Annotated in this window: 401 protein-coding genes, 4 pseudogenes and 1 riboswitch (2 of these 406 running past the window's edge); of the genes and pseudogenes, 226 read left to right on the top strand and 179 right to left on the bottom strand. The window is 64.3% G+C overall.

Going from position 1 to position 461,373, the window contains the following annotated elements; all coding sequences use genetic code 11:
* The 3 genes from SBA_RS20770 to SBA_RS20760 all read left to right on the top strand — a co-directional run.
* Positions 1–643 carry the 3' portion of an alcohol dehydrogenase catalytic domain-containing protein gene (locus tag SBA_RS20770; RefSeq protein ID WP_261936830.1) on the top strand. Its footprint begins 431 nt before the window's first position, so the window shows 643 of its 1,074 coding nt (coding positions 432–1,074); its start codon lies beyond the left edge, outside the window; it ends in the stop codon at positions 641–643.
* Between the two features lie 162 nt (positions 644–805).
* Complete coding sequence (locus tag SBA_RS20765; protein WP_261936829.1) at positions 806–3,124, top strand: TonB-dependent receptor; 2,319 nt, start codon at positions 806–808, stop codon at positions 3,122–3,124.
* Between the two features lie 10 nt (positions 3,125–3,134).
* The gene (locus tag SBA_RS20760) at positions 3,135–4,208 is read left to right on the top strand and encodes a DUF1214 domain-containing protein (protein WP_261936828.1); all 1,074 of its coding nucleotides are present in this window, start codon (positions 3,135–3,137) and stop codon (positions 4,206–4,208) included.
* A gap of 33 nt (positions 4,209–4,241) precedes the next feature.
* On the opposite strand, the gene SBA_RS20755 is transcribed toward SBA_RS20760, so the two are convergent.
* Genes SBA_RS20755 through SBA_RS20665 form a run of 19 tightly spaced genes read right to left on the bottom strand, consistent with a single transcriptional unit; the run spans position 4,242 to position 21,540 of the window.
* Positions 4,242–5,798, bottom strand: coding sequence for a FadD3 family acyl-CoA ligase (locus SBA_RS20755; protein ID WP_261936827.1), 1,557 nt, complete (start codon positions 5,796–5,798; stop codon positions 4,242–4,244).
* A complete protein-coding gene (locus SBA_RS20750; protein WP_261936826.1) occupies positions 5,795–6,961 on the bottom strand; it encodes an acyl-CoA dehydrogenase family protein in 1,167 nt (388 codons plus the stop codon). The genes SBA_RS20755 and SBA_RS20750 overlap by 4 nt, the downstream gene beginning before the upstream one ends.
* Entirely contained in the window at positions 6,961–8,163 is a 1,203-nt protein-coding gene (locus tag SBA_RS20745; protein WP_261936825.1) for an acetyl-CoA C-acyltransferase, read from the bottom strand. The genes SBA_RS20750 and SBA_RS20745 overlap by 1 nt, the downstream gene beginning before the upstream one ends.
* Before the next feature lie 3 nt (positions 8,164–8,166).
* A complete protein-coding gene (locus SBA_RS20740; protein ID WP_261936824.1) occupies positions 8,167–8,541 on the bottom strand; it encodes a steroid Delta-isomerase in 375 nt (124 codons plus the stop codon).
* Between the two features lie 3 nt (positions 8,542–8,544).
* Complete coding sequence (locus SBA_RS20735) at positions 8,545–9,003, bottom strand: MaoC family dehydratase (RefSeq protein ID WP_261936823.1); 459 nt, start codon at positions 9,001–9,003, stop codon at positions 8,545–8,547.
* 3 nt (positions 9,004–9,006) lie between these two features.
* On the bottom strand, positions 9,007–9,798 hold the full coding sequence (locus SBA_RS20730) for an SDR family oxidoreductase (RefSeq protein ID WP_261936822.1): 792 nt from the start codon (positions 9,796–9,798) through the stop codon (positions 9,007–9,009).
* Positions 9,795–10,871, bottom strand: a complete 1,077-nt coding sequence (locus tag SBA_RS20725) for an acyl-CoA dehydrogenase family protein (protein ID WP_261936821.1) — start codon at positions 10,869–10,871, stop codon at positions 9,795–9,797. The genes SBA_RS20730 and SBA_RS20725 overlap by 4 nt, the downstream gene beginning before the upstream one ends.
* Positions 10,871–11,776, bottom strand: coding sequence for an SDR family oxidoreductase (locus SBA_RS20720; RefSeq protein ID WP_261936820.1), 906 nt, complete (start codon positions 11,774–11,776; stop codon positions 10,871–10,873). The genes SBA_RS20725 and SBA_RS20720 overlap by 1 nt, the downstream gene beginning before the upstream one ends.
* A 2-nt stretch (positions 11,777–11,778) precedes the next feature.
* Positions 11,779–12,222, bottom strand: coding sequence for a nuclear transport factor 2 family protein (locus SBA_RS20715; RefSeq protein WP_261936819.1), 444 nt, complete (start codon positions 12,220–12,222; stop codon positions 11,779–11,781).
* Positions 12,219–12,842: a phenylacetic acid degradation protein PaaY gene (locus SBA_RS20710; protein WP_261936818.1), complete on the bottom strand. Its 624-nt coding sequence runs from the start codon at positions 12,840–12,842 to the stop codon at positions 12,219–12,221. The genes SBA_RS20715 and SBA_RS20710 overlap by 4 nt, the downstream gene beginning before the upstream one ends.
* A gap of 1 nt (position 12,843) precedes the next feature.
* Positions 12,844–13,995, bottom strand: a complete 1,152-nt coding sequence (locus SBA_RS20705) for an acetyl-CoA C-acetyltransferase (RefSeq protein WP_224549082.1) — start codon at positions 13,993–13,995, stop codon at positions 12,844–12,846.
* Complete coding sequence (locus SBA_RS20700; RefSeq protein ID WP_261936817.1) at positions 13,988–15,019, bottom strand: acyl-CoA dehydrogenase family protein; 1,032 nt, start codon at positions 15,017–15,019, stop codon at positions 13,988–13,990. The genes SBA_RS20705 and SBA_RS20700 overlap by 8 nt, the downstream gene beginning before the upstream one ends.
* A gap of 11 nt (positions 15,020–15,030) precedes the next feature.
* Positions 15,031–16,185, bottom strand: a complete 1,155-nt coding sequence (locus SBA_RS20695) for an acyl-CoA dehydrogenase (RefSeq protein ID WP_261936816.1) — start codon at positions 16,183–16,185, stop codon at positions 15,031–15,033.
* The gene (locus tag SBA_RS20690; RefSeq protein ID WP_224549079.1) at positions 16,185–16,934 is read right to left on the bottom strand and encodes an enoyl-CoA hydratase family protein; all 750 of its coding nucleotides are present in this window, start codon (positions 16,932–16,934) and stop codon (positions 16,185–16,187) included. The genes SBA_RS20695 and SBA_RS20690 overlap by 1 nt, the downstream gene beginning before the upstream one ends.
* A gap of 11 nt (positions 16,935–16,945) precedes the next feature.
* Entirely contained in the window at positions 16,946–18,034 is a 1,089-nt protein-coding gene (locus SBA_RS20685; protein WP_261936815.1) for an NAD(P)H-dependent flavin oxidoreductase, read from the bottom strand.
* A complete protein-coding gene (locus tag SBA_RS20680; RefSeq protein ID WP_261937483.1) occupies positions 18,034–18,939 on the bottom strand; it encodes an enoyl-CoA hydratase in 906 nt (301 codons plus the stop codon). Before SBA_RS20680 ends, SBA_RS20685 begins: the two co-directional genes overlap by 1 nt.
* Positions 18,939–19,742, bottom strand: a complete 804-nt coding sequence (locus tag SBA_RS20675) for a CoA-transferase subunit beta (protein WP_261936814.1) — start codon at positions 19,740–19,742, stop codon at positions 18,939–18,941. The genes SBA_RS20680 and SBA_RS20675 overlap by 1 nt, the downstream gene beginning before the upstream one ends.
* Positions 19,742–20,620 (bottom strand): CoA transferase subunit A, encoded by an 879-nt coding sequence (locus tag SBA_RS20670; protein ID WP_261936813.1) that lies wholly within the window; start codon positions 20,618–20,620, stop codon positions 19,742–19,744. The genes SBA_RS20675 and SBA_RS20670 overlap by 1 nt, the downstream gene beginning before the upstream one ends.
* Before the next feature lie 2 nt (positions 20,621–20,622).
* Complete coding sequence (locus tag SBA_RS20665) at positions 20,623–21,540, bottom strand: VOC family protein (protein ID WP_261936812.1); 918 nt, start codon at positions 21,538–21,540, stop codon at positions 20,623–20,625.
* Positions 21,541–21,815: 275 nt separating this feature from the next.
* Here SBA_RS20665 and SBA_RS20660 point away from each other — a divergent pair, with 275 nt between their 5' ends.
* The 10 genes from SBA_RS20660 to SBA_RS20615 all read left to right on the top strand — a co-directional run bounded on the left by SBA_RS20660 (position 21,816) and on the right by SBA_RS20615 (position 30,320).
* Positions 21,816–23,036 (top strand): acyl-CoA dehydrogenase family protein, encoded by a 1,221-nt coding sequence (locus tag SBA_RS20660; protein ID WP_261936811.1) that lies wholly within the window; start codon positions 21,816–21,818, stop codon positions 23,034–23,036.
* Positions 23,037–23,046: 10 nt separating this feature from the next.
* Positions 23,047–23,862, top strand: coding sequence for an alpha/beta fold hydrolase (locus SBA_RS20655; protein ID WP_261936810.1), 816 nt, complete (start codon positions 23,047–23,049; stop codon positions 23,860–23,862).
* 7 nt (positions 23,863–23,869) lie between these two features.
* Positions 23,870–24,355: a flavin reductase family protein gene (locus SBA_RS20650; protein WP_261936809.1), complete on the top strand. Its 486-nt coding sequence runs from the start codon at positions 23,870–23,872 to the stop codon at positions 24,353–24,355.
* A 77-nt stretch (positions 24,356–24,432) separates the two neighbouring features.
* The gene (locus tag SBA_RS20645; protein ID WP_261937482.1) at positions 24,433–25,137 is read left to right on the top strand and encodes a fumarylacetoacetate hydrolase family protein; all 705 of its coding nucleotides are present in this window, start codon (positions 24,433–24,435) and stop codon (positions 25,135–25,137) included.
* Positions 25,138–25,149: 12 nt separating this feature from the next.
* Positions 25,150–26,097: an acetaldehyde dehydrogenase (acetylating) gene (locus tag SBA_RS20640; RefSeq protein WP_261936808.1), complete on the top strand. Its 948-nt coding sequence runs from the start codon at positions 25,150–25,152 to the stop codon at positions 26,095–26,097.
* Positions 26,094–27,143: a 4-hydroxy-2-oxovalerate aldolase gene (gene dmpG / locus SBA_RS20635; RefSeq protein ID WP_261936807.1), complete on the top strand. Its 1,050-nt coding sequence runs from the start codon at positions 26,094–26,096 to the stop codon at positions 27,141–27,143. The genes SBA_RS20640 and dmpG overlap by 4 nt, the downstream gene beginning before the upstream one ends.
* Positions 27,144–27,153: 10 nt before the next feature.
* The gene (locus SBA_RS20630; protein ID WP_261936806.1) at positions 27,154–27,972 is read left to right on the top strand and encodes a sugar phosphate isomerase/epimerase family protein; all 819 of its coding nucleotides are present in this window, start codon (positions 27,154–27,156) and stop codon (positions 27,970–27,972) included.
* Between the two features lie 3 nt (positions 27,973–27,975).
* Positions 27,976–28,917, top strand: coding sequence for an alpha/beta hydrolase (locus SBA_RS20625; protein ID WP_261936805.1), 942 nt, complete (start codon positions 27,976–27,978; stop codon positions 28,915–28,917).
* A 432-nt stretch (positions 28,918–29,349) separates the two neighbouring features.
* Complete coding sequence (locus SBA_RS20620) at positions 29,350–29,832, top strand: Lrp/AsnC family transcriptional regulator (RefSeq protein WP_224549065.1); 483 nt, start codon at positions 29,350–29,352, stop codon at positions 29,830–29,832.
* A complete protein-coding gene (locus SBA_RS20615; RefSeq protein ID WP_224549064.1) occupies positions 29,829–30,320 on the top strand; it encodes an Lrp/AsnC family transcriptional regulator in 492 nt (163 codons plus the stop codon). Before SBA_RS20620 ends, SBA_RS20615 begins: the two co-directional genes overlap by 4 nt.
* A gap of 5 nt (positions 30,321–30,325) precedes the next feature.
* Here SBA_RS20615 and SBA_RS20610 read toward each other — a convergent pair whose 3' ends face one another.
* The 3 genes from SBA_RS20610 to SBA_RS20600 all read right to left on the bottom strand — a co-directional run bounded on the left by SBA_RS20610 (position 30,326) and on the right by SBA_RS20600 (position 34,334).
* A complete protein-coding gene (locus tag SBA_RS20610) occupies positions 30,326–31,399 on the bottom strand; it encodes a helix-turn-helix transcriptional regulator (RefSeq protein WP_261936804.1) in 1,074 nt (357 codons plus the stop codon).
* A gap of 67 nt (positions 31,400–31,466) precedes the next feature.
* The gene (locus tag SBA_RS20605) at positions 31,467–33,710 is read right to left on the bottom strand and encodes a TonB-dependent receptor (protein WP_261936803.1); all 2,244 of its coding nucleotides are present in this window, start codon (positions 33,708–33,710) and stop codon (positions 31,467–31,469) included.
* A gap of 90 nt (positions 33,711–33,800) precedes the next feature.
* On the bottom strand, positions 33,801–34,334 hold the full coding sequence (locus tag SBA_RS20600; protein WP_261936802.1) for a nuclear transport factor 2 family protein: 534 nt from the start codon (positions 34,332–34,334) through the stop codon (positions 33,801–33,803).
* A 121-nt stretch (positions 34,335–34,455) separates the two neighbouring features.
* On the opposite strand from SBA_RS20600, the gene SBA_RS20595 reads away from it, so the two are divergent.
* Genes SBA_RS20595 through SBA_RS20585 form a run of 3 tightly spaced genes read left to right on the top strand, consistent with a single transcriptional unit; the run spans position 34,456 to position 36,537 of the window.
* Entirely contained in the window at positions 34,456–35,220 is a 765-nt protein-coding gene (locus SBA_RS20595) for an SDR family oxidoreductase (RefSeq protein ID WP_261936801.1), read from the top strand.
* Positions 35,221–35,236: 16 nt separating this feature from the next.
* Positions 35,237–35,758: a nuclear transport factor 2 family protein gene (locus SBA_RS20590; RefSeq protein ID WP_261936800.1), complete on the top strand. Its 522-nt coding sequence runs from the start codon at positions 35,237–35,239 to the stop codon at positions 35,756–35,758.
* A gap of 23 nt (positions 35,759–35,781) precedes the next feature.
* Positions 35,782–36,537: a glucose 1-dehydrogenase gene (locus SBA_RS20585; protein ID WP_224549054.1), complete on the top strand. Its 756-nt coding sequence runs from the start codon at positions 35,782–35,784 to the stop codon at positions 36,535–36,537.
* 36 nt (positions 36,538–36,573) lie between these two features.
* On the opposite strand, the gene SBA_RS20580 is transcribed toward SBA_RS20585, so the two are convergent.
* Both SBA_RS20580 and SBA_RS20575 read right to left on the bottom strand, forming a co-directional pair.
* Positions 36,574–37,287: an EthD domain-containing protein gene (locus SBA_RS20580; protein WP_261936799.1), complete on the bottom strand. Its 714-nt coding sequence runs from the start codon at positions 37,285–37,287 to the stop codon at positions 36,574–36,576.
* Positions 37,288–37,298: 11 nt separating this feature from the next.
* Complete coding sequence (locus SBA_RS20575; protein WP_261936798.1) at positions 37,299–38,054, bottom strand: SDR family NAD(P)-dependent oxidoreductase; 756 nt, start codon at positions 38,052–38,054, stop codon at positions 37,299–37,301.
* 172 nt (positions 38,055–38,226) lie between these two features.
* On the opposite strand from SBA_RS20575, the gene SBA_RS20570 reads away from it, so the two are divergent.
* Entirely contained in the window at positions 38,227–39,915 is a 1,689-nt protein-coding gene (locus tag SBA_RS20570) for an FAD-binding protein (protein ID WP_261936797.1), read from the top strand.
* A 117-nt stretch (positions 39,916–40,032) separates the two neighbouring features.
* Here SBA_RS20570 and SBA_RS20565 read toward each other — a convergent pair whose 3' ends face one another.
* Both SBA_RS20565 and SBA_RS20560 read right to left on the bottom strand, forming a co-directional pair.
* Positions 40,033–42,576, bottom strand: a complete 2,544-nt coding sequence (locus SBA_RS20565; RefSeq protein ID WP_261937478.1) for a TonB-dependent receptor — start codon at positions 42,574–42,576, stop codon at positions 40,033–40,035.
* Positions 42,577–42,736: 160 nt separating this feature from the next.
* Positions 42,737–43,510 (bottom strand): SDR family NAD(P)-dependent oxidoreductase, encoded by a 774-nt coding sequence (locus SBA_RS20560; RefSeq protein WP_261937477.1) that lies wholly within the window; start codon positions 43,508–43,510, stop codon positions 42,737–42,739.
* 300 nt (positions 43,511–43,810) lie between these two features.
* Here SBA_RS20560 and SBA_RS20555 point away from each other — a divergent pair, with 300 nt between their 5' ends.
* The 14 genes from SBA_RS20555 (at position 43,811) to SBA_RS20490 (ending at position 57,091) form a co-directional block, all read left to right on the top strand.
* Positions 43,811–44,683 (top strand): SDR family NAD(P)-dependent oxidoreductase, encoded by an 873-nt coding sequence (locus SBA_RS20555; protein ID WP_224549041.1) that lies wholly within the window; start codon positions 43,811–43,813, stop codon positions 44,681–44,683.
* Positions 44,684–44,695: 12 nt separating this feature from the next.
* Complete coding sequence (locus tag SBA_RS20550) at positions 44,696–46,345, top strand: class I adenylate-forming enzyme family protein (protein ID WP_224549039.1); 1,650 nt, start codon at positions 44,696–44,698, stop codon at positions 46,343–46,345.
* Between the two features lie 14 nt (positions 46,346–46,359).
* Positions 46,360–47,229: an amidohydrolase family protein gene (locus tag SBA_RS20545; protein ID WP_224549036.1), complete on the top strand. Its 870-nt coding sequence runs from the start codon at positions 46,360–46,362 to the stop codon at positions 47,227–47,229.
* A 14-nt stretch (positions 47,230–47,243) separates the two neighbouring features.
* Positions 47,244–48,350 (top strand): Rieske 2Fe-2S domain-containing protein, encoded by a 1,107-nt coding sequence (locus SBA_RS20540; RefSeq protein WP_261937476.1) that lies wholly within the window; start codon positions 47,244–47,246, stop codon positions 48,348–48,350.
* Positions 48,351–48,394: 44 nt separating this feature from the next.
* Entirely contained in the window at positions 48,395–49,900 is a 1,506-nt protein-coding gene (locus SBA_RS20535; RefSeq protein WP_261937475.1) for an amidase, read from the top strand.
* 14 nt (positions 49,901–49,914) lie between these two features.
* A complete protein-coding gene (locus SBA_RS20530; RefSeq protein WP_261937474.1) occupies positions 49,915–50,676 on the top strand; it encodes an SDR family NAD(P)-dependent oxidoreductase in 762 nt (253 codons plus the stop codon).
* The gene (locus SBA_RS20525; protein WP_261937473.1) at positions 50,669–51,991 is read left to right on the top strand and encodes a spinster family MFS transporter; all 1,323 of its coding nucleotides are present in this window, start codon (positions 50,669–50,671) and stop codon (positions 51,989–51,991) included. Before SBA_RS20530 ends, SBA_RS20525 begins: the two co-directional genes overlap by 8 nt.
* Before the next feature lie 9 nt (positions 51,992–52,000).
* On the top strand, positions 52,001–52,480 hold the full coding sequence (locus SBA_RS20520; RefSeq protein WP_261937472.1) for an Lrp/AsnC family transcriptional regulator: 480 nt from the start codon (positions 52,001–52,003) through the stop codon (positions 52,478–52,480).
* Positions 52,477–52,962 (top strand): Lrp/AsnC family transcriptional regulator, encoded by a 486-nt coding sequence (locus tag SBA_RS20515; RefSeq protein WP_261937471.1) that lies wholly within the window; start codon positions 52,477–52,479, stop codon positions 52,960–52,962. Before SBA_RS20520 ends, SBA_RS20515 begins: the two co-directional genes overlap by 4 nt.
* 247 nt (positions 52,963–53,209) lie before the next feature.
* Positions 53,210–54,268, top strand: a complete 1,059-nt coding sequence (locus SBA_RS20510; RefSeq protein WP_261937470.1) for an acyl-CoA dehydrogenase family protein — start codon at positions 53,210–53,212, stop codon at positions 54,266–54,268.
* The gene (locus SBA_RS20505) at positions 54,265–55,443 is read left to right on the top strand and encodes an acyl-CoA dehydrogenase family protein (protein ID WP_224549022.1); all 1,179 of its coding nucleotides are present in this window, start codon (positions 54,265–54,267) and stop codon (positions 55,441–55,443) included. The genes SBA_RS20510 and SBA_RS20505 overlap by 4 nt, the downstream gene beginning before the upstream one ends.
* A 3-nt stretch (positions 55,444–55,446) precedes the next feature.
* Positions 55,447–55,872 carry a PaaI family thioesterase gene (locus tag SBA_RS20500; protein WP_261937469.1) on the top strand — a complete coding sequence of 142 codons (426 nt, stop codon included), beginning with the start codon at positions 55,447–55,449 and terminating at the stop codon, positions 55,870–55,872.
* Complete coding sequence (locus SBA_RS20495) at positions 55,869–56,261, top strand: PaaI family thioesterase (protein WP_261937468.1); 393 nt, start codon at positions 55,869–55,871, stop codon at positions 56,259–56,261. The genes SBA_RS20500 and SBA_RS20495 overlap by 4 nt, the downstream gene beginning before the upstream one ends.
* The gene (locus SBA_RS20490; protein WP_261937467.1) at positions 56,258–57,091 is read left to right on the top strand and encodes an SDR family NAD(P)-dependent oxidoreductase; all 834 of its coding nucleotides are present in this window, start codon (positions 56,258–56,260) and stop codon (positions 57,089–57,091) included. Before SBA_RS20495 ends, SBA_RS20490 begins: the two co-directional genes overlap by 4 nt.
* Here SBA_RS20490 and SBA_RS20485 read toward each other — a convergent pair.
* From SBA_RS20485 to SBA_RS20475, 3 genes are read right to left on the bottom strand one after another with little or no spacing between them, the layout of a single operon-like run.
* Complete coding sequence (locus SBA_RS20485; RefSeq protein ID WP_224549018.1) at positions 57,079–58,254, bottom strand: sulfotransferase family protein; 1,176 nt, start codon at positions 58,252–58,254, stop codon at positions 57,079–57,081. The genes SBA_RS20490 and SBA_RS20485 overlap by 13 nt on opposite strands.
* A 28-nt stretch (positions 58,255–58,282) precedes the next feature.
* Positions 58,283–59,035, bottom strand: a complete 753-nt coding sequence (locus tag SBA_RS20480; RefSeq protein WP_224549017.1) for an SDR family NAD(P)-dependent oxidoreductase — start codon at positions 59,033–59,035, stop codon at positions 58,283–58,285.
* Positions 59,032–59,820, bottom strand: coding sequence for an SDR family oxidoreductase (locus SBA_RS20475; protein ID WP_224549016.1), 789 nt, complete (start codon positions 59,818–59,820; stop codon positions 59,032–59,034). The genes SBA_RS20480 and SBA_RS20475 overlap by 4 nt, the downstream gene beginning before the upstream one ends.
* Before the next feature lie 239 nt (positions 59,821–60,059).
* On the opposite strand from SBA_RS20475, the gene SBA_RS20470 reads away from it, so the two are divergent.
* The 6 genes from SBA_RS20470 to bktB all read left to right on the top strand — a co-directional run bounded on the left by SBA_RS20470 (position 60,060) and on the right by bktB (position 68,235).
* Entirely contained in the window at positions 60,060–61,139 is a 1,080-nt protein-coding gene (locus SBA_RS20470; RefSeq protein ID WP_261937466.1) for a Rieske (2Fe-2S) protein, read from the top strand.
* An 11-nt stretch (positions 61,140–61,150) separates the two neighbouring features.
* Positions 61,151–62,014, top strand: a complete 864-nt coding sequence (locus SBA_RS20465) for an SDR family NAD(P)-dependent oxidoreductase (RefSeq protein ID WP_261937481.1) — start codon at positions 61,151–61,153, stop codon at positions 62,012–62,014.
* Between the two features lie 380 nt (positions 62,015–62,394).
* Entirely contained in the window at positions 62,395–62,649 is a 255-nt protein-coding gene (locus SBA_RS20460) for a hypothetical protein (RefSeq protein WP_261937465.1), read from the top strand.
* A gap of 174 nt (positions 62,650–62,823) precedes the next feature.
* Entirely contained in the window at positions 62,824–65,178 is a 2,355-nt protein-coding gene (locus SBA_RS20455) for a TonB-dependent receptor (RefSeq protein WP_261937464.1), read from the top strand.
* 119 nt (positions 65,179–65,297) lie between these two features.
* Entirely contained in the window at positions 65,298–66,932 is a 1,635-nt protein-coding gene (locus SBA_RS20450; RefSeq protein ID WP_261937463.1) for a flavin-containing monooxygenase, read from the top strand.
* Between the two features lie 121 nt (positions 66,933–67,053).
* Positions 67,054–68,235 (top strand): beta-ketothiolase BktB, encoded by a 1,182-nt coding sequence (gene bktB / locus SBA_RS20445; RefSeq protein WP_261937462.1) that lies wholly within the window; start codon positions 67,054–67,056, stop codon positions 68,233–68,235.
* A 36-nt stretch (positions 68,236–68,271) separates the two neighbouring features.
* Here the strand turns inward: bktB and SBA_RS20440 are convergent, their stop codons facing one another.
* The 3 genes from SBA_RS20440 to SBA_RS20430 form a co-directional block, all read right to left on the bottom strand.
* Positions 68,272–69,042, bottom strand: a complete 771-nt coding sequence (locus SBA_RS20440) for an SDR family NAD(P)-dependent oxidoreductase (protein WP_261937461.1) — start codon at positions 69,040–69,042, stop codon at positions 68,272–68,274.
* Positions 69,043–69,142: 100 nt separating this feature from the next.
* Entirely contained in the window at positions 69,143–69,913 is a 771-nt protein-coding gene (locus tag SBA_RS20435) for an enoyl-CoA hydratase-related protein (RefSeq protein WP_261937460.1), read from the bottom strand.
* 22 nt (positions 69,914–69,935) lie between these two features.
* Entirely contained in the window at positions 69,936–70,682 is a 747-nt protein-coding gene (locus SBA_RS20430) for an SDR family NAD(P)-dependent oxidoreductase (protein ID WP_261937459.1), read from the bottom strand.
* Between the two features lie 340 nt (positions 70,683–71,022).
* Here SBA_RS20430 and SBA_RS20425 point away from each other — a divergent pair, with 340 nt between their 5' ends.
* The 3 genes from SBA_RS20425 to SBA_RS20415 are packed head-to-tail and all read left to right on the top strand — an operon-like array spanning position 71,023 to position 73,871.
* Entirely contained in the window at positions 71,023–72,105 is a 1,083-nt protein-coding gene (locus SBA_RS20425; RefSeq protein ID WP_261937458.1) for a zinc-binding dehydrogenase, read from the top strand.
* A 12-nt stretch (positions 72,106–72,117) separates the two neighbouring features.
* Positions 72,118–73,371, top strand: coding sequence for a cytochrome P450 (locus SBA_RS20420; RefSeq protein WP_224549004.1), 1,254 nt, complete (start codon positions 72,118–72,120; stop codon positions 73,369–73,371).
* Positions 73,372–73,379: 8 nt separating this feature from the next.
* Positions 73,380–73,871, top strand: coding sequence for a flavin reductase family protein (locus SBA_RS20415; RefSeq protein ID WP_224549003.1), 492 nt, complete (start codon positions 73,380–73,382; stop codon positions 73,869–73,871).
* Between the two features lie 36 nt (positions 73,872–73,907).
* Here the strand turns inward: SBA_RS20415 and ribB are convergent, their stop codons facing one another.
* Together ribB and SBA_RS20405 are read right to left on the bottom strand one after the other, a co-directional pair.
* Complete coding sequence (gene ribB / locus SBA_RS20410) at positions 73,908–75,044, bottom strand: 3,4-dihydroxy-2-butanone-4-phosphate synthase (RefSeq protein WP_261937457.1); 1,137 nt, start codon at positions 75,042–75,044, stop codon at positions 73,908–73,910.
* A 31-nt stretch (positions 75,045–75,075) separates the two neighbouring features.
* Positions 75,076–76,761: a class I adenylate-forming enzyme family protein gene (locus tag SBA_RS20405; RefSeq protein WP_261937456.1), complete on the bottom strand. Its 1,686-nt coding sequence runs from the start codon at positions 76,759–76,761 to the stop codon at positions 75,076–75,078.
* Positions 76,762–77,050: 289 nt separating this feature from the next.
* On the opposite strand from SBA_RS20405, the gene SBA_RS20400 reads away from it, so the two are divergent.
* Genes SBA_RS20400 through SBA_RS20385 form a run of 4 tightly spaced genes read left to right on the top strand, consistent with a single transcriptional unit; the run spans position 77,051 to position 80,684 of the window.
* Positions 77,051–78,160: an LLM class flavin-dependent oxidoreductase gene (locus tag SBA_RS20400; RefSeq protein WP_261937455.1), complete on the top strand. Its 1,110-nt coding sequence runs from the start codon at positions 77,051–77,053 to the stop codon at positions 78,158–78,160.
* Positions 78,161–78,218: 58 nt separating this feature from the next.
* Positions 78,219–79,070, top strand: a complete 852-nt coding sequence (locus SBA_RS20395) for a crotonase/enoyl-CoA hydratase family protein (protein ID WP_261937454.1) — start codon at positions 78,219–78,221, stop codon at positions 79,068–79,070.
* Positions 79,071–79,089: 19 nt separating this feature from the next.
* The gene (locus tag SBA_RS20390; protein WP_261937453.1) at positions 79,090–80,025 is read left to right on the top strand and encodes an SMP-30/gluconolactonase/LRE family protein; all 936 of its coding nucleotides are present in this window, start codon (positions 79,090–79,092) and stop codon (positions 80,023–80,025) included.
* A gap of 56 nt (positions 80,026–80,081) precedes the next feature.
* Entirely contained in the window at positions 80,082–80,684 is a 603-nt protein-coding gene (locus SBA_RS20385; RefSeq protein WP_261937452.1) for a TetR/AcrR family transcriptional regulator, read from the top strand.
* A 57-nt stretch (positions 80,685–80,741) separates the two neighbouring features.
* Here SBA_RS20385 and SBA_RS20380 read toward each other — a convergent pair whose 3' ends face one another.
* Positions 80,742–81,881: an LLM class flavin-dependent oxidoreductase gene (locus tag SBA_RS20380; RefSeq protein WP_261937451.1), complete on the bottom strand. Its 1,140-nt coding sequence runs from the start codon at positions 81,879–81,881 to the stop codon at positions 80,742–80,744.
* Positions 81,882–82,189: 308 nt separating this feature from the next.
* Here SBA_RS20380 and SBA_RS20375 point away from each other — a divergent pair, with 308 nt between their 5' ends.
* Positions 82,190–82,870 carry a TetR/AcrR family transcriptional regulator gene (locus SBA_RS20375; RefSeq protein WP_224548995.1) on the top strand — a complete coding sequence of 227 codons (681 nt, stop codon included), beginning with the start codon at positions 82,190–82,192 and terminating at the stop codon, positions 82,868–82,870.
* 79 nt (positions 82,871–82,949) lie between these two features.
* Here SBA_RS20375 and SBA_RS20370 read toward each other — a convergent pair whose 3' ends face one another.
* Positions 82,950–83,741: an SDR family NAD(P)-dependent oxidoreductase gene (locus SBA_RS20370; RefSeq protein ID WP_261937450.1), complete on the bottom strand. Its 792-nt coding sequence runs from the start codon at positions 83,739–83,741 to the stop codon at positions 82,950–82,952.
* 455 nt (positions 83,742–84,196) lie between these two features.
* Between SBA_RS20370 and SBA_RS20365 the strand changes: the two genes are divergently transcribed.
* The 3 genes from SBA_RS20365 (at position 84,197) to SBA_RS20355 (ending at position 86,485) form a co-directional block, all read left to right on the top strand.
* Entirely contained in the window at positions 84,197–84,691 is a 495-nt protein-coding gene (locus SBA_RS20365; protein ID WP_261937449.1) for an SRPBCC domain-containing protein, read from the top strand.
* A gap of 131 nt (positions 84,692–84,822) precedes the next feature.
* Positions 84,823–86,019, top strand: coding sequence for a GGDEF domain-containing protein (locus SBA_RS20360; protein WP_261937448.1), 1,197 nt, complete (start codon positions 84,823–84,825; stop codon positions 86,017–86,019).
* A gap of 205 nt (positions 86,020–86,224) precedes the next feature.
* A complete protein-coding gene (locus SBA_RS20355; protein WP_224547074.1) occupies positions 86,225–86,485 on the top strand; it encodes a hypothetical protein in 261 nt (86 codons plus the stop codon).
* A gap of 296 nt (positions 86,486–86,781) precedes the next feature.
* Here the strand turns inward: SBA_RS20355 and SBA_RS20350 are convergent, their stop codons facing one another.
* Positions 86,782–87,246, bottom strand: a complete 465-nt coding sequence (locus SBA_RS20350; protein WP_224547073.1) for an Lrp/AsnC family transcriptional regulator — start codon at positions 87,244–87,246, stop codon at positions 86,782–86,784.
* A gap of 119 nt (positions 87,247–87,365) precedes the next feature.
* Between SBA_RS20350 and alr the strand changes: the two genes are divergently transcribed.
* Genes alr through SBA_RS20335 form a run of 3 tightly spaced genes read left to right on the top strand, consistent with a single transcriptional unit; the run spans position 87,366 to position 90,117 of the window.
* Positions 87,366–88,502: an alanine racemase gene (alr, locus tag SBA_RS20345; RefSeq protein WP_261937447.1), complete on the top strand. Its 1,137-nt coding sequence runs from the start codon at positions 87,366–87,368 to the stop codon at positions 88,500–88,502.
* Entirely contained in the window at positions 88,499–89,755 is a 1,257-nt protein-coding gene (locus tag SBA_RS20340; protein WP_261937446.1) for a D-amino acid dehydrogenase, read from the top strand. Before alr ends, SBA_RS20340 begins: the two co-directional genes overlap by 4 nt.
* Before the next feature lie 17 nt (positions 89,756–89,772).
* Positions 89,773–90,117: a RidA family protein gene (locus tag SBA_RS20335; protein ID WP_261937445.1), complete on the top strand. Its 345-nt coding sequence runs from the start codon at positions 89,773–89,775 to the stop codon at positions 90,115–90,117.
* Positions 90,118–90,141: 24 nt separating this feature from the next.
* Here SBA_RS20335 and SBA_RS20330 read toward each other — a convergent pair whose 3' ends face one another.
* The 3 genes from SBA_RS20330 to SBA_RS20320 are packed head-to-tail and all read right to left on the bottom strand — an operon-like array spanning position 90,142 to position 92,377.
* A complete protein-coding gene (locus SBA_RS20330; protein ID WP_261937444.1) occupies positions 90,142–90,897 on the bottom strand; it encodes an SDR family NAD(P)-dependent oxidoreductase in 756 nt (251 codons plus the stop codon).
* Positions 90,894–91,421 carry a cupin domain-containing protein gene (locus tag SBA_RS20325; protein ID WP_261937443.1) on the bottom strand — a complete coding sequence of 176 codons (528 nt, stop codon included), beginning with the start codon at positions 91,419–91,421 and terminating at the stop codon, positions 90,894–90,896. The genes SBA_RS20330 and SBA_RS20325 overlap by 4 nt, the downstream gene beginning before the upstream one ends.
* A gap of 2 nt (positions 91,422–91,423) precedes the next feature.
* A complete protein-coding gene (locus tag SBA_RS20320) occupies positions 91,424–92,377 on the bottom strand; it encodes a fumarylacetoacetate hydrolase family protein (protein WP_261937442.1) in 954 nt (317 codons plus the stop codon).
* Positions 92,378–92,575: 198 nt separating this feature from the next.
* On the opposite strand from SBA_RS20320, the gene SBA_RS20315 reads away from it, so the two are divergent.
* The 5 genes from SBA_RS20315 to SBA_RS20295 all read left to right on the top strand — a co-directional run bounded on the left by SBA_RS20315 (position 92,576) and on the right by SBA_RS20295 (position 97,255).
* Complete coding sequence (locus SBA_RS20315) at positions 92,576–93,742, top strand: alpha/beta hydrolase family protein (protein ID WP_261937441.1); 1,167 nt, start codon at positions 92,576–92,578, stop codon at positions 93,740–93,742.
* 23 nt (positions 93,743–93,765) lie between these two features.
* Positions 93,766–94,791, top strand: coding sequence for an aromatic ring-hydroxylating dioxygenase subunit alpha (locus SBA_RS20310; RefSeq protein WP_261937440.1), 1,026 nt, complete (start codon positions 93,766–93,768; stop codon positions 94,789–94,791).
* The gene (locus SBA_RS20305) at positions 94,784–95,191 is read left to right on the top strand and encodes a VOC family protein (protein WP_261937439.1); all 408 of its coding nucleotides are present in this window, start codon (positions 94,784–94,786) and stop codon (positions 95,189–95,191) included. Before SBA_RS20310 ends, SBA_RS20305 begins: the two co-directional genes overlap by 8 nt.
* Before the next feature lie 125 nt (positions 95,192–95,316).
* Positions 95,317–96,549, top strand: coding sequence for an MFS transporter (locus SBA_RS20300; RefSeq protein ID WP_261937438.1), 1,233 nt, complete (start codon positions 95,317–95,319; stop codon positions 96,547–96,549).
* Positions 96,542–97,255, top strand: a complete 714-nt coding sequence (locus tag SBA_RS20295) for an SDR family NAD(P)-dependent oxidoreductase (RefSeq protein WP_261937437.1) — start codon at positions 96,542–96,544, stop codon at positions 97,253–97,255. Before SBA_RS20300 ends, SBA_RS20295 begins: the two co-directional genes overlap by 8 nt.
* Before the next feature lie 21 nt (positions 97,256–97,276).
* Here the strand turns inward: SBA_RS20295 and SBA_RS20290 are convergent, their stop codons facing one another.
* Positions 97,277–98,428: an FAD-dependent monooxygenase gene (locus SBA_RS20290; protein ID WP_261937436.1), complete on the bottom strand. Its 1,152-nt coding sequence runs from the start codon at positions 98,426–98,428 to the stop codon at positions 97,277–97,279.
* A 224-nt stretch (positions 98,429–98,652) separates the two neighbouring features.
* On the opposite strand from SBA_RS20290, the gene SBA_RS20285 reads away from it, so the two are divergent.
* From SBA_RS20285 to SBA_RS20270, 4 genes are all read left to right on the top strand, one after another.
* Entirely contained in the window at positions 98,653–101,103 is a 2,451-nt protein-coding gene (locus tag SBA_RS20285; RefSeq protein ID WP_261937435.1) for a TonB-dependent receptor, read from the top strand.
* Positions 101,104–101,189: 86 nt separating this feature from the next.
* A complete protein-coding gene (locus SBA_RS20280; RefSeq protein WP_261937434.1) occupies positions 101,190–102,575 on the top strand; it encodes a sulfatase family protein in 1,386 nt (461 codons plus the stop codon).
* A gap of 3 nt (positions 102,576–102,578) precedes the next feature.
* The gene (locus tag SBA_RS20275) at positions 102,579–103,508 is read left to right on the top strand and encodes an NAD-dependent epimerase/dehydratase family protein (protein WP_261937433.1); all 930 of its coding nucleotides are present in this window, start codon (positions 102,579–102,581) and stop codon (positions 103,506–103,508) included.
* Between the two features lie 12 nt (positions 103,509–103,520).
* A complete protein-coding gene (locus SBA_RS20270) occupies positions 103,521–104,534 on the top strand; it encodes a LysR family transcriptional regulator (RefSeq protein WP_261937432.1) in 1,014 nt (337 codons plus the stop codon).
* A gap of 4 nt (positions 104,535–104,538) precedes the next feature.
* Here SBA_RS20270 and SBA_RS20265 read toward each other — a convergent pair whose 3' ends face one another.
* Positions 104,539–104,976 carry a winged helix-turn-helix transcriptional regulator gene (locus SBA_RS20265; protein ID WP_224547054.1) on the bottom strand — a complete coding sequence of 146 codons (438 nt, stop codon included), beginning with the start codon at positions 104,974–104,976 and terminating at the stop codon, positions 104,539–104,541.
* 98 nt (positions 104,977–105,074) lie between these two features.
* On the opposite strand from SBA_RS20265, the gene SBA_RS20260 reads away from it, so the two are divergent.
* The 14 genes from SBA_RS20260 to SBA_RS20195 all read left to right on the top strand — a co-directional run bounded on the left by SBA_RS20260 (position 105,075) and on the right by SBA_RS20195 (position 122,490).
* Positions 105,075–105,884 (top strand): SDR family NAD(P)-dependent oxidoreductase, encoded by an 810-nt coding sequence (locus tag SBA_RS20260; protein WP_261937431.1) that lies wholly within the window; start codon positions 105,075–105,077, stop codon positions 105,882–105,884.
* Positions 105,881–107,470 carry a phytoene desaturase family protein gene (locus SBA_RS20255; RefSeq protein ID WP_261937430.1) on the top strand — a complete coding sequence of 530 codons (1,590 nt, stop codon included), beginning with the start codon at positions 105,881–105,883 and terminating at the stop codon, positions 107,468–107,470. Before SBA_RS20260 ends, SBA_RS20255 begins: the two co-directional genes overlap by 4 nt.
* Positions 107,467–107,703: a hypothetical protein gene (locus tag SBA_RS20250; protein WP_261937429.1), complete on the top strand. Its 237-nt coding sequence runs from the start codon at positions 107,467–107,469 to the stop codon at positions 107,701–107,703. Before SBA_RS20255 ends, SBA_RS20250 begins: the two co-directional genes overlap by 4 nt.
* Positions 107,704–107,810: 107 nt before the next feature.
* On the top strand, positions 107,811–108,881 hold the full coding sequence (locus SBA_RS20245) for a VOC family protein (protein ID WP_261937428.1): 1,071 nt from the start codon (positions 107,811–107,813) through the stop codon (positions 108,879–108,881).
* A 118-nt stretch (positions 108,882–108,999) separates the two neighbouring features.
* Positions 109,000–109,881 (top strand): Rossmann-like and DUF2520 domain-containing protein, encoded by an 882-nt coding sequence (locus SBA_RS20240; protein ID WP_261937427.1) that lies wholly within the window; start codon positions 109,000–109,002, stop codon positions 109,879–109,881.
* Positions 109,882–109,960: 79 nt separating this feature from the next.
* Positions 109,961–110,617 carry a TetR family transcriptional regulator gene (locus SBA_RS20235; protein WP_224547046.1) on the top strand — a complete coding sequence of 219 codons (657 nt, stop codon included), beginning with the start codon at positions 109,961–109,963 and terminating at the stop codon, positions 110,615–110,617.
* A 323-nt stretch (positions 110,618–110,940) separates the two neighbouring features.
* Positions 110,941–111,921: an alpha/beta hydrolase gene (locus SBA_RS20230; RefSeq protein WP_261937426.1), complete on the top strand. Its 981-nt coding sequence runs from the start codon at positions 110,941–110,943 to the stop codon at positions 111,919–111,921.
* Positions 111,921–113,513, top strand: a complete 1,593-nt coding sequence (locus tag SBA_RS20225; protein WP_261937425.1) for a carboxylesterase/lipase family protein — start codon at positions 111,921–111,923, stop codon at positions 113,511–113,513. Before SBA_RS20230 ends, SBA_RS20225 begins: the two co-directional genes overlap by 1 nt.
* Entirely contained in the window at positions 113,513–114,040 is a 528-nt protein-coding gene (locus SBA_RS20220; protein ID WP_261937424.1) for a DUF3237 domain-containing protein, read from the top strand. The genes SBA_RS20225 and SBA_RS20220 overlap by 1 nt, the downstream gene beginning before the upstream one ends.
* Positions 114,037–115,131 carry a hypothetical protein gene (locus tag SBA_RS20215; protein ID WP_261937423.1) on the top strand — a complete coding sequence of 365 codons (1,095 nt, stop codon included), beginning with the start codon at positions 114,037–114,039 and terminating at the stop codon, positions 115,129–115,131. Before SBA_RS20220 ends, SBA_RS20215 begins: the two co-directional genes overlap by 4 nt.
* A gap of 192 nt (positions 115,132–115,323) precedes the next feature.
* Positions 115,324–116,625 (top strand): MFS transporter, encoded by a 1,302-nt coding sequence (locus SBA_RS20210; protein ID WP_261937422.1) that lies wholly within the window; start codon positions 115,324–115,326, stop codon positions 116,623–116,625.
* A 100-nt stretch (positions 116,626–116,725) separates the two neighbouring features.
* The gene (locus tag SBA_RS20205; protein ID WP_261937421.1) at positions 116,726–119,668 is read left to right on the top strand and encodes a TonB-dependent receptor domain-containing protein; all 2,943 of its coding nucleotides are present in this window, start codon (positions 116,726–116,728) and stop codon (positions 119,666–119,668) included.
* A 61-nt stretch (positions 119,669–119,729) separates the two neighbouring features.
* Positions 119,730–120,599, top strand: coding sequence for a shikimate dehydrogenase (locus tag SBA_RS20200; protein ID WP_261937420.1), 870 nt, complete (start codon positions 119,730–119,732; stop codon positions 120,597–120,599).
* A gap of 22 nt (positions 120,600–120,621) precedes the next feature.
* The gene (locus SBA_RS20195; RefSeq protein WP_261937419.1) at positions 120,622–122,490 is read left to right on the top strand and encodes a bifunctional sugar phosphate isomerase/epimerase/4-hydroxyphenylpyruvate dioxygenase family protein; all 1,869 of its coding nucleotides are present in this window, start codon (positions 120,622–120,624) and stop codon (positions 122,488–122,490) included.
* A gap of 44 nt (positions 122,491–122,534) precedes the next feature.
* On the opposite strand, the gene SBA_RS20190 is transcribed toward SBA_RS20195, so the two are convergent.
* From SBA_RS20190 to SBA_RS20175, 4 genes are all read right to left on the bottom strand, one after another.
* Positions 122,535–123,335: a MucR family transcriptional regulator gene (locus tag SBA_RS20190; RefSeq protein WP_261937418.1), complete on the bottom strand. Its 801-nt coding sequence runs from the start codon at positions 123,333–123,335 to the stop codon at positions 122,535–122,537.
* 234 nt (positions 123,336–123,569) lie between these two features.
* Entirely contained in the window at positions 123,570–124,982 is a 1,413-nt protein-coding gene (locus SBA_RS20185; RefSeq protein ID WP_261937417.1) for an efflux transporter outer membrane subunit, read from the bottom strand.
* Positions 124,972–126,138, bottom strand: a complete 1,167-nt coding sequence (locus SBA_RS20180) for an efflux RND transporter periplasmic adaptor subunit (protein WP_261937416.1) — start codon at positions 126,136–126,138, stop codon at positions 124,972–124,974. Before SBA_RS20180 ends, SBA_RS20185 begins: the two co-directional genes overlap by 11 nt.
* Positions 126,139–126,157: 19 nt before the next feature.
* Entirely contained in the window at positions 126,158–129,355 is a 3,198-nt protein-coding gene (locus tag SBA_RS20175) for an efflux RND transporter permease subunit (RefSeq protein WP_261937415.1), read from the bottom strand.
* Between the two features lie 251 nt (positions 129,356–129,606).
* Between SBA_RS20175 and SBA_RS20170 the strand changes: the two genes are divergently transcribed.
* Positions 129,607–130,524 (top strand): LysR substrate-binding domain-containing protein, encoded by a 918-nt coding sequence (locus SBA_RS20170; RefSeq protein WP_261937414.1) that lies wholly within the window; start codon positions 129,607–129,609, stop codon positions 130,522–130,524.
* Positions 130,525–130,673: 149 nt separating this feature from the next.
* On the opposite strand, the gene SBA_RS20165 is transcribed toward SBA_RS20170, so the two are convergent.
* The gene (locus SBA_RS20165; protein ID WP_261937413.1) at positions 130,674–131,594 is read right to left on the bottom strand and encodes an ROK family protein; all 921 of its coding nucleotides are present in this window, start codon (positions 131,592–131,594) and stop codon (positions 130,674–130,676) included.
* Positions 131,595–131,811: 217 nt separating this feature from the next.
* On the opposite strand from SBA_RS20165, the pseudogene SBA_RS20160 reads away from it, so the two are divergent.
* Together SBA_RS20160 and SBA_RS20155 are read left to right on the top strand one after the other, a co-directional pair.
* Positions 131,812–132,132: pseudogene (locus SBA_RS20160) on the top strand (MaoC family dehydratase); the annotation flags it as partial.
* On the top strand, positions 132,129–132,965 hold the full coding sequence (locus SBA_RS20155) for an HpcH/HpaI aldolase/citrate lyase family protein (RefSeq protein WP_261937412.1): 837 nt from the start codon (positions 132,129–132,131) through the stop codon (positions 132,963–132,965). The pseudogene SBA_RS20160 and the gene SBA_RS20155, both read left to right, overlap by 4 nt.
* On the opposite strand, the gene SBA_RS20150 is transcribed toward SBA_RS20155, so the two are convergent.
* The 8 genes from SBA_RS20150 to SBA_RS20115 all read right to left on the bottom strand — a co-directional run bounded on the left by SBA_RS20150 (position 132,962) and on the right by SBA_RS20115 (position 142,804).
* Complete coding sequence (locus tag SBA_RS20150) at positions 132,962–133,312, bottom strand: dihydroneopterin aldolase (RefSeq protein WP_261937411.1); 351 nt, start codon at positions 133,310–133,312, stop codon at positions 132,962–132,964. The two genes, SBA_RS20155 and SBA_RS20150, sit on opposite strands and share 4 nt — an antisense overlap.
* A 1-nt stretch (position 133,313) precedes the next feature.
* Positions 133,314–134,171, bottom strand: coding sequence for a bifunctional 5,10-methylenetetrahydrofolate dehydrogenase/5,10-methenyltetrahydrofolate cyclohydrolase (locus tag SBA_RS20145; RefSeq protein WP_261937410.1), 858 nt, complete (start codon positions 134,169–134,171; stop codon positions 133,314–133,316).
* A 3-nt stretch (positions 134,172–134,174) separates the two neighbouring features.
* Positions 134,175–135,032, bottom strand: a complete 858-nt coding sequence (gene purU, locus SBA_RS20140) for a formyltetrahydrofolate deformylase (RefSeq protein ID WP_261937409.1) — start codon at positions 135,030–135,032, stop codon at positions 134,175–134,177.
* Positions 135,033–135,059: 27 nt separating this feature from the next.
* Positions 135,060–135,923, bottom strand: a complete 864-nt coding sequence (locus SBA_RS20135; protein WP_261937408.1) for a methylenetetrahydrofolate reductase — start codon at positions 135,921–135,923, stop codon at positions 135,060–135,062.
* Between the two features lie 187 nt (positions 135,924–136,110).
* Positions 136,111–137,502, bottom strand: a complete 1,392-nt coding sequence (locus tag SBA_RS20130) for a DUF1593 domain-containing protein (protein WP_261937407.1) — start codon at positions 137,500–137,502, stop codon at positions 136,111–136,113.
* 53 nt (positions 137,503–137,555) lie between these two features.
* Positions 137,556–140,300: a TonB-dependent receptor gene (locus tag SBA_RS20125; protein WP_261937406.1), complete on the bottom strand. Its 2,745-nt coding sequence runs from the start codon at positions 140,298–140,300 to the stop codon at positions 137,556–137,558.
* An 81-nt stretch (positions 140,301–140,381) separates the two neighbouring features.
* Complete coding sequence (locus SBA_RS20120; protein WP_261937405.1) at positions 140,382–141,653, bottom strand: MFS transporter; 1,272 nt, start codon at positions 141,651–141,653, stop codon at positions 140,382–140,384.
* A complete protein-coding gene (locus tag SBA_RS20115) occupies positions 141,653–142,804 on the bottom strand; it encodes a mandelate racemase/muconate lactonizing enzyme family protein (protein ID WP_261937404.1) in 1,152 nt (383 codons plus the stop codon). Before SBA_RS20115 ends, SBA_RS20120 begins: the two co-directional genes overlap by 1 nt.
* 154 nt (positions 142,805–142,958) lie before the next feature.
* Here SBA_RS20115 and SBA_RS20110 point away from each other — a divergent pair, with 154 nt between their 5' ends.
* Positions 142,959–143,708, top strand: coding sequence for a FadR/GntR family transcriptional regulator (locus SBA_RS20110; RefSeq protein WP_261937403.1), 750 nt, complete (start codon positions 142,959–142,961; stop codon positions 143,706–143,708).
* A gap of 8 nt (positions 143,709–143,716) precedes the next feature.
* On the opposite strand, the gene SBA_RS20105 is transcribed toward SBA_RS20110, so the two are convergent.
* Positions 143,717–144,049 carry an L-rhamnose mutarotase gene (locus SBA_RS20105; RefSeq protein WP_261937402.1) on the bottom strand — a complete coding sequence of 111 codons (333 nt, stop codon included), beginning with the start codon at positions 144,047–144,049 and terminating at the stop codon, positions 143,717–143,719.
* 101 nt (positions 144,050–144,150) lie between these two features.
* Between SBA_RS20105 and SBA_RS20100 the strand changes: the two genes are divergently transcribed.
* From SBA_RS20100 to SBA_RS20050, 11 genes are read left to right on the top strand one after another with little or no spacing between them, the layout of a single operon-like run.
* A complete protein-coding gene (locus SBA_RS20100) occupies positions 144,151–145,329 on the top strand; it encodes an aldose 1-epimerase family protein (RefSeq protein WP_261937401.1) in 1,179 nt (392 codons plus the stop codon).
* Positions 145,326–146,072, top strand: a complete 747-nt coding sequence (locus SBA_RS20095) for an SDR family NAD(P)-dependent oxidoreductase (protein ID WP_261937400.1) — start codon at positions 145,326–145,328, stop codon at positions 146,070–146,072. Before SBA_RS20100 ends, SBA_RS20095 begins: the two co-directional genes overlap by 4 nt.
* Before the next feature lie 10 nt (positions 146,073–146,082).
* Complete coding sequence (locus SBA_RS20090) at positions 146,083–147,273, top strand: CaiB/BaiF CoA transferase family protein (RefSeq protein WP_261937399.1); 1,191 nt, start codon at positions 146,083–146,085, stop codon at positions 147,271–147,273.
* Complete coding sequence (locus tag SBA_RS20085) at positions 147,270–148,391, top strand: type 2 periplasmic-binding domain-containing protein (RefSeq protein ID WP_261937398.1); 1,122 nt, start codon at positions 147,270–147,272, stop codon at positions 148,389–148,391. Before SBA_RS20090 ends, SBA_RS20085 begins: the two co-directional genes overlap by 4 nt.
* Positions 148,388–149,158, top strand: a complete 771-nt coding sequence (locus SBA_RS20080) for an enoyl-CoA hydratase/isomerase family protein (protein WP_224546998.1) — start codon at positions 148,388–148,390, stop codon at positions 149,156–149,158. Before SBA_RS20085 ends, SBA_RS20080 begins: the two co-directional genes overlap by 4 nt.
* Positions 149,159–149,161: 3 nt before the next feature.
* Positions 149,162–150,328 (top strand): fumarylacetoacetate hydrolase family protein, encoded by a 1,167-nt coding sequence (locus SBA_RS20075; protein ID WP_261937397.1) that lies wholly within the window; start codon positions 149,162–149,164, stop codon positions 150,326–150,328.
* Entirely contained in the window at positions 150,325–151,284 is a 960-nt protein-coding gene (locus SBA_RS20070) for a 2-hydroxyacid dehydrogenase (protein ID WP_261937396.1), read from the top strand. The genes SBA_RS20075 and SBA_RS20070 overlap by 4 nt, the downstream gene beginning before the upstream one ends.
* Positions 151,268–152,053, top strand: coding sequence for a kinase (locus SBA_RS20065; protein WP_261937395.1), 786 nt, complete (start codon positions 151,268–151,270; stop codon positions 152,051–152,053). Before SBA_RS20070 ends, SBA_RS20065 begins: the two co-directional genes overlap by 17 nt.
* Complete coding sequence (lldD, locus tag SBA_RS20060; RefSeq protein WP_261937394.1) at positions 152,050–153,180, top strand: FMN-dependent L-lactate dehydrogenase LldD; 1,131 nt, start codon at positions 152,050–152,052, stop codon at positions 153,178–153,180. Before SBA_RS20065 ends, lldD begins: the two co-directional genes overlap by 4 nt.
* Before the next feature lie 59 nt (positions 153,181–153,239).
* Positions 153,240–154,865: a rhamnogalacturonidase gene (locus SBA_RS20055; protein ID WP_261937393.1), complete on the top strand. Its 1,626-nt coding sequence runs from the start codon at positions 153,240–153,242 to the stop codon at positions 154,863–154,865.
* A 4-nt stretch (positions 154,866–154,869) separates the two neighbouring features.
* Positions 154,870–156,933, top strand: coding sequence for a glycoside hydrolase family 2 protein (locus SBA_RS20050; RefSeq protein ID WP_261937392.1), 2,064 nt, complete (start codon positions 154,870–154,872; stop codon positions 156,931–156,933).
* A gap of 50 nt (positions 156,934–156,983) precedes the next feature.
* Here the strand turns inward: SBA_RS20050 and SBA_RS20045 are convergent, their stop codons facing one another.
* Genes SBA_RS20045 through SBA_RS20030 form a run of 4 tightly spaced genes read right to left on the bottom strand, consistent with a single transcriptional unit; the run spans position 156,984 to position 163,851 of the window.
* The gene (locus SBA_RS20045; RefSeq protein ID WP_261937391.1) at positions 156,984–160,175 is read right to left on the bottom strand and encodes an alpha-L-rhamnosidase; all 3,192 of its coding nucleotides are present in this window, start codon (positions 160,173–160,175) and stop codon (positions 156,984–156,986) included.
* Positions 160,172–162,172 carry a right-handed parallel beta-helix repeat-containing protein gene (locus SBA_RS20040; protein ID WP_261937390.1) on the bottom strand — a complete coding sequence of 667 codons (2,001 nt, stop codon included), beginning with the start codon at positions 162,170–162,172 and terminating at the stop codon, positions 160,172–160,174. The genes SBA_RS20045 and SBA_RS20040 overlap by 4 nt, the downstream gene beginning before the upstream one ends.
* 43 nt (positions 162,173–162,215) lie before the next feature.
* The gene (locus tag SBA_RS20035; RefSeq protein WP_261937389.1) at positions 162,216–162,944 is read right to left on the bottom strand and encodes an SDR family oxidoreductase; all 729 of its coding nucleotides are present in this window, start codon (positions 162,942–162,944) and stop codon (positions 162,216–162,218) included.
* 58 nt (positions 162,945–163,002) lie between these two features.
* Positions 163,003–163,851: a fumarylacetoacetate hydrolase family protein gene (locus SBA_RS20030; protein WP_261937388.1), complete on the bottom strand. Its 849-nt coding sequence runs from the start codon at positions 163,849–163,851 to the stop codon at positions 163,003–163,005.
* Positions 163,852–163,990: 139 nt separating this feature from the next.
* Here SBA_RS20030 and SBA_RS20025 point away from each other — a divergent pair, with 139 nt between their 5' ends.
* The gene (locus SBA_RS20025) at positions 163,991–164,830 is read left to right on the top strand and encodes an amidohydrolase family protein (protein WP_261937387.1); all 840 of its coding nucleotides are present in this window, start codon (positions 163,991–163,993) and stop codon (positions 164,828–164,830) included.
* A 12-nt stretch (positions 164,831–164,842) separates the two neighbouring features.
* The gene (locus SBA_RS20020) at positions 164,843–165,853 is read left to right on the top strand and encodes an aldo/keto reductase (protein ID WP_261937386.1); all 1,011 of its coding nucleotides are present in this window, start codon (positions 164,843–164,845) and stop codon (positions 165,851–165,853) included.
* 201 nt (positions 165,854–166,054) lie between these two features.
* On the opposite strand, the gene SBA_RS20015 is transcribed toward SBA_RS20020, so the two are convergent.
* Both SBA_RS20015 and SBA_RS20010 read right to left on the bottom strand, forming a co-directional pair.
* Entirely contained in the window at positions 166,055–167,335 is a 1,281-nt protein-coding gene (locus tag SBA_RS20015) for an MFS transporter (RefSeq protein WP_261937385.1), read from the bottom strand.
* A 35-nt stretch (positions 167,336–167,370) separates the two neighbouring features.
* Complete coding sequence (locus tag SBA_RS20010; protein WP_261937384.1) at positions 167,371–168,030, bottom strand: 2-keto-4-pentenoate hydratase; 660 nt, start codon at positions 168,028–168,030, stop codon at positions 167,371–167,373.
* A 227-nt stretch (positions 168,031–168,257) separates the two neighbouring features.
* On the opposite strand from SBA_RS20010, the gene SBA_RS20005 reads away from it, so the two are divergent.
* Positions 168,258–169,310, top strand: a complete 1,053-nt coding sequence (locus tag SBA_RS20005) for a LacI family DNA-binding transcriptional regulator (RefSeq protein ID WP_261937383.1) — start codon at positions 168,258–168,260, stop codon at positions 169,308–169,310.
* Between the two features lie 26 nt (positions 169,311–169,336).
* On the opposite strand, the gene SBA_RS20000 is transcribed toward SBA_RS20005, so the two are convergent.
* From SBA_RS20000 to SBA_RS19955, 10 genes are read right to left on the bottom strand one after another with little or no spacing between them, the layout of a single operon-like run.
* Complete coding sequence (locus SBA_RS20000; protein WP_261937382.1) at positions 169,337–170,497, bottom strand: glycosyltransferase family 4 protein; 1,161 nt, start codon at positions 170,495–170,497, stop codon at positions 169,337–169,339.
* Positions 170,494–171,705, bottom strand: a complete 1,212-nt coding sequence (locus SBA_RS19995; protein ID WP_261937381.1) for a DUF1972 domain-containing protein — start codon at positions 171,703–171,705, stop codon at positions 170,494–170,496. Before SBA_RS19995 ends, SBA_RS20000 begins: the two co-directional genes overlap by 4 nt.
* Positions 171,698–172,513, bottom strand: coding sequence for a class I SAM-dependent methyltransferase (locus tag SBA_RS19990; RefSeq protein WP_261937380.1), 816 nt, complete (start codon positions 172,511–172,513; stop codon positions 171,698–171,700). The genes SBA_RS19995 and SBA_RS19990 overlap by 8 nt, the downstream gene beginning before the upstream one ends.
* Entirely contained in the window at positions 172,510–174,141 is a 1,632-nt protein-coding gene (locus tag SBA_RS19985; protein WP_261937379.1) for a GumC family protein, read from the bottom strand. Before SBA_RS19985 ends, SBA_RS19990 begins: the two co-directional genes overlap by 4 nt.
* A complete protein-coding gene (locus SBA_RS19980) occupies positions 174,138–174,893 on the bottom strand; it encodes a polysaccharide biosynthesis/export family protein (protein WP_261937378.1) in 756 nt (251 codons plus the stop codon). Before SBA_RS19980 ends, SBA_RS19985 begins: the two co-directional genes overlap by 4 nt.
* Positions 174,890–175,816, bottom strand: coding sequence for a glycosyltransferase family 2 protein (locus SBA_RS19975; protein ID WP_261937377.1), 927 nt, complete (start codon positions 175,814–175,816; stop codon positions 174,890–174,892). Before SBA_RS19975 ends, SBA_RS19980 begins: the two co-directional genes overlap by 4 nt.
* Entirely contained in the window at positions 175,797–176,804 is a 1,008-nt protein-coding gene (locus SBA_RS19970) for an NAD-dependent epimerase/dehydratase family protein (RefSeq protein WP_261937376.1), read from the bottom strand. Before SBA_RS19970 ends, SBA_RS19975 begins: the two co-directional genes overlap by 20 nt.
* Positions 176,801–177,523: a sugar phosphate nucleotidyltransferase gene (locus SBA_RS19965; protein ID WP_224546971.1), complete on the bottom strand. Its 723-nt coding sequence runs from the start codon at positions 177,521–177,523 to the stop codon at positions 176,801–176,803. The genes SBA_RS19970 and SBA_RS19965 overlap by 4 nt, the downstream gene beginning before the upstream one ends.
* The gene (locus SBA_RS19960; protein ID WP_261937375.1) at positions 177,520–178,617 is read right to left on the bottom strand and encodes a glycoside hydrolase family protein; all 1,098 of its coding nucleotides are present in this window, start codon (positions 178,615–178,617) and stop codon (positions 177,520–177,522) included. The genes SBA_RS19965 and SBA_RS19960 overlap by 4 nt, the downstream gene beginning before the upstream one ends.
* On the bottom strand, positions 178,617–180,008 hold the full coding sequence (locus tag SBA_RS19955; RefSeq protein WP_261937374.1) for an undecaprenyl-phosphate glucose phosphotransferase: 1,392 nt from the start codon (positions 180,006–180,008) through the stop codon (positions 178,617–178,619). Before SBA_RS19955 ends, SBA_RS19960 begins: the two co-directional genes overlap by 1 nt.
* 359 nt (positions 180,009–180,367) lie before the next feature.
* Between SBA_RS19955 and SBA_RS19950 the strand changes: the two genes are divergently transcribed.
* Genes SBA_RS19950 through SBA_RS19925 form a run of 6 tightly spaced genes read left to right on the top strand, consistent with a single transcriptional unit; the run spans position 180,368 to position 187,258 of the window.
* Positions 180,368–181,237 carry a hypothetical protein gene (locus tag SBA_RS19950; RefSeq protein ID WP_261937373.1) on the top strand — a complete coding sequence of 290 codons (870 nt, stop codon included), beginning with the start codon at positions 180,368–180,370 and terminating at the stop codon, positions 181,235–181,237.
* Between the two features lie 10 nt (positions 181,238–181,247).
* The gene (locus tag SBA_RS19945; RefSeq protein ID WP_261937372.1) at positions 181,248–182,723 is read left to right on the top strand and encodes an O-antigen ligase family protein; all 1,476 of its coding nucleotides are present in this window, start codon (positions 181,248–181,250) and stop codon (positions 182,721–182,723) included.
* On the top strand, positions 182,720–184,123 hold the full coding sequence (locus tag SBA_RS19940; protein WP_261937371.1) for a lipopolysaccharide biosynthesis protein: 1,404 nt from the start codon (positions 182,720–182,722) through the stop codon (positions 184,121–184,123). The genes SBA_RS19945 and SBA_RS19940 overlap by 4 nt, the downstream gene beginning before the upstream one ends.
* Positions 184,120–185,235 (top strand): glycosyltransferase family 4 protein, encoded by a 1,116-nt coding sequence (locus SBA_RS19935; protein ID WP_261937370.1) that lies wholly within the window; start codon positions 184,120–184,122, stop codon positions 185,233–185,235. Before SBA_RS19940 ends, SBA_RS19935 begins: the two co-directional genes overlap by 4 nt.
* Positions 185,232–186,227 carry a glycosyltransferase family 2 protein gene (locus SBA_RS19930; protein ID WP_261937369.1) on the top strand — a complete coding sequence of 332 codons (996 nt, stop codon included), beginning with the start codon at positions 185,232–185,234 and terminating at the stop codon, positions 186,225–186,227. The genes SBA_RS19935 and SBA_RS19930 overlap by 4 nt, the downstream gene beginning before the upstream one ends.
* The gene (locus SBA_RS19925) at positions 186,224–187,258 is read left to right on the top strand and encodes a UDP-glucuronic acid decarboxylase family protein (protein WP_261937368.1); all 1,035 of its coding nucleotides are present in this window, start codon (positions 186,224–186,226) and stop codon (positions 187,256–187,258) included. Before SBA_RS19930 ends, SBA_RS19925 begins: the two co-directional genes overlap by 4 nt.
* Here the strand turns inward: SBA_RS19925 and SBA_RS19920 are convergent.
* Complete coding sequence (locus SBA_RS19920) at positions 187,239–188,294, bottom strand: ThuA domain-containing protein (RefSeq protein ID WP_261937367.1); 1,056 nt, start codon at positions 188,292–188,294, stop codon at positions 187,239–187,241. The genes SBA_RS19925 and SBA_RS19920 overlap by 20 nt on opposite strands.
* 250 nt (positions 188,295–188,544) lie before the next feature.
* Here SBA_RS19920 and galB point away from each other — a divergent pair, with 250 nt between their 5' ends.
* Entirely contained in the window at positions 188,545–191,217 is a 2,673-nt protein-coding gene (gene galB, locus SBA_RS19915) for a beta-galactosidase GalB (protein ID WP_261937366.1), read from the top strand.
* Between the two features lie 41 nt (positions 191,218–191,258).
* Here the strand turns inward: galB and SBA_RS19910 are convergent, their stop codons facing one another.
* From SBA_RS19910 to SBA_RS19880, 7 genes are read right to left on the bottom strand one after another with little or no spacing between them, the layout of a single operon-like run.
* On the bottom strand, positions 191,259–192,716 hold the full coding sequence (locus tag SBA_RS19910) for a GH1 family beta-glucosidase (RefSeq protein ID WP_261937365.1): 1,458 nt from the start codon (positions 192,714–192,716) through the stop codon (positions 191,259–191,261).
* A gap of 14 nt (positions 192,717–192,730) precedes the next feature.
* Positions 192,731–195,049 carry a glycoside hydrolase family 31 protein gene (locus SBA_RS19905; RefSeq protein ID WP_261937364.1) on the bottom strand — a complete coding sequence of 773 codons (2,319 nt, stop codon included), beginning with the start codon at positions 195,047–195,049 and terminating at the stop codon, positions 192,731–192,733.
* Between the two features lie 19 nt (positions 195,050–195,068).
* Positions 195,069–196,694, bottom strand: a complete 1,626-nt coding sequence (locus tag SBA_RS19900) for an alpha-L-fucosidase (protein WP_261937363.1) — start codon at positions 196,692–196,694, stop codon at positions 195,069–195,071.
* Entirely contained in the window at positions 196,691–197,488 is a 798-nt protein-coding gene (locus SBA_RS19895; protein ID WP_261937362.1) for an SGNH/GDSL hydrolase family protein, read from the bottom strand. Before SBA_RS19895 ends, SBA_RS19900 begins: the two co-directional genes overlap by 4 nt.
* Positions 197,489–197,513: 25 nt before the next feature.
* A complete protein-coding gene (locus SBA_RS19890; protein ID WP_261937361.1) occupies positions 197,514–198,302 on the bottom strand; it encodes a GDSL-type esterase/lipase family protein in 789 nt (262 codons plus the stop codon).
* Positions 198,299–199,267, bottom strand: a complete 969-nt coding sequence (locus tag SBA_RS19885) for an alpha/beta hydrolase (RefSeq protein ID WP_261937360.1) — start codon at positions 199,265–199,267, stop codon at positions 198,299–198,301. Before SBA_RS19885 ends, SBA_RS19890 begins: the two co-directional genes overlap by 4 nt.
* Entirely contained in the window at positions 199,264–200,049 is a 786-nt protein-coding gene (locus SBA_RS19880) for an IclR family transcriptional regulator (protein WP_224546947.1), read from the bottom strand. The genes SBA_RS19885 and SBA_RS19880 overlap by 4 nt, the downstream gene beginning before the upstream one ends.
* Before the next feature lie 245 nt (positions 200,050–200,294).
* Between SBA_RS19880 and SBA_RS19875 the strand changes: the two genes are divergently transcribed.
* From SBA_RS19875 to SBA_RS19845, 7 genes are all read left to right on the top strand, one after another.
* Entirely contained in the window at positions 200,295–202,985 is a 2,691-nt protein-coding gene (locus SBA_RS19875; RefSeq protein ID WP_261937359.1) for a TonB-dependent receptor, read from the top strand.
* 153 nt (positions 202,986–203,138) lie between these two features.
* Positions 203,139–204,317: an L-fucose:H+ symporter permease gene (fucP, locus tag SBA_RS19870; RefSeq protein WP_261937358.1), complete on the top strand. Its 1,179-nt coding sequence runs from the start codon at positions 203,139–203,141 to the stop codon at positions 204,315–204,317.
* Positions 204,314–205,573: an aldo/keto reductase gene (locus SBA_RS19865; protein WP_261937357.1), complete on the top strand. Its 1,260-nt coding sequence runs from the start codon at positions 204,314–204,316 to the stop codon at positions 205,571–205,573. The genes fucP and SBA_RS19865 overlap by 4 nt, the downstream gene beginning before the upstream one ends.
* Complete coding sequence (locus SBA_RS19860; protein ID WP_261937356.1) at positions 205,570–206,772, top strand: UxaA family hydrolase; 1,203 nt, start codon at positions 205,570–205,572, stop codon at positions 206,770–206,772. The genes SBA_RS19865 and SBA_RS19860 overlap by 4 nt, the downstream gene beginning before the upstream one ends.
* Positions 206,769–207,500, top strand: a complete 732-nt coding sequence (locus SBA_RS19855; RefSeq protein ID WP_261937355.1) for an SDR family oxidoreductase — start codon at positions 206,769–206,771, stop codon at positions 207,498–207,500. Before SBA_RS19860 ends, SBA_RS19855 begins: the two co-directional genes overlap by 4 nt.
* Positions 207,500–207,844 (top strand): L-rhamnose mutarotase, encoded by a 345-nt coding sequence (locus SBA_RS19850; protein WP_261937354.1) that lies wholly within the window; start codon positions 207,500–207,502, stop codon positions 207,842–207,844. The genes SBA_RS19855 and SBA_RS19850 overlap by 1 nt, the downstream gene beginning before the upstream one ends.
* The gene (locus SBA_RS19845; protein ID WP_261937353.1) at positions 207,841–209,463 is read left to right on the top strand and encodes a DUF5597 domain-containing protein; all 1,623 of its coding nucleotides are present in this window, start codon (positions 207,841–207,843) and stop codon (positions 209,461–209,463) included. Before SBA_RS19850 ends, SBA_RS19845 begins: the two co-directional genes overlap by 4 nt.
* Here the strand turns inward: SBA_RS19845 and SBA_RS19840 are convergent.
* The 5 genes and pseudogenes from SBA_RS19840 to SBA_RS19820 all read right to left on the bottom strand — a co-directional run.
* Positions 209,435–210,496, bottom strand: a complete 1,062-nt coding sequence (locus SBA_RS19840) for a LacI family DNA-binding transcriptional regulator (protein ID WP_261937352.1) — start codon at positions 210,494–210,496, stop codon at positions 209,435–209,437. The two genes, SBA_RS19845 and SBA_RS19840, sit on opposite strands and share 29 nt — an antisense overlap.
* A gap of 61 nt (positions 210,497–210,557) precedes the next feature.
* Positions 210,558–211,574, bottom strand: a pseudogene (gene uxaC / locus SBA_RS19835) (glucuronate isomerase); the annotation flags it as partial.
* Positions 211,575–211,637: 63 nt separating this feature from the next.
* Positions 211,638–212,504, bottom strand: a complete 867-nt coding sequence (locus tag SBA_RS19830) for a recombinase family protein (RefSeq protein WP_006961816.1) — start codon at positions 212,502–212,504, stop codon at positions 211,638–211,640.
* A 142-nt stretch (positions 212,505–212,646) separates the two neighbouring features.
* Positions 212,647–215,487 (bottom strand): Tn3 family transposase, encoded by a 2,841-nt coding sequence (locus SBA_RS19825; RefSeq protein WP_231382236.1) that lies wholly within the window; start codon positions 215,485–215,487, stop codon positions 212,647–212,649.
* Between the two features lie 193 nt (positions 215,488–215,680).
* Positions 215,681–216,112, bottom strand: a pseudogene (locus SBA_RS19820) (glucuronate isomerase); the annotation flags it as partial.
* A 55-nt stretch (positions 216,113–216,167) separates the two neighbouring features.
* On the opposite strand from SBA_RS19820, the gene SBA_RS19815 reads away from it, so the two are divergent.
* A complete protein-coding gene (locus tag SBA_RS19815; RefSeq protein WP_261937351.1) occupies positions 216,168–217,694 on the top strand; it encodes a UxaA family hydrolase in 1,527 nt (508 codons plus the stop codon).
* Positions 217,695–217,714: 20 nt separating this feature from the next.
* Complete coding sequence (locus SBA_RS19810; RefSeq protein WP_261937350.1) at positions 217,715–219,190, top strand: mannitol dehydrogenase family protein; 1,476 nt, start codon at positions 217,715–217,717, stop codon at positions 219,188–219,190.
* Between the two features lie 2 nt (positions 219,191–219,192).
* Here the strand turns inward: SBA_RS19810 and SBA_RS19805 are convergent, their stop codons facing one another.
* Both SBA_RS19805 and katG read right to left on the bottom strand, forming a co-directional pair.
* Complete coding sequence (locus SBA_RS19805; RefSeq protein ID WP_224546931.1) at positions 219,193–219,891, bottom strand: pirin family protein; 699 nt, start codon at positions 219,889–219,891, stop codon at positions 219,193–219,195.
* Between the two features lie 174 nt (positions 219,892–220,065).
* Entirely contained in the window at positions 220,066–222,270 is a 2,205-nt protein-coding gene (katG, locus tag SBA_RS19800; protein WP_261937349.1) for a catalase/peroxidase HPI, read from the bottom strand.
* 184 nt (positions 222,271–222,454) lie between these two features.
* Here katG and ku point away from each other — a divergent pair, with 184 nt between their 5' ends.
* Both ku and ligD read left to right on the top strand, forming a co-directional pair.
* Entirely contained in the window at positions 222,455–223,327 is an 873-nt protein-coding gene (ku, locus tag SBA_RS19795) for a non-homologous end joining protein Ku (protein WP_261937348.1), read from the top strand.
* 3 nt (positions 223,328–223,330) lie between these two features.
* On the top strand, positions 223,331–225,832 hold the full coding sequence (ligD, locus tag SBA_RS19790) for a DNA ligase D (RefSeq protein WP_261937347.1): 2,502 nt from the start codon (positions 223,331–223,333) through the stop codon (positions 225,830–225,832).
* 3 nt (positions 225,833–225,835) lie between these two features.
* On the opposite strand, the gene SBA_RS19785 is transcribed toward ligD, so the two are convergent.
* Positions 225,836–226,483, bottom strand: a complete 648-nt coding sequence (locus SBA_RS19785; protein WP_261937346.1) for a TetR/AcrR family transcriptional regulator — start codon at positions 226,481–226,483, stop codon at positions 225,836–225,838.
* Between the two features lie 86 nt (positions 226,484–226,569).
* Between SBA_RS19785 and SBA_RS19780 the strand changes: the two genes are divergently transcribed.
* From SBA_RS19780 to SBA_RS19770, 3 genes are read left to right on the top strand one after another with little or no spacing between them, the layout of a single operon-like run.
* Positions 226,570–227,694, top strand: a complete 1,125-nt coding sequence (locus SBA_RS19780; protein WP_261937345.1) for an acyl-CoA dehydrogenase family protein — start codon at positions 226,570–226,572, stop codon at positions 227,692–227,694.
* Positions 227,695–227,714: 20 nt separating this feature from the next.
* Positions 227,715–228,899 carry an acetyl-CoA C-acyltransferase gene (locus tag SBA_RS19775; protein ID WP_261937344.1) on the top strand — a complete coding sequence of 395 codons (1,185 nt, stop codon included), beginning with the start codon at positions 227,715–227,717 and terminating at the stop codon, positions 228,897–228,899.
* Between the two features lie 13 nt (positions 228,900–228,912).
* Entirely contained in the window at positions 228,913–229,674 is a 762-nt protein-coding gene (locus SBA_RS19770) for an SDR family NAD(P)-dependent oxidoreductase (protein WP_261937343.1), read from the top strand.
* A gap of 111 nt (positions 229,675–229,785) precedes the next feature.
* Here the strand turns inward: SBA_RS19770 and SBA_RS19765 are convergent, their stop codons facing one another.
* The 4 genes from SBA_RS19765 to SBA_RS19750 form a co-directional block, all read right to left on the bottom strand.
* Entirely contained in the window at positions 229,786–231,855 is a 2,070-nt protein-coding gene (locus SBA_RS19765) for a glycoside hydrolase family 97 protein (protein ID WP_261937342.1), read from the bottom strand.
* A gap of 11 nt (positions 231,856–231,866) precedes the next feature.
* Entirely contained in the window at positions 231,867–233,474 is a 1,608-nt protein-coding gene (locus SBA_RS19760; RefSeq protein ID WP_261937341.1) for an alpha-amylase family glycosyl hydrolase, read from the bottom strand.
* 16 nt (positions 233,475–233,490) lie between these two features.
* Positions 233,491–235,320, bottom strand: a complete 1,830-nt coding sequence (locus SBA_RS19755; RefSeq protein WP_261937340.1) for an alpha-amylase family glycosyl hydrolase — start codon at positions 235,318–235,320, stop codon at positions 233,491–233,493.
* Positions 235,321–235,391: 71 nt separating this feature from the next.
* Positions 235,392–238,040, bottom strand: a complete 2,649-nt coding sequence (locus SBA_RS19750) for a TonB-dependent receptor (protein WP_449325379.1) — start codon at positions 238,038–238,040, stop codon at positions 235,392–235,394.
* Between the two features lie 329 nt (positions 238,041–238,369).
* Between SBA_RS19750 and SBA_RS19745 the strand changes: the two genes are divergently transcribed.
* The 3 genes from SBA_RS19745 (at position 238,370) to SBA_RS19735 (ending at position 243,928) form a co-directional block, all read left to right on the top strand.
* Entirely contained in the window at positions 238,370–239,404 is a 1,035-nt protein-coding gene (locus SBA_RS19745) for a LacI family DNA-binding transcriptional regulator (protein WP_261937338.1), read from the top strand.
* Positions 239,405–239,753: 349 nt separating this feature from the next.
* Positions 239,754–241,316 (top strand): long-chain-fatty-acid--CoA ligase, encoded by a 1,563-nt coding sequence (locus SBA_RS19740; protein WP_261937337.1) that lies wholly within the window; start codon positions 239,754–239,756, stop codon positions 241,314–241,316.
* Positions 241,317–241,465: 149 nt separating this feature from the next.
* Positions 241,466–243,928, top strand: coding sequence for a M20/M25/M40 family metallo-hydrolase (locus SBA_RS19735; protein ID WP_261937336.1), 2,463 nt, complete (start codon positions 241,466–241,468; stop codon positions 243,926–243,928).
* A gap of 7 nt (positions 243,929–243,935) precedes the next feature.
* On the opposite strand, the gene SBA_RS19730 is transcribed toward SBA_RS19735, so the two are convergent.
* The gene (locus tag SBA_RS19730) at positions 243,936–244,988 is read right to left on the bottom strand and encodes a Leu/Phe/Val dehydrogenase (RefSeq protein ID WP_261937335.1); all 1,053 of its coding nucleotides are present in this window, start codon (positions 244,986–244,988) and stop codon (positions 243,936–243,938) included.
* Positions 244,989–245,114: 126 nt separating this feature from the next.
* On the opposite strand from SBA_RS19730, the gene SBA_RS19725 reads away from it, so the two are divergent.
* A complete protein-coding gene (locus tag SBA_RS19725) occupies positions 245,115–245,576 on the top strand; it encodes an Lrp/AsnC family transcriptional regulator (RefSeq protein ID WP_224547090.1) in 462 nt (153 codons plus the stop codon).
* Positions 245,577–245,620: 44 nt separating this feature from the next.
* Here the strand turns inward: SBA_RS19725 and SBA_RS19720 are convergent, their stop codons facing one another.
* Positions 245,621–246,766, bottom strand: a complete 1,146-nt coding sequence (locus tag SBA_RS19720; protein ID WP_224546913.1) for a dipeptidase — start codon at positions 246,764–246,766, stop codon at positions 245,621–245,623.
* A gap of 99 nt (positions 246,767–246,865) precedes the next feature.
* On the opposite strand from SBA_RS19720, the gene SBA_RS19715 reads away from it, so the two are divergent.
* The 10 genes and pseudogenes from SBA_RS19715 (at position 246,866) to SBA_RS19670 (ending at position 261,143) form a co-directional block, all read left to right on the top strand.
* Positions 246,866–248,374, top strand: coding sequence for a serine hydrolase domain-containing protein (locus tag SBA_RS19715; protein WP_261937334.1), 1,509 nt, complete (start codon positions 246,866–246,868; stop codon positions 248,372–248,374).
* Positions 248,375–248,588: 214 nt separating this feature from the next.
* A complete protein-coding gene (locus SBA_RS19710) occupies positions 248,589–251,288 on the top strand; it encodes a TonB-dependent receptor plug domain-containing protein (RefSeq protein ID WP_261937333.1) in 2,700 nt (899 codons plus the stop codon).
* Positions 251,289–251,364: 76 nt separating this feature from the next.
* Positions 251,365–252,864, top strand: a complete 1,500-nt coding sequence (locus tag SBA_RS19705) for an amidohydrolase family protein (RefSeq protein ID WP_261937332.1) — start codon at positions 251,365–251,367, stop codon at positions 252,862–252,864.
* Between the two features lie 44 nt (positions 252,865–252,908).
* Entirely contained in the window at positions 252,909–254,882 is a 1,974-nt protein-coding gene (locus SBA_RS19700) for a serine hydrolase (RefSeq protein WP_261937331.1), read from the top strand.
* Positions 254,883–255,012: 130 nt separating this feature from the next.
* A complete protein-coding gene (locus tag SBA_RS19695) occupies positions 255,013–256,026 on the top strand; it encodes a dipeptide epimerase (RefSeq protein ID WP_224546904.1) in 1,014 nt (337 codons plus the stop codon).
* Positions 255,962–256,843, top strand: a pseudogene (locus tag SBA_RS19690) (peptide MFS transporter); the annotation flags it as partial. The gene SBA_RS19695 and the pseudogene SBA_RS19690, both read left to right, overlap by 65 nt.
* An 82-nt stretch (positions 256,844–256,925) precedes the next feature.
* Positions 256,926–257,324 (top strand): POT-type proton-dependent oligopeptide transporter, encoded by a 399-nt coding sequence (locus SBA_RS19685; protein ID WP_315975825.1) that lies wholly within the window; start codon positions 256,926–256,928, stop codon positions 257,322–257,324.
* 59 nt (positions 257,325–257,383) lie between these two features.
* Positions 257,384–258,427: a DUF1611 domain-containing protein gene (locus tag SBA_RS19680; RefSeq protein ID WP_261937330.1), complete on the top strand. Its 1,044-nt coding sequence runs from the start codon at positions 257,384–257,386 to the stop codon at positions 258,425–258,427.
* A complete protein-coding gene (locus SBA_RS19675) occupies positions 258,424–259,587 on the top strand; it encodes a YkvI family membrane protein (RefSeq protein WP_261937329.1) in 1,164 nt (387 codons plus the stop codon). The genes SBA_RS19680 and SBA_RS19675 overlap by 4 nt, the downstream gene beginning before the upstream one ends.
* Positions 259,584–261,143: a serine hydrolase gene (locus SBA_RS19670; RefSeq protein ID WP_261937328.1), complete on the top strand. Its 1,560-nt coding sequence runs from the start codon at positions 259,584–259,586 to the stop codon at positions 261,141–261,143. Before SBA_RS19675 ends, SBA_RS19670 begins: the two co-directional genes overlap by 4 nt.
* Before the next feature lie 9 nt (positions 261,144–261,152).
* On the opposite strand, the gene SBA_RS19665 is transcribed toward SBA_RS19670, so the two are convergent.
* Entirely contained in the window at positions 261,153–261,815 is a 663-nt protein-coding gene (locus SBA_RS19665) for a helix-turn-helix domain-containing protein (RefSeq protein WP_261937327.1), read from the bottom strand.
* Positions 261,816–262,188: 373 nt separating this feature from the next.
* On the opposite strand from SBA_RS19665, the gene SBA_RS19660 reads away from it, so the two are divergent.
* The 7 genes from SBA_RS19660 (at position 262,189) to SBA_RS19630 (ending at position 270,179) form a co-directional block, all read left to right on the top strand.
* Complete coding sequence (locus SBA_RS19660; RefSeq protein ID WP_261937326.1) at positions 262,189–262,833, top strand: helix-turn-helix domain-containing protein; 645 nt, start codon at positions 262,189–262,191, stop codon at positions 262,831–262,833.
* A 184-nt stretch (positions 262,834–263,017) separates the two neighbouring features.
* Complete coding sequence (locus SBA_RS19655) at positions 263,018–263,476, top strand: serine hydrolase domain-containing protein (RefSeq protein ID WP_261937325.1); 459 nt, start codon at positions 263,018–263,020, stop codon at positions 263,474–263,476.
* Positions 263,473–264,975 (top strand): serine hydrolase domain-containing protein, encoded by a 1,503-nt coding sequence (locus SBA_RS19650; RefSeq protein WP_261937324.1) that lies wholly within the window; start codon positions 263,473–263,475, stop codon positions 264,973–264,975. The genes SBA_RS19655 and SBA_RS19650 overlap by 4 nt, the downstream gene beginning before the upstream one ends.
* Positions 264,976–265,103: 128 nt before the next feature.
* Entirely contained in the window at positions 265,104–266,147 is a 1,044-nt protein-coding gene (locus SBA_RS19645; RefSeq protein WP_261937323.1) for a DUF1611 domain-containing protein, read from the top strand.
* Positions 266,144–267,226: an alpha/beta fold hydrolase gene (locus SBA_RS19640; protein WP_261937322.1), complete on the top strand. Its 1,083-nt coding sequence runs from the start codon at positions 266,144–266,146 to the stop codon at positions 267,224–267,226. Before SBA_RS19645 ends, SBA_RS19640 begins: the two co-directional genes overlap by 4 nt.
* On the top strand, positions 267,223–268,857 hold the full coding sequence (locus tag SBA_RS19635; RefSeq protein ID WP_261937321.1) for an N-acyl-D-amino-acid deacylase family protein: 1,635 nt from the start codon (positions 267,223–267,225) through the stop codon (positions 268,855–268,857). The genes SBA_RS19640 and SBA_RS19635 overlap by 4 nt, the downstream gene beginning before the upstream one ends.
* Positions 268,858–268,883: 26 nt before the next feature.
* Positions 268,884–270,179, top strand: a complete 1,296-nt coding sequence (locus tag SBA_RS19630; RefSeq protein ID WP_261937320.1) for a metal-dependent hydrolase family protein — start codon at positions 268,884–268,886, stop codon at positions 270,177–270,179.
* Positions 270,180–270,271: 92 nt separating this feature from the next.
* On the opposite strand, the gene SBA_RS19625 is transcribed toward SBA_RS19630, so the two are convergent.
* The 8 genes from SBA_RS19625 to SBA_RS19590 all read right to left on the bottom strand — a co-directional run bounded on the left by SBA_RS19625 (position 270,272) and on the right by SBA_RS19590 (position 278,875).
* A complete protein-coding gene (locus tag SBA_RS19625) occupies positions 270,272–271,246 on the bottom strand; it encodes a fumarylacetoacetate hydrolase family protein (RefSeq protein ID WP_261937319.1) in 975 nt (324 codons plus the stop codon).
* Between the two features lie 69 nt (positions 271,247–271,315).
* Entirely contained in the window at positions 271,316–271,885 is a 570-nt protein-coding gene (locus SBA_RS19620) for a cupin domain-containing protein (protein WP_261937318.1), read from the bottom strand.
* An 11-nt stretch (positions 271,886–271,896) separates the two neighbouring features.
* A complete protein-coding gene (locus tag SBA_RS19615; protein WP_261937317.1) occupies positions 271,897–272,379 on the bottom strand; it encodes a hypothetical protein in 483 nt (160 codons plus the stop codon).
* Positions 272,379–273,536 carry an alpha/beta hydrolase family protein gene (locus SBA_RS19610; RefSeq protein ID WP_261937316.1) on the bottom strand — a complete coding sequence of 386 codons (1,158 nt, stop codon included), beginning with the start codon at positions 273,534–273,536 and terminating at the stop codon, positions 272,379–272,381. The genes SBA_RS19615 and SBA_RS19610 overlap by 1 nt, the downstream gene beginning before the upstream one ends.
* A 3-nt stretch (positions 273,537–273,539) precedes the next feature.
* Positions 273,540–274,442, bottom strand: coding sequence for a VOC family protein (locus SBA_RS19605; protein WP_224546881.1), 903 nt, complete (start codon positions 274,440–274,442; stop codon positions 273,540–273,542).
* Positions 274,443–274,453: 11 nt separating this feature from the next.
* The gene (locus tag SBA_RS19600) at positions 274,454–275,569 is read right to left on the bottom strand and encodes an FAD-dependent oxidoreductase (RefSeq protein ID WP_261937315.1); all 1,116 of its coding nucleotides are present in this window, start codon (positions 275,567–275,569) and stop codon (positions 274,454–274,456) included.
* A 40-nt stretch (positions 275,570–275,609) separates the two neighbouring features.
* A complete protein-coding gene (locus SBA_RS19595; protein ID WP_261937314.1) occupies positions 275,610–276,578 on the bottom strand; it encodes an MBL fold metallo-hydrolase in 969 nt (322 codons plus the stop codon).
* Between the two features lie 5 nt (positions 276,579–276,583).
* The gene (locus SBA_RS19590; protein ID WP_261937313.1) at positions 276,584–278,875 is read right to left on the bottom strand and encodes a TonB-dependent receptor; all 2,292 of its coding nucleotides are present in this window, start codon (positions 278,873–278,875) and stop codon (positions 276,584–276,586) included.
* A 104-nt stretch (positions 278,876–278,979) separates the two neighbouring features.
* Between SBA_RS19590 and SBA_RS19585 the strand changes: the two genes are divergently transcribed.
* Positions 278,980–279,891 (top strand): LysR family transcriptional regulator, encoded by a 912-nt coding sequence (locus tag SBA_RS19585; protein WP_315975824.1) that lies wholly within the window; start codon positions 278,980–278,982, stop codon positions 279,889–279,891.
* Positions 279,892–280,247: 356 nt separating this feature from the next.
* The gene (locus SBA_RS19580; protein WP_261937312.1) at positions 280,248–281,723 is read left to right on the top strand and encodes an MFS transporter; all 1,476 of its coding nucleotides are present in this window, start codon (positions 280,248–280,250) and stop codon (positions 281,721–281,723) included.
* On the opposite strand, the gene SBA_RS19575 is transcribed toward SBA_RS19580, so the two are convergent.
* Together SBA_RS19575 and SBA_RS19570 are read right to left on the bottom strand one after the other, a co-directional pair.
* Positions 281,713–281,910: a hypothetical protein gene (locus SBA_RS19575; protein ID WP_261937311.1), complete on the bottom strand. Its 198-nt coding sequence runs from the start codon at positions 281,908–281,910 to the stop codon at positions 281,713–281,715. The two genes, SBA_RS19580 and SBA_RS19575, sit on opposite strands and share 11 nt — an antisense overlap.
* 14 nt (positions 281,911–281,924) lie before the next feature.
* Complete coding sequence (locus SBA_RS19570; RefSeq protein WP_261937310.1) at positions 281,925–282,182, bottom strand: hypothetical protein; 258 nt, start codon at positions 282,180–282,182, stop codon at positions 281,925–281,927.
* Positions 282,183–282,310: 128 nt separating this feature from the next.
* Between SBA_RS19570 and SBA_RS19565 the strand changes: the two genes are divergently transcribed.
* Positions 282,311–283,003 (top strand): CDP-alcohol phosphatidyltransferase family protein, encoded by a 693-nt coding sequence (locus SBA_RS19565; RefSeq protein WP_224546870.1) that lies wholly within the window; start codon positions 282,311–282,313, stop codon positions 283,001–283,003.
* 216 nt (positions 283,004–283,219) lie between these two features.
* Here SBA_RS19565 and SBA_RS19560 read toward each other — a convergent pair whose 3' ends face one another.
* Genes SBA_RS19560 through SBA_RS19550 form a run of 3 tightly spaced genes read right to left on the bottom strand, consistent with a single transcriptional unit; the run spans position 283,220 to position 288,880 of the window.
* Positions 283,220–284,587 carry an efflux transporter outer membrane subunit gene (locus tag SBA_RS19560; RefSeq protein WP_261937309.1) on the bottom strand — a complete coding sequence of 456 codons (1,368 nt, stop codon included), beginning with the start codon at positions 284,585–284,587 and terminating at the stop codon, positions 283,220–283,222.
* Positions 284,584–287,736 (bottom strand): efflux RND transporter permease subunit, encoded by a 3,153-nt coding sequence (locus SBA_RS19555; RefSeq protein ID WP_261937308.1) that lies wholly within the window; start codon positions 287,734–287,736, stop codon positions 284,584–284,586. The genes SBA_RS19560 and SBA_RS19555 overlap by 4 nt, the downstream gene beginning before the upstream one ends.
* 10 nt (positions 287,737–287,746) lie before the next feature.
* The gene (locus tag SBA_RS19550) at positions 287,747–288,880 is read right to left on the bottom strand and encodes an efflux RND transporter periplasmic adaptor subunit (protein ID WP_315975823.1); all 1,134 of its coding nucleotides are present in this window, start codon (positions 288,878–288,880) and stop codon (positions 287,747–287,749) included.
* A 359-nt stretch (positions 288,881–289,239) separates the two neighbouring features.
* Here SBA_RS19550 and SBA_RS19545 point away from each other — a divergent pair, with 359 nt between their 5' ends.
* Together SBA_RS19545 and SBA_RS19540 are read left to right on the top strand one after the other, a co-directional pair.
* Complete coding sequence (locus SBA_RS19545; RefSeq protein WP_261937307.1) at positions 289,240–289,968, top strand: response regulator transcription factor; 729 nt, start codon at positions 289,240–289,242, stop codon at positions 289,966–289,968.
* Positions 289,965–291,332: an ATP-binding protein gene (locus tag SBA_RS19540; protein WP_261937306.1), complete on the top strand. Its 1,368-nt coding sequence runs from the start codon at positions 289,965–289,967 to the stop codon at positions 291,330–291,332. The genes SBA_RS19545 and SBA_RS19540 overlap by 4 nt, the downstream gene beginning before the upstream one ends.
* Here the strand turns inward: SBA_RS19540 and SBA_RS19535 are convergent.
* From SBA_RS19535 to SBA_RS19520, 4 genes are read right to left on the bottom strand one after another with little or no spacing between them, the layout of a single operon-like run.
* Positions 291,329–291,649 (bottom strand): DUF3325 family protein, encoded by a 321-nt coding sequence (locus SBA_RS19535; protein WP_261937305.1) that lies wholly within the window; start codon positions 291,647–291,649, stop codon positions 291,329–291,331. The genes SBA_RS19540 and SBA_RS19535 overlap by 4 nt on opposite strands.
* On the bottom strand, positions 291,646–293,154 hold the full coding sequence (locus SBA_RS19530; protein ID WP_261937304.1) for a PepSY-associated TM helix domain-containing protein: 1,509 nt from the start codon (positions 293,152–293,154) through the stop codon (positions 291,646–291,648). Before SBA_RS19530 ends, SBA_RS19535 begins: the two co-directional genes overlap by 4 nt.
* Positions 293,151–293,459, bottom strand: coding sequence for a ketohydroxyglutarate aldolase (locus SBA_RS19525; RefSeq protein WP_261937303.1), 309 nt, complete (start codon positions 293,457–293,459; stop codon positions 293,151–293,153). The genes SBA_RS19530 and SBA_RS19525 overlap by 4 nt, the downstream gene beginning before the upstream one ends.
* Entirely contained in the window at positions 293,456–295,534 is a 2,079-nt protein-coding gene (locus tag SBA_RS19520) for a TonB-dependent siderophore receptor (protein ID WP_261937302.1), read from the bottom strand. The genes SBA_RS19525 and SBA_RS19520 overlap by 4 nt, the downstream gene beginning before the upstream one ends.
* Positions 295,535–295,758: 224 nt before the next feature.
* Here SBA_RS19520 and SBA_RS19515 point away from each other — a divergent pair, with 224 nt between their 5' ends.
* The 7 genes from SBA_RS19515 to SBA_RS19485 all read left to right on the top strand — a co-directional run bounded on the left by SBA_RS19515 (position 295,759) and on the right by SBA_RS19485 (position 304,698).
* Positions 295,759–297,252 carry a carboxylesterase/lipase family protein gene (locus SBA_RS19515; protein ID WP_261937301.1) on the top strand — a complete coding sequence of 498 codons (1,494 nt, stop codon included), beginning with the start codon at positions 295,759–295,761 and terminating at the stop codon, positions 297,250–297,252.
* A gap of 10 nt (positions 297,253–297,262) precedes the next feature.
* Positions 297,263–298,024, top strand: coding sequence for an SDR family NAD(P)-dependent oxidoreductase (locus SBA_RS19510; RefSeq protein WP_261937300.1), 762 nt, complete (start codon positions 297,263–297,265; stop codon positions 298,022–298,024).
* 182 nt (positions 298,025–298,206) lie between these two features.
* Complete coding sequence (locus SBA_RS19505; protein WP_261937299.1) at positions 298,207–300,363, top strand: TonB-dependent receptor; 2,157 nt, start codon at positions 298,207–298,209, stop codon at positions 300,361–300,363.
* Between the two features lie 4 nt (positions 300,364–300,367).
* Positions 300,368–301,768, top strand: coding sequence for an FAD-linked oxidase C-terminal domain-containing protein (locus tag SBA_RS19500; RefSeq protein ID WP_261937298.1), 1,401 nt, complete (start codon positions 300,368–300,370; stop codon positions 301,766–301,768).
* 85 nt (positions 301,769–301,853) lie between these two features.
* Positions 301,854–303,176, top strand: coding sequence for an MFS transporter (locus SBA_RS19495; protein WP_261937297.1), 1,323 nt, complete (start codon positions 301,854–301,856; stop codon positions 303,174–303,176).
* A 56-nt stretch (positions 303,177–303,232) separates the two neighbouring features.
* Positions 303,233–304,000, top strand: coding sequence for a helix-turn-helix domain-containing protein (locus tag SBA_RS19490; protein ID WP_261937296.1), 768 nt, complete (start codon positions 303,233–303,235; stop codon positions 303,998–304,000).
* A complete protein-coding gene (locus tag SBA_RS19485; RefSeq protein WP_261937295.1) occupies positions 303,997–304,698 on the top strand; it encodes a FadR/GntR family transcriptional regulator in 702 nt (233 codons plus the stop codon). The genes SBA_RS19490 and SBA_RS19485 overlap by 4 nt, the downstream gene beginning before the upstream one ends.
* On the opposite strand, the gene SBA_RS19480 is transcribed toward SBA_RS19485, so the two are convergent.
* Positions 304,699–305,421: a CbtA family protein gene (locus SBA_RS19480; RefSeq protein ID WP_261937294.1), complete on the bottom strand. Its 723-nt coding sequence runs from the start codon at positions 305,419–305,421 to the stop codon at positions 304,699–304,701.
* Positions 305,422–305,430: 9 nt separating this feature from the next.
* Complete coding sequence (locus SBA_RS19475) at positions 305,431–305,658, bottom strand: CbtB domain-containing protein (RefSeq protein WP_224546844.1); 228 nt, start codon at positions 305,656–305,658, stop codon at positions 305,431–305,433.
* A gap of 157 nt (positions 305,659–305,815) precedes the next feature.
* On the opposite strand from SBA_RS19475, the gene SBA_RS19470 reads away from it, so the two are divergent.
* From SBA_RS19470 to cobO, 4 genes are all read left to right on the top strand, one after another.
* Positions 305,816–306,412, top strand: a complete 597-nt coding sequence (locus SBA_RS19470) for a histidine phosphatase family protein (RefSeq protein ID WP_261937293.1) — start codon at positions 305,816–305,818, stop codon at positions 306,410–306,412.
* 63 nt (positions 306,413–306,475) lie between these two features.
* Positions 306,476–306,728: riboswitch (cobalamin riboswitch) on the top strand.
* Positions 306,729–306,988: 260 nt separating this feature from the next.
* Positions 306,989–308,023, top strand: coding sequence for a cobalamin biosynthesis protein CobW (gene cobW / locus SBA_RS19465; RefSeq protein WP_261937292.1), 1,035 nt, complete (start codon positions 306,989–306,991; stop codon positions 308,021–308,023).
* Positions 308,023–311,742 (top strand): cobaltochelatase subunit CobN, encoded by a 3,720-nt coding sequence (gene cobN / locus SBA_RS19460; protein ID WP_261937291.1) that lies wholly within the window; start codon positions 308,023–308,025, stop codon positions 311,740–311,742. The genes cobW and cobN overlap by 1 nt, the downstream gene beginning before the upstream one ends.
* Positions 311,743–311,744: 2 nt before the next feature.
* Positions 311,745–312,353, top strand: coding sequence for a cob(I)yrinic acid a,c-diamide adenosyltransferase (gene cobO / locus SBA_RS19455; protein ID WP_261937290.1), 609 nt, complete (start codon positions 311,745–311,747; stop codon positions 312,351–312,353).
* On the opposite strand, the gene SBA_RS19450 is transcribed toward cobO, so the two are convergent.
* Positions 312,350–313,213, bottom strand: coding sequence for an ABC transporter substrate-binding protein (locus SBA_RS19450; protein WP_261937289.1), 864 nt, complete (start codon positions 313,211–313,213; stop codon positions 312,350–312,352). The two genes, cobO and SBA_RS19450, sit on opposite strands and share 4 nt — an antisense overlap.
* 131 nt (positions 313,214–313,344) lie before the next feature.
* Here SBA_RS19450 and SBA_RS19445 point away from each other — a divergent pair, with 131 nt between their 5' ends.
* Positions 313,345–314,295 carry a FecCD family ABC transporter permease gene (locus SBA_RS19445; protein WP_390902494.1) on the top strand — a complete coding sequence of 317 codons (951 nt, stop codon included), beginning with the start codon at positions 313,345–313,347 and terminating at the stop codon, positions 314,293–314,295.
* Here the strand turns inward: SBA_RS19445 and SBA_RS19440 are convergent.
* The gene (locus SBA_RS19440) at positions 314,287–315,825 is read right to left on the bottom strand and encodes an acyl-CoA synthetase (RefSeq protein WP_261937287.1); all 1,539 of its coding nucleotides are present in this window, start codon (positions 315,823–315,825) and stop codon (positions 314,287–314,289) included. The two genes, SBA_RS19445 and SBA_RS19440, sit on opposite strands and share 9 nt — an antisense overlap.
* A gap of 346 nt (positions 315,826–316,171) precedes the next feature.
* Here SBA_RS19440 and SBA_RS19435 point away from each other — a divergent pair, with 346 nt between their 5' ends.
* The 11 genes from SBA_RS19435 to SBA_RS19385 all read left to right on the top strand — a co-directional run bounded on the left by SBA_RS19435 (position 316,172) and on the right by SBA_RS19385 (position 327,187).
* The gene (locus tag SBA_RS19435) at positions 316,172–316,933 is read left to right on the top strand and encodes an SDR family NAD(P)-dependent oxidoreductase (RefSeq protein WP_261937286.1); all 762 of its coding nucleotides are present in this window, start codon (positions 316,172–316,174) and stop codon (positions 316,931–316,933) included.
* Positions 316,930–317,709, top strand: coding sequence for an enoyl-CoA hydratase-related protein (locus SBA_RS19430; protein WP_224546835.1), 780 nt, complete (start codon positions 316,930–316,932; stop codon positions 317,707–317,709). Before SBA_RS19435 ends, SBA_RS19430 begins: the two co-directional genes overlap by 4 nt.
* Before the next feature lie 197 nt (positions 317,710–317,906).
* A complete protein-coding gene (locus SBA_RS19425) occupies positions 317,907–318,776 on the top strand; it encodes a helix-turn-helix transcriptional regulator (RefSeq protein WP_224546834.1) in 870 nt (289 codons plus the stop codon).
* A 176-nt stretch (positions 318,777–318,952) separates the two neighbouring features.
* The gene (locus tag SBA_RS19420) at positions 318,953–321,211 is read left to right on the top strand and encodes a TonB-dependent receptor (protein WP_261937285.1); all 2,259 of its coding nucleotides are present in this window, start codon (positions 318,953–318,955) and stop codon (positions 321,209–321,211) included.
* A gap of 16 nt (positions 321,212–321,227) precedes the next feature.
* The gene (locus SBA_RS19415; RefSeq protein ID WP_261937284.1) at positions 321,228–322,457 is read left to right on the top strand and encodes a cytochrome P450; all 1,230 of its coding nucleotides are present in this window, start codon (positions 321,228–321,230) and stop codon (positions 322,455–322,457) included.
* Between the two features lie 8 nt (positions 322,458–322,465).
* Positions 322,466–323,173 carry an AraC family transcriptional regulator gene (locus SBA_RS19410; RefSeq protein WP_261937283.1) on the top strand — a complete coding sequence of 236 codons (708 nt, stop codon included), beginning with the start codon at positions 322,466–322,468 and terminating at the stop codon, positions 323,171–323,173.
* Entirely contained in the window at positions 323,173–323,349 is a 177-nt protein-coding gene (locus SBA_RS19405; RefSeq protein ID WP_261937282.1) for a helix-turn-helix domain-containing protein, read from the top strand. Before SBA_RS19410 ends, SBA_RS19405 begins: the two co-directional genes overlap by 1 nt.
* Positions 323,346–324,827 (top strand): aldehyde dehydrogenase family protein, encoded by a 1,482-nt coding sequence (locus SBA_RS19400; RefSeq protein ID WP_224546829.1) that lies wholly within the window; start codon positions 323,346–323,348, stop codon positions 324,825–324,827. The genes SBA_RS19405 and SBA_RS19400 overlap by 4 nt, the downstream gene beginning before the upstream one ends.
* Entirely contained in the window at positions 324,824–325,246 is a 423-nt protein-coding gene (locus SBA_RS19395) for a GFA family protein (RefSeq protein WP_224546827.1), read from the top strand. The genes SBA_RS19400 and SBA_RS19395 overlap by 4 nt, the downstream gene beginning before the upstream one ends.
* Complete coding sequence (locus SBA_RS19390; protein ID WP_261937281.1) at positions 325,247–326,047, top strand: SDR family NAD(P)-dependent oxidoreductase; 801 nt, start codon at positions 325,247–325,249, stop codon at positions 326,045–326,047. It begins immediately after the preceding gene.
* Positions 326,048–326,080: 33 nt separating this feature from the next.
* A complete protein-coding gene (locus SBA_RS19385) occupies positions 326,081–327,187 on the top strand; it encodes an NAD(P)-dependent alcohol dehydrogenase (protein ID WP_315975830.1) in 1,107 nt (368 codons plus the stop codon).
* Positions 327,188–327,536: 349 nt separating this feature from the next.
* Here the strand turns inward: SBA_RS19385 and SBA_RS19380 are convergent, their stop codons facing one another.
* The 6 genes from SBA_RS19380 to SBA_RS19355 all read right to left on the bottom strand — a co-directional run bounded on the left by SBA_RS19380 (position 327,537) and on the right by SBA_RS19355 (position 330,176).
* On the bottom strand, positions 327,537–328,232 hold the full coding sequence (locus SBA_RS19380; protein ID WP_261937279.1) for a spermidine synthase family protein: 696 nt from the start codon (positions 328,230–328,232) through the stop codon (positions 327,537–327,539).
* Positions 328,233–328,263: 31 nt separating this feature from the next.
* A complete protein-coding gene (locus SBA_RS19375) occupies positions 328,264–328,473 on the bottom strand; it encodes a hypothetical protein (RefSeq protein WP_261937278.1) in 210 nt (69 codons plus the stop codon).
* Positions 328,474–328,532: 59 nt separating this feature from the next.
* Complete coding sequence (locus SBA_RS19370; RefSeq protein ID WP_224546820.1) at positions 328,533–328,673, bottom strand: hypothetical protein; 141 nt, start codon at positions 328,671–328,673, stop codon at positions 328,533–328,535.
* Between the two features lie 134 nt (positions 328,674–328,807).
* Positions 328,808–329,137: a DUF6481 family protein gene (locus SBA_RS19365; RefSeq protein ID WP_261937277.1), complete on the bottom strand. Its 330-nt coding sequence runs from the start codon at positions 329,135–329,137 to the stop codon at positions 328,808–328,810.
* An 87-nt stretch (positions 329,138–329,224) separates the two neighbouring features.
* Positions 329,225–329,431 (bottom strand): cold-shock protein, encoded by a 207-nt coding sequence (locus tag SBA_RS19360; protein ID WP_129927484.1) that lies wholly within the window; start codon positions 329,429–329,431, stop codon positions 329,225–329,227.
* Between the two features lie 325 nt (positions 329,432–329,756).
* Entirely contained in the window at positions 329,757–330,176 is a 420-nt protein-coding gene (locus SBA_RS19355; RefSeq protein ID WP_261937276.1) for a MarR family winged helix-turn-helix transcriptional regulator, read from the bottom strand.
* Between the two features lie 84 nt (positions 330,177–330,260).
* Here SBA_RS19355 and SBA_RS19350 point away from each other — a divergent pair, with 84 nt between their 5' ends.
* The gene (locus tag SBA_RS19350) at positions 330,261–331,097 is read left to right on the top strand and encodes a p-hydroxycinnamoyl CoA hydratase/lyase (protein ID WP_224546814.1); all 837 of its coding nucleotides are present in this window, start codon (positions 330,261–330,263) and stop codon (positions 331,095–331,097) included.
* Between the two features lie 58 nt (positions 331,098–331,155).
* Here the strand turns inward: SBA_RS19350 and SBA_RS19345 are convergent, their stop codons facing one another.
* From SBA_RS19345 to SBA_RS19330, 4 genes are all read right to left on the bottom strand, one after another.
* The gene (locus SBA_RS19345; RefSeq protein ID WP_224546812.1) at positions 331,156–331,527 is read right to left on the bottom strand and encodes a PilZ domain-containing protein; all 372 of its coding nucleotides are present in this window, start codon (positions 331,525–331,527) and stop codon (positions 331,156–331,158) included.
* 274 nt (positions 331,528–331,801) lie between these two features.
* Positions 331,802–332,038, bottom strand: coding sequence for a hypothetical protein (locus tag SBA_RS19340; protein ID WP_261937275.1), 237 nt, complete (start codon positions 332,036–332,038; stop codon positions 331,802–331,804).
* Between the two features lie 103 nt (positions 332,039–332,141).
* Positions 332,142–332,840, bottom strand: coding sequence for a histidine utilization repressor (hutC, locus tag SBA_RS19335; RefSeq protein WP_261937274.1), 699 nt, complete (start codon positions 332,838–332,840; stop codon positions 332,142–332,144).
* Positions 332,837–334,201, bottom strand: coding sequence for a formimidoylglutamate deiminase (locus tag SBA_RS19330; protein ID WP_261937273.1), 1,365 nt, complete (start codon positions 334,199–334,201; stop codon positions 332,837–332,839). The genes hutC and SBA_RS19330 overlap by 4 nt, the downstream gene beginning before the upstream one ends.
* Before the next feature lie 73 nt (positions 334,202–334,274).
* On the opposite strand from SBA_RS19330, the gene hutI reads away from it, so the two are divergent.
* From hutI to hutU, 4 genes are read left to right on the top strand one after another with little or no spacing between them, the layout of a single operon-like run.
* On the top strand, positions 334,275–335,474 hold the full coding sequence (gene hutI, locus SBA_RS19325) for an imidazolonepropionase (RefSeq protein ID WP_261937272.1): 1,200 nt from the start codon (positions 334,275–334,277) through the stop codon (positions 335,472–335,474).
* Entirely contained in the window at positions 335,471–337,000 is a 1,530-nt protein-coding gene (gene hutH / locus SBA_RS19320) for a histidine ammonia-lyase (protein ID WP_261937271.1), read from the top strand. Before hutI ends, hutH begins: the two co-directional genes overlap by 4 nt.
* Positions 336,997–337,803 (top strand): N-formylglutamate deformylase, encoded by an 807-nt coding sequence (hutG, locus tag SBA_RS19315; RefSeq protein WP_224546805.1) that lies wholly within the window; start codon positions 336,997–336,999, stop codon positions 337,801–337,803. The genes hutH and hutG overlap by 4 nt, the downstream gene beginning before the upstream one ends.
* A gap of 12 nt (positions 337,804–337,815) precedes the next feature.
* Entirely contained in the window at positions 337,816–339,483 is a 1,668-nt protein-coding gene (gene hutU / locus SBA_RS19310; RefSeq protein WP_261937270.1) for a urocanate hydratase, read from the top strand.
* A 56-nt stretch (positions 339,484–339,539) separates the two neighbouring features.
* Here the strand turns inward: hutU and SBA_RS19305 are convergent, their stop codons facing one another.
* Positions 339,540–340,559 (bottom strand): LacI family DNA-binding transcriptional regulator, encoded by a 1,020-nt coding sequence (locus SBA_RS19305; protein ID WP_224546803.1) that lies wholly within the window; start codon positions 340,557–340,559, stop codon positions 339,540–339,542.
* Positions 340,560–340,733: 174 nt separating this feature from the next.
* Here SBA_RS19305 and SBA_RS19300 point away from each other — a divergent pair, with 174 nt between their 5' ends.
* The 3 genes from SBA_RS19300 to SBA_RS19290 are packed head-to-tail and all read left to right on the top strand — an operon-like array spanning position 340,734 to position 343,150.
* Positions 340,734–341,033 carry a putative quinol monooxygenase gene (locus tag SBA_RS19300; protein WP_224546802.1) on the top strand — a complete coding sequence of 100 codons (300 nt, stop codon included), beginning with the start codon at positions 340,734–340,736 and terminating at the stop codon, positions 341,031–341,033.
* A gap of 15 nt (positions 341,034–341,048) precedes the next feature.
* A complete protein-coding gene (hisD, locus tag SBA_RS19295; RefSeq protein WP_261937269.1) occupies positions 341,049–342,380 on the top strand; it encodes a histidinol dehydrogenase in 1,332 nt (443 codons plus the stop codon).
* A 2-nt stretch (positions 342,381–342,382) separates the two neighbouring features.
* A complete protein-coding gene (locus tag SBA_RS19290) occupies positions 342,383–343,150 on the top strand; it encodes an SDR family NAD(P)-dependent oxidoreductase (RefSeq protein ID WP_261937268.1) in 768 nt (255 codons plus the stop codon).
* Positions 343,151–343,159: 9 nt separating this feature from the next.
* Here the strand turns inward: SBA_RS19290 and SBA_RS19285 are convergent, their stop codons facing one another.
* The gene (locus SBA_RS19285; protein ID WP_261937267.1) at positions 343,160–345,277 is read right to left on the bottom strand and encodes a hybrid sensor histidine kinase/response regulator; all 2,118 of its coding nucleotides are present in this window, start codon (positions 345,275–345,277) and stop codon (positions 343,160–343,162) included.
* Positions 345,278–345,489: 212 nt separating this feature from the next.
* On the opposite strand from SBA_RS19285, the gene SBA_RS19280 reads away from it, so the two are divergent.
* From SBA_RS19280 to SBA_RS19235, 10 genes are all read left to right on the top strand, one after another.
* Positions 345,490–348,933, top strand: a complete 3,444-nt coding sequence (locus tag SBA_RS19280) for a response regulator (RefSeq protein WP_261937266.1) — start codon at positions 345,490–345,492, stop codon at positions 348,931–348,933.
* Positions 348,918–349,769 carry a CheR family methyltransferase gene (locus tag SBA_RS19275; protein WP_261937265.1) on the top strand — a complete coding sequence of 284 codons (852 nt, stop codon included), beginning with the start codon at positions 348,918–348,920 and terminating at the stop codon, positions 349,767–349,769. Before SBA_RS19280 ends, SBA_RS19275 begins: the two co-directional genes overlap by 16 nt.
* Positions 349,766–350,341, top strand: coding sequence for a chemotaxis protein CheB (locus tag SBA_RS19270; RefSeq protein WP_261937264.1), 576 nt, complete (start codon positions 349,766–349,768; stop codon positions 350,339–350,341). Before SBA_RS19275 ends, SBA_RS19270 begins: the two co-directional genes overlap by 4 nt.
* On the top strand, positions 350,338–351,489 hold the full coding sequence (locus tag SBA_RS19265) for a hybrid sensor histidine kinase/response regulator (RefSeq protein ID WP_224546795.1): 1,152 nt from the start codon (positions 350,338–350,340) through the stop codon (positions 351,487–351,489). Before SBA_RS19270 ends, SBA_RS19265 begins: the two co-directional genes overlap by 4 nt.
* 201 nt (positions 351,490–351,690) lie before the next feature.
* Positions 351,691–353,862: a TonB-dependent receptor gene (locus SBA_RS19260; protein WP_390902489.1), complete on the top strand. Its 2,172-nt coding sequence runs from the start codon at positions 351,691–351,693 to the stop codon at positions 353,860–353,862.
* Positions 353,862–354,923: a PepSY-associated TM helix domain-containing protein gene (locus tag SBA_RS19255; RefSeq protein WP_261937263.1), complete on the top strand. Its 1,062-nt coding sequence runs from the start codon at positions 353,862–353,864 to the stop codon at positions 354,921–354,923. The genes SBA_RS19260 and SBA_RS19255 overlap by 1 nt, the downstream gene beginning before the upstream one ends.
* Before the next feature lies 1 nt (position 354,924).
* Positions 354,925–355,845 (top strand): LysR substrate-binding domain-containing protein, encoded by a 921-nt coding sequence (locus SBA_RS19250; RefSeq protein ID WP_224546791.1) that lies wholly within the window; start codon positions 354,925–354,927, stop codon positions 355,843–355,845.
* Positions 355,846–356,001: 156 nt separating this feature from the next.
* On the top strand, positions 356,002–357,366 hold the full coding sequence (locus SBA_RS19245) for an MFS transporter (RefSeq protein ID WP_261937262.1): 1,365 nt from the start codon (positions 356,002–356,004) through the stop codon (positions 357,364–357,366).
* A 24-nt stretch (positions 357,367–357,390) separates the two neighbouring features.
* Positions 357,391–358,284 (top strand): shikimate dehydrogenase, encoded by an 894-nt coding sequence (locus SBA_RS19240; RefSeq protein ID WP_261937261.1) that lies wholly within the window; start codon positions 357,391–357,393, stop codon positions 358,282–358,284.
* On the top strand, positions 358,281–359,585 hold the full coding sequence (locus tag SBA_RS19235) for a carbohydrate porin (RefSeq protein ID WP_261937260.1): 1,305 nt from the start codon (positions 358,281–358,283) through the stop codon (positions 359,583–359,585). Before SBA_RS19240 ends, SBA_RS19235 begins: the two co-directional genes overlap by 4 nt.
* A 182-nt stretch (positions 359,586–359,767) precedes the next feature.
* Here SBA_RS19235 and SBA_RS19230 read toward each other — a convergent pair whose 3' ends face one another.
* Both SBA_RS19230 and SBA_RS19225 read right to left on the bottom strand, forming a co-directional pair.
* Positions 359,768–361,666, bottom strand: a complete 1,899-nt coding sequence (locus SBA_RS19230; protein WP_261937259.1) for a bifunctional sugar phosphate isomerase/epimerase/4-hydroxyphenylpyruvate dioxygenase family protein — start codon at positions 361,664–361,666, stop codon at positions 359,768–359,770.
* Between the two features lie 94 nt (positions 361,667–361,760).
* Positions 361,761–363,413, bottom strand: a complete 1,653-nt coding sequence (locus SBA_RS19225) for a M28 family metallopeptidase (protein ID WP_261937258.1) — start codon at positions 363,411–363,413, stop codon at positions 361,761–361,763.
* Between the two features lie 140 nt (positions 363,414–363,553).
* Here SBA_RS19225 and SBA_RS19220 point away from each other — a divergent pair, with 140 nt between their 5' ends.
* Positions 363,554–364,429, top strand: coding sequence for an alpha/beta fold hydrolase (locus tag SBA_RS19220; RefSeq protein WP_261937257.1), 876 nt, complete (start codon positions 363,554–363,556; stop codon positions 364,427–364,429).
* Positions 364,430–364,509: 80 nt separating this feature from the next.
* Here SBA_RS19220 and SBA_RS19215 read toward each other — a convergent pair whose 3' ends face one another.
* Positions 364,510–366,009, bottom strand: a complete 1,500-nt coding sequence (locus SBA_RS19215; protein WP_224546777.1) for a CoA-acylating methylmalonate-semialdehyde dehydrogenase — start codon at positions 366,007–366,009, stop codon at positions 364,510–364,512.
* A gap of 100 nt (positions 366,010–366,109) precedes the next feature.
* On the opposite strand from SBA_RS19215, the gene SBA_RS19210 reads away from it, so the two are divergent.
* The gene (locus SBA_RS19210; protein WP_224546774.1) at positions 366,110–366,994 is read left to right on the top strand and encodes a LysR family transcriptional regulator; all 885 of its coding nucleotides are present in this window, start codon (positions 366,110–366,112) and stop codon (positions 366,992–366,994) included.
* A gap of 27 nt (positions 366,995–367,021) precedes the next feature.
* On the opposite strand, the gene SBA_RS19205 is transcribed toward SBA_RS19210, so the two are convergent.
* The 3 genes from SBA_RS19205 to cysD form a co-directional block, all read right to left on the bottom strand.
* Positions 367,022–367,804 (bottom strand): 3'(2'),5'-bisphosphate nucleotidase CysQ, encoded by a 783-nt coding sequence (locus tag SBA_RS19205; RefSeq protein ID WP_261937256.1) that lies wholly within the window; start codon positions 367,802–367,804, stop codon positions 367,022–367,024.
* Positions 367,801–369,714 (bottom strand): sulfate adenylyltransferase subunit CysN, encoded by a 1,914-nt coding sequence (cysN, locus tag SBA_RS19200; RefSeq protein ID WP_261937255.1) that lies wholly within the window; start codon positions 369,712–369,714, stop codon positions 367,801–367,803. The genes SBA_RS19205 and cysN overlap by 4 nt, the downstream gene beginning before the upstream one ends.
* A 120-nt stretch (positions 369,715–369,834) precedes the next feature.
* Positions 369,835–370,746: a sulfate adenylyltransferase subunit CysD gene (cysD, locus tag SBA_RS19195; RefSeq protein ID WP_224546771.1), complete on the bottom strand. Its 912-nt coding sequence runs from the start codon at positions 370,744–370,746 to the stop codon at positions 369,835–369,837.
* 85 nt (positions 370,747–370,831) lie between these two features.
* Here cysD and SBA_RS19190 point away from each other — a divergent pair, with 85 nt between their 5' ends.
* Positions 370,832–371,917, top strand: coding sequence for a helix-turn-helix transcriptional regulator (locus SBA_RS19190; protein WP_261937254.1), 1,086 nt, complete (start codon positions 370,832–370,834; stop codon positions 371,915–371,917).
* 264 nt (positions 371,918–372,181) lie between these two features.
* On the opposite strand, the gene SBA_RS19185 is transcribed toward SBA_RS19190, so the two are convergent.
* Entirely contained in the window at positions 372,182–374,338 is a 2,157-nt protein-coding gene (locus SBA_RS19185) for a TonB-dependent receptor plug domain-containing protein (protein ID WP_261937253.1), read from the bottom strand.
* A gap of 163 nt (positions 374,339–374,501) precedes the next feature.
* Between SBA_RS19185 and SBA_RS19180 the strand changes: the two genes are divergently transcribed.
* The gene (locus SBA_RS19180; RefSeq protein WP_261937252.1) at positions 374,502–374,945 is read left to right on the top strand and encodes a hypothetical protein; all 444 of its coding nucleotides are present in this window, start codon (positions 374,502–374,504) and stop codon (positions 374,943–374,945) included.
* Positions 374,942–375,937, top strand: a complete 996-nt coding sequence (locus SBA_RS19175; protein WP_261937251.1) for a cytochrome-c peroxidase — start codon at positions 374,942–374,944, stop codon at positions 375,935–375,937. Before SBA_RS19180 ends, SBA_RS19175 begins: the two co-directional genes overlap by 4 nt.
* A 201-nt stretch (positions 375,938–376,138) precedes the next feature.
* Here the strand turns inward: SBA_RS19175 and SBA_RS19170 are convergent, their stop codons facing one another.
* Positions 376,139–376,981 (bottom strand): NAD(P)-dependent oxidoreductase, encoded by an 843-nt coding sequence (locus SBA_RS19170; RefSeq protein WP_261937250.1) that lies wholly within the window; start codon positions 376,979–376,981, stop codon positions 376,139–376,141.
* A gap of 232 nt (positions 376,982–377,213) precedes the next feature.
* Positions 377,214–378,437: a cytochrome P450 gene (locus SBA_RS19165; protein WP_261937249.1), complete on the bottom strand. Its 1,224-nt coding sequence runs from the start codon at positions 378,435–378,437 to the stop codon at positions 377,214–377,216.
* A 116-nt stretch (positions 378,438–378,553) separates the two neighbouring features.
* Here SBA_RS19165 and SBA_RS19160 point away from each other — a divergent pair, with 116 nt between their 5' ends.
* On the top strand, positions 378,554–378,919 hold the full coding sequence (locus tag SBA_RS19160) for a hypothetical protein (RefSeq protein WP_261937248.1): 366 nt from the start codon (positions 378,554–378,556) through the stop codon (positions 378,917–378,919).
* A gap of 36 nt (positions 378,920–378,955) precedes the next feature.
* Here SBA_RS19160 and SBA_RS19155 read toward each other — a convergent pair whose 3' ends face one another.
* From SBA_RS19155 to SBA_RS19145, 3 genes are all read right to left on the bottom strand, one after another.
* Positions 378,956–379,759, bottom strand: a complete 804-nt coding sequence (locus SBA_RS19155; protein WP_261937247.1) for an SDR family NAD(P)-dependent oxidoreductase — start codon at positions 379,757–379,759, stop codon at positions 378,956–378,958.
* Between the two features lie 75 nt (positions 379,760–379,834).
* A complete protein-coding gene (locus tag SBA_RS19150; protein WP_261937246.1) occupies positions 379,835–382,231 on the bottom strand; it encodes a TonB-dependent receptor in 2,397 nt (798 codons plus the stop codon).
* A gap of 148 nt (positions 382,232–382,379) precedes the next feature.
* Entirely contained in the window at positions 382,380–383,258 is an 879-nt protein-coding gene (locus tag SBA_RS19145) for an AraC family transcriptional regulator (RefSeq protein WP_261937245.1), read from the bottom strand.
* A 232-nt stretch (positions 383,259–383,490) separates the two neighbouring features.
* Here SBA_RS19145 and SBA_RS19140 point away from each other — a divergent pair, with 232 nt between their 5' ends.
* A complete protein-coding gene (locus SBA_RS19140; protein WP_261937244.1) occupies positions 383,491–384,780 on the top strand; it encodes an MFS transporter in 1,290 nt (429 codons plus the stop codon).
* A gap of 53 nt (positions 384,781–384,833) precedes the next feature.
* Here the strand turns inward: SBA_RS19140 and SBA_RS19135 are convergent, their stop codons facing one another.
* The 3 genes from SBA_RS19135 to SBA_RS19125 all read right to left on the bottom strand — a co-directional run bounded on the left by SBA_RS19135 (position 384,834) and on the right by SBA_RS19125 (position 387,566).
* On the bottom strand, positions 384,834–385,226 hold the full coding sequence (locus SBA_RS19135) for a carboxymuconolactone decarboxylase family protein (protein ID WP_261937243.1): 393 nt from the start codon (positions 385,224–385,226) through the stop codon (positions 384,834–384,836).
* The gene (locus SBA_RS19130) at positions 385,223–386,071 is read right to left on the bottom strand and encodes an NAD(P)-dependent oxidoreductase (protein ID WP_261937242.1); all 849 of its coding nucleotides are present in this window, start codon (positions 386,069–386,071) and stop codon (positions 385,223–385,225) included. Before SBA_RS19130 ends, SBA_RS19135 begins: the two co-directional genes overlap by 4 nt.
* Before the next feature lie 127 nt (positions 386,072–386,198).
* Positions 386,199–387,566: a spinster family MFS transporter gene (locus SBA_RS19125; RefSeq protein ID WP_261937241.1), complete on the bottom strand. Its 1,368-nt coding sequence runs from the start codon at positions 387,564–387,566 to the stop codon at positions 386,199–386,201.
* Between the two features lie 106 nt (positions 387,567–387,672).
* Between SBA_RS19125 and SBA_RS19120 the strand changes: the two genes are divergently transcribed.
* Together SBA_RS19120 and SBA_RS19115 are read left to right on the top strand one after the other, a co-directional pair.
* Positions 387,673–387,945, top strand: a complete 273-nt coding sequence (locus tag SBA_RS19120; protein ID WP_261937240.1) for a PRC-barrel domain-containing protein — start codon at positions 387,673–387,675, stop codon at positions 387,943–387,945.
* A 70-nt stretch (positions 387,946–388,015) separates the two neighbouring features.
* Entirely contained in the window at positions 388,016–388,645 is a 630-nt protein-coding gene (locus SBA_RS19115) for a TetR/AcrR family transcriptional regulator (RefSeq protein WP_261937239.1), read from the top strand.
* 9 nt (positions 388,646–388,654) lie between these two features.
* Here SBA_RS19115 and SBA_RS19110 read toward each other — a convergent pair whose 3' ends face one another.
* The 12 genes from SBA_RS19110 to SBA_RS19055 form a co-directional block, all read right to left on the bottom strand.
* Positions 388,655–389,188, bottom strand: coding sequence for a VOC family protein (locus tag SBA_RS19110; RefSeq protein WP_261937238.1), 534 nt, complete (start codon positions 389,186–389,188; stop codon positions 388,655–388,657).
* Positions 389,185–390,453, bottom strand: a complete 1,269-nt coding sequence (locus tag SBA_RS19105) for a hypothetical protein (RefSeq protein ID WP_261937237.1) — start codon at positions 390,451–390,453, stop codon at positions 389,185–389,187. Before SBA_RS19105 ends, SBA_RS19110 begins: the two co-directional genes overlap by 4 nt.
* Entirely contained in the window at positions 390,450–391,226 is a 777-nt protein-coding gene (locus tag SBA_RS19100; protein WP_261937236.1) for an SDR family NAD(P)-dependent oxidoreductase, read from the bottom strand. Before SBA_RS19100 ends, SBA_RS19105 begins: the two co-directional genes overlap by 4 nt.
* A gap of 24 nt (positions 391,227–391,250) precedes the next feature.
* Positions 391,251–392,438, bottom strand: a complete 1,188-nt coding sequence (locus SBA_RS19095; protein ID WP_261937235.1) for a sulfotransferase family protein — start codon at positions 392,436–392,438, stop codon at positions 391,251–391,253.
* A 123-nt stretch (positions 392,439–392,561) separates the two neighbouring features.
* Complete coding sequence (locus tag SBA_RS19090; protein WP_261937234.1) at positions 392,562–393,692, bottom strand: phosphotransferase family protein; 1,131 nt, start codon at positions 393,690–393,692, stop codon at positions 392,562–392,564.
* A 3-nt stretch (positions 393,693–393,695) separates the two neighbouring features.
* The gene (locus tag SBA_RS19085; RefSeq protein ID WP_261937233.1) at positions 393,696–394,778 is read right to left on the bottom strand and encodes a TIGR03857 family LLM class F420-dependent oxidoreductase; all 1,083 of its coding nucleotides are present in this window, start codon (positions 394,776–394,778) and stop codon (positions 393,696–393,698) included.
* Between the two features lie 60 nt (positions 394,779–394,838).
* Positions 394,839–395,294 carry a nuclear transport factor 2 family protein gene (locus SBA_RS19080; protein WP_261937232.1) on the bottom strand — a complete coding sequence of 152 codons (456 nt, stop codon included), beginning with the start codon at positions 395,292–395,294 and terminating at the stop codon, positions 394,839–394,841.
* An 11-nt stretch (positions 395,295–395,305) separates the two neighbouring features.
* The gene (locus SBA_RS19075) at positions 395,306–396,586 is read right to left on the bottom strand and encodes a DUF1214 domain-containing protein (protein ID WP_261937231.1); all 1,281 of its coding nucleotides are present in this window, start codon (positions 396,584–396,586) and stop codon (positions 395,306–395,308) included.
* Between the two features lie 19 nt (positions 396,587–396,605).
* Entirely contained in the window at positions 396,606–397,370 is a 765-nt protein-coding gene (locus SBA_RS19070; protein WP_261937230.1) for a tyrosine-protein phosphatase, read from the bottom strand.
* Positions 397,371–397,374: 4 nt separating this feature from the next.
* Complete coding sequence (locus SBA_RS19065) at positions 397,375–397,887, bottom strand: VOC family protein (RefSeq protein ID WP_261937229.1); 513 nt, start codon at positions 397,885–397,887, stop codon at positions 397,375–397,377.
* Positions 397,888–397,950: 63 nt separating this feature from the next.
* Positions 397,951–398,742: an SDR family NAD(P)-dependent oxidoreductase gene (locus SBA_RS19060; RefSeq protein WP_261937228.1), complete on the bottom strand. Its 792-nt coding sequence runs from the start codon at positions 398,740–398,742 to the stop codon at positions 397,951–397,953.
* A gap of 121 nt (positions 398,743–398,863) precedes the next feature.
* Positions 398,864–399,742 (bottom strand): helix-turn-helix domain-containing protein, encoded by an 879-nt coding sequence (locus SBA_RS19055; RefSeq protein WP_261937227.1) that lies wholly within the window; start codon positions 399,740–399,742, stop codon positions 398,864–398,866.
* Positions 399,743–399,893: 151 nt separating this feature from the next.
* Here SBA_RS19055 and SBA_RS19050 point away from each other — a divergent pair, with 151 nt between their 5' ends.
* The 3 genes from SBA_RS19050 (at position 399,894) to SBA_RS19040 (ending at position 402,133) form a co-directional block, all read left to right on the top strand.
* Positions 399,894–401,183, top strand: coding sequence for a sulfotransferase family protein (locus SBA_RS19050; protein ID WP_261937226.1), 1,290 nt, complete (start codon positions 399,894–399,896; stop codon positions 401,181–401,183).
* A 90-nt stretch (positions 401,184–401,273) separates the two neighbouring features.
* Entirely contained in the window at positions 401,274–401,591 is a 318-nt protein-coding gene (locus SBA_RS19045) for a 2Fe-2S iron-sulfur cluster-binding protein (RefSeq protein WP_261937225.1), read from the top strand.
* A gap of 38 nt (positions 401,592–401,629) precedes the next feature.
* On the top strand, positions 401,630–402,133 hold the full coding sequence (locus SBA_RS19040; RefSeq protein ID WP_261937224.1) for an ester cyclase: 504 nt from the start codon (positions 401,630–401,632) through the stop codon (positions 402,131–402,133).
* Between the two features lie 32 nt (positions 402,134–402,165).
* Here SBA_RS19040 and SBA_RS19035 read toward each other — a convergent pair whose 3' ends face one another.
* Positions 402,166–402,819: a TetR/AcrR family transcriptional regulator gene (locus SBA_RS19035; RefSeq protein WP_261937223.1), complete on the bottom strand. Its 654-nt coding sequence runs from the start codon at positions 402,817–402,819 to the stop codon at positions 402,166–402,168.
* A 78-nt stretch (positions 402,820–402,897) separates the two neighbouring features.
* Between SBA_RS19035 and SBA_RS19030 the strand changes: the two genes are divergently transcribed.
* The 3 genes from SBA_RS19030 to SBA_RS19020 are packed head-to-tail and all read left to right on the top strand — an operon-like array spanning position 402,898 to position 406,055.
* Entirely contained in the window at positions 402,898–403,836 is a 939-nt protein-coding gene (locus tag SBA_RS19030; RefSeq protein ID WP_261937222.1) for a Rieske 2Fe-2S domain-containing protein, read from the top strand.
* A 14-nt stretch (positions 403,837–403,850) separates the two neighbouring features.
* On the top strand, positions 403,851–404,924 hold the full coding sequence (locus SBA_RS19025; protein WP_261937221.1) for an aromatic ring-hydroxylating dioxygenase subunit alpha: 1,074 nt from the start codon (positions 403,851–403,853) through the stop codon (positions 404,922–404,924).
* 54 nt (positions 404,925–404,978) lie between these two features.
* The gene (locus SBA_RS19020) at positions 404,979–406,055 is read left to right on the top strand and encodes an LLM class flavin-dependent oxidoreductase (RefSeq protein WP_261937220.1); all 1,077 of its coding nucleotides are present in this window, start codon (positions 404,979–404,981) and stop codon (positions 406,053–406,055) included.
* 96 nt (positions 406,056–406,151) lie between these two features.
* Here SBA_RS19020 and SBA_RS19015 read toward each other — a convergent pair whose 3' ends face one another.
* The 12 genes from SBA_RS19015 to SBA_RS18960 all read right to left on the bottom strand — a co-directional run bounded on the left by SBA_RS19015 (position 406,152) and on the right by SBA_RS18960 (position 422,739).
* Entirely contained in the window at positions 406,152–407,807 is a 1,656-nt protein-coding gene (locus tag SBA_RS19015; RefSeq protein WP_261937219.1) for an FAD-dependent oxidoreductase, read from the bottom strand.
* Positions 407,808–407,881: 74 nt separating this feature from the next.
* The gene (locus SBA_RS19010; protein ID WP_261937218.1) at positions 407,882–408,802 is read right to left on the bottom strand and encodes a TIGR03619 family F420-dependent LLM class oxidoreductase; all 921 of its coding nucleotides are present in this window, start codon (positions 408,800–408,802) and stop codon (positions 407,882–407,884) included.
* Positions 408,803–408,897: 95 nt separating this feature from the next.
* On the bottom strand, positions 408,898–409,431 hold the full coding sequence (cofC, locus tag SBA_RS19005) for a 2-phospho-L-lactate guanylyltransferase (RefSeq protein ID WP_261937503.1): 534 nt from the start codon (positions 409,429–409,431) through the stop codon (positions 408,898–408,900).
* A 35-nt stretch (positions 409,432–409,466) separates the two neighbouring features.
* The gene (gene cofD / locus SBA_RS19000; RefSeq protein WP_261937217.1) at positions 409,467–410,393 is read right to left on the bottom strand and encodes a 2-phospho-L-lactate transferase; all 927 of its coding nucleotides are present in this window, start codon (positions 410,391–410,393) and stop codon (positions 409,467–409,469) included.
* Positions 410,390–411,127: a coenzyme F420-0:L-glutamate ligase gene (gene cofE, locus SBA_RS18995; protein WP_261937216.1), complete on the bottom strand. Its 738-nt coding sequence runs from the start codon at positions 411,125–411,127 to the stop codon at positions 410,390–410,392. Before cofE ends, cofD begins: the two co-directional genes overlap by 4 nt.
* Before the next feature lie 10 nt (positions 411,128–411,137).
* Positions 411,138–411,794: an NADPH-dependent F420 reductase gene (gene npdG, locus SBA_RS18990; RefSeq protein ID WP_261937215.1), complete on the bottom strand. Its 657-nt coding sequence runs from the start codon at positions 411,792–411,794 to the stop codon at positions 411,138–411,140.
* Between the two features lie 43 nt (positions 411,795–411,837).
* On the bottom strand, positions 411,838–414,177 hold the full coding sequence (cofH, locus tag SBA_RS18985) for a 5-amino-6-(D-ribitylamino)uracil--L-tyrosine 4-hydroxyphenyl transferase CofH (protein ID WP_261937214.1): 2,340 nt from the start codon (positions 414,175–414,177) through the stop codon (positions 411,838–411,840).
* Positions 414,174–415,175 carry an LLM class flavin-dependent oxidoreductase gene (locus SBA_RS18980; protein WP_261937213.1) on the bottom strand — a complete coding sequence of 334 codons (1,002 nt, stop codon included), beginning with the start codon at positions 415,173–415,175 and terminating at the stop codon, positions 414,174–414,176. Before SBA_RS18980 ends, cofH begins: the two co-directional genes overlap by 4 nt.
* 105 nt (positions 415,176–415,280) lie before the next feature.
* Positions 415,281–417,662: a TonB-dependent receptor gene (locus SBA_RS18975; protein WP_261937212.1), complete on the bottom strand. Its 2,382-nt coding sequence runs from the start codon at positions 417,660–417,662 to the stop codon at positions 415,281–415,283.
* A 288-nt stretch (positions 417,663–417,950) separates the two neighbouring features.
* The gene (locus tag SBA_RS18970; protein WP_261937211.1) at positions 417,951–419,045 is read right to left on the bottom strand and encodes a CaiB/BaiF CoA transferase family protein; all 1,095 of its coding nucleotides are present in this window, start codon (positions 419,043–419,045) and stop codon (positions 417,951–417,953) included.
* Complete coding sequence (locus tag SBA_RS18965) at positions 419,045–419,974, bottom strand: BKACE family enzyme (protein ID WP_261937210.1); 930 nt, start codon at positions 419,972–419,974, stop codon at positions 419,045–419,047. The genes SBA_RS18970 and SBA_RS18965 overlap by 1 nt, the downstream gene beginning before the upstream one ends.
* 83 nt (positions 419,975–420,057) lie before the next feature.
* On the bottom strand, positions 420,058–422,739 hold the full coding sequence (locus SBA_RS18960; RefSeq protein WP_261937209.1) for a LuxR C-terminal-related transcriptional regulator: 2,682 nt from the start codon (positions 422,737–422,739) through the stop codon (positions 420,058–420,060).
* 219 nt (positions 422,740–422,958) lie between these two features.
* Here SBA_RS18960 and SBA_RS18955 point away from each other — a divergent pair, with 219 nt between their 5' ends.
* Genes SBA_RS18955 through SBA_RS18940 form a run of 4 tightly spaced genes read left to right on the top strand, consistent with a single transcriptional unit; the run spans position 422,959 to position 426,107 of the window.
* Positions 422,959–423,960 (top strand): quinone oxidoreductase family protein, encoded by a 1,002-nt coding sequence (locus SBA_RS18955; RefSeq protein ID WP_261937208.1) that lies wholly within the window; start codon positions 422,959–422,961, stop codon positions 423,958–423,960.
* A complete protein-coding gene (locus SBA_RS18950; RefSeq protein WP_261937207.1) occupies positions 423,957–424,733 on the top strand; it encodes an SDR family oxidoreductase in 777 nt (258 codons plus the stop codon). The genes SBA_RS18955 and SBA_RS18950 overlap by 4 nt, the downstream gene beginning before the upstream one ends.
* 16 nt (positions 424,734–424,749) lie before the next feature.
* Positions 424,750–425,604, top strand: coding sequence for an SDR family NAD(P)-dependent oxidoreductase (locus SBA_RS18945; RefSeq protein ID WP_261937206.1), 855 nt, complete (start codon positions 424,750–424,752; stop codon positions 425,602–425,604).
* Positions 425,601–426,107, top strand: coding sequence for a nuclear transport factor 2 family protein (locus tag SBA_RS18940; protein WP_261937205.1), 507 nt, complete (start codon positions 425,601–425,603; stop codon positions 426,105–426,107). The genes SBA_RS18945 and SBA_RS18940 overlap by 4 nt, the downstream gene beginning before the upstream one ends.
* A gap of 35 nt (positions 426,108–426,142) precedes the next feature.
* Here SBA_RS18940 and SBA_RS18935 read toward each other — a convergent pair whose 3' ends face one another.
* Genes SBA_RS18935 through SBA_RS18915 form a run of 5 tightly spaced genes read right to left on the bottom strand, consistent with a single transcriptional unit; the run spans position 426,143 to position 432,426 of the window.
* Entirely contained in the window at positions 426,143–426,970 is an 828-nt protein-coding gene (locus SBA_RS18935; protein ID WP_261937204.1) for an SDR family NAD(P)-dependent oxidoreductase, read from the bottom strand.
* Positions 426,967–427,845: a MaoC/PaaZ C-terminal domain-containing protein gene (locus SBA_RS18930; RefSeq protein WP_261937203.1), complete on the bottom strand. Its 879-nt coding sequence runs from the start codon at positions 427,843–427,845 to the stop codon at positions 426,967–426,969. The genes SBA_RS18935 and SBA_RS18930 overlap by 4 nt, the downstream gene beginning before the upstream one ends.
* Positions 427,846–427,867: 22 nt before the next feature.
* Positions 427,868–429,025 carry an acyl-CoA dehydrogenase family protein gene (locus tag SBA_RS18925; RefSeq protein ID WP_261937202.1) on the bottom strand — a complete coding sequence of 386 codons (1,158 nt, stop codon included), beginning with the start codon at positions 429,023–429,025 and terminating at the stop codon, positions 427,868–427,870.
* A complete protein-coding gene (locus SBA_RS18920) occupies positions 429,022–431,190 on the bottom strand; it encodes a 3-hydroxyacyl-CoA dehydrogenase NAD-binding domain-containing protein (protein WP_261937201.1) in 2,169 nt (722 codons plus the stop codon). The genes SBA_RS18925 and SBA_RS18920 overlap by 4 nt, the downstream gene beginning before the upstream one ends.
* A 33-nt stretch (positions 431,191–431,223) precedes the next feature.
* Positions 431,224–432,426 carry an acetyl-CoA C-acetyltransferase gene (locus SBA_RS18915; RefSeq protein WP_261937200.1) on the bottom strand — a complete coding sequence of 401 codons (1,203 nt, stop codon included), beginning with the start codon at positions 432,424–432,426 and terminating at the stop codon, positions 431,224–431,226.
* Between the two features lie 153 nt (positions 432,427–432,579).
* Between SBA_RS18915 and SBA_RS18910 the strand changes: the two genes are divergently transcribed.
* Together SBA_RS18910 and SBA_RS18905 are read left to right on the top strand one after the other, a co-directional pair.
* Positions 432,580–434,250, top strand: coding sequence for a class I adenylate-forming enzyme family protein (locus SBA_RS18910; protein WP_261937199.1), 1,671 nt, complete (start codon positions 432,580–432,582; stop codon positions 434,248–434,250).
* A gap of 41 nt (positions 434,251–434,291) precedes the next feature.
* Complete coding sequence (locus SBA_RS18905) at positions 434,292–435,074, top strand: SDR family NAD(P)-dependent oxidoreductase (protein WP_261937198.1); 783 nt, start codon at positions 434,292–434,294, stop codon at positions 435,072–435,074.
* A 7-nt stretch (positions 435,075–435,081) separates the two neighbouring features.
* On the opposite strand, the gene SBA_RS18900 is transcribed toward SBA_RS18905, so the two are convergent.
* The gene (locus tag SBA_RS18900) at positions 435,082–435,792 is read right to left on the bottom strand and encodes a GntR family transcriptional regulator (RefSeq protein WP_261937197.1); all 711 of its coding nucleotides are present in this window, start codon (positions 435,790–435,792) and stop codon (positions 435,082–435,084) included.
* 128 nt (positions 435,793–435,920) lie between these two features.
* On the opposite strand from SBA_RS18900, the gene SBA_RS18895 reads away from it, so the two are divergent.
* The 11 genes from SBA_RS18895 (at position 435,921) to SBA_RS18845 (ending at position 443,767) form a co-directional block, all read left to right on the top strand.
* On the top strand, positions 435,921–436,772 hold the full coding sequence (locus SBA_RS18895; protein WP_261937196.1) for a fumarylacetoacetate hydrolase family protein: 852 nt from the start codon (positions 435,921–435,923) through the stop codon (positions 436,770–436,772).
* A 52-nt stretch (positions 436,773–436,824) separates the two neighbouring features.
* Positions 436,825–437,781: a VOC family protein gene (locus SBA_RS18890; protein ID WP_261937195.1), complete on the top strand. Its 957-nt coding sequence runs from the start codon at positions 436,825–436,827 to the stop codon at positions 437,779–437,781.
* Positions 437,782–437,786: 5 nt separating this feature from the next.
* Entirely contained in the window at positions 437,787–438,527 is a 741-nt protein-coding gene (locus SBA_RS18885; protein WP_261937194.1) for an alpha/beta fold hydrolase, read from the top strand.
* The gene (locus SBA_RS18880; protein ID WP_261937193.1) at positions 438,524–439,300 is read left to right on the top strand and encodes an SDR family oxidoreductase; all 777 of its coding nucleotides are present in this window, start codon (positions 438,524–438,526) and stop codon (positions 439,298–439,300) included. The genes SBA_RS18885 and SBA_RS18880 overlap by 4 nt, the downstream gene beginning before the upstream one ends.
* Positions 439,301–439,314: 14 nt before the next feature.
* A complete protein-coding gene (locus tag SBA_RS18875) occupies positions 439,315–439,452 on the top strand; it encodes a hypothetical protein (RefSeq protein ID WP_261937192.1) in 138 nt (45 codons plus the stop codon).
* Positions 439,453–439,565: 113 nt separating this feature from the next.
* A complete protein-coding gene (locus SBA_RS18870) occupies positions 439,566–440,729 on the top strand; it encodes an acyl-CoA dehydrogenase family protein (protein WP_261937191.1) in 1,164 nt (387 codons plus the stop codon).
* 12 nt (positions 440,730–440,741) lie between these two features.
* Positions 440,742–441,200, top strand: coding sequence for a hypothetical protein (locus SBA_RS18865; protein ID WP_261937190.1), 459 nt, complete (start codon positions 440,742–440,744; stop codon positions 441,198–441,200).
* Positions 441,197–441,586 carry a MaoC family dehydratase gene (locus SBA_RS18860; protein WP_261937189.1) on the top strand — a complete coding sequence of 130 codons (390 nt, stop codon included), beginning with the start codon at positions 441,197–441,199 and terminating at the stop codon, positions 441,584–441,586. Before SBA_RS18865 ends, SBA_RS18860 begins: the two co-directional genes overlap by 4 nt.
* Positions 441,587–441,606: 20 nt before the next feature.
* Positions 441,607–442,161, top strand: coding sequence for a VOC family protein (locus tag SBA_RS18855; RefSeq protein ID WP_261937188.1), 555 nt, complete (start codon positions 441,607–441,609; stop codon positions 442,159–442,161).
* Between the two features lie 14 nt (positions 442,162–442,175).
* A complete protein-coding gene (locus SBA_RS18850) occupies positions 442,176–443,015 on the top strand; it encodes an alpha/beta fold hydrolase (protein ID WP_261937187.1) in 840 nt (279 codons plus the stop codon).
* On the top strand, positions 443,012–443,767 hold the full coding sequence (locus tag SBA_RS18845; protein WP_261937186.1) for an SDR family NAD(P)-dependent oxidoreductase: 756 nt from the start codon (positions 443,012–443,014) through the stop codon (positions 443,765–443,767). The genes SBA_RS18850 and SBA_RS18845 overlap by 4 nt, the downstream gene beginning before the upstream one ends.
* Before the next feature lie 15 nt (positions 443,768–443,782).
* On the opposite strand, the gene SBA_RS18840 is transcribed toward SBA_RS18845, so the two are convergent.
* Together SBA_RS18840 and SBA_RS18835 are read right to left on the bottom strand one after the other, a co-directional pair.
* The gene (locus SBA_RS18840) at positions 443,783–444,841 is read right to left on the bottom strand and encodes an alpha/beta fold hydrolase (protein ID WP_261937185.1); all 1,059 of its coding nucleotides are present in this window, start codon (positions 444,839–444,841) and stop codon (positions 443,783–443,785) included.
* Between the two features lie 85 nt (positions 444,842–444,926).
* Positions 444,927–445,451 carry an ester cyclase gene (locus SBA_RS18835; RefSeq protein ID WP_261937184.1) on the bottom strand — a complete coding sequence of 175 codons (525 nt, stop codon included), beginning with the start codon at positions 445,449–445,451 and terminating at the stop codon, positions 444,927–444,929.
* 162 nt (positions 445,452–445,613) lie between these two features.
* On the opposite strand from SBA_RS18835, the gene SBA_RS18830 reads away from it, so the two are divergent.
* The 5 genes from SBA_RS18830 (at position 445,614) to SBA_RS18810 (ending at position 450,772) form a co-directional block, all read left to right on the top strand.
* Positions 445,614–446,069, top strand: a complete 456-nt coding sequence (locus SBA_RS18830) for a nuclear transport factor 2 family protein (protein ID WP_261937183.1) — start codon at positions 445,614–445,616, stop codon at positions 446,067–446,069.
* 39 nt (positions 446,070–446,108) lie between these two features.
* Positions 446,109–448,445: a membrane-bound PQQ-dependent dehydrogenase, glucose/quinate/shikimate family gene (locus SBA_RS18825; protein ID WP_261937182.1), complete on the top strand. Its 2,337-nt coding sequence runs from the start codon at positions 446,109–446,111 to the stop codon at positions 448,443–448,445.
* Between the two features lie 162 nt (positions 448,446–448,607).
* On the top strand, positions 448,608–449,030 hold the full coding sequence (locus tag SBA_RS18820; protein ID WP_261937181.1) for a nuclear transport factor 2 family protein: 423 nt from the start codon (positions 448,608–448,610) through the stop codon (positions 449,028–449,030).
* The gene (locus SBA_RS18815; protein ID WP_261937180.1) at positions 449,023–450,024 is read left to right on the top strand and encodes an NADP-dependent oxidoreductase; all 1,002 of its coding nucleotides are present in this window, start codon (positions 449,023–449,025) and stop codon (positions 450,022–450,024) included. The genes SBA_RS18820 and SBA_RS18815 overlap by 8 nt, the downstream gene beginning before the upstream one ends.
* 22 nt (positions 450,025–450,046) lie before the next feature.
* Positions 450,047–450,772, top strand: a complete 726-nt coding sequence (locus SBA_RS18810; RefSeq protein WP_261937179.1) for an SDR family oxidoreductase — start codon at positions 450,047–450,049, stop codon at positions 450,770–450,772.
* A 30-nt stretch (positions 450,773–450,802) separates the two neighbouring features.
* On the opposite strand, the gene SBA_RS18805 is transcribed toward SBA_RS18810, so the two are convergent.
* Both SBA_RS18805 and SBA_RS18800 read right to left on the bottom strand, forming a co-directional pair.
* Complete coding sequence (locus SBA_RS18805) at positions 450,803–451,915, bottom strand: oxidoreductase (RefSeq protein WP_261937502.1); 1,113 nt, start codon at positions 451,913–451,915, stop codon at positions 450,803–450,805.
* A 149-nt stretch (positions 451,916–452,064) separates the two neighbouring features.
* Positions 452,065–452,271, bottom strand: coding sequence for a ferredoxin (locus tag SBA_RS18800; RefSeq protein ID WP_009823769.1), 207 nt, complete (start codon positions 452,269–452,271; stop codon positions 452,065–452,067).
* A gap of 98 nt (positions 452,272–452,369) precedes the next feature.
* Between SBA_RS18800 and SBA_RS18795 the strand changes: the two genes are divergently transcribed.
* The 9 genes from SBA_RS18795 (at position 452,370) to SBA_RS18755 (ending at position 460,421) form a co-directional block, all read left to right on the top strand.
* Positions 452,370–453,755, top strand: coding sequence for an aromatic ring-hydroxylating dioxygenase subunit alpha (locus tag SBA_RS18795; RefSeq protein WP_261937178.1), 1,386 nt, complete (start codon positions 452,370–452,372; stop codon positions 453,753–453,755).
* A gap of 28 nt (positions 453,756–453,783) precedes the next feature.
* Positions 453,784–454,359: an aromatic-ring-hydroxylating dioxygenase subunit beta gene (locus tag SBA_RS18790; RefSeq protein WP_261937177.1), complete on the top strand. Its 576-nt coding sequence runs from the start codon at positions 453,784–453,786 to the stop codon at positions 454,357–454,359.
* A 14-nt stretch (positions 454,360–454,373) separates the two neighbouring features.
* A complete protein-coding gene (locus SBA_RS18785; protein ID WP_261937176.1) occupies positions 454,374–455,543 on the top strand; it encodes an NAD(P)/FAD-dependent oxidoreductase in 1,170 nt (389 codons plus the stop codon).
* Positions 455,540–456,352 (top strand): SDR family NAD(P)-dependent oxidoreductase, encoded by an 813-nt coding sequence (locus SBA_RS18780; RefSeq protein WP_261937175.1) that lies wholly within the window; start codon positions 455,540–455,542, stop codon positions 456,350–456,352. Before SBA_RS18785 ends, SBA_RS18780 begins: the two co-directional genes overlap by 4 nt.
* The gene (locus SBA_RS18775; protein ID WP_261937174.1) at positions 456,349–456,981 is read left to right on the top strand and encodes a TetR/AcrR family transcriptional regulator; all 633 of its coding nucleotides are present in this window, start codon (positions 456,349–456,351) and stop codon (positions 456,979–456,981) included. Before SBA_RS18780 ends, SBA_RS18775 begins: the two co-directional genes overlap by 4 nt.
* Before the next feature lie 4 nt (positions 456,982–456,985).
* Positions 456,986–458,212: an acyl-CoA dehydrogenase family protein gene (locus tag SBA_RS18770; protein WP_261937173.1), complete on the top strand. Its 1,227-nt coding sequence runs from the start codon at positions 456,986–456,988 to the stop codon at positions 458,210–458,212.
* Between the two features lie 89 nt (positions 458,213–458,301).
* On the top strand, positions 458,302–459,222 hold the full coding sequence (locus SBA_RS18765; RefSeq protein WP_261937172.1) for a quinone oxidoreductase family protein: 921 nt from the start codon (positions 458,302–458,304) through the stop codon (positions 459,220–459,222).
* A gap of 4 nt (positions 459,223–459,226) precedes the next feature.
* On the top strand, positions 459,227–459,811 hold the full coding sequence (locus SBA_RS18760; RefSeq protein ID WP_261937171.1) for a gamma carbonic anhydrase family protein: 585 nt from the start codon (positions 459,227–459,229) through the stop codon (positions 459,809–459,811).
* Between the two features lie 10 nt (positions 459,812–459,821).
* Entirely contained in the window at positions 459,822–460,421 is a 600-nt protein-coding gene (locus SBA_RS18755) for a malonic semialdehyde reductase (protein ID WP_261937170.1), read from the top strand.
* Positions 460,422–460,464: 43 nt separating this feature from the next.
* On the opposite strand, the gene SBA_RS18750 is transcribed toward SBA_RS18755, so the two are convergent.
* Positions 460,465–461,373: the 3' portion of a cytochrome P450 gene (locus tag SBA_RS18750; protein ID WP_261937169.1), read on the bottom strand. It continues 315 nt past the right edge of the window; only the last 909 of its 1,224 coding nucleotides appear in the window; the start codon falls outside the window, past its right edge; its stop codon occupies positions 460,465–460,467.

Below are 461,373 nucleotides of genomic sequence, written 5' to 3'. Positions count from 1 at the left end.
CGATCTGCCGCCCGAACAAGGGGCATTGATCGGCTGCGCTGTGTCTACCGGGGCCTGCGCGGCGCGGGTGCTCGGCAGGGTCAAGGCGGGCGACCGGGTGGCGGTGTTCGGCATCGGTGGCATCGGCGTCAATGCGGTGCAGGGCGCGCGGATCGCCGGGGCGGAGGTGCTGGCGATCGATCGCAACCCGTCCAAGGAAGCCGTCGCGCGACAATTCGGCGCCGCCCATTTCCATGTGGCACAGCCGGGACAGGATGGCATGGCGTTGGCGCAAGCGCTGGCCGTGCAGCATGGTCCGATCGATGTTGCGATCGAATGTAGCGGTGCGATCGGCGCGGTCGAAGCGGCGCTTCATTGTCCCAAGCGTGGCGGGCGGACGGTGCTGATCGGCCTGTCGGCGCCGGGTACGCAGGCGCGGCTTTCGCTCGACGCCGTGTTGGGCGGGCGGGAGATCATCTCGACCATGAACGGCGGCGCGCGGCCCGGCCGCGATTATCCCACGCTGATCGAGGAGGCGCGGACGGGCCGCCTGAACCTGCGCGACCAGATCAGTCATGTCTGGCCGCTGGAGCAGGTCGAGGACGCCATTGCCGCGCTGAAGGCCGGCGCCGTCACGCGCGCGGTGCTTGATCATATGCGCTGAGGGCGGCGGCCACCTGTTATGGAATTGCTCGCACATCAAGGAGAAATATGGAGCGAATTATATTGATAATATCGTTTTATATGCTCTATATGCGTAGATCATATAAATAATGATGACGCATATGCGGTGCGCGTTAGACGCATTCATGCCGGGAGAGAGATAATGACGATATTCGGATCATGCAGCAGGATCGCACTTTTGGGCGGGATGCTCGCCGCATTGCCGCAGGCGCAGGCGCAGGTCGTGGCGCCGCAAGGACAGGAGACCGAGGGTGGCGGTCTGAGCGACATCATCGTCACGGCGCGGCGGACATCGGAATCGATGCAGACCGTGCCGGTCGCGGTGACGGCGCTCGCGGGTGAATTTCTGGAAAAGCAGAATATCGTCGATGTGACGTCGATCCCACAATTCACGCCCAACCTGTCGATCATGCAGCAATCGACCAGCCCGACGGCCGCGTCGGTCTATATTCGCGGCATCGGCAATCAGGAACCGTCCTCGGTCGCGGAACAGGGGGTCGGCATCTATCTGGATGGCGTCTATGTCGCCCGGTCGGCGGGCGCGCTGTTCGATCTGGTGGATCTGGAACGGATCGAGGTGTTGCGCGGGCCGCAGGGAACTTTGTTCGGCCGCAATACCGTGGGCGGCGCGATCCAGCTCGTGTCGAAAAAACCGGCCGACGAGATGAAGATCGACGTCAAGGGGGGCTATGGCAGCTTCAGCGAATGGTTCGCGAAGGCGCGGATCGACACCGGCTATATCGGCGGGTCGCCGATCAAGGCGTCGCTGTCGCTGATGCACCGCCAGCGCAATGGTTATATCGACAATGTCTATACGAGCGACAGTCGCGACCCCGGCGCCACCAATGCCGATGCGCTGATGCTGGGCGTGCAGGCCGATCTGGGCAAGGTCACAATCAATTACAGTTTCGACTATAATGACCGGCGCGCCACCGCACCCTATTTCCAGATGCTCTATGCCACCGATGACGTGAAAAATTATTTCGGCCAGTCGGCGGCGTTGGGCGGCGACCCCTTCCTCGTTTCACCTGATCGGCAGACCGACGTGCGGCAAGCCGGCTTCGTCGATCGCGATGGCAAGCTGCGCTACGACGCGCGGGCCAAGATCCAGGGCCACGGCCTGACGATCCAATATGAACCGATTGACGAACTGACGCTCAAATCGATCACCGCCTATCGCAAGTTCAGCCAGGACACGATCCTGACGCTGGGCGGTAACGGCTATCTAAATGGCGTGGTGCTCGATCCCGTCACCTTCGCGCCCTCGATCGGCGCCGTGACGCCGATCAACGGCAACAACGCGCCGCAACGGCAATGGCAGTTCAGTCAGGAATTTCAGGCGCTGGGCAGCATGGGCGACCTGTCCTATGTCGCCGGCCTCTATTATTTCTACGAAAAGTCGTCCGAATATAATCGGCAGAATCTGACCTTCGTACTGCCAGGCGGGCAGGCGGGACTCAACCTGGCGCCGGTGCAGGCTTTTGGCGGCACGGCGGAATCCATGGCCGCCTTCGGGCAAATGAGCTGGAAGCCGGCTGCGCTGGACGGCCGGATGGAGATTACCGGCGGTGCGCGCTTCACCGGCGACCGTAAGACGCTGAGGCTGGCGGGCGACATCGTTCCTAACCTCAAGGGGCATGTGGATTATACCAATGTGTCGTGGTTGGGTTCAATCAATTACCGTTTCACGCCCGCGATCATGGCCTATGTCCGGATATCGTCGGGCTATCGTTCGGGCGGCATCAATCCCCGGGCTGCGGTCATCAATATCTTCGCGCCGGAAGATGTGAAATCCTATGAAGCGGGCCTGAAGTCCGAATTGTTCGACCGGCGCGTGCGGCTCAATCTGGCGATATTCCAGACCGACTATAGCAATCAGCAGATCAACCAGTTCGCGGCCGGCAGCGGCGGCGTAACATCGTTGATCGTCAATGCGGGCCAGGTCCGCTTCCGCGGTGTCGAGGCGGAACTGACCGTGGCGCCGACCGAGGGGCTGACCTTCGACGGATCGCTGGGTTATACCGATCCCAAATATAAGAGCTATCTGTTCCGCGATCCGGCGACCAACCAGATCATTGATGTCGCCGACGAGGCGCGGATGCCCCAGACCGCCAAGTTCAACGCCCATGTCGGCGGCCAATATATGGTGCCGGTCGGTATCGGCGAGCTGACAGCGCGGGTCGATTATGCCTATCGCAGCACCGTCTATTTCCACAATCTGGACCGGGTGAACCCGTATAATGTCGAAACCCGGTCGCGCCCCGACCATAATCTGCGCGCGCGCCTGTCACTCGGGGACATTGCTATGGGCAGCGGAACGCTGGAACTGGGCGTCTGGGGCGACAATCTGACCAACCAGAAGAATCTCGATTTCGCGATCGACTTCGGCTCGCTCGGTTTTGCAGCCGGATCGTTCAAGAAGCCGCGCACCTTCGGCGTCGATGCGAAAGTCAGCTTCTAAGGAGCGGTATATGGCGGATGATGTGAGGCTGGCGGATCGCTGGCGCAGCTTTTGCGCGCAACTGGCGCAGGCGGGGGAGATACTCGATCGCCCGGATGCGCCGGCCTCCCCGCTCGATCAGGCAGAGGGGCTGCGTTATCTCAGCCGCCTCACCCGCACCGCACTGAACATGCTGGTGGATTCCAGCGACCCGGACTTTCCGCGCCTGTTCCTGCTGTGCGACGATGCCATCAAGATCGGTGCGGACAATCCCGACAATCTCTACCAGCAGGCGGTGGTGCGGGGGGATCGTGACTATCGCATCCGCGGCCAACGCGGCACCGTCCCCTATCTCAGCATCGGCGCCAAGGCGAACCGCTACGCGATCGACGGCACGATGGCGTCGACCGGGGAGATCGAATTTGCCGACGTCGTGCTGGAACCGGACGGCAGTTTCGAGATCATCGCCAGCGCCACGCCCAAGCCGGGCAACTGGTTGCCTATGACGCAGGATACCACGCTGCTGATCGTGCGCCAGACCTTCAACGACAAGAAGGCGGAAACGCCTGCTGACATTCAGATCGAACGGATCAGTGATGGGCCTGCGCTGCCGGCGTTGCTGACCCCCGCAACGATCGATGCGCAACTGAGCGGCGCGGCGCAATGGGTGCGCGGCACCGCCAACACCTTCGCCGACTGGTCGCAATGGTTCATGGGCCAGCCCAACCGGATTTACGATGGCGACCAGCAGGTCTTCTATCGCGCGGGCGGCGACCCGAAAATCTGGTACGGCCATCTCTATTACGACCTGGCGCCCGGCGAAGCGCTGGTGATCGAAGCCACGCCGCCGCCCTGTCGCTTCTGGAATTTCCAGCTCGACAATTGGTGGATGGAATCGCTCGACCATGTGCATCGCAAGGTCTGGGTCAACGGGTCGCAGGCGCAATATGAGGATGACGGCCGGGTGGTCGTGGTCTGCGCCGACAGCGATCCGGGCTATGGCAACTGGATCGACATGTCGGGGCATCGCAGCGGCACGGCGCTGTGGCGCTGGATCGAGGCAGAGGATTTCCCGGTGCCGCAATGCCGGGTCGTGCGGCTCTGACGTCCTGACTTTCCGCCCCGCGCGGGGATGGTTTCAGCCTTCCCAATCCCGTAACGCCATACGCAGCACCTTGCCGCCGGCATTGCGAGGCAGGGCCGCCACGAAGCTGATCTGGCGAGGTACTTTGTAATTGGCCATGCTGGCGCGCGCCCAAGCGATAATGTCGCGGGCCTCTGCACTGTGGCCGGGGCGTAGTATGACGAAGGCCTTGCCGACTTCGCCCAATCGCTCGTCGGGGACACCGATAACCGCCGCCGTCTCGATCGCCGGATGGGCGGCGAGCAGACTTTCGATCTCGGCGGGATAGCAATTGAAGCCGCCGGAAATATACATGTCCTTCTTGCGATCGGTGATGGCGAGATAGCCGCGCGCGTCGATCGTGCCGATGTCGCCGGTATGCAGCCAGCCGTCCGCGTCGATTGCTTCGGCGGTAGCGGCGGGATCGTCGAGATAGCCCTGCATCACCGATGGGCCGCGGATCCACAACTCGCCCGCTTGGCCCGACGGCAGGTCGCGGCCCGCCTCATCGACGCAGCGCACCTCCGTTCCTGGCAGCGGATAGCCACAGGTGTGCGCGACCGTGTCGGCATCGTCGCCCTGCCGGGTCATGGCGATGGCGCCGCATTCGGTCATGCCATATCCGTTGACGATGTTGGACATGCCCAGTTCGCGCCGCATCCGCTCCACCAGTGCGGGTGCGACCGGGGCCGCCCCCGTCACCGCGACGCGCAGCGAGGAAAAGTCGCGGGGCTTGTCCCCGGCCAGTTCCTGCAACAGCGTAACGTAGATGGTGGGCGGTCCGGGCAGGAAGCTGATACGGTTCTGTTCGATCTGGCGGATCATTTCGGCGCCGTCGAACATCGCCATCGGCACGATCGTCGCACCGCGGGTGAAGCAGACGACCCAGCCCGCCTTGTAGCCGAAGGTGTGGAAGAAGGGATTGACCACCAGATAGCGGTCGCCTGCGCGCAGATCGACGCGCACGGCCCAGTCGCCGAAAATCTGCACCGCCTGGGCGTGGGACGTCAGCACGCCCTTGGGGCGTCCGGTGGTGCCGGAGGTGAAGATGATGTCGCTGATGTCATCGCCGCTGATGTGGGATAGGGCTTCGTCCACCGTCACGTCGTCCGGACCGCAGCCGCGCGCGACGAACGCGTCCCATTCGCTGTCGATCAGCAGCACTTCCGCAAGATCAGGCAAATCCTCGTCCGCGATCAGCGCGCGATAGTCGGTGTCCAGAAAAAATTCCGGCACGAACAGCAGTTTCGCTTTCGACCGGCGCAGGATATCGGCGGCTTCCTGCCCCTTGAAGCGGGTGTTGAGCGGCACGATGGTCGCGCCGATGCTCTGCGCCCCCAGTGTCGCCAATATCCATGTCCGGCCATTGGGCGCCCAGAGGGCGATGCGGTCGCCATGGCGCAGTCCGCTGGCGCGGAAGGCGGAGGCCGCGGCCCGCGCATCGGCCCAGACCTCGGCGAAGCTCCATTGCCGGTCGCCCTCGATGATGCCGGCCTGGTCGGGCCAGCGCTCTGCCGCCGCCTTGGCCGCGTGCGGGATGGTGTGGGGCCATGCGCCCATCATTTCGGTCATTGGCCGCGCGGCTCCCTGGGCAAACCGAGGCCGCGCTCGGAAATGATGTTGCGCTGGATCTGGTCCGTGCCCGCATAGATGGTGTCGGACCGGCTCATCAGATACATGCTGGTGAGAGCATCGAAACGCTCTTCGCTGATGCCGATTTCGCCCGACTGACCCAACACGTCCATGGCGAGTTCGCCCAGCGCCTTGTGCCATTGCGACCAGTAGAGCTTGTAGCTGTAGGCCGCGCCCGACAGCCCGGCTTCGTCGGACAACATGCGCAGGCTACTGTAGCGCATGATCTTCAGCCCGGCATGGGCATGGGCGATGCGCTGGCGGATCAGCGGATCGATGGCTTTGCCGTTCGCCTTCGCCGCTGCGATAATATCGTCCAGTTCGTTGCGAAAGTGCATCTGTTGCGCCAGCGTCGATACGCCGCGTTCGAACCCCAGCAGCGCCATCGCCACCTTCCAGCCGTCGCCTTCCGCGCCGATGCGGTCGATCGCCAGCGCCTCCGCCCCGTCGAAAAAGACTTCGGCAAATTCCGCTTCGCCGGTCATCTGGCGGATCGGGCGGGGCGTTACGCCGGCTTGGTCCATCGGCACCAGCAGGAAGGACAGGCCCTTGTTGCCGACGCTGCCCGGCTCGGTGCGGGCGACCACGAAACACCAGTCGGCGATCATGCCCATCGACGTCCAGATCTTCTGGCCGTCGATGATGTAGCGATGGCTTTCAAGGCGGGCTTTCGTCTTGACGTTGGCGAGGTCGGACCCCGCGCCCGGTTCCGAATAGCCCTGGCACCAGATCGCCCGGCCATGGGCGATATCGGGCAGGAAGCGCGTCTTCTGCTCCTCACTGCCCAGCGCCAATAATGTCGGTCCCAGCAGTTCGACGCCCAGATGGCCGACGCGCGGCGGCGCCTTGGCGCGGGCATATTCCTCCGCGAAGATGACCTGCTGCGCGATGGAGGCGCCGCGTCCGCCCCATTGTTCGGGCCAGCCGACGACGCTCCAGCGCGCCGCACCCAGCGCCGCTTCCCAGGCGCGACGTTCCTCGACCATATCCATCTGGCTGGTCCGGCCGCGCAGGGCCTTGAAGGGGCCAGAAAGCTGATCGTCCAGCCAGTCGGCTGCTTCTGCACGGAAAGCCTTGAGTTCCGGGGCGAAGGCCAGTTGCATCAGGCGACCTCGAACAGTCCGGCCGCGCCCATGCCGCCCGCGACGCACATCGACACGACGACATAGCGCAGGCCGCGTCGCTTGCCCTCGATCAGCGCATGACCGACCAGTCGCGATCCGGTCATGCCGAAGGGATGGCCGATGGCGATGCCGCCGCCATTGACGTTCAGCTTTTCGGGATCGATGCCCAGTTTGCGCTGGCAGTAAATCGCCTGGCTCGCAAAGGCTTCGTTGATTTCCCACAGGCCGATATCGTCGATCTTCAGGCCTGCACGGTCCAGCAGCTTGGGGATGGCGAACACCGGGCCGATGCCCATTTCATCCGCGCCGCAACCCGCGACCTGGAAACCGCGATAGATGCCCAGAACCGGCAGGCCTTCCCTCTGCGCGGTGGCCAGGTCCATGACGACCTGGGCCGAGGCGCCGTCGGACAACTGGCTGGCATTGCCGGCGGTGATGTGACGGCCTTCCTTGACGACATCGCCATTTTTGAAGACGGGCTTGAGTTCGGACAGCTTCTCATAGGTCGTGCCCGCGCGGATGCCTTCGTCGGCCGACAGCACCAGTTCTTCCTTGCCGGTCTCCTGGCCTGCCTTGTCGAACAGCGCCTTGGTCAGGGCAATCGGCACGATTTCGGCGTCGAACCTGCCCGCTTGCTGCGCCGCGGCGGCACGCTGCTGCGACAGGGCGGCAAAGTGATCCTGATCCTCGCGGCTGACGCCATAGCGGTCGGCGACAATCTCCGCCGTCTCGATCATCGCCATATAGGCATAGGGATCGTGCACCTTCACCCATTCAGACCGGTTGCGGAAATTGGGATAATGTTTGTCGATGGTCAGCGAGACATTCTCCGTGCCCCCGGCCAGCGCCACGTCGATTTCGTCGGCGATGATGCCGCGCGCCGCGAACGCCAGCGCATTGAGGCCCGACGAGCATTTGCGGTCCATTGCAAAGCCAGCCACCGTGTCGGGCAGGACCGAGCCATGCACGGCCAACCGGCCGATATTGTAGCTCTGGGTGTTCCACTGATTGGCGCAGCCCATATAGACATCGTCCACACGGGCGGGGTCGATCCCGGCGCGGGCGATGGCGGCATCGACGACATGGGCCGCCATGCGCGGCGCTTCGGTATCGTTGAAGGCACCGCGATAGGCTTTGCCCACGCCGGTGCGGGCGGTAGAAATGATGGCTGCTTCGCGCATGTCTTAAAATCCGTGCATATTGGTGGGGCCGAAAAAGGCGCGCATTTCGGTGACTTCATTGGCTTCGTTGAAGCGGAAGGTGTCGATCACGTCGACGCGCTGCTGTTTCCCCTCCCAGGCGAGATTGACGCAAAAGGCGAAGGCCGCATGGTCGGCGGTGATGCGGATCGGCCCTTCAAGCGTCAGCTTTGCGCCGGTCTGCATCGAGGCGGCGTAAAAGGCGCGGATGGCTTCGCGGCCCTTGTGCGGCGGGCTGCCGACGGGATCTTCGACCGTTGCGTCCTGCGCGAACAGGGCGGCCGCCTGGTCGGCGCTCCCCGCGTCGAACGCAGCGACATAGGCGTGGACGGCGGCTTCCATTTTGGCGGGATCGGGCATCTCTTACTCCGGAAAATAGCGGCTGATGGTGTCGATGACGCAGGCGGGCTTGTCGCTGCCTTCAATCTCTGTGGTGACGCGGACGGTGGACTGGATCGCGCCCTTGACCTCCTCGACCGCTACGATCGTGCCCGTGCCACGGATGCGCGATCCGACCAGCACGGGGCTAAGGAAGCGGGTCTTGTCCATGCCGACATTGACCCCGGCGGAGAAGCGCCGAACCTCGATCATCTGCGGCAGGAAGAGGTTGACCAGGCTGAGTGTAAGATAGCCATGGGCGATGGTCGCGCCGAACGGGCCGTCCTTGGCGCGAACCGGATCGACATGAATCCACTGATGATCGCCGGTGCAGGCCGCGAAGGCATCGATGCGGGCCTGATCGACGGTCAGCCAGTCACTGGCATCGAGTATCGTACCGTCCTTGCCGATCAGGTCGCGCGGGGTTTCGAAGACGACCGCCATGGCTCAGGCCTTCTGGCTCGACACGGGCAGGATTTCGCCAGTCATGTAGGAGGACAGTTCGCTGGCGAGGAAGATCATCACATTGGCGACCTCCCACACTTCGGCGGGGCGTTTGAAGGCTTCTTTCTCGACCAGCCGGTCCAGCGCCTCCTGCGTCGTCACCTTGGCGAGGAAGGGGTGCATGGCAAGGCTGGGCGCGACGGCGTTGATGCGCACGCCATGTTCGGCCGCCTCGATCGCGGCGCAACGGGTGAAGGCCATGACGCCAGCCTTGGCGGCGGCATAATGGGCCTGGCCCTTCTGCGCGCGCCAGCCCAGAACCGACGCATTATTGACCATCACGCCCGTTTTTGCGGCGTACATGGATGGCAGGAAGGCGCGGGTCATGCGGAACAGGCTGGTCAGCGTCACATCCAGCACACGGTTCCACTGGTCGTCGGTCATATCGACGACATCGACTTCGCCGCCCAGCCCCGCATTGTTGATGAGGACATCGACCCGGCCCAAGGCGGCCAGCGACGCGTCGCGCAGGCCCTGCACGGCCTGTTCGTCGGTGACGTCGCAGACGAACGTCGCTGGCCGTTCCACGCCCGCCTCATCGGCGATCCGGTCGGCGGCTTCGCCCAGGCGGCGTTCGTGGAAATCGCTGATGAGCAGCTTGCCTCCCTCCTCGGCGGCGCGCTTGGCGACGGCGAAACCGATGCCGGTGCCCGCCGCGGCGGTGACGACCACCGTCTTGCCGGTCAGCAGGCCGCGCGGCGTGGGATAGGGCGGAACGGGGGAAGTCGGGGTCATGCTACGTCCTTGAAGAGGAGGGTGGCCAGCGCTTCGCGATGCTGGTCGGGCGATCCCAGCCAGTTCGCGGTGGCACGGGCGCGCTTGAAATAAAGGTGGGCGTGATGTTCCCAGGTAAAGCCGATCCCGCCATGCAACTGGATCGCGTCGCCGGTGACGGATCGGCAGGCATCGGAAACATATTCGCGCGCAATATGGCAGGCTTCTGCCAGTTCCGCGCCATCCTCGTCGATGGCGGCGGCGGCATAATAAGCGGCGGAGCGAGAGGCTTCGATCAGAAGCATCATGTCGGCCAGCATATGCTTATAAGCCTGGAAGGAGCCGATAGCCCGCCCGAACTGCACCCGCTGCCGGGCATAGTCGACCGTGGCGTCGAGGCTATATTGCGCCACGCCCGCCTGCTCGGCGGCGAGCAGGCCCGCGCCGATGGTCAGGACGCGATCGATGGCGGCCTTGGCGCTGCCGGGCGCGCCCAGCAGTTGGTCCGGCGTGATCGCGCAGTCGAAAGTCAGCGTAGCAAAACGGCGCGTACGGTCCAGGCTGGGCAGGGGCTCGATGGTCAGGCCCGGCATATCCGCTTCCAGCACGACCAGACTGTCATCCGCCGTGGCGATGACGATCAGCTCAGCCACATGCGCGAAGGTGACGAAATGGGCGGTGCCGGTGAGCCGGTTGTCCGAAAGGGTCGGGCGGTCGGCTGTTCCCGCGAAACAGGCGCGCGTGCCCGACGCGAGACGAGGAAGAAGCGTCGCAAGCTGCCCCGCCTTGCCTGCGCCAACCACCGCCTGCACCGCCAGAACCGCTGTTTCGAAAAAGGGAACGGGCGCGAGGCACCGGCCCATTTCTTCCAGAACCAGCGCCATTTCCACCGCGCCCAGCCCCAGCCCGCCATGGCTTTCCGGCACCATCAGGCCGGCAAAACCCATTTCGCCAAGACCCCGCCAAAGCATTTCGTCGAAGCCGGTCGCGCTTTCCGCAGCGGCCCGGACGGCGTCGGTATTGGCGGCGTCGTTCAGGAAGTCGCGGGCGGCCTCCTGGATGGCGCGCTGGTCGTCGCTGAGTGCGAAGTCCATCAGGCGGCTCCGTACACCGGTTTGGCGGGTTCGCGGGTCGCGACCAGTTTGCGGACGATGATGTCCAGTTCGCGCGCGTCGAAGCGCGCGCCCTTGTCATGGGCGGGGCTGTCGGTCCAGCCTTGCGACAAGAAGATCGTGCCGCCCTTCAGTTCAAAGACCTGCCCCGTCACGCCCTGCGACTGTTCCGACACCAGATAGGCGACCAGCGGGGCCATGTTCTCCGGGGCGAAGACGTCGAAGCCGCCATCCTCGACCGCCATGTCAAAGGCGCCTGTATCGGTCATGCGGGTGCGGGCGTTGGGCGCGAGCGCATTGGCGGTAACGCCCAGACGCGCCAGTTCCGCCGCCTGCACCAGAGTCAAAGCGGCGATGCCCCCCTTGGCGGCCGAATAGGCCGATTGGCCTACCGATCCCTGCAAGCCCGCGCCACTGGTCGTGTTGACGATACGCGCGTCGACGGGATGGCCCGCCTTGGCCTGCGCCCGCCAATATTCCGTTGCGTGGCGCGTGGTGCAGAAATGGCCACGCAGATGCACGCGGATCACCGCATCCCACTCCTCGGGCGAGCAGGTGAAGAACATGCGGTCGCGCACGAAGCCCGCATTGTTCACGACCGCGTCCAGCCGCCCGAAATTGTCGAGCGCAGCATCCACCATGCGCTTGCCCGCGTCCCAGTCGGCAACGTCGTCGCTATTGGCGACCGCCTCGCCGCCCATGGCGCGTATTTCATCCACCACCTGTTCGGCGGCGCCTTTGGTGAGGCCGGCCTCACCATGGGTGCCGACGCCCAGGTCATTGATGACGAGCTTGCAGCCTTCCGCCGCCAGCCCCAGCGCATAGGCCTTGCCCAGCCCGTTTCCAGCGCCCGTCACAATCGCCACGCGTCCTTCGCAGATACCCATCGTCAAGCGTCCTTCAGAGATTTCAAAAGATGCGCGCTGAGGTCGCCGGCGAGGTCGACCTGCGCATAATTGCGTTCGGCAAAGCACCATTGGCCGTCGATCCGCTGAAAGCTGTCGTGATAGCGGCCCGTCGCCACCGGCTGGAGCGGATAGTCCTCGGTCGCCTGCAGCACCGTCCATTGCGAGCGGCTGGTGGCGCTTTGCCCATCACCGCTCAGCAGGATGATCGGGTTGGTGATGATATGCCGGGTGCGCGGCTTGCCGTCATAGAGGCGCATCCAGCTGCGCCACATGTCGGCGATGGCTTTCTCTCCTTCGACCCGCTGGCCGCCGGTGATCACCGCGCCATGCCGAAACAACCGCGCCGCGCCGATGAAATCCGCCGCGTCGATCAGCTCGGCATAAAGATAGAGCAGGTTGGGAATGGCGATGGCGGCGTCGTTCATGCCTGTTTCTCCCGCAAGGCGGCTGTCGGCCCGGTCAGGCGCACGGCAATGGCGTTCGACCGGATGCGCCTCCGGCCCGCTTCGGGCGCGGCCAGCGGCTGCGCCTCGATGAGGTCGGTCAGCGCGGCGCGGGCGAGTTTCTGATATTCGCCCTCGCCATCATTCTTCCATATGACCTGATGCGGTTCGAAGCTCTTGATGATTCTCGCCGGATTGCCCGCGACCAGACTGCGCGGCGGTGTGTGCGTGTCGGACTTTACGAGGCTCAGGGCCGCAACCAGATTTTCCGGCCCAATCACCGCATTGTCGAGGATCACCGCATTCATACCGATCAGTGCATTTTCGCCGACCTCGCAGCCATGGATGATCGATCCGTGCGCAATGGTCGCGCCACGCCTGATGATCGTGTCACGCAGCTGATTGGCATGGACGGTCACGCTGTCCTGAATGCTACTGTCGCCTTCCACGACAATCCGGCCGAAATCGCCGCGCAGTGACGCGCCGGGCGCAATGAAGCAGCCCGGACCCACGATCACGTCCCCGATCAGCGATGCCAGCGGATGGACATAGCTGGTCGGGTCGACCACGGGAACGATCCCCTGATAGGCGTAGCAGGGCATATTACAGCCGCTCGATGATGGTGACGTTGGCCTGTCCGCCGCCTTCGCACATGGTCTGAAGGCCATAGCGGCCGCCGGTGCGCTCCAGGGCATTGAGCAGAGTGGTCATCAGTCGGGCGCCGGTTGCGCCGATCGGATGGCCGAGTGCGATCGCGCCACCCTGTACGTTCACCTTCTCATGGGGAATGTCGAGTTCCTTCATCCATGCCATGGGCACGCTGGCGAAGGCTTCGTTGCATTCGAACAGGTCGATGTCGCTGACCGACATGCCCGCTTTCTTCAGCGCATATTGGGTCGCCGGGATCGGGCCGGTCAGCATCCACACCGGATTGGCGGCGCGCACCGAGAGATGATGGATACGGGCGCGGGGCTTGAGGCCATGCGCCTTCACCGCCTGTTCGCTGGCGATCAGCAGTGCGGCCGCGGCGTCGCAATTCTGGCTGGCGACGCCGGCGGTGACGATGCCGCCATCGCGCACCGGGTTGAGACCGGCCAGTCCTTCCAATGTGGTGGCAGGGCGGATGGTTTCGTCCTTCGACAAGCCGTTCAGGGCCACGATTTCCTTGTCGAACCAGCCCTTGTCCCAGGCCGCCTGCGCGCGCTGGTGGGAGGCAAGCGCGAACGCTTCCATCGCCGCACGGCTGATGCCCCATTTTTCCGCGATCATCTCGGCGGAGCGAATCTGGTTCACTTCCTCACCGCCATAGCGGGCGTCCCAGCCCTTCGCGCCCTGAAAAGGGCTGTCGAAGCCATAGGCCTGCCCCGCGAACATGGCGGCGGAGATCGGAATGGCGTTCATCGCCTGACTGCCGCCCGCGATAACGAAATCCTGCGTGCCGCTCATCACGCCCTGCGCCGCGAAATGCACGGCCTGCTGGCTGGAGCCGCACTGGCGGTCGACGGTAACGCCCGGCACTTCCTCCGGCAAACCCGCCACCAGCCATGCAGTCCGGCCGATGTCGCCTGCCTGCGGACCGATCGTGTCGCAGCAGCCCCAGACGACATCATCGACCAGAACCGGATCGATGCCTGTGCGCTTCACCAGCTCCCGGATCGGATGTGCGCCAAGGTCGGCCGGGTGGACGCCCGCGAGGCTACCCTTTTTACGCCCAATGGGCGAGCGGACGGCGTCGATGATATAGGCTTCAGGCATTTTTGCTCTCTCTGGCGAAGGTCTGCTCGGGGCCGTTGGGCTGGGTAAACAGCCGCTGCGCGATGCGGGCGCGGTGGAAGGCGGGCGTGCCCCAATTCCGGCTCAGCGCCAGCGCGCGTTTGAGGAAGAGGTGGGCGTCGACCTCCCAGCTATAGCCCATGGCGCCATGCACCTGGATCGAAGCGCGGGCGGCCTTGTCGGCGGCTTCCAGCGCGACGATCTTTGCATGGCTGACGCGCGCGCGCGCCTGCATGTCGCGATGGCCGATTTCCGCGGCCGCCGCCATGACGACAGGCCGGGCGAATTCGATCGCGACCTGTGCGGAAGCCAGATGATGCTTAACCGCCTGATAGCTGCCGATGGGTTTGCCGAACTGCTGCCGTTCCTTGGCATAGTCGACCGCCAGATCGACCGCGCGCTGTGCGAGACCGAGGCCCATGGCGGCGTTGAACAGCGCCGCCCGGTCGAGGGCCAAGTCCCAGTCTGCCTTGCCCAGCGGCGTGGCGTTGGCCGCGTCCCATTCCACGCGAAACAGGCGGCGAAAGGGATCGATGCTTGCCTGCGCGGTCAGCGTCACCTGATCGGGCGTGACGAGATAAGCCTCGCCCTCCTTCTCCAGCAGGATCGCCGCCGCGCTGTCGGCATTGGCGACGAAAGGATTGATCGGATGCGCGATGGCGATGGTAGCGAGCGGATCAGCAAGCGCCGCATGACCGGGCGCCAGCGCAGCCAGCATCGGCGCGGCGACGCCCGCGCTTTCGACCAGCGGCTCAGGGAGCGCGACATAGCCCGCTTCCTGGGCGATCAGGGTGAAGTCGATTTCGGACAGGTCGATGCCGCCTGCGCTTTCGGGCAGCAGCATCAGACTCAGGCCGGTTTCGACGATAGACGCCCAACGGGCATCGTCGTGTGCGGCGCCCGCTTCCATCATCTTGCGCCAGTGATCGGGCGTGCAGCTATCGGCGAAGAGCGTCCGCGCCGTCTCCGCGAACATCATCTGTTCGTCGCTGAGGGTGAAATCCATGTCCGCCCTCCTCAGCGCGGCAAGCCGAGCATCCGCTCGGCGATGATGTTGCGCTGGATCTCGTTCGACCCGGCATAGATGGGGCCCGCAAGCGCGAAGATATGGTCGTCGATCCAATCGACCGGATTGGCGTCCGGCGCGTCCTGCGTCAGTTCGGCGACAGGGCCGAGGATGGACAGCGCGGTCTGGGTCAGGTGGATGTCGAGCTCCGACCAGAAAATCTTGTTGGTGGAGGCTTCCGGCCCGATCTTCGCCCCCGCCATGAGCCGCGAGGCGGTCTGGTAGATATTGAGCGCATAGGCCTCTGCGTTCATGTGCGCGCGCACCACATCGGCTTCCAGCGCGGGATCGGCCGTTTCCTTATGTGCTTGCCACAGCGCGGCCAGCTTCGCCGCAGCGACCTGATAGCGGGCAGGAGAGCGCAGCATCAGCCCGCGCTCGAAGCCCGCTGTCGCCATGCAGATATGCCAGCCCTGGCCTTCGTCACCCAGACGGTTGAAGGCGGGGACGCGCACATTCTCTAGGAAGATTTCCGCAAAGCCGACATGGCCGTTGATCTTCTTGATCGCGTTGACGGTCACGCCCGGCGCGTCGAGCGGGAAGAAGATGAGGCTCATCCCCTTGTGCCGCTCCGTCCCCGGCGTGCGGAACAGGCCGAACGCCCAGTCGGCGAACACAGCGCGGCTCGACCAGATTTTGTGGCCGTTGAGGATATAATCCTCACCGTCGGCCACGCAGGTCGCCCGCACGCCGGCCAGATCGGACCCGGCCTGCGGTTCGGACCAGGCCTGCGCCCAGATTTCCTTGCCGCTCGCCATGGAGGGAAGGAAACGCTGTTTCTGCGCATGGGTGCCATATTCGATCAGCGTCGGGCCGAGGAGGAAGATGCCGTTCTGGTTGACCCGACCCGGCGCTCCAGCGCGATAATATTCCTCCTCGAAGATCAGCCATTGGATGAGGTCGAGGCCGCGCCCGCCATATTCGACCGGCCATGTCAGCATGCCCCAGTCGCCGGACTTGAGCGTCTTTTCCCATGCGCGATGGGCCTCAAAGCCTTCGCGCGTTGCGTCAAAATGTTCCAGCGTCGCGGTGGGCACATGGGCTTCCAGCCATGCGCGCGCCTCGGCCCGGAACGCCTGTTGTTCGGGAGTATAGGTCAGGTCCATCAGAACCGGGCCGCCTTGCCCGTGTCGACAAAGGCGTCGCGCGCCTTCTGGCTGTCCTCGTGCATGTACATTTCCAAGGTGAAGCCCTGTTCCCAGCGATAGCCCCGGTCGACGTCGCGGGCTTCCAGACCGTTCAATGCTTCCTTGGCGATCACGAGCGCCTTGCGCGACTTGGACGCGATCAGCGCGGCGAAGGCGCGGGCTTCGCTTTCCAGATCGGCGCGTGGCACGACCTTCTCTACCGCGCCCAGGCGATAGGCTTCCTGCGCGGGGATAGTGCCGCCGGTGAAGAAGGCCGCGCGCACCTTGTGCAGCGGCAACATGCGCGACATGTGGCTGGCCCCACCCATCGCGCCGCGATCGATCTCCGGCAGCGAGAAATAGGCGTCCTCCGCCGCGATGATCGTGTCGGACGCGCCGCAAATGCCGATGCCGCCACCGATCACGAATTTGTGGACTGCGACCACGACCGGAATTTCGGCTTCGTGGATCGCCTTGAAGGTCAGGTAATTGCCGCGATTGAGGTGCGGGATGCGCTCGGGGTGGGCCTGCATCTCCTTGATATCGACGCCGCCGCAAAAGCCGCGCCCCTCCGCGCGGATCAGGATGCAATGAACGTCCTCGTTGCGCGCCGCATCGGTGATGATCCTGGGCAGGCTGTTCCAAGTCGCGCTGTCGAAGGCGTTGACCGGCGCATGATCGAAGACAATTTCCGCGATCCGGTTTTCGATGGTGCATGTGATCGGCATCTTATCCTCCCTCAGAGCGCCGGAGCGGTCTCTCGACCCATTGAGGCCAGCGCGTTAAGCCGCCCATGGGCTTCTTCGACAATGCGATCGACGAGTTGCTGGCAGCTTGGAATTTCGTTGATGCGTCCGCCGACCACGCCGGTCGCCATCACGCCATGTTCGATATCGCCGTCGACCACCGCTTTCTGGATCAGCATCGGCATGGTCGCGGCCAGCATCGCCTGTTTGAGCGGCATGGCGCCATGGGCGGTCATGCCGCTTGCTGATCGGATGAGGTCGACCCAGCTTGCGCCGGTCTGCTTCTTCATCGTCCTGCTGGCCTCGATCGCGCGCAGCCACATGGTCAGTTTCCCGGATTTTTCGATCCGGTCGAGCAACGTCGTGCGCACCATTCGCTGCGGAATCCCGTCCAGCCTGGTGGTAACGATGATGCGGTCGGTGCCGGCCTTGAGATATTCCGCCTTGGCGCTGTCCGGCACCGGGCTTTCCTGCGTCAGCAGGAAACGCGTACCCATGGCGATGCCCACCGCGCCATAGGCCAGCGCCGCCGCCAACCCGCGCCCGTCAGCAAAGCCGCCGCTGGCGATCACCGGTACCTGCACCGCGTCCAACACCTGTGGCAGCAGCACGGTGGTCGGCACCGATCCGGTATGGCCGCCGCCTTCGCCGCCTTGCACATTGACCATGTCGACACCCAGTTCGACCATCTTCTGCGCATGTTTGACCGCGCCCACAGTCGGCACGCAGAGGATGCCCGCATCCTTGAACCGCGCGATCATCTTGGCATTGGGGCCGCGCCCGAAGCTCACCGCGCGCACCTGATCCCTGTTGGCCAGGATCAGCTCGACAATCTGGTCGGCACCCGGCTGGAACATGTGGAAATTGACGCCGAAGGGTCGATCGGTGCCGCGCCGCACCGCCAATAGCTTCGCGCGCGCTTCGTCCGGCGTCATCACCGCCGCGCCCAGAAAACCGAACGCGCCGGCCTTGGTGGAGCCGATGACGAGCGAGGGTTCGGCCACCCAACCCATCGCGGTCTGGATAATCGGCCAGCGACACCCCAGCCGCTCGGTCATGATTGTATGCAGCGGATCGCCCATCAGCCTTCGCCCGCGTCTTTCTTGTTCGCGGCAGCCATCGCCTTGCCGTCGAGGCCGCCGATCGAATTGCCCATCGTCAGGTCATTCTGGGCATGGGCGAAATGGTGCATATGATATTGCGCCTCGATGGCATTGCGCTTGCCCATCAGTTCCTCGACATGATTGATCGCCTGCTTGGTCAGCCAGTTGCCCAGGCGTGGCTGCGCGACCAGCTTTGCCGCCATCGCCGCCACCGTCTCGCGCAGCGCCTCGCGGGACACGACCTTGTTCACCATGCCGAACTGTTCGGCGCGCTGCGCGGTCATGCGCTCGCCCAGCAGCAGGAACTCCTTGGCGATACGCGGCGGCAGCTCATAGGCATGGGCGAAATATTCGACGCCCGGAATGCCCATGCGGTTGACCGGATCCTGAAAGAAGGCGTCCTCGCTCGCCACGATCAGGTCGCAGACCCAGGCCAGCATCAATCCGCCCGCGACGCAGGCTCCCTGCACCATCGCGATGGTCGGTTTGGCGACGTCGCGCCAGCGCCGGCACATCCCGACATATTGCTCTTTCTCGCGGGTGTAGAGCAGCTCGGCCGCGGGCTTGTTAACGTGGCCCGGCACCATCAACCGGTTGTCGAAATGTCTGTGCAAGTCGCGTCCCGGCGTGCCGATGTCGTGCCCGGCGGAAAAATGCTTGCCGTTGCCGCCCAGCACGATCGCCCGGACGTCATCGTCGTTCGTCGCAGTCATGAAGGCGTCGTCCAGCGCATAGGTCATCTGGCCGTTCTGGGCGTTGTTGAAGCCCGGACGGTTCAACATGATCCATGCGACATGGTCGATCACTTCATAGGTGACCGGCTCGTCGGTCTCATAGACGATGTCGACCTCTTGCGGTTCGACCAGACGATCACTGTCGCTCATCATGCCCTCCTTGCAGGCGGATTGTCCTTGATGACGGATGCGCGGATATTGTGGGGGTCGAGGCTGGCGATGATCGTCAGCGCCTCGGCGTTCGGTATCGGTGTTTCGACGATCTCGCCCTTTTCCAGCGGGAAGCCGGTCGCGTCCTGCACCTCCTCGAAGGTGACGCCCGGATGCAGGGACACGACCCGGATAGCGTTGTTCGTGCCACCGAAATCCATGACGCACAGGTTGGTGACGATCCGGCGCAGGTCGACACCCGCATAGTTGCCGCCTGGGACCCGCTTGGCCGGATTATAGCCCACGCCCGACACCATATCGACGTCGCCCGCGACGAAGGTGCGCGCCGAATGCATCGGGAAGAAGAAGCTGTTGGCGTGGTAGATGGTGTTGCCCGGAAAGCCGCGCACGCCCAGCATCTGCGTCTTGGGCTTGTCATAGGTGCCACCCAGATAGCTCAAATTGATCTGGCCGAAACGGTCGAGTTGCGTCGGCGTCACCATCGCATGGCGGCGTCCCGTCCACACCGCGCTGTCGAAGAAGCGCGAGAAGGGCAGGTGGCCCGCAGCCTTGCGGTCGTCATAGCCGCGCGGGCCGATCGGCACCGGCTGTTCGACCAGATAGGCTTCGCCATCGGTCATCATCAGTTCGGGGCTGTGGGTCAGCTTGGCGAGGCTGGCGCCCAGGCGTGGCACGGGGCCGACGCCGGTAGCGATGATCTCGCCATTGCCCCGGAAAGCCTCCGAACAGGCGAAAATGCAGAGTTCTGCCAGAGTCGCCTCAGTCGTTATTACGTCAGTCATCAGAATATCGGGAGCGGGAGAGCCGCTACCGCCTCCTTTCCGCCAATGCTATCCAGATAGGCCGCTTCGGTCGCGCCGACGAAGCGGTCGGCCACCGTCGCCCAGTCGCCCGGCTCCCGTGCCGCGTCGGCATAGGATTTGAACGCTTTCATGTCCCAGCCATAAGCGGGTGGCATGGAACTGGGGTGAGCGCCGCAGGGGGCGTGGATGACGCCGCTGACGAAGCAGCGTTCGAACACATTATAGTGCGCGTCCTGCGGATAATGATCTTCCATCCGGTCGACCAGTTCTTCTGTCGACGCATAGGTTTTGGTCGCGGCCTTGGCGAACCATTCGTCATAATAGGGGTCGGGGCCGAAGAGGTGGACATTGCCCCGCCAGTCGCTGCGATTGACGTGGAGCAGCGCGACGTCCAGCTTCAGCGCAGGCATGGCGATCAATGTTTCCGCGTCGGCATAGGGCGACTGCACGGTCTTGAGACCGCCCAGCTCGGCCAGATCGGTGCCCAGTCCGACGCGCGTCGGCAGGAAGGGCAGGCCGAAAGCGGCGGCCTTCAGCCCCCATTGGAACATCCCCTCGTCCAGTTCCAGCACCTCGATCTGCCCCGCTTCGCGCGCCTTGCGGAACCAGGGTTCGAGCGGAATGGCGTCGAGCGACACGAAGGCGAAGATCAGCTTCCTGACCTTGCCCGCCGCGCACAGCATCCCGACGTCGGCGCCGCCATAGGCGACGATGGTCAGATCTTTCAGGTCGGATCGCATGATCGCGCGGACCAGCGCCATGGGCTTGCGGCGCGGCCCCCAGCCGCCAATGCCGATCGTCATGCCATCGGACAATTGTCCGACGACGTCCTGCGCCGTCATCCGTTTATCGAGCATCTTCAGTCGTCCTTCTCATGGGCCCATTTGTGGCCCCAATCGCTTACCGTCATGCTGGTGGTCGGAACCCAGGTGGCCGGGTCGATGACCAGGCCGTTCCAGCCATATTCAATGTCGAAGCCGCCGGGCGTCTGCATGTAGAAGCTCGTCATCTTGTCGTTGACGTGACGGCCCAGCGTTGCGGACAGTGGTACTTTCCCCTTGCTCTTGAGTACGCGGTCATAGGCGCGGCCGACATCTTCCAGAGTCGCGGCTTCCAGCATCATATGGACGGCGCCGTTCGGGCTTTCCGGCATCTGGCCGAGCGCCAGACTGTGGTGGCGACCATTGCAGTGAAGGAAGGCGAAGCCGACGCCGGGATCGTCCGGTCCGCCGCCCATCAGGAAGAAACGGCCGAGGTCGGTATCGCCAAAGCCCATCACATCTTTGTAGAAATTGTGCGTTTCCGCGAAATTGGGGGCGGTGAGCACGACATGGCCAAGGCCCATGTCGCCATTGTCGCCGGTCACGAAGCCGCTGACGCCCGCGGGCGAGACGAAGGGAGCGTAATCCACGAACCGGCCGTAGAAGATTTCCATCGCGTTGCCGGCAGGGTCCGATGACCGCGCCAGTTCATAGACCTGCCGCGCGCGCGCTTCCATGATGTCGGCGCGTTCGACCGGCCGCCCTGCCGCTTCCAGTCTGGCCAGAAGTGCATCGAAATCCTCGCGACTCGCACACTCCCATCCCGGTGCGATAAACGCGTTGCGCGCGCCCTTCTGTACCCAGAGACGGAATGGACGATCGTCCATGCGGAACAGGGCGACATCGTCCCGCGACGCCGTTGTCGGCATCAGGCCCGCAATATCGCAGGCGAAGGCGCGCCAGTCGTTCAGGTCACGCGCCTCGATCATCACATAGCCCAGCGAAATTACAGCCATTCCTGCCGCCTCATCCTATCGTCCTGCATCATTCCAATGTCGCCGCATGAATCGCATTATAATACGCAATTCCATATTTTGGATCACGAACATGCTTGTGATGCATGTCATTTTCCGCGATTTGCAACGAAACAATGGCAATTCGTTGTAAATATGCCTATATGCATCGCGCAGAATGTGCAACCCCTCCTGTGCTTGACATTTTGCGTATTTTAAATTTATATAAACTACGCATATAGCCAAAATGGTCCAGGAGACTTTGGATGGAGACGAGGATGACCGCGGCAGCAGCAAATCGATCGACGGGAAATGGCGAAGCGCTTGCGCCGTCCGCCGAGGCGCTGGTCGAAAGGGCGCGAGCCATGATTCCCCTGCTGAAAAGCCGCGCGCGCGGCTGCACGGCGGCCAATGACGTACCGCGCGAAACGGTGGCGGAAATGACCGAGGCGGGATTCTTCCGTATCCTCCAGCCGCGCCGTCATGGCGGTTACGAGATGCATCCCAATGTCTTCTTCGACGTGCAGAAGGCGCTGGCCGAAGGCTGCATGTCGACTGGCTGGATCTACGGCGTGCTGGGCTGTCATCCTTATGAACTGGCGTTGTTCGACGACCGGGCGCAGCAAGATGTCTGGGGCGACGATCCTGACATGCTGGTGTCCTCCACCTATCAGCCGGTGGGCAAGGTGGAGAAAGCGGAAGGCGGTTTCTACCTGTCGGGGCGCTGGGGCTTTTCCTCGGGCTCGAGCCATTGCGGCTGGGTGCTTCTGGGCGCGATCAATTTCGACACCGATGGCGGCCCGCCTGACATGCGCACCTTCCTGTTGCCGCGCTCGGACTATCAGGTGATCGAAGGGACATGGGATACGTTCGGGCTGCAGGGTACAGGCAGTTTCGACATCCTCGTGGAGCGGGTGTTCGTCCCCGAATATCGTACCCATCGTGCTGCCGATGGCTTCGCCTGCAAGAATCCGGGACAGGAGGCCAATGACGGCCCGCTCTATCGTATGCCCTGGGCGCAATTGTTCACGCGCTCCGTTTCCACCGCTGCTTTCGGTGGTATGCGCGCCGCCATCCAGGCGGCGATCGAGATCATGCAGAGCCGGATATCCACCAACACCGGCAAGGCGTCCAAGGCTGATCCGAACCTGCACGCTGCCATCGCCCGCGCCATTGCCGAAACCGACGAGATGGAGCTGACCCATCGCGCGACCTTCGACGAGCTGATCGGCTATGCCGAACGCGACGAGGCCATTCCGATGCAGCGCCGCGCGCTGTTCGCCTATCAGTCGGCCAGCGTCGTGCGCCGTCTGGCGGACCTGGCCGACGACATGGTGAAACTGCTCGGCGGCCGGGCCGTCTACATGTCCAGTCCGATCCTCCAGCCCTGGCTCGACCTTCATGCCGCCCGCGCGCATGTCGCCAACGATCCCGCCAACCGCATCGGTGACGTAGTCGGCACCATGCTCGGCGAAGCGCCGGCCTTCACCTTCGTCTGAGGAGCATCATATGACGCATGACATCAGCTGCCGCACGCATCGCGTGGCGGGCGGCCATGACATTATGCTGGCCGAAGTGGGTGCCGGCCCCGCGCTGGTCTTCATCCATGGCAGCGGACCGGGTGCATCGGGCCAGTCCAATTTCCGGCAGAATGTGCAGGCCTTCGCAGACGCCGGATTTCGCGTCATCCTGCCTGACCTGATCGGCTATGGCGCGTCGTCCAAGCCCGAAGATATCGACTATACGCTGCAACTTTTCACCGACACCCTCTATGAAGCGCTTGTCGCCCATGGCGTGGACAAGGCGATATTGGTCGGCAACTCCCTGGGCGGCGGTATCGCGATCCAGATGGCGCTCGACCATCCGGCCTTTGTCGACCGCCTGATCCTGATGGCGCCGGGCTGCATTCATGAGCGCGAGGACTATTTCAAGATGCCGGGTATCGCCGGCATGGTCAGTTCCTTTGGCGGTCCCGATTTCAACGAAGATGAACAGCGTCGATTGATAACCAATCTGGTTCATGATCCCGTCCATGTCACGGATGACCTGGTTAAAGAACGCTTCGCCGTCGCTCGCACCCAGCCCAAGGATGTGATCATGCGGATGCGTACGCCCAATCTGGCGCCGCGCCTGGGCGAACTCACCATGCCGATCCTGCTCTTCTGGGGCTATAATGAGCGCTTCATGCCGCTGGAGGGCATCACACTCTTTTTCGAGGCGTGCCCCGACGTGCGCTGCGTGACGTTCAACAAGGTCGGTCATTGGGTGCAGGTGGAGCGGGCCGCAGAGTTTAATCGCTATGCGCTCGAATTCCTCCATGGCTAGTGCCGCCATGACTGTGCGCCGTCCGGTGGATGTCGCGCAGGATTTTCGCGGCGCGATGCGACGTCTGGCGTCCGGCGTGGCGATCGTCGCGGCGAAGGGCGCGCACGGTCCCGTCGGCATGGCGGCGACCTCCATCACTTCGCTGACCGTCGATCCGCCGGCGATACTGGTCTGCGTCGGCCAGTCGACGGGCATTCATCCCTGCCTCGCCCCAGGCTGCCCCATCAGCATCAACATCCTCTCGCGCCATCAGCGCGAGGTGTCGGTCGCGTTCGGCGGCGCTATGGCGCAAGAGGCGCGCTTTGCCGTCGGCCGCTGGGTGCCGGATCACCACGACCTGCCGATGCTGGACGAAGCGCAGGCGAATCTCGCCTGCACGATCTTCAGCATGACGCCCTTTGGCACCCATAGCATCGTGGTGGCGCGCGTGGACGCTGTGCGTCTCGGCGAAACCGTCGATCCCCTCATCTATCAGGACGGAGCCTATCTGTGAGCGACACTAGCCTGAACGACGGCCTTGCCCATGAACTCTATCGCGCCTTGCGGGAAGAACGCGCCGTCCCGCCGTTGATGAGCCGGTTTCCGGACCTGACGATCGACGATGCCTATGCCATCTCGCTGGGCGCGCTGGAAAAGCGCAAGGCTGATGGCGAACGGGTCGTTGGCAAGAAGATCGGCGTGACGTCGAAGGCGGTACAAGACATGCTGGGGGTGCATCAGCCCGACTTCGGTTTCCTGACCGACAGAATGCATGTGGAAGGTGATATCGACGTCAAGGCGAATGGCCTTATCCAGCCACGCGCCGAGGCAGAGATCGGCTTCATCCTGAAGGACAGTCTCAAAGGGCCGGGCGTCACCGCAGCGCAGGTCATTGCGGCAACCGAAGCGATCATTCCCTGTTTCGAGATCGTCGACAGCCGGATCGAAAACTGGAAGATCGGCATCGTCGATACCATCGCCGACAATGCGTCCTGCGGCGTCTATGTGCTGGGTGACGCGCGCGCCGATCCGCGTGACCACGACCTGCCCAACCTCCACGTCACCGTGACCAAGAACGGCCAGCCGCTCTCTGAAGGCTATGGCCATGCGGTGCAGGGCTCGCCCGCCGAGGCCGTTGCGTGGCTGGCCAATACATTGGGTGCCTATGGCGTGACGCTGGAGGCTGGCGACGTGATCCTGTCGGGCAGCCTGGTGCCGCTGGAACCGGCGAAGGCCGGCGACATATTTGAAATGCAGTTGCATGGCGTGGGCGCCTGCACTGCGCGCTTCGTTTAAAGTGGAGGTTTCATGACGGACAAGGTCAAGGCAGCGATCATCGGTTCGGGCAATATAGGCACCGACCTGATGATCAAGATGGTCAAATATCCGCAAAATATGGAGTTGGTGGCGGTCGTCGGCATCGACGAGGCGTCCGAAGGTCTGGCCATGGCCCGCGAACGCGGCGTGGCCACCACCCATGAAGGGCTGGACGGCCTCCAGAAGATGGAAGCCTATTCCGACATAGGGATCGTGTTCGACGCGACCAGCGCCTATGCGCATAAGGTCCATGACGCCGCCCTGCGTGCCGACGGTAAGCAGGTGGTGGACCTTACCCCTGCGGCGATCGGCCCCTATACGATCCCCACGGTCAATGGCGACGCCAATCTGGATCAGCCCAACGTCAACATGGTGACCTGCGGCGGTCAGGCGACGATCCCGATGGTCGCCGCCGTCAGCCAGGTCGCAACCGTCCATTATGCCGAGATCGTCGCGTCGGTGTCTTCGCGCTCCGCCGGGCCCGGCACACGGGCCAATATCGACGAGTTCACCCGCACCACCGCCGGCGCGATCGAAAAGGTCGGCGGCGCGGCGCAGGGCAAGGCGATCATCATCCTCAACCCCGCCGAACCGCCGATGATCATGCGCGATACGGTCTTCACCCTGTCCGAAGGCGCCGACGAAGACGCCATCCGTGCGTCGGTCGAGACGATGGTGAAGAAGGTGCAGGCCTATGTGCCGGGCTATCGTCTGAAGCAGGAAGTGCAGTTCGAACGCTTCGGCGACAACAACAAGCTCAAAATTCCCGGTCGCGGCGAGTTCACCGGCATCAAGACGATGATCCTGCTCGAAGTCGAAGGTGCGGGGGACTATTTGCCCAGCTATTCGGGCAATCTCGACATCATGACCGCGGCCGCAAAGGCGACCGGCGAGCTGCTCGCGCAGCGTATCCTCGAAGGCAAGAAGGTGGCGGCATGAGCAGCACCAAGTTCAACGTCGAAGCCGGCGACAAACTCTACATTCAGGACGTCACCCTGCGCGACGGGATGCACGCCATCCGTCACATGTATGGCATCGACCATGTGATGGCGATCGCCAAGGCGCTGGACGAGGCGGGCGTGGACGCGATCGAGGTCGCCCATGGCGATGGCCTCAACGGCGCCAGCTTCAACTATGGTTTCGGCGCGCATACCGACTGGGAATGGCTGGAGGCAGTCGCCTCTGTGCTGACCCGATCGGTCCTGACCACCCTTATTCTGCCGGGCGTTGGCACGGTCGATGAGCTGCGCCGCGCCTATGATATCGGCGTGCGATCGGTCCGCGTGGCGACCCATTGCACCGAAGCCGATGTGTCCAAGCAGCATATCGGCATCGCCCGCGACCTGGGCATGGACGTCGCCGGCTTCCTGATGATGAGCCATATGATCGAGCCGGAAAAGCTCGCGCAGCAGGCGGCGTTGATGGAAAGCTATGGCGCGCAATGCGTCTATGTGACCGACAGCGGCGGTGCGCTCGACATGGACGGGGTGACGGCCCGGCTCGAAGCCTATGATCGCGTCCTCAAGCCCGAAACCCAGCGCGGCATGCACGCCCATCACAATCTTGCGCTGGGCGTCGCCAACTCGATCGTCGCGGCGCAGGGCGGCGCGGTGCGCATCGACGCATCGCTGACCGGCATGGGTGCGGGCGCGGGGAATGCGCCGCTCGAAGTGTTCGTCGCCGCCGCCGATCGCAAGGGCTGGAACCATGGCTGCGACGTCATGATGCTGATGGACGCGGCCGAAGATCTCGTCCGCCCATTGCAGGACCGCCCGGTGCGGGTCGATCGCGAAACCCTGGCGCTTGGCTATGCGGGGGTCTATTCCAGTTTCCTGCGTCACGCGGAAAAGGCAGCCGAAACCTATGGTCTCGACACCCGCACCATTTTGGTCGAACTGGGCCGGCGCAAGATGGTCGGCGGACAGGAGGACATGATCGTCGACGTCGCGCTTGACATGGTGAAGGCGCGCGAAGCAGTCGGCTGATCGATCGGCCATGCAGCTGTCGCTCGACCATATCAGCGTAACCGACACGACCCCGTCGCGGCTGGCAGACATCGCCGCCGCGACGGGTTGTTCGGGCATTTGCCCGTTCCTGCGTTCGATGGCGGTATTGCCCGCCATGCCCGACTACGACCTCGTCACCGACGCGGCCGAGCGTCGCGCCACCCGCGCGGCGCTGGCCGCGGGCGGATTGACGGTCGATCTCGTCTACCCCTTCACCTTGGCGCGCCGCACCGTGGTCGCGGATTTCGAGCCTGCGCTGGCGGTGGCCGCCGAACTGGGCGGGCGGTTGGCTAATGTCCTTTGCTACGACCGCGATCTCGCGCGCCAGATCGATCGTTTGAGCGAACTGGCCGACCTAGCCGGACAATATAGCATTGGTCTTGCTATCGAATTCTATCCTCCTTCACAGATACGAACTCTCGCTGACGCGCTCGCCACGGTCGAGCGGCTGGGCCGCGACGATGTCGGCGTCACGGTCGATCTGCTCCATATCATGCGGGGTGGGGAGGCCGGCAGCAGCATGGCCTTGCTGGCGGTGCCGCACATCCGCATGGCGCAGATCAGCGACGGGCCGGCGACCCTGTCGGCCGACCGCATCGAATGGGAAGCGGGCCTGCAACGGCAACTGCCTGGCGAAGGGCATTTCGATATTCCGGCCTTCCTAACTGCGCTCCACCGCGATATTCCGATCAGCGTGGAAGCGCCGCAGCAGGCGGCGATGGCGGCCGGCGTCCCCGCGCTGGAGCGCGCGCGTGGTGCTGTGGCGGCAACCAAGGCCATGATGATAAAAGATAATCGGAGAGTATGAGACATGCGTGACCTGATCGATCCATCTCTGCTGCCGGGGCTGGACTTCATGCCGCCGCTGGATCTGACGAATGACAGCCTTCCTGCGATCCGCGCAGGCATGGATCAGATGTCGGCGACGGCACCGGAGCCGGACAATAGTGGCGTCATCTGGCGTGAAGAGCGTCTGGCGGATGGTCCGTCGGTCAGGATCTATACGCCGGATGGTGCGACCGGACCGCTTCCGGCGATCCTGCATGTGCATGGTGGCGGCTATGTGGTGGGGTCGGTCCGTACCAATCATCTGGCGAATATAGAAATGGCGGCGTCGGTCGCGGCGATCATCGTCTCGGTCGACTATCGTCTTGCGCCTGAAACCGTCGCGCCGGGCGCGGTCGAGGATTGCTATGCTGCGCTCCGCTGGCTGCATGAAAGCGCAACCGGTCTGGGCGTCGATCCCGCGCGCATCGCCATTCGCGGCGAAAGCGCGGGCGGGGGGCTTGCCGCGGCGCTTGCGCTCCTGGCCCGCGATCGGGGCGGCCCGGCCATCGCGCACCAGAATCTCATTTATCCCATGCTGGACGACCGTACCTGCATCACGCGGCTCCCCGATCATCTCGGCGCCTTCGTCTGGACGCCGCAGGCCAACGCCTTCGGCTGGCGTTCGTTGCTGGGGCAGGAGCCGGGATCGGCCGACGTCTCTCCCTATGCTGCGCCCGCTCGCGCGCAGGACCTGACCGGCCTGCCACCCGCCTTCATCGCGGTCGGCGCGCTCGATCTGTTTCTGGTCGAGGACATGGATTATGCCCGTCGCCTGATCGAGGCGGGCGTAGCCACGGAAATGCACGTCTATCCGGGCGCCTATCATGGATTCGACGTGATGCCCGATACCGCTCTGGCCCGGCAGATGAAGCGCGACGCCTGCGCTGCGTTGCGCAAGGCCTTGTATTCGAGCGAAACCGCCTGACCGTCCCGCCGGATGGCGCAAGGCTCAGTGTCGCGCGCCATTCCGACAATTTTTCGGCGGCCAGAGTCCGTCGACCCTGCATGTTGACCAGCCGCCTAATGCAGCAAAAGCGGTAGAGGAGTGCGTCAGCCACCGGCCTTATCGGGCCGTGCCCGGCATGTCGGGGGCCGGATCGAATGGTCGATATTTGCTTGAATCAATGCATTGATTCTCGTTTTGATTAGGTGCATTTATTACGCAAATAATGGCTTTCAGGGACAGTTTATTGTTGCGTGATACGCAGATTTCAGGGTTTTCCATGCCTCCGGGGCAGCAGGTGGCGATGCGCTGCGGCAATGGTTCGGGCAGCGATTTTCGGCTGGTCCATAGTGACTGGCCCTCCGCAAATCCACGCGCTATGGAACGCTACGGCATAGTGGGAGGCGGGTGAGAATGCAGATCAGAAGCGGGCGAAACGGTACGCCGCCGACGTTGGACGGTCTGGACACCAATATCATCGACATATTGCGGACCAATGGTCGGGCGACGAACCAGGAAATCGCCGAGCGCCTGTCCGTTACCGCCGCCACCGTGTCCGCCCGCTTGCAGAAGATGGAAGAGGCGCGGGTCATGCGCGTCGTGGCGGTCACAGACTTCGCCGCCCATGGCTATAATGTCATCATCGCGCTGGGCGTGAAGGTGCAGGGGCGCAGCATCCCGGATGTCGGTCGCGATCTCGCCAAATTCCCGGAGGTGCTCAGCGTCAACATCATGAATGGCGATCATGATCTCGAACTGCTGGTGGCGTTGCATGATTTTTCGGAGGTGCAGCAGCTTCTGTTCGATCATATCGCCGGTATCGACGGGGTCGTGCACATCACGTCCGGCATCGCGGTGGACATTGTGAAATTCGAATTCAACGTGGTGCCGCTATGACCGAACGCCCGACCTGGGAACGCCTGGACAAGCTCGATCAGGGTATCGTCGACAAGCTGGCGCAGGACGCCCGCATCTCCAATCGCGCCATCGCCGCCGAACTGGGCGTGACCGAAGGCACGATCCGCACCCGGATCAAGCGGTTGCAGAATGAAGGGCTGATCCAGTTCACCGTGGTCACCGACTTCCGCATGGCCGGGTCGCCCAATCTCTGCATGATGGGGATCGATGCCGACCCCTCGCATGTGTCCGACCTCGCTCGCGCTCTGTCTGATATTCCCGAAATCACATGCGTCGTGGTGCTGCTCGGCCGTTACAGCCTGCTGGCGATGGGCCTGTTCACCAATATCGAGCAGCTCAACGACCTCATCATCGATCGCATCCGGCCGATGCCGGGCGTGCAGCGGGTCGAAACCTCCATCTCCGTCCACAACCTCAAATATGAGGCAGGCATCGCCAAGATTACGCGCATGACGGCGGACGACTGATCCGGTCAGGCGCTGGCGGCGGCCGTTCGTATCATATGCACCAGTTCGGCCTGACGATGCGTACCGGTCTTGGCGAAGATCGCCCGCAAATGCGCCCGCGCCGTGTTGTGGGCGATATCGAGCCGTTGTGAGGCGTCTATCAGTGATATACCTCTGGCCAGTTGGACTGCCAGCGCGGCTTCGGCGGGTGTCAGTTGGAAGCGATGACGCAGCGTCGCGGGATCGAGTCTGTCGGAGCGGTTCGGGTCGCTCAGGAACAGGGCGATGAAGGCGCCGTCGCCATAAGCGGATATGGGCAAGGACAGGGCGCGCCCGCGCAGCGATGATCCATCCGGCGCGGCCATGTCGAAAGCGGTTTCTTCGCCCGGCGGCGGCGGGGATGCCAGGAGGCGGGCGAGCATCGTCACGCCGGCGCCGGCTTGCGGCTCCAGTCGCCCCTGTCGTTCCATGATGACTATCCCCTCGCGCAGCAGGCGCTCCGCCGTGGCGTTGCGGCGCATGATCCGGCCATCGCGACCCAGCACCAATGTCGCGACGGCCAGCCCGGCCATCGCGCTGCTGAAGATTTGCCGTTCGGCCTGCGTCGTCGTCAGCCGGGCATGCAATTCCAGTGCGACCCGCAGATGCGGCACCAGGCTGGCGATCAGCGCACTTTCCCGCTCACTGAAATCCGGCAGATTCTGATAGCGTGTGATGCGCAGGCGGAAGGACGCGCCGGACGGTGCTTGCAGGTCTACACCCAATATTTGGGCGGACCCGGTGCTATCCATCCAGTCCTTGAAGCGGGACGGCACATGGCTGACGAAATCCTGATAGGACATGACCTGTCCCTCTGGCAGATCGACGAAGGGGTCGGCGTCGGACAGGCTTTCATATTCGCCGGCGCGGACCGGATCGACCCCCGGCGTCACCAGGGCGTCGATTCCGGTTCGGCCGGTGGCGATGATCAGCGTGGCGAAGCTCGCTTGCGCGGCGGCGGCCAGATCCTCCAGAAAGCCCTCCCAGGGCGGATCGCGGGTCAGCCCGCCATACAGCCCCAGGAGCAAATTCGGAAGAGCGGAGGCATCTGTGTCGGCCACCCTTGGCTGATCCTCTTGTCCATTCTCCTTCCGATATCGAACCAAGCGCCCCGGAGCGCAAGCGCGATCAGCGCCGCCAGGCAAGGGTGAGGCTGTAGCGGCGCGGCGGCGAATAATAGGCTTCGGTAAAGCCGAAGCTGGTGCTGGCGTCATAGCCTGCGGTGATGATCCGCCGGTTGGTGAGGTTGTCGACCCCCGCCCTCAGAGACAGGCCGCGATCGCTTAGCCGCAGTTCCGCGCTGGCATTGACGATGGCATGATCGGGCTGGCGCAGCAGCGCCGTATTTTCGGCGTCAACGAACACCGCGCTTTTATAGGCGACATCGACGCGAATCAGGCCGTCCAGCCCCTCGCTCAGGGCGGTTTGATAGACGGCGCTGGCATTGGCGGTGATATCCGGCGCCTGCTTCAGGCTGCGGTTGCTGACGTCGGTCGGCACGCCGTTGATGACGGACATATAGCTCAGATATTTGGCGTCAAGCAGGCCGAGCGCACTGGTCAGCGTGAAGTGGCGCGATACCCGGAAATTGCCCTCCAGCTCTATGCCCTGAATACGCGAGCGCCCGGCATTTTCGTTACGGACCACGAGCAGGCCGGAAGTCGGACTGACCGTCGATACTAGGATTTGCTGGTCGCGATAGGCGTTGCGGAACACCGCCAGGTTGATGGTGGCGATCCGGCCGAATCCGGCCTTGATCCCGGCCTCATAGGCGGTCAGATGTTCGGGATCATAGGAGCCGATCTCTTCCAGCGAGGTGGGCCGCCCGTTGAAGCCGCCGGACCGGAAGCCCTTCGAGAAGGAGGCGTAGGTCAGCAGGTTCGGCCTGACCTTGTAGGACAGCGACGCGCGGGGCGTGAAAGCGTCCCAGCTCTTTTCCAGCGTGTAGCTGGGTGTGCCCGCCAATAGTGGCTGGTTGGCGTAGATGCGCATCGCCGACTGGGTGAAGCGTTTCTTCTCCCAGGTGTAGCGCGCGCCCAGTTCCAGCGAGAGATTGTCCAATATCTCATAATTGCCGTTGGCGAACAGCGCCAGATTGTCGGTCCGCTGCCGGTTGCGGAAATCAATGTTGAAATCGAGCGCGGTCGCGAGCGCCGGGTCGAAACCGGCGGCGATCAGCCGGGGATAGAGCCCGTCCGCCACGACCAGCCGGGTATTGTCGCGCGTCTTCTCCCGATAGGCGAACGCGCCCAGCAGCAGCGCGCCACGGCCGCCCAGGTCGAGCGACAATTGGAGTTCCTGGCTGATCTGGCGGGCCTGTTCGTCATGAATGTCGCCTGCATAATTGACGGTGGACGATGCGTCGCCGTCGCGCCCGAACAGGGCGTCGACATGGCGATAGGCGGTGATCGACTTCAGGGTCGCGGGCCCCACATCGGCGGTCAGAGTCAGGGAGCTGTTGAAGGCGTCGGTTTCATCCTTGTTGAGCGCGGCGGTGCTGTCCGTCCGGTCGATATCGCCGGGTACGGTGCAGCAGGGCGCGATGAAAGCGGATTGCAGCCCGGACAGGAAGGTGGGGGTGAAGGCGACCATGCTGTGGGGCGCGCTATGCTGGCGGCGGCGCAATCCATCGGCCTGCAGAAGCGCATCGATCGTCGCGCCCCTATAATGTAGCGCCAGCTTGCCGCCGACGACATTGCGGTTGCCCAGATTGTCGCCCGAGGGGATTTTCTGCCAGCCCTCGCCAAATTCGCCTAGCGCCGCCACGCCCAGCGACCAGCTGTCGGACAGGGGCGTTTCGGCATAGGCCCGCGCCCGCACCGTATTGAAGGAGCCGTAGCGCAGGTCCGTTTCGACCCGCTGCTCCTGGCCGGGAACCGACGAGACGATGTTGATCGCCCCGCCGACCGTATTCTTGCCGAACAGCGTGCCTTGCGGCCCCCGCAGCACCTCGATCCGGTCGATCCCCAGCAATTCCGTCATCGCGCCGAAGGTGCGGGCGACATAGACTCCGTCGATATAGACGCCGACCGCCGGGTCGGAGGTGATGATGAAGTCGTTTTCGCCCACGCCCCGGATGAAGGGAGCGATGCCGCCGCTATTGCCGCCCTGGCCCGGCGTGAACTGGATATTGGGCGCGATCTGGCTGACCTGTGTCACATTGTCGAGGCCGCGGCTGTTCAGCGCGGCGGCATCGACGGCGCTGACCGCGATCGGCACATCCTGCAGCCGCTCCTCGCGGCGGCGGGCGGTCACGACGATGTCGTCGCTGGTTTGGGCGCCGTCGTCGGCGGCGCGCGTGCCGGATTGTGCCAGCGCGGCAGGCGCGAGCAGGGACGCCATGGCTGCTATGGGCAAAGCGATCTTCTTCATAATTCTCCCCCAATTATTTTTCTATGTTGCCAGGCGGCTGGGCGGGCGACCGAAGTCCGCGCCATGGGCGTCGCCTGGGTCGTCATGCAGTCAGGCTGCTTCCCATTCGATCAGATGGCTGATGTCGCTGCGTTCGGCCGGCTTGCGGCCGGCGCTGGCCAGATGATGCGCGGTGATCTGCTGCCTGGGATCAAGCGGCGACACCATTTCGATCACCCGGTCATATTCGGTGCTTGCGATATGCCAGCTTCCGGCTTCGCGCCTATACCGGTCGCGATAGATGGCGGTGCCCACCGTATGCAGCGCGTTTTCGACATCGATGAAGATGTCTTCCAGATACCATATGCCCTCGGCCTCATCGTCGCCGGTCAGGGTAATTTCGGGCATATGGCCATGATGCATCGCCATCACGCCCGAATGGAAACTGTTGGCCAGGAAGGCGAGCATATTGTCCCGGCCCGACAGCCGCGCGCGATAGGTGCCGCCGCGATAATCCACGCTGATATCGTCGGTGAACAGCGACGCCAGCAAGCCCATATCGGCGGTGTCGATACCCCGGAAATAACGATGTTTGAGCGTTCGGATATCCTCCATATCGCTGAGCTGCTGAAGCGTGTATGCCATGGGTTCCTCGCCGATTATAAAACGCAAATCTATTATATATCTTTCAAACATACCATATATGCGTATTATGTCACGGAAATATGATGCGCCTTGATCGGGCGGGGCATGGGAGAGGCTAAGCGTGGGACAGGCAAGGGTTGCGATCGTGACGGGCGGGACGCGCGGCATCGGCGCGGCGATCGTGCGGCGGTTGCTGGCGGACGGCTATCGGGTCGCGACCTGCGGACGCGCCCCGCCCGACGCGCCGATCGCGGTCGATGGGCGAGAGGCAGAGTTCGATGCCTGTGACATTCGCGAGCAGCCAGCCGTCCAGGCGTGGGTCGATGCCGTGGCGGCCCGTCATGGTCGGCTGGACCTGGTCGTCAACAATGCCGGCGGTTCGCCGCAGGCGGAGGCGGCGAACGCGAGCGCGCGCTTTTCCGAACGCATCCTGCAACTCAACCTGCTGGCCCCGCTGCATGTGTCGCAGGCCGCCTATCCACATTTGCGCGCGGAGCGGGGATCGATCGTCAATATTGCCAGTGTGTCGGCGGTGCGGCCATCTCCCGACACGGCCATCTATGGCGCAGCGAAGGCGGGGCTGGTCAGCCTGACGACCAGCCTGGCGCAGGAATGGGGGCCGGACGTGCGCGTCAACGCGATCATCGTCGGCCTCATTGAAACCGAACAGTCGGCTATGACTTATGGCAGCGACGCCGCGCAGCAACGGATCGCCGCCTCGCTGCCGCTCGGCCGCATGGGGCGGGGGCAGGATGTGGCCGACGCCGTCGTCTTCCTTGCCTCACCCGCGGCCGCTTATATCAGCGGCGCGCGGCTGGAGGTGCATGGCGGCGGCGAGCGGCCGCTATTCCTGGAAATCGTGAAGCAGGACGCCCGGCAGGGCTGACAGCAGGAGAGTAAGAATGTCGGTCGATCTGGAACAACTCGTAGCGCGCATCGCGGCGCTGGAAGATATGCAGGCCATCCGCCAGTTGAAGGCGCGCTATCTGCGGGCGTGCGATCTCAAGCTGGTGGATGGCGTGCGCGACGCCTTTCTGCCGGGCAAGGTGCGGATCGCCTATCAGAATTTTCCGGTCTTCACCGATCGCGAGGATTTCGTTAGCATCTTCGAGCAGATGGCCTGTCAGGGCGGCGTCTACGACATTCATCACGCCACCAATGCGGACATCAGCCTGATAAGCGATAGCGAAGCGCGCGGGCTATGGTCGTTGAACTTCCGCACCATCCTGCTGTCGACCCGGTCGGTCACGCGCCTCGCGGTGGAATATGAGGATGTCTATCGCAAGCGGGACGGGCGCTGGTGGATCGCGGAATCGGTCAGCCGGGTCACATCCTGCCTTTCGGAGGAAATCGGAGCCGATGGCGCATCGCGCTACATCCTATGGGGCGAAGTTCCGGCCCAGCCGGCCGATGCCGCCGCCTGATCTGTAAAGACAAGGAGAGACGAATGATCGATTATGGCCTTCAGGGCAAGGTGGCGCTGGTCACGGGTGCGGGCGGCGGCATTGGCCGCGCCGCCGCGCTGGCCTTTGCGCGGTCGGGCGCGTCAGTGCTGGTCAGCGACGTGAATGACGAGGGCGGCCGTGCAACGGTGGCCCTCATCGAGGCGCAGGGTGGCAAGGCCGCCTTCCAGCATTGCGATGTGAGCGACAGCGCGCAGGTGAAGGCGATGGTCGCCGCCGCGGTCCACCATTTCGGTCGCCTCGATTGCGCCTTCAACAACGCCGGCATCACCAATATCGCGGCGGACGAATATGACGAAGCCGTGTGGGGCCGGGCGATCGGCATCAATTTGACCGGCGTCATGCTATGTATGCGCGAAGAGGCGGAGGTCATGCTGACGCAGGGCGGCGGCGCGATCGTCAATACGGCTTCGATCAACGGCCTCGTCGGCAATCCCAGCCAGCCCGCCTATGTCGCGTCCAAACATGGTGTCGTCGGCCTGACCCGCCATGGCGCGCTGCGCTGGGCGAAGGCCGGCATTCGCGTCAATGCCGTATGTCCCGGCGTGATCGTCACGCCGATGACCGCGCCGCTGGTCGCCAAGGAGGATATGCGCCAGTTGCTGGATTCCATGACGCCCATGGGGCGGATGGGGCAGGCGGAGGAAGTGGCCGAGGCGGTCGTCTGGCTCTGTTCGGGCGCTGCCAGCTTCGTGACCGGGCATCCGATGGTCGTGGACGGCGGCGCGACCGCGGTCTGACGGGGCGAGGCGGGCTGCAACGCCCGCCTCCTCCATTCAATCCCGTCCGGCGAAGTCGAACTGGCTGGTGGGGATGACGTCGATCCGGCTGAAATCGATGAAGCCAGCGCAGCTTTCCATCATCGCGCTGAGATTTTGCGCGAATTTGGCCTCGTTGCCGACCGCATCGAAGAAAGCATGGGGATCTGTCATCGCCGCGTCCGAAAAACATTCCTCGACAAAGGCGTCATAGGCAGGCGCGTCGGGAGTCAGCGGCCGGACGATGATGTTCTGGACATATTCGAAATTCGCCTGCGTTTCGATCGCCACTCGCGTATGATGGCCGTGCCAATGGGCGATCGCTTCCGCCCGGTCCATGTCTGGCCGGAAGCTGATGAAGCTCGCCTGGCTCCAGCCCGCACAGGCCCGACCCGCTTCCGGTGGATACGCGCTGTTGGCGATGATGGTCGATTCCGCGACCAGCCATGCCGCGAAACGCCCGCTATGTGCGGCCAGCACGGCGTCGATCGCGCCGCGAAACCGCGCATTGGCGGAGGGTAGCCAGAATTGCACGATCGCATCCTGTTGCGGGGCCTGCCATTGCTGGACGAGCGCGGTCGCCGGTTCGACCCGCGCATCCCGGATATTGAGCCGGATGCCAAGGCCGCCTGCCGCCGCGAGCGCGCCGGGCAGATGCTCCACCAGATAGGCGCCATAGGCCGCGCGCGTTTCGCCCTCGGGGGCCCAGAGGGCGCAGATCAATTTTTCCATCGCATCGCTCCTCAGCCGAAATTCGCCTGGCCGCCATCCAGCGGGATGGTGGCGCCGGTCAGATAGGCAAGGTCGCTGCCGCACAACGCCACGATCGCACGGCCGATATCCTGCTCCAGCCGCCCGACCCGGCCCAGCGGGATTGTGCGGAAAAAGGCTTCGGCCTCCTCCGGGTTATGTTCCATCCACCCTTTGAGGCCGGGGGATTCAGCATGGGGGGCGATAGTGAGGACGCGGATATTGTCGCGCCCCCATTCCGATGCCGCCGCGCGGGTCAGCGCGCGTGTCGCCTGCTTGACCGCGCCATAGGCGCCGTAGGTCGCCATGTCCCAGCGGATGCCGGCCGACGAGGTGAAGTTGAAAATGGTGCCGCCGCCGCGCGCCACCATATGGGGACGCGCCAGCTTCATCAGCCGGAAGGAGGCCAGCGGTCCGGATTCAAATCCCGCCATGAAAGCATCGTCCGATACATCCACCAGTGGGCCGAGCGGCACCTCCTGCGCATTGTTGACGAGGATGTCGATGCCGCCAAGATCGCGTACCGCCAGATCCACCGCCGCGGCGAGATCGTCAGCGGACTTGACGTTGCAGGCGATCGGCAGCGCGCGCGCGCCGCGTTCCGCCACAAGCTGAGCCGTTTGCGCCAGCTTCTCCAGCGTCCGCCCGGCCAGGATGATATCGACGCCCTCGCTCGCCAGGGCAAGGGCGATGCCTTGACCGATCCCTTGCCCCGCTCCGGTAATCAGTGCAACCTTGCCTTGCAACATGCGCGCGCCTCGCCTCTCTTGGATTCATCGTAGTTTATATGGCTATATGATACGCAAATATTGACTTTATGGCAATATAAGTCGCTATATGCGCTAATTTTGTGGAGAGGGTGGTTTGTGGGCTGAATGCTTGCGACTTCCGATTCCACGCCCTGATGTGAGACGGACAGGCATGAGCAATTGGGACAAGCAAGTCGATATCCTCGTGGTGGGTTCGGGGGCTGGCGGAATGCTCTCCGCGCTCGTCGCCGCTGCCGACCGGGCGGACGTGCTGATCGTGGAAAAAGCGGCGCTGTGGGGCGGCACTTCCGCCACATCGGGCGCGGGCATCTGGATTCCGGGCAGCGATGTGGCGAAGGCGGCGGGTTTTGAGGATGATCTGGACGACGCCTTCACCTATGTCCGCGGCCTGTCCGCCGACAATGTGCCCGATGCCAATATCCGCGCCTATGTGGACAATGCCGCGCCGATGCTGCGCTGGTTGATGGCCAACACGCCGGTCCAATATATGGCTTTCCCCTATCCCGACTATCATGCCGAAAATCCGGGCGGATCGCCGACAGGCTATCGCACCCATCTGCCCATGCCGCTGGATGGCAAGCCCTTGGGCGCGGCGATCCGCACCCAGCGCTTTCCGTCGCCGGCCGCCAGCCTGTTCGGCTATCTCAACTGGCATTTCACCGAAACCTACCAATTGCTCTATCGCGCCAAGGGCTGGATGCAGAATCTGACTTTCAGCATGGCGCGCTACTGGCTCGACTGGCCCTTCCGGTTCACGTCACGCAAGGACCGGCGGCTGACGCTCGGCAACGCCCTGACCGGCGGCCTGCGCATGGCGCTCGACCGGCGGGGCGTGCCGCTCTGGCTCGACGCGCCGCTCAAGGAACTGGTGCGCGACGGCGATCGGATCGTTGGGGCGGTCATCCAGCGCGACGGCAAGCCCTATCGCATCGCCGTGCGCAAGGGGGTGGTGCTGGCCGCCGGCGGCTTCGACAAGAATCAGGCGATGCGGGAGACCAATGCGCCGCTCTATTCCATTGCGCAATATTCGGGCGGCGTCACCAGCAACACCGGCGACAGCATCGTCGCCGGCCAGGCGATCGGCGCGGACACGATGAATATGCAGTCGGCCTGGGCCGCGCCGGTCTTCTACGTGCCCGGCGAGGATAGAGGGCGGCTTTGCACGATCGAACGGGCGCTGCCGGGTTGCATCATGGTAAACCAGAAAGGCGATCGCTATCTCAACGAAGCGGCTTCCTATCATATTGTGGGCCAGCAGATGGCGCGGCGACAGGCGGCGCATGGCGACGCCGGGCCGAGCTGGATGGTGTTCGACCATCGCTATCGCCATCAATTCCCGATGGGGCCGCTCTATCCGCTTATCCCCGACTGGCTGCATCGCGGCGCGGTGCGTCGCATCCTCAAGAAGGGCGCGACGATCGAGGCATTGGCGGGGCAGATGGGCGTCGACCCCGCGGCCCTCGCGTCGACGGTCACGCGCTTCAACGACAATGCCGGCCGCGGCGAAGATCCCGATTTCCATCGCGGTGAGGCTGCCTATGACAAAATGTATGGCGATCCGCGCCAGGTGCCCAACCCCTGCCTGCGACCGATCGATCAGGGCCCCTTCTATGCCATCCCGATCTATCCGGGTGACATCGGCACCAATGGCGGCCTGCGCACCAATGCGACGGCGCAGGTGCTGGATGAGGCCGGCGCACCGATTGCGGGCCTCTATGCGGTTGGCAACAACGCGGCCTCCGCCATGGGCGAAAGCTATCCGGGGGCAGGCGTGACCATCGGCCCGGCCATGACCTTCGGTTACATCGCGGCCCGGCATATGACGGGCGGCAACAACTGACGAGGAAGGCCGGGGGGAAGATCTCTCCCGGCCATCAGGCGATCCAAAGCAAAGAAAGCCCCGCTTCCTGTCGGAAGCGGGGCATTTTACGCCGGGAGGGTGGCGTAGATCAGGCGATCAGAATTTGGCGCCGATGGTGACGCCATAGGTGCGCGGTTCGGCATAATAGCCGCCGGCAAAGCCCAGCTGCCCATAATCGATGCTGCGCACGAAATCCTTGGCATTGGTCAGGTTCTTGACCCAGAGCTTGACCTCGCCGGCCGCATTGCCCAGCGGAATGCCGTCGATGCCAATCTGGACGTCGACCAAGTCGATGGCATCGCCCTTGATCTGTTCATTGAAGGGCGACCCGATCGAGCTGCTGAAATTATATTTGCCGTCTTCGTGGGTATAGCCGATGCGCCCGCGGAGCGTGGCATTGCCCCAGTTGAGCGGAAATTGGGCATTCAGCGCCGCGTTTGCGGTTAGCGGCGACGTAAAGCCGGGTGTCACGACCGATGCGATATTGACCGGCGGTGCGCCGGGTGTCGGCGACTGACCGGCCAGGAATTCCTTATATTTGATGTCGATATAGCCGATGCTGCCGTCGAGCGAGAAATTATCGCTCAATATCGCCTGGGTTTCGACCTCGACGCCATTATAGACGACCTTGCCGGCATTGATGATCCGGGTGGCGAAGGTGCCCACCGGTGCATTGGTCACCGGGCCTAGGACGGCCAGATCGTCATAGATATTATGATAGGCAGCGACGTTGAAGCGAAGGCGGCGGTCGAACAATTCGCTCTTCAATCCGATTTCGTAGGATGTCACCTTTTCCGGCTTGAAGCTGCCAAGCTGGTTGGTGCCGGTGATCGCCGGGTCTTGCGAATTGAAGCCGCCCGAACGATAGCCGGTGGCGGCGCGGGCGTAGAGATTGATACCGTCGGCCACGTCATAGCCCGCCATCAGGTTCCAGGTGAACTTGCTGAATTTGGCATCGCCCGCTTCCGGCACCGCCAGCGGCGCTGCACCATTCTGGACGCGCAACATGCGCTTGGCGTCCCAGGTGTAGCGGCCGCCGGCGGTCAGGCGCAGGCCGCTGTCCCGTCCACCCGGATAGAAAGTGAACTGACCATAGACGGCCGTGCTTTCCGCCGATGTGGTATAGGCCAGGCGCGCGCGGGTCTGCACCATGCGGTAGCGCGCCGGGTTGGCGGCGGCGAAGGCCGGCCCCAATGGCCCGAAATTGGCAAGGAAGATGCTGTTTGTGTCGAGGATGAAGCCGCTATTCTGGAAACCGTCTTCTGACCCCTTCTCCCAGAAGTAGAAACCGCCCACGACCCAGTCGAGCGTGCTTGTGTCGCCGGAAATCTCGATTTCCTGGCTGAACTGCTTGTGCCGGCGATGATTGTCGATGTCGAACAGGTCTTGCGTAATGCTCGGCACGGCGGCGGCGGCGATGAAAGGCCGGGCTGCGGCCGGGATCGACGGGATGAACTGCAGCAGCGACGCAGGCATCCCGTTGAACAGAGTTGCGTTGGAGAAAGCCGGACCGCTGAACGCGCCGATGCCGTCCAGATCGGTCAGCGTGTCGCTGTTCCAGAAGCGATAGCCGGTGGTCGATTTGACCTTGAAGGCATCGAAATCGTTCTGGACCTGCAGATTATGGCCCCAACTCTTGTCGAGCGCATGGCTGAGGACGTTGTTGCACACTTCATGCCGGTAAGTGCGCGAAGGCGCTGCCAGCGCTGCGCAGGCCGGATTGGCGAATGTCGCGCCCGCCAGATATTGGGCGACTGGCGCCTGCTGCGTCTGCACCACCGGCTGACCGTTGACGATGACTGGCGGGCGAGCCGCGCCGTTCGACACATTGGTCAGGATGAAGGGGAGGGGTGTGCCGCTGATCCGGCTCCAGTCGAACATATATTGGATGCTGCCGGTGCCGCCCAGGTCGATGCGAGCCGCGGCCCGGATCGCGTCCGACTTGCGGGCGCCGGGATCTTTGGAATCGCTGGGCTGCAGGATATTGTCGACCAGCCCGTCGCGCTCGCTATGGCTGTAGGCGAAGCTGGTCGAGATGCCGGCGATTGCACCCGGATCGACTACGATCTTGCCGTTCCACGCATTGAAATTGCCATAGCCCGCTTCCGCCTTCAGCCGGAAGGTCGAGGACGGCGCGCGGGAGATGAAATGGATCGCGCCGCCGGTGGTGTTGCGGCCGAACAGCGTGCCCTGCGGACCGCGCAGCACTTCCACCCGCTCGACATCCATGACGGACAGGCCCATGGCGCCGCCGCGTGCAATATAGACGCCATCGACATAAAGGCCGTTGGCCGCATCCACGCCGAAGCTCTCGCTGCCGCCGTTGGAGATGCCGCGCATGGAAAAGACCGCGGCGCTGTTGCTGACCGTGCCCTGGGTGATGACGACGTTCGGGGCAAGGCCGCTCAGGTCGCGCGAATCCTTGATGCCCAGTTGCTCGATCTTCTCCGCGCCGATGGCGCTGATCGCGATCGGCACATCCTGCAGATTCTGCGCGCGCTTCTGTGCCGTCACCACGATCTCGTCGAGACCGGGGGCTGATGGTTCGGCGGCACTCTGTGCGATCGCCTGACCCGCGATCGCCAGGCTGCTCGCGCCGAGCAACAGTTGAAGCGCCGCATGTGCGTAGCCTTTGGGCATCCCATATCTCCCCATCACTTGTTTTCTTAGCCTAGAAATGAACATATGCGTAATTGATGTCAATATAAATTACGCAAAAATGATATTGAGCGACGCTGGATCGCGCGTATCGGCATAATATGAGGCCAAAAATTCCGCTTTCTGCCCTTATCCAGATCCTTTAGGCCGGCATGTAAAGTTGGGCCGCCTTGCCGCCGTCCACCGGCAGCGCGGTGCCGGTGATATAGCTCGCCGCATCGGACAGCATGAACGCGATCGCCTGCGCCAATTCCTCGGGCTGGCCGCCGCGCCGCATCGGAATGGCCTCGGTCGTTCGCGTCGCGACTTCGGGCGCGCGCGCGGTGAACGCCTCGGTGCCTGCGGTCTGCACCTGACCGGGAATGATGGCGTTGACGCGGATTCCCAACGGCGCGCCTTCCATCGCGGCAACGGCCGTGAAATGGATCAGCGCCGCTTTGGACGCCGAATAGCTCGCCATGTTGACGGTGGCGCGGATGCCGCAGGTGGAGGCGATGTTGACGATCGCGCCCTTGCCCGTCGTCGCCATCACCTGCATCGCTGCCTTGGTGCTGACGAAGACGGCATCGGCGTTGACCGCGAAGTCCTTGCGCCAATGGTCCAGCGTCAATCGGCTGATAGGCGCATAATGGGTCGACATCGCGTTATTCACCAGCATGTCGAGCCGGCCATGGCGCGCGGCTACCATCTCGATCATCGCGGTGAGGGCGACATTATCGGTGACGTCGAGCCGAATCGCTTCGATCTGCCCCCCCTCCGCGTCGATCTGGCTACGCGCGCGATCAAGTAACTCTTGCCGTCGCCCGCAAATCACTACCTGTGCGCCGCGCCGCGCCAACAGTGCGGCCGTCGCCAGGCCGATGCCATCGCTGCCGCCGGTGATGACGGCAATGCGCCCTTTAAAATCATCGGTCATTCGCCATCACCTCTCCATGTGTCGAAGGTCGCCTTGCGCATTTGCGTTTCAGGACGACGTCTCAACGGCGATATGTGAGCATAATGCGGAATTTGTAAATCATAAAAATACGAATATAGCGCCTGAGTGCGTGTCGAATAACTATCAATACGCCCAGAAAATCGTATGTATATGCGGAAATTCGGCGATCGCGCGGGCAATCTGTCAAATCTGGATATGCGTAAGAATATAATTGTTGAATTACGCGAATAGAGGGATAGAGTTGGGTCAGGACAAAAACGACGAATCGAGGGAAGTGGGATGCCGGACAGCAAGGTGGCCCTGGTCACCGGAGCCAGTCGGGGAGCAGGCCGTGGCATCGCGGTCGGTTTCGGCGAATTGGGCTATACCGTCTATGTGACCGGCCGCACGATGCATGTCGGGAATGCGCGGGGCTGGGACGGATCCGTGCTGCCTGGCACCGTGGCGGAAACTGCGGCGGCGGTCGATGCGGCCGGCGGCCGGGGCATTCCGCTGGTCTGCGACCATGGCGACGATGCCCAGGTCGCAGGGCTGTTCGACCGGATTGCGGCGGAAGCGGGGCGGCTCGACATATTGGTGAACAACGCGACCTTCATCCACGACCAACTGATCGAGAAAAAGCCCTTTTGGGAAAAGGATCTGGACGCGGTTCGCATCCTCGATGTCGGTCTTCGCTCCGCCTATGTGGCAAGCTGGCACGCGGCGCGGCTGATGGTGCCGCAGGGGCGCGGCGTGATCGCCTTTGGTTCGTCCTTTGGCGGCAGTTGCTACATGCACGGCCCGGCCTATGGCGCGCAAAAGGCGGGCGTGGACAAATTCGCCCATGACATGGAGCATGATCTGCGCGGAACCGGCGTGATCGCGGTGTCGATCTGGATGGGGCCACTGGTTACCGAACGGTCGCTGATCGCGCGCGACACCAATCCCGAACAATATGCCGACTTCATCGAAAGTGCGGAAAATCCGCAATTCACCGCGCATATCATCGACGCGATCGACTGCGCGCCGGATCGGGAGGCCTTGTCCGGCCAGACATTGATCGGCGCGGAAATCGGGCGCCAACTGGGCGTGCAGGATCGCGGCAACGACCGCCCTTCCTATCGCGAGATGCTGGGCAGTCCCCGGCCCAAAAACCCTGCAGCCGTTTACTGATCCGGGAACGCCATGAGCAAGATCGACCCCATTTTCGCGGCAGTCACCGCATCCGGCACCCCGTTCGAGATCGCCGAACAGGACGGACTGCGCTTTTTTGCCCACGCGCCGTCCGATCTCAACCAGCTCATCGAAAAGGCGCGCGGCTTTGGCGACCGGCCCTGTATCGTCGACTTTGACGAGGCGGGCAGGGAACGCCGGCTGAGTTTCGCGGACATCTTCGCCTGGCGCGACCGGCTGGCGGGGCATCTGGACATCCGGCGCGGCGACCGCGTCGCCATTGCCATGCGCAACCGGGCGGAATGGATCGTGGCGTTTCTTGCCGTCATCCGGCTGGGCGGGGTTGCGGTTCTGCTCAACAGCCGCGGCTCGGCGGCGGAAGCGCGCGCGATGGTGGACGAAGTGACGCCGGCCCTCGTGCTGGCCGATAGCGAACGCGCCGCCGCGCTGCGTGACGCGGGCTATCAGGGCCGTCTGCTGGACCTGATCGCGCCGCTCGCGGCTGCGGACGTCCCCTTCGTAGACGGCATGACCGCTGACCATGACGATCCCTGCGCCATTCTCTTCACCTCCGGCACCACCGGGCGTGTCAAGGGCGCGGTGCTATCGCATCGCAGCCTGATCACGGGCCTGCTGGGCACCCAGCTTACCGGCACGATGGTGCTGCACAATATGGCGCGCGACCATGGCCTGTCGGTGGAGGCGCTGACGGCGCAGATGCCGCCGCAGGCGAGCCTGCTCGTCTCGCCGCTCTTCCATATTTCCGGGCTGGGCGCCGGCTTCCTCGCGCCCTTCCTGTCGGGCGGCAAGATCGTCATCATGCGCCGCTGGAATGCGGAGGAAGCCGTCGCCCTGATCGCCCGCGAACGGGTGACGCAACTGGCCACCGTGCCGACCATGTTGTGGGACATGGTCAATCGCGCGCGGCTGACCGATGCGGATCTCAGCTCTGTGCGCAATATCGGGTCGGGCGGGCAGGCGCTGCCCCTCAACCTGCTGGAGGAGGTGCGGGCGCTCTGCCCCCATGCGCTGATGGGCGTGGGCTATGGCATGACCGAAACGTCGGGCGCGATCGCCCAGGCGGTGGGCGCGGATTTCCTGCGCGCGCGCGCTTCGGCTGGCCGGGTGCTGCCGCTGGTCGATCTGCGGATCGAAGGGGCGGACGGCGCAATCTGCGGTCCCCATGCAACCGGCGAGATCGTGGTGCGCAGCGCCATGGTCATGCGCGGCTACTGGAACCGGCCGGACGATACCGCCAAGAGCTTTACGCCCGACGGCTGGTTGCGCACCGGCGACATCGGCTATCAGGATGAGGATGGCTATATCTTCATCGTTGACCGGGCGAAGGATATGGTCATCTCCGGCGGCGAAAATATCTACTGCGCCGAAGTCGAGCGGGTGCTGAGCGAAATGCCGCAAATCACCGAATGCGCGACCTTCGGCATTGCGGATGATCGCCTGGGCGAGGCGCTGGTCGCCGTCGTGCAGGCCGATGGCCTGGACGAACGCGCCATCATCGATTGGGTCGCCGGGCGGCTCGCGCCCTACAAAGCGCCCGCCCATGTCGCCTTTTCGCGCGCACCCCTGCCGCGCAACCATGCCGAAAAAATCGACAAGATCGCGCTTCGGGCGCTGTGGCCGCAACTGGTCGCGAACTATTGAACAGGAGAGTTTCCATGGGGTTTCCCAAGGATATCAAGATCATTGACTGCATGTTGGGCATACCGGAGGCCGAGGACCGTTCCGCATGGTTCGCCCCCTTCCGCCCGCTGATCAAGGATCAGCAGACGCTCCAGCAATTCGCCATGCCAGCGCAATATATGTTCAAGGACATTCCGCAGACCGGCAAGACCGACGATTTTGTCTCCTGGACCGTCGAGCAGATGGACCGGCACAATATCGACAAGGCGCTGGTCGGCTGGAACGACAATGCGACGTCCTATCGCGCCAAGGAGATGTTCGGCGACCGCTTCTTCTTCGACCTGCCCTGCGACCCCAATAACGGGATGGAGGAAATACGCCGCATCAAGCGCATTCATGGCGAGGTCGGCCTGTCCGCGATCAGCATCTTCCCGGCCGGCACGTTGCCGCAGGTGGCGATCAACCATAAATATATGTTCCCGCTCTACGCTTGTGCTGCGGAACTGGGCCTGCCGGTTCTGCTCAATGCCGGCATCCCCGGTCCGCGCATCCCGATGGAAACGCAGAAGGTCGAGCATCTGGACGAAGTCTGCTGGTTTTTCCCCGACCTTAAAGTCGTCATGCGCCACGGCGCTGAGCCGTGGGAGGCGCTGGCGGTCAAGTTGATGCTGAAATGGCCCAACCTTTATTATTCGACCAGCGCCTTCGCACCCAAACATTATCCCAAGGCGATCATCGACTACGCCAATACGCGCGGCGCTGACAAGATCATCTATGCCGGCTATTTTCCGATGGGTCTCAGCCTGGACCGTATCTTCAGCGATATGGAAAATGTCCCGTTCAAGGACGATGTCTGGCCCAAATTCCTGCGTGAAAACGCGCGCAAGGTCTTCGACCTGCAATGATCCGCGAGGTTCCCATGTCCCAAACCAATACCGACACCGCCGCCACCAAGGCCACCGATGCGCGCACCCCGCCTGTTGCCGTCTGGCAAGTCCTCGAAAAGCTGCGCGGCCAGGATCTGAGCGACTGGCGCCTGGCGGAAGTGGAGGGTCGCGCTTCGATTGCGGAGCGCAATCTCGATATCGGCATCCCCTTCGGCTGGTATCCGCTGCTGCTGTCGTCTGACCTCGCGGCAGGTGAGGTCAAGCCGCTGCGCTATTTCTCGCAGGATCTGGCGATCTGGCGCGGCGAAGACGGCCAGGTCCGTATGCTCGACGCCTATTGCAAGCATCTGGGCGCCCATATGGGCCATGGTGGCAAGGTGCATGGCAATCTGCTCGAATGTCCTTTCCACGCCTGGCGTTATGACGGGGACGAGGCGGTAGTGAAGGACGTACCCTATGCCCGCAATATCCCGCCCCAGGTGAAGCGCAAATGCACCCGCAACTGGCACATCACCGAAGCGAACCGCTGGATCTGGGCCTGGTATCATCCGCAGGACGTCGCGCCCCTGTTCGACGTCGCGATCCTGCCCGAAGCGACCGACCCCGAATGGACCGATTTCGACGTGCATGAATGGAATGTCTGGGGATCGATCCAGAACATGGCCGAAAATGGCGTCGACGTTGCGCATTTCCGCTTCATCCATGGCACTGCCAATGTGCCGCTGGGCGAATTGCGCTGGGGCGAATGGGGCCGGGGCGCGGACGTGAAGGCGAAGATGGGCACGCCCTGGGGCGAGGTCGATGGCCTTATCAGTTACGACACGATGGGGCCGGGGCAAAGCTGGACGCGCTTCACCGGCATTTCGGAGACGCTGCTGATGGCCTGCCTGGCCCCGGTCGAACTGGACCATGTCCATGTCCGCTTCTGCTTCACCCAGCCCAAGGCGCAGGCGGAGGGCGAGCGGGCCGGCGTCGCCAAGGCGATCATCCGCGACATCTGCAAGCAGTTCGATCAGGACAAGGTGGTGTGGGACCGGCAGAAGTTCGAACCCAATCCGATCATCTGCGACGGTGACGGCCCGATCCCGCAATTCCGCAAATATTATCAGCGCTATTATATCGATCAGAGCGCTGACTGACATCCATCAAGCCGATTACAATGATAAGGGCAGGAGAGGTTCGCATGGATATGACACGGCGCGAAGCCATGGCGGGCGCCACGGCGTTAGCCGGCCTGGCGGGAACGGCCCGGGCGGCCGCTTTGTCCTCCGGCCCGCTCGACACCCATGACGCGATGGGGCTGGCCGACCTCGTCCGCCGCAAGCAGGTTTCGGCGACCGAATTGCTGGACGCGGCGATCGGCCGCGCGGAGGCGCTCAATCCGCGCTTCAACTTCCTGGCGCAGAAACATTATGACTATGGCCACGCGGCGATCGCCAAGGGATTGCCGCAGGGACCGTTCAGCGGCGTGCCCTGGCTGCTCAAGGATCTCAACACCTATATCGCCGGCCTGGCGACCGAAAATGGCAGCCGCTTTTTCAGAGGCTACAAGCCCGACATCACGTCCGAACTGGTGCGCCGGATCGAGGCGGCGGGCTTCGTCATCTTCGGCAAGACGACCGTGCCCGAACTCGGGCTCACCGGTACGACCGAAAACAAACTGACCGGCGACACGCGCAATCCGTGGAACCCCGCCCATATCACCGGCGGATCGTCGGGCGGCGCGGCGGCGGCGGTGGCGGCGGGCGTGCTGCCCGCGGCCCATGCGACGGACGGCGGCGGGTCGATCCGCATCCCGGCTTCCTGTTGTGGCCTGTTCGGCCTTAAGCCCAGTCGCGGCCGGGTGCCGATGGGGCCGCCCCGCACCGAAGGCTGGGGCGGGCTGTCGGTGCATCACGCCATCACCCGCAGCGTGCGCGATTCCGCAGCGATCCTCGACGCGACCCAAGGTCCGGAACCGGGGGGGCGCTATGCAGCGCCGACCCCGGCCGAGAGCTTCCTGTCGCAGGTCGGCAAGGCACCCGGCCGCCTGCGTATCGCGCTGATGCTCAATGCCCCGTCGGGCGCGCCGGTCGATCCGGACTGTATCGAAGCCACCCGCCGGGCCGCGCGCCTGTGCGAAACGCTCGGCCATCATGTGGAGGAAGCAGCGCCGAAACTGGATGTCGCGGCGATCGGCGCGGCGAGCTTCGTTTTGGTCGGCGCGTCCGTGGCCGCCGATATGCTGGACCGCGCCAAGGCAACCGGGATCGCGATCGGGCCGGACGTTCTGGAGCCGATCACGCTGGGCTTTGTCGGCTATGGGCAAAAAACGACCGGCATGGACTTCGCGCGGGCGAACAATACGCTGCAAACCGCCGCCGTCATAATGGCGCAGTTCATGGCGCGGTATGATGTGATCCTGTCCCCCACGCTGGCGGCGCCGCCGCTGGAGCTGGGCCGGATCAACCTGACCCCCGATGTTGATTTTATGGCCTGGGGACAGCGGACCGCGGCCTTCTCGCCCTTCACCCAGATTGCCAACATGACCGGTCAGCCAGCCATGTCGGTGCCGCTGGGCATGGCCAAGAATGGCTTGCCGGTCGGCGTCATGTTCATGGGGCGCTATGGCGACGAGGCAACCCTGTTCCGTCTGGCGGGGCAGCTGGAAAAGGCCGCGCCGTGGAAAGACCGGCGTCCGGCACCATAAGATATCTGGAGATAATGATGCGCGGATTGGCGGGGAAAACAGGAATTGTTGCGGGCGGCGGACGTGGCATCGGCGCTGCGACGGCGCGGCGGCTGGCGGCCGAAGGCGCGTCGGTGGTGATCGGCGACATCGAGAGCGACTGGGCGGCGGAAACCGCCCGCATCATCTGCGCGGAAGGTGGCAAGGCGATCGGCGTGGCGCTCGACGGGACCAAAGCAACATCGCAGGCCGCTATCGTCGAAGCAGCGCTGGCCGAATTTGGCCGCCTTGATTTCTACCACAGTAATCTTGCGGGTGGGACAGAAGGCGATATCGACATACTTAATTGCAGCGAAGCGGTGCTTGACCGTTCCTTCGCCATCAACGCCAAGAGCCATTTCCTGGCGACGCAGGCCGCCCTGCCGATACTGATCGAACGCGGCGGCGGCACCATGATCTACACCTCTTCGGGCGCGGCGATTTCCGGCAACCCGTTGCAGGTCGCCTATCCCATGACCAAGAATGCGCTGCACGCGCTGGTACGTCATGTCGCGCGCAAATATGGCAAGCAGGGCATCCGCGCCAACGGCATCTGCCCCGGCGTCGTCCTGACCGAAGCGGTGGCCCAGCATCTGACCGACGATTATGTCGCATCGATGCTGGACAACCTGCCGCACCGGCGGCTGGGCCAGCCGGACGATATTGCCGGCGCGGTCGCCTTCCTCGCGTCCGACGATGGCGAATGGGTCAATGGTCAGCTCTGGCACGTCAATGGCGGGTCACTGCTGCGTGACTGACGCCCCCGTCCAGAGAACATCCAATCCGTGGCTCGTCCTCGTAACGCTGCTGCTCATCTATATCGTCAACTATGCCGACCGCTATCTGATCACCGGGCTGATCGGGCCGATCAAGGCGGAGTTCGGCATCGGCGACGCCATGGTCGGCATGTTGATGGGGCCGGCCTTCGTCTTTCTCTATGTCGTCCTCGGCGTCCCGTTCGCGCGGCTGGCGGACCGCACTTCCCGCGTCCAGATCATCGCGGCGGGCTGCGTGCTGTGGAGCATCGCCACCATCGGCACCGGCCTTGCTGCCGGCCCGGTCGGCCTGACGCTGGCGCGGATCGCGGTGGGCGTGGGAGAGGCGGCGTTCGTCGCACCCGCCTATTCGCTGCTGTCGGATTATTTCCGGCCCGAACGGCGTGGCCTGGCGTTCGCGATCCTCGGCCTTGCCGCCTATATCGGCCAGATCGGCGGGCAGGCGGGCGGTCCGGCGATCGCCGCGCATCATGACTGGCGCATGGCCTTCTACAGCATCGGCGCTGTGGGCGTGCTGCTAGGCTTTGCCGCGCTCGCCGTGATCCGCGAGCCGCGCCGCGGTCCGGCCGGCGGCGCTGCACCGATTGACGCCGTGCCGTTCGGCCAGTTGATCCGCAGCCTGATCCGCAGCCCGGCCTATCTGTGCATGATGTTCGCTTTCGGCTTCGGTGTGCTGTCGGGCGTGTCCTTCGGCTATTGGGGCCCGGAACTGCTCACCCGCGGCTTCGCGCTTGATCCGGTGGCGGTGAAGATGACCTTCGCGCTCAATTTCGGCCTGTCCGGGCTGGTCGGCATGCTGCTCTTCGGCGCGCTGTCCGATCGCCTGGCGCGGCGCAGCATGGTCTGGCCCTCGCGCCTGTCCGCCTTGGCGCTGGGGGCGGCGACCTGCGCTATCATGGCGGCGACTTGGGCGGGCAGCTTCGACATGGCGCGCCTTGCCGCCATCCCGGCCGGACTTTTGGGGGGTGGTTGGTCTGTGGGCTTCATGGCGACCCTGCAATATATGCTGCCGCCGCGCATCCGCGCTGCATCGACCGCGCTGTTCCTCGCCGTCACGACCCTGCTCGGCTTCTTCGTCGGCCCTTGGGCGACGGGGGCGCTCAGCCAGATGCTGGGGCATGACGCCGCGGCGCTGCGCATGGCGCTGTCGTTCATCATCCCCTTCGGCTTCCTCTCCGCGCTGCTAGGCTGGGCCGCGGGCGCCCGCGTAGAGCGGGATCGGACGATGCTGCACCACGCGGTTTCGATTCGACCTGCCGACCCTTTGCTGGCAAGACCGGAGCAGGAAAGGGGATAGAGCAATCCTATGAGTGAGGTTTTCGCGTTTGACGAAACGGACCGCAAGATTGTCGAATATCTGCGACATAACGGCCGGGCGACCAACCAGCAGATCGCCGAGACCCTCAGCCTGATCGCCTCCACCGTGTCCACGCGCATCCGACGGATGGAGGATGCAGGGATGCTCCGCGTCGTCGCCGTTTCCGATTTCGCGGTCCATGGTTATCATGTCCTCATCCATCTGGCGGTAGAGGTCAGCGGCCGTCCCGCGCTCGACGTCGCCGAGGAACTGGCCGCTCATCGCGAGGTGTTTGCCGCCCATCTGGTCACTGGCCGCTATGAAATCAGCCTGCTCCTCACCTTGCGGGACATGGACGAACTGTCGCCGCTTATCACCGACAAGCTGGCCAAGGTGCCCGGCGTGCGCGCCATGACCCCTGCGATCGGCCTCGACATCGTCAAATATGGCCTCGACACCGCCCCGATCGACAGCCGGAGGCTTTCATGAACCGGCCCGATCTCGACGATCTCGATCATCAGTTGATCGACATATTGGCGCAGGACGCGCGCGTCTCCAACCGCAAGATCGCGAGCGACCTGGGCGTCAATGAAGGCACGATCCGGGGCCGGATCAAGCGGTTGCAGCAGGATCGCCTGATCGCTTTTACCGCGCTCACCAGTCTCAAGCTGGAAAAGGCCACCAATATCGGTTTCGTAGCGGTCCAGGCCGAAGCCGGCCATGTCCGCCAGATCGCGCGCGACATCGCGCATATCCCGATGGTTCAGTCGGTCATGATCATGCTGGGGCCGTTCAACATCATGGCGACCTGCCTGTACGACGATCTGGACAGGTTCCATACCGTGACGTCGGGGCAGATCCTTGCGATGGACGGCGTCTATCATATCGAAACTTCGCTCGCGGTCAGGACGGTAAAGTTCAGCAACCGCGTCGTGCGGATCACCGATGGCGCGAGCGCAAACGCCGACTAAAGTTGACTGCATCGATATTCGGAAATAATTATTTGTAATATTCCGCAAATCGACGCTTGAAACCCAAATCTGCATGATATAGCAGAATGGAAGGCGGGAGCTTCGGCGAATATTGCCAAGGCCCGCCAGCGATAGGAGCGGATGCGTCCGGCCCCAGAGGCGGCTCATCATCATGTCCGGTCATGCGCTGCAAGCAATGCGGCGTGTGCCGCCATGCTCCCCCACGGGATTTTGAGGGCGGCCTGCAATGGAATTCGCATTTACCGACGAACAGCAGATGATCGCGGAGACGGCGCGCGCCTTCTTCACGGAACATGCGACCAGCGCGCGCACGCGCCAGGCGATGGCGGGCGACGGCATCGATCGCGCGCTGTGGCGGGCCTTCTGCCAGGAACTGGGATTGTCGGGCATCGGGCTGCCGGAAAGCGCGGGCGGTGCAGGGCTGGGAATGGTCGAACTGGCGATCGTCGCGGAAGCGGCCGGTGCGCAGGTCGCGGCGCTACCCATGCTGGGCAGCCTGGTGCAGGCGGGGCAGGCGATCGCCGCCGGCGGCAGCGATGCCCAGCGCACGACATGGCTTCCCGCCCTGCTGTCGGGGGATCAGATAGCGGGGCATCTTGCTGATGGGACTCTCAATGCGGCTGGTGACCGGTTGACCGGCGGTTCGCGCTTCGTCACCCATGGCGCCAGCGCTGACCTGTTTCTGGTCACGGACGGGCAACGGGCTTGGATCGTGCGCGCCGATGCGCCGGGCGTCGCCGTCACGGCCCAGACCAGCATGGACCAGACCCGCCCGATGGCCCATATCGTGCTGACCGACGCGCCGGGCGAAGCGTTGCCCGATCCGGCTGCGGCGCTTATCGCCGCGCATCGCGCCGCCTGCATCGCCATTGCCGCCGAAGCCTTGGGCGGCGCGCAGGCGTGCCTCGACCGGACCGTCGCCTATGCGCAAGAGCGGGTGCAGTTCGGCCGCCAGATCGGTTCCTTCCAGGCCTATAAGCATCGCCTCGCCGACATGATGATTGAGATCGAGCAGGCCCGATCGGCCGTCTACTGGGTGGCCTGCGCGGTCGACGAGGGCGCGGACGACGCGCCCCTTGCGATCCACGCGGCCAAGAGCTTCGGCGCCGACACCTATTTCCGCTGCGCCGGGGACATGATCCAGCTCCATGGCGGTATCGGCTTCACCTGGGAACATGACGCGCATCTCTTCTTCAAGCGCGCCCGGTCGCTCCAGACGATGCTGGGCAATGGCAATGGGCACCGCGAAGCGATCGCCACGATGATCCTGGGAGAAGCAGCATGAAACTGGGTTTTTCTCCCGCCGACGAACTGTTCCGGCAGGAATGCGCCGACTGGCTGAACGGCCAGATGGCCGGCGAATTTCGCGACATCAAGGGCGTCACGAAGCTGACCGGCAGCCCCGAACGGCGCAAGGAATGGGAACGGCAACTGGCCGCCCATCGCTGGTCCTGCATCGGCTGGCCGGTCGAATGGGGCGGGCGCGACGCGACGCTGGCGCAACAGGTGATCTTCGCAGAAGAATATGCCCGCGCCGGCGTGCCGGGCCGGGTCAACCATATCGGCATCGAACTGGCCGGGCCGACGATCCTGACCTTCGGCACGCAGGAACAAAAGCAACGCTTCCTGCCCGACATCGCGGCAGGCAGGACCATTTTTTGCCAAGGCTTTTCCGAACCCAATGCGGGGTCGGACCTCGCCAGCGTGCGCACCAAGGCGCGGCTGGAAGGCGACGAATGGGTCGTCAACGGCCAGAAGATATGGACCAGCCTGGCGCATATTTCCGACTGGATTTTCGTCATTACCCGCACCCGGGAGGGGTCGCAGGGACCGAAAGGCCTGACCTTCCTGATGATGCCGATCGACCAGCCCGGCATCGACATACGCGGCATCCGCCAGATCAACGGCGATGCCGAGTTTAACGAGACCTTCTTCACCGATGCACGCTGTCCGGCGGACAGCCTGATCGGCGCGGAGGGCGACGGATGGCGCATTGCCATGGGGCTGCTCGCGTTCGAGCGTGGCGTTTCGACGCTGGGCCAGCAAATGGGCTTCCGCAACGAACTGGACGAGATCATCGCGGCCGCCAAGGCCAATGGCGCCGCCAATGACCCGCTCATCCGCCAGCGGATCGCCAAAGCGGAAATCGGCCTGCGTCTGATGCGCTATGGCGCGTTGCGGATGCTGTCGCAGACCGACCATAGCAAGATCGACGGCGCGGCGCTGACCTACAAGATCCAGTGGGCGAGCTGGCGCCGCAATCTGGGTGAACTGGCGATGGACGTTCTGGGCCAGGGCGGCGAGATCGGCGATCAGGCGGATTATGAGTGGGATACGCTGCCCAATCTGTTCCTCTTCTCGCGATCCGACACCATCTATGGCGGCACCAACCAGATTCAGCGCAACCTGATCGCGGAACGCGGCCTGGGCCTGCCCCGCGAACCCCGCGGAGCGGCCTGAGCGGTGGAGGAGGATGACCCGTTCGAGCGGCTGAAAAACCTGCCGCCGCGCGGGCATCACGCCCTGCTGGGCATCTACACCGTCGATAATGGGCCGGACTGGGCCGAGCTGGCCTGCCCCTTCGCCCCCGGCTTCCTGATCGATCCCGATGCCGGGTTGGTGGCGTCGGGGCCGGTCATATCGCTGGTCGATGCGGCGGCGGGCGCGGCGATCATCGCACGGACCCGGCAATGGCGCGGCATGGCGACGCTGGACCTGCACATCGACTATCTGCGTCCCGCCAAGGCCGGGCAGACCCTGTATGCGCGTGCCACCTGCCATCATGTGACGCGCAAGGTCGCCTTCACCCGCTGCGACGTGCATGACGGCGATCCCGCCAGCCCGATCGCCTTCGCCACCGCCAGCTTCTTCTTCACGGATGCGCCATGATCGCCGACACGCCTTATGCGCGGATGCTGGGCATCGCCAGCATCGCCTCGGAACCGGGCACGGTCGGCCTGATGATGCCCGCTACGACGCAACTGGAAGGGCGGCAGGGCTTCCTTTATGGCGGCGTCATCGCCAGTCTGCTGGAACTGGCCTGTCTGGAGGCGATCACGCAGGAACGGGACAGCGATGGTCCCCGGCCCAAGCCGATCAACATCAGCTTCGACTTCCTGCGCGGCGGATTGATGGTCGAGACATTTGCGCAGGCTCGGCTCAGCCGCGTGGGGCGGCATGTCGTGAATGCCGATGCGATCTGCTGGCAGGCGGGCCGGGACAGGCCGATCGCCACCGGCCGGATGCATTTGCTACTGGATCAGGGGAGAGGTCGATGAAATTGCTGGAAGGTCGCGTCGCCGTCGTCACCGGCGCCAGTCGCGGCATCGGCGCCGCCATCGCGCGCAGATTCGCGGCCGAAGGAGCCGCGGTCGCAATCGTCGCGCGCACCGTAGAGCCAGGCGGCCCCCTCGCGGGATCGCTGACGGAAACGGCGGAGCGTATCCGGTCTGCCGGCGGCCAATGCCTGATGATCGCCGCCAATCTGGCCGACCCTGTCGACCGCGCCCGCATCGTGCCGGCAACGGTTGCGCATTTCGGCAGGCTCGACATTCTGGTCAACAACGCCGCCTGGTCGCGCTTCCTGCCGATCTGGGAAGCGCAATCCCGCCATGTCGATCTCGCCTTCCAGATGAATGTTCATGCCCCGCAAGCCTTGTCGCAGCAGGCCCTGCCGCATTTCCGGACGCAGGGCGAAGGCTGGATCTGCAACATCTCCAGCGCCACCGCTGACCGGCCACCGCCTGCGCCCTACGACCCCGACGATCGCTATGTCCGCTTCAACCGCGATGGCCATGCGACGCTCTATGGCACGACCAAGGCTGCGCTCGACCGGTTGACCGCCGGCTGGGCGGTGGAATTGTCGCGTGAGAAGATCGCGGTCAATGCGCTGGCTCCTGTCGGTGCGGTCGCCAGCGAAGGGGCGATGGCGATGGGCGGCTGGGATGCGCGCGACCATATCGAGCCGGTCGAGGCGATGGCGGAAGCCGCACTGCAGCTCTGCCATCGCCCCGCTGCCGAATGGACAGGGCATATCGTGCGTAGCCTGCCCCTGCTGGAACGGTTGCAGGTGCCGGTGCGCGGACTGGACGGGCTTCAGCCGATATAGCGCGTCCGATAGGCGGCGAAGGCGCGCTTGATCGCCTCTTCGTCCAGGCCGAAACGCTCCGGCGCATAATCGTGCGTCGGCCGTTGCTCGCGCTTGTTCCCCGCGAGAAACTCGTTCAGCACCGTTTCCATGCCGGCATCGACGGCGATGCCCATGCGCGACAACACCCGCTCGGCCTGCGCCAGCGGTTCGCGCGCGACCTGCCGGTAATCGATGTCGATGAAGCGATGCTCGCCGATCCGCGCCCGCGCCGCCTCGAACCGCTGCATCCAGTCGACCAGCCGCGGGAACCAGAAGGCGCCGACCTCATGGTCGCTGACGGTCGCACTCAACTTGTAGAGCGCGGCCTGCATCGAGACATAGGATGGCACGGTCTGCACCGGATCGCGATGCGTCATGATGAGCAGGGCGTCGGGAAAGGCCGCCGCCGCGATCTCCGCATAGGGCAGGTTGGACGGGCTTTTGAGTATCCATTTCCGGCTGCGCCGGGCGGGATCCTGCCATTGCAGATATTGCAGGATCGTCTTGAGGTCCGCATGGCCCTTTGACTGGTCATAACCGTTCAGCCACCCCGCGAAGTCCGGCACGAAGTTCATCGCCTCCACCATGGTGCTGACGAACATCTGGCCCAGGATCAGTATCTCCTCGTCCGGCGCGTCGGGATCGAGCGGATGGATCGACGCCAGTTCCGGCGCGACTTGCAGCCAGCCGTCGATCATCGCCTGCGCATAGGCGCGCCGCTCGACCGGATGGCCGCGTTCCTCGCCGGGGAAGGGCGCGAAATTCTGCGCTTCATACCAGCGGATGCCGGTCATTCCCGGCGCGCTGGCGAGCAGGCGCTGGAAAATGGTGCTGCCGGTGCGCGGCAGGCCCAATATGATGCCCGCGACCTCGACTTGTTCGTCCAGTATTTCGGGATGGCGCCTGATGTCCTCCACCATGCGTAGCCGGCTGGTCAGGCCCTTGACGATCGATTCGGTTTGCGCGGCATGGCCGTCGGCGGTCAGGCGCCCTTCGCGGTTGGACGCGGCAATCAACTGGTCCATCGGCTCCAGGAACCACAGGTCGCCAAAGTCCGCCAGCTGTGCCCGGTCGCGCGCCCGCTGCAACAGCGTCTCGCGGTCGAGAGGCGGCGTAGCAATATCTTCGGGTTGCGTGGCCATTTCCGTCTTCTCCTGACTCATCTTGGGTTTAGCCGGCGGTCTGGCCGCCATCGACGGCCAGCGCCGTGCCGGTGATCCGTTTCGCCTCGTGCGACGCAAGGAAGGCGACGGCATCGGCAATATCCTCCGGGTCGCACAGCGCGCCGTCGTCCAGCCAGGGCGCGGCGCGCATCACCATCGACCAGTCGATGTCCGCACGGGACGCCTGCGCGACCATCGGCGTCTTGACCCCGGTGGGGCAGACGGCGTTGACCCGCACGCCTTCCTTCGAAAATTCCAGCGCCAGCGCCTTGGTCAGGCCGATAACGCCATGTTTCGACGCGCTATAGGCCGCGTTGAACGGCACGCCGACCAGACCCGCCGCCGACGCCATGTTGACGATCGTCCCGCGCCGCTCGACCAGATGCGGCATCGCCGCGCGCGCCATATGATAGACGCCGCTCAAATTGATCGCGATCACCCGGTCCCAGCGGCCTTCGTCCACGTCCGCCAGCCGGCCGAAATCCAATATGCCGGCGATATTGCACAGCACGTCCAGCCCGCCGTTCAGCGCCACCGCCCGGTCGACCATCGCCCGGCAGGACGCTGCATCCGCGACATCGAGTGCGACAGCAGTAGCCGCGTTGCCGATGTCATGCGCGGCCGCTTCCAATCCCTCGACATTGCGGTCGCCGATCACCACCTGCGCGCCCTCCGCCGCCAGCCGCTTGGCGACCGCCAGGCCGATCCCGGACGCCGCCCCGGTCACGATCGCGGACTTGCCGGCGAAGCGCGGGGTCACGGCGCCATCCAGTGGCCGCCATTGACGTCGAGCGTCGCGCCGCTGACGACCCGCGCATAGTCGGAAATCATCATCAGCACCGCGCGCGCGCAATCGTCCTCCGGCGGAATGATGCCGATCGGGATGTCGCGCGTGATCCCCGCGACCACTGCGTCGCGCGCTTGCCCCGCATCGACCTGCGTCTGGATATGCTGCTCCACCGGTGCGCCATGGATCCAGCCCATGCGGCAGGTATTGACCCGGATGCCGACGCGGCCAAGGTCGCTCGCCATATATTTGGTCAGCGTATTGAGCGCGCCCTTCGCCACCGCATAACCCATCTCCATGCCATGCTCGCCGCCAAAGGGGCGCACCGTCGCCATGGTGGACACGTTCACCACCGCGCCGCCGTCGCGCAAATAGGGGGTGCAGGCCTGCGTCAGCCGCAGCGCGCCCAGACAATTGACGTCGAACGCCTTGGCCATGTCGGCGGGATCGGCATTGGCGATGAAGCTCCAGTCGCCATGATAATAAGCGCTGTTTACCAGCCCATCGACACGGCCGCCAAAGGCCGCTGCGGCGCGTTCGGCCAGCGCGGTGCACTGGGCCGCGTCGGCGACGTCGCAGGCGACGGCGATGGCCTGGCCACCGTCAGCCACGATGTCGGCGCGAACCTGCTCCAGGAACGCCGCGTTGCGGGCCGCAAGTATGACGCTGGCGCCTTCGGCCGCTGCGATCCGTGCGAGCGCCTGCCCCATGCCAGGGCCTACGCCACTGACGATCACCACCTTGTCTTGCAGCAGCATCTCTCTCTCCTTTTCCTGCCGGGTCCGCGGGGTTCTCGCCCGTTCGGTTGTCGCAGGGCATTTCCCTGTCGGGTTGACGCAGGACATATCCGGCAATTATATCCGCAATCAATAACTATATTGAATTTATAATTGTACTTTGCGTAGAATGATTGCGGATATGGCGACGATGACGCGCCATTCGCTATGGCGTGCGGGGACCATCCGTGCTACAGGATGCGGAGCGAGAGGATATATATATGGCTACGTCGTCGGATTATCGTCTGGGTGAATATGACTTCCCACGCGGCTGGTTCATGATCGGCGAAAGCGCGGAGGCGTCATCGACGCCCAGCGCGATCCGCTATTTCGGGCAGGATCTGGTCCTGTATCGCGGGCAAAGCGGCCAGCCCTATGTGGTGGAGGCCTATTGCCCGCATATGGGCGCGCATCTGGCGAAGAACACGACCAGCTATATCGTGCGCGACGGCGAGCAGGTGGAGGGCGAATCGATCCGCTGCCCTTTCCACGGCTGGCGCTACGGCCCCGATGGCCAGTGCAACCATATCCCCTATTCCGACTTCGTGCCCAAGGCGGCGAAGCTCAAAAGCTTTCCGGTGATCGAGCGCGCGGGCATATTGTGGCTGTGGCATGATCCCGAAGGGCTGGAGCCCGATTTCGATCTGCCTGACTTTGGCGGCCATTGGGACCAGCCCGGCTGGGTCCATTGGAAGGTCGACTATATGGGCGACCTCGACATCCACCCGATCGAAGTGGTCGACAATATGGCCGACTATGGCCATTTTGTCCCGATCCATGGCGCCAAGGACTTCGTCTACTTCGCCAATGAGTTCAAGGACCATGTCGTTCATCAATATTATGCCGCCGGACATCGGACATTGACACTCAATCCCGAGGACGTGCTGACCCTCGATACCTGGTATGCCGGTCCGTCGATCCTGCAGTCGGAGATGGAGGGTGCGTTCAACAGCTTCATCATGATCACCCATACCCCGATCGAGGATGGCAAGATCCGCGTCTGGCACGGGTTGATGGTGCAGGTGAATGACGGCTCCGCGCCGATCACCGACGATCTGCGCGCAGCCGCGCTGGAATATCAGGAGGGCAGCCGTCTCGCCTTCGCGCAGGATGTGGAAATCTGGCAGAACAAGCGCGCCTGCCTCAACCCGTTGGTGGTTCCCAATGACGGCCCCTATGGCAAGGTTCGCCTCTGGTACAAGCAATTCTACAACCCGCGCGACCAGGCGCCGGACGCGCACAAGCGCACCAACGGCCTCTATGTGACGCTCGACAAGCGCAAGTCCAGCGCCGCGGCCTGAAGGAGAGCATGATGGAACGGAGTGAACGTCCGGTGGCGATCGTCACCGGCGCCAGCCGGGGTGCGGGCCGCGGGATCGCAGTGGCATTGGGGGGGGCGGGCTATCGCGTGTATGTGACCGGCCGCACCGTGCGCGACGGGCAGGCGCCCTTGCCCGGCACGATCGGCGCGACGGCTGCGCAGGTGGATGCGGCCGGGGGCGAGGGCAGGGCGGTGCAGGTCGATCATGGCGATGCCGCCGCGATCGCCGCGCTGTTCGATCGCGTCGCGCAGGAAAGCGGCCGCCTCGACATCCTCGTCAACAACGTCGCGGCGCTGCACGACGACCTCGTCAAGCCTGGCCCTTTCTGGGAAAAATCGACCGATCTGGTCGGCATTCTCGATGTCGGGCTGCGCTCCCATTATCTGGCGAGCTGGCACGCGGCGCGGATGATGGTGCCGGCGAACAGCGGACTGATCGCCTTCACCTCCTCCTTCGGCTCGGTCTGCTATATGCATGGCGCGGCCTATGGCGCGCAGAAGGCGGGCGTGGACAAATTTGCCGCCGACATGGGCGTGGATTTCCGCGACACCGGCGTCACCGCGGTCGCGCTATGGATGGGGCCGCTGCTGACCGAGCGCAGCGCCCAGACCCTGTCCGATCATCCAGACCAATATGCAAAATTCATGGCGGACGCTGAAACGCCCGAGTTTAACGGGCGGGTGATTGCGGCGATCCATGACGATCCGGACCGCGATGCACTCAACGGCCAGACCTTCATCACCGCCGAAATCGCCGCGCGCTACGGCATCACCGAAAGCGGCGGGCGTACCCCGCCATCCTATCGGGCGATGCTGGGCGATCCGCGCATAGCCCATCCCGCGATCGTCGCCTGACCGGCGCGGTCATGGAGATCGCGACCCGGCCCGCGCGTCATCCGCTTCACCATGCGTGACTCGCCCAGTTTCCTGCTTGGCTGCGCCACTGGCGTGTTTGTGATGATCCTGCTCCAGAGGCTTGCAGCGGGCTAGGCGCCTGATCCCGATGGGCAATGGTATGGGGCGGTTTACATCGATCCGGCGCTTGCAGATGCGGGCGACATAAATTTCAGCAGCAAATAGCGCCGCGGCGCCATGACCAGTCCTTCTGCTCGGAAGGCGAGGATGGGGTGATGAGTGGCCTCGCCCCATTGAGGCATCGCCGACGCGCGCCCGCTTGCGCTGCCTTGGGCCTGTCGTCAGGTGGGGCCGGACCATCGGGCGAGAATCGCCAAGCTATGTTCGATCCGCAGCAGGGTCTGGCCGCGGACGCGGCCGAGCGGAAGCGGCTATCGGATCCGTCGCAACGCCATCTCGCCGGACAGGCATCTGATGCTCTTGCCCTTGCACTCCGCCGTGAAGCCGGCGCAGCCCCCGACGACTCCTCTCAATACAACCTAATTTATATTTGTTTTGCAAGACATGTGGGTATGCGGAAATCCTCGCTCGTTCGAAAATCAAAGAAGGATTTACTGGAAATGATAATTCTATAAATATCTGTTAAAAAACGATAAAATATAGATATCAGTGTAGCGGACGGCCCGTACTTTCCCATTTGCGTGCATAAACCGCCGCTGGCCACGCTTGCCGGTTGACATTTGCCTAATCAAAGTTAGTTTGAGGTTCTCAAAGATGCCTGGACGGGCACGGCAAAATGGGAGAGCGTCATGAATGGTAAGCGACAATTGGCTTGCGGCATTGCCACTATAGGGCTGTTGGCTGCGGTGCCTGCATTTGGCCAGGATGCCCCGGGGGCAGGGGACGAAGGTCAGAGCAACGAAAAAATCGCGTCCCCGGCCGACATCGTCGTCACCGCGCAACGGCGGGAACAATCCCTGTCCAAGGTTCCGGTCGCGGTCTCGGCGTTCAATGCCGATACGCTTCAGTCGCGCAACGTGGCCAGCGAGCAGGACCTTGCGGCTCTGGTCCCCGGCCTGGTGGTCAAGAGCGGCCAGAATTCCAACCAGCTCAACTTCACGCTGCGTGGCCAGACGCTCGACCCATTTTCCGGCTCAAGCCCCGCCGTTCTCACTTATATCAACGAAGCGCCGGCAACCGAAGGCAACACGTCGACGGCCTTTTTCGACTTTAGTTCCGTGCAGGTGCTCAAGGGGCCGCAAGGAACGCTGTTTGGTCGCAATGCGACCGGAGGCGCAATATTGTACGAAACCACCAAGCCTGGTGATGACTTCGGCGGCTTCCTGACCGTCAAGGGAGGGCAGCGCAACTATATCCAGGTTCAGGGCGCTGTGGACATTCCTGTTTCCGATATCATCAAGGTCCGTGTCGCCGGCGACTATAACAAGCAGGACGGTTATATTCGCAATATCAAGACCGGCAATACGCTGGGCGATACCGATTCTCTGTCCGGTCGTATCACGGTCGTGCTCGAGCCGCGGGATGGTTTCAAGATGACGACCGTCGCGCAATATAGCGATTTCGGCGGCTCGGAAGGCGCGGGCGGCCTCTATTCCTATCATAAGGTGGGCGAGGTCAATAATGGCTATGTCCTCAACAGCACGCTCGACACGCTGTATGGGACGAACAGTCCCTTCGCGCCGCTGATCGGCGATGGGCCGCGGGGCGACGGCACATGGCCAGGCGCGGTGGCGGGCTATCTGGCATGGCAGCAGGCCAACCCCTATAAGGTCTGGCTCAGCTACGACCTGCCCCACAAGGCGCACACCGCGTTCATCACCAACACCGTCGAGGCGGAAATCGGCGACGACGTCGTGCTCAAGAACATCTTCAACTATGCAGATGCCTTCGCGCGCACGCCGGGCATTCTGACAGGTTCGCCCTTCGGTTCATTGAGCCTCTATAATCGCTCCGGTCTCGGCAACGGCCCTCCCGGTGGCGAAGTGTTCAAGACCGAGCGGATTTCCAATGAGCTGCAGTTGCAGGGTAAAACCGGCGGTCTTGAATATATCCTCGGCGTGTTCTACTCCGACACCACCAAGCAGGAATATATTCCTGTCATCGTCGGCGCGGAACTGCCGACGCCGCTCGCGGACATCGCCTATAATTATCAAGTCGGGAATGAGTCGAAAGCGGTATTCGGCCAGTTGACCTATGCTGTGACCGACAAGCTGAGCGTGACGGCTGGCGGACGCTATAGCTGGGAAACGGTGAGCCTTCGCCAGAAGGCGGGAAGTCTGTTCAATCTCAGCGGCTCCACGCCTCTCAAACAGGAAGCCAAGCTCCATGATCCAAGCTGGACGTTCAATATCCAGTATCAGATCAATTCCGGCAACATGGTCTATTTCGCCCAGCGTGGCAGCTTCCGCGCCGGCGGTTTCAATGGTGCGGTCGGTCCGTTCAACAATGCCAACTTCTTCGGCAACGAAAACACCTACGACTTCGAACTGGGCTACAAGTTCAACGACTATCTGGGGTCGATGCCGACACGGATCAATCTGGCCCTCTACCGCCAGATCGTGAAACACGCCCAGCATTCCCTGTTCGTCGATCTGGGCGCAGGCCCGTCGGCCTTCACCGTCAACGTGCCCGAAAAGCGCATCCAGGGCGTGGAATTCGACGCGAACATCAAGCCGAGCGATTGGCTGGAACTGGGCATATCGGGCGCCTATACCGATGCGAAGTTCACCCAGAACATCGTTGATCTCGCGCCGCTGGGCGGGCCGATCATTCCGTTCGATACCTATTCGGACGCGCCCAAATGGGCAGGTTCGGTCTTTGCCGAGATCACCATGCCGCTGTCGGAAGACATCGGTAAGGTAAAACTGCGCACTGACGTGTTCGGCCAGACGTCCACCCATTTCTCCAACAATGAAGGCTCGATCACGCCCCGCACCAAATTGCCCGGCTATGCAACCGTCGATGTCCGGCTGAGCTGGAACGATGTTATGGGCAGTAAATTCTCGGTCGCGGCTTATGCCAAGAACCTGCTCGACGAATTCTACTATAATTCGGGTTATGTCGAAGGCGGCAGCGGCGGTTTCAATACGGCGATCTGGGGTGAGCCCCAGACGTTCGGCGCGGAAGTGACCTACCGCTTCTGAAATCGCATCTTGGAGGGCAGGGGGAAATGGTCCCTGCCCTCCATCTCCCATGTCCAGGCACCCATCGCATATCGGTCGGCGACGTCCCATCAACCCTCGCGCCAGGAAAATCACAGGACATGCCGACTATCAGCAATCCCGATTATGACGCGGTCGTGATCGGTGCGGGCATCACCGGCATCTATCAAACCTATCTGCTCGACCAGAATGGGATGAGCGTATTGGGTGTCGATGCCGCCGGAGATGTCGGCGGTACCTGGTACTGGAACCGCTATCCGGGATGCCGACTGGATACGGAAAGCTACGCCTATGGCTATTTCGCGCTCAAGGGCATCATGCCCGAATGGCGATGGAGCGAGAATTTCGCAGGCCAGCCCGAAATGCTGCGTTACGTCAATGCTGCGGCCGACAAGATGGACATCCGTCGGTTCTACAAGTTCAAGACGAAGGTCTTGGCCGCGCACTATGACGACGAGACCAATGTCTGGAATGTCCGGCTGGACGACGGCACCGATCTGACCTGCCGCTATCTGATATCGGCCACCGGTCCGCTGTCGGCATCCAGCATGCCCTATTATAAGGGGCTGGACCTGTTCCGGGGCGAAGCCTTCCATTCGTCGCGCTGGCCGACAGACGCGGAAGGGAAGCCAAGGGATATCGACTTTACCGGCAAGCGCGTCGGCGTGATCGGCACCGGCGCCACCGGCGTCCAGATCATTCCCATCGTCGCGGAAACGGCACAGGATCTGTTCGTTTTCCAGCGCACGCCCAACTGGTGCACGCCGCTTGGCAATTCGGCTCTGAGCGACGCGGAAATGGATCTCATCAAATCGCGTTTCCCCACCATACTCGAATATGTGAAGACGACGCCCACCGCCTTCCCCTATCATCGCGATACGCGCAAAACATCCGAAGTCCCGGAAAAGGAGCGAAGCGCATTTTTTGAAATGCTTTATGATCGTCCCGGCTATGGCATCTGGCTGAGCAGCTTTCGCGACCTGTTGCTGAGCAAGGAATCGAACAAGATATTGGCGGATTTTGTCGCCGACAAGATCAGGCAGCGGGTCAATGATCCGGAAGTGGCCGAAAAGCTCATTCCGGTCGACCATCCATTCGGTGCGAAGCGCGTGCCCATGGAAACCAACTATTATGAAAGCTACAACCAGTCCAACGTCCATCTGGTCGACATAAAGACGACGCCCATCGACGAGTTCGTCGCACGCGGCGCAAAGATCGACGGCCAGATCTATGATCTGGACGTCGTCATCTTTGCGACCGGATTCGATGGCATAACCGGATCGCTCGACCGGATCGATATCCGTGGTCAGGACGGCCTGCGTCTGGTCGACGCCTGGGCCGATGGCCCTTCCACCTATCTGGGGCTCCAGGCTCGCGGATTTCCAAATTTCTATACGCTGGTCGGCCCGCACAATGGTTCGGCCTTTTGCAATGTCGGGGTGTGCGGCGCGCTGCAGGCCGAATGGGTCACGCAGATGCTATGCTATATGAAGGCTGGCAACTATAGCCGTTCGCAGCCCTCGCAGGCAGCCGAAAAACAGTGGACCGACGCGGTCTATGCGGACTTTGCCAGGACGCTGATGGCCGACACCAATGCCTGGTGGGTGAAGGTGACGCACAAGCCGGATGGCACCACCGTGCGTCGCACCCTCGTCTATGTCGGTGGTGGCCCGGAATATCGCAAGCGTTGCGAGGAGGTCGCCTATAGCGGCTATGAGGGTTTCGAACTTGCATGATGCGGGCCGGTTGCGGCTTGCGCATATGCGGCATCGACGGCTATCCACGCGGCCATAGCGGACACCACCGATCACATGATGTTCGCCGCCTGTATCTCGTTACCCAGTTTAAGGAGCGCTTATGACACCTGTATATATTCTGGCGGGCGTTCGTACTGCGATAGGCGACTTTGGCGGCAGCCTGAAGGATTATCCGCCCGCGAAACTGGGCGCCGCGGTCATAGCCGAAGCGATCGCACGGTCCGGTGTCGCGGCCGATCAGATCGGCCATGTCGTCATGGGCAACGTCATCCCCAGCGAACCCAAGGACGCCTATCTGGCGCGGGTGGCTGCGGTCGAAGCCGGCGTTCCGATCGAGGCGCCCGCCCTCACGCTGAACCGGCTATGCGGTTCGGGTGTCCAGGCAATCATCTCCGCCGCGCAGATGCTGGCCCTGGGTGAATGCGATTTCGCTGTCGCCGGTGGCGCGGAATCGATGACCCGGTCCCCGCACCATGTCGCCGCGGCCCGGTTCGGGCAGAAGATGGGCGACGTCAAGATGGTCGATGCCCTGATCGCGGTGTTGAGCGACCCGTTCGAAGGCATGCATATGGGCGTGACTGCTGAAAATGTGGCCGCAGATCATGCCATCTCGCGCGAGGATCAGGATCGCCTGGCCGTCGAAAGCCACTACCGGGCGACCCGTGCCCAGCGCGAAGGACGCTTTTCGTCGCAAATCCTGCCGATCACGGTCAAGGATCGGAAAGGGACGAGGCTGTTCGACACCGACGAGCATGTTCGCGCGGATGCCAGCGCGGAACAGCTTGCCGGTCTGAAGCCCGCCTTCAAGGCGGACGGTACCGTAACCGCCGGCAATGCTTCGGGGATCAACGACGGTGCTGCTGCCCTGGTTCTCGCGTCGCAGGCGGCCGTGGACGCGGGAAATCTGAAACCGCTGGCCCGGATCGTCGCATGGGGTCATGCCGGCGTGCAGCCGGACCGCATGGGCATCGGCCCGGTCAAGGCCGTTCCCATCGCGCTTGAGCGGGCGGGTCTTACCCTCGACCAGATGGATGTGATCGAATCGAACGAAGCCTTCGCGGCCCAGGCCTGCGCCGTCGCCAAAGTCCTGAAATTCGATCCGGCGAAGGTCAATCCGAACGGGTCTGGCGTGGCTCTGGGTCATCCGGTCGGCGCGACCGGCGCGATATTGACCGTCAAGGCGATCTACGAACTGGAGCGCATCAAGGGCCGCTACGGCTTGATCACCATGTGTATCGGCGGCGGACAGGGCATCGCCATGGTGGTAGAGCGCATGGCATAGCCCGTCCGGTAGCGCGCCTGTCGATCCCCGCCGGGATTACCGAACGGATATCAGTCCGCCATCGACCGGGATGAGTTGCCCGGTGATGAAGCGGGCGCCATCGCTGGCCAGGAACAGCAGCACCGGGGCCAGATCCGTGTCGGCATCACCGAATTTCCCGCCCAGCGGGATTTGCTCGGCGGTCGCCTTGTCATGGGCGGCCAGGTCTTCCGGGGACAAGGCGTCGCGAAAGCGCGCGTACATCGGCGTCACTATATAGGGCAGCACCGCATTCATGCGAATGTTCCTTTTGCCCCATTCGCGCGCGACGCTGCGGGTCCAGGCGTGGACCGCCGCCTTGGATGCGCCATAGACGGCATTGTTGATTTCGGCGGTCAGGCCGGATTCCGACCCGAAATTGATGATCGAGCCACCTTGCGGCATGTGCCGATAGGCGGCGCCATTGGTATAGATGGTGCCGTTCACATTGACGTTGAAAAGCCAGGCCAGCGTCTCGTCAGGGACGTCATGCGTGGGGGCATGGCGATGGACGCCCGCGATATGGGCCAGCACATCAAGGCCCCCCAGTCGCGCTGCGGCCGCATCGAAAGCGGCGTCGACTTCCGCGCGATCGCCTACGTCACATCTGATGAAGAAAGCGGCGCCTGGCCCTTTGGCGGTTGCGCTGGCGGCGATCGCCTCCCCCTGCGTCACGTCGATGTCCATCGCGACGACCTGCGCGCCGGCTGCGACATAGGCGCGAAGGGCGGATGCCCCGATGCCCTGCGCCGCGCCGGTCACGATGATCTTCTTGTCGTGCAGTTCCATATGAGTAGCACCTTTCTTCAAGCAGCAGCGCTGCAACGGATTTTCCATCGGGGCTATGTCCGCGACCAGGGGAGGGGCGCCGCGCATCGACTCGCGCGCGTCACCGGCCCCGCCACCTCGGCACGCGCTTTTCCTTCCAGGCCGAAGCGGCTTCGACGCAATCTTCCGTCGCGGCATAGGCATCGATGAGCGGATAGCGTCGTTCGAGCGCGTCCCTCAGCCCATGTTCCAGACCCAACATAGCGGCTTGCTTGCCGCCCTGGGATACCAGGGGTGCGCAGGCGAGGAGCTTCTCGCTCCACCGTTCGGTCGCGGCCGCAAGATCGGCCATCGGCGCGGTCTCATTGACCAGGCCGAATTGCAGGGCGCGGGCGGCATCGAGCGGTTCACTCGCCATGATCATCGCCAACGCGACATGGTGGGGCAGTTGACGGATGGCGCGATGCACGACCCCGCAATGGTCGATGAATCCCGCCCGCGCTTCTGGCAAGCGGAATTGGGTATCGTCCGCTGCAATCAGGATATCGGCGCACATCGCCAGTTCGAAGCCAAGGCCAAGGACATGGCCGTGGACCGCTGCAATCAATGGTTTCTGCAACGGTATCAGCCGGCCGCCGATGCCAGTCAGCCCGCCGCCGAAAGAACGCCCGTCTTCTCCCGCGGGCGGGTTCGAGATATCGGCGCCTGCGCAAAAGGCCCGGTCGCCTGCACCTGTAAGAACCGCGAGCTGAATATCAGGATCGCTGTCGATCCGCGCCCATGCACGGGCCAACGCTGCGTCCATCTCCGCATCGATCGCGTTGAGGGCCGCAGGCCGATTGAGGCGAACCTCGGCCAGCTTTCCCCGGACCTCAAATGCGATCGATGCCATGAGCTTTGGCTCCGTCCGGCGCTCAATGCGCCAACATGCCGGCATCGACGAGATGTTCGGACCCGGTGATGTAAGAGGATTCATCGGAGGCCAGGAACAGGACGAGGTTCGAAACCTCGATCGGCTCGGCGATGCGACCCAGCGGAATCTGGGCAAGCGCTTCACCGCCGACCTCATCGGTCGCCTCGACCATCATCGGCGTCTGGATGAAGCCGGGATGGACGGAATTCACCCGGATATTATGTTTCCCATATTCCATCGCCGTCGCCTTGGTCATGCCGCGCACCGCGAATTTGCTCGCGACATAGGCCAGGCTGGGGAAGCCGTAGTTCGCGGCCATTCCCGCGATCGAGGATATGTTGACGATGGACCCGCGTCCGGCTTTGACCATCACCGGCAGCACCGCCTTCATGCCGTAGAAGACGGAATGCTGGTTGATCGCGCACACCTGATCATAGCCGTCTTCGGTCAGGTCGACGGTGGTCGCCATCGGCCCCAATATGCCGGCATTGTTGACCAGAATGTCGATCGTGCCATGGCTGTTCACGGCGGCCGCGATGACATCGTTCCATGATTCCGGCTGGGTGACGTCATGGACGACGAACGTCGCCGCTTCGCCAAGCTCGGCGGCCAGCGCTTCGCCGCCTTCGACATTGCGATCGGTCAGGATGACGTTGGCGCCCTCCTGCACGAACAGGCGGGCGTGTGACGCCCCCATGCCGCGCGCCGCGCCCGTGATGATGGCGGTTTTTCCCGTGAGGCGACCCATATTCTCTCCTATGCTCAGCCGTTTGGCGTTAACCTAATTTTCGTTATACAAAACGCCACGTGACCGGAAAGTCAAGGACCACCTGCATGTCGCTCCCTTTCTCCGCGCATGATGCTGAACAAGATCATATATTTAAATCAATAAAAACAGAGATATAAATTTATTATGCCTGCCACTACATTCTGGATATGCCCAAGCCGTGATGTGTCGAAAGAATTTGCTGTTGCATAGTTTATCTAATTACGATTAGTTTGATATATCGCAGGCTTGAGCAAGCCGGGCGGACGCCGTCATAGCGAGATGGCGGGACAAAATCGGGTCGTTATCGAGAGGATAGGCCATGTACGGCAAAGCCGCAGTGCTCGTTGAAAAGAACCGACTCGAAACATGGGATGTCGAAGTCCATGCGCCCGAACCGGGCGGCGCGCTCGTTCGTACGATATTGGGTGGCGTATGCGGCAGCGACGTTCATATCCTGACCGGCGAAGCTGGCGAGATGCCCTTCCCGATCATTCTGGGACATGAAGGCGTCGGTGAGATCACCCAGTTGGGCGCCGGCGTCTCCACCGATTATGCGGGCGTCCCCGTCAAGGCCGGCGATCTGGTCATCTGGTCGCCGATCGCGCTGTGCCATCGCTGCTATTCCTGCACCGTGCTGGAGCAGACGCCATGCGAGAACAGCCAATATTTCGAGGATGCCGCCAAGCCCAACTGGGGCAGTTATGCCGACTATGCATGGCTGCCCAACAACATGCCTTTCTATCGCCTGCCCGACGGCGCGCAGCCTGAAGCGATCGCGGCGCTCGGCTGTGCGCTGCCAACCGTCCTGCGGGGGTTCGACCGTTGCGGGCCGGTTCGCTTCGGCGATTCGGTGGTCGTCCAGGGCGCGGGGCCGGTCGGCCTGTCCGCCGTCCTCGTCGCGGCGCAGGCCGGCGCGCGCGAGATCATCGTCATCGACGGCGCACAAGCCCGTCTGGAGGCGGCCATGACATTGGGCGCGACTGCGACCGTATCGCTCAGCCTGGCGCCCGACGAGCGCAAGCGCATGATCTACGACCGGATCGGCAAACAGGGGCCGGACATCGTCATAGAGGCGGCGGGTGCGCTGCCCGCCTTCCCGGAGGGCGTGGACATCAGCGGCATCCATAGCCGCTACATCATATTGGGCCTGTGGGGTGCGATCGGCACGCAACCCATCTCCCCGCGCGACCTGACGCTGAAAAACCTGACCATCGGCGGCGCCTCCTTCCCGGCCCCCAAAAACTATTATCAAGGGATGCAGTTTGCGGCGCGGGTGCAGAACCAGGTGCCGCTTGCCGCACTGGTCAGCCATCGCTTCGGCATCGGCCAGGCGGCTGAGGCCCTTACCGTCACAAAAAATGGCGTCGCCACCAAGGCCGTCATCGATCCCACCATCAGCTGAAAGGACGCCGGCATGACCGTCGACACGATCGCCCCGCCATCCGCCAAGCACCGGATGCCAATTCCCGATTATGTGCCCGCGCCACTGGTGCGCGACATCGACATCTACGATCTGGATGGCATCGAGGAGGGCGTGCATGAAGCCTGGAAGAAGGTGCAGCAGCCCGACACCCCACCGCTGGTCTGGACGCCTTTTACCGGCGGTCACTGGATCGCGACGCGCGGCACGCTGATCGATGAAATCTATCGCAGTCCCGACCGTTTTTCGAGCCGGGTCATCTGGGTGCCGCGCGAAGCCGGCGAGGCCTATGACATGGTCCCTACCAAGATGGACCCGCCCGAACATACGCCCTATCGCAAGGCGATCGACAAGGGGCTGAACCTGGCCCAGATTCGCAAGGTCGAAAGCGATGTGCGGGCCGTCGCGATCGACCTGATCGAGGGGTTTGCAGCACAGGGCCATTGCGACTTCGCCAGGGATTTCGCCAACATCTTCCCGGTCAAGGTCTTCCTGGCGCTTGCTGGCCTGCCGATGGAGGATGCCGCAGGTCTTAATGCGCTGGCCAAGGAAATGACCCGTCCGTCCGGGAATACGCCCGAAGAACAGGGGCGATCCTTGCGAGAGGCGAATGCGGGCTTCTTCGCCTATGTGGCGCCCATCATCGCGCAGCGGCGCGGCGGCACGGGCACCGACCTCATCACGCAGATGGTGAACAGCGAAATCAACGGTGCGCCGATGCCCGAGGACAAGATGCTCGGCCTCGTCTCGCTGCTGTTGCTGGGCGGGCTCGATACCGTCGTCAACTTCCTCAGCTTCATGATGATCTACCTCGCCCGCCATCCCGAGACGGTCGAGGAGATGATCGCCGATCCGATGAAACTTCAGCGCGGCGTGGAAGAGATGTTCCGTCGCTTCGCCGTCGTATCCGATGCGCGCTATGTGGTGGAGGATATGGAATATTACGGTACGCAGCTCAGGGCGGGCGATCTGATCCTGCTGCCCACGGCGTTGCACGGCCTGGACGATAGCCAGCATGACGACCCCATGAAGGTCGATCTGTCCCGCCGCAACGTCGCGCATTCGACGTTCGCGCAGGGGCCGCATCGTTGTGCGGGTATGCATCTGGCGCGCATGGAAGTGCTGGTCATGTTGCAGGAATGGCTGGCCCGCATTCCGCATTTTGCTCTGGAGGAAGGCGCGGCGCCCGTCTATCATGCAGGAATCGTATCGGCCGTCGAAAATATCCCGCTGGTCTGGAAGGTTTGAAGAAGAGCATGTCCATAGTCGCCGACGCCGCCACTTTCCGGCAGATATTGGGCCATTATCCGACCGGCGTGTGCGCCATTACCGCGACGCAGCGGGACGGGACGCCTGCCGCGATGATCGTCGGGTCGTTCACGTCCGTGTCGCTCGATCCGCCTTTGGTCGCCTTCTTCCCGGACAAGGCGTCATCCAGTTGGCCCAAGATAGAAGCCTGCGGCGGATTTTGCGTGAATGTGCTGGCCGACGATCAGGAGGGCCTTTGCCGGACGCTGGCGTCCAAAGACCCGGCCAAATTTGACGGGGTGCCGCATCATCTGTCGGCGCGTGGCGCACCGATATTGGACGGCGCTCTGGCCTGGATCGACTGTTCCTTCCATGCGATCCACGAGGCCGGCGATCATTATATCGCCGTCGGCGAAGTCCATGCCCTCGATATCCACCATCCCGGCGCGCCCTTGTTGTTCCACAAGGGCCGATATGGGAAAGTTTCGCCTCTGTTGTGACGCTGCGAGCGAGGGCGACGAAAGCCGCCCTCCGTTTCAATCGGCCACTATGTGCGCGGTCGCGTCGTCGGTATCGCGCAGAGGCATTCGATCGACCACCGTCAGGCCAAACCCTTCGAGCGCAGCCAGCTTCGCTTTGCTCGATGTCAGCAACGTCATCTGCCGTACGCCCAGGTCCAGCAATATCTGCGCGCCTATGCCATAATCGCGCGTGGCATGGGTCTCATGATAGCTTTTGCGCCCGCCCTCGATCCGCTTCGAGATGGAGTCCGGGCTGGGATCGCGCACGAACACCGCGACTGCCTGACCCTCGTGCGCGGCAATCGCCTTGAGCGCTTGCGGCACATAGTCGGGATGCGCCTGGGACCATCCGAGCATGTCCGTCGCGATATCGACCTGATGCACGCGGACCAGCGTATCGCGGTCCGGCCGGACCTCGCCCTTGACCAAGGCGACATGCTCGCCGCCATCCACCAGATTGCGATAGACATGGATGGTCAGGTCGCCACCGTAAAAACTGTGGAAAGGCGCGCTCGCGACCCGTTCGACCAGCTTTTCGAACCGTCGCCGGTGGGCGATCAGGTCGGCGATCGTGCCTACCTTCAACCCATGTTCCTGGGCGAAGACGAGCAGTTCGGGCAGGCGCGCCATGCTGCCATCGTCATTCATGACTTCGCAGATGACCCCGGCCGGGGTCAGCCCGGCAAGGCGGGAGATGTCCACGGCTGCCTCGGTATGGCCGGCCCGCACCAGCACGCCGCCGTCGCGCGCGGTCAGCGGGAAGACATGCCCCGGCGACACGATGTCCGACGGGGTTTTGGTCGGATCGACCGCCACGGCGATGGTGTGTGCGCGGTCCTGCGCGGAAATGCCGGTGGTGACGCCTTCGCGCGCCTCGATCGATATGGTGAAGGCGGTGCCGTGCCCCGACTGGTTGTTGACGGCCATGGGCGGCAGTTTGAGCTGATCGGCCCGTGATTTGGTCATCGCCAGGCAGATCAGGCCACGCGCATGTTTGGCCATGAAGTTGATCTGGCGCGGTGTCGCGAACTGGGCGGGGATGATGACGTCGCCTTCATTCTCGCGATCGTCGGCATCGACCAGAATATAGGGCAGCCCGTTTATCGCGTCCTGAATGATGTCCTCTATGGACGAAATGCCTTCGCTACTCATCGATCCGTCTTTCCATATTCTGGCGGCGCGTTCAGGCCGCGCCCCGTTGTGCGGCGAGATGGGCCAGCGCCATCTCTTTCAAAACATTCTTCTGGACCTTGCCCGTGCCGGTTTTTGGCAAGTCCCCCTCCGCGATGAACCAGATGTCGCGCGGTAGCTTGTATCCGGCGACCTGCGGCTTCAGCCAGGCCAGGATGTCGTCCTTTGACACGGCCTGGCCTTCGATGCGGACGATCCACGCGCAGCCACACTCGCCCCAGCGATCGTCCGGCATCCCGATGAAGAAGGCCTGGCCGATCGCGGGATGGGTGGTGACGAGCTGCTCCAGTTCCTTTGGCGACACCAGCTCGCCGCGGCTCTTGTACAATTCCTTCGATCGTCCGGTCAGGAACAGGTTGCCGTCCGGCCGGAACTGTCCCAGATCGCCCGTGCGCAGCCAGCCGCCGGGCAGAAACAGCTTTGCCGTGTCTTCCGGTCGGCGAAAATAGCCCAGGCTGTTCATCGGACCGCGCGTGCAGAGCTCGCCCGCGACGCCCGGTGGCAGATCGGCTCCGGTGACGGGATCGATGGTCTTGAACTCGCAGATACGGCCGTCCTGCTCCGCGATACCGGCGACGCCCGCCTGCACGATGCAGCCCTGCGTCTCGGCAACGATGTCGATCGGATCACCCGGCTGGGTGCAGACGATCGTCGCCGTCGCTTCGGTCTGGCCGTAGCTGGTGAAAATTTCGCGGCATCCCAATGTCTCCTGTATGTCCCGCCACACCCAGCTTGGGGTCGGCGCCGCCGCGCTGTGGACGGCGGTGAGCGAGCCGAGGTCGTAGGATTTGACTTTCGCCTGCTCCATCATCGCGATCGTCATGGTGGGCACGCCCATCAGATAGGTGGCGCGATGGCGTTCCGTCGCCGTCAGCAGCGCATCGGCATCGAAACGGAGCAGGGGGACGATCGATCCCCCGACGATCATGCCCGACAGCAGGCCGACGACCAGGCCGAAGCCATGATAGAGCGGCAGCGAGAATACGGCGCGCCGCCCCTCTTCGAAGGCCTGATGATAAGCGCCGGCATAGGCCGCCCGCAACAGATTGTCATGGGTCTGCATGACCCCTTTCGGTGATCCGGTGGTGCCTGACGTGAACATGATGACGGCCGGATCATGTGGTTCGGCGCCCTTTGCCGGCAAAGCGCCAACGGGCAGGGCGGCGAGAAACTCCTGTGGGGCTTCTGCGTCATAGACCAGCCCGCCGCGCAATTCCGGTAAGGCGGCGCACGCGCCACTCCGCCAGCCCGGCGCCTGGGCGTCGAGCTCCAGATCGTAGCGGCGCGACCCGAAGCGCGCCATGCTGATGAGGAAATTGCAGCCGGCTTCCCGAACGGCATATTCCAGATCCCTGGGGGCATAGAGGGTATTGATCGCCACGGCGACTCCGCCTGCCCGCCAGATCGCGAACATCAGCGATACCGTAACCGGATAATTGGCCAGCAGCAGCCCGACCCGGTCGCCACGGGAGATGCCAAGCGCGGACAGTGCTGCGGCGAACCGCTCCGCCTGCATGTGGACCGTGGCATAATCGAGCGTTTCGGCATCGGTGATGACGAGGGGCTTCGCAGCGAAATGGCGCTGCGCGTGCGCCAGATAGGCGTCCAGCGTCGTCTCTTCCCACACGGGGTGCCGATCGGACATCGCCCGCCGCCGTTCTGCTATGGCCTCGATCACCGGGGCATCTCCTCTACCTAATATCAATTAATATGCCGTCTGCGTCGGTTTGCGTCAAGCATGGTTCCCATTTCAATTGCGCACGCGCGCAGACATTCATCCGTCGAAAATCGGCGTTAATTCTAATAAATAACTGATATAAAAAGATATAAATCTTTTGAAAGAATTTGATCATAGGGCCTGACGTCGGACCGTATGGTCGGTTCCAGGCTAAAGTTTCGATCGAGGGCTTGCCAAAGCAACCTAATTTTGATTAGTCTAACTTAGATGGAATATTTTGGAGGCATTTATGGATGTGGGTCTGGGGCTGACGTTCCAAAATCTGAAGGACCAGGTCAGCGATATCGAGGTATTCAGGCACGAGCTGGCGCTTGCCGCCGGAGCCGAAGACCGCGGCTTTGACTCCGTCTGGACGCCGGAGCATCATTTCACCGGCTACATGATGACGCCCAACGTGCCCCAGTTCCTGTCCTGGGTGGCCGCCAAGACCAGTCGGATCAAGCTGGGCACGACGGTGACCGTGCTGCCCTGGCAGAATCCGGTCCGCATCGCCGAAAGCTTCCTTCTGCTGGACCAGTTATCCGAAGGTCGCGCCATCCTGGGGATCGGCCGGGGGCTGGGCAAGGGCGAGTTTGACGGGTTCCAGGTGCCGATGGGCGAAGCGCGTCACCGGTTCCGCGAATATGCCGAGGCGCTGCTGGATGCGCTGGAAACCGGGGTCATGGAATATGACGGCAAATATCTGCAGCAGCCGCGCGTCGAACTGCGGCCGCGGCCTTATGCCAGCTATCGCGGCCGGGTATTCGCATCGGCGGTGTCGCCGGAATCGGTCAAGCTGATGGCCAATCTGGATGTCGGCCTGATGATCATTGCCCAGAAGCCCTGGGACCGCGTCGCCGAAGATGTGGCCAGCTATCGCGATCGCTTCTTCGCCATGCAGGGGCGTCCGGCGCCCAAGCCCGTGGTCGTGGCGTTCGTCGCGGTGAACGAGGATGCCGCCAAGGCGCAGGAAATGCGCGACAAATATCTGGTCGAATATGCCCGATCGACCTCGTCCTTCTATCAGTTCGGGAACAAGGAGTTCGAGAAGATAGAAGGCTATGAATATTACGGCGCCCTGGCCAACAGCGTCGAGAAACATGGTATCGACAAGTTCAACAACTTTCTGGCTGATCTCCAGATATGGGGACGCCCGGAAGAAGTCGTGGAAAAACTGAAGGCTATGGTCGAGCGCTTCGATGTCGGCAGCTTCATCATCTACACCCAGTTCGGGGACATGCCGTTCGACGTCGGCCGGGACAATTACGAGCTTTTCGCCCGTAAAGTGCTGCCGCACCTCAAGGCCATAGACGTTTCCGCCCCGGCCGTGTCGCCCACCCCGCTGCAAACGGTGGCCTGAGCTGTTACTGTCCGCCACGGCGCGCAAGACGCCGCTGCGGGAATGAGAGAGGATGCACATGGAAGATGTAGCGCAGCAACTGCTTTACGAAATCCGGGATGGAACGGCGTGGATCACGCTCAATCGGCCGGAAAAGCGCAATGCCCTGAGCGAGCCGTTGCAGGAGCGGCTCAGCGCTCTGTTGTGGGAGGCCGACGAAGATAATCGCGTGCACGCCGTCGTACTGAAGGCGGCGGGGCCGGATTTCTGTTCCGGCTACGACCTTCAGAAATATGATCAGCCGATACCGGGACAGGTCGATCACAGGCGCGGGCGTGCGAAATTCGACGATGATAGCTGGCACCAGGAAAAGGCGCAGCGGCTGCGGATGGCGCTCTTCGACATGCACAAGCCGGTCATCGCGCAAATCCATGGCCGTTGCCTGGCGGGCGGGACCGATCTTGCGCTGTTATGCGACATGGTGATTTGTGCCGATGACGCCTTGTTCGGCTTTCCGCCGGCCCGCTCCCAGGGCTCCCTTCCCAGCCATATGTGGCTGTATCTGGTGGGTCCGCAATGGGCCAAGCGGCTGCTGCTGACCGGAGATTCGATCCGGGGCGTGGATGCGGCGCAAATCGGGCTGGTGCTGAAAGCAGTCCCTGCCGACCAGCTCGACGCGGAGGTGGCGGCGCTCGCAGCCCGCCTCGCCCTGATCGACGCCGACCTGCTGAGCGCCAACAAGCGGATCGTCAACATCGGCCTGGAATTGATGGGCGCCCGGACATTGCAGCGCATGTCGGCCGAGATGGACGCGCGCGGGCATCTGGCCGCCAGCCGCACGCGGTTCAACGAGACGGTGCGCAGCGAAGGACTGAAGGAAGCAGTGCGCCAGCGCGACGAACCCTTTGGCGATCCGATAATCAAACTGTGACAACGGATAGGAACGGGCGATGATGGAAGGCGAAGGCTGGCGGTGCCTGTGGGACGCCAAGGCGATATTGGGCGAGAGCACGGTCTGGGACGATCGGGACGGCTGCATCTACTGGGTCGATATCGAAGCGCCCAGCATCAACTGGTTTCATCTCGACAGCGGCCGGACGGGGCGTTGGGATGCGCCGGCCTGGATCAGTGCGATCGCGCCTCGGGCCAGTGGAGGCTTCGTCGCCTCCTGCGCCGACGGCTTTGCCCATGTCGATCCCCACAGGCAGATCTACGCGCCGTTCATCCATCCGATTCCCAATCCCGCGATTGCCCGGCTGAACGACGGCGTCACCGATCGCATGGGACGCTACTGGTCAGGCTCGTGCGATTCCAGCCAATGGGATGAAAGCACGACCGTGGACGACAAGGAAAGCACGCTCGGCAAGCTCGATGTCCGCAATACTGGCGAGCTCTATCGGCTGGACGCCGATGGCGCCGTCAGCACGCAGGAACGCAATATCGTGACGGCTAACGGTCCCGCCTTCAGCCCGGACGGACGGACCGCCTATGTGAACGATTCCATGCCGCTGGTCAGTTGGGCCTATGACGTGTCGGACGACGGTATCCTGTCGAACCGCCGCGACTTCCTGAACTTCAAGCCGGAAGACGGCTATCCCGACGGCATGGCGGTGGATGTCGAAGGCTGTATCTGGATGGCCTTCTATGAAAGCTGGATGCTGCGGCGCTTCGCCCCGGACGCGACATTGCTTGAGGAGCGCCGGCTGCCGGTGCGCCGCGGCCTGCGTCCGGCTTTTGGCGGCAGCGGCCATGGCCGCCTGTTTCTTATCACCGGGTCGCAAGGGTTTTCTGCCGAAACGTTCGCCCGGCAACCGCTTGCAGGCGGGCTGTTCGAGATACTGGACCCGCCCGCACCGGGCGTCCCTAACGTGCCTTATGCCGGCTAGGGGGCGGCCGCTCCCCATAAGGCTGTCATTCCCTTATATTTTTGCTAAGGGAGATTATGGCACACGTAGATAATGGCCGAACGCGCATTCTCGATTCCGCCGCGACAGCGCTCCGGCAGAAGGGACTGGCAGGCGCGAAGCTCAGTGAAATAGCGAAGGGCGCCGGCATGTTGGCGCCCAGTATCTATCATCATTTCCCCTCCAAGGATCATCTGGTCGAACAGGTGATGATGGAAGGTATTTACCGCAATAGCCGCCATATCGTGGCCAGGGTCGAGGTATTGGGGCCGGATGCCGCGCCGATGGTCCGCCTCAGGGCCGCCATCGTGGCGCATATCGACTTTCTGTTGTCAGGCGACGATTATTCCTCCGCCGTCGCCCGCGTGTTCGAAGATCTGCCGGACGAGATGCGGCGACGCGTGCTGGCGGCCTATTCCAGCTTCGACAATTATTGGCGCGATCTCATCGTCGCCGCGCAGGCGGACGGCAGCGCCAGCGCAGCGCTGGATGCCACCGTCGTCAGGAAATTCCTGATCGCCATGCTGGATTCCTGCTCGTCCTGGTATCGGCCGGGGAAATTGGCACCGGCCCAGATCGCGGAACAGGCGGCGGACCTGTTGCTGCACGGGTTTGCCGGCAGCCGGCCCGGCGCCATGTAAGCTGCGCATGGGGGCTGGGGGGATTTTCATTCCCCCAGCCCCTATGGCTACCGCCTTTCAGGCCGCTACCGTGCGCTCGGCGGCGGCTGCGGCGCCGGGCAGCTTGACCCGCGGCGCGACTTCCTTGGAGATCAGTTCCAGCGAGTTCCACCAGGGGGCGGGGTCATCATAATAATCGTGGGATTCGACCTGCAGCGTGCCCCAGCCGCCGCATCCTTCGAACAATGTGTTCAACTTGTCGACCACGGTATCGGGTGAACCGACGACGAACACATTGTCGACCAGGAATTCGAGGTCGGCATCGGCCGGATCAATCCCCGCATCCTTGGCGAAGCCATCCATCATGCCGAAGCGATGCCAGATCGGGATCAGATATTTGTTGAAGCAGTAGCCGATCGGGCCTTCCATGACGAGCCGCTTGGCTTCCGCGTCCGTATCGGCGCAGAACACGGTCTGCGATACCGCGTGACGCTGGCGATCGGGGGTAAATCCGGCCTTGATATTGGCTTCGGAATAGATTTCCCAGTGACGTTTGAGGGCGTCCAGGCCCGAAAAGATCGAGACCGGCTTGAAATTGCGCTCGCCGGCCAGCTTCATCGACGGGGAGTTGGCGCTGAATCCGGTCACCGCGATTTCCGGCAATGCGCCGTTATAGGGCGCGAAATTCGCGAGCATATGCTGCTCGTCATCTTCGGTTTCGGCCGGCGCTTCCTCGGGGAAACCCGCGTCCCAGAATTTGCCCTCATAGAAGAAGGGCTCGCGCTTCCAGATCTTCTCCATGATGGTCAAGGACTCGCGGACCATCTCGTTGAGCATCTGCGGTTCCGCATCCTTGATGCCGTGCATGTAGGACGCCTGCGGATAGGCGCCTGCGCCGATTCCCAGAAAATAGCGTCCCTCCAGGATTTGCGACAGCCAGCCGATCATCACGGCGAGCTTGGTGGGATGCTGGTGAGGCAGGATGTGCGCCATCGGCGCGAACCGGATCTGGCTGGTCTGCAGCGCGGCTGCGGCCATGATCAGTTCCGGATTGGGAATATTTTCCCAGATCTGCGACGCATGTTCGGAGATCATCATCGAGGTGAAGCCTGCTTTGTCGCAAGCTACGCTATTTTGCACCCCCCATTCGAACGTCTGCCTGGCCGTGCGTCCGGGGCGCATATAGGGGTGAAAGATGAGGCCGGTTTCCATCGCCATGCGAGTCTCTCCTTGAGCGTCTATTGCTTCGTGCCGATTTTTCGACCGTCTTGGCGCGGGTCCGGCACAGGCTGTCTAATGACGATTAGGGAATAGTCGCTAAGGCAGATTTAAGTCAAGTGTAAATTCACGGAACGGGCAGCGCGATTTTCGGCCGGGTAATGACGGCGTGTTAAATCCGTCTTTCCTCGAAGATCGCGATGATCTTGATATTTTCTGGCCCTCATGCCAATTGTCCGGCAGATTCGTGGCGCGTTGCGCCGATCCATCGCGATGCAGAAATATTACACTTGTTTTAGGATATTGCAGTGGCGAAGCGGGAAATTGAAATGCAAGTCCTGCCGGTGAGCGAAGCGATTGACGGCAAAACGCGGCTAATCCTGGCGGGAGAGCAGCTTTTTGCGCAAAATGGCATCAACGGCGCCTCGATGCGGGAGATTGCGACCAAGGCGGGGCAGGGCAATCATGCGGCCGTGCAATATCATTTCGGTTCGCGCGAGGGGCTGGTTCGCGCCATCTTCGACTATCGCATGGAGCAGATGGAGCCGGAGCGCGGTGCGATGCTCGACCGGGCCCGGATGACGGGTGCGCTGAAGGACGCACGGACCATCCTCGAAATCATTCTCCTGCCCCAGCTCGACCTGCAGGATGCGGACGGCAACCATTCTTATGCGAGTTTTCTGAGCCAATATCTGCTGCAGAGCCGATCGCCGGACTTTGGCGACTTTGGCGGGTCGGAGCCGCCCAATCTGACGGCGGCATTGCGGCTGATGCGGCAGCGGGTCGATTATCTGCCGCCCTATGTGGCGCAACGGCGATTGATCAGCGTCAGTCTCATGTTCCTCAACATTCTCATGCGCCATCATGGCACCGATGAGGCCGCGTTCGGCGAATCCTTTCCGGATGCGTTGGAGGATACGATGGAGCAGATCGTCGGCAGCATGTGTATGCCGCTTCGATTGGCTTCGGTGGGCACCGCATCGGCATGAGCCAAAGGGCCATCTGACCTGGCTTTCAAATGGCCGCGTTGAAAAGCTGCCGCCCAAGGATATGGTCGGGCGCGGTGGGTCAGGCCGAAAGGCCGGCCGGCGCGCCGGGCAGGAAATGGTGATAATAGCCAGCGGCCCAGCCGCCATCGACCGCCAGTTCCGCCCCGCTGATATAGCTGGCCTCGTCGGAACAGAGGAACAGGCTGGCTGCGGCGATTTCTTCCGGTTCGCCGATACGCTGCAACGGTACGCGGCCATAGCTTTCGTTGCGTTCGGCGCCCTGCTGGCCCTGCGGATTCCCCATGACCGTATCCACGCCGCCGGGATGGACCGAATTGACGCGCACGCCATGCGGGCCGAATTCCAGCGCCGCCGTCTTGGTAAGGCCGCGCACCGCCCATTTTGAGCTGCTGTAGAGGCCCAGCGAATTGACCCCGCGAAAGCCGTCCACCGATGCGATGTTGACGATCGCGCCGCGCCCGGCCTCCCGCATCGCCCGGCCGACATGTTTCAGGCCCAGCATTGGTCCCTTCACATTGACCGCCAGCACCCGGTCGATATCCGCGACCTCCAGCGCTTCCAGCGGCGCGAAGGCGGCGACCCCGGCATTGTTGACCAGCGCATCGACCCGGCCGTGGCGCGCTAGAACGGCATCAACCAGCGCGATCCAGTCACCCTCCTCCGCGACATTCAGCCGCGCGAACATCGCATCCCCGCCGATGTCGGCCGCCAGCGCGGCGCCTTCCGCCTCCAGCAGATCGGCGACGACGACGATCGCGCCCTCCCTGGCGAAAAGGCGGCAGGTCGCCTCGCCCATGCCCCGCGCGCCACCGGTGACGATCGCCACCTTGCCCTGCATCCGTCCCGTCATGTCCGCTCTCCCATCGCTGCCATCTTTGGCCTTGATATCGCGCTGCCTAGCCGATCGCCCAAGATGTGCGCAAGAATTAATTGATATAATGCGTGATAAAAATATCATTATAATACGCAATATTGATTAATATGAATATATATTCATATATATGCGTCTTTTCATGAGGTTCGCAAGATCATGCCGATCGCCTGCATGGATATGCCCGTCCGGGCACCCGCGGCATGAGCCGTGCATCGACTATCCGCGGCCCTGTGAACCGGACAGGGGTAGCGAGCATGTGGCGCCGCCCATCTGGCGCCTGCCACCGGGGAAATCGCAGATGCCGGCAATGTCGTTTCGATCTATGCATGAATCCGGCACATATTTTCAATATGCGTATTGGATGAAACTAAATGATATGTATATCAAAGGAAAAATATAAAAAAATGACATAAAATCGGAGCAGGAAAACGATGCCGCCTTACAATCCCTTTGCCCTTTATGATCCGTCGATCCTGGTGGCATCCGACCCGGTGGAGATAGCGGCGCCGGCAATGCTGGTGTGGGACATATTGACCGACATGCCGCGCTATGGCGAATGGAACCCCTTTTGTGTCTGGGCGCAATCGACGCTGGAGATGGGCGCTGCGGTCCATATGCGCTTGGTGAATTATCCCGACCCGGGCAGCCTGGCGCCCAATTGCGAATATATCTGTGCGTTCGAGCCAGGTGCGCTGCTGTCCTGGGAATTGCCGGATACGGAAGCCTGGCCCTATCCGGCGCGGCGCGACCAGATGATTACGCCGCTGGGGCCGGATTCCTGCCGCTACCAGTCGACCGATGCTTTCACCGGTCCCAATGGCATCCATGTCATGCGGTTTTGCGGACCATGGGTGACGCGCGCTTTCAACGATACCGCAAAGGCGTTGAAGCTGCGGGCCGAAGCGATGCATCGCGCCGGAACCTGACGCGGCCCGTCGGTCGCCGATGGCGGAAAGCATCGCTGCCTCTATGGCCGGTGCCGGCCTCGTCTCGTCGTATAGATAGGGAACTATTAACTTTCCTGTCGAAGAAGGGCGGGATGGAGAGAAGGCGGAAGATGGGCGGCAGGCGACCGGCGCGGACTTTGTTCGGCCGTGCAGCCGTGTCCGCTTTGCCTGATGCGGTCTATCGCGACCTGGTCTCCACCCTTTTCACCATGACTGCGCCGATCATAGGCTTTGGCATTCTTTATGCGTTGGTGGGGACACTCATCTACATCAAGTGGCAGGATGGTTGGATATTCATCCTGACCGCCGCGGCAATCGCCGTAACCGTCGGTCGCGTTCTGCTGATCCGCGCCTATCACGGCGCTGGCGGCGCAGATCAGGACGTCGCGCAACTGTCACGCTGGGAAGGGCGTTACGCCATCCTCGCCTATATTTTCGCGCTGCTGATCGCCGCCCTGAACGTGCGCGCCTTGGTGGCGCACGAACCGATCGTGCATCTTGCGACGGTCAGCCTGGTCTTCACCTTCGGTGCGGGCATCGTGTCGCGCAACGCCAGTCGGCCGACTTTATGCGCGATCAGCGTGTCTCTGGCGGTGCTGCCCGTCGCCGCGGCGATGTTCGCCCATGCCGTCAGCGCCTATGGTGAGAGGTTGCACGCGGAATTTTTCGCGCTCGAAGGCCTGCTCCTCATCATGGTGGGGTCGATGAGTCTCGCGTCGGCGCGCCACCTTTACAGGTCTTCGGTCGAACATCTCACAGCCAAGCATGATCTGGCCAAGCTCGCGCGCTTCGATCCGCTGACGGGCCTGCCGAACCGGCTGCTCCTGCGTGAATCCTTTCAGGCCAGCCTCAAGGTTGCCCATGCGACGAGCCAACTCGCCATTCATTATCTCGACCTGGACGGGTTCAAGGCGATCAACGATCAATATGGCCATCCCGTCGGCGACAGGATGCTGGTGGAGGTCGCCGATCGATTGACCTCGGCCATCCGGACGGAGGATGTCGCAGCGCGGCTGGGCGGCGACGAATTTCTCCTTGTCCAGTCCCATGTGCAACATGTCGATCAGGCCGAACTGCTCGCGCGAAGGGTGATCCGGCAATTGGGCGAGCCCTATGTCATCGGCGGGACGCCGATGCGCATTTCCGTCAGCATCGGCATCGCCCTGGCGCCCCAGCATGGCCTTGATCTGGAAAGGTTGATGGGATGTGCGGACGCGGCCCTTTATCGATCCAAGGCCAAAGGGAAAGCGCAGGTGCAATTTTGCGGTCCCGACGATGTGCGGGATGATGGCCGCGCGGTCGCGTGACAAGCGAATGCTCAGAATCATTGCGAAATTACCGAAAGATTGACGATAAATCCCAATAAACGGGTTTATTTAACAGCTTCAATCCCGACGGCGACCGGGACGAGGCACAATTTCAGCGCTTTCCCTGAATTGGCACGCTTTCTGCAAAGTGGTGGGCAGGGCCTGCAAGCAGGTTCCTGCCAGAAAATCAGGGAAGGACATCATCATGAAAACCATCGCATTCATCGCCGCCGTCGCCGTAGCCACCGTCGCCGTTTCGGCCGCCAGCACGCCCGCGTTCGCGCAGGCGCAGGGCAGTTTCGGTGCCGCCAAGGTGACCTACGATGCCAGGACCGATCGCTATTGCTTCAAGGAAACCGTAACCGGTTCGCTGATCCCCGTCATCCGGTGCCGCAGCAAGGGCGAATGGGCGCAGGATGGCCTCACCATCAGCCACAAGCCCGCGGCGCAATTCGCGCAGCGTTGATAGTCGCAAGACCTGCGGGCCGGGTCGAGGTGGGACGCGTCGGGAGTGGTGTGACCGTTCACCTCCTGGACGTGATCCACATCTCGACCGGCGCAACGAACAGGCCCGGCGCGGGCTTGCGGTACGGACAGGACCGGCGGTGCCCCCTTCGCCGGTTTCCCGGTGTTGGGCCATAGAGGCAGGGTCGTCCGGCCGAAGCTCATTGTCTGGACAGGCTGCCCGGTGGCGCTGTGCATGACCGCGGCCATGATGGTCATAGACGCGCGTTAGCGCCGGCCGGTCTGTCAGTCCCCGCATCATCCCTTGCTGCGGCGGGGGCGGAGCGCGTCGCGCATGGCGATGTTGGAATTGATCCGGGTCACGCCGGGCAGGCGTGACAGGATTTCGCCATGGATGCGCTCATAGGCGTCGACGCTGTCCGCCTCCACCCGCAACCAATAGTCGACCGCACCTGTCATCAGGAAGCATTCGCGGATTTCGGGACATTGCCGTACCGCATGTTCGAACCGGGCGAGAAAATCGTCGGTCTGCCGGTCCAGCGTCACCTGGACCAGCACATTGACCATGGCGGTTTCGTCGCGCCCGCCAGCGACGAGTGTATAGCCGCGAATATAACCACCGGCCTCCAACTGTTTGATGCGCCGGTGGCAGGCGGATGGAGACAGGCCGATCTGCGCGGCGATATCCGCATTGGAGCGTCGGGCGTCGAGTTTCAGCAAGCGCAATATGGCGCGATCGCTATTGTCCAGGGTGGCGGTCATTCGTTCGAATCCAACGGAATATTCGTTACTTCATGCCAAAATGTTCGAATAATGTCCTGCATATAAAATGGATATTCGAAGAAACGTGATCTACTATGGTCTCGTCGAAAGGATATGGCATGGACGGTGGGACGGCGGCGACCCTGCGCATCGATCTGGGCGCGCTGGTGGCCAATTATGCATTGATTGCGAGTCAGGTCGCGCCCGCCAGCGTGGCCGGCGTGGTGAAGGCGGACGCTTATGGCCTGGGCGCGGTTCCGGTGTCGCATGCCCTGCTGGCGGCGGGGTGCCGCCACTTCTTCGTGGCGCATCTGTGCGAGGCGGCGGCGTTGAAGCCGCATCTGCCGGCGGATGTTCCGCTTTATGTCCTCAATGGATTGCCGCCCGGCGCCGAAGCTGCCTGTGCCGCGCTCGGCGCCGTGCCGGTGCTCAATTCACTGGCGCAGATCGATGGCTGGGCCGCGGCCGCCCGCACGCTGGGCCGCGCGCTGCCCGGTGTCGTCCAGGTCGATAGCGGCATGTCGCGCCTGGGCCTCACGCCGGGCGAACTGACGATCCTGCGCGACCAGCCCCACCTGCTGGACGGCATCGACCTGCGCCTGGTCATGAGCCATCTCGCCTGCGCCGACCAGCCGGATGACGCCTTCAATCGGGAGCAGCGGGACAGGTTCGACGCGATCGCCAGCCAGTTTCCCGGCGTGCCGCGGTCGCTCGACAATTCGGGCGGGGCGATGGCGACGGGCGTGCGGCATGGCGATCTGGTCCGCGCCGGCATCGCCCTCTATGGCGGCGCGCCGCATGGCGATCCCGCTCCCAATCCTTTGCGGACCGTGATCGCGCTCGACGCCTATATCGTGCAATTGCGGACCGTGCCGGCGGGTGCGGGCGTCGGCTATGGCCTGACCCATCGCTGCGATCGTCCGTCGCATATCGCGACCATTTCGGTGGGCTATGCCGATGGCTGGCCCCGTCACCTCAGCAGTCGCGGCAGCGCCTATATCGGCGGCTTCCGCGCGCCGATCGTCGGGCGGGTGTCGATGGACAGCATGGCGATCGACGTCACCGATATCGCCGATTATCTGCTCTACCCCGGCGCGCCGGTCGAACTGATCGGCCCGCACCAGACGATCGACGCGGTCGCGGCGCAGGCGGATACGATCAGCTACGAGATATTGACCCGGCTCGGCCATCGCTATGCGCGCAGCTATCTGCCCGCGCCGGCTGCCGTCGCCGACCAGAGGAGCGGCAAGGCATGAAGATCGTCATATTGGGTGGCGGCGTGATCGGCGTCACATCCGCCTGGTATCTGGCGCAGGCGGGGCATGAGGTGGTCGTCGTCGATCGCCAGACCGGCGTGGCACAGGAAACCAGCTTCGCCAATGCGGGCGAGATTTCCCCCGGCTACGCCTCGCCCTGGGCGGCGCCCGGCATCCCGGCCAAGGCGCTGCGCTGGCTGTTCATGCGCCATGCGCCGCTGATCCTGCGGCCCAATGTGGACATGGCGATGCTGCGTTGGATTGTCGCGATGCTCGGCAACTGCAACGCGCGGGATTATCGCATCAACAAGGGGCGCATGGTCCGGCTGGCGGAATATAGCCGCGACCGGCTGATCGCGCTGCGCGCGGAAACCGGCATCGCCTATGACGAACGCAGCCGGGGCACGCTCCAGCTATTCCGGGAACAAAAGCAGCTCGACGGCATCGCCAAGGATATCGAGGTGCTGCGCGCCGACAACGTCCCGTTCGAAGTGCTGGACCGCGCCGGCTGCCTCGCCGCCGAACCGGGGCTGGCGGCCAGCGGGTCGCCGATCGTCGGCGGGCTGCGCCTGCCCAATGACGAAACCGGCGATTGCTTCAAATTCACCAACGCGCTGGCGGACATGGCCAGGGCGCGCGGCGTGCAATTCCTGCTGGGCCGCAATATTCAGGCGCTGGCGACGGACGCCGGCCGCATCAGCCATGTCGTCACCGATCAGGGCATGGTCAGCGGCGACGCCTATCTGGTCGCGATGGGCAGCTTCTCGCCCTTGCTGGTCGCGCCGCTCGGCCTGCGCCTGCCGGTCTATCCGGTAAAGGGCTATTCGATCACCGTGCCGATCGTGCAGCCGGACGCCGCACCGGTGTCGACCCTGCTCGACGAAAGCTACAAGGTGGCGATCACCCGGCTGGGCGACCGCATCCGCGTAGGCGGCATGGCCGAACTGTCGGGCTATACCAACGACCTGCCGCAGGCGCGCCGCGACACGCTGGACCATAGTGTCGGTACGCTGTTCCCCGGCGCTGGCGACCTTTCGCGGGCGACATTCTGGAGCGGGCTGCGGCCGATGACGCCGGACTCGACCCCGGTGGTGGGTGCGACGACGATCGACAATCTGTTCCTCAACACCGGCCACGGCACGCTGGGCTGGACCATGGCCTGCGGATCGGGGCGGGTGATCGCCGACATCATCGGCGGGACCAAGCCGGACATCGAAACCGCCGACCTGGCGCTCTCGCGCTATCGGCACTGAATTCACGGAGACAGAGCATGACCATCACCCGCATCGAAACCGGCCCGCGTATGAGCGAAGCGGTCATCCATGGCGATACCGTCTATCTGGCCGGCCAGGTCGGCGAAGGCGACAGCGTGACCGCCCAGACCCGGTTCGCGCTGGACGAGATCGACCGCCTGCTGGCCCTCGCCGGCAGCAGCAAGGCGCATATCCTGCGTGCGACCATCTGGCTGGCCGACATGGCCGACTTCGCCGAAATGAACGCCGTCTGGGACGGCTGGATCGCCGACGTCGCCGCCCCGGCCCGCGCCACCGGCGAAGCCAGGCTCGCGACCGCAGACTATAAGGTCGAAATCATCATCACCGCCGCACGCGCCTGATAATGGCTGAAGGCGTCGCGCCGTTCAACTCCCGTCGGAAATCAGCGTGCCGCCGTCCACCACCAGATTCTGGCCGGTGACGAAGGCCCCGGCGGGCGCGGCCAGGAACAGGGCGGCGCCCGCCACCTCATCCACCTCGCCGGGGCGGCGCAGCGGCGTCATCGCCATGCGCCGCTGCATGAAGGCGGCGTCCGCGATCAGCGGCGCGGACAAGGCCGTGCGAATGAAGCCGGGTGAGATGGCGTTCACCCGCACGTTGCGCGGTCCCCATTCCACCGCCAGGTTGCGGGCCAGTTGCGCCACCCCCGCCTTGGCCAGCGCATAGGCGTTGATCGCGCCATTGCCGCGCCGGCCCGACAGGCTGGACAGCAGGATGGCCGTTCCGCCGCCGCGCGCGGCGATATGGGGCAGGGCCAGATTGCATAGCCGTACCTGGCTGCGCAGGTTGATCGCCATGACATGGTCGTAATCGTCCATGTCGATGCTGGCGAACGGACCGGGTCGCCCGGTGAGCCCGGCATTGCAGACCAGGATGTCCAGCCCGCCATGATGCCGGACAGCGCCGTCGACCAATGCGGCAAGCTGCGTGTCGTCGGCCACGTCGGCGGGGATGGCCAGCATGTCGCGTTCGCGCCCGACGCGCGCGCAATCCTCCGCATTCTCGCTGGAGAAGGTGACCTGCGCGCCATGGTCCTGCAACGCGCGGGCGATGGCCAGTCCGATGCCGCGCGTCGATCCGGTGACGATCGCCACCTTGCCGCTCAGGTCGAACAGTTTCATTGGGCCGCTTGCGTCTGATTTTCCGGCTTGTCCTCCGCCAGCGGCTGCCCGTCATGCAGATAGGCCGGCGCCTCGATCAGGATGAAGGCGATGCGGCAAGGCTTGTCGGTGACGTTGCGCCAGAGATGGTTGGTGCCGCGCTGGATGATGATGCCGCCTTCCCGCACCGTGGTCACTCGGCCGTCGTCCAGCTCCAGCTCGACTTCGCCCGCCATGACGATGCCATAGTCGATGCTGTTGGTGCGATGCATCGGCGATTGCTTGCCCGGCAGCATGTCCACGATCCGGATCACCGATCCCTTGTTGAGCGTCAGCCCCGCGTCGCGCGCGCGCCCGTCCGTCTCGTCATTATTGTCGGCCGGGACGGTCTCGGTGGTCCAGATCAACAGGAAGGACGCGTCGCCCGACGGGATCATCTTCGTCGGGGTCACATCTTCCGACTTGAAGATGGCGCGGCCATCGGCGTCATGGCCGGTGACGACGCGCTGCACGGACGGCAGGCCGGAATCGCTCAGGTCAGTCATGGTCAGGCTCCTTGATAGGCGATGACGCGCTGGTCGATCGCGCCGAAGGGCGTGCGCCCGTCCTCGGTGCGCGCCTCCATGCGGACGCGGTCGCCGAAGCACATGAAAGCGGTGCGCGGCGCGCCCTCGTCCACGATCTCGATCCCGCGCCGTTCGGCGATACAGGACGAGCCGACTTCGCGAAAATCGGGATTGGACACGGTGCCGGACCCGATCACCGTGCCGGCGGGCAGATGGCGGGTGCGGGCGGCATGGGCGACCAGTTCGTGGAAGCCAAAGCCCATCGGTGCGCCATTGGCGGCGCCGAAGCGCACGCCGTTCCAGTCCACCAGCAAATCCATGCATACGCGCCCGTCGCGCCATTGGTCGCCCAGTTCGCCCGGCGTCACGGCGAAGGGCGCCATCGAACAGGCGGGCTTGGCCTGGACCCAGCCGAAGCCGGTCTTCATCTCCGGCCCCGCCAGCGCGCGCAGCGACCAGTCGTTGATCTGCACGACCAGGCGGATATGCGCCATCGCGGCGTCCGCATCGATGCCCATCGGCACATTGTCGACGATGACGCCATATTCGCCCTCGAAATCGATGCCCAGCGCTTCGTCGGGCATGGGGATGTCATCGGTGGGGCCGTAAAAGCGATCCGAAAGACCCTGATACATCAGCGGCCGGCCGGTCTTTTCCGGGGTGATCCCCAGCACCTTGTCCATCAGCGCGCCATGGCTTTCGAATGCCGACCCGTCCAGCCATTGCCAGGCGCGGGGCAGGGGCGCGGCCAGTGCGTCGGGCTTCAACGCATCGGGAAAGGCGTCGATCGCCAGCGCCTCCGCGGCGAAGACGTCCCAATGCTCGATCGCCTCCTGCAAGGTGCGGACCGGCGCGGGCGCGCAATGGCCGCCATCGGGCGACAGGATCACCAACTGCCCGTCCCTGCTGCCATCCTTGCGCGTCGCCAGTCGCATAGTCTCTCCCTCTCATATCTCTTGGGTTCAGGCGATGCGGCCGCACGCCCTGTCCGTCAAAGCCAATCTATCGATAGCCGGCTTCCATAATTTCGATTTGATCTGGACCGGGTCGGGCGGTCTTTGGCGGAATGAGGATGCGCGCCCGCCCGGCTGGCGCGGCGGATCAAGACGCGGATCAACGATGAGGACGCAGGCATGTTCGAACCCTTCCCCGGCAATTATGTCTGGAATCTCGCGACCAACCTGGCGCTGGTGTGCGGCGGCAATCATGGCGAGATTGACGAGGCGAACCGACCGATCATGGATGCGGCCAAAGGCGGCGCGGACGCGGGTAGCGCCCGGATGTTCGATAGCTGGCTGCGCGTGGCGGATCAGGTCGCAGCCAATGCGGCGGCGGACGAGGCCGCGGGCTATGCCCTGTCCGCCGGCAGCAAATATCTGCGCGCATCGGGCTATTATCTGGCGGCCGAACGGATGCAGAGCCGCGACTATGCGCCGCGCTGGGCCGCCTATGACCGCGGGCTGGCGCTATATGCCAAGGGCGCGGCGCTGCGCGGCCTGCATGTCGATTTCGTCGAAATCCCCTATGAAGGCAGCGCCTTTCCCGCCCTCTTCGTCCATGACGGGTCGGGCACGCCGCGCCCGGCGCTGGTGTCGGTCAATGGCCTGGATTCGATGAAGGAGCAGGTCAATATGGCGGGCCATGGCGCCGCCAATCTGGAACGCGGGATCAACACGCTGTTCATCGACCAGCCGGGTACCGGGGAGGCGCTGCGCAAGCGCGGCCTGACCGCCGTCCATGATGCGGAACGCTGGGGATCGCCCGCCTTCGACTATCTGCTGACCCGGCCGGATGTGATCGCGTCGAAGATCGGCATATTCGGCCTGTCCTTCGGCGGCTATCACGCCCCGCGCATCGCCGCCAACGACCCGCGCTATGCGCTGTGTGCGGTGATGGGCGCGAACCATGTCTGGGGCCGGCGCCAGCGCGAGCGGCTGGCCAATGAAGGCGAAAATCCCGTGCCCCATTATTGGGACCATGTGATGTGGGTGTTCGGCTTCGACGCCGACAATGGCGGGCGCGAAGCCTTCCTGGCTTATGCCGACCAGATCACGCTCGACGGACAGGTCGATAAGATACGGGTGCCGTTCCTGGTCACCCATGGCGAGAATGACCGGCAGATCCCCGCCTTCAACGCGCAACTGAGCTACGATCAGGCGATCAACAGCCCCAAACGGACGCTGCGTATGTTCACCAAGGCGGATTTCGAGGTCGAACATTGCGGCGCTGACAATGGCACCGGCATGCGCGACTATATCGCCGACTGGTGTGCGGAGACGTTCGCCGCCATGCCGGGATAAAGACAAGGACAGAGGAGGAGAGGATGGCGGATTATCCGCAACGCTGCTGGTATATGGCGGGTTGGGCGGACGAACTGGGGGAGGGCGGTTTCTCGCGCGAGATCCGCGGCGAACGCCTGTTCGTGTTTCGCACCGCAGACGGCGTGGCGGCGCTGCGCGACCGCTGCCCACACCGTTTCGCGCCGCTCTCGCTGGGGACGCGCGATGGCGACAGGGTGGTCTGCGGCTATCACGGCCTGGCCTTCGCGCCCGACGGACGCTGCGTACATAATCCCTTCGCCGACCGGATTCCCGCCGGCGCGTCCGTCCCCGCCTTTCATCTGGTCGAGCGCGACGGCATCCTCTGGCTCTGGGGCGGTGATCGGCAGGATGCGGACGAAACGCTGATCCCGGACTTCGGCTTCATCCCCGACACGCGCGCCAGCCGCACTGTGCGCGGCTACACGCTGATGCAGGCGCAATATGAATATGGCACCGACAATCTCCTCGACCTCAGTCATATCGAATTCGTCCATAAGGGGACGTTCGCCGGGCAGGGGGTGATCTTCGCCGGGCGGCACAAGGCGCATATGCAGGGCGATACGCTGCACAGCGACTGGTGGATGCCCGGCATCGCGCCGCCGTCGGTCGCGCGCGGCCATGTGCCTGACGATGCGGTGGTCGACCATTGGCTGGAGATGCGCTGGAACGCCCCCGCCTCGATGCGGCTGATGGTCGGCGTCTGCCCGCATGGCGGCCCACGCGACACCGGGTTCGAAGTACCTCAGGCGCATATCCTGACCCCCGCCAACGATCATCAGAGCCATTATTTCTGGTCCTCTACCCGCTATGATGCGCTGGATTCGCCCGAAACCGACGCCGCGCTGCTCCGCCTGTTCGGCGAAGCCTTCGATCAGGAGGACAAGCCGATGATCGAGGCCGCCTATGCCAATATGGCCGGTTGCGACTTCTGGGCGGAAAAGCCGCTGTCGCTGGGCATCGACCAGGGCGGCACGCGGGCGCGGCGGCTGGTGGAGGCGATGATCGCGCGGGAGAAGGTGGATGGCTGACTTCACCTTCCACCATGGCGGCGTCAGCGTGCCCAGCCTGGACGAAGCGATCGACTGGTATGGCCGCGTGCTGGGCTTCACGGTCGAAAAACGCTTCCCCATTGCGGCGGCGCGGGCGCAGGCGGCGATGCTGCGCAAGGGGCCGCTGCGCTTCGAACTGTTTGAGGTGGAGGGCGCGGCGCCCCTGCCGGACGATCGGCGGCACCCGCCGTCCGACCTCAAGACCCATGGCAACAAGCATGTCGCCTTTCGCGTCGCGGACCTGGAGGATTTCCTGATCGAGATGGCGGCCAAGCAGGCCGACATCGCCTTCGTCGTGCGCGAGGCGTTCGGGAAGGGCTGCTTCCTGCGGGATTGCGCGGGCAATCTCATCGAATTTGTCGAGGAACCCGATGGCTGAACCGCGCCTGCGCTGCGGTCAATAGGTCGGTTCGATGCTTTCGGTTTGACCCCGTCCCGGCGCTCGGCCTTAACCTGCCTGCATAACAAGGAGAGGGCCGGCAATATGGCTGACGAGCAAGCCGCATGACAGACCATAGCGCCGCCACGGACGGCGATCCCGCGCCGGGCTTTCTGACCGGCTTTTCGCTGTTGCTGCCGATCACCCTGTCGACCATGGCGATCGTCCTGCTGGCGCCGATCCTGCCGCAACTGCTGGCCGATTTCAGCACGGTGCCGGCCCATGAATATTGGGTGCCGATGATCCTGACGATCCCGGCGCTGTGCGTCGCCTTCTTCTCGCCGCTGGCGGGGATGCTCGGCGATCGCTTCGGCCGCCGCCGCCTGCTGCTGCTCGCCTTCCTGCTCTATGCGCTGGTGGGGATTGCGCCGATCTTCCTGAAGAGCCTGCCCGCCATCCTGCTGTCGCGCGTTGGCGTGGGCCTCGCCGAAGCCGCGATCATGGTGCTGTCGACCACGATGATCGGCGATTATTACAGGGGCGCTGCGCGCGACAAATGGCTGGCGGCGCAGACTGCCTTCGCGTCGCTCTCGGCGCTGCTCTTCTTCAATCTGGGCGGGCAATTGGGCGCTTTTGGCTGGCGCACCCCCTTCTGGGCCTATGCTTCCGCGCTTGTCATGTTCGCGTTGGTGCTGCGCTTCACCTGGGAACCGCGTGGCGATGCGGCTGCGCGGGCGACGGTGGTGGGCGATGGCAACGGCTGGGCCGGCTTCCCCTGGCGGCGGATGGCGATGATTCTCGCCATCACCGTCTACGGCTCGGTCTTCTTCTACACGGTGCAGATCCAGGCGTCGTCGGGGCTGCACGCGCTGGGCCTCAGCGATCCGGCGCGCATCGGCTTCCTCACGTCGGTCGCCAGCATTGGCGTGCCGTTAGGCACCTTCCTCTATTCGCGCATCGGGCGCTGGCCGATCGGGCGGCTGTTGCTGCTCGAATTTGCGCTGCTGGCCGCGGGCTTTTGCGTCATGGGGCTGGCCCATGCGCCTGCCGGCTTCCTGATCGGCTGCTTCCTCAACCAGCTCGGTGCCGGCCTGCTGCTGCCGACGCTGCTGGTCTGGGCGATGAGTCTGCTGTCTTTCGAGATACGGGGGCGGGGCGCGGGCCTGTGGCAGAGCGCCTTCGCCTTCGGTCAGTTTCTCAGCCCCGTCATCGTGACATTGCTGTCGAAACAGGCGGGAAGTCTCGCCGGGGCCTTTGTCCTGCTGTCGCTGGGCGCATTGGCGGGGGCGGGGGCCGCGCTGGTCGCGCCCTTCCGGCGCGGCGAGCAGCCGGTGGGCGGAGCGATCGTCCATGGCTGACCGGCTGGCGGGCAAGCTGGCGGTCGTCGCTGGCGCGGGCAACGGCATCGGCCAGGGTTGCGCCCGGCTGTTCGCGGCGGAGGGCGCGACCGTGATCGGCGTCGATCGCAGCGGCGCCGACGAAGCCTGCGACCTGCTGGACGAGGGGGCGACCAACGCGCTGTTCCAGCGCATCGGCGCGGAACATGGCCGCATCGACATCCTGGTCAACGCCGCCGCCTTCGCGCATTTCGACTGGATCGAAGCGCTATCCTACGCCGACTGGAAAGCGACGCTGACGGGCGAACTGGACATCGTCTTCCTCGCCACCCGCGCAGCCTGGCCCTGGCTCAAGGCCAGCGGGCGCGCGTCGCTCATCAATTTCGGTTCGGCCAATGCGCGCCATGCGCTGGAAGGATCGCCCGCCCTGGCGCATTGCGCGGGCAAGGGCGGCGTGCTGGCCATGACCCGCCAACTCGCGATGGAAGGCGCGCCGCACGGCATCCGCGCCAACAGCATCGCGCCGGGCTTCATCCGCACCGCCGCGACGGCGCGGCACCTGGCCGCAGACCCGGCGTTTGAGGCGAAGGTGCTGGGCAAGAATATGCTGCAATATCTGGGCGAGCCGGACGATATCGGCTGGTGCGCGGTATGGCTGGCGTCGGACGAGGCACGCTATGTCACCGGCGCCGACATCGCCGTCGATGCCGGGGCGACCGCCTGGTAGCGGATTGATCCCGGCACCCCGTCAATATTCCTCGGCTAGCCGGTGTAACCCCGCGCCGATCGCCGCGCCGATCGCATCGGGCGAGTCGCCGTCCAGTTGCATCCGGCCGACCTTGATGCTGGTGTCGATCACATGGCGGCACCGGTCGAAGCGGCGCGCCTGATAGGCGGCCAGACCGGCTCCGACGGTGTCGGCCCGGTCCAGTTCCTCGGCCAGCACCAGCGCGCTTTCCACCGCCATCCCTGCGCCGCACGCCATGTGCGGCGTGGTGGCATGGACGGCGTCGCCCAGCAGTACGATCGCGCCGTCATGCCACGGCCCCGGCTGCAAGGCCGCGGCGAGCGGGCGATAGTTGATCCAGTCGTCGCGCGTCATATGGTCGCGAACCCATCCGGCATTGCCGCCGAAATCGGCCAGATTGTCGCGCAACTGGACGAACAGCTCCTCGTCGGTGAAATGTTGCGCGCGATGGACGTGCGGGGTCAGCATCCACAGATAGACCATCTCTGCGCCGCACCGGTTGATGCCAGCGGGCACCCGGTGTCCGAAATAAAATTCGCCCTTGGTCAGCGTCGGCGGGCGACGGATGGACAGGCGCCAGCATCCCTGGCCGGTCGGCTGCGCTTCGCCCATATGCGGGAAGGCCAGCCGCCGCACGCCCGAATAGATGCTGTCCGCGCCAACGACCAGGTCGAAATCCGCCTGCGCGCCATCGGTGAAGGTCACGTCCACGCCGCCGTCGTCCCGGTGGGCCAGCGCACGGACGGTCAGGCCCAGTCGGATGGCGATCGGCAGCGCCCGCACCCGCGTCTGCATGATGCGGTGCAATACCGGGCGCATGATCCCGCCGGTCGCGGGCAAGCCTTCCTCCAGCGCCGGCTCGTCCAGATCGTGCAGGCGCGTGCCGTCATAGCGAAAGATCGTCGCTCCCTCCGCGATCGCGCCCTGTTCCTTGATCGCGTCCAGCAGGCCCAGCCGCCGATAGGCGCGCAATGTAGGGCCGGTGATCGTGATGCCTGCGCCATAGACGCGCCATTGCGGGTCGATATCGATCAGCGTGACCTGCCCGCCCTGTTCGGCAAAGCGGATCGCTGCCGCCATGCCGCCGATGCCGCCGCCCACGATCAGGACGCGCTTGCCCGAAACCCAACCCGAAACCATCCCCGAAATCATGAATGCCACCCTCTCCGCACCATCTTCTCCGTTCCGGCTATCGGTCGGGCGCGGGCGGGCGGAAAACGCTTTGCCTCAATAGTTGCTATCGGGAGTGTGGATAGCAGCGGCGATCGTTTCGGACTCGTCCGCGTGGCGCAGATAGGTCGAATCCAGCAAATCAATGTGACTTTTTCGCCCCGCAGGCCAGAATTGGCCAAAATCAAATCATAGGGGAGAGAGACATGCGTAGTTTGTTGCTGGCCACCACCGCGATCGCCGGCATGATGGCGACCGCGCCGACGCCGGGCCTGACGCAGACCGCCGATCAGGGCGCGCAGGCTTCGGCCGGGCTGGACGAAATCGTCGTCACCGCGCAGCGCAAGTCGGAAAGCGCGCAGAAGGCCGCGATCGCGATCGACGCCGTCACCGGCGACACGCTGGTCCAGCAGGGCATCAGCAAGGCGGAGGATATCACGAAGAGCGTTCCGGCGATCACCATCACCAATGGGGGCGGGTCCAACACGTCCATCTTCATCCGCGGCGTCGGCAACATCACGTCGAGCAGCTATAACGATCCCGCCGTCACCCCCAGCTATGACGGCGTCGTGCTGGGCCGGGCGGCGGGCGCTTTCGGTTCCGCCTTCTACGACCTCGCCCGTGTCGAGGTGTTGAAAGGGCCGCAGGGCATCCTTTATGGCCGCAATGCCACCGGCGGCGCGGTCAACATCATCCCCGCGCGTCCCGAGCTGGGCAGGAACGGCGCGGGCTTCAACGTCTCCTTCGGCAATTATGACGCGGTCAATGTCGACGGCTATCTGAACCTGGCCACCAGCGACACCAGCGCCCTGCGCCTCGCCGCCACGCGCCAGGTGCATGACGGCTATAACCGCGACGGCAGCGACGACCTGAAGCGCACCGGCCTGCGCGGCCAGTTCCTGATCGAACCCAGCGACGATATTTCACTGCGCATCGGCGCGGACTGGACCAAGGTGGGCGGCGTCGGTCCCGGCGGCAGCTATATCGGCGCCTACACGCCCGGCCCGTCGGGCTACACTTTCACCCCCAGTGGTTTCGACGGGTCGGAGGGGTTCAACACCGACGCCGCCAACGCCTATCGCCAGACGCTGATCGGCGCGCCGGGCTTCGGTTTCCTCAACGCCATGAACCAGGACGCCTCGACTGACTTCACCTATTGGGGCATCAATGCGGAACTGAACTGGAAGACCGACATCGGCACCTTCACGCTGGTGCCCGCCTTTCGCAAGTCCACGGGCGAAAGCTATTTCTACGGCCCCGCCTTCAATACCGCCTATAACGCCGAAACCGACAAGCAATACAGCCTCGAGGCCCGCCTGGCCGGTTCCGTCGGCATGATGGACTATGTTCTCGGCGGCTTCTATTTCAACGAGACGATCGACGCGCAGAATGAATATAATCAGGAATTCGTGCTGCCGATCCAGTCCTACACGCACAAGACCAAAAGCTGGGCCGCCTTCGGTCAATTGACCGCCCATGTCAGCGATCGATTCCGTCTTGTCGGCGGCGCGCGCTATACCCGCGACAAGAAGTCGATGGACGGCATCATCAACAATTTCATCACCTTCTGCGGCGGCCTGCCGCCCGCCAACATCACCCCGCCGGCGTCCTTCGCCGCCGGATGCGCCGCGCCCAATGGCTTGCCGCGCTATCCCAATCTCCTGACCACCGGCGACACGGTCAACTGGCTGGCCAGCAACGGCTGGATCGCAGCGGGCAGCACCGACCAGGCCAATCCGCAGGTTTTCCCGCTGCTGAACGGTGTCGGCACCATCCTGAAAACCTATAATCCGGTGGTGGACAGCGGCACCTATTCACGGGTGACGTGGAAAGCCTCGGCGGAATTCGATCTCGGCCCGGCGAACCTGCTCTACGCCACGGTCGAAACCGGCTATCGCGCCGGCGGTTTCCAGCTGGCGGAGGGCAAGTCGAGCTATGATCCCGAATTCATCACCGCCTATACGGTGGGATCGAAGAACCGCTTCTTCAACAACCGCGTGCAGCTCAACGTCGAGGGCTTCTATTGGAAATATAAAGACCAGCAGATCACCTATTTCACCGTCGACACCAGTGGCACGCTCATCAATTCCAACGAAAATGCGGGCAAGTCGACGATCAAGGGCTTCGACGTCGATGCCATCGTGAAGGCGACGCCGACCACGACGCTCAACGCCAAGGTGCAATATCTCAAGGCCACCTATGACGACCTGCATCTCTACACCGCCTCGCCCCGCGACAATATCGCCTGTCCCTTCACCCTGACCGGCGCGACCGCAGGCGGTGCGCCGGTGAAGGACTTCAACTGTTCGGGCAAACCCTTGCTCTACTCACCCAAATGGACCGTCAATCTGGGCGCGGAACAGGTGGTGCCGCTGGGCCGTTCGCTCGAACTGGTCGGCAATGTCGCCACCGCCTGGCGTGACGACCAGTGGGGGGCGTTCGAATATCTCGATTTCGAACATATCCGCGCCTATTGGCAGACCGACCTCAACCTGACGCTGCGCGCGTCTGACGGCGGCTGGTCGCTGGGCGCGTTCCTCTACAATCTGGAAAACAAGCGCCGCATCGCCACGCCGCAACGCTCGCCGATCGGCATGGCGGTCGCCCGCTATACCGCGCCGCAGACCTATGGGGTGCGCTTCTCGGCGAACTTCTGACATCAAACGGCATAAGAGGAAAAGGGCAGGACCTGTGGTCCTGCTCTTAGCCCATTGGAAAGTTAGCCCATTGGAAAGGAAGCAGGATGCAGGTTGATCGACGGTCATTCATGGGTGGCGCCGGTGCATTGGGCGCGCTGGCGGTAGCGGGCGAGGCCACGGCCGCGCCCAGGGCGGGGCGCCCCAACATCCTCTTCATCATGGCCGACGATCTGGGCTATGCCGACCTGTCCTGCACCGGATCGCACCATATCCGCACCCCCGCGATCGACAGCATCGGCGCGCAGGGCATCATGCTGCGGCAGGGCTATGCCAATAGTTCGATCTGCTCGCCGACCCGCACCGCGCTGCTGACCGGCTGCTATCAATATCGCTTCCCCATAGGAATCGAAGAACCGCTTGGTCCCGCTGCGCCGGCGGGGATCGGCGTGCCGCTCGACCGCCCGACCATCGCTTCGGTTCTGCGCACGCAGGGTTATCGCACCAAGCTGGTGGGCAAATGGCATCTGGGCGAACCGCCCAAACATAGCCCGCTACATCATGGCTATGACGAATTTTTCGGTATCGTCGAAGGCGCGGCCGATTATTTCCGCCATCATATGGTGATGGGCGGCAAGGATGTCGGCATCGGCCTGGCGCAGGGTGACACGCCGATCGAACGCAATGGCTATCTCACCGACCTGTTCGGGGACGAGGCGGTCAAAACGATCGAGGCGGAAAGCGACAAGCCCTTCTTCCTCAGCCTGCATTTCAACGCGCCCCACTGGCCATGGGAAGGGCGCGAGGATGCGGCCGTCGCGCCGACGCTCGGCGCATCTTTCCATTATAATGGCGGCAGCCTCGCCAAATATAGGGAAATGGTGGAGGCGATGGACCAGAATGTCGCCAAGTTGCTGGCCGCGCTGGACCGCAGCGGCAAGGCCGACAACACGATCGTCATTTTCACCAGCGATAATGGCGGCGAGCGTTTTTCGGAAACCTGGCCTTTTACCGGGGTGAAGGGGGAATTGCTGGAAGGCGGCATCCGCGTCCCGCTGATGCTGCGCTGGCCGGCCGCGATCGCCGCTGGCTCGCAATCCGATCAGGTCATGATCTCGATGGACTTCCTGCCTACGCTGCTGGCGATGGCGGGCGGCGATGTGGCGAAGGCCGGCACGTTCGACGGGGTCGACCTGTCGGCGCAACTCAAGGGGCAGGCATCGCCGCTCACCCGCTCGCTCTACTGGCGATACAAGGGCAATGGCCAGGCCGCGCTGCGTGCAGGCGACTGGAAATATCTCAAACTGGGCGGGAAGGAGCATCTCTTCGATCTGGCCGCGGATGAACGGGAGCGCGCAGACCATGCCAGCGACGATCCGGCCCGGCTTCAGGCGATGCGGCTGCAATGGGACGCATGGAACGCACAGATGCTGCCCTATCCGCTGGGCAGCTTCAGCGAGGATGTGCGGGACCATTATGCGGATCGGTATTAAGCCATGACCATCATCGTGACGGGCGCAGGCGGTTTCGTCGGCCGACAGCTGGTACAGCGGCTGCTGGCGGCTGGCGAGGCTGTCGTCGGCATGGACGCCGCGCCGGGCGGTATCCCGGCTGGCGCGCGCGCGGTCGTGGGCGACCTGTGTTCTGCGGCGGTCCGGGCGGAGGCGTTGCGCGACGGATGCCGCGCGGTCGTCCATCTCGCCACCGTGCCGGGCGGCGCGGCGGAGGCCGATTCTGCCGCCTCGCGCCGGGTCAATATCGACGCCATGTACGACCTGCTGGGTGACGCCAAGGCCGCGGGCGACCGGCCGCGCATCGTCTACGCCAGTTCGATCGCGGTATTCGGCGACCCGCTACCCGTGTCGGGCGTGGACGACCACACACCGCTCGCGCCGCGCATGATCTATGGCGGGCACAAGGCGATGATGGAGGTCGCAATCGCGATGATGCATCACCGCGGCGAGATCGACGGGGTCAGCGTCCGCCTGCCCGGCATCCTCGCCCGGCCCAAGGGGCCGTCGGGCATGAAGTCCGCTTTCATGAGCGATCTGTTCCATGCCTTGCGGGCGGGAGAGAGCTTCGTCTGCCCGGTATCGGCGGAGGCGACGATCTGGGCGCAATCGGTCAGCCGTTGTGCCGACAATCTGGTTCATGCGCTGACGATGGACGCGGCGCTCATGCCGCCGACGCGGGTCGTTACCCTGCCGGCGCAGCGCATCGCGATGGGCGACCTCGCCGCCGAAATCGCCCGCCAATGCGCCGTCTCGACCGACCTGGTCGCCTATCGCCCCGACCCGGCGCTGGAAGCCGCCTTCGGATCGAATCCACCGCTCGCGACGCCGGCTGCCGACCGCGCGGGCTTTGCCCATGACGGCGACCCTGCTACGCTGGTCGCCAACGCGCTGGCGGTCATAGCGGCAGGCTGAAGGAGAGAGACGATGCGGTTCGATCGGCTGGACCTCAACCTGCTGGTGGCGCTCGACGCGCTGCTCAGCGAACGCAGCGTCAGCCTGGCGGCGGATCGCATCTGCCTGTCGCAATCCGCCACCTCGTCGGCGCTGGGGCGACTGCGCGAATATTTCGCCGACGACCTGCTGGTGCAGAAGGGGCGGCAGATGGTCCTGACCGCCCGTGCCGAAGGGCTGGTCGATCCGGTGCGCGCGGTCCTGGAGCAGATCCGCTCGACCATCGCCGTGCCGCCGCCCTTTGACCCCGCGACGTCGGACCGCAGCATTCGCATCATGGCGTCGGACTATATCACCGAAGTCCTGCTGGCGTCGGCGATGACCGACCTGCAACGCGAAGCGCCGGGGATGCGTTTCGAAATCCAGTCGCTGACCGAAGTCCTGCTGGAATCGCTGGAGCGCGGCGCGGTCGATCTGCTCGTCACCATCGACTATGCGATCTCCGCCGATCATCCCAGCCAGATCCTGTTCGAGGACGATTATGTCGTCGTCGGCTGGAACGGCAATCCCGCCATGGCCAGGCAGATGACCAAGGAACTCTATTTCGAGCTGGGCCATGTCACCGCCCGCTTCGGCCGCGCGCGCGTGTCCGCGTTCGAAGACTGGTTCGTGCGGCGGCAGAAGCGCCAGCGCCGCATCGAAATCGTGACCCACAGCTTCCTGTCGATGCCCGGCCTCGTCATCGGCTCCAACCGCATCGCCACCATGCACCGGCGACTGGCGACGCGAATGGCGGACTATCTGCCGCTCACTTTGCACGAAGTACCGATGGACATCCCGCCGATCCGCGAGGCGATCCAGTGGCATATCTCCAGCAACAACGACCCGGCGATCCGCTGGGTGGTGGAACGGATCGTCGCCGGCGCGCAGGCGCCTGCCGTGCCAGTCAGGGATGACGGCATCCTCTCGCTCGACGAAGCCCGCATCGCGCGGCAGGAACTGGCCGCCCAGTTCCTGAGCGATTCCACGCCCAAGGGGCGCGGCTGACCGATCAGTCTGCGCTGTCGAACGCGGCGCGCGCCTGTTCGATCGCGGTGCCGCTGGCCTGCACCCAGGCGAGCAGGCGCCGCGCTTCCCCGACCAGCCCGTCACCCAGCGGCGTCAAGGCATAGCCGACCCTGGGCGGCACGTCCGCGCTCACCGATCGCGCCACCAGGCCGTTGCGCTCCAGCTGACGCAGCTTGAGCGTCAGCACCCGCTGCGAAATCTTTCCCTCCGCGCTCAGCCGGTCGAGCAGGCGCCGCAATTCGGCATGGCGGAAGGGCGCGATGGCCAGCAGCAACAGGATCAGCATCGACCATCGATCGCCCAGCAGCCCGAACACCGTGCGGATCGGCGCATCGCGCTCCGCCCCATGCTCCGCCATGTCGCGGGCTAGCATGGTCAGGCCGTCGCGGCAGGCGGGATCGAAATCGTCGAAATCGGACATCGGTCAACAGATTATGACGGCACAAAAAAGTGCCGTCTTCTCCCCTCTGCCGACCATATTATGATGCTTTTCCAGAAGATCAATCACAGGAGAGGGCGATGGGGTCCGATGCGATCCGTCTGGACGGAAAAGTGGCGATCGTCACCGGCGGGGCCGGCGGCATAGGGGCGGCGACGGCGCGGCTGATGACCGATCGCGGCGCGCGTGTCGTGATCGCGGACATCGCGCAGAACGCGGCGCAGGCGCTGGCCGACAGCCTGCCCGGCGCCATCGCGATCCCGCTGGATCTGGAAAGCGAAGAGTCGATCGAGGCGCTGGTCGCCGCCGTGGTCGCCCAATGCGGCCGGCTCGACATTCTGCACAATAATGCCGCCTTGCTCGGCCCCGACATCGCCCGGCTGGATGGCGATATCGAACATATGGGCACAGCCCTGTGGGACCGCAGCTATGCCGTCAATGTGCGCGGCACCATGATCGCCTGCCGCGCCGCCCTGCCGCATCTGCGCGCCACGCGCGGCAATATCGTCAACACCGTCAGCAATCTGGCGCTCCAGGGCCATCTGATCCAGGCCGCCTACAGTTCGTCCAAGGCGGCCATCATCCAGATGACCCGATCGATCGCCGCCAGCCATGGCGCGCATGGCGTGCGCTGCAATGCGGTCGCGCCGGGCATGACGATGACGCCCGCGCTGCGCGACGCCTTCCCGCCGGCATTGCGCGCTGCGGTGGAAGCGGAAACGCTGCGCGACCGTCTGGGCGCGCCGGAGGATATTGCCGAGGCGGTCGCCTTCCTCGCCTCCGACGCCGCGCGCAACATCACCGGGCAGTTGCTGGTCGCCGATGGCGGCTGCGCCTCCCATGTGCCGGGCATCGCCCAATTCCGCGCCTTTTTCGGAGATCACGCATGAGCATCCACGACATCGTCGTCATGGGCGGCGGCCATAATGGCCTGACCGCGGCCGCCTATATGGCCAAGGCGGGCAAGAAGGTGCTGGTCCTCGAACGCAAGCCGCATTTCGGTGGCGGCGTATCGACGCGGGAACTGATCGCGCCCGGCTACTGGCATGACGAACACAGCAATGTGCATATCATGATCCAGGGCAATCCCATGATCCGCGAGGATGAACTGGGCCTGTTGTCCAAATTCGGGCTGGAATATATCTATCCCGAACTGCCGCATGTCAGCATCTGGGATGATGGCACGGTGATGCGGACCTGGAAGGATCTCGACCGCACCTGTCAGGAGATCGCCCAATACAGCCCGCGCGACGCCGAAGCCTATCGCAGGTTCGTCGGCATCAGCCAGAGCGTGCTGCCGATGTTCATGTCGGGCCTTTACGCGCCACCCTTCCCGATGGGCGCCTTCGTCGCGATGATGGACCAGTCGGACGAGGGCCGCTTCCTGCTCGACGTGATGCAGCGCTCCGCGCTCGACGTCGCCAACCAATATTTCGAAAGCGACCGGCTCAAGATCCACATCGTCCGCCTCATCACCGAAAATCTCCAGATGCCGGACGAACTGGGCACCGGCATGGGCGTGCTGCTGATGCCCGGCATCATCCACACCTATGGCGTGTCGATGCCCAGGGGCGGATCGGGCGAACTCAGCAAAGCGCTGGTCCGCGCGATCGAGCATATGGGCGGCGAAGTCCGCTGTAACGCGGAGGTGAAGCGGGTCATCGTCTCGTCGGGCAAGGCGGTCGGGCTGGAGATGACCGACGGCGAACCCATCATGGCGAAGGACGGCGTGATCGGCGCGATCCATCCCCATGTGCTGCGCCGCTTCGTCAGCGAAACGCCCGAACCCGTCCTGCAACGGGCCGAACGGGTCACGCCGTCGACCTTCTCCATCAACCTGCTGCACATGGCGTTGAAGGAGAAGGCCAAGCTGCGCTGGGCCGAAGGGGAGGGCGGGGTGATGACCGAACTACTCCAGACCCACAGGATGCGCGACATGCTGCTCGACTATGACCATCTGCGCCGGGGCGTCGTGCCGCCGCGCCGCCTGATCGCGGGCGGCGACAACACGACCAACGATCCCAGCCGCGCGCCCGCAGGTGGCGGCGTCTTCTACGGCGTGACCTTCGCGCCCTACGACCTGCACGAAGGCGGCCCGACCGCCTGGGATCGGATGAAGGAGGAGATCGCCCAGGAAAGCTTGGCGCAATATCGCCTCTTCTACAGCAACCTGGACGAGGATAATATCATCGGCACGCTGGTCCGCTCGCCGCTGGACCATGAACGCGACAGCCCGGCCAGCTTCGTCAAGGGCGACATCCATGGCTGCGCGCCCTTCATGTACCAGACGGTCGGGCATCGCCCGACGCCGGATCTGGGCCATTTCCGGGTGCCGGGCATCGAAAGCCTCTATCTGGTCGGCCCCTTCATGCATCCGGGCGGCGGCGTCTTCGGCGCGGGCCGTGCGACCGCGATCCAGATGATGGACGACATGGGTATCGATTATGACAAGGTCTGCGCAGGAGCCGTGCAATGACGAACGCAACCAGCAAGGCCCCCGTCATGAAAATCCTCGACGCGCAGGACAAGGAATTGATGACCGTCCGCAAGATCGAGCGGGAGGGCGACGCCCTCATCATCCGCGGCAAGATTTTCGGCGCGATGCCGATGGTCGCGAAACTGACCCCGGCAGAGGCGCGCGCCGCGCTCAGGCTGCTCGACTGGCGCACGATCCTGTTCCTGCTGACGATATTGTTCCGCAAGGGTTGAACCCTTGGGAGGCTGCTATTGGCGGGGCCGATAGCAGCCTCCCATGAAATGCGTTTCCGGGCGACAGCCCCCGTCCGCATAGTGACGATCAGGATGAGGGAGTTGTCATGAGCATATTGGGCGTCGAAAGCGCGATCTTCGGGGTGGCGGATCTGGCGGAACATACCCGCTTCTGGACCGATTTCGGCCTGCCGGTGGAGATGGCGAGCGAAGATGAGGCGACATTTCGCCTGGCATCCGGCTCGCGCGTCATCCTCTACCGCCATGGCGATTCCCGCCTGCCCGCGCCCGATCCCTTCCCCGGCGACGGATTGAAGGAAACCATATGGGGCGTTGAAAGTGCGCAGGCGCTGGAGCAGGTCGCCGCCAGCCTCGCCACCGAAGTCGATGTCCGCCGCGACGCCGACGGGACGGTCCATTGCACCTGCCCCGACGGCCAGCCGATCGGCCTGCGGGTATGGGCGAAGCGCCCGGTGGTCAGCGAAGCCAGCCCGGTCAACACGCCCGGCCACTATCCCCGCTTCAACCAGCATCGCATCTGGCGCCGCCGCGCCCTTCCCAAGACGATCAACCATGTCGTCTTCTTCTCGCCCGACTATGTCGGCAGTTTCGAATTTTACGAACGCCATATGGGTTTCCGCTATGTCGACCATAGCAAGGGCACCGGCATCTTTTCCCGTGCGCCCGGCACCTTCGAACATCATTCCATCTTCTGGGTGAATTGCGACCTGCCGATCGCGCCCGATCATTTCAAGTTCATGCACATCGCCTTCGGCATGGACGATATCGACGAAGTCATGCTCGGCGCCAACATCATGGAAGCCAGGGGCTGGAAGAACCAGACGATGAACAGCAGCGGCGGGATTTCGCGCCACCGCATTTCGTCGGCCATCTATTATTATTGCGACATGCCGGGGAAGGCGGGGGAGGCGGAATATCACGCCGACACCGATTATCTGGATGATAATTGGGTGCCGCGCGCCTGGGATTTTCGTTTCGGCTCGCTGCTCTGGTCGAACAATGCCCCGCCCATCTTCCGCGGCGACAACATCCCATGGGACATGGCCTTTGACGCCGATCGCACCAGTTTCGAACCCTTTCGCAAGACCGGCCCCGGGCGACTGCCGGTCACCGGCAAGCTCGCCGAAATCAGCGAGGCGGACGAACATGCGCTGTGACGAGCGTGCGCGCTGCCCATGATGCCCGATCGCCGAGCCGCAGACGCGCCGATCTTCTTTGCGATTCTGCAAGTCGTCGGCTGTTTCGGTCGACTTCGGAATGGTCTAGGCATCCGCCATGCGCAGCGACCCACCCCATCGCCGGATCGGCATCATCGGCACCGGCCGCGTCGCCCGCGCCATGGCGCGGGCTTTGCAAGCCCGGACGGCCGATCCGATGCTGGTCTGGGGCCGCGACCCGGTCCGGCGCGACGCCATGGTTGCCGGGATCGGCCACGCCCAGGCCGCGCATGAACTGACGACGATCGCGTCCGCCTGCGACCTGATCCTGATCGCCGTGTCGGACGACGCCATTCCCGATCTGGTCGAGGCCCTGGCGCAGCAACTGTCCGAAGACGCCACGCCTTTCATCCTCCATCTCAGCGGCGGCAGCGGCGCGGCGCTCCTTGCGCCACTGGCGCAGCGCGGCGCCCTGACTGCGGCGGTGCATCCGGCCATGACCTTCACCGGCGATCCCGAACGGGAAGTCGCCCGCATGGTCGGCGCCCGCTTCGTCGTCACTGCAGACACGCACCCGGCGGTCCTGGCCGCAAAGGCTCTGGTCGCCCTGCTCGGCGGCGTCGCGGAGCAGGTGGGGGAGGCGCAGCGTCCGCTCTACCACGCCGCGCTTTGCCATGCCGCCAACCATCTGGTGACGCTGATCGCCGGCGCGGGCGACGCGCTGACGGCGGCCGGCATCGCCGACCCCGGCGCGCTCCTCGGTCCGCTCGTTCGCGCGGCGCTCGACAACGGCCTCGACCGGGGCATGACCGCCTTGTCCGGGCCGTTGCTGCGGGGCGACGGCGACACCATCGCCAGTCATCTGGCCGCGCTGTCGGCTGACAGCCCGCACCTGCTCCCCGCCTATCGTGCCATGGCGATAGCGACACTCGACGCGCTGGAGCGGTCCGGCGCGCAGCCCGCGACCATGTTACGACAGGAACTGGCCTCCGACACATAAGTAGCGCGCGCCTGCATCCTCTCTTGAAGGACGCGTCGCTGCCAAGCTATGCCTTGCGGGACACAGGGAAGGATGATGCGTGGCCAAATCGCCGACGAACATGCAGGGCAAGGCGGGCGGACGGGCTGGTGAAGCGGAGGAGACTCGCCTCAACATATTGGACGTCGCTACGCTGGAGTTCGCCGACAAGGGGTTGAGCGGCGCGCGCATAGACGAGATCGCCGATCGCACCGATGCGTCCAAGCGGATGATCTATTATTATTTCGGCAGCAAGGAAGGCTTGTACCGCGCCGTGCTGGAGCGCGCTTACACCGCGGTGCGGGAGATCGATGCGGATAATACGCGCAGCGACCTGGCCCCCGACGCGGCCTTGCGCGATGTGGTCGGCGCGACCTTCGACTATCACCACCAGCATCCCGAATTCGTGCGGCTGGTGATGAACGAGAATATCCTGCGCGGCGCGCACATCGGCGAGATTCCCGGCATCCGCGAACGCAATCGCAAGGTGGTGGAACAGTTGCGCAACATTCTGGCGCGCGGTGTCGCCAGCGCCCATTTCCGCGAAGGCATCGACCCGCTGGAACTGCATATGACGATCAGCGCGCTCTGCTTCTACAATGTCTCGAATCGCTATACCGTCTCCTACGGTTTCGAACGCGACGTCACTGCGCCCAAGGTGCTGGCGCGGCGGCGCACCAATGTCATCGACATCATCGAAAGCTGGTGCCGGGCCTGAGTGGGTGGCTTGCCGCCGTCTGAAACTGACATGCTGAACGGTATCGAGAGCGGGCTGCGTCTAACCGGACGCAAGACGCACGCTCCAGTTTTTTCGCATCGTTTTTAGCGGGAAACCGGTTCGCACTTTTCGGCACGATGCTTTAGCTGCGCTGCAATGCGTCAGGCGGGATAACACAGCGTCGATTGCCGCTCTCCCCACAGGCGGCCATGGTTCAGTCTCGCTCCATGATGATGCGCATCGTCATCGGGCTTGCCATCGCAATCCCCGATGATATCAATGTACGAAATAGTTAGCACAAGAATCATGAACGGGAGAGGATTATGCTTAGGCGGATCACGCTATCTTTGGGTCTGGCGCTATTGGCGGCGCAGGGTCCGCTCCTTGCCCAGCCACCATCCCCCGCCACCGCGCCTGAACCGGCGCTGGGCGATCCGATGCCCGACCGTATTCTGACCCTGGCCAACGGCGTCACGGTCAATGCGGACATCGTCTATTCCGTCATTCCCGGCTACCGTCCGATCACGCTCGACCTTTACCGCCCGTCCGCCGCCAGCGGCCCGCTGCCGCTCGTCCTCTACATCCATGGCGGCGGCTGGGCGAACGGCCATACGCGCCAGTCCGGCGCCTTCAGCGATTTCCCCGCGGTCCTGGCCGACCTGTCGGCGCGGGGTTATATCGTCGCCTCGCTCGAATATCGCCTGTCGAAGGAAGCGCCGTTCCCCGCCGCGATCGACGATGTCCGCACCGCCATTCGCTTTCTGCGCGCCAATGCCGCGCGCTTCGGGCTGGACGGGGGCAAGGTGGCCGTCTGGGGCGGATCGGCCGGCGGCCAGCTCGCGGCGCTTGCTGCGCTCCAGTGCGGCAGCGCGCCGACCGGCGAGGACAAGAGCAACCCCGGCCAGAGCGACTGCGTGCAAGCCGGGGCGGGCTGGTACGGCGTCTATGATTTCGCCACTATGCCGCAGGCGATCGCCGGCGCGGAAAACGCCTATCTCGACTGCGTGAAGCCCGATTGCCCGGCCGATCGCGTCAGGGCCGCCAGTCCCGCGGCCCATGTCGACGCCAAAGACCCGCCGATGCTGCTGATCCACGGCACCGACGACAAGGTCGTGCCCGCCGCCCAGTCGCAGCAGCTCGCCGCGGCGCTGAAGGCGGCCCATGTCCCCGTCACGCTGGAGATCATCCCCGGCGTCGGCCATAGCTGGATCGGCGCGGATGCGGCGGCGACCCGCGCCGCCTCGCTGCGCGCGCTCGACCTCACCTTCCGCTTCTTCGACACGCAACTGAAGGGCAAGAAATAATGCGCCGCTTGCTGCTGGCTCTGGGGCTCCTGCTTTCCGCGCCCGCTTCGGCCCAGATCGTCGATCGGTCCGCTGGCGACCCCATCCGCACGACCGATGGCCTGGTGGCGGGCAAGCTGCTGGCGTCGGGCGTGCGCGCCTGGCTGGGCGTCCCCTTCGCCGCGCCGCCGGTGCGCGATCTGCGCTGGCGCGCGCCGCAGCTGCACGCGCGCTGGGACGGCGTCTGGAACGCCGATCGCTTTGCGCCGGAATGCATCCAGCCGCTGCGGGCCCGCAATATCAACCATTATTTCGGGGAGGAAGCGACCAGCGAGGATTGTCTCTACCTCAACATCTGGGCGCCGCCCGGCCCCGCGCCCGCAGGCGGCTATCCGGTCGTCGCCTGGATCTATGGCGGCGGCTTCAACATCGGTTCGGCCTCCATGGCCAATTATGCGGGCGACGCCCTTGCGGCCAAGGGCGTCGTCTATGTCGCCATCGCCTATCGTGTCGGGCCGTTGGGCTTTCTGGCCCACCCCGCACTCAGCGCCGAAAATGGTGGCAAGTCGGGCAATTACGGCCTGAAGGATCAGGTCGCCGCGCTCCAGTGGATCAAGGCCAATATCGCCGGTTTCGGCGGCGATCCGGGCAATGTGACGATCGCGGGCCAGTCCGCCGGATCGATGTCGGTCTCGTTGCTGCAAGCCAGCCCGGCGACCAAAGGCCTGTTCCAGCGCGCCGTCGGCATGAGTGGCGGCGCATTTGGTGGCATCGGCACGCCCGTCCCGCTCAAGGACGCCGAAGTCGAAGGCCTCGCGCTGCAACAGGCGCTGGGCGCGCAGTCGATCGAACAGATGCGCGACCTGCCCGCCGACCAGTTGATCGCCCGCGCCGCGTCGGTGCGCCGCCGTCCGATCGTGATCGACGGCGATGTGGTGGCGGAAACCCCCGCCAGCGCCTTTGCGGCCGGACGCCAGCATGACGTGCCGCTGCTGCTTGGCTTCACCCGCGATGAAAGCTTCCGGTCGCTGGGGCCGGTCGCCACCGTAGCGGACTATGAATCCGCCGTCCGCCGCGCCTTTCCGGCCAATGCCACGACGATCCTGCAACGCTATCCCGCGCGCACGCCGGACGAAGCGCGAAGGCAGGCGCGCGACATCGAACGCGACTCCACCCTCAACGCCCAGATGGCGCAATGGGCGCTGGCGCAGGCCGCTACCGGCAAGGCGCCGGTCCACGCCTGGTTCTTCACCCGCGTTCATCCCTATCGCCCTGGCGTTTCCTTCGCCGACCATGATCCCGCGACCGTGGGTGCCTATCATTCGGCGGACGTCCCTTATTGGCTCGGCACGCTGGACAGCCTCAACCGTTTCCGCATCACCCGCGACTGGACCGCGGTGGACCAGAGCCTGTCCACCGAGATGATGGATCGCCTGATCGCCTTCGCCCGCACGGGCGACCCCGGGCCGAACTGGCCCGCCTTCACGCGCGCCAGGTCCAAGGCGCTGGAACTGGGCGACACGCGCGCCGTCATCCCCTGGCCGCATTTCGCCGACTGGCCGTTGTTCGGCGACGCCCCGCCGCCGGCCGATCGTCCGCGGATCAGGGACTGATGGCGATGATCAACCGACGGTATGTGCTCACCAGCCTAGGCGGGGTGATCGCAGCATCCGCTCTGCCGGCGAGGGCATGGGCGGCGACCGACGCGCCGGGCCTGGATTTCGTCTATGAAGCCATCGTCACGCTGGAACCCACCCAAGAGTTCGGCCCGACCCCGCTCGGCACCCGCAGGCGCATCCCCATCACCGGCGGCACCTTCGCCGGTCCCCGCATCCGGGGCGTCGTACTGGCGGGCGGCGCGGACTGGCAGTTGCAGCGCGCCGACAACTGGACCGTGATAGAGGCGGATTATATGATGCGCACCGATGACGGCACGCCGATCCACGTCCGCAATGTCGGCCTGACCAACAGCCGCGTCTCCGCCGCCCCCAGTCGCTATCTGCGCACCGTCCCCAGCTTCGAAGCGCCCACCGGCCCGCACGACTGGCTCAACCAGGCGATCTTCATCGGCACGCTTGGCCCGCCGCCCGAAGACGCGCCCAAGCCGTCTGTACGCATCCGCGTCTATCGCGTCACATGAGGCGGGGGTCGATCCTCGCCGGTGCGGCGCTGCTGGCGCTGGCGGGCTGCGCGACGACATCGCCCGCGCCACCATCCACCACCGCCTGCGCCCCAACCGCGCAGTTCAGCTTCGTCTGCGGCGCAAACAAGCCCGAAGACCTTGCCCATATCCCGGCAACCCCCTGGGTGATCGCCAGCGGATTTGCGACCGGATCGGGGCTGAAACTGATCGACAGCCGCACCCGCCGCGCCAGCCTCTGGTTCACCGCCTCATCCGATCAGGTCACGCCCGAACCCCGCTATCCCGATTGCGCCACGCCGCCCGATCCCGCGCTGTTCACCGCCCGCGGCCTCAGTCTGCGCATGACTGAAGCGGGGCAGGGGCGGCTGCTGGTCGTCAATCATGGCGGGCGCGAAGCGATCGAGGTTTTCGCGATCGACGCGCGCGGGCTGGCTGCGCCGACCCTGCGCTGGCAGGGTTGTCTCGCCATGCCGCCGGGCCATGTCGCCAATGCCGTCGCCTCCTATGCCGACGGCACGGTCATCGCCACGGTGCTGACGCGCCCCGGCACCAGCATCACCGATTTCGTCCTTGGTCGCATCACCGGCGGCGTCTATGAACGCGGCCCGCAGGACAGCGCCTTCCGCCTGCTGCCCGGCACGCAGTCGCCCGGCAATAACGGGCTGGAAACGGCGCGTGACGATAGCGGCTTCTACGTCATCGCCTTCGGCCTGCGCGATGTGGTCGCCTATGCGCGCCACGATACGCGCCAGCCGCTCTGGCGCGCGCAGGCGCCCGAATTCATGCCCGACAATATCCATTGGGACGGCGACCGGCTGCTGCTCGCCGGCATGGTGCGCGAAGAACCGGCCTGCGGCGGCCTGCGTAAAATCGTCAATGGCGTGGCCGATGGCATGTTGTGCCATCGCGGCTATGCCGTGGCACAGCTCGACCCGGAAACCCGCCGCTTTTCTCTGGTCGCCTATGGCCCGCCCGACCCGGTCTTCAACGGCGTATCGGCGGCGGTGATGCTGGGCGACGATCTGTGGCTCGGCTCCTATCAGGCGGACCGGATCGCGATCCGGCGCCTGTCCTATCTGTTGCCGTAAATTTGTATGAACTAGTTCGTACATTTCTCTTGCCGAAACATCCGGCTTGGCATAGAAGCGAATCTGCAAGATCGGGAAACATATCCCGACTGATGGGGAGGATCGGCCAGTGACGGCCCAGTGCAGCATCTATCGTCCGAACGCCCGTCCGTCCGACACTGCGGTCATGGCCCCTTGCGCATCGACGCCGGCATGAGGGCGTCCGCACATTCCGACGGACTGCTCCGCCCCACCCGCGCGCGCATCGGCGTGCTGGCGCTCATCAGCGTCGCCACCTTGCTCAACTATATGGACCGTGCCGTCATGGGCGTCGCCGCCCCCTCGCTGACCGCGGAACTCCATATCTCGCCGGAAATGATGGGCTTCATCTTCTCTGCCTTCTCCTGGACCTATGCCGCGTCGCAAATCCCCGGCGGCCTGCTGCTCGACCGGCTCGGCACGCGCATCACCTATGCCGGATCGCTGATCCTCTGGTCCTTTTTCACTTTGCTCCACGGCATAGCCGGCAATGTGGCGATGTTGTTCGGCTTCCGCCTGGCGCTGGGCATGGCGGAAGCACCTTGCTACCCGTGCAACAGCCGCATTCTCAGCAGTTGGTTCCCGCAGGATGAACGGGCGCGGGCCAACTCCGTCTATGCCGTGGGGCAATATGCGGGTCTCGCCTTCTTCAGCCCCGTCCTCTTCTGGGTGGTGGGCAGCTTCGGCTGGCGCGCCCTGTTCCTGATCGCCGGCGCGCTCGGCATGGCGTTCGGCCTGCTCATGTATGCCCGTTATCGCGATCCGGCCGACAGCCGCCGCGTCAACGCCGCCGAACTCGCCTATATCGAGGCGGGCGGGGGCGTGGCCATCGCTGGCAAGGACGAAAAAATCCCCTTCTCCTGGGCCAATGTCCGCAAACTGATGGGCAAGCGCCAGATATTGGGGGCGTCGATCGGCCAGTTTTGCGGCAATTCGACGCTGGTCTTCTTCCTGACCTGGTTCCCGACCTATCTGGCGACCGAGCGCGGCATGGACTGGCTCAAGTCCGGCACCTTCGCCGTCCTGCCCTATATCGCCGCCTCGGCCGGCGTCTTGCTGGGCGGGCAGGTGTCCGACATGCTGATCCGCCGCACCGGCTCCGCCAATATCGGGCGCAAGCTGCCGATCGTCGCGGGCCTGCTGCTGGCCTCCACCATCGTCGCGGCCAATTTCGTTCAGAGCAACACGCTGGTCATCGCCATCATGTCGATCGCCTTTTTCGGCCAGGGCATGGTCAATCTGGGCTGGACCCTGATTTCCGATGTCGCCCCGCGCCAATATATCGGCCTGACCGGCGGCGTCTTCAATCTCTGCGCCAATCTGGCCGGCATCGTCACGCCGATCGTGGTCGGGCTGATCGTGGGGCAGACCGGCTCCTTCTACTTCGCGCTCGCCTTCATCGGCATACTCGCGCTGGTCGGGGCCGCGGCCTATATTTTCATCGTAGGGGATGTACGCCGGGTCGAACTGGACTGACGAATATAGGGGGCAGGAAGGCCACGCAAAAACAGGGGCAAAGCCTCGGGTCGCATTAATTCATGTACGAACTAGTTAGTAATAAAAACGGGAGGATGGAATGAAGACAGGTTTCACCATGCAGCTTCGTCTCGGCGGATCGCTGGCCGCACTGGCGCTCGGCGCCTGCACATCACCGCTCTGGGCGCAGGATCAGGCCGCCCCGGCGCAGCAGGCCGGCGACGCCGCCGCCGCCGACCAGCCGGCCACCGCCGACATCGTCGTCACCGGATCGCTGATCGCCCGCCCGAACAATGTCGCGGTCAGCCCGATCGTCACCGTCTCGGATGAACTGGTGCAGCAGAGCGGCCAGATCACGCTGGAAGATTCGCTGAACCAGTTGCCCGGCTTCACCCCTTCGGGCAATGCCGGCACCGGTGGCCAGGGGGCGGGCGGTCGCGCCACGCTCAACCTGCGCGGCCTTGGCTCCAACCGCAACCTCGTCCTGCTCGACGGCCGCCGCCTGCCGCTGTCCGACATCAACGGCAATGTCGACATCAACATCCTGCCGGAATCGATCATCGGCTCGGTGGATGTCATCACCGGCGGCGCCTCGGCGATCTACGGGTCCGACGCCATGTCGGGCGTCGTCAATTTCAAGACCGACAAATATTTCGACGGCATTCGCGGCGACATCCAGAACGGCAACAGCTTCCGCGGCGACTATGGCAAGTTCAACGCCTCGTTGGCGCTCGGCACCAAATTCGCCGACGATCGTGGCCGCCTGATGCTGGCCTTGAGCTATGGCCAGCGCGATCCGCTCTCCGGTTCGCAGCGCAGCTTCTTCAACGACAAGGTGCCATCGTCCTTCATCGGCACCGGCACCTTCGTCCCCAATGCGCTGAACCTGCCGAACGCGGCCGTGCTTAACGGCCTGTTCGCCAGCTATGGCGCGACCACGCCGATCAACCCGACGCTCAATCTCGGCTTCAACAATGACGGCTCGCTGTTCGTCCAGACCGGCGCGATCAACTATAAGGGGCCGACGACCGGCGCCTATGCCGTGGTCGGCGGCAATGTGCGTATGCCGGTCGGCCCGCAGCTTCAGATCCTCAACGCATTCGAACGCAAATCCGCCTTCGCCAAGGGCGAATATGACCTGACGGACGCGTTGACCGCCTATGGCCAGTTCCTCTATGTCGACTCCACCGTCACCACCGAAAGCGGCGGCAGCCTGACGCAGTTCGCGCCCTTCACCACCATTCCCGTCACCAATCCCTTCATTCCCACCGATCTCTCCACCCTGTTGGCGTCGCGCGCCAACCCGGCCGCGCCCTTCCGCTGGAGCGCCCGCTATGTCGGCATCGGCGACAAGGGTTGGGACGAGAATTACCGGGTTCAGCAATATCTGGGCGGGCTGAAGGGTACGCTGGCCGGATCGTGGAAGTTCGACGCCTTCGCCTCCTATGACGAAACCGTCCATAACCAGTCGATGTTCAACGCGGTGCTGAAATCGCGGGTGCAGACCTTGCTCAACGCGCCCGATGGCGGCGCCTCGCTCTGCGCGGGCGGTTTCAATCCTTTCGGCATCGCCAACGCGACCAGCCTGTCGCGCGAATGCCAGCAATATATGACCGCGACGATCAACAGCCGCGAACGGCTGACGCAGACCCAGGTCCAGGGCCAGGTCAACGGTCCGTTGTTCGACCTGCCGGCCGGCCCGGTCCAGCTCGCGCTGCTCGCCGGTTATCGCAAGAACACGTATAAATATGACCCCAGCTCCGACCTCGTCTCCAACAATGTCGAGGGTGTCGTCGGCTCCAACCCGGCGCGGGGCGAGATCAGCGTCAAGGAATTCGCAGCGCAGATCGACGTCCCGCTTCTGTCCGACACGCCCTTCTTCCACGAACTGGGCGTCGGCGCGGCCTTCCGCTATTCGGACTATAAGCCCAGCGGCAGCGTGAAAAGCTATGAATTCGACGCCCGCTGGCAACCGGTCCAGTCGCTGCTGATCCGCGGCAGCTACCAGCGCGCGGTGCGTGCGCCCAATATCGGCGAACTCTTCTCGCCCGTCACCGGCTCGCAGCTCGCCATCGGAACGCCGCCGCTCGCCATCGGCGATCCCTGCGACGTCCGTTCGGCGGCCCGCACCGGCGCCAATGGCGCGCAGGTCCGCGGCCTCTGCCTGGCGCAGGGCATTCCCGCCGCCGCGATCGACGCCTATCAGTTCGCCACCACCGCCACCGGCGGCAATATCCAGGGCAACAGTGCCCTGACCCCGGAAAAGGCGAACACCTTCAACGTCGGCTTCGTCTACAATCCCAAATTCTCGTCGCCCTGGTTGTCGGGCTTCTCCTTCTCGGTCGACTATTATAATATCAAGATCCGCAACGTCATCTCGACCATCAATGGTCTGACGGTCCTCGCCAAATGCTATAATCTCGATGGATCGAACAGCAGCTATTCGAACAGCAACGAATTCTGCCAGCTGGTCCAGCGCGACCCGACCGGTCAGCTCGTCGCCATCGCCCAGCCTTATCTCAACCTCGGCGCGCTCGACACCGATGGCGTCGATGTGCAGGTCAACTGGTCGCTGCGCCTGTCGGACGCCGGCATCGGCGATGGATCGGGGAAGATCTACGCCTCGTCCGCCATCGGCTGGCTGAACCATTATAAGGTCCAGACCCTGCCCGGCTCGGCGGCGCAGGATTTCGTCGGCACCAGCACGCCGGGCCGTCCGCTGCCCAAATGGAAGGCGCTGACCACCGTTGGCTACAGCTCCGACGTGTTCGGCATCGGCCTGCGCTGGCGCTATCAGGGCAAGCTGCGCGACATCAGCGCAATCACCTCGCCCGCGGCCGAACAGGTGGGGGTCAAGCCCTATAATCTGTTCGATATCTTCTCGACCGTCGACATCAACGACAATCTGCAACTGCGCGGCGGCGTCACCAATCTGTTCGACAAGGGCATTCCCTTCGTCGCCAGTTCGCAGAACGGCACGGATGCCGGCACTTACGACATGGTCGGCCGGTCCTTCTATGTCGGCGCGAAGTTCAAATTCTGATCTCCCCTCGGTCCCCGTCATACTCTGACGGGGACCACCCTTTTATTCGGATCGCCATCCCTTGACCCAGTCACGCTCCGTCCCGCGCTACCTTACCGGCCTGATCGGCCGCGACATCCAGGCGTCGCTGACGCCGCGCCTGCACGAAAGCGAAGCGGATGCGCAGGGCATCCGCCTCATCTATCGCCTGTTCGATTTCGCCGCCGACGGCATGACCGGATCGGACCTGCCGCGTCTGCTCGACGCGCTGCACCTCGCCGGTTTCGCGGGCGTCAACGTCACCCATCCCTATAAGCAGGCGGTCATCGCCCATCTAGACGAACTTTCGCCCCAGGCGGCGCAGATCGGTTCCGTCAACACCGTCGTCTTCCGCGACGGGCGGCGCATCGGCTACAACACCGACGTCAGCGGTTTCGCCGAAAATCTCCGCTCCGGCCTGCCACAGGGCGCCGCCATGACCCGCGTCGTCCAGATGGGCGCCGGCGGGGCAGGGGCCGCCACCGCCCATGCGCTGATGGATCTGGGCGTGACGCAACTCACCCTGTTTGATTCCGACACCGGCCGCGCCACCGCGCTCTGCGACGCGCTCTGCGGCGTGCATGGCATCGGCCGGGCGGTCGTCGGCCATGATCTGTCTGCGGCCATCGCGCTGGCCGACGGCATCGTCAACGCCACGCCCATGGGCATGGCCGTGCATCCTGGCTCGGCGATCCCCCGCGACCTGCTCGACGCCCGGCTATGGGTCACCGACATCGTCTATTTCCCGCTGGAAACCCAGTTGCTGCGCGAAGCCCGCGCCGCCGGTTGCACCACGCTCGACGGCAGCGGCATGACGATCTTCCAGGCTGTCGGCGCCTTCCGGCATTTCACCGGCCGCAGCGCCGATCCCGTCCGCATGGGCGGCAGTTTCCGCGCCGCGCTGCAAAGCTGACATAGAGGGAGGATATGCGATCATGAGCCTGCAATGCGGCATCGCCACCGTCTCGCTCAGCGGCACGCTGGAGGAAAAGCTGCGCGCCGCATCCGCCGCGGGCTTCGACGGCGTCGAGATTTTCGAAAACGACCTGATCGCCTCGCCGCTGCGCCCGCGCGAAGTCCGTGCGATGCTCGACGATCTCGGCCTCGCCTGCATGCTCTACCAGCCCTTCCGCGATTTCGAAGGGATGCCCGGCGCCATGCGCCAGCGCGCCTTCGACCGGGCGGCAGCGAAATTCGACCTGATGGGCGAACTGGGCGCCCGTCACATCCTTGTCTGCTCCAACTGCTCGCCGCACGCGCTGGGCGAACGCAACCGCATCATCGCCGACTTCCAGCAACTGGGCGCCGTCGCCGCCACCCGCGACATCATCGTCGGCTATGAAGCGCTCGCCTGGGGCCGCCATGTCTTCGACCATCGCGACGCCTGGGCGATTGTGGAAGCGGTCGATCATCCCAATATCGGCATCATTCTCGACAGCTTCCATTCGTTGTCGCGCGGCATCCCCAGCGAGAGCATCCGCTCCATTCCGGGCGACAAGATCGCCTTCGTCCAATTGGCCGATGCGCCGAAACTCGATATGGACCTGCTCTACTGGAGCCGCCACTTCCGCAACTTTCCGGGGCAAGGCGGTTTGCCGGTTGAAGCCTATGTCGCGGAAATATTGGCGACCGGCTATAGCGGCGCCTTGTCACTCGAAATCTTCAACGACCGGTTCCGCGGCTGGTCGGCCGACCTGATCGCCGCCGACGGACTGCGCGCGCTGCGCCATGTCGAGGATTCCGCCTTGCGCCTGCTCGACCGCCCGACCGTCGCCCCATCGCCGCCGTCCCATGTCCGCCCCGAATTCGTCGAATTCGCCGTCGATGATGCGGATGTCCCGGCGCTTGAAACAATGTTCGGATCGCTCGGCTTCATCCGCACCGGCGTCCACCCGGCCAAGGCGGTCAGCCGCTGGCAGGCCGGGTCGGTCAACCTCGTCATCAACGCCGAACCCCATGGCTTCGGCCATGATTTTCATAGCGTCCACGGCCCGTCCATCTGCGCTGTCGGCCTCGTCGTGCCGGATCGCGATGCGGTCGCCGCGCGCGCCGCGCATCTGGGCATCCGGGCGGTGGACGATTCCGACGCGCCGGGCAACCTCGCCTTCCCGGCGCTGCGCGGCATCGGCGGCAGTCTCGTCTATCTGATCGGGGAGGGAGAGGCCGATGCCATGTGGGCCGGCGAATTCACGCCCACCGGCGCGCCCTATGACGCATCCCCGTTCGCCATCGATCATCTCGCCGCGGTCGTGCGGATCGAGGAATATCTGTCCTGGCAACTCTACTGGCGCTCGCTCTTCGGCTTGCAACAAAGTTTCCAGGCCGATGTCATCGACCCGTCCGGGCTGGTATTGAGCCAGCCGCTCCAGTCGCCGGACGGCGCGCTGCGTGTAACGCTCAATGCCTCCGAGGCGCTCGGCACCTTGTCGTCGCGCTTCGTGGAACATAATCTGGGCGGCGGCTATCAGCATATCGCCCTGTCCACGCCGGATCTGCTGGCGACCGCCGGCCGCATGGCCGTAAAGGGCGCCGATATCCTGCCGATCCCACCCAATTATCATGACGATATCGCCGCCCGCTTCGGCCTGGACGACCAGCGCATGGCAGCCTTGGCGCAGGCGAATATATTATACGATGCGGATGGCACCGGCGAATATTTGCAACTCTACAGTCGCGCGTTCCGCAAACGCTTCTTTTTCGAATTTGTCGAGCGCGACAGGTATCAGGGCTATGGCGCGCCCAATGCCAGCATTCGCCTCGCCTCGCAGGAACGCTATAAAAAGGCGGCGACCGATCCGGAATGATCGCCCGCGCGGCGCGCCGCCCATCCGGACGGCGCGCTCGTCTGTCAGGACGTGGCGTCGACCGCCTCGCTCTTGGCCGCCTTGATGCCCAGCTTCCTGCGCGGTGCCTTGGCCGGGCTCTTCGCTTTGACCGGCTCCGCCGCCGCTATGGGCGTTTCGACCGTAGAAATCGTCGGCGCGGCCACCGCCTTGGGTTTGCGACCGGGCTTCTTGGCGGCCGGTTTCGGCGTCGCCGCGGTCTCGACGTCCGCTCCGGCCGGGACGCGGTCGCCCTTGGGTGCTGCCTTTGCCTTGGGCGTAGCGGCGGCAGGGGCGGGCGTGGCCGCAACGGCGGGCTTCTTGCGGCTGGCCTTGGGCTTGGGCGCCGCTGCCTTCGCTGCGCTTGCCGGCTTTGGCGCGGGCGCGGCCGATGCGGCCTCCGCAGCGGCCGCTGCCGCGCGCGCCTGCGTGCCGCGCTGGCCCAGGCCCAGCTTCTGCGCTACTGCGCGGCGCTGGTCGGAATAGGCCTGCGCCACCATCGGATAGGATGCGGGCAGGCCGTAACGTTCGCGATAATCGGCCGGGGTCAGGCCATGGGTGGCCAGATGCCGCTTGAGCGTCTTGTACGGCCGCCCATCGATCAGGCTCAGAATATGCTCGCGCGACGCAATGCTCTTGCGCACGCTCACCGCCGGGACATGTTCGACCGTCTCGACCGGCGCGGGCGCAGTCTCCGCGATCAACGCCGCGCGCGTCGACTGGATCAGCCCCGCCAGGTCATCGCTGGCGACTGTGTTGTTGGCGACATAGGCGCTCAACAACTGGACGGTCAGGCTCGTATAGTCGGGCTGTTCGATGTCGGCCATGGGAATATCCTATCCAGAAAAGGGCGGGCCGGGGCGTAGGATTGGCTGGCCCGGTTGCCCTTTTGCCGCCCCCCGGCGCTTTTGTCAAAAGCATGGCTGGCGGCATGGCGTGCAAGGCATCTCGTCGTGGACGAACACTGGTCAAGATGGTCGCTGGGACGGTCGCGATCCCCTGCTAGTCTTGCAACGACTGGACCTCTACTTCAATTGGTCCGACGCCCGTATTTCATCCGTTCAGGCGGCGGCCGGCGATCCGCCCAGCGCCTTGACCAGTGCGATGCTCGCCCGCATCCGTTCGATCTCCGCGGTCAGCAGCGCGCTCTGCGAATCCAGCGCATCGGTCTGGGCGGTGACGACCTCCAGATAGTCGGACGCGCCGTCGCGATAGCGGGTGAAGGCCAGGTCGCTCGTGCGCTGCGCCGCCTGCGCCGCATCGCGCTGGTCGACCAGTTGCACCGACAGGTGGTGTAGTGCCGCAATGCCATCCTCCACCTGCCGGAACGCGCCCAGCACGGTGTCGCGATAGAGCGCGGCCTGCTCCTCATATTCCGCGCGCGACAATCTGACCTGTGCCCGCCGCTTGCCACCGTCGAACAGGGTCAGCGCCGCGGCCAGCGGCCCCAGGCCCCACACGCTGTTGGGCGTGGTCAGCAACTGGCCGTGCGTGGTCTGCCAGCCGCCGCTCAGCCCCAGCGTAAGCGAAGGAAAAAAGGCCGCGCGCGCCACGCCGATCCGGGCGTTGTTGGCGAACATGCGCCGCTCCGCCGCCGCCACATCGGGCCGTCGCTGCAACAGGGTGGACGGCGCACCGGTCGGAATGGCAGGTGCGCTCAGCGTCTGCACACGCGCGGGAATCGAAAAGTCGGAAGCGACCGCCCCGGTCAGCGCCGCCAGTTCATGCTCGGTCGCGGCGCGATCATTCGCCACCGCCGAAATCCGCGCCCTGGCGTTGCTCAATGTCGTGCGCGCACGATTGACGTCGATGCCCGATGCGATGCCGCCGTCATGCCGCGTCCTGGTCAGTTGATAGGCGCGCTCGAATGCATCCACCGACCGGTGCAGCAGGTCCGCCTGCGCATCCAGCCCGCGCAGCCGCGCATAGGCGTCGGCTACCGCCGCCTGCAGGCTCAGCCGCGCCGCCGTCAGGTCGGCCTCGCTCGCCTGCGCGTCCGCCCGCGCCGCCGTCACGCTGTTGCGGATGCGACCCCACATGTCCAGCTCATAGTCGAGCGCTGCGCCGATCGAAAAATCATTGTAAGTCCGCGCATCGCCATTGCCCTGGAATCGGTTGCCCGACACGCGCTGGCGCGCGGCATCGCCGCCCACGCCCACGGTCGGCAGCAGGTCCGACGCCTCGACCCGCGCCACCGCGCGCGCCTGGTCGTAGCGGGCCAGCGCTGCCGCCAGCGTCGGGCTTGCCGCTTGCGCCCGCACCTCCAGGTCGTTCAGCACCGGGTCGCCGAACGCTTCCCACCACGGCCCGCGCGGGACCGCATCCATCGGCGTGGCGACGGTCCAGCCGGCCATCTCCTTATAGGCTTGCGGCGCGGCGATCTGCGGCGGCTGATAGGCGGGCGCCATGGAACAGCCGCCCAGCAGCGCCAGCCCCAGACACAGCCCCGCGCGCGCCGCGGCCCTAGCCGGCATGGGCCGCACCCTTGCCGCTGCTCTGCACGCTCACCTTGTCGCCCGACTGGATCGAATCCGGCGGAGAATCGATCACCCGCTCGCCGGGCTTGATCCCGCTCGCCACCAGCACCGTCGCGCCTTCGTCGCGGGCGATGCTGATCGGCCGCACGGTCACGCGGCTGTCGCGGCCGACCACGGCGACGGTCGGACCGTCATTGCCATAGAGGATCGCACTACCTGGCAAACTCAATCCATTGCCGCCGCCGTGCCCGACATCGAAGCGGACCTGGGCGAACGCGCCCGGCTTCAACGCGCGGTCGGGATTGGCGGCCTGCAATTCGACCAGCACCGCGCCCGACTGGGCATCGACTGCGCCAGCGCTGCGCGTCAGCGCTGCGGTGAAGCTGCGGCCGGGAAATTCGGGCAGGGTCAGCGTGGCCGGCATCCCGACCTTCACCTGCGACGAATAGCCCTGCGGCACGCGCACATAGATACGCATCCGGTGGATGTCGGACACGGTGAACAAGGGCTGCGACGCCGCATTGCCCGCCACCACCAGCGCGCCGATCTGCGCCGACCGGCTCGTCACCACCCCGTCGAAGGGCGCGGCGAGGCGGGTGAAGCCCTGCAACGCGCGCAGCCGCTTCACATTGGCCAGCGCCGCGTTGGACAGCGCCGACTTGGCCGCCAGGTCGCCGGCCTTCTCGTCCGATTCCTGCTGCGACACCGCGTCCTTGGCCAGCATCGCGCTCCACCGCTTGGCCGTCGTCCCCGCCAGCCGCTGGTTCGCCAGCGCGGTCTGGTAATCGGCCTGCGCCTGCGCGAGTTGCTGGTCGATCTCCGGCGCATCGAGCACCGCGAGCGACTGGCCCGCCCGCACATTGTCGCCGATATCGGCCAGCCAGCGGCTGACATAACCGTTGGTCCGCGCATAGATGGCCGCGCTGTTATAGGCCTGGACATTGCCCGGCAGCACCAGCGCCCCGCCCTTGGCGTCGCTCTGTGGCGACACGATCGCGACCGCCGGGATGGACGCCTTTTGCGCCGTGTCGCGCAGATCGTTGGTCGCGTTGATCCGCGTCGCTGCGCCGACCGCCACGACCGCCAGGGCGATCACGCCCGCGCCGATGCCCACGCGCTTCAGCATCCGGCTGTCGGGACCGCTCGCGGTCATATCTTGCGAAGGCTGACTGTCATGCATGGCTGGGCTGATATTCCATCTGGGGATCGGTGGCTTTTTGGCGGCGGTGGACGAAGGCGAAGATGACGGGCACGAAGAAGAGGGTGGCGATGGTGGCGCAGACCAGTCCGCCGATCACGGCGCGGCCCAGCGGCGCATTCTGCTCGCCGCCTTCGCCCAGGCCCAGCGCCATCGGACCCATGCCGATGATCATGGCCAGCGCGGTCATCAGCACCGGGCGGAACCGCACAAGCCCCGCCTCCATCGCCGCCTTGGTCGCGTCGCCCAGCTCGGCCAGCTTCTCCCGCGCGAAACTCACGACCAGGATCGAGTTGGCGGTGGCGACACCCATGCACATGATCGCGCCGGTCAGCGCCGGGACCGACAGGGTGGTGCCGGTCACGAACAGCATCCACACGATCCCGGCCAATGCGGCGGGCAGGGCGGTGATGATGACGAAGGGATCGACCCAGCTCTGGAAATTGACGACGATCAGCAGGTAGATCAGCACGATCGCGCCCGCCAGGCCAAAGCCCAGCCCGGAAAAGGCGGTGTTCATCGTCGCATATTGACCGCGCATGGTAACGGTCGCGCCCTTGGGCACTTCGCCCTCCAGCGCCTTGATCGCGGCGTTGATATCGCCCGCCACTGCGCCCAGGTCGCGGCCCTGCACGGTCGCATAAATGTCCAGCACCGGCGCGATATTATAATGCGACACCACCGGCACCGTGCTCGACCGCGCGATCGTGGCCAGGCCGCCCAGCGGCTGCACCGCGCCATTGCTCCCCGCGGCGGCCGATACCGGCACATTGGACAGGTCGCTGATCGACCCCATCAGATATTCGGGCGCCTGCGCCACGACGGGATAGGATACGCCGCTCTTGGGATCGACGAAGAAGACCGGCGCGGTCTGCGCCGTGCCTGCCAGCGAACTGGCCAGGCTGGTCGTCACGTCCCGCTCGGTCAGCCCATATTGGCCCGCGCGCGACCGGTCGACATCGACGTCGAGCTGCGGTGACCGCCCCGGCTGCTGGATGCGCGCATCGGCCAGGCCGGGGATGGTCGCGACCTTCGCCAGCAGCTTCTGCGCATAGGCGCGGTTGGCCGCGGCGTTCTTGCCCGCGATCTGGATGTCGATCGGGGCGGGCGCGCCGAAATTCAGGATCTGGCTGGTGATGTCGGCGGGCAGAAAGGCGAAGCTCGTGCCGGGGAAGCGGCGCGGCAATTCCTCGCGCAGCGTCGCGACGATCTCGTCGGTCGGGCGATGCCCCTTCTTCAGCGCGATCAGCATGTCGCCATCCTGCGGGCCGATCGTACCGCTATTATTGTAGACGGTATTGATCGAGCTGACGGGCAGGCCGATATTGTCGGTGATGGCCTCCAGTTCGGCGGCCGGAACCAGTTGCTCCACCATATGGCTGATCCGCTCGAACCGCGCGGCCGTATCCTCGATCCGGCTGCCCACCGGCACGCGGACATGCATGGCGATCTGGCCCGAATCCACCGCCGGGAAGAAATTGCTGCCCAGCATCGGGAGAAGCCCGAAGGACAGGAGGACCAGCCCCATGAACCCCAGCAGGAAGGGCTTGCGCGCATCGAGCGCCCGGCGCAGCAACCCGACATAGCCATGGCGGATCGTCTCGAACGTCTTCTCGAATCCGCGCTGGAACCGCACGAAGATGTTCCGCGACCCGGCGCTGCCAGCCATGTGCGCGTCGCCATGCTCGACATGGGGCTTCAGCAGATACATCGCCATCGTCGGTACCAATGTCCGCGACAGGATGAAGGATGCGATCATCGCGAACACCACCGCCAGCGCCATCGGCACGAACAGGAATCCCGCGACGCCGGGCAGGAAGAACATCGGCACGAACACGATGCAGATGCACAGCAAGGACACGAAGGCCGGCGTCACGATCTGCGCCGCGCCGTCCAATATGGACTCCACGACGCCCTTGCCCTGTTCCAGATGCCAGTTGATATTTTCGATCGTCACCGTGGCGTCGTCGACCAATATGCCGACCGCCAGCGCCAGCCCGCCCAGCGTCATGACGTTCAGCGTCTGGCCGAACATGGCCAGCGCCGCCACGGCCGACAGGATCGCCAACGGGATCGACAAGGCGATGATGACGGTCGACCGCCACGATCCCAGGAACAGCAGGATCATCAGCGACGTCAGCGCCGCGGCCAGCGCGCCTTCATGGATCACGCCCTCGACCGCCGCCTTGACGAAGATCGACTGGTCGCCGATCATCAATATCTTCAGGCTCTCGGGTAATGTTTCACTGATCTTGGGCAGGGCTTCCTTCACTCCGTCCACGATCGCCAGCGTCGATGTCGCGCCGTTCTTCAGCGCCGTCAGCAGCACCGACCGCCGCCCCTCGACATGCACCACATTGGTCTGCGGCCCGTTGCCGTCGCGGACATAGGCGATGTCGCGCATATAGATGGTCGCGCCGTTCACCACCTTGACGGGCAGGTCGTTCAGCGCCTCGATCGTGCCGGGCGCATTGTTCAGCCGCACGCTATATTGGGTCGCGCCGATCTTGACGAAACCGGCCGGGTTGATCTGGTTCTGCGCCGCGATCGCCGTGCCGACATCCTGCGCCGTCAGCCCCTTGGACTGGAGCGCGACCGGATTGAGGTCGATCTGGATCTGCCGCTGCTTCCCGCCCGAAGGATAGGGCATGGCGAGGCCCGGAATAGTGATGAGCGGCGGACGGATCTGGTTCTGGCCCAGGTCGAACAATTGCTGCTCGGACAGTCCCTTGCCCGACAGCGCCAGTTGCAGGATCGGCACGGTCGACGCGCTATAGTTCAGGATCAGCGGCGGCGTGATGCCGGGCGGCATCTGGCGCAGCACGGTCTGCGACACCGATGTCACCTGCGCGGTGGCGGTGCGGATGTCTGCGCCCGGCTGGAAATAGATTTTCACGATGCCGATGCCCTGCATCGACTGGCTTTCGATATGCTCGATATCGTTGACCGTCGTGGTCAGCACCCGCTCATAGGGACTGATGATCCGATTGCCCATATCTTCGGGCGGCAGGCCGGAATATTGCCACGCCACCGCGATCACCGGGATGCGGATATTGGGAAAAATGTCGACGGGGGTGCGGATCGCCGCCATCAGGCCGACGATCGCGATCAATATCGCCATGACGATGAAGGTCAGCGGCCGATGCAGCGCAACCTTGACGATACCGATCAATCCACGACTCCCGCCTTCATCGCGCCGGCGCCCGCCGCCGGATGCTTGATGCCTGCCTCCCCCCATGGAAAGGGTCGCGAGAGGCACAACGGGGGGCGGCGATCAAACCGCCATATCGTTCCCGTCATGCTCTGCGGAGGCGTTGGATTCTAGTTTCGAAACGCCACCCTTGATCCGCGCCTATGCGCAGTTGTCTATTTCGTGTCCAATATATAATAAAGCATGATTGATATCGATGGCGACCTGATCTGATGGACCTGAGACATTTGCGCTATTTCCTCTGCGTGGCCGAAGAAATGCATTTCGGCCGCGCCGCGCAGCGCCTGGGCATGTCGCAACCGCCGCTCAGCCAGCAGATCCGGGCGCTGGAGCAGGAACTGGGTGTCCGCCTGTTCGATCGCACCAGCCGCCGCGTCGCCCTGACCGAAGCGGGCCGCCTGTTCCTGCCCGAAGCGCGCAAGACGCTGGCCCAGGCGGATCATGCGGCGCAGGTCGCGCGTCAGGCACAAAATGGCCATCTGGGCCGGCTCGCCATGGGCTTCACCGCCTCAGCGCCGTTCGTGCCGCAGATCGCCGACGCCCTGTATGATTTCCGTCAAAACTTTCCACAGGTCGACCTCAAACTTCACGAACTCGGCCGCGACGATCAGGTCGCGCGGATCGAGCGCGGCGATCTCGACATCGGTATCATTCGCGGCGTCGAACCGCCTTCGCTCCCGCCGGGCCTCCAGGCCATCTGCCTGCTGGACGAAGAGATGCTGCTGGCCGTACGGCAGGACCATGAACTGGCCCGGCAAACCGCCGATCCCGGCATCGCCGATCTCGCCGGCGTCCCTGTCGTCCTCTACGCCACCACCAGCAGCGCCGACTTCAACGACCATTTCTTCGCCCTGTGCGATCAGGCGGGGTTCAAGCCCGATGTCACGCTGGAAGTCGGTAGCTTCGCGACCTTGCTGGGGTTGGTCTCCGCAGGCTTCGGCGCGACTATTCTCGCCAGGTCGCTGTCTCGCCTGCATGTCGAAAAACTGATCCTGCGCCCGCTCTTCCCGCAGGTCAGGACGCGCCTGTGGATGATCCACAAGGATGATTTGCCGCCGACGGCTCAGGCCTTCCGCGCCGTTATCCTCCAGGCGATATCACGGCATGACGCCAAGCCGAAAGATGCATGAAAATGCATATAAGTAATTGATAAATAACGGTAATATTGATTTTGTCGATCAACGCTCTCGATACGTTCAAAAAATATGTATGATTTTCAATATGTTATAAGGCGTCACTGACTGGAAAACACGCTATAATTGTCGCACTCCTTGTCGCATCAGACCCGCCCGGTGCCCTCCAGCGCATCCATCGCCAGCGCCACCGCGCCCAGCGGCCCGGCCTGATCGCCCAGCACAGGCGGACGGACGATCGCGCCCACCGTGTCTTTGGTGACGAAGGACAGATAGCCCGCCAGTTGCGCCACCAGCCTGGTCCGCACGCGGTCGAGCAGGTCGGTCCGCCCCATGCCCACGCCCCCGCCGATCAGCACCTGCCGCGCCGCCGTCGTCAGCAATATCGTGCCGACCATCTGCGCGATATCATGGGCGACATCGTCCCAGCGCGGATCTTCGGCGGGTATCCGGTCGCCCGGCACGCCGAACCGCCTGGCCAGCGCCGGTCCCGCCACCAGCCCCTCGATACAGTCGCCATGGAACGGGCAGGCGCCTGCAAAGCCGTCGCCCGGCGCCCGGCGGGTGAATATATGCCCCAGTTCCGGATGCATGGCACCATGCAACGGCCGGCCCTGCATCGCAAAACCGGCGCCCAGGCCGGTGCCGATGGTGATGTAGCAGAGGCAATCGGACGGCGTCCCGCCTTCGGCCCCCGCACCCCAGCGCAGCTCCGCCAGCGCCGCGCCATTGACGTCGGTGTCGATCGCGGCGGGGCAGGGCAGCACACCCGCCAGCGCGCCATAGATATCCGCCCCGGTCCAGCCCGGCTTGGGGGTCGGCAGCATATGGCCGAAATCCGCCGCCGCCCGATCCAGGCGCAGCGGCCCGAACGACCCGATGCCGAGCGCTGCAAACGGTTCCGCCTCATGCCAGCGCCGCAGCAGCGCGCCCGCCGCACCCAGCGTTTCGGCGGGGGTGGTGGTCGGGATCGACACCCGCTCGACAATCTCCCGCCCGCGGGCCCGCAGCACGAATATCTTGGTCCCGCCCAGTTCGACACCGGCCAGATAGGGCAGGGCGCTCATGCGGCGGCGCTCTGGAGGAAAGGACGGAAAGACATGATGCGCTATGCCCCGGACAGGAAAATTCCGCCCCTCATAGGCGGGCGCGCACCATCCTTCCAGTTTCTGCCCGACCTCGCGCCATCAAACTGCCGATCGGCATAGAAGCTCACGTCCGTTCCCCGAACGCCGCCGCCCCCAGTGCGGCATTGAACTCCCGTTCGATCCGCCGGGCGTGGGTCAGGAAGCGGCCAAGGCCAGCGAGTTCGGCCAGATCCTCGTCAACGGCACCTTCACCTTCGCGCTGATGGTCGGCCTGTCGGTGGGGGACACGACGCTCGGCACGCTGGTCGCCAATCTGGGTTACGACAAGCTGGTCATGCCCCATCCGGTCTTCATCGGCGACACGATGCGCTGCGAAACGGAAGTGACCGACCTCAAGCCCAGCCGTTCCCGCCCCGGCGCAGGCATCGTCACCTTCACCCACCGCCTGCGCAACCAGCGCGACGAAATCGTCTGCCAATGCCTGCGCATGGCCCTGCTCAAACGATCCGACGCATGACGCTGCGCTCGCTGCTCTTCGTGCCGGGGGACCGCCCCGATCGCTTCGCCAAGGCCGCCGCCAGCGGCGCCGACGCGCTGATCCTCGACCTGGAGGATTCGGTCGCACCGGAACGCAAGGCGCAGGCGCGCGCAGCCGTCGCCGACTGGCTGGCGGAGGATCGGAGGATCCCCGGCTTCGTACGCGTCAATCCGCTCGACGGCGACCAGACCGTTGCCGATCTCGCGGCGGTCCTGCCGGGTCGTCCCGACGGCCTGGTCCTGCCCAAGGCGGAGGGCGCGGCCAGCGTCAGGGCCTTGCTGGCGCTGATCGGCGCGAACCCGCCGCCGATCCTGCCGATCGCGACCGAAACTCCCGCCGCGATCTTCCAACTGGGCAGCTACGCCGCGACGACTACGCATCTCGCCGGCCTGACATGGGGCGCCGAAGACCTGCCCGCCGCGATCGGGGCAGCGACCGCGCGCGATGCGGATGGCCGCTACACTGCGCCCTATGAAATGGTCCGCGCGCTCACCCTGTTCGGCGCCCATGCCGCCCATGTCCCCGCGATCGAAACCGTCTTCCCCCGCATCGACGCACCCGATGCTCTCGCCGATTATGTCGCGCGCGCCCGGCGCGATGGCTTTATCGGCATGATGGCGATCCACCCGGCCCAGGTCGCCACGATCAATGCGGGCTTCACCCCGACGGCGGAAGAGCTGGCCCACGCCCGCGCGATCGTTGCCGCCTTCGCCGCCAATCCCGGTGCGGGCGCATTACGCCTCGACGGCAAGATGATCGACCGGCCGCACCTCAAACAGGCGCAGCACATTCTCGATCGCGCCCGACCCTAATCCTTGCGGACGACGACCTCGACCCCGGCCATGCCGCGGGTCAGGGCGAAGGGTTTGTCGACATTGACGCAGGCCTCTACCACGCCGGGCCAGCTCAGGCACTCCGCGCCCAGCCGGTGGGCGAAGGTTTCGATAAGCGGGATATGCAATTCGGACAGCGCCTCGGCCGCCCGTACGATCCGGCGATAGTCGATGGTTTCGCCGATCCCCTCGACCGCGCCGCCGGACAGCAGCAACTGGACCGTGATGACCAGCGGCTGGCGACGGCCGATCTCATCGGGGTTGATGCCGATATCGGCCAGCAGCGGCAACTCCTTGACCCGGACTTTGGTGGTGACGCGTGCCATATCAGGCTATGCTCCTCTGTGCGGCCAGCACCGTGTTGCTCAGCAGGCAGGCGATGGTCATCGGGCCGACCCCACCGGGCACCGGCGTCACCGCCCTGGCATGGTCCAGTTCATGGGTCGCGCAATCGCCCACGATCCGGCTGTTCCCGTCATGATCCACCACCCGGCTGATGCCGACGTCGATGACGACCGCACCGGGCTTGACCCAATAGCCGCGCACCAGATGCGGCGCGCCCGCCGCCGCCACGATCACATCGGCGGCACGGGCTATGTCGGGCAGGTTGATCGTCTCGATATGGGTCACCGTCACCGTCGCCTCTCGCTCCAGCAGCAGCATCGCCACCGGCTTGCCGACGATGTTGGACTTGCCGATCACCACGACGTTCAAGCCGCGATAATCGTCGATCACGCTATCGAGCAGCATCATGATGCCCAGCGGCGTGCAGGGCACCAAACCCTGAGACCCGGTCGACAATCGCCCGACATTGACGGGATGGAAGCCGTCGACATCCTTGGCCGGCGCGATGCGATCCAGCACCCGCCCGGCATCGATACCCGCCGGCAGCGGCAATTGCACCAATATCCCATGCACGCCGGGATCGCGGTTCAACGCATCGATCATGTCGAGCAGCGCCTGTTCGCCGCAATCGGCGGCCATGCGCCGCTCGATCGATCCCATGCCGACCCTGCGACATTCGCTGATCTTGCGCCGGACATAGATGTCGCTCGCGGGATCGGCGCCGACCAGCACGACCGCCAGCGTCGGATCGACGCCGTCTGCCTTCAGCCGCTCGACATCCGCGGCCGTCCGGTCCGACAGCGCGCGCGCCATCGCCCGCCCGTCAATCATCTCGCTCATGGATCAGCCCCGGAAGACGACGGTGCGCGACTGGTTCATGAACACCCGGTCCTGCAGGTGCAACCGCACCCCCTCGGCCAGCACCCGCCGCTCGATGTCGCGGCCGCGGCGGACCAGTTCGTCGGGCACGTCGGCATGGCCGATCATCTCGACATCCTGATGGATGATCGGGCCTTCGTCCAGGTCGGCGGTCACATAATGGGCGGTCGCGCCGATCATCTTGACGCCGCGCTCATAGGCTTGGTGATAGGGCTTGGCCCCCTTGAAGCCTGGCAGGAAGCTGTGATGGATGTTGATGCAGCGGCCCGACAGGAAGCCGGCCAGGTCGTCGCTCAAAATCTGCATGTAGCGGGCCAGCACCACCAGGTCCGCGCCGGTGTCGGTGACGACCTGCTTGATCTGCGCTTCCTGGGCCGCCTTGCTGTCCTTGGTCACCGGGAAGTGGAAAAAGGGCATGTCGCCGATCAGCGACGTATGCAGCACGTCGCGCGGATGGTTGGAGATGATCCCGACCACGTCCATCGGCAGTTCCCCGATACGCTGGCGATAGAGCAGGTCGCCCAGGCAATGGTCCCATTTGGACACCATCAGCACGACCTTCTTGGGCGTGGCCTGGTCCGCCATCGACCATTCCATGCCTGCTTCCGCGGCGATCGGAGCGAAACCGTCGCGCAGCGCGTCCAGCGTCTCGCCCGCGCCGGGCTTGAACGCGACGCGCATGAAGAAGGTGTTGTTCATCGCATCGTCGAACTGCTGCGCATCCACGATGTTGCAGCCGTGTCCGGCCAGATAGCCGGCGACCTTCGCCACCAGGCCGGGCTTGTCGTCGCATTGCAATCGCAGCGTATAGATAGTCGTCACGTCAATCCTCCCACTTGTCCGTCTGCGTCAATGCGCGCGGGCATAGTCGTTGATCCAGGCGACCGTCTTTTCCAGGCCGCCAAAGGGATAAAAATGCAGTCTTACGCGCCCATGCTCCTCGCCCAGCGCCTGTTCGAACGTCTCGACCAGCTTGTCGGGACCAGCGGTGCCGAGCAGCTTCGTAATGGAAATACCATATTTTGCGAGCACCGAAGCGGACGCCCCGACGCCGCACCGCGCGGCAAAGCGCATCAGCGTCTTGATGCCGGCCGGTCCCGGCACGCCGATGCGCACCGGCGCATCGATGCCACGCGCGCGCAACTCGGTCAGCCAGGCCAGGACGGCATCGGCGTCGAACACGAATTGCGTCACGATCAGCGGCGCCATGCCGCGGCGCCCGATCTCGGTGCATTTGTCGAGCAGGACCGACCAGCATTGGTCCGGCGTCATGTTGGGATGGCCTTCGGGATGCCCGCCGATGCCGATGGCCTGGATGCCCGCGCGTTCGAACGCACCGCTGGCGATCAGCGCGCTGCTGTCGTCGTAGGGGCCTTCGGCTTCAGACGGGTCGCCGGCGATCACGAAGCAGCGCCGCACGTCCGCTTCCGCCACGGCCGCCGCCAGATACGCCTCGAACTCGGTGGCTGACGTGATCCGCCGCGCCGAAAAATGCGGCATGGGTTCGAAGCCCAGGCTGCGGACCAGCTTGGTCGCGGCGATGCGGGCCGCGAAATCCTCGCCGGGCAGGAAAGTGACGGCCACGGGCGTTTCGGGCGCGATGGACGGCGCTGCATCACGCAGGGAGTCCACGTCCTTCGCCGTCATTTCCAGCGAATAGCCATCGACCATGTTGACGGGTGGCCGTTCCCAGTTCGGATGAATGACCGGCATATCCTATCCCCTTCAACCTTGCCTCTCCCGACTCTTCCTAGAGCATCGGACTAAATTCGCATAGATGAAATATTCATAGATACGAAATTTCATGAAAATGAGATTGAGCGCCGCACGGGCCGGGGGAATGACGAATGGCGCCACCACATATATGCGGCAGCGTAGCAACAATGGTCTGCGTTCTGGGTCAGGGCGTGACGGTGATGATGGCCCGCCGGTAGCTGGTCAGGGCCGGCTTGCCCAGGTCGCGCGCCTCCAGAATGACATGAAAGCGGGTCTTCTCCTCGACTTGGGGCGCAACGAAGCGCGTGTCCAGCGGATCGCCGCGCTGCAATTCGATGCGGGTATTGCGATTGACCGCCTCGGCTTCGCGATATTGCCACCAGCTATAATCGACCCGATCGCCATCGGGATCGCGCGATCCGGCGGCGGACAGATGCACGACGTCGCCGGCCTTGGCCGCCATCTCGACCGGCGCATTGCCGGCGATCCCGTTGAGGACCAGTTGCGGGACATGATTGGCGCCCTTGTAGTTCGCCTGAAGCGACCATTGGATGCGCGCGGCGAAATTATGCTGGAAGGCGTCGCGCCAGCGCCAGATGGTCGCTTTGTTGGTCTGATGGGTGCGGCCGTCCGCGCCGATCACGAGATCGCTGGTGTCGGTCCAGACGCCGTCCCACTCTGAAACCTTGCCATAGCGGCCGCCCCAACTGCCATAATCGGGATGGTCCGGGTGGCCCAGGCCGTTCGGGATCAGGTACAGGAAACTGGGCGTGTCGCCTTCCATGATGAACTGATAATCGGGATAGAGCGACCCCAGTGGCCCGATCTGCACATTTTCGCGCAGCCATTCCTTGGACACGGTGGTGAAGTCCGGCCCGTCGAAATAATACATGCGATCGCCCGATATGCCGCCCCAGGTGGACAGGTTATAATGGCGGTGCGCGGTCAGGCTCACGATCCAGAACAGGTCGGGAAACATGCGCCTGACCCAGGGGCCGGCATTGTCCTGATCGGAAATGGAATAGACGCGCAGTTTCGCCACGAACTTCCCCACCTCTTCGGGCGTGCGGGTTTCGCGGACCTTCCATAGCGCCTGCGCCAGATCAACCGCGCCGCCCCAGACCGTGATCCAGACGGGGCGGGGATCGGGCTTGTCGACCGCGGCGATGATCGCTGCGGACCCGGCCGTATCCTTGCCCGCGCCGACCCCCGCCATGCCATATTCCGGGCGTCCGGGCTTGACCGCGGCGCGCAGCGCGTCGGCGCTCGGCCAGCCATCGGCATGAACCTTGAGATTGGGCAGCACCTGCGCATAGGCGTCGATGCGACGCAGGATTTGCTCGGGATGGACGCTATCCTTCAGGTGCCGCGACGTGGATGGCACCAGCGCTTCGATGTCGAAATCATTGGCGTACAGCAGGAAGCGGACCATCGACTCCATATCGTCGGGGTCCGACCCGACATCGGTCAGCACGATGACGCGCGAGCGGGGGAGGTTGTTTTCCGCCAGCGGCGCGGCTGATGGCAGGGCGGTCAGCATCAGGGCGCAAAGGATCGCGACCGAACCGAGTTTCATCGATGATCGTCCTCGATGCGGCGGAGGGCGGGGTCTGGCCCCGCCCTCCAGGGTCAGAAGCGGACGCGGACGCCGGCGGACAGGCGACGGCCGGTCTTGCGATATTCCTTCGTCCGGTCCGCGCTGACGGAGTAGATGAACTCCTTGGCGTCGTTGAGGTTGAGCGCGTCGGCGAAGACGGTGAAGTTCGGCGTCACTTCATAGGACAGGCCGGCATCGAGCTGGCCATAGGCGTCGAAATATTCCGGTTCGCCGTTGCGGCCCACTGCCACCTGCAGGAACTTGTCGCGCCAAGTGTAGGCAACGCGCGCCTGCACGCCATATTTCTCGTAGAAGCCGACGAGGCTGTAACTATATTTGGACAAGCCTTCCAGGCCATAGGAAACGTTGGCGACGGCATTGGTATAGTTGGCGTTGGACTGGGTATAGTTGAAGCTGGTCTGCACGCCCAGGCCGTCGAACGGCGCGGGCAGGCTGGTGAAGGCCTGGCGATAGCCGACCTCGAAACCCTTGACCGTCGCGCCCTTGCCGTTGCCCGGCACCGTCACCTGGAAGGTCACCTGATCGACCTTTTGCGGGGTGGTGAAAAGGGCCACGAAGGAATCGATCTTTTTGTAGAAGGCGGCGAAGGACAAGAGGGAGGAATCGGCGAAATACCATTCGACGCCAGCCTCGATCTGCTTGGCGCGGAACGGCTGCAAGTCCGGGTTGCCGCGACTGATCGTCTCATTGCCCGGATTGGTCTGGATCGACTGGCGCGGCGACAGGTCGGTCAGGGTCGGACGCGTCATCACCTTCGATGCGGACAGGCGCAGGATCAGATCATCGGCCGCCTCCAGCTTGATGTTCAGCGACGGCAGCCAGTCGTCATATTTGCCGCGGAAGCTGATGGGCACCACCCCCGATACGACGATGTCGTTCTGGCCGGTGGGATTGCCATTGGCATCCAGGCGCGGCTTGGCGCTCAAGATAGTCCTGGATGCGCCGGATGAGGTGTAATCGGTGTTTTCGTAGCGCAGCCCGGCATTGATGGTCAGCGGCATCGCCCCGAGCATGGTTTCGAAATTGGCCATCACATAGCCGATCTTCACCTTTTCATCGATTACCGAGGAGGCCGATGGCGAAAAAGTCGCCGGGTTGAAGGTCTTGCCATCCTCCGTCGCAAACTGGTCGATCACGCCGACCAGTTGCTGCGGACTGTAGATCACCCAGTCACGGATGATATTGTCGGGTCCGGTACCCTGGAAGAAATTGCGATTGGTGGAACTGAACAACGAGGTCGGCAACAGCCGGTCGGACCCGCAATAGGCGCATTGCTCGCCAAAGGGCATTTCGTCCGACGTCAGCCGCTTTTTGCGATTGGCGATCATGCCGCCGGTGAAGAGGGTCAGGTTCGACGTCGCCTTCCATTCGGTATCTGCGCGATATTCGCTGATCTTGTCATCGACATCGGTGCCGCCGCCCCAGATATAATAATGGGCGGTGATCCCCTGCGGATTGGTCGCGGCATTGGGATAGTTGGGGCTGGTGAAGCCATAATCATAGATCGGGCTGTCGCCGCGCCGATCATACCAGAGGTCGATATTCTTGCGGCGGATGGTGGTGAAGAGATTATTCTCCTTGCCGCGCCGCTCGGCCTTGGACCGCGAAGCGTCGAGCTTCAGCTTGAAATTGTCGGCCGGCTTCCATTCGACATTGACGCCGAACTGGTCGGTCGTGACGTTGCGCTGGTCATATTGCAGGATCTGGTCGACGAAGCCGCCCTGATAACGCTGATAGACGGCCTCGCCATCCTCGACGACTTGTTCGACCAAGGTTCCGCCGGAAAAATCGTAGGCCAAGCCGGTCTGCTGCTCGGTAAACTTGGCCTTGGAGTAGAGACCATCGAGCGTAACGGTGAGCGTATCGGTGGGCCGGACCTGCAACGAACCGGAAAAGCCATAGCGCTCCAGGCCACGTTCGAAGAAGAAGGGCGACAGGTTCGATGGCATAGAAACATTGCTGAAGGGCGCTACGTCCGGCCCGATACGCCCACCATTCACGCCATTGGCGCGATAATAGGAGTCGCCGCTCGACCGGCGGACATGGCCCGCGCCGATCGTGAATTCGTCGTTGCGGGTCTGACGCTTGGTATAGACGCCCGACAGTGACAGGCCGATGGTCCGGTCCGCATTGCGCCAGGACGCGACTCCGGAGACTTCCGGATTGAACTTGTCGGCCAGTTCAGCCCACATCTGCCCGGCCGAGCCGCTGAAGGCGAACTGTTCCTTCTGGTCGATCGGCCGCAGCGTGTGGACGTCCACCGTCGCGCCGATGGAGGAGCCGTTGAGGTTCGCCTGGGGCGACTTGAACACATCGGCGCCGGCGATGATTTCGGACGGCAGCACGTCGAAGGAAAATTCGCGGCCATTATTGTCGGTGGCCAGCGTGCGGCCATTGACGGTGACGGCGTTGAACTTCGGACCGAAGCCGCGAACGGTGATGTAGCGACCCTCGCCGCGGTTGCGCTCAATGGTGACGCCGGCGACGCGCTGCAGGGATTCGGCGACATTCTGATCGGGCAGCTTGCCCAGATCCTCCGCCACGATCGAATCAACCACGCCGATCGAGTCGCGTTTGATGTCGATCGACGCCTTCTGGCTGGCGCGGATGCCGGTGACGATGATGTCCTCGCTCGTCGCCGGATCGCTGCCCTGGGGTGCCGCGGCGTCCTGCGCACAGGCTGCGCTGCCGATCGTCAGCGCCAGGCCCGACGCCGCCACCATGCTCGCAAGACGGACCTTACCCACCTTTGTCATCTTCCACTCTCCCTATGTTTATTGTCGGTGTTTATGGCGCACCGCACAGCATATGTCAAATGACGTAATACATAATATGAATCAGTGCACCGAGCGGATCGGCAGCACGCAAAGCGCCGATCCGAACACGAACAGCAGCGCCGCGATGAAGATCGCGCGATAGTCATTGTCGAACATGCCGAGCAGGATGGCGGCCATGACGGGGCTGAGAATCTGGGGAATATTGACCGCCGTGGTCAGCACGCCCAAATCCTTGCCTTCGTCGCCCAGCGCGCTTTTCGGCAGCACCTGCGTCATCAGCGCCATGTCGATCGACATGAACATGCCGTAGCCGATGCCGATCACGCCGGCATAAACCCACATGCCGGTCATCGAGGGCGCCAGCAGTGGGGCGGTCATCGCCACACCCATGATCAGGCTGCCCAGAACAACGAACGGCTTGCGTCGCTGCCACCGGTCGGACAGCCATCCCGAGATCAAGGAGGAAGCGACCAGGCAGACCAGGGTGAGCAGCGCCATGTTGGCGATGGCGATGTTCGACGCGCCGTCGGCCAGGCCGATATAGTCGCGCAATATATAGAGAAGATAGGCGGCGACCGCCTGATAGCCCATATAGATGGTGAAGCGGCTGGCGAAGGCCCAGGCGAAATCGGGGTGCGCGCGCGGACTGATCCAGAAGCTCTTGAAGAAACTGCCCCAATGGATCGGGCGGCGGGGCATCGTGTCGCTCGGCGGTTCGCGATTGAGCGCGACGAAGGCGAGGCAGGAGGCGGCGATGGCAGCCGCGAACAGCCCATAAGCCAGCACCCGCTCCCCGGCGAGATAGCCGGCGACCACCGTGCCCGCCGTCAACCCCGCGGTCATGCCCGCGCCCACGATACCCGATACGCCGCCGCGCGACACCGGCGCGAACCGGTCCGCGATCAGCGTCGTCATCGCCGGTTGCATGGCGTTATAGGCGATCGCGGCCATCACCCAGAGGATCATCAGCGACCAGAAGCTCGTCATCAGCGACACGCCGAACAGGCAGAGCGATCCGATCAGCGATGCGATGGCGATCCAGGGCGCGCGGCGACCCCAGCGGCTACGCGTACGATCCGACAGGGCGCCCGCGATCGGCGTCGCCAGGGTCGAGAAGATCGATGTGATGGCGAACAGCAAAGCGAGGTTGTTCTCCTTCGCACCGGGCGACAGCTCTGCGATCTGATTGGGCAGAAGCACGCCCAGCACGCCGCTGTAGAGCGCCATCAGCAGGAAGAAATTGACCATCAGCGACAATTGCAGCCGGACGCGCGCCGCGCCGGTCACCCAGACCGGTGATGATTGGTCGGCAGGGGCGGGGAGGCTGTGCATCAGTTGGCCGCCCGGCTTTCCGGGACCAGGCGCAGCCCCGCATTGCGCGGCCTGCGATGCGGCCCCCCGCGCACGTTCCAGCCGTTGCCGGCAACGCTTTGCGCGATCGCCGCCTCGTCGATCACGATGCCCAGTCCCGGCCGGTCGCCCAATATGATGCCGCCATCGGCAATCTGCTGATCGACGTCGAAGCCCGTGGGAAAAGCGAAATCCTGCACTTCGATGCCGATCATGTTGGGTACGGCCGCGGCGGCATGGGCGACCGGATTGGCGTTATAGGCGACCGGCGAGACGGGCAGGCCACGCGCATGGGCGGCCATGGCCACCCGGTGGAAATGGGTGATGCCCCAAACGCTTCCGGTCTGGACGATGTCGACGGCGCAGGCGTCGAACAACGGCGCATATTGTTCGAGGCCGGAGAGATTTTCGCCCGTCGCCACCGCAGTTTTGACGGCGCGCGATATGGCGGCATGGCCCGCCGCGTCCCATCGCCGCACCGGCTCCTCGATCCAGGTCAGGTCGATCCTCTTTTCGATCTCGGCCAGGTGCCGGATCGCCTGCTTGCAATTCCAGGCTTCGTTGACGTCCAGCATCAGCGCGGGCCGGTGGCTGTTCCGCGACAGGATGTCGCGCACCGTTTCCAGCCGGCCGATGTCACGGTCCAGATCGCGGCCGCCCTTGATCTTGGCTGCGGTAAAGCCGCGATCGGCCCAGGCGCCATAATGACCGGCGAACGCATCGTCCTCCAGGCCGTAGCACAGGCCGGAGGCATAGCCCGGCACGAACCGGTCACCCGCGCCCAGCGTGCGCCACAGCGGCTCTTCCGCCATCTTCGCCTTCAGATCCCACAATGCCATGTCGATCGCCGCGATTGTGCCGAAGGTGGCGCCGGCGTGGCCGCTCTTGAACACGTGGGCGAGCATCGAATCATAGAGGCTCGACACCGCGCGCGGGTCCGCGCCCTCGACCGCGGGAAACAGCCGGTCGATCTCGCCATGCTGGCCAAGGCCGATGCCGGTCAAACCGCCATCGGTTTCGAGCAGCAGGACCGGGACTTCGGTAATGCCGGATTCGACGACGCCGTTCACGTCGCCGACCGGCCGCCGCCAGTCATGATAGGCTGTGAGGCTGCGATAGCCTGTAATCTTCATCGGGATGTCCTCTACCCTTCCGGTGTTACCGGCCACGAGTCATATTATGTATTATCTATGTTGTTTGACAAGTCTTGACGGCGCTTGTCAATCGGGTCCACGCTGGAAATTAGCGTCGTGCAGGGCGCAGGCATGACAAAAGGCGTGAAGATACATGCAGGATAGACTGGGCGGCGGGGCTTTGGCGGCAACGCAGCGGGTGCGGCGGCGTCCCCGCTTGGCCGAGGCCGTGGTCGAAGACCTGGTCAATGCGATCGTGACGGAAATGTACCCCGCCGGCACCGCGCTGCCACCGGAAAACATGCTCTGCGACCTCTATGGCGTCAGCCGCACCGTGGTCCGCGAAGCGACGACGGCGCTCACCGAGAAGGGACTGGTGGTATCGCAGCAGGGACGCGGGACGATCGTGCGCGATTCGCGCGATTGGAACCTGCTGGACCCGATGATCCTGGCGGCCTTGTTCCGGCGCGAGGACGGCCTGTCCTATCTCGACAATCTTTCCGAAATCCGCTCATCGCTTGAAGCGTCGATGGCGGCCAAGGCGGCGAAAAAGGCGACTCCCGAAAGCGTGGCGGAACTGACGGCGCAGATCGACAAGCTGGAAGGGCTGGTCGACATGCCTGCTGCCTATGTGCATGAGGATGTGCATTTCCACGACATCATCATGCGCATTTCGGGCGACCGGCTGAGCAAGGCGATCATCGACGGCATCCAAGGCAAGGCGCTCAACACCCATGGCTATGCCGGCAAGCTGAGCGTCGCGCATGTGCGCGATACCCAGGCGGCGCATCGGCGCATCCACGACGCGATCGTCGCTGGCGATCCGGAGGCGGCTGCCCGTGCGATGCGCGAGCATATAGAATCTTCCTGGGCAAAACGGCGCAGTTCCCGCGTCGAGACATAGCGCACGGCTCAGGGTTGCTCGTCGAGCGCGTAGATTCGCTCCATTTCAGCCCAGGTGACGTTCGGCGCAAATGGGAGAGGGCGCTGGAACGTTCGCATCAGGGCATCCCAGGCCTGGACATCCGGATTGGCGGCATCCTGCGCCCTCTTGGTTGCGCCGTCGGGAGCAAGGGCGATATCCTGCTCCATGATCATCACCATTCGGTCGCCGATCATCCATATTTGCAGGTCCGTCACGCCATCGGCGCGGATCGCATCGCTCACCGCTTGCGGTGGGCCGCCGGGTTTGTGCCATTCGCGATAGCGCGCGATCGAATCCGGCTCGTCCACCAGGTCGACCATGAAGCAACGTCGCACAATCTCACCCAATGTCCTTCTCCCGGTTGACGAGTCCGTCCAGTGTAGATATTCATCATATGTCTTACAAGATGGAGAGGCTGATCATGGCCCGGCTTTATGGCGGCGAAGTGTCCAAACGACATATCGCCGAACGATCCGGCGCGCTGTCGCAATTTGCCGGCGTGCAATTGATGACCCTGAGGGATGGGGTGGAGCGCGGCGTGCGGATGCTGCGATTCCGCACCGGCTCAGGGCTTGCCTTCACCGTGCTGGTCGACCGCGCCATGGACATCGCCGAATGCGACCATGCGGGGCGCGCCGTCGGCTGGCACTCGCCGTCGGGCTTCCGCCATCCCGGCCTGCATGAGTATGAAGGGGAGGGCGGGCTTGGTTGGTTCCGCTCCATGTCCGGTCTCAATATCACATGCGGCCTCGACCATATCCTCTTCATGCACGATGATCCCGCCGGCCATTATCATTATGGCCCGCGAGAGACGGTGTCTTCTTCGCTGCACGGCCGCATCGGCACCATTCCGGCGCAACTCACCGGCTATGGCGAGCAATGGGACGGCGACGCCTGTACCTTCTGGGCGGAAGGCGTCGTCCGCCAGTCGACCGTCTTCGGCGAGGATCTGCATCTCATCCGCCGGATCGAGGCGGATTTGGGCGGCGACGAGATCCGTCTGACCGACCGCGTGGTCAATCACGGCTTCTACCGCACGCCGCACATGTTCTGCTATCATATCAACGTCGGTCATCCGGTGGTCGCGGAAGGTGCGCGCTATGTTGCGCCGATCCGCGACGTGCTGTGGGCCGCTCATGCCGATGCCTATCAGGCGCAGGGCGTGGGATATCGCACCTTGCCCGCGCCGATCGTCAATTTCCATGAACAGGTCTGGCAGCATGACATGGCGCCCGATGCGGACGGCCGGGTCGAGGTCGGTATCGTCAACGAAGCGCTGGGCTTCGGCTTTTCGGTCGTGACCCGCAAGGATCAGTTTCCGGCCATGTTCGAATGGCAGAATCTCCACGCCGGCCATTATGCGGTGGGGATCGAACCCTCGACCAACCATGTGCTGGGCAAGGATTTCGCACGCGAACGGGGCGAATTGATCGAACTCGAGCATGGCGAAGAGCGCCGCTACGACACGATCCTGCGCGTCCTGCCCGATGCCGCCGCGGTATCGGCCGCAGTGGCGCGGATCGAGGGCGTCCAGTTGCAGCCCGATGAGGACTATCCCGCGCCTTCCGGCCACTATCCGCCGATCGGGAATGCGGCATGAAGGGCCGGACGATCCTCTATACCGGCGCGGCGGGCGGGCTTGGCCTCGAAACGACGCTGCTCCTGATCGAAGGCGGCGCGACCGTTATCGCGGTGGACAATGACCCGGCCAAGGTGGCGCGGCTGACCGAAGCGGCCGTCGGCAAGGGACCGGGGCGGCTGGTCGTATCGACCGCCGACCTGTCGGACCTTGCTGCCTTCCGCGCAACGCTCGACGATCTGCTCGCTGAGCATGATGGTTTCGATGTCGTCATCAACAATGCCGCCATCTATCCGTCCCGGCCCTTCGAGGATTTTTCCATCGAGGAGCATCAACTGGTCCAGCGGATCAATGTCGATGCCGGGATCGTCGCGGTGCAGGCGGCGCTGCCGGAGATGCGGGCCAGGGGCTTCGGTCGGATCGTCAATATCGCCAGCATCACCCTGTCGGGCGGCTGGGCGAACCTGTCGCCTTATGTCGCATCGAAGGGCGCGCTGGTCGGCCTGACCCGCGCCTGGGCTCGGGAATTCGGTCCCGACGGCATTACCGTCAACGCCATCGCGCCGGGCGCCTTTCCGACCGACGCAGAAAAAATCCACCCCGACCCGGTCGGGTATAACCGCATGGTATTGGATGCGCAGGCGGTCAAACGCCGGGGCGTCGCCGCCGATATCGCCCATGCCATCGGATTTTTCGCCGCCGACGAGGCGGGCTTCATCACCGGCCAGACGCTGCACGTCAACGGCGGCTGGGTCATGGCCTGAAGGACCATCAATGACCATTCTCAAGGATATTCGCGTTCTCGACTGTTCGATCGCCATGGCCGGGCCGTTCGCGGCGCAGCGATTGGGCGACATGGGCGCCGACGTCGTCAAGGTCGAACCGACCAGCGGCGAATGGCAGCGCCATGCTTCGGCGGGCGGCGCCACCGGCAATAGCATCAACGTCTCCTTCCTCTCGCTCAACCGCAACAAGCGGTCGCTGGCGATCGATCTCAAATCGCCCGAGGGGAAGGCGGTGCTGCTCGACCTGGTGAAGGATGCCGACATCTTTCTCCAGAATTACCGTCCCGGCGTCGCCGAGCGGCTGGGTGTTGATTATGCGACCCTGTCGGCGATCAACCCGCGCCTCATTTATGTGTCCATGTCCGGCTATGGCGAGGATGGTCCCTACCGCCTCTATCCGGGGCAGGATCTGCTGCTTCAGGGCATGTCCGGCGCGATGCTTTCGGCCGGGGCGGACGGCGCGCCGCCATCGCCCGCCGGACAATATCTGGTTGACGCCGTGACCGCCTATACCGCCTTTGAAGGCGCACTCGCCGCCCTTTTCCACCGCGAACGGACGGGGGAGGGGCAGTTGGTGCAGGTCAATATGCTCGACGCCATCACCACGCTCCAGATGCAGGAATTGTCGGTCTTCACCGTCGGCGGCAAGGCGCAGACGCGATCGGCGCAGCCCCATGCGCACAGCTATATCCGCGCGCCTTATGGCGTGTTCGCGACGGCCGACGGCTACATGACGCTGGCGATGGCGTCACTCAAGACGCTGGGGCAGGTGCTGGACGATCCCTTCTTCGCCGAGCTGGACGAGGAACGCGACGGCTGGACCCAGCGCGACGCCATTTTCGCCCAAGTGAAGACGCATCTCGTCACCCGCGATACGGCGCATTGGCTGGCAACGTTCCGCGCCGCCGATATCTGGTGCGGGCCGGTCTATGGCTATGCCGACCTGGTCGACGATCCACAGATCCGCCACAACGGCACCTTCGTCGAATATGACCATGCGACCGAAGGCCGGGTAAAGGTGCCGGGCTTTCCGATCCGCTTTTCCAGGACGCCGTCCGCCATCACCCGTGGCGCGCCGCTGGTCGGCGAACATAGCCGCGACGTGCTGGCGGAAATCGGCCGCAGCGAAGCGGAAATCGCGCAACTGATCGAATCCGGCGTGGTGCGCCAGCATATATGAGCCTGCCCCATTATCGCGGCCTGACCTGGGATCATCCGCGCGGCTATCGCGCGCTGGAGGCGGCCGCGTGCTCCATAGCGCCTGGGCAGGGGCTGACCATCGCCTGGGACCGCCATTCTCTGGAAGGGTTCGAAGCCGCGCCGATTGCGGAACTCGCCGATCGCTACGACCTGATCGTTCTGGACCATCCCCATGTCGGCGAGGCGGTGGCGCAGGACTGCCTGCTGCCGATGGAAAGCCTGTTCGACGCCACGATGCTTGCAGAACTGGAGACGGCGGCGATCGGCCGTTCGCTCGCCAGCTATCATTATGCCGACGCGCACTGGGCGCTGCCGCTCGACGCGGCGACGCAGGTCATGGCCTATGCCCGCGACCGGATCGATCGACCGCCCACGACATGGGATGCAGTGATCGACCTTGCCGCCAGCCAGCCGGTCGCGCTGTCGCTCGCCGGGCCGCACGCCATCCTCTCCTTCCAGTCGATCGTCGCCGCGCTGGGCGGCGCCCGCCCGGCGGATGCCTTTGTCGATCGGCAGATCGGGCGCGAAGCCTATGCCATCATGGCGGGGCTCACAGGCTCCACAAGCCGTGCATTTGTTGCAGCCAATCCCATCGCGTTGCTCGAAGCGATGGCGACCGGCGAGGATATCGCCCTCGTCCCTTTAATCTACGGCTATGTAAACTATGCCGCCGCCGGTCGCGTAGGTTTCGCCGATGCGCCACGCGGGACGGCAGGGATCGGATCGATCCTGGGCGGCACCGGGATCGCCGTGTCGAGACGTTGCGCGATGACCCCGGCGCTCAAGGCGCACCTCCTCTGGCTGATGGGCGAGGAGGCCCAGCGCCAGTTCATTCCAGCACAGGACGGGCAGCCCTCGCTCCGTACGGCCTGGGCCGATCCGCAAGTCGATGCCCGCTGGGGCGGTTTCTATAGCGGCACGCGCGCTACGCTGGAGGCAGCCAGCCTGCGCCCGCGCCATGACGGTGCCATCCCCTTCCAGACCGAAGCCTCCACCCGCTTTCGCGCCGGCCTGATCGATGGCGACCCCGCTGATCCCGTGCTGGACGCCATCGAAGCGGCCTTCCACCGCCATCACCGCAAAGGAACCCCATTATGAGCGCCCAACTGCGCTTCGACATTGCCGATCGCATCGCCACCATCACGCTCAATCGCCCGGAAAAGCTCAACGCGATGACGCCCGACATGGCGGCGGCGCTGGTCGCTGCGGTCAGCGAATGCAACAGTTCTGACGCGGTGCGCGTGCTGGTCGTCACCGGGGCGGGCGAAAAGGCCTTTTCCGCCGGCTCCGACATTTCGACGCTGGACGCCTATGCGACCCCCTGGGACTTTCGCAATCGGCAGGATTATTGCGACGCGCTGCGCGCCTGCCGCAAGCCGGTAATCGCGGCGATCAACGGCTATGCGCTGGGCGGCGGGCTGGAAACCGCTATGGCCTGCGACATCCGCATCGCGTCGAGTAATGCCCGCTTCGCTGCGCCGGAGATCAAGCTGGGCTGGATCGGCGGCGGCGGCATGGCGGTAGGCCTGGCCCATTCGATCGGCATGTCGAACGCCGCGCTGATGCTCTACACCGGCGACATGGTGAGCGCGGAGCAGGCACTGGCATGGGGATTGGTGAGCGAAGTCACGCCGCCCGACCAGTTGCTCGGCCGGGCGCAGGCCATCGCCGCGACCATTGCAGAGCGCGCGCCGATCGCCGCCGAAACGGCCAAGCTCAACCTGCGCGCCGCGCACCAGATGCCCTATGACAAGGCGATCGACTATGAGCGCGACCTACAGGCGATCTGCTTCGCCACGGCCGACGCCGCCGAGGGCCGCGCGGCCTTTGCCGAGCGGCGCGCGCCCGACTTTCAGCGGCGCTGAGTCATGGACCTGACCCCCGCCGCCATCCTGCCGGCCGATCCCGACGCGCTGCTGTTCGGCCGCATCTGGCGTCCCGATTGCGAAGGGCCATCGCCGGTGCGGGTCGATGGCGATCGGCTGACCGATATCTCCACCCGCTTCGCGACCGCGCGTGACCTGTGCGAAAGTGTCTCCCCGGCGCAGGCGCTGCGCGACGCGAAGGGCGAGGATGCCGGCCCCCTTATCGACATCCTCGCCAACACCCCCATTGAACGCCGCGATCCGTTGCGGCCCTGGCTGCTCTCGCCGATCGATCTACAGGCGGTGAAGGCTGCGGGCGTCACCTTCGTCACCTCGATGCTGGAGCGGGTGATCGAGGAAAAGGCGCGCGGCAATCCCGAGGTCGCCGTCCAAATCCGCGAGCAGGTGCGCGCGCTGGTCGGCGACGACCTGCGCGACCTGAAGCCGGGATCGGTGCAAGCCGCGCAGCTTAAACAGACGCTGATCGACGCGAACGCCTGGAGCCAGTATCTGGAAGTGGGCATCGGCCCCGACGCCGAAATCTTCACCAAGGCGCAGCCGATGGCGACGGTCGGCGCGGGCAGCGCCATCGGCGTCCATCCCGCATCGGTCTGGAACAATCCCGAACCCGAAGTGGTGCTGGTGATCGCTTCGGACGGACGGATCATCGGCGCGACATTGGGTAATGACGTCAACCTGCGCGATGTTGAGGGGCGATCCGCGCTGCTGCTGGGCAAGGCCAAGGATAATCTTGGCGCGGCGGCGGTCGGTCCCTTCGTTCGACTGTTCGACGGCGGCTTCGACCTCAAGGCGGTGGAGGCGATCACCGTCACCCTGTCCGTCCATGGCCGCGACGGCTTCTTCATGGAGGGCCGATCGGCGATGGCGGAGATCAGCCGTTCTCCCGCAGAGCTTGCGGCGCAAGCGGTGAACGCCCATCATCCCTATCCCGACGGCCTCATCCTCTATCTCGGCACGTTGTTCGCGCCGACGCAGGACCGGGGCGAGCCGGGACGGGGCTTCACCCATGCGGAAGGAGACGAGGTGCGGATTGGCTGCGATGCATTGGGGACTTTGGTGAATCGGGTGACGGCGACCGACCGGGTCGAACCATGGCGTTTCGGGACCGGTGCGCTGATGCGCAACCTGGCCAGCCGAGGCCTGTTGTGAGCGCTCGTCCCCGTATCCTGCTCACCCGTCGCTGGCCTGACATAGTCGAACAGCGGCTTGCCGCATCCTATGACGTGACGTTGAACGAAGGCGACCGGCCGATGGATGCGGTCGCGCTGGCCCAAGCAATGTGCGATCATGATGCGCTCTGCCCGACCGTCACCGACCGGGTGACGCGCGACATATTGCTCGTCCAAGGACGACGGGTAGGGATCATCGCCAATTATGGCGCGGGATATGAGCATATCGACCTCGCCGCCGCGCGCGAAGCGGGACTGGCCGTTACCAATACGCCCGACGTGTTGACGGAAGCCACCGCGGACATCGCCATCACCCTGATGCTGATGGCGATGCGCCGGGCGGCCGAGGGTGAGCGCGAATTGCGCGCCGGCGACTGGACGGGGTGGCGACCGACCCATCTTGTCGGCCAGTCGCTGGATGGCAAGCTGTTGGGGCTGGTCGGCTTCGGCCGGATCGCCCGCGCGGTGGCCAGGCGGGCGCAGGCATTCGGGATGCGCATCGCCTATCACAGCCGCCGTCCTGCGGCTGACATGCCGGCCGACGCCTATTACGCCGATCTGGGGGCGCTGGCGCAGCAGGCGGATGTCCTGTCGCTTCATGCACCGGGCGGGGCGGAAACGCGGCACATGGTCGATGCCGCGTTGCTGGCGGTAATGCCGGCCCATGCCGTGCTGGTGAATACCGGGCGCGGGTCGCTGGTCGATGAAGGAGCGCTGGCTGAGGCTCTGGCGGAGCGGCGGATCGCGGCGGCGGGGCTGGACGTCTATGAAAACGAACCGCACGTCCATCCCACCCTGATCGACCTGCCCAATGTCGTGCTGCTGCCCCATCTGGGCAGCGCCACGATCGAGGCGCGCACCGCCATGGGGATGAAGGTTGCGGACAATCTCGATCGCTTCTTTGCCGGCGAGCCGCTGCTTGACCCCGTCGCTTGACCGGATCGCAGCGGCGACGCGGGCCTGGCTTGCGGCGGCCGACGGGCCGCTGATTCTGGGCCTGTGCGGCGCGCAGGGTTCGGGCAAGTCGACGCTCGCCGCCGGCCTGCAAAGGCGGATGGAGGCGGAGGGGCGGCGGACGGCGATCCTGTCGCTCGACGATCTCTATCTGAGCGGCACGGCGCGGGCACAATTGGCCGATACGGTGCATCCGCTGCTGCGCACCCGCGGCGTGCCGGGCACCCATGATGCGTTGCGGGGGATCGCGATTCTGGATTCGGTCAAGGCTGGCGAGGCGCTGCTGCTGCCGCGGTTCGACAAGGGGCGGGACGAGCCGTTCGATCGGGAGGAGGCGGCCGGACCCGTCGATATCCTGATCTTCGAAGGCTGGTGCGTCGGCGCGCGGCCGCAGGCGGAATCGGCGCTCGCCGCACCGATCAATGCGCTGGAGCGGATCGAAGACCCGGACACGGTCTGGCGGCGCCATGTCAATCGCCAGCTCTGGGGCATCTATGCCGAACTGTTCGCCCGCATCGACCGGCTGGTTCTGCTCGCCGCGCCGGACTTCGGCGTTGTGCGTGACTGGCGCGGCGAGCAGGAGGAGACCTTGTGGGCCAGCAAGGCGAGCGGCGCGATGGACGCTGCGCAGCTCGATCGCTTCGTCCAGCATTATGAGCGGCTGACCCGGCATATATTGGCGGAAATGCCCGGCCGAGCCGATCTCACGCTCCAACTCGACCATAACCGCCAGCCAGGGGCTACAGCATGATCATCTCCTCCCCGCTCGACTATCGCGAAGCGGCGCGACGGCGGCTGCCGCGTTTCCTGTTCGATTATGTCGATGGCGGCGCGTTCGGGGAAGAGACGATGGCGGCCAATAGCGCCGACCTGGCAGATATCAAGCTGCGCCAGCGGGTGCTGCGCGATGTGTCTGCGCTGAGTCTGGAAACCACGCTGTTCGGCGAAAAGATGGCGATGCCGCTGCTGCTCGCGCCGATCGGCCTCGGCGGCATGATGCGCCGGCGCGGCGAATTGCAGGTGGCGCGGGCGGCCTGTCGCGCTGGCATTCCCTATATCCTCTCCACCGTCAGCGTCTGCTCGGTGACCGAAGTGATCGAGGATTGCGGCCGGCCGGTCTGGTTCCAGCTCTATGTGCTCAAGGATCGCGGCTTCATGCGGCACGCGCTGGAGCGGGCGCAGGCGCTGGGCGTCACCAAGCTGGTCTTCACCGTCGACATGCCGCTGCCCGGCGCGCGCTATCGTGACGCCCATTCGGGCATGAGCGGCCCCAATGCGCCGCTGCGCCGGATGCTGCAGGCGATGGGCCGTCCGGGCTGGGCGTGGGACGTGGGGTTGCAAGGGCGGCCGCACGATCTGGGCAATGTCTCCGCCTATCGTGGCCAGCCTACGAACCTGGCCGATTATATCGGATGGCTGGGGGAGAATTTCGATCCGTCCATCACCTGGTCCGACCTGGAATGGATCAGGGACGTGTGGAAGGGCGAGATGATCGTGAAGGGCATACTCGATCCGGATGACGCCCGCGATGCGGTGCGTTTCGGCGCCGACGGCATCGTCGTATCCAACCATGGCGGGCGGCAACTCGACGGCGCAGTGTCGACCGCGCGCGCCCTGCCCGGCATCGCCGATGCAGTGGGCGACGAGCTGACCCTGCTGGTCGATGGCGGCGTGCGGACCGGACTGGACGTGGTGCGGATGCTGGCGCTGGGCGCGCGCGGCGTGCTGCTGGGCCGCGCCTATATCTACGCGCTGGCGGCGCAGGGAGAGGCGGGCGTGACCCGTCTGCTGGAACTGATCGCGCAGGGGATGAAGGTGTCGATGGCGCTGAGCGGCGCAAAAAGCGTCACCGAGTTGGACAGTAGGTCGCTGGTTTAGGGTTGGCACATCTTCCTCATTATGTAATACGTCATACAACATAATGAGAGGATCGCAGCATGAGCAGCGTGATCGACCGCGCGATGTTCAGCCGTCGCGCCATGACTTTGGGATTGGGCGCGGCCTTCGCATTCGCGGCATCGCCCGTCCGCGCCACCGGCTCGCTGGGCGGCTTCCACAATGTCCGCGACCATGGCGCGAAGGGTGACGGCATCGCCGTCGATTCCGACGCCTTCAACCGCGCGATCGAGGCGGCGAGCGCGGCGGGTGGCGGGACGGTGGTGGTGCCACCGGGCCATTATCTCTGCTTTTCGATCCGCCTGAAAAGCTACATCACTTTGCTGCTGATGCCCGGCAGCCTGATCGAGGCCGCCGATCCGCGCCGGCACAAGGGGCGCTACGACCTGCCCGAAGGCATCTATGACGAACAATATGTCGATTATGGCGTTGCCCATTTCCACAACGCCCTCATTTATGGCGACGGTGTCACCGACGTGGCGATCGTCGGACGCGGGCTGATCCACGGCATCGGCCTGGACCGGGAAGGGCCGGCGCCGCGCTGGCATGGCATAGAGGGCTGGAAGGCACCCAGGGAACAAGGCCTGTCCGCCGACGCGGCGCGCCGGGCGATCCCGCGCGAAATGGCTTATGAGGGGCGTGGCAACAAGGCGGTGGCGCTGCGCCGCTGTCGCAATGTGCTGCTGCGCGACTTCACCATCCTGCAGGGCGGGCATTTCGCCTGCTATGTGCTGGGATCGACCAATGTCACGATCGACAATCTGACGGTCGACACCGACCGCGATGGGATCGATATCGACTGTTGCCGCGACGTGCGGATCAGCAACTGCATCGTCAACGCGCCCAAGGATGACGCAATCGTCCTCAAGAGCAGCTATGCGCTCGATGAACCGGTCTTTTGTGAGGATGTCACCATCATCGGTTGCAAGACCAGCGGCTATGATCTGGGATCGATCGTCGCTGGCAGCTATCGTCCCTCGCCTTATCGCTCGGTCGACGATGTCGGCGTGCTGGGGCGGATCAAGCTCGGCACCGATTCCGCCACGGGCTTTCGCAACATCCTGATATCGGGCTGCACCTGCGACCATACGCGCGGGCTGCAACTAGGCGCGATCGACGGCGGGGTGCTGGAAGACGTGACCTTCAGCGACATCAACCTGCGCAATCCGGTCAACCATCCGATTTTCGTGCGACTGGCGGCGCGCAACCGTTCTCCGCGTGGCACGGGTCCGTCAAAGGTGCGCCGGGTGCGTTTTTCCGACATCAATGTCTCCGGCGCATCCGGCCCCTATGCCTGTGGTATCGTCGGCAATCCGGGCGAACCGATCGAGGATGTCAGCTTCTCCAACGTCCATGTCCGTTCGGCCGGCGGCGGCAGCGAGGCGGATGCGCGCCGCACTATCCCCGAACGGCCCGCCAGCAGCCTGGAGCCCAGTTTCATGGGCGCTTTCCCCGCACACGGCCTTTATGTGCGCCACGCCCGCAACATCAGCCTGCGCGACGTCAGTTTCGACGTGGAGGCGGCGGATGCGCGCCCCGCAATCCTGTTCGACGACGTGCAGGGGGCGATGGTAGATGGCCTGCGGTCCCGCCATGCCCGCGACACGGCGATCCGGTCGACCGCGAGCAGCGGCATCCAGATCGGCGATATCCAGACTTTGAGCTAAAGGAATGACGATGCGCCATGGTTTCGCGCTTGCCCTGCTGCTGCCTGGCGTTGCTCAGGCCGCCACCGAAACGCCGCTCGCGACGGGCTGGCGTTTCGTCAAGGCGGATGCGGCCGGAGCGGAAACGCCCGATTTGGATGATCGCGCCTGGACGCCGGTCAACGTGCCACACAGCTATAACGCTGAAGATAGCGGCGTCGGCGGGGCCAAGGCGCGCGGTGAGCCGGAGGGCGTCTATTATCGCGGCCCTGCCTGGTATCGGCTGGAAATCGATCACCAGCCGGAGCCGGGCAAGCGCTATCTGCTGCATTTCGGCGGCGCAACGCTGAAGGCCGACATCTGGCTGAACGGACGGAAGCTGGGCGCGCATCAGGGCGGCTATGCCGCGTTTCGTGTCGATGCGACCGACGCGCTCCAGCCCGGGCGCAACCTGCTGGCGGTGCGGGTCGACAATAGCCGCGATACCCATATCGCGCCGCTGAATGGCGACTTCAACATTTTTGGCGGCCTCTATCGCAGCGTGTCGCTGATCAAGAGCGATGCGCTGGCGATCGACCGGCTCGACCATGCCGGGCCGGGGGTGCAGGCGCGCACGGTCGCGCTCCAGCCGCGCCGCGTCACGATCGATGTCGCCGTGGCGGTGCGCAACGACCGCGCCACGCCCGCGCAGTTCACTATCGCCAGCCGGATCGTGGACGCGGCCGGCAAGATCGTGGCCCGGCATGTCGCGCCCGCAACGTTGGCGGCTGGCGCGCGGGAGGCGGTGAGGCAGTCTGTGTCCTTGCCCAATCCGCATCTCTGGGAAGGGCGCAAATCGCCCTATCTCTACCATGTCGTCACCGATGTGGTGGAGGGCGGCACGATCATCGACAGCCAGAGCGTGCCGCTGGGCGTGCGGACCCTCACGGTCAAGCCCGATGGCACGGTGCTGCTCAACGGCGCGCCCTATCCGATGCGCGGCGTCAACCTCCAGCATCCGACCCGCTTCGGGCGCGGGCCGATCGTCACCGATGCGGAGATCGACGAGGATCTGGCGATCTTCGCCGATATGGGCGCGACCGCGCTGCGGCTGGCCCATATGCAGCATCCCCAGCGCGTCTATGAACGGGCCGACGAACTGGGCCTGCTGCTGCTGACCGAAGTGCCGCTGATCGACGATCATGACCCGTCGGATGCCTTTCGCGAGAATCTGGTCGAGCAGATGCGCGAACTGATCGCGCAGACGGGCAATCATCCTTCGGTCGCGCTCTGGGGCATCGGGAATGAAATCCGCAAGTCGGATGCGGCGTCCAACCGCATCCTCGCGGCGTTGCAGGCGACCGCCAAGGCGCTCGATCCGACCCGGCCAACCACCTATGCCCATTGCTGCCTGGAGGATAGCGACCCGATCGCACAGCATAGCGACACCGTGTCCTACAATCGCTATTTCGGCTGGTACTGGACCAAGTCGGAAGACATTGGTCCCTGGGCCGACGAATTGCACGCGAAGCTACCGGGGCGTCCGATCGGCGTCAGCGAATATGGCGCGGGGGCGAGCATATTGCATCAGGAAGACCCGGTGATGAAGCGGCCGGAATCCAATGGCTATTGGCATCCCGAACAATATCAGACCGATTTCCACATCAAACATTGGCGCGAGATGAAGACGCGGCCCTTCCTCTGGTCGACCTTCGTCTGGGTCGGGATCGATTTCCCGTCGTTCAAGCGCAATGAGGGTGATCGTCCCGCGATCAACGACAAGGGGCTGGTGAGCGAGGATCGCAAGGTCCGCAAGGATGCCTATTATTGGTATCAGGCCAATTGGTCGGATGCGCCGATGCTGCACATCGCCAGTCGCCGCGACGTCGCCAAGCGGACGCAGCGGGTGAAGGTGCAGGTCTTTTCCAACCAACCGGCGGTCGAGCTGCGCCTGAATGACGGAGCATGGACCCGCGTGCCGGTGGACGACCATATCGCCAGCTGGGATATCGATCTGGCCAAGGGCGAAAACAGGGTCGATGCGCGGATGCAGGCGGGCGGCACGGCGCTGACCGATGCGGTGCGCTGGATATGGACGACGCGGCCCTGACGAAAAAATGGCCGCCCGATGCAGTGGGCGGCCAGTGGGGGACAGGGGGGTCAGCGCGCGACGGTGAAGCGATAGTCGCCAGATCCGGCCTCCAGCACGAAGCGGTCGCCCCGCAGGCCGATGGGACGAAGCCCCACTATCGCGCCGATCGGTTGCCCACCTTCGCGGATCGCATCGCTGGAGGCGGTCGGCAGATAGATTTCCGCGCGGCTGTTGGCCGGCACGCTGATATCCGCTGCGAAACCGTCCGGCCCGTTGCGCCAGTCGGTGCGGATCGGTCCCAGCACGCTGTCGTAACTGGCCCCGCCGCGTTCCAGCCTTTTGTCCAGAACCGGATTGAAACGCCAGGTCAGGAAACCGGCCGAGATCGGATCGATTCCGGCGACACGGCGGAAGATGAAGCCCGCCACCGCGCCCAGCGCATAATGATTATAGCTGTTCATCGCGGAATCGACCATGTCGGCATTCCACCGCTCCCAGATCGTCGTCGCGCCCTTGGCGATCATATAGCCCCAGGACGGGAAGGCGGTGCGCAGCAACAGGTCGTAGACCAAGCTCTCCTCCCCCTGATCGGCAAGTGCATCGAGGCTGTAGGGCGTACCGAGGAAGCCGGTGGAGATGAGCGTGCCGCGCCGGCGAATATCCGCCGCCAGTTTCGCTGTCGCCGCGGCTCGCAGCGATTCCGGCACCAGCCCGAAGCGCAGCGCGAGGATATAGCCGCAATGCGATCCATTGCCGACCCTGCCGTCGGCACGCACGAAGACCTTGGCGAAGGCGGTGGCGATGTCGCGCGATAATTGGCGGTAGCGTTCGCCTTCCGGCTGGCGTTTCGATCCGAAGGCCATGTCGGCCATGGCGTCGGCCGAATGTTTCCACATGGCGGTGGCGATCAGATCCTTGGGGGTCGTCTCGTCGCTCGGCTTCTTGGCGTCGAGTGCGACCCAGTCGCCATAGTCGTACCCACGCAGATTCCGCCAGATATGGTCGGGATTATGCTCCGCCAGGAAGCGCATATAGCGCGTCATCGACGCCCAGTTGCGATCGACGATCGCCGTGTCGCCATAGCGCTGCCATGCCGTCCAGGGCAGGATGATGCCCGCATCCGCCCAGCCCGGCGAGGCGCCCAGCGACAGGTCGCGCCAGCCGGTCGGCGCATAGTCGGGAAACTCGCCGCGCGGCCCCTGCGCATCGCGCAGGTCGCCCATGAAGCGATGGGTGAAGGGGCCGACGTCCATGGTGAAGGCGGCCGCGTCCCAGAAGACATTGGCGTCGCCGGTCCAGCCCAGCCGCTCGTCCCGCTGCGGACAGTCGGTCGGCACGCCGAAGAAATTGGACCGCTGGCTCCAGCGGCTATTCTGCCACAGACCCTGAATGATGCGGCTTTCCACCAGCGGCTTGCCGGTTTCGGGGAGCGCGCTCGACAGGACGATGCCGGTGACTTCATCCGGGGTCGGCGCGCGGCCAAGGCCGCTCACCTCGACATAGCGGAAGCCGAAATAGGTGAAATGCGGCTGGTAGCTTTCGCCCGCAGGGTCGCCCCGGAAGGTGTAGAGGCAGGACGCGCGGGCGGCACGCAGGTTGGCGACATCGACCGTGCCGTCTGAGTGCAATATTTCGGCGAAGCGCAATGATATGGTCTGCCCGGCCGCGCCTTTCGCCTTCAGTTCGGCCCAGCCGGCGAAATTCTGGCCGAAGTCGATGACGTGGCGATCGCCGTCGAAACTGCGGATGGCGACGGGCTCTCGCCGTTCGATCGCGCGGATCGGCGGGGCGACATGGGCGCGCAGGCGGCAGGGCGGGGTCTGGCCGATACGGGCGGGCGTCCAGCCCCGCGCCTTGAAGCCGGGGCTGGACCAGCCGGGCTGTTCGCGCCGGGCATCATAATCCTCGCCATAATAGATTTCCGCCTGGGTGATAGGCGTGTCGGTCTGCAACTGCCACTTGTCGTCGGTGACGACGATCGACAGGCTGCCATCGTCAGCCAAGACCTCCAGTTGCGCGAACAGGCGCAGCGGCGGATCGCCAAAGGCGTAGCGGCCGGCGGGCGCATGATAGCTGCCATACCAGCCCTCGCCCAGCAGCGCGCCGATCGCGTTCGCGCCTGGGTGGAGCAGGGCGGTCACATCATAGGTGCGTACCAGCGCGGTTTCGCGAAAGTCGCTGCTTTCCGGTGCGAGCTGGGCATCGCCGACGCGTTGGCCGTTGATCTGCGCGATATAGGAACCCAGCGCCGTAACGCGCAGCCGCGCCTGCCGGATGGCGCGTTTCAGCTCGAAATCGCGCCGCAGCATATAGGCGCCGGCGCGCGGCCAGGCCTGTGGCTGGTTGGCGGAGCGCTGCGCCTTGTCCCAGCCCGCGTCGTTGAAGGCGACAGCCTGCCACCCGGCGGGCGCGTGGGTCGCGGTGCGCATCGCCTCGCTGGTGATGCGCCGCTCGCCTGCGCGGATCATCATCGCGGCGGCGATCTCGTGCATCTTGGGTTCGTCGAAGCCTTCGGGATCGGTTACCTCGATCGCCACGACATGACGGCCGGAGGCCAGCTTATGCTGCGTCTGTGCGATCGGCTCGGCGCCGAAGCGATGGGGGCCGCGGGGGGGGAGGGCGATTGGTTCGCCGTCCATCCAGACCAAAGGCGCACGGAAATTACCGATGGAAAAGAGCGTGACGTCGCCCGCCTTCTCCAAGTCGAAAGACAGGCGGAACTGGCGTGGTGCCTTGTCGGCGGGCCTGTTGCCGCGCATCCAATGCAGCCCGGCCGCCCGGTCGGCGCGCTCCAGATCAGTTTGCGCCTCGATCCATTGCGCCTGCCAGTCGGCGGGGTCGAGCAGCCCCATTTCGAAACTCGCGACCGGGCTGGTGGCGCGCATGCCGCGATCGTCGCGCACCAGCACGCGCCACCAGACACGCTGGCGCGACTTTAGCGGCGCGCCGAGCCAGCCCATGTCCATGCTCTTGTCGGTCAGCACCTCGCCCGCGTGCCACAGGTCGGGCGTGCCGGCCTCCAGCAGCGCGCGGCTGCTCGCCGCCTGCACTTCGCAACGGGTCTGGCGCACGGCGCGGTCGCGGCTCTCCAGCCGCCAGGACAGGCGTATATCCTGCTGGTCGAGGCCGATCGGATCGACCAGTCCCTCGGCGCGCAGATCGGTGATGCGCAGGTCGCCGCCTTCCTGCCCCTTCGCGGCGAAGGCGGGCAGGCCGGCCAGCGCGCCCGCGCCCTTCAGCAAGGTGCGGCGTTCGATCATGGCCGTACCCCCGCTTCATCGATCACCTTTTGTGCATCGGCCGGCCAGTCGCGATTGGGCAGCAATATGTTGTCGCGCGCGACATTGCCGATCTCCTCCAGCCAGCGGCCGCCCATAGTGTTGGAGTTATGCCAGTTGCCGGTCGCGACATTGTCGGTCGAGATGCGGCGCTTGTACATTTTGCCCGCGGTATTGATGTTCAGCCATTTGCCGCGCGTCTCGATCACATTGCCGGTCACGCGGAAATGTTTGGAGCCTTCGTCCAGATAGAGGCCGATCTTGTCACCGATATCGAAAATATGGTTGCCGCGCACGATCGCGTTGGGATTGGCCGACAGATTGTAGATCGCCCCGCCATCCATGAACCAGCCTTTCACGCCATGGATGCGATTGCCCTCGACCAGCGTGTCGCGCAGCGTCGTGGGCGTCGTATATTTGATATTATGGACGTAGCCTTTGGCGTTCTCGTCATAATTGGGATTGCCGCCGGCGTCGTTATAGCCCCAGCCCCACCCGACCGCGATGCCGTCATAGGGCGCGTCGCTGATGTCGTTATGGACGATGCGCGCACCGCTGACATAGGTGGTCAGGATCGCGGCGTTATCCTTGTAATCCTGTGACACGGTGGCGACGACATTGTCCTCGATCACGATGTCGCGGTTGACGAGCGCCGCATTGTCGGGATGATGCGCCTCCACCCGGATACCGCCCGCCATGATCGCGCTGCCCGACAGGATCGCGAAGCGGTTGCGCGCCACGCGGATATTGCTGGCGGCCAGGCCCACGCCCGACAGGTTGGCGTTGGCGTCATTGCCGATGCCAAGCCCGATCTGGCCCAGTTGTGAAAACTGGTTGCGTTCGAACACGATGTCGCGCGCCGCCGACACCTGCACTGCGGCGGGCATCTGGTTCCATTTCTGGCGCATGGATTCGAATGCGACGCAACCCCAGCCGCATGTCTTCCACGCATCCGTCGGGCGGATCGGCGAGGTTTCAGCCAGAAACGAGCCGCTCTGCTGATTGGCGTAGCCGGTGGCGCGCGACGCGCCGAGCCAGCTGCTATGAGAAAAACGCAACCCTTCGAACCGCAGCCGTTCGACCGGCGCGTCGGGCGTGCCGCTGATCGACACCAATGTCTCCAGCCGGGGCAGGACAACGCGGCGCCTGGCGATATCCTCGTCCAGCCCCATGCGCAGGTACAGCTTGCCCGCCTGCGGATCGACCACCCATTGATAGGGCTTGCTGTGCCATTCGTTGGTCTTGTCCACGAATTCCAGCGCATTGACGAGGAAGAGCCGGCTGTCCTGCGGGAAGATCGGCTTGGTGATCGTGTCATAGCCCCAGCTATTATTGTCCCAGGCGGGCTGCGCCATGGTAACCTTTCCGCCCGCGATCGCCTGCACCGGCGACACGCGATCGGTGAAGAAACCGGTCGCCTCCAACTCCATCCGGTCGGCGCGCTTCACGCCCGCAATCCATGTGAGGTCGGGATTGGTAATCTCGAAACCCGTGGCGTTGAACGTCAGGTCGGACGGCCGGATTTCGATCCACGGCCGTTCGGCGAGCGTGTCGTCCACCCAGAGCTGCCGCGCATCGATGCCCTTGGGTACGTCAGCGACATAGAGGCGACGTTCGGGATCGAACGGCTTGAAGCCGCTCACCACCTGCCCGCCCGACAGCATCGGATGGGCGCCATCGGCCGCGCGCCAGATCACGCTATGGCCGTTCTGCCCCCCGTCGGCGCGGCGGAAGAGCAAGGGCGCTTCGAGCGTGTAAGTGCCGTCGGCCAGGATGACGGCGACGTCGCGCTGGGCATTGCCCTGCCGCACCAGCGCCTGCGCGCGGGTCAGCGAGCGCACCGGGCGCGCCTGCGTGCCGGGCGCGCGATCGTCGCCCGCAGGGGAGACATGGACCAGCAGCGGTCCCTCCTGCGCGGCGGCGGCCAGCGGCATTGTCGCCGTCAAAGCCACGCCGATTATCAGGCTGCGCTTCATCATCGTCTCTCCATGGTTCGCGCTCTTTTGTCGGCGCTTATGCGGTTCAGTTGACCCAGCCGCCGTCGATCACATTGACCGTGCCGGTGGTGAAGGCGGACTCGTCCGAGGCGAGATAGACGGCCAGTGCCGCCAGTTCCTCGACCCGGCCGAACCGCCCCATCGCCTGGCGCGCGGTGAACTCCGCATAGGCCTTGTCGAAATCGCCGGTGTCGTGCAGCCGCTGGATCAGCGAGGGCGTCTCCACCGTGCCGGGGCAGATGGCGTTGCAACGTATCCCCTTGGTCACGAAATCGATGGCGACGGACTTGGTCAGGCCGATCACGGCGGCCTTGGTCGCGCCATAGGCGAAGCGGTTGGGCACGGCCTTGATGCTGGAGCAGATGGACGACATGTTGATGATCGATCCGCCGCCGCGCGCGATCATGCCCGGCAGCATGGCGCGGATCATGCGATATTGGGCGGTGACGTTCAGGCTGTTGGAAAAGTGCCATTCCGCCTCGTCGCAGTCCAATATCGTCCCGGCATGGACCCGGCCCGCACAATTATAGAGGATATCGATATCCGGATGCGCCGCCGCGATCGCCTGCACCGCTGCCGGATCGGTGACGTCCAGCGCCTGCGCCTCCACCCCGTCGATATCGGCCAGCGCCTCGGCGCGCACGTCAGTTGCAATGACGCGCGCGCCTTCCCGGACGAAAGCCTCTACCGTGGCGCGGCCGATCCCCTGACCCGCCGCCGTCACCAGCGCAGTCTTGCCTGCCAGACGTCCCATCTTCCTGCTCCATATTTAGATAATATGTATGATGTCTAAGCAGGATGATGGAGGGCTGTCAATTGGCGGCGACGAAGGACTGTCGCTGCTCACCCAGCTTGTCGATGCCCAGCGCGACCACATCGCCGGGCTTGAGATACCAAGGCTCCGGCTTCTGCCCCAGGCCGACGCCGGGCGGGGTGCCGGTGGTGATGATGTCGCCGGGCAGCAGCGTCATGAACTGGCTGAGATAGGCGACGATCTGCGCGACGGTGAAGATCATCGTCTGCGTGCTGCCGTCCTGCTTGCGCACGCCATTGACGTCCAGCCACATGGACAGCGCCTGCGGATCGCCCACTTCATCGGCCGTCACCAGCCACGGGCCGACAGGGCCGAAGGTCGGAAAGCCCTTGCCCTTGTCCCAGGTCGCGCCGCGTTCGGTCTGCCATTCGCGTTCGGACACGTCGTTGATGACGCAATAGCCCGCGACATGGGCCAGCGCGTCGGCTTCGCTGACACGATGCGCGGTGGTGCCGATGACGACGCCCAGTTCGACTTCCCAATCGGTCTTGCGCGAGTCGAAGGGAATGATGACGGGATCATTCGGCCCCTGGATGCAACTGACCCATTTGTTGAAAACGACCGGTTCCTCCGGGATCGGCAGGTTGGATTCGGCGGCATGATCGGCATAGTTGAGGCCAATCGCGACGAACTGGCGCGTGCCGGCGACGGGCGGGCCATAGCGAACCGGCCCTTCGACCAGCGGCAGCGTGGCCGTGTCGATCGCCGCCAGGCGCGCCAGACCGTCGGGTCCGATCGCCGTGCCGTCCAGATCGGCGACATGGGCCGACAGATCGCGCAGTCGGCCGTCGGCATCGACCAGCGCGGGGCTTTCCTGGCCCGCTTCCCCGGTGCGGCATAATTTCATGATGAACGTCCTTTCTTATGGCATGGCATGAAGCGGCATGGACAGCCGCGCATCATGTTGTATGATGTCTTATGTTGTTGGGAAAAACAAGGTGCGAGGATATGGGAGAGGCGGGAACCGACATGCACGAGGTAAAGGCGTGACGCGACCCCGCATCCTGGATTCGCACCAGCATTTCTGGCGGATCGGCGGGCCGGGTCAGGCGTGGCCGGACGCCGGCTGGCCGCTGATCCATCGCGATTTCCTGGCCGACGATCTGCGTGCGGCGACCGCGGGGCTTGATCTGGCGGGCACCATATTGGTCCAGTCGCAACCGGACGATCGCGATACCGACTGGATGCTCGATCTGGTGGCGGACGATCCGCTTGTGTTGGGCGTGGTCGGCTGGGTCGCGCTGGAGGCGGACGACGCGCCCGCGCGGATCGCCCAATTGGCCGCCCGGCCCAAAAGCGTCGGGCTGCGCCCCATGCTCCAGAGCATCGAGGCGAGCGACTGGATCTTGCGAGCCGATCTCGCACCGGCGATCCAGGCGATGCTGGCGCATGGCCTGCGCTTCGACGCGCTGGTCCAGCCGCGCCACCTGCCCGTCCTCGCCCGTTTCGCCGAACGCTGGCCCGACCTGCCGATCGTGATCGACCATGGCGCAAAGCCGCCTGTGGCGGACCATATCATCGATCCCTGGCGGGACGATCTGGCCGCGCTCGCGCGCTATCCCAATATCTGGTGCAAGCTGTCGGGCCTCCGCACCGAACAGGCGTCGGGGCAATCGGCCGACGCGCTGGCGCCCTATGTCGCGCATATACTCGCCTGCTTCGGCGACCGGACGATGTGGGGCAGCGACTGGCCGGTGCTGCTGCACATGGGGGACGCCTATCACGACTGGGTCGACGATGCGGTCCGGTTGGCGGGCGTTCTGGACGCGAAGCGAAGCGCCTGCCTGTTCGAGGGCGCCGCGCGCGCCTTCTACGGCCTTGCATAACAGGAGAAGAATGTGGCGCTGGATTTCGGCAGACTGGGTTTCGGGGCCGCTGCGATCGGCAACCTCTATCGCGCGATCCCGGACGCAGATGCGCGGGCGGTAATCGATCAGGCCTGGGCAGCCGGGCTACGCTATTTCGACACCGCCCCCCATTATGGCTTCGGGCTGAGCGAAAAGCGCCTGGGTGCGGCGCTGGCGGAGATTGATCCGCACCGGCGCGCGATCATCTCGACCAAGGTCGGGCGGCGGCTCGATCCGACGCTCGACGCGGATCTGTCGCAGGCGCGGCAGGGTTTCGTGTCCCCAGAACCCTATGAAAGCCGTTTCGACTATAGTTATGACGCCGTCATGCGCTCTTATGAGGCAAGCCGGGGCAGGCTTAGACGGGATTGCATCGACATCCTCTATGTCCATGATATCGGTCGGTTTGCGCATGGCGACGCGCATGAAGCGCGGATGCGCGAATTCCTGGATGGCGGATTTCGCGCGATGGAGGAATTGCGCCGCACCGGCGCGGTTCGGGCGATCGGCCTGGGCGTCAATGAAACGGCGGTCTGCGAAGAGATATTGGCCCATGCCGATATCGACCTGATCCTGCTGGCCGGGCGCTACACCTTGCTGGAGCAGGCGCCGCTCGACAGCCTCCTGCCGCTCTGCGCCGCACGGGGGGTACGCATCATCTTGGGCGGTCCCTTCAATTCGGGCATTCTGGCGCAAGGCGTGCGGCATGGCGGGCCGGTCCATTATGATTATGGCGATCCCCCCGCGTCGATCGTGGACCGGGTCCGCCGGATCGAGGAACAATGCGACAGGTTCGGCGTGCCGCTGGGCGCGGCGGCGCTGCAATTTCCGCTGGCGCATCCTGTCGTCGCGAGCGTCATCCCCGGCATCGGAACGACCGCCCATCTGCGCAGCGCCATCGCGCAAATGGCGCAGCCTGTTCCTGCGGGCTTCTGGCTGGCGTTGCGGGACGAAGGGCTCATCGACGCCCGCGCGCCGGTCCCGGCGGGAATGGCGGCTTAGACCCTGTCCTACAGCCCCGGAGCGGGCTATAGTCCGATCTGTCGGACAGGGCGGGCCGGGTCGGTGCTCGCAATATACTATCCTATTGCGGCACTAACATTGCGGGACGTGCTGGAAATATGCGAAGTTGGGACGGCCATTTCCTATTTTGCGGACCGCCGGGGAAGCCTGCCGGACGACATGGCGGGCTTCTTCTTCTCCTCAGTCGGCGATCGCCATATTGATCCTTTCCAGCCGCGGCGAGAGGATGTGGACCGCCGCCAGCGCCACGAAATAGGCGCTCCCCGCCACGGCGAACAGCGGCGTGTAGCTGCCGATGCCGTCGAGGATATAACCGGCATATTTGGCCATCGCCATGCCGCCCACCGCGCCCAATGTTCCGCCGATGCCGACGACCGATCCTACCGCCCCGCGCGGGAACAGGTCCGATGGCAAGGTGTAGAGATTCGCTGAAAACGCCTGATGTGCCGCCGTCGCCACGCCGATGACGAGCACCGCAACCCACAGATTGTCAATCGACTGGGCGAAGAAGACCGGCAGCACCGCGCAGGCGCACAACAACATGGTGAGTTTGCGCGCGGCGTTGACGCTCCTGCCCGCCTTCATCAGCCGGCCCGACATCCAGCCGCCCGCGACGCTGCCCAAGTCCGACAGTAGATAGATGGCGACCAGCGGCGGCCCGAAGCTGAGCAGGTCTAGGCCGTAGCGGGTGCCCAGATAGCCGGGCAGCCAGAAGAGGAAGAACCACCAGATCGGGTCGATGCAGAATTTGCCGATCGCATAGGCCCAGGTTTCGCGGACGGTGATCAGCCGACCCCAGCCGATCGACTGAACCGGATCGGCCGGGTCTTGGCGGATATAGGCCAGCTCCTCCGGCGACATCTTGGCATGATCCTCCGGCCTGCGGTAGAAGACCAGCCAGGCGATCAGCCAGATTATGCCGAAAAGTCCGGTGGCGTAGAAGGCGACGCGCCAGCCGTAAGCGACGGTCAGCCATGGGACCAGCAGCGGCGTCACGATCGCGCCGATATTGGCGCCCGCGTTGAACAGGCCGATGGCGAAGGCGCGCTCCTTCTGCGGGAACCATTCGGTGACGGCCTTGATACCTGCCGGGAAATTGCCCGACTCGCCGACGCCCAGGCCGAACCGCGCCATGGCGAACTGGGTGACGCTATGGACGCCGCCATGCGCCATATGGGCGATGGTCCAGATGACCACCGCTATGGCGTAGCCGAAACGCGCGCCCACCAGGTCGACGATCCGGCCAAAGCCCAGATAGCCCACGGCATAGGCCGCCTGGAACCAGAAGACGATATTGGCATAATCGGTTTCCGACCAGGCCATTTCCGTCGACAGCGTGGGTTTGAGCACGCCGATCATCTGGCGATCGACATAGTTGATCGCGGTCGCCGCGAACAACAGCCCGATCACGACCCAGCGATAGCGGGTCGGCGGGCGATCCCCGATGGCCATGTCCTTCATCTTCCTGCTCCTGTTGCGGCCCGTGCGTCCGCTGTTCATCGCGGCTTTTGGGCTTCGATCCTGCATCTTAGAGTGCCGAACGGTCCGAAATCGGCTTCCACATCCTGTCCCGGCCTGACGGGATGGACGCCGGTGATGGCCCCGGTCGATATCCACCAGCCCGGTTCGAGCGCCATCCCGCGCGCTGCGAGATGTTCCAGCAGGAAGCGCACCGATCCGATCGCGCCATCGGTAAAGGCCGCCGCCGTGCCCGTGCCGACCGCGAACCCGTCGATCCGGGTGACAACGGCCTGCTCGATATAGGCGCCGCTGCGCCAGTCCGGCACGGCTGGCCCGACCAGCAAGCCATTATTGTTGCCGAAGTCGGAAATCGTCACGGCCGGGCCATGGTCGTTGATGCCCTCGAACGGCGAACTGGCGATCTCGATGCCGATATGCACGGCGTCGATATGCGCCGCGGCCTCCTCCAGCGTGAAATGCCGTTGGCCGGCTACTGGCGCATGGCCGATGCGCAACAGAAACTCAGCCTCCGCCGCGCCGAAGCCGTGGTCGAAGACGGTGGCATCCCCGTCCGCCGCGCCGAGTGAGGCCGCGAAAATCGGTCCTGCCAGACGGTCGCAGCCATAGCGTTCGGCCAGCGGCGGCAAGATGCGTCCGACCTTCCATCCCGCCACTCGATCGGCACTCCGCGCCATCGCGGCGGCCTGAATGGCATAGCCGTCCTCCAGCGTCGCGGGTGGGGGACCGGGATAATCGGCCAGGCCGGTCGCGCCGCGAGAAAGCGATCCGCTATCAGCCCTGCCTGGTCATTTCCTCTCATCGAACATCCTTTTCCGGGATCGGTTTCCGCATTATTGGAAACCGGTGTCATTTACAAGCCGATGCGTCTGGCGCGGCCTCGCTTGTGCGCTATAAGGCGGCAATGGCGAAGCAGCAGCAGGAAGAGGGACCGGCGCCCAAACTGACCATCAACGACATTGCCCGCATGGCTGGCGTGTCGAAGAAAACGGTCAGTCGCGTCATCAACCGGTCGCCCTTGCTCAACCGCCAGACGCGCGCCAAGGTGGAGGCGATCATCCGGGAGACGGGCTATGTTCCCAACCCGCAGGCGCGGGCGCTCGCGCTGGGGCGCAATTTCCTGATCGGCCTTGTCTACGACAATCCCAATCTCCAGACGATCCTGAGTATGCAGCGCGGTGTGCTAGAGGCGCTGCACGGCACCGAATTCGAACTGGTGATCCGGCCGGTCGACCGCGGTTCGCCTATGGTGATGGACGATATCCGCCGCTTCGTTACGCGCCAGCGCCTGTTCGGCGTCGTCATCGTGCCGCCTTTGTCCGAAAATGATGCGCTGGCCCGGATGCTGGATGAAGAAGGCTGTCGCTATGTCCGCATAGGATCGGCGACCTGGGACGATGCCGACCATATGGTGGCGTCCAACGATCGCGACGCAGTGGCCGATGCGACGCGCTATCTGATTGCACAAGGGCATCGACGGATCGGCCTGATCGCCGGGCCGCATGGCTTCCGGTCGGCGCAGGAACGGCGCGACGGTTTCGAACTGGCGCTGGCCGACGCCGGCATCGCCCTGCCGCGCAGTCTGGTAGCGGATCGCCATTATACGTTCGAATCGGGTCTGGCGGAGTGTGAAAGTCTGCTCGACCTGTCGCCGCGACCGACCGCGATTTTCGCCGCCAATGACGAGATGGCGGCGGGCGTGCTCTATGCCGCGCGCCTGCGGGGCATCGCCGTGCCGGAACAATTGTCGATCGTCGGCTTCGACGACACGCCGATCACGACGCGGGTCTGGCCACCACTGACTACCGTGCGCTGGCCGACCGTGGCCATGCGCCGCGCCGCCGGACTGAAGCTGATCGGTGCCGCGACCGGCGAGGACGCGGAGGTCGGTGCGCCTTCGATGTTCAGTTCGATGCTGATCCGTCGGGGGTCGGTGGCACCGCCTGCAGCCGGTTGATGGGTGACCGTTATGATACCGGTGTCTTATCGGCGCAAGCTGAACAGCACCTGTTCATAGGCATCCATAAGTCTTTGAAAATGAATGTCTTCGTTGAAGCGCGTGCGGACATCGGCATGGGCTGTCGCGCCGAGGCTACGGCATAGCGCCGGATCGTCCCACAGACGCCGCATCTGGCGGGCGAGATCGGCCGCATCGCCGGGGGTGAAATGCAGGCCGCAGAGCCCTTCGCGCACCGTGTCGTTCAGCGCGCCGATCCGTGATGCGATGACCGGGACGCCGTGGGCCATCGCTTCGGCCGCGACGATGGCGAAGGTTTCGAACCAGAGGCTGGGCACCACCAGCGCTCGCGCGCCGCGATAGATGGCCGCCAGCGATTGCGGACCATCGGTGATCGTCACCGGCACGCCCTGCGCCAGGAGCGGCGCGGGGTCGCTGCCGTGCGGGCCGGCGACATGGATCGGCAGGCCCGTCATGCGGCTTGCCTCGATCAACACGTCCAGGCCCTTTTCCGGCACGAAGCGGCCGGCGAAGGCGAAATAGGCGCCCTGTGCCGGATCGACCGGATCGGCCGCGGCGGTGATCGCGCATTCATTGACGCTGATGCGCTCTAGCGGGATGCCGGCTTTGGTATGGAGCCAGTCGCGGCTGAAGTCGGTCAGGACGATGAAGCGGCTGACATGGCGGCGGTAGAAGTCGCGCCAGCCCGCCACCGCATGGCGCAACGCGAAGGCGGCGCTTTCGGGCAAGTTCTCGCGGCAGTTGCGCAAAAGGGCGTGATGCGCGCCGTGATCGGCGCAACGGGTGCAGACCCCGGCCCCGTCATGATGGGTGGCGATCGGGCAGGTGATGCGAAAATCATAGCAGCTATGGACGATCGGGATGCCGGCGCGGGTGCACTGTTCGAACAGCCATGGGGTCAGAAGTGGATAAAGTTCATGCGTGTGAACGATATCGGGTCGGTCCCGTTCCAGCCGGGCGGCGAAGGCGCGCAGCGTATCGGGCGCGTAGAGGCCGTTGGCGAAGGCGCTGAGCTTGCCTGCCATGCCTGTTGAAAGATCGCAGCTATCCCTTTCGAATATATCGATATCTAAACCCCGTCGCCGCGACAGGGCGATGGTCGCGTCCCAGGCGTTGTCGGCCCCGCCGCCGCCCCGATGGCGGTTGAAGACATGCAGGATCTTCATGCGACCTGCGCAGGCGCGAGAAGTTCCGGGCGGTAAGTTTCGCCGATCAGCGCCCCGGTCGGTCGCCGCCCGGACGCCTTCAGCGCCACCAGTTGACGGAACAGGCCAGCATAGCCGTCGATCACCGCGTCCCAGCGGAAATGGGCGGCGGCGTGAGCCTGCGCCGCCCGGCCCAGCGCGGCGCGGCGTGGGGGATCGGGATCGAGATCGCGCAGGATGGTCGCCAGCGCGCCGTCATCCTTGCTGAAATAGACATTGTCGGGGCCGACATTTTCCCGGTGGAAGATCACGTCGATCGGCACGCAGGGCGCCCCCCAGTGCATCGCGCGCAACAGGCTCGGGTTGGTGCCGCCGACCTCATGCCCATGCAGATAGGCGGCGCAATGGCGATAGAGCGCGTTGAGCGCGGCAGAGTCGAACACGCCGCCGACGCAGCGCACCTGCCCGTCATGCTCCGCCGCGACGGCGCGGGCATAGGCGCTGTCATAGGGGACCGATCCGACGACGATCAGCGGCTTCGTAACGCCGGATGCGCGATATTCGCGGATGATATGATCGACATTATTTTCCGGCTCCATCCGCGCAACGACCAGATAATAGGCACCGGGCGTGACGCCATATTGGGCCAAGGCGTCGATGTCGGGCGCCTCCCCGACCGCACCGCCATAGGGGATGTAGGTGGAGTCCGCGCCATATTCCCGGGCATAATAATCCTGCATCGCACGCGAATCCGTGACCAGCCAGGTGGCAAGCCGTGCGCTGACCCATTCGGACCATTTATAATAAGTCCGCTGCAAGTCATTCCATTTGCGCCGTTGCCAGCCCAGTCCATCGGTATGGATCAGCACCGGCACGCCCAGCGCGCGGAGCGGCAGGATGAAGGGGCCATTGCCCGGATCGACGACGAAGACAAGATCGAAGCGGCGGAAGGCGGCGTCCCATAGGGCCAGGTTGCTATGGATGATGCTCTCGAAACTCTTGCCGCCCGGCGCGGGGAGGTAACGACACCGCACCCCCTGCCAGGCCGGCGGGCGCGCCTCATAATATTGGTTCCGGCAATAGACGGTGACGTCCATGCCATGGCTGCGCACCAGCCCGACCGCCAGTTCCTCCACCAGGGTCGAAAAGCCGCTATAGCGCGCGGGGATGCCGCGATCGCCGATAATGGCGATGCGCAAGGGACGCAAAGGGCTGGCCGCGTCAGCCATGGGGTTTGAACCCGGTCCACACATCCTGCGTCATGCCCGCGTCGGGGCCGGGCGCGACCTGCTCGACCCGATCGAAGGCGGCGAGCAGAGAATTACGCACCCAGACGGGCGGATGGATGGCGAAATACCATTTCTTCCCCTCCTCGAACCGTTTCTGCGTCACCAGCTCGCCGCGATCATAGGCGTCGATTTCGCGCTTCTGGGTCAGCAGATAGCGATAATGATCGCCATGGGTGGTCGCGATCATCAGCCCGCCGCGTCGCAAAATCCGGTGCAGTTCGGCGGTCCAGTCGCGATGCATGGCCGCCGACAAATGGGTGAAGACCGAGAAATTATAGACCGCGTCGAAACTATTGTCGGGAAAGGGCAAGGGCGGCGCGAGGCCATTCAACGCAAAATCGATGCCCGGCAGATGCGCGCGGCACCAGTCGATCGTCGCCGGATTATAATCGGCGCCGCTGATCTGCGGCGATCGACCGGCCAGCAGTGCCGGCATATGGCGGATCAGCCGGCCCGGCCCACAGCCCCATTCCAGCACGCGCAAGGGTTGCGCATCGGGCAGGTGGGTGCGGACGAGCCGCGCGAACAGCGCCGCATGGGCTAGCCCCACGTCATGATAGTCGGCCCAGTCGACCTTGTTATAGGCGTCGAAGGCCAGATCCTCCGGCGGCACCGCGAAGCCGGGATGGCGGGCGAGGAAGGCGCGGTTGCTGCGCGCCGCCCGCGCCCGCTTGCGCAGGAAGGCCATGCGATCGAACATGGGCAGCAGGCCCAGCGATCGGGTGGCGCTGAGGATGTGATATTTCATGGCCGGTGCCTTTCTTGCGGTGAAGAGGGAGGGGCGCGGTCGAACAGGCGCAGGGCATAGGCCCGGTCCTGTCCGACGATGGCGATCAGGGGAAAAGGCGCGTCCGGCTGGGTCAGGCGGAAGCGGTTGGCGCGGTTCTGGAGGATGTCCACCAGCACGGACGCGACCACCCCGGCGCACAGGCCGCCGATCAGCGCGGCAATCAGCAGTAATTTGGTCTGCGGCGCATCGGGCTTGTCGGGCAGCGCCGCGCTTTCGACCAGTTGGATCGCCGAGGGCGCGGACTGGGCGGTGGCGGCGGTGACCGCGGCCGTCATCAGCTTGTCCTGCAACGCCAGATAGGTTTTTTCCAGCATGTCGTGGCTGCGGCCCAGATCATGGCTGTCCTTCATCTTCTGCGGAATGCGGTCGATCGTCGCGCGCCGCGCCCCGACTTCGGCCGACAGCGTGGCCAGCCCCGCGCGATCGCCCGCCAGTTGCGCCTCCAGCGAAGCCCGGCGCGCGCGCAGCGCGTCATAGCCGCCATTGAGCGCGATGCTGCTCTGCTGCACCCCGCGCTGCGGCTGGGCGGCGAGTTGCCGGCCGATCGCCGCGATCTGATCGTCCATGTCGCGCACGTCGGGCGAATCCGGGCGATAGCGAACGAGCAGGGCGTCGCGCGCGGCGACCAGCTTCGCCTGTTCCTGCTTCAGTTGCGCCGCGACCGGATTATCCTGCACCAGCCGGCTCGCGAGGATGTCGCGCGGCTCGCGCGCCAGTTGGGCGGTGACGGCGGCCAGTTCGCTCTGCGCGGCGGCGATGGCGGTGCGCTTGGCGTCCAGTTCGCCCTGCTGCCCCAGAAATTGGCCGATCTCTACCTTGTCCTTCTCGAACATCAGCAGCATGTCGTTCCGGGTGTAATAGCGCTCCATCCGGGCTTCGAGCGCGCGCAAGTCGGTGCGGGCGCGATCCGCCTCGATCTGGAGCGAAGCATAGGCCTGCCGCGCTTCGGTAGCGAAGCGGGCGCGGCGCTGGGCGATATAGGTGGCGGCGACCGCATCGGCGATCTCTGCGACGCGGGGGCTGGGGCCGCGCACGCTCAGCAGGGCGATATGGCTGTCGGGCAACTGGGTCATGGCGACCCCGGTACGGAAATCGTCCAGGGTGCGGGCGCGCTCGATCTGCTGCGGCGTCGCCACATAGGGCGATGGCGCGCGCGGAAACAGCGCATCCTTCGTCCCCCGCCAAGCGCGGCCGGGCCAGCTTTGCGTCCAGAGCCAGGTCAGGTAGCGCAGCGGCGGATGATAGACGTCGCGATAGCCAAGGTTCAGGTCGGCGATCACCTGTTTCAGCACCGGGCCGGACGTGGCGAGGATCATCTCGTCCTTCAGCGCCGATCGGCGGAACACCGCCCAGTCGTCGTAGAAATTCTCCCGCTGCCGATCATCGTCCGACACGGCGGACAGGGTGACGCTGGCCGAATAGACCGGCGGCCAGACGAGGATGTAGAGGCCCACCAGCGCCAGCGTCAGCGCCGTCACCGTCAGGATCAGCCGGCGATGCCCGGCGATCGCAAAGCCCACAATCCGTCCTGCACGGCGGAAATCGAAACTGTCCGCCTCCGGGCGATGGGGCACCGCCTCGCTCATCGGTCGATCTCCTGCAACAGGCGGAGCTGAACGTAGGGGGCCATCAGCGCGGTGAGGCCGCCCAGCGGCGCATTGACGTAATTTTGCAGGAAGCGGGCGAAGCGCGCGCCGCCGCTTTCCTGCACGACGATGATGTCGCCGGGACGCAGCGGCACATTCTGGAGCGCCAGCAGCATCCCCGCATGGCCGCGCGCACCGCTGAGCAGGATATGCGCATTGATGTGGCCGTCATCGTCCAGCCGGATTAGCGCGACATTGGATAGCGCGGCGGCCTTGCCCGCATCGCCCGCCAGGATGAGCGCCTGCGCGGCGGTGGGCGCATCGCGCAGCGGCATCGCGCCGGGTCGGTTCACCTCGCCCGCGACGAAGACCTTGTTCTCGCGTGGGTTGGCGACGGCCACGCTGACCTGCGGATCGCGCACCCGCGCCAGCAGCCTTTGCCGCACCGCCGCCGCCGCCGCCATCGGGGTGAGGCCGGCCACGGTGATGTCGCCCGATCGGGGCAGGGTCACCATGCCGTCGGGGCGGACAGTCGCGCTGCGCGACAGTTCCGGCATCCGGTCGACCGCTATCTCCAACTGGTCACCGGGGCCGAGCAGATAGGCGCTTTCATAGCGGGCGGCCGATCGGATGACGTCCGGCGCGGCGTCGATGCTGAGGGGCGCGGTCAGGCTGGCCGAGCAGGCGCCGAGCAGGATGGGGATGAGCAGCAGCAGCGCGGTGAGCAGGCTGGTGCGGGGCGGGACGATCATGCTGTTGCTCCTGCCAGGCGGAGGTGCGCGCGCATCGCCCAGGCGCTGGGGGAGAGCGGGTTGGCGGCGCAGGCCTGCGCCAGCGCCGCGCGGGCGGCGACGGGATCGCCCTGCGCCAGCGCCATCTGCGCCTGCGCGCGGTGCAGCCGGGCGACGATGGCGCGGCGGCGGCGTTCGGGCGCGCCGCCGTAGCGACGGCGCTCCAATATCCGCAGCATGGTGGCGACCACCTGCGGGTTGGCCATCAGGCCGAGCGTGTTGCGCAACTGGCCGGGATGATAGCGAAAGCCCAGCAATATGTCGGGATCGAACCAGCCGACCGCGCCGATATCGCCCAGCCGGGTGAAGATGTTCAGCTCGAACGGGAAATTTCCGTGGCAATCGGCATCGACGAAGCCCGACCGGCGCAGCGCGTCGGTGCGGAACAGCGTGCCGGAAATGGGAGTAAAGCCGCTGCCCATATGGGTGTCGAGGATCGGGAAGCGGCCGCGCCGCCGGGCCCGCCGATGCGTGCGACGATAGGCGCGGCTTTGCGCGTCGGAGGGCCGGCCCTCCGCGTCGAACAGCCACGGATTGGCGACGAACACAGCGGCGTCCGGCGCGGCGTCGAGCGCCGCAACCGCGCGCTGGAGATAGGCGGGCGACAACAGGTCGTCGTCATGCAGGATGCAGAAATATTCGGCATCGCCCGCCTGTTCGAAGAAATAGCGGCCCTGCCCATATTCGCCGCCATTTTCCGCCTGTTGCACGAAGGTGATGCGGGAGTCGCCCAGGCTTTCGACAAAGGTGCGCACCATATCGCCGCCACCGCCGGGCGAGGCGTTGTCGCTCACCACGGCGCGGAAATCGCGCCAGCTCTGGGCGCGCAGGCTCGCCACCGCCTCCCGCACATAATCGGGGCGGTCATAGGTGGGCAGCCCCACGAAGATGCGCCCAGAAGAAATGGCGATGCGCCTTGTACCAGAGGAAGGTTTGGCGCAGCCGCTCGTCCAGCCCCGCGCCCGGCGTCCAGCCCAGCTTGTCCGCCGCCAGCGCGGACGAGAGATATTGCGCCTGGATTTCGCCATGGGCGTTATTGCGTATGTCGGGCGCCAAGTCGGCGCGGCCCGCGGCGGCCAGCGTGCGGCGGGTCAGGTCCAGCACGCTCACCGGCTCTCCCGTACCAAAATTGAAGGCACGACCGACCATATCGTCGTCGCCCATATGTTCGGCGAGCAGCAGGTACCCGCGCACGATATCCTCGACATAGACATAGTCGCGCACCGGGGAGCCATCCGACCGGATCACCGGCCGCTCCCCGTCGATCGCGGCGAGGCAGGTGCCCGGCACGATGCGATTGCTGTTGAGATCGCCCGGCCCGAACAGATTGCCGCACCGCGTGATGGCGACGGGCAGGCGGTAGGTCTGGGCGTAGCTGAGCGCGATCAGGTCTGCGCAGCTTTTCGATACGTCATAGGGGTGGCGGCCCTGCAACGCGAAATCCTCCTGATAGGGCAGGGTGTCATGCTCGCCATAGGCCTTGTCGGAGGAGGCGATGACGATCCGCTCGACCGTGGCGACACGACGGCACGCCTCCAGCAGCACCCATGTCCCTTTGATATTCGCTTCGAAGGTGGACAACGGATTGCGATTGGCGACCCCGACGATCGCCTGTGCGCCCAGGTGAAAGACGGTGTCGACCGCATATTCGTTGAGCGCGCGCTCGATGACGTCATACTCCTCCAGCGCCCCGCGCACCACCTTGGCGCGGGTGGCGAGTCCGTCGGCCTGGAAGCGCGATTGCGGCACCATGTCGCGGACCAGCGCCACGACTTCGGCGCCCTGCGCCAGCAGTTCCGCGACCAGACTGCCGCCCAGGAAGCCGGTGGCACCGGTGACGAGGCAGGTCCGGCCTTTCCATTGCCCGCTCATGCCGCGCGCTCCTCTGGCAGCGCGGGCGCGATCCAGGGCGGCGGCCCGCCGGCGGCGAGCGTCTCGTCCATCTCGACCACATCCTTGTAGAAATCGAACGACTTGAAAAAGCCGTCATGGCGGTAGGTGAAGGCGTCGCCGCGCGCGATCAGCGGTGGGATGATGTCGCGCTCCAGATTTTCGCCCTGCCAGTCGGCGAAGATCGCCGGGTCCATCACCATGAAGCCGGCGTTGATCCAGTAATCGGCAATCAGCGGCTTTTCGGCGAAGCGGGCGATTGCGCCATCCTCTTCCACCGACAACACGCCATATTGCGAAACCATGGGGACGGACGTGATCGTCAGCCGCGCGCCATGGGCGCGGTGAAAGGCGACGACGGCGTCCAGCGGCACGTCCGACAGGCCATCGCCATAGGTAGCGATGAACGGACCATCGATCAGGTGGCGGCAGTTCCAGATGCGGCGGCCGGTATCGGCATCCTCGCCGGTGTCGACGATCTGGACGCTGGCGCCGATATCCTTCCCCTCGAAATAATCATGCAGGACATCCTGCCGATAGCCCGCCGCCAGAATGAATTCACGATATCCCTGGCGGATGAAATTCTTGATGACATGGACCAGCACCGGCGTACCGCCCAGCGGCAGCATGGGCTTGGGCAGGTAGGTGGTGAAGGGAAAGGCGCGGATGCCCTGCCCGCCGCACAATATCACGACTTTCATCGGTCGGTTCCTTTCGTCTTGGGTCGGGTGAACTGGTCGAGGGACAGGGTGGCGAGGCCGATGCCGAATTCCGGCCCGGCGACGCCGCGCTGGATCAGCGGGGCAAGTCGGGGATGGGCGACATGGCCGCCGAACCAGAGGCTGATGTGGTCGCCATCGCGCAGCGGACCGGGAGCGAGGATTTCACCATCGGTCCAGTTGGTGCTCGCACGGGTCAGCAGCGGCGCGGCATCTTCGCGAAAATGGACGCCATCGGCGGATCGGGCGTGGTGGATGGCCACCTGCTGCCATGCGGGGTCGGCGCCCTTCTGCACATGCGCGACCGAATAGAAGAGGTCGATATCCTGACCATCGGCCAATGCAGCGGGCGAGGAATAGCCGGCATAGCCTTGGCGCGCCGGATAGAGCGGTCCTTGGCCCAGCACCTGCAACGGCGGCGTGAAGGTTACGCCATCGCGCGACCGGATCAGGCCGATCGACTGGCGCGGCGGCCCGCCTTCCGGGCGTGCGCCGAGGGCGGAGAAATAGATCAGCAATTCGCCGCCCCGCACCACCGCGCCCGGCTCGCCGACCAGATAGCCGTTCCAGTCGGTCGCGCCGCCGGTCGCCCGCAACAGCGTCCAGTTGGCGACGTGCCACGCCACGCCATCGGGCGAAACGGCCAGGCCGATCGCCATGGGCGACGGATCGGGGCTGGCATAGACGCCGGTGAACGCCATCCAGTAGCGTCCCGCGAACTGCACGACGCTGGGCGTCTCGATGCTGGCATAGGGGCCGTCGGCAGGCGAGAGCAAAGGCGCGGCGGGCGACAATGTCCAATGTTCGCCGTCGCGCGACACCGCGCGGAAAGGCAGCACCGGCGGCTTGAACGGCGCGCTGGTGCTGCTTGTCATGTAGAGGACATAGCCGTCCGCGGTACGCAGCAGGCTGGGATCGTTCCACAACCCCTGCCCGCGCAGCGATCCCGCCGGGATCACCGGCGCGGCGCGGCTGACGGTCCAGCCCGGCATCGCGCGCGGCAGGTCCGGCGGCGGCGCGGGATTGGCACATGCCGCCAGCAGCGCCAACGTGAGGGAGGCGGCTATCCCCCGCATCAGAAGGCGTTCCGCTGGACGAAGGGCACCAGCAGAGTGCGCGCCAATATCTGCAGGTCCAGCCAGATCGACCAGCGGCGCAGATAGTCGATATCGTGGACGACGCGCTGCGCCATCTTGTCATGCGTATCCGTCTCGCCGCGCCAGCCGCTGACCTGCGCCAGCCCGGTGATGCCCGGCTTGATCTTGTGCCGCACGGCATAGCGATGGATCAGCGGCCGGAAATTATCGTCCAGCGCGACCGGATGGGGGCGCGGCCCGACCACCGACATACTGCCCAGCGCGACGTTGATGAATTGCGGCAGTTCGTCGACCGAGGTGCGGCGCAGGAACGCACCGACACGCGTGACCCGGCTGTCGCCGCGCCGCGCCTGGACGAAGCCGTCATCATCGGTCACCCGCATCGACCGGAATTTCCAGATGCGGAATGGTCGACCGTCCAGCCCATAACGGGTCTGGCAAAAGAGGACCGGCCCGCGCGTATCGATCTTGATCGCGATCGCCGTCAGCAAAGCGATCGGCAGGATCAAGGGCAGGGCGATCAGGGTGAGGGCGACATCCTCCGCCCGCTTCACCAGCCGCGAATAGCCTTCGAACGGGGATTCCACGATGCTGACGACCGGCTGGCCATAGACATCGTCCCAGCGCGCGCCGACCAGATCCAGCCGGAACAAAGGCGGGCAATAATAAAGCGAAGCGGTGGTGTCGCCGAACCGGTCGAGGATCGCCTTGATCCGCTGTTCGGCCGCCATCGGCAGCGTCACGTAAATGCGGCTGACCGTGCCCGACCGCGCCAGATCATAGAGCCGGTCCACCGGCCCGCCAAAAGCCTGATCGGGCAGGGCGACGGTGCGATCGTCCAACGGGCGGCGATCGTCGAACACGCCGAGCGACCGGATGCCCATCCAGCGCTGCCGTGCGAACACGTCGCCCAGTCGCTGCGCCGTTTCCGTGGCACCGATGAAGGCGGCGCTGCGATGGTCGTGGCCGAAGCTGCGCCAGAAGCGCAGGGCCAGTCGCACCGCGATGCGGAACAGGATGATCGCGCCCAGCGACGTCCCGTACCAGAGCGCGGCGGCCGGCGCCCATAATGCGGCGCGCGCCAGTGGCAGGTCGCCCAACAGCCAGAACAGCGTCATGACGCCGGTAAAACTGATCGTCCAATGGGTGGTCAGGTCCGCCAGTTCATGCCGCAACCGCACGATCCGCCAGGACCGGCTGAGATGGAAGAAGGACGCCACCAGTTCCAGCACGGCGACGCACAGCAGCGCGTCGACCGTCGCCGACCGAGGCGAAAGCGTAGCGGCGGTCAGCGCCATGCACAGCAGGATCAGCGCCGTGTCGACCAGTCGGCAGAGGCGCACGAACAGCGCACCGAATTGCTGGAACATCCCGTTCGTCCTGAAATCCGCATGCCATGGAGGGGTTTGCATCACCTCGGCGCTCCCGCTTTAAGTAAAAAATCCGGAACAATGCGTAAATTGCGTAATATTGAATTTATGAAAATCATATTTCATGCATGAATTGAATTTCATCGTCGAATCACTCTTCGATGAAACCAAAACAACAAGACGAGTCATAGTGTCGTTAACCATGTTAATATTTCATGTGCCAATTTGTGACATCGTCATTTGACCATATTGTCGTGAAGATTGCCGTGTCTATTATTTTACATGTTCCGTTTATTTTGATTCGGTCGATGGGGTCGAGCGGCGGCAAGATGCCAGCCGGGAAAGGAGCGATCGGACGGATGTTCTGCATATTGGGCTATCATCGCGCCGATCCGGCGGCCGCCTGGAATGACGGCATCGGCTTTTCCCGCTGCCTGGGCTGTGGCGTGGAACTGGTGCAACGGCCCCGCGCGGGCTGGAGTCCGGTGCCGCGCGGCTATGCGGTAGTCTGGCGCCCCACGGCGGAGCGGCCTGCGCTGACGGGCCATGCGCCTGCCAGGACGACGGGCTTTCCGCTTGCCCGGCTTGCGGACGGCGCGCGACGAGTGGGTGCAGCGGCGGGACGAACACTGGACCGCTTCCACGCCCCGCCGGATCATGCCTCCCGCAGCTATCGCTATCTGGCGCAGCGGATCGGCAGCGCACGCACCATATTGCTGAGCGCCTTGTGCGATGCCGATGCGGCCAACGACACGTTGCTGCTGCTGGCAGCGATGCTGCAGGCGGAGCGGGGCGGAAGGCTGCTGCTGATCGACGCGACGATGGGCGCGGATGGCGTGAGCGTCCCGCTCGGCGCGGTTGGCAAGCCGGGCCTGTCGGACATACGGACCGACGATCCCTGGTCGGCGGTGGAAATGATGCAGATGCTGGCGCGACCGGATATGATCCTGCTGGGCGCGGGGCAGCGCCCCGCCGCCGGTCGGCCCGACCTTGTCGCCGCCATGCTGCCCTTTCTGGCCGAACGGTTCGACCAAATCCTGATCCAGCAGCGCGCGATCATGGCGGACAGCCGCAATCTGGCGCTGGCGACGCGCGCCGACCTGATCTGGGCGCTGGCGGAGGAGGGGCGATCGCCGATGGCGCGTCTGGCCGCCGCGCGCGACGCGTTCCACGCCAATGGCATCGCCGATGTCGGCCTGATCCTGACGGTGCCAACCCATGGCGGCTGAGGCGTGCGTCTTGCCTGGATCGGGCGGAGGCCTTCTCCTGGCGATCGGCGCAGCGGGCGGCGCGGCGCTGATCGTCGCGGGCCTGTCGTCCGGGCGCGGCGCGGCGCTGGCAGCGGTCGCCGCGCTGGGGCTGGGTGGCCTGATCTGGGCCAGCGGCAATCCCCGGCTCGCCTGCCTGTGGGGCGTCGGGCTGACGGCGCCGCTCGGCATCGCCAAGCGGTTCCATCCCATGCCGCATATGGGCGGGGCGGGGGCCTACACGATCGAGGTCGTCGACCTGTTCCTGCTGGCACTGTTCCTGTTCCAGTGGCGCGACACCCTGCACGGCGGGACGCGCCATCGCATCCCCGGCCTCGCTTATTGTTGGATCGCGATGATCCTGCTCGGCCTGCTCGACGCCATCACCGGCCCCTATCGCCAGCTTGCGCTGGTGGAGGCGGTCCAGATGGCCAAGTCGCTGGCGCTGTTCCTGCTGCTGCTGGGCGAACTGACGCGGGTGCGGCGCTTCATGCACCTCTTCGCATCGCTTTGCTGCGGCCTGCTGCTCCAGGCGGCGGTTGGTATCGCCCAATATGCGAAGAAGGGCGATATCGGTCTGCAATTTCTGGGCGAGGCGACGATGACCACGCTCGAATATGCCAATCGCGCCACCTATATGGACGGCGGCGCGACCTTCCGCATCGGCGGGCTTCTGGGCCATCCCAATATCCTCGCCGGCTTCATCGCCATGGGCGCGCCGATGCTGCTGGCGCTGCTGATGACGCGCCTGCCGATCGGCCGGAAGGCGGCGATAGGTGCGGTGCTGGCGACGGCGCTGCTGGCCCTGCTGCTGACGCTGTCGCGATCGGGCTGGCTGGCCTTCGCGCTCGCCGCGCCGGTCGTTATCGGTCTGATGCTGCGCGACCGGCGGTCGCGGCGGCGGGCGCTGGCGGGTTCCCTGGTCGCGCTGGCGTTTGGTTTGATCGCCGCGCTCGCCGCCGCCCCGGCGATCCTGCGCCGCTTCACCCAGAGCGATCCGGGCGCAGTCGATTTCCGCTGGGAGTGGATGGGCGTCGCCTGGGACATGGTGCGCGATCACCCGCTGCTGGGCGTTGGCCTCAACAGCTTCGTCCAGCATCTGCCCGGCCGCACCGCCTATGGCGGGACGGAGGCGCTGACCCGCACCTTCGGCGCGAACTGGCCGGTGGTGCATGACATATACCTGCTGATCTGGGCGGAGCAGGGGACGATCGGCTTCGCCTGTTTCCTGCTGCTGCTGATCGGCCTGCTGCGGACGGGCTGGCGCAACGCGACACGGTGCGCCGATCCCTGGCTCCATGCCCTCAATGTCGGCGCGCTGGCCGGATTGTGCGCCAATCTGCTCGACGGCTTCGGCAGCTTCTTCCTGCGCCAGATGCCCGGCGCGCGGCTGTTCTGGATCATCGCCGCGATCATCGTCGCGATCGATGTCTGGCAGCGGCGCAACAGCGCGGAGCGACCGGCATGAACGGCCTGCTGCACAGTAGCGCGCGCCTGGTCGTCGGGCGGGTCGCGCTGTCGGGCCTGCGCATGGGGGCGGCGCTGATCGTCGCGCGGCTGGCGGGGGCGGAGCAATTCGGCGCCTATGCGTTGCTGCTGAGCCTGACGGGCTTGGCCGAATGGCTGGCCGATTTCGGCCAGACCGACATCGGCGTACGCGATGCGGCGCGGCGGCCGCGACGCCGGGCGGCGGTGCTGGACGCGCTGGCGCGGATGAAAAGGGTGCAGGGGCCGGCGGTCGCCATGGCGCTGCCGCTGCTGTTGCTGGTCGCCGGGCAGGATCGCGCGGTCGTGCTGGCGGGTTGCGCGGGCGGCGTCGCGGTGCTGGCGACCGCCTGGCTGCAACCGGCGCGTGCGGCGCTGCGGCTGGCGTTGCGGATGGACCGGGATGTCGGCGCGGAGCTGGCCGGCGTGCTGGTGATGCTGCCGCTGCTGGCGCTGGCCTGCCTCCATCGCGCGCCGCTGCCGTTGCTGGTGGCGAGCTTCGCCGTCGCCCGGCTGGTGCAGGCCGCGCTGACGGCGCACTGGGCCGGACCGGTGGCAATGCAGAGGAGCGCCCGCCTGACGCCCGCGCGCCTTGCGGGACAGGCGCTGCCGCTGGGCTGCGCGGGGCTGCTGGTGCTGCTCTATGATGCGCTGGCGCCGCTGCTGCTCGCCCGGCTGCTGGATATGCGGGCGGTCGCGCTCTATGCCGCGGCGGCGCGCTTCATCATGCCGGTGCTGGTCGCGGTACAGGCGATCAATAGCGCTGCCTTCCTCGTCGTCGCGCGCGACTGGCGGCGCGATCCGGCCGCCTTCGCCCGGACCCAGCAAGCCACGCTGCTGCTGTCGGTGGCGCTGGCGGCGCTGTTGTTCGCGGGCATCCATGGTGGCGCGGCCTTCCTGATGGGACTGATGGGACCGGATTTCGCGGCGGGCGCGCCGCTGCTGCAACTCATGGCCTGGACGCTGCTGGCGCGCGCGATCACCACCGCCATGGCGCCGCTGATCGTCATCGCCGGGCGACAGGGGCGGGCGATGTTGCTCACCCTCCTCTCGCTGGCGGGCCAGTGCGCCGCGCTGTTCCTGCTGGTCCCGTACATGGGCGTGACCGGCGCGGGGCTGGCGTGCCTGCTGGTCGAATTGCTGCTCGGCACGGTGGCGGTCAGCGCGATCGCCCAGCGAGTGACGGGCCTGACGATCGACTGGCGGCCGGTCGCCATATTGCTGGGCAGCGCCGTCGCCACAACGCTGCTGGTCGCGGCCACCCCAATCGCCGGCAGCTTTGCGGGCGGGCTTGCGGCCGGGCTGATCCTGCTGTGCGCGCTGCTGCTGATGGGACGCCGGGATGCGCCGCTTTGGCGACAACTGGCGGGAGGCGTAGCATGAGCGCGCGCCGCATCGCCCCCCGCGTCGCTATCGCCTGCCCCGGCATCGGGCTGGTCCAGCGCGGGTTCGAACGGCTGTTCCGCGACCTGTTTGACGAGATGCGCGGCGATTTCCCCATGACCCTGTTCAAGGGCGGCGGGGAGAGGCGTCCAGACGAGATCGTCCTGCCTTTCCTCGCGCGGGGCGGTCGCACGCTCCGCTACCTGCCGCTCCACCGGCTGATGGGTCGCACGCCGATGCACGCCGAATGCCTGAGCTTCGCGCTGGCGCTGCTGCCGCATCTGATCGCCGGTCGCTACGACATCGTCCATGTGATCGACCCGCCGCTGGCGCGCTTGCTGTTCCATCTGCGCCGCACGCTACGCCTCAAATTCCGTCTCCTCTATACCGAGGGGACGGCGATGCCGCCGCGCGACTATCCGCCCTGCGACCGGCTGCACCAGATATCGGCGGCGACGCTGGCCGATGCCGTCGCGCAGGGCCACGACCCGGCCCATATGACGCTCATCCCCTGCGGTTACCGGCCGGAGCGCTTCACGCCTAGCGCAAACCGCGCCACGCTGCGCGCCCGGCACGGCATCGCGCCCGATCGATTCGTCATCCTCGCGGTCGCCGCGCTCAACCGCGGGCACAAGCGCACCCATCATCTGATCGATGAGGTCGCGCGCATGGACGGCGATCCGCTGCTCTGGCTGGACGGCAGCCTGGACCATGGCGACCCGGACCTGCCCGCTTATGCCCGCGCCCGGCTGGGCGGGCGGGTGCGCGTGACCCATGTGCCGACCGGCGAGGTGGCGGACCTGTTTGCGCTGGCCGACGTCATGCCCCATGCCGCCACTTTCGAAGCCTTCGGCCTCGCCATCGTGGAGGCGGCGGCGGCGGGCCTGCCCGTCATCACCCACGATGCGCCGCATTTCCGCTGGCTGCTGCCCAATATCGATAACTGGATAGACATGGAAGCGCCCGGTGCGCTGGCGGCGCTGCTGGCGCGCATGACCGCCGACCCGGCCGAGCGGACACGCCGCATCCTGCGCGATCATGCCCGCGCCACCTATGACTGGGCGGCGCTGCGGCCCGCCTATGCCGACCTTTACCGGAGCATGACCCGATGACCCCGTCTACACAATGCGGGCCGACGCTCGCCATCATCATCGTCAACTGGAACGTGTGCGACCTGCTGCGCGATTGTCTGGCGGCAGTGTCCGCCAGCGCCGCCCTGCGCCCGCTCAGTGTCGATACGATCGTGATCGACAACGCCTCTGCCGACGGCAGTGCGGCCATGGTCCGCGCCCAATTCCCCTGGGCCCGGCTGATCGAAAGCGGCGCGAACCTGGGTTTCGCCAAGGGGTGCCAGCTCGGTTATGAAGCAACCGACGCGCCCTTCGTCATGCTGCTCAATCCCGACACGCTGGTCGACCCCGACGCGATCGCATCAATGCTCGCGCAGATGGAGGGCGATGATCGGATCGGCATCCTCGGTTCCCGCCTGCGCAACAGCGACGGCAGTTTCCAGCGCGCGTCGGGCGGCGCGTTCCCCACATTGCGCAATCTGGCATGGAACTATCTGTTTCTAAACAAGATATTGCCGCGCGATTGGGCGCCTCCGGCCGTCTATCTGGACGGCGACCCGCCCGGCGTCCGGCCGATCGACTGGGTATCGGGCGCATCGCTGACCTTCCGCCGCGCCGCCGTCGGCGCGCGCATCTTCCACCCCGCCTATTTCATGTTCGGCGAGGATATGGAACTGTGCCACCGCGTCGCGCAGGCGGGCTGGCGCGTCCTCTATTCCGCGCGGCAAAGCATCACCCATCATCACGGCGCCAGTTTCGCCCGCCAATCGTCGATGGAGGTGTTGGCCAGCGTCTATAAGGGGCCACGCTTCTTCTTCCGCCAGGGCCGCGGCCCGCTCGCGCGGGCGGCTTATGACGCGATCCTCTTTACCGGCTACGCCAGCCGCTGGCTGCTGTTCAGCCTGCTCGGCCTGCTGCGCCCCAACCGTGACTATCACGCCATGGCGCGCTTCAGCCGCCGCTATCTCGGCGTCATGGCCGCGACCATCTTCACCCGACATCCGCACCGTCCAGCAAGGGAGCAGCAACCATGAACAAGGGCGTCAAACGCATATTGGTGACCGGCGGGGCCGGGTTCCTGGGATCGCATCTATGCGACCGGCTGGTGGCGCAGGGGCATGACATACTGTGCGTCGACAATCTCTTCACCGGGTCGAAGAGCAATCTCGTCCAGCTTATGGGGCGGCCTAATTTCGAATATATGCGCCACGACGTCACCTTCCCGCTCTATGTCGAGGTGGACGAAATCTACAACCTCGCCTGTCCGGCCTCGCCGCTGCAATATCGCATCAATCCGGTGCAGACGACCAAGACCAGCGTCCATGGCGCGATCAACATGCTGGGCCTGGCCAAGCGCACCGGCGCGAAGATCCTGCAGGCGTCGACCAGCGAAGTCTATGGCGATCCCGAAATCCATCCCCAGACGGAGGAATATTGGGGCCATGTGAACCCGATCGGCCCGCGCGCCTGCTATGATGAGGGGAAGCGTTGCGCCGAAACCCTGTTCTTCGACTATCATCGCGAAGGGCGGGTGCGAATCAAGGTCGCGCGCATCTTCAACACCTACGGCCCGCGCATGGACCCGGCGGACGGCCGGGTCGTCTCCAACTTCATCTGTCAGGCGCTGCTCGGCCAGCCCATCACCCTTTACGGCGACGGCGCGCAGACCCGGTCCTTCTGCTATGTGGACGATCTGATCGAGGGGCTGTTGCGCCTGATGGCCAGCGACGACAGCAACACCGGGCCGATCAACATCGGCAATCCCGACGAATTCACGATGGTCGAACTGGCCGAAATGATCGTCGCGCTGACCGGATCATCCTCCCCCATCGTGATGCGGCCGCTGCCCGCCGACGATCCGCGCCAGCGTCGCCCGGACATCGGCCGCGCCCGCGCCGCGCTGCACTGGGAACCGACGGTGCGGCTGCGCGAGGGGCTGGTCCACGCCATCGCCTATTTCGATGGGCTGCTGCGCTGTGCTGGCGGGCCCAGCCTGCCCCCGGCCATGCCCGGCGACATAGTGCTGCCCGTCGCGCCCCTGCCGGTCAATCGGCTGGGCGCGTGACCGGGTTAGGGCAGGGGGAACGGCGCGACGCGGCCCAGGCCACGGCATTTTCCAGCATCCTCACATAATGGGGATCGGCATAGGTTTCGGGGCGATGGCCGATCGCCGAATAGAAGGCCCGGCCCTTGCCCACGCAGCGGGTCCAGGCGATCGGATGATCGCCCATCGCCAGCGCGCCCGGCTTGTAGCTGCCCTCGTCCAGCGTGGCGATGATGGCGGAGCCGCTGGCGCGCGGATTGCCGGTGAAGCTGTACCATTCGTCTTTCATCACCCACTCGCCCGGCAGGCCCGCCGCAATGTCCTGCCCGCGCCCTTCGACCACGACTTTCGCATCCTGGAATTGCGGGTTCATCGGATGGCCGGCAAAGCGCGCGCCGACTAGCATATCGACATACCAGTCCCAGAAGGTGGCCGGATCGCCTGCCGACCCGTGCACCGCGACGAAGCCGCCGCCCTGTTCGACATAGGATTTGAACGCGGCGCGCTGCGACAGGGTCAGCACGTCGCCGCTGACATTGTTCCAAATGACGGCGTCGAACCGGCGCAGGATCGACGGCGTCATCGCCCCGCCCTTGTCGCTGACGACCACGGACCAGCCCTTGCGCTGCGCCATCGCCTGGAACGCGGTGCGGGCGGCATCGACCGAGGGGCTGTCGCGAAAGCCGGTTATCTTTTCGAAGATCAGCAGGCGCGGCTTGCCCTTGGGCAGGGTGACGCCGGGACGATCATCGTCATAGCGGGCGCACCGCGCGATCTTGTCGGCGGGCGTCACAGGGATGGCGCGTAGCGTCGCGTCGAGCGCGGCCATCCGGTCGGCGGGAATATCCTTCATCTTGCTGAGCGCCTGCAACGTCAGGATCGATGCGAAGGTCGGCGCCTGCGTGGAAAAGAAGCGCGGCGGCAGCGCCGCGAAGACTTGCGGCGCGCCCGCTTCGACCGCGGCCTTGGCGGGCGGGCTCAGCAACAGGTCGACAATCGGCGACTGGGTGGAAAAGGGCGCATCGCGCAGCGGACAGTCGGTCGGCGCTTTTGCCATGGCCCCGGTCGCCAAGACCCCCAGCACACATGCCGCGGTCGCAGCCAATACCCTTTGCATCGTCCCTCTCCCATATCGTTACACCAACCCTAGAACGGCGATCGGCGACTGGGAAGCCGTGGCGATCACGACTTCCACTCTTGCCAAGGGTCATTCCATCGCTCAAAGTAATGATAACGCTACCAGATTGCGGAAGGTCGGGAGAGAGAAAATGGTGCAACTGTCCATCTCGTTGTCGCGAGGACGTTCCGTGAAGGGACGGGCGCTGGCCATGACGGCGCTGGTCGCGCTAACCGTGGGGGGCGGCGCCTCCTCCGCGTTGGCCGCGGACAGCGTATCGATCAGCCGCGACTGGCGCTTTATCAAGGGCGACCCTGTCGGCATCACCACCGACCTGCGCTATGACGTGCGCCCGCCGATCGACGATGTGGGCGACGGCAAGCTGGCCGATACCCGTCCTGACGAAGCCGTGAAGGTGGACGGCGGCGGCGCGCAGATATTGAAGCCATGGATACTTCCCAGCGCCAATCCCTTCATCAAGGACCAGGCCAAACATCATGTCCGCCCGGCGGGCAATCCCGGTGGCGACCTGCCCTATGTGCAGGCTGGTTTCGACGACAGCGCATGGACCAAGGTGGATCTGCCGCACGACTGGGCGATCGCCGGTCCCTTCATCAAGGACGGCCCCTATGGCGGCATGGGCCGCCTGCCCAGCTGGGGCATCGGCTGGTATCGCAAGACGCTCGACATTCCGGCGAGCGACAGGGGCCAGTCGATCTTCCTGGATGTCGAAGGGGCGATGTCCTACGCCACCGTCTGGCTGAACGGGAAGCTCGTCGGCGGCTGGCCTTATGGCTATAACAGCTTCCGCCTTGACCTGACCCCCTATGCGGTGCCGGGGGGCAGGAACCAGCTCGCCATCCGGCTCGACAATCCGCAGGCTTCGGCGCGCTGGTATCCGGGTGGCGGCCTCTATCGCGACATCTACCTGACCACCGCGAACAAGGTCCATGTCGGCCAGTGGGGCGGCACGGTCCGCACCCCGCAGGTGAGCAAGGCACAGGCGACCATCGACCTCAGCCTGACCCTCGACAATGACGGCGACAAGGTAGCGCAGGTCGAAGTCGCGACCGCGCTCTACGCGCTCGACACCAACGGCAAGCGCACCGGCCGCCCGGTCGCCACCATTGCGCGCCAGTCCACCGGCATCGCGCCCGGCGCCAAGGCGGTGCTGAACGGCAGCACGATCCTGACCAACCCCCGCCTCTGGGGGCCGCCGCCGACACAACAGCCCAACCGCTATGTCGCCATCTCCACCGTGCGCCAGGGCGGCAAGACGATCGACACCTACGAAACCCGCTTCGGCGTGCGCGACATCCGGTTCGATCCCGACAAGGGCGTGATCGTCAATGGCGAGTACATTCCGCTGCGCGGCGTCAACAATCATCATGATCTGGGCGCGATCGGCGCGGCCTTCAATCGTCGCGCGGCCCAGCGCCAGCTCGAAATCCTGCGCGACATGGGCGCCAACGCCGTGCGCATGAGCCATAATCCGCCCGCGCCCGAACTGCTGGAACTCACCGACCAGATGGGCTTCCTCGTCATGGACGAAATATTCGACAGCTGGGAAAAGAAGAAAACGCCACACGACTTCCACCTGATCTTCCCCGACTGGCATGAGGCGGACCTGCGGTCGATGTTGCGGCGCGACCGCAACCATCCCTCGATCATCCTGTGGAGCGTCGGCAACGAGGTCGGCGAACAATATGATGGCGAAGCGGGCGCGAAGATCGGGCGCGAACTGGTCGCCATCGCGCATGAGGAAGACCCGACGCGGCTGGCGACAGGAGCGATGAACTTCGCCAAGGCGGACATGCTGCTGCCCACCACGGTCGACGTCATCAGCCTCAACTATCAGGGCGCGGGTATTCGCGGCATCATCGGTCAATATCCGGCCTTCCGCGCCAAATTCCCCGACAAGGTCATCCTGTCCACCGAAAGCGCATCGGCGCTGTCCAGTCGGGGCGAATATATGTTCCCGGTCGCGGGCGCGATCAGCGGTCCGGTACGGCCATGGTCTGGCGGCAATCCCGACACGCATCAGGTGTCGGCCTATGAGCTGCACGCGGCCGATTTCGGCTCTTCGCCCGACCGCGTCTGGGCGGCGGACGACCAGAATCCCTATGTCGCGGGTGAGTTCGTCTGGACGGGCTTTGACTATCTGGGCGAACCCACGCCCTATTACACATCGCGCAGCAGCTATTCGGGCATAGTCGACCTCGCCGGTTTCCCCAAGGACCGCTTCTGGCTCTATCAGGCGCGCTGGAGGCCGGACCTGAAATTCGCCCATATCCTGCCGCACTGGACCTGGCCGGATCGCGTCGGCCAGATCACGCCGGTCCATGTCTTCTCTTCCGCGGACGAGGCGGAACTGTTCGTCAACGGCCAGTCGCAGGGCAAGATCAAGAAGCGCGACTATGAATATCGCTTCCGCTGGGACTATGTCGTCTATGCACCGGGCGAAGTGAAGGTCGTCACCTGGAAGGACGGCAAGCCCTGGGCGACCGAGATCGTCCGCACCGTGGGGGAGGCGGCGAAACTGTCGCTGACCGCCGACCGGTCGACCATCGCCGATGATGGCCGCGACCTCAGCTTCGTGACGCTGAAGGTCCTGGACAAGGACGGCCATGTCGTCCCTGCGGCCAGGCAGAAGATCGCCTTCTCGATCGAGGGGCCGGGGGAGATCGTCGCGACCGACAATGGCGACCCGACTGACCTGACCGCTTTCCCGTCGGCGAATCGCGCCGCCTTTAACGGCTTGGCGCTGGCGATCGTGAAGGCGGATCGGCCCGGCCGGATCATCCTGCGCGCCCGCGCCGAAGGCTTGGGCGAAACGCAGGTGGAGATCGGCGCGAAACGCTGAATTGGGAATGGGGCGGCCCATCGGGACCGCCCCGTGTCCCGTCACACCAGCCTGTTGGTGCGGACCAGTTCGCGATACCAGTCGGCGGACAGCTTGGGCGTGCGCTTCTGGGTCTTGAAGTCGACATGGTGGATGCCGAACAACTTGGTATAGCCATCCTCCCACTCGAAATTGTCCATCAGGCTCCAGACGAAATAGCCCTTCACCGGGATGCCTTCGCGGGTCGCGCGCTGAAGGTGGGTCAGGTAATTGCGCAGATACATGACGCGGTCGGTGTCATAGACCTTGCCGTCGTCGGCCACCTTGTCGTCCGCCGAGCAGCCATTTTCGGAGATATAGAGGCCCTTGGGCTTCCAGTTCTCGGCTATGGCGCGCATCCCCCAATAGATGACCTCCGGCGTGACATAGAGCCAGGGGGAGGGCATGCGCGGCGCCTGACCCGGATGGGGCAGGATCTTGTAGCCCGACGGCGCCGTCTCGTCGGCGCGAACGGTATTGCCGGTGTAGACGTTGACCGACAGGAAATCGAGCGGCGCGCCAATCAGCTTCATGTCGCCGTCCTTGACCACCGGCGCATCCTTGCCCTGCGCGGTCAGATAGCTGTCGATATAGCGGCCTTCCATGATCGCGGTCAGGAACATGGCGTTCTCTTCGCGCACGGCCTTCTTCACCGCCTCGATATGCTCGGGCGTCTCGATCGCGGGGACATAGATGTTGGGATTGTCGGCAATGCCGACCTGCGTGCCCGACTTGGTCGCGGCGCGGATCGCCTGCACGCCCAGGCCATGGGCCAGCACGCCATGGTGGCGCACCTGATTGACCTCCTTCATCGGCAGCTTCAGGCCCGGCGCCTTGCCGCCGGTCATGTAGCTGAGGTCCGTGAAGCAGCGCAGTTCGTTGAGCGTCATGAAGTGATTGACGCGGTCGCCCAGCTTGCCGGCGGTGTAGCCGGCATAGTCGGCGAAGGCGTGAGCCGTGTCGCGATTCTGCCAGCCGCCCGGCAGGGCATGGGGCAGATCCCAATGGAACATGGTGACATGCGGGGTGATGCCCGCCGCCAGCAGCCCGTCGACCAGCCGGTTATAATAGTCCAGCCCCTTGGCATTGGGCTTGCCCCGGCCATTGGGGAAGATGCGCGACCAGGCGATCGAGAAGCGATAGGCCTTGACGCCCAAAGCCTTCAACAGGGCGATATCGTCCTGATAGCGGTTATAGCTGTCGCAGGCGACGTCGCCGGTGTCGCCATTGGCGACCTTGCCGGGGGTATGGGAAAACACATCCCAGTTGGTCTGGCCCCGGCCGTCGGCGTTCACGGCGCCTTCGATCTGGTAGGCGGCTGTGGCGCAGCCCCACAGGAAGTCGGAGGGGAAGGCGAGGCTGCCCTGCGGCGCGCCAGCGGCGGCGGCCTGCGCATGGGCGCCTGTCGAGCCGGCAAGGCCCGCACCCAGCGCGGCGGCGCCAAGCCCCATGCCCAGTTGGCGGCGGTTGATACCCGTCATGTCTTCTTGTCTCCTTATTGACCGACGATCTGCACCAGGCCGCTGATGGCCTGTCCGCTGGGCAGCTTCGTCTTGCTCGTCAGCGTCTTTGTCTTGTCGTCCCAGACCAGCTCGGCCTTCATGCCGCCCTTGCGATAATCATTGGTCGTGCCGTCATCGTCATACAGGGTGAAGCGGGCATCGGCGCCGGGATAGACGCGGATGCTCTCCAGCGCCTGTTTCTCCGCCGTGCTCTTCACCTGAACGCCCATCGGCACGATCGACCCGGCCTTCACGAACAGCGGCATGCGATTGATCGGGGCATCCACCTCGATCGTCTGGCCGCCCTCGAACTTCTGGTTGGTCCAGTAGTCATACCAGGCGGTGCCGGCGGGCAGATAGACCGGGCGCTTGGTCTGGCCCTGCTTGGTCACAGGGGCGACGAGGAAGGCGGGACCGAACATATATTGGTCGCCGATGTCCGACACCTTGGGATCGTCCGGGAAGTCCATGAACAGGCCGCGCATGAACGGCGCGCCGCTGTCATAGGTGTGGCGGCCCAGCGCATAGATATAGGGCATCAGCGTGTAGCGCAGGCGCAGCCAGTCGGCCAGGATCGGCTCGGCCGCCTTGCCATATTCCCACAGCGCCGTGCCGGGGCGCTGGCCATGGATGCGCAGGGTTGGCGTGAAGACGCTATATTCGAACCAGCGGACGAACAGTTCGGGATAGTCGGGATAACTGGCGTCCATCGCCGTTGCGCCGGCCGGATCGACAAGGATCGGCTTTTCCGCCTTCGGGCCGCTCGGCCATTGCCAGCCGCCAATGTCGCTGCCCCAATAGGCCAGGCCCGACGCGGTGAAGTTGAGGCCGGCGGGCACCTGCCGTTCCAGCGCTTCCCAGGTAGATTTGACGTCCGACGACCAGAACAGGCCGCCATTGCGTTGCGAGCCCAGATAGGCGGCGCGCGCCAGGATCATGTTGCGGAAATTGGGGCGGTCGCGCTCCGATCCTTCGGCGACACCCGTGGTGTGCACCAGCGGGAACAGATTGTGATAGCGGTCGCCCGACCCGATCGAATATTCATAGCCGTCGGGGATCAGGTCCGGCTCCGTCTCGTCCAGCCAGAACCAGTCGAACCCCTGTGATGCGATATTGTCGCGAATCTTGCCCCAGAACCATGTCCGCGCCTGCGGATTGGTGCTGTCGATCAGCGCGCCGGCCCGGTCGGACCGCATCGGCAGGCCATCGATGGGATGGCCGTCCTTGTCATGCAGGAACCAGCCCTTGGCCTTCAAATATTCGAAATAGCGGCCTTCGCGCTCGAACCGTGGCCAGACGCTGATGATCGATCGCATCCCCATGGCGTTCAACTGGTCGTTCATCCCCTTGGGATCGGGGAAATAGCTGCGGTCGATGTCGAGCTGGCCCATGCGGGTCCAGTAGAACCAGTCGAGCACCATGATATCGAGCGGCAGATTGCGCTGGCGATAGCCATTGGCGATGTCGAGCAGTTCCTTCTGGCTCTCGTAACGCGCCTTGCTCTGGATCAGGCCGAAACCGGCCTTGGGCGGCAGCGGCGTCGCGCCGGTCAGCTTGGCATAGCCGGCATAGAGGTCATCGGTGGTCTTGCCGGTGATGACGAAGAAGGAGACGCGCTCGCCGACTTGGCTCTGGAAGCGGGTTGTGCTGTGCAGGCCCGGCCACACCAGCGTGCGCGCCGGATTGTCCCAGACGATGCCATAGCCCTTGTTGGTGACGAGGAAGGGGACGCAGACGGTCTCGCCGGCCGGCGCGTCATAGCTGTGCGAACAGTCGATCTGCTTGCCGCGCAGATCCATATAGCCTTCCTGATTCTGGCCAAGACCATAATAATGCTCGTCGGCGGGGGAATCGAAGCTGGCGCCGACCTTGAAGGTCTTCTCGCCATTGACCGTCACCGGCGCCATTTCCCAGCCGGTCATCTTGGTAAGGACCGTGCCGCTGGCATCCTTCACCGACAGGCTGACCGGGGGCAGGGCAGGCGCGAAATAGCGCTCCATCTGCGTGGGCGCCTTGGGCCATGGCTTGGCATCAATCGTCAACGTCAGGGCGGCAGAGGCGAAGACATCGCCGTTCGAATCGGTGCGATGGGTCCAGCCTGTAGCATCCGCCTTCGCATTGGGGCCTTCGCCCGGCGCGGCCGATGCAAGGTCGGGGTCCATCGCGATCGTCACGCGCACGATATTGGGCGCATAGGGTTCGACCGCCACCCGGCTGCCATGGCGGTCGAGCAGCGCCATCGGATCGGCCAGCGCCGGCGCGGTGAGGCAGGATGCGCCCAGCGCGATCCATTTGAAGCTCTTTGCGATCATCCCTGTAAATCCCTGTATTTCAAACGAGGCCATGGCCGTCGATGCGGACGACCGGCACGAAATGGACGCCATGCGGCATGGTGAGATGGAGGCCCGCGCCATCCTGACGGAAGGCGACCGGACCACCGCCGAGCAGTGTCACTTGGCTGATTGTGCCGTCCACGCGACCCCGCGCCAGTGAGCGGATGGTCGTAGATCCCTGCGCCCGGCCCAGGAACAGCGCATAGAGCGCCCCCTTGTTGGTGGTGAAGCGGATGTCCTGCGCGGTGAAGGGCTTGGCCTTCTCCTCATTCTGCATCCCTGCGATCAGTTGCGTCGGCCCTTCGCCATAGACACGCCACGGCCGCGACCCGAAGATCGCCTCGCCGCCATGCGTCATCCACCCCGCCATGCCGTCCAGCACCTTCTCCGTCTCGCTGTCGATGGAGCCGTCGCCGGGCTGCGGGATGGAAAGCATGAGATTGCCGTTCTTCGACACGACATCGGCAAGCCGCTGGATGACTTCCTGCGCGCTCTTGTAGCTTTTGTCGTGCAGACGGGCTTCATTGTAGAACCAGTCACCGATGCAGGTGTCGGTCTGCCACGGCTCGTCCCACAGATGGTCGGTAAAGCCGCGCTCCACATCCTGCACCATGCCGAAGCGCGCATAGGGCTTGAGCTGCTTGCCGGTCAGCACCACGTCGATCTGGCCGTGCCAGTCGATCGACCGGTTATAATAGTCCGCCGCCGCCTCCAGCCCGACCGGGCCGAAGGGCAATTCATGATCGTCCATATAGACCATGTCAGGCTTATATTTCGCGACCAGATCGGTCTGGCGCAGCAGCCAGCGAGTGACATAGGCCGGATCGTCCTTCGGCCCGGTCTCGATCCACTGGCCGTTATGGACATCGTGCCACTTGTCCATCGCCTCGATCGTGTCGATGCCGTCGGGCAACACGGCATGGCCGCCGGTATAGAGTTCGCGCGGGTCTAGGCCGTCCCACCATTTGTCGACGCCATCGGCCTTGCGCAGCGTATAAGCATCGTAGCGCACACCCTTTTTCGGGCCGACAGGGTCATAGCCATAAGCGGGCTGATACCAGTGCCAGGCATGGGCGGCATGGTTGGACACGCCGAACTTCATGCCGGCCTTGCGCGCCGCCTGTTCCCAGATGCCGACGATGTCCTTCTTCGGCCCGACGCGCAGGCTGTTCCATGCGTGATAGCGGCTGTCGTAGCAGTCCAGATTGTCGTGATGGCAGGCGAGCGCCATGAAATATTTGGCGCCCGCCTTCTGATAGCGGGCCATCAGTGCGTCGGGTTCCCATTTGTCGGCGGTCCAGAGATTCTGGATGTCCTTCATCCCCGCGACCGACGGATGGCCGTAAGTCTTGCGGTGATGCTCATACATCGGGTGGCCCTGCATATACATGAAGCGGCCATACCAGTCGCCCTGCGCCGGCACCGATTGCGGCCCCCAGTGCGACCACATGCCGAGCTTCGCGTCGCGGAACCAGTCGGGATAGCGGTAATGGGCAACGAGCGAAGACCAGCTGGCCTGCACCGGCCCGCCCATCGTGCCCATGGGGCTGGCAGCGCGCGCCGCGCGGGCAAGGCCAAGCGCAGCGGTGCCCGCCAGGAAGGACCGGCGTCCCAGCATCGTCATTGGATTGCCCTCAACGCCTTGTCGATCGCCTGCCGCGCCAGCGGGCGCATGATCGCATAGCCTTCCGCTGTCGGATGCACACCGTCGGTGGACAGGCCCGGCTTCATCGCGCCGTCGGGCTGCGCCATGGCGGCATGATAATCGACATAGGTGAAACCCCGGCTACGGGCATAGTCGGCCAGCCACCTGTTGATCGCGGCGATCTGCGGTGCGGGTTGCAGACCCGGGCTCCAGGGGAAGGCGCCGGCGGGCGGTACGGAGGCGAGGACGACCTTGATCCCATGGGCATCGGCCAGTTCGGCCATGGTCTGGATATTGCCCAGCACCGTGTCCATCGTCGCTGCGCCCGTATTGCCGGCAATGTCGTTGGTCATCGCCATGATGTGGACGACCTGCGGTTTCAGCGCGATCACATCGTTGCGGAAGCGCACCAGCATTTGCGCCGTGGTCTGGCCACTTATGCCGCGATCGACCAGCCCGTCCGCGAACATCTCCGGATCGAGGTTGATCCAGTTGTCGGTGATCGAGTCGCCCATGAACACCGCGCGAACCGTCTTGCCTTCCAGCGCCTTGTTGTCGGCGGCATAACGGCATAGCTGCCCGAAATCGCGGGTCAGCATGTGAAGGTTCCACATCTTCCATTCCGCCTCGCTGGTCGGTTTGGGATGGGCCGGGCAGGGGCTGGCGACGATGCCGACCGGATCATCGACATGGGGATCGCCCGGCACCTTGCTGACGGCAAGGGCCGGGCCGGTCAGCGCCAGCGCGCAGCAGAAGGCGATAAGATGCCGCATCCTCTTCCCTTTCATCGTGTCGTTTTCATTGTCCGGCCAATGCCCGGTCGATGGCGCGCTGCGCGATCGACGTCATCACGGCATAGCCATTGTCGAGCGGATGGACGCCGTCCCGCGTGAAGGCGGCGGCCATCAGGCCCTTGGCGTCGACCATGGCGGCCGCATAATCGGCATAGACATGTCCACGCCGGGTGCAGAAGCCGCGCAGCCAGGCGTTGAGCGCGCGCAATTCTTCGGGCTTGCGCTCCCTGACGACATCTTTCGCAGCGTCGCTATAATCATTCACTGGCAGCAGCGATCCGAACACGACCTTGATGTCATGCGCGCGCGCCAGGTCGGCCATGGCTTCCCAGTTCGCTTCGATCTGTTCGGGCGTTTCCTGTTGCAGGAAGCCCTGCACGTCATTGATGCCGGCGAGGATCACGACGACCTCCGGCTTCAGCGCGACGACGTCCTGATGGAAGCGCAGCAGCATCTGCGCCGTCACCTGGCTGCCGATGCCGCGGTTGACATAGGGTTTGCCGGGGAAGCTTGCGGCAAGGTTCCAGCGGTCGGTGATGGAATCGCCCAGAAACACCACGCGTTGCTCGCCAGGTTTAGGCGGGGGCAAGGCGGCATTGGCGGGCGCGTAGAGATAGCGCTCGCCGAAATCCTGCATCAGGCTGGGCATCAGGGTGGCGCGGAACGGGCCGAGCCATGGCCCCCAATCCTTTTCCGTCACGATGCGCCGTTCGGGCGCGCTGTGATACTCGACGGGCATGGCCAGCGCGGTGCCGGCGCTGAGCGCTAGCATCAGGGCGATCAGGCGTTTCATGCCGGGATCAATCCGTGCTTCGCGGCAAAGGTCGCGAACAAGGCGGGCCAGGCTGACGCCTGCATCGTCTGGGGCAGACGGGTGCCGAAGCCATGGCCGCCATCCTCGAAGATATGCAGCGCGACCGGACGCTTGGCGGCTTCCATCGCCTGGAACAGGGCGATGCTGTTGGCGGGGGGCACCAAACCGTCATCGGTCGCATGGACCAGGAAGAGCGGCGGGGTCGCGGCGTCGACGCGCAATTCTACCGATCGGGCGCGGCGCATTGCTGCCGACGCGTCCGGCCCCAGCAGATTGTCCCGCGATCCGCCGTGGGTGAAGGGCGCGGCGAGGCTCACCACGGGATAGAGCAGGGCGGCAAGGTCGGGGCGGGCGTCCTGCCGGTCGGCCGCATCGACGGGATCATAGGCCGTCTCGCCATGACGCGTCGCCAGCGATCCGGCCAGATGCCCGCCGGCGGAAAAACCAAGCACGCCGATCCGGTCCTTTGCGACGCCGAGCTGGACAGCTCCAGCGCGGATCAGCCGCATCGCCCGCTGCGCATCCTGCAACGGCACATCCTGACGCCGCGCCCAACCTTCGCCGGGCAGGCGATAGAGCAGGATGAAGGCGGTGATGCCGCGCGCGTTCAGCCAGTTGGCCTGGCTGGTGCCTTCATTGTCGTAGGACAGGAAGCCATAGCCGCCGCCGGGCAGCACCAGCATCGCCGCGCCATTAGGGCGGGCGGGGCGGCGTACGACCAGCATCGGCCGATCCATGCCCGTCACCCAGCGGTCCGGTTCGCCACCGGGCCTGGCCTGATCTTCGATCTTGCGGACGATGCGCGCGCCGGTCCCGCCCGGCGGCGTGCCGGGCCACAGGTCGATCACCTCGTCGCTGGCGCTGGTCTGGGCGTTGGCCAGGCCTGGCAGCGCCGCCAGTCCCGCCGCCGCCAGCAAGGCGGCACGCCGGTCCATCCCGGTCATTGTTCGCCGTCCGCCGCGCGCGGCGGCACCAGCATGATCGGCGACATCGCGCTGCCGATCGCGGCGGCGGCATCGCGCACTAGCTGGCTGCACGCCTCCACGGTCGCCCGGTTGGCCGCGCCGTCGACGAACGGCATGGTCAGCGCGGCGCGCGCGACCCCGCCGGCCAGAATCGGTGAGGACAGGTCGGTGATGCCGGTCAGCATCGGGCTGGGCGCAATCGCGCCGCCATTGGCCACCGCCGCGTCCAGTCGTTCGGTCAGCTCGGCCTCGTCCAACGCCTCGCCGGCGGCGCGAATATCGTCCAGCATCGCCGCTCGCGCTTCGGGCGGCTGGAAGGCGAGCAGGATACGCCCGGAATTGGAGCGATGCATTGGCCGGCGATAGCCGACGCGCACGGCAAAGCCCGACAGGCCAGGCGCCTCGATCGCAATGATGACGACCATTTCCGCGCCCGATGCGACTGCCAGATGGCAGCTCTGCCCCGCCTTGCGCGCCAGATCCTGCATCACCGGCAGGGCGGTGGAAGCGAGGTCGCGAATCGGCGGCTGGCTCATGCCCAGCGCGAACAGCCGGTTGGTCAGGCGATAACCTTCCTCGGCACGGGCGATATAGCCATGTTCTTCGAGAACCTGCAGCATCCGGAATATCTCGCTGACCGAGCGGCCCAGCGCGGTAGATATGTCAGACATGATGAGCGGATCGCTGGCGGCGGCGAGCAGTTCCAATATTTCCAGCCCCTTGGTCAGGGCGGGCGCCTGATAGCGCGACTTCCCGGTCATTCCAGTCCTCCCCTCGCCCATGCTGCCGGTTATTGGCGCCGCCTTGCAGGTCCCTCCTTCTAAGCACCGTCCACATATGAAATCAATTTTTATATTTCATAATTCGAAATGTGGGAGTAATGGAGCCTTGTCTTGTTACCGCTCCCAGGAGGGGGCGGAGACATGAAAGGGAAATGTTCCGGCCGTTTTCAGCCGCGAATCAGGTGAGCGCTCCGTTCAGGGGCCAAGGGAGAGGAAGGGGTTTCATGACCAAGATCACGCATATGCCGCGTCGCGCCGCGTTGCTGGCCGGCATTTCGATCGCCAGTATCGCGCTGGGGAGCAGCGTCCACGCGCAGGAGGCCCCGCAGCAGCCCGCCGCGAGCGAGGGCGACATCGTCGTCACCGGCGTGCGCGCCAGCCTGTCCAGCGCCCAGGCGCTCAAGCGCAACAGCGATGTCATCGTCGATTCGATCGTGGCCGAAGACATCGGCAAGCTGCCCGACCGCAACGTCGCCGAAGCGCTGCAGCGCATTCCTGGCATTCAGGTCCAGCGCCGATATGGCGAAGGCAGCTCGGTCGCAATCCGTGGCTTGACCCAGGTTCGCACCGAACTGAACGGTCGGGATATCTTCACCGCGAGTGGAGCCAACCAGCTCAACCTGGAGGATATTCCTTCGGAACTTCTGGCCGGCATCGACGTCTACAAAAATCCGTCGGCCGACCTGATCGAAGATCAGTTGTCGGGCACGATCAATTTCCGCACCCGCAAAGCGTTCGACTTCGACGGCTTCAAGGCGGCGGCGTCGTTGACCCAGAGCCATTTCGACCTGGTCGACCGTTATAAGCCGTCGGCATCGCTCATGCTCAGCAACCGCTGGGAAACGGGTATCGGTGAGATCGGCATTCTGGCCAGCGTATCTTTCCAGAAGACCGCCTTCCGTCAGGACACTATTTCGACCGAACCTTTCTACACGCTCGACCCCACCGTTGCGGGCGACGCCGCCGTGCTGGCGACGTTGGGCCGCACCGGTCAGACGACCACGCTGCCCCATGGCACTGGTATCGGCGAAGTCTATGGCGACCGTCGTCGCTTGGGCACCGATGTATCGGTCCAGTGGCGCCCCAGCGACACGCTGGAACTGACCGCCGAAGTCTTTCGCTCAGACTATAAGTTCCGCTACGACGACTACAGCTTCTTCGCCTACACCTCGAACAGCGCGATCCAGCCGTTGCCCGGCGCGCCGTTCACCTATGCCGACAATGGCGATTTCCAAAGCGGCACCTTCATCAATCTGCCCGTCGGCAACAACACCAGCGCTGAAACGCGCCGGTCGAAGACGACCGATTATTCGCTTAACCTGAAGTGGAAGCCCAGCGCCAACCTGACGGTCACAGCCGATGGTCAATATGTAGACGCCAAGACGAAAAATCTGCGTTCGATCTTCGGCCTGAACGGCACCGCCGATACGCTGTACCAGGATATTTCGGGATCGGTGCCGGTCGTAAACATCGGTTCGGCCACCGGCCTTGCGAACCCGGCGACATACAACAGCGCCTTCTACCTCGACAATCTCAACGAATCGAAGGCGTCGGACAGGACGGCGCGGCTCGACGCCGAATATCGTTTCGATGCCGGTATCCTGTCCTCGATCAAGGCGGGCATCCGCTTTGCCGATCGTAAGAACCGGACGATCGACACCGGCTATCGCTATACCGGCCTGAACGGCATTCCCAGCCAGCTGGAAAATGTCGACCTGAGCGACTTCTTCCGCGGCGATGCCGACCTGTTCGGCAACATCATCGCCTTTAACCGCAGCATCATCCGCAACTATCAGGATACGCTCGATACGCTGGGCATCGCCAGCGCGCCGGCTTATGTCCAGAGCGGCACCAATCAGCAGCGCCAGAAGACCTATACCGGCTATGCCACCGCCTTCTTCAAGACCGATCCCGTCGACGGCAATGTCGGTGTGCGTGTGGTCCGTACGAATCTCGACGTGTCGGGATTCTACCAGCAGATCGCGATCATCCAGAACCCCGACGGGACCGAAAGCAACGGCCCGGCCGAGTTCAATCCGATCAATGCATCGCGCAGCTATACTTCGGTCCTGCCCAGCCTGAACCTGCGCGTTCACCTGGCCGACGACCTGCAAGTGCGCCTGGCGGCCGCGAAGAATATCTCGCGGCCCAGCTTCGGTCAGTTGAACCCCAGCCTCAACATTACGGAACCCGGCCGGGCGCAGCAGGACCAGTTGCATACCACCAGCGGTGGCAACCCCTATCTCAAGCCCATGAAGTCGGACAATTTCGATCTGTCGCTGGAGTGGTATTTCTCGCGGACGGGGTCGTTGACGGCCGCCGGATTTTACAAAAACATCAAAAACTATATCCAGACCGCTGTTACGCCCCGCGATGTGACCTTCAACAACGGCAATACATATGAATATCAGGTCACGTCCTTCAACAATGTCGCAAAAGGCAAGGTGAAGGGCTTCGAACTGGCCTATCAGCAGTTCTTCGACTTCCTGCCCGGGCCGCTCAGTGGCCTTGGCATGCAGGCGAACTTCACATATGTGGATTCCAAGGCCCCTTCACCAGCAACGACCGGACCGGTCGTCAACGTGCCGCTGGAACTACTGTCCAAATATAATTATAATCTGGTCGGCATCTACGAACTTGGCAGTTTGTCGGCGCGCGTCGCTTATAACTGGCGCAGCAAATATGTCGTCACGACGGCGGGCAACGGGACCGGCAATCTGCCGATCTTCAACAAGCCCTTCGGTCAGGTCGATGCATCGGTCAGCTATAATGTCACGCCGCAATTCGCCTTGGCGGTCGATGGCGTGAACCTGACCAACACGCGTCGATCGACCTATTTCGGTATCGACAGCCGTCCGCGCGACGTCGTCGTCAACGACCGTCGCATCAGCCTCACCGCCCGCATCACCTATTGATCCGGCGTACGGGCGTTTCTAGCGTCCCTCCCCTGGCAGACCGGACCGCGATGCGGCCGGTCTGCCATTTTGGACAAGAGAGAGGATGGCCTGATGCATAGGCAGGGAGCCGGCACTGAACGGAGCAGGTCCGGACGGAGCAGCCGGACTGCGATGGTGCTGACCACGGGCCTCTTCTTCCTGTGGGGGGTGGCGAACAACCTCAACGATGTGCTGATCGCCCATTTCCGGCATGTATTTTCGCTGTCGGATTTTCAGTCGGGGCTGGTCCAGTCGGCTTTCTATCTGGGCTATTTCTGTTTCGCGATTCCCGCCGCGCTGGCGGCCGAACGGCTGGGTTACAAGGCGACGGTCATTCTGGGGCTGCTGCTGTTCGGCGGCGGCGCGCTGCTGTTCCTGCCGGCGTCGACACAGCTCAGCTACGGCTTCTTCCTCTTCGCGCTGTTCGTGATTGCGAGTGGCCTGGCCTTCCTCGAAACCGCCGCCAATCCGATGGTCGCGGTGATGGGGCCGGCGGAGGGGGCGGCGCAGCGGCTCAATCTGGCGCAGGCCTTCAATCCGCTGGGATCGATCACCGGCGTGGCGCTGGGCGCGACCCTGATCCTGTCCGACGCCCCCCGGCAGGGCGCTGCAGGCGCCGCGGCGGTGCAGCTACCCTATCTCGGCATAGCGCTGGTGGTGCTGGGCTGGGCGGCGGCGCTCACCTTCACGCGCTTTCCCCGTGCCGCCATGCAGGCGGAAGCGACGACCGGTCCGATCTTCGCGGGCTATGGCGCGCTGTTACGGCGGCCGCGCTATCTGGCGGGGGTGGCCGCGCAATTCTTCTATGTCGGCGCGCAGGTCGGCATCTGGAGCTACCTGATCCGCTATGCGGAAAGCGTCGTGCCGGGCATCGGCGCACAAAAGGCGGCCTGGCTGCTGACCCTGTCGCTGGCGCTGTTCATGGTCGGCCGTTTCATCGGTGCGGCGCTGCTGTCCCGGTTCGATGGTGCGCGGCTGATGGCATTGTTCGCGGGGATCAATATCGTCCTGTCGCTGGTGGCGGTGACGGGGGGCGTGGTCGGTCTTGCCGCTCTGGTGGCGACCAGCTTCTTCATGTCGATCCTCTACCCCACCATCTTCGTCCTGTCGCTGCGCGGCCTCGGACCGCTGACCAAGGCGGGCGCGTCGATGATCGTGATGGCGATCATCGGCGGCGCGGTGCTGACGATGGCGATGGGCCTGCTGTCCGACCTGACCGGGACGATCCGCACGGCGATGCTCGTGCCCGCGCTCTGCTTCGCGGTCGTCGGGCTCTATGCGTGGGCGGCGCGGCGGGAGGGGGTGGCATGATCCCCGATTTGGGCATGGGCACCGCGCCGATCGGCAATCTCTATCGCGCCGTGAGCGAGGCGGAAGCGCGGGCCACGCTCGACGCCGCCTGGGATGCGGGCATCCGCTATTATGACACGGCGCCCCATTATGGTTTCGGCCTGGCCGAACGGCGGTTGGGCGCGATGCTGGCGGAACGCGACCCGGCGGACGAAGCGGCGGTGTCGACCAAAGTCGGGCGCCTGCTCATACCGACCGACGCGCGGGGCGAACGCCACGGTTTCGTCGATGCCGATCCGTTCGAACCAGTCTTCGACTATGGTCGTGACGCGGTGCTGCGATCCTTCGAAGGGAGTTGCGCGCGCCTGCGCCGCGATCGGATCGACCTGCTGCTCGCCCATGATCTCGGCCGGGCGACCCATGGCGACGATCATGACCGCCACCTGCGCGCCTTTCTCGACGGCGGCTATCGGGCGATGTGCGACCTGCGCGAAGCGGGCGCGATCGGCGCGATCGGCATCGGCGTCAATGAAGTCGCGATCTGCGACGAACTGCTCGACCATGTCGCGCTGGACATGATCCTGCTCGCCGGGCGCTACACGCTGCTGGACCGCAGCGCGGAACGGTTGCTGGCGCGCTGCGCCGAACTGGGCGTGCAAGTGATCGTCGGTGGCCCCTATAATAGCGGCATATTGGCGCGCGACCTCGGCGGCCCGTTGCATTTCGACTATACTGCTCCCAGCGCCGACATCGTCGGCAGGGCGCAGCGCCTGTCGGACGCCTGCGTCGCCTTTGACGTCGCGCTGCCCGCTGCCGCCCTGCAATTTCCGCTCCGCCATCCTGCGGTCGTCAGCGTCATTCCCGGCCTGGTCGGGCCGGATCAAGTCGCCGACAGCATGACCCGCCGCTCGGCGCCCCTGCCCCACGCGCTCTGGCCTGCGCTCGACGCCGCCCTGAAAGATGCTTCCATGTTGCAGGACGATGCGCGCCTGATCCTGTTGCACCCCGACGACAATGTCCTGATCTGTGTCCGTCCGATCGACGCAGGTGACATTCTCCCCGTTTCGGGCGGCACGATCCCCGCGCGCGAGGGGATATCCATCGGGCACAAGATCGCCCGCGCGCCGCTCCGCGCCGGGGACAAGATCATCAAATATGGTGCGCCGATCGGGTCGATGACCGCCGATGCCGCGACCGGCGACTGGATACATATGCACAATATGAAGAGCGACTATATCAGCAGCCATACGCGCACCGCGCTGGAGCAGGGGGCATGATCCAGGCCTGGCTCCGGCAGGATGGGCGCAAGGGCATCCGCAATGTCGTCGCGGTCGCCTATCTGGTGGAATGCGCGCATCATGTCGCGCGGCGGATCGTGGACAGGGCGGACGATCCCGATGTGCAACTGATCGGCTTTCCCGGCTGCTATCCCAACGCCTATGCCGCCAAGGTGATGGAGGCGATCGCCACCCATCCCAATGTCGGCGGCCTCGTGATCGTGTCGCTGGGGTGCGAGAGTTTCAATCGCGAGCGGCTGCTGGCGGTGGCGCGGGCGAGCGGACGGCCCGCCGAACTGCTGGTGATCCAGGAGACGGGCGGCACGGCGGCGACGATCGCGGCGGGCGTCGAGGCGGTGGGGCGCGTGCGCGCCGCCATCGCCGACGTCCCGCGCGGGCCGATGGGCGTCGAGGAACTGATCGTCGGCACCATCTGCGGCGGGTCGGACGGAACCAGCGGCATCACCGCCAATCCGGCGGTCGGCCGCGCTTTCGACCGGTTGGTGGCGGACGGCGCGGCCTGCATCTTCGAGGAGACGGGCGAACTGGTCGGATGCGAAAAGATCATGGCAGACCGCGCCCGCACGCCCGAACTGGCGGCCGCGATCGAAGAGTGCGTGCACAAGGCCGAACGCTACTACACCATCATGGGGTTCGGCAGCTTCGCGCCCGGCAACGCGGAGGGCGGCCTGACGACGCAGGAGGAAAAGTCGATGGGCGCCTATTCCAAATCCGGCTCCTCGACCATCGACGGTATATTGAAGCCGGGCGATGTGCCGCCGACGGGCGGCCTCTATCTGCTCGACGTGGTGCCTGACGGCGAACCGCGCTTCGGCTTCCCCAATATCTCCGACAATGCGGAGATCGTCGAACTGATTGCCTGCGGCGCGCATTTGACTTTGTTTACGACCGGGCGCGGATCGGTGGTCGGATCGGCCATTTCGCCGGTCATCAAGATTTGCGCGAACCCGGATACCGGCCGCCGGCTGGCGGCCGACATGGACGTCAATGCCGGGCGCATCCTGGAAGGCGAAGCGACGCTGGAGCAGGTCGGCACGGAAATCTACGACAAGCTATTGGCCGTCGCGGCGGGTGAGCGCAGTGTTTCCGAATCCCTTGGCCATCAGGAGTTTATTTTGACCTACAAGGCTTTCGATCCCATCGGCCCCGACTGTCTCCCCACGAAGGCGCGCGCATGAGCGGGCGTCTGGAAGGCAAGGTCGCGCTGATTACGGCGGCGGCGCGCGGCATCGGCCGGGCGAGTGCGCAGCGCTTCGTGGCGGAGGGCGCGCGCGTGATCGCGACCGACCGGGACCGTGATGCGCTGGAGGGGCTGGACGGCTGCGAATTGCGCAGGCTCGACGCGACCGATGGAGCTGCGGTGCGGGCGCTGGCGGCGGAGGTCGGCCCGATCGACATCCTCGCCAATGTCGCGGGGGTGGTCCATGCCGGGAACATCCTGGAATGCCCGCAGGAAGAATGGGACTTCGCCCTCTCGCTCAACATGACCGCCATGTATCACACGATCCGGGCCTTTCTGCCCGGCATGGTCGAGAAGGGCGCGGGATCGATCGTCAACATGGCCTCCATCGCCAGTTCGGTGAAGGGGATACCAAACCGTTTCGCCTATGGCGCGAGCAAGGCGGGGGTGATCGGCCTGACCAAGGCGGTGGCCGCCGATTTCGTCGGGCAGGGGGTGCGCTGCAACTGCATCTGCCCCGGCACGATCGATACGCCCTCGCTGCAACAACGCCTGCACGATACGGGCGACTATGCCGCTGCGCAGGCCGCGTTCGCAGCGCGCCAGCCGATGGGCCGTCTCGGCCGGGCAGAGGAGATCGCGGCGCTGGTGCTGTATCTCGCGAGCGACGAAGCGTCCTTCACAACCGGCGCGGTGCATGTGATCGACGGCGGCTGGGTCAACTGATGCGGCATGTCCTGCTGATCGACCTGGCCGACGAGGCCGACGCCATCGCCAGCTATGAAGCATGGCACGCCGCCGGCGCGCTGCCGCCCGCGATCGGGGCGAGCATCCGGACGGCGGACGTGATCGCGATGGACATCTATCGCAGCGGTAACCGGCTGGTCATGCTGATGGAAACCGGCCCCGGTTTCGACCCGGCGGCCAAGGCGGCGGCGGATGCGGCCGATCCGGCGGTGCAGGCCTGGGAAGCGCAGATGGACGGCGTCCAGCGCCCGCTTCCCTGGGCCCCGCCCGGCGCGAAATGGACCGAAACGACCCGCATTTTCTCCCTGGACGAACAGCCATGAAAGGCCATTCCATGATCCTCACCCGGACCCTGATCGCCGCTTCCCTGCTGATCGCGCGCCCCGCGCTGGCGCAGGGCGACACGCCGCATATCGAAACCAAGGCCGGTCGCCATGCGCTGATCGTGGATGGCGCGCCCTTCCTGATGTTGGGCGGGCAGGTCAACAACAGCAGCAATTATGCCGCGCCGCTGGAAAAGGTCTGGGCGACGCTCGACCGGATCGGCGCGAATACGGTCGAGGCGCCGATCGCCTGGGAGCAACTGGAGCCGCGGGAGGGCCAGTTCGACTACAGCTTCGTCCAGACGCTGCTGGATGAAGCACGCAAGCATGACAAGCGCATCGTGCTGCTGTGGTTCGGTGCGTGGAAGAATACCGGCCTCGCCTATACGCCCGACTGGGTGAAGCTCGATAATCGCCGTTTTCCGCGCATGAAGACGAAGGATGGTGCGGATCATGGCGTCCTGTCGCCGCATGGCGTGGCGACACTGGCGGCGGACAAGCGCGCATTCCTGGCGCTGATGGCCTATATTCGCGACCATGACACGCAGAACACGGTCATTCTGGTCCAGCCGGAAAATGAAGTCGGCAGCTACCGCAATCCGCGCGACTACAGCCCCGCCGCGCAGAAATTGTTTGACGGCCCGGTGCCGGCGGCACTGACCAAGATGCTGAAGAAATCGGCCGGCAACTGGGCGACCGTCTTCGGCGACCAGGCCGATCGCGCCTTCAACACTTGGCACACCGCCCGCTATATCGAGGAACTGGCAAAGGCCGGCAAGGCGATCAAGCCGCTGCCCATGTATGTGAACGCGGCGCTGGGCGACCCCTTCGCCAAGCCCGATCCGATGGCGCTGTCGAGCGGTGGGCCGCAGGGCGATGTAATCGACATCTGGAAGGTGGCGGCGCCCTCGATCGATTTCGCCGCGCCAGACATTTACGATCGCGCCAGCCGCAACGTCTTCCGGCATCTCGACCTCTACACAAGGCCCGACAATGCGTTGATGGTGCCGGAAATCGGCAATGCCGCCGAATATGCCCGTTATTTCTGGGCGGCGCTGGGGCGCGGGGCGATCGGTTTCGCGCCCTTCGGCATGGATGATACCGGCTATTTCAACTATCCGCTGGGCGCCAAAGGCTTCGACGACAGGACGCTGGACGCCTTCGCCGCCAAATATCGGGTCGTGGCGTCGGCGCCCTGGGCGAGGATCGCGTTCGAGCATCCGGTCTGGGGCGCGGCCAGGCCGGATGACGGCGCGGCCGTCGGCACGACGATGGGCGACTGGACGATCACCGCCAGCTTCGGCCAGTGGCAGTTCGGCCAGCGCGAATGGTTCCCCAAGGCCGACCTGCCCGCCTGGGCGAGCGAGCCGACCGGCGGCACCGTCGTCGCCCAATTGTCAGCCGATGAATTTCTCTTGACCGGCGACCATGTCCGCCTGAACTTCGCCCCCAGGGACGGCAGCGCGCCGGGCGGCATGATCGTCAAGGTGGAGGAGGGGCATTTCGACAAGGGCGTATGGGTCATGGACCGCATCTGGAATGGCGACCAGACCGATTATGGGCTGAACCTGATCGACCAGCCGGTGTGGATCAAGGTGACGATGGGCCGCTATCGCTAGGATCGGTCGAAGGCCCGCTGGACTGGGCCGGCACCAGCGACAGAACGGGGCTGTCCAGATCGCAAGGCGTTTGCCCCTCGATCAGATCGATCAGGTGGCGTGTCGCCATTTCCGCCATCTCGCCGAAGGGCCGGGCGACGGTGGTGAGCGAAGGCGTGAGCATCTCCGCCACGATGCTGCCGTCGAAGCCCACCACCGACAGCGCGTCCGGCACCGCGATCCCGCGCGCCGCGGCGATCTTCAGTACGCCCGCCGCCATGATGTCGTTCGCCGCGAAAATGGCGGTCGGGGTAGGGGAGATGGCGAGCAGCCGGCCAGCCGCCGTCATGCCCGCGGCCAGGCTATAGTCGCCCTCCACCTCGACCGGCGGCCCGACGCCCGCCTCCTCCAGCGCCTCGACAAAGCCCGCGCGGCGTTCGATCGCCGAGATCATGTCCTGCGGCCCGGTAATCATCGCGATGCGCCGATGCCCCAGCGCCAGCAGATGCCGCGCGACATCGCCCGCCGCCTGCCGCTCCTGCGACAGCAGCACCGCGCCATAACCCTCGATCGGCACCGCCGAAATCGCCACTGCGGGGATATGGTCGGCCTGTAGCGCGGCCGGCAGCCCGGCCATGTCGGACACCGGCGGCATTACCACCAGCCCGTCGACCCGCGCGCGCCGGCAAAATCCCAGCACATCCTGTCCCGCACCCGGGTCGCCGACCGGCACGCTGTGGCAGATCACTTCATAGCCGCGCCGGGTCGCCTCGCGCCCCACGCCGCGCTGCACGCTGTCCAGAACCAGCGCGTTGCGATCATTATGCACCATGCCGATCAGGAAGGAGCGCCCCTTGGCCAGCGCGCGGGCGCGCAGGCTGGGTCGGAAATTGAGCGCATCGATCGCGTCCTGGATGCGGGCGCGCGTCTCCTTGTTGACCTTGGGCGACTGGTTGAGCACGCGCGACACGGTGCGGATCGATACGCCCGCCAACGCCGCCACATCGACGATCGTCGGTTCGTTGCCGCCAGTGCTGGGGTCATTATCGGGCATGACGGCTTTCCTGGCGACGTCGGGACGCTCCCGCTCTATGCGAGCGCGCGCGCCCTGACAATCATGCCGCGCTGGCCAATGGTCGCGGCGGCGCATCGGGCAGGCGATAGGCCTTGCGTACCAGATTATAGGTCAGGTCTACCGCCAGTTCCTGCGCCTCCCAATCGCGCAGCCGCCCTTCGGCGACCAGCCGCGCGAGAAAGGCGCAATCGACCCGTCGCGCGACATCGTGCCGCGCCGGGATCGACAGGAAGGCGCGAGTATCGTCGTTGAATCCGACCATATTGTAGAAGCCCGCCGTCTCCGTCGTCATCTCGCGGAAACGCATCATGCCTTCCGGGCTGTCATGGAACCACCACGCCGGCCCCAGCTTCAGGCAAGGATAATGGCCCGCCAGCGGCGCCAGTTCGCGGGCATAGGTGCTTTCGTCCAGGGTGAAGAGGATGATCGACAGCGCGGCTTCATTGCCGAAGCGGTCGAGCAGCGGCTTCAATCCTCCCACATAATCGGTGCGCGCCGGGATGTCCGCGCCCTTGTCGCGGCCATAGACGCGGTGCAGCCACGCATTATGGTTGCGGCAGGCGCCCGGATGGATTTGCATCACCAGCCCGTCATCCAGACTGAGCCGCGCCATTTCGGTCAGCATCTGGGCGCGGAACAGTTCGGCATCCTGCGCGGTCCAGTCCTTGCCGACGATGCGGTCGAACAGGGCGGCGGCGTCCGCATCGGACAGGTTCGCGGTCCGCGCGCTCTGATGGCCATGGTCGGTGGAGGTCGCGCCCATGGCGATGAAATCCTGCCGCCGCCGCGCATGGGCGCGTAGATAGCCCTGCCATGTCAGCACATCCTCGCCGGTCAGCTCGGCGAAGGCGGCCAGGCTGGCGTGGAAATCCTCATGTTCCGGATCGACCACAGCGTCGGGGCGATAGGCGGTCACGACCTGCCCGTCCCAGCCCGACTCGCGGATCGCCCGATGATGGTCCAGCCGCTCATGCGCGCCTTCGGTGGTGGCGAGCAACTCGATATGGAAGCGGTCGAACAGCGCACGCGGGCGAAAGGCCGGGGTAGCGAGCAGTTCGGCCCAGTCGGCCCGAAGCTGCGATTTTGGCCATGTTGAAGAACAAAGATTGAACATGGCGATCTACCAGGCTCGCTCTTGTCCTCCAATCTCGTAAACATCGGTCTCGATCGAGCACCTGTAGCTCTCTGCGATGTTGAACATCTCTGTCTGGAGAGATGCGATCTCATCATCGAGGCTGACGCCATCGGCACCCTGATCATAGGCGACGGTCAGCGTGTAATCGCAGTTCCCGGTCTTTTGCATCTGGTAATCCCGCTCCAGCATCGCCTCAATGCGCTCGCGAGCGGGCTTTCTGCCACGACCATGCTTGTTGAAGTTCTCGATGGTCAGATGCAGGGCGATGGTGACAGAAGGCGGCTTTTCCGGCAGCCCGATCCTTGAAGGAATGACGTCAAGCGCCCGATAGACGGTCATTCTTGAGATCTTGAGGTCGCGCGCGACGCTGGCCTTGCTCGCGCCGGCGGTGATCCGGCGTCGGATTTCATCGTCATCGATGTTTTTCTTCCGGCCTTTGTAGACGCCTTCGGCGCGCGCCGCCTCGATCCCGGCGCGCTGCCGGTCCTTGATGAACGTCAGTTCCATGTCCGCGACCATGCCCAGAATGGTGATCACCATCCGCCCCATGCTTCCGGCCGTCGTCACCTCCGGCTCAAGCACCCGCAATGAGGCTCCCTTCTGGTCGAGTTCATGAACCAGATTGAGAACATCGCGTGTGGAGCGACCGAGCCGATCGAGACGCAGGACGACGAGTTCGTCATCGGCGCGCAGGAACTGCATGATCGTCTCAAGCTCCGTGCGTCCAGTGCGCGATGCGCCCGAGCCTGTTTCGGAGCGGAGGATTTCACAGCCCGCTGCCTTCAACCGGGCAACCTGGATGTCGAGATCCTGGTCGATGGTGCTGACGCGGGCGTAGCCGACGCGGGTCATGGGCAAATCCGTCACATTAGGGTGGCTTTGCCCTCGTACAGTAACATTGGTGACGGAACCACCCTTTTGTGACATGTCGTATATGTCACTTCCGATCGTCACGTTCGGGTGCACCCAAATGGTGCGAGCGGAAAGGCCCCGGTCAGGCAGCAAGCCGCCCAAAATCGATCCGGCTATTCAGATCGAGGTCGAAGCGGCCATAAGGATTGACGTGGCTGTAAATCAGCGGTGTGAGGCCGCGATAATCATCCGGCGTCATCCGGCCCGTCCATTTCGGTTCCACCAGCACGCTCTGAAGCATTCGGGTGTTCACATAGACAAGCGACGCTTGCAGCAAATGTAGCGCCAGGACCGAGAGCTGCTGCTCATCGATGCGGTTAGTGGCGATCTCGCCGCCCTTGCCGAAGAAAACGAACCCATTGGCACTGTTCCAGTTTTCAACGACATTCAGGCCTTCATGAATTTCGCGGCGGAAGGACTCCTCGCGCAGATACCGGCACAGGAAGATCGTCTTGACCGCGCGGCCCAGCTCACTCAACGCCTTGTAGGTCGGGTGCATCACCTCGGAGCGGCTAAACCGGCGCAGGATCGCCTCCGGGTCGGCGGTTTTTGTCTGCATCGCGGCTGCATATTTGACCATCTCGTCATATTGCTGCTCGATCTCATCCCAGTTGATCGGACTGGAGAGGATCGGCTGCAAGTGGGGAAGCCGCGTTCGCATGCCGACATCGGGAAGAGCCAGCTTCTGGCGAGCGATCGCTTTCAGGCGGGGTGCAAGCTCAAATCCGAGAAGCCGGCAAAATGCAAAGCCAACCGCGCTTTGGCCATGACTATCAACATATTGTCGCTGGATTTCCATGTCGGTGCAATGGCGCAGCACGCCCTCGATCATGGAGGCGACCTCGGAGGAAGAGCAGCGCTTGAGCTGGGAATAGACGCATGTCGCGCGTCGTTCGACATGCCAGTAGATCATGACGCCCCGTCCACCATAACGCGCATGCCATTCCGTCATCAGGTTGCGATCCCAGGCTCCGAACTTTGTGGAATCTGACGCACAGGCCGTGCCGGCGTCCCCCCAGACTGCAGCATTGCGGATTGCCAGGGTCGCATTCGCAACCCTGGCACACGCCTCCTTGAGCGCCGCGGCATGAACGAAGCGGCGATGGACATGCAGCAGCTCTTCATAGCTGACATCGGGGGTGGCGCCGGCGATCCGCTTGAGCCCGGCATTCGTTCCCAGGCCGTAGAGGCATAGCAGGAGACGTTGATCCAGCGCGGTTTTCGGCAGTGCAACACGCGAGGCCGATGTTTCGAACGCTTCGAGAAGTCCCGTATCAAGGGCAGCCTCCTTCAGTACGTCGAGCAGCCCGGTCATCGGCCAGCGTTGGCCGATCTCGGTCTTGATCGAGGCGAGACCCCTGGGTTCGGGCAAGGGTTTGAACGGGGTGAGAGATATACGGTTCTCGCCGCGCCACAGCAGCCGAACCTTGTCGTTCCGGGGAATATTGGCATTGAGGAGCAACAGTTCCTGAGCAAGCTCTTCCCGGATGGCGCTTGAAAATGCACGCGCATCCGCCGTCAGGTTCAATCCTGTGTAATATGCTTCTCGCCGCGCATCGAAGTCCTTGGGAAGATCGTCATCGGGATTGCGGTATCGGTCCGCCCCGACAACCCAGATTTCCTTAGAACGGATGCGATCGCGCAGTTGCGCGAGGACACAAAGCTCATAACTGATCCGGTTTACGCGCCCCTCTTCATCAATGACGGAACTGCGCCATCTCGCCGGAATGACCTCGTCGACCGGCACTGCGTGCGGCGGCACGTAGCGGCATCCATCATCCACTTTGCTTCTGATCCAGTCCAGGGCCGCCAGCACCGGACGCCACACGGCGTTGTTCGACCGGAACTCCAGTGCCGAAAGCAGGCTTGGCAGCATACGGCGATAATGATTGGCCCATGACCTCCGCATCACCTTGTAGATCCGCCGATCCAAGGCGCCCTTTGCCTGGCTTTCCTTGATGATCGCCGCCAGTTTGTCCTTGCCGGCGATTGGGAAAATGACATCGCAGATGCGCCCGGATGGATCGTCGATCGAAGCGCTGGCAATCTCGACCAGGAGTCGCTCCTTGCCATAGACCCGCTCGATGTCTTTCGCGATATCGCCCACCACCTTGCGTTTCGAGCGCGATCCGATCTTATGGACCGTCTCGATCAGCAGGTCGACCATCGCATCCGTAAGCTGAGCTTCCCGCGCCATCAGATAAACGGCATAGAGCCCGAGCTGGCGCGCCGGTACATGCCGGCGCATCTCCGAGGCTTTCTCGCCGGCAACCCGGCGAACGATCTGATCGACCCATGCCTTGCCCGTGACCGATAGGAAATCTCGGGGAAGAGCAAGCCGTTGGATAAAGGCGAGTTTGGCGGTCACGCCAAGAATGTTTTCGAGCGTCGCCTGACCTGCATCCCCCTTCATCGTGTTGAAGCCGGTCGGGCCATCGGGATCGGCGAGCGAGGCTTCCAGCAAGGCGACCGCATCCGGCGCAAGCCGATCGCGGACTCGGGCCAACAGGGCCTCCAGATAGAGGTGTCGTTGCGAACGGACGAGGCGTTCCAGCTCCTTGCGCGACGGCCCATAGATACGGCGGTCGCGGCACCACAGGAAAACATGCTCGAGCATGGCATTGATCGGCTGCCCGCCCGCACAAAGATCGTCGGAAATCCACCTCGACAACGCCCTGCGATCCGTCTGCGTCATACGGCGGAACCCGAGATGCCGCAAAATCTCCGCGCAATGCCGGCGGGCGGTGCGCCCGGAAAAATCATAGTGGTTCACGGATTTGGCATCGAGACCAAGTTGCTCCGCCAGATACAAGACACCGTCGGAGGGTATCGACGCATGATCCGGCACAAAGAAGCCATGCCCGGCGAAAAATCTAAGCTGAACCGCCAATCCCAGTCGTGCCGTCTCCGCTTTGCCGGTCACGAACGCGATGTCCGAAAAACTCAGGCTCCAGGAGCCGATCAGATCCCCACTCGAAACGCCAAGGCTCATAACGCCGCTCCCTTATCGGAGCGGAACGTCGTTCCTCGCATGGGCGATCGTCAACAACAACCAGCCCGTTCCCGACGTGTTCTCCAAGATGACCAAAATCGCAGCTTCGGGCCGACTGGGCCAGTTCGCCGATCCGGTCATAATAATGATCGGCAGTCGCTTCGGACAGAATCGTGTCGAAACCGAAAACCTCGGCAAAGACATGGTCGAGCCACATCCGGGAAGGCGTGCCGCGGAACAGATGCTGGTTGCGCGCAAAGATACGCCAGGCCGCGCGCGGATCGGCGTCGCCCGGCACGCCATGGGCCGGCACGCCCAGATCCTCCAGCTTCACCCCCTGGCTGTAGAGCATTCGGTAGAGATAATGGTCCGGCGCCAGCAGCAGCGCGGTCGCATTATCCCATGCATCGTTGGTCGCGAACCAGGCGGGATCGGTATGGCCATGCGGGCTGACGATCGGCAGCGCGGCGACACTGTCATAGAGCGAACGAGCGATCGCGCGCGTGCCGGGGTCCGCCGGGAAGAGGCGGTTCGGATCGAGCGAAAGATGGGTCATGACAGCATCTCCTTGGGACTTGTGCCAGCGTTGGCACAAATGCTATCACGGTGCAATGGAGACGATCGCACCTACCCTTGATCCGCCTGTCGACACCCTGCCCGATGCCGTCCGCATCGCCCCGCAGGATGATGTCGCCATCGCGCTGCGCGCGTTGGACGCAGGCGAAACGATCGCCGTAGCGGGACAGGTCGTCACCCTGATCGACTCGGTCGGCCGGGGGCACAAATTCGCCCTGCGCCCGATCGCGGCGGGCGAACCGGTCCGCCGCTATGGCTGGCCTGTCGGCGGCGCGACTCAGGCGATTGCGGCGGGGAACCACGTCCACAGCCATAATCTACGCACCAATTTGAAGGTCGAGGAGCCGTACAGCTTCGTTCCTCTGTCCACGGGCGACCGGGCGCCTTCCGAGACGCGCTGGCGATTCGACGGCTATCGCCGCGCCGATGGCAGCGTAGGCACCCGCAACGAGATATGGGTCATCCCTACCGTCGGCTGCGTCGCGCGTACCGCGGAACGGATCGCCAAACAGGCGGGAGATCGCCATGCCGGGCGGGTCGACGCCGTACTGGCCTTCCCGCATCCGCTGGGTTGTTCGCAGCTCGGCGACGATCTGGACGGCACGGCGCGGCTGCTGGCCGCGCTGGCGTCCAATCCCAATGCCGGGGGCGTGCTTCTGATCGGCCTGGGCTGCGAGGAGAACCAGCTTGCGGCGCTGCTGGAGCGGATTCCGTCCGAACGGCGCGACCGCGTCCGCAGCGTCGGCGCGCAGATCAGTGCCGACGAATATGCGGCGGCGGAAAGCGCGATCGATGCACTGGTAGCCATCGCGGCGCAGGACCGGCGCGAAACCGTGGATATCGGCGCGCTGCGCCTCGGCCTCAAATGCGGTGGTTCCGACGGGCTGAGCGGCATCACCGCCAACCCGCTGATCGGTCGCGCCGCCGATGTCGTCACGGCGGCGGGCGGGCAGGCGATCCTGACCGAGATACCGGAGATTTTCGGCGCGGAACGCCTGTTAATGCAGCGCGCAGCGGACGAGCCGGTGTTCGATGCACTGGTGGCGCTGGTCAACCGCTTCAAACGCTATTTCATCGACCATGGCGAGCCGATCTCCGAAAATCCCAGCCCCGGCAATGTCGCGGGCGGCATCACCACGCTGGAGGAAAAATCGCTGGGCGCGGTGCAGAAGGGCGGCCATGCGACCGTCACCGACGTGCTGGCCTATGGCGAAACCTTGCGCCGTCCGGGCCTGACCTTGCTGGAGGCGCCGGGCAATGACGCGGTATCGACCACCGCGCTGGCGGCAGCCGGGGCGACGATGACGCTCTTTTCCACCGGGCGCGGCACGCCACTGGGCAGCCCGATCCCGACGCTGAAACTCGCCACCAACCACGATCTCGCCCGGCGCAAGCCCGGCTGGATCGATTTCGACGCGGCGCAGGTGCTCGATGATGGCCTGGATGCCACGACCGATGTCCTGATGGCGCGCATCTGCGCCATCGCGTCGGGCGAACCTGCGCGTAACGAACTAAACGACGAACGCGACATCGCTATCTGGAAGCGCGGCGTCACCCTCTGACCTAATTGTAGGATCATGCCATGCCCCGCCTATCGTCCGGCACGTTGGCCGCTGTGCCCGATACCATCGTCCGCCCCGCTTATGACCGCGCGCAGGTGAAAGCCGGCGTCGTCCATCTGGGCATCGGCGCGTTCCACCGTGCGCATCAGGCGGTGATGTTCGACGATGTGCTGGGCGCGGGCGACCTGCGCTGGGGCATCCGCGCGGTATCGCTTCGCTCGCCGGGCGTGCGCGACCAGATGGCGCCGCAGGACGGCCTCTATCATCTGCTGGTGCGCGACGGCGCCGATGTCGCAACGCGCCTGATCGGTGCCGTGCTGGATGTCTCGGTCGCGCGCGAAGACCCCGCCGCAGTGGTCGCGATGCTGGCCGATGCCGACACCCATATCGTGACGCTGACCGTGACCGAGAAGGGCTATAAGCTCGATCCCGCAACTGGCGCGCTGCTGGCGGACGATGCCGATCTGGCGGCCGATCTCGCCAGCCTCGCCGCGCCGGTCACTGCGCCGGGTTTCCTGGTGGCGGCGCTGGCGCAGCGAAGGGCCAGGGGATTGGGGCCCTTCACCGCCATTTCCTGCGACAATCTGCCGCGCAACGGCCACAGGCTGCGCGGCGCGGTGATCGCCCTGGCGCAGCGGCACGATCCCGCTCTGGCGGACTGGATCGCGACGGAGTGCGCTTTCCCCGAAACCATGGTCGACCGCATCGTCCCCGCCACGACGGCGGAGGATGTCGCCGCCTTCGCCCGCGATTGCGGCTTGGTCGACCAGGCGCTGGTCAAGACAGAGCCCTTCACCCAATGGGTGATCGAGGACAAGTTTTGCGGCCCGCGCCCCGATTTCGGCGCGGGGGTCCAGATCGCCATGGCGGTTGCGCCATGGGAGGAAGCCAAGCTGCGCCTGCTCAACGGCGCGCATAGCGCCATCGCCTATCTCGGCGGCCTCGCCGGCATCGCCCATGTCCATGAAGCGCTCGAACGGTCGGCGATGCGCGCCTATGTCGAGCGGCTGTGGGACGAAACCGAAACCACGTTGTCGCCGCCGGCGGAACTGGATGTCTCCGCCTATCGCCGCAACCTGATGGCGCGCTTCGACAATGGGGCTTTGATGCATCGCACCCGGCAGATCGCCATGGATGGATCGCAGAAACTCCCCCAGCGGCTGCTGGCGACGATCGCGGACCGCCGCGCGGTGGGGCAGGGGGTCGGCGCTCTGGCGCTGGGCGTCGCCGCCTGGATCAGATGGCAGGCTGGGGTGAACGATCTGGGCCAGCCCCATGTCGTGGACGATCCGCTTGCCGACCGGATCGCAGCGTTGCTGGCCGGGCAGGGCGACGCGGCAGGCCGGGTGCGTGCAATGCTGTCGCTCGACGCCGTGATGCCCCCGGCGCTGCGGAGGGATGCCGTGTTCGCCGACCTGCTGACCGCGCATCTGTCGAGTCTCGAAGACAAGGGCGCCATGGCCACCGTCATGGCCATGGCGCCCCTGCCGGCCTGATATCAGGCGGCGTCGACCAGCACGATCTCGCTATCCTCGATCGCGGTCACGCGGATGACGGCCAGGTCGCTGATCGCCGCGCCGTCGCGGGCGTTGACCCGCTGCCCGTCAATCTCGATCGCACCGGTCGCCGGGACCAGATAGGCCTTGCGGTCGGCGCCGATCGGATAGTCGGCGCTTTCGCCGGCCTTCAGCGTCGCGGCGACCACCCGCGCATCGGTGCGGATCGGCAGCGCGTCGTCGTCATTGTCGTAGCCTGACGCCAGCGTCACGAACTGGCCGGACCGTTCGCCCTTGGGAAAGGGGCGAGCGCCCCAACTGGGTGCATCGCCCTGGCGGGTCGGGACGATCCAGATCTGGAAGATCGTCGTCGTCACATCTTCGCGATTATATTCCGAATGGCGGATGCCGGTGCCTGCGCTCATCACCTGGACGTCGCCGGCCTCGGTGCGGCCCTTGTTGCCCAGGCTGTCCTCATGGGTGATCGCGCCTTCGCGGACATAGGTGATGATTTCCATGTCGCGATGCGGATGCGGCGGGAAGCCGGTGTGGGGCTGGATCGTGTCGTCGTTCCAGACACGCAGATTGCCCCAGTGCATCCGGGCGGGATCATGATAGCCGGCGAAGGAAAAATGATGCTTGGCGTTCAGCCAGCCATGATTGTCGCCGCCGAGACTGTCGAAGGGGCGTAGTTCGATCATTGTCTGTCTCCTCATGGGGCGGAGGTCGCCGGGATGGCGTCGCCCTGTTGAAGACCTGTCTAGCGCTTGCCAGCTTTCCTGTTCAGACCGATAAAATCAATCAAAATGTTCGATAAAATGGAACAGTTCGCAGCGCCGTAAAAGCGCTGCGAACTGTCCAACTCCCTGTCTCAATCAGGCCTTCAGATCGAACCGGTCTGCATTCATCACCTTGGTCCAGGCGGCCACAAAGTCCTTCACGAACTTGTCGCCCGCGTCGGAGGACGCATAGACCTCCGCCAGGGCGCGTAGCTGCGAATTGGCGCCGAAGGCCAGGTCGGTGCGCGTCGCGGTCCATTTTTCCGCATTGCTGGCGCGGTCGGTGCCGACGAACGTCTCGTCGCTCGCATCGTCCACCTGTTTCCAGGCGGTGCCCATATCGAGCAGGTTGACGAAATAGTCGTTCGTGAGTTGCCCGACGCGGTCGGTCAGGACGCCATGTTTCGACCCGCCATGATTGGCGCCCAGCACGCGCAGCCCGCCGACCAGCACGGTCATCTCCGGCGCGGACAGGCCCAGCAGTTGCGCCCGGTCGACCAGCAGCTCCTCCGTCGGCACATTATAGCGCGTCTGGAGATAGTTGCGGAAACCGTCCGCCTTGGGCTCCAGCACGTCGAAGCCGTCGGCATCGGTCTGCTCGGCGCTCGCATCGGTACGACCGGGCGTGAAGGGAACGGTCAGGTCGTGGCCGGCCGCCTGCGCCGCCTGCTCGATGCCCACGCTGCCGCCCAGCACGATCAGGTCGGCGACCGACGCGCCGCTATCGCTGGCGATGCCTTCATAGACCGCCAGCACTCGCGCCAATGCGGCCGGTTCGTTGACGTCCCAGTCCTTTTGCGGAGCCAGACGCAGCCGCGCGCCATTGGCGCCCCCACGATGATCCGACCGGCGATAGGTGACGGCGGACGCCCAGGCGGTCTTGACCAGATCCTGCACCGACAGGCCGGACGCGGCGATCTTTGCCTTGAGCGCCGTGACGTCCGATTCGCCCAGCGCCGGTCCGGTCGCGGCCGGGATCGGGTCCTGCCAGATCAGGTCTTCGGCCGGGACTTCGGGGCCAAGATAGCGGGTCTTGGGCCCCATGTCGCGATGGCACAGCTTGAACCAGGCGCGGGCGAAGGCGTCGGCGAAGTAAGCGGGATCGGCCCGGAACTTCTCCATGATCGCGCGATAGGCCGGGTCCATCTTCATCGCCATGTCGGCGGTGGTCATCATCGTGGGCACCTTGACGCCGGGCGTATGCGCCTTGGGCGCCAGCGTCTCTTCCGGATTGCCGACCGGCTGCCATTGCTTGGCGCCCGCCGGGCTGCGCACCAGCTCATAGTCATGGTCCAGCAGCATGTCGAAATAGCTCATGTCCCATGTGATCGGCGTTGGCGTCCACGCGCCTTCGATCCCGCTGGTGATGGTATGGTCGCCCATGCCGCTTTCATGACCGCTCTGCCAGCCCAGCCCCTGCTGCGCGATGTCCGCGCCTTCGGGTTCCGCGCCGACCAGCGATGCGTCGCCCGCGCCATGCGCCTTGCCGAAGGTGTGGCCGCCCGCCGTCAGCGCTGCCGTCTCTTCATCGTTCATGCCCATCCGGGCAAAGGTTTCGCGAATGTCGCGGCCCGACTGGAGCGCGTCGGGATTGCCGCCAGGTCCTTCGGGATTGACGTAGATCAGGCCCATCTGGATCGCGGCGAGCGGGCTTTCCAGCACCATCTCCTTGTCGGGCTGGATGCGCGTTTCATTGCCGTCCTGGCCTACCCATTGTTCCTCGGTGCCCCAGTAGATGTCCTTCTCGGGCTCGAACACATCGGCGCGGCCGCCGCCGAAGCCGAAGACGGGGCCGCCCATCGATTCGATCGCGACATTGCCGGCCAGGATCATCAGGTCGGCCCAGCTTAGCTTCTGGCCATATTTCTGCTTGATCGGCCACAGCAACCGGCGCGCCTTGTCCAGATTGCCATTGTCCGGCCAGCTATTGAGCGGGGCGAAACGCTGCGACCCGGAGGACGCGCCGCCGCGCCCGTCGCCGGTCCGATAGGTGCCGGCGCTATGCCAGGCCATGCGGATGAAGAAGGGGCCATAATGGCCATAATCGGCCGGCCACCAGGGCTGACTGTCCGTCATCAGCGCAGTCAGGTCCGCCTTGACCGCATCATAGTCGAGCGACTTGAACGCCGCGGCATAATCGAAATCATGGCCCAGAGGGTCGCCCGACAGGCCGTTCTGCTGGAGGATTTCGAGCGATAGCTGGTTGGGCCACCAGTCGCGATTGGTGCGGCCGAGCAAAGTGCGCCGCGCCGCGGGCTCCTTCATCGGGCAGCCTAGCGGATCAGAGGTTTTGGCATCCATGTCTTCTCTCCTGCTTCAAGTCCCTGCGGCATTTTGTAGGAGCATAGCCCAGTCGAACAAAGCCGGGAATATCGCTCTGTCTGATCGATAATATCAGTGGAAGGCGGGGTGATGACGCCGATCGCTACAGCGTCTTAAGGAACTTCCGCCTCGACCGGGCGCTGATGCCGGCGGAGGTGGTCACATGGCAGCACGCGCATATTGGCAGGGCCAGATTCGGCTGGCCCTGGTATCGATCCCGGTCGAAATCTACCCCGCCACCCGGTCCGGCGCGGCGATCAGCTTTCGCCAAATCCATGAGCCGACCGGCAAGCCGATCAGCTATGAGAAGGTGGTGCAGGGCGTAGGGCCGGTGGACCGGGACGAAATTTTCAAGGGCTTCGAAATCTCCAAGGGCAATTATGTCCTGCTGGAAGAGGAAGAGATCGAGGCGGTCAAGATCGAGAGCCGCAAGACGCTGGAGCTGGTGCAGTTCGTCGAATCCGACGCGATCGACGTCCTTTATTATGAAAAACCCTATTTCGTCGTCCCGGCCGACGATCTGGCCGAAGAAGCCTATGCGGTGCTGCGCGACGCGCTGCGCCAGACCAAGAAGGTGGGGCTGGGCCAATTGTCGGTGCGCGGACGCGAACAGCTCGTCTCCTTGAAGCCCTGCGGACGCGGTCTCGTGCTCGAAGTCTTGCGCTATGCCGACGAGGTGACGCGCGCCCAGACCTATTTCCGCAACCTGCCCGATGACAAGGCCGACGCCGACCTGCTCGACCTCGCCACCACCATCATCGAAAAAAAGACCGCGCCGTTCAAGCCGGAGGAGTTTCACGACCGCTATGTCGATGCGCTCCAGCGGCTGATCGAGAAAAAGAAGAAGGCCAAGGGCAAGCGCGTCATCGAGGATGTCGAGGAACCGGCCAGTGCAAAGGGCGGCAATGTCATCGATCTGATGGCCGCGCTCAAGAAATCGGTCGGGGACGGCGGGAAGGCTGCGCCCGCGAAAAAAGCGCCGGCCAAGGCGGCCGCGACCAGGACCCGCACGTCCGCGAAGCGCAAAAGCGCCTGACCCATGGCTCGCAATCCGCTCGACGCCTACAACGCCAAGCGGGACTTCGCCCGCACCCGCGAGCCGAAGGGCGAAATGGCCAGCACGGGCGGCAACAGCTTCGTCGTGCAGAAACATGATGCGACCCGGCTGCACTGGGACTTCCGGCTGGAGATTGACGGGGTGCTCAAAAGCTGGGCCGTGACCAAGGGGCCGAGCATCGACCCGTCGGACAAGCGCCTTGCGGTGCGGACCGAGGATCATCCGTTAAGCTATGGCGATTTCGAGGGATTGATACCCGAAGGCGAATATGGCGGCGGCACGGTGATGCTCTGGGATCGCGGCACCTGGCAGCCGATGGCAGGGAAGAGCGCCAAGGATCTGGAAAAAGGCCATTTGCACTTCACCCTGGATGGCGAGCGGATGAAAGGCGAGTGGCTGCTCGTCCGCATGAAAGGGCGTCCAAAGGAAAAACGCGAAAACTGGCTGCTCCGCAAGATCGATGACGCGGAGGCAGGCGAAGGCGACCAACTGGTCGAACGGGCGTTGACCAGCGTGCTGACCGGACGTTCGATGGCGGAGATCGCGGCGGACAAGGCGGGTGCCCAGTCGCTCGCCGGGGTCAAGGGCAAGGTCTTTGCCGGCAAGATGCAGGCGGCGCGCGATCATAATGCAAAAGTTGTGACCAAGCCGCGCAAGACCGCAGCCAAGCCGCCCGCCTTCGCCAGGCCCCAGCTCGCAACCCTTGTGGATGATGTGCCGGCGGGCAATAACTGGCTGCACGAGATCAAGTTCGACGGCTATCGCGCGCTCGCCGCGGTGGCGGGGGAGCAGGTACGCATCTTCACCCGCAACGGGCTCGACTGGACCGCCAAGTTCCAGCCGCTTGTGAAGGCGATTGCGGCGCTGGACCTTCCCCCCGCCCTGATCGACGGGGAGATCGTCGCCTTCGGTCCAGACGGCAATCCCAGCTTCTCCGCGCTCCAGTCTGTGCTCAAGCGCGGCCATGGCGCGCAGCGGGACGATACGCCCTTTCATTTCTTCGCCTTCGACCTGCTTGCGCTGGAGGGGCAGGACATGAAGGCGCTGCCGCAGATCGAGCGGAAGGAACGGCTGGAAGCCCTGTTGAAAGCGGCGAAGCCACCCGTCCAGGTTGCCGACCATGTGATCGGCGCGGGAGAAGCCTTATATCGCTCCCTCTGTGAGGCCGGACAGGAAGGGATCATCTCCAAGCGCATCGACGCGCCCTATCGCGGCGACCGCACGCGTAACTGGGTGAAGGTGAAATGCACCCGCCGGCAGGATTTCGTTATCATCGGCCGCAGCGCCAGCACTGCGCGCGGGCGCCCCTTCGCCTCGCTGCTGCTGGCGCAGCATGAGGGCAAGGCGCTTGTTTATAAGGGGAAGGTCGGCACCGGCTTCGACGCGGACCTGATGGCCACGCTCGACAAGGCGATGACCCCGCTGGAAACGGACAAGGCGCCGGTCGACGTGCCGCGGACCGAAACGCGCGGCGCGACCTGGCTGAAACCCAGGCTGGTCGCCGAAATCGCCTTTGCCGAATTTACCGCCGACGGCCGGGTGCGCCATGCCAGCTTCCTAGGCCTGCGTAGCGACAAGCCGGCGAAGGCGGTCACGCCCGAAAAGCCCGCCGCAGCGCCCAAAGCGGCTCCCGCCGTCCGCATCACCAACCCCGACCGCGTCATCTTCCCCGAAAGCGACCAGACCAAGGGCGAACTGGCGGATTATTATGTCACGGTCGCGCCGCTGATGCTGCCCTTCGCCGCGCGCCGGCCGATCAGCCTGGTCCGCTGTCCGCAAGGGCGGGCGAAGAAATGCTTCTTCCAGAAACATGACAGCGGCGCCTTCGGCCAGGCGGTGCGGCAGGTGCCGATCCGCGAGAAGGACGGCGGCAGCGAGGATTATATCTATGTCGAGGATGCCGAAGGGCTGCTCGCCTGCGTTCAAATGGGCACGATCGAATTTCACGGCTGGGCCAGCCGCACCGATGCGGTGGAGCGGCCCGACCGGATGATCTTCGACCTCGATCCCGATGAGGGCATGGATTTCGATCGGGTGAAAGGCGCGGCGCAGGACATTCGCGCACGTTTGTCCGATATCGGCCTCGTCTCCTTCGCCATGCTATCGGGGGGTAAGGGGGTGCATGTCGTGGTGCCGCTGACGCCGGGCCATGATTGGGAGACGCACAAGGATTTCGCGTCTCGCTTCGCCCAGGCGCTGAGTGCGGCCGAGCCGGATCGCTTCGTCGCGACCATGAGCAAGGCCAGGCGCAAGGACAAGATCTTCATCGACTGGCTGCGTAACCAGCGCGGCAGCACCGCCGTGCTGCCCTATTCGGCCCGCGCCCGCGCTGGCGCGCCGGTGGCGATCCCGATAGACTGGGACGAGCTGGACGGAATGAAGGACGCGCATCCTTTTTCGATCGGCGACGCGGCGAGGCTGGTCGAACGCGCGGCCAGCCTCAAGGGCTGGGGCTTCGCTGCGCAGGCATTGCCCGACATCTGATCCTCAGCGGCGCGGGGTGAGGCCGCCCAGCGCGATATCGACCAGCTTCTCCGCGACCTCTTCCGGGCTGAGCGGCCCATCGGGATCATGCCAGCGCGCCGGCCAGTTGAGCGCACCCGCCAGCGCGAAGGAGGCAAAGCGGATATCGACCGGCGCGATCGACCCATCGGCGACTCCCTCTGCGATCAGCCCCCGCACCGCATCGTCAATCTCCCGCTTGCGCGCGCGAAAGCGGATGGCGCTGTCCATCGACAGCACCTCCTCATTGGTGCGGATCACGCAGCGGCCGAAATCGTCCATATTGATGCAGGCATAACGCAGCAGGAAGGCGCGTAGCCGGTCATGGCCGCTCCCCGGCGCGCCGGCCGCCGCATCCGCGGCCTCGCGCAGCATCGACAGGCCGCGATTGACGCATTCGACCAGCACCTGCTCCTTATTGCCCAGATAATGATAGATGGTCGGCTTGCTGACGCCCAGGCTCGCCGCGACATCGTCCAGCGACGTGGCGTGATAGCCCCGCGCATTGAACATCCGCACTGCCGCCAGCAGCACGGCTTCGCGCTTTTCCGCCCGGTCATGCTCGCGTTCCGCCTTGCTGCGGAAGGGGGAAGGAACGGCGGCGGCTGAAACGGGAACGGCAGATTTGGGCAACAGCATCTCCTTGCAAGCCTGGAGCATTGACAAGAAACTCCCGGACAATCAATATACCTATGAGTATAGAAAATACGAGTGAGTTTATGCTGACCGAGATTCAGGCCGCCATCCGCGACACGGTGCGCGACTTCGCGCAGGAGACGATCCGCCCGCACAGCGCCCGCTTCGAATCGGAAGGCGGCTATCCACCCGAACTGTTCCGGGAGATGGCGGGCCTGGGTCTGTGGGGCATGACGGCGCCCGAAGCCTTTGGCGGGGCGGAAGCCGACGCCGTATCCTATGCGCTGGCGCTGATGGAGATCGCCGCGGCCGACGGCGCGCTCTCCACCATCGTTTCGATCCAGAATTCGATCCTTGTGTCCGGCCTGCTCAAGGACGGCAGCGATGCGCAGAAGGCGCGCTTCCTGCCGGACCTGATCGGCGGGCGCATGATCGGCGCCTTCGCGCTGACCGAAGCCGATGCAGGGTCCGACGCCTCGGCGGTGCGCACCCGCGCGACCAAGGTGGACGGCGGCTGGCGCATCACCGGCTCCAAGCAGTTCATCACATCGGGCAAGATCGCCGGCCTGGTCATGATCGTCGCAGTGACCGATCCCGACGCCGGCAAGAAGGGCCTGTCGGTCTTCCTCGTGCCGACCGACCGGCCCGGTTATGGCGTGGACAAGGTCGAGCATAAGCTGGGGCAGGGCGCGTCGGACACCTGCGCGCTGCGTTTCGACGACATGTTCGTCGAGGATGAGCTGCTGATCGGCCGGCCCGGACAGGGCTATCGCATCGCGCTCGCCAATCTGGAGACGGGCCGCATCGGCATCGCCGCCCAATGTGTCGGCATGGCGCAGGCCGCGCTGGAGATCGCGGTCGCCTATGCCAAGGATCGCAAGAGCTTCGGCAGGGCGATCATCGATCATCAGGCGGTGGGCTTTCGCCTTGCCGACCTCGCCACCCGGCTGGAAGCGGCGCGGCAGTTGGTCCTTCATGCCGCCCGGACCAGGGATGCGGGCCTGCCCTGCCTGGCCGAAGCGTCCATGGCCAAGCTGTTCGCGTCCGAAGCGGCCGAGGCGATCGTGTCCGGTGCGCTGCAGACTCTGGGCGGCTATGGTTATCTGGAGGAATATGGCGTCGCCAAAATATACCGCGATGTCCGCGTCTGCCAGATTTACGAAGGTACATCGGATATCCAGCGCATGGTCATCGCGCGCAGTCTTTAAGGTCAGGATGGAGAGTGAACATGCAGGATGATCCTGTCGTAATCGCCAGCTATGCCCGCACGCCGATGGGCGGGTTCCAGGGCGCACTGTCGTCGGTCAAGGCCACCGATCTGGGCGCGGCGGCGGTCAGGGCCGCGGTCGAGCGCGCGGGCGTGGCGGCCGATGCCGTGGACCGCATCTATATGGGCTGCGTCCTGCCGGCTGGCCTGGGCCAGGCGCCAGCGCGACAGGCGGCGCTGGGCGCGGGTCTTGGCCTCAATACGGAGGCTACGACTGTCAACAAGATGTGCGGTTCGGGCATGCAGGCCGCGATCATGGCGCATGAAGCGCTTAGCTGCGGCGCGGCCGACATCGTGATCGCGGGCGGTATGGAAAGCATGACCAATGCGCCCTACGCCCTGCCCAAGCATCGCGGCGGTGCGCGCATCGGCCATGACCGCATCATCGATACGATGATGATGGATGGCCTGGAGGACGCCTATGAACCCGGCAAGGCGATGGGCGTCTTCGCCGAGGAAGCGGTGCGCGACTATCAGTTCACGCGCGAGGATCAGGACGCCTATGCCATCCGCTCGCTCGAACGCGCCAATGCCGCGATCGGCAGCGGCGCTTTCGTGCGTGAGATCACGCCGGTGATGGTCAAGGGCCGGGGCGGCGACACGATCGTCGATACCGACGAGCAGCCGGGCAAGGCCAAGCCCGACAAGATCGCGTCGCTCAAGCCCGCTTTCGTCAAGGACGGCACCATCACTGCGGCCAACGCCTCCTCCATCTCGGACGGCGCGGCGGCGCTAGTCATGACTCGCGCCAGCGTGGCGGCAAGGCTGGGCCTCAAGACGGTGGCGAAGGTCATCGCGACCGCCGGCCATGCGCATGAGCCGTCCAAATTCACCACTGCGCCGGTGCCCGCGATGCGCAAGGCGCTGGAAAGGGCCGGATGGTCTGTCGCGGACGTCGATCTGTTCGAGGTCAACGAAGCCTTTGCCGTGGTCGCCATGATCGCCGCGAAGGAACTGGGCATCCCGGACGACCGGATCAACGTCAATGGCGGCGCGACCGCGCTCGGTCATCCGATCGGCGCATCGGGCGCGCGCATCCTGGCGACTTTGATTGCCGCGCTGGAAACGCGCGGCCTGAAGCGTGGTGTGGCCAGCCTGTGCATTGGCGGTGGTGAAGCCACGGCGATGGCCGTCGAATTAATCTGAAGGGGACAGCGAGATGGACATCAAAGGCGTAGCGGCGATCGTCACCGGCGGCGCGTCGGGGCTGGGCAAGGCAACAGCGACGATGCTGGCGCAGCAGGGGGCGAAGGTCGCGATCTTCGACCTGAATGAGGACGCCGGTCGGGCGACGGCGGAGGCGCTGGGAGGTGTCTATGTCGCTGTCAACGTGGCCGACGACGCCAGCGTCTCGGCGGGTCTGGACGCGGCCGAAGCGGCGCATGGCGTCGCCCGTATCCTGGTCAATTGCGCCGGCATCGCGCCTGCTGTGAAGACCGTGGGCAAGGAGAATGTGCCACATCCGCTCGATACCTTCGCCAAGACGGTGACGGTCAACCTGATCGGCAGCTTCAACGTCATTTCTAAATTTGCAGCCCGGCTTGCGGCGGCGGAAGAGGAGGACGGCGAACGCGGCGTCATCGTCAACACCGCCTCGGTCGCGGCCTATGACGGGCAGATCGGTCAGGCCGCCTATAGCGCGTCCAAGGGTGGCGTCGTCGGCATGACCCTGCCGATCGCCCGCGATCTGGCCCAGCACAAGATCCGCGTGATGACGATTGCGCCCGGCATCTTCCTGACGCCGATGCTGGAAGCCTTTCCGCAAAATGTGCAGGATGCATTGGGCGCGCAGGTCCCGCACCCCAGCCGTCTGGGAAAACCCGCCGAATATGCGCAGCTTGTGGAAAGCATCGTCCGCAATCCGATGCTGAACGGTGAAGTGATCCGCCTCGACGGTGCGATCCGTATGGCGCCGCGCTAGGAAAAAAGCCCCCGGCCCGGCGTGCAGTCCGCTCCGGGGGCGGGGGAGACCGGCCTCCAAGGCCGGATTCGGAAGGCCCTTGCCCTCCGTTCGCGTCACGCGGACGGAGGGTTATTTTTTGGCCGCTACCAGTCGCATCGCCGCGCCGCCGCCCGGCGCCAGCCACAGATCGTAGCGGTCGCCCTTGCGGAACGTCCGCGTCTCATAGGTGATCCTGTGGCGGGCGTCGCTAAGATAGGTCGCGCCCTCGCCATCCTTGTAGATGGTGGCGTTGTAGGTCTTGCCCGGTTCCAGATAGTCGAAGTTCAACGTCACCGTCCGCGCGGTCGCGTCGTTGACGCCGCCGACATACCAATTCTCGCTGTTGCGATCCTTGCGCGCGAACATGGCATAGTCTCCCACTGCGCCCGCGATCAGGTGGCTTTCGCTCCAGTCGGCCGGCACCTTGGCAATGAAGTCCAGCTCGCTGGGATATTTTGCGAGATTTTCGATGAAGTCCGCCGCCATCTGGATCGGCGAATAGAGGGCGAGATAGAGGCCGAGCTGCTTGGCCAATGTGGATGCCAGCGGGGCATGGTCCGCGCCCTCCAGGCTCAGCACACCCGGCGTGAAGTCCATCGGGCCGGACAGCATTCGGGTGTAGACCAAGGTCGGCTCGTGATCCGGGCCGTTGGCGAAGGCGCCCCAGGCATTATATTCCATGCCGCGCGCGCCTTCGCGCCCGACCCAATTGGGGTAGGTGCGGCGCAGGCCGGTGTCCTTGATCGGCTCATGCGCGTTGACCGCGACATGATATCTGGCGGCCGTCTCCACGACGCGCAGATGATGCTGGGCCATGCGCTGGCCGTCATGATATTCCATATGCGTTTCGCCAGGCTTGTCCCCCGGCGCGATGATGCCGCCCGCGTCGGCGACATAGCCGGTCTTGACGACATCGACGCCAAGACCGCCATAAAGCTTCATCGCGTCGTCCAACTGCGCTTCATAATTGGCGATATTGCCGCCGGTTTCGTGATGCCCGATCAAGTGGACGCCCTTCTTCTTCGCATAGGCGGCAAGGCCCGGCAGGTCGAAGTCGGGGGTCGATTGCGTGTAGCTGAAGTCGTCGCCATGGCCGAACCAGTCGCCATTCCAGCCCTTGTCCCAGCCTTCGACCAGCACGCCGCGGAAGCCATGTTTGGCGGCGAAATCGATATATTGCTTCGTGCGGGTGGTGGTGGCGCCATGTTTCGGCCCTTCGGCCCAGCTCCAGTCGCCCCGGATCATGCCCCACCAGATGCCGATATATTTGGCGGGTTGGAACCAGCTGACGTCGCCCAGCTTGTTGGGTTCGTTGAGGTTGAGTTCCAGATCATTTTCGACCAGCCCCGCCGCACTGTCGGCGATGCGGATGGTCCGCCAGGGCGTGTTGAACGGCAGGTCGCGGATCACCCGCGCGCCCTGCGACGAGGGCGACAGGGTGGTGCGGAAGGTCTGGCCAGACGCGCGCTTCAGCCAATAGGCCGCATAATCGACCAGCGCGGCTTCGTGGAAGCTGAGATGCGTGCCGTCGTCCAGCCGCATGGTGATCGGGGTATGGGCGGTCGACACGGCGTCGATCGGCGTCTTCTGATAGACCTGTTCGTACCGGTTCCATTCGCCGCCCGGAATCCACCAGGCCGTGCCCTTGGGCGCGATGTCGAACTCGGTCGTCTCGTCGGCGATCTTCATCGTCTTGAGGCCCGGCTGCTCCGGCAGTTCGTAGCGGAAGCCGACACCGTCATCGAACAGGCGGAAATGCACGTTCATCAGGCGCGCGCCCTGCACGTCCGACTGGCGGAAGCGGACCGTCACTTCATTATAGCGGTCGGTGACGAAGCGGCGCTCACCCCAAGGCTGTTCCCAGCGATCATTGCCCTGCCCCTTGTCCGACCCGGCGATCGAGAAGCCCCGCACCATGTTGAGGCCGTCGGTCAGGATGAAGCCCAGCTTCGATGGCGCGATCAGCAGCTTGCCCTTGCGCGAGAGCGACCAGGTCGGGCGGCTGTCATTGTCGGTCGAGACGGTGAGAACGATCGAGCCATCAGGCGATGCGGCGGTGACGGCGGTCCGGACTTCCTGCGCGAAGGCCGGAGTCAAAGCCGGAGTGGTCAGGACGAACGGAAGGGCCAGCGCGCAGGCGCGCAGCGTCGTGTTCAGCATGGGGCTTCTCCTTATTCTTCGATCATCAGCGCGCCGAAGGGCGGCAGGGCGCCAGGCGTGGCGCCATTGACGGCGCACAGCAGCTTGTTGGTCGGTGCGATCTCTTCGGGCCAGGCCGCCGGTTCGGCCGACAGGTTGAACAGGCAGAGCAGGGACTGGCCATCCGCCGCACGACGGAACAGCAGCCGCTGCTCGTCGGCGATCACTATCTCCAGACTGCCATGGCGCAGCGCGGGGTTCGCTTTGCGCAGCGCCAGCATGGCGCGGGTGTGGTTGAGCAGCGAATGGACGTCCGCCTCCTGCGCGTCCACCGCGCGGGGGAGATTCTCGTCCCCCACCGGCAACCAGGATTCGGCATCGCTAAAACCCGCCTGCGGCGCTTCCGCCGACCAGGGCAGCGGCGTGCGGGCGCCGTCGCGTGACAGGGTCAGCGGCCAGTTCGCGATGGCTTCGGGGTCTTGCAGGCGCTCGAACGGTATATCGACCTGGGTGATGCCCAGTTCCTCGCCCTGATAGAGGATGGCATTGCCGCGCAGCGCGACCAGCAGCATCGCCTTCAGCCGGCCGAAGGCAGGGCGATCGTCGGGCGTGCACCATCGGGACAGGGCGCGCGGCGCGTCATGATTTTCGAACGCCCAGCTCGGCCATCCCATGCCCGGCTCGTCGGGCCAGCGATCGACCGTTTCGGCGACCAGCGCGGGCGTTAGCGTGTCGGCATAGAGGAAGTTGAAGCCATAGGCGCTGTTGAGGTGGGTTTCGCCCGCCGTATAGGCCTTCATCTCCGTCTCGGACAGGTCGCCGCCCACCTCCGCCACGGTGAAGATCGCGCCATATTCGTCGCAGAGCGTGCGGATGCGTTCGATGAAATCGACGACGCCGGGATGCGATTGACTGTAACGTTTGATCTGGAAATCGAAGGATCGGGTCCGCGGCTTGCCCGTATCGGGCGCGGCCGGATTGTCGCGCAGCAGCGGGTCGTGCATCGAATGGTTGAGCGCGTCGAGCCGGAAGCCGTCCACCCCGCGGTCGAGCCAGAAACGCATCGCGTCGAGCAGCGCGTCCTGCACCGCCGGGTTATGGAGGTTGAGCTGCGGCTGGCTGCTCAGAAACTGGTGCATATAATATTGGCCACGCCGCCCGTCCCAGGTCCAGGCCGGGCCGCCGAAGACCGACTGCCAGTTGTTGGGCGGGGTGCCGTCTTCCCTGGGATCGACCCAAACGAACCAGTCAGCCTTGTCGCCCGTCCGGCTGGCCCGGCTCTGCGCGAACCAGTCGTGCAGATCGGACGTATGGGCGTAGACCTGATCGATCGTGACCTTGAGGCCAAGGTCATGGGCGCGGGCGACCAGCGCGTCGAAGTCGGCGAGCGTGCCGAAAATCGGATCGACATCGCAATAATCGGCGATGTCATAGCCGAAATCGCGCATGGGCGAGGTGAAAAAGGGGGATATCCAGATGGCGTCCACGCCCAGTTTCGCGACATGCGCCAGGCGTGCGGTGATGCCATTGAGGTCGCCGACGCCGTCGCCATTGCTGTCCTGGAAGCTGCGCGGATAGATTTGGTAGATCACCGCCCCCTTCCACCAGGGCTGATCGGTCGATGTCGTCGCTAGCGTCATGAAGGCGTTCCGGCGGTTAGGGGTGAGCGGCGCAGACGGCATAGCCGAAGGCGGGGAGGGAGAGGGCAAGGCTGCCCGGCGCCTGGGCGGCGGCCGGGCAGGCGCCGGCCAGCGACGTGAAGCCGCCGCTGGCGGGATCGACCGCGATATGGCCCGACAGCGGCGCGGCCGATGTGTTGAAGGCGACCACTATCTCGCGGCCCGTATCGGGATCGATGCGGGACACGGCGAAAAGGCCGGGCTTGTCCGAACTGGCGCGCAGCAGAGTCGCGCCGCGCGACAGGGCCGGCGTGTCGCGGCGGATCTTCGCCAGGTGCGCGATGGCGCGATAGAGCGGGTGATCCGTGCGGAAATTATCCGTCGCCGTGGTCGATGCCGTCCCGACCAGCCTGTCCGCATTATATTCCGCGACCTGCGAGGCGAACATGTCCTGCCGCGCCTGCTGGTCGTTGCCGGTGCCGGCAAAGCCCTGTTCGTCGCCATAATAGAGGGTCGGCACGCCGCGCAGCGTCAGCAGCATCGCATGGCCCAATATGTCACGGGCCAGTTCCTCGTCCGCGCTCATGCCGGGATTGGCCTGACGCAGGAAGAAGGCGAAGCGGCCGGCATCATGGTTGCCGAGGAAGGTCGGCAATTGCAGCGCCGCCGACTTGCCGCCTTCATAGAGTGCATCATCCTCGCCGAGACGGGCGAGCATGTCGGTGCCGGTCTTGCCACTGGCGGCATCGACCGCGGCGCGCATGAAGGCGAAGTCGAGCACGGCGGGGAAGGCGGCGGTACGGGTCCAGCTTGCCAGCAAGGCAGGGTCGTAAGCGTCGGTGGCGACTTCGCCGAAGACATGGAAGTTGGGAATGCCTTTCGCCGCCGCATGCGCGCGGATGGCGGGGATGAAGGCGCGCCAGAATTCTGCATTCACATGACGCGCCGTATCGATGCGATAGCCGTCGATGCCAAACCGGTCGATCCAGCCCCTGTAGATGGCGATGAATCCTTCGACCACGCGCGGGTCTTCGGTGGCGAGATCGTCAAGGCCGACGAAATCGCCATATTGGGAACTCTCGCCCTTCCAGTCGGTATCGCCGCGATTATGATAATAGATGGGGTCGTTGAGCCAGGCGGGGACTTTGACCCTCGCCTCGCCTTTCGGCACGACCGGCGTATAGGCGAAGGCGGAATCGATCAGTTTCGCCCAATTGGCCGGGCTGCAGTCGCGGTCGCCGGCGAACCCTGGATTGATCGGCTGGCCCGCCGCGCCACCCCGGCGCGACCAGGGATAATCGGCCTTGCTGCGATAGGGGGCCGCGCTGGCGGGGCTTTCCTTATACTGGATCACATCGGCCGTATGGTTGGCGATAATGTCCATATAGACTTTCATGCCGCGCGCGTGGGCGGCATCGACCAGTGTCCTGAAGTCCTTGTCCGTGCCCAAATGGGGATCGACAGTGGTGAAGTCCGTCACCCAATAGCCATGATAGCCCGCGCTTTCCTGCCCCTTGGCGCCCTGCACCGGCTTGTTCTTGAAGATCGGCGCCAGCCAGATCGCGGTCGCGCCAAGGCCCTGAATATAGTCGAGCTTGGCCGTCAGCCCCTTGAGGTCGCCGCCATGATAGAAGGCCCGCGAGGTCGGGTCGTAGCCGGTCTGGAGCGGACCACCCTTCAGGCCGCCGGTGTCGTTCTTCGGGTCGCCATTGGCGAAGCGATCCGGCAGGACGAAATAGACGATCTCCTGTTCCGGCGTGCGCGCCCGCAGCGCGCTGAGCGTGTCGGCAAACGCCAGCGGCGCGCCCAGGAGAGCCGCGCCGATCCCGGCGGCTGTCACGAAGAATTTCGTGGCCGTTCGACCCATCACGGGCACCCCTTTGTTTGAACCTTGGAAAAAGGCCCGGCGACGATAAGGCCGCCGGGCCACTCTACACATCAGAAGCGGTAGTTGAAGCCCGCCATGAAGCGGCGGCCGTAGCTTTGATAGTTGCGGATCTGGATCGATGCGCCGGTATCGACCGACACGAAGGGTTCGTCGGTCAGGTTCTGGCCCTGCACGAACACCGACAGACCTTCGAGGGCGCTGCCCTTCTGGAAATCATAGCCGACCTGCGCGTCGACGATGGTTTCCGCGAGCGCCCGGCGCAACTCCCGCTCGCCGCCAAAGCCGACGAACTGGCCGACGAAGGCGGAACGGTAGCGCACCGAACCGCGGGCGTTGAAACCCCATTTTTCGAAGAAGAGCGTGCCGTTGGCGACCCAGCGCGAATAATCGGGAAGGTCTTCCGACGCTGCGCCGACGCCTGGTTTGATGCTGGTCTTGGTATAACCCACACCGCCGGTCAGGCCGAAGCCGTCGAGCGCCGGGGTGACGATGTCCAATGGTACGGTGCCCGCGACTTCGAAGCCGTAAAGCTTGCCGCCCTTGCCGTTGACGGGACGGGTCAGCGTGCCGTCGGGATCGGTGACGCCGGGCGGCAGAACCACCGGCAGGCCGGTATAGTCGAACGCCGCCGTCTCGCGATAGACATAGCTTTGCAGCTTTTTCGCGAAGAGTTGCAGGCTGACATAGCCCTTGGTGCCGAAATATTTCTCGAAATTGAGGTCCGCCGCCCAGGCGCGATAGGGACGAAGATAGGGGTTGCCGCCAGTGCCGGTGATGACGCCGCTGGCGGTGTTATAGCCATAATCCAGGCTGACTTTCATATCCTCGAACCGGGGACGCTGGATTTCACGCGCGGCGGCCAGACGGATGACGAAGTCGCTGGGGAAGCGCAGCGACATGTTCATGCTGGGAAGGATGTCCCAATAGTTATCGCCCCGCGTCGTCGGCACGAGCGAAGCCGCCGCCAGATTCACGAAACCGCGCGACTTCTGTTCGGTATTTTGCGCCAGCACGCCGAAATTGCCGCTCAGCTCCGCCGATCCCATGTCGGATTTTATATTAGCCATCAGATAGGCCGACATTACCCGCTCCGTCACCGAATAGGCCTTGGCCGGCACATCCTTGCTGGGGTTCAGCGTCTTGATATAGACGCCGTCCGCCAGCAGCTTGAACGGATCGTAGGACAGGATCGGGCCGACGCCGATGAAGCTCAGGTCGGTCGCCGCCAGACGATATTGCTCGGGCAGCACCAGCGACGTTGCGCCGTTCGCAAGGTTCAGCACATATTCTTCCGGCGTCTTCGACTTGGTGCGGTCGACATAGCCCAGGCCCGCCGTGATCTTCGACAGGAAGCTGCCCTCAATCTCCTTGCCGAACTCGACCTGATAGCTTTTGATCTCGTCGTCGATGATGCGGTTGTTATAATAGCCTTCCTGATGGCCGAGCGGCGCGCCGCCGCCCCAGCCGAGCGGATCGGTCAGCACCATCAGATTGGGATCGCTATAGTCGAGCTGGTGGCTGGTGAAATGGGTGCCCTTGCCGTCGCTGACGAAGTCCAGCGTATCGGTCGCGCCATTGCCGGGACCATAGCCGGTGCCGGCATTGGATTCGAGTGACAGTTCGTTGCGATCGGTGCGCGAATAGCCGAAGTCGAAGCTGGCCGACCAGCCATCGTCGCCGGTATATTTGGCGTTGAAGCCGCCTGAGAATATCTTCGACTTGCGCTCATAGCCATGGTTGTTGACCACGGCCTCGACACCGGTGAACGTGCCCTTGTTGATGAAGTCGCCGTCGGTGCCGATGCTGGACGGAACCAGGCTCGCGCCGCTCCAGTAGAGCGGGAATTCGACGCCGCGCTTGATCTGCTTTTCCTTGAAGTCGCCATAGAAGCCATCGAAGGTCAGCAGCAGCGTGTCGGTCGCCTGCACCTGCACCGCACCCTGGATGCCCAGGCGCTTCAGTTGGGTGGATACCCCGAACGGCTTGATGCCGCCGATCACCTTGTCGCCATTCGGCCCGTCGGCATAGCCCCAGGCCTCGAACTCCTTCGACTGATAGGGCTCGTCATTATAGGCTGCGGAGAGTGACACGCCGATCCGGTCGCCGGCAAACTGGCCGACATAGGTGCCGGTCAGGCGATAGCCCTTGTCCTTGCTGTCGGCATTTACCTTGCCGAGATCGGTATAGACGCCGCGCGCGCCGACCGAGAATAATTCCTTGCCATAGTCGAGCGGACGGATGGTGCGGATGTCGACGGTACCGGCCAGACCCTGGTTGATGAGGTTGGCCTGGGGCGACTTGAACACATCGACGCGGCTGACGACTTCAGACGGATATTGGTCGAATTCGACGTTGCGCTGTTCGCCGGTCGAGGTTTGCGGACGGCCGTTGAGCGTGGTCGAAGACAGGTCGGCGCTGGCGCCGCGGATCGCGATCGAATTGGCGCGGCCGAACAGGCGCTGGGATGTCAGGCCCGGCAGACGGGCGATGGATTCGCCGATCGATGCGTCGGGCAGCTTGCCGATATCCTCGGCCGACACCGATTCCACGATCTGCGCGGCGTTCTTCTTCACATTGACGGCGCTCTGCAGCGCGGCGCGGAAGCCGGTGACGATGATCGTGTCGTTGGCTGCATCCTGCGGCGCGGCGTCGGCCTGCGGGGCGTCCTGGGCGAAGGCGGGGATGGCGGTCGTCGCCATGATGGCCAGAAGCGATGCGCCGAACAAACGGACGCGATGATGATGTTGAGCCACTATTATCCTCTCCCCCATGAACATCGGACAGACTATTGGCCGATGTTGGAACCCTGGCCGCAGGCGTGGCTGTGCAGCGCCACGTTCCTGCGGGTAGGCCGGTCATACGCCCCGTTCGCGCGGCCCGGCCATAAGGCATACGTATACGCATAATATGCGCGCCGCCCGACTGTGGCCGTGATGCCACTGGGCCATGGTCGCCAGGGCCGCGATTGCCTTGCTTTGCAGCTCGCCCTACCATGGCTGTGGCGTATCGACCGCGCCGGGAGAAGGATATGGGGCGCCAGCCCAGCAGCAAGCCGACCAGCTTCGACATCGCCTATCTGGCCGGCGTGTCGCAGCCCACGGTCAGCCGCGCGCTGCGCGGATCGCGATCGGTCAGCCTCGCCACGCGTCAGCGGATCGAGGCGATCGCCCGCGAACTCAATTATTCGGTGGACAAGAACGCCTCGTCGCTCCGGTCGCAGCGGTCGAACACGATCGCACTGCTGTTCTTCGAAGATCCCACCCCCGACGAATCGAACATCAACCCCTTCTTCCTTGCCATGCTGGGATCGATCACGCGGCAATGCGGCGCGCGCGGACTGGATCTGCTCATCTCGTTCCAGAAGATGGAGGATGACTGGCATGTCCGCTATCAGGACAGCCATCGCGCCGACGGCCTGATCCTGCTCGGCTATGGCGACTATACGCTCTATGCCCGGCGATTGACCGAACTGGTCGATCACGGCACGCATTTTGTCCGCTGGGGATCGGTCGGAGAGGCGACGATCGGCCCGACCGTGGGGTCGGACAATATCGGCGCCGGGCGACTGGCGGGTGAGCATCTGCTGGGGATCGGTCGGCGGCGCATCGCCTTTCTGGGACAGGCGGACGAACATTATCCCGAATTTGCCGACCGCTACCGGGGGCTGTGCGACGCGATGGCGACATCAGGCATTGCGCCCGACCCGGCGCTGCAGGTCGATGCGCTGACCGCAGAGGATGCCGGGCACGCCGCCGCCCGGACGCTGATCGCGCGGGCCAGGCCTTTCGACGCGATCTTCGCCGCGAGCGACCTGATCGCAATCGGCGCGATGCGCGCATTGGCCGAGGCGGGCCTGTCGGTTCCGGACGACGTCGCCATCGTCGGCTTCGACGATATCCCCGCCGCCAGCCTGACCACCCCGCCGCTCACCACCATCATGCAGGACATGAAGGGGGCCGGGCAATTGCTGATCGACACGCTGGTCGCGCAGATAGAAGGAAAGGATCGGCCGGCCAGCATGTTGCCCGCGCGGCTGGTGGTGCGCCGAAGCGCGGGTGCATAGCGGATTACGCCCACTGCAAAAGTTCGGGATAGGAAAACATCATCGGCATGATCTATAGTGAAAAAATATTTCTTTTTTTGAAAAATACTTGAATTGCGTTCGGGAAGCGAAGACACTCGGCGCCTGGAGAAGGAAGGGCGATGGCAGCAGCCATAGGCCCAGCTGAAAAGGTGGCATATGATCCCTTTATCTGCATGGCCCGTCATGTGCAGCCGCGTGGCCGGCGTCGCGTTGGGGCGGCGCTCTTCACCCGACCAAAGCCTTAACCTCCCATCATGATGTCGCGGTCGAGGATGTGCGTCGTCGCTCCACTTTGTCGTCCTGTCCCCGGCATGCCGGAGGCGATCGGGTGAACACGCCCAGAATTCTGTCGACGCCTGGCGCGAACGCCTATGCCTATCCGCTGCTGATCCGCCATCTGCTCGCCAATGTCGCGAACCAGACGGATGCGGAAATCGTCAGTGGCGAGCTGCGCTTCGGCTATCGTGCGTTCGTTGATCGCGTAACGCGGCTGGCGGCCTTGCTGACGGCGCGCGGCGTGCGGGCCGGCGATACGGTGGCGGTGATGGACTGGGACAGCCACCGCTATCTCGAATGCTATTTCGCCATTCCGATGATGGGCGCGATCCTCCAAACGGTGAATGTCCGGTTGTCGCCCGCCCAGATCGACTTCACGCTGCGCCAGTCGGGCGCATCCTTCCTCCTCCATCATGCCGATTTCGCGCCCCTCTGCGCCCAACTATTGCTGGCGCTGCCGCAGATTGGGGGCCTGATCGTCATGGACGGGGCGGACGAAGACAATGATTATGAAGCGCTGATCGCCGCCGCCAGCCCCGATTTCATCTTCGGCGATTTCGACGAGAATGCGATCGCCACCACCTTTCACACCACCGGGACGACGGGCGATCCCAAACAGGTCTTCTTCAGCCACCGGCAGTTGGTCCTGCACACGATCGCGCTGGCGGCGACGCTGGCGAACCAGCCCGACGGGCAGGGAATGCGGCGGACGAATGTCTACATGCCGATGACGCCGATGTTTCACGTCCACGCATGGGGAATGCCCTATGTCGCGACGATGCTGGGTGTCAAACAAGTCTATCCCGGTCGCTATGATCCCGCGACCTTGCTGGCGCTCAAGCGTCGGGAGGGCGTGGATTTTTCCCATTGCGTGCCGACCATCCTGCGTATGCTGCTGGACGCCAATGCAGCCGGCGGAGACAGTCTGGCGCCCTGGACCTTCGTCATCGGCGGATCGGCACTGCCGGCTGCTTTGGCGCAGGAGGCCGAAATGGCTGGCATCACGATATTGGCCGGTTATGGCATGTCCGAAACCGGTCCGGTGGTGGCGCTGGCGCGGGGACTACAACCGGACGTGGCAAAATGTTGCCGTGCCGGCTTCCCCGCTATCCTGGTCCAGGCCCGGATCGACATGGACAAGGGTGGCGAACTGCTGCTGCGCGCGCCATGGTTGACGCAGGGCTATGCCACGCAGCCGGATTCCGACACATTGTGGGCAGACGGATGGATGCATACGGGTGACGTCGCGGCGTTGGATGGCGATGGCGCGCTGCGCATTGTCGATCGGCTGAAGGACGTCATCAAGTCTGGAGGGGAATGGGTGTCCTCGGTGGATCTTGAAGATTTGCTGGTTGCGCTGCCTGGGGTGGCGGAGGCGGGCGTCATCGCCATGCCGGACGCAAAATGGGGCGAGCGGCCCGTCGCCTTCATCGTCGCGGCCCGGGGGGCACCGCCGCCCGATATGGATCTGCTATGCGTGCAGCTCCAGCAGCATGTCGCATCGGGTCGCATCAGCCGCTACGCCATTCCGGAGAGGCTTGTGCTGGTCGAAGCGCTGCCGCGCACCAGCGTCGGCAAGATCGACAAAAAGGCGCTGAGAGCCATGCTGGCATGACGGGGCGGGGCTTCCCTGATCTTTTCTGCAAATGCCTCCGCTCGCGTGCGTTCATATGCCCCATCCCCCGCAAGCCCTTTTGCTTTGAGGCAGGAAAACGGACGGAATCATTTTCCTAATTTGATTATTTTCTATAAATAAGACAATAAATGTCCATGGAGAAAATTTCCGCTGACGAAGCCGTCGATCAACTGTCCAACTCGCTGTCGCGTTGGGCGCTCGCCCTGCTCGTCATTGCCTGCGGGGTCGCGCTTGGGATCATGGCCAACCGCTTGCCCGCGCCTAAATCCGCCACCGCGCCGACGACCGACTTTTCCGCCGATCGCGCCATGCAACATGTCCGCGCCATCGCCACCCGCCCGCATCCGACCGGATCGCCGGAGATAGACGACACCAGGCGTTACCTGATGAACCAGACCCAGGCGCTTGGCCTAAATCCGCTGCTCCGCACGCAAACCGCCATTTCGGCGCGACGCTATTTCAACGACGTCGCCCCGGCCGGCCGGATGCAGAATATCGTGGCGGAATATCGGGGAATCGATCCCACATTGCCTGCCGTGCTGCTGATGGCGCATTATGACACCGCGGCGCTGTCGCCGGGGGCGGGGGACGATACGTCGGGCGTGGCGGTTGCGCTGGAAGTGGCGCGCGCGCTCAAAGCGGCGGGTGCGTTACGGCGATCGGTGATCTTCCTCTTCACCGATGGCGAAGAAGCCGGCCTGCTGGGATCGACCGCCTTTTTCGCAAGCGATCCTCTGCGCCGACGCATCGGGCTGGTCATCAATCTGGAAGCGCGGGGCGACAGTGGCAGGGCGCTGATGTTCCAGACCAGCGCCGGAAACAGTCGCCTGATCGATGTCTATCGACAGGCCGTCCCGTCGCCTGCGGCCGACTCGCTGCTCGTCACGATCTACAAACATATGCCCAACGACACCGACCTCACGGCGGCGCTCGACAAGGGGCTTGCTGGCCTGAATTTCGCCTTTGTCGGGCATCAGATGGCCTATCACACGGCGCTGTCCACGCCCGACCGGCTGAATGCCGGCAGCATTCAGCATATGGGGGATCAGGTGTTGCCGGCTGTCCGCCTGTTCGCTCAGGCGGACAGCCTCGACCGGGCGCAGGATGACAGCATCTTTTCCGACCTGTTCGGCCTGTTCCTGATCGCCTACCCGTCATGGCTGGGGTGGGTGCTGGCGATTGCGACGGTCGGCGCGACTTTCGCCATGACGGGTGTCGCTTTGGCCCGGCGCACCATCGACTGGCGCGATATGCTGGCTGGCGCGGGCGGTCTGCTGGCTCTGCTGCTGGGCATCGCGACGATGCTGATGCTCGCGCTGCGCCTGGCCAACCTGATCGTGCGCGACCTGTCGACCCCCTATGCGCTGATCGGCCAGTTTGGCGCGCTGCTGGCGGCCACGGCCCTGCTGGGCATCAGCTTCGGTCTGCTGTTGCTCGGCGTCGCCATGACGGCAAGGCCCAAGGTCGCGGCCCTGGGGCTGGGGATAGCGGGTCTGGCGACAGGCTTTCTCGGCAGCTTCAGCGCGATTCCGCTGATTGTAGGCGGCGGCGCGGCTCTCCTGGTTTTCGCCAATATGCGACGACCTGTATCGTTGAACGGCTGGTTTGCGGGAGCCATGACGTTGGTCGGGCTGCTGGCGCTCGCGTTCCAGATCATGTTGCCCAATGGCGCTCATATTCTCCTATGGCCGCTGCTGTTGTTCGCATTGCCGCTGGCGATGCTCCTGTTCGCGCCCATTAGCTCCCTTCAGCCGCTGGGACTGTTGGCGATGACGGCGTCGGCCATCCTGATCGCGGGGTTGATGGCTCGTGCGGGCTATGACTTCTTCCTGATGATCGGGGTGTCGCTCCCGGCCATCGTAACGCCCTTCATCCTGCTGACACTGCTTGCGCTGGCGCCACTGCTCTGGTCGTCGCGCAATCTCCTGCGCGTCGCCTCGATCGGCTCGGTCGCCGGCTTGGGCCTTTTCGTTGCCGCGGCCATTGATGCGCGAACGCCGACGGCGGACAATCCGGACATGGTCGAAGCCTTCTACATCGCCGACATCGACAGCGCGCGCGCCAATTGGGTGAGCGCCAGGCTGGATCGCGCCGGCTGGGTCCGGCGCACGCTGTCGCAGGATGGCGGCGTGCCTCGGCTGGGGTCGATCGCGCCAATCGCCAAGGACGATCATTGGATCGCGCCGGCAAAGCCCGCCGCCTACGCCCGGCCGGTGCTGCGACTGACTGCGACGTCCGCCGGTAATGGGCATCGCATCAACCTCGTCGCGGCCAATCGCAATGGCGGGCGGTTCATGCGCCTGTTCTTCAAGCCTTCGGTGGAATTGCGGAACCTGCGGCTGATGGATCAGCCGGTGTCAGGGCCGATCAAGGCTGGTGATTGGTCGTCTATGACCTTCCACGCCAGCGGAGCTGATCCGGTGCATGTCAGCATGGATGCGGCCGGACCGGGCCAGATGGACATCCAGTTGATCGAAGTCCGGGACCAGTGGCCCGAAGGCGCGAAAACGATCCCGTTGCCGCCGCACAGTATCCCGTATCGCCGCGCAGGCAACAGCCTGATCCTGGCCCGCGCGGCGCTTAGATGGTGAGGTCGGTTCAGGCAGCCTGACGGCTGGCGGCGGTGATGATCCGTTCGGCCATCTCGTCCGCCACCCATGCGGGGGAATGGCCTTCGCGGCGGGCGAGATCCAGTATCTCGCCGGCGCGGGGACCGATCTGGTCGACGCGAGCAGCGACGCTCGCGCGATCCTCGCCCAGATATTCGGCCGACACGCTGATGATGCCGCCGGCATTGACGACATAGTCGGGCGCATAGGCGATACCGCGTTCCAGCAGCAGGTCGGCGACTTCGGGCGAGGCGAGCTGGTTGTTCGCGGCGCCGCAGACGAGCCTGGCCTGCATCGCCGTCACGCTTTGCACCGTCAGCGCGCCGCCCAGAGCGCAGGGCGCGAAAATGTCCGCCTCGACCGATGCGATGTCTTCGACATCGACGATATGGGCGTCGAGGACGGCGCTCAATGCATTGCGACGACGCGGGTCGATGTCGGCGATGATCAGCCGTGCGCCCGCATCGGCCAGGCGGCGGCACAGGCTGGCCCCGACATTGCCGGTTCCCTGGACCGCCACGGTCAGGTCCGACAGTTCGGCGCCCAATGTCAGGCGGGCGGCGGCCCGCATCGCCTCGAACACCCCCAGCGCCGTCCAGGGCGAAGGATCGCCACCAGCCTGATCGTCCGATGAATCCAGCCCGGCGACATGACGCGTCGCGGACGATACGTCGCGCATGTCGGCGACGGTCGTGCCGACATCTTCGGCGGTGACGTACAGGCCATCCAGTGCCTCGACCGCGCGGCCGAAGGCACGGAACAGCGCGGTACGATCGAACGCCCCTTCGGGGCGGCGCAACACCGCCTTGGCGCCGCCAAAGGGAAGGCCGGCCAGCGCATTCTTGTAGCTCATGCCTTCGGCCAAGCGACAGGCGTCGTCAAAGGCCGATTCCAGATCGGGATAGTGCCAGAAACGGCACCCGCCCGCCCCCGGACCGATGGCCGTTGAATGGATGGCGATGACCCCGTCCAGGCCGTTTTCGGGATCGAGCAGACGCACTGATTGCATCGGCGGGTTCAGGCGGGCAGGGCGGACGACCATGATTTTCTCCTCTGGGATTGCCGCCCGGCTTATCCACCGTCGCGCGAGAAGAAACTTGCCTCATTTTCCGGTCAATCCGAGGATGGTGGGATGATTTATCCGACACTGTGCTATAATGTGGATAATATGATCGATCTCGATAATTTCGAGCGGAAGATTCTCCGCGAATTGCAGCGTGACGCGAGTCAGACGACGGCGCAAATCGCCGAGAAGGTCGGACTGACGCCATCGCCTTGCTGGCGTCGCATCGACCGGCTGGAACGGGAGGGTCTTATCCGCAAGCGCGTGGCGGTGATCGACCGACGCAAGGTCGGGCTGAATGCCCATGTCTTCGCACAGGTGAAGCTCAATGCGCATGGTCGCGCCAATCTCGATGAGTTCAGCGAAGCCATCCGGGGCTTTCCGGAGGTGCTGGATGCCTATGTGCTAATGGGCACGATGGACTTCATGTTGCGGATCGTGGCGAAGGACATCGACGCCTATGAGCGTTTCTTCTTTGAGCGCCTGAGCAAATTGTCGGGCGTGCAGGAAATCAATTCGACGGTGGCCCTGTCGGAAATCAAATCGACGAACGAACTGCCGATCTGATGGCGGCGGCATTTTGATCGCCCCGCCGCCATATTCCGTCGATATTATTTCCAGGTCGTGCCCAGCAACCGGCGGAAATTGCCACCCAGCACCGCCCGGACATTATCGTCGGAATAATTGCGGCGCACCATTTCCTCTACCAGATTATACATCTTAAGCGGGTCGTCGAATCCATCCGTGTCGATCTTGTCGCGAAAGGCGTAACTGCCCTTGTAGCCGGCCTTCAGCTTGGCATAGGCGGTCGGTTCCATATCGTCATAACCGTAGATGTCAGCGTCCGACCCGATGCCGACCTTGTCGATGCCGATCAGCTTGGCGACATGATCGACCTGGTCGACCAGATTGGCGATGGTCGTCGGCTCCTGCGCGGTGAGGAAGTTGCGCACCCCTGTAATGCCCATTACGCCGCCCTTGGCGCCCAGCGCCTTGATCGCCTCGTCCGTCTTGGTGCGGGGATGGTTGTTGAGCGCCCGGCAATTGCTGTGGGTGATCGCGATCGGGCCGCTGGCCATGGCGATGGCGTCCAGCGTGGTCTTGTCGCCGCAATGGGACACATCGACCACCATGCCGACCTTGTTCATCTCCGCGACGATCGCGACGCCATAGTCGGACAGGCCGCCGTCGATACGATCGGTGCAGCCCGATCCTATTCTGTTCTGGCTGTTATAGGTCAACTGCGACACGCGCTGTCCCAGTTGATAGAATGTCTTCACATCTGCCAATGTTTCGAAATGGTCGCTATTCTGAAGGCCCATGATGACTCCCATTCGGCCGTCCGCCTTTGCTCGATCGAGGTCGGCACCCAACCCTATGCCCTGGAACAGATGCGGATTGCGCGCGACGAAGCCGGTCCAGGCCAGTAGCCATTGCAGCGTTTCAGAGCGCGCGTTCGGCCCGCCAATGCCGATGCTGTTGTGGAAAGCGGTAATGCCGCTCGCGCGGAAATCCGCCGCCCATTTTTCGCTCACCGGCTCGGCATAGACGTCCGGGCGGAAGTCGAGCGTCAACGGCCCCAGCATGTCGATGATGAGCGACCCTTTCACCAGATCGGTCACTCGCTTCGAATAACGGCGCGGTGAAGCCGCATGGGCCTGATAGAGGCCGCCATTGATCATCGGAAAAGCCAGTGCTGCGGCCGTGACCGTGCCGGCCAGCAATTGCCGCCGCGAAACGCTGTTTATCTTGTCCATGTCCAATCCCTTCTTGTCGAATTGGAAAAGAGTTTGCCGATTATGTTTCATCCTGTATAGAGAAATAATTCCTGATACGAGAATATATGAGGGGCGGAAATGATGCATCTCGACCATCATGACAGGCGCGGGTGGAGGCTCGCCTTGGGCGGCGCCGCGGCCCTTCTGCTGCTGGCGCCGTCCGGCAATATGGCGTTGGCGAAGGCGCCGCAGGCATCGGCGCCCGTCTCCCTCGACAGGAGTCGCATCGTAGGGCTGCCGGATTTCATCGACGGCATTATGGCGCAGCAGATCGCGCAGCGCGAAGTGGCGGGGGCTGTCATTACCGTCGTCTATCGTGGCAAGGTAGTGATGACGCGCGGCTATGGCTTCGCCGATGTCGATCGCGGCATCCCAGTGGATGGGCAGCACACGCTGTTTCGACCAGGATCGGTATCAAAGCTTTTCACCTGGGCGGCGCTGATGCAGCAGGTGGAGGCCGGCAAAGTCGACCTGGATGTCGACGTCAATCGCTATCTCGATTATGCAATTCCGCCGTTTGAAGGCAAGCCGATCAAGGTTCGCGATCTCTTCGCCCACGCTGTGGGGATGAGCGACCTGTCTTACGCCGAAGGGGAATGGGAAAAGGAGGAGGCCTATCAATCCTTCCTCAAGACTCATATTCCCCAGCGGCTCTGGGCGCCCGGCGGAGAGATTTCCTATTCCAACTATGGTGCGGCGCTGGCCGGCTATATCGTCGAGCGCGTGTCCGGCGAACCCTTCCCGGATTATGTGGAACGCCATATTTTCAAGCCGCTTGGCATGACGACCAGCACGTTCCGCGAACCGCTGACGGGTGCCAATGCCGCCCATATGGCGCTGGGCTATGCCTTTGCGGATGGGCGTTACAAGGCGAAGCCTTATGAGCGCTATGACAAGATCATGCCCGCCGGATCGGCCGCGGCGACGGCGCCTGACATGGCGCGCTTCATGCTGGCGATGTTGGGCAATGGCGCGCTGGGTGCGGCGCGCATCCTGAAGCCGGAATCGGTTCATTTCCTCGAAAGCGACTCGATCGCTAACGCGCCGGGGCTACCGGGCATGGCCCATGGCTTCATGGTCGCGCGCGAAGCGGGGCCTCGCCTGGTTGGTCATGGCGGCAACACCATGGATTTTCACAGCTATCTGCTGCTTGCGCCCGAAGCGGATTTTGGTTTCTTCGTGTCGATGACGGGCGGGCAAGGAAGCTATGGGGCTCGCACCGAACTGAGCGACGCGATCGTCGGGCGCCTCTTCCCGCAAGCCCCTGCAACGCGCTGGACGCAGGCTGGCGCGGCGCCACCGGTCGGCGCTTACCGCGTCAATCGTCGCGACTATGCCAAGCCGGCCGATCCGGCGGGCGATCTCAAGCTTTCAATTCAGGGCGAACATGGCCTGCTGGTCGAGGCGCAGGGACGCAAAAGCTATTGGGAGCAGATCGGGCCGACGCTCTATGAACAAGTGACCGGCGCACGAGCGGGTGGCCCCTATGACCGGCTGCTGTTCTACGGCGCGCCGGACGATCTTCGCCTTTCCTTCGGTTCCCAGCCGCACGTTACCTATCATCTGGTCCCGTCCACCGGGAAATGACTCGATCCCACGCCGCCGATCAACTCGATCGGCGGCTTTATTTTTCTGATATGACAATTCTATCTCATTTAGGATTGAATTGTCCTCATATTAATGTTCTTATCCTTCTCACTTGAATCGGAGGAAGCGGTTACGCCAGGCGAGAAATAGGCGAAGTATAAGCGGACGGCCTTGGCGTGCTGCGCCCCTTCGATGGGTGCAAAGGGGTATGAGCATGAAGTCCAACCATTTGTTGTGGCTTGCGGGCACCGCGTTGGCGGGGATCGCAGGCATGTCGCCCGCCATGGCGCAGCAGCCGGCGGAACAGGTCGCAGAATCCGAAATCATCGTAACCGGATCGCGCATCCAGCGGCAGGGGTTCGATGCGCCCACGCCCACCACCATATTGGGGGTGGAACAATTACAGCAGGGCGACCGGCCCAGCCTGGCCCAGGCGCTGAACGACATCCCGCAATTCCGGCCGACATCGACCCCGGAAACCACCACCGGCAACACCACTGCCGCTGCTTCACCCGCCGATTTGCGCGGCTTGACCGCGGTGCGCACGCTGACGCTCCTTAACGGACATCGCTTTACCGGCAGCGCCGATCTGAACAGCGTGCCGCAGAATCTGATCAAGCGGGTCGATGTGGTGACGGGCGGCGCATCGGCCGCCTGGGGTTCCGGCGCGGTCGCGGGTGTCGTCAACGTCATTCTGGACGATGATCTGACCGGCTGGAAAATGGGCGCCAACACCGGCATCTCGTCGCGGGGTGATGGCTACCGTTTCGGCGGCGACATGGCCTGGGGTACGAAATTCGCGGGTGATCGCGGCCATATCATGGTCGGCGGCGAATATCTCAAGAGCAAGGGCGCGTTCGATCGCGATTCCCGGCCGAACCTGAACGGCGGGCTGTTCCAGCGCGCCGACGGCCAGCTCGTGCTGACGGATGACGTCAACTATACCATTCTCAATCGTGGTGGATCGATCCTCAGCACCTCCGCGGTTCCCTATAATCTTGTATTCAACCCGGACGGATCGGTCGGCCCGCTACCGTTGGGCAGCGAAACCTTTGGCCAGCAGACCATCGGCGGCGGTGGACAGAGCATCTATGATTATCTGTCGGTCAGTACCCCCTATGAACGAACCAATCTTTTCGCCCGTATCAGCTACGACCTGACCGACAATCTGAAGATCTGGGCCGAAGGCAGCTATAACCGGATGGCGGGCGACTTCAGCTTCTTTCCGGAAACGCCGATTTCCGTCATCCAGCAAGATAACGCATTCCTGACCGCAACCGCCAGATCGCAACTGGCGGCGGCAGGCGTCACCGGCCCCTTCATCCTCGGCCGTATCCTGGACGATGTCGGGCCGGACGGCATGTTGCGATTCAACTATGCGCGCCGCAATCTGGAAGGGGCGATCGGGCTGGACGGCAGCTTCGGCAATGGCTGGAGTTACAAGCTCTATTATGACCATGGCGAATTGCGAAACCGCCAGACGCTGGGCAATCAGCGTATCGCGGCGCGCTTCAACAAAGCGATCGACGCAGTGCTGGTCAATGGCAGCCCGGTCTGCCGTGTCAATGCGGATGCCAGCACGGGCAATGACGACGCCGCCTGCGTGCCGATCGACATTCTTGGCAATGGCAAGATCAGCGATGCCGGCCGGGCCTATGCCTTTGGCGATGCCTCCTCGACCAGCACCACCAAGCTGGACGCGGCAGGCTTCAGCGTGAGTGGCCAGCCTTTCTCCACCTGGGCCGGTCCGGTCGACATTGCAGTGGGCGGCGATTTCCGCTGGGAAGAATTCGTTACCAACTCGATCGACGCGCTGTCGGCGACCCGCGCTTTCGCTACGCTCAACTATGCGCCCACCAATGGCGGCTTCAACGTCAAGGAATTCTTTGCTGAAGTCGCGATACCGCTACTCGACGTAGCGGACACGGCCAAACTGGAAGTGAACGGCGCGGCCCGCTATTCCGATTACAGCACAAGCGGCGGCATCTGGTCGTGGAAGACTGGCGGTACTCTTCGACTGGTCAACGATCTGCTGTTGCGTGCCGTCTACTCACGTGACATCCGTTCGCCCAGCATCAACGAATATTATTTGGGTCGCGCCACCAACATCGACAATATGCAGGATCCGTTCCGCAATAATTCGGTAGCGCTGAACGTATTCAGCTATACGGGCGGCAATCCGGCGCTCGACCCGGAAATCTCGCACACTTTGACTTTGGGCGGCTCCTATTCGCCGCACTTCGTGCCGGGACTGCGCCTGTCGGTCGATTTCTACAAGATCAAGATTGATGGTGTAATCGTCACGCTTGCACCTCAGGACGTGCTGAACCTCTGCGCTGCGCAGAATCCGAACGACAATCTGTGCGGTGGCCTGATCGAGCGTGACGCCAATGGCGGCCTCGTCTCGGTTCTGCGCACCTATCGCAACCTCGCCCAGTATAAGACCAAAGGGCTGGATATTGAAGCCGCCTATCAGGTGCCGGTAGGGGCGGGGCGTGTCACCGTCCGGTCGCTGGCGACCCATGTCATGGAACTGCTGATCGACGACGGCGTCACCACCACCGACCGCGCGGGTATCGTCGGAGGCGATACGGCCTTCTCCACGCCAAAATGGCGAGTGACGACGTCGGTCGGCTATGATGACCCACATTTCGGCGCGGACCTGCGCGTCCGGCATGTCAGCGGCGGAAAATATACCTATGTGCCCGGTCCGAACGGCCAGTTGCCGCTCAACAACGACATTGGCGGACGCACCTATGTCGATCTTGCCGTCCGCTTCAAGGTGGGCGCCTTCACCCTCTACGGCAACGTCAACAACCTGTTCGATCGCGATCCGCCGCTGTCGCAATATACCAACGCGAATTACGATGTGATCGGCCGCTACTTCTCCGGCGGCGTGAAGCTGAACTTCTGATCGCCCGACAGCGATACGGACGGCGATGGGGTCCTTGCCCGTCGTCGTCCGGCATTCTTGATGAAAGGATCTGAAGATGCGCGCTGCCTATTCTTCCTTCCGGCATGGAGCGGCGGTAGTTGCAGGACTGCTGCTGGCGGGAGAAGCGCTTGCTGTTCCTGCCCCAGGCTATGACCTGATCCTGGCCGGCGGACGGGTGATCGATCCGGATAGCGGCCGGGACGAAATCGCCGATATCGCTATCAAGGATGGACGTATTGCGGCCATCTCGACGGCATCGCTCGGCGGGGGGAGGCGGCTCGATGCCAGGAACATGGTGGTTGCGCCTGGTTTCATCGACCTGCACGCCCATGGACAGGATCCCGTGGCGGAGCGACTGCAACTGCTGGACGGCGTGACCACGGCGATCGACATGGAGATCGGCACGTTGCCGGTCGCCGATCTCCACGCCCGGATGCGGGGCAAGGCTCTCATCAATTTTGGCGCGTCTGCCTCCCACATCTGTGCGCGGTTGCAGGTCCTGTCGGCCAAGTCCTGCGCGCAAAGTGGTCCACATCAGGTTGCGGCCGATCCGGCGATGCTGGCCAAGAGCGCCGACCCCACGCAGGAGAGGCAGATCGCCGATCTGATGGACCGGGACGTGAAGGCCGGCGCGCTCGGCTATGGCCTTGGCATAGAATATGTGCCGGGCGCCGGACGGCGCGAGATTTTCCGCATTTTCCAGGCGGCGGGCAAGACTGGGGCGCCGGTCTTCACGCATGTCCGCAGTCGTCCGCTCGACAAGGCGAGCGGCGTGCCGATCGCGGTCGTGCAGGAAGTGATTGCTGACGCGGCGACCACCGGGGCGTCGCTTCAGATCGTGCATATCGCCTCGACCGGCCTTGGCGACGTGCCGACGCTGCTCGAACTGGTGAAGGGCGCGCAGGCCCATGGCATCGACATTACGACCGAGGCTTATCCCTATACCGCCGGCAGCACCGCCATCGGCTCCAGCTTCTTTTCGGACGGATGGGAGCAGCGCAACGGCGTGAGTTATGAAGCGGTTCAGTGGCCCGCCACCGGCGAGCGGCTGACGCAGGCGACGTTCGAGCGCTACCGCAAGGAACAGCCAGACGCCGCCGTCATCATCCACGTCATCCCCAGCGACATCGTCGATCTGGCCGTCACCGATCCTGTGGTTAGCATCGCATCGGACGGTGTACCCTGGACCACATCGGGCGAGCATCCGCGCGGTGCGGGCACTTTCGCGCGAGTGCTGGGCGTCTATGTCCGCGATCGCAAGCTGCTCGACCTCAAGACCGCGATCGCCAAGATGACGATCATGCCGGCCCGCAGGCTGGAAAAGATATCGCCCCAGATGGCGCGCAAGGGACGCCTCGCTGTGGGCGCCGATGCGGACATCACCGTCTTCGACCCGGCGAAGATCAAGGACAGTGCGACATTCGAAAAGCCGATGCAGGCGTCGGTCGGCATCCGCTACGTCTTGGTCGGCGGCACGTTAATGGCGCGCGACGGGCGGGTAATCGACGGCCAGTTCCCCGGACAGGCCATCCGCAGCGGGCTGGCACAACCATGACGGGACAATCTTCACACAGCTTCAACAGGGAAGGGCGCAGCATCATGCGATGGATGAAATATCTGGCCGCCGGCGCGCTGGCGCTGGCCGGCGGCGTTACCGTGGCGCAACAGGCGCCCCTCGATGCGCCCTCGCTGCTGCCGCAGCCAGCCGCGAGGCCCGGCGCCGTCGTGCCGATTGCGCCCGTGCTCGATGGGCAGCATATGCTGACCAAACAGGATGCCGACGCCTGGCTCGACGGGTTCCTGCCTTATGCCCTGGCACGGGGGGATGTTGCCGGCGCCGTGGTCGTCATCGTCAAGGACGGGCAGGTGCTGACACAGCGCGGCTTCGGCTATGCCGATGTCGCCAAGCGCAGGCCGGTCGATCCGGCCACCACCCTTTTCCGCCCCGGTTCGGTGTCGAAGCTCTACACCTGGACGGCGGTGATGCAGCAGGTGGAGGCAGGCAAGCTGAACCTCGACGCCGACATCAATCAATATCTCGACTTCAAGATTCCGCCTTTCGATGGCAAGCCGATCACGCTGCGCAACATCATGACGCACACGGCCGGGTTCGAGGAAGCGGGCCGCGACCTGATCGGCAAGAGCGATAATATTCCGACGCTGGAAGTCGCCTTGAAGCGCTGGACGCCGCACCGTGTCTATGCGCCCGGATCGACGCCGGCCTATTCCAACTACGCGACCGCGCTGGCCGGCTATATCGTGCAACGGGTCAGCGGTATGCCGTTCGACGACTATATCGAACGCAATATCTTCCAGCGTCTCGGCATGAAATATGCGAGCTTCCGCCAGCCTCTGCCGGCCGCGCTCCAGCCGCACATGGCCACAGGCTATCAGTTGGGATCGGGCGAGGGCAAGCCGTTCGAGATCGTCTCGGTCGCCCCGGCCGGCAGTTCGTCCATCAGCGGCGCCGACATGGCGAAATTCATGATCGCGCACCTTAATGATGGCGGTCCGCTGTTGAAGCCTGAAACGACCAAGCTGATGCATTCGCCCGCCAACGAGCCGCTACCGGGCCTCAACCACATGATGCTCGGCTTCTATGAGGAAAAGATCAACGGCATCAGCGCCATCGCCCATGGCGGCGATACGCGCTGGTTCCATTCCGATCTGTCGCTCTTTCCCAGCAAGAATGTCGGCATCTACATCTCGCTGAACAGCATGGGGAAAGACGGCGCGGTCGGTCCGATCCGCAACAGTTTCTTCAAGCAGTTCGCCGACCGCTATTTTCCCGCGCCTAAGCCCGCGCCCAAGGAACTGGCGACGGCCAAGGCCCATGCGGCGCAGGTTGCCGGCACCTATGGCACCAGCCGTGCGCCGGTCGAAAACTGGGCGGCGATGATGGGTTTTCTCAGCCAGATGGACGTTGGCACGGACAAGGATGGCAAGCTGTCCGTACCCGCGTTCAAGACCATCGGCGGTGCGCCGCGCAAATGGGTCGAGGTCTCGCCCTATGTCTGGCAATCGACCGAGGATGGCGACCAATTCGCGGCACGTGTCGAAAATGGCAAGGTCACGCGGGTCTTCTACGGCCCGGTCGCACCGATCATGGTGTGGGATCCGGTGCCTTGGTACAAGAATAGCGCCTGGCTTAAGCCGTTGGCGATCGGGGCGCTGGCCATTCTGGTTCTGACTGCGCTCGCCTGGCCCGTCGGCGCCATCAACCGCAAGCGCTATGGCGCGAAGCTGGAACTGACGGGTCGTGACCTGGCGCTGCATCGCGTCGTGCCCGCCTGCGCCTGGGCTATGCTGGGGCTACTCGGCAGCTGGGTCGCTGTGGTAGTCATAGCGAGCGATTATGTGACGTCGGCCGGTCTCATCTGGTTCAACCAGATCGCCGGACTGCTGCTCTTCTTCGGCTTCGTCGGCGTCGCCGGCTGGAACGCCTGGCTGGCCTTCAGGAACAAGCGTGGCTGGTTCGGCAGGCTATGGAGCGTGCTGTTGCTCGGCGCCGCCGTCGTCATGCTGTGGGTGGCGCTCGCCTTCCATCTCATCAGCTTCGGCGCCAACTGGTAATGGCGGGCCGAGGCCGGGCGACGCCGCGTCGCCCGGCCTCGGCCAAACTTCCCGACAATCCCTCTTTTCACCCGCGAGCAATGCGCGGGTGCCGGGCGACTTGCGCCCGAACGCTTCAGGAGTTCTTACTGTGACCACCGCTCTGACACTCGACGTGCAAGCCCAGCGGCTCGATTTCAAAGCACCCTTTCGCATTTCGGGTTATGTTTTCGAAGGGCTGGACTGCGTGATCGCAACCCTGTCGGATGGCAGGCATAGCGGGCGCGGCGAAGGCGATGGCGTCTATTATCTGGACGATCGACAGCCCCATATGCTGGCTGAACTGGCGCGGGCGCGGACGGCGATCGAGGCCGGGCCGACCCGCCAGGAGTTGCGCACGATCCTTCCGGCCGGCGGCGCGCGCAATGCTGTCGATGCTGCTCTATGGGAATTGGAAGCGAAACGCGACGGCACGCCGATCTGGGCACTGGCCGGACTGGACGCGCCGAAGCCCGTCGTCACCACCTTCACCCTGGGTGCGGACGATCCGGCGAAGATGGCGCAGGCCGCGGTTGCCTTCGGTCCGGTGCGCGCCATCAAGATCAAGCTGACCGGCGAGCTGGATTTGGACATTGCCCGCGTCGCCGCGATCCGCGCCGCGCGGCCCGATGTCTGGTTGGGGGTCGATGCCAATCAGGGGTTCGCGATCAACGAGCTGGACAGCTTGGTGGCCGCGATGGTGACGGCCAACGTCTCCCTGATCGAACAGCCGCTGGCGCGTGGGCGGGAGGCCGATCTGGACGGCTATCGCTCGCCCATTCCGCTGGCGGCGGACGAAAGCGCGCTGACACTGGAGGATGTGCCGGGACTGGTCGGCCGCTTCGACGTGGTCAATATCAAGCTCGACAAATGCGGCGGCCTGACCGAAGGGTTGATGATCGCCAAGGCTGCGAAGGCCGCCGGGCTGGGCGTGATGGTGGGCAATATGGGCGGCTCCACGCTCAGCATGGCGCCCAGCTTCCTGCTGGGACAATTGTGCGACATTTGCGATCTGGACGGCCCGATCTTTCTGAGCGCCGACCGCGATCCCGCCATAAGCTATGACGAGGGCATGGCCTGGTGCGACGAACGCATGTGGGGCAGGGAAAGCCCGGACGCGGTATGACCTTCGCCGGGATTTTCGACCAGTGACGGGTGCGCAGGCGGAGCGCAGCTGGTTCGGCCAGCCGCCAGGGCTCACCATCCTGTTCCTGACGAACATGTGGGAACAGTTTTCCTATTTCGGCATGCGGGCGTTGCTGGTCTATTATATGACCCGGCAACTGATGCTGGGGCAGGGGCAGGCGTCCTTTGTCTATGGCGCTTATACCGCCTGCGCCTATTTCACGCCGATCGTCGGCGGGGTGGTTGCGGATCGCTGGCTGGGCAGGCGTCGCGCGGTCACGATCGGCGCATCCGTCATGGCAGCGGGTCATTTCATGATGGCGTTCGAACCGCTCTTCTACCTCGCGCTTGCCACCATCGCGCTGGGCAACGGACTGTTCCTGCCCAGCCTGCCGAGCCAGATCAACGATCTTTATGCGCCGGGCGATCCGCGGCGAGGCTGGGCCTATAATGTCTATTATGTCGGCATCAATATCGGCGGTTTCCTGGCGCCTCTGATCTGCGGGACGCTGGGTGAAATTTACGGCTGGCATTATGGCTTCGGCGCGGCCGGGATCGGCATGTTCGCGGGTCTTGCCATCTATCTGCTGGGGCAGAAGCGCCTGCCGTCCGAGCAGGTTGCGCCGATTGTGGTGCAGGATGGCATGACCGTATCAGCCGGGAATAATCGTCAACTCTGGTTGGTGCTGGCGGCGGTGGGCCTGTGCGTCACCATCTTTCGTGGCGCTTATGAGCAGGTGGGCAATACCGTGGCGCTTTGGGCCGGCAATGGGGTGGACCGTAGCGTTGGCGATGTCGCCATCCCCATGACCTGGTTCCAGTCGCTCAATCCCCTGCTGGTCATGCTCCTGACGCCGCCGTTGCTGGCGCTGTGGCGGCGGCAGGCGGCGGCGGGGCGAGATGGCGCGCCGCATGGCGCAGGGCGCTCTTCTGGTCGGGCTCGCTTATGTTCTGCTGGCGCTCGTCGCCTGGCAGGCAGGGGAAAGACAGGCGGCCTGGTTGTGGCTGGCGCTCTTCTTCCTCATCTTCACCGTAGGCGAACTGTTCATCCTGCCATCGGGTCTGGGTCTGTTCGCGCGCCTCGCACCGCCGCGCCTCGGCGCGACCACGGTAGCGGCCTGGTATCTCACCATCTTTGCCGGCAGCCTGAGCGCCGGGCTGGTCGGCACGCTGTGGAGCCATATGGCCCATGGCAGCTATTTCGTCCTGCTGGCCGCCCTCGCTTGCCTGGCCGCCATTCTGCTCCGGCTGCTCGATCCGGCCATTCGTCGCATCGACCGCAACTGGACCGATAAATAAGTTGATTATTCTCCAATCAGGATCATAATGTCCTGAATAGCAAAAATTGGATATTTGATATGACGATGCGGCAAGGCGGGTTTGATATGGGAACGCTGGTTCTGCCCCGCCCCTATCTGCTGTTCTTAGGCGATGCGACTGAATGTGGTTTCGCGAAGACCGCGCTGGGTCTGGCGGACTGGGCGCCCAATCTGTGCTTAGGGGAATATGGTCTGCCAGGCTGCACCGTGACTGCCGGCCTGCCGCCGCTGACGCCGGCCGAAGCGAGGAGCAAGGGCGCTCGCGCGCTGGTGATCGGCGTGGCCAATGTGGGTGGGGTCATCCCCGATCAATGGATGGACGCACTGGTCGAAGCGCTGGACGCCGGTTTCGATCTGGTCAGCGGTATGCACGCCAAACTCGCCAGCTTCCCGCGCCTTGCCGATGCGGCCGCAAAGGCTGGACGGCAATTGATCGACGTGCGCACGCCTCCGTCCGGTATTCCGATCGCGACCGGGCGCAAGCGTAGCGGCAAGCGGCTGCTGACGGTCGGCACCGACTGCGCGCTGGGCAAGAAATATACGGCCCTTGCCATCGCCGATGGCTTCAAGGCGCGCGGCGTCAATGCCGATTTTCGCGCCAGCGGCCAGACCGGCATCATGATTGCGGGATCGGGCATGCCGATGGATTCGGTGGTTTCGGATTTCCTTGCCGGCGCAGCCGAGATACTGAGTCCCGATGCACCACAGGAACATTGGGACGTGATCGAAGGTCAGGGGTCTTTGTTCCACCCCGCCTATGCCACCGTATCTCTGGGCTTGCTGCATGGTAGCCAGCCGGACGTCTTCATTGTCTGTCATGAGGTCGGCCGCACCGGAATATTGGGTGTCAGCGGATATAGCCTGCCCTCCATTCCTCAAGTGATCGAGCAGACCGTCGTCATGGGCCGACTTACCAATCCGGCGATCCGTTGCGCGGGGATCAGCCTCAATACCTCGTCGCTCGATGCCGTCGGCGCTGCAGCCGAAATCGATCGGCTATCGACCGAGCTTGGCTATCCGGTCGCAGACCCGATCCGGCGCGGTGCGGCCTTCGAGCGGCTGCTGGATGCCTGCCTCGCATGAGCGGCGCGGGAGAAGCGCAGGCGCAGGGGGCACGGGGCGCAAGCTGGTTCCAGCGCTTCCTCCTGCCCGGCTTCGCGCTGAAGGCGGTCATTATCGGTGGCGGCTATGCGACCGGGCGGGAACTGGCGGAATTCTTCCTGCCAAGCGGCCCCTGGGGCGGGCTGGCCGGGATGATCCTGGCGATGCTGATCTGGAGCATCGTCGCCGCCGTGACCTTCCTCTTCGCCCGTATGGTCGGCGCGCGCGACTATCGGAGCTTTTTCGAGGCTCTGCTGGGCCGGGCCTGGTTCATCTTCGAGATTGGCTATCTGCTCTTCATCATCCTGATTCTGGCGGTCTTCGGCGCGGCCGCCGGGGCGATTGCAGAGGTGGCGTTCGGCGCCGCGCCGATCGTCGGCACGTTGGCCTTGATGGCGGGCATCGGCCTGTTCGCGACCTTCGGCAACGCCTCGGTAGAGCAGTTGTTCAAATGGGTCTCCTTCCTGCTCTACGGCGTCTATGCGCTGCTCCTGATCCTGGCACTGTCCGGCTTCGGCGACCGGATCGGAGCAGGCTTTGCGGTGCCGGCCCCGGCAGATGGCTGGGCTCTGGGTGGACTCACCTATGCCGGCTATAATATCATCGGCGCGGTCGTGATCCTGCCGGTACTCCGACACATGCGCTCAGATCGCGACGCGGTGGTGGCCGGCCTGATCGCCGGGCCGCTCGCCATGGCGCCGGCGATCGCCTTCTTCATCTGCATGATCGCCTTCTACCCCGGTATCGCACAGGAAGTGCTGCCGTCCGATTTCCTGCTGGGCCAGCTCGGCAGCCCGACCTTCCACCTGCTCTTCCAGTTGATGATCTTCGCCGCACTGCTGGAAAGCGGCACCGGCGCGGTCCATGCCGTCAATGAACGCATCGCCAAGGCCTGGCATATTCGGCGCGGCGCAGTGCTGGGCAGTCCGGCGCGGCTGGGCATCGCGCTCGTCATCCTGACCGGCTGCATGTTGGTGGCCGACCGGGTCGGCCTGGTGGCGCTCATCGCTACCGGCTACCGCGCCCTCGCCTATATCTTCCTTACCGTCTACGTCCTGCCGCTACTGACCATCGGCCTTGTCCGACTGGCGCGCCGGCGGCACGCCGTCCCGCCGTTCGTTGCTCAAGAGGAAGTCGCATGAAGCGCCTGTTGATCGCCTTCGCCCTTGCATCCACGTCAGTCCATGCCGCTCCGCCGGCCGATTTCGACGCCCGCGTCGAGGCGCTGCGCCAGGCGACCGGCGTTCCCGGCCTGGGCATCGCCATCGTGGAGAAGGGAAAGACGGTCCTGGCCAAGGGCTATGGCGTCAAACGGCTGGGATCGTCCGATGCGGTGACGCCGCACACGCTCTTTGCGACCGGATCGACTGGCAAGGCTGTGACGGCGGCGGCTCTGGCGACCCTGGTGGATCAGGGCCGGATCGGCTGGGACGACAAGGTGATCGACCATCTGCCCGGCTTTCAGATGTGGGATAGCTGGGTCACGCGCGAAATGACGATCCGCGACCTGCTGGTCCACCGCTCCGGCCTGGGACTGGGTGCGGGCGACCTGCTGTTCGTGCCGCGCAGCAACCTGTCGCGCGCAGAGGCCGTGCGACGACTGCGCTATATCAAGCCGGCTACCAGTTTCCGCAGCGGTTATGCCTATGACAACATCCTCTATATGGTCGCAGGCCGGCTGATCGAGACGGTTACGGGCAAGACATGGGAAGCCTATGTCAAGGACCATGTCTTCAAGGCTGCGGCCATGACGGATTCGGTCAGCGACGATCCCGATCGTTTCGCCAGTCCCGATCGCGCCCAGCCCCATGCACGCATGAACAGCGGGCTGCGCGGCGCGGGCGATCAGGGAGTGCTGGACGAGCGCGACGGCCTCGCCCGCAACGCCGCGCCGGCGGGCGGGCTGGCGGTCAGTCCGGTGGACATGGGGAAATGGCTGGCGCTGCAACTGGCCCAGGGCAAGCTGCCGGATGGTGGCCAGCTTTACAGCCCTGCCCAGGAGCAGGAGATGTGGCGGCCGACCACGTTGATGCCGATCGCGCCCAAGCCGCCCGAACTGGCGCTGACCCAGCCTAAATTCTACAGCTATGCGCTGGGCTGGATGGTGCAGGATTATCGCGGTGCGAAGATTCTCCAGCATGGCGGCGCGGTCTTCGGTTTCCAGACCATGGTCGTGCTGATGCCTGAACAGGATGTCGGATTTGCGGTCGAGATCAACAGCGAGGATGGCGAACTCGTCCAGGGGCTGGTGTATGAACTGCTCGACCATTATCTCGGCTATCCATCGCAGGACTGGCCTGCGAAATTCCGTGCCTTCAAGGCCAGGAAAGTCGCCGACGGCCTCGCCGCGTTCAAGGCCAAGGGTGCCGCACCGGCTCAATCCGGCCCCTCATTGCCGCTCGCCCGCTATGCAGGCACCTATCGCGACGCTTGGTATGGCGACATCATCGTCGGGCAGGACAAACAAGGGCTGACCATCGACTTCCGCTCCACACCGCGTATGGGCGGGCGACTCACCCATTTCCAGTATGACAGCTTCCTGACCCGCTTCGACGACAAGACGATTGAGCCGGCCTATGTCAGCTTCGGGCTGGATGCGGATGGCAAGGTGGAGCGGGTGACGATGAAACCGGCCTCGCCCATTGCCGACTTCAGCTATGACTATCAGGATTTGCTCTTTACGCCTGTCCAGCCGTGACCGTCGGCATCAGCCTTTGCGTGGCGCGCGCTTCTTGACCTCACCCTTGGTCACATGATGATGCGCGTCATGCATCAGGTTCGACAGATCTTCTTCCGCGCTCGACATCACGCCGATGGTCAGTGTCTCCTTATAGCCCGGCGCACACACATAGGCATGACCCATGCCGGAATCGATATAGATGGATTCGCCGGCTTTTAGCTCGATCGGGTCGTAAAATTCCGTGTGGACGATGATCGCGCCCTCCACCACATAAATGAATTCCTCACCCGAATGACGGACAAGTTGGCCGAACTCTTCGATCGTCTGGGCGTGGATGCGCGTGACGACCGGCACCATCCGCTTCTGCCGCAATTCGGTGCAGAGATAATAATATTCGTAGTTGGACGTATCGACGCGCACCGCATTGTCGAGCGTCCCGACGCTTCGGCGACCCATGATGGCGGCCGGCAGGGTCGCGTCCGCCTCCACGAACAAATCGGCGATGCTGATGTTCAGCCGCTCGCTCAATTGCAGCAGCTTGTCATAGGTCAGCGACAGCCGGTCATGCTCCACCTTGGACAGGGTGGATACGGGGATACCGGACCGCTGGCTCATTTCCTTCAAAGTCCAGCCATTGCGGGTACGCAGATCCGTAATCACCGCGCCCAGGGTCCGTCGACCGCCTGCCATTCAAATCGCTCCTGTGTCTCACCCTGCACGAATGGACTTTCATGTCCTATTCGGAAAAACTGCACCCGTAATAGCATCGTCGCGCCGCAATGTGCAATGCGCGCAGCGCTTGTCACAGCGCTGCGTTACTTCCTGACAGGCATGCTAATCTTCGATGGCGGGACCATCGTACACCGAACGCGGCGAACATGGGCGAGATCCATTCGGCCATCGAAAAATAAGTCCTGACAGGACAATCATGCTGTAGCGATCAACAGGCATTTCCTTTGCAATCCATGACGCCATAACCGCTTACGAGACAGGATGGAAAATTTATGCTAATCGAGAAAATCGCGCCCATATCTCGGGTCGGATCGGAATTAAGCGGATACGGATGAAACGCATTCCCAAGCCTGGTGTCGACAATAATCCTGGCGCTTTTCTGCGGGAATTCCGGATCGCCAACGGTCTTACGCTGGCAGAGGCGAGCCGCAAGACCGGCCTTCCAGTCTCGACATTGTCCAAGGTGGAAACCGGGAAGATGTCGCTTAGCTACGAGAAGTTGGTGAAGGTCAGCGCCGGGCTGGGTATCGATATCGCCCAGCTTTTCTCGGCCGCCGCATCCGTGGCGCCGGTAACCCATGTGCCATCGGGTCGTCGCAGCATTACGCTGGCGGGGGCGGGGCCGACGATCGAGACTGCCGCCTATACCTACACCTATCCGTCGGCGGATCTGCTGAACAAGCGGTTGAACCCGATGATCCTGAACGTGGCGGCCCGGTCGATTGAGGAATTCGGCGACCTGATGCGACATCCTGGCGAAGAATATGCCTTCGTCATCCAGGGGCAGTGCGAATTTCACAGCGACATCTACGCGCCCTCTGTGTTGAAGGTAGGGGATTCCATCTATTTCGACGCCTCCATGGGACATGCCTATGTCGCGGTAGGGCAAGAGCCCTGCCGCGTGCTGTGCATCTGTTCGGCGAAGGATAGCGAACTTAAGTCGAATCTGCACCCGACCGGGAGCGACAGGCCGTAGGACGGTCGGTCGCACGCCAGCCTTCATCCCCGTCGTCACTTCCCCAGCCGCACGTGTGAGCCGGGCGAGCCGTCATATCCGGCCTATTGACAATATTGCACTGATATTGTCAGATTGGAAAAATTTTCCATAATGGAAATTATCGCGCCGTATCCGGCGCAGGCGGGCGGCGAGAGGGGATAACATGCGCGGACTATGCGGGTTGATCGGTATGGCGATGCTGGCATGGGCGGGACAGGCGATGGCGCAGCGCGACGCGGTGCATGCATCACGGGTAACGCCGCAGTCGTCGCGCCCCGTCGCGCATATATTGGACAAATCCGATGTCGATGCCTGGCTGGACGGCTATATGCCCTATGCGTTGCAGCGTGGCGATGCCGCCGGGGCGGTCGTCGTGGTGGTCAAGGACGGCAAGATACTGACCAAGCGCGGCTTCGGCTATGCCGATGTCGCGACGCGTCGGCCCGTCGATCCGGACATGACCCTATTCCGTCAGGCATCGATCTCCAAACTGATCACCTGGACCGCCGTGATGCAGATGGTGGAGCGGGGCAAGATCGACCTCGACCGGGACGTGAACGCCTATCTGGATTTCAAGATCCCCGACCGTTCGGCAAGCCCGTCACGATGCGTAACCTCATGACCCATCGTGGTGGCTTCGAGGAAGTCCAGCGCGGCCTCAACAGCTATGACATCAAAGATGTACCTCCGCTCGACATCGCATTGAAGCGACAGATCCCGATACGCATCTTCCCGCCAGGTACGACGCCGGCCTATTCCAACTATGGCACGACGCTGGCGGCTTATATTGTGCAGCGCGTATCGGGCGAACCGTTCGATGCCTATGCGCAACGGCACATCTTCACACCGGCGGGCATGGTGCGCTCCAGCCTCAGCCAGCGTCTGCCCATCGACCTACAGTCGCTGGTGGCGAACGGCTATGGTCGCGGATCGGGCAAGCCTACCCGTCTGGAACTGAACAGTTTCTGGCCGGCCGGCGGCATGAGTGCATCCGGCGTCGACATGGGCCGTTTCATGATCGCCCATCTGGATCATGGCGGCGTGCTGCTGCGGCCGGAAACGGCGCGGCAAATGCACGACACGATCCTGAAAGCCATTCCGCCCCTCAACGGCATGGCGCTCGGCTTTTACGAACAGAATATCAACGGCCGCCGCGCGCTCTCTCATGCCGGGGACACATTGACCTTCCACAGCCAGTTGTGGCTTTTGCCGGACGACAATGTCGGCATCTACATGTCGATGAATGCGGCGGGTACGGACAAGGTTTCGGGGCCGATCCGCAGCTACTTGTTCGACGCCTTCGCCGACCGATATTTTCCGTTCGATCAGAAGGACGGTCGCGTCGATGCCGCAACCGCCAAAGCCCATGCGCGCATGATGGTGGGCACGTACAATAAGACGCGTCGACTGGAGAACAGTTTTCTTAAAGCGATGGAGTTGAGCAGTCAGATCAAGGTGGGGCTGGATGCGCAGGGCGGCCTGCTCGTGAAGGCCGCGCCAGGACTGGCCGGGCAGCCCCGCACCTGGATCGAGATCGCTCCCTTCGTCTGGCGCGATAGCATGAGCAAAACTCGGCTCGCCGCGCAGGTCGAAAATGGCAAGGTCGTGCGCTTCGGCCTGGACAGTTCGTCGCCCTATCTGCTGTTCGAGCCAGCACCCTGGTATCTGTCGTCGGCGTGGCTGACGCCGGCGTTGCTGGTCAGCCTTGTCACCCTGTTCCTCACGGCCTTGTCCTGGCCGATCGTCGCGCTGGTGCGGCGGCGTTACGGGGTTCAGCCAATGCTCACTATCGCTCAATGGCGCGCCTATCGGTCAACGCGCGGCTTTGCCGGACTCGCCATCGCGCTTCTGGTCTGCTGGCTTTGGTTCAGCAGCGTCCTGCTTGGCGATTTTTCGTCGATGAACGGTGAACTGGATTGGGCGTTGATCGCGCTGCAGGTGGCGACGCCGCTGGTCCTGACGGGATTGTTCGGCGCGGCCCTCTGGAATGCCGGGTTGACCTGGCGGCGTGGCGGCGGCCGATTTGCGAAAGGCTGGAGTCTGGTGCTGATCGTCAACGCGGCCATCTTGTTGTGGATCGCGATCGGCTTCCACCTGATCGGCTTCAGCGTGAATTTCTAATTAGAGAATTTATTGGTTGAAATTCTCATAATAGAAAATATGGTAGTGAAAGATGAACGATGCCGGCCATGATGCAGAGTCGCGATGCGGGCGCGCCTCATGCCGGCATCCACTGACAGGTGAGACAGGTGTTTCTTCAGACCATATCCGATGCCGCCGGGGCCACTGCCCTGCCCCAGCCCTATCTGCTCTTCCTTGGCGATACGGTCGAGCCGGGCTTCGCCAAAACTGCCTTTGGCCTGCGCGACTGGGCGCCTGAAAAATGCACGGCGGAATATGCGCTGCCGGGCGCGACCGTCACGACCGGCCTGCCGGCCATGAGCCCTGCGCAGGCGCATCAGGCGGGTGCCCGCGCGCTGTTGATCGGCGTCGCCAACAGCGGCGGGGTGTTGCCCGACAATTGGTTGCCGGCATTGGTGGAAGCGCTCGAAGCGGGCCTGGATATCGTCAGCGGCCTCCATATGCGGCTCGCGGAATCGCCCATCCTCGCGGACACCGCGGCGCGTCTTGGCCGACGACTGATCGACGTGCGCCATCCGCCCCACGACATAAAGATCGGAACCGGGCGCAAGCGCAGCGGCAAGCGTCTGCTGACGGTCGGTACGGACTGCGCACTGGGCAAGAAATATACGGCTTTGGCCGTCGCCCGCGGCTTTGCGGACCGTGGCGTCGACAGTGATTTTCGCGCAACCGGCCAGACCGGCATCATGATCGCGGGCGGGGGCATCCCGATGGACGCGGTGGTTTCCGATTTCGAAGCCGGCGCCGCAGAAATGCTCAGTCCCGACTCCGCGCCTGATCACTGGGATGTGATCGAAGGGCAGGGATCGCTGTTCCATCCCGTCTATGCCGCCGTCTCCATGGGCCTGCTCCATGGCAGCCAGCCTGATTGCATCATCGTGTGTCATCACCCCGGCCGCACCGAAATGCTCGGCACACCGGGCTATGCGCTGCCGAGCGTCGAAGAGGCGATCGATCTCAACCTGCGGGTCGGAGGACGGACCAATCCCGCCATCCGGTGCGCCGGCATCGCCTTCAACACCGCTTACCTCGATGAGGGCGAGGCTGTTGCGCTGATGGCGGAAGAAAGCCGCCGACTGGGTTTGCCCGTCGCCGATCCCATCCGTCGCGGCGCAGCCTTCGACCAGTTGATCGACAACTGCCTGTCATGACCGCCAGCCCCCCCAGGCCTGGCGGATGGGCGCGCACCCGGCGATGGACGCTGCGGATCATGCTGGGCCTTGTGGCGCTGCTGCTCTGCCTTCTCATCGCGGGCGCGCTCTACGAAGCCTGGGGGCGGTACAGCGCCGCGCGGCTTTATCCACCGCCGGGCAAGCTGGTCGATATCGGCGGCCGCCGCATCCATATCGATTGCCGTGGCACCGGCTCTCCGACCGTGATCCTGGAATCCGGTCTCGGTTCGGGTGGATCGGTGGACTGGGCGCGCGTCCATGATGCGCTTGCCCGCCATACCCGCACCTGTGCCTATGACCGCGCCGGCATCATGTGGAGCGATCCCAAGCCCGGTCCGCAAAATGCCGCCGCCGTCGCGGAGGATCTCCACGCCACCCTTGCGGCGGTGGGTATTCGCGGTTCGCTGGTCCTGGCGGGCCATTCGATCGGCGGCCCCTATGCGCGCGTCTATACCGCTCGCTATGGCGATCAGGTGGCCGGGTTGGTCATGGTCGATGCATCGCATCCCGATCAGGTGGCGCGCTTCGCTCAGGTCATAAAGGCCAATGTCGATCCGACCAGGATGTTGGGCGTGATGCGCATCGCGACCGGCTTGTCCTGGACCGGTGTCGTCCGCCTGCTCACCGGCAAAGATGTGCCGAACCTGCCCCGCGAGGCGGGGGCGAAGATCGCAGCCTATACCAGCGTTTCGATCAGGGGCGCGCGGGCGGAACTGGAAGGTTTCAACCGGACCATGGACCAGGCTCGCAGCGTCCGCAGTTTCGGCGACCGGCCGCTCGTCGTGATGACCGCTATGGCGCCTCTTACGCCTGCGCAATTGAAAGGGCTGGATCTGACGTCGCAGGATGGCGCGCGGATGAAGCAGATATGGAAAGCGCTCCATAACGAGATGACCGCCATGTCGAGCCGGGGACACCAATTGATCGTGCCGGATGCCGGCCATTATATCCAGATCGACCGGCCCGATATGGTGATCGCCGCGGTCGATCAGGTCGTAGACGCCGTTCGCGCCGATGAGGCGCACAGGCAGGGCCTTCAGCAAGGGGAAAAACCATGATCAAGCATGTCCTATTATGCAGCGCCATGTCGTTGCTGCTCATTGCGAACGCGCCTTCTCCGGACCCCTCGGTTTCGGATTATGACATCGTGATCCGCGGCGGTCGCGTGCTGGACGGGGCGGGCAATCCCTGGGTCCGGGCCGATGTCGCGGTCAAGGACGGACGCGTGGTGCGGATCGGGCAGGTCGGCGGCCATGGCGCAAAGGAGATCGACGCCAAGGGCCGCTATGTCTCCCCCGGCTTCATCGACATGATGGACCAGTCCGGCGGTGTCCTGCTCAAAAATGGCGCGGCCGAGAACAAGCTGAAGATGGGCGTCACCACCGTCATCGCGGGCGAGGGCGGGACGCCGGTCGAGGCGTCGCAAATCCCGACCTATTTCACCCAGTTGGAAAAGCAGGGCATTTCCGTCAATTTCGGCTCTTACTATTCCACTACCCAGGCCAGGGTGAAGGCGATGGGCGATGGCGCAGGCAATCCGACCGACGCGCAGATGGACATCATGCGCAAGGAAGTGCGCACCGCGATGGAGGCAGGCGTGTTCGGCGTGACCAGCGCTCTCATCTACCCGCCCAGCAGCTTCGCCACCACGGCGGACCTCATTTCGATGGCGAAGGTGTCGGCACAGTGCGGCGGTTTCTACGCCACCCATATGCGCGATGAGAGCGCCGATCTGGTCAAGGCGGTCAATGAAGCGATCGAGATCGGCGAAAAATCGGGTGCGAAGGTCGAAATTTTTCACCTCAAGGCCGCCTTCGCCCCCGGTTGGGGCGCGCTTATGCCACAGGCCATCGCCGCGATAAATGCGGCGCGCGCGCGCGGCGTCGACGTGGCCGCTGCCCTGTATCCCTACACGGCTGGCGGCACCGGGCTGGAGATCATCGCGCCCAGCTGGGTCTGGGCCGACGGCGTGCAGAAGGGCATCGAGCGCCTGCGCGATCCCAAGCTACGCGAACGGATGAAGAAGGAAGTCGCTGCCGGCTCCATGCCCGGCTGGTCGAACCTGGTCCAGGCGTCGGGTGGCTTTGGCAACGTCATCCTCGCCAATAGCTTCAGTAAGAAATACGCCCCCTATCACGGCCAGAGCCTGGAGAAGATCGGCGCCGCGTTGAAGCGTGATCCGGCCGACGTGGCATGGGATATATTGCTGGAAGGCCTGCCGAACCGTTCCGTCGCGCTCTATTTCATGATGAACGAGGGTGATATCGAAACCGCGCTGCACCAGCCCTGGGTCAGCATCGGCAGCGATGCCGCTGCGTCGGAGAAACTGGGCCAGATGGATGCGCTCGGCCTGCCGCATCCGCGCGCCTACGGCACCTTTCCGCGAGTCATCGCCGAATATTCCAAGCGCCGCCCGGTGATTTCGCTCGAGGATGCGGTGCGCAAGATGACCGGCTGGCCAGCGCAGCGCATGGGCCTCACGGATCGCGGGCTGATCCGCGACGGGATGCGCGCCGACATCGTCATCTTCGATCTCGACAAACTGGACGATGTGGCGAGTTGGGACAAGCCAACAGCGTTGCCGACCGGCATCGATACCGTGCTGGTCAATGGCGTCGTCACGGTGGAGGGTGGCCAGCATAATGGCGCGAAGGCCGGCGTCATATTGCGCCATGGCTGCAACGGCTGAAACGGCGATTGGGGAGGACTGAAGCGATGAAGACGATAATCCTGATGGCGATGGCGACCAGTATGCTGGCGTCCCCCGCAGTGGCGCAGGGCGGGGCGTCCGGCGTTCGCACCTATATTCAGGCCGGTCGCCTGCTTGCCGATCCGGCCAGCGGCCGCGTCGACACGAACAAGACGATCGTGGTGGAAGGCGGCAAGGTCTTGGAAATCCGAGACGGCTTCGTTGGTGAAGGCAAGGTGATCGACCTGCGCGACGGCTTCGTGCTGCCCGGCTTCATCGACAGCCATGTCCATCTGACGTCGCAGTCCGGTCCAGACAGCCGGCTGGACGGTGTGACGAAGTCGACCACGGCGCAGGCATTCGACGGCATCGTCTATGCAAAGCGCACTGTCCGCGCAGGCTTCACCACCGTTGCGGATCTCGGCTCCGATCCCGAAGCGATCAACGCCCTGCGCGATGCGATCGCGCAGAAGAAAGTTGTCGGCCCGCGCATTCTGGCCGCAGGCGTTGTCGCGGCGCATGGAGGCCATGGCGACGTCCATGGCTATCGGCAGGAGATACTGGACCTGTTCCGTCCGACGACCCTGTGTTCAGGCGCCGACGATTGCGCCCGCGCGGTGCGGCAGGCAGTGCAGCAGGGCGCGGATGTCATCAAGACCGCCTCGACCGGCGGCGTCATGTCTGACACGGCAGCAGGACTCGGTCAGCAGATGAGCGACGCCGAACTCGCCTCTATCGTCGAGACGGCGCACCGGCTGGGCCGCAAGGTCGCTGCTCATGCACACGGGACGGACGGCGTTAATGCCGCCTTGCGCGCGGGCGTGGACTCGGTCGAGCATGGCACTTATCTCGACGCCGAATCCATCCGGCTGTTCAAGGCGAAGGGCAGCTATCTGGTGCCGACCCTGCTCGCCGGCGACACGGTGACGCGGCAGGCCGAAACGGCCGACTGGATGCCCGCCACCGTCCGCGCCAAAGCGCGCATCGTCGGTCCGCTGATGATCGATGCCGTGCGCCGCGCGCGGGCAGCGGGCGTGAACATGGCTTTCGGCACCGATTCCGGCGTGTCTGCCCATGGCGACAATGGTCGCGAATTCGCGCTGATGGTGCAGGCGGGCCTGCCGCCGATCGATGCGATCCGCGCCGCCACCATATGGGCGGCCGCCCATGTCGGCCTGGACCAGGAGATCGGTTCGATCAGCACCGGCAAGGCGGCCGACATAATCGCGGTAAAGGCCGATCCGCTGCGTGATATCCGTGCGCTCGAAACCATGGCCTTCGTGATGAAGGGGGGCGATGTCGTTCGTGCGCTCGACGACTAATCCTTTTCCAGGGCCGATCTGAACAATGGTGAGGTGGCGCCGGTCATCCGCCGATCGCTGCGGTCCAATTCCAATTCTGTATCGAAATCGGATTACAGGCCGACGTTGACATATGCCGCGACCGTCTGATGAAGTTCGCCGAATATATTTTCGTCTGTCCCCGCGCACATCCTTACTCTGTCGCCAAAACGAAGAAAGGGTGTGACGGGCTGGCCCTGTGCGATCATTTCGATCGCCCGACGCTCCGAAATGCAGGTCGATCCCACCCTGTTGAAATCGACATCAGAAACCGTCCCCGAGCCGATGATCGTTCCAGCGCACAGGTGCCGCGTCCGGGCGGCATGGGCTATCAATTCGTGGAAACCATATTCCATAGCTTCGCCCGAAGGATGGCCGAACCAGTCGCCATTGATTTCGACGCGAAGCGGCAGGCAGACCCGGCCATCGCGCCAACGGTCGCCCAGTTCGTCCGGCGTTATCGCGATCGGCGCGGCGCTGCAGGCAGGCTTGGCCTGTATCCAACCGAAGCCTGTCTTCATTTCCTTGGGCGCGACGGCGCGTAGCGACCAGTCGTTGATGAGCAGGATGAGGCGAATATGGCCCATCGCCTTGTCCGCCGAACAGCCCATCGGCACATCGTCGGTGACGATGCCGAATTCCCCTTCGAAATCGATGCAGTCCGCTTCGGTGGGGAAGGCGACATCTTCGCGCGGGGCCAGAAAGCGATGGCTCATGCCCTGATACATGAGGGGGAGGTCGGTTTCGATGGGCGGGTGGTTGAATGCCCGCTCCATCAGGACGCCGTGATTGGCGAAGGCCGACCCGTCCAGCCATTGCCAGGTGCGCGGCAGCGGGGCGAGGAGCGTGGCGTGATCGAGGCTTTCGCCGCCGCCTTCCTCCAGCGTGGTCGAGAGGGCGGCGGCGTCATCCAGCAGCGCGTCCCAATCGGTGATCGCATGCAACAGGTTGGGCCAGCGCGCGCCCAGCGGGAGGCAGCGCGCGCCATCGTGCGAAATGAGTATCAATTCTCCGTCGGCCGTGCCGTTGGCGCGCGTTGCGAAACGCATGGGTCCGCTTCCTTCCAATAATATCGTAGGATGCCGGCGCGCGGGTTACGCCGCGCGCCGGGCCAAGGCTTAGCGCTTCAGATCGTCGTCAAATGCGCCGTCGATCAGGATGAAGACGATCCGGCAGTTGCGGTCCGATCGGTTGGACCAGCCATGGTTGGTGCCGCGCTGGATGACGATGTCGCCTGCGCGCACGGTGGTTTCGCCTTCGTCCATAATCAGGACCAGTTCGCCTTCCACGACGATGCCATAGTCGATCGTTTCGGTGCGGTGCATCAGCGCGTGTCGCGATCCTTCGCCATGATGGGCGGACGCGTCATGCGCACCGACTTCGGCGAAATGGGCGCGGGCCTCTTCGGGCGACATGGTGCGGATGCCGTCGCCTTCGGGCGGGATGTCGAGCACGCGGATGCGGGTACCGTTCCTGGGCGGGGCCAGGATGATGCCGGTTTCGGCCGGTTCGCCCGAAGCAGCGTCGAGCGGGGCGGGGGTGGCCTGGGTGTTCCAGACTTCGTGGAACATGGGGCCGATGTCGCCACCGACACGCTGGACGCGCTGGACCGGACCATCGTCCTGGATGATGGCGCGACCGGCGGCGTCATGACCGGTGACGATGCGGCGAACGGATGCAAATTCCATGAGCATATTTCCTAGATGAGGGGCGCGCCGCCGACCATGCGTCGCAGCACGCGCCAGGTGACCCATGCGCCAAGGGCGGCGCCGTAGATGATCTTGATGCCAAGGGCGTGTCGCCAGTGCAGCGTGGCGACGTCGCTGACCAGCCAGAGAAATGCGATTGCGGCGCCCAGCATCAGGGCCGACAGGATCGAGAGGAAGGCGGCCCTCAACAGCCATTGGATTGTAGCGGGGCTGCCACTCCGGATGCCCAGCCGCCCCGTCAGTTGGGCGCGCCGCGCGATCAGGCCGGGTACGAGACAGGCCATGAGCGCGACGGCAGCGCTTTGTGGCAGGAAATCGACGGCATAGTGCCATTCTCCCACCGCAATATGGTCCGCCGAGCCGAAGATGATGAAGAAGAACAGCGCGCCGATCGCCCCGTTGATCACCGCGCTGACGATCGTCTCCCGCGCGATATAGGGGGTGATGCGGCCCATCTGTTCTTCCACAGTCATCAGGCGGTCTTGCCGCCCAGCGTATCGGCGAACCAGTCGGCGATATAGTCGCGGCCGTAGGACATATTGTCCGCCCCGACATGCTCGACGCCGCCTTCCCGCTCTGTGAACAGCTTGAGCGCGCGGCGGGGACTGTTGACGAGCTGGTCGTAGCAGTCATGCGCGTAATCGACGCTGATCTGCCGGTCCTTCGCGCCATGGGTGACCAGGAAGGGCACCTTGATCCCGTCCATATGGCCGTTGAGGTTCATATCCTCCGCCTTGGCCAGGAAGTCGTCCATGTCGCTCGCGCCAAAGGCCCACATGACATGCGCCCAATAATGGGGGACGGGGTTCTCGCCCTCGCGCTTCATGCGCTTCTGCTGGACCTCGGCCCAATTATGGTTCGCGCCCCAGACCGCGCCGCTGGCGAAGCGCGGTTCATAGGCGACGGCGCGCGGGGCGAAATGGCCGCCCAGCGAAATGCCGGTCATGCCGATCCGCTTGGGGTCGACATCGCCTTGCTGCTCCAGCCAGTCGACCGCCTTGCTCGCCCAGTTTTCGCTGTGCGGATCGACAGGGAGATTCTGGAGCCGCAGCGCTTCGCCCGACCCCGGCTGATCGACGCAGAGCGTCGAAATGCCGCGACGCGCCAGCGCTTCGGGCAGGCGCGACCAGTAGAGCAGTTCCTTGCAGCTATCGAGGCCGTTGCAATAGACCACGACCGGATGGGGGCCATTCCCCGGCGCGCTTGTGTAGAGCGCGGGCATGGTGCCGGTGGCGAGGGGAATGTCCACGCGCCGACGGTTGATCTGGCCGAGCGCGGTCGAGCGGTCGAACGTGTCGCGCGCCTTGGCATAGGTGGCCTGGCGACCGGGATGGCCGTGGCCCTGCATCCGCTCTGCATTGAACAGATAGAGCGACGCGCGCTCCAGCTTGTCGGAGGCGGAGAAGGCGCGGCCCTGCGCCTCATCCTCCGCCGCCAGGTCGATCAGCTTGTCGGCCATCGCGACCCACTGCGCCATGAACATGGGCGTGCCCGCGTCCGCGCCGGAGGCGGCTGCATCCTTGATCGGCTGGCACATGTCGACGATCTCGCCGATGCGCCCGCCGCTCTCCATCGCGATCGCGACCGACAGGTTCCAGATATAGTTGGGGAAATATTCGAACAAAGCCATAGCTCAGACCTCCACAGCCTGGAACAGACCCTTGTCGGGCGCGGCATGCGGCATGGTCTGGGGACCACCGACGCCGATGCCCCACTGGTCCATGATACCGGGAGCCGGGGCATGGACCTTCGCCTCATGGGCATTGAAGTCCACATCCTCCAGTTCGGAGCTATATTCGACCGCGAAGCCGGCGGGCGTGGTGAAATAGCTGAACGTGTTGTTGCCCGCCGTATGGCGCCCCGGCCCCCAGCGGATGTCGGTGCCCTTCAGGCGCAACCGGTTGATGCCGACCATCATGTCATCGACGGTCAGCATGTCATAGGCGACATGGTTGAGGCAGGGCGGTCCGGGCAGGAAGGCGATGCGGTGATGCGCGCTGTTGCAGCGCAGGAAGCACATGAAATCGCCCAGCCAGTCGCTGACCCTGAAGCCCAGCACGTCGCAGAACCATTCGACCATCGCCTTATGATCGGGCGAGTGGAGGACGATATGGCTGATCTTCTGCGGCACGCCTTCCCAACGGACCAGGTCGCGCGCAGTGCGGCGGGCGACGTCGCTCGATATTTCGAAGGTCAGGCCGTCCGGTGAGAAGAAGCGGAAGCCGTAGCCACCACCCAGCGAATCCAGATCCTTGGGCGCAAAGATGATGCGGCAGCCCGAGGCGACGACCTTGTCATGCAGGGCGTCGACATCGGCGCGGCTGTCGGCGGCCAGCGCGATCACGTCGATACGCTGTTCTTCGGCCTGACGCAGGCGCACGACATGATGTTCATCGCCACCATCGGCAGCGAAATAGACCATGCCATCCTTTTCCCCAGCCTCGACCAGCTTCCACTGGTCGGCGTAGAAGGCGCGTTCGGCCTCCAGATCGGGCAGGGCGTAACCCACGTAGCGAATTTCTGTAACGCGGCTCATTATGACTTCCTTCAGATCGGCTGGGATACCATCGCGAACATCTCTGCGGTGGCTTTATGATTGTCGACGGGCGCGCCTTTACCGAGCTGGCCCATGCAGATTTCGAGCGATTTTTCGACGATATAGCGGCAGCGATCGTGGCGCCGGTCGCGATAGGCGGTCAGCGCGCCGTCCAGATCGGCATGGCTCGTCAGTTCTTCCGCCAGCACGATGCTGTCCTCGATCGCCATGCCCGCGCCCTGACCCAGATGGGGTGTCGTGGCGTGGACGGCATCGCCCAGCAGGACGACGCGGCCCTTATGCCAGGGACCGTCCAGCATGAACGCTTCGAGCGGCCGATAGACCACGCCGTCATCGTCGGTGATCTGGTCGCCCAGCGCCTGGATGGCGGGCGAGCAACGGGCGATCTTTGCGCGCATGGCGGCGGCCAGTCCTTCGCGCGGATAACGAGGGTTGTCCGGTTCGGCGGTGGTCACGAACATATACATCAGGCTGGGCGAAATCGGCACCAGTCCGACGCCGGTCGGGCCATTATAGGCCTGAAGCGAGTCCATGCCTTCGGTGCGGGGCAGGTTGTAGCGCCAGACCGCCTGGCCGGTATAGTGCGGCGACGGCGCGTCGGGGAACAGCAGCGTGCGGGTCTGCGAATAGACGCCGTCCGCGCCCACGACCAGATCGAAGCTGTCCTGCGTGCCGTCGGAAAACTGCACGACCACCCGATCGCCCTGATCATCGATGCTGGTCGCGGTGACGCCCAGCCGCACCGTGGCCCCCGATGCGATCGTGCGATCGCCCAGAACCTTGTGCAGGGCAGGGCGGCCGACGCCCAGATTGGCCGGATAGCCTTCGACCAGACGCGGGGAGGGGACGCGCGCGACCTTCGTACCGTCGGGCGCGAATATTTCGACCGTGTCGAAGCCTGCGCCGGCCGCGACATATTCGTCCAGCAGGTTCAGATGCGCCATGGCGCGCAGCACGTTGGACTGCTGGATGATGCCGACGCCATAAACCGACCAGTCGGGATCGCGTTCGATGACGGTGACGTCGAACCCCTTCCCGCGCAGGGCGATCGCGGAGGTGAGACCACCTATGCCCCCGCCGATGATGAGGATATTATAGTTGTCCATGGTCGGTTCAGAGCCTCATGAGAAGGGGGCGGAAGCGCAATCAAAAGCGGTCGAGATCGTTGGCGATCGCGACCGGTCCGGTGAAACTTTTGCCGATGGTGGCGACATAGGCGCGGGTCCGTGCGGCATCGGGCGTTCCACCGGCCATGTGGGTGACCGTCACCGCCTTCACTTTGGCCCGTGCGGCCAAAGCGCCGACTTCTTCCGGTGTCAGGTGATGGGTGGTCAGATGCTGGACCATCGTCGCCTTGACGCTGGCGGGCATGTTGGGGCTGGTGCGTGCGACGCGATCCATAGTGGCGCCCATGTCGATCATTTCGCTGACCAGCAGGTCGGCGCCCGATGCCAGCCGTTCGACGGCGGCGCTGGGTCCGGTGTCGCCGGTATAGGCGATGGACCGGTCCGGCAGGTCGAACCGCAGTGCGAAGGACTTGTAGTTGCGATCCTCCACGCTGCCGGGCGCGAAGTCATAATGGGTATTTTGCGCGACGCCGACTTTCATATCGTCCACGTCGATGGTTTCGCCGTCGCGCAATTCGATCACCGACACGGTGTTTTCGGGCGGGGTCCAGGACTTGCCGGGAATGCCGTAACCCGCCTTGGCCGACGGCTGGAGGCCGGCGACCAGGCCAGCCACCAGTTCGCGGGTGCCGGGCGGGCCATAGATGGCCAGCACGTCGCGCGCTTCGGTCTGGTTGCGCAATCCCAATATAGCCGCCAGTCCGCCGATATGATCGACATGCAGGTGGCTGAGGAAAATGGCGCGCACCGTCGGCAGAGGGAGGCCCGCCCGCGCCATCTGCTCCACCGTGCCGTCTCCGGTATCGACCAGGTAGGTTTTCCCATCGCGGACAATGGCGTTGGCGGGTTGCGACCGATGCCCGTCCGGCACCGGACCGCCCATCGTCCCCAATGTGACGAAGGCGGTGCGTGGCGGCCCGGCCGCCGCCGCTGTGGCCAGCATGGCGAGCACGCCGGATAGCGCCGCGCAGGTGATGCGGACGGACATGGTCCTCACAGGTTGAAGCCCAGGCGCACGCCATAGGTGCGCGGCGGACGCAGCGTACCGACGGGGAAGTCGAGGATCGGGCGCGTACCCGCGCGGGCCAGCACTTCCTTGTCCTCGATATTGTTGATGAAGGCGGTGACGCTCCATTTGTCCTGCGGCCCTTCCAGCGTCAGGAACGCGTCGGACATCATGAAGCTGCCCTGCTTTTCCTCTTGCCGGAAGTTGGAGTTCAGGAAGCGGCTGGTTTCGATGCTGGACCGGGCCCCCGCGACCAGCGCCATGTCCCCGCCGATGCGGAAACTGTGCTGATAGCCCAGGTTGATCGCCCATTTGGGCGAATTGACGGTCGGCTTGCCTGAACAATCGATGTCGTAGAAACGCGCGTTATTGATACCGGGATTGGCGAGCCGCGTTCCCGTGATCGTGCAGCCGGTCGTGACGGGCGCGCCGGTGGGCGAGAAATTGGCGGTCTGGAGGCTCTTATATTTACCGTTCAGATATTGAACGGTGACGTTGAACAGATCGTCGCGCGTGGGAGCGAAGCGGGCCTCCACTTCTGTACCGAAGATACGCGACTTGCCCGCATTGGCGGTGAGCGATCCTTGCGCGAACAGGCCGTTGCCGGTCCGCACGCCGCCAACGAAGGTCACCTGCTGGTCCTTATAGTCCCAGTAGAAGGCTTCGATATTGAGCTGGAGCTTGTTGCCGAAAAAGCGGTTTTTCGCCCCGACCGTATAGGCGGTCAGGCTTTCTGGGGCAAAGCTGTTGCTGGGCGGAGCCGCGACGAAAAAGCCGCCGGATTTGAAGCCGGTCGCGACATTGGCATAGACCAGCGACGCGGGACCGGCGTCATATTCGACCCCGGCCTTCCAAGTGAATTTGGTGAAGGTGAGGTCGCCGGTGATCGGCGCACCCAGCGGCGGATCGACAGGGCCGGGCAGCCCGCCGCCCACGGATGCGGTGAGTTGCGACTTGTCTTCCCGCGTATAGCGCCCGCCACCGATCAGGCGCAGATCGTCGCTGATGTCGAAGGTCAACTGGCCGAAGGCGGCCAGGCTCTGCGTCTTGAGGCGCGGGGTGAAGCGGGTGGTGGAAATCCGGCCCTGGCGGAAATAGTTGAGCGTATCCTGCTGTTCGTTGAAGAAGAAAGCGCCCAGAACATAGCGCAGCCGCTGGTCGGCAGCAGACGTCAGCCGTGCTTCCAGCGACATCTGTTCGGCATTATCCTCGATCTCGCCCCGGAAACCGGGCAGATAGGTGCGGAACTTCGCTTCCGACTTGCGCCAGGCGGGGATGACGGACAGCGTCGCAAAGCCCATGTCGCCATCGACCTGCGCGCTCAGCCCATAGAAATGATTGTCGAGATAGCCGTCGCTGCCGGCATTTTCGATGCAGCCGCTGGCGATGAAACCACCTGCGCAGAAGGGCGGGGCGAACAGCGTGGAGGCATAGCCGTTGATCGCCGCGATCGCGCGGGGATCGGAAATACTGACCCGGTCGTCGACCGACGGCACCGCAAAGGCCTTGCTGGGCAGCAGTACCGCACCGCCGCCTTTTCCACCCTGATGATAATAGTCGCCGACGATGTTGATCGACCAGATGTCCGACGGCTTGAGCAGGAAGGATGCGCGCACCGCCTCGCCCTTGTCATCGTCATAGCCGTCGGAAATATAGCCGTCGCGATCTACCACCTGGCCCGCGACACGCAGCGCGGCGATGTCGCCAATGGGCACGTTGACCGCCAGAAAGCCCTTCTTGCTGTCATAATTGCCATATTCGGCCAGCCCTTCGACGCCGAACTTACCCAGGATCGGCTGTTTGGGCAGGACGTTGATCGCGCCGCCGGTGGCGTTGCGGCCATACAGCGTGCCCTGCGGTCCCTTGACCACCTCGACCCGCTCCAGATCGTAGAAGACGCCGGCGGGTGCGGTCGGGCGGCCGACATAGACGCCGTTGAAATTGAAGGCGATCGCGTTTTCGGAGAAGCTGTTCTGCGAATTGGTGCCGACGCCGCGCAGGAAGAAGCTGGTCGTTCCGCCCGTGGGTTGCACGACGAGGGCCGGCACCAGCTTGCCCAGGTTCGACGTTTCGGTGATGCCCGACCGGGTCAGATCATCGCCGGTGACGGCGGTGACGGCGATGGCGGCTTTTTGCAGGCTTTCCTCGCGCCTTTGGGCGGTCACGACGATTTCTTCCAGTCCACCGTCGGAGGATTGCGTATCCGCATCCTGCGCGATCGCGACCTGTGGCGCGATCACGCCGGCCAACATCGTCGCGCTCCAAAAAATGCTTTTCATGCTTCCTCCCTTTAAGCCCGATCTGTGCGGGATGGACGCGAGGTGACATGATTTAAAAAAGCAGTAAAATGGATGATATATGTTGAAAACGATCAATAGGATTGATGATTATGAGGCTGGACCGGTTTGACCTCAACCTGCTGGTGGCATTCGACATATTGGTGGAGGAGAGGAACGTCACTCGTGCGGCCAGGCGCCTGAACCTGACGCAATCGGCAATGAGCGCCGCGCTACGCCGCCTGCGGGAAGCCTTTGCCGACGAGATTCTGGTGCAGCATGGCAAGAAGATGATTCCAACCGCGGCGGCTCTGTCTCTTGCACCGGAAATTTCCGCGGTAGTGGCGGATCTGCGCAGCCTAATCGCGCGTGGCCTCAGCTTCGATCCATCACAGAGCCAGCGCATTTTTCGGATCGTCGCGTCCGATTATGTCACGACGGTTCTGATCGGCCCGATGCTCGAGCGATTGCAGAAGTCGGCGCCGGGCATCAGGATCGAGATCACGCTGCCGCGCAACGATATTCACGAACGGCTGGAGGATGGCGAACTCGATTTCATTGTCGCGCCCGAGCGCTTTCTGGAAGGGCCGCATCCGCGCGAACTTCTGTTTGAAGAACGGCATGTGGTTGTAGGATGGTCGGGCAATCCGTTGCTGGACCAGCCTCTCACCGAAGAACTCTATTACAGCGCCGGCCACGTCGCGGTGAGCGTTTCACGCGATGGCACGTTCATCGAAAATCACCTGCGGGAGAATGGCGATCGCCGCCGGATAGAGATTATTTGCGCGGCCTTCAGCCAGGCTGCCTGGATGTTGCCCGGAACGACCAGATTGGCGCTGATGCACGAAAGGCTGGCTCAGGTAATGGCGTCAAGATTGCCGTTGCGCATCGTGGATGCGCCCGTTGATTTACCGATCATGCGCGAAATGCTGCAATATCATCATGCGCGGGCGGCAGACACCGGCCTTACATGGTTTCGCGAACAGCTGCGCAATGCCACCGCCGATCGGATAGGGTGAGGGAGGGACGCTTGGCGCTTAACGTCGCATATCTTCCGCCGGCTTGATATTAAATATCCTGAATTCGACATTTTGTTTCACATGAGGGCTTGGGGTCGATCCGGAACTTCCGGAACTTCGTTCATGTCGCATGTGCGGAATTTAGATGCAGTTTACAGGCGAAGAACCCGGATGCGCCGTTGGGCAGGGCGACGACGATGGGAACTGACAAGCGATTTCGCAGCTTGGCTTCGGGGCGAAATGGCGATCCGGAATGAATTCGTATACGCAGCTTGTCCTGTCCATCATGCCATGCGACCGCTCGCGGTTTGATGCAGGCGGGTGGCGAGCCGGCCGCGGCGACGGGAGGGGTAGCTATGGACAAGCCGAGACAGGGCCTTGCCGGATTGTGGAACATCAGTTTCGGCTTTTTCGGCATCCAGATCGGCTTCGCGCTGCAAAACGCCAATATGAGCAGGGTCTTCCAGTCGCTGGGCTCCAGCATCGACGACCTGTCCGCCTTATGGGTGGCCGCACCGCTGACCGGATTGCTGGTCCAGCCCATCGTCGGGCATCTTTCCGACCGCACCTGGCTCGGTCGGCTCGGCCGTCGCCGTCCCTATTTTTTGGCCGGCGCGATCCTCTCTGCACTGGCGTTGCTGGGAATGCCGCAGAGCGACGGGCTGTTGATGGCGGCGTTGCTGCTGTGGATGCTCGACGCCAGCCTGAATATCTCGATGGAGCCGTTCCGCGCCTTTGTCGGCGACATGTTGCGCAAGGATCAGCACACGATCGGCTATGCGGTGCAGACCGCCTTCATCGGCGCCGGCGCGGTGGTGGGGTCGCTCTTCCCTTATCTGCTCGACCATCTGGGGGTCGCCAATGTCGCGGCAGCGGGGCAGGTGCCCGACACTGTTCGCTACAGTTTTTGGGCGGGCGCCGCCGCATTGCTGGCCGCTGTGCTCTGGACGGTGTCGACGACGCGAGAATATGCGCCGGACCAGATGCGCGCCTTTGCCGATGCCGATGAAACAGCCACCCCAGCGCCCGATCTGGCAAGCCGCGCCATCGGTCCATGCTTTGCCTGGATCGGCGCGGGCGCGGTCGTCGCGCTGCTGGTCGCTCTGTGGGCGATGGAAAAGGAAGTCTATCTGCTCGCCGCGCTGCTGGCGGGCTATGGCTTGGCCAGCCTGATCGCGATCCACTTGGCGCGCACGGGGCGAAGCGCGCATATGCTGGCGCATATCGTGGGCGATATCGGGGGTATGCCGCCGATCATGCGACGACTGGCCTTAATCCAGTTCTTCAGCTGGTCGGCGCTCTTCATCATGTGGATTCACACCACGCCGGTCGTCGCCCAATATATGTTCGGGTCGGCCGATCCCGCCAGCGCCGCCTATCAGGCCGGTGGCAATTGGGTGGGGGTGCTTTTTTCGGTATATAACGGCGTCGCCGCGATTGCGGCCCTGACCCTGCTGCCCTGGCTTGCGGGGCGGATCGGCAAGGCGCCGACCCACGCGCTGTGCCTGGTCGCGGGCGCGGCTGGCTTCGCCAGCTTTCTGGTCGTGCGCGATCCAGACCTGCTGTTGCTGAGCGAAGTGGGGGTCGGCATCGCCTGGGCCTCGATCCTGGCCATGCCTTATGCCATGCTCGCCTCCAGCCTGCCGCAGGCCAAGCTCGGCGTCTATATGGGCGTGTTCAACATCTTCGTGGTGCTGCCGCAGTTGCTGGTGGCGACGGCGATGGGATCGGTCATGAAGGCCTTCTTCCCCGGCGACCCGATCTGGACCATGGCCTTCGCCGCTGGGACGCTGCTGCTGGCGGCGCTGGCGACATTGCGGATCAGAGCGTGAGCCGGCGCAGCGATTCGAGCGGCACATGACGACGGATATCAGAGGAATTCCACCACGCCATCCTGCGCGATTCCGCTACGGAAATGGCTGTACCGCGCCAGGGATGCAGTTTTTGCAACTGCGAGCGCGCCGTTCGCACTTGCGAAAACTCACCATTTGGTACACAAAGAACCTGCCTTTCAGGCATCCTCTCCTAAAACTTTACGAGCTGGTCTTCGGATCGGCTCTTTTTTTGTCTTCTTCGGATAGCGTGTCGTCCAGACCCTGCGGCATCTTCCAGGCGACGCCCTCGTCCAGATAGGCCTCCAGTTCGCGCCAATGCCGGTCCCATCCCGGACCACGGCGGGCCGGGGGCACTTCCTGCTCCACCATCAGCCGCGCACGGCGGACCGGATTGGATGGCCTCTGTTCCATCCTTACCACGATATCGCGCACATCCTGGGGCCGGTCCTTACTCATATGCTTCTCCACGGGGCGTACCGCCCGATCATGCGCCTTTGGCCCGGAAGCCAAGGAACAGGCAATGGGCTTAATCGGTGCGGCGCAACGAATATTGTCTATTCGTCATCCTTCCGTCATAAAGCCCCATGTCATTGCCATCCGGCCAGTCGGCCCCGCCCATCGCCCGTATCCAGCAGAATGTTCTCGCCGTGGCGGAAAGGCGCCTGCTCAACTGGCTGTGCGCCCATATGCCGCGCTGGGTTACGCCCGACATGCTGACCGCGCTGGGCATGGTCGGCGCATTCGCCATTTTCGCCGGTTATGCCGCCAGCAACTGGGGCGTCGACTGGCTATGGCTCGCGATCGCAGGCTATGCGCTGCAATGGTTCGGCGACTCCCTCGACGGCAGCCTGGCGCGGTTCCGCCATATCGAGCGGCCGTCCTACGGCTATTTCATCGATCATAGCTGCGATGGCCTGGCCACCTTGCTGATCCTCGCGGGCATGGGGGCCAGCCCCTATATCCGCATGGACGTCGCGCTGGTCGCGCTGGCGGGCTATCTGCTGCTGTCGATCCACGCCTATTTGTCGGCGCGGGTGCTGGGCGAATTCAAACTATCCTATCTGGCGGCCGGCCCGACCGAATTGCGATTGCTGCTGATCGGGCTGACGATCGCGATGATGTTGCTGGGCTATGCCCCCGGCTGGTTCGGCGCGGTGTCGGGGTTCGACCTGTTCGTGGGAATAATTGGCGCGATTCTAGTGCTGCTGTTCATCGGTCAGACGCTGACGACGGCCAAGCGGCTGGCGTCGTCCGAGCGCACTGGCCTGCCGCGCTAGCCTGACGCCGTCAGGGGCGGCGCGGCATGTGGTCGCGCGCGCCGCAGCGCGATATCAATTCGTTGAGGCGCACTTCATCCTGCGCGCCCGACGCAAATAACTTGCAGAGCCAATCCAGACACCGTGCCAGTAGCAGCATGGTTCCTCTCCCTTATTATCCGCGCATGATAACAGATTCGTGGCGCGGGAGAAGGGGAAAGAAAGGGACATGGCGGCTTACTGATCTGCGCCGACCACCCGATAGAGCAGCACCCGGTTGCTCACCAGGGCAAGGTCGGTAGAAATAGACGATTGCCGAGCGCTGTAGAGCGCGCGCTGGCTGGTCAGCGCGGTCAGGAACGTGTCGATCCCCGAGCGATAGCGCTGGTCCGCCAGATCATAGGCCCGTTGGCTGGCCGTCACCAGCCGCCGCTGCGCCGCCTGCTGCGCGTCGATCGTGCCTTCGCGCGCCAGCCCGTCGGCGACTTCGCGAAAGGCTGCCTGGACCGCCTTTTCATATTGGGCGACATAGAGATCGCGCTGCGCCTTGCTATAGTCCAGATTCCCGCGGTTCGCGCCGCCGAAGATCGGCAGGCTGGCCGACGGACTGGCGGACCAGGCGAAACCGCTGCCGGTGAACAGCGACGAGAGGGCGGAACTCGCCACGCCGATCGCCGAGGTCAGGCTGATCGTCGGGAACATCGCAGCGCGCGCCGCGCCGATATCGGCATTGGCGGCCTTGAGCTGATGCTCCGCCTGCAGCACGTCGGGCCGCCGAAGCAGCACATCCGACGACAGGCCGGCCGGCACCTTGGCGATGCCGGCAATCAGGCTGTCGAGCGATCCGGGCAGCAATGCCTCTTCGACCGGGGCGCCCACCAGCAGGTCGAGCGCGTTACGATCCTGGGCGACCTGGGTGATGTTGGCGGCGACGTCCGACGCCGCCTGCTCTACCGTCGTCTCGGCCTGATGGACGTCCAGCTTGCCGGTAAGGCCGGCGCCATTGAGCTTGCGGGTGATGTCCAGCGTGCGCTGGGCGCTCGCCTGCGTCTGGCGAGAAACCGCCAGCAGTTCCCGGTCAGCCGCCAGCGTCGCATAGGCGGTTGCCGTCTCGGCGATCAGCGTGATCCGGGTCGATCGCGCGCCTTCCTCGGTCGCCAGATAGGTTTCCAGCGCCGATTGGGCCATGTTGCGGACGCGGCCGAACAGATCGATCTCGAACGCGCTGAAACCGACATCGGCGCTGTAATTATTCTGCCTGCTGTCATTCTGGCGCGTGAAGCTGGCGCCGGCGTCGGCGGTGATGGTGGGCAACTGGGCGGCGCGCTGCACCCCATATTGCGCCCGCGCCGACTGGATGTTCGCAAGCGCGACGCGCAGATCGCGATTGTTCGCGAGCGCGCGGTCGATGACGGTGCGGAGCTTTGCGTCGCCGATCAGCTCGGTCCAGGCCAGCCCGGCCTGTTGTCCCGCCTGGCCTGGCGCATAGGCTTCGCCGCTGGGCAGCGTTGGCGGCACGGGCGCCGCCGGCCGCACATAAGTCGGCGCCATGTTGCATCCGGCGAGCGCCAATAGCGAGACGGCCGACAAGCGAAGGCGGATCATGCGGGAACTCCTGCATCGGGCGCCGGGGCAGGCGGCGCGGCCTTCCCTTCGCTAGCGCTAAACAGGCTGGCGATGGTGACGAAGAAGAGCGGTACGTAGAAGATGGCCAGCACCGTCGCGGTCGTCATGCCGCCGACCACCGCCGTACCGATCGCAACACGGCTCTGTGCGCCTGCGCCCGTCGCGATCGCCAACGGGATGACGCCGGCGATGAAGGCGAGGCTGGTCATCAGGATCGGGCGAAAGCGCAGTCGTGCCGCTTCCAGCGCTGCGGACAGCGCGTCCTTGCCCTGTTTGTGCGCCAGTTCGGCGAACTCGACGATCAGGATCGCATTCTTCGCCGCCAGGCCCATGGTCGTGAGCAAACCGACCTGGAAGAAGATATTATTCTCCAGCCCGCGCGCCCACACCGCGATGACCGCGCCGACCAGGCCGAGCGGGATCACCAGCAGCACCGCCAGCGGGATCGACCAGCTTTCATAAAGCGCGGCGAGGCACAGGAATACGACCAGCACCGACAGGCCATAGAGCAGCGGCGCCTGACCGCCGGACAGTTGCTCCTGATAGGACAGGCCGCTCCACGCATAGCTGGTGCCGGCGGGGAGTTGCTTCTGCAGTTCGACCATCCGGTCCATGGCTTCGCCCGAACTGGCGCCCGCGCCAGCCTGGCCCTGAATCTCAAAGGAGGACAGGCCGTTGAAGCGCGCCATCGTGCTCGGTCCCATCGTCCAATGCGTGGTCGCGAAAGCGGAAAAGGGCACCATTTCGCCGGTACTGCTCGACCGCACCATCCAGTTGTCGATATCGGTCGGCAGCGCGCGATAGGCCGCATCCGCCTGCATATAGACGCGCTTCACCCGACCGCGATCGACGAAGTCGTTGACATAGGTGCTGCCCCAGGCGGAACTGAGCACGTTGTCGACACTGCTCTGGGTCAGGCCCAGAACGGCCAGCTTCTCATTGTCGATATCCACCTTGAGCTGCGGCGTATCCTCCAGCGATGCGGCGCGTACGCCGGCCAGCAAGGGATCCTTCGACGCCGCGTCGATCAACTGGTTGCGCAGCTCCAGAAAACGCGCGCGGCTGAGGCTGCCATTGTTGAGCAGTTCGAAGGTGAAGCCGTTCGACTGGCCCAGGCCACGGATGGCCGGCGGCGTCATGCCCAGCACCCTGGCGTCGCGGATCGCGGCAAGTTGCTTGGTGGCGCGCCCGGCGATAGACCCGGCCGTGTTCGCCGCCCCCTTGCGATCGTCCCATGGCGCCAGGTTGATGAAGCCCTGGCCGACATTCTCGCCCTGGCCCTGGAAGCTGAATCCGGTCATGATGAAGGCGTAGGCGACATTGTCCTTTTCATCGTTCAGGAAATAATTCTGCACCTGGTCGATGACGGCGGCGGTCCGGCTGGACTTGGCGCCGGCGGGCAGCGTGACCTGCACCATCACCTGTCCCTGATCCTCGACCGGCAGGAAGCTGGATGGCAGGCGCACGAAGAGCAGCACCAGCAGCGCCAGCACGACGACATACAGGCCCCAGAACAGCTTGCGGCGGCCCAGCACCTGCTCCGTGCGGCGAACATAACCGCCGGTCAGTCGCTCGAACCAGCGGTTGAACTTGCCGGCCCAGCCCCTGTCGCGATGTTCCTCGCTCGCGGATTTGAGGATGGTCGCGCACAGCGCCGGCGACAGGATCAGCGCGACGACCACCGACAACAGCATCGACGACACGATGGTTATGGAAAACTGGCGGTAGATGACGCCGGTCGATCCGCCGAAAAAGGCCATGGGCAGCAATACGGCGGAGAGGACGAGTGCGATGCCGACCAGCGCGCTGCCGATCTCCTCCATCGACTTGATCGTCGCCTCACGCGGGGAGAGACCTTCCTCCTCCATGATGCGCTCGACATTTTCCACCACGACGATCGCGTCGTCGACCAGCAGGCCGATGGACAGGACCATGCCGAACAGGGTCAGCGTGTTGATCGAATAGCCGAACAAGGCGAGAATGCCGAACGTGCCCAGCAGCACCACCGGCACCGCGATCGCCGGGATCAGCGTCGCGCGCCAGCTTTGCAGGAAAACGAACATCACCACCACGACCAGCGCGACCGCTTCGAGCAGCGTCTTGATGACCTCCTCGACCGACAGCTTGATGAAGGGTGTCGTGTCGCGCGGAAAGACGACCTTGTAACCGTGCGGCAGGCTGGACGAGAGTTCCGCGACCTTGGCCTTGACCAGTTCCGCGGTCTTGAGCGCGTCCGCGCCCGGCGCCAGTTGCAAAGCGACGCCGGACGCCGGGTGGCCGTTCAGTCGCGCCGCCGTGGTGTAGCTTTCATTGCCCAATTCGACACGCGCCACGTCGGACAGATGGACGATCGATCCGTCGGTCTGCGTTTTGACGATGATGTTGCGGAACTGTTCGGGTGTCTGCAGGCGAGCGCGCGCCGTCACGGTTGCGTTGATCTGCTGCCCGGCGGGCGCCGGGTCGGCGCCGATCTGGCCCGCCGACACTTCGACATTCTGCGCCGAAATTGCGCTCTGCACGTCCGACGGCATCAGTTTGACGGCGGCCAGCTTATAGGGGTCCAGCCACACCCGCATCGCATATTGTGAGCCGAAAATCTGGGTTGCGCCGATGCCGTCGATGCGCGCGATCGGGTCTTGAAAATTATTGACCAGATAATCGGCGATGTCCGCCTGCGTCGCCGTGTCCGTCTCGTCGTAGAGGCCGACCAGCATCAGGAAGTCGGTCTGCTGCTTGGTGACGGAAAGGCCCTGCTGTTGCACCGCATTGGGCAGGCGACTGAGCGCCTGCTGCACCCGGTTCTGCACCTGCACCTGCGCGGTGTCGGGATCGGTCCCCTTCTGGAAGGTGACGGTGATCCGCGCCTGCCCCGTAGCGGTCGAGGAGGAGGAGAAATACATCAGGCCATCGATGCCGGTGAGCTGCTGTTCCAGCACCTGCGTGACGCTGGTTTCCACGGTTTCGGCCGAGGCACCGGGATAGGTGGCGCTGATGCCGACGCCGGGCGGGGCGATGTCGGGATATTGGGCGATGGGGAGCGACAGCATCGCGCCCAGACCCGCCAGCATGATGCCGATGGCGATGACCCAGGCGAAAATCGGCCGTTCGATGAAATAGCGGCTGAGCAAGGGCCGGCTCCTATTGCGCTGTCTTGATGGCGACAGGCTTTACGACGTCGTCGACCTTCACCTTGTCGGTGCCCTCGACGATCAGGCGGTCGCCGGCCTTGAGACCCGCGGTGATCAGCCATTTGTCGCCGATCGCCTGAGCGGCGGTGACGATACGGCGTTCGACCTTGTTCGCCTTGTTCACGACCAGCGCCGTGGCGTTGCCCTTGGGATCGCGGTTGATGCCCTGTTGCGGCGCCAGAATCGCGCCGGGCACCACCGATTGCGGCGCGATCACGCGGACGAACATGCCGGGCATCAGCAGCCCGTCAGGATTGGGAAAGCGCGCGCGCAACGTCACCGTGCCGCTGTTGACGTCGACGATCGGCTCGGCGAATTCGATCCGGCCTTCCTGGGGATAGTCGGCGCCATCTTCCAGTTTCAGCCGGATGGTCGCGCTGGCCGCCAGCGTCTTGCCCGCCGCCAGCGACCGGCGCAGCGCCAAAATCTGCGAACTGGACTGGGTCACGTCGACATAGATGGGGTCGAGCTGCTGGATCGTGGTCAGCGGGTCGGTCTGGCTGGTCGTCACCAGCGCCCCGGGGGTGAACAGGGTGCGTCCAATACGACCGCTGATCGGCGCGCGGACCAGCGTGAAGTCGAGATTGACGCTGCTGGTCTGCAGGCTGGCGCGCGCCTGCTGCACCGCGGCGCTCGCCTGGCGCGCGGTCGCGATTACATCGTCGCGGTCCTGCGCGCTCACCGCTTCAGTATCGCCCAGGCTGCGATAGCGTTGCGCCTTGGCCTGCGCCGCTGCGGCGGTCGCCTGCGCACTGGCCAGACTGGCCTGCGCCTCGTCGCGCGACGCGCGATAGAGACGTGCGTCGATCTGGTAGAGCGGCTGGCCGGCGCTGACCATCGATCCTTCGGTGAACAGCCGCTTCTGGATCAGCCCCGCCACTTGCGGCCGCACTTCCGACATCATGGTCGATACGGTGCGGCCGGGCAGCTCGCTGGATACGGTGGCGTCCTGCGTGCTCAGCGTGACCACGCCCACTTCCACCGGCCCTTTTTGCGTCGGCTTTTGCTGGCCACATGCCGCAAGCGACAGGCCAAGAGCGATTGGTGCGACCCGAAGGCTGCGCAGGGTGGCGGAAATGAGCATGGTCTGACGCTTATCCTCGAAGGCGTGCCGGACAGATCCCTGCGATGCCTGCCGATGCATGGAGGAGACCGGACCGGGCGCACGAGGGGGAGGAGGGAGGGACGTGCGCGACCGATTCGGGCCGTTGCACCGGGTTTCCAGCCAGGATGGCAGGGTTAGGCATCGCAAGGACTCCGTTGGCGTCGGCAGGGGAGCCGACAAGGCCCTCTTCGCGGCTTTGCCCGTCTCATGGTAGAGCGACTGTTTTTCGGAATGCGACGACGCGTTGCATGAGCGCGCAACTTCGTATCGCTTTGTATCGGCCTGTATCAGGCGCGAAGAAGCGCAGACTTTTAACCCGTCGCGCGCTAGGACAGGCCATGGTCGATGCTGCATCCTTCCGTCCCGCCACGGTGCTGGTGGTCGATGACGACGCCGATATTCGCGACCTGATCGTCGGGCAGTTGCGGCAGGAAAATTATCGCCTGCTGGCCGCCGCCAGTCTCGGCGACCTGCGCCAGACGCTGCGCGACGAGGCGGTCGACCTCATTGTCCTCGATCTCAACCTGCCCGACGGCGATGGCCTGTCGCTGTGCCGCGAACTGCGGGCGGAGGGATCGGACGTGCAGATCATCATGGTGACCGCGCGCGGCAGCGCGATCGACCGGGTGCTGGGGCTGGAACTGGGCGCCGACGATTATCTGACCAAGCCGTTCGAGCCGCGCGAACTGCTGGTGCGCATCCGCAATTTGCTGCGGCGCGGGCGCAGCGGGGTCACGGCACGCGCCGGCACCACGCGTTACGCCCATATCGGCCCGTGGCGGGTGGATATGGTGCAGCGCCGGCTGGTCGCCCCCGACGACCGGCTGGTGATGCTGTCCTCGGCCGAATTTCGACTGCTCAGCCGTTTCATCGACGAACCCAATGTCGTGCTGGACCGGGAGACATTGCTGCCCGAACGGCGCGCCACCGCCGCGTTCGACCGGTCGATCGACCTGCAGATCAGCCGGTTGCGGCACAAGCTTTCGACGCTGCCGGGTGGCGAGGATCTGATCCTGACGGTCCGGGGCGAAGGCTATGTCCTCGCCTGTTCGGTGGAGCATTCATGATCGGCAAGGCGTTCGGGCGCGCGCGCGCTTTCTTCCGGTCGATGGCGGGACAGATTTTCCTGATCCTGACGCTGGGCATGTCGGTCGCCGCGATCATCGCGCTGCTGGTGGCGGAACAGACGCGCCGGCATGACTTCGAACGGGTGCGCCGCCAGCGTGTCATTGCCAGCGCGGTCGATGTCGCCGATCGTTTCCGCAGAGATCCAAAGCGCATCGAAAAGATGATGGCGACGCACAGCATCATCGGCGTAGCGCCCGCGCCTGAAGGCATAAGCCTGAACGAGCCGGATTCCGACCTCGAATCCCTTCTGCGTGCGCGCTTTGGCCCGCAATCCCAGCCGGAAGCGGGCCAGGTGCCTGCCGGCCTCTGCTTCCCCGATCGCTACAAATCCAAGGAATTTGTGGCGGGGCTTGTCGATGCGCCGCGCCCGGATTGCTGGGTGGTGCGCTATACCGACGGTATCGGCCAGCGCCGGGCGATCGCCCTCAGCTTCCCGCGTCTCGCCAAGCCGCCCAGCACCATCTTCAACCCGCTCTACCTGATCGTCATCATCGCCTCTTCGGCTGGCTTGGCGATTCTGGTTGCGCGCATCGTGTCGAAACCGCTGCGGCGGCTGGAACAGGCGGCGGAGGCCTTTTCCGTCTCGCTCGACCCGGAGGAGATACCCGAACGCGGACCGGAGGAAGTGCGCGCCGCCCTGTCCACCTTCAATCTCATGCAGCGCCGCGCGCGCGCGGGCTTTGCCGAACGGACCCAACTGCTCGCTGCGATCAGCCATGATCTCCAGACGCCGCTGACCCGTCTGCGGCTGCGGCTGGAACTGGTCGAGAATGAAGAACTGCGCGCGCGCCTGTTGCAGGATCATCAGGCGATGCAGACGCTGGTGCGCGAGGGGCTGGATCTCGCCAGCAGTATCGAGGCGCGCGAGGAATGGTCGGTGCTCGACATCGATTCGCTGCTGACGAGCATGGCGGAGGATGCCGAGGAACTGGGCGCACCTGTTCGTTTCCTGCGCGGGTGCGGCGGCACGGTGCGCGTCAAGCCCAATGCGCTGACCCGCTGCATCGCCAATCTGGTCGACAATGCCGTGCGCTATGGCGGCAGCGCGGAAATTAGCTGCGCGCGATCGGGCGGCAGGTTGCTGATCCATGTGCGCGATCATGGCCCCGGCATTCCCGCCGATCAGCTAGACCAGATGTTCGAACCCTTTACCCGCGGCGCCAGCAGCCAGCCGGGCGGGCGCCACGGCACCGGCATCGGCCTCACCATCAGCCGGTCGCTGGCGATGAGTTTCGAGGCTTCGGTGCGGCTGCGCAACGCCGAGGATGGCGGCCTGATCGCCACCATCGACATGAAGGCCTAGATCAGCAACCCGGCGATCGTCAGCACAGCCGCCGCCGCTACGCCCGCGCGCGGCACCGCAGGGCGATAGGTCATGCCCAGCACCAGAACGCTGCCCAGCAGCGGCACCAGGCCGATCCAGGCGACCAGAGCCATGCCGACATCCGTCCACAACCACAGGCTAAGCAGCGACAGACTCAGCAGCGTCCAGCCCGCCAGTTCCAGATGGGCGACCCAGGAACGACGTTGCCATATATCCAGCAAAACCGGCCGATGCCGCTGCATCCGTCCCGCCAGCGCGAACAGGGCGAGGTAGAGGAGGCCGATGGTGAGCATCATGCCGGCGCCATCCGGCGACGCACCGGCGTCGGGGCGCTGCGGCGGCGCAACTGCTTCCAGACCAGCAGGGCCAGCGCAACCGCCATTGCGGTCAGCAGCATATTGCCGGCCATGACCGTCACGTCCCCCGCCCAGATCGGTCCCATGGCAGCGGCAAGGGCGCACAGCGCCGCCAGCAAGCCGAGCAACAGCGGCCAGCCAAGCGCAGGCGGCAGGACCAGCCCGAGCAGCAGCGCCGCGCCTGCGCTCCATAGCGCCACCGACACTTCCTGCTGCGCGCGCGCCGCCAGGCCTAGCGGTAGCAGACGATTGGCGACCAGGAACGCCGCCATACCGATCGGTACGCCCGCCAGCCCGCCGACATTCAGCCGTTCCAGTAGCCGGTTGCCGATCGACAGCGGCGCGCGTTCGCGTCGCTTGACGATCCAGAGAACCATGCCGCTGGCGATCGCCAGGGTCAGCATCGCGCCGCCCAGAAAATAGAGCCAGCGCGTCAAGAGCGGCGCGAAATGCGCCATATGGAGGCCATAGATGGTCTGGTAGGTCCGGATGCCCGCGCGTTTTTCGGTCCAGGCCTTCAGCACCTTGCCGGTCGCGCCGTCGAAGCTGATCTCTGCGGGCAGATAGCCGATCGATGCCGTCTCGACCGGATAGACGGTGACCACAGCGCCGGAATCTCCCGGATTGAAGATGTAGACCCGACTTACCGGGGCACCTGCGAAATGGCGCTGGGCCCGCGCCAGCATCGGCCCAATCGGCGCGAGCGTTGCCTTGGTCCCGGTCGGCGCCTTCGTCACCGCACCGGGGGTCAGGTCGCTGTAAAGCGCCATCAGATCGTCGCCATAGGCCGCCGTCATGCCCCAGGGCATGTTGAGCGACGCCAGCGTGAGCAGGCCGGTGAAAGTGATCATGACGTGGAAGGGCAGGGACAGCACCCCCAGCGCATTATGCCCGTCCAGCCACGATCTTTGCCCCTTGGCCGGGCGGAAGGTGAAGATGTCCTTGAAGAAGCGCTTGTGCGCGATGACGCCGGTGACGATCGCCACCAGCATCAGCATGGCCGCCAGCGATGCCAGCAACCGGCCCCAGGGATAGGGCAGTTCCAGTTCGAAATGCAGGCGATAGAAAAATTCCCCGCCCAGCGTGTCGCGCGCCACCGGCGCGCCGCTCGCCGGATCGAGCGCGCGACTGAGATAGGCGCCGCCACTGTCGTAGGACGCTTCGACGACATTGGAGCGGCCGTCCGGCGCAGCCAGATACCAGCCGGTCGATCCGGTCGTGTTGGCCGACAGCCAGTCGGTAGCCGCAGTGATCGCCCGGACAGGATCGGCCTGCCCGCTGACCTCCGGACGCATCCAGCGGCTGATCTCCGGCTTGAATACGCTCAACGTGCCAGCCAGACACATGATGAAGAGGATGTGTCCGAACAGCAGCCCGGTCCAGCCATGCAGCCAGGCCATCGCCTGACGGGCGCCGTCACGCACCATCGCGCTCGTCCCGCTCATGCCGGTTGCCCCGCGATCCAGGCGATGCCGCCCAGCGCCGCCGCCGCCAGCGCGACACCAGCGATCGCGCGCCACGGCCCGCGCGCCAGAAAGGCCCAGATCGTAACGGCGGGCGCCACCATATAGGCCATCAGGGTCGCGATCGTCACCGCCTCAACCCGTGCCATCGGCAAAGTGCGCGCCAGCGCCGCCGCCGCGAGAGCCGCCACGCCATAGGCGCCGACCGTCCCGACGATCGTGCGCAAAGCCACATTGGCGCGATAACGCCAACCACTGCGCAGCGGGCGAGCGGAAACCTTGCTCAAAAATCGAGCCTCATGGTCGCCAGCGCGCTACGCGGCGCGGCATAATAGGCCTGGCCCCACATCAGGCTGTTGAGATAGCGCGAGTTGGTGAGGTTGCGCACATTGACGCTGGCGCTGACATGCGCGGCCAGCTTCACGCTCGTCATCAGGTCCAGCACGGCATATCCCTTCTGCCGGACGGTCGCCCCGTCCGCTTCCGTGCTGATTGCATTCTGCCATCGTAGCTGTCCACCCAGCTTGAGGTCGCTGAGTTGGGGAATCATATAGGTCGTCGACAATTTCAGGGTGCGCGTCGGCAGCCAGGTGCGGGTGTTCTCGCCGTCGTCATCCTCTATGTCGAGATGGGTATAGCCCCCGCTCAGGCTCCACTGGTCGGTGATGTTGCCGGCAACCTCCAGTTCGAACCCGGTCGAGGTCGTATCGACGCCGATATAATAGCTGCGCACGCTGTCCTCGAACGTGCCGGCATAGTCGGCCAGGCCGCTTTGCTTGGCGCGGAAGACGGCGGCGGTGGCGTAGAGGCGACCGTCGAACCACCGGCTCTTGATTCCCGCCTCAAGGCTGGTGCCCTTGGTCGGAGCGAGACGATGGTTGTCCACATCCACTTCGGGCTGCGGATTATAGATGTCGGTGTAGCTCGCATAGAGCGAGACATGCTTGTCGAGATCGAAGATCAGGCCGGCATAGGGGCTGAACTTGCTATCCTTGCGATATTGATCGACCGTATAGGCGGTGCCGGTTGTCTTGAGCCACATGAGGCTGCCGCCCACCACGGCCTTGAGCTTGTCCGTCAGCTTGAGGTGCGCCGCGCCATAGACGCGGGTCAGGCGGTCCTTATAGTCGGACGCCAGATAGGGATCGGGATAGGCCGGCTCGGCCAACAGGCCCTCGTCCCATTGGCCGATGTCTGGATATTCCAGCAGATCGGCGGAAAAGCCTTCCCACTCCTTGCTATGGGCGGAGGCGGTCGAGACGCCGAAAGCGACGCTATGTTCGCGGCCCAGCAGGGTGACGGGGCCGGAGGCATAGAAATCGCCCAGATATTGTTTGAAGGCCGACGGATAAATGCCGGTCATGCCATAGACGCCCAGGCCCGTCTGCTTGTCCGGCGTGCCAAAGGCGTAGAGCAGCTTTGCCTGCTCGTCGAACTGCTTGTAGGTGAAGACGCCTTTGACCGACCAGCCATTGTCGAAGCCATAGGCCAGTTCGGCAAAGGCGTTCTGGTCGGTCGTGTTCCAATAGGTCCAGTCGGCGCTGGTGGAGGTGGAGCGCGGATAGCTGATCTGGGTAAGGTCGCTATAGACCAGAGGCAACGCCCCCCACAGTACGCCATCGGCGTTATTTTCCTGCCGCGCATAACCGATGGTCGCTTTGAGCTGTGGCGTCACCTGCCAACTGACGATACCGCCCATCACATCGCGGTTGACGTGATTATAGTCGAGATAGCTGTCCTTCTCCTCATGGGCGTAGATCAGCCGGGCAGACAGGGTGTCGGTCAGCGGCACCGACACATCGCCTTCCAGCCGCCACTGGTTCCACGATCCCGCCTGCGCGGAGACTGTCGCCCGGAATTCGTCCAGCGGTCGCTTGCGCACATAATTGATCGTTGCGGACGGATTGCCGATCCCGGTCATGATCGCATTGGCGCCGCGGATCGTTTCCACATTTTCGAAGAGGGCGGTGTCCATGTCGCCGAACTGGATGCCCGAAATCAGCGGCAGGCCGATGCCGTCGATCTGGAAATTGGTCACGTCGAAACCGCGGCTGTTATATTGCGTGCGATCCGTTTCGACCCGCTCCACATTGATGCCGACCGCCTGCGCCAGGAGATCGTTGACATTGGTGAGGGCATAATCCTCGATCCGCTCGCGATTGATGATGGTGATCGACTGCGGCGTTTCGCGCGGCGTCAGGGCCAGGCCCGTTGCGCTGCTGGTCTGATGATCGGCGATGCCGGTGACGATGATCTCGCTCTTCTCCGTTACCGAAGCATCCGCTTCGGCCGCTTTCGCGGTGTGGAGAGGCAGCAGCAACATGGCGCTGGCGAAAAGGGCGGATCGAGCGGGAACGGGCATGGCATGGTCCTTGGCGGTATGACCGGGCCGTTATCCGAAATGTAGAATGCGAGTCAATCGCATTAGCAATTATTGCCTATTTATCTCGCGATGTTGCGGCGCCTCTCCGGCTTCTGTGTCCAGCCGTTCGGCACCATGGGCGTGCGGTGCGGCAAAGGCTTTTCGCTCCATGCCGCATCATCCGCACCCTATGCTGCCGCGCAAGAGTGAGAGGAGCGGATGCAATGGAGATGATCGTGCCGACGGGGGCCGGCCTGGTGCGCGGCGCGATGGTCGGTGGCGTCGCCCGCTTTCTGGGCGTCCCCTATGCCGCCGCGCCGATCGGCGACCGCCGCTTCGCCCTGCCGCAACCGCCCGAATGTTGGGACGGCGTGCGCGATGCGCAGGCACCCGGCGCCAGCGCGCCGCAGCGGGTGCGCGGCGTGCCGGGCGTCGATGTCGAGGCGCTGGTGGGCAAGGGCTGGCTTCCCGGCGAGGATTATCTGACCCTCAACATCTGGAAACCGGCTGACGATCGGACCGCGTTGCCGGTCATGGTCTTCATCCATGGCGGCGGTTTCGTTTTGGGCAGCAAGGACGCAGCGGTGCAGGACGGCAGCGCCTTCGCCCGCGACGGCGTGCTGCTGGTGGCGATCAATTATCGGCTCGGGATCGAAGGTTTCCTGCCTATTCCCGGGATCCCGACAAATCTGGGCCTGCGCGACCAGATTTTCGCGTTGCAATGGGTGCGGGAAAATATCGCGGCTTTTGGTGGTGATCCCGCCAACGTCACCGTCTTCGGCGAGTCCGCCGGGGCCATGTCGGTCGCGAACCTGATCGCCTCGCCGCTAGCCAAAGGGCTGTTCCGCCGCGCCATCGCGCAAAGCGGCCATGGCGCGATGACCCGCGACATCGGCGTTGCGCAACGCCTGGTGAAGGCGCTGGCGAAGCGGGTGAAGATCGCACCCGACGCCGCCGGATTCCGGTCGGTCGCACCGGGCGACATGCTGGACGCGATGGAGAAGGTCAGCCTGCCGACCGCGCGGCTCGACCTGCGCGACGCCGACGGGCGGGAGCCGGTGTTCGGCATCAGCCGCTTCGTCCCGGTCCATGGCGACGATGTCCTGCCGCAAAAACCGCTCGACGCGCTCAAGGCCGGGGCAGGGGCGCAGGTCGACCTGCTGATCGGCACCAATGCGGAGGAAATGAACCTCTATTTCGTGCCGACCGGCGTGCGGGAGAAGCTGGGCCGCCTGCTCGCGACCTGGTTCGTCCACAAGCATCAGCCGCAGGCGCGCAAGCTGCTCAAGGCCTATGGCATGGGCGCGGAGGGCGTGAAGCCCGGCCACGCCTTCACCGATGCCCTGCACGATCTGGTGTTCCGCTGGCCCGCCCGTCGTTTCGCCGAGGAGCATCGCGGGCGCACGCATATGTATGAGTTCGCATGGCGATCGCCGCTGTTCGGCGGCCCCCGATCCGACGGTTTGGGCGCGGCGCATGCGATGGAACTGCCTTTCGTCTTCGACACGCTGGCCAGCGTTACCGGCCCCCAAGGGCTGTGCGGCGAAGCGCCGCCGCAAGCGCTGGCCGACCGGGTCCATCGCATCTGGGTCGATTTCGCCACCGACGGCCGCCTGCCCTGGGATGCGTTCACGCGCGACAATCGGCTGGTCTATCGACTTGCGGAAGGGGCGGCAGCTTATGAACCACCCATGCCCTGCGCGCCTTATCTGCCCTGAAGGATTGCCCATGTATCTGGAACGACTGAAACTGGACGGCCGCCGCGCGCTTGTCACCGGTGGCGCGAGCGGCATCGGCCTGGCCTGTGTCGAGGCGCTGGGCGAAATGGGCGCGGCGGTGACGATCGCGGACCTCGATTCCGCCACGATCGACGTGGCTGTCGCGGCGATGACGGCGAAGGGGCTGTCGGTCGACGGCGTGGTGATGGACGTGACCGACAGTGATGCGGTGACGGCGACCGCCGATCGGATCGGCGCGATCGACATCCTCGTCAACAATGCCGGCGTCGCGCGCAGCGATACGCCCGCGGAGGCGGTGGCGGACGAGCATTGGCATAATGTCATCGACGTCAATCTGAACGGCACCTTCTGGTGTGCGCGCGCCTTTGGCCGTTTCATGCTGGAGCGGGGCCGGGGCAGCATCGTCAATGTCGGATCGATGAGCGGCGTCATCGTCAACCGGCCGCAGCCGCAAAGCTATTACAACGCGTCCAAGGCGGCGGTGCATCAATTGACGAAGAGCCTGGCGGCGGAATGGGCGGACCGCGGCGTGCGGGTCAACGCGGTCGCGCCTACCTATATCCGCACGCCGCTGAATGCTTTCGCCGACAAGGAAGGGCCGATGGTTCGGCGCTGGATCGATTCGACGCCAATGGCGCGGCTGGGCGAAGTGGAGGAAGTGGCGTCGGTCGTCGCCTTCCTGGCATCCGACGCGGCGAGCCTGATGACCGGCAGCATCGTGCTGGCCGACGGCGGTTATAGCTGCTGGTAAGGCATGAAGGAGACGGCGAGTCAGACAGTTTCTGCGCTATGGCCAATCCGATCGGCGAAGCGATCGACCCGGGCGGCATAGTGGTCTATCTCCTCAAACCTATCTGAAAGCTGTACCTATCAGATAGGCCCATGGGCGATCCGCAGGACATGATTCCACCGGACGCCGGGAGGAGAGACAGGATGACGTTGAAGGCCCTCTTATTTGCCGGTGTCGCGATCGCGGCGCCTCTGCCCTGCGCAGCACAGACGCAGCAGGCGCCCGCCGCCGACGCGGGATCATCCGACATCATCGTCACCGCGCGCAAGCGGCAGGAAACGCTGCTCGACGTGCCGGTCGCGGTGACCGCGGTGAGCGGCGACACGCTCGCCCGGCGCAACATCAATTCGGTGCGCGAAGCCGCCGCACTCGCCCCCGGCCTCAACATTTCCAGCGACGGTGCGGGCCGCGCCTTCGTCTCGATCCGTGGCGTGGGCGTCACCCTGGTCCAGTCGGTGCAGCCCGGCGTCGGCCTGTTCGTTGACGGCATCTATCGTCCCAACACCGCCTATCTCAACAACCCGCTGCTCGACGTCGAGCGGATCGAGGTGCTGCGCGGGCCGCAGGGCACGCTCTATGGCAAGAACACGCTGGGCGGGGCGATCAATGTCATCACCCGCCAGCCGGGCAATGCTTTCGAGGCCCGCGGCGCGGCCAGCTATGCCGGGCCGGACAATAGCTGGTTGGTGTCTGGTTCGGTGTCCGCCCCGATCGTGCAGGACAAGCTGGCGATCCGCGTCGGCGGGTCGCATCGCGAGCAGGACGGCTTCATCAACAACAGCAATATCGGCGGCAAGGCGAACCGGTTCAACACCGACTCGCTCAGCAGCACCATCCGCGCCACGCCCAGCGAAGACCTGACGATCGTCGTGAACGGCTATTATGACTGGGTGAAGGGCGCCAACGTCCCCTATGCCCGCGTCACCGGCCCGACCGACTATTCGCGCGACAACCAGTTCGATACGCTGGGCACCACCACCTATAAATATCGCGGCGTCAACGCCCGCATCGAAACCCCGATCGACGCGATCAACACCAAGCTGTCGCTACAGGCCGCCTACGACGCGCGCGACACCAGCGCGCCCGACACCGACGGCGATTTCGGCCCCAGCGACGCGACCACCGCCGTCCCCGCCGTGCGCCAGAGCAGCACCGACCGCCTGCGCACCAAGACGCTCGAACTGCGTTTCGACACCGAATATAGCGACAAGTTCTCAACGCTCGTCGGCCTGTTCTACAGCCGGGAGACGACGCGAGCGAACCAGCTCACCAACATCCAGCTCACCTTGCCGCTGCCGACCGGGCCGTTTCCGGTTGCGATCAACAATCGCGCGCAAAACGCGACCAAGGCGGACACTTATGCGGCCTTCGGCACCGCTTTCTGGAAGCCCAATGCGGACTGGGAAGTGGCGCTCGGCCTGCGCTACGACCATGAGGACCGGCAATCCGTCGGCATCGTCAATGGCGGCGCGCCGTCGCGGGTGGGCCTCAAGTCCAACGAGGTCGAACCGCGCCTGTCGGTCACCCGCCACTGGAACCGCGAACTCATGACCTATGCCTCGGTCGCGCGCGGCTATCGCGGCGGCGGCTTCAACGCCGTGACCGCGCCGATCCGCGTCTATAAGGGCGATTCCGCCTGGACCTATGAAATCGGCACCAAATATGCGTCGGCCGATCGCCGGGTGACCCTGTCGGGCGACATATTCTACAGCGATTACAAGGATTATATCGGCCTCAACTCGATCGCCCCGGCCTCCACCGGCGGCCTCGTCACCGTCGATCTCAACAGCGGCGACGTCGAAAGCTATGGCGCCGAAATCGAATTTGCCTTCAAGCCGGTCGAGCAATGGACGCTATCGGGCGGCCTGACCTACATGCACGCCCGCCTGACCGACAGTTCGGCCTATACCGCCGTCACCGGCCGCACCCTGTCGAGCGATCGGCTGACCTTCCAGCCCGACTGGATGGTCAGCCTGTCGAGCGACTATGTCGTGCCGCTCGGCGATGACAGCAGCCTGACCCTCAACGCCGGCCTCACCGGCAAGGGCAAGCGGCTGGCCGCGACGCTGAACCAGACGACGCCGACGATCCTGAAATCCTATGTCCTGGCCAACGGGTCGATCACCTACCGCACCGGCGGCATCGAACTGGCGCTGTTCGGCACCAACCTGTTCAACAAGAAATATTTCGACTCCTATATCGAGAAGACGACGCTGGCACTGGCCGGCCTGCCCGCATCGGATCTGGGTATCATCGGCGACCTGCGCCGCTATGGCGTGCGCGCCAGCTTCCGGTTCTGATCCGATGCGCGCGCCCGCCTTCCCACCCCGCAAGGCCCTGCCGGACGGCTTTCTCGACCAGCTTGCCGCCGCCTTTGGCGACAATCTGGCGCTGGGGGAGCCGGTGCGCAGCCAGCATGGGCAGAGCGAGACGCATTTCGCGCCCGTCCTGCCCGACGCTGTGGTCTTCGCCCGTTCGACGGAGGATGTCGTCGCACTGGTCAAGCTCTGCGTCGCTGCCGATGTGCCGATCATCCCCTATGGCGCTGGCACCTCGATCGAGGGCAACACCCTGCCGGTGCAGGGCGGGGTGACGGTCGACCTCAGCCGGATGGACGCCATCCTTCAGCTGAATGTCGAGGATTTCGACTGCACCGTGCAGGCCGGGGTGCGGCGCGAGCAGCTGAACGAGCATCTGCGCGACCAGGGCCTGTTCTTCCCCATCGACCCCGGCGCCAATGCCACGCTGGGCGGCATGGCCTCCACCCGCGCATCGGGCACTAATGCCGTACGCTACGGCACGATGCGCGAGGCGATCCTGTCGCTGCGCGTCGTGACCCCCGACGGTCGCGACATCCGCACCGCCCGGCGCGCGCGCAAGTCGGCGGCAGGCTATGACCTCACCCGGCTGATGATCGGCAGCGAAGGCACGCTGGGCATCATCACCGAAGTGACGCTGCGCCTCCACGCCATCCCGGAGGCGATCTCGTCGGCCGTGTGCAGCTTCGAGAGTCTGGAAGGGGCGGTGGATACGGTGGTGCAGTCGATCCAGATCGGCGTGCCGCTGGCGCGGGTCGAGATATTGGACGACGCGCAGATGCGCGCGGTCAATCGCTGGTCGAAACTCGACTATCCCGAACAGACCACACTCTTCTTCGAATTTCACGGCTCGCCATCCTATGTCGAGGAACAGGTGCGCACGGTGGAGGAGATCGCCGCGATGCACGGCGGCGGGCAATTTCGCTGGTCGAACCTGCCGGAGGAACGCTCCAGATTGTGGAAGGCGCGGCACGAGGCCTATTATGCCGCGGTCAACCAGCGTCCCGGCGCGATCGGTTGGGCGACGGACGTGTGCGTGCCGATCAGTCGCCTCGCCGAATGCATCACCCGGACCAAGGCCGACCTGGCGACGACCAACGTGCCGGGCACGATATTGGGCCATGTCGGCGATGGCAATTTCCATGTCATCTTCTCCATCGATCCCAATGCGCCGGAGGAGATGGCAGAGGTGGAGGCGCTCAACCAGCGGCTGGTGGACCGGGCGCTGGCGATGGACGGCACCTGCACCGGCGAACATGGCATCGGCCTCGGGAAGCAACATTGCCTGGTGGAAGAGTTGGGCGACGCGGTCGACCTGATGCGCGTCATCAAGCGCGCGATCGATCCGAAAAACCTGTTCAATCCGGGCAAGATTTTCACCCTTTGACATCACGCCGTTTAGCCGGGGGCTAAACTGTCCGGCCGCGTCGATCCCCTTTGGCGCGGCCGGGCATCATGACAGGGGCATGGCCATGACCGGCCATGCCGCAGAAAGGCTCGTCCCGATGACCGCCCCATCCGCCCAATCCCCATCCTTTCTGCGCCTGTTTCCGCCGCTGCTGATCCTGGCGCTGGCGATGGCGGCGGGCTTTACCATGATGGGATCGTTCAGCATGGTGCAGGAAGGCGCCAAGGCCGAAATGGGCCTGAGCGATTTCCAATTGTCGCTCGTGCAGGGCGTGGCCGCCGCGGTGCCACTGCTGCTCTTTTCCATGCCGATCGGGTTATTGGTCGATCGCACCAATCGTCTGCGCCTGCTCATCTGTCTGGCGCTGATCTGGACGATGGGCACCCTTTTGACCGCGGTGGCGCAGAGCGTCTCCACCCTGTTCATGGCGCGAATGCTCGCCGGGATCGGCACTACCGGCGCTTTGACGGCGGCGCTGTCGCTCTGCGCCGACCTGTGCCCGCCGCACCAGCGGGGCAGGGGGCTGCTGGTCGTGACCCTGGGCAAGGCGCTGGGGCAGGCGGGGGCGTTCGCGCTAGCGGGCTGGCTGCTCAGCCTGTTCCTGCGTCCAGCCGCAGACACCCTCTTCGCCGGCGTCGCCCCCTGGCGCGCCACCCATTTCGCGCTTGCGGCGATCAGCGCTGCGCTGATCCTGCCCATGTTGCTGCTGCGCGAACCCGCGCGACAGGAAGTGGCGGCTGGCATCCATGCCCCCTGGCGCGTGGTTCTGCAGGCACTCTGGTCGCGCCGCGCCTTTCTTGGCCCGCTGTTCGTGGGGCAGGTCAGCGTGGTGATGGCCGATGCGGCGGCCGCGATCTGGGCGTCGCCCGTCTTGTCGCGCAGCTATGGCCTGGCGCCGCCCGACTTTGCCGGCTGGATGGGCAGCCTCATATTCCTGACCGGAGTCGCAGGATCGGTGCTGGGTGGCGTGGCGGCCGACATCGGGCAGAAGAGCGGGCGGCGCGGCGGCCTGCTGATCGGCGCGGTGATCGCGGCGGCGCTGGGCATCCCGGCCGCGCTTTTCCCGATCATGCCCGGCATCCCCTCCTTCGCCGTGGCGCTGGGTGCGCTGATGCTGTGCGGCACCGTCACCGGCCTGATCACATCCGTCGCGCTCACGGTATTGCTGCCCAACGAATTGCGCGGCCTGTGCATCGGCGCCTTCATCGCCATCGCCGGCCTGATCGGCTTCGGCGTCGCGCCGACCTTGGTGACGGCGATCAGCGGCTTGCTCGGCGGCGAAGCGCATTTGGGCGGAGGCCTTGCGACGGTCGGCGTGTCGGTCAGCATCGTCTCGGTCGCCGCCTTCTGGCGGGCTATGCGTCGCGCGCCGGACAGACCTATCTGATAGCTATTGCCAAAAGCTGTCTGATAGGTCAGTATGTGAGCAAGGAGAAGATGGCCATGGATCGAATCAGTGTGTCGCCCGAGATGATCGCGCTGGTCGGACCAGGCATCGCCACGCTCGCCAATGATGCGGGCCTCTCCGTAGCTTTCCTGCTCGGTTTCGGCGCGGTGGGGCACTCGGCGTCGGTCCGGCTGGTCGAGCATCCCACGATCGCCGACCTGAACGACGATCCGGGCAGCCGCCTGATCCTGCTGGTCGCGCCGGACGCCTGCGCGCGGGTGGCCGACGGCGCGGTGCCGCTGGCGCCGGGCGTCGCTTATTATCTCCCCGCGCCGCTCCGCGCGATCGCGCTCGCCATCCGCGATTGCCGCCTTCACGACGCGGCGGCCGCGCCCTATCGGCTGGCCAAGAGCATCGAACTGTTCTGCGAGCTTCTGCGCGCCGGGCGCGAAGACGGGTTCGTGCCGATCGGGCAGGATGCGCTGTTGTCGCGGGCCGACAGCGAAAGATTGCTGACGGCGCGGCGCATGATCGAGGATCGCTGGGCGGAAAAGCTGACGCTGGACGGCATCGCCCGCGCCTGCGGCCTCAACCGCGCCAAGCTGACCCGCGGCTTCCGCGACATGTTCGGCAGTTCGGTCGCCGACGCCATCACGGCGCAGCGGCTCGACCGGGCGGGGGAAATGCTGGTGGCGACCGAATTGCCGGTGTCGTCGATCGGCTATCGTTGCGGCTATCTCAACAATGCCAGCTTCACCCGCGCCTTCGCCCGCCATTTCGGCGTCGCGCCGACGCTGTATCGCGCGGAGCGACTGGCGGCATGACGAGCCGGGCGATCGACGACGGCGGGTCGCTGGTCGAACGCGCCATCCAGGCCGTGCGCGACCATATCCGCGCCCATAGCCTGCGGGTCGGCGACACGCTGCCGGGGGAAGGCGCCTTCGCCACCAGCCTGGGGGTTAGCCGCGCGGTGATGCGGGAAGCCTTTGGAGCGCTTGCCGCCTTGCACCTGATCGACGTTGGCAATGGCCGCCGCGCGCGGGTCGGGGCCATCGATGGATCGGTGATGGGGGCTTCGCTCGACCATGCGGTATCGACCGAGCAGGTCAGCGTCGCCGATGTGTGGGACGTGCGGCGCACGCTCGAACTGCGGATCGCCGCGCTTGCCGCGCAGCGCCGCACCGACGCGCAGGCTGCCGAGATTTTGGCCATAGCGCAGGCGATGGCGCAGGAGTGCGACGACATGGCGCAGGTGACCCGGCTCGATATCGCGCTCCACAATGCGATTGCCGAAGCGGCGTCGAACCTGCTCTTCGCGCAGATCATGCGGTCCTTCGCGCCGCTGATGGAAACGGCGGTGCCGCGCGCCTGGGAAACCCGCCGGACCGATACCCAGCGGCAGGACATCATCGCCTGTCACCTCGACCTGGCGCAGGCGATCGTCGACCGCGACCCCACCGCCGCCGCCGCCGCGATCGACCGCCATTTCGATACGTCTATCGGCCAGATGCTGGCGACATGATTATCGGCGAATCATGACCCGTTCCGCCGACAGGCCGAAGACGATCCCGATCGTGGCCCACAGGATCAGTTGGGTCGCGATCGAGGCGAGGCGGAAATGCCAGAGCAAGGTCGCCGGGAAATCGGCTGGTACTTCATCGACGCTGGGCAGCAGAAACTGGCCCAGCACGACCATCGCGACATAAGCCGCCATTGCGAGCAACATCGCGTCGATGCCACGACAGGATCGAGCGAGCGCGCTTCGGATCTTCGCGGCGATCACCGCGCCGCCCACCGACAGGGCGATCATGGCGAAATAGGCGGCGGTGCGCAGGCCCACAGTGTCATGCTGGCCCACGGCCGGCGGCGTCTGGGGATATTTGATCCCCGGCACGATCACGATCAGCAGAATGGCGATCCCGGCGAGCAACAGGGCGAAGCTGCGCGGGCCAATGCGGCCGAAGCGTCCATAACCATAGGCGAATATGAGTGCGAAAATGCCGCCGACCGCCGCGCCGTAAAGCGCCAGCGCGGTCAGGAGGCCCGCGCCCTTCTGCGTCGCCCGGCTTACCAGCTCCTCTTCCTGCCCATTCGCAGGTGTGTCCGCATGATGCGCCGCATGGACATGCTCATAGCCAATGGCGAGATCGATCTGGGGCTCCGCGATCACGCGCGCGAACATCGTCGCGACGAGGGCCGCGAGAATGCCGGCCAGCATTCCGCGCCACAAAAGACTTTTGGTCATCGCCGGCGATCAGTGGCAGGGGAAGCCGAGCAGATGGCGCCCGTCATGGACGAATTCATGCACATACATGCCGTCGAACAAGGCGAAGGCGCCCTGTTCGGTGCTGACGAAATAGAGGAAGATGAGCGCGATCAGCGTCCCGAATACGGCCCAGGGCGCGATGTCCTCGATCGGGATGGCGGAGCCACCCTGGACAGGAATGAAATGGTCGTCGAGCAGTGCGGCAGTGGTTGCCATGATCCGTACTCCTATAGGGGATTGCGCGTCCCGCGAGAGATAATATGTCCAGGAAGAAGGTCTGGCTCTCGACCTTGTACGTCGATAACAGTGGCGCGACCGCGCCGGAATCTCACCGGCTTCTTCTTCCTGATGCCCGCGCTGTTTAGGGTGCGCGATGGCGCGACGTCAACATCTCCCGGAGGTTCCGCTGGCTACATCCCTCCTTCTCCTATGCGCGGCGTCCACGCCGTCCAGCCGGATCGGCGGCTTTCCGGCGCTGGACGAGGGCCTGGACGCACGCGGCGCGCATGATGCCGCCGCCTGCCGCCTGCCGCCGGGTTTCGACAACCATGTCCTTTGCAGCCCGTCCCGCGCCGCCGCGCAGACTGCCCAGGCGATGGGGCTGGACGCCACGGTCGAGGTCGCGCTGGTGGACATGGATGCCGGGCGCTGGACGGGCCGGTCGTTTGCGGACCTTTCTGCCGCCGAACCGGCCGCCCTGTCCGACTGGATCGCCGATCCGACGCAGGGCACCGCGGATGGTGAGACCATGGAATCGGTGCGACAGCGGGTAGGCGGCTGGCTGGACGGAATGGCGCAGTCGCCCGGATGCGTCTGCGCCATCAGCCATGCCATGACGATCCGCGCCGCCTTGGCGCACGCGCTGGGCTTTCCGCTCGTGACGACGCCTGCCATCGACATTGCGCCGCTATCCGCCGTTCGCCTGTCCTTCAACCGCATCTGGCGGCTTCAGGCGATCGCACCGCACTGAGGGCTTGCGGACGGCCCCGGCAGCCGGTATCGCCGACCGCATCCGGGGAGCCGCAAGCCCCCTTCGATGACTGATCGCGCCGGTTCCCCGCAAGGGGATTAAAATGGGAAGGCGGTGCGGGTGGCAGTCCCTCGACGAGGGCGCTCATCCAAATCCGCAGCTGTCCCTGCAACTGTAAGCGGCGAGCGCGATGCACATCGCTCCCTTTCCAGGGGAGCAGCCACTGGGCCGGACGCTAAATCCTGCGAGGCCTGGGAAGGCGTGCATCAAGCGATGACCCGCGAGCCAGGAGACCTGCCGGCGTCTGGTCGCTCTTGCTTTGGTCCAGGGGATGGCCGGGGCACGGTGAACGCCGTCTGAGCGACGAACCCATGTGGCTGGGGCCGCATCGGTGCGCGCTGACGGGCTCCATGCGCCTGCTCGTCGCCGCGCATCGACCGTTCGTTCGCGTCCGGCACGCCCCCGCCCGAGATATCGCTCAGGTGCAGCGGGGGTAGACATGGCCATTATCAGGCTCGGCGATGCCGATCGCCCCTTCGCGCGCATGAATCCCATGGCGCTTGAAGGAGAAGAAGCGTGAGCAAGATCCCGACCACCGTCATCACAGGCTTTCTGGGGGCGGGCAAAACGACGTTGATCCGGCATTTGCTGCACAATGCCAAGGGTCGCAGGCTGGCGCTGATCGTCAACGAGTTCGGCGATGTCGGCGTGGACGGCGCGCTGCTGCGCGGATGCAATGACGACGCCTGCCCGGAAGACGATATCGTCGAACTGGCCAATGGCTGCATCTGCTGCACCGTGGCCGACGATTTCCTGCCGACCATGCTCAAGCTGCTCGACCGCGCCAATCCGCCAGACCATATCATCATCGAAACGTCCGGCCTGGCGCTGCCCAAGCCGCTGGTGAAGGCGTTCCAGTGGCCCGAAATCCGCACCCGCGCGACCGTGGATGGCGTCGTGGCGCTGATCGACGCCGATGCGGTCGCCGCCGGGCGCTTTGCCACCGACGAAGCCGCGCTGGCGCTGGCGCGGGCGGCCGACCCCTCGCTCGACCATGACAGTCCGCTGGAGGAACTATACGAAGACCAGCTCGCCTGCGCGGACCTCGTCATCCTCAACAAGGCCGACATGGTCGATGCTGACGCGCTGACCCGGATCGAGGGCGACATAGGCAAGGATATCCGTAGTGGGGTGAAGATCGTGCGGACCGATCATGGCGCGATCGATGCCGGCGTCCTGCTCGGCCTGTTCGCCGAAGCGGAAGAGGATATCGACGCGCGGCCATCGCACCATGACGGCGACCCCGATCATGACCATAACGATTTCGACAGCTTCGTCGTCACCGGCGGCGAGATTGCGGGCGTGGATGCGCTGGTGCAGGCCATGGCCCCGTTGATCGAGGCGCATGATATCCTGCGCATCAAGGGCATGGTCGCCGTCGCCGGGCGCCCGGCACGGTTGCTCGTCCAGGCGGTCGGTCCCCGCATCCAGCATTATTTCGACCGCGCCTGGAAGGCGGAGGAGTCGCGCCTGTCCCAACTGGTGGTGATCGGGCAGAAGGGGCTGGATCAGGCCGCCATCGACAGCGCCCTTCGCGCGGCCTTCGCCTGATGCATTTGCTGACCGCCACGCCGGGAACCGTCTCCAACGGCGACGAGGCGATCGACCTCGATCAATCGCCGGGCGAGATCGTGTTCCTGACCGTGGCGGACAGCGAGCTGGCCTGTTTCGCCCAGGCGGCGGCCCTGCTGGGTGAGGATGCGCCGTCGATCCGGCTGGTCAACCTGCTCCAGCTCAAACATCCCTATTCGGTCGATCTCTACGTCGAAAAGGTGATCGCCCATGCGCGTTTCGTGTGCGTGGTGCTGCTGGGGGGCAAGGCCTATTGGTCCTATGGCGTCGACGAGATCGCACGGGTGGCGCGCGAAAAGGGGATTGCCTTCGCCGCGATCGCTGACGGGCGCGAACCCGATCCGTCGCTCGATGCCGCCGCGACGCTGCCGGTGGCGGTCAGCGAACGGCTCCGCGACTATCTGCGGCAGGGCGGCGTCGCCAATGCGGTCGGCTTCCTGCGCCATGCCGCGCGGCTGATCGGCGCGGACATCGGCGTGCCGGACGATCCGGTGCCGGTCGCCGACGCCGGTCTCTATCTGGCGGGTATGGAGCGGCCTACGCTGGACGATGTGCGGACAGGATGGCGCGCGGGACAGCCCGTCGCGCTCCTCTGCTTCTATCGCGCGCTGATGATCGCCGGTACGCTCGATGCCGTCGATGCGCTCGTCGCCGCGCTGAAGGGACGCGGGCTGAACGTCGTCACCGTCCATGTGCGGGCGCTGCGCGAGCCGTTCGCGATCGACTGGCTGCGCGGCCTGATCGCTGAAACCCGGCCCGACATCATCCTGAACGCCACCGCCTTCGCCGCTTCCTCGCCGGGCGACCGGCGGACGCCGTCGGTCCTCGAAACCGCGGATTGTCCGATTCTCCAGACCGTGTTCGCGGGGGTCGAGCAGGCGAACTGGGCCGACAGTCCGCGCGGCCTCGGCCCCCGCGACCTCGCGATGAACGTCGCCCTGCCCGAGATTGACGGCCGCCTGTTCACCCGCGCCGTCGCCTTCAAGGCGGCCGAGCGTTTCGACGCACGGACCCAATGCGGCATCGTGGTGCCGCGCGTTGCCCCCGATCGCGTCGCTTTCGTCGCCGATCTTGCCGCCAATTGGGCGGCATTGCGGCGCGCGCCCGCATCGGATCGGCGTGTTGCGCTCATTCTCGCCAATTATCCCAATCGCGACGGTCGGCTGGGCAATGGCGTCGGCCTCGACACGCCGGCCAGCGCGGCCGCCATTCTCGCCGCCCTGCGCGAAGCGGGCTATCATGTCGGCGATGCGCCCCTGGACGGCGCGGGGCTGATGGCGATCCTGCTCGGCGGCGTCACCAACGCCCGCGCGTCGCTGGATCGCCTGCCCGAAGTCCGCCTGCCGGTCGGCGATTATCGCCTATGGTTCGACGCGCTGCCCGCGTCGGTGCGGGGCGCGGTGACGGCGCGATGGGGCGCGCCTGCCGACGATCCGTTCGTGCGCGACGGCGCCTTTCATCTGCCCGCCCATCGCTTCGGCCATATCGTCGTCGCAGTGCAGCCCGCCCGCGGGTATAATATCGATCCCAAGACCAGCTATCATGACCCGGCGCTGGTCCCGCCGCATGGCTATCTGGCCTTTCATTTCTGGCTGAACCAGGATTTCGGCGCGCAGGCGGTCGTCCATGTCGGCAAGCATGGCAATCTGGAATGGCTGCCGGGCAAGGCGCTGGCCCTGTCCGACACCTGCTTCCCGGAAATCTGCGCCGGGCCGGTGCCGCAACTCTATCCTTTCATCGTCAACGATCCGGGCGAAGGAACGCAGGCGAAGCGCCGCATCGGCGCGGCGATCATCGATCATCTCACCCCGCCGCTGACGCGCGCGGAAAGCTATGGCCCGTTGAAGGCGCTCGAAGCGCTGGTCAACGAATATTATCTCGCCGCCGGCATGGACCCGCGCCGCATCCAGCATCTGAAAGCCGAGATTCTCGATCTTGCCCGGTCGCAGGGACTGGACGCCGATGCCGGGGCCGTCGGGGATGGCGATGACGCGCTCGCGGCTCTCGACAATTATTTGTGCGAATTGAAGGAGATGCAGATACGCGACGGGCTGCACATCTTCATGCGATCGCCGACCGGCCGGCTGCGTACGGACTTGCTCATCGCCCTGTCCCGCACCCCGCGCGGCTATGACGAGGCGGGCCAGGCGTCGCTGCTCCGCGCCATGGCCGACGATCTGGACCTTGGCTTCGATCCGCTCGATTGCCGGATGGGCGACGGCTGGACCGGCCCCCGACCGGCCGTGCTGGCAGCGGTGAGCGATGCGCCCTGGCGCAGCCATGGCGACACGATCGAACGGCTCGAACTGCTGGCCGTCGCGCTGGTCGAGGGTGCGACAGCGCCCGGCCCGGCGTCGCAGGCCGTCATGCGGTCGCTGCTGGGCGATCTCGCCGGCCGCGTGGACCGTTGCGGCCCCGCCGAAAAGGCTGCGTTGCTGGCTGGCCTGGACGGGCGTTTCCTGTCGCCCGGTCCCTCCGGCGCGCCCACGCGTGGGCGCCCCGACGTGCTGCCGACCGGCCGCAACTTCTATTCGGTCGACACCCGGTCCGTGCCGACCGCCACGGCATGGGAGCTTGGCCGCCGCTCGGCGCAACTGCTGGTGGACGATTATCTCCAGCGCGAAGGCGAATATCCAAGGGCCATGGCGTTGTCCGCCTGGGGCACGGCCAATATGCGCACCGGCGGCGACGACATCGCCCAGGCCCTGGCGCTGATGGGCGTGCGGCCGCGCTGGGACTGGACGTCGGGCCGCGTGATCGGTTTCGAGGTGATGAAGATCGCCGAACTCAACCGCCCGCGCGTCGATGTCACCTTCCGCGTCTCCGGCTTCTTCCGCGATGCTTTCCCCGAACAGATCGACCTGCTCGATTCCGCAGCGCGCGCCGTAATGGCGCTGGACGAGCCGGACGAGGACAATCCCGCCGCCGCCCGCCACCGCCGTGAGACCGCGCAACTGATCGACGCCGGCCATGACGCGAAAGCGGCCGCCCGGCGCGCGGGCTTTCGCGTGTTCGGATCGAAGCCGGGCGCCTATGGCGCGGGCCTTCAGGCGATGATCGACGAGAAAATCTGGCACGACCGCGCCGATCTCGCCAACGTCTATCTCGACTGGGGCGGCTATGCCTATGGGGCAGGGGCGGAGGGCGACGTTGCGCGCGACCTGTTCGCCACGCGGCTGGCCCAGGCCGACGCCGTGGTGCAGAACCAGGACAATCGCGAGCATGACCTGCTCGACAGCGACGATTATTACCAGTTCGAGGGCGGCGTCGCGTCCGCCGTCGAGCATCTGTCGGGCAAGCGGCCGCGCGCCTATCATAACGACCATAGCCGCCCCGAACGCCCTGTCGTCCGCACGCTGGAGGACGAGATCGGCCGGGTGGTCCGCGCCCGCGTCACCAATCCCAAATGGATCGCGGGCGTGATGCGCCACGGGTACAAAGGCGCGTTCGAGATCGCCGCGTCGGTCGACTATCTGTTCGCCTTCGCCGCCACGACCCATGCCGTGCGCGATCATCATTTCGACGCAGTCCATGCCGCCTTCATCGAGGATGAAGCCGTGCGTGCCTTCCTGGCGGAGGCCAATCCGGCCGCGCTGCGCGAAACCGCGGCGCGCCTGGCCGAAGCGCTGGAGCGCGGCATGTGGAAACCCAGATCGAACAGCGCGGGCCTGTTGCTCGCCCAGCTTGCAGGAGGATGACGATGGCCGAACGGACAGACGAACAACATGCGCAGAAGATGAAGAAGAAGCAGGCCGCGCACGACCGGATTGTAGCGGGCAAGACGGTCGAAAAGGGCCTGCTGATCGTTCACACCGGCAAGGGGAAGGGCAAGACGACCGCGGCGCTGGGCATGGTGGTGCGCGCCATCGGCCATGGCAAGAAGGTCGGCGTGGTCCAGTTCGTGAAGGGGGCGATGGAGACGGGCGAGAAGGCCGTGTTCGATCGTTTTCCCGATCAGGTCGAATTCATGGCCATGGGCGACGGCTTCACCTGGGATACGCAGAACCGGGCGCAAGACATTGCTTCGGCAGGCAAAGCCTGGGATCAGGTCAAGCGCATGATAGCCGACCCGGCCTATCATCTGGTGCTGGCCGACGAACTCAATATCGTCCTGCGCTACGATTATCTCCCCCTCGACGAGGTGCTGGCGGTTCTCAAGGCCAGGCCGGAGATGAAGCATGTCATCGTCACCGGCCGCAACGCGCCCGAAGCGCTGGTCGAAGCCGCCGATCTGGTGACGGAGATGACGCTGGTGAAACATCCGTTTCGCGAACAGGGCGTCAAGGCGCAGCCCGGCATCGAATTTTAAAGCCGATGGTCGATCTGGTTCACCAGGCTGCGAACGGCATCGACATAAGCCGGCCCGCCACAGACGGTCCAGGCCTGGGGCAGGCGCAGCCGCTTGATGTCCTTCAACAGCGGGTGGCGCAGCATCTCCGTACCCTGATCGACCACATGTTCGGAGCCGCTTTCGATCAGCAGATAGTCGGGCTGGGCGACCATCAGCTCTTCGAGCGTGAGTTGCGACAGGACCGGCTTGCCGAGCTTGCCGGCCAGATTGACCAGCCCGGCGCGGGTCATCAGATCGTCGATCAGCGTGCCCGTCCCGGTCAGGAAACCGCGCCGCTGATAATAGGCCGCGACGCCGGACCGGCGGGGACGGGCGATGGCGGCGAGATCCCGGTCCATCCGCGCGATCAGCGCCTCGCCGCGATCGACATGGCCGACCGCCTTTGCGACGGCGCGGATTTGCGTGACGATGCCGGCGTAGCTGCCGGCGGGCTTCAGATCGAGGGTATGATAATGTGCGCCCGACAGCGCCGCCATCATCCCGCCGCGCCTGGCCGGCGCGCCGATCACCAGATCGGGATCGATGGCCAGAACTTCTTCCGCGGAACCTGTCAGGATGGGCAGGCCGCGCGTTTGCGCCGCGGCTGCGGACATGGCCGCATTGTTAGCGTTCCGGGTCAGACCCGCAATCTGCGCGCGATCGGCCAGCGCGATCAGATATTGGTCTGCACACAGGTTCAGCGACACGATCCGCTGCGGTGCGGCGGTGTCCCCGGTTCGCGATGCGGGCGCCGAACCAGCCAGAAGACTGCCCGCCGCCAGCGCGAACAAAATCGCCGCCAGTGCGGCGGACGACGATTTCCTTAGTCCCAGTATCATAGCCGCCCCATGACTTACACGACCCCGGGACACAAGCGTGACGGGGACCACCGATCCACTGCGAGGTGCCATTGTCCAACTTCCACCCGTTCGACGCGCGGCGGCGCGTGCTACTGCTCATTCTCCTGGTCTTGACGATCCTGGCCGGAATCGCCTCGCTGGGCGTGGGATCGGCGGCCATCGATCCGGCGCGGCTGCTGGCGGCAGCGACCGGCCATGGCGACCGGATCGCGACCGCGATCCTGTTCACCCTGAGGCTGCCACGCGTCTTGCTCAGCCTGGCCGTGGGCGGGATGCTCGGCCTCGCAGGCGCGGCGTTGCAGGGTTATTTGCGCAACCCGCTGGCCGAACCGTCGGTGCTGGGCGCATCCAACGCCGCGGCGCTGGGGGCCGTCGGCGCCCTCTATTTCGGGCTGTCCGAACTGCATATCCTGCTTCTGCCATTGCTGGCGATCGGGTCCGGCGTGCTCGCCCTGCTGCTGCTGTTCGCCTTGGCGGGGCGCGCCGAAAGCCCGCTCAGCCTCATTCTCGCCGGAATCGCTATCTCTGCGCTGGCGAGCGCGGGCATCAGCCTCGCCCTCAACCTGTCTGAAAATCCCTTCGCCGCCATGGAGATCACCGCCTGGCTGCTCGGATCGATCGAGAACCGATCGGTCGAGCACGTCTGGATCGCGCTGCCCTGCATCGCCTGCGGCGCGGTGCTGCTCCTGCTCGACTCCCGCGCACTTGATGCCCTGACACTGGGGGAGGAGGGTGCGCAGGCGCTCGGCGTCAACCTGCAGCGCACCCGGTTGCGCCTGTTGCTGGGCGTCGGCATCGGTGTCGGCGGCGCAGTGGCGGTCGCCGGCTCGATCGGCTTTGTCGGGCTGATCGTGCCTCATCTGGTGCGGCCGCTGACCGATCGTAGCCCCTCGTCGATCCTGCTGCCCTCATTGCTGGCGGGGGCGGCGCTGCTGACGCTGGCGGACATCGCGGTGCGCCTGATCCCGACCTATAATGAACTTAAGCTCGGTGTCCTCACCGCCTTCCTCGGCGTCCCCGTTTTCCTCCTGCATTTGGTGCGGGCGCGGCGGCTATGGTGACGCCGTCCTGGCCTGTCGCCGATATTCGGCAACCAGTTTGGCCTTGAGCAATTTGCCCGTGGGTTCGCGAGGAAGCTGATCGCGGAAATCGAATCGCCGCGGTGTCTTCACGCCACCCAGCGCCTTGCGGACATAGGTCGTCAACTCGCTGGACAGGCTGTTATCGCCGGTCACGCCCGGCGCGGGCTGGACGACCGCGATCACCATCTCGCCCAGATCCTCGTTCGGTTCGCCGATGACCGCCACGTCCGCGACCTTGGGGTGGGTGATCAGGGAATTTTCGATTTCCTGCGGATAGATGTTAACACCACCCGATATGATCATGAAATTCCTGCGGTCGGTCAGATAGAGATAGCCGTCCGCATCGACATGGCCGATGTCCCCCAGCGTTGCCCAACCCCGGCTATTATAGGCCTTGGCGGTCTTGTCCGGGTCATTATGATATTCGAAGCGCGGGCCGTCGGCGAAATAGACGTCGCCCGTTTCGCCGGGGGGCAGTTCCCGGCCCGCGGCATCGAGGATCTTGACCGTCCCCAATATCGCTCGCCCGACCGATCCCGGGCGTTCCAGCCATTCGGCGGACGACAAGGCAGTGATACCGCAGGTTTCCGTGCCGGAATAATATTCATGCACGATCGGTCCCCACCAATCGATCATCGCCTGTTTCACCGGCACCGGGCAGGGGGCTGCGGCATGGATGACCGCCACCAGCGAGCCGCTGTCATAGCGCCCCCGTACCGCCTCCGGCAGTTTAAGCAAGCGGATCAGGTGGGTGGGTACCCAGGTCGCATGGGTGATGCGATAGTCCTGGATATGGGCAAGCGCAGCCTCCGCATCGAAGCGGTCCATCAGGACCACGGTGCCGCCGAAGCGCTGCACCGTCATCGCCCAGCGCAGGGGCGCCGCATGATAAAGGGGGGAAGTGGACAGATAGATCATGTCCTCATCCATGGCGTAAAGGGTGCGCCCCATGGCGACGAGCGGAATTTCCGCGTCCAGCGGCCCGTCGGGCAGGGTCGGTTTCACGCCTTTGGGACGGCCGGTGGTGCCGGAAGAATAGAGCATCTCCGTGCCTGCGCTTTCGTCGGTGATCGCCGTGGCGGGGCAAGCGGCGCAGGCCGCGATCCAGCCGGGAAGGCCGCCCGCCTCGCCATGGACGCTGTAGGCCGCAAGCGCAGGCCTGGCCGCAAGCGCCTGCTGCGCGAGCGGCGCGAGAGAATCGGAAACGATCAGCAGACGGGCGTCGGAATCCGTGATGATATAGTCGAGATCGTCGGCGCTGAGCTTGGTCGAGATGCTGGTGAGATAGAGACCTGCGCGCTGTGCGGCCCAGGCAATGGGAAACACCGCCATTTCATTGTTCAGCATTACCGCGATCACATCGCCCCGCTGCAAGCCGAGTCGCCGCAACATATGCGCGCAGCGGTTCGATGCCGCGTCGAGCGCCCGATAGCTCAGCACCTTGCCCGTTTCGGCCATGATGCAGGCAGGCTTGTCGGGATATGCAAGGGCATGGTGCATGGGGTGCATGGATGTCGGCCTCTCCTGTCGGGCGCGACCGCCCTTCGGGAGTCCGCTGCCTCGCTATGGCGCCGTCGAGCTGTCGCCTTCCGTGCGTCTGTCGAACCTGAAAAGCCGTATCGTGCCGCGGGAGGCAAGCGATGCGCAAGAAATGTCAAAAAGCAGAACATCTCTGTGTAAAGCCTGACGAGCGCGCTTCGACTAAACCGCCAGACAAGCCAGCGACCATCAAGGTCCGAAGGAGGAGAGATTTTGCGATATCCGGCACAGCCAGGCGCGACCGTCGCCCCCACCGCTAGATGCGTCATTACATATGCAGCATCCCCGCTCCATAAGGCCGGAAGAGAGATGTCCCATGCTGATTGACGGTCTGGCAGCGATCGTGACCGGCGGTGCTTCCGGGCTGGGCGGCGCCACCGCCGCAATGCTCGCACGCGCCGGTGCCAGGGTCACCATCTTCGATCTCAACGCCGACTTGGGCCAAGCCCATGCCAAGGCGATCGGCGGGCGGAGCATTGCCCTGGATGTTGCCGACGAGCCTGCTGTCGAAGCAGCGCTGGACCAGGCCGAATCCTGGCATGGCAAGGCCCGTATCCTTGTGAATTGCGCGGGTATCGGCGCGCCGGAAAAGATCATCGATCGCAACGGCAATGCGATGTCGCTCGCCCATTTCAGTAAGATATTGACGGTCAACCTGGCGGGCAGTTTCAACGTCCTGTCCAAATTCGCCGCGCGCATCCATGATGCCGATGCGTTGGGGGAGGAACGCGGCGTGATCGTCAACACCGCCAGCGTCGCGGCCTATGATGGCCAGATCGGTCAGGCGGCCTATGCCGCATCGAAAGGCGGCATCGTCGGCATGACATTGCCGATCGCGCGCGAATTCGCCCGCCACGGCATTCGCGTGATGACGATCGCGCCGGGTATATTCTGGACCCCGCAACTCGCGACGTTGCCGCAAGAAGCGCTGGATTCGCTGGGACGCCAGGTGCCCTTTCCCAATCGCCTGGGGCAGCCGGAAGAATTTGCCGCGCTCGTCGAGCATATCATCGGCAACCCGATGCTCAACGGGGAGGTGATCCGGCTGGACGGCGCGATCCGGATGGCGGCGAAATGACCCGGATGGACTATATCCGCGTGGAGCGGGAAGGCCCGCTGACGATCATCACGATCAACCGCCCAGCATCACACAATGCGCTCAATACGGCAGCCCATGAAGAATTGGCCGCGGCATTCGACGATTTCGCCGCCGATGACGACCAATGGGTGGCCATCATCACCGGCGCCGGGGAAAAGGCCTTTTGCGCCGGGCACGACCTGAAGCAGCAGGCGTCGGGCGGCGGCATGGCAACGCCGCCGAGCGGCTTTGCCGGCCTGACCGCCCGGTTCGACCTGAACAAGCCGGTGATCGCGGCGGTCAACGGCGTGGCGATGGGCGGCGGGTTCGAAATCGCGCTGGCCTGCGACATTGTCGTCGCATCCACCCATGCCATGTTCGCGCTGCCCGAAACGCGGGTGGGGATTGCGGCGCTGGCGGGCGGGCTGCATCGCCTGCCGCGCGCGATCGGGCTGCACCATGCGATGGGCATGGTTTTAACGGGCCGCCGGGTAAGTGCGCGAGAAGGCGCGGCGCTGGGTTTCGTCAACGAGGTCGCGGAAGGCGACGTCATGGACGTGGCCCGGCGTTGGGCGGCCGAGATACTGGCCTGCAGCCCGCTGTCGGTGCAGGCGACCAAGGAGGCGGTGCGCAAGGGTCTGACCGAGCCGGTGGACAAGGCGATCGTCGCGCAGTGGGATTATCCCGCCATGCGGCGGATGCTGGCGTCGCAGGACCATGTCGAGGGACCGCTGGCCTTCGCCGAAAAGCGCGCGCCCCGCTGGACCGGGCGATAGCGTGACGGGAAGAGCGACGCGTCGGCCGCGCGTGGCAGGGGCGGTCTGCATGGCGCGCGCCTCTCGTGCCGATGCGCCGATTTTCGCGGTTTCCTCCCTTCGCCTCTTGTGCGCGGCCGTCATGCTCTCCATCCTTTGATGGCGACCGGCCGCCTCCATCGGCAGATATCGATCGCATGGTGAGAGGAACAGGGATCGTGCACCAGCAGAAGTGGCACGCCGAGGCGATCATCGCCGATACGCTGAAGCGGGAACCGGAGGTCAAGCTTGCGTCCAGCGACGGCGCTTGGCGGTTCAGCCGCTGGCGCCAGTTTGTGGGCAGCTATACCCTGCCGGCGCTGCCCGATCCGATGTTCGTCGTCCAGTTGGCGGGCAAGACCAATGTACGAACCTGGGAGCGGGACGGGTGGAGCGAGACCGCTTCCTATCCCGGCGCCGCGACGATCGTGCCCGCGACCATGGCGACGCGCTGGCTGGTCGATGGCGAACTGGACGTCGTGACGCTCAGCATCGATTCCGGGGATTTGCGGGCTGCGTCGGTGTTCGACCAGTTTTCCCGGATGCGCTTCGCCTTTTCCGATCCGTTGGGGGCTGCCCTGGCGCGGCAGATACTGGCCGAACTCTATCGCCCCGCATCGGGCGCGCGCGACATATATGTGTCGGCGATGATCGACGCGCTCAAGGCGCATATGCTGCGCGGTCCGGCCACCACCGCGAGCAGTGGGTTTCCGACCTCGGCCTTTTCCTCCTATCGCATCCATCATGTGATGAATGCGGTGGCCGAACGTCCCGAGGCGGAGCATAGCCTGGAGGACATGGCGGCGCAGGCGGGCATCACGCCGTCCCATTTCTGTCGCGTCTTCAAACGCGCGACGGGCATGAGCCCGCATCAATATGTGCTCAAGGCCCGGCTGGAGCGGGCGCAGCAGATGCTGAGCCAGTCGGAGACGCCGATGAGCCAGATTGCTGACATGCTCGGCTTTACCAGTCAGAGCCATTTCAACCGCGCTTTTCGCAATTTTGCCGGGGAAACGCCCTCAAGCTTCCGCAAGCGCCGGCTCGACTGAGCGATATTGCGGCGCGGCCACCCCATGATCCGTCGGCTTGCGCATTGTTACGCGCGCCGTTGCGCAAGAAATGTAAAAAACGAGAGCAGGTCCGTGTAAAGCCTTCCGACCTCCAATCCCCTAGACCGAATGCACAACTTCGGCGGCAAAAAGGGCCGACAGATAAGGGAGAGGTTATGGAATTCGGATTTGCGAGGCACATGTTCGTCGGCGCGTTGATGTGCGGCGCTGCGGCCCCGGCTCTGGCGCAGGAGGCGAACGCGTCGGGTGCGGCGACGGCCGCATCGCGGGCCGATGGCGGCGGAATTCCCGACATCGTCGTCACCGCGCAGCGCCGGTCGCAATCATTGCTGTCGGTCCCGCTCGCCATCTCCGCACTGAGCGACGAAACGCTGGCCACCAAGGGGATCAGTAATTCCGCGGCGCTGGCGACCGCGGTGCCCAATTTGCAGGTCAGCAGCCCCTATGGCAGCACCCAGCCCAATTTCTCGCTGCGCGGCATCAGCGTGGCCAATGAATTCAACGCCAATCAGGCGTCGCCAGTCGGCGTTTACATCGATGACGTCTATATCGCCGCGCGCACCAGTCACGGCATGGGCCTGTTCGATCTCGACCGCGTCGAAGTGCTGCGCGGGCCACAGGGGACGCTGTTCGGTCGCAATACCACCGGCGGCGCGATCAACTTCATCACCAAGGGGCCGAAGCTCAAAGGGACGGAAGGCTATCTGGAGGCCGGCTACGGCAATTTCGACACCTTCAAGGTGCAGGGTGCGGTCGAAACCACGATGGTCGAGGACGAACTGGGCATCCGCATCGCGGGCAATTATGAAAAGGGCGACGGCCAGTTCCGCAATGTGGCGCCGGGCGGGCGCGATCCCGGCGGCGTGGACACCTGGCAGGGGCGGGCATCGCTGCGCATCCGGCCCGGCAACGGCCCGCTGGACATCAAGATCCGCGCCTATGCCGGCCAGAATCGCGGCACCGAAGCGGGTATCCACGGGCTCGAGCCATTCCGCACGGGCCTTGGCTTCTTCGAAGTGAATGAAAGCCGTGTCGGTGAAAACCAGACCGACGCCTGGGGCGTCGCGGCGAATATCAGCCTGGAACTGAGCGACGCCGTGACGTTGACCTCGATCACTTCCTATGATGGCGGCAAGCAGAACCTCCAGCAATCCTCGGATGGCGCCCCGATAGACGTGCTCAACATCAACTGGCGGTCGACGTTCCGCCAGTTCAGCGAGGAAGCCCGGCTCAACTATGAATCGGACAAGCTCAAGCTGGTCGGCGGCGTGTTCTACGGCTGGGACCGGATCGTCACCGACAACAGCTTCTATATCGGCAGCGTTCTGGCGCCGGGCGTCGATGGCGGCTTCTTCCAGCATTACCGCCAGACCCGCCGTTCCTATGCCGCCTTCCTTCAGGGCGACTATAATCTGACCGACAAGCTGATCCTGACGCTGGGCGCGCGCTATACCGCCGATCGTGGTCGCTATGACGACGGCTATGCCTATCTGTTCGCGCGCAGCGTCACCGATCCGCAAACGCCGATCGCGACGACGGTTCCCTGCGCCGGCGCGCCGGGCAGTTGCGCCTATGATCCTGCCGCGATCTTCAACCTCAAGGGGCGCAACAATGCGCTGACCGGCCGCGTGGCGCTCAGCTACACGTTCGACAATGGCCTGCTTGCCTATGCCAGCTATAATCGCGGCTATCGTTCGGGCGCCTTCAACGGCGGCAGCTATACCTCCTCGTCGGGGATCAACTATGTCGATCCCGAACGGGTCAACGCCTATGAACTGGGCCTGAAAGGGCGCGCGCTGAACAATCGCATGACCTTCTCGGCCGCGGGCTTCTATTATGACTATACGAACCAGCAGGTGCAGGACCTGCGCGCCGGGCCGGTCAACATTCTGGTCAATGCGCCCAAAGCGGAAGTATATGGCGGCGAGGTCGAAGCGAGCCTGCGGATCATATCCGCGCTGACGCTCAACGCGTCGGCCGGCTATCTCCATGCCAGGTACAAGGAACTGGCGCTGCAGGGCGTCAATCTCGCGGGCAACGACCTGCCGTTCGCGCCACACTGGACGGCGCAGGCGGGCATCGACTGGAAGATCATCGATGCCGGCAGCGATACCGTCACCTTCTCGCCGACGATCAATTATTTCAGCCGCCAATATTTCTCGCCCTTCAACAGCGAGAATGCGCCAGGCACCGGCCAGATCAATTCCGAACTGCAACAGGCCGGCTATGCCAAGGTCAACGCCAGCCTGATCTGGGTGCATGACAATCTCCAGCTCCGCGGCTGGATCAACAACGCCTTCAATCGAAAGGTCTATGCTTATGGGCTGGACCTGCGCGGCGCCGGCTTCCCCTATAATTTCCTCGTTCCGTCCACGCCGCGTACCTATGGCGTGACCGCGCGGGTGAGCTTCTAAGAGGGAGCGCAGCGCCATGACCGCCACCACTGGTCCCGATCTCAAGAACCCCGACCTCTATCTCGACCGGGCGCCGCACGAGGTGTTCGCCCGGCTCCGGCGGGACCAGCCGGTCTATTGGAACCCGGAGGCGGACAGCAGCGGTTTCTGGGCGCTGACCCGCTATGCCGATATCGTCGAGGTGTCGAAGCGGCCCGATCTCTTTTCGTCGGCCCATGACAATGGCGGGCACCGGATCTTCAACGAGAATGAGGTCGGCCTGACCGGCGCGGGAGAGACTGCGATCGGTGTGCCGTTCATCTCGCTCGATCCGCCGGTGCACACCCAATATCGCAAATTCATCATGCCCGCCGTCGCGCCGGGGCGGCTGGCGGGCATAGAGGAACGGATCACGGCGCGATGCGCGGCGCTACTGGACAAGATCCCACTGGATGAGCCGGTCGATCTCGTCCCGTTGCTGTCGGCGCCGCTGCCGCTGCTGACGCTGACCGAGTTGCTCGACCTGCCGCCGGACATGTGGATCAAGCTCTATCACTGGACCAATGCTTTCGTCGGCGAGGATGATCCCGAGTTCCGCCAGTCGCCGGAGGCCATGGCGGCGGTGATGGGCGAGTTCATGGCCTTTGCCCAGCAGCTCTTCACCGATCGGCGCGCGACGCCGGGGACCGACATCGCCACCCTGCTGGCCACGATGCAGGTCAATGGCGTGCCGGTGACCTTCAACGAATTTCTGGGCAATCTCATCCTGACGCTGGTCGGGGCCAATGAAACGACGCGCAATTCGCTCAGTCACTCGATCGTCGCCTTTTCCGACAATCCCGACCAGTGGGATCGCATCCGCGAGGACCGTGAGCTGTTGAAGAACGGCGTGCGCGAGATGGTCCGCTATGCCAGTCCCGTCATGCACATGCGGCGCACGGCCATGGCCGATGTGGAGATTGGCGGGCAGGCGATCCGCCGGGGGCAGAAGGTCGTGATGTGGTATATCGCCGCCAATCGCGACGAGGCGGTGTTCGCCGATCCCGACCGCTTCGACATCGGCCGGGGTAATATCCAGCATCTGGCGTTCGGCAGCGGCCAGCATGTCTGCGTCGGATCGCGCCTGGCTGAAATGCAGTTGCGGGTGGCGTTCGGACTGCTGGCGGGACGAGTCCGCCGCTTCGAGGTGACCGGCCCACCGCGCCGTTTCCGCTCCAATTTCATCAATGGCCTCAAGAATCTCGATACCCGGCTGGTATCCGCATGACCGCGTGGATGCCTCCCCGCAACAAGGTGGGCACGAACGAGAGCATCATCATCGATGCGCTCGGACGGATGCCGGACATCCAGCTTGGCTCGGACGATGATGGCTGGCAATTATGTCGTTGGCGCCAGTTCGTGGGCACCTATACCCTGCCGGCGCTGCCCGATCCGGTCTTCACCGTCCATATCGCCGGTAAGCCGCAGGTGAAGACCTGGGATCGCGACGGGTGGAGCGAACTCAGTTCCATGCCCGGCTGTGCCACGATCGTTCCTTCGGGGCAGGAAACCGGTTGGCTGGTCGATGGCGAACTGGATGTCGTGACGCTCAGCGTCTCGTCCCATATCCTCAAGGCCGCACCCGCCGCAGACCAGTTCCGGCGGCTGCGCTTCGCCTTCACCGACCCGCTGGGCGTAGCGCTGACGCGGCAAGTGCTGGCGGAACTTTACGCCCCGCCATCGCCCGCGCGCGACATCTATGTCGGCGCCATGGTCAATGCGTTGAAGGCGCACATGCTGCGCGGACCGATTTCGGCGAGCGGCGATGATATCCCGACCGCCGCCTTCTCCGCCTATCGCCTGCATCACGTCATGAACGCGGTCCAGCAACGGCCCCAGGCCAGTCACAGCCTGGAGGAAATGGCGGCGCAGGCCGGCATTACCCCGTCGCATTTCTGCCGCGTGTTTCGCAAAGCGGCGGGCATGTCGCCCATCAATATGTGATGAAGACCCGGCTCGACCGGGCGCGGCAGATGCTGACCCAGTCGGACATGGGGCTGGCGACGATCGCCGAATTTCTCGGCTTCACCAACCAGAGCCATTTTACGCGCGCCTTTCGTCAATATGCCGGCGAAACCCCTAGCGACTTCCGCAAGCGCGGACGGGAGATGATGCAATGACGATGCAAGCGGGGACGATGCAGGCGGGCTTTGCCGGGCTGAACCTGCCCGACCTGCAGCTGCGGGCCGGGGACGACATACTGCCGGTAACGAGGCTGGCGGCGGATGAAGATCCCTGCACCGGTCAGGCCTTTGCCGATATTCCGGTCGCCAGCGACGCTGATGTCGATGCAATCGTCGCGGCGGCGAAGGCGGCGCTGCGCGACCCGGCCTGGCGCGATCTGGTTCCGTTGGCGCGCGAGCGGTTGCTACACCGCTTCGCCGACGCGATCGAGGCCGACATCCAGCGCCTTGCCGCTCTGGAATCGCTCGATACGGGCAAGCCGGTCGCGATTGCCGAAGCCGTCGATATTCCCGCCGCCGTGGCATGGCTGCGCACCTATGCCGGATGGCCGAGCAAGCTTGCGGGCAGGGCCGGGACGCTCGCCGCGACACCGGGTGGCTATCATGTCTATACGCGACGCGAACCGATCGGCGTCGTAGCGGCGATCACGCCATGGAATTTTCCGATCGTGCTCGCCATGTGGAAAATCGCGCCGGCTTTGGCGGCGGGATGCACGCTGGTCCTGAAACCGGCGCCGGAAACGCCGCTGTCGGCGCTGCGTCTGGCCGAGATCGCCCGCGAAGTGGGATTTCCGCCCGGGGTATTCTCGGTCGCCACGGGCGACGGCCGCACCGGCGCGGCGCTGGCCGGCCACCCGGATGTCGCGAAGGTCGCCTTCACCGGCTCCACCGCCACCGGGCAGGCGATCCTGGCCGCATCGGTCCCCGCCATCAAGCGGGTCACGCTGGAGCTGGGCGGCAAGTCGCCCTCGATCATCTGCGCCGACGCCGACCTGTCGCTCGCCATCCCCCAGGCGGCGATGGGCTGTTTCTTCAACACGGGACAGGTCTGCTATGCGGGCACGCGGCTCTACGTTCATCGCTCCGTTTACGATCAGGCGCTCGAAGGGATCGCGCAGGTCGGCGCGGCGCAGAGGATCGGGCCGAGCGGCGATCGCGCGAGCCAGCTTGGCCCGCTCATCAGCGCCCGGCAGCATGACAAGGTCAGCGGCTTCGTCGACCGCGCCCACCGCGCCGGAATCGAACGGGTAGGGGGCGACATCGCTCTTCCCGAGCAAGGGCATTATTTTGCGCCGACCGTCCTGCGCGACGTATCCCCCGATGCCGAGGCCGCCCGCGAGGAAATATTCGGCCCGGTGCTGGCCGCAACGCCGTTCGACGATCTGGATGAGGCGATCGCGCTGGCCAATGACAGCGCCTATGGCCTCGCCGCGCATGTCTGGACCCGCGACCTGGCGACCGCCCATAGCGCCGCCGCGCGGATCGAGGCGGGGACGGTCTTCATCAACTGCATCATGGTCGCCGACCCTGCCTTTCCCTTTGGCGGGTTCAAGCAATCGGGCCTTGGCCGGGAGAATGGAATGGAAGTGCTGGACGCCTATCTGGAACCCAAGTCGGTGGTGGTGGCGCTATGAGCGGGCCGCTGTCCCATGGCCGCTGCCTGTGCGGCCAGGTTCGCTACAGCTTCACCGGCGCGCCACTGCTGACCGCGGTCTGCCATTGTCGTCATTGCCAGCGGCAGGGCGCCAGCGCCTTTTCGGTCGTCGTCGCGGTGCCGGCCGATTCTTTCACGCAACAGGGCGAGACGAAGGTCTTCGCCGACACCGGCGACAGCGGTCAGGCCGTCGCGCGGCATTTCTGCCCCACATGCGGATCGCCGATCGCCTCGATCGCCGATGCCTTGCCGGGACTGGTGCTCATCAAGGCCGGCACGCTGGACGATTTCGACCGGCATGTCCCTGTCATGGAAGTCTATTGCGACAGTCGCGTGCCATGGTTGCCGACAATGCCCGACGCGCAGCAATTCCCCGGATCGAATATCGGAGTAGAGTGAGTGAGCCAGCCCCTATTTGCCCTGGACGGCAAGATCGCCCTCGTCACCGGCGCCGCATCCGGCATAGGCCGGGGCACCGCCCAGCTGCTCCATGCGCTGGGCGCCACCCTCGTCCTGACCGATATCGACGACGCCAGCCTGGCGCAGACGGCGTCGATGCTGGGGGACGACGTGGTGACGCTGCATCATGACGTGTCGAGCGAGGCCGACTGGGCGGCTGTGTTCGCGGCAGTGGAGGCGAAACATGGCCGGATCGACATATTGGTCAACAATGCCGGCATCATGATCGCCCGGCCCTTTGCCGAAGCGGGAATCGACCTGCTTCGCAAACAGCAGCGGGTCAATGTCGACAGCGTCTATCTGGGCATGCAGGGTGTGTTGCCGCTGATGCGCGCGGCCCTGACGCAAGGCGCGAGTACGACCGCGATCATCAATGTTTCGTCCATTTATGGCAAGGTCGGCGGCGCGGAATATGCGGCCTATAGCGCGACCAAGGGCGCGGTGCGCGCGCTGTCCAAGGCGGTCGCAACCGAGCTGGCGGCGACCGGCATTCGCGTCAATACCGTGTTGCCGGGGCCGGTCGCGACCAACCTCAGCGCCGACTGGGAGCCGCCGCGCGATGCGGACGGCAACCTCATCCCGCCGGAGCAGGCGCTGGCCGCCTGGTCACGGCTGATTCCGATGGGCCGGCTGGGCACGGCCGAGGACATCGCGCCGTTGATCGCATTTCTCGCCAGCGACGCGGCGGGTTTCATCACCGGATCGGAATTTATCGCCGACGGCGGCTATACGGCCGCCTGATCGCGCACGGAAAGGACAGGGCCAGTGGACATCATGGCGGCGATCGCGCGCGAAGCGCACGGGGATTTCTCGGTCGAGACGGTGCAGATCGAGACGCCCCGGCCCAATGAGGTGCGGGTACGGATCGCCGGGGTCGGCTTGTGCCACACCGACCTCGTCGCGCGCGACCAGTTCATTCCGATCCCGCTGCCCGCCGTGCTTGGCCACGAGGGCGCGGGCATCGTCGAGGCGATCGGTTCTGCCGTAACGAAGGTGCAGGTCGGCGACGCCGTCGTCATCGGCTTCAGCAGTTGCGGCCATTGCGCCCGCTGCGACGAGCATCTGCCGTCCTATTGTCGCGACTTCCCCATGCTCAACTACACCGGCGCGCGTCCTGACGGCAGTTCCGGCCTCAGCCTTGGCGAGCAACGCCTGTCCGCCAGCTTCTTTGGCCAATCTTCCTTCGCCAGCCACGCCCTGGCCCATGAGCGCAATGTCGTGCGCGTCGATGCACAGGGGATTGCGCTCGAAACCCTCGGTCCGCTCGCCTGCGGCCTGCAGACGGGCGCGGGCGCCGTCATGCGATCCATGGCCTGCCCGCCGGGAAGCAGCATCGCGATCTTCGGCGGCGGTCCGGTCGGACTGGCGGCGGTGATGGCGGCCGTCATTCGCGCGTGCGCGACCATCATTCTGGTCGAGCCGATCGCGAGCCGCCGCGCCATGGCGCTGGAGCTGGGCGCGACCCATGTCATCGACCCGGCCAGCGGCCCGGCATCTGAAGACATATCCGCGGCGATCCGCGCCATCCTGCCCGATGGCGTGGACTTCGCGCTGGAAACGAGCGGGCGCGAGACGGTGGTCGAAGCGGCGCTCGCCAGTCTCGCCAGCCACGCCATGCTGGGACTGGTCGGTGTTCCGCCCCGGCCCGAAAGCAGCATCGCCATCAACCTGGCGTCGGTCATTACCTATGGCCACAGGATCATCGGCATCGTCGAGGGCGACAGCGACCTGGACAGCTTCATCCCGGAACTGCTGGCGCTGCATCGCGCGGGTCGCTTCCCGTTCGACCGCCTGATCGCGACCTTCCCGCTGGCCGAAATCAATGCCGCTGTCGTTGCTCAACATGAGGGCGGCTGCATCAAGGCCGTCCTGCTGCCTTAAGCAGGAGACGCCCCGTCACATCGCCACCCTCGATGCGCTCAGGCACCGATGACCAGCTTGTTTCCGTCGATATTGAGGTTGAGCTGCAATTCTTGCGAATATTCGTCCGACGTCTCGCCAAAGGTGATCGTGAAAAAGTCAATCTCCAGCTGATTGTGGTCGCGTCCGGGGCGAGATGACAGGCGTCTTCCCGGCTGACGGTGGAATTGATGTCATGCGAGGATCAGAAGTGACGGCCCATGTAATGGACAAACAGGGGGAGGGGACGAGAAGCTGCTGTGGCGCTGTGCCGCGCCATCATGGGGACTGATATGGACCAGACGAATAAACGACCATCCCGGTCGTGGCATCATTCCCGTCGGGTCGCAAACCAGATGGTGTGGGTAGCGGGCTCGCCGTCGATCACCACCGCCACATCAACCTCTTCGACATCGAAACGGGCCTGCTCCAGCCTTATGACGAAATCGTCGTCGGGATAGGCCGACCATATGGCCAGAATGCCCCTGGGTCGCAACGCCGCATAGGCCGCACGCAACCCCCAGTTGCAATAGAGCCGTTCGTTGGCGATGTGGATCAACCCATCGGGTCCATTGTCGACATCCAGCAGGATCGCGTCATATCCGACCGTCTCCTGCACGATGGCATCATGGACGTCGCCCATCTTCAGCGACACGCGGTCATCGTTCAGATAGTCGTGGAACAGGTGGGCCAGCGGCCCTTTCGCCCATTCCACGATCGCCGGGAGGAGTTCGGACACCGTGATGGCGGCAGTCGCCGGGAGCGCTTTGAGCGCTGCCCCCAGCGTAAAGCCCATGCCCAGCCCGCCGATGAGGATGCGGCTGTCGGAATGCGCCAGCCGCTGGCATGTCAAAATGGCCAGTGCCTCTTCGGATTGCCGAACCTGATTGCCCATCAATTCCGTGTCGCGAAAGCGGATCGAATAATCGTCGCCGCGCCGCAACAGGCGCAATGTCCCGCCATCGGGAAGATCGGCCGTGTCGATCAGTTCCACCGGAACTGTCGCAACTTCAGCAGTTATGGCCAAAAACATGCCCCTTCATTGGCTTGATGCGCTGTTATTGCGTGGCATATTGTCCGGGTTGAGCCTTGAACGTGTCGCGCGCGAAATTGCGCACGGCCGCTGCCGACTTGAACACTTCATCCTGCAACTGAGATGTTACGAGCGGATAGCCCTGGGAATTATAGCGGGTTTCGCGAACAGTGAGCCGAAAATTCCCTTCCTCATCCTTGGTAATCAAAAAGGGGCGGACTTTTTCTCGGCTCATGGGTGTTCCTTATAATATTGGGAGGCCGGCAGGACATATGTCCTCCCGGCCTGCGATGTTCAGCCCAGCACGGCCGCGACGATCTGCTTCAATTCGCAGCTCGACAATATTGCTGCTGCCGGCGTGGCCGGTCGTCCGGCCGACCGGCCATAAGGCAGGCGGAGGGCCGGGCGGCCGCGGGTTTCGGGAGTGATATTCATTGTAAAATCCTGGCGGCCTGTGCCGCGTTCTGTTTGCAGGCGAAAGGCGCATGATCCTCCCGCAGGGCGCGCCGTCGGGACGTTAATCCCCGGATCGCCGCCTGACGGTGGAAATGCGCCATGCCTCTTCAAAATCAGGCCCGGTTCTTCCGGGCCAGATAGCGCGCGTCGCGCGCGGCCTTGCGTTCGGCTTCCGTCAGCACCGGCTTCTGGCGTGCGGCGCTTGCCGCCGCGGCTTCCAGGGCCAGCGCCCGCTTGGCGGCCTTTTCTTCCTTGGCCGCCAGAAGCGCTTTCTGACGCTTTTCCCGCGCAGCCGCTTCCTTTGCGAGACGCCGTTCGGCGCGTTCCGCCGCCGCGGCCTCATCGACCGGAGGCTTGTCACGCAGTTGCTCGAGAACCGCCGTTCGGGCGCGCGCCGCCGCAGCTATGCGCTCCTGAAACTGTGGTTCCTTATATCTTTTCATGCAGAGAAATATCCTGTTGTTCCAAATGCAGGCGGGAAGGGGCCAGGCGATGGAGCCGCCCGGCCAAGTCCCCCCGATAATGCCTTGTCAGGCCGCCTGGAGATTGACTGCCGACATCTTGCCGCGCTGATCCTTTTCCAGTTCGTAGGTCACGCGCTGGTCCTTATCGAGCGTGCGCAGGCCGGCGCGTTCGACGGCGGAAATATGGACGAAAGCATCGTCGCCGCCGGTTTCCGGAGCGATGAAGCCATAGCCCTTGTCGGCATTGAAGAATTTGACGGTTCCGGTGATCATAACGAAGTCTCCTTGTCGCAAGTCCACGGGCATACGCGACAATTCGCGCATCCCGGCTTTTAGAGGCAAATATGGGGACAAAGGAGAGCCGAAGCGGCCCGATATCCGTCAAAACGCGACGTTCAGCAAAGTGGCTTTAGCACAAGTCGCTTCAATTTCAAAATCCGGCGCTGCGCAAGGGTGGAGACGATCCGGTATGCAAGCAGAAATGAGCGGCGCTGGCACGAGTCTCTTTTGTCACCAGGCGGATAGGCGATGACGCCGGGCTTGGCTTTGGGCGGCGCGTGGGGCGCCGGTCATTGTCCGTTGCCCCACCGCAGTCGGGCTACGGCGCCGTCATCCAAAGGGCATTGAGCGCCGGAACGAAATGATCCCGATGCTGCCTGGGAATGCGCGCCAACAGGTCCGCCTCGAACGCTTCGGTGATGGCCTTGGCGCGCACGAGCCGTTCCTGCCCCTCCTCGGTGAGCATGATCGCCATCGACTTGCGATCCAGCGGCCTGCGCCGGATCAGCTTCTGCGCATCCAGACGATTGAGCAGCGGCACCATGTTCGCGCGCTGAATGTCGAGGACGCGCCCGATCTCGCTCGACGTAATGTCGTCCCGCCCGTCGATCAGCAGCAAAACCGACGCCTCGGACAATTTCAGGTCGATTGCCTGCAGACGCGTGGAAAGATCATCCATCATCACATGCGCCGCCCGACGCAGGGCGTAGCCGGGCAGATGGGCAAGAGGATCGTGCATCAAGGCTCCATTATGCTATTGTACATAGCAATTAAATTATGCTATCTATCATAGCAAGCTTTAGTCAATCCGGGAAGGAATGCCATGTCTGATCGCGCAGAAGAAGATACTGTCGGCTTCAAGGTCGAAAACCGCATCGCCACTGTGTGGTTCAATCGCCCGGAGAAGCGCAACTGCATGAGCCCCAAGCTCAACCGGCAGATGATGCGGATATTGGAAGAGCTGGAATTTCGGGACGATGTCGGCGTGCTGGTGTTGACGGGCGAAGGCACGTCATGGTCCGCCGGCATGGACCTGAAAGAATATTTCCGGGAAAATGAGCAGCAAGGCCTGCACGCGACGCGCAAGGCGCAAAGAGAGGCCTATGGCTGGTGGGAACGGCTGCGCTGGTATCAGAAGCCGACGATCGCGATGATCAACGGCTGGTGCTTCGGCGGTGCCTATGGCCCGCTTTTTGCCTGCGACCTGGCTGTCGCGGCGGAAGATGCGCAGTTTGGCCTTTCCGAAATCAACTGGGGCATCCTGCCCGGCGGCGGCGCGAGCAAGATCATCACCGAACTGACGGGGTTCCGGCGATCGATGTATCACGCCATGATGGGCGAGAACCTGACCGGCACGCAGGCGGCGGAATGGGGCCTTGTGAACGAAGCCGTGCCGGCCGCCGCGCTTGAAGCGCGCGTGACGGAGATCGCGACCGTGTTGCTGGGCAAGAATGCGGAAGCTCTTCGCGCCACGAAATGGGCCATCCGCCGCGTGCGCGAAATGACCTACCATAATGCGGAGGATTATCTGGTGCGCGCGCAGGAAGCGGCCGGCTTTTTCGACAGCGAAGGCCGCAAGGAAGCGACCCGGCAGTTTATCGACGAAAAGACATTCAAGCCGGGGCTGGGCAGCTATGATCTGGACAAGGCGAAAAGCTGATCTGTCCTATGAAGCGGATCGGTTCCGGCCGGTCCGCTTCGGCATCCCGGACGGAATTTCAACGCCGTAATTCGGCCCCGTCCAGGCGGTCCCGCGAGAATTTCGCGATCATATCCGTCAGGCTTGGAACGCTCGTCATATTATCCTGAATGACCTGTAGCGGGTCCACCATCTGGGTGAAGCGCACGCCGCACAGGTCGTCGCGAACCCAGCTGATACGCGATGCCATGTCCAGCCCCTTGGCGCGGAGCTGCACGCGACTACCGACCTTTAATCCGCGACCTTCTTCCAGCAGGCATCCGCCCGCCGAGATATCGCCGACGATCACCATGCGCGCTTCATCGCCTTCGAGCAATTCGGCTTCGAAAGCGGTGACGAAGCGCGGATGTTGCCTCCGGTCAAATCTGAAGGCCAATTTATCGACTGTCATCGCGACATTCCTTTAGCAGCGAAAGCGTCGATTTTTCGGCGCAGTTGTTCCCGACCAGGTCGAGCATCCCCGAATCTTGTCGATATTTGTGAAAAAATGGTTAACGCGGCCACCGGCCAATTTTTGCCTAGCCATTGATTTTGCTTGAAAAAGCCGAACAGCAACCCGGGAAGGCGGTCGGCGGTCGGCTGAGTGGACAAGGAAGTAAGATCAATCGAATTGCCCCCTGTGTCGACGATCTCTGCGTCCCCTCCGAACGACAAGCCGCCCGGCATCAACCGCCATTGGATGGATGACCGCTTTGCTGCGCGCCGTTGTCGACATTCACATTGTCGGCACCGGACCGACCCGTTTCGAAAAAGCCGAACCCGACTGCCACCGCCAGAAGGATGACGATCAGCAGCAGGCTGACCGCAAGGATATTACGGGTAACCCGCGTCCGCGAGCCACTTCGCGCGTCGGTCGTCGTCACATGGGTGACGCTTTCCTCTTTGTTCCCAGTCTCATCCATCGCCTTCTCCTTTGGCGCGATAACCCGCGCCCCAGATGGCAGGTTCCCTTTCCGGCGGAATACGGCCGGTTTCCCATGCTTTGAAGGGCCGGCGCGGCGGCGATCAGGCGATGAAGCGCGCGCTCAATGCATGATCGCCCGGATAAAGCAGTCTGACATGCGTGATGCGTTCTTGGGTGCGCCATGTGGCGCGTTCGATCGACAGGCATGGCGCGCCTGGATGCAGGTCCAGATGCGCCGCCTGGGCGGCGGTCGCGGCCGTCGCCGTGATGCGATGCTGCGCGTCCGTCCAGGGAACATGGCCGAGCAGCCAGCGGCCGGGGCTTTCGCGCGTAAAGTCTATATCCGCGGCGGCAGGGACGATGACAAGGTTGATGAGTCGCTCTTCCAGCGCGAAGGGCGTTCCATCGGCGCGATGGATGCCACGCAAGGCGAGTACCGGCCCCGCCGTCATCGCCAGCAGGCGACGATCATCGCTATCGCCCTCCCGTTCGGTCCGCTCCAATATTTCTATACTATGCCTGCGCCCCCGTCGTTCGACCTCCACCGCCACATCCGGAATCTCCAGCATCGCGCGATGCATCGTCGGCGCAGCGACAAAGCTGCCCGCGCGCTTGCGCCGGTCGATCAGGCCGCGTTCGGTCAAGGCGGATATGGCCTTGTTCACGGTCATCCGCGAACAGGCATATTCGGCCATCAATTCATGCTCCGGCGGAATGCGGTGCCCCGGCTCCCACACGCCCGCCATGATCCGATTTTCTATATCCTGGCGGATGCGATCGTGCAGCGTCGCCGGCTTCATGCGAGCAGATCTGCGAGCACGCGCCGATAGCGCGCGGCAATGCGGTCGCGATGGATATGCCGGCCTTGCTCGACGACGCGGCGACCGCGCCGCCAGACGCCGTCAATCGCCGACCGACCTGCGGCGAAGATCAACCCGTCGAGGATCGCATCCCCCTGCCGCCCGGCCAGAGAAGGATGATCGCCGTCGATCGTAAGAAAATCCGCCGATGCCCCCTTCGCCAGGGCGGCCGGCGCGCCAAGCGCACGCGCCCCGCCCTGCAACGCGCCGCGAAAGAGCGCGCCGCCGGTCGATCCGCCCGCCGACGCCATGACATTACGACCGCGCGCGCCCAACCGCTGACCATATTCCAGGAGACGCAGTTCTTCGGTCGCGTCGATCAATATGTTGGAATCCGACCCGATGCCATAACCGCCGCCGGCCGCCAGGAATCCGGCGGCCGGGAACAGGCCGTCGCCCAGATTGGCCTCGGTAATCGGGCAGAGGCCCGCCACGGCGCCGCTTGTCGCCAGCGCTTGCGTTTCCGTGTCGGTCATATGGGTCGCATGGACGAAGCACCAGCGGCTGTCGACCGCCATATTGGCCAACAGCCATTCGACCGGGCGAGCGCCGCTCCAGGCGACGCAATCCTCCACCTCCTTCACCTGCTCGGCGACATGGATATGGATCGGCCCGTCGCTCAGCGCGGCCAGCGCGCTCAGTTGTGGCGGCGTCACCGCGCGCAGGCTGTGGGGAGCCACGCCCAATATCGCATCCGGTAAAAGGGAAAGGCCGGTGCGCAGCCGGTCGAGCAACGCCGCAAAACCGCCCATGTCATGCAGGAAGCGGCGCTGTCCGTCGCCGGGCGGCAGGCCGCCGAAGCCGGCATGGGCATAGAAGACCGGCAGATGGGTGAGTGCAATGCCGCTGTCCTGCGCCGCCGCGACGATCGCGGCGCTCATGGTCGCGGGATCGGCAAAGCGGCGACCGTCACGGTCATGATGGAGATAGTGAAACTCCCCGACGCGGGTAAAGCCGCCCTCCAGCATCTCGACATAGGCGAGAGCGGCGATCGCCTGAAGCTGGTCGGGCGTCACGCGATCGACGAAGCGATACATGGTTTCGCGCCAGGTCCAGAAACTGTCGTTCGTCGATCCGCGAACCTCCGCGAGACCGGCCATGCCGCGCTGAAAAGCGTGGCTGTGCAGGTTGGGCAGGCCGGGGAGGGCGATACCGTGCCGCTCGTCACCGGCCTGGGCGTTGGCGCCACATGTGATCGAGGCGATCACCCCATCGCTGATGGCGATCCGCACATCATCCGCCCAGCCCTCTGGCAGCAGGGCCGTGGCGAAATGCACGAAATGGCTTGCGTTCGCATTCATCGGCTGGCCTCCGATATTATGTCTATACATTATTATCCATCGGTGCAATGCTCGGAGGGCAGGGAGATTCGACATGCAATGCGATCGACTTTGGAGGGATGCGCGGTTGGCGACGATGGCGGGCGAAGGCCTGGGCGTCATCGACGATGGCGTCATCGCCGCTGTCGACGGGCGCATCATCCATGTCGGCTCCGCCGCCGACGCGCCTACCTTTGAAGCGGACGAGGTGATCGGCTGCAACGGGCGCTGGATAACGCCCGGCCTGATCGACTGCCACACCCATCTGGTCCATGCCGGGAATCGCGCACAGGAATTCGAACTGCGGCTGGCCGGCGCCTCCTATGAGGCGATTGCACGGGCGGGCGGTGGCATTTTGTCGACGATGCGCGCGACGCGAGCGGCCAGCGAAGCGCAACTGGTCGGAAGCGCCATGCGGCGGCTGGATGCGCTGATCGCCGAAGGGGTGACCACGGTCGAGATCAAGTCCGGCTACGGCCTGACGTGCGACGACGAGATCAAGATGCTGCGCGCCGCCCGCGCGTTGGGCAAGGAACGGCCCGTCACCATTCACACGACCTTCCTGGGCGCGCATGCCGTCCCACCCGAATATGCAGGCGATTCCGACGGCTACATAGACCTGGTCTGCGAGGACATGCTGCCCGCGGCCGCCGGTCTGGGCCTGGTCGACGCGGTCGATGCCTTTTGCGAAGGGATCGGCTTTTCGGCCGATCAGACCGGCCGCGTATTCGGCGCCGCGCGCGCGCTGGGGCTGCCGGTCAAGCTGCACGCCGAACAGCTTTCCAACCTTAACGGCGCCAGGCTGGCGGCCGAAGCGGGCGCGCTGTCGGCCGATCATCTCGAACATCTCGACACGGAAGGGATCGCCGCCATGGCGCGGGCCGGAACGGTCGCGACCTTGTTGCCGGGCGCCTATTATTTCACGCGCGAAACCCGGTTGCCGCCGATCGAGGGACTGCGCGCCGCCGGCGTGCCGATCGCGCTCGCGACCGATTGCAACCCCGGCACGTCGCCGCTGACGTCGATTCTTCTCGTCATGAACATGGGCGCGACCCTGTTCCGCCTGACCGTCGAGGAATGCCTGCTGGGTGTCACGCGCCACGCGGCCCGCGCGCTGGGATCGAGCGACGAAACCGGCACGATCGAGGCGGGCAAGAGCTGCGACCTTGCCATCTGGGACATCGAACGTCCGGCCGAACTCGTTTATCGCATGGGGCATAACCCGCTCCATGCCCGCATCTGGAAGGGCCTATGAGCCAGATCATTCTTACCCCCGGCGAAACCAGCCTGAGCCAGTGGCGCGCCATCTACCGGGGCGCGATGCCCTATATCGATGCTGCCAGCGCGCCGGCGATCGCGGCGAGCGCGCTGGCGGTCGAGCGCATCCTGGCGCGACATCAGCCGGTCTATGGCATCAACACCGGCTTCGGCAAGCTGGCGAGCGTCCGGATTGGCGACGGGGATCTGGCGACGCTCCAGCGCAATATCGTTCTCAGCCATGCGGCTGGCACGGGAGAGCCCTCGCCGGTCCCGATCATACGACTGATGATGGCGCTCAAGCTCGTCAGCCTCGCTCAGGGCGCGTCGGGCGTGAAGCCGGAAACGGTGGCGATGCTCGAAGCCCTGTTGCAGCACGGCCTGACGCCGGTCGTGCCGTCGCAGGGGTCGGTGGGCGCGAGCGGCGATCTTGCGCCGCTGGCGCATATGGCCGCGGCGATGATCGGCGTCGGCGAAATCGATGTGAATGGCCAGCGCCTGTCCGCTGGCGCCGCGCTGGAGCGGGCCGGCCTGTCTCCCCTGGCGCTTGGCCCGAAGGAGGGGCTAGCGCTGCTCAACGGCACTCAGTTTTCGACCGCCAACGCCCTTGCGGGCCTGTTCGAAACGGAAAATCTGTTCCAGTCCGCGCTGATCACCGGCGCACTCGCGACCGAAGCGGCGAAGGGATCGGACACGCCTTTCGATCCGCGCATTCATGCATTGCGCCGCCAGCCGGGCCAGATCGAAACCGCCAGGGCGCTGCGGGAACTGACGGCGGGATCGGCGATCCGCGCGAGCCATCTGGAAAATGATGCGCGGGTGCAGGACCCCTATTGCCTGCGCTGCCAGCCGCAGGTGATGGGGGCGGTGCTGGACCTGATGCGCCAGGCTGCGACGACATTGGCGATCGAGGCCAATGGCGTATCCGACAATCCGTTGATCTTCCCCGACACGGACGAGGCACTCTCCGGCGGCAATTTCCATGCCGAACCGGTCGCCTTCGCCGCTGACATGCTCGCGCTCGCCATTTGCGAAATCGGGTCGATCACCGAACGGCGCATCGCGATGCTGGTCGATCCGGCCCTGTCCGGTCTGCCCGCTTTCCTGACGCCGCGGCCGGGACTCAATTCCGGTTTCATGATTCCGCAAGTGACCGCCGCGGCCCTGGTGTCCGAAAACAAGCAGCGCGCGACCCCGGCCAGCGTCGATTCCCTGCCAACCTCCGCCAATCAGGAAGACCATGTGTCGATGGCCGCACATGGCAGCCGACGCTTGCTGGACATGACGCGCAATGCGGGCGCCGTCATCGGTATCGAATTGCTGGCGGCCGTGCAGGGGTGCGATTTCCATGCGCCGCTGGCGTCCAGTCCCGCGCTGGAGCGCGCCCGTGCCCGCCTGCGCCGCGACGTTCCGATGCTGGAGGATGATCGCCATTTCCACCCGGATATGGAGGCGGCCAACGCCATCATTCGATCGGGCGCCTTGATCGTAGCGGCGGGCATAGACTTGCCGGGCCTGTCATGACCGACTGGATCGACATCATATCCGGCGATGCGCCGCTGGTGATCGGCCTGCCGCATACGGGGACCGATATTCCGGCGGAGCTGGAGAATCGTTTCGTGTCGCCCTGGCTGGCGCGCAAGGATGCCGACTGGTGGATCGACCGGCTCTACGCCTTCGCCGCCGACATGGGGGCGACTATGGTGCGGACCCGCCTGTCGCGCAGCGTGATCGACTGCAACCGCGATCCGTCCGGCCAGTCGCTCTATCCAGGACAGACGACGACAGGGCTGTGCCCGACCGAAACATTCGACGGCGAACCGCTCTATCATGTGGACCAGGAGCCGGACGAGATGGAGATTGCGCATCGGCGCACCGCCTATTTCAACCCCTATCATGCGGCCTTGTCGGCGGAACTCGATCGGCTTCACGCTCTGCATGGGAAGGTCGTGCTGTACGACGCCCATTCGATCCGCAGCCATGTACCCCGATTGTTCGACGGCCAACTGCCGCAATATAATATCGGCACGGATGGCGGCACGACCTGCGATCCCGTTCTGGAGGAGGCCGTGGTCGGCACGGTCGGGGCGATCGGGCGCAACCATGTCCTCAACGGGCGCTTCCGGGGTGGCTGGACGACGCGTCACTATGGCCGACCGGCGGAAGGCTATCATGCGATCCAGATGGAACTCGCCATGGGCGGCTATCTGGTCGAGCCGGCGCGGCCATCGCCCGGCAACTGGCCACCGCCTTTCGATCCTGCGACCCCGCTGATCGCCGACCTCAAAACCATCATCGCGGCGTGCATCGCCTTTGCCCGCGCCTGAAGGAGTATCGCCATGACCCGCCTCGACAACAGCCGCATCATCCACCCCGCCACCGGCACCGCATTGTCCGCCAAAAGCTGGCTGACCGAAGCGCCGCTGCGCATGTTGATGAACAACCTGCACCCCGACGTCGCCGAACGGCCGGAGGAACTGGTCGTCTATGGCGGCATCGGCCGTGCCGCGCGCGACTGGGAGAGTTACGACAAGATCGTGGAAGCGCTGCGCGGACTTGACGACGACCAGACCCTGCTGGTGCAATCGGGCAAGCCGGTCGGCGTCTTTCGCACGCACGCCGATGCCCCCCGTGTGCTGATCGCCAACAGCAATCTGGTGCCAAAATGGGCGAATTGGGAGCATTTCGCCGAACTGGATCGCAAGGGGCTGGCCATGTACGGCCAGATGACGGCGGGTAGCTGGATCTATATCGGCACCCAGGGCATCGTGCAGGGCACCTATGAAACCTTCGTCGAGATGGGCCGCCAGCATTATGGCGGCGATCTGTCGGGCCGCTGGCTGCTGACGGCGGGCCTGGGCGGCATGGGCGGGGCACAGCCCCTTGCCGCGGTGATGGCGGGGGCCTCCTGCCTGGCGATCGAATGCCAGCCCAGCCGGATCGAGATGCGCCTGCGCACCGGCTATCTCGATCGTGCGGCGGACACGATCGACGAGGCGATGGCGATCATCGAGCAAGCCAATGCCGCAAACACGCCCGTTTCGGTCGGCCTGCTCGGCAATGCCGCCGACCTCCTGCCCGAAATCTACCGCCGCGGCATCCGGCCCGATCTGCTGACCGACCAGACGTCGGCCCATGATCCGGTCAACGGCTATCTGCCCTCCGGCTGGACAGTCGCGCAATGGATCGAACAGCGCGAACGCGCGCCTGAAACCGTCGCGGCGGCAGCCAAGGCGTCGATGGCCATCCACGTCCAGGCGATGCTCGATTTCCAGGCGGCAGGCGTACCGACCGTCGATTATGGCAACAACATCCGGCAGGTGGCGAAGGATGAGGGCGTAGCGAACGCCTTCGACTTTCCCGGCTTCGTCCCCGCCTATATTCGCCCGCTCTTCTGCCGCGGAATCGGCCCGTTCCGCTGGGCGGCGCTGTCGGGCGACCCCGAAGATATTTATCGCACCGACGCCAAGGTGAAGGAACTGCTGCCCGACAACGCGCCACTCCACCGCTGGCTCGACATGGCGCGGGAGAAAATCCGGTTCCAGGGCCTGCCGGCGCGCATCTGTTGGGTGGGCCTTGGCGACCGCCACCGGCTGGGACTGGCCTTCAACGAGATGGTGGCGACAGGCGAACTGAAGGCCCCGGTGGTGATCGGCCGGGATCATCTGGATAGCGGATCGGTCGCCAGCCCCAATCGCGAGACGGAAGCCATGCGCGACGGATCGGATGCGGTATCCGACTGGCCGTTGCTCAATGCGCTGCTCAACACCGCCAGCGGCGCGACATGGGTGTCCCTGCATCATGGCGGCGGGGTCGGCATGGGCTATTCGCAACATAGCGGCATGGTGATCGTCGCGGACGGCAGCGAAGCGGCGGCGCGGCGGCTGGAGCGGGTGCTTTGGAACGACCCGGCGACGGGCGTCATGCGCCATGCCGACGCGGGCTATGACATCGCCCTGAGATGCGCGCGCGAAAAGGGCCTCGACCTGCCGGGCATATTGGACTGAATCGGGCGGCGATCGCAACGGGCAGGCAGCGGGCCTCTATCCCTCGATGATCGCGGTCATCGCGGACGGATCGTCCGGCTGCTGCCGCGGACCACCAGTCCACCATCGACCACCACATCCTCATGCCGATCGGGATCGTCGCGGAGGGCCAGGATCAGCCGCAACACTTCGTCGACCATGCGCTGCGCAGGCTGGGCATAGCTGGTGAGGGAAAAAGCCGGCCATGCGGCCATCGCCACATCGTCATAGCCTACGATCGAGATTTCCCTGCCGACATCCAGCCCAAATTCATGCCGCGCGACATTGATCGCGGCGATCGCCATATTGTCATTGGCGCAGAAGATGGCGTCGGGCCGATCCTGGCCGGCCAGCAATTGCCGCGTTGCAGCGGTGGCGACCTCGGTCCGATAGTCGCCGGCTGCGCGAAGGGGCGCAGTTGCGCCCTGTTCGGCAAGATAGCCGAAAAAGGCCTTTTCGCGTTGCATGTTGGTGGATGAACCATCCGCGCCGGCGATGAAGGCCATGCGGCGGTGGTCGCCCGCCAGCAAATGGGCCGCAATGGTGCGTGCGCCGATGCCATTGTCGCCGATCACGCTGGAGGCGGCATGGTCCTGCGTCGTGCGATTGTAGAGGACCACGGGCACTTGCGCCTTGCGACATTCTTCCGCCAGGCCAGACGACAGGCCGACGGACAGCAGCACCAGTGCATCGAGGCGATAATGCAGGATTTCGTTGATGGACGGCTCGCCGCCGCCTTGGGCCTCGGCCGGGAAGAGCAGCAGCCTAAGCCCGGCCTCATCGAGCGTTCGCGACAATAGCTGCAACGTCTCCACGAAGAAGGGGTTGGACAGATCACCGACGCCCACGCCCACGATGTTGGAGCGGCCGCTGATCAGCGAGCGCGCGAGCAGGTTGGGGCGATAGCCGAGCCGCGTTGCGGCGTCCATGATGCGCGCGCGCGTGTCGGGGGCCACGCTGGCGCCGGGCGTAAAGGCGCGCGACACCGCGGACTGGGACACCCCGGCCGCGCGGGCGACGTCATGGGCGGTGATGAAGGAGCGGTCGCTGATGGTCACGGCCCTTCTTCGCAAGAGTTGCACGAATGAGCAACCGCCGATCTTGTTTATTGAATATGATTGCAAGTATATTTCGACCGTTACCTATGATTCAGCATTTTTTCCGCGAAGAACGTTGCAAGAATCGTAATGCATAAGTATGCAATCAATATCGCGATTCGGGGAGAGACCGGCATGATCAGGGAAGTGGCGCGGATCGAGATTGATCCGGCGGATGCGGAGCGCTTCGAGACCGCGGTCGCGCTGGCGACCCCGCATTTTCGCGCAGCGGACGGGTGCCGCAGTTTTCGGCTCGACCGGTCGGTGGATCGGCCGGGTCATTATCGACTGGTCGTGGGCTGGGACACCGTCGCCGCGCATGTCGACGGCTTCCGCAATTCGCCCGGTTATCAGGCGTGGCGCGCGCTGGTCGGCCCATTTTTCGTCACACCGCCGGACGTGGATCATGTCGAGACGGCGGTGAATGGCTTTTAAACGAGGATCAGCAATATGGCTCAATATCTGAAGCGTGGCGCAACCGCCGAAGCGAAAGCGGATGCGGACCGCAAGGTGCGCGACATCGTCGAGGCGGCGCTGGCCGACATCGAAATGCGCGGCGACGCCGCCGTGCGGGAGATGTCGATCAAGTTCGACGGCTGGGACCGCGACGATTATCGGCTCAGCCAGGCGGAAATCGACGCCTGCGTCGACAGCCTGACGCCGCAGGAGCGCAAGGATATCGAATTCGCGCAGACGCAGGTGCGCAATTTCGCCCAGATTCAGCGCGCATCGATGCACGATGTCGAGGTGGAAACGCTGCCGGGCGTGATTCTGGGACACAGGAATCTGCCGGTGAACGCCGCAGGCTGCTATGTGCCCGGCGGCAAATATCCGTTGCTCGCGTCCGCGCACATGTCGGTCATCACCGCCAAGGTGGCGGGTGTTCCGCGGGTCATCACCTGCGCGCCGCCCTTCCAGGGGCAGCCTGCGCGGGCCATCGTGGCGGCGCAGGCCATGGCCGGAGCCGACGCCATCTATGCGCTGGGCGGCATCCAGGCGATCGGCGCCATGGCGCTGGGGACGCAGAGCATCGATCCGATCGACATATTGGTCGGACCGGGCAACGCCTTTGTCGCAGAAGCCAAGCGCCAGTTGTTCGGCCGGGTCGGCATCGACCTGTTCGCCGGCCCGACCGAGACGCTGGTGATCGCCGACGAGATTGGCTGCGACGCGGAACTGGCCGCGACCGATCTGCTGGGGCAGGCGGAACATGGGCCGGACAGCCCGGCGGTGCTGCTCACCACATCGGAAAAGCTGGCGCGCGAGGCGATGCGGGAAATCGAACGCCTGCTGATGATCCTGCCGACCGCCGATTATGCGAGCAAGGCGTGGGAAACCTATGGCGAAGTGATCGTGGCGGAAGATGATGCCGAAATGGTTCGGATTGCGGATGCGATCGCTTCGGAGCATGTTCAGGTAATGACCGCAGACCCCGATTATTTCCTGCAGAACATGACCAATTACGGCGCCCTTTTCCTGGGCGCGCGTACCAATGTCAGCTTTGGCGACAAGGTGATCGGCACCAATCATACGCTGCCGACCAGGAAGTCGGCCCGCTATACCGGCGGGCTGTGGGTCGGCAAGTTCATCAAGACCTGCACCTATCAGAAAGTGCTGACCGATGCGGCATCTGCACTGGTCGGCGAATATTGCAGCCGCCTGTGCGGGCTGGAGGGCTTCGCCGGCCATGGCGAACAGGCGAATATCCGCGTGCGCCGTTACGGCGGACGCAACGTGCCCTATGCCGGCATGGCGGAACCGACCCCGGCGACGGCCGCCTGAGCATGGACACACTACCGACGACGCCGAGTTTCCGGCTGGACGGCAAGCGGGCGCTGGTGACCGGGGCAGGGCGGGGCATCGGCCTCGCCTGCGCGGCGGCGCTGGGGCAGGCGGGCGCGCATGTCACCCTCGCCGCCCGCAGCCATGGCGAGGTCGAGGCAGGCGCGCAGGCGATCCGCACGGCGGGCGGCCAGGCCGACGCACTGCTACTCGACGTCCACGACGTGACTGGCACGGCGCAGGCGCTCGACGGCATCGCGCCGTTCGACATACTGCTCAACAATGCCGGCACCAACCGGCCCAAGCCTTTTACCGACGTGTCGGAAGAGGATTATGACGCCGTGCTGGGCCTCAACCTGCGCGCTGCCTTCTTCGTCGCCCAGAGCGCGGCGCGGCGGATGATCGATGCGGGGGTGCGCGGGTCGCTCATCCATATGGGCTCGCAGATGGGCCATGTCGGCGGTCCGCGCCGTTCGCTTTATTGCGCATCCAAATGGGGGCTGGAGGGATTGAGCAAGGCGATGGCCCTCGATTTGGCGCCCCATGGCATCCGATCCAACACCATCGCCCCGACCTTCATCGAAACGCCGATGACCAAACCCTTTTTCGAGGACAAGGCATTCCTCGCCAGCGTGCTGGACAAGATCAAGCTCGGCCGACTGGGCACAGTGGAGGATCTGATGGGCGTGGTGGTGTTTCTCGCCTCGGATGCGGCGGCGCTGATGACCGGCACCAGCCTGGTGGTGGATGGGGGCTGGACCGCGGACTGATCTGACGGGTCAGTCCGCACGAGTCTCCGTCGCTATGCTGAGCGGTGCGAACAGCGGATGGTGCCGGATGCTCGCCAGTGCGGCGGCCAGGTCGGCCTGCCGGAACGGCTTGCCCAGCCGGGGCAGGCCTGCGGCCAGCCCGACAGCGTCGGAATAACCCGATACGATCAGCACCGGCAAGGTGGGGTTGATAAGCGCGATTTCCTGCGCCAGTTCGACGCCGGTCATGTGCGGCATGATATGGTCGGTCACGACAAGGTCGATGTGATCGGCCTGTCGCAGATGCTCGACCGCTTCGCCCCCGGAGCGCGCCTCCAGCACGTCGAAGCCGAGGTCGGCGAGCATGTCCGCAGTGCTGGCCCGCACCACATCTTCATCGTCGACCAGCAGGACGGTGCCGCTGAAGCCGCCCTGCCGGGCGGGTGCGCCAAGGGTGGCGACGGGACTCTGTTCGCTCACCGGCAGCCACAGGGCGATGGACGCGCCCTGTCCCGGCGCGCTGTCGATCGTCAGCGCGCCGCCCAGTTGCAGCGCCAGGCCATGGGCCATGGACAGGCCAAGGCCAGTGCCCTGGCCCGCACCCTTGGTGGAAAAGAAAGGCTCGATCGCCCGCCGCCGGGTTTCCGCATCCATGCCAGTGCCGGTATCGGTTACGCACACCACGGCATAGCGTCCCGGCGTCACGCCTTCGGCCGGCGTTTCTGTCTGTTCGACGCAGCGCGCCGACAGGGTGAATTCGCCCCCGGCCGGCATCGCGTCGCGGGAATTGACCGCGAGATTGAGCAGCGCCATCTCGACCTGATGCGCGTCGGCCTGGGCGAAGGGCAGGTCCGCCGCCAGGTCAAGCCGCACCTGCACCTGCGGGCCCAGCGTCGTGCCGATCAGTTCGGCCATGCCGAGGATAAGCGTCGACAGGTCGACCGGCTCGGGCTTGAGCGGTTGCCGGCGGGCGAAGGCCAGCAGCCGCTGGACCAGCGTCCGCGCCCGGTCGGCCGAATCCAAAGCGCCGCTGATCAGCCGCTGTTCCCGTTCGCCGCCCACTTGCCGTCGGTGCAGCAAGTCCAGGCTGCCGATAATCGGGGTCAGAAGATTATTGAAGTCGTGTGCGACGCCGCCGGTCAACTGGCCCATCGCCTCGAGTTTCTGGGACTGCCGCAACGCATCCTGCGTCCGCACCAGTGCGCGTGTCCGCTCCTCGACCAGATGCTCCAGCGTCGCTGCGGACGTCCGCAGCGCATCCTCCATTCGCCTTCGATCGGTGACGTCGATCGATATGCCGGCCAGCCCGGTGGCAGTGCCGTCCGCCAGCCGGGTCGGCTGAGCCCTTACTGCGATCCAGCGAACCTCGCCATCGGGCGTCATCACCCGATATTCGACGTCATAGTCGCGCCCGCTCGTCAAACTGTCGCGGATTGCGGTATTGACCCAATCCCGGTCTTCCGGGTGAATGGCCGCCTGAAGATCGGCATAGCTGAAGGGCAGCGCCGGATCGCGGCCGAAATTACGGCGACATAGTCCCGATGCGTCCAGCACGCCGGTGGCGGTGTCGAATGTCCAGCTACCCATGCGACCGGCTGCCAGGATCAGCTCGCGATGGCGTTCGCTTTCTTCCATCTCATGAATCAGACGCGCGTTTTCGATCGCGATGCCCGACAGGTGCGCCAGGCTTTCCAGCCGGGCGATGGTCGCCTGGTCATGCTCGCCTGCCTGCGACCAATAGGCGCCCAGGGCCGCCACCGGCGCAGGCCTGCCGATCGGCGCCATCACCAGACTGCGGACGAAGGTCGGGCGATAGGCGTCCTGCGGCACCCGATCGTCCCTCTCTATGTCGGCGATGGCGACGGTCCGGGCATGGCGCATCGCCCAACCCGACACGCAGCTATCGGCCGGGAAGCGCTTGCCGCTCCACAAGGGGCCGATCGCATCCTCTGCGACATAATGGCACAGGTCTCCATCCTTGAGGATGATGGCGATTCCTTCCGCACCGATCGCGGACCGCGCCGTCCGGCGCAAGACATCGACGACTTCCGCCATCGACCGGGCGGCAGCCAGCCGCTCGCTCGCTTCGATCAGGAAGGACTGGGCACCCGACGCATCCGGGTCCGCCGACGATGAGCCATGGGTCATATCCGCTCCGACAATCACATGCGCCTTCTAACAATATCCTCGGCGAAAGGCGACCCAGGACCGACATGGCATGGATCTCCAGGGGGCATTGCGCGGCCGTCGCCAGCCGATGTTGATGCAGATCAGCTTTGCGGGGCGCGCAGGCGCAATCCCGGCTTATCCGGCAAAACAATTGCTTGGCGGATGGCTGAGACCCCTTTACGCGAACGTCCATGGCAATCGGAAAAACAGCTTTTGCGGGCAGCCCGCTGTCGCGCGCGTCGATCTGGGCCGCATTGGGGTTGGCGGTCGGCCTGGCCTTTTTCCTCGTCAGCGGCACGATCGCCTATCGCAATATCCAGAGCCTGCGCGAAAGCGACGAAGCGATCCGCCACACCCACAGCGTGCTGATCGCGCTCGACGATCTGCTCTCGACGGCGCAGGATGCCGAAACCGGGCAGCGTGGCTATCTGCTCACCGGCACCCAGGCCTATCTGGAACCCTATGACAGCGCGGTGCAGAATCTCGCCGAACGCATGAAGGCGGTCATTCTGCTGACTCGCGACAATCCGACCCAGCAGGCCAATGCTGCCGTGTTGAAACGGCATGTCGACGCCAAGGTGGCGGAATTGCGCGAAACGGTCGATCTGCGCCGCACCAAGGGGGTTGGCGCCGCGCTGGCCGTGGTGGCCACCGACCGTGGCAAGATCGAAATGGACGCGATCCGGGCGCAGTTGAACGGCATGGCGCAGGAAGAGTTGCGGCTGCGCCAAGTTCGCATGGACGACATGGCGGCGGCGTCGCGCACGGCGATTACCACCGGGATTATCACCAGCCTGATCGGCGCGGGCCTGACCCTCGTCATCTTCATTCTCATGCGGATAAGCAACCGCGCCCGCGCCCGTCAGCAATGGTTGCAGGCCGGCCAGTTGGGCCTGTCGACGGCGATGGGGGGAGAAAAGTCGGTCGAGGAACTGGGTGAAGCGATCCTTGTCTTCCTGGCCCGCTATCTCGGCTTTCAGGGCGGCGCCTTGTTCAAGGGCGAAGGGGGCCGCTTCCAGCGCGCCGCTACGCTCGGCATACCGGCAGACGCGGACCTGCCCGCCAGTTTCCTGATCAAGGAAGGACTGCTTGGTCAGGTCGCCGCGGAAGGCGCGCCGCTCGTCCTGCAGGATATTCCAGACGGCTATCTGACGATCGGATCGGCGATGGGCAGGGACCGGCCCCGGCATCTGGTTATCATCCCGGCCAAGGCGGACGAGGTCGTCAACGCGGTGCTGGAACTGGGATTTTTCCAGCCGGTCAGCCCCGCCGTCCTCGACCTTCTCGACCATGCATCGCCCGCGATCGGCATCGCCCTGCGATCGGCCCGCTTTCGCGCGCGGCTGCAGGATGCGCTGGAGGAAACCCAGCGCCAGTCGGGCGAGTTGCAGGCGCAGAGCGAGGAACTGCGCGTTTCCAACGAGGAGCTGGAGGAGCAGGGCCGCGCGCTCAAGGAATCGCAGGTTCGTCTGGAACAGCAGCAGGTCGAACTGGAACAGACCAACAGCCAGTTGGAAGAGCAGGCCCAGACGCTGGAAAACCAGCGCGACGAACTGGAGCGCGCGACCGGCACATTGCAGTCCAAGGCGCGGGAACTGGAACAGGCGAGCCAGTATAAATCGGACTTCCTGGCCAATATGTCGCATGAACTGCGCACGCCGCTCAATTCGCTGCTGATCCTGTCCAAGCTGCTGGGCGACAATTCCGAAGGCAATCTGTCACACGATCAGGTCAAGTTCGCGCGGACGATCGAATCGTCGGGCAATGATCTCCTCACCCTCATCAACGACATTCTCGATCTGTCGAAGATCGAGGCCGGGCATATCCAGGTCCAGCCCGAAACGGTGCCGCTGCAGCGGCTGGTCGGCGATATCCGCCAGTTGTTCCAGCCCGTCGCCGAAACGCGCAATCTGGCGTTCGAAATAGAGGTAGCTCCCGACTGCCCCCGCGCGATCGAAACCGACCGGATGCGGATCGAACAAATCATCAAGAACCTCCTGTCCAACGCCTTCAAATTTACCGAACAAGGCAGCGTGCGCCTGACCCTGTCGCCGGCGGAGGGGGACCGGATCGCGCTCGCCGTCACCGACACCGGCATCGGCATGTCGACCGAACAGCAGGGGCATATCTTCGAAGCCTTCCATCAGGCGGACAGTACGATCAGCCGGCGCTATGGCGGCACTGGCCTCGGCCTGTCCATCTCGCGCCAGCTCGCCCGCCTGCTCGGCGGCCACATCAGCCTGGAGAGCAAGCCGGGAGAGGGCAGCCGCTTCACCCTGATCGTGCCGCTGGCCTATGATCCGGCGGCGGTCGGGTCCCGCCCCGTCGCGGCGCCAGCCCGCGTCGAACCTGCGCCGGTCGCGCCGGCAACGCCCGCGCCCCCCAGACACGTCCCGGTCCAGCCCCAATGGATAGTGGAGGACGACCGCGCCTCGATCGCCGAAGGGCGCCGCCTGCTGCTGATCATCGAGGATGACGAGGTGTTCGCCTCGGTCGTGTGCGACCTGTCGCGCGACATGGGTTTCCAGTGCATCATCGCCGGCACCGCGGAAGAGGCGATCAGGCTGGCGCGCGACTATATGCCCAGCGCCGTCGTGCTCGACCTCGGCCTGCCCGACCAGTCGGGGCTGACCGTTCTCGATCGGCTCAAGCATGACGAGGCGACGCGCCATATTCCGATCCATGTCGTCTCGGCGTCCGACCACAGCCAGGCTGCGCTGTCGCTCGGCGCAGTCGGCTATCTGGTGAAGCCGGTGAAGCGCGAACAGCTCGCCGAAGTGCTGGAAAGCCTGCACGCCAAGCTGGCGACGCGGGTACGGCGCGTCCTCATCGTTGAGGATGACCCGGTCCAGCGCGATGCGGTGGCGCGGCTGCTGCTGACCGACGATGTCGAAACGGTCGGCGTCGGCACCGCCGCCGAATGTCTCGAACAACTGCGCCAGCAGACGTTCGATTGCATGGTGCTGGACCTGAGCTTGCCCGACACATCGGGCTTCGCCTTGCTGGAGACGCTGAGCGAGGAGGGGGATCATGGCTTCCCCCCGGTCATCGTCTATACCGGCCACGACCTGTCGCCTGACGACGAGCAGCGCCTGCGCCGCTATTCCAGCTCGATCATCATCAAGGGCGCCAAGTCGCCCGAACGGCTGCTGGACGAAGTGTCGCTGTTCCTGCACCAGGTCGTGTCGGAACTGCCCCCCGAACAGCGCAAGATGATCCAGAAGGCCCGCAATCGCGATGCCGCGCTGGAAGGGCGCCGCATCCTGATCGTCGAGGATGACGTCCGCAACGTCTACTCGCTGACCAGCGTGCTGGAGCCGCGCGGCGCGGCGGTCCAGATCGCGCGCAACGGGCAGGAGGCGATCGATGCGCTGGCGGCGTCGCTGGACGATCCAGCAAAGAGCATCGACCTTGTCCTCATGGACGTGATGATGCCGGTGATGGACGGACTCACCGCCACGCGCGCGCTGCGCGGCGATCCGCGCTGGGCGGGGTTGCCGATCCTGATGTTGACGGCCAAGGCGATGCCGGACGACCAGCAGCGCTGCCTGGAAGCGGGCGCCAACGATTATATGGCAAAGCCGATCGACGTCGACAAACTGCTCTCGCTGGTGCGTGTATGGATGCCGCGCTAGTGCAAGGCTCCATGCAGGCGGGCGTCGAGGATATCGAAATCCAGTTGCTGCTGGAGGCGCTGTATCAACGCTATCATTATGACTTTCGTCATTATGCGCGCGCGTCGATCAAGCGCCGCCTGGTGCAGGCGCGCGGGCAATTGGGCTTTGCCAGTTTCTCCGCCATGCAGGACCATCTGCTCCACGATCCCGCGACGCTGCCGCGCCTGCTCAACTATCTGACCGTGCAGGTCAGCGAGATGTTCCGCGATCCCGGCTATTTCCGCGCCCTGCGGGAAAAGGTGATCCCGCATCTGCGGACCTACCCCTCGCTCAAGGTCTGGGTCGCCGGCTGCAGCAACGGGGAAGAACTCTATTCGCTGTCGATCCTGTTCCGGGAGGAAGGGCTGGACCAGCGGACGCTCTTCTACGCGACCGACATCAACCCCGACGCGCTCAAGGCCGCGGAAGCCGGCGTCTATCCGCTAGAACAGATCCGCAAGTTCACCAAAAACCATCAGCAGTCGGGCGCACGGTCTTCGCTGTCCGACTATTATACGGCGGATTATGGCCGCGCCGTATTCGACAAGAGCCTGCGATCGCAGGTCGTCTTTTCCGACCACAGCCTGGTGACCGATGCGGTGTTCGCCGAAATGCATCTCATTTCGTGCCGTAACGTCCTTATCTATTTCGACCGCGACCTGCAGGATCGGGCGCTCGGCCTGTTCCGCGACTCCCTCGCACGCAAGGGATTTCTGGGCCTGGGGTCGAAGGAGAGCCTGCGCTTTTCCGATCACGCGCCGTCCTTCGCCGATTTCGTGCGCGAGGAGAAAATCTACCAGAGGCGGGAGCCATGACGGCGCAGCCGATCCAGGCGATCGCGATCGGCGCGTCGGCCGGCGCGGTGCAAGCGTTGCTGCGGATATTACCGGCGCTGCCTGCCGACTACCCGCTGCCGGTGCTGATCGTCGTCCATGTGCCGCCCGACCGCGACAATGCGCTGGTGGGCCTGTTCCGATCCAAATGCCCGCTTCAGGTCAGGGAAGCGGAAGATAAGGAATCGATCGCGGCGGGAACGATCTATTTCGCGCCATCCGATTATCATCTGCTGGTGGAGGCCGACCGATCGCTCGCCTTGTCGTGGGACGAGCAGGTGAACCACAGCCGCCCGGCGATCGACGTGCTGCTGCAAAGCGCGGCCGACGCCTATGGTCCCGCGCTTGTGGGGATCGTCCTGACCGGCGCCAATCATGACGGCGCGGCGGGCCTGGCGGCGGTGGCCGATGTCGGCGGCGTCGCGATCGCGCAGGAACCGGCCGATGCACAGGTGCCGACCATGCCGGCGGCCGCGCTCGCAGTCTGTCCATCCGCGCAGGCCATGACCCTGGACGACATCATTTCCTATCTTCTGACACTGGCGGCGACATGACCAGCGACACGCATCCCCTATATTGCCTGCTGGTCGACGACCTTGAGGAAAATCTGCTGGCGCTCGAAGCGCTGCTCCAGCGCGATGGGCTGATCTGTCTGAAGGCCCGTTCGGGCGAGGAAGCGCTGGAACTGCTGCTGGTCCACGATGTCGCGCTCGCCTTGCTCGACGTCCAGATGCCCGGCATGGACGGGTTCGAACTGGCCGAATATATGCGCGGCAACGAACGCGCGCGCCATGTCCCGATCATCTTCGTGACCGCCGGCAGCGCCGACCGGCAGCGCCGCTTCCGCGGCTATGAGGCGGGCGCGGTGGACTTCATCCAGAAGCCGATCGAAGCGGACATATTGCGGTCCAAGGCCGCCATCTTCTTCGATCTGCACGACCAGCGTCGCCAGATCATCGCGCAGCGCGACGAACTGGCGACGCTGGCCGGCGCGCTTCAGGCGGCGGACCGGCGCAAGAACGAATTTCTCGCAATCCTGGGACATGAATTGCGCAACCCGATCGCGGCGCTGGCGGCCGGATTGCATTTGCTGGAGAAGCGCGAAGGAACGGAGGCCGCGCGCGACATTCGCGGCCGGATGGACCGGCATGTCCATCATCTGTCCCGCCTGATCGAGGATATCCTCGATATCGCCCGCATCGACCAGGGCAAGATTTCGCTGAAGATCCAGCGCATCGTGCTGCAGGATGTCCTCGCCTTCGCCGTGGAAACCTGCCAGCCGACGATCGAGGCGGCGCAGCACCGGCTCGTCATCGATATCGCCGATGATCCGATTAAACTGGACGCCGATTATGCGCGCGTCGTCCAGATCGTCAGCAATCTGCTCAGCAATGCGGCGAAATATACGCAGCCGGGCGGCGAAGTGCGCCTGACCGTTCGGACGGTCGATGGCTGGGCGGAGATAGAGGTGGCGGACACCGGCATCGGCATTGCGCCGGACATGCAGGCCCGGATCTTCGACCTGTTCGCGCAGGTCAAGCGGTCGACCGGCGATGCGCAGGACGGCCTTGGCATCGGATTGGCCCTTGTTCGCCAACTGGTGGCGCTGCACGGCGGCGCGCTCTCGCTCAAGCATAGCGCGCCCGGCGAAGGCAGCATCTTCCAGGTCCGCCTGCCGACGGTCGAGGCGCTGGTGGCCTGAGACAAACGCGCCGCCATTGAGTGTATATGTTGGCAAGGTGGGGCGACCTGAGGTCATCAGGCTCTAGGCCGCTGACATCCCTGAGTCCCCGCGTGCCCCCCTCAACGATCGACTGTATAGCGTAGACGGCTTGCGATGCTAATGACTTGCAACAGCCTCGCCACTGGTCTAGCGGAGCGGCGCGTCACTCTGGGGGACATTATGAATATCCGCGCCGCAATCCTGTTCAACGGCACCGCGCTTTCACGCGCAGCCTGGTCCCTCGCCAGTCTCGCCGCGATGGCGTCCACCGCCGCGCGTGCCGAGGATAGCGATCCGATCGTGGTGACGGCCGCGCGCTCGGTACTGCCGGCCAACGCCCTGCCGCTGACGATCGACGTGATCGACCAGGAAACGCTCAATCAGCAGGTCGCCATTGGCGGTTCCATCGTGGACGCAGTGTCGGCGCTGACGCCCTCCTTCTCCCCCACACGGCAGAAATTGTCGGGCGCGGGCGAAACGCTGCGTGGCCGATCGCCGCTCTATGCCATCAACGGCATTCCGCAGACCGCACCGCTGCGCGACGGCGCGCGCGACGGTTTCACCATCGACCCCTTCTTCGTCGATCGGGTCGAGCTGATTTATGGCTCCAACGCCTTGCAGGGGATTGGCGGCACCGGCGGCATCGTCAACCAGGTGACGGTGTCGCCGCCGAAGAGCGATGGCCTGTCGGGACGTATGCTGATGCAGGGCAATGCCGACACCGGATTCCATGGCGACGGCGTCGGCGGCAAGGTCGCTGGTCTGCTGGCCTGGCGCGGCGGGCGCTGGGACGCGATGGTCGGGGCGGCTTATGAAAAGCGGGGCGTCTTCTATGATGGCCATGGCAACCGTATCGGCACCGACCTGACCCAGGGCGAAACCCAGGACAGCCGCAGCTGGTCGCTGTTCGGCCGCTTCGGCTATGCATTGAGCGACACGGCACGCCTCGACCTGACCATGAGCCGGTTCCAGTTGAAGGGCGAGGGCGATTATATCGCGTCCAACGGCGATTATCGCATCGATCGGCCGACCAGCTCCGTGCGCGGGACGCCACCGGGCGTGCCGGCCACCAGCCGCACCGAAAGCGCGGCACTGACCCTGACCGATACCGATCTGGCCGGCGGCAATCTGATCGCCCAGATTTTCTTCAACCGCTCGCGCGACACCTATGGCGGTGAAATCGCGCCGATCGCGACCTTCCAGGACGCCGCGCTGGCGCCGATCGGCGCGCTGTTCGACCAGTCGCAGAATCGCAGCCGCAAATATGGCGGCAAGCTCAGCTATGAACGCACCATCCCCGGTTTCGAGGCGCTGACCGCGATCGTGGGCGTCGATGCGCTTTACGACCTCACCGAACAAAGGCTGATCGCCACCGGCCGCAGTTGGGTGCCGCCGACCGACTATCGCAGCATCGCGCCCTTCGCGCAGGCTAACCTTGCGCTGTTCGACAAGAAGCTGCGGATCGCCGCCGGCATCCGTCATGAAGATGTGAAGATCGGCATCGACGATTATACCACGCTCGCCAGCTATGGCGGCTTTGCGGTATCGGGCGGCACGCCGCGCTTCAGCGATACGCTGGTCAATGGGGGCGTGATCCTGGAGCCATGGGCCGGCATCCGCGCCTATGCCAGCTATGCAGAAGGCTATACCGTGCCGGACGTCGGTCGCATCGCCCGCGCCGTGGGTCAGGCCGGGGTCGATATCGACGATTATGTGAATATCGAACCGATCGTATCCAACAACCGCGAAGTCGGCGTGGAAGTGAAGCGCGGCCCGCTCGACGCCAGCGCCGCCTATTTCTGGTCGACCAGCAAGAATGGATCGTTGCTGGTCCAGACCGCGATCGGCGCGCCGTTCGAAATCCAGCGGCAGCGCGTGGAAATTCAGGGCCTCGAACTCAATCTCAGCGTCAAGACGCCGCTGCCGGGCCTCACTTTATCGACCGGCTACGCCCATCTGATCGGCCGCACCGACGGCAATGCGACGGACGGCGTGGACAGGGTCGATCGCGATCTGGACGGCGCCAACATCTCGCCCGATCGCCTCAACCTCGCCGCCAGCTATGTGCACGGCCCGCTGTCGGCGCGCATCCAGACGCAATTCTTCCTGGCCCGCCAGTTCGAACGCGCGCCGGGCAATTACAACCCGCTCTACCGGTTCGATGGCTATGACGTGACCGACCTGTCGCTGCGCTATCAGACCGGCTTCGGCGCGCTGACGCTGGCGGCGCAGAATATCTTCGACACCTTCTATATCGACTATTACAGCCAGACCGTCCGTCCCAACGACAATGCCCATTATTTCGCCGGACGCGGGCGCAATGTCACCCTGTCCTGGGACTATCGCTTCTAATGAGACTGCTCGACAGCCTGCATCGCTGGACCGGTGGCATCGTCGGCCTGCTGCTGGCGGTGCTGGGCCTGACCGGCCTGTTTCTGGTGCATCGCGACAGTTTGACCTTTGCGCCCCATGCCGGCGACGTCCGGGTGACCGACATGGAGTCGCTGGCGGCAACGACGCAGCATCTGATGACGACCGGTCCCATGCCGCAATCGATCACCTACGCCTCCGACGATTTCGGCCTGTTGCGCCTGGCCTATAAAGGCGGGAAGGGCGCCTATGCCGATCAGGCGGGTGCGCTGGTGATGCAATGGGACAGCCAGTGGCAGCGGCCCGAATTGTGGCTGTTCGACCTGCACCATCATCTCTTCATGGGTGAGGTCGGCGACACCGTGATCGGGCTGGCGGCGCTGTGCGGCCTGTTCTTCGTCGTCACCGGCGTGCTGCTGTGGTGGCGGACGCGCAAGACCTTTGCCTTTCGTCTGTGGCCGGCGCGGATGAGCCGTTCCTCCATCGTGCGTCACCATCGCGATTTGGGCATCGTCGTCGCACCGCTCTTGCTGCTATCTCTGATGACCGGCGCGATCCTGATATTCCGTCCGATGACGGCGATCCTGTTCGGTCCGGGCGCACCCGCGCAGATCGACCGGTCGCTCGCCGCGCCGCCGCCGCGCGTGGCGGAACTGGGCAAGCATCTGGACTGGGCGGCGATGATCCGCACCGCCCATGCCCGTTTCCCCGATGCCCAGTTGCGCAGCCTGTCGCTGCCGCGCAAGGATAATGGTCTCATCACCATCCGCATGAAGCGACCGCCGGAATGGCTGCCCAATGGCCGCACCACCCTCTGGTTCGCTGCCGACACGGGCGCCCTCGTCGATGCGCGCGACGCGGCACAACTGCCTGGTACGGTAAGGGGCTACAATATGCTCTATCCGCTCCATGCCGCCAAGGTCGGCGGTCTCGCCTATCGACTGGTGATGAGCCTTTCGGGCCTCGCCATGGCATTGCTCGGCACACTTGCGGTCTGGTCCTTCTGGTTCAAGCGTCCGCGCAAGCCCGCGCCAAGGCGCTGAAATGATGCTACAGGGCGACATGCTCACCCTGCGCCAGATCGAAATATTCCGCGCCATCATGATCGCCAAGACGATCAGCGCCGCAGCGCAAATGCTCGGCACGTCGCAGCCGGGCCTCAGCCGGATGCTCGGCCATATGGAGGACAAGCTGCATTTCCGGCTGTTCGACCGGACGCGCGGCCGACTGGTCCCGACCCATGAAGCGCGCGTGCTGTTCCAGGAAGTCGAACATGTCTACAAGGGGTTCGAGGATCTCAACCATGTCATCAAACGGCTGGCCAAGGGAGAGGACCGGACTTTCCGGGTCGGCGCGTCCCCTTCGCTCGGTCATTCGGTGGTGCCCAGGATGCTGGCCCGGCTGACCGCCAACTATCCCGGCCTCACCATCCAGTTCGACATCCTGTCGGTTGAACAGGCGTCCGATTATCTGGCGCTGCAGCGGGGCGATTATGCGCTCAGCGTCTTCCCCATCGACCATCCCAATATCCTGTCCAGCCGGATCGGGGCCGGGCGGATGGTCTGCGCGGTGCCCGCCAGCCATCGACTGGCCGACCGGACGCAGATCAGCGTGGCCGACATCGCCGACGAACAGCTGCAATCCTTTCGCCCGGACACGCCGCACGGCCGCATCATCGCCGACATGTTCGCGCGGGCGGGGCAGGCGCTGGAGGTAGAGACCTATATCCGCTTCGCCGAAACCGCAGTCGCCTTCGTCGCCAACGGCATGGGCGTGGCGCTGGTGGACAGCTTCACCGCGATGCAGGCCCATGCCGAAACCGTGCGCTTCCTGGAGTTCGACGATCCGGGGACGCTGCCGGTCTATATCAACCGCAATCTGGAATCGCCGCGCGCGATCATCGGCGAAACATTCGAAGAGATCGCCCGCACCATATTGCTGGGCGTTCCTCGGCCAAAGCCATAACATAAGGGCATGGCAAAGCGCGTTTGAAACGCTGGAAAGAAAGGAACGATCGCAACATGGTAGCCAGACCCGCAGAATAGAACCAGATACGGCACCGGGTTGGTTAGAGCTATGGGGCATGGTCCGCCCCGCGAGAGGATGAAAGGCGTTTTTTCGATGGCCAGCTATTCCGCCAGCGGCACCGTGTCCGTCCGGCCCTATGTGACCGTGGATACGCCGTCCACGCACGCATCGGCCCCAGCGTCCGACAGCGTCTGGACCGCCCGCCAGATCCTCGTCGTCGCGACCTGCTTCATCCTCAACATGCTCGACGGCATGGATGTGCTGATCCTCTCCTATATCGCACCTGCGCTGTCGAGCGACTGGCAGGTCAGCCCCGAAAGCCTGGGCGTCGTGTTCAGCGCCGGCCTTGCCGGCATGGCGGCGGGCGGCCTGCTCATCGCGCCGCTGGCCGACCGCTTCGGCCGGCGCAAGCTGATCCTTGCCTCGCTCATCATGATGGCCGCCGCGATGTTCGCATCGGGCATCGCCACCTCCATCCCCGAACTGATCGCCAGCCGCTTCGTCGTCGGCATCGGCATCGGCACGGTGCTGGCCAGCATGGCCGCGCTCACCGCCGAATATGCCCCCGAAAAACATCGCACCTTCGCGGTCGGCTTCCTTCAGGCGGGCTATCCCGTCGGCGCGACCATCACCGGCTTCGTCGTGGCCAGTCATGTCACCACCCATGGCTGGCAGGCGATGCTGCTGGGCGCGGCGGCTCTCTGCGCCATCGCCATTCCGCTGGTCTGGCTGCTGCTGCCCGAATCCATTGCCTTCCTGCTCAGCCGCCAGCCCAAGGGCGCCCTGCAAAAGGCGAACAAGCTGCTCGCCTCGATCGGCCAGCCGCAACTCGACACGCTGCCCCCGCAGCAGACCAGCGAAACCCGTCATGCCGGCGTGCGCGGCCTGCTCAGCGAAGGCCGCGCGCCCAGCACCATCCTGCTCTGGCTGGCCATCACCTTCAGCTTCATGACGCTCTATTTCGTCATCAGCTGGATTCCCAAGCTGGCGGTCGAAGCCGGCCTGCCGGCCAAGGACGCCATCTACGCCGGCGCCATCTACAATATCGGCGCCTTCATCGGCACCTCCTCGATCGGACTCGTCGCCATGCGTTTCGACCTGCGCCGCCTGATTCTGGTCTATATGGTGCTCGCTGCCGCCGCACTCACGGTCTTCGGGTCGGTCGCCATGCCGCTCGTTGCGACACTGGGCACGGCCTTCCTGATCGGCGTCTTCGTGCAGGGCGGCTTCAACGGCTGCTATCCGCTCGCCGCCAGCCTGTATCCGCCCGAAGCGCGCGGCACCGGCATCGGCTGGGCCATGGGCGTCGGCCGGATCGGCGCGGTGATCGGCCCGATGCTCGGTGGCTTCCTGCTCGCGGCCAAGGTGTCGCTGCCGGTGATCTTCGGCATTTTCGCGGTGCCGGTGGTGCTGGCGGGCCTGTGCGCCGCGCTCATCCGCCTGCCCAAGGCCGCCTGAACCTCTCGACCAAGGACAAATCCCATGTTCCAGACCCCCGTATCGGATACGGGCCGACCGGTCGCGTCCATCCTCTGCGGCCTGATCGGCAGCGGCATAGCCGGATCGCGCAGCCCGCAAATGCATGAAGGCGAAGCCCGCGCGCTCGGCCTGCCGATGGTCTATCGCATCCTCGATGGCGAAGTGATGGGCTATGACGCGGCGGGCCTGCCGCGCCTCATCCCCATGCTGGCGGCCATGGGCTTCGACGGCATCAACGTCACCCATCCCTTCAAGCAGGACGTCATGCCGCTGCTCGACAGCCTGTCGCCTGCGGCCAAGGCGCTGGGCGCGGTCAACACCATCCTGTTCGAAGATGGCCGCACCTATGGCGACAATACGGACTGGTCCGGCTACCGCGCCCACTTCCTTGCCGGCCTTGGCCAGCACAAGCGCGCCCATGTCGCGATGATCGGCGCAGGCGGGGCCGCAGCGGCGGTCGGCTATGCCCATCTCGACCTCGGCGCCACGCGCCTCACCCTGTTCGATCCCGCACAGGACCGGGCGCAGCTACTGGCCGATCGCCTGACCACGCTCTTCCCCGCTGCGCAGGTGACGGCCGCCCCCACAGCGCAGGCTACCATCAGCGGCGCCAACGGCGTGGTCCAGACGTCGCCGATCGGCATGCTCAGCCATCCCGGCCTGCCCTTCGATCCCGATCTGCTGACAGCCGATCAATGGGTGTCGGACATCATCTATTTCCCGCTCCAGACCGCATTGCTCGCCGCCGCGCAGGCGAAGGGCTGCGCGACGCTGACCGGCGGCGGCATGGCGGTGATGCAGGCGGCCCACGCCTTCGCCCTGTTCACCGGAACCGAACCGGACGCCGCGCGGATGCTCCGCGATTTCGACCGCGCCAGCGCAGGAGACGCCGCATGATCGCCGACACGCCCCCTGCCATCGTCGTGCCTGCGCCGGTCGTGCTGGCAAAAGCCGCGCAGTTGCAGGGACCATCCGCCGGGCCCCAGACACCGCCGCCAGCCGCCCCGGCCGACAAGCCCGGCTGGCGCTCACGGCTGAAGGACAAGGGCGTCGATCTCACCTTCTCCTATGTCTCCGAAAGCGCAGCAAGCATCACCGGCGGGCGGGACGGCGGCGCGGCTTACACGCAGCAATTGCTCGCCTCCGCCTCGATCGACACGGGCAAGGCGTTCGGCCTCAATGGCGGCAAGCTGATCGCCACGATCATCCACCGCAAGGGGGAGGACCTGACCGCAACCCGCCTCGGCAATCTGTTCGAAGTGCAGGAATTGTTCGGCGGCGGCCAGGATCTGCGGCCGGCCGAACTCAGCTACGAACAGAAGTTGAACGGCGGCAAGACCGCGGTGAAATTCGGCCTTTATCATACGGGTGACGATTTCGCGACCTTGCCCAGCGGTTGCCAGTTTCAGAATTTCGCCTTCTGCCCGCGCCCGACCACGCTTTTCTATAATAGCGGCTTTTCGGGCTTTCCGATCCCGCGCTGGGGTCTGCGCGTGCGGCAGGAGATTGCGCCCAACCTCAGCGTCACTGTCGCGGGTTTCGAGGTCAACGCTTTCCGCGCCCAGACCGGGGCAGGGTGGAAACTGGCGCCGCGCTTCGACAGCTTCGTCTTTCCGGTCGAGCTGGGGCTGAAGACAGGGCAGAAGCCGGGCGGCCTGCCGGGCCTGTTTCGCGTAGGCGGGCTGGTCGACACCACCGACCGCGCCGATGTACGCGACGATATCAACGGCGATTCCTATGTCCTGTCCGGCCTGTCGCCCGCGATGCGGCAGGAACGGTGGAGCGCCTGGGTCATGGGCGAACAGATGATCGTCCGCTTCGGGCCGGGCGATCGCGGCCTCAGCCTGTTCGGCACGCTCACTTTGTCGGATCGCCACACCGCGCGGGTGCCGACCTTCATCAGCGGCGGTTTCGTCGCACGTGGCCTGTGGGACAGCCGGCCCAAGGATAATTTCGGCCTCGGCCTCGTCTATGCCCGCGTCAACCCGCGCATCACCGATCGCCAGCGCGATCAGCTATCGCTGGGGCAGGATGTCGCGGTCCAGACGCATGAAATGAGCGGCGAAATCTTCTATGGCTGGCAGGCGACCCGCCAGTTGCTGCTGCGCCCCAACCTCCAATATATCCACCGCGTCGGCGCGACCGATCGTTATCCTGATGCCGTGGTGGCGGGGGCGACGATTAAGCTCATCCTGTAAGGGCAGGGCGCTGTCCTACAGCGCCCGTAACCCGTAATATGCTATTTGCCGTTCGTCCTGAGCCTGTCGAAGGACGGTCCTTCGACAGGCTCAGGACGAACGGACATTGTTCGATAATTTCCAACATGTATTCTGAAATGTCGCATTCAGCGGGAAATATGCGAAGTTAAGCGCCCATATTCCTACAATGTCGCCGCCGGGATCGCGTCCGGCCGGAACCGGTTCTGCGCCGCCAGCCGTACCCCGGCATTGGGCGCGCCATAGCCCGCATAGCCCTTCGCCCGCTGGACGAATTCGAAGAAGAACAGCTTGTCGAAGGCGCGGCTATACATCTGCCAGAAGCCCGCCCCATCGCCATCCTCGTCATAAAGGACGCCGTCCGCCGCCATCCGCGCTGCCATCGCCGCGTCGAGGTCGAAGCGTGCGGCAAGGTCGGCATGATAATTGGCCGGTATCTCCAGCATCGCCGCGCCATGGTCCCGCAAGCCCCTGGCCGTCGCGAAAATATCGTCTGTGGTCAGCGCGACATGCTGATACCCGCCGCCAAAGCCATGGTCGAGGAAGCGGGAGGACAGGGTTTCCCGCGCATCGGACGCATTGATCGTCACCCGGAACGCGCCGTCCGCCGACTGCAAGGCCTGACTATGGACCAGCCCCGATGGGTCGATCACATCCTGCGGCCCGCGCGCTTCCAGTCCGAACAGCGAACGCCAGTAAAGCTGCCAGGACAGGAATTCGTCATTATGGACGACAGCGGCCAGATGGTCGATGCCGCGCACATCCGCACCGATCGCATCTGCATCCATCTCCACCGCGTCGAACTCGCGTGCCCACAGTCCCTCCACCTCATGATCGTCGATCAGGTAGATGAGGCTGCCGCCGACCCCGCGCAGCGCCGGCATCGCCATCCGGCCCGGTCGCCCTTCGGGGCTATAGGCCTTGATCCCCAGCGCGGCGGCGCGGGCCAGCACGGCCGCCTTGTCCTTCACCCGCACGCCGATGGCGCAGATCGCCGTGCCCTGCGTCGCGCGATAGGCGCTGGCAAAGCCCTTCGGTTCGGCATTGACGATCAGGTTGACGCCGCCCTGCCGCCATCGCGTCACCTTCTTGTGGCGATGCTCGCCCACCAGCGTGAAGCCCAGCGACGCGAAGCTGCTGCCCAGCCGCGCGGCATCGCTGCCATCGGCGGTGAACTCCACGAACTCGCAGCCCAGCACCGGCTGCGGTGCGGGCATGGCGGTCGGCTGGGCGATCAGCCGTTGCGCGGTATCGCGGACATAGTCGAGCGAGCGATGCCCATCCTCCGCCACCAGTCGCGCGGCGTTGGACCGGAAGCGATCGTTGAAGATCTCCAGGCTCAGCGGCCCGTCATAACCGGTGCGCAATATCTCCGCCACGAAGCCCGCGACATCCAGCCCGCCCTGTCCCGGCAAGTTGCGGAAATGACGGCTCCAGTAAAGCAGGTCCATGTCGAGCAGCGGCGCGTCGGCCAGTTGCACGAAAGCGATCTTGTTACCCGGTATCGCCTGAATGCTCTCGCTCGGAATCTGGCGCGACAGCGAATGATAGCTGTCGAGGATGATACCGATATTCGGATGGTCCACCGCCTCCACGATCGCCCAGGCGTCGCGATGGTCGTTGACATGCCGGCCCCAGGCCAGCGCCTCATAGCCGACGATGATGCCGCGTTTCTGCGCGATCCCGCCCAGTTCGCGGAAATCATCGACGATCCGGTCACGTTCGCCCAATGCGGCGGGATGGCAACTGGAACAGAAGAGGATGCGGTCGGTCCCCAGCTCCGCCATCAGGTCGAACTTGGCCCGCACCCGGTCGAAGGCGCGACGGCGAAGGTCGCCTGACAACCCTTCGAAATCGCGGAAGGGCTGGTAGAGCATGCAGGCGAGGCCGAGGTCGTCCAGCATCGCCCGCACCTCTTTCGGCGACAGGGATGACCCGACCAGATCATTTTCGAAAATCTCGACCCCGGCAAAACCCGCAGCAGCCGCCGCCTTCAGTTTCTCCTCCAGCGTCCCGCGCAGCGATACGGTGGCGATGGCGTTCAGGGATCGGGCAATGGTCATGGCGGCTCCTCGGCAGAGCCGCCATGATCCTCTCCCCGGTCAGCATCGGCAATCGGGCCGAACTGACCGGGGCATAGCTTATGGTTATACTATCCTATTTGCGCTCCGCTGCCGTGGCATCGCGGGTCGCACGGAATTCGCTGTCCGCTGACCAGTTGGGCCAGTCATGACTGTCCGCCACGCGTCGTCCAACATTATAGAGCAGGGTCAGGTCGCCGACCCAGCTGCTCGTATCCCAATTGGCATCATATTCGTCCGCCGGCTGATGATAGCGATCCTTGGTATAGGCGTACTGCAACAGCTTGCCGCGCTCGGCCCCGCCATTCACCAGTTCGCGCCCCGGATTGAAGGAAATGGCGGGCACGCCGCGCTTGGCCATCGGGAAATGGTCGGAGCGGTAGAAGCTGCCCGCTTCCGGCCGTGCGTCCGGCGTGTAATGGCGGCCCAGCTTCTCGCCTTCCTGCGTCAGCGTGGTCAGCAGGTCCAGCTTGGCCGCGCCCGAAATGCTGAAATTACTCGTCTTCTCCATGCCGAACGGCCCGTCCATATTGACTATGCCGGCCGTGGTCGCCAGCGGACGCAGCGGATTGTCGGCATAATATTCGGACCCCAGCAACCCCTTTTCCTCGGCCGTCACCGCCAGGAACAGCACGGTGCGCTCGGGCTTCGGCCCCTTGGCATAGGCGCGGGCCAGCTCCAGCAGCGCGGCGGTACCCGACGCATTGTCCTTCGCGCCATTATAGATGGTGTCGCCCTTCGCATCGGGCGCGCCGATGCCCAGATGGTCCCAATGCGCCGAATAGATCACCGTCTCGTCGGGATATGTGCCGCCCTGCACCAGCCCCGCGACATTATGCGAGGTAATGATCTCCGACTTCACCGCATAGTCGGCGCTCATCGTGGCCTTGAGCGGAATGGGCTTGAAATCCTTCTTGCGCGCCGCCGCTTTGGCCGCCTCGAAATCCACGCCGGATGCCGCCAGCAGCTTCGCCGCCAGATCCTTCTGCATCCACCCTTCCATCTGCGTATGCGCGGCCTTGGGATCGGCGCGGACGATGTCGAACATGGTATTGGTGTTGCTGTTCTTGACCGTGGCCCAGCCATAGGAGGCCGGCTCGCTCTCATGCACCACCAGCACGCCCGCCGCGCCCTGCCGCGCGGCTTCCTCATATTTGTAGGTCCAGCGGCCATAATAGGTCATCAGCTTGCCGCCGAAATCGCCTTCGCCACCCTCGAAATCCGGGTCGTTGACCAGCACGACCATGATCTTGCCCTTCAGGTCCACGCCCTTGAAGTCGTCCCATCCACGTTCCGGCGCCTTCACGCCATAGCCGACAAAGACCAGCGGCAGGTCGGCGAACTGAACCGATGACTGGCCAGTCTCGGCCGCGCGCACCGCGATTTCGCTACCTTGCGTCAGCGCCTCAGCGCTGCCGCCGATATTCATCGACAGGGCCGGCGTGCCAGTGATGTCCGACATGCGCAGCGGCACATCCTGGAACCAGCTGCCCTTGGGCCCGGCCGGCTTCAGCCCCGCCGCCTTCATTTGCGCGGAAATATAGTCGATCGTCTTCACCTCGGCGCGGGTCGCCGGGCCGCGCCCTTCAAAGGCGTCGCTCGCCAGCGTCTTGATGTCGGCGCTGACACGGGCCACGTCGAAGCTGGGCGGTGCCGCCAGCGCGATCGCCGATGTGGACAGCAGGCCGGCCAGCATCAACGGGCGGGCGAACGATGAAGAGAACAGCATAATCAACTCCTTGGCGCAGGGCTGCGCGATGAGTCGGATCATGCCGATCGGACGGCCAATGTCGACGGCCTTTGTAAACAGGCCGGGGCGCCGGCCTGGCGTGCTGGCATATCCGCGGGAAAGATTGTAGCGCAGGACGCATGACGGAACATGCCTCGACGATGGATATATCCCGCCGCGAATTTGCGACCCGCGATGGACTGACGCTGGTCGGCGATGTCGGCGGTCCGATCGACGCTCCCACGATCATGCTGCTGCACGGCGGCGGGCAGACCCGCCATAGCTGGTCGGGCGCGATGCGCCGGATGATCGGGGAGGGCTATCATGTCATCAATTTCGATGCGCGAGGGCATGGCGACAGCAGTTGGTCGGAAGAGGGGGATTATTCGCTCGCGGCGCGCGGTGCGGATTTGCAGGCGGCCATCGGCGATCGCCGCCCGGTCGCGCTCGTCGGCGCATCCATGGGCGGCATGACCAGTTTCTACGCGGTCGGTATGGGCCAGGCGCCACAGGCGACCGCGCTTGTGCTGGTCGATATCGTGCTGCGTCCGGCACCGGCCGGCGTGGACAAAATCCAGCGATTCATGCAAGCCCATGCGGGCGGCTTCGCCAGCGTCGATGATGCCCTTGCGGCTGTCATCGCCTATAATCCGCAACGCAAGGCGCAGCGCGATGCATCCGGCATCATGAAAAATCTGCGCCTGCACGACGACGGGCGTCTCTACTGGCATTGGGATCCAAGGATGCTGGCGGCACGGCCCAGCGCCGAACCGCCCACCTGGACCGAGGAGTTGCTGGCGGTGAGCGGGCGGGTGTCGATCCCGACCTTGCTGGTGCGCGGCGGCAAGAGCGACATCGTCGATGACGAAGGCGTGGCCGAACTCGTCCGGCTGGTGCCACAGACCGAAATATATTGCGTCCCGGAGGCCGGCCATATGGTCGCAGGCGACAGCAATGACACCTTCAGCGACGGCGTGCTGGATTTTCTGCGCCGCATCCGCTTTGGAGCGCAATAGCCAGGATGGCCGCATGAACAAGGGGCCATGATCGTTGCTGCAACAACCATGGCCCCTTTTCCCGATAGTGCGCGCGAACCTTATTTCATCGTCGGAATGACGAAGCTCTGGTCCACCACTGCGCCGCCGGTCGGCCAGCGCTGCGTGATCTTCTTGGTGCGGGTGTAGAAGCGCACGCCGTCCTCGCCATATTGATCGAGATCGCCGAAGCCCGAGCGCTTCCAACCGCCGAAGCTGTGATAGGCGACCGGCACCGGGATCGGCACGTTGATGCCGACCATGCCGACTTCGACCTGCGCCGCAAACTTGCGGGCGTAATCGCCATTGCGGGTGAAGATGGCGACGCCATTGCCATATTGATGCTTGCTCGGATAGCTCAGCGCTTCCTCGAACGTCTCGGCGCGCAATATCTGGAGAACCGGGCCGAAAATCTCGTCCTGATAGCTCTTCATCTGCGGCGTGACCCGGTCGATCAGCGTGGGGGCGAGGTAGAAGCCATCCTCATAGCCCTGAAGCTGGAAGCCGCGCCCGTCGACCACGATTTCCGCGCCTTCATCCGCTGCCATCTGGATATAGCTTTCCACCCTTGCCTTATGCTGGCCGGTGACGAGCGGGCCATATTGCGCATCCGGATCGCTCGGGATGCCGGGGCGCAGCGTCTCGATCGCGGCGATCAGCTTGGTGCGGAAGATTTCCGCCGTAGCTTCGCCCACCGGAGTCACGACCGGCAACGCCATGCAGCGTTCGCCCGCCGAACCATAGGCCGCGCCGACGATGTCGGCGACCGCCTGGTCCATGTCCGCATCGGGCAGGATGATGCCGTGATTCTTCGCGCCGCCCATGCACTGGGCGCGCTTGCCGTTCGCCGCGGCGCGCTGATAGACATAATTGGCGATGTCGGACGATCCGACGAAGCTGACCGCCTTGATATCGGGATGGTCGAGGATGGCGTCGACGATTTCCTTGTCGCCATGGACGACGTTGAGGATGCCTGCAGGCAGACCCGCTTCCAGCGCCAACTCCGCGAGACGCACCGGCACCGACGGGTCGCGCTCGGACGGCTTGAGAATGAAGGCGTTACCGCAGGCGATCGCCATCGCGCTCATCCACAGCGGGATCATTGCGGGGAAATTGAACGGCGTGATGCCCGCGACGATGCCCAGCGGCTGGCGCACCGAATAGACGTCGATGCCGGGGCCTGCGCCCTCGGTATAGTCGCCCTTCAGCAGATGCGGGATACCGCAGGCGAATTCCACCACTTCCAGACCGCGCTGGATGTCGCCCTTGGCATCGGCGATCACCTTGCCATGTTCGGACGACAGCATCCGCGCCATCTCGTCCAGATTGGCCTCGATCAGTTCCTTGAAGCGGAACATCACGCGGGCGCGGCGCTGCGGGTTGGTGGCGGCCCAGTCCGGCTGCGCCGACAGGGCCGAATCCATAGCCTTCTGCAATTGCGACGGGGTGGCGAGTTCGACCTGCGCCTGCACCGCGCCGGTCGACGGGTCGAGTACGTCCGACAGGCGCGCGCCGGGGAAGGACACGCTTTTCCCGTGAATGAAATGGCTGATGGAACGCATGGTTTTTGATCCTCTCCAGACGATGCAATGCAAGCGCTATAGACCCGCCGGCTTTGCAGATATACAGGGGCAATGACACAATGATTGTGCAGATTTGCCCATGCTGAATTCCGACGAACTACGCCTCTTCCTGGCGGTGATGCGCGAAGGCAATATGCTCGCCGCCGCGCGCCGTATCGGCGTGGATCATAGCACGGTCGCCCGGCGCATGACCAATATGGAGCGCACGCTGGGCGCACGGCTGTTCGATAGGTCGCCACGCGGCGTGATGCCCACGCCCGCCGCCTTCGCCCTGGTCGGTCATGCCGAACGGATCGAAAGCGAGTTGCTGGCGGCGATCAGCAGCGTGGAGGGGCGCGACCGCGATGTCGAAGGCACCGTGCGGCTGGCGACGCCCGAAGCCTGCGCGGCGCATCTGGTGGCACCCCATGTCGCGAAGTTACGCGCGCGCCATCCCCGGCTGACTCTGGAACTGGCGTCGGAAAGCCGTGCCGCGAGCCTCTCGAAACGCGAAGCGGACATTGCGGTGATGCTGAATCCGCCGCCTCGGGGACGGCTGGTGACACGCAAGCTGGTGGACTATCGTCTCGCCCTTTATGGATCGCGCGACTATCTGGAGCGGGAAGGGGTGCCAGAAAGCCGCGCCGACCTCGCCCGGCACGGCTTTGTTTCCTATATCGACGATCTGGCCGGATTTCCCGAAATGATCGCACTCGATGAACTGCTGCCAGGCGCAGATATACGCTTTCGCGCCAGTTCGAGCGCAGCGCAACATGCCGCGGTCGCGGCCGGCATGGGACTGGGGATGCTCCATGTCTTCGCTTCCGCACAGGACGAGCGGCTGATCCGGATTATGCCGGAAGACATGGCGGCGCAACGCAGCTACTGGCTGGTGATGCACGCCGATCTGGAGGGATTGCCCCGCGTCCGGGCGGTGGTCGATTTCCTGGACGAGGTCATGCGAACCCTGCGCGATCAGTTCTGACCGCGCAGAATCCTGTGCCTTGCCTTGTCAGGCGTCAATCGCATCCTGTTTGAGGCGGGCGACATGGCCCAGCACGGCTTCGGCATGTTCCGTCCGGCAGATCAGCAGGTCAGGCAAATAGACGTCCTGCTGGTTGTAGACGAGGGGCGAGCCGTCGATGCGGGAGCAATGCAGGCCGTGGGCGAGTGCGACGGCGACTGGCGCCATGCTGTCCCATTCGAACTGGCCGCCGCTATGGAGGTAGATGTCGGCCTGCCCCAGAATGATCGCCATCGCCTTGGCGCCGGCCGATCCCATCGGCACCAGTTCGGCATCCAGCGCCGCCGCGACCGCGACCGCTTCGGCGGCGGGGCGGGTGCGACTGACCACCATGCGCAGCTTTTCGGGCGCGGGTGGCAACGGTAGCGGTTCGTCGGAGCGCAGCACCATGCCCCGACCCCGGCCTTCAGGGTCCAGCCCCGGCAGTGCGACCGCACCGATCACCGGCTGACCGTCGATCGCCAGGCCCACATGCACCGCCCAGTCGGCCCGCTCCTCGCCATATTCGCGGGTGCCGTCGACCGGATCGACGATCCACACCCGGCTCTTGGCCAGGCGGTCGTCATTATCCTTTTCCTCTTCGGACAGCAGCCCGTCGTCGGGCCTCTGCTCACGCAGGGCGTGGCAGAGAAACTGGTTGGCGGTCTGATCCCCCGCCTTGCCCAGCGCCTTCGGGCTGAACAGGCCCGACGCGCGCACGTCGAGCAGCAGCCGGCCCGCGATCTCGGCGAGATAGGAGGCGAGTGCGGCGTCCGATAGAGCGACGCTCATGGGATCAGCCTCGCGACGATCGCCTCGGCCGCTTCCTCCGCGGTCATCTCCGCCGTGTCGATCCTGATCTCCGGATCTTCGGGCGCTTCATAGGGGCTGTCGATGCCGGTGAAATTCTTGAGCTGGCCCGACCGCGCTTTCTTGTAGAGTCCCTTGACGTCGCGCGCTTCCGCATCAGCCAGTGACGTGTCGATATGCACTTCCACGAACTCGCCCGGCTGCATCATGCTGCGCACCATGTCGCGCTCGGCGCGGAAGGGCGAGATGAAGGCGGTGATGACGATCAGGCCGGCGTCGGTCATCAGCTTCGCCACTTCGCCCACGCGGCGGATGTTTTCCACCCGGTCGGCATCGGTAAAGCCCAGATCCTTGTTCAGGCCGTGACGGACATTGTCGCCATCAAGCAGGAAGGTGTGACGGTTCATCCGCGCCAGCTTCTTTTCGACAATGTTGGCGATGGTCGACTTGCCCGCGCCAGACAGGCCAGTGAACCACAGCACCGCCGGCTTCTGGTTCTTCAGATTGGCGTGGAAATCGCGGCTGACATCGGTCGCCTGCCAGTGGACATTCTGCGCGCGGCGCAGGCTGAAATGCAGCATACCCGCCGCCACGGTGGCATTGGTAAGCTTGTCGATCAGGATGAAGCCGCCCAGCGTGCGATTGGCCGCATAGGATTCGAACACGATCTGCTTGTCGGTCGACAGGTTGGCGACGCCGATGGCGTTCAGCTCCAGCGTCTTGGCGGCCAGATGCTCCATCGTGTTGACGTTGACCTGATATTTGGGCTGCTGCAGCGTGGCGGTCACCATCTGGGTGCCGATCTTGAGCCAGTAGGAACGGCCCGGCAGCATTTCCTCGTCCGCCATCCACACGATCGTCGCCTCGAACTGGTCGGCGACCTGGGGCGGGTTGTCCGACGTCGCGATCACGTCGCCGCGCGAGCAGTCGACTTCATCGGCGAAGCAGAGCGTGACCGACTGGCCGGCCACGGCTTCGTCAAGGTCGCCATCGAGCGTCACGATACGCGTGATCGTGCTGGTCTTGCCTGAGGGCAGGACGCGGACCGCGTCGCCGGGCCGGACCGATCCGGTCGCGATCTGGCCGGAAAAGCCGCGGAAGTCGAGATTGGGGCGGTTGACCCACTGCACGGCCATGCGGAAAGGCTTGTCGGCATCGGCCGCGCTGTTGACCTCCACCGTTTCCAGATGCTCGATCAGCGCAGGCCCCTGATACCAAGGCGTATTGTCCGACGGGCCGGTGATATTGTCGCCCTTGAACCCGGAGATTGGCATCGGCGTGAACGCAGTGATGCCGATCGAGCGGGCGAATTCGGCATAGTCGCTCACGATCCGATCGAATACCGCCTGATCGTAGCCGACCAGATCCATCTTGTTCACCGCCAGCACGATGTTGCGAATGCCGATGAGGTGCGCGAGATAGCTGTGACGGCGGGTCTGGGTCAGGATGCCCTTACGCGCGTCGATCAGGATGACGGCAAGGTCGGCGGTCGATGCGCCCGTCACCATGTTGCGGGTATATTGTTCGTGGCCGGGCGTGTCGGCGACGATGAACTTGCGCTTTTCGGTCGCGAAGAAGCGATAGGCGACGTCGATGGTGATGCCCTGCTCACGCTCGGCGGCGAGGCCGTCTACGAGGAGGGCGAAGTCGATCTCCTGCCCTTGCGTACCCACACGCTTGCTGTCCGCTTCCAGCGCGGCCAGTTGATCCTCGAAGATCATTTTGCTGTCGTAGAGCAGGCGGCCGATCAGTGTCGACTTGCCGTCGTCCACCGATCCGCAGGTGATGAAGCGCAGCATCGTCTTATGCTCATGCACCTTGAGATACTGGTCGATATCCTGCGCGATGAGGGCGTCGGTCTTGTAGATGGGATCGGCGATGGTGTCGGTCATAATCTAAATTCCCCGTTCGGGCTGAGCTTGTCGAAGCTCTCCACTGAGCGAAGCGAAGTGCTCCCCGTCGGTCGGCCGAGCCCTCGACGGGCTCAGGGCGAATGATGGGAGCGTGAAGGTTCAGAAGTAGCCTTCCTGCTTCTTCTTCTCCATGCCGGCGCCGCCCGCATCCTTGTCGATCGCGCGGCCCTGCCGTTCCGAAGTGGTGGTGAGCAGCGTTTCCTGGATCACTTCGGGCAAGGTCTTGGCCGTGCTTTCGACCGCACCGGTCAGCGGATAGCAACCCAGCGTGCGGAAGCGGATCGAGCGCATCACCGGCGTCTCGCCCGGTTGCAACGGGAAGCGATCGTCATCGACCATCAGCAACATGCCATCGCGCTCCACCGTCGGGCGTTCGTCCGCAAAATAGAGCGGCACGATCGGCACATCGTTGAGATGAATATATTGCCAGATATCCAGCTCGGTCCAGTTGCTGATCGGGAAGATGCGGATGCTCTCGCCCTTGTTCTTGCGCGCGTTGTAGAGGTTCCACAATTCGGGCCGCTGATTCTTGGGATCCCAGCCGTGCGACGCGGTGCGGAAGGAGAAGATGCGCTCCTTGGCCCGGCTCTTTTCCTCATCGCGTCGCGCGCCACCGAACGCCGCGTCGAAACCGTAGAGGTTGAGCGCCTGCTTCAAGCCTTCCGTCTTCCACATGTCGGTGTGCAGCGCGCCATGATCGAACGGGTTGATACCGCGGTCCATCGCTTCCTGGTTGCGATAGACCAGCAACTCCATGCCGCTTTCCTGCGCCATTCGGTCGCGCAGCTTGTACATTTCCTGGAATTTCCACGTCGTGTCGACGTGCAGCAGCGGGAAGGGCGGTGGCGAAGGGTAGAACGCCTTGCGCGCCAGATGCAGCATCACGGCGCTATCCTTGCCGACGGAATAGAGCATCACCGGCTTCTCGGCCTCCGCCACAACCTCACGCAGGATGTGGATGCTCTCGGCCTCCAGCCGCTCAAGATGGGTCAGTGTCTTCGCGTCCATCATAGATCCTCGCAATCTTCTTGCGTGCAGCTTTGGCAGCAAGCAACTAACATTGGACCTCCCATATGGGAGGGTGTAGGATCGACCCATGCGATTGGATGATTCCGGCCTGCTGGTGAGCCTGAACGAGGGCATGTTCCAGCAACCTCTCTGGCATGATTTTCTCGAACGGCTGCGCAGCCGGATGCAGGTCCGTTACGCCAGCCTCGCTTTCCGTCCGATTGATGAGAAGAGCATCGTGGAGCTTTACGCCGGCCCCGCGATTCCACCGCATCTCGACCGGCTATTTGCCGAGAAATTCGCGCGCGATCCCTTACCTTATCGGGACATGCGGGAAGGACGGGTCTATTCGCTGTCCGAACTGGTCCCGCCAGACAATGTCGAGCTGCAATCCTATCGCAACGATTTTCTACGTGGCCTGGGCGTGGAGGATATAAGATCCGTTCGGGTGACCGAAAGCAGCGGGGTGGATGCCTGGCTGAGTTGCGCGGGCCCACGCATATCGTCATCGGCGACGGCATTGCTGACCGCGCTCGCACCACATCTGCGCGCGGCGTTGCGCGGCTTCGTGGCGCTTGAGCGCGAGAAATTGCGATCGACCCTGACCTCCGAAGCCTTCGGGCGACTCAATTTCGGCTGGCTGACGCTGGACGCCCAGTGCCGCATCCTCGACATGACCGCCCATGTCGAGCAACTGTTCCAGCGCAACAGCATCCTGCGGCGAGGGCGGTACGACCGACTGACCCCGACATCGCCGGGGCTGGACCGCGAACTGACCGCGCTGGTCAAGACCTTCGCCCAGGATGCGGAGGCGCGTCCGCGCGCAATCAACCTGAGCCGCGATCCATGGATGGACATGCTGGTCGCGCCGTTCCGCGGACAGTCGATGGCGGCGGGCGGCGCTCCGGTGGCGATCGTCTATCTGAGCGGCGATCGATCGTCGCAGGCGGATCGGTGCGAGCAGTTGGTCGATCTGTTCGGATTGCTGCCCAGCGAAGCGCGGCTCGCCTGGGAAATGGGCCAGGGCATTCCAATCATGCAGGCCGCCGCCAATCTGGGACTGACGGTCGAGACGGCGCGAAACTATTCCAAGAAAATCTACGCCAAGATGGGTGCGCGCGGCCAGGCCGAGCTGGTGCGGATCATCCTGAGCAGCGTGCTGGCGATCGCCTGACGGGGGACGCTGCGACGGCGAACTGGACAGTTGTACGCCGAACGCGACGTGCGATAAATTTAACATAATATATATTATCGTGTTTCCATGTCAGTTTGGGAGGCAAGCCGATCCACCCCTTTTCTGGGCAGCGCACAAGTCGATCGCTCCCGCCCCCAGCGACCGGGTGGTGCGGCGATCCGGTACGAAGATACCCCGCCATATCGCGCCTTACCTTCGACTTGCCGTGTGCGTCTTTGCAGGCAAGCGCACCGGACATCCGCGTCAATATTTCGCCCTGATACTGGCGAACAGGCTGCGACCTGGTTCGGGGAAACCGTCGGTCAGCATATAATAGTCGTCGAACAGGTTGCGTGCCCCGACGCCGATCTCGATCCCGGGACGGATGGCGTAGTCGACCCGAATAGCTGCATTGACGTAAGCGCCGGTACGGTAGTAGCGCGCGGGCTGCGTCGCTGGCGTGGCGGTGAAGATCGTCCAGCGGTTCGACGCGAGGTCGACGCTGGGCACAATATGCAGCGCGGCGACCGGCGACCAGTCGAGATAGGCGAACCCCTTGTGCGTCGGCACGCCGGTCGGCCGGAAGAGCGCGTTTGTGGGGTCCGTCAGGTCGCGCTTGATGCCGGTATAGTTGAAACCGGCGTCGAGGCCGGACGTGATCGTCGCCGATACGGACAGTTCGACGCCATAATATTCGCCTTTGCCGACATTGCGGCTCTGGGTCATGTTGCGCAACGCGCACCCCGCCGTGGGAACGGCAGGCGGCAGGGTCGATGCCGTGCAGGGATAGGCCGGCGTGAGAATGCCGAAAATGGCGTTGCGCACCCAACTGTAGAAGGCGGCACCTTCGACCCGGATCGTGCCGTCGCTCCAGCTACCGCCGATTTCCGCATTGGTGGCCCGTTCGGACTTCAGGTCCGGATTGGGGATCGCCTGGTTGAAGCGCTGGCTGAACCGTTCGAAGATGGTCGGGAAGCGGGTGCGCGAGGACAGGCTGGCGTACAACTGGATGGCATCGGTCGCCCGCCAGTCCATTCGACCCTGCGCGTTCCACGCGTCGCTGTCGCGGCGGGGATATTGATAGATGACCGATGGCACGCCCGACGTGCCCAACGGCGCGCCATATTCCTGCGCCTGTTCCAGATTGCGCCAGTCGAAGCTGCCGCCCAGGGTGAAGGTCAGCGCGGGCGAGAGCTTGAGTTCATTTTCCAGCGCGACCGAATAGGTGTCTTCGGCCTGGGTCTGACGCGGTTCGGTCGTCCCCACCCCGGCCGTCGAGAAGCTGGTCTGGAACTCCACATGCTTGTCGTGGCGATAATGGTAGGCCAGCCGCAGCGTATCCGCGTCGGTCGCGCGGAAATCCAGTTGCAGCGATCCGCCCCACGCCTTGTCCGCATAGGGGCTGTCGAACGCGAAGGGCCGGGTCTGGCTGGATTGGGCGCGCGTGTCGAAGGACCGCAGGATCGAATCGAACTGGTTGTAATAACCGCGCGTCTTTATCGTCGCGCGATCGCCCAGCGCCGTGGTCGAAAGGAAATAGACGCTGGTGATATTCCATTGCGGCCAGTCCCAGAAACGCGGCGTCGTTATCGTGTCGCTGATGTGAAGCGGCGCGCCCTTAGACCCTTCCTGATAGGTGTAGCTCAGCGCATATTCGTCGGTCGCATTGGGGGTGAAGCCGACCTTTGCATTGACGCGCCAATCCTCCGTCCGGGAAAAGTCGCGGGCGCCGCCATCCTCCAGCGCGGGGACGCGCGGGGTGAAATCATTGGGCAGATCCCAATGATCGGTGAAACTGCGCGCATAGCTGGCCTGTGCGTACCATTTGTCATGCTTCGTGCCGATCACGGCCGACGTCGTGTAGCCGGCATAGTCGGTGTCATTGTCGAAATTGACCGACCCGCGCACGTCGATGTCGAGCGCCTTGGTCGGCTTGCGGGTGACGAGGTTGATCGCGCCGCCCATCGCGCCGGGGCCGTCAAGGACGGAGGCATAGCCCTTGGCGACCTGAACCTCGGCAATGTCGGTCGTCAGGAAGCGGCCATAGTCGAGCCGGTTGTCGGCAGGCAGATAGACGCGGATGCCGTCGATCGACAGCGGCACCTGGAACCGGTCGAAACCGCGCACGAAGACAAGACGTTCATTGCGTGTCCCCCCACTATTGCCGGCCGACACGCCGGGCATCAGATTGACCGCGTCGTCGAGCGCGTTGCGACCGAACGTGTAGATTGCTTCGGACGAAAGCGTAGCGCCGTCGATCTCGATGCCCGTCGTCCTGGGCGCCGTGACGATGATCTGACCGAGCGAGAAGCGCGTATCCGGCGCATCTGCGTCGGGCGCCGCCGTCTGGGCGCTCGCGCAGGAAAGAGCGGACGCAAACATGCCGGAGGCCAGCAAACCGGCAAGATAGTATCGGCGCATAGACATTCCCCTGTTCACGGTCGTTCGACTCGCTATATCCGGGCGTATATAGACAAGGTTCGCGAAAGGAACCCCCATGCGCACGCCATCGATTTTTTGGACCATATCGTTGCTGGCGCTGAGTGGAGCCGTCCCTGCTGCAGCGCAAATGGTAGATACGCCCATGACCCAGAGTTGCGACGCGCCGGCCGATCTGCCCGACGCAATGGCCACCTGGCGCAATCCCGTGACGGCCAGAAGCGGTGCGGCCGCCGGGAGTGGCCCTGCGTTGGTGGCCGGGCAGGCGGTGACGATGGAATTGCTGCCGACGCCCGACGTGCGATATCCTGTCCGCCCGGCCAAACCCGGCGGGTCGGTCAGCTATGGCGGCGTGGCGCGCTTCACGGTGGACAAGGCCGGGACATGGCGGGTAGCGCTGGGATCTGGCGCCTGGGTCGATGTGGTCAAGGGCAAGGCGGCCATGACATCGGTCGCGCACGGCCATGGACCGGACTGTTCGGGCATCCGCAAGATGGTCGATTATGACCTTCAGCCCGGCGACTATGTACTGCAGGTGGCGGCGAACGGCACCGACAGCCTGCCATTGCTGGTGACGCGCCTGCCGTGAGGCCGGCGTTTCAGGCCGTAGTGCTGCTGGCGAGTGCGGTGCTGCTGCTCGGCGCCGGCACGGCGCGGTGGCATTGGCGGCTGCCCCCGGATGTCCAAGCGCCACCAGTGCCTGCAGACAACGCAATGAGCGCGATCAAGGTCGAGCTGGGACGACGGCTGTTCTACGACGCGGACCTGTCGGCCAATGGGACGATGGCGTGCGCGGCCTGCTATGAACAGAAGCGCGGCTTTGCCGATGGCAATGCGACCCGCCCCGGCGTTCATGGCGAACCCGGCCGACGCAACGTGCCGGGGCTGGCCAATGTCGCCTGGCGACCGGTGCTGACATGGGGCGATCCGCGCGTGACGACGCTCGAAGCGCAGGCGACCATCCCGCTGCTGGGCGAGCGGCCTGTGGAAATGGGGATGAAGGCGCTGGAGGCCGAGTTGCCGCGACGATTGGGCAGGGATGCCTGCTACGTCCGCATGTTCGCCCGCGCCTTTCCCGGACGAATGGGCCGGATCGATACGGGCACGGTCAGCGCCGCCCTGGCTGCGTTTCAGCGCACGATGATTGCGCTCGACAGTCCCTGGGATCGCTATCGCGCGGGCGAGATGGATGCCCTGTCGCCGCTGGCGCGACAAGGCGCAGCCCAGTTCGCTGCGCTCGGTTGCACCGCCTGTCACGGCGGGCGCGATCTGACAGACGATCGCTATCATGCCGTGAGAGGCAGAGATCCCCATGATGAGGGCCTGGCCGAGGCCAGCGGACTGGCATCGGATGCAGGCCGTTTCCGCACGCCGTCGTTGCGCAACGTCGCCGTCACCGGACCCTGGCTGCATGACGGCACAGCCAAGAGCCTGGCGGCGGCGATCGCGCGCCATGGCGCGATCCCGTCAGAAGACGCCAGCCCTGCCCTGCTGGCCTTTCTTGAAAGCCTGACCGATGCGGCTTTCCTCACCGATCCTCGATACGCCATGCCGGATCGCGCGTGTGGCAGGCGCCTGTAGTGAAACAATATCAAACGCTGCGCGACCATCCACCTCGACTTTCCGATCGAGCTGCATGCGCCCACCGACACACGCGACGCGTCAGACGCAAAAACCCCGGAAATGGCTTTTTGCGAGTAGGACCAGATAGGGTCGGGCGTTATTCGCCGCGCAGCACGCCTTGGCTCGATTGAATTCTGGTCCATTCAACGAGGCGGCAGCCTAGCCCTCGCAGATGGCGAGCAACGTCTTCTTCAGCAGCGTCTTGGTGTGACTGGTGATCGGCGATGCGGCATCGGCACCCGCCGCCAGTTCTTCGGCCAGCGCGAGATCCTTTTCGCCTATGCCCGCCTGGCTGGCGAAGAAGGCGCGCCGGGCGGCGTCTCCCGGATTATTGCGAAAGTCGATAAAACCCGCCATCGGCGGGGTGAGATTGCCATTGCGCTTCATCACGGTCAGCAGCTTGTCCATCGGCACGCCGGACGCCTCCGCCACATTGGCGACTTCGACACCCAGCATGATGCCGCACCAGGATACGAGATTGTTGCAAATCTTGAGCGCCATGGCCGATCCGAGCGGGCCGATATGCATCGTGTTGGTCGAAAAGGCGTCGAGCACGGTCTGCACGCGCGCGGCGACGGCTTCATCGCCGCCGGTCATGCAGAAGACGAACGGACCGTCCTTGGTCATTTCGGTGCGCGTGACCGGCGCATCGATGACGTCTACACCCACGGAGGCGGCGCGTTCGGCGATCTGCTGCGCGGTCTTCGGCTTGATCGTACTGTGAATGAGCAGGGTCGCGCCCCGCTTCATCACGGGCAGCAGCGCATCCACGCATTCCAGCACCTGCGTATCGTCGCGCACGCAAATGCCTACGGCGTCGGCATCCACGCCGACCGCCGCCATGGAGGCGGCGAGCTTCGCGCGGCCTTCAAATTTCGCCAGCGCATCGGGAAACAGGTCGTAAACGGTCAGGTCGAGCGGCAATTTAGCCAATTCCCGCGCCTGATCGCCACCCATGCTGCCGAGACCGATGAAGCCAATTTTCCTGATATTATCCGTCATGAAATATCCCTGAGGCCTTCTCCAAGTTCGCGAGCGAGCTAATCACTCCGAACGTCCTTCGTAAATCCCAAACGGGGTCTGCCTGACTGCCAAACCATTGCAGGAGCGCCATGGCTGGCGGCTCGGCCCCTCGCCTTTCGGCCGAAAACGGGCGGTGTGCCCGAGCGGATGCCCGGCATCATCGGACACCCGCTCTATATCCCAGTTTCAGACGGTTAGGCGCCGGGCCGGTTCAGCCCCATTGCAGGTGGAGGTCCGGCACATGCAGGATATTGCCGACATAATAGGGCACCCGGAAACCGTCCTTGATCCGGAACTCCGGTATCGCCTTGACGAATTCCTCGACCGCGATCTGCAATTCCAGCCGTGCCAGATGCATGCCCAGGCATTTGTGGATGCCGCTGCCCAGCGACATATGCGGCGCCTTGCGATCGAAGCGGATCGCCTGGGGATCCTCGTAGAAAGCCGGATCGCGGCCAACCACGGGGGAACTGAACGCCACATAATCCCCGGGCATGATCGTCTGCCCCTGAATCTCGATGACCTTGGTGGCGATACGGAAGGCCGTAACAGGCGCGAAGGCGCGCAGGAATTCTTCAACCGCCAGGACGATCAGCGACGGGGCGGCGCGCAGTTCGTTCTGCTTGTCCGGATGCGACGCCAGATAGTTGAAGATGTTGCCGAGCAGGGACGTAACCGTGTCGAGGCCGCCGATATACAGGTTGAAGCAATGGCCGAACACCTCGTCGTCATTCCACAAACGGCCATCGACCTCGAAGGTCAGCACCTTGCTGATATAGTCGTCGCGCGGCTGCTGGCGCCGTGCCTCGATCTCTTCGAGCAGATAATCCTTCACGCAGCGCACGGCGTTGCCGCGCACCTGCCAGTCGTTGGAATGGAGCATTTCCTTTTCCCATTTAAGGAATTGCGTCATTCTTTCCTGCGGCAGACCCAGCAGATCGAGGACAATGTAGATCGGGAATTTTTCCGAAAACTCATCAATGAAATCGCACTGCCCGCGATCCTTGAAGGCATTGATCAAGGCCTGCGCGCGCTCGCGCACCTGTTCCTTCATCGCGAACATCTTCTGCGGCGCGAAATGGCTGTTCAGCGCCTTGCGATAGCCGGTGTGGACTGGCGGATCGGCCTCGGTCGGAATGACCAGCCAATTTTCGCCGATATTCTGCGCCCATTTGCCCATGCCATTCTTGGTGAAATTGTCGGCGTCGCGCAGCATCGCCTGCACATCCTCGGCATTTTTGAGCAGCCAGCCGGGCTGATCGCCCGGGAAGATGTTGGTGACATAGGTGATCGGCGGCAGGTCCGCATGCATCGCGGGGATCAGCACTTCCTGCGGGTTGTCATAGATGACCTTCCGCGAAAAGAGCGGCAGCGCCATCGCCAGTTCAGGTGGCACATGATCCGGCAGGGGCTGTTGTGCGACTTGGGTCATCATAGTCTCCGAAGCAAAAAGAGATAAATTCCACCCTTGCCAAAGACAGGTGCGGTCGTGGCCGTCCGTCCGAGACTGGCGACCATGCGGACGATCCGCAATGACAGGAGGCGATGCACATGAGCGAGGCAGAGGTGCTGGATCTGGAACAGGCGATCCGGGACAATTACCGGCTGTGGAACGAAGGGAAGCGCGACGAACTCGATCGCCTTTTTCGGGCGTTGGGGCCAGAGGGGTTCACGATCGAATATGTCGGTTCGCCTGCCGTGGACGGCGGCGCCGCGATGGCTGACATGTGGGCGGAATATGGCGGCAAATGCACGACGGAACCGCTGGAGGTGATCGTCAACGGCGCCGAGGGCGCCGCCTATGTCGCCAACCGCCTGCAAACCAAAGATGGCATTGTCACTCTGCCCAGTCTCGAAACCTACAAGGTCGCCGATGGCCGGCTGACGATCCGCTATTTTCATCGGACCGCCCACTAACCTTCCATGTTCCGACGTGCAGGCGCTGGACATGGCTCAGTCCTTCGCCTGCATGAAGGCCAGCAGATCGGCATAATGGGGCTGGTGGACGAGGCCACCGCCCGAAATCGAGATATTTTCACCCGTGATGTAGCGCGCTTCGTCCGAAGCCAGGAAGGCAACCAGCGCCGCGATATCATCCGGCGTACCGAATTCCGGCGTCAATATGTGCCGCTGGATGATGTCCTTCAGCCCCGGCACGGTCTTTTCGAGGGCTTCGGTCAGCACGACGCCCGGCGCGATGCTGTTGCAGCGGATATTCTGCCGCCCATGCTGGGTCGCCACATATTTGGTGAGCCCGATGATCGCCGCCTTCGACGAACCATATGCGATGCGGGCCAAATCCCCTGCACTGCCCGAATTGGATGCGGTGTTGATGATCGAGCCGCCGCCGCCCGCGATCATATGCGGGATGGCATATTTGCATCCGAGCAGATAGCCGGTGAGATTGACGTCGAGAATCTCGCGCCAGATGCCGATAGGGATATCGACGGCCGTGGTGTCCTGCGGGCTTTTGTCCGGATCGGTCATCGCCGCATTATTGTGCAGGATGTCCAGCCTGCCGAAATGGTCGATGGTGCGATCCACCATCGCCTTCACCGACTGCGGATCGGCGGCATCGAACTGGACCGGCAACGCTTTATCGCCCAGCGATTCCGCTGCGTGGACGGCAGCAGCCTCGAACAGGTCGGCGATCACGACGCGCGCGCCCTCCGCGACCAGGCGTCGCGCGACCGCGGCGCCGATACCGCCGCCGCCGCCCGTGACGATCGCTACCCTGTCTACCAACCTCGTCATCATGCGCGCATCCCCGGTGATGGGCTGGCGAGAGAAAGCTGCATGGATTGCAGTTTATCCCGCCAGCCGCTTGGTCGATCAGAATTTAAACGTCGTTTCAACGCCATAGGTGGCCGGCTGGCCGACATAGGCGGCTGCGATGCCCAATGTCCGATAGAGATCGGGGAAACGGCGCAGCAGATATTTCTTGTTCGTGATGTTGCGGCCATAGACCGCCACTTCGACATTGGGATTTTCAAGCTGGAACGCGATACGCCCGTTGAAAATGCCATAGCCGGGCACGAAGCCGAGGCGGTTTTCCGTCTCATAGGCGGCCTTGGTCGCCGCCGAGGCCTGTTGCGCCGCCCGGACCGCATCGAAATGCTGGCCCCCGACATAGGAATAGGCGCCAGTGACGGCGAGCGTGCCGCCACCCACCGGGAATTTCTGCGTGGCGCTGACGTTCAGCTGTTTCTTGGGCAATTGCAGCAGCGGCAAGCCGCTCAGGTCGACGACGCAGCCATTGACGACCCCGGCGCTGTTGGTGCAGCCGCTGCCGGCCACCACCTGGATTTCGCTGAAGCTACCCTTCACATATTTGCCGTTTTGCAGCGAGCCATTGACGCTGAGCGTCATGCCTTCCCAAGGCACGGCCGTGATTTCATTTTCCATGCCCCAGATGCGGACCTTGCCGTTGTTCTGGATATATTGGGTAACGCCGATGCCGGTCACGAAGCTGTTGACGATCGCCTGATTGTCATCCTTCCAGGTGTGGAAGATCGCCGTGTTGAAGCGCAGGCGGCGATCGAACAGATCGACCTTCAAACCGGCCTCGACGTCCTTCACCTTTTCGGGAGAGAAGGCAGGCAGGCCGCCGGCGCGCAGGTTCCAGCCGCCGGCCTTGGCCGCGCCGCGGGTCGCCACATAGAGGAAGAGATTGTCGCTCGCCTGCCAGTCCAGGCCCAGGTTCCAGGCCGGATAGTTGAACTTGGCATTCTGCTCCTGGTTGCAGGTGGTGGCCGTTACCGGTTCAGTCGGTGTAACGGTGCAGTTGATGCCGGTCGGCGTGCCCGCCACGGCGACGTCATAGGGCAGGCCATATACCTGCGCATTGTGCAGCACGCTGTCGCGCGTGTCCCAGGTGTAGCGGAAGCCACCGACCGCGCGCAGCGTCGGGGTCAGTTCATAATAGGCCTGGGCGAACAGGCCGAAGGTCTTGTTGGTGACATCGGCATTGGAATCGCGGATCAATCCGCCGAAAATCTGCGACCGGCTGAATTCATAGCCGCTTTCCTTGCCGGCGTAGGCGCCCGTAATGAAGCTGAGACTGTCGGTGATGTTCCCGGAGAGCTGGAATTCCTGGGAAACATAATAGGAGCCAGACCCCGCAAAGGTCGCCAGCAGCGGCACGGCGGTGCCATCGGTGTCGTTCTGGCCATAGTTCATCGAGTGACGATAGCCCGTGATCGACTTGAAGTTCAGGCCGCCCAGCTCGACGTTGAGCGTGCCGGAAAAGCCATATACTTCCAGCGTATTGAATGGCTTCACGCCATAGAGAGCCTGCGCTTCCGGGGTGAGCGCGCCGATGGTGGCCGGGGTCGATGTCCCGGTCGCGGTGTTGCCCCACCAATGATCCTTGGTCAGCAGACCGGCCGTGAGGCCCGGCTGGAAGGCGGCGGGGACGATCGCCGGATTGAAGGCCCAGAGCGCGATCTGCTGACCATGGTTGGACTGGCGGTTCCAGTCGCCCGAAAGGGTCAGGTCCCAGCCATTGCCTTCATATTTGAGCTTGCCGCGCAAGAATTTGCTGTTGTTGTCGGAAAAATCGCGGTTGGTGGCGAGATTGTCGCCATAGCCGTCCCGCTCGTTGATCGCACCGCTCAGGCGGACCGCGAGGCCTTCTGCGAGCGGCACATTGATATTGGCCTGCGCACCCAGCGTGCTGTAATTGCCAAACTCCGCCTTGAAAGTGCCGCTGAGCTGGTCGTTGGGATCGTTGGTGACGATGTTGATCGCGCCGCCGGTCGTGTTGCGGCCAAAGAGCGTACCCTGCGGTCCACGCAGCACCTCGAGCCGCTGCACGTCCTGAATGTCAGTCATGCCCGTCGAGGGCCGTGGGATGTAAATCCCGTCAATATAAGTGGCGACCGCCGGATCGTTGGCGAGAATAGGCTGGAGATTGCCCTGGCCGCGGATGGCGACGAAGACGATACCGTCGCCGCCCGCGGAACCGCGGCCGATGACCAGGCCCGGTGCGGTGCGCTGAAGATCGACGACATTTTCTACCTTGGCCGTCGCCAAGGCCTCGGGAGTGAGCGCCGTGACAGCGATCGGGGTCGTCTGAAGACTTTCTTCCGTGCGCCGCGCTGTGACGACGATATCCTGAATGCCCTCGCTGGCACCCGATTGCGGCTGCTGCGCATAAGCGGGCTGCGCCATGGCGGCGACGAGCGCACCCATGCCGATCGCGCCCAGAGTGACGGCCTTCTTGCTCATATCTTCCTCCCCATCATTTTATCTTGCTTCGATTTGCACATAAGAAGCCCGTCTAGCTTGGAGCCGATCGGCGCCATAGTGGCCGGTCAACGATTGACTGTGCGGCGATAGAATTTGGCCGCTCATCGATATTTTCCAGCTCGCCCGATCAGTGGACCTGCGGTGATGTCGACCGGAAAGCCTTGGGCGTTTGGCCCGTCGCGGATCGAAAAGCGGCAGAAAAGGCCGACGTGCTATTGAAGCCGCATCGCCAGCTGATTTCCTTGATGCGGGCGCCGTCATTGTGCAGCAGTTCCTTTGCCAAGGCGATCCGGCTGCGCGCAACAAATTCACCGAGGCTGACGCCGGTCCCTTCCTTGAAAACGCGGGCGACGTGACGCACGCTCATGTTGCAGTCGCGCGCGATATCGGCGACGCCAAGAGGCGCGGAGAGATTGTCCATCACATAGTCGATGATGTTCTGGACCTGGCGCGGGCTACGCGAATGCAGGCAGCCCCGTTCGCGCGGAACCATGTGCCGGGCCAGTTCGACCGCAAGGCCCATGAGCATCGATTCAACGAGCGTCTGGCTGGCAAATCCCGGCGTCCGCAATTCCGCCGCCAGCCCTGCAAAAAGCCGGCGCATGGAGATATTCTGAATGTCTGCGCACGGCTCCACCTTGCTCAGCGGCTGCTCCCCGTCGAACAATTCCTCCAGAAATTCTTCCCCAAGCGCCACGCAGACGAGATGCCGCTCCTGAAGCGCCGGCTCGCCGAAATATTGGCGGTGCGGCGGCATGTAGAGGATGTCCCCCGATGCGGCGCGCCGGTCCGGGCGGCCCATGCTGACCATGCTGCGCCGCGGCTGACCGTCGAGCGAATAATCCAGATAATGTTTTTCCGGACTGAAAATGCCGCTGCTGGGCTGGACCCAGTCGAAATGCCGCACATCCACATGCGCGTCGCGCACGCTCGCCGCTGCTTCGATGTAGAAATTCTGGACGCCAGCCCTGCCTTGGCCGGTCCAATCGCTCTCCGGACGAAACATCTCTACCTCTGCCAGGTTCTATTCTCTCGATGCCCCCGAAATAGGCGCACCATGCGCTTTTACTTCTATCTTCGGATAGGTGGTCAAGGCTCCATGTGCGGGCACATCCCTGGCTGCCCGATCGAGGCGCGGCATGGGACCATAGGCGAGACATTCGCCATGCGCCCGGTTCGATACCCACAAACAGGAGGCGCTCAATGTCCATCGCACCGCTCTTGCAGCCGCGGACGCCATGAGAGCGCTCTCGGACAAACCAGCCGCCATCGGCCATTATCCCTGGTATGTGCTGGGGATATTGACGCTGGCGCAGACCTGCCATGGCATTGATCGCGCCATCATCGGACTTGTGCTGGCGCCGGTCGGGCATGAATTTGCACTTTCGGACGGACAGTTGGGGATATTGGCGGGTTTCGCCTACGGCATATTCTTCGCGCTCGCCGCCCTGCCCTTCGGCGTGGCCGTCGATAGCTGGAACCGCCGCAACCTGATGGCGGCCGCGTTGACGCTGTGGAGCGGCGCGACCGCCTTGTGCAGCCTGGCGACAGGGTTCTGGACGTTGGTCATCGGCCGCGCCGCCGTAGGGACCGCGGAAGCAGGAGGATCCCCGACCGGCATGTCTCTGCTGAGCGACTATTTCGGTGAAGACCGGCGCGCGACCGCCATCGGCATCTGGTATCTGAGTTCAGGCATCGGCCTCGCCATCGCGTTCATCGTGGGCGGCGCGATCGTGCAGAGCGCGGGGTGGCGCTGGGCCTTCGTCGCCGCCGGCGTGCCGGGGCTGCTGCTGGCGCCGCTGCTGCTGCTCACGGTCAGGGAACCCGTGCGCGGCGCGCATGACGGGCCGGCCCCGCAGCAGGAAGAAACGCTGACGCTGCTGCAACGCATCCGCCTGCTCGCGGCGCGGCCGGGGCTGCTGTACTGCATCTTCGCCATCGTCCTGATCGCGGCGGGCATCTACGGCATGAGCACATGGCTCACCACTTTCCTGATCCGGGTCCACGGTATGCCCATCGCGAAGGCGGGCATCCTGATCGCCATCGCCTATGGCGGCCTTGGTTCTCTGGGCGGATTCCTCGCGGGGTGGGTGATCGATCTCGTCAACCGGCGACGGGGCGGCTTCGATCCGGCAAGGACATCGCTGTTTGGCGCGGTGATCCCCTTGCTGACAGCCGTGACCGGGGTGGGCACGGTTCTGTTCCACGACGTCGATCTGATGCTGGCGCTGCTGATGGCCTGCGGCTTCCTCAGCGCGTCCTATAACGGCCCGATCTACGCCGTCATCGTGACGATCGCCGGGCCGCGCCTGCGGGGCCTGGCGGTATCGCTGGTGCAGTTGGGCGCGAACCTGATCGGCGTGGGCGCGGGCACCTATCTGATCGGCGTGGTCAGCGATTTTGTCGGGGGCACGGCCGGCGTCGCCTGGGGAATCGGCACCGCCATGCTGTTCACATTCGCCGGGGGCATATTGCTGCTGCTGGCGTCGCGCGCGATCCGGCGCGCAGGGGGTAGCGGCGAAGCATAAGAAAAGGGCGGCCCGGTCTTTCGACCAGGCCGCCCTTCATCATATATGCCCCGTCACTTCGCGGCGTCGCGTTCCTTGCGTCGCGCCTTGGCGGCTTCGATCCCCCGAAATACGGTGGTGGTATTGCCCGCCCCGGCGTAAAAGAGCACGAAGAGCGGCAGGAAATCCAGCTCCTCGTCGGTGAATTCGTCGTTGATGAGCGCGCCGTTCATCTGGATCTCGACGAGATCGGCGCGGCCCAGCATGGCCGTGGCGCCCAGAACCAGCAGGCGCTTCTCCCGCATCGAGAAGATGTCGCTCGCCCACAGATTGGCGAACTGGTTGCCCACGATTTCCTGGTTGAAGGACGATTCGCGATAAGGGAGGGTCATTTCCGACGATCCCGGTCCGTAAACCTTGTCGAAGACTTCCAGTCCCTTCTGCCACTGCGCTTCGTCGATGCTCATGCCTTTTCTCCCATTACATTTTCCAGGCCCACGACCGTCTGATCGGTTCGGCGCGTCAATTCGACCAGGGGCAGCGCGATGCCGTAGCTGCGCGCCAGATCGATGGCGGCATCCAGATCCTTGACCATCAGGCCGCGGGTATATTCACGCACTGCCGCTTCCTGCTCGCTGGACGACGGATCGTCGCGCACCGCCAGCATCAGCGGGCCACCCACGCTGTCCGAACTGGCGTCGATCACATGCGCAAGCTGGCGAACATCCACCCCGGCATTGCGGCACAATACTGACGCTTCATAACCGGCGCGCAGGCAGCCGAAGACAATGACGTTGCGGGCGATCTTCGCCGCCATGCCCGCGCCGGGGCCACCCATATGCGCCACCAGCTTGGCAAAGCCGTCCAGAACCGGGCGCACCTTCGCAACGGTTTCATCCGTACCGCCGACGAGACAGACGAGGCCGTGTTCGCGGGATTTGGGGCCACCCGTCACGCCGCAATCGACCAGTTCCACGCCCGCCGCGTCGGTCAGGGCGCGAATGGCGTCCAGATCCTCGATCGAGACGGTCGCCACCAGCACCACGATCGTGCCCGGCCGCGCGCGCGCAAGCACGCCGTCGGGGCCTGACAGCACATCGATCGTCTGCTTTGCGTTGACGACGGCGATAATGACGACGTCGGACTGCGCAGCCAGTTCCGCCGGACTGGCGACGACGGGCGGCACGCCCTCCAGCGCGTCGGCGGCATCGGCGCGAATGTCGTAGACCGCAGCCAATTGCTGTGTCCGCGCAAGGCATATGGCGACGCCCGCGCCGATCTGCCCCAGGCCGATAACCCCTGCTCTTCCCATCCTCATCATCCTTTCCGCCGCTTGCTCGCGGTCCTGTCATAGCCAGGCCGCAAGGGTGGCATAGCCGGGGCCGCGGCGTCATCCCGTCCGGCGCTGCGTGGCCGAACCGCGACAGCTTTACCGTTCTTCACGATGCATTTGCCTCCAGCGGCAGATTTTTGGCAGCCAAGCTATAATGGAGAACTGCGATCAGGAGCACGAATGCCGACAATTGCATACTCAGTTGCAGACCGCTCGCCGCCGCCGAGAGACAGGCGGCGGGCGGCGATGCCTGGCCCGAAACGAGGCAGTCGGCGGCATAATTGCCCTTGTAGAGAAAGACAGCGAGGCGATCACTGAGATAGCCCAGCACCACCGATCCCAGCCCCAGCCCGGCGACGGTCTGGCCGAAGGAGTGAAGCGCGGCGGCGGACGCCCGCATACGGGGTTCAACCAGCGACTGCGTGATGGTCATGATCGCGGGCGTAAACGCATAGAGCAATGTTGTCGCGACGAAGAGAAAGGCGACCAGCCACCGCCAGTCCGATTGATGGATCGCCAGCAGATAGAGGGGCAGAGCCAGCCCCACCGCGATCGCGGGCGCCCAGCCACCCCAGCGTATGTCCCGCCGGATCAGCCGTCCGATCAGATAGCCGCCGCTGACTTGTCCCACCATCGTTGCGAGACTGAACGACAGCGCGAACACCAGACCCGCCTGCGCCAGCGGGAGATCGAAGCGGCGGACCAGCAACGGAATGAGGAACAGGTTGGTACCGAACCCCACCAGCCCGACGAAGCCGCTGCCGAAGGTCAGGTGCAGGAAGGAAGGCGAACGGGCGAGCCGCCGCAGCACCATGGCGAAGGGGGGCGTATCCGCACTCTGCCCGGCATCTTTCCGTTCAGGTTCGGGAATGGTCGCAAGCAGCAGCAGCGCCAGCAACAGGCCGGGCGCGCCAACCGTCACGAGCGCAAGCCGCCAGCCGAATGCCTGCGCCACCGCGCCGCCCGCAATCGCGGCGATGGCGCCGCCCAGCGGCACCCCCATCGCAATCAGCGAAAAGACGACCGCGCGGCGCCCGGCATCGAACCGATCGGAAATCATCGAAACGAGCGCCGGGGTGAAGCCTGCTTCGCCGACGCCGACACCCATGCGGCAGAGCAGGAGCTGGACATAACTTCCCGCCGCACCGGACAGCGCCGTCATCAGCGACCAAAGCATGGTCACCATGGCGATGATCCGCACCCGGCTGTAGCGTTCGGCGAGTCGCGCCAGCGGGATACCCAGTACGGCATAGAAGATCGAGAAGGCGAGCCCACCGAGCATACCGAGCTGGAGATCACTCAGGCGCAGGTCGTGGCGAATCGCTTCGCCAACCACGGCGATGATCGTGCGATCGATGAAATTGAACATGTAGATCGCGCCCAGCAGCAGCAGGAACCATCTGTCTCGCGGCCGAAATCCCTCTCCGCCCTTCATCGCCCCTCCCACCGCCATCCGGCTGTTTTCATTCTGCATATAGGACAGATAGAACAGATTCTTTTCTATGTGTATCGGTTTTCTCTTGAAACCATCTAGGGACTGCGCCAACAGATCGCCATCTTCGACAAAGGAATTTCAGCATATGAAGACGATCATCATCGCGCTCACTGCTCTGGGCCTGACCGCGCCTGCGTTTGCCCAGGCGCCTGCGGTGGATCGCAACGAGGCGATCTACTCCGCCGACGGGACCAAGATCGGCAAGGTCGATCGCGTCGTCACCGCGGCCGACGGAGCGGTGTCCGCCGTTCGCGTCATCTATCGCGGCAAGTTCATCGCCATTCCCGCCGCCACGCTGAGCGCGGGTGAGAAGGGCGTGACGACCAGCCTGTCGAATGCCGAACTGAAGAAGCTGTAATCCCATGCCCCACGGTCTTGCAGGACCGTGGGGCATGGACCAGTGCCGTTCCTGCGCTTAAAGCGGACGCATGAGGGCAGATAAGCAACCGCCTGCACGGATTTCGCGGCGCGGCCGGCCGCCGCAGTGCGAAGGGCCTGCGCTTGATCGCGCGAGACTGATCGCGACGCTGCTGGACATGGCGCGGTCGGGCGGGATCGAGGCGCTCAATATCCGCCCGGTCGCACGGCGTCTGGGCGTGTCGCCGCGACTGCTATACCATCATGTCCGTGACAAGGAGGAAATGCTCGGTCTGCTGACCGACGAAATCCTGCGCGGTCGGATGCCCGATCTATCGGCGCCCGACTGGGAAAGCCGCCTGCGCAGCATCGCCCGCGCGGTGCATATGGCCTATCGGGATTTCCCAGGCTCCGCCGCCTTCATTCTGTCGCGCAGCGCCAACCGGCTTGAGCAGCCCAATGCGCTGGCGATCCGCCGCGCCATCTTCGCGGCGCTGGCCGAGGCCGGGCTGACGCAACCGCAAAGTGACGAAATGCTGGTGATCTTTTCCGTCATCGTGCTGGGCAATGTCGTGGTGGCGGAAAGCCTGACCGACAATGACGACCGGCTGGCGATGCAGCGCGATGTGGTGGAAGCCGCCTTCACCCGCGCGACCGACATGTTGCTGAGCGCAATCCGCGCCGTCGCGGGCACGGCCTGAGCTTCAGACTCAGCCGAGGTCTGCGATGGACCGGACGGGGCGGTCGATCCCGTCCCAGGCGCGATGGGCAGCGTGCATCCGGCTGAGCGACGCCTCCATCGCGGGCGAAATCTCCATCAGTTCGACATAGCCGCCATTCCCTGCATGGGTGTCGAACAGCGCGAAACGTTCGCCAGACGGCATCTGGCCGCTGAAGGCCATGGCATAGCCTTCGCCGGACAGCCGCTCCACACCCTCATCATAAGGGATGCGCAGCATGACATGATGATAGCCGTCGCCATGACGGTCGAGCATTTCGGTGAAGACCGAAGGACCATCGTTGGTCTGCTGAAGCAGTTCGATCAGCAATCCGCCGGAAAAGCCGAAGGCGACCTTCATCGCTACCTGCGTCGGTTCGCCACGATAGATCTGACCCGGCAGCACGGGCACGTCGAAGACGAAAAACGGCCCCGCGCCCATCACCCGCGTCCAGTGATCCAGAGCGCGTTCCATGTCACGCACCACCTGGCACAATTCCAGTATCGAGCCCTTGGGCTGCATCATGCGTCTCCCCAGGTCGCGGCATGGGTTCGCAGGCCATGCAGGCGGGCGCGGGCGCGCAACTGCTGTCCGCGCGCGGCGATATCGATCCGCGGAACAGTTGCGTCCACGTCGCGGTCAATAGCGGCCAGATCGACGACGCGTACGTCGCGGATGAAGCGGGCGGGATCGGCGCCCTCGGGTACGCCCTGCCAGCGCAGCAACACCCAGCCTTCTTCAAGACCCGCCGTGTCGATCCAGTTGGCCACGCCCGGATCGATGCCCGCCACCACATAGCTGATCGTGCCGTCGGCCGCTGGCGTGACCTGGGCGCTGTTGAGGCTCACCAGGCGCAGCATCGGATCGGGCGAGATGGTCCACGGATCGGCGATCTGGATGCCGGTATAATAGCTGCCCGCCGGATCGATCGTCAGCAGCAGCCCCTGCCCTTCCCCCAGGGCGAAGCGGCCGCCGGCCAGATAGCCCCAGCCCCCATCGCGGCCATTGGGTCCGATCAGCCGGTTGGGTTCGGGATGACCGAGAAAATCATTCTTGAACCCAGACCAGAAGGCGACCCAGGCTGGCAGGTCGGCGACGACGGTGCGGGCGATATCCTCCTCGTCGCGTGGGCGCGGGTCGGCTGGCGGATCGAGGCGACGGACGCCGACCTGCGCCGGCACCTGACGCCAGTCGCGCTGACTGTCGCGGGTATAGACCTGGATCCGTGCGCCCGGCTCGGTCCGCAAATGGGTCGCGCCGCCCTCTTGCGGGCCGACCGTCACCGTCACCCGCCCGTCGGCGTCGCAGAAGGGCGCAAGCTGCTGGAGCGTCAACGCGCCCAGATTGCGGCCAAGCCCGGCATGATGCGGCGGCTCGACCTCGGCAACGATGCTGAACTGCGGCGGATCGGCGGAAAAGCGTATATCGACGGCATAATGCCCATCGCCATCGACCGGAATTTCGCGGTTGAAATTATCGGGATTGTCGATCGCGACCGCCGCGCCCGCATAGATATGGCCGAACCAGCGCCGCGGGGCGTTGCTGATATTCCAGACGACCCTGGGATCGGCGGGATCACCGTTGGCTTCGCGCATGGCGAGGCCCAGCACCCACTGATCGAGCGCCCGATCCAGCCCCAGTCGTCCATCGAGCGTGCCCGCGATCGGGTCGGCGAGCAGCATGAGGCGCGCCTGTTCGCGCGCGGCGCGGATGTCGGCGCGTTCGATCAGACGCAGCGCCAGCTTTTCCGCCGCCGCCTGATCGTCGGTCCAGAGGGGGTTAGGGGTCATGAAATCGTCCCCACCCGGCCACCTTCGGTGAAGATGGTGCTGCCGGTCGTGTAGCTGGAACCGTCTCCCGCCAGCAATATCGCCGCCCCAACCGCCTCGTCCGCCGCGCCGAAGCGCTTGATCGCGTTGCGCTCGGCGAGGCCCAACCCCTTGTGGATATCGGCCTCCCGCCCGTCCGGGCTCATCGATCCGACACACAGGCAGTTGATCCGCGTGTGCGGCGCCTGCGTCTTGGCCAACTCACGCACCAGGAAGAGCAGCGCCGCCTTCGACACGCCATAGGCGACGGCAGGCGGGATCGGCGTGAAGCCACCGCAGCTCTGGACCGAAATGATGCTGCCCTTGCCATGTGCCTTCATATCGGCCTCGGTCAATTCGGTCAGGCGCCAGGTCGCCATGACGTTGACGTCCATCGCCGTCTTCCAGACCTCGTCCGTGTTCGCCCAGAGCCCGCCATCGGCGGCATAGACCACGCCCGCCGCCGCATTGTTGAACAGGATATGGATCGGACCGAAGGCTTCGCGCGCGCCCGCCACCAGCCGTTCCAGATCGGCCTTCTCGCCCGCATCGGCGGCGATGGCGATCGCCCGGCCGCCACCGGCCGCGTTGATCTCTGCCGCGATCCGGTCGAGCCGGTCCTGCGAGCGGGCGGAGAGAACCACATTGGCCCCCAGTTCGGCATAGGCCCTGGCGACATGTTCGCCCACGCCCGGCCCTACGCCGGTCAGGATGGCGGTGCGCCCGTCCAGGCGGAAACGATCGAGAACACTCATGCTGGATACTCCCAAAGATCGGGGTCAGGCGCGGTCGAACAGATGGCCGTAGCGCGCATAATAGCCGGCGAGCCGTTCATGCACCTCGCCCGGATCGATGCCGAACTGGTCGGGGCTGTGCCGGTGCTTGCCGAGGCGGCTGGCGGCGGGATTGTCGGTCAGGAAGGCGGCGATGCGGGCGCGATGCGCATCGGTGAAGGGCAGGCCGAAGCGGTCGTAGATGCGCCCGATCGTCGCCATCGGATCGACGACGATATCGCGATGGGCGAGGTCGAGGATGCGGTCCTCGATCGCCGGATCACTTGCGCGCGCCTGGGTTGCTCGAGCCATCCCAGCACACCAGGTATCGACCACGGACCGGCCGATCGCCTTCAGATCATTGGCGCCGCCCACAGCCGCCAGGAAGCCGGCGATCATGCTGGACAGCGAAGACAGGGTCAGCACCGGGTCGCGATGCGTCCACACCAGCATCGCGCCCGGATAGGCCTCCACCAGACCCGGCAGATCCATGAGATGCTGCGGCGATTTCAGCGTCCAGCGGCCCTTGGGCCCTTTCCACTGGAAATGCTGGAGCATCCGTTTGTGCGTGCGATACTGCCCTTCCGGCACGACGTCCTGCAACCAGCGGGCGAAGGCGGGAACGCCCAGTTCCGCCGGGAAATTGGTGCTGGCGAAATGCAACATCATGCCATGGTTGCACTCGCCCGGCTGGGTGCAGTCCATACGCTGGATATCGGCCAGTTGCGGCGCGTGCTTCAGCCAGTTTTCATAGATGGCCTGCACCTGCGCGATGCGCGGATCGCTGTCGAAACTCGCCTCTTCCGGGGCCGGCCAGGGGATATACCATTCCCATTCGCGCGGCGCGCGGGCAGCCGGATCGAGGCAGAGCAGGTCGTAAGTGATGGTCGTCCCGGTGCGCGGCAGGCCGCAGACGATCAACGGGTCGCCCACAGCCTGCGCGACGATGTCCGGATGCAGCCGTTCGTCTTCGGCAAAGCGCAGCCGGGTCGCGAGCAGGCCGACGATCTTGTGATGCGCGGTCTCGCGCAACTGGGCGGGCGGGTCCATCGCCTCGACCGCGTCGACCAGGCGGCGAAAGCCGGTCATGAAGGACAGGTCCGGCCCGAAGTCCGACAACCCGGTCGCGGCGCGCGCCTCCGCGATCAGCGCGTCGGCGGCGAGCGGCACGCGCTCTGCGACAGCACCGTTCATCGATGCCCCTCGACCGTCCGATGTCGCATGACTCACCTCTCCATTTTATTATTCCACACTGTATATTTATTGGATGAGGCGTTGGTCAAGCGAGCAATGCATTTTTGCACGGTGCGTGCCGCTTCAGGCCGCCTTGTCTTCCACCGGCGTCAGATTCTTCATGAAGGCCACGAAATCGGGTCCGAGTTCGGGGATGGGCAACCCCAGCTTTTCCGCCAGATAGAGGGTCATGAAATTGTCGTTGAGCGATTTGTTGGTGGCAGGGATATTGCCGATGCCGACCTGTCGGTCGAAAGCGCCCACGGCCACGAGCGCCATCCGGAGCGCCGCGACGATGTCATAATAATCGAGATGTCCGGCCTTCTGGCCGCTCGCAGCTTCCCAGATAGCGATCGTCTCGTCCTTGCTCGGCAGGCCTTCCAGCCGGGTGATGCCGAAGCGGCGGCCGAACAGATCGTCGAAATAGAGCCACCAGGCGAGGTCGAGTTCGGCCGGTCCCAGCGCCGCAAGTTCCCAGTCGATCAGCGCGTTGACCTGGCCGTCGGCGGAAAACATCACGTTCGACGGCGTGGGATCGCCCCACAGCACATTCACCCCCGCATCGGTCGGCATGTTGGCGCGCACATAGGCCATGGCTGCATCCACGATGGGCATCGCGCGACCCCGTCCGGCCGCCTTGTGCCACGCTTCGAGCGCGCCGACATATTGATCCAGACCCGGTCGCCCATTTTCCGGCTGCGCGAGAAAGTCAAAGCCATCGCGCCAGTCGATCGTCGCCAGGCTGGCAAAGGCGTTGATGGCGTTCGTGAAGCTTTGCCGCCGCTGCGCCGGGGTCATCTCGACCAGCCAGCCTTCGACATTATAGTTGGGCTTCTGCTTGGCGCATTCCCCTTCCACCTTGCCCATCACGAGGAAAGGCAGGCCGAGAATATCGGGATCGAGATGCATGCCGATCCATGGCGGGACGGGCAGATCGCCGCGCGCATCGAGCGCCGCCATCATCTTGCCTTGCAGCGCGAGACTGCTGCCGAACACCACTTCCAGATCCATCGGCTGACGGCGGACCACGAGCGTCTGGCTCTGGGGACCAGCCGGATCGACATAATCGACGTCCACGAAGAAGATGTCGGCAGAAAAGCCCGCGCCCAGCGTCACATCGCGCGGACGAACGCGGATGTCGCGCCAGTCGGGCTTTTCGGCCGCCAGCCAGTCCTGCAACTGGACGGTGATGCGATCGGGGGTCAACAATTCCATGATTTACAGCCCCTTCCCCGCCAGCGCGCGCTTCAGTTCGGTGGTGAGCGGCCCCATATCCTTGGGCGACGAGCCATGAAGGAGGATTTCATCGGCGCCGGCGTCCAGAAAGGCCATCAACTGGTCGGCGCATTGGGCCGCGGTTCCTACCGCAGCGCCCTCGTCCAGCCATTGCTGCGGAATGAGGCGACTGACATCGACCAGCTCCTGCCGCGTATAGGCCTGATCAGCCGGCTTGCCGTTGAGGCCTGCAATCTTGGGATGGGCGCGGATTTCCTCCAGCACCTTCTTGTCCCAGCCATTGATGTCAACGATCAGGTCGCCAAAGCCGGGCAGTTCGAAATAGGTGATGGCGCGACCGCCGACGACGGCCTCCTCCTCATCCTTGGGCAGGTCCGGGGCGACGATGATATTGTGATAGATGCGCACGGACATGGGATCGCGCCCGGCCTTTTCGGCCGCATCGCGCACGATCTTCGCACTGTTCTTCACCCCCTGTGCGGACACGAAGGGATGCAGCAGCACGCCGTCGCAATGTTCGCCGGCAAATTCCAGGCTCTTGGGCCCGATCGCGGTAAAGATGATCGGCGGCGGCGTACCGCCATGGCGATCGGTCAGGCTGATGGCGGGGAATTTGCCCAGCACGCCCTCATAATCGACCTTCTCGCCCGCCCAGAGGCGTCGGCAGATCGAGATCAGGTCGGCCAGTCGCTCCATGGTGATCGGCGGCGAACCGAGCATTTTCATATAGGCCGGCACCGCCCGCGCGAACATCAGGCGGAACCGCTCCCCGCTCATCGCCTGCATCATGTCGGCGACGCTGGCGGTGACGAGCGGATGACGCATCGTCGCGTACATGGTGCCGGTGATGCGGATCTTCGACGTAGCCTCGGCCACAGCGCCCGCCAGCACCGCCGGTTCCTTCAGCGCATAGCGTTCGGAAATCCACACGCAGCCAAGGCCGATGCGCTCCGCCTCCTTCGCTTCGTCTATGCCGCGACGCGGATCGTTGACGCGGCCGGGCAGAATATAGGTGCCGAACTTGTCGAAAAGTGCCTGTGCGCCCGGTTCCACCGCTTCCGTCATTCCCATATCCTCTCAAATATATGCCACTGCATTGCCGTTGGGAGGACCATTGGCAACCTGTCAAACGACAGGTCCGGGATGCACTTCGACATAGAGGCGCGTGAGCTTGAGCGCGGCGATTTTCCACTGCCCGTCCCGGCGCACATAGCGTTCGGTATAATGGCCGAAACCGGTGATCGACTGGCCGCCGGGGATAGGGCATTTGCCCGGCGCCCAGACGACCCGGTCCTGCATCGCCGTGATCATCTCCGCCTCGTCGCCGCGCAGGTCGATCTCCGACGAGTGGATCTGATGCGCCGAGCGCGCATCGATGACCGCGGAGCGCACCTGTTCCAATATGGCGGCGTGCCCGCTCATCGGAGGATTGCCGGTATCCTCCTGGACGTCCAGCACCGCATCCGGCGTGAACAGAGAGAGAAAGCCATCCCAGTCCTTGGTGTCGAGAAAGCGGCAATAGCGCGCCTTCACATTGCGGATCGCCTCATAGTCGAGCAGCCTGGCCAGTTCGTCGCTCATTCGTTCCTCCGTCACCAGATGATGCGCGTGTGCGCGCGCAGAGTGCGTTCGCGGATCGCCTGCGCGCGCGCGTCCGGTGTCACCAGCACGGTGTCGGCGGGCAGATGGCTGCGCACGTCGTCCAGCTTGACCTTCTTCATCGTCGGGGTTGGCCGCTCGTCGGTGTTGAACCAGCGCCCCTGCACCGCGCCGCTGGCATAGCCCGACGTGTCGAGCCAGTTGTGAACGCCCGGATCGCGCGCGGAAATGACGGCGCGAAAATAACCGTCGCCATCGAGCACGGCCTGCGCCGCGTTGAGGCTGGACTGGTTATGATACCAGTCGGTCGTCTCATAGAGTTCGTTTGTCAGGATCAGCGACCAGTAGTCGACTTCCTTCGGGATCTGCACCTCGGTAATCAGCGCCTCGTCATCCGCCAGTTCATAGGCACCCTCATAATAGGACTGCCGGGCAAGACCGGTCATCTGCGAGAAATCGACAACCTTCAGCATATTGATCAGCCCTTCGTCGCGCAGCTTCTGCACCTTGTCAGGGAAGGCCAGCGCACAGACGGTCGCCGTGGCGGGAATTTCGCCGAAACGATGCGCCAGTTGCGCCAGCGTGGGGCGCCCCTTGGCGGCGTGATCGGCGTCGAGGCGCACGATGCCGAAGCGCGGCTCGCGCTCGACGCCCCAATCGCAGGCGACGATCCGGACCATCAGCTTCTCGGTCGCGGGTTTCAGTTCCCACCAGTCGCCTTCATAGCCGGTCGGACGGGTCGGCGAGAGGATGACATCGAAGGCCCCATCGGCACCGATATGCAGATCATTGAAATCATTCGCGTCCTGCGCGGGATGATGCTGGCCGGTGCGCAGCGTGTCCGGGCCGAGCTGGGCCAGGATCATCATTCGTGTCGTACCGCGATCGCCCCGGATGCGATAGGTCCCCCCCTTTTCGATCAGCGCCGCCTTGTAGATGGTGTCGGCATTGGGCTGAAAGATATTCTGGCAGATATTGAGTTCGGGGACGAAGATCGGGTGACTGCGATCATGCATGATCGCGTCGTTAGTGGTCCGCAGCACGCCCGACAGCAGCAGCCGCATCGATTCCTGCATGACGCGCGGATCGCTGCGCAGCCTTTCCGGGATACGGTCGCGCATCAACTGACCCAGCGGGCGAAGCTGGTCGAGCAGCTCTTCCCATTCGAAAATGCCGTTGTCGCTCATCTCATTCTCCACCATTTTCTTCCGGTTGACGGCGGACGCCCCGGCGATCCCGCCCGGCAGCAGAAGCCCGGCCAGGGTGGCGGACACGCCCGCGCAGATTTCCCGCCTAGTCTGTGGCAAGCAATTGCTTCAGCGCAGCACGCCGTTCCGCGTCGATGCCTGCCGCCTCGAAATAGCCCTCGATGCCGCCCCAGCGCGTCGCGACCATATCGAGCGCGCTCAGGAGGAAATCATCCTGCACGCCGATCAGGATGGCCACCATGTCGTCGGGCGGCACGAAGCCGAAGGTCTTTTGCAGATCGCGCTTGAGATGCCCCGACACGCGCAGATTCTGGCCGAATATGTCGGACTTGCGATAATCTTCCATGATCGCGGGACGCGGCACGGCGAGCAGGTCGAGGAACAGGGCGACGACCACGCCGGTCCTGTCCTTACCGGCAGTGCAATGGACCAGCATCGGCGTGTCCTGCGCCAGCAGCGCATCGACCATCCGCGACAGATGCGGCAGAAAGGCCTGCGGTATGAGGCCGTAATTATGTGACATCACCGCGACGGCGCGCGCGGCGGTCGGCTCGCGACCGAGCGAGAGCCACATGTCCTCCCCCTGCGCGCGCAGGTCGGTGTTCATGTCAAGGTCGAGCATCCGGCAGTCCGGGCCGCACCATCCATGCGGCGCCGCGTCCCTTTCGATCGTCGATCGAAGGTCCGCCACCGAGCGAAAGCCCAGGTCCGACAGTTCCGCATGATGATCCTCGAAGAAACTGGCCGGGCCTTCGGACCGGAACAGGATGCCGGAGCGGACCTGCCCACCCCCCACGGTCGGCAGGCCGCCTATGTCGCGGAAATTGAGGCGGGACAGGGCTATGGTCATGCAGTCAGTCCTTTACGGGCGGATAGGCGGGAACGACGGCGCGCATCTGCGCCAGAAGGTCGGGCGCCATCCAGACATGCTCGACATAATGGCCCAGCGTCGCGCGTTCGTCGGTGTAGATATAGCGCAGCGCGTCGCCCAGCGCGCCTTCGAACACGACCGGGTGCCGGGTCAGGTCGAGCGATGCGACATGGGCGTCCCAATGCTCTAGTGGTCCGTCTATCCGGGTCGCGACATGATGAAAGCGAATGGCCAGGGCGTCGCCCTCGGGCAGAAAATCGCTGAACAAGGGGGCCGTGTCGCCCACCGGTTCGATCAGTTCGACCTCGACGCCGCCGACCACCGCCAGCGCGATCTTCAGCACCGGCTTGCCGGTCGGGTCTTCGCCGGGCTGGATGTTCGACAATTCGAAGAAGCCGGGCGTGTCATAGGCGTCCTCGAGCGCGGCCATCGCCGCGTCGAGATCGTTGGTGACGTAGGCGACCTGGCAATGATGGCTGTTGGGCCGGGCGAACATGCGTATCTCCTGCTAAAATCGACAGTCAGGCCGTAAATGCCCGGCGCGGCACCTGCCGCTCGGTCAGTTGGCGGACATCTTTCCCCCGTCCACGACCAGCGTGTCGCCGGTATGGTAGGCCGCCATATCGCTCGCGAGATAGACGACGGCGCCCTCCAGGTCGGCCGGCTTGCCCGCCCGCCCGAGCGGGGCCTTCGCGGCGACCACGTCCGCGATCATCCTGCCGACCTCCGGATCGGCAAATGTCATTTCGGTTTCGATGAAACCCGGCGCGATGACGTTGCAACGCACGCCGATCGGCCCCAGTTCGGCCGCCAGCGCCTTGGCGAGGGCGTTGAGCGCGCCCTTGGCGATGCCGTAATGGGCCATGGTCGGTACACCCTGGAAGATCGAGCCGCTGCCGCAGATAATCAGCGAACCACCCGGGTCGCCGGCTTCCGCGCGGGCCTTCATGTGCCGCGCGCCCTCCCGCAGGGTGAAGACGGCGCCGTCGAGATTGACGTCGATCAGCTTGCGATAGGTGGCGACGTCCATGTCCGTGAACGGCACCCGACTGGCGATGCCGGCATTGGCGACGACCGTGTCGACCCGACCCATGGCATCGAGCGCACGGGCGAAGCCGGCGACGATCGCAGGCTCGCTGGACACGTCGACGACATCGGCGAAGACCCGCACCCCATATGCGCGCAATGCCGCCGCCGCCTCTTCATTCTTGTCGGCGCGCCGCCCCCAGAGGATGACGTCGCTGCCGGCACGGGCAAGGCCGCGGGCAAAGCCAAAGCCGAGGCCCGAGTTGGCGCCCGTGACCAGCGCCACCTTGCCACTCAGATCGAACAGATTTTCCGGCACGTCCATTCTCCCGATGGCCGCTCGAACGGCGGCGGCGCTTTGGCGCAACATTGCTGGCGACCGGACCGATCGACAAGCGGCCCCAGTTTCGCGATCGTGCCAATGCCATCGCGAAACGGCCCTGGCTTCAATGCATCGCGCCCTCGCGAAATTGCCGGGGCGTCAGTCCGGTGGCCTTGCGGAAGGCGGCGGAAAAGGCGGCCGCGCTGTCGAAGCCGCAATCCCAGGCGATGACCTTGATCGCCGGACGGGCCTGGCGCAGCAACTGCTTTGCGCGGTCGATCTTGCGGTCGGCGACATAGCGGGTGAGCGTCTGCCCCGTGGCGATCTTGAACTGTCGAAAGAAATGCCGGGTGGACAGGCCGCATTCCGCCGCCAGCTCGGCGACGGACGGGGGTTTGCCCGGCTGCTCGACACGATCGCCGATGCGTTGAAGCTGGGTTCGCGTCATGCCGCCGACGCCCGTTCCGCCATCGCGCGCCGAACCGTGCAGATAGCGCTGCAATTCGATCGCGGCCTGGAGCCATATCGCTTGCGTCAGCATCTCGCTGCAAAAGCCGGGTTGCGCAATCTCGCCGGCAATGCGGCGCAGCGCCTCGCGCACGGCTGGGCTGCGCACGTCGAGCGAAGCCTGCAATGCGTCTTTCGACAGGTCCGGCCCGTCATGATCGAAGCCCATCCCGTCGAAGCCGCAGCATATGGATGTCTGTTCGCCCTCGCCCCACTCGGTATGCAGTTCGCTTCGGGCCGGGACGAACAGTACGTCGCCCAGAGCGCTGGCCCTCCCCTCCTTCATCCCGCCATAGCCGCCGCAGGGACGACCCGGGCGAGGGGATAGCGCGAGATCGAGAAAGCTGCGCGGCGACGAAAAGACCCCGCCCTGCTGGCCGCGGAAGCGGTAATGATGCAATTCCATCACGACGCCGGGCAGCGCGATCCGACCCCGGACCGTGCATTCCATGGCCGGCGTGACGGGCAGATCATAGACCTGGGAAACAGCGTTCATCCAACCTCTCCGAACAGTTTCGCCCGCCGCGATGCCATCGCTGCATGGCATGGCGCTTTTGCGGAGCATTTGGCGCAGCGGCGATGGCTGCGCACCTTGCGGAAGAAAGGGTCCGCGCATTTAGATGGCGCATCGATAAAAGGAGAGCGACATGGGCAGTGCCGTGCAGGAAGAGGCCGCGCGCCGTAACATCATTGACATTACCGACCTGCATCACCCCGTGCTGACCGATGTCCAGAAGCAGGTGATGGCCGGGGCCGAAGCGGCGGCGGGTCAGATAATCCTGAAGCCAGAGGTCATCCTGGCCGCGGCGCAGGCGCAGACCGGGCTGTCGGATTTCGGCGCGGAGGATTTTCGCGAGCGGCTGGCCGTCTGGTGCCAGGCGGTGGACGAGGATGCCAACGCCTCTGCGGTCACGCGCGCCAATCTGTTCCAGATGATGATCCGCTTTGCCGCGACGCGCCTGCGGATCGAGGACATGGTGAAGCGCCATCCGGAGATATTGGAGATCCAGATCGACCGGCCGATCATCGTCGCGGGCCTTCCCCGATCGGGCACGACGCATCTGCTCGGCCTGCTGTCGGCCGACCGCCGGTTCCGGTCCCTGCCCTGGTGGGAAGCGATCGCGCCGGTTCCCGCCCCGGACGAAACTCCGACCGACCAGGACAGCAATCCGCGCTGGACCAAGGCAGAACAGGGCTGGCGCATGATGGAATCCATCCTGCCCTATATGGCGATCATGCACGAGTTTTCGCCCGATCATATCAGCGAGGATATCGAGCTTCAGGCGGTCGACTTCTCCTCCTATCTGATCGAATGGCTGGCGCATGTGCCGCGCTGGCGCGACTATTATCTGAGCCACGACCAGTCGGGCACCTATGCCTATCTGAAGAAGGGGCTTCAGGTCCTGACCTTCCTGAACGGACCGAACCGCTGGGTCATCAAATGCCCGCAGCATATGGAGCAGTTGCCCGCCCTCCATAAGACTTTTCCCGATGCCACCTTCGTCCTGACCCATCGCGATCCGGTCGGGTCGATCCGGTCGCAGCTCACCATGTACAGCTATGCGGCGCGCATGTTGCGCAAGACGGTCGATATCCAGGAACCGCTCGGCTACTGGCCCGACCGCTATGAGAAGCTGCTCCGCGCCTGCGTGCGGGATCGCGACATCCTGCCCCCCGACCAGACGATCGACGTCTATTTCCATGAGTGGATCAGAAATCCCGATCCGATCCTGAAGGAGATTTATCGCATTGCCGACATCCCGCTGACCGATGAGGCTCTGGCCGATCTGCACGACTATCTGGCCGAGCATGGCGAGCAGACCAAAGGCAAGATCGTCTACGATCTGGAACGCGATTTCCATGTGACCGGCGAGGAATTGCGCCGTCCCTTCGCTTTCTATTTCGATCGGTTCCCGGTGCAGGTCGAGGTGAAATAGCAGCGTTCACGACCTGCCTTTCGACAGGCGGGAAACGAGCTTCCCCCGATTAGGAGGGGCCATCGCTTCCGATTCCAGCAGAGGAATGTCATGCCCGAACTGAATGTCATTACCCGTGACGGCGCACAGCAGACGATCAATGCATCCGCCGATAGCTCGGTCATGGAAGCCATACGCGATTCCGGTTTCGATGAGTTGCTGGCGCTTTGTGGCGGCTGCTGTTCCTGCGCGACCTGCCATGTCTATGTCGACCCGGCCTTCGCTGCTTCCCTGCCCCCGGTATCGGACGACGAAAACGATCTGCTGGATGGATCGCCGCACCGCAACGACTATTCGCGCCTGTCCTGTCAGGTCATGATGACGGAAGCCCTTTCGGGCCTCACGATCACAATCGCTCCTGAAGACTGAGCATAATATCAATCCTGAATGTATGAGAGAGGACTATCGTGGCCTGGAAAGAAGATATTCGTGAACAGCTGGACGTGTCGGGTTCGACCGTACTGACAGACAAGCAGAAGCAGATGGTCAAGCATTGGACCGACCTGCAGGAAACCCTGAATGCCGGTGATTTTGACGGCATGGATCGGTTTTTTCATCCCGATTTCCGGTACGGCAACCCCAACCGGCCGGATCTGGGCACCTATGAACAGTGGAAGACGTCGCCGGTCGCGCTCTACAAGACCTTCTTCCCCGCCGCCTACAAGACGATCGACGCGGTCGGCAAGGGCGAGGACGAAATCTGGATCTACGCCACCCACTACTGCAAGCATGTCGGCGGACCCTATATGGGCGTGCAGCCGACCGGCAACGCGTTTCAGGTCAACTGGTTCTCGATCGTCAAGTTCAAGGACGACAAGATCGTCAGCATCTTCAGCATTTCCGACGTACTGACCATGCTGAAGGACATCGGCGTGGTGGAAGTCCCCCAGCCGGTCGATCCCTACAAGTAAGCAGATGTGCTACTGCCCTTCTTTCGCTCTGGTCAGGCGACCGGCGGAAGAAGGGCAGCGAGCAAGAAGGCGGCCAGCCTGTCCGCATGTTCGGCGGCATGGATATCATCCACTTCCCGCCCGGCCCCCAGCCGTTCCTGCATCGGCACGGCGCAGAAATAATAGCCGACCCCCTGCACCAGCAGCGCCATCAATGCGGCCGTCGACAAGCCATGCACCGGCCGCTGAAGCCGTACCGCGTCGAGCAAGCCGTCGAGCCGCCGCTGGAACGGCAGCACGAAATGTTCGACGATATGGTCAAGCCGCCAGGTCGAACGACAGCCTTCCACATTGGTCAGCGACACGATGTCGCCATTGTTCGTCGCCCAGAGGCAGAAACGCTGGATCAGGTGGCGCAGCCGCACTTCCGGATCGGCCGGTTCGTCAAAGGCGGCTTCGACGAAGGGGGAGGCCTGCGCCATACGCCAGTCGACCGCACGTATCCACAAATCCTCCTTCCGGCCAAACCGGACATTCAGGAGATTGTGGCTGACACCCAGCCGCTTCGACAGATCACGCAGCGTCGTGCCCTCATATCCGCGTTCCGCGAAAGTCGCGAAGGCCAGACCCAGCAACTTGTCCTCGTCCACGGCCTCGACGGCATTGAGCGCGGGGCGGCCGCGTGTGCGCTGGGGGCGATCGAGCATCAGCAAATCCATAGCGAAAAGACGTTGACATATAAATTGTCATCCGTCAATTTAATCGAAAGGAGAGTGGATAGCGCTATGAGTCTCGATTCTGATCTTTGGTGGGCTGTCGCACGGTCCGAGGAAGTGACCTCTCAAAAGCCCCTGTCCGTCGATATCGGCGATCAGCCGGTCGTGCTGTGGCGCGACAATCAGGGCATCGCCCGCGCGCTTGAGGATCGCTGCCCGCATCGTCGCGCGCCGCTGTCGCTCGGCTGCATCCGCGATAATGGCCTGATCCAGTGCGGCTACCATGGCTGGAGCTATGACGGCGAGACGGGGCGCCTCAAGGAAATCCCGAACATGAAGGATCAGCAGAAATTCCCGCCGATCTACAAGGCCAATGCCTTTGCCGTGACCGAACAGGCCGGATTCGTGCGGGTCTGCCTCAATCCCAAGGCGCAGGCGCCGCTCAGCGCCGACCCGAAATATACCTATGTCGGCACGGTCAATGTCAGTTGCAGCCATCAGGAATATTTGAACGCGCTCTATGACGATCCCGGCCTGATCCTGTCGATCCGCGGCGTCCGCTTCAGCCCCTATCTGATGTCGGAACTGCACGAGGAAGACGGCCTGCTGGTGATGGAGCGCAACTGCCAGTGGCATCCACTGCACTGGCCGTCGCATTTCGTGGCCGAATTTCCGCTCACCCTGCTGACGCGCACCCATCCGCTGACCGGCGAAACGCAACTGACGCTGCGTGACGACCAGTTCAACGATCTGCTTCATGCCGTTCTCTCGCCCGTGCCTTCGGCGCGGGGCGTGACTGCCGTCCGCTGGCGGGCCGAACTGGGCGTGCGCCATCCGGGCGTGCGCGGCGCCGTGCTGCGCGGGATCAATCCGCTGTCGGTACGCGCGTCGGTCGACGGATCGAAATTGCGCGCCACCAAGCCCACCGTCTCGCTGCATGGCGAGGATTTGCGCAAGGTGATGCTGGAAACCACGCCCGCGACCCATGATCAGACCGTAGCGGCCTGAAGGAGGATTTGAAGATGCTCGAAACCGCCGATCGTCCCGTCTCGCACGACGATAACTCCACCGCGCCATCGGGTGGCAGCCCGATCGCGCTAAACGCCATCAACCGTTGGGTGCCGCATAATCTGGTGATGCGCGATAGCTGGTTTCCGGTAGCGCATGATTATTCCGTGACCGGCAAGCCCGTCCGTCGCGCCATCTATTCGCACCCCATCTTCCTGTGGCGCGACAATGGCGTGGCCGTGGCGAGCGAGTTCCATCCCAACGAGCGGATCGCCCGTGACAAAAGCGAGTTCACCAACGCCCAGGGCCGCTATCCGGTGATGGAGCATTATGGCGTCGTCTGGGTATGGTTCGGCAATCCGCTGGCCGCCGATCCCCGCCATTTGCCCAGCCTGCCCTTCCTCCCGCCAAAGGGGGGCCTGCCGCGCCACATGACCGCGACCGTCCGCTTCGAAAGCTCGGCGCCGATCAGCCTGGAAAACCTGATCGACCTGACCCATGCCGACTTCCTGCACGCCGACGTCGTCGGCGACGAACGGTCGGACAGCGAAACCGTGGAAACCTTCTACGACAGCGAGACCGTCACGATGGTCCGCACCTGCGTCAACAAGTCGGTCGCCCCGGTGATGAAGTTCTTCAGCGGTATCAAGCAGCCGACCCAGAATGTGCGGCAGGTGATCCGCATCTATCTGCGCTCGCACTGCGCCATCGCCTATGGCCGGTTCAGCCCCGGCGACGATGTGCCGCTGTTCCACCCCTGCACGCCCGAAACGCGGGACCGCACGCGGATGGAAATGGTCATGAACACGTCCAATGCGGGCCTGATGTTCCGCCATGTCATGCCCAAGGCGGGCTACAAGGTGTCGCGGCAGGACAGCTATATGACGTCCCCGCAAAGCCCGCGCTACATGCGCCATACCGACCGCAAGGATTTGCACAGCAAGTTCGACCAGGCCGGGCAGCGCTATCGTATGGCGATGATGGAGCTGGCGGATCGGCAGGATAAGGGCGATTTCGCCTATCGCGACAATGTCAGCGCCGATTGCAGCGACATCATCGGTCTGCGCAAGGAACTGTTCCAGTTCTGATCTTCCCCATGGGCGGACGGCAACGTCCGCTCTTTTTTCTTTTTCGGAGACGCCATGTCCAAGCTCGTCAATGCCGTCGGCGGCGAACGCCGCTGGTGGGCCGTCATGCCTACCCTGCCCGCCCCCGCCATGGCGGGTATCGGCCAGCAGATGGAACAGGCGGGCTTCGAAGGCTGCTTTTCGCTGCAGATCTACGGGCCGCCCTTCGTACCGATGGCCGCCACGGCCGCGCTGACCAGCAGCCTGAAAGTAGGGACGGGCGTCGCCATCGCCGGAACGCGCAGTCCGGTCGAGACCGCCTATGCGGCGATGGACGTAGATCGTATTTCCGGCGGCCGCTTCGTGCTGGGACTGGGTTCCAGCATCAAGAGCTGCGTCACGGGCATGTATGGGGAGCCGGAACGCAAACTGCTGTCCCACCTGCGCGAAAGCGTGAAGATCATCCGCTATGTCATCGCCAACGCGCATAAAGGACTCGATCCGGTCACGGGGGAATATTTCTCCGCCGATTTCGAGGAGATGATGCTGACCGCTCCCCCGGTGCGGGAAGAGATTCCGATCTGGATCGCCGCGCTGCAGGACAAGATGACCGCGCTGGCGCTGGAGGTCGGTGACGGCCTGATGGTCCATGCCCTATGGTCGGCAGCCTATACCAGGAGCCGGCTGCCCTTCATCACCGACACGCTCGCCAAATATGGCCGCAAGCGCGAGGATATCGAAATCAACGCCTGGCCGTGGATCGCGGTCAATGACGACAAGCAGAAGGCGATCGACGACAGCCGCGCCACCGTCGCGGCCTATTCCGGCTACAAGGAATATGAGCCCTTCTTCGAGGCAATCGGCTTTGGCGATCAGGCGCGCGCCTGCCAGCTCAGCCTGGGCGAGCATGGCGACATCGGCAAGGTTATCGGTAATGTCTCCGACGAGATGGTCGAGGCCTTCGTGACCTGCGGGCCAGTGGACGAAGTGCTCGAAAAGATCGAGCCCTTCTGGGACGTGGTGGACTCGCTCTGTCCGATGACGCCCTATCGAGACCTGACCATGGAGCAACTGACCGACTATAATGCGGGCCTGTTCAAGCTGGTGGCGACCGCCAGGGCGCGCGCGGGCATGGTGGTCGAACCGGCATAGCAGCCAGCGGCGATCTCAAGCGTTGAAACGGCGGAAGCCGGGATCGGGGATACTCCCCGATCCCGGCTTCCGCCGTTTTCGCCCACCCAAAAAGGATCAGGCCGCTACGAGTGTCTCGGCCATGGCTTTGCCCGCGATGAACCCTGTCACCATGGCCGGGCCGACATTGCAGCCATGGGCCGGCGACTTGCCGCGCCAAATGGAATTGGCGTCTAGCCCTGCTGCGAACAATCCCTCCACCGGCGCGCCATCGGTGCCGATCACGCGGCACTGCGCGTCGATCTTGAGGCCCACGGTCGTCGATCCGTCGCCCGGATAGATTTTGATGGCGTAGAAGGGCGCGGTTTCCACCCGGCCCAGGCATGGGTTGGGCTTATGTTTGGGATCGCCGATCTCGATGTCGATCTGCGTGTCGCCCTTGCCGAAGTCGGGATCCTTGCCGGTTTCGGCATAGCGGTTCATTTTCGCAACCGTGGCCATCAGCCCGTCAGCATCGACCCCGATCTTGCCGGCCAGTTCGCGCAGGCTGGGCGCCTCTATGACATAGCCCGCCGCGATCAGTTTCTTCAGGCCGCCACCGCCGGGATAGACCATGCCCATGCCATATTTCTTGATGAAGGCGGCGTCGCCGATGATGTGGGCGGGCACGGTGCCGCTCTTATGCATGGCCTCCACGAAATGGACAGAGGCTTCATTCCCGAACCGCTCGCCCCTGGCATCGACCGCGATGCAGCCGGGCTTCGACATGTCGACCAGATGGGCGTAGCGCGCGACATAGCCATCCGGCCGCGTCATCTTCGACACCACGGCCCAGACGGCGTTCACCAGATTGTCACCGTCCAGCGAGGCCCCGGCCTCCAGCCCCATATTCATCCCGTCGCCGGTATTTTCATAGGGCAGGATCGAGACATGCTCCTCGGCATAAGGGATATAGGCCTTGCGCAGTTGCTCGCTGGCAGAAAAGCCGCCCGACGCCAGCAGGACACCCAGCTTGGCCGCAATATCCTCACCATTGACGCGCACGCCGGTAACGCGGCCGGCCTTCACCAACAGCCGGTCGACGGCCGCGTCCTTGCGCAGCGTGACACCGGCATCGATAGCCGACCGGATCAGCCGCGCCGCTAGCGCATTGCCCATGGTCAGCCGCGTGCCGCGCGGATAGCGACGAACCTTGTCCAGGCCGAACTTCGCGGCCAGCTTGCCAAAATGGAACAGCGACTTGGGTGAGGGCATGTCCGCCAGATAGGGAAGATCGAACAGATCAATCATGAAGCCACCCGGCGCGTTGAACTCCTCGCGCGCGGGACGGAGCTCGGCGAACTGATCGCCTAGCTTCTTGCCGTCATATTCCTCCGGCGACAGCAGGCGGCCATGATCGGCTGCGCCAGCGATTTCCGGATACCAGTCGCTGCTGGGCGGCGAGAGCAGGAAATGCACCTGGCTGTTCTTGTCCAGCCATTCCACCATTTCCGGACCCGCATCGAGATAGGCATCGATCAGCGCGGGGTCGGCCGTCGGTCCGATCACGTCCAGTACATATTGGCGCGCCACGGCGCGGCTGTCCTCGACACCCGCCGCCCTGGCCTGCGGGCTGCCGGGGATCCAGATGCCGCCGCCCGAAACCGATGTGGTGCCGCCGAAATGTTCCGCCTTTTCCAGCACGAGAACCGACAGCCCGGCAGACGCGGCCCTGATCGCCGCCGTCATGCCGGCCGCGCCCGATCCTACCACCACAACATCATATTGGGCCATCACGTCCTCCCGATCCTTCTTTCGATATCCATGGGGGAAAATCGCAGCCGCCCGCGCCTTTCCCCCGGCAGGTTTCAGATTTTGGGCATGATTTCCTCGGCCACCCACTGGAGCCGATCGAGATATTCGGTCAGCCCGGATATGCCCGGCGGCAGCGGAACGATGGTTTCATTGACCCCCAGTTCCTTCAGCCAGCCCACCTGATCGATCACCTTTTGCGCATCCCGCGTTCCAGGCGCGCGCGGGTCGTCCATGATCTCATGATGCGCGCCGACATTGAGCATTTCCAGCGCAAAGAACAGGTCGATCGGCCGTCCGTCATATTCGGGCTGCGAACGGATGAAGTCGAGGCATTCGGGAAATTTCTCCGGCGGCGTGCGGAAGGGCGACCAGCCGTCGCCAAATTTCGCCACGCGGCGGAGCACCGGTTCGGCGTCTCCCCCGAGCCAGATCGGCAAGCGGGGTTGCTGCACCGGCTTGGGCGCGAAACCGACATTCCTGAACTGAACGAACTCGCCTTCAAATTCGGGCTTTTCCGACGTCCACAATTCGATGATCGCGGCGATATATTCATCGGCCATGCGTCCACGCTGGTGAAAGTCGACATTCAGCATGTCGAACTCTTCCTTCAGCCAGCCGACGCCGAACAGTGCCGTGGCGCGACCGCCGCTCAGCCAGTCGAGCGTCGACCAGGCCTTGGCCTGGACGATCGGGCTCTGTAGCGGCAGGATCGACACGGAAGAACTCAACTTCATCGTCTTGGTGCGGCCGGCCAGGAAGGAGAGAGCGACCGTGCCATGGACATAATGGTCGCCCGACAGGCCGATATGCTCCTGCGGAATGATGAAATGTTCGCCCAACATGCACTTGTTAAAGCCAAGCTGATCGGCCATCGCCATCGCCTGTCCGATGTCGTCCCCGGTCAGGCTATATTCCCAAGCTTGCGTCATGGCCGCGACATGCATGCTGTTGGGCACGCCCACGTTCAGTTTCATCGACCGATCCTCCCTGATTTTCAGATTGGCGGGCAGAATGGCCGGGATCGTTTCGACCACACCTTTCCTTGGGAAGGAAAGCGCAGGTCGAGATTTCAGTCTTGCCTTGCCGAGAACATTTCATGAAGCCCAGCCAAATCGGCGGGCGTATCGATATCGAAGCCAAGAGCGGCCCGTTCCACGATCGCCGCTGCCGGACGCTGCTGTCTGTGGGACATCAGACTATCCTGCCCGAAAGCGAAGCGGAAGGGATTGGCATCCCGGATTGCAACCGCATTTGTGCCGCGGCCGTGCCGATCCGGCGCGAAGGCGCAGCCGCACTCGTCAGCGGCGGCCAGCAAGGCCTGGACGTCTTCCACCGTGAGATGCGGCAAATCGGCATGGATCACGAGCAAAGGGCGGTTGCCCAATTGTGCGCGCGCGCCCTCCAACTCTGGATTGAGGCCTCTGCCGCTGTCGGGCAACCAATGCGACGGCCATTCAGGCACGACCGTCGGCGCAAGCAAATATAGGGAATTGATCGCATCCGCTTTGGACAGGCAGGTCATGACCCGTGCGGCCATCGCCGACGCCAGCGCCATGCGCTCGGCTGGTTCCAGCGCGTCCCGAAGCCGCGATTTACTTTCCACTCCCTGTTTCAAAGGGACGAGAGCAGCCCAGTCCGTCACGGACGAAGGGCGATCGCGAGATCGAGCGCCGCCTGCGCCACGCGTATCTTGTCATCCAGGGTCGTCATCAGGGTCGCGCAACGCCCAACGACGATGTCCGGCGCCTCGCAACGGTCTCCGCTATCGATCAAGATACCGTCGATCAGCCCGGCATAATGCCGTGCGATGCTGTCATTATCGACCGCCATGCCCAATTCCTGCATCAGCTTGGCGGTCGGGCCTTTGACCGCCGTGCCGCCGACGAGCGGAGATACGGCGATGACGGGCGCCTTGGCCTGTTCGATCGCCGAGCGCATACCGGGCACCGCAAGCAACGGATCGATACTGAGAAATGGGTTGGATGGGGCCAGTAATACAGCGTCGGCCGACTGGATCGCCTCGATGACGCCGGGGGCGGGAACGGCGTGCGCAGCGCCCTCGAACATGATGTGTCGCACGGCCGGCGCGCAACGCTGTTCGACGAAATAGCGTTGAAACTCAAGCCGTCCCTGGTCCGTAGCCAATATCGTGGCTACTGTCTGGTCGCTCATGGGCAATATCCGGGTCGCTATGCCCCACTGGTCGGCAAATCGCGCGCTGATCTGCGACAGGGTCTGCCCCTGTGCCAGGGCATGGGTCCGCGCCACATGCAGCGCCAGGTCGCCATCGCCGAGTTGAAACCAGTCATCCCCGCCCAATTCGCGCAGGGCCGCCATGAAGCCCCAGCTTTCGCCTTCCCGCCCCCAGCCCTGCGCGCCGTTCGCCTTGCCGGACAGCGTATAGAGCAGGGTGTCGATGTCAGGCGATATATGCAGCCCCAGATGCCGGAAGTCATCCCCGGTGTTGACGATCGCTGTCAGCCCGTCGCCCGCGATGAGGCGTGAAAGGCCCAGAACCAGCTTCGCGCCGCCCACGCCGCCGGTGAGAACAACGACGCGCTTCATGCGAACAGATCTTCATGAACGGGACGCACCAGATCGGCGGCGGGACGTTCCGGGCCGGTCAACGGGCAGCCCCGCACAAGAGCCGCCGGTATGCCTTCCGCGCCTTCTCCGGTGGCGAGGCAGGCGGCCGTCGCGACGATATCGGCCAGAGCGACCTGCGTGACTTCGAGCGTCCGCCCATCGCGATCCAGTTCGCCCCTGCGATCCTGCAACGCCGGCAATCCGGCAGCGCCGATGGCGACCGCCACCACACCCATCCGCCAGGGTCTGCCAAAACTGTCCGAGATGACGACGGGCAGGCCCAGTCGGGCGTGCAGATGCGACGCCGTTCCATCGGGATCGACCGGCAGGAGCAAGGCGCGATCGCCCTCCCCCGCCCCGATGTTGGAACGATCGATCCCGGCATTCGCCATGACATGACCCAGCCGGTGCCGCGCGATCAGGACGTGCGGCACGGCACGCAGGATGGCGCTGGATTCGTCCAGCACCAGTTGCACCAGCCGCGCATCTTTGCGCGTGATATCCGCCAGGCGCCGCGCCTCTTCCCCCGGCTCCACATCAGCCAGCGACACGAAACGTCCCTCTGCCTTGGACACGATCTTTTGCGTCACGACCAGAAGGTCGCCGACGCGGGGTTCAATACCGCACCGATCAAGCGCCACATGCAGAATGTCCGCCAGATCATCGCCCGGTCTGACCTCTCCAATTCCGGTCAACGGTACGATCTCGATCATCGAATACACCTCAAGCCTCGGGCGGGATCAAATCTCCTGTGATACGAATGCCCGCGCCGTCAACCTTATAGGTCTTGTTCATGAAAATCAGGATCGACGTGAGCGCTTCGGCGGCGGCCGAGTTTACCAGCGCGCCGCCGTGAAGCCCCCTCAATCCCATGGCATCGGCCAGCGCCACGATGCGACCGCGCGCATCCTTGTCGTCGCCGAAAACCAGCACGTCGCAGCCGACATCGATGTCCCTGGCCAGCTTGTGCGCGGCGACATTGTGGAACGCGGACACGAGCGTCACGCCTTCTCCCAGAACCGCCTGCGCCTTTTGGGCGGCGGAGCCTTCATCGGGCAACTGGACCCGCATCACCTTGGGCGGAACGAGGGGAACGGTCGTATCCACGACCAACTTGCCAACAACATGCGGCGCGATGTCGCGAAGCGTCGCCTCCTGCGCGGCAAAGGGCACCGTCACGATGATGATGTCCGCATGCGCGACGACATCCACATTGGCGCCAGCCCGCAAGCCATGCCCCAATTCAGCGGCGGCCTTTTCCGCGCTTTCCGCGTTGCGCGATCCGATCGTCACGGGATAGCCGGCACGCGCCAGCCGCCAGGCGATCGCAGCGCCCAGATTACCGGTGCCGCCGACGACGGCAATGGCGGGAAGAGTCATATATTGTCCTTCAATTGAGCGGGCGATCAATGATGCAGATCGGTCACGATGGTTCAGCCAAGACGGCGCGACGCGCGCGCACCGGCTCGTAAAGCGTGGTGCGTTGGCGCACAGGTCGCCCGACGGATACCGCCAGGGCCTGCATTTCCCTGGGGCCGAATTCCTGCCCGTTGACGCCACCGGCGGCCCGGGTGATAGATTCATCCATCAGCGTGCCGCCCATGTCGTTGGCACCCGCCTTCAGAATCGCCGCGGCTCCCTCAGGTCCCATCTTCACCCAGGACACCTGGATATTGGGGATCACGGGATGCAGCACGATGCGCGCCACGGCGTGCATCAGCACCGCTTCGCGATAGCTGGGCCCCGATCGCGCCAGCCCTTTGCGCCAGATCGGCGATTCCATATGGACGAAGGGCAGCGGCACGAATTCGGTGAAGCCGCCGGTCTCTTCCTGCAATCCGCGAATGCGGATCAGATGGCGCGCCCAATGCTTATATTCCTCGACATGGCCGAACATGATCGTGGCCGTGCTGCGCAGGCCGACTCCATGCGCAACGCGCATCACCTCGACCCATTCGTCCGCCGTCACCTTGTCCGGGCAGATGATATCGCGAACTTCGGGGTCCAGTATCTCCGCCGCCGTACCGGGCAGCGTGGAGAGCCCCGCTTCCTTCAGCCGCGCCAGATAATCCTCCAGCGGCAGGCCGAGCGTGCGGGCGCCATGCGTCACCTCCAGCGGCGAGAAGGCATGGATATGAATATCCGGCGCAGCCTCGCGCACCGTCTTGAGGACATTGAGATAGGTGTGCCCGTCATAGTCGGGATGGATCCCGCCCTGAAGGCAGACTTCGGTCGCGCCGCGATCCCAGGCCTCGGCCGCGCGGCGTCCGACCTCTTCCATGTCGAGCCTGTAGGCAGGCCCGCGCATGGCCTTGGTGCTGCCCTTGGAAAAGGCGCAGAAGCCGCATTTATAGAGGCAGATATTGGTATAGTTGATATTGCGGTTGACCGCATAGGTCAGCGTGTCGCCCACGGCCTGCCGCCGCAACCGGTCGGCCCGGTCGACGATGGCGGCAAAATCTTCCTGCTCGGCATCGAACAGGGTGACGATATCCGCTTCGCTTAGCCGTTCGCCCGGCTCCGCCGCAGCGAGGATGGACAGGATCGATCGGGAGGTCGAAACGGGCTCCACCGCCATGATGTCGGGCGCTGGATCGCCATGCCCTGCGGACCAGTCGCCGACCTTGGGCAATCCCCGCCCGTCGATAGCGCGCAGGATCTGGGTGGCGATGGCCGGCGCCGCCCAATCCCGCGCGGCAAGGGCGTAGCGCGGGCCGATGGCGAGCCGCTGCATCAATAGGCGGCCCGCGGACCGGGTGGCGTCCTCCAATATCTCCAGATGCGGCCATGGCGCCTCCGGGTTCACATGGTCGGGCGTCACGGGCGACACCCCGCCCCAGTCATTGACTCCGGCCCGGATCAGCGGCGCCAGATCGACGCGGTCGTGGAGATTGGGCGGCGCCTGGATCGTCATCTCTGGTCCCAAAATGATCCGCGCAGCGGAGATGGCCCAGAGATGATCGTCGAGCGACGGTTCGGCATGATCCGCCATGCGCGTTCCCGGCTTTGCCCGGAAATTCTGGATGATGACTTCCTGAACATGGCCGTAGCGGCGATGCAGATCGCGAATGGCGACCAGCGCCTCCACCTGATCGTCGCGGGTTTCGCCGATGCCGATCAGCAGGCCGGTCGTGAACGGCACGCGCGCCCGTCCGGCGTCCTCGATGGCGGCCAATCGCAGGGCCGGCTGCTTATCGGGCGAGCCGAAATGCGGGCCGCCCCGCGCGCACAGGCGATCCGAGCTGCTTTCCAGCATGATGCCCATGGAAGCGGCATGCGGCCGTAACTGCGCATAGTCCTCGCTGTCCATCAGGCCGGGATTGAGATGCGGCAGCAAGCCGGTCTCACGGAACACCATCTCCGCCATTTCGGCCAGATAGGACAGGGTCGAGTCATGCCCAAGCCCCGCAAGAGCCTCGCGCGCAGCGGCATAGCGGGCCTCGGGTCGATCGCCGAGCGTGAAGAGGGCTTCCCGGCAGCCAGCCGCCGCGCCGGCGCGGGCGATGGCCAGAACCTCGTCCCGACTGAGATAGGCGTCACCCGCGCGGGCCGGCGTGGTAGCAAAAGTGCAATAGTGGCACACGTCGCGGCATAATTTGGTGAGTGGAATGAAAACCTTGCGGGAGTAGGTCACGCGACGGCCATGCGCCGCCACCGTCATCGCCTCCGCCGCCTCCATCATGTCGCCAAGCGACCGGGATCGCAGCACTGCCGCGATGCCCGCTGCTTCGTCTTCGCTCAGATGCAGTAGATCCAGTGTCACATCATACTCCGCGCTCGGGCAAGCCCGCGAATGGTTTCTAGCGGCGCAGCGTGCCCAGGCAAGGCCGCGATGAAGGTCGAGACACCCATCGCCTCGATGCGCCGCAGCATATCCACGGCCGCATCGACCGGCCCGGCCAGCGTATCGAAGTCCGCCAGAAACTCGGTCAGACCCAATTCCTCCATCAGGGCCACATTCCTGCCGCCCACGACCACATGCTCGGTCGGATCATAGCGCGCGTGCAGTGCATCGATCTTGCCGCGAAACTGCGTCGGGACACGCGCCAGGGTTTCGGGCGTGCGAAAGGCCATGCCATTGACGACGATGAACGCCTTGAGATCCTCGATAGCCTCGGCCCGTGTGGGACGGATCGATGCGAAGGAAACGACCCAGATATCGATCGACAGGGGATCGCGCCCGGACGCCTGCGCCGCGGCCCGGACGGTATCGATCCGGTCCTTGAGCGCGTCGAGATGGCGTTCGCCCGCGAACAATATGACGCCGTCGGCCTGCTCGCCCGCCAGCGCCAGCGCCTTGGGGCCGAAGGCGGAATAATAGATGGGAATCGGGCGGGCGAAGCGCAGCGGCTTGATCTGCGCCCCGTCCATATGCGTGGGCCGTCCGGCGAACAGATCGCGCAGCGCCGCCAGTTCCATGCGGATTTCTCGTTGCGTGGCGGGCGGCCGCCCGATCGCCATAACCGTGCTGCCGCCAGTCGCCAGGCCCAGCGCCACGCGCCCCCCGGAGAGATCGTCGATCGTGCTGAGGGCGGAGGCCGTCACCAGCGGGTGCCGCATGAAGGGCGAGGTGACCAGTGGCGCCAAAGTCGCTTTCGGGGCGTCAAGCGCGGCGAGGGTCAGCGACACATAGAGTTCGTGCCAACCCGCCGGCGAATCGCCTACGCTGATCAGCTCAAAACCGAGATCGGCGGCAAGACGGACCTCTTCGCGAAATCCGTCCAGCCGGTCCCCCCACATACTGCATATGCCGAGCTTCATGGTCATCCTCTCGGGAACTTCCTACGCCCTGCCGTCTCGCTGCAAACCTGTCCTTGTAGAGGGGAAGGCGCGCAGATCGCGCACCTTCCCCGTCCCATGGCCGCATCAGAACGTATATTTTGCCATGATGCCCCAGGTCCGCGGATCGCCGGCATAAACCGAACTGGTTGGGAAGGACGGCAGAAGAACGCTGGAAGCCGCGAAATATTTCTCGTTGAAAAGGTTCTTCACATAAATGCCCAGATCAAGGCCCGTGCCGCCGATCCCGCGCCAGTCCAGACGCGCGTTGGCCAACTGGTAACCCGGCAGCTTTTCGCCGTTCTGACCACCAAAATCGTCGGTCATGAACAGGTCGGCGTTGACCACCACGTCGCCGTCAGCCGGGCGGATCGGCAGGGTCCAGCTCACGCTGGCGGTGCCGGAAAAGCTGGGCGAATATTTGTTGATCTGGCCCTCGCCCAGCACGATCGTCGAAGGCAGGCCTGCAGGAATGGTCAGGCTTTCCACCTTCACATTGGTATAGGCGGCATTGAAACCGACGGTAAGGCTGCGCACGGGGCTGATGGAGGCTTCCAATTCGACGCCCCAGATCCGCAGATCGGCGACATTGGCGGCCAGCGACCCGTTGGTCGGCGAATCCGGCGTGCCGTTGGGAACGGTCGTCTGCGTATTCAGGAACTGAAGCGCATTTTTATATTTGCTGTAATAGGCGGCGATATTGAGGCGCCCGCGCGCCGATCCGACATGATAGTCATATTTGGAACCAATTTCGACGTCAGTGATCGTTTCCTCCCCGGTCTTCTGGAAGGGACGAAGATCCGCGCAGACGCCACCGGTCGCCACGCAGGCCGGATCTGTGCCGCCGGTGGTGAACGGCGTTTCGAATAGTGGCGTGTTCACATTGACGCCGCGATAGCCGCGCCGCGACACGATATAGAGCAGCCAGTCCGGGGTCGCCTTATAGTCGAGCCCGATGGTCCAGCTCGGCTCCTCGCCCTTGTTGGATACGGTGCCGACGCCGTCCGCGAGACCCAGGGCTGCCGTGCTGAGGCAGGTGGATTCGTCGACATAGGTCGTGCCGATGGTGCCGCCGCAGGCCGACACCTTGTCCCAGCTATAGCGCGCGCCCAGATTGAGCTTCAGCTTATCGGTGAATTCATAACCAATCTGGCCATAGACCGCCCAGTTCTTGTTGCGGACATGCGACGTCACCGCAGGTGCAGGGACACCGCCCACGGAAAATGCCGTGAACTGCGATCCGCTGGCACCGTCAGGTTTGTCATTATTGTAGAAAGTGCCAACAATGAAGTTGAAGGAGCCAAAATCACCCAGCAACTGGGTTTCGTTCGTCAGATATTGCCGGTCCAGCACGGAAGACGCCGTGAACAAGGTGAACGGCACGGCCGATGGCGCGGGAGACGGCAGACCCGTGGGGATTTGCAGTTGCGGCAGCCCGCCGGTGTTGATCAACTGATAGCTGTAATTTTTCCGGTAACCGAAAATGTTGCGCAGCGTCAGATCGCCGAAACTGAAGGACGTATCATTGGTGATCGACGTGGTCTTGCGATAGGCCGCGCCACCATTGATGCCGCCGTCGAACGAACCGCGGCGATTGGCTTTCTGTGCCTGCAACGCCGCCTGTACCTGTGGTTCGACGACGCCCAGACCCAGCGCGGCAAAGGGGAAATTCTCGCGCAGCAGATAAAGGCCGCCGGCGAGTTCATCGCCCTTGAAATATTCATAGATGGTGGTGCTCTTGAGGCCCTCGAACGGTTCGACCAGCAGCGAGAGACGATAGGCGTCCTGATGGATATTGTCGAAGCCAGGCCCGCCATCGAAGGCGACGGTACGGGGATCCTGACGACGGATCTGGCCCGCAGCGCGGAAGGCGACCTTGTCCTCGATGATCGGAATATTCACCGCGCCTTCCAGTTCGCGATAATCGAAGCGGCCGTAGGTGCCCTCGACATAGCCTTCGAAGTTGTAGCTCGGCTTCTGGCTGCCGATCACGACCGCGCCGCCCAATGTGTTGCGGCCGAACAATGTGCCCTGCGGCCCCTTGAGCACCTGAATGCTGCCGATGTCGTAAGTCGGCACGTTCGAGCCGACCGACGGCAAGGGAGTATCGTTGAGATAGATGACGACGCCTGGCGTCACTTCGCCCAGGGGCAATTGACCGATGCCGCGCAGGGTCAGCGCCACATTGTCCTTACCCCCTTCGGACGAGAAGGTGAAGCCGGGCGCGATCGTCTTGACGTCGCTTACCGTCTGGACGGTGCTGCGTTCCAGCGCCTCTGACGAGAAAGCGGAAATGGAAACCGAAACGTCCTGCAGTCGTTCTTCCCGGCGACGAGCCGTGACAACTATGTCGCCAGCATTCGCATCATCCGCCTGCGGCGCGGTCGAAGCGGCGGACTGCGCCCATGAGGGAAATGCCACTGCTGCGGTGCTCGCAACCAATGCCAACTTCAGTGCGGTCAATCGCATAAAAATCCTCTCATTTAGTCCATTTATCGGTATGGCCCGCGCTGCGCGCAGGCATGATCGCTTGCGGCAAAATCGGCATTGGCCGCCATTTACCACCTATCGTTCGACAGGGTTTGGACGGATCAAACATAATTGATCCCGGTGTTGCATTTGCGCCGCAGCGCCGCGACCAGTCACGGCGCTGCCGCCTTGCCGTTCGAAACGGCCAGTGCCCCGGCAGACCTCCTGCCCTGATCCAGAGCAGGTTTTTACGGAGGTGAACGTCTTCGTTCTGGCGCGATCCGCACCTTAAGACCAAGCCGCGATCAAATCCGCAACGGTTGCGACCGACGGCTCGCCAATGGTGCCGGTGTCAAGGGACAGCCGGGGCGCAGGAGCAGGCTGGGCTATGCCATCGCGCTGGATGAAAGTCCCCCGTGCTTCATTATGCGCGTGCCGTGGCGCTTCCTCCATTGACAGAACGGGCGTCACGCAGGCGTCGCTCGCGGCAAACAGAGCGGCCCACTCATCCCGGTTCTTCTTCAGAAATGCCGCGGCCAATTCAGCCTGCATCGCGGGCCAGCCTTTACGGTCGTTCTGGTCGTAGCGCCGGTCGGAAAGACCCAGTCCCTCCACCATCTGGGCAAAGAATTTCGGTTCCAGGCATCCCACCGCGACATGCCGTCCATCGGCGCATTCATAACAGCGGTAGAAGGGCGCCGCGCCGTCCAGCAGGTTGGAGCCCGGCGCATCTTCCCACAGACCCTTCGGCTGCCATGCGTAGAAAAGGCTCATCAACGATGCGACGCCGTCGGTGATGCAGGCGTCGACGACCTGCCCCCGGCCTGTCCGTTGCGCCGCCAGCAGTGCGCTCAACAGGCCAAAGATCAGGAACATCGCGCCGCCGCCATAATCGCCCACCAGATTGAGCGGCACTGGCGGCGTTCCCTGCTTCTCTCCCATCGCGTGGAGCGCGCCGGTGATCGACAGATAGTTGATGTCATGGCCGGCCCTCAGCGCCAGCGGCCCCGACTGGCCCCAGCCCGTCATGCGTCCGAACACGAACCGTGGATTGCGCGCCAGGCAGGCATCGGGACCGACGCCAAGCCGTTCCATGACGCCGGGCCTGTATCCCTCGATCAGCCCGTCCGCCCGCTCGACCAGTGCGAGCAGCTGTTCGCGATCAGCCTCCTGTTTGAGATCGAGATAGGCCACGGCCCGGCTGCGGTGCAGGATGTCACCACCGACATCGTCCCAATCCCCCGCCGTGGCCGATGGCGGCCGGGCGATGCGGACGATCTCGGCGCCCATATCGGCCAACAGCATCGCCGCGAGCGGCACTGGGCCGATCGCGTCGATCTCCAGCAGGCGAACACCGGCCAGCGGCCCGCTTTTTTTCGTCATCAGATATTCGTCCGGTCCGCGCCTTTGAGGTCCAGCATGGCGCGCGCCTCATCAGGCGTGGCGATTTCCAGGCCCATGCCCTCGACGATCTGCCGCGCGGTCTTCACCTGCTCCGCATTGGTCTCGGCCAGCCGCCCCGGACCGCCCCACAGCGAATCCTCCAGACCGATGCGGACATTGCCACCCATGGATGCCGCCATGGCGACGATGCTCATCTGGCGCGCGCCCGCGCCCAGCACGGACCATTCATATTGGTCGCCGAACAGCCGGTCGGCCGTCCGCTTCATATGCATGATATCGTCGGGATGACTGCCGATGCCGCCCAATATGCCGAAGCAGGTCTGGATGAACAGCGGCGCCTTGACGAGGCCGCGATCGAGAAAATATTTCAGATTGTAGAGATGGCTGGTGTCATAGCATTCGAATTCAAACCGCGTGCCCAGCGGCGACAAGGTGGTCAGCAGATGTTCGATATCGGCATAGGTGTTCTTGAACACCAGATCGCGCGAGGCTTCGAGCGCCGCCGGCTCCCACTCATGCTTGAACGTCTTGAACCGGTCCAGCATCGGAAACAGGCCAAAGCCCATCGTCCCCATATTGAGGCTGGCGACTTCGGGCGCGAATGTCTGGGCGGGACGGATGCGTTCCTGCACCGTCATGGAGGGGTGCCCGCCCGTGGTCAGGTTCAACACTGCGTCGGTACGCTGCTTGATAACCTTGAGGAAGGGTTCGAACAGGTTGGGATTCTGGTCCGGCCGCCCATCGACGGGATTGCGCGCATGTAGATGGATGATGGCGGCGCCCGCCTCCGCCGCGCCGACCGCCGATTCCGCGATCTCCTCCGCCGTCACGGGCAGATAGGGCGACATGGAGGGCGTGTGGATTGCGCCTGTAATCGCGCAGCTGATGATGACCTTGCGTTTTGCCATGATAGTTCCTTTCGCGCAGATTGCGCCGGTCGCAGGTTGCGCGATCGGCGCAATCTATCCTTCGATAGGAAGCGGCGCGCGCTTCAGGGCAAAATGCCGAGCTGCCGCGCCCGCAGCACCGCCTGCGGCCGACGGCGCACGCCCAGCTTGTCGTATATTTGCTGCATATACCATTTGACCGTACCTTCGGTCAGGCCGAGACGATCGCCGATTTCCCGGTTGCGCAGGCCTCCGCTGACCATCGTCAAAATGTCGACCTCCCGATTGGCCAGGCGCCCGGTCAGGCCGAAATCATCGTCCTCCTCTTCATCCGCTTCGATCTGCGGTCCCCGCCGCAACATCGACACAAGGCGAACGGCGAAGCGATCGGCCGGCGTTTCCAGTTCAGGACCCTGCGAATAGGCTTCGATGATGAGAGACGCGATGACCTCTCCCTCATCGACGAAGACCCGCACCCAACCGGCCGGTTCGGCCATCTCCACGGCAGCGCGAACGGCCCTGCGCGCCTCGGACCGGTTACCCTGAAGCACCGCGATTTCCGCCAGCAGCAATTCGAAGATCACCGCGGACCGGATCGCTCCCGCGCGCTTGACGAATTCCAGCCACCGGTAGGCGACCTTGCGCGCCCGGCCCAGCCGGTGGCGCTGCATCTCGATCCTGAGCCAGGCGATCGCGATATTCTCATTGCGCCGCGTTGGGTGCAGGGTCGGAATGGGTTCACCGTCCAGTTGCGGATCGCCCGCCAGAAAATGCTGCTCCGCCTCGTCGATCTGCCCCGCCTTGATCAAAAGCCGCACTTCCTCGGCCACGATGAAGGAGCGCAGGCGATCAAGCCCACATTCGATTGCCACGAGATGGGCATCGTTAAGCGTCGACAGCGCGCTGGGCAGATCGCCCCTCGCCGCCCACAGCCGCGCGCTGACCAGATAGCCCGATGCCATCTGATCGGAAAAGCCCCATTGCCGCACGACTGGCAGATATTGTTCCGCCAGCTCGGCCGCCTGTTCAAGATCGCCCGCATCATAGAGCAACTCGGCCAGCGGCAGCGCGGGAAGCGCGGCCAGGCCGGAACCCGCGCCATGGATTTCAACCGCTAACGCGAAGGCCTCTTCCAGAAAGCGTTGCGCCAAGGGAATCTTTCCCTGCGCCATCATGGTCGGCGCGACCGAAGCCTTCAGGGCGATGGAGGCGAAGGCGGAGCCGGGACGCGACAGAGCACGGCTGGTTTCTGCCTCCAGCTTGAGCATATCCTGGAAATGATACAGCTCGCGCCGCGCCGACATGAGCTGCGCCAGCAAGGTGCAACTGAGATAGGCATGGCTGTCGGCGAGTTCGGCAAGCAGCGGCTCGGAATCGGCCTCGACCCTGATCATGTCGTCGCGCGCCGCCGCGAGCATGACGAAGCGATGGCGAATCAGCAGGTCCAGTTGCTCGATTTCGTGCGCGGGCAGGGACTGCGCCTCGCGCTTCGCGTCACAGGCCTGCCGCGCGGCGGAAATCAGTCTGTCGGCCGATGAAAAGGCCAGTTGGCGGATGCGCCTCCAGGCCAGAGCCAAGAGCAGGTTGGGTCGTTCGGCCAGGATCGGCCAGGGCAGTTCCGCGCCCAGTTCCTCGATGCGATAGAGATAGCCCGAATAGGTCAGTCCTTCAGCCAGACGATCCAGCTGGTCTGCAAGGAACGCCTTGTCCCCGCTCAGCCGCGCATGTTCGATCGCCAGGGCAAGCTGGCCGGTTTCGGCAAAATATTCGCTCGCCCGCCGATGCATGACGGCAGCGCGGTCGGGCGCCCGATCAATGAGCCGGCCCAGCACCATTTCGCGGAACAGCCGGTGATAGGCATAACGGCTATGTTCCTGATCAATCGCGTTCAGAAACAGACCTTCGCGAAAGACATGGTCCAGCATCGCGCGCGCATTTTCATCGCCGGTTACCGCGGCGCAGGCGGAAGGCGTCAGTTCGTCGAGGATCGACGTGTCTACGAGGAAGCGGCGGACGTCGTCCGGCTGCAAACTCACCACTTCGTCATGAAAATATTCGGCGAATTCGGGGCGCAGACCCGTCAGCCGGAGCTTGGCCGCGCTGTCGCTGGGCCGACGGTAGATGTCGCACGCGATGACGATACCGGAAACCCAGCCTTGGGTATCGCCCACAATATCCTGAAGGTCGCGCGAGTCCACCGGCGTTCCGATGGACCGCGTGACCAACTCCGTCGCTTCCGCCAAGGTGAAAGACAGATCGGCGACCCCCACTTCGACCAGAAATCCGAGCGCTCGCATACGCGCCAGCGACAGACCGACCGTGCCGCGCGCGGCGATGATGATGGTCAATGCATCGCGCGCGCTCGATGACAACTGAGCCAAAAATTCCAGAACCGGCTTCGCCAGAAGTTGCGCGTCGTCAACGATGATAACCGGTTTTACGCTGCCCATCGTCGCGAGGACGGATAGCCAGTTTGCGTCGGAAGCGTCGCTGTCCAAATTATCCCACGGCAGACCAGCAGACAGGCCCGCGGCCTTGAGCGCCTGGAGGAACGACCGCTTGCTTTCTATTCCTGCCCTGGCCGCAAGCCAGAGAACGGGGCGTCCCTGCGCCCTGAGTTCATCGGCCCAGAACAGCATCGCGGTCGTTTTCCCGCTGCCAGCTGGTGCGGATACCGCGGTCATTCGCGACTGCGCCACTCTTTCCGTCAGCGCCGCCAATGCAGCCCGCCGGATCGGCATATGAGTCGATCGTGGCGGCAAGATAGCTGTGGGCACAACGGTCATGCTGTTCTCTCCTGACGCGCGCTTGGCGCGATTCGTTCTGTTATGCGAAATATATTCTGCGCGATGAATCTATAACGCAATCCCTTTTTCCTATCGGCAGATAGGTTCCCAGTGAGGTAGAAAAATGTCCAGCTTCGCACCGAACAAGCCAAGGTCGCTATGCAACCAGCGTTGCCATACAGACTGCGGCACCGAGCAGGATATTAGGAAAGGTTGACCATGAAGGCCCTTTATCTCGAACGGACCGACGGCCCCGAATCCGTCGTGGTGGCGGACGTCGACACGCCGGTGCCCGGTCCTGGAGAGGTACGCGTTGCGCTGCGGGCGGCATCGATCAACCATCGCGAACTGTTCATCACCCATGGGCAATATCCCGGCATGACCGTGCCGACCACGCTTGGCTGCGACGGTGCGGGTGTCGTCGACATGATCGGCGATGGCGTGACCGGGGTCAGCGAGGGCGATGAGGTCGTGCTGTATCCCGCGCGCAACTGGGGGCCGAACCGCCACGCGCCGGCCGCCGATTTCGGCCTGCTGGGCATGCCCTTCGCCGGCACGATCGCCGAATATATTTGCGTGCCGGTCGACAATCTGGCGCCCAAGCCGGCCTTCATGAGCTTCGAGGAAGCCGGCGCCATGCCGCTGACGGCACTGACATCCTGGCGCGCGCTGATGTTCAAGGGGCGGCTGGAAGCAGGAGAGACGCTGCTGATCAGTGGCGTGGGCGGCGGCGTCGCAACCTTCGGCTTGGCTTTCGCGGTAGCCAAGGGCGCCAATGTCTATGTCACCGGCGAAAATCAGGACGTTATCGATCGCGCCGTGGCGATGGGGGCCAAGGGCGGCCTGCTCTACACCGATCCCGACTGGCGCAAGCAGGTCGGCAAGCTCACCGGCGGCATCGACGTGGTGCTGGACGGGGCGCCCTCGCCCAGCTTCGCCAATTATGTGCGCGCCATCAATCCGGGCGCGCGGATCGTCATCTACGGGTCTACCGCCGGCAACGAGATCAAGTTCAACGCCACCGACATCTTCCTCAAGAGTGCCAGCATCGTCGGCAGCCAGGTCGGCGATCCGCAGGACTTCAAGGAAATGCTCGCCTTTGCCGAGCAACATGCCATCAAGCCGGTGATCGAGGCGACCTATCCGCTTGCCCAGGCGAAAGAGGCCCTTCTGCATCTGCGCGACCAGCATAAGTTCGGCAAAGTCGTGGTGACGATGTGAGCGATCTGTTCAGCCTGGCCGGCAAGAAGGCGCTGGTCACCGGCGGCGCGCAAGGTCTGGGCCGCATGATTGCCGAAGGTCTGCTGCGGGCCGGGGCGACGGTAGCCATCACATCGCGCAAGGCCGACATCTGCGAAGAGGCCGCCCGGGAGATGGCCACGCTGGGATCGTGCATCCCCCTCCCCGCCGACCTGGCGACGCCCGAGGCGGCGGTCGACCTCGTCGCGCGTTATCGCGATGCCGTTGGCGAATGCCATATATTGATCAACAATGCGGGCAAGACCTGGGGCGGGCTGATCGACAGTTTCCCCGACAAGGCCTGGCCCGGCGTGATGGCCGTGAATGTCCAGACGCCTTTCACCATGGTCCGGGAACTTCTGCCCGAACTCGGCGCGGCCGGAACGCCCGGCGATCCGTCCCGGGTCATCAACATCGGTTCGGTCGCGGGGATGAAGACGGCGCGGCTCAGCGCATACAGTTATGCCGCGAGCAAGGCTGCGGTCCATATGATGACGCGCGATCTGGCCGGCGATCTCGCCGAACGCAACATCACCGTCAACGCGGTCATTCCCGGCTTCTTCCCGACGAAGATGACGGCGCATATGAGGGACGAGGATCAGGTCGATCCCGGCCTGCTGGCGCATATTCCGCTCAAACGGCTGGGGTCGCCGGACGATATCGCCGGCATCGTCATATTCCTGTGTTCGCGCGCGGGCGCCTATGTCACCGGCGCGGAAATCCCGGTTGACGGCGGGGTAGTCGGTTGCGGCTGAGGGGAAAAGTTCAGTAATGGCGAGAAGCGGCAATTTCGTTTTCGTCGGCGGCACGGACGGCATAGGTCGCGCCGCGGCGCTGAACGTAGCGCGGCACGGTTCGTCGATCCTCCTCGTCGCACGAAACGAGGACCGCGGCGCGGCCGCGGTCGATGCGATGCTGGACGCAGGCGCGCGGGACGCGGCCTTTCTGAAGGCTGATCTCTCGACGATCGCGGGCGCCGCAGCCGCGGCGCAAGGCATCAAACTCTGGCGTCCCGCCATTCACGGCCTGATGCATAGCGCGATGAGCGCATTTTCGAGCAAGACCGTGACGACCGACGGGTTGGAGTTTGCATTCGCTCTCCAATATCTCGCACGCGCTATCGTCAATCGCTTGTGCGCCGATGCGCTGGCCGCATCGGGTGACGGGCGCATCATTCATCTGGCTGGCGCCGTTCCATATCGGATGGCGGCGCCCGATCTCGACGACCTGCAGTTCGAGCGGCGTAAATGGAGCTTCTTCAAAGCGATCCTGACAACCCATGTTCAGGGATTCCTATTCCTTGACGAGGCATCGCGACGCTGGGCGGACCGACAGATCGGACTTTATGCGACCGGCGTGGGATCCACCCGGACGAAAGCCATGCTTGACCCCGCAATGCCCCTCATCATGCGGATCATGGGCCGGTTTGGCACCACGGCCGAGAAATCAGCCGTCAACGCCACCCGACTGCTGCTCGACGAAGCACCCCCGGCCATGCAAGCGGCCATCTTCAAAAATCCCAAGAGTTTCACACCGGCCCCCTTCGACCTCCCCACGCAGGAGGCGGAACAATTGTGGGACATCACGACTGCTCTTGCGAGCAGCAAAGGCGTGTATCTGCCATGACGATCGACCTCGCCATGCTATCGGATCGTATCGCGATCGAGGAATGCCTCTATCGCTATGCCCATCTGGTCGATTCGATGCAGTTTCATCGCATCGCGGAGGAAGTGTTCACGGACGACGGATCGATCGACTTTGGCAGCGCGCGTTCCGTGGGGCGCGAGGCCATCCATGCCCAGTGCATGGGTTATCAGGGCGCTTTGATGGGCTGTTCGCACAACATCACTAACTTGGTGATAGAGGTGAACGGCGACAAAGCGCGCGCAGCCAGCCGCGTCATGGCCTGGCAGTGGTTCGATATCCCCGATGCCGACCCGCTGCGCCCGACCGACCTTCTGGCCGTGGGCGGCTATGAGGACAGGCTGCGGCGCACGGCCGAGGGATGGCGGATATATGAGCGGCGGGGGATCAATTTCGGCACCGGCATCGGCGCCGGATCCGTGCCCGATCCCATGCGTCCCATCTTTCAGGCCATGCAGGGCCGCACGCCTGGCTGGCCCGCCTGACCGAGGGCGGGCACCAGGGCCCGCCCATCCTGTCGTCAGAGTTTCCAGCCCCCGCCCGCGACGATCACCTCGCCGGTGATATAATCGGCTTCGGGCAGGCACAGCAGATAGACGGCGCCCGCCGCTTCCTCCGGCGTGCCGGCGCGGCCCAGCGGAATGCCCTTTTCCATGGCTTCCAATATTTCGTCGCTGACGCCGGCCTTGATGTCCCGACCCTTGACGCTGATGGTCGAACTGCCCGCCTCGCCTGCGGTCATGCGGGTCATGATCGCGCCGAAAGCCACGGCGTTGACGGTGACATTATAGCGCCCCCATTCCTTCATCACCGTCTTGGTGAGACCGACGATCCCTGCCTTGCCCGCCGCATAGCCCGCCTGACCGGCATTGCCGCCAAGACCCGCCACGGACGATATATTGATGACCGTCCGGCGTGTAGCCCGACCATGTTCTGCGGCCTCCTTCTTCGCCGCGGCAGCGATCACCGGCTGCGCGGCGCGCAAAATGCGGAATGGGGCATTGAGATGCACGTCGAGCATGGCCATCCACTGTTCGTCGCTGGTCTTCTGAAGCACCGAATCCCAAGCATAGCCCGCATTATTGACGATGATGTCGATCGTGCCGAAATTGGCGACCGCCGCTCCCACGAACTTGTCGCCGAAATCGGCCTCCGTCACGTCGCCCACACACACCACGGCGCGGACGCCCAGACTTTCGATTTCGCTCGCCGTCGCCTTTGCCACATCCTCGTCCAGGTCGTTCACCACGACATGGGCGCCGGCACTAGCCAGTTTCAGCGCGATAGCCTTCCCGATGCCTCGCCCGGAACCGGACACCAGTGCGACCTTGCCATCCAATATCTTCACGTCAATGCGTCCCGTTCTTCCTTGAAACCACCGATGCGGGCCTCCCCGCCATCGATGACGATGCTGTTCCTGTCAGGCACGCTCGCCCGAAACGATATGGTGTCACCCCTGCGCCAGATTTCCGTCCGAACCGTTTCGCCCGGCCAGACCGGCGCGGTAAAACGCACCCGCATGTCCGTCAACAAACCCGGATCGCCGTCACAGCACAGATGGATCAGCGCGCGCGCCGCCAGCCCCATGGTGGCGAGCCCATGCAATATCGGGCGGTCGAAACCCGCCGCCTGCGCCGTGCCCCGGTCGATATGCAGGGGGTTGCGGTCGCCGGTCAGACGATAGAGCATCGCCTGGTTGGAGGCCGTCGGCAGGTCGAGACATGCGTCCGCCTGCACATCCGGCATGACGACCGGCGCTGGTCCGTCAAGATCACGCGGCCCGCCAAAACCGCCCGCGCCGCGCAAGACCCACACTTCCTCCATCTCGGCGATCGGCCGGTCCGTCGGCGTAGTAATCACGCGTTTTGCCCGCACGAGCGCAGGCTTGCCTGCCCCCTTGTCCGCGAGACCGACAATCTCGATCCGGCCGTTGACCAACTGGCCCAGTTCTAGCGGCCGGAACAGTTTCAGCGTCTGTTCGCCATGCAGAATGCGCGGCCAGTCCCAGCCCAGTTCCGGCGCCATGGGCCAGAAGCCGGGTGTCCCCAAAACCAGCGCCATGGTCGGCAACACGACCTGATCGCGTTCGAAAATCAAATTCTGCTCATCTATGGCGCCCAAACCAGCGCCAACACCCAGCGCATAGAGGATCGCCCCGCGCGGATCGCAGACATCCTGTGCCTCCGGCACCCGGAAGCCGCGCAATCGTTCGACGTCAAGCATTCGACTCATCCCCGGTTGGCGGTCAGGACAGCTTGCGCTCGTCCAGGCCCAGTCCGCGACCGATGATTTCGCGCATGATTTCCGACGTTCCGGCGAAAATGCGGCTGATGCGCGCGTCGGTATACATGCGGCTGATGCGATATTCTTCCATATAGCCGGCACCACCATGGAGTTGGACGCATTCGTCCATCACCCGGCCTTCCAACTCGCTGGTCAGCAGTTTGGCGGCGGACGCATCTTCGGGGGTCAGTTCGCCTGCATTGAGCAGCATCACGCACTGGTCAACATAGGTCTGGAGCGCATCCAGTTCGGCCCGCATCGACGCCATCTTGAAGCGGGTGTTCTGGAACGCGCCGATCGGCTTTCCGAACGCCCGGCGTTCCTTCACATAATCGAGCGTGATGTCGAACGCGGTCTGCGCCGTCGCCATGAAGCCGATGGCCGCGACCAGCCGCTCCTGCGCCAGGAAGCGCGCCAGATATTTGAAGCCCTGGGTCGGATCGCCCAGCACATTCTCCTTTGGCACCTTCACGTCGTTGAAGAAGAGTTCAGCGGTATCCTGCGCCTTCAGCCCCATCTTCGCCAGCTTGCGCCCGCGCTCGAAGCCTTCCATCCCGCGTTCGACGACCATGAGGCCGAGACCATGGCGGCTATTGGGATCGGTCCGCGCGGCAACCACAACCAGGTCGCCCAGGATACCATTGGAAATATAGGTCTTGGCCCCGTTCAGCAGCCAATGGTCGCCCTTGTCGACCGCGCTGGTGCGCATGCCAGCAAGATCGCTGCCCGTCGACGGTTCGGTCATCGCGACGGCCAGGATCTTCTCACCGCTGACGATGCCGGGCATCCAGCGGTCCTTCTGATCGTCACTTCCCAGCTTGGCGATGTAGGGCGCGACCAGATCATTATGCAGGTTGATGTAGAAGCCTATGTCGCCGTGGCGCATATTCTCCTCGATGATGATCTGTTCGAAGCGGAAATCGTCGATCCCCGCTCCGCCATATTTCTCGTCCGCCCAGGTGCAGAGCAGGCCCTGCTCACCGGCTTTCAGGAACAGCTCCCGATCGACCATGCCCTGTTCGCGAAAGCGCTCGGCATGGGCACCCACCTCCGCCGTCATGAACTTGACGACAGAGTCGCGGAACTGCTCATGTTCCGGCTCGAAGATCAGGCGCTTCATGCCGGCATCGGCTCCTTGACCGTGCTTTCGCTCGCAGGCGCATAGAAATCCTCGCCCTTGGCGGCCTTGTCGCGCAACCATGCCGATGGCAGGAAGCGCGGGCCATAAAGTTGCGCGAGCCGGTCGGATTCCTCGACGAACGTCTTGAGGCCGATCGTGTCGATGTAGCTGATCGTCCCGCCGGTCCATGCCGGGAAGCCCCAACCATAGATTGCGCCCAGATCGGCATCCTGCGGTGTTTCAAGCACATTTTCCTCCAGGCAACGGGCGGTTTCCATCGCCTGCGCATAGAGATAGCGCTTCTTCAGCTCTTCGACATCCCAGTCCTGCTTGACCGGGAAATGATCGGCCAGCCCCTTCCACAAATGCTTCTTGCCGCCTTCGGGATAGTCGTAGAAGGCGCCGCCCGCCTTCCGGCTGGACCGACCAATCTCGTCCTTCATGCGGCGCATCACGGCAGTGCCGGCCGGCGGCGTATATTTGTCGCCTTCCTCGGCGATCGCCTGGTCGACGATCTTGAGCGGCAAGTCGAGGGTCAGTTCGTCCAGCAGCGCGAGCGGCCCGACCGGCATCCCCACCGCCTTGGCGGCGTTTTCGATCACCGCGGGGGGCACGCCCTCCGCCAGCATGGCAGCGCCTTCGTGGATCAGCATCTGGAACACGCGGCTCGTGTAGAAGCCACGGCTGTCATTGACGACGATCGGCGTCTTGCGCAACTGGGCGATGAAGTCGAGCCCCTTGGCCAGCGTTTCCTTGCTGGTCTGCTGGCCCATGATGACCTCGACCAGACCCATGCGGTCGACCGGCGAAAAGAAGTGCAGACCGATGAACTGGTCCGGGCTCCGCGACGCCTGGGCGAGCTGCGAGATCGGCAGGGTCGAAGTATTCGAGGCGAAAATGGCCTGCGTCGGCAGCACCGCTTCAGCCTTCTTCGTGGTTTGCGCCTTGATCGCCGTATCCTCGAACACAGCTTCGACCACCATGTCGCAGCCATCGAGCAGCCCGAAGTCGTCGGTCGGGGTGATGCGGGCGAGGACGGCGTCCGCCTTGTCCTGCGTCAGCTTGCCCTTCTCGACCAGCTTGCCCAGCACCTTGGCCGAATAGTCCTTGCCCTTCTGCGCCGTCGGGACGTCGCGGTCGATCAGCACGACGTCGATGCCCGCATTGGCCGAGACGAAAGCGATACCCGCGCCCATCATGCCGGCGCCCAGCACCCCGACCTTCCTGGCTTCGAACTTGGGGAAGCCTTCGGGGCGACGCGCCCCCTTTTCGGCCGCCTGTTTCGAAATGAAGGTGGTGCGGATGATGTTGCGCGCGACCGGATCGGTCAGCAGCCTGGCGAAATATTTGCCCTCGACCGCTAGCGCCTTGTCGAAAGGCAACTGCATGCCGTGAAACACCGAATTCAGGATCGCGGCGGGTGCGGGCTGGTTGTAGCCGACCTTGGCGAGGCCGCCGGTATACATCATATAGGCGCCGGAATCTTCGGGCACGGTCAGGCCCTTCTTCTGCGGCGGCGTCCACCCCTTCACGTCCCAGGGCTTGACCGGGTCCGGGCCGGTGGCAAGCCACGCCCTCGCCGCGTCGATCAGCTTGTCCGCCGGGACAGCCTCGTCCACGATCTTGAGCTTGAGTGCTTCCTGCGGTCCGACCGACCGGCCCGACAGCAGCAGGTCGAGCGCAGTCTTCATGCCTGCGATGATGCCCAGCCGCACCGTGCCGCCCGATCCGGGCAGCAGGCCGACATTGACTTCGGGCAGGCCGACCTGCGCCTTGGCATCGTCCACCAGGATGCGGCGGTGGCAGGCCAGCGCCAGTTCGAAACCGCCGCCCAGCGCCAGGCCGTTGATCGCCGCCACCCAGGGCTTGCCCGATCGCTCGATGGCACGATGCATGTCGGTCGCGCGCTTCGCAAATGCATAGGCCTCCTGCGGCGTCAGCGTGCCGAACCCGTTCACCAGTTGCTTGAGATCCGCGCCGGCCATGAAGGTCTTCTTGCCGGACGTCAGGATGACGCCCTTGATGCCGTCGTCCTCGATGATCTGCTTCGTCGCCGCTTCCATATCGGCGATGAAAGCATCGTTGACGACGTTCATCGAGCCTTCGGCGTCGAGGGTCAGGATAGCAAAGCCGTCTTCGGCCTTTTCCAGTCGCATAGTCTTCATGGGATGTCCCGCTCTATAGTTCGGTCTGCGCGCTCAGACGCGCTCGATGATGGCAGCCGTGCCCAGGCCGTTGGCCGCGCACAGGGTGATGAGGCCGGTTTCCGCGTCCCGCCGCTCCAATTCGTCCAGCACGGTGCCCAGGATCATGGCTCCGGTCGCGCCCAACGGATGGCCCATCGCGATCGCGCCGCCATTGACGTTGATCTTGTCGTCGGGGACGTTCAGTTCCCGCTGGAAGCGCATCACCACGCTGGCGAAGGCTTCGTTCAGTTCCCAGAGATCAATGTCCTTCTCGGTCATGCCGGCTGCCTTGAGCGCCTTGCGCGACACCGCCGCCGGAGCCGTCAGCATGATCGTGGGTTCCGACCCGATATTGGCGTAGGACCGGATGCGGCCGCGCGGCTTGAGCCCGGCCTTTTCCCCAAATTCCTTCGATCCGACCAGAACCAGCCCCGCGCCGTCGACGATGCCCGAGCTGTTGCCGCCATGGTGGACATAGTTCAGCTCTTCGATTTCGGGATATTTGGCCTTCGCCACCGCTTCGAACCCGGCCTTGCCAAACCCTTCGAAAGCGGGCTTGAGCTTGGCCAGGCTCTCCACCGTGGTGCCGGGGCGCATATGCTCGTCATGGTCGAGCACCACGTCGCCCAGCACATCCTTGACCGGCACGATCGCATTTTTGAAATAGCCCTGTTCCCAGGCATGGGCGGCCTTGCGCTGGCTTTCGACGGCGAAATTGTCGACATCCTCGCGCGTGTAGCCGTCCAGCGTCGCGATCAGGTCGGCGCCGATGCCCTGCGGCGCGTAATAATTGCTGAAGGCAACCGACGGATCGGACGTCCAGGCGCCCGAATCATAACCCATGACCGTGCGGCTCATCGACTCGACGCCGCCGCCGATGCCAGCCTGGATCATGCCGGAATGGACCTGCGCCGCGATCAGGCTGACCGCGTCAAGACCGGTGGCACAGAAACGATGAATCTGCTGGCCCGCGACCGTCTGCGCATAGCCCGCCTGCAACACTGCTGCGCGCGCCAGCACGCCGCCCTGTTCACCGACCGGCTGGGCCATGCCGATGATCACGTCGTCGAGCAACCCGGTGTCGAGATCGTTCCGGCTCTGCAGCGCCTTCAGCAGTTGCGTCGCCATTTCGACAGAGGTGATCTCGTGCAGCGCGCCATCGGGGCGGCCCTTGCCGCGCGGCGTCCGGACATGATCGTAGACATAGGCTTCCATCGTGAATTCCCGACCAGTGATACAAAATCTCTGTCCTTGCTCTTGGAGCCGGAAGGCAAAGCTGCACCTATCCAACGAAAGGCGCAGACAGAGGCGATGGCTGCAATCTGATCGCCATCAAGAGCTGACCGGCATTTTTAGGAGCGGACATCCGTGGTCACACAAGGCGAAGATTGCGCCCCATTCCGTATTTCTGCAACCACCCTGGGCGATCTGCTTCTAAAGGGGTGGGACAAGGCATCCGACAAGGAAGCATTGGTATTTCCGGGAGAACGCAAGACATATGACGATGTCGTACAAAGCGTCCTGAAACGCGCGCGCGGCCTGAAGGCGCTGGGCATCCGGCGCGGCGACCATGTCGGCATCCTGTTGCCGTCCAGCATCGAATTTGTCGAAACCCTGTTCGCCAATGCGATGTGCGGCGCCGTCTCGGTGCTGATGAACGCGCGATACAAGGCGCCGGAAATGGCCTATGTCGCGCAAAATGCCGATCTGGCGGCGATCATCACCAATGACATGGTTAGCGAGCATATCGATTTCGGTCGCCGGCTGGTGGAGGCTTTTCCCGACCTGCCCAAAGCCGCCGATTCCTCTGCCCTTACGCTTGCCGACGCGCCCATGCTCAAGCGGATCATCATGCTGGGCGGCCGTTCTATCCCCGGTTTCGTCGATCAGGCGACCTTCGACGCGGCAGTGCAGCAGGTGGAGGAAGCGGAAATTCACGCGTCCCGCCTGACCGTCAGGGTCCGCGACACCGCGATGATCCTCTATACGTCGGGGACGTCGGCCAATCCCAAGGGGTGCCTGCTCAGCCATGAGGCCGTCACCCGGGAGGCATCGAATCTCGCCCGCTATCGCTGGTCTTTCCAGCCCGACGAGCGCGCCTGGTCGCCGCTGCCGCTGTTCCATATCGCCGCCATGCTCTGCATGCTGGGCGCGATGGACGTGGGCGGCACCTTCATCGGCCAGCCGCATTTCGATGCCGGGGAGAGTCTGCGGCAGATCGAGGATGAAGGGGTGACGATGATGTTCCTGCCCTTCGTCACATTCCATCAGGCCATGATCACCCATCCCGACTGGACCAAGACCGACATGTCGTCGGTGCGCCTGCAAAATAGCTGCTTCGCCTTCATGCCGGATCGCGTGGGCGAGGCCTATCGGGAAAAGGCCCCGAACATGCTGCAGGTGGGCACCATGGGCATGACCGAGGCGACCGGCATCGTCACCACCGGCGGCTATGCGATGGACCCGGAAATGGGCTTCAAGAAGCTGGGCTTTCCCCTGGCCGGCATAGAGATGAAGATCGTCGATCCCGAAACCGGCGCGGAAAAGGGCGTGAACGAACGCGGCGAAATTCTCATTCGTGGCTACAATCTGTTCGACGGTTATTACAAGGATCCGGAAAAGACGGCGGAGGCGCTGGACGCCGAAGGCTGGTATCATAGCGCCGATATCGGCTCGATCGACGAACACGGCCATGTCATGTTCCATGGCCGGTTCAAGGATATGCTGAAAGTGGGCGGGGAAAACGTCGCCGCCGCCGAGGTCGAGGCAGTGCTGGCCACCCATCCGGCAGTTCGCCTGGCGCAGGTCGTCGGGCTGCCGGACGAGCGGCTGGCGGAAATTCCAGCCGCCTATGTCGAACGCGAAGGCGAGGTCGAGGTCGAAGCGGAGGAACTTATCGCCTTCACCCGCCAGCGCCTCGCTTCCTTCAAGGTTCCGCGGCATATCCGTTTCATCGACGAATGGCCGATGTCGGCATCGAAGATCCAGAAGTTCAAGCTGCGCGGCGCGTTGATGGACGAACTGGGCCTGAAAGAGTGAAGCATGGCGCGTCGACGCCATGGAAGTGTAGGGAGAGTAATATGCGGGTGATCATCACGGGTGCTGCAAGCGGCATCGGCAGGGCCTGCGCCGAGCTGCTGGCGGCCGGGTCCGTGATTCCGGGCGAACACCGGTTGCTGCTCGCGGATCGCGACGCGGTCAATCTTCAGGTGGTGGCCGATGCCGTCGGCCCCGCCGCGGCGACCTGCGTGGTCGATCTGGCCGAACCGGATTGTGGCGACCGGATCGTGGCTGCGGCGCTCGCGCATATGGACGGCATCGACGCCGTCATCAGCAATGCCGGCATCATCATGGGCGGCGCGCTGGTCGAACTGCCGATTGGCGATTTCGATCGCATCTTCGCCATCAACACGCGCTCTTCCTGGCTGCTGGGCAAGGCGGCGCATCCTCACCTCAGGAAGAGCAAGGGTGCTTTCGTCGCGACCGCGTCCATGTCGGCCACCCAGCCTACGCCCGGGCTTGGCTTCTATTCATCCAGCAAGGCCGCTTTGCTGATGATGATACGCCAGCTCAGTATCGAATGGGGTCCGGACGGTATCCGATGCAATACGGCGTCGCCCGGCCCCACCTACACGCCGATGACGGCTGCAGGATATAAGGACCAGTCGCGGCGGGATCAGCGGGAAGCCAATATTCCCCTGCGCAAGCTGGGCGTGGCCGAGGATGTCGCGCAGGCGATCCTGTTTCTGATCGGTCCCCATGCCGGCCATATCAGCGGCGTCGACCTGCTGGTCGATGGCGGCATGAGCAACATGCTGATGCCCGCCAGCGGCGGTGGCACCGGTCAGAACCGGCAGAGCTGATATGGCATCACGGGGCCCGATCCACGCCAGCCGTCCATTCGGCATCGGTCCCGCCCCGCGCATTTTGCGGGTCGATCAACAGCTGCGCTGTGGCCATCAAATGGTCCGTCAGCAGCGTCACGGCGCGGTCGGCGTCCCGCGCAAGCGCCGCATCGACGATCTGCGCATGTTCGTGAACCAAGTCCCGGTCGCCACGAGCCAAGGGTACGGTGAGATAACGGTAGCGCTCCGACTGGGCATAGAGCCAGTCGCGCATCTTGAGCAGCCATGGACTGTCGCACGCCACGACCAGCGCGTGGTGGAAGGCCGCGTGGGCGGCGGCATAATCCTCGTTCAGACGGGCCGCCTCCCGCGGATCGCGGGTCGGGGTCTTGCTCAACCTGTGGGCCGCGCTGACGATCGAGGCTTCCCAGTCCAGGCCGCCCTTCTCGATGGCGCGCCGGAGACATTGCCCTTCAATCTCGCCGCGGACCCTGACCAGATCGGTCAAGTCCCCGATCGATATCGGCGTCACCCGAAAACCCCGCGCATCGTCCTGCGTCACAAAACCCTCGGACGTGAGCCGCGACAGGGCTTCGCGCACCGCCCCGAGACTGAAGCCCTGCGTTTCCGTGATATCCTTGATGTTGATTTTCGCGCCCGGCACCAGCCGACAGGTCAGAAGATCGTCGCGCAATTGCCGGTAGGCGCGTTCGGTCAGGCTCAGCTTCTTGATCATCAAAGCAACTATATCAGCTTCGCCACGCGTGGCAATTCGGCAAGATGTATTTTGTAACTTGAAATATATTTCATTCACTCCCATGCCGTAGGCTCAGTCGGTGGGACAGATTCTCAGGAGGTTTGCATATGCGGTTGGCCAAGGTAACGAAGAATGGCGCGGTCGGTGTGGCAGTGGACACGGGCGCGGGCGTCAAGGCGCTGTTCGGTGACGCTGCCCTCTATGATCTGGATGTACTGATCGCCAGCGGCGGCAGCGCCCTGACGGACGCCGGCGCGAAAGTCAGCGCAGAGGGCGAGGACGTGCAGATTGAAGACCTCACTTTCCTCCCGCCCCTCGTCAAGGCGCCCAAGATACTGTGCCTGGGTCTCAACTATAAGGATCACGCGGCTGAGGGCGGATTTACCGTACCCGAATTCCCGACGGTATTCGGCCGTTTCAATTCGAGCCTCATCGGCCATGGTGCGCCGATCATCAAGCCGAACTGTTCCGATCAACTCGATTATGAGGCGGAAATGGTCGCGGTTGTCGGCAAGGGTGGCAAGGATATCAGCAAGGACGACGCGCTGTCGCATATCGTCGCCTATTCGGTGTTCAACGACGGTTCGATCCGCGACTATCAGCTCAAGACGCCGCAGTGGACGGTCGGCAAGAATTTCGACGACACCGGCGCCTTTGGCCCTTGGCTGGTGACGGCCGACGAACTGCCTGCGGGCGGCGCCGGCCTCAAGATCGAAACTCGTCTCAACGGCCAAGTGGTGCAGAGCGCGAACACCTCCGACATGGTGTTCGACGTTGCCGATACGGTCGCCCTCCTCTCCACCTGCTTCACGTTGGAAGCGGGCGACGTTCTGGTTATGGGCACCCCGTCGGGCATCGGCCTTGCCCGCAAGCCACCGCTGTTCATGAAGGATGGCGATGTGTGCGAAGTGGAAATCGAAAAAATCGGCCTGTTGGTGAACCCCATCAAGGCAGCATGATCGACAGGCCGGGCGCCGCTCCGTCGGTGCCCGGCCAGCCAAGGAGGGAAGGATGAACCAGAACAGCCCGTCGGGACGTCGCACCAATAGTTTGGGCGTCCATTCCATCGATCATTTCGCGGTCGAAGTGCCCGATCTGGAAGCCGCGCGGACATTCTACACGCTCTTCGGGCTCGACGTCCGCGAGCGGAATGACACGCTGGAACTTTATGCGGTCGACAATCCGCATCGCTGGGCGGTGGTGAGCCAGGGCGGTGACGCCAAGCGGCTGCGCTATCTGAGCTTCGGCATCTATCCGGACGAGGCGGATGCCTTCGCCGCCCATCTCGACGGCTGCGGCGTCACCCGGATCGAACCGCCCGAAGGCGCGGAGGCCGACGGCATCTGGTTCGCGGGCTTCGATGGCCTGCCGATCAATGTCCGCGTTGCCGACAAGGCGACGCCGTCGGAAAAGAGCGAGTTCACCTTCGTCAGCGCGGCGCCGGGCCAATCCGGCGCGATCCCCAACAGCAAGGCGCCAAAGGTTCACCCTCGCCGCCTTTCGCATTTCGCGATCTTCACGACCGACGTGAATGCAGCGATCGACTTCTATGAAAAGACGCTCGGCCTGCGCCTGTCCGACAAGAGCGAACCGGCCGTCGCCTTCCTCCACGGCGCTCATGGCAGCGATCATCATCTGCTGGCCCTCGTCCTGTCCGATCGACGGGGCATGCATCACAATAGCTGGGACGTGGGGTCGGTAATGGAAGTGGGCCTGGGCGGCGCGACCATGGCGCGCGCGGGCTATGGCCCGAACTGGGGTTTAGGCCAGCATGTGCTGGGCGCCAATTATTTCTATTATGTGCGCGATCCGTGGGGCAGCTTCAGCGAATATTCGGCCGATATCGACTTCATCCCGCATGATGTCGACTGGCCGGCCGCCAACCATGCGCCGGAGGACAGCATGTTCCTGTGGGGACCCGACCCATTCCCCGAATTTATCCAGAACACAGAACCGGCGGAGGCCTGATCGTCATGACCACATTCCTACTTCTCCATGGCGGCGGCATGGGCGGCTGGACATGGAAATATGTCCGCGAAATTCTGGAGGCCAAGGGCCACAAGGTCTACACGCCGACCTTCACCGGCTTTGGCGAGCGTGAGCATCTGATCGGCCGCAATGTCGGCAATGCGACCCATGTGCGCGATATTGCCAATGTCTTCCAATATGAAGATCTGCGCGACGTCGTTCTGGTGGCGCACAGCTATGCCGGCACGGTCGCGCCCGGCGTGATCGCCGAGGTGGGCGACCGGATCGCCTCCATCATCTATCTTGACGCCATCGTGCCCCGGTCGGGGGAACGGATCGCATCCCTCATGGGCTATGTGCCCGAAGACCAGCTCGCCGCGCTGGATGCGATGCTTGAGGCGGGCGAAGGCCCAGTCGGGTCGGGCGTGCACGAAATGCAGCGCGCCGCGGCCAAGGACCACCCCCATCTCATGGACCCGGCACGGGAAAAATGGCTGCTCGATAATCTGTCGGATCAGCCGATGAAGGCGACCGCCTGCGTCATCCCCGTGGGAGCCGAGACGATCAACCGTCCAGTCGACTATATCGCGGCCGCCGTCACGGTGATGACGGCGATGCACGACCGAGCGCGCGAACTAGGCTGGACCATCCATGACCATCCGGGCGATCACGCCTTGCTGGTGGGCGACCCGGAAGGCACGACCGACCTCATTCTCAAAATCTCCGGCGCGGGAGTCCTGGCATGAATGCGGCTGAGCTGTTCTCGGTACAGGACCGTGTCGCGGTCGTCACCGGTGGGTCGGCCGGCATCGGCCGCCATATCGCGACCGGCCTGGCCGCAGCGGGCGCCCAAGTATATATCTGCGCACGGACCGAGGCCAAGGTGACGGCAGCGGCGGCAGAGATTTCCGCCACGACCGGCGGTCGCTGCACCGGCCTTGTCGCGGATCTGTCGACGCTCGCCGGGATCGATGCTCTGGTTGCTGCGGTGTCCGTGCGGGAGCAGGCCGTGCATATCCTCGTCAACAACGCCGGGACGATGGCAGACGCGCCCATCGATGATTATGGCGAGGACGAATGGGATCCGGTCATCGACCTGAACCTCAAGGCCCCCTTCTTCACGCTTCGGAAATTCCTGCCTATGCTCCGCGCGGGCGGCACGGCGGGACGCCCCGCGTCGATCATCAACATCGGTTCGGTTGGCGCGCTCAAGGTAGGCCCCAAGGAAAACTACGCCTATCAGGCGTCGAAGAGCGCCATTCACTGGATGGCGAAGGGCCTCGCCAAACGCTTGGGCCGCGACAACATCACCGTCAACGTCATTGCGCCCGGATTCTTCGAATCCGAAATGACCGTCATCACATCCGACGAGATGCGCAAGATGGTGGAATCAATGGTGCCCCGCGGCCGCGTCGGCACGCCCGAGGATCTGGCGGGCGCAGCCATCTATCTCGCTTCGCGCGCGGGCGCCTATGTCACCGGGTCGGTCATCCCGGTCGAAGGTGGATTATCTATCTGATGTGAGTCCGCCTCATGGTCGTCGCTATTGGCGGCAGCATGGGCAACTATTTCTCTACCGGGCGCGGGCAACGCGTGATGCCGAGCATATCCATCTATATCGTCGACGGCAAAGACGACCCTATCGAACACGCGCCTTTCCCGATCGGTTGAAGATAGTGGCCGACGGGTAGCCCGGCTTGCGCCGACGGCTTCCCCTATAGTTGGATAGGTTCGCAATGCGTCGCACGGGCGCTTAGTCGGCGGCACCACTAACGGGAACGACGATGGATTTTTCACTCACCGAGGAACAGCAGGCGTTCAGGGATATCGTCCGCCGCTGGGTCGATGCGGAAGCGCCCAAGGACTGGATGCGCGCGCTGGAGGCCGACGAAGAAAATTATCCCTATGCGCTGTGGGACAAGATCGCCGAACAGGGATTTTTCGGGATAGGCATTCCCGAGGAATATGACGGGCTGGGCGGCGACGTCATGATGCAGATGATCTTCGCCCGTGAATTCGCGCGGACGGCCGGCGGCCTGCTGTGGGTATGGGGCCTCACCTCCTTCGGCGGCGCGAAGACGATCGGCGCGGTCGGCACGGAGGAACAGAAAAATCGCTGGCTGCGCCCCATGGCGCAGGGCAAGTTGCGCGTTTCGCTGTCCATGACCGAACCCGACGGCGGCACCGACGTTCTGGGCGCGATGAAGACCCACGCAGAAAAGGTGGAGGGCGGCTGGAAGCTGAACGGCGCCAAGATGTGGACGACCGGCGCCAAGGCGGCCGACAGACTGCTCGTCCTCGCCCGCACCGACAAGACTGTCGAAAAGAAGCATCATGGCCTCACCATGTTCTTCGTCGATGCCAAGTCGCCCGGCATCACCGCCTCGCTCCTGCCCAAGCTCGGCATGCGCGCCATGGGATCGTGCGAAGTCCATTATGAGGATGTCTTCGTCCCCGACGAGGATGTGCTTGGGGAACCCGGACAGGCTTGGTACGCGATGCTGCCCACGCTCAACAATGAGCGGATCATGGTCGGCGCGCAATGCCTGGGTGCGATCGACGGGGTGCTGGAAGACGCGCTGGAATATATGCTGCAACGCAAGGCGTTCGGCGGCATCATCGGCCGGTTCCAGATCCTGCAGCACTACGTCGCCGACATCGCGACCTGGCAGAAGACGACCGAATTGCTACTCAACAATGTCGCCTGGATGCAGGCCAACGGAATGCCGTGCGGCGTAGAGGCGAACATGCTCAAGATGGTGGCGACCGAAAATGCGGTGAAGGCCGCGGACCTCGGCATCCAGATATTGGGCGGCATGGGCTATTCGGCGGAGACCGACATGCAGCGTTACTGGCGCGATCACCGCATCTTGCGGATGACGCCGATCAGCAACGAGATGGTGCGCAACACGATTGCCGAAAGCCTCGGCCTGCCGCGTTCCTTCTAAGGGTTATAAGCGATGAGCGATCTCGACGATCTACCCCCTGCCCCCGACGCCGCCGGCACATCGCTGGACGGGGACAAGGTCTTCACCATCACGGCGGAGGAGAATGCCGCGCTATGCCGGTCGATCGGGGTCGAGCCGGCCGCCGATGGCAGCGCACATCCCATCTATTATTATATCGCCACCCAGGTCGCGATGGGCAAGACGGTGGCGGGCGTCTGCGAAGCGTGCGAATTCGATGTCGAGGATGGCCCGATGATGGGCAGCAGCGGCGTGCGGTTCGATGTGTCACTGAAGGTGGGCGAAAACTACAGAGTGACGGGAGAGATACTCAGCCTCGTCCGCAAGCGCAGCCGCAAGCTGGGCGTCATGGACGTGCTGACCTATCGCCTGCGCCTGCACCTGCTCGATGGCACGCAGGTGCTGGAAACCGATAATGTGTGGGTATTGCCCCGCAAGGAGTTCGCCGCATGAGCCACGCCGTCGGAGACATGCTGCCGCCCTTCACGATCGAGAGCGTCAGCCCACACGCCATGCAGCAATGGGCCGTGTTCCTTGCCGATCCCAATCCCATTCATCTCGATGTCGAGGTTGTGAAGGCGAAGGGACTGGGCGACCGGGTCATCAACCAGGGTCCGATCAACGTCGCCTATATGATGAACATGCTGATGCGCGCTTTTCCCGGCGGGCGGATCAAAGCGATGGATTCGCGCTTTCTGGACAATGTCTATGGCGGCGACCGGGCAGTGGTGACGGGCAAGATCGCGGCGATCGAAGGCAATGCCGTGACCTGCGAATTCTCGCTGGATGTCGATGGCCGCGGCACGGTCAATTCCGGCACGGCGACGGTTGAAATCTAAAAAATCAGAGGAGAATATCAATGCCTAGCGGACCTTTTGCCCATGTGTGCATGGTCGTGCGCGATCTGGACAAGGCGATCGAGGATTGGACCAAGATCCTGCGCGTGCTCGATCCGGCCTCGCTGGAAGAACGTCTCGTGAAATATGACGAATTTTCCAGCGGCGACGACGCCGGCATGAAGTGGGCGACCTTCGTCAACAATGGCGGCACGGAAATCCAGTTCATTCAGCCGGCGCCTGGAACCCCGATGGGCGATCGTCTCGAAAAGGTGGGCGAGCATGTCCATCACCTCTGCTATGCGACCGACGACGTACCGGGCGCGATGGAAAAGCTGCGGGCCGAAGGGCTGCACCTGCCCGGCGGTGGCCAGACGTTCAACGATCCGGACATGACCTGGCAGAAATGGAGCTGGGTCGGCCACAAGAGCACGCATGGCGCGCTGATCGAGGTCGCCTCGCCCTATGAGAGCCGCAACGATGGCAAGTGGCACCATGCGCCCGGCAAGTTTGCCTACAAGGGCCCAGGCGAGCATCCCTCCTTCGCCGACATCGTCCCGCCGGTCGCCGCCGAGTAATGCAGGCGCCCGGCGTGGTGATCCCCATAAGGACAATCCTGCCGGGTGACGGTCTGGAGATGGTTGCGGACGCCTATGGCGACCCTGCCGCTCCGCCCGTCTGCTTCTTCCATGGCGGCGGCCAGAGCCGTCGGTCCTGGGCCGGGTCTGCCAGGCGGGTGGCTCAGGCTGGCTATTACGGCCTGACCTTCGATCTGCGCGGCCATGGCGACAGCGGATGGGCGGCCGACGGCGACTATCTGCTGGAAGCCTATGGTCGCGATGTCGAGTCCATCGTCCAGGCCTTCGACAGACCGATCGCGCTGGTGGGGGCCTCGCGCGGCGGCCAATCCGCGCTGGTCGGCGGATCGCGCCATCCCGATCTGGTACGCCTCATCATGCTCGCCGACGTCGCGCCCTTTATGGTGGATGACGGCGTTGATGACATTCGTGGCTTCTTCCGTGCCAGCGACTCCGGTTTCGCATCGCTGGAGGACGCGGCCGACGCCCTCCACGCCCATCTCGGCCAGCCCCGCCTGCCTGACGTGTCGGGCCTCGCCAAATCGATGCGCGAAGCGGATGGACGCCTGTTCTGGCACTGGGATCCGCGGACGACGGCGCCGGAATTTCTGCATCCCCCTTCGGAAGGGGAAGCGCTCATCGCCGCGGCCCGCCGCGCGCGGTCGCCAATCGTCCTCGTGAAGGCTGAACTGAGCGAGATCGTCTCGAATGACAGCGTCCGGCAGTTTCGGGCGCTCGCCCCGCAACTGGAGGTCGAAATCGCCCATGGCGTCGGCCATATGTTCACCGGCGACCGCAACGATGCCTTTGCCGATCGTCTGCTCCACCACCTGGCCCGTCATCTGCCGCTATGACGAAAGGCGCGGCCTTCGTTGTCGGCGGAACCGGCGGACTGGGCAGCGCTATCTGCCGACGCTTGTCGACCGAATGGGATCAAATCGCCATCGGCTACCGATCCAGCCGGGAAAAGGCGTTGGCGGTAGCCACCGAACTGCCGAACAGCGCCTGCAAAGCATGTCCGGTGGCCTGCGATCTTTCCGATCGCGCATCGATAGCGGATGGCATCCGCGAGACGGTCGAGCAATTCGGCGCCGTCGGCACGATGGTCTTCGCCAGCGGGGTCGATATAGCCCAACCCTTCGTCAGCCAGATCAGCGAAGAGCAATGGCGCGAAGTCATCGAGATCGAACTGATGGGCTTGACCCGTATCGTGTCGGCCACCCTGCCCTATTTCCGTGCCCAGGGTTTCGGCAATTTCGTCACCGTCGTTTCGGTCGCAAATTATTGCTTCCCGCCCGGCGACGCCCTGTCCTCCGTACCCAAGGCCGGAATGGAAGCACTGGGCCGCGCCATCGCCAAGGAGGAAGGCCGTTACGGCATCAGGGCGAACATGGTCGCTCCTGGCATCATCGACGCCGGGCTTGGCGCCGCGTTCCTCACCTCGCTCTATTCGCCGGACATCTGGGAAACGCAACGCAAACGCATCGCCCTGCAACGCTTCGGCCGCGGCGAGGATATTGCCGAGGCCGTGGCCTTCCTGGCTTCGGACAAGGCGCAATATATGACCGGGCAGACCTTGATCGTCGATGGCGGCTTCAGCCTCTGAAGTCGACGGCTGCGCTCACCCCACCCGCCGCTGCGCCGCGACGCCATCGCCCCAGTTGTGAATACGCTCCCAGAAGCGGACGCGGGTCGGCGCGAAATTATGCATATGCGCCATGCGGGGACATATGAAGAGCTGGATATCTTCCGCGCTCTTATAGGCCCGAGGCTCGCCCAAGGGATCGGGGGCAACGTCGCGCTCGCCCATGGCGATCAGCACGGGGACGCGTACGACCGCTGCTTCGAGCGCCACAGCGCCCGGGGCGACCATATATACGCCACAGGGCGGCGTGGTCGCCGAACGCCATTCGGGCAGCGGATCGACCAGTCCGACGGACGCCATCATGTCGAGCGTGACGATATCCGCAGGCTCGTCATCATTATGAAAGGACCATTGGAAGGGATGCTCGCCTGCCCTTGCTGCCGCCTGCAGCGCTTCGGCGTCGCCCAGCGTCACGCCAGGCGCTTGCGCCAGCGCCGCCGCGTTCAGGACATGCGGCGCATCAAGCGATGAACGGCGCGAAATCCAGGGCCACGCGGCGGGCGGCTGTCCCGGCCGGGTCGGCACGACCGTATGGACGCCGCTATAGCCCAGCACGCCGATGCCATGGAATGTCTGGTGATTGCCCTGCGCGACGACCGTGAAGCATCCGCCCATCGATTGGCCTATGCCAAGGCATGTGGCATCGACGATCGGTTCCAGTCCATCGACGAGCGTGCCCGCTTCCAGCCGGGCCATGACCTGACGCACCATGGCGTCGTTTGCGGCCGCCACGTTATCGAGATTGAGGGCATTGCCGTCGGGAATCGTCGAATCGCCAAATCCCAGATGATCGCAGGCGACGAAAATCCATCCGCGTTCGCAATGGAAACCCGCTTCCCCGCCGCCCGACCCATCCGGCATGTCGAAGCTGTAATAGCGTCGGCAATAGCCCCCGCCGGGAAAAGCGAAGCAGACGGTCGTGGGATGGGCCAATTCCGTCCTATCCGGAAGATGAACCGTAATCGCCAGATGGGCGGCCATGCCGAGAGCCGCCGCCTCGCTGACATCGATCTTCAGTTCGACTGCGCGCTTCATGCCCTTGCCATTCCTTCCGGCCCAAACACCGCCGTCCCCCTTCGCCGAACCGGCGCACCATCGCTGCGCCGGCTCGGCCTGTCGGTCACTTATAGGGATCGACGGGTTGGGGAACGTTGATGACTTCCAGATCCTTCAGCATCGTCAGCACGTCGGAGATCGAATAGATGTGATCGATCTTGTCGCCCCGGAAACGCAGCCACGAGAACCAGAGGACGTTGAGGTCGTTACCGGTGGGCTGAACGCCCATATAGGGACCGCCGCTATGCTTGCCATGATGATGGCACAGCACGCAAATCTCGTCCTCGCCGCGGCCCCAGGCCTTCAGCGTGCGATAGATGCTGGGCGGGAAGGTCTTGTAGAGGCCCTGCGGCGAGGTCTTCCACACATGATAGGTGCCAAGGTCGGGCCGGTTGGGATTGTCGTAGGTCATCGTGTCGGTATTGAAGAATGCGTCCATTCCATCCCAATCGCCGCGATTGATGACTTCATGCAGGTCCATCCAGTGATTGACCATGAACGCCTGCCGCTCGGTCAGCCCGGCTGTGATGTCCGCCCGCTTCTCCTTGGACAGGACGAAATCGGCTTCCGTGAACGGGGCGAGGCCCATAATAGTCTCCTTGATCAAAAACGGTCCGCGGGATCGGTCCCGAGGGCTGTGGTTTCTTCCCCATAGCCACCGCGCTCGACACCTACCTAATGGAAGGCGGCGCGCCTCCAACACTGTGCCAGCAGACATTCTATAGAATGTCGTGAGACGGAGGAGAGGCCAATGACAATGACCCTGCAGGAAATGTCGGATCGGTTCGAAATTCAGGACCTGATCGTGGGCTATTGCTATGCGGTGGATACGCGCGACTGGGACGCGCTGGACCGCTATTTTACTGACGATGCCGTGATCGACTATTCCGAAATGGTGGGCGTCGTCGGTAGCCTTGCGGAAATCAAGGCATTCCTCTCGGCAAGCCTGACGCCGATCCTGGCCTTTCAACATGCCGTGTCCACCACCCAATATCAGATCGCGGGCGACCGGGCGCAGACCAAAACCGCCTGCTATAACCCGATGACGGTCAGCAATGGCGAAACGACCGACACCTTGGTTTTCGGCCTTTGGTACCATCATGAATTCGTCCGCACAGCGCAAGGCTGGAAGATCAGCCGCCTCTATGAGCAGAACTGCTACCGCATCAATGTGCCGGACTGGCTCGCGGCCCAATTGCCCGCCTGATTACCTGCCAAACCTTTCCGGATTCTGAGGGGGAGCCCGATGCGCCGCTTTCTGAACATGTTTTTCGTCCTGCTTCTGCTTCTCTCGGGCCTGTCGCTGCTCTGGCTGGGCGGACAACTCGCGCTGCTCGGCGGATCGATCTGGTATTGCGTGTCCGGCCTCGTCATGACGGTCACCGCGTTTCTCGGCTGGCGCCGTTCGCCACTCTCGACCACCCTCTTCTGGGCCTTTCTCGTGGCCAATCTGGGCTGGTCACTCTGGGAAGTGGGGCTGGACGGCTGGGCGCTGGCGCCCCGGTTGGCCATGCCCGTCGCCATGGGCCTCTACATGGCTACCCCCTTTTATCGGCAGCATGTCGGGCTTGGCCGTCCCCTGCCTGGCGCCCGCGTTCTCTGGCCCAGTCTTCTACTGCTCGTCATAGGCGCAGTCGGCAGCGCTTTCTGGACGGATCGTTCGCCGCCAGCGCCCGGCGCGGTCTGGGGCGCCGGGCCTGCATGGGCAGTCGATGGCGACTGGGTCGCCTATGGCAACGACCGGGGCGGGTCGCGCTACTCGCCACTGGCGCAAATCACGCCCGCCAATGTCGGCAACCTGGAAAGGGCATGGACCTACCACACCGGCAAACTGACCGATGGCAAACAGGGCACCGCCTTTCAGGTCAATCCGCTCAAAGTGGGGAATCGCCTTTTCCTGTGCGCGGGCAATAATGACGTAATCGCGCTCGATCCCGAAACGGGCCGGCAATTATGGCGGCACCAGCCAAAGACCGACCTCGCTGGCGTCTATGGCCTCGTCTGCCGTGGCGTCACCTATTATCGCGTCCCGCAGGCCCATGGCTATTGCGCCGAGCGCATCTACACCGCGACGCTCGACGCCCGGCTGATCGCGCTCGATGCCGCCACCGGCAGGCTGTGCCCCGGCTTCGGACAGGGCGGTCAGGTGGATCTGAAAGCGGGACTGGGCACGGTCGACAAGGGCTATTATTTCGTGACCTCGCCCCCCGCTCTCGTGCGCGGCCGCCTCGTTCTGGGCGGCTGGGTCATGGACGGTCAGAAAATTAGAGAGCCTTCCGGTGTCATCCGGGCATTCGATGCCGTCACGGGTGATTTTTCCTGGGCCTTCGACATCGGCCGCCCCGACGATCACGGCCCGCCACCGCCCGGCGGCATCTTCACGCCCGGCACGCCCAATAGCTGGGCACCGATGAGTTCGGACGACAGGCTGGGCCTCGTCTATGTGCCCACGGGGAACGCGACACCCGACTATTTCGGCGGACATCGCACCGCCAATGACGATCGCTATTCCAGCGCCGTGCTGGCCCTCGACGCAGAAAGCGGTTCGGTGCGCTGGTCCTTCCAGACGACCCATCATGACCTGTGGGACTATGACGTGCCCGCCCAGCCCACGCTGGTCGACCTCCCCGGCGGCGTGCGCGGTTTGCTCCAGCCGACCAAGCGCGGGGAGATATTCTTCCTCGACCGCGCGACCGGCAAGCCCATCCTGCCGGTGGAGGAGCGCCCCGTCCCGCAAGGGGCCGTGCCCGGCGAACGCCTGTCGAAGACCCAGCCCTACTCGGTCGGCATACCCAGTTTCAGCGGTCCGCGTCCGACGGAAAAGGGCATGTGGGGCCTGACGCCGATCGATCAGGCGATGTGCCGCATCCGCTTCCGACAGGCTCGCTTCGACGGCGACATGACGCCGCTGTCGACCGAGCATCCCACTCTCACCTGGCCTGGCTATCTGGGCGGCATCGACTGGGGCGGCGTATCGGTAGATCCCCGGCGCGGCCTGATGATCGTAAACAACAATCAGGTCGGCAACTATAACCGTCTGATCCCCCGCGCCGTCGCGGACCGCCAGGGCATCAGGCCGATGAACGCCGCCCATATGAGCGATGTCGGCGGGCCGGTCGCCCAGATGGGGGTGGCCTATGCCGCCCATATCGCGCCATTCCTCTCTCCGCTCGCCATTCCTTGCCAGCAGCCCCCCTATGGCCGCATCAACGCGGTTGACCTCAGGACCGGCAAGCTGGTGTGGAGCCGCCTATTCGGCACCTCGCGCGACAGCGGCCCGCTGGCGCTGCCCACCTTCGTGCCGATCCCCATGGGCGTGCCCAATATCGGCGGATCGGTAGCGACCGCGAGCGGCCTCACCTTCATCGGCGCGACGCAGGAACATATGTTCCGCGCCTATGAAACGACGACCGGTCGGCTGCTGTGGAAGGGGCGCTTGCCGGCAGGCGGCAACGCCTCTCCGACGACCTATTGGTCGAATGCCAGCGGACGCCAGTTCGTGGTGATCGCGGCGGGCGGACACGGTGCCATGCTGTCAGGCGCGAGCGACGCGCTGATCGCCTATGCCCTGCCCAAGCAATAACCTGCGGCGGAGCGCCTACGTCTCGCGCCAGCCCGGCAAAGGCGACAAATAGCGGGAAGAGGCCGCCCGATCCTATCCTTTGGCGGGCAAGATTGGGCGGCGCGGCTTTATGTTTCTCCGGACAACAAGGGGAGGAAGAACATGCCTGCACATGGCAGCCTGGTGAGACGCTTGCCTGTCGGTGTCGATGATGAACGGGCGATCAAACATGTGCTGCTACGTTACGCCACCGGTATCGACACACGGGACTGGCCGCTTTTTCGGACCTGCTTCGCCCAGGATTGCGAGACCGATTATGGCAGTTTCGGACATTGGCGCGGCCCCCGCGAGATTGCAGAATATATGGCTGATGCCCACCGCCACATGGGCCCGACATTGCACCGCATCACCAATATCGTGATAGAAAAGCGTGGTGACCAGGTCCACGCGCGCAGCTATGTCGATGCCATATTGCCGGAGGCGGCCCAAGGCGGCGTGACCCATCGTGCGACCGGCTATTATGACGATTGCCTGGTTCGCACATCGGACGGCTGGAAGATTTCCCGTCGGAAATTCACCATGGTCAAGGCAGGGCTGGATGGCTGAGCTCAACCGCCAGGTCCTGTTGACGTCGCGTCCGATGGGAATCGCGCAGGCGGAAAATTTCGCGATCGGGCGTGCGCCGGTCCGACAGCCCGCGCCGGGCCAGATTCTGGTGCGCAATCATTATCTCTCGGTCGAACCCGCCATGCGCGGCTGGATCGCCGATGCGGGCAATTATGCCACGCCCGTCGCCATTGGTTCGGTCATGCGCAGCCTTGCGTCGGGGAAGGTGGTGGCCTCTGCACATCCCGGCTATGTGGTCGGCGAGCATGTGTCCGGCTGGTTCGGCTGGCAGGACTATGCCTGCGTCGCGACCGATCAGGTCGTCCAGCGCACCACCGCGGCCGAGATGCGGGCATCGCTCGGCATTCTGGGCATTAACGGCATGACGGCCTATCTGGCGCTCACAATATCCGGCCAGCCCCGCGCGGGCGAGACCATCGCGGTATCCACGGCGGCCGGCGCCGTCGGTTCGGCCGTCGGCCAGATCGCCCGCATCCTTGGCTGCCGCACGATCGGCATAGCCGGCGGCCCCGACAAGGTCCGGCGCTGCGTGGAGGACTATGGCTATGACCGCGCCATCGATTATCGCACCGACGACATAGGCGCGGCGATCGCCGAGCATGCGCCCGAAGGCATCGACATATATTTCGACAATGTCGCCGGGGCGATAAGCGATTCGGTTCTGCCCCACCTGGCCCAGCGCGGGCGCGTCATCGTATGCGGGACGGCATCGATCGACCGTTGGGACCTTTGGCCGATGGGGCCGCGCGTCGAACGACATCTGCTGGTCAAGCGCGCCCGCATGGAGGGCTTCGTCATCTTCGACCATGTCGATCGCTATGCCGAAGCGACGGCCCAATTGCGAACATGGATCGCGCAGGGCCGCCTGACATGGCGCGAGGACATACTGGACGGGATCGAGGCCTGCCCCGACGCGCTCGCCGGTCTTTATCGCGGCGAAAATGACGGCAAGCGGCTCATCCGTCTCGTCTGATCTGGGAAGAGGACATCACGTCATGGACAATCTGGAAGGGCAAATCGCCATCGTCACCGGCGCTTCGTCGGGCATCGGCGCGGCCAGCGCCCGTGCGCTTGCCGAAGCGGGGGCGACGCTGGTGCTGGTCGCCCGCCGCGCCGACCGCCTGACCGCACTGGCCGAAGAACTGGGGCGTGGCAGCACGGCCTTCGCGGCGGACATGGCGGATCCGGCCGCACCGCAAAGGCTGCACGATTTCGTCCTCGACCGCTTCGGCCGCGCCGATATCCTCGTCAACAATGCCGGTATGCTGCATGCTGCATCGATCGATGCATTCGACCTCGACCAGCTCCGTCCCATGATCGCGATCAACTACGAGGCGGTGGTGCGCGCCAGCACCCTGTTCGCGCGAACGATGAAGGCGGCGGGTAGAGGGCAGATCATCAACATATCCAGCATCGGCGCGAACATCACCGCCCCCGGCGTGGGCGTCTATGGCGGCCTCAAGCGTGCGCTGGAGGCCTTTACCGATTGCTTGCGCGTCGAGCTTGCGGGATCGGGCGTCAAGGTGGGGATCGTCGCGCCTGGCACGACCAGCACCGAGATTTTCGAGGATATGAAGGCCAGGGGGCAGCCGTCCTGGGACAGCTTCATCCCGCCGATGCAACCCCGCGACATCGCCGACGCCGTCGCCGTCATCGCGCGGCAATCCGAACGCACCAACATCGCGCGCATCCAGGTCTATGCCGCGGCCGACAGCCATTGACGCCCCGGCCGGAGCCGGAGCGCCCTGTGATCAATCAAGCGTGGCGTAGGCGTCCAGCCGGAACGGATTGATAGCGCCGCCATCGCGCATCTTCGCCACCCATTGTGCGTCCATCAGGAGGGCGCGGCCGACCGCGATCAGGTCGAATTCGTCCCGCGCCATCCTGTCGGCCACCAGCGCCAGATTGTCGGTCATGACGGTGGGCTGCGCGAAGGAAGATTGCAGATCCTTGCTGAGGCCCACGCCGCCGACCGCGATGGTCGGCTTGCCAGTCAGCTTCCTGATCCAACCCGCCAGCCCCATGTCGGAACCCTCGAAGGCTGGCGCGGTGAAAATGCGGGTGCTGGCGTCGAATATATCGACACCTGCATCGACGAGCGGGGTCAGCATCGCTTCCAGTTCGGCGGGCGTCTCCGCATTGCGCGCGTCATAATCCTGCAGCTTCCACTGGGAGAAGCGGAAAATGACCGGAAAGTCGGGTGCGGTGGCAGCCCGGATCGCCCGCACCAGTTCGACCGCGAAGCGCGCCCTCTCGGCAATCCCACCGCCCCAGCGATCGTCCCGCATATTGGTATCACGCCACAGGAAACTGTCGATCAAATAGCCATGCGCGCCATGCAGAGCCAAGCCGTCGAAGCCCACCGCCTTCGCATTGGCCGCGCTGCGGGCGAAGGCGGCGATCAGGTCGCCGATCTCGCTATCGGTCAGCGGCGCGGTGGGCGTGCGCACCTGTTCCAGATAATCGGGCGCGACCATGGCCTTGTCGGTCGGCCCCCATATGCCCGAAGGGCGGGCCGAGGGCGCTTCGGGATGATAGCCCGTACCGGGCACACGAATGACGCCCTGATGCCATAGCTGGGGGATAATGAGGCCGCCCGCCGCATGTACGCCGGCCACGATGTCGCGCCAGCGCGCCAGCGCTTCGTCGCCATGCAGGACAGGCGAAGCGCCGCCGCCCATGGTTTCGCGTCCCACGGCGGATGGGTGGTCCACACCCACCCCTTCGGTGATGATCAGGCCCACATCGGCTTCGGCCCTCCGACGATAATAGCCCGCCACGCCGTCCGAAGGGATTCCGCCGGGCGAGAAATTGCGGGTCATCGGCGCCATTACGAACCGATTGCGCAGATGCAACGCGCCCATCGTGAACGGCGTATATAAAATCTCGGCCTGCCCCATCACAGCGATCCTCTCCTCTGCCTGTCAAAAGACCGTGCGTCAGGGGAGGGGGGCCGAAAACCTATCCTGTGACAGGACATCCACACCCCGGCCCCGCACATGGTCGGATCGACTCAGGCGGCTTCGACGGCAAGAGCGGATTGCGGGCAGGCCTCGGCGCCTTCCCTTGCCTGCTCCTCCAGTCCCTCGGGGACGATTTCGTCGTCAACATACACGATGCCATTGGCATCAAGCTTGTACACTTCGGGGCAAATCTCGGCGCACACACCATAGCCGCAGCACGCCGCCTTATCGATCACCACTTTCAGTTTCTGGCTCATCCGGCCTCTCCTTCCTATTTCGATCACATTACAGCTTGAACAGATTTAGTTCAATATGTATAACTCGACTCAATCAAGGAAATCTCCAGGAGAGCAAGATGCTGCACAATGCCGGGCTGACGCTGAGCGACGGAACGACGCTTGACGACCTCATCAACCGCGACATGAACGAAGTGTCGCTGCGCGTGATGAATGACAAGGAGCTGTATGAGCTGGAGATGGAGCGCGTGTTCGCCCGGACCTGGCTCCTCCTTGGCCATGAGTCGGAAATTCCCAAGGCCGGCGACTATGTCATGCGCGACATGGCCGAAGACAATGTGATCGTCTCGCGCGATCGCAGCGGCGAAATCCACGTCATGCTGAACGTCTGCCCCCATCGCGGCATGAAGGTCTGCACGGCCGAAGCGGGCAATGCCCACGCCCATCGCTGCATTTACCATGGCTGGGCCTTCCGCGCGGACGGCAGCTTCATCGGCGCCCCGATCGAAAAGGAGCAGATGCACGGCAGCAAACGGTCGAAGGACGAACTGGGGCTCAAAAAGGCCCGCGTTCATCTCTATGGCGGCCTGATCTTCGCCACCTGGAACAAGGATCTGTCGTTCGAGGATTATCTGGGCGACGCCAAATTCTATCTCGATCAGCTCTTCTGCCGCACTGACAATGGCCTCGAGATGCTTGGCCCGCCGCAGCGCTTCGTGCTGCCGTGCAACTGGAAGATTCCGGGCGAACAGTCCGGGTCGGATGGCTTCCATACCCTGACCCTGCACCGTTCGCTGATGGAAGGCGGCATCATGGGCGGCACGGCGGAGTCGATCTACGACACCGCGCCGGGCATGTATGGCGTCGACCTCTCGGTGCCGCAGGGCCACACGCTGCGTTGCCTGGAGGCGGCCCAGACCTTCAAAATGTTCGCCGACGTCAGCTTCGAGGGTAAATCGACCGAAGAGCGGCTCAACCTGCTGCCGCCGCCGGGCATCACCAAGGATCTCATCCCGCAGCTGTTCAAGAATCTGTCGGAGGACCAGGTCAAGCAGTTGGCCAACATTCCGCCCCAGGTCGGCGGCATGTTCCCCAATATCCTGATCGCGTTCATCTTCGCCCCCCGCATGGATGGCGGCGCGTCGGGCGCCCTGTCGCTGCACACCTATGTGCCCAAGGGGCCCGACAAGGTGGAGTTCGTGAATTTCATCTTCGCGGAAAAGGACGCGCCGGAAGATGTGAAGCGGGACATGCTCCAGAACGCCATCTGGTCGACCGGCACGTCGGGCACGATCGAGCAGGACGATGCCGATACCTGGCCGCAGATCATGCGCAATTCGCGCGGCCATATGAGCAAGACGATCACGCTCAAATATCAGGCGCTGCATGGCCATGAGCGTCCCGAAGGCTGGGTCGGCGGCGGCGATCTCTATCCCGGCTTCACCAAGGACGATACGCAATGGGCGTGGTGGATGGCCTATTACAACATGATGGCCGACGCCTGAGCCGACGCGACGAGAGAGGACAGATATCATGGTGAACTACGCGACCGCCGCCATCGACAAGACCAGCGTCATGCGCGGCCTTGTCTCCACCAAGCGCGTGCCGCTCGGCTCGGAAGTCTATAACCGCCTGCTCGAAACCCTCTATGACGAAGCCGCCGCCCTCGACGAGCGCCGGTTCGACGACTGGGTGGCCTATCTCGAACAGGATCTCATCTACACCGCCCCCCTGCGCCTGACGCGAAACGGTCCCAACAAGGACCGGGACGTGGTGCGCACGATGAAGCATTTCGACGAGAATTACGGCTCCATCCTGATGCGGACCGGCCGCCTGGCGAAAAGCGCCTGGGCCGAGGATCCGCCTTCGCGCACGCGCCGCTTCGTCACCAACGTCCGCGTCGCCGAAAGCGAAACGGCCGGCGAATATGAGGTGGTGAGCTACCTCTATGTCGAGCGCAGCCGCATGGACAATCCCGAGAATGAGACCATCAGCGCCGAACGCCGCGACATCTGGCGGCTGGTCGACGGCGCGTACAAGCTGGCGCGCCGGGAGATCATCGTCGACCAGTCGACGCTGGGCATGTCCAACTTCGCCATCTTCCTCTGAACGGACCCTTTCTGGTGACGGGAACCCCGCATATCGTGGTCGTCGGTAGCGGCCTCGCCGGCTATGGCGTCCTGCGCGAGCTCCGTAAGCTTGCGCCGGACGCCCGGCTGACGCTGGTCACGCAGGATGACGGCCATTTCTATTCCAAGCCGGCATTGTCCACTGCGCTCGCCAAGGGCAAGGTGGCCGATACGCTGATCACCACGCCGGCGGAAAAGATGGTCGCGCAGCTAAAGCTCGACCTGCGCGCCGGCCGCATCGTCGAAGCGATCGACCGGGAGGACAAGGCCGTTCTCACCACCGGCGGGCCGATCTTCTACGATCGGCTGGTGCTGGCGCTGGGTGCCGATCCGGTTCGCCCGCCGATCGACGGCGATGCCGCGCATCGGGCACTGGCCGTCAACAATCTCGACCATTATCGCGAGTTCCGGGAAAAATTGCCGGACAGCGCGCGCGTATTGGTGATGGGCGGCGGCCTTGTGGGTACCGAATTCGCCAACGACCTGTCGGCAAGCGGCTATCAGCCGGTGGTCGTCGACATGCTTGGTCATCCCCTCGCCCAGCTCGTGCCGCCGGGCGTCGGCCAGATGATCCGCGACGCGCTGGCCGGAAAGGGCGTGGAATGGCATCTGGGCCGCAAGGTGCTGGCCATCCATAAGGGCGAAAGCGGCATCCGGGCCGAGCTGGACGACGGCCTGGTGATCGAGGCGGCGGCGGTCCTGTCCGCCGTGGGCCTGCGCCCGCACATCGCGCTTGCGCAGGAGGCCGGGCTGGAGGTCGCGCGCGGCATCAAGGTCGACCAGACCGGCCGCACCAGCGATCCCGCCATCTATGCGATCGGCGATTGCGCCGAATATCCGCAGGGGTTGGCGGCCTATGTCACCCCGATCATGGCGGCCGCCCGCGCCATCGCGCCCAGCGCGCTGGGCACGCCGACGGATATCCGCTTTCCGCCGCTGTCGGTGCAGGTGAAGACCACCGCCTATCCCGTCGTCCTGCTGCCCGCGCCTGTCGGCGTAGACGGGCAATGGCAGGAAGTCGCCAATGACGAGCGCGGGCTGAAATATCATTATCACGACGCCGACGGGGCGATCCGCGGCTATGTTTTCACGAAAGACTATTGCCAGGACCGCATGGACATGGACCGTGCCCTGAGCGAGCAGATGACAGGAGTAGTGGCGTGACGGGATTGGTGAAGGACAAGGTCGCAATCGTCACGGGCGGCGCAAAGGGGCTGGGTTACGGTATTTCCCGCTGCCTTGCCGAGGCAGGCGCCCATCTCCTGATTACAGGCCGGGATGGCGCTGCCGCTGAAGCGGTCGCGGCGGACATCACGCACAGCTTCGGCGTCCGCGCCGTCGGCATGTCCGCGGACATGGGCGTCAAGACCGAAGTGGAGGCGATGATCGAGCGCGCCGTCGGCGAATTTGGCGGGCTGGACATATTGGTCAACAATGCCTCTCAGCTTTCGCCCAACGTCCTCCTCGAACAGAAGACGGACGAGATGCTCCAGCGGACGCTCGAGATCGGTACCTGGGGCAGCTGGTGGGCCATGCGCGCCGCCTTCCCGCATATGAAGGCGCGCGGCGGCGGTTCGATCATCAACTTCTATTCGATCGACGCCCAGACCGGCGCCTGGCTCCACGCCGATTATAATATGAACAAGGGCGCAATCCTGGGGCTGACCCGGACCGCGGCGGTCGAATGGGGCCGCTTCAACATCCGCACCAACGCCATCGCACCGACCGGCATGGGACAGGTGTTCGCGGAACTCGCCGAAAACGTTCCCGGCTTTCTCGAAATGGCGACCGCCAGCAATCCGCTCAAGCGCGCGGGCGATCCGGAGAAGGACATTGGCCCCGTCGTCCTGTTCCTGGCGTCGGAGATGTCGCGCTTCGTCAATGGCGAGCTGATCAATGTGGATGGCGGTCAGCATCTGCCGGGCTATGTAAGCGTTCCGCATAATCTGGCAGAAATGGAAGCCCAGACATGAAGCTGATGCCGCACGCCGACTGGAACGAAATTGCCGCCACGGATCAGTCGGGCAGCGTCCAGAAGATCATGGACGGCACGTTGCGCGCGATCAATTCCATCGGTGCGCGCCGACTGTCGATGAGCGACATCAGCGAGAGCAGTGGCGTGTCGCGCGGTACGCTCTACCGTTACTTCGCCTCCAAGGAGGAAGTGCTGGCGGCCTTCAGCGAATATGTGTGCAGCAGTTTCGAAAAGGGCATTGTGGAATCGGGCGAAGGCATTGCCGAACCGATCGAGCGCTTCCGCGCGGTGATGCGCTTTTACGGCCGCTTCACGATCGAGCGCTCGCCCGAAGGCATTTTCGAGGTCGAACCCGCCTTCCATCTCAATTTCCTGCGCAGCCATTTCGGCCGGCATAAAGCCGCTGTCCAGCATGCGCTCGAACCCGTGTTCGATCATTTCGATAACCTCATTGGTCATCGAATCAACCGCGATGCGTTTTGCGACACGATGGTTCGCCTGCAACTGAGCACCCTTATCATTCCCGCCACCGCGGAGTGGCTGACGATCTGGAACAGCGCGCCGGATCGTTTGTGCGACTGGGCTTTACAGATCGCCGGACACCATAGCGACCATAAGAAAGGATGAACTGATGGCTACTGCCCCCAAGGTGGACAATGAGATCCAGTGCGGCTTCGCCGAAAAGGCCGTCGCCGACGCGATGGTGGAAAAGGCACGCAGTTTCCGCGCGTTCCTGCAGGGCGAAGCGCCCGAGGGCGAAAAACGACGCAGCCCTACGCCCGCCGTCGACAAGATGCTGAAGGAAGAGGGGTTCCTGCGCATGCTGCTGCCGCAACGGCTGGGCGGCATGGGCCTGTCCCCCACGGATTTCTGCCGCGTGCAGATGGAAATCGCCAAGGGCGATCCGGCGATCAGTTGGGTCATCCAGATCATCAACGGCACGAGCTGGATCACCAGCCTTGCACCCGACGGCGTGCAGGAGGCTGTGTTCGGCGACGGTCCCCAGCCGGTCTGTGGCGCCTACAACCCCCCCGGCAAGGCCCGCAAGGTCGATGGCGGCTGGATCATCAATGGAACATGGCCCTATATGTCCGGGTCGCGGCAGTCGAACTGGGCGCAACAGGGCGTGGTGCTGGAGGGCTATGACGGCCCCGTCGTTCCCGGCATCAGCATGTGCTATCTGCCGATGAACAGCATGACCATCGAAGATACCTGGTTCGTTTCCGGCATGCAGGGCACCGGATCCGACACGGCGGTCGCCAAGGATGTCTTCATTCCCGAAGCCCAGATGGTGCTGATGGATGAACGCGCCGGCCAGATCGACCGGACCAAGCGCCATTTCGGCGCCCCTTCCGATCTGTTGCCCGCCGTGCCCGTCGTCCGCACCACAGGCATCGCCCAACTGATCGGCGCGGTCGAGGCCATGCTGGAGATCGTCACCGCCGAAGCCCCCAAGAAGCCGGTGCTGACGACGATTATCGGCCCGCGCATCAAGTCAGGCGCCTATATGCGCGATCTGGGCGAAGCGGCGGCAATGATCGACACCGCCAAGCTGATCCTGTTCGACCTGACTGCCAAGCTGGATCGCGTCGGTCTGGGCGAAGAGTTCACGCTTGCGGAAAAGGCGAAGCAGCGCGCAGGCGGCGCGCAGATGATCGAACTGGTTCATGGCGCCAGCGAGTCGCTTATGTTCCAGGCCGGTTCGTCGGGCTTCGCACTGGACAAGCCGATCAACCGCTACTGGCGCGACATTTCCATGGCGCTGCGGCACATCCAGAATATCCCCACCATTGGCTATGAAATCTATGGCCGCAACCTGGCCGGGGCCGATCCGATCTCGCCGCCGGGTGCCTATTGAGGGCGAAGGGAGGGTCGCCCCGGACGAGCGGGTGGCCCTCCCCTTTTCGCGGCCCTGCCGCATTCAGGACAGTTAAAAGGGGGAACACCATGCGGGCCGCCCTGATCGACAGCGATGGCGGCTTCGCGCTGGCCGATCATCCCGAGCCTGCCACGCAGCCCGGCTATCGCGTCGTTGACGTTGCGGCCGCGGGAATCGGCCCGACGGATCTCATGCGCGCGAAGGGCTTTTTCGGCCCCGTCGATGCGCCTTATGTGCCGGGCGGCGAGGGGGTCGGCCGGCTGGATGACGGCAGCCGCGTCTATTTCGGCCATAGCAGAGCGCCCTTCGGCGCGATCGCGGAACGCACGCTGGTGGCGGAAGAGGAAATCTGGCCTGCCCCCGACGGCCTTTCGGACGACCAGTTGATCGCCCTCGCCATCTCCGGCACCGGCGCGCTGATCCCGCTGGAAGAGGCGCGGATCGCCAAGGGCGAGTCCGTCCTCATTCTCGGCGCGACCGGGCCGGTCGGGCAGATCGGCGCGCAGGTCGCGCGGCTGCTGGGCGCGGGCCGCGTCGTGGCGGCGGCGCGCAGCCGCGACCGGCTGGAGGCGATGCAGGCCGCCGGTCATGCCGATGCGATCGCCCTGCTGGGCGAAAGCGATGACGAGGCGACGCTGCAGGCGGTTTCGCAAGGCGGCTATGATGTCGTTCTGGACATCATCTATGGCCCACCCGCGCAAGCGGCGATGCGCGCTACCCGACCCGGCGCGCGCATGATGAGCATCGGCGTGCAGGCCGGGCCAACGGTCACGCTGTCCCTGCGCGATCTCGTCTTTCGCAGCCATGTCGGCGTCGGCACCGGGCAACGCCCGGCCAGCGAGCGCCGTGCCGCCTATGACCGGCTGACCCACATGGCGATGACGCAGGGTTTGACCGTCGACACATGCCGCTATGCCTTTGCGGATGCCGCCGACGCCTGGGCAGCGCAGGCCGGCAGTCCCCATGGCAAGATCGTCATCACTCGATAATCGCATGGGAAGGCCCGCCTACATCGACCCCACCGTCCGCCTGTTCGGCGATGTGCGGCTGGGCGATGATTGCAGTCTCTGGCCCTATGCCGTCGTGCGTTCCGAACGAGCGCATGTCTCGATCGGGCGCTGCACCAGCGTGCAGGACCATGCGATGGTCCACATCGGCTGGGATGATCCCACGATCATCGGCGACTATTGCACGATCGGCCACCGCGCAGTGATCCATGGCTGCACCATAGAGCCCGCCTGCCTGATCGGCATCGGCGCAACTATCATGGAGCGCTGCGTCATAGGGCGCGGATCCATCATCGCCGGACATAGTTTCCTGCCGCCCGACAGCGTGATCCCGCCGCATTCGCTTGTCATGGGCACGCCCGGCCGTGTCGTCCGCCGCATCGACAAGCTGCGTGCGAACATAGTCGATGCGCTGCTGTATCGGGATAATGGACGCGCCTACGCCTCCGGCGACCATCGCATATGGGAAAGTGCCGACATGGCGAAGCTGGGCGAAGAGGCCAACGATATCCTTGCACGCGAAGCCGGTGGCTGGAATGAACGGGGTATCGGCGAAGCCACCACAGAATAAGAGAGCGACCATGCCCGACACGACCGATATTGCCAAAGACGCCATGCTGGACCTGCTGTTCCGCGACGCCCGAACCCATAACCAATGGAGCCATCGGCCGGTGACGGACGAAACCGTCCGAAGCCTGTACGATCTCGCCAAATGGGGTCCGACGACGGCGAACAGCAATCCGGGCCGCTTCGTCTTCGTCCGTTCCGCCGCCGCCAAGGCGCGCCTCAAACCCCATCTGAGCGCGGGCAATGTAGACAAGGTGACGCAGGCCCCCTGCACCGTGATCATCGCGGGCGACACGCGCTTCTACGAATTTTACGGCAAGCTGTTCCCGTCGCGCGACATGCGCGGCACGTTCGAGGGCAAGGACGCGCTGATCGCGGACACCGTGGCGCGTTCTTCGACACTCCAGGGCGCCTATCTGATCATGGCGGCCCGGGCGCTGGGCCTGGATTGCGGGCCGATGTCGGGCTTCGACCAGGGCGGCACCGATGCGGAATTTTTCCCGAACGGCCGGTGGAAGAGCAATTTCCTGTGTAATATCGGCTATGGCGACCCGGCCGGGCTCTTTCCGCGCAACCCCCGGCTCGATTTCGAAGAGGCCTGTCTCGACCTGTGATGCGGAGGGAGGCGTCCGCCAGAAGGCGAACGCCTCCCTCCGTTCAGCTTGCGGGTGTCCACACCAGAGGCAGGGCGACCGGCTGGATCATCCCAAGATGGCATTCCACCTGATGGCCCGGTGCGATGCGGAAGTCGGGAATGCGCGCGAGAAATTCCTCCATCGCGATCCGCAGCTCGCGCCGCGCCAGATGCATGCCGACGCAGGTATGGATGCCGAAACCGAAACCGACATGCCGCGGCCGCCGGTCGAGCCGAACCTCCGCAGGCGCGTCGAACTCGGCCGGATCGCGACCGGCGAGCGTGGTCGACATCGCCACCTTGTCGCCGGGCATGAATCGGATGCCGGCCACTTCCGTCTCCTTCTTGCAGGTTCTGAAGGTGGTCACCGCGCCATAGGCCCGCATCAGCTCATCTATGGCGTGCGGGATTTCCGACGGATTGGCGCGCAGATAGGCCTGATCCTCGGCGTGGCTGCCCAGATGGCGGAAGTGCAGGCCCATATTGGTCGAAACCGTATCCAGCCCGCCAATGAACAGGTTGAACATGAAGCCCAGCAGTTCGTCGTCGGTCAACGCCCGGCCATTGATTTGCCCCTGCACGCCGAAACTGATGAGGTCGTTGCGCGGATGTGCGCGTCTGTCCTCGATCTCTCCGCCCAGATAGGCGAGCACGCTGCGGGTCGCCTCCGCAATCTTGGACAGGTCGTGATTGTGGAGCAGGTTCATTTCCCATGCCATGAACTCGCTCATCCGGTCATGCGGCAGGCCCATCAGTTCCATGAACACCTTGATCGGAAATTCAAAGGCGAAATCGCCCATGAACTCGCACTCGCCGCGCAGGGCGAAGGCGTCGATATATTCCACCGCATATTGCCGGATCTTGTCCTCCAGCGCCGCCATCGCCTTGGGCGTGAAGGCCGGATTGACCATCTGGCGAAAGGGCCCGTGGGC

The organism is Sphingomonas bisphenolicum (assembly GCF_024349785.1).
Taxonomy (GTDB): Bacteria; Pseudomonadota; Alphaproteobacteria; order Sphingomonadales; family Sphingomonadaceae; genus Sphingobium; species Sphingobium bisphenolicum.
Note: the sequence above shows the minus strand (reverse complement) of the source record. Positions and strands in the feature narration are given on the sequence as shown.

Coding starts and splice junctions, on each gene's coding strand:
- SBA_RS20765 (WP_261936829.1), top strand. CDS start 806: ATGACGATATTCGGATCATGCAGCAGGATCGCACTTTTGGGCGGGATG.
- SBA_RS20760 (WP_261936828.1), top strand. CDS start 3,135: ATGGCGGATGATGTGAGGCTGGCGGATCGCTGGCGCAGCTTTTGCGCG.
- SBA_RS20755 (WP_261936827.1), bottom strand. CDS start 5,798: ATGACCGAAATGATGGGCGCATGGCCCCACACCATCCCGCACGCGGCC.
- SBA_RS20750 (WP_261936826.1), bottom strand. CDS start 6,961: ATGCAACTGGCCTTCGCCCCGGAACTCAAGGCTTTCCGTGCAGAAGCA.
- SBA_RS20745 (WP_261936825.1), bottom strand. CDS start 8,163: ATGCGCGAAGCAGCCATCATTTCTACCGCCCGCACCGGCGTGGGCAAA.
- SBA_RS20740 (WP_261936824.1), bottom strand. CDS start 8,541: ATGCCCGATCCCGCCAAAATGGAAGCCGCCGTCCACGCCTATGTCGCT.
- SBA_RS20735 (WP_261936823.1), bottom strand. CDS start 9,003: ATGGCGGTCGTCTTCGAAACCCCGCGCGACCTGATCGGCAAGGACGGT.
- SBA_RS20730 (WP_261936822.1), bottom strand. CDS start 9,798: ATGACCCCGACTTCCCCCGTTCCGCCCTATCCCACGCCGCGCGGCCTG.
- SBA_RS20725 (WP_261936821.1), bottom strand. CDS start 10,871: ATGGACTTCGCACTCAGCGACGACCAGCGCGCCATCCAGGAGGCCGCC.
- SBA_RS20720 (WP_261936820.1), bottom strand. CDS start 11,776: ATGGGTATCTGCGAAGGACGCGTGGCGATTGTGACGGGCGCTGGAAAC.
- SBA_RS20715 (WP_261936819.1), bottom strand. CDS start 12,222: ATGAACGACGCCGCCATCGCCATTCCCAACCTGCTCTATCTTTATGCC.
- SBA_RS20710 (WP_261936818.1), bottom strand. CDS start 12,842: ATGCCCTGCTACGCCTATCAGGGGATCGTTCCCGTGGTCGACCCGACC.
- SBA_RS20705 (WP_224549082.1), bottom strand. CDS start 13,995: ATGCCTGAAGCCTATATCATCGACGCCGTCCGCTCGCCCATTGGGCGT.
- SBA_RS20700 (WP_261936817.1), bottom strand. CDS start 15,019: ATGGATTTCACCCTCAGCGACGAACAGATGATGTTCGCGGAGACGGCG.
- SBA_RS20695 (WP_261936816.1), bottom strand. CDS start 16,185: ATGGACCTGACCTATACTCCCGAACAACAGGCGTTCCGGGCCGAGGCG.
- SBA_RS20690 (WP_224549079.1), bottom strand. CDS start 16,934: ATGCCGATCACATGCACCATCGAAAACCGGATCGCGGAAATTGTCTTC.
- SBA_RS20685 (WP_261936815.1), bottom strand. CDS start 18,034: ATGGGCGATCCGCTGCATACAATCATGACCGAGCGGCTGGGGTGTCGC.
- SBA_RS20680 (WP_261937483.1), bottom strand. CDS start 18,939: ATGAGCGACAGTGATCGTCTGGTCGAACCGCAAGAGGTCGACATCGTC.
- SBA_RS20675 (WP_261936814.1), bottom strand. CDS start 19,742: ATGACTGACGTAATAACGACTGAGGCGACTCTGGCAGAACTCTGCATT.
- SBA_RS20670 (WP_261936813.1), bottom strand. CDS start 20,620: ATGCTCGATAAACGGATGACGGCGCAGGACGTCGTCGGACAATTGTCC.
- SBA_RS20665 (WP_261936812.1), bottom strand. CDS start 21,540: ATGGCTGTAATTTCGCTGGGCTATGTGATGATCGAGGCGCGTGACCTG.
- SBA_RS20660 (WP_261936811.1), top strand. CDS start 21,816: ATGACCGCGGCAGCAGCAAATCGATCGACGGGAAATGGCGAAGCGCTT.
- SBA_RS20655 (WP_261936810.1), top strand. CDS start 23,047: ATGACGCATGACATCAGCTGCCGCACGCATCGCGTGGCGGGCGGCCAT.
- SBA_RS20650 (WP_261936809.1), top strand. CDS start 23,870: ATGACTGTGCGCCGTCCGGTGGATGTCGCGCAGGATTTTCGCGGCGCG.
- SBA_RS20645 (WP_261937482.1), top strand. CDS start 24,433: ATGAGCCGGTTTCCGGACCTGACGATCGACGATGCCTATGCCATCTCG.
- SBA_RS20640 (WP_261936808.1), top strand. CDS start 25,150: ATGACGGACAAGGTCAAGGCAGCGATCATCGGTTCGGGCAATATAGGC.
- dmpG (WP_261936807.1), top strand. CDS start 26,094: ATGAGCAGCACCAAGTTCAACGTCGAAGCCGGCGACAAACTCTACATT.
- SBA_RS20630 (WP_261936806.1), top strand. CDS start 27,154: ATGCAGCTGTCGCTCGACCATATCAGCGTAACCGACACGACCCCGTCG.
- SBA_RS20625 (WP_261936805.1), top strand. CDS start 27,976: ATGCGTGACCTGATCGATCCATCTCTGCTGCCGGGGCTGGACTTCATG.
- SBA_RS20620 (WP_224549065.1), top strand. CDS start 29,350: ATGCAGATCAGAAGCGGGCGAAACGGTACGCCGCCGACGTTGGACGGT.
- SBA_RS20615 (WP_224549064.1), top strand. CDS start 29,829: ATGACCGAACGCCCGACCTGGGAACGCCTGGACAAGCTCGATCAGGGT.
- SBA_RS20605 (WP_261936803.1), bottom strand. CDS start 33,710: ATGAAGAAGATCGCTTTGCCCATAGCAGCCATGGCGTCCCTGCTCGCG.
- SBA_RS20600 (WP_261936802.1), bottom strand. CDS start 34,334: ATGGCATACACGCTTCAGCAGCTCAGCGATATGGAGGATATCCGAACG.
- SBA_RS20590 (WP_261936800.1), top strand. CDS start 35,237: ATGTCGGTCGATCTGGAACAACTCGTAGCGCGCATCGCGGCGCTGGAA.
- SBA_RS20585 (WP_224549054.1), top strand. CDS start 35,782: ATGATCGATTATGGCCTTCAGGGCAAGGTGGCGCTGGTCACGGGTGCG.
- SBA_RS20580 (WP_261936799.1), bottom strand. CDS start 37,287: ATGGAAAAATTGATCTGCGCCCTCTGGGCCCCCGAGGGCGAAACGCGC.
- SBA_RS20575 (WP_261936798.1), bottom strand. CDS start 38,054: ATGTTGCAAGGCAAGGTTGCACTGATTACCGGAGCGGGGCAAGGGATC.
- SBA_RS20570 (WP_261936797.1), top strand. CDS start 38,227: ATGAGCAATTGGGACAAGCAAGTCGATATCCTCGTGGTGGGTTCGGGG.
- SBA_RS20565 (WP_261937478.1), bottom strand. CDS start 42,576: ATGCCCAAAGGCTACGCACATGCGGCGCTTCAACTGTTGCTCGGCGCG.
- SBA_RS20560 (WP_261937477.1), bottom strand. CDS start 43,510: ATGACCGATGATTTTAAAGGGCGCATTGCCGTCATCACCGGCGGCAGC.
- SBA_RS20555 (WP_224549041.1), top strand. CDS start 43,811: ATGCCGGACAGCAAGGTGGCCCTGGTCACCGGAGCCAGTCGGGGAGCA.
- SBA_RS20550 (WP_224549039.1), top strand. CDS start 44,696: ATGAGCAAGATCGACCCCATTTTCGCGGCAGTCACCGCATCCGGCACC.
- SBA_RS20545 (WP_224549036.1), top strand. CDS start 46,360: ATGGGGTTTCCCAAGGATATCAAGATCATTGACTGCATGTTGGGCATA.
- SBA_RS20540 (WP_261937476.1), top strand. CDS start 47,244: ATGTCCCAAACCAATACCGACACCGCCGCCACCAAGGCCACCGATGCG.
- SBA_RS20535 (WP_261937475.1), top strand. CDS start 48,395: ATGGATATGACACGGCGCGAAGCCATGGCGGGCGCCACGGCGTTAGCC.
- SBA_RS20530 (WP_261937474.1), top strand. CDS start 49,915: ATGATGCGCGGATTGGCGGGGAAAACAGGAATTGTTGCGGGCGGCGGA.
- SBA_RS20520 (WP_261937472.1), top strand. CDS start 52,001: ATGAGTGAGGTTTTCGCGTTTGACGAAACGGACCGCAAGATTGTCGAA.
- SBA_RS20515 (WP_261937471.1), top strand. CDS start 52,477: ATGAACCGGCCCGATCTCGACGATCTCGATCATCAGTTGATCGACATA.
- SBA_RS20510 (WP_261937470.1), top strand. CDS start 53,210: ATGGAATTCGCATTTACCGACGAACAGCAGATGATCGCGGAGACGGCG.
- SBA_RS20505 (WP_224549022.1), top strand. CDS start 54,265: ATGAAACTGGGTTTTTCTCCCGCCGACGAACTGTTCCGGCAGGAATGC.
- SBA_RS20495 (WP_261937468.1), top strand. CDS start 55,869: ATGATCGCCGACACGCCTTATGCGCGGATGCTGGGCATCGCCAGCATC.
- SBA_RS20490 (WP_261937467.1), top strand. CDS start 56,258: ATGAAATTGCTGGAAGGTCGCGTCGCCGTCGTCACCGGCGCCAGTCGC.
- SBA_RS20485 (WP_224549018.1), bottom strand. CDS start 58,254: ATGGCCACGCAACCCGAAGATATTGCTACGCCGCCTCTCGACCGCGAG.
- SBA_RS20475 (WP_224549016.1), bottom strand. CDS start 59,820: ATGCTGCTGCAAGACAAGGTGGTGATCGTCAGTGGCGTAGGCCCTGGC.
- SBA_RS20470 (WP_261937466.1), top strand. CDS start 60,060: ATGGCTACGTCGTCGGATTATCGTCTGGGTGAATATGACTTCCCACGC.
- SBA_RS20465 (WP_261937481.1), top strand. CDS start 61,151: ATGGAACGGAGTGAACGTCCGGTGGCGATCGTCACCGGCGCCAGCCGG.
- SBA_RS20460 (WP_261937465.1), top strand. CDS start 62,395: ATGTTCGATCCGCAGCAGGGTCTGGCCGCGGACGCGGCCGAGCGGAAG.
- SBA_RS20455 (WP_261937464.1), top strand. CDS start 62,824: ATGAATGGTAAGCGACAATTGGCTTGCGGCATTGCCACTATAGGGCTG.
- SBA_RS20450 (WP_261937463.1), top strand. CDS start 65,298: ATGCCGACTATCAGCAATCCCGATTATGACGCGGTCGTGATCGGTGCG.
- bktB (WP_261937462.1), top strand. CDS start 67,054: ATGACACCTGTATATATTCTGGCGGGCGTTCGTACTGCGATAGGCGAC.
- SBA_RS20440 (WP_261937461.1), bottom strand. CDS start 69,042: ATGGAACTGCACGACAAGAAGATCATCGTGACCGGCGCGGCGCAGGGC.
- SBA_RS20435 (WP_261937460.1), bottom strand. CDS start 69,913: ATGGCATCGATCGCATTTGAGGTCCGGGGAAAGCTGGCCGAGGTTCGC.
- SBA_RS20430 (WP_261937459.1), bottom strand. CDS start 70,682: ATGGGTCGCCTCACGGGAAAAACCGCCATCATCACGGGCGCGGCGCGC.
- SBA_RS20425 (WP_261937458.1), top strand. CDS start 71,023: ATGTACGGCAAAGCCGCAGTGCTCGTTGAAAAGAACCGACTCGAAACA.
- SBA_RS20420 (WP_224549004.1), top strand. CDS start 72,118: ATGACCGTCGACACGATCGCCCCGCCATCCGCCAAGCACCGGATGCCA.
- SBA_RS20415 (WP_224549003.1), top strand. CDS start 73,380: ATGTCCATAGTCGCCGACGCCGCCACTTTCCGGCAGATATTGGGCCAT.
- ribB (WP_261937457.1), bottom strand. CDS start 75,044: ATGAGTAGCGAAGGCATTTCGTCCATAGAGGACATCATTCAGGACGCG.
- SBA_RS20400 (WP_261937455.1), top strand. CDS start 77,051: ATGGATGTGGGTCTGGGGCTGACGTTCCAAAATCTGAAGGACCAGGTC.
- SBA_RS20395 (WP_261937454.1), top strand. CDS start 78,219: ATGGAAGATGTAGCGCAGCAACTGCTTTACGAAATCCGGGATGGAACG.
- SBA_RS20390 (WP_261937453.1), top strand. CDS start 79,090: ATGATGGAAGGCGAAGGCTGGCGGTGCCTGTGGGACGCCAAGGCGATA.
- SBA_RS20385 (WP_261937452.1), top strand. CDS start 80,082: ATGGCACACGTAGATAATGGCCGAACGCGCATTCTCGATTCCGCCGCG.
- SBA_RS20380 (WP_261937451.1), bottom strand. CDS start 81,881: ATGGCGATGGAAACCGGCCTCATCTTTCACCCCTATATGCGCCCCGGA.
- SBA_RS20370 (WP_261937450.1), bottom strand. CDS start 83,741: ATGACGGGACGGATGCAGGGCAAGGTGGCGATCGTCACCGGTGGCGCG.
- SBA_RS20365 (WP_261937449.1), top strand. CDS start 84,197: ATGCCGCCTTACAATCCCTTTGCCCTTTATGATCCGTCGATCCTGGTG.
- SBA_RS20360 (WP_261937448.1), top strand. CDS start 84,823: ATGGGCGGCAGGCGACCGGCGCGGACTTTGTTCGGCCGTGCAGCCGTG.
- SBA_RS20355 (WP_224547074.1), top strand. CDS start 86,225: ATGAAAACCATCGCATTCATCGCCGCCGTCGCCGTAGCCACCGTCGCC.
- SBA_RS20350 (WP_224547073.1), bottom strand. CDS start 87,246: ATGACCGCCACCCTGGACAATAGCGATCGCGCCATATTGCGCTTGCTG.
- alr (WP_261937447.1), top strand. CDS start 87,366: ATGGACGGTGGGACGGCGGCGACCCTGCGCATCGATCTGGGCGCGCTG.
- SBA_RS20340 (WP_261937446.1), top strand. CDS start 88,499: ATGAAGATCGTCATATTGGGTGGCGGCGTGATCGGCGTCACATCCGCC.
- SBA_RS20335 (WP_261937445.1), top strand. CDS start 89,773: ATGACCATCACCCGCATCGAAACCGGCCCGCGTATGAGCGAAGCGGTC.
- SBA_RS20330 (WP_261937444.1), bottom strand. CDS start 90,897: ATGAAACTGTTCGACCTGAGCGGCAAGGTGGCGATCGTCACCGGATCG.
- SBA_RS20325 (WP_261937443.1), bottom strand. CDS start 91,421: ATGACTGACCTGAGCGATTCCGGCCTGCCGTCCGTGCAGCGCGTCGTC.
- SBA_RS20320 (WP_261937442.1), bottom strand. CDS start 92,377: ATGCGACTGGCGACGCGCAAGGATGGCAGCAGGGACGGGCAGTTGGTG.
- SBA_RS20315 (WP_261937441.1), top strand. CDS start 92,576: ATGTTCGAACCCTTCCCCGGCAATTATGTCTGGAATCTCGCGACCAAC.
- SBA_RS20310 (WP_261937440.1), top strand. CDS start 93,766: ATGGCGGATTATCCGCAACGCTGCTGGTATATGGCGGGTTGGGCGGAC.
- SBA_RS20305 (WP_261937439.1), top strand. CDS start 94,784: ATGGCTGACTTCACCTTCCACCATGGCGGCGTCAGCGTGCCCAGCCTG.
- SBA_RS20300 (WP_261937438.1), top strand. CDS start 95,317: ATGACAGACCATAGCGCCGCCACGGACGGCGATCCCGCGCCGGGCTTT.
- SBA_RS20295 (WP_261937437.1), top strand. CDS start 96,542: ATGGCTGACCGGCTGGCGGGCAAGCTGGCGGTCGTCGCTGGCGCGGGC.
- SBA_RS20290 (WP_261937436.1), bottom strand. CDS start 98,428: ATGATTTCGGGGATGGTTTCGGGTTGGGTTTCGGGCAAGCGCGTCCTG.
- SBA_RS20285 (WP_261937435.1), top strand. CDS start 98,653: ATGCGTAGTTTGTTGCTGGCCACCACCGCGATCGCCGGCATGATGGCG.
- SBA_RS20280 (WP_261937434.1), top strand. CDS start 101,190: ATGCAGGTTGATCGACGGTCATTCATGGGTGGCGCCGGTGCATTGGGC.
- SBA_RS20275 (WP_261937433.1), top strand. CDS start 102,579: ATGACCATCATCGTGACGGGCGCAGGCGGTTTCGTCGGCCGACAGCTG.
- SBA_RS20270 (WP_261937432.1), top strand. CDS start 103,521: ATGCGGTTCGATCGGCTGGACCTCAACCTGCTGGTGGCGCTCGACGCG.
- SBA_RS20265 (WP_224547054.1), bottom strand. CDS start 104,976: ATGTCCGATTTCGACGATTTCGATCCCGCCTGCCGCGACGGCCTGACC.
- SBA_RS20260 (WP_261937431.1), top strand. CDS start 105,075: ATGGGGTCCGATGCGATCCGTCTGGACGGAAAAGTGGCGATCGTCACC.
- SBA_RS20255 (WP_261937430.1), top strand. CDS start 105,881: ATGAGCATCCACGACATCGTCGTCATGGGCGGCGGCCATAATGGCCTG.
- SBA_RS20250 (WP_261937429.1), top strand. CDS start 107,467: ATGACGAACGCAACCAGCAAGGCCCCCGTCATGAAAATCCTCGACGCG.
- SBA_RS20245 (WP_261937428.1), top strand. CDS start 107,811: ATGAGCATATTGGGCGTCGAAAGCGCGATCTTCGGGGTGGCGGATCTG.
- SBA_RS20240 (WP_261937427.1), top strand. CDS start 109,000: ATGCGCAGCGACCCACCCCATCGCCGGATCGGCATCATCGGCACCGGC.
- SBA_RS20230 (WP_261937426.1), top strand. CDS start 110,941: ATGCTTAGGCGGATCACGCTATCTTTGGGTCTGGCGCTATTGGCGGCG.
- SBA_RS20225 (WP_261937425.1), top strand. CDS start 111,921: ATGCGCCGCTTGCTGCTGGCTCTGGGGCTCCTGCTTTCCGCGCCCGCT.
- SBA_RS20220 (WP_261937424.1), top strand. CDS start 113,513: ATGGCGATGATCAACCGACGGTATGTGCTCACCAGCCTAGGCGGGGTG.
- SBA_RS20215 (WP_261937423.1), top strand. CDS start 114,037: ATGAGGCGGGGGTCGATCCTCGCCGGTGCGGCGCTGCTGGCGCTGGCG.
- SBA_RS20210 (WP_261937422.1), top strand. CDS start 115,324: ATGAGGGCGTCCGCACATTCCGACGGACTGCTCCGCCCCACCCGCGCG.
- SBA_RS20205 (WP_261937421.1), top strand. CDS start 116,726: ATGAAGACAGGTTTCACCATGCAGCTTCGTCTCGGCGGATCGCTGGCC.
- SBA_RS20195 (WP_261937419.1), top strand. CDS start 120,622: ATGAGCCTGCAATGCGGCATCGCCACCGTCTCGCTCAGCGGCACGCTG.
- SBA_RS20190 (WP_261937418.1), bottom strand. CDS start 123,335: ATGGCCGACATCGAACAGCCCGACTATACGAGCCTGACCGTCCAGTTG.
- SBA_RS20185 (WP_261937417.1), bottom strand. CDS start 124,982: ATGCCGGCTAGGGCCGCGGCGCGCGCGGGGCTGTGTCTGGGGCTGGCG.
- SBA_RS20180 (WP_261937416.1), bottom strand. CDS start 126,138: ATGACCGCGAGCGGTCCCGACAGCCGGATGCTGAAGCGCGTGGGCATC.
- SBA_RS20170 (WP_261937414.1), top strand. CDS start 129,607: ATGGACCTGAGACATTTGCGCTATTTCCTCTGCGTGGCCGAAGAAATG.
- SBA_RS20165 (WP_261937413.1), bottom strand. CDS start 131,594: ATGAGCGCCCTGCCCTATCTGGCCGGTGTCGAACTGGGCGGGACCAAG.
- SBA_RS20155 (WP_261937412.1), top strand. CDS start 132,129: ATGACGCTGCGCTCGCTGCTCTTCGTGCCGGGGGACCGCCCCGATCGC.
- SBA_RS20150 (WP_261937411.1), bottom strand. CDS start 133,312: ATGGCACGCGTCACCACCAAAGTCCGGGTCAAGGAGTTGCCGCTGCTG.
- SBA_RS20145 (WP_261937410.1), bottom strand. CDS start 134,171: ATGAGCGAGATGATTGACGGGCGGGCGATGGCGCGCGCGCTGTCGGAC.
- SBA_RS20135 (WP_261937408.1), bottom strand. CDS start 135,923: ATGCCGGTCATTCATCCGAACTGGGAACGGCCACCCGTCAACATGGTC.
- SBA_RS20130 (WP_261937407.1), bottom strand. CDS start 137,502: ATGAAACTCGGTTCGGTCGCGATCCTTTGCGCCCTGATGCTGACCGCC.
- SBA_RS20125 (WP_261937406.1), bottom strand. CDS start 140,300: ATGACAAAGGTGGGTAAGGTCCGTCTTGCGAGCATGGTGGCGGCGTCG.
- SBA_RS20120 (WP_261937405.1), bottom strand. CDS start 141,653: ATGCACAGCCTCCCCGCCCCTGCCGACCAATCATCACCGGTCTGGGTG.
- SBA_RS20115 (WP_261937404.1), bottom strand. CDS start 142,804: ATGAAGATTACAGGCTATCGCAGCCTCACAGCCTATCATGACTGGCGG.
- SBA_RS20110 (WP_261937403.1), top strand. CDS start 142,959: ATGCAGGATAGACTGGGCGGCGGGGCTTTGGCGGCAACGCAGCGGGTG.
- SBA_RS20105 (WP_261937402.1), bottom strand. CDS start 144,049: ATGGTCGACCTGGTGGACGAGCCGGATTCGATCGCGCGCTATCGCGAA.
- SBA_RS20100 (WP_261937401.1), top strand. CDS start 144,151: ATGGCCCGGCTTTATGGCGGCGAAGTGTCCAAACGACATATCGCCGAA.
- SBA_RS20095 (WP_261937400.1), top strand. CDS start 145,326: ATGAAGGGCCGGACGATCCTCTATACCGGCGCGGCGGGCGGGCTTGGC.
- SBA_RS20090 (WP_261937399.1), top strand. CDS start 146,083: ATGACCATTCTCAAGGATATTCGCGTTCTCGACTGTTCGATCGCCATG.
- SBA_RS20085 (WP_261937398.1), top strand. CDS start 147,270: ATGAGCCTGCCCCATTATCGCGGCCTGACCTGGGATCATCCGCGCGGC.
- SBA_RS20080 (WP_224546998.1), top strand. CDS start 148,388: ATGAGCGCCCAACTGCGCTTCGACATTGCCGATCGCATCGCCACCATC.
- SBA_RS20075 (WP_261937397.1), top strand. CDS start 149,162: ATGGACCTGACCCCCGCCGCCATCCTGCCGGCCGATCCCGACGCGCTG.
- lldD (WP_261937394.1), top strand. CDS start 152,050: ATGATCATCTCCTCCCCGCTCGACTATCGCGAAGCGGCGCGACGGCGG.
- SBA_RS20055 (WP_261937393.1), top strand. CDS start 153,240: ATGAGCAGCGTGATCGACCGCGCGATGTTCAGCCGTCGCGCCATGACT.
- SBA_RS20050 (WP_261937392.1), top strand. CDS start 154,870: ATGACGATGCGCCATGGTTTCGCGCTTGCCCTGCTGCTGCCTGGCGTT.
- SBA_RS20045 (WP_261937391.1), bottom strand. CDS start 160,175: ATGATCGAACGCCGCACCTTGCTGAAGGGCGCGGGCGCGCTGGCCGGC.
- SBA_RS20040 (WP_261937390.1), bottom strand. CDS start 162,172: ATGATGAAGCGCAGCCTGATAATCGGCGTGGCTTTGACGGCGACAATG.
- SBA_RS20035 (WP_261937389.1), bottom strand. CDS start 162,944: ATGGGACGTCTGGCAGGCAAGACTGCGCTGGTGACGGCGGCGGGTCAG.
- SBA_RS20030 (WP_261937388.1), bottom strand. CDS start 163,851: ATGAAATTATGCCGCACCGGGGAAGCGGGCCAGGAAAGCCCCGCGCTG.
- SBA_RS20015 (WP_261937385.1), bottom strand. CDS start 167,335: ATGAAGGACATGGCCATCGGGGATCGCCCGCCGACCCGCTATCGCTGG.
- SBA_RS20010 (WP_261937384.1), bottom strand. CDS start 168,030: ATGGCGCGGAGTGCCGATCGAGTGGCGGGATGGAAGGTCGGACGCATC.
- SBA_RS20005 (WP_261937383.1), top strand. CDS start 168,258: ATGGCGAAGCAGCAGCAGGAAGAGGGACCGGCGCCCAAACTGACCATC.
- SBA_RS20000 (WP_261937382.1), bottom strand. CDS start 170,497: ATGAAGATCCTGCATGTCTTCAACCGCCATCGGGGCGGCGGCGGGGCC.
- SBA_RS19995 (WP_261937381.1), bottom strand. CDS start 171,705: ATGGCTGACGCGGCCAGCCCTTTGCGTCCCTTGCGCATCGCCATTATC.
- SBA_RS19990 (WP_261937380.1), bottom strand. CDS start 172,513: ATGAAATATCACATCCTCAGCGCCACCCGATCGCTGGGCCTGCTGCCC.
- SBA_RS19985 (WP_261937379.1), bottom strand. CDS start 174,141: ATGAGCGAGGCGGTGCCCCATCGCCCGGAGGCGGACAGTTTCGATTTC.
- SBA_RS19980 (WP_261937378.1), bottom strand. CDS start 174,893: ATGATCGTCCCGCCCCGCACCAGCCTGCTCACCGCGCTGCTGCTGCTC.
- SBA_RS19970 (WP_261937376.1), bottom strand. CDS start 176,804: ATGAGCGGGCAATGGAAAGGCCGGACCTGCCTCGTCACCGGTGCCACC.
- SBA_RS19965 (WP_224546971.1), bottom strand. CDS start 177,523: ATGAAAGTCGTGATATTGTGCGGCGGGCAGGGCATCCGCGCCTTTCCC.
- SBA_RS19960 (WP_261937375.1), bottom strand. CDS start 178,617: ATGCGGGGGATAGCCGCCTCCCTCACGTTGGCGCTGCTGGCGGCATGT.
- SBA_RS19955 (WP_261937374.1), bottom strand. CDS start 180,008: ATGTTCCAGCAATTCGGTGCGCTGTTCGTGCGCCTCTGCCGACTGGTC.
- SBA_RS19950 (WP_261937373.1), top strand. CDS start 180,368: ATGTTCTGCATATTGGGCTATCATCGCGCCGATCCGGCGGCCGCCTGG.
- SBA_RS19940 (WP_261937371.1), top strand. CDS start 182,720: ATGAACGGCCTGCTGCACAGTAGCGCGCGCCTGGTCGTCGGGCGGGTC.
- SBA_RS19935 (WP_261937370.1), top strand. CDS start 184,120: ATGAGCGCGCGCCGCATCGCCCCCCGCGTCGCTATCGCCTGCCCCGGC.
- SBA_RS19930 (WP_261937369.1), top strand. CDS start 185,232: ATGACCCCGTCTACACAATGCGGGCCGACGCTCGCCATCATCATCGTC.
- SBA_RS19925 (WP_261937368.1), top strand. CDS start 186,224: ATGAACAAGGGCGTCAAACGCATATTGGTGACCGGCGGGGCCGGGTTC.
- SBA_RS19920 (WP_261937367.1), bottom strand. CDS start 188,294: ATGGCAAAAGCGCCGACCGACTGTCCGCTGCGCGATGCGCCCTTTTCC.
- SBA_RS19910 (WP_261937365.1), bottom strand. CDS start 192,716: ATGACGGGTATCAACCGCCGCCAACTGGGCATGGGGCTTGGCGCCGCC.
- SBA_RS19905 (WP_261937364.1), bottom strand. CDS start 195,049: ATGATCGCAAAGAGCTTCAAATGGATCGCGCTGGGCGCATCCTGCCTC.
- SBA_RS19900 (WP_261937363.1), bottom strand. CDS start 196,694: ATGACGATGCTGGGACGCCGGTCCTTCCTGGCGGGCACCGCTGCGCTT.
- SBA_RS19895 (WP_261937362.1), bottom strand. CDS start 197,488: ATGCGGCATCTTATCGCCTTCTGCTGCGCGCTGGCGCTGACCGGCCCG.
- SBA_RS19890 (WP_261937361.1), bottom strand. CDS start 198,302: ATGAAACGCCTGATCGCCCTGATGCTAGCGCTCAGCGCCGGCACCGCG.
- SBA_RS19885 (WP_261937360.1), bottom strand. CDS start 199,267: ATGACCGGGATGGACCGGCGTGCCGCCTTGCTGGCGGCGGCGGGACTG.
- SBA_RS19880 (WP_224546947.1), bottom strand. CDS start 200,049: ATGACCGGGAAGTCGCGCTATCAGGCGCCCGCCCTGACCAAGGGGCTG.
- SBA_RS19875 (WP_261937359.1), top strand. CDS start 200,295: ATGACCAAGATCACGCATATGCCGCGTCGCGCCGCGTTGCTGGCCGGC.
- fucP (WP_261937358.1), top strand. CDS start 203,139: ATGGTGCTGACCACGGGCCTCTTCTTCCTGTGGGGGGTGGCGAACAAC.
- SBA_RS19865 (WP_261937357.1), top strand. CDS start 204,314: ATGATCCCCGATTTGGGCATGGGCACCGCGCCGATCGGCAATCTCTAT.
- SBA_RS19860 (WP_261937356.1), top strand. CDS start 205,570: ATGATCCAGGCCTGGCTCCGGCAGGATGGGCGCAAGGGCATCCGCAAT.
- SBA_RS19855 (WP_261937355.1), top strand. CDS start 206,769: ATGAGCGGGCGTCTGGAAGGCAAGGTCGCGCTGATTACGGCGGCGGCG.
- SBA_RS19850 (WP_261937354.1), top strand. CDS start 207,500: ATGCGGCATGTCCTGCTGATCGACCTGGCCGACGAGGCCGACGCCATC.
- SBA_RS19845 (WP_261937353.1), top strand. CDS start 207,841: ATGAAAGGCCATTCCATGATCCTCACCCGGACCCTGATCGCCGCTTCC.
- SBA_RS19840 (WP_261937352.1), bottom strand. CDS start 210,496: ATGCCCGATAATGACCCCAGCACTGGCGGCAACGAACCGACGATCGTC.
- SBA_RS19830 (WP_006961816.1), bottom strand. CDS start 212,504: ATGACCCGCGTCGGCTACGCCCGCGTCAGCACCATCGACCAGGATCTC.
- SBA_RS19815 (WP_261937351.1), top strand. CDS start 216,168: ATGGAGACGATCGCACCTACCCTTGATCCGCCTGTCGACACCCTGCCC.
- SBA_RS19810 (WP_261937350.1), top strand. CDS start 217,715: ATGCCCCGCCTATCGTCCGGCACGTTGGCCGCTGTGCCCGATACCATC.
- SBA_RS19805 (WP_224546931.1), bottom strand. CDS start 219,891: ATGATCGAACTACGCCCCTTCGACAGTCTCGGCGGCGACAATCATGGC.
- katG (WP_261937349.1), bottom strand. CDS start 222,270: ATGGATGCCAAAACCTCTGATCCGCTAGGCTGCCCGATGAAGGAGCCC.
- ku (WP_261937348.1), top strand. CDS start 222,455: ATGGCAGCACGCGCATATTGGCAGGGCCAGATTCGGCTGGCCCTGGTA.
- ligD (WP_261937347.1), top strand. CDS start 223,331: ATGGCTCGCAATCCGCTCGACGCCTACAACGCCAAGCGGGACTTCGCC.
- SBA_RS19780 (WP_261937345.1), top strand. CDS start 226,570: ATGCTGACCGAGATTCAGGCCGCCATCCGCGACACGGTGCGCGACTTC.
- SBA_RS19775 (WP_261937344.1), top strand. CDS start 227,715: ATGCAGGATGATCCTGTCGTAATCGCCAGCTATGCCCGCACGCCGATG.
- SBA_RS19770 (WP_261937343.1), top strand. CDS start 228,913: ATGGACATCAAAGGCGTAGCGGCGATCGTCACCGGCGGCGCGTCGGGG.
- SBA_RS19765 (WP_261937342.1), bottom strand. CDS start 231,855: ATGCTGAACACGACGCTGCGCGCCTGCGCGCTGGCCCTTCCGTTCGTC.
- SBA_RS19760 (WP_261937341.1), bottom strand. CDS start 233,474: ATGACGCTAGCGACGACATCGACCGATCAGCCCTGGTGGAAGGGGGCG.
- SBA_RS19755 (WP_261937340.1), bottom strand. CDS start 235,320: ATGGGTCGAACGGCCACGAAATTCTTCGTGACAGCCGCCGGGATCGGC.
- SBA_RS19750 (WP_449325379.1), bottom strand. CDS start 238,040: ATGGCGACGACCGCCATCCCCGCCTTCGCCCAGGACGCCCCGCAGGCC.
- SBA_RS19745 (WP_261937338.1), top strand. CDS start 238,370: ATGGGGCGCCAGCCCAGCAGCAAGCCGACCAGCTTCGACATCGCCTAT.
- SBA_RS19735 (WP_261937336.1), top strand. CDS start 241,466: ATGTCCATGGAGAAAATTTCCGCTGACGAAGCCGTCGATCAACTGTCC.
- SBA_RS19730 (WP_261937335.1), bottom strand. CDS start 244,988: ATGGTCGTCCGCCCTGCCCGCCTGAACCCGCCGATGCAATCAGTGCGT.
- SBA_RS19725 (WP_224547090.1), top strand. CDS start 245,115: ATGATCGATCTCGATAATTTCGAGCGGAAGATTCTCCGCGAATTGCAG.
- SBA_RS19720 (WP_224546913.1), bottom strand. CDS start 246,766: ATGGACAAGATAAACAGCGTTTCGCGGCGGCAATTGCTGGCCGGCACG.
- SBA_RS19715 (WP_261937334.1), top strand. CDS start 246,866: ATGATGCATCTCGACCATCATGACAGGCGCGGGTGGAGGCTCGCCTTG.
- SBA_RS19710 (WP_261937333.1), top strand. CDS start 248,589: ATGAAGTCCAACCATTTGTTGTGGCTTGCGGGCACCGCGTTGGCGGGG.
- SBA_RS19705 (WP_261937332.1), top strand. CDS start 251,365: ATGCGCGCTGCCTATTCTTCCTTCCGGCATGGAGCGGCGGTAGTTGCA.
- SBA_RS19700 (WP_261937331.1), top strand. CDS start 252,909: ATGCGATGGATGAAATATCTGGCCGCCGGCGCGCTGGCGCTGGCCGGC.
- SBA_RS19685 (WP_315975825.1), top strand. CDS start 256,926: ATGGCGCGCCGCATGGCGCAGGGCGCTCTTCTGGTCGGGCTCGCTTAT.
- SBA_RS19680 (WP_261937330.1), top strand. CDS start 257,384: ATGACGATGCGGCAAGGCGGGTTTGATATGGGAACGCTGGTTCTGCCC.
- SBA_RS19675 (WP_261937329.1), top strand. CDS start 258,424: ATGAGCGGCGCGGGAGAAGCGCAGGCGCAGGGGGCACGGGGCGCAAGC.
- SBA_RS19670 (WP_261937328.1), top strand. CDS start 259,584: ATGAAGCGCCTGTTGATCGCCTTCGCCCTTGCATCCACGTCAGTCCAT.
- SBA_RS19665 (WP_261937327.1), bottom strand. CDS start 261,815: ATGGCAGGCGGTCGACGGACCCTGGGCGCGGTGATTACGGATCTGCGT.
- SBA_RS19660 (WP_261937326.1), top strand. CDS start 262,189: ATGAAACGCATTCCCAAGCCTGGTGTCGACAATAATCCTGGCGCTTTT.
- SBA_RS19655 (WP_261937325.1), top strand. CDS start 263,018: ATGCGCGGACTATGCGGGTTGATCGGTATGGCGATGCTGGCATGGGCG.
- SBA_RS19650 (WP_261937324.1), top strand. CDS start 263,473: ATGACCCATCGTGGTGGCTTCGAGGAAGTCCAGCGCGGCCTCAACAGC.
- SBA_RS19640 (WP_261937322.1), top strand. CDS start 266,144: ATGACCGCCAGCCCCCCCAGGCCTGGCGGATGGGCGCGCACCCGGCGA.
- SBA_RS19635 (WP_261937321.1), top strand. CDS start 267,223: ATGATCAAGCATGTCCTATTATGCAGCGCCATGTCGTTGCTGCTCATT.
- SBA_RS19630 (WP_261937320.1), top strand. CDS start 268,884: ATGAAGACGATAATCCTGATGGCGATGGCGACCAGTATGCTGGCGTCC.
- SBA_RS19625 (WP_261937319.1), bottom strand. CDS start 271,246: ATGCGTTTCGCAACGCGCGCCAACGGCACGGCCGACGGAGAATTGATA.
- SBA_RS19620 (WP_261937318.1), bottom strand. CDS start 271,885: ATGGAATTTGCATCCGTTCGCCGCATCGTCACCGGTCATGACGCCGCC.
- SBA_RS19615 (WP_261937317.1), bottom strand. CDS start 272,379: ATGACTGTGGAAGAACAGATGGGCCGCATCACCCCCTATATCGCGCGG.
- SBA_RS19610 (WP_261937316.1), bottom strand. CDS start 273,536: ATGGCTTTGTTCGAATATTTCCCCAACTATATCTGGAACCTGTCGGTC.
- SBA_RS19605 (WP_224546881.1), bottom strand. CDS start 274,442: ATGAGCCGCGTTACAGAAATTCGCTACGTGGGTTACGCCCTGCCCGAT.
- SBA_RS19600 (WP_261937315.1), bottom strand. CDS start 275,569: ATGGACAACTATAATATCCTCATCATCGGCGGGGGCATAGGTGGTCTC.
- SBA_RS19595 (WP_261937314.1), bottom strand. CDS start 276,578: ATGTCCGTCCGCATCACCTGCGCGGCGCTATCCGGCGTGCTCGCCATG.
- SBA_RS19590 (WP_261937313.1), bottom strand. CDS start 278,875: ATGAAAAGCATTTTTTGGAGCGCGACGATGTTGGCCGGCGTGATCGCG.
- SBA_RS19585 (WP_315975824.1), top strand. CDS start 278,980: ATGATTATGAGGCTGGACCGGTTTGACCTCAACCTGCTGGTGGCATTC.
- SBA_RS19580 (WP_261937312.1), top strand. CDS start 280,248: ATGGACAAGCCGAGACAGGGCCTTGCCGGATTGTGGAACATCAGTTTC.
- SBA_RS19575 (WP_261937311.1), bottom strand. CDS start 281,910: ATGCCTGAAAGGCAGGTTCTTTGTGTACCAAATGGTGAGTTTTCGCAA.
- SBA_RS19570 (WP_261937310.1), bottom strand. CDS start 282,182: ATGAGTAAGGACCGGCCCCAGGATGTGCGCGATATCGTGGTAAGGATG.
- SBA_RS19565 (WP_224546870.1), top strand. CDS start 282,311: ATGTCATTGCCATCCGGCCAGTCGGCCCCGCCCATCGCCCGTATCCAG.
- SBA_RS19560 (WP_261937309.1), bottom strand. CDS start 284,587: ATGATCCGCCTTCGCTTGTCGGCCGTCTCGCTATTGGCGCTCGCCGGA.
- SBA_RS19550 (WP_315975823.1), bottom strand. CDS start 288,880: ATGCTCATTTCCGCCACCCTGCGCAGCCTTCGGGTCGCACCAATCGCT.
- SBA_RS19545 (WP_261937307.1), top strand. CDS start 289,240: ATGGTCGATGCTGCATCCTTCCGTCCCGCCACGGTGCTGGTGGTCGAT.
- SBA_RS19540 (WP_261937306.1), top strand. CDS start 289,965: ATGATCGGCAAGGCGTTCGGGCGCGCGCGCGCTTTCTTCCGGTCGATG.
- SBA_RS19535 (WP_261937305.1), bottom strand. CDS start 291,649: ATGATGCTCACCATCGGCCTCCTCTACCTCGCCCTGTTCGCGCTGGCG.
- SBA_RS19530 (WP_261937304.1), bottom strand. CDS start 293,154: ATGAGCGGGACGAGCGCGATGGTGCGTGACGGCGCCCGTCAGGCGATG.
- SBA_RS19520 (WP_261937302.1), bottom strand. CDS start 295,534: ATGCCCGTTCCCGCTCGATCCGCCCTTTTCGCCAGCGCCATGTTGCTG.
- SBA_RS19515 (WP_261937301.1), top strand. CDS start 295,759: ATGGAGATGATCGTGCCGACGGGGGCCGGCCTGGTGCGCGGCGCGATG.
- SBA_RS19510 (WP_261937300.1), top strand. CDS start 297,263: ATGTATCTGGAACGACTGAAACTGGACGGCCGCCGCGCGCTTGTCACC.
- SBA_RS19505 (WP_261937299.1), top strand. CDS start 298,207: ATGACGTTGAAGGCCCTCTTATTTGCCGGTGTCGCGATCGCGGCGCCT.
- SBA_RS19500 (WP_261937298.1), top strand. CDS start 300,368: ATGCGCGCGCCCGCCTTCCCACCCCGCAAGGCCCTGCCGGACGGCTTT.
- SBA_RS19495 (WP_261937297.1), top strand. CDS start 301,854: ATGACCGGCCATGCCGCAGAAAGGCTCGTCCCGATGACCGCCCCATCC.
- SBA_RS19490 (WP_261937296.1), top strand. CDS start 303,233: ATGGATCGAATCAGTGTGTCGCCCGAGATGATCGCGCTGGTCGGACCA.
- SBA_RS19485 (WP_261937295.1), top strand. CDS start 303,997: ATGACGAGCCGGGCGATCGACGACGGCGGGTCGCTGGTCGAACGCGCC.
- SBA_RS19480 (WP_261937294.1), bottom strand. CDS start 305,421: ATGACCAAAAGTCTTTTGTGGCGCGGAATGCTGGCCGGCATTCTCGCG.
- SBA_RS19475 (WP_224546844.1), bottom strand. CDS start 305,658: ATGGCAACCACTGCCGCACTGCTCGACGACCATTTCATTCCTGTCCAG.
- SBA_RS19470 (WP_261937293.1), top strand. CDS start 305,816: ATGGCGCGACGTCAACATCTCCCGGAGGTTCCGCTGGCTACATCCCTC.
- cobN (WP_261937291.1), top strand. CDS start 308,023: ATGCATTTGCTGACCGCCACGCCGGGAACCGTCTCCAACGGCGACGAG.
- cobO (WP_261937290.1), top strand. CDS start 311,745: ATGGCCGAACGGACAGACGAACAACATGCGCAGAAGATGAAGAAGAAG.
- SBA_RS19450 (WP_261937289.1), bottom strand. CDS start 313,213: ATGATACTGGGACTAAGGAAATCGTCGTCCGCCGCACTGGCGGCGATT.
- SBA_RS19440 (WP_261937287.1), bottom strand. CDS start 315,825: ATGCACCCCATGCACCATGCCCTTGCATATCCCGACAAGCCTGCCTGC.
- SBA_RS19435 (WP_261937286.1), top strand. CDS start 316,172: ATGCTGATTGACGGTCTGGCAGCGATCGTGACCGGCGGTGCTTCCGGG.
- SBA_RS19430 (WP_224546835.1), top strand. CDS start 316,930: ATGACCCGGATGGACTATATCCGCGTGGAGCGGGAAGGCCCGCTGACG.
- SBA_RS19420 (WP_261937285.1), top strand. CDS start 318,953: ATGGAATTCGGATTTGCGAGGCACATGTTCGTCGGCGCGTTGATGTGC.
- SBA_RS19415 (WP_261937284.1), top strand. CDS start 321,228: ATGACCGCCACCACTGGTCCCGATCTCAAGAACCCCGACCTCTATCTC.
- SBA_RS19410 (WP_261937283.1), top strand. CDS start 322,466: ATGCCTCCCCGCAACAAGGTGGGCACGAACGAGAGCATCATCATCGAT.
- SBA_RS19405 (WP_261937282.1), top strand. CDS start 323,173: ATGAAGACCCGGCTCGACCGGGCGCGGCAGATGCTGACCCAGTCGGAC.
- SBA_RS19400 (WP_224546829.1), top strand. CDS start 323,346: ATGACGATGCAAGCGGGGACGATGCAGGCGGGCTTTGCCGGGCTGAAC.
- SBA_RS19395 (WP_224546827.1), top strand. CDS start 324,824: ATGAGCGGGCCGCTGTCCCATGGCCGCTGCCTGTGCGGCCAGGTTCGC.
- SBA_RS19385 (WP_315975830.1), top strand. CDS start 326,081: ATGGCGGCGATCGCGCGCGAAGCGCACGGGGATTTCTCGGTCGAGACG.
- SBA_RS19375 (WP_261937278.1), bottom strand. CDS start 328,473: ATGAGCCGAGAAAAAGTCCGCCCCTTTTTGATTACCAAGGATGAGGAA.
- SBA_RS19370 (WP_224546820.1), bottom strand. CDS start 328,673: ATGAATATCACTCCCGAAACCCGCGGCCGCCCGGCCCTCCGCCTGCCT.
- SBA_RS19365 (WP_261937277.1), bottom strand. CDS start 329,137: ATGAAAAGATATAAGGAACCACAGTTTCAGGAGCGCATAGCTGCGGCG.
- SBA_RS19360 (WP_129927484.1), bottom strand. CDS start 329,431: ATGATCACCGGAACCGTCAAATTCTTCAATGCCGACAAGGGCTATGGC.
- SBA_RS19355 (WP_261937276.1), bottom strand. CDS start 330,176: ATGCACGATCCTCTTGCCCATCTGCCCGGCTACGCCCTGCGTCGGGCG.
- SBA_RS19350 (WP_224546814.1), top strand. CDS start 330,261: ATGTCTGATCGCGCAGAAGAAGATACTGTCGGCTTCAAGGTCGAAAAC.
- SBA_RS19345 (WP_224546812.1), bottom strand. CDS start 331,527: ATGACAGTCGATAAATTGGCCTTCAGATTTGACCGGAGGCAACATCCG.
- SBA_RS19340 (WP_261937275.1), bottom strand. CDS start 332,038: ATGGATGAGACTGGGAACAAAGAGGAAAGCGTCACCCATGTGACGACG.
- hutC (WP_261937274.1), bottom strand. CDS start 332,840: ATGAAGCCGGCGACGCTGCACGATCGCATCCGCCAGGATATAGAAAAT.
- SBA_RS19330 (WP_261937273.1), bottom strand. CDS start 334,201: ATGAATGCGAACGCAAGCCATTTCGTGCATTTCGCCACGGCCCTGCTG.
- hutI (WP_261937272.1), top strand. CDS start 334,275: ATGCAATGCGATCGACTTTGGAGGGATGCGCGGTTGGCGACGATGGCG.
- hutH (WP_261937271.1), top strand. CDS start 335,471: ATGAGCCAGATCATTCTTACCCCCGGCGAAACCAGCCTGAGCCAGTGG.
- hutG (WP_224546805.1), top strand. CDS start 336,997: ATGACCGACTGGATCGACATCATATCCGGCGATGCGCCGCTGGTGATC.
- hutU (WP_261937270.1), top strand. CDS start 337,816: ATGACCCGCCTCGACAACAGCCGCATCATCCACCCCGCCACCGGCACC.
- SBA_RS19300 (WP_224546802.1), top strand. CDS start 340,734: ATGATCAGGGAAGTGGCGCGGATCGAGATTGATCCGGCGGATGCGGAG.
- hisD (WP_261937269.1), top strand. CDS start 341,049: ATGGCTCAATATCTGAAGCGTGGCGCAACCGCCGAAGCGAAAGCGGAT.
- SBA_RS19290 (WP_261937268.1), top strand. CDS start 342,383: ATGGACACACTACCGACGACGCCGAGTTTCCGGCTGGACGGCAAGCGG.
- SBA_RS19285 (WP_261937267.1), bottom strand. CDS start 345,277: ATGACCCATGGCTCATCGTCGGCGGACCCGGATGCGTCGGGTGCCCAG.
- SBA_RS19280 (WP_261937266.1), top strand. CDS start 345,490: ATGGCAATCGGAAAAACAGCTTTTGCGGGCAGCCCGCTGTCGCGCGCG.
- SBA_RS19275 (WP_261937265.1), top strand. CDS start 348,918: ATGGATGCCGCGCTAGTGCAAGGCTCCATGCAGGCGGGCGTCGAGGAT.
- SBA_RS19270 (WP_261937264.1), top strand. CDS start 349,766: ATGACGGCGCAGCCGATCCAGGCGATCGCGATCGGCGCGTCGGCCGGC.
- SBA_RS19265 (WP_224546795.1), top strand. CDS start 350,338: ATGACCAGCGACACGCATCCCCTATATTGCCTGCTGGTCGACGACCTT.
- SBA_RS19260 (WP_390902489.1), top strand. CDS start 351,691: ATGAATATCCGCGCCGCAATCCTGTTCAACGGCACCGCGCTTTCACGC.
- SBA_RS19255 (WP_261937263.1), top strand. CDS start 353,862: ATGAGACTGCTCGACAGCCTGCATCGCTGGACCGGTGGCATCGTCGGC.
- SBA_RS19250 (WP_224546791.1), top strand. CDS start 354,925: ATGATGCTACAGGGCGACATGCTCACCCTGCGCCAGATCGAAATATTC.
- SBA_RS19245 (WP_261937262.1), top strand. CDS start 356,002: ATGGCCAGCTATTCCGCCAGCGGCACCGTGTCCGTCCGGCCCTATGTG.
- SBA_RS19240 (WP_261937261.1), top strand. CDS start 357,391: ATGTTCCAGACCCCCGTATCGGATACGGGCCGACCGGTCGCGTCCATC.
- SBA_RS19235 (WP_261937260.1), top strand. CDS start 358,281: ATGATCGCCGACACGCCCCCTGCCATCGTCGTGCCTGCGCCGGTCGTG.
- SBA_RS19230 (WP_261937259.1), bottom strand. CDS start 361,666: ATGACCATTGCCCGATCCCTGAACGCCATCGCCACCGTATCGCTGCGC.
- SBA_RS19225 (WP_261937258.1), bottom strand. CDS start 363,413: ATGCTGTTCTCTTCATCGTTCGCCCGCCCGTTGATGCTGGCCGGCCTG.
- SBA_RS19220 (WP_261937257.1), top strand. CDS start 363,554: ATGACGGAACATGCCTCGACGATGGATATATCCCGCCGCGAATTTGCG.
- SBA_RS19215 (WP_224546777.1), bottom strand. CDS start 366,009: ATGCGTTCCATCAGCCATTTCATTCACGGGAAAAGCGTGTCCTTCCCC.
- SBA_RS19210 (WP_224546774.1), top strand. CDS start 366,110: ATGCTGAATTCCGACGAACTACGCCTCTTCCTGGCGGTGATGCGCGAA.
- SBA_RS19205 (WP_261937256.1), bottom strand. CDS start 367,804: ATGAGCGTCGCTCTATCGGACGCCGCACTCGCCTCCTATCTCGCCGAG.
- cysN (WP_261937255.1), bottom strand. CDS start 369,714: ATGACCGACACCATCGCCGATCCCATCTACAAGACCGACGCCCTCATC.
- cysD (WP_224546771.1), bottom strand. CDS start 370,746: ATGATGGACGCGAAGACACTGACCCATCTTGAGCGGCTGGAGGCCGAG.
- SBA_RS19190 (WP_261937254.1), top strand. CDS start 370,832: ATGCGATTGGATGATTCCGGCCTGCTGGTGAGCCTGAACGAGGGCATG.
- SBA_RS19185 (WP_261937253.1), bottom strand. CDS start 374,338: ATGCGCCGATACTATCTTGCCGGTTTGCTGGCCTCCGGCATGTTTGCG.
- SBA_RS19180 (WP_261937252.1), top strand. CDS start 374,502: ATGACCCAGAGTTGCGACGCGCCGGCCGATCTGCCCGACGCAATGGCC.
- SBA_RS19170 (WP_261937250.1), bottom strand. CDS start 376,981: ATGACGGATAATATCAGGAAAATTGGCTTCATCGGTCTCGGCAGCATG.
- SBA_RS19165 (WP_261937249.1), bottom strand. CDS start 378,437: ATGATGACCCAAGTCGCACAACAGCCCCTGCCGGATCATGTGCCACCT.
- SBA_RS19160 (WP_261937248.1), top strand. CDS start 378,554: ATGAGCGAGGCAGAGGTGCTGGATCTGGAACAGGCGATCCGGGACAAT.
- SBA_RS19155 (WP_261937247.1), bottom strand. CDS start 379,759: ATGATGACGAGGTTGGTAGACAGGGTAGCGATCGTCACGGGCGGCGGC.
- SBA_RS19150 (WP_261937246.1), bottom strand. CDS start 382,231: ATGAGCAAGAAGGCCGTCACTCTGGGCGCGATCGGCATGGGTGCGCTC.
- SBA_RS19145 (WP_261937245.1), bottom strand. CDS start 383,258: ATGTTTCGTCCGGAGAGCGATTGGACCGGCCAAGGCAGGGCTGGCGTC.
- SBA_RS19140 (WP_261937244.1), top strand. CDS start 383,491: ATGAGAGCGCTCTCGGACAAACCAGCCGCCATCGGCCATTATCCCTGG.
- SBA_RS19135 (WP_261937243.1), bottom strand. CDS start 385,226: ATGAGCATCGACGAAGCGCAGTGGCAGAAGGGACTGGAAGTCTTCGAC.
- SBA_RS19130 (WP_261937242.1), bottom strand. CDS start 386,071: ATGGGAAGAGCAGGGGTTATCGGCCTGGGGCAGATCGGCGCGGGCGTC.
- SBA_RS19125 (WP_261937241.1), bottom strand. CDS start 387,566: ATGCAGAATGAAAACAGCCGGATGGCGGTGGGAGGGGCGATGAAGGGC.
- SBA_RS19120 (WP_261937240.1), top strand. CDS start 387,673: ATGAAGACGATCATCATCGCGCTCACTGCTCTGGGCCTGACCGCGCCT.
- SBA_RS19115 (WP_261937239.1), top strand. CDS start 388,016: ATGAGGGCAGATAAGCAACCGCCTGCACGGATTTCGCGGCGCGGCCGG.
- SBA_RS19110 (WP_261937238.1), bottom strand. CDS start 389,188: ATGATGCAGCCCAAGGGCTCGATACTGGAATTGTGCCAGGTGGTGCGT.
- SBA_RS19105 (WP_261937237.1), bottom strand. CDS start 390,453: ATGACCCCTAACCCCCTCTGGACCGACGATCAGGCGGCGGCGGAAAAG.
- SBA_RS19100 (WP_261937236.1), bottom strand. CDS start 391,226: ATGAGTGTTCTCGATCGTTTCCGCCTGGACGGGCGCACCGCCATCCTG.
- SBA_RS19095 (WP_261937235.1), bottom strand. CDS start 392,438: ATGAACGGTGCTGTCGCAGAGCGCGTGCCGCTCGCCGCCGACGCGCTG.
- SBA_RS19090 (WP_261937234.1), bottom strand. CDS start 393,692: ATGGAATTGTTGACCCCCGATCGCATCACCGTCCAGTTGCAGGACTGG.
- SBA_RS19085 (WP_261937233.1), bottom strand. CDS start 394,778: ATGACGGAAGCGGTGGAACCGGGCGCACAGGCACTTTTCGACAAGTTC.
- SBA_RS19080 (WP_261937232.1), bottom strand. CDS start 395,294: ATGAGCGACGAACTGGCCAGGCTGCTCGACTATGAGGCGATCCGCAAT.
- SBA_RS19070 (WP_261937230.1), bottom strand. CDS start 397,370: ATGACCATAGCCCTGTCCCGCCTCAATTTCCGCGACATAGGCGGCCTG.
- SBA_RS19065 (WP_261937229.1), bottom strand. CDS start 397,887: ATGTTCGCCCGGCCCAACAGCCATCATTGCCAGGTCGCCTACGTCACC.
- SBA_RS19060 (WP_261937228.1), bottom strand. CDS start 398,742: ATGGACGTGCCGGAAAATCTGTTCGATCTGAGTGGCAAGGTGGCGCTG.
- SBA_RS19055 (WP_261937227.1), bottom strand. CDS start 399,742: ATGAACGCTGTTTCCCAGGTCTATGATCTGCCCGTCACGCCGGCCATG.
- SBA_RS19050 (WP_261937226.1), top strand. CDS start 399,894: ATGGGCAGTGCCGTGCAGGAAGAGGCCGCGCGCCGTAACATCATTGAC.
- SBA_RS19045 (WP_261937225.1), top strand. CDS start 401,274: ATGCCCGAACTGAATGTCATTACCCGTGACGGCGCACAGCAGACGATC.
- SBA_RS19035 (WP_261937223.1), bottom strand. CDS start 402,819: ATGCTCGATCGCCCCCAGCGCACACGCGGCCGCCCCGCGCTCAATGCC.
- SBA_RS19030 (WP_261937222.1), top strand. CDS start 402,898: ATGAGTCTCGATTCTGATCTTTGGTGGGCTGTCGCACGGTCCGAGGAA.
- SBA_RS19025 (WP_261937221.1), top strand. CDS start 403,851: ATGCTCGAAACCGCCGATCGTCCCGTCTCGCACGACGATAACTCCACC.
- SBA_RS19020 (WP_261937220.1), top strand. CDS start 404,979: ATGTCCAAGCTCGTCAATGCCGTCGGCGGCGAACGCCGCTGGTGGGCC.
- SBA_RS19015 (WP_261937219.1), bottom strand. CDS start 407,807: ATGGCCCAATATGATGTTGTGGTGGTAGGATCGGGCGCGGCCGGCATG.
- SBA_RS19010 (WP_261937218.1), bottom strand. CDS start 408,802: ATGAAACTGAACGTGGGCGTGCCCAACAGCATGCATGTCGCGGCCATG.
- cofD (WP_261937217.1), bottom strand. CDS start 410,393: ATGAAGCGCGTCGTTGTTCTCACCGGCGGCGTGGGCGGCGCGAAGCTG.
- cofE (WP_261937216.1), bottom strand. CDS start 411,127: ATGATCGAGATCGTACCGTTGACCGGAATTGGAGAGGTCAGACCGGGC.
- npdG (WP_261937215.1), bottom strand. CDS start 411,794: ATGACTCTTCCCGCCATTGCCGTCGTCGGCGGCACCGGTAATCTGGGC.
- SBA_RS18980 (WP_261937213.1), bottom strand. CDS start 415,175: ATGAAGCTCGGCATATGCAGTATGTGGGGGGACCGGCTGGACGGATTT.
- SBA_RS18975 (WP_261937212.1), bottom strand. CDS start 417,662: ATGCGATTGACCGCACTGAAGTTGGCATTGGTTGCGAGCACCGCAGCA.
- SBA_RS18970 (WP_261937211.1), bottom strand. CDS start 419,045: ATGACGAAAAAAAGCGGGCCGCTGGCCGGTGTTCGCCTGCTGGAGATC.
- SBA_RS18965 (WP_261937210.1), bottom strand. CDS start 419,974: ATGGCAAAACGCAAGGTCATCATCAGCTGCGCGATTACAGGCGCAATC.
- SBA_RS18960 (WP_261937209.1), bottom strand. CDS start 422,739: ATGACCGTTGTGCCCACAGCTATCTTGCCGCCACGATCGACTCATATG.
- SBA_RS18955 (WP_261937208.1), top strand. CDS start 422,959: ATGAAGGCCCTTTATCTCGAACGGACCGACGGCCCCGAATCCGTCGTG.
- SBA_RS18945 (WP_261937206.1), top strand. CDS start 424,750: ATGGCGAGAAGCGGCAATTTCGTTTTCGTCGGCGGCACGGACGGCATA.
- SBA_RS18940 (WP_261937205.1), top strand. CDS start 425,601: ATGACGATCGACCTCGCCATGCTATCGGATCGTATCGCGATCGAGGAA.
- SBA_RS18930 (WP_261937203.1), bottom strand. CDS start 427,845: ATGCTTGACGTCGAACGATTGCGCGGCTTCCGGGTGCCGGAGGCACAG.
- SBA_RS18925 (WP_261937202.1), bottom strand. CDS start 429,025: ATGAAGCGCCTGATCTTCGAGCCGGAACATGAGCAGTTCCGCGACTCT.
- SBA_RS18920 (WP_261937201.1), bottom strand. CDS start 431,190: ATGAAGACTATGCGACTGGAAAAGGCCGAAGACGGCTTTGCTATCCTG.
- SBA_RS18915 (WP_261937200.1), bottom strand. CDS start 432,426: ATGGAAGCCTATGTCTACGATCATGTCCGGACGCCGCGCGGCAAGGGC.
- SBA_RS18905 (WP_261937198.1), top strand. CDS start 434,292: ATGCGGGTGATCATCACGGGTGCTGCAAGCGGCATCGGCAGGGCCTGC.
- SBA_RS18900 (WP_261937197.1), bottom strand. CDS start 435,792: ATGATCAAGAAGCTGAGCCTGACCGAACGCGCCTACCGGCAATTGCGC.
- SBA_RS18895 (WP_261937196.1), top strand. CDS start 435,921: ATGCGGTTGGCCAAGGTAACGAAGAATGGCGCGGTCGGTGTGGCAGTG.
- SBA_RS18890 (WP_261937195.1), top strand. CDS start 436,825: ATGAACCAGAACAGCCCGTCGGGACGTCGCACCAATAGTTTGGGCGTC.
- SBA_RS18885 (WP_261937194.1), top strand. CDS start 437,787: ATGACCACATTCCTACTTCTCCATGGCGGCGGCATGGGCGGCTGGACA.
- SBA_RS18880 (WP_261937193.1), top strand. CDS start 438,524: ATGAATGCGGCTGAGCTGTTCTCGGTACAGGACCGTGTCGCGGTCGTC.
- SBA_RS18875 (WP_261937192.1), top strand. CDS start 439,315: ATGGTCGTCGCTATTGGCGGCAGCATGGGCAACTATTTCTCTACCGGG.
- SBA_RS18870 (WP_261937191.1), top strand. CDS start 439,566: ATGGATTTTTCACTCACCGAGGAACAGCAGGCGTTCAGGGATATCGTC.
- SBA_RS18865 (WP_261937190.1), top strand. CDS start 440,742: ATGAGCGATCTCGACGATCTACCCCCTGCCCCCGACGCCGCCGGCACA.
- SBA_RS18860 (WP_261937189.1), top strand. CDS start 441,197: ATGAGCCACGCCGTCGGAGACATGCTGCCGCCCTTCACGATCGAGAGC.
- SBA_RS18855 (WP_261937188.1), top strand. CDS start 441,607: ATGCCTAGCGGACCTTTTGCCCATGTGTGCATGGTCGTGCGCGATCTG.
- SBA_RS18845 (WP_261937186.1), top strand. CDS start 443,012: ATGACGAAAGGCGCGGCCTTCGTTGTCGGCGGAACCGGCGGACTGGGC.
- SBA_RS18840 (WP_261937185.1), bottom strand. CDS start 444,841: ATGAAGCGCGCAGTCGAACTGAAGATCGATGTCAGCGAGGCGGCGGCT.
- SBA_RS18835 (WP_261937184.1), bottom strand. CDS start 445,451: ATGGGCCTCGCCCCGTTCACGGAAGCCGATTTCGTCCTGTCCAAGGAG.
- SBA_RS18830 (WP_261937183.1), top strand. CDS start 445,614: ATGACAATGACCCTGCAGGAAATGTCGGATCGGTTCGAAATTCAGGAC.
- SBA_RS18825 (WP_261937182.1), top strand. CDS start 446,109: ATGCGCCGCTTTCTGAACATGTTTTTCGTCCTGCTTCTGCTTCTCTCG.
- SBA_RS18815 (WP_261937180.1), top strand. CDS start 449,023: ATGGCTGAGCTCAACCGCCAGGTCCTGTTGACGTCGCGTCCGATGGGA.
- SBA_RS18810 (WP_261937179.1), top strand. CDS start 450,047: ATGGACAATCTGGAAGGGCAAATCGCCATCGTCACCGGCGCTTCGTCG.
- SBA_RS18805 (WP_261937502.1), bottom strand. CDS start 451,915: ATGGGCGCGTTGCATCTGCGCAATCGGTTCGTAATGGCGCCGATGACC.
- SBA_RS18800 (WP_009823769.1), bottom strand. CDS start 452,271: ATGAGCCAGAAACTGAAAGTGGTGATCGATAAGGCGGCGTGCTGCGGC.
- SBA_RS18795 (WP_261937178.1), top strand. CDS start 452,370: ATGCTGCACAATGCCGGGCTGACGCTGAGCGACGGAACGACGCTTGAC.
- SBA_RS18790 (WP_261937177.1), top strand. CDS start 453,784: ATGGTGAACTACGCGACCGCCGCCATCGACAAGACCAGCGTCATGCGC.
- SBA_RS18775 (WP_261937174.1), top strand. CDS start 456,349: ATGAAGCTGATGCCGCACGCCGACTGGAACGAAATTGCCGCCACGGAT.
- SBA_RS18770 (WP_261937173.1), top strand. CDS start 456,986: ATGGCTACTGCCCCCAAGGTGGACAATGAGATCCAGTGCGGCTTCGCC.
- SBA_RS18765 (WP_261937172.1), top strand. CDS start 458,302: ATGCGGGCCGCCCTGATCGACAGCGATGGCGGCTTCGCGCTGGCCGAT.
- SBA_RS18760 (WP_261937171.1), top strand. CDS start 459,227: ATGGGAAGGCCCGCCTACATCGACCCCACCGTCCGCCTGTTCGGCGAT.
- SBA_RS18755 (WP_261937170.1), top strand. CDS start 459,822: ATGCCCGACACGACCGATATTGCCAAAGACGCCATGCTGGACCTGCTG.